This window comes from Sneathiella limimaris, assembly GCF_012932565.1.
Lineage (GTDB): Bacteria > Pseudomonadota > Alphaproteobacteria > Sneathiellales > Sneathiellaceae > Sneathiella > Sneathiella limimaris.
This window is the reverse complement of record NZ_JABBYJ010000001.1, coordinates 689,618-1,150,990: the sequence shown is the minus strand read 5'-3', so window position 1 is coordinate 1,150,990 and position 461,373 is coordinate 689,618. Positions and strand designations below refer to the sequence as shown.

Below are 461,373 nucleotides of genomic sequence, written 5' to 3'. Positions count from 1 at the left end.
GCAGCATCCCGATCTCTAACCATTGCTTTTGCCCATGAGATAAGTTTCCAGCCAACCAGTCTTTTTTCTCCGTTAACCGGATCGTCTCCAGCACTTCCTCAATGCGGGCAAGATCTTCACTCGATAAGGATGAAAAGAGAGACTTAAAAGGTGACTTATCGCATTTCAGGGAAAGCTCCAGATTGTCAAAAACCGTATGGCTTTCGAAAACTGTTGGCTTTTGAAACTTTCGGCCAATTCCCAGATTAGCAATTCGGGCTTCGTCCATTCGTGTGAGGTCTACAGTATCGCGGAAGAAAACTTCCCCTTCATCTGGTCTCGTTTTGCCAGTAATCACATCCATCATGGTCGTTTTACCGGCACCATTAGGACCAATAATTGCCTGCATTTCCCCTGGGCGAACCGTAAAGCTCAGGTTATTAAGCGCTTTAAATCCATCGAAGCTGACGCTCACCCCATCTAGATACAGAATAGAGGTTTCTGAGCCTGATTTTTTTTGCGTGAGTTGCGGTTCCATCAGACTTCTCCTTCTTTCAAAGTAGAAGCTGCCGGTTTAGACGAAATTTTGTTCCTGAACTTTGCGACAAATTCAGGGACCGTTCCGACAATACCTTTTGGCAATACCAAGGTGGAAAATACAAACAACCCACCGAGCAAGTAGAGCCAGGCGTCTGGGAATGCCCCGGTGAAGTAACTTTTCCCCCAGTTCACGAGAACAGCGCCCAGGATTGCTCCCCACAAAGTTCCACGGCCTCCGATCGCAACCCAGATCACAACTTCAATGGAATTCGCTGGCGAAAACTCAGATGGGTTAATAATACCAACTTGAGGCACATAAAATGCCCCCGCGATACCCGCCAACACAGCAGAGATAACAAAAACAGTGAGCTTATAATACTCCACCCGATAGCCTGTAAATCGTGTCCGACTTTCCGCATCCCGAATGGCGATCAAAACCCGCCCAAACTTGGATTGGGTCACAAAGACACAGACAAAATACCCGATGATCAATGCCACAGCCGAGCCAATGAACAGAGCAATTCGCGTCCCATTGGATCTTAAATCAAATCCGAGCAGGTCCTTGAAGTCTGTGAGGCCATTGTTTCCACCGAAACCCATATCGTTACGGAAAAAAGCAAGCAGCAATGCGTAGGTCATCGCCTGAGTAATGATTGAGAAATAGACGCCTGTCACACGAGACCGGAACGCAAACCAGCCGAACACAAATGCCAGAAGTCCGGGCACCAGCATGATCATAATGGCCGCAATAATAAAACTGTCAAAGCCATACCAGTACCAGGGTAGCTCTTGCCAGTTCAAAAAGACCATAAAATCAGGAAGTTCCGGGTTACCATAGACACCCCGATCGCCAATCTGGCGCATCAGATACATTCCCATGGCATAACCACCCAGGGCAAAGAAGGCTCCATGTCCCAAACTGAGAATTCCGCAATACCCCCAGATAAGATCTACACTCAAGGCAAGCAACGCGTAACACAAATATTTCCCGAGGAGACTGACCATATAAGTCGGGACATGGAAGAAGCTGTCAGCAGGAATGAATAAATTCCCGATGACTACGTAGGTAGCGGCGACAAAGAGTATCCCCATAAACACTTTGCCACCGCCAGGAAGGCCCGCCAATAGAGACACAAACGGACCTTTTTCTGTTGATGAATTTTGAAGAGTTGTCATTGGCTTAACCCTCCACAGAACGACCTTTGAGAGCAAACAGGCCTCTTGGTCTTTTCTGGATAAATAAAATAATGGCTACAAGGACAAAGATCTTGGCGAGAACCGCTCCGGAGTAAGGCTCCAGGAACTTGTTCACGATACCAAGACTTCCAGCACCCACGAGGGTTCCCCATAAGTTGCCGACGCCACCAAAAACAACAACCATGAAACTATCGATGATATATGCCTGTCCAAGATTGGGGCTAACGTTGTCAATCTGACTGAGCGCCACGCCTGCCATCCCAGCAACGCCAGATCCCAACCCGAAGGTCATGGCATCAACTTTCGCACTGCGAATGCCCATGGAGTTTGCCATCATTCGGTTCTGAGTTACGGCACGCATTTGCAAACCGAAGAGCGTCCTCTTCAGGACAAGCATGAGGAAGAACAGAACAATCAGAGAGAAGATAATGATTGCCATACGATTGTAAGTCAGGGTGAGACCGCTAGTGATTTCCCAGGCTCCGCTCAACCAACTTGGTGTGCTTACCTCTTTGTTTGTCGGCCCAAATATTGTCCTCACAAACTGCTGCAAGATCAGACTGACCCCCCAGGTCGCCAGCAAAGTTTCCAAAGGGCGTCCGTATAAAAACCGAATAACACTTCGCTCGAGGGCAATCCCAAATATCCCCGAAACAACGAATGCCATTGGAATGGCGACAATTAGAGAGTAGTCCAAAAACCCCGGAATATAGAGCCGGCAAGTTTCCTGAATAACGTAGGTTGTATAAGCACCGAGCATGACCATTTCGCCGTGGGCCATATTGATCACGCCCATCACGCCAAAGGTAATTGCAAGCCCGATTGCCGCTAACAGCAGTACAGAGCCAAGAGACAAACCCTGGAACAGGTTTTCAACCATCCCGAAAGTTTCCAATTGGCGTTCAACAGACGCCAGACCATCCTCGATTGCGTCTTTCAATGCCTTTGCATCAGGAGTAGTGACGTCTTCCATTTGCAAGAGGGTCCGAGAGAAAAGTGCCTTAACATCCGATCCGCCCGTTTCAACCAATATGTCGACGGCCTGAATGCGATCATCCAGTTCTTCCGCCTTGGTCAGTTGAATTGCTGCGGCTGCAGATTGAAAAGCTACACGGACACTGTCGTCAGCCTCTTCCTCGATTAACGACAGCAATATCGGTAGCATTTCCGGATCAGCATTTCGAAACACTTCGTTAGCAGCCGTAATCCGGCGCGCCGGGTCTGGATGGGCCAGATTGAGACGGCCAAGACCCGCTTTAATGGCTCCACGAACTTTGTTGTTAATGCGAATTTTTTTGAAATCAGACTTGTTGGCGTCAGCCACTACGGCACCTGAAACAGGTTCTAGCGCCTTCAAGTTACCCCCCTGCTCTTCCAGCAAAAAAACGGCCTTGTCAGATTTCTGGTAGTAGAGATCGCCCTCCATTAGGGCATTCAAGATAAAGACAGCACGGTCATTGCCAGTACTGGCGATTTCCTCAACGATTTTTGCTTTTTTGGTGAAGTTTCCCTTACCTAGTCCTTGGACCAGTTCCTCTACCGTTGCTGCTTGAGCAAGGGAGGTGAGGCAAACAGAGATCACCAGCAAACAATTTATTATTGTTATTTTCAGTAATTTCATGGGGATTGTCCAGATTAGACTAAAAAGCAGGAGGCGAGAGAAACCCCGCCTCCAACTTACACGCTACTCTTAGTTCATTGGTTTTTCACAACCACCGCAGACATATGGGTATGTCCAGTCTGCGACCAATTTTGCACTTTCTGGAATGTAGTTACTCCATGCATCGCCTTTAACGACACCGTCTGTGCTCCAGACAGTTTCGATCATGCCATCTTCCTGAATTTCACCAATAAGAACTGGCTTGGACAGGTGGTGGTTAGTGTTCATGACAGCAACACCGCCAGTTAGGTTTTTAACCTTCTGGCCGTACATAGCCTGACGAACAGCATCTACATCTGTTGTACCAGCCTGCTTCACAGCCTGTACCCACATGTTGAAGCCAATATATGTGGCTTCCATTGGGTCGTTTGTGACGCGTTTGTCATCACCAATAAACGCTTTCCACTTGGAAATAAATTCAGCATTTTCAGGTGACTCAACACTCATGAAGTAGTTCCATGCGGCCAGATGACCAACCAGTGGCTTGGTATCAAGGCCAGCAAGTTCTTCTTCACCGACAGAGAAAGCTACAACTGGAATATCGTCAGCTTTGATGCCCTGGTTTGCCAGTTCCTTATAGAACGGAACGTTGGCGTCACCGTTAATTGTGGACACAACTGCTGTTTTCTTGCCAGCTGAACCAAACTTTTTAATATCAGATACAATTGTCTGCCAATCGGAGTGACCGAATGGAGTGTAATTGATCATGATGTCTTCTTCCGCTACGCCTTTAGACTTCAGGAAGGCTTCGAGGATTTTGTTTGTCGTCCGTGGATACACATAGTCAGTACCGGCAAGCACCCAACGCTCAACGCTACCACCATCTTCACTCATCAAATATTCAACAGCTGGAATAGCCTGCTGGTTTGGAGCCGCACCTGTGTAGAATACGTTCCGAGAGCTTTCTTCACCTTCATACTGAACAGGATAGAACAGCATGCTGTTCAACTCTTCAAACACTGGAAGAACTGATTTCCGTGATACGGATGTCCAGCAACCAAATACGACGTCAACTTTTTCAACTTCAATCAACTCACGCGCTTTTTCAGCAAAAAGTGGCCAGTTAGAAGCTGGATCAACAACAACTGCCTCAACTTTTTTACCCAGCAAACCACCTTTTTTATTAAGGTCGTCCACCAACATCAGGACAGAGTCCTTAAGAGTTGTTTCTGAAATCGCCATTGTACCGGACAGGGAGTGCAAAACCCCGACCTTAATCACATCAGCAGCGTTTACAGATGGAGCTGCAACCCCCATTGCGCCAGCAGCGATCATTGCCGCCGCCGATAATTTACCCACCATCTTTTTGAGTTTGAACATGTGCACCTCCGTTAGCTATTATTTTTGCACTGCACAATCAAAAGCAAAGGGCGTGCCAACTTCGAAGGCATATATCTTTTTTGATAGAAAGCATTGAAAAATATAGAGAAATATTCGCAACTCTTAATCCAATCCAAGGTTTGCTATCTCAGGATTTCCATTCTCAATATTTTTTTATTGCATAAATTTTAGGCAATTAATTAAAAATTAATACGTTGAACAAATTTTGTGCGGTCCCAAAATAACAAAAACACCTAAAAATTAACCATATTGCGCCGCAACTATAGAATTTCGGGTATTCTCATGAAGACTAATCTGATCTAAACTGTCGGCTCTTTAATGGATACAGCTCAAACATTATTCATTGATCGGCGGAACTGAAACGGTGTGATTGGGGGGCTTTTAAAGCAAACACCAGAATGAATTTTGCTGGCAAAAAGCTAAATAACTACTATCAGGACCCGAAGAAGCTCTCTTCTCGGGAAAAGAAGCTTATTGCCGAGAACAATCGTCTGAAGAAAAGAAATAAGCGCCTATCAACGGCTATGGTTTATCTTGTCGGTCAGGTGGAGAAACGCTTACCCCTCTTGGCGCCCAAATCTGAAAAAGCATCGTCTGCGCCTCCACCGCTTCAGAATACCAGCCCTTCAGCCAAGCCGCAGAAAAACCAGCCTCCTAAAAAAGCACCTCAAAAGCAAAAAATAGTCGGGGAAGCGTGGGAGCCTGAAAAACTTACGTCAACCAAAACTGGGAAACCCACAGAACGGAAGCGCAAACCATTAAGCGAAATTCTGGAATCAACAACCTATAAGGTGGATATTTCTGAGGTTAATTTCAAACCAGAACCTGAAAAAAGAATACCGCTTTATGAACGTGTTCAGCACGAATACGAAGCAGAACAAGAAGATGAGACGCCGGTCACTGAAACTGTAGAGACTACCAATACGCCTGATGTTATCGAAGACGCCCCATTAGTCGCTGAAGATATGGAACATACGCCGGAACTGGATTCAAAAGAGATGAACCTGCTGGCATCTCCTACCTGGGATAAAAAACAAGATGTGTTCCATCCACAGCCTTCAGAATTGGTAACCGAACGGTCTTCCAAAAAAACCAGTGCTCAGGAGGCAGCTGATGCCTATCGCGCGGTTGCCGTTTCATCCCAACCTGTACCCGATGCAAAAATAAGTGACGGTGGCACCATTGAGGACGCCGAGACCGAAGAAAAAGCGCTTGCTGACCAATTGGCCCAGCAGCAAGACGTTCTGAGGGAAGCCATGTTGCGCCGCGTAAACCGGCTACGCTGGTAAGCCCCTTTACAGACGCCTGCTTTTGCCATAACTCAATCCCTGTGTTCCTATTTATTTTAAATTCTTAAGTGTCGTGACTGCCTCTAAAACATATCCAGTCTTATACAGCTTTCGCCGATGCCCATATGCCATGCGAGCCCGAATGATGCTTTTTTATGCAGGGTTAAAAATTGAGCTCAAGGATATCCTGTTAAAAGACAAACCAGCCGAGATGATAAAAGCCAGTCCAAAGGCAACCGTTCCAGTCCTCATCCTGGAGGATGGGACAGTCCTTGAAGAAAGCCGTGACATCATGATCTGGGCGGCCAAGAAAAGCGACCCGAGAAATCTCTATCCAAACGATGAAACGCTCCGATCTGAGATCGATGATCTACTGAATGAGACCGACGGCCCCTTTAAATCTGCCCTTGATCGCTACAAGTATCATGTTCGATTTCCTGAACACCCAAAAGAATATTATCGGGAGCAAGGGGAGCAGTTTTTCACGAAACTTGAGGAGCGGCTCTCTCGCACTCAGTATTTGTTAGGAGAAAACCCAACCCTTGCAGATGTCGGTATTTTTCCGTTCATTCGGCAGTTTGCCAATAGTGACCGAGAGTGGTTCGACCAAGCCCCCTATCCACACTTGAGAGAGTGGCTGGAAAACTGGACCTCCTCTGACGCCTTCAAGCACCTAATGAAGAAAAGGCCTATCTGGAAGGAAGGGAACCCACCGATATATTTTCCCGACCTGACCTTGCCAGAGGCTCACTAATGGACGCGAAATATTTTGGGGAAAGTGATGCCGTTTTCAGTGACTGCGAGACATACCGTTATCGTCTCTGGCGGAGATGGGATGACGGTCCATCCGTAGCATTTTTAATGCTTAATCCATCGACCGCTGATGCGTTTCGAAATGATCCCACAGTTGAACGTTGCCACCGAAGAGCCGTGGCGATGGGCTTCGGCGCGTTAGAGGTTGTTAATATATTTGCCTTTCGCGCAACGGATCCAAAGAACCTGAAAAAAGCAAAGGATCCTATTGGTCCACTCAACGACCAAATCCTGCTAGAAACTGCCAAAAGCTGCGACATGACTATTTGCGCTTGGGGAAGTCATGGCACCCATCAGAACCGGGATCGTGACGTGCGCAAGCTCTTAAAAGATGCTGGGATCAACCCACATATTCTTGCGCTAACAAAATTTGACCAGCCCCGCCACCCCCTTTATGTATCCTATTCTCAAAGCCCAATTCCCTGGACAGGTATCTAAATCCACATGGCCAAGCTCTACTTTTACTATTCGACCATGAACGCCGGCAAATCAACGACGCTCCTACAATCGGCCTTTAACTACGAAGAGCGGGGAATGCAGACCCTCCTGTTGACGGCAGCGCTTGATGATCGATATGGCATTGGGAAAATAGCCTCGCGCATTGGCCTGGAGGCCGAGGCAAGCCTTTTTAGTGACGATACTGATCTCCTTCAACTGACTAAGGACATTCTGGATGAACGCCGCGTAGATTGCGTCCTTGTAGATGAGAGCCAGTTTTTGTCCCGCGATCAGGTGTTCCAACTTTCCGAAGTCGCTGACAAGCTCAAGATTCCGGTCTTGTGCTATGGCCTTCGCACCGACTTTCAAGGCAACCTCTTTGAAGGTAGTCAGCATCTTCTGGCTTGGGCAGATGAACTCAAAGAACTCAAAACTATCTGTCACTGCGGCCGTAAAGCGACCATGGTGATCCGGGTTGGAGAAGATGGAAAACCTCTTGTCGAAGGCGCACAAAAAGAAATCGGCGGCAACGATAAATATGTCGCCCTCTGCCGCCTTCACTTCAAAGAGTCAACTTACGGAAATTAGATCAGTTATGCTCTCTTTTGCGAATATCCACTAAGGCAGCAAAAACGAGGCATATCCATCCGAGAATCAAGCAGATCCCACCAGTTGGTGTAATATTAAAACCAACCTGAATGTCGTACCAAGCGCGGAGATAGAGGGATCCGGAGAATAGTATGATCCCTACAGTCGTGAAAAACGCAGCCAGAGAGGCAAATCCATTTCCATGGCGACGGCGGATCAGAATATCTGAGACAACCAAAGGTAAAAGGCTAAACATTTGATACTGCAAAGCCGTATCGTGAAAGCGTGTGGCCTGCTGATCGCCCATCACAAGATGGGCACCAATAGCCCCTAACACAACGGCCAATGCCCCAAAAAGAGCCGCGAGAACTAGCCAGGGAAACCTCATCTCATCACCTCAATAAAAAAGCCGGAGCATCATAACTCCGGCTTTTTGAATAAGTCTCTTTACCGTTTATGACAAGCTAGAAAAACGATTGAGATGATAGTCTGTATTACCAAACAGCATTTCCAATGTGGTGAGCCGTTTGAAATAATGGCCAATAGAGTATTCATCAGTCATGCCCATACCACCATGGAGCTGAACAGACTGTTGACCAATAAATTTGGCGGCTTTGCCAATTTGAGCTTTCGCAGCAGATACGGCTTTACGAGCGTCATCGTTGTAATCGATATCCAGTTTCATGGCGACCATGTCGGACATGGATTTAGACTGTTCCGCATCCATGTACATATCCACCATACGGTGCTGAAGCACCTGGAACTTTCCAATTGGAACACCGAACTGCTTGCGTGTTTTCAGATATTCGTTGGTAATCTCGTTGGAGGCTGCCATCGCGCCCACAGCTTCAGCACAAAGCGCACCAATTGCCTGATCAACAACTTTCTCAATGATTGGAGCAGCTTTCCCTTCTGCACCCAACAGGTTTGCTGCTGGAACAGACACATTTTCAAACCGGATGTCTGCAGCACGCTGACCATCAACGGTTGCATAGCTTCGGATATCAAGACCTGCTGCATCTTTATCCACGATGAACAGAGAAATACCCTCAGCGTCTAGTGCATCACCAGATGTGCGAGCAGAAACGATGATCTTATCTGCGGTTCCACCATGATACACAACAGCTTTTGTTCCGTTGAGTATGTAGTTGTCGCCAGACTTGCTCGCCGTTGTTTGAACATCATTTAGATTGAAACGAGATTGGGCTTCCGCATAGGCAAATGCGAGCATTGTTTCCCCTTCAATGAGAGAAGGAATGATTTGCTCAATCTGCTCGGCGCTTCCAGCTTCAGCGACCAGCTTGCCGCCAAGCAGAACTGTAGAAACAAAAGGTTCCAGCACCAGACCACGACCCATGCTTTCCATCATGATCATGACCTCAACGGCACCACCACCAAAACCGCCGACCTCTTCTGAGAAAGCCATCCCCAGCCAACCGAGTTCCGCCATGGTTTTCCAATGATCCCGGCTAAAGCCAAGTTCTGTCTGGGAGAGTTTCAGCCGATCTTCCGGGCTATAGTTGTCCTGAACAAAGCGATCCACACTGTCTTTAAGCAGAACCTGTTCTTCTGAGAGTTCAAAATCCATTCTTATTCTTCCTTATAGACCCAAAACCATTTTGGAGATGATATTTCGTTGAATTTCATTACTGCCACCATAAATGCTGGCGGCCTTTAAATAAAGATGCTCGGCCATTGGGCCATGGGCATAGTCTGGCGCAAAATTGAGATCATTACGTCCTTCGCGAACTTCGAGACTATCGTAAGCAGCCCCATACATTCCAAGCGACTCCACAAGTAATTCCGTCAATCGTTGCTGAATTTCTGTCCCCTTGATTTTCAGAAGAGACGGCTCAGCCGTAAGAGTTTCACCCTTTTCGATCTTGGAAAGCATTCGAAGCTCTGTATATTCCAGCGCCATCAGATCGACTTCGATCTGTGTCAATTTGCGCATAAAATCGCGATCTTCGTTCAGCAAACCGCCATTTACCTTTTCCGTGTTTGCAATTTCGCGAAGATGTTCACAGCGGAGTTTTGACTGGGCAACACGCGCAATACTTGTCCGTTCATTACCAAGCAGGAATTTTGCATAGGTCCAGCCCTTATTTTCTTCACCAATACGATTTTTGATCGGCACCCGCACATCATCGAAGAACACCTCATTCAGAGTATGCTCTTTATCCAGACCGATAATCGGGCGAACTGTAATGCCCGGTGTTTTCATGTCGATCAGCAGAAAAGAAATACCTTCCTGTGCCTTGGCATTCTGATCCGTCCGCACAAGACAGAAAATCATATCGGCATGCTGGGCATGGGAAGTCCAGATTTTCTGACCATTCACGATATAATCATCGCCGTCCCGATCTGCGCGGGTTTTCAATGAAGCGAGATCTGACCCAGAACCTGGCTCGGAATAGCCCTGACACCACCAGTCTTCAGAATTCAAAATCCTAGGGAGATAGTAGTTTTTCTGTTCATCCGTACCGAAGGTATAAATAACCGGGCCGACCATACTCACGCCAAACGGCATGGGGTTTGGCGCTGAAGCACGTCCCATTTCCTGAGCGAAAATATACTTCTGAGTCGCTGTCCAGCCGGGGCCACCATATTCTTTAGGCCAGTTAGGAGCCATCCAGCCTTTTTCATTAAGAATTTTTTGCCAGCGAACCTGACCTTCTTTGGTAAAGTGTACGCCGCGACGATACCGTTCTTTCACGTCAGATGGCAGGTTCTTTTCCAAGAACTCCCTTACCTCTGACTGAAACGCCAGCTCTTCATCCGTAAATGATAAATCCATTGGGGTTTACTCCATTATTCTACAGGACATCTAATGCGTCCATTTGGCGCTATGCTAGGCGTATCGCAAAAAGATTGCAAGCACCGGCTAGCAACAGCTCCAAAGTTTTAACCTGCATTTGAAAGGCAATTTGTGATCCCGGGAATGGGTCCACAGAATTTTCACGAGAGAATATTGAAATTTGCCGTCGCGTCACGCTCTATTTGAGAAATCAGACCAACTTCCCATTCCAAATATTCCAACATCCTCTCGCGGATCTTTTCCTTGTTGTCGTATGGCTTATACCATGCATCTTCTGGTGGGCTTAGCTGACCTGTTTCGCCTTCCTCAAGATTAAGGCCGGCTTCTTTCCAAGCCTTATTTCCTCCCGCCAGAACACGAACAATAACCTCAGGCCGAACCGCTTGAATTTCTGGGGCCGCCAGATGGGCAATGCGCTCGTCCTCAGCAGTCAGAATTACCAACCCAACAGGTGGCAAAAGCATCATATCCCGGGGAATTCTGGATCGAATCATCCAATTGGCTCTTGGAATATGGCCAGCCCGAAAAGAAAGAGAAGGTGATAGATCCAACAGAGCAACGGCCTCACCAGATTGTAAAACTGCTGAGAGCTCATGCGGAGTCAGAGTTTCAACACCCGCAACCTCTATTTTTTTCATTGGCCCTGTCTCGAGATCAAAACCAGAGAAATCAGTTACGACAAAAACCTTCCTCCAACCAAGTTGCTTTAGCCAACTCGCCGTCATCAGAGCACGCACCTCTTTATCATCAAATAGGACCAGTGTTGCCCCCCGAACCCCCACATATTCGTCAGTGGCCTGTACCAACTGACCGCCAGGTGCATGCTGCGCCCCGGCGACATGTCTTTCCTCAAACTCTTCTATCGTGCGAACATCCAGAAGAAAGAGAGCGCAATCGGAGTCCTTAAGACGATCCACTCTTGCTTTTTCAACGACCTTAACTCCGAGTTTTTCGGCCAGGGCTCTCGCACCCTGCAGAGATTTTTCGTGCGCTTCCATGCTTGGCGGACCAGCAACTCGATTTGAGCCATGCTCAAGCGAAAATCCCTCCAAATACCAGCCCATAGTGCCATCTTTCAGCGCCATAACCGGATTTTTCACGCCCGCATTAATCAACGACTGAGCCCCGATTATGCTCCGGGTTCTCCCCGCACAATTAACAACGATTGGCGTCGTGTCATCTGCAATATTCTCATGGATACGATACGCAAGTTCCGCTCCAGGCATATCAACACCACCCGGAATACACATCCGTTGATATTCGGAATAAGGACGACTGTCGAAGATTGCAATTTTCTCACCCACTGACAGCCGGTCATTCAATTCAGCCGCTGTAATATGTGGAGTTTCGCAAGTCTGCTCCACAAACTCTCCAAAAGCTTTGCTTGGAACATTAACACCGGAAAAAAGTTCAAAACCGGCATCCTTCCAGGCCATTACGCCGCCCTCAAGAATTGAGATATCCTCATACCCGAACTCGATAAACTTTTTGGCTGCCCGAGATGCGTAATCATCTGCCTCCCCTTGATCCAACAGAACAATGGGAACAGATTTTTTAGGAACCAGACGTTCAACCTCCAGCTCTAAACGGCTCAAGGGAAGCGGCACGGCATAAAGCGGATGTCCCTGGCTATGCACGCCATGCTCACGAACATCAAGAAACGCCAGTTCGCTGGCTGCTATAACCCGTTGGTGAACCTCAGCCGCAGATATGCATTTCACCTGCATTAGCGAGCATCCCGAATATCTACGTGAGCTGGGAAAACTTTCCATTCCTGTTTTGGCTCACTCCAATATCGGCGATTATGAAGCTGCTCCAGCGCCAAGCCATACATGTGAAAATTCAATACGGGCTCCCCCTTCCTAATATGAATGCTGTGAATGTCATCGGCGAGCAGACAAACCCCTTTTCCTTTTTCCACGACAGCTGACCCTTTTTGAGAAACACCAGTTGCAGCTTTATCGTAAAAGCGGTTCTCCTCTTGCCCCTTCAGGCCAACAATCACCGCCCAAGTCGTATGATCATGAGGCGGCGCATCCACCTTTCCATCTGCCACATTTGCATATAAGGCTAGCCCATGATCCTCATCTTCTGACAACCGGTATAGACAACTAGATCTGGGGTCTTCATCGCTTGGTGGTGGGAAATCCTCGAACGAAAATAAATCCTCTTTATTGGCCAGCTTAATTAATTCTGCCTCCACAATTGACAGGGTTTCCTTTGAAATTTCCCGACCCTGCAATTGATCCCGGATCCGACCAACCGCCTGTTGAACGGCTTCTCTACGCTGTTGCTCTTTCGACATTTTGGCTTCCTCTTTTTTCAGAAGTATACACCTTGAGACCGTCACTATTCCACAGCAATAAGAAGTTAAATTGGCTTTACAGGCGCTGCTTGAATGCGTTATGGCCGAGGACTAAATTGTTATACAGACCTTAGATCAACAAAGACAGGCACGAACATGTACATTAATGGCCAGTGGTGTGAAGCCGCCGATAACAGTCGCTTCCCAGTATCTAATCCTGCTACGGGTGACATTTTGGGAGATGTTCCAAACGGTGGTCGGGACGACGTTAAGAAAGCCATTGATGCCGCGGCAGACGCTTTCAAGAGCTGGTCAAAAACCACGGCATATCAACGCTCCCAATTTTTGTATCGGGCTTATACCCTGATGATCGAAAAGAAAGAGCATCTGGCGGTTACAATGACAAGCGAACAGGGAAAACCTCTGAAAGCTGCTCGTAACGAAGTGCAATATGGAGCCGACTTCCTGCTTTGGTACGCGGAAGAAGCCAAACGAATTTATGGTGAAACTCTCCCGGCTCCACGTGGAGACCAGCGCTTTATTGTCCAGCAACACCCTGTTGGGGTTGTCGGTGCCGTTACCCCATGGAACTATCCGATTTCCATGCTGACGCGGAAAATTGCGCCTGCCCTCGCAGCCGGTTGCACAATTGTTTTAAAACCAGCTGAATCTACTCCGCTTTGCGCTGTTGAGATGTTCAAGATTTTTGAAGAAGCGGGCATTCCAGAAGGTGTTGTCAACCTGGTTACTGCAGAAGATCCAAAACCTATCGGTGATGAATTTATCAATAACCCAAAAATCGCCAAGCTAACGTTCACTGGCTCGACGAACGTGGGCAAGATGCTTGCGCAGGGTGCCGCAGCCAACATGAAGCGGGTTTCCATGGAACTGGGTGGACATGCACCATTTATCGTGTTCGAAGATGCAGATCCTGAACATGCTGCGAAGGGCGTATCTCTGGTCAAGTTTCTAAACACTGGTCAGGCTTGTATTAGCCCCAACCGAATTTTCGTTCACAAATCAATTGCAGAGCCATTTATCGAAACACTGGAAAACCGAGTTCGCCGCATGCGTGGTGGCAATGGCATGGAAGATGGGATCAGCATTGGCCCTCTTGTCGGACCCGGTGCAGTTGAGAAAGTTGAACGGCAAGTGAACGATGCCGTTGAAAAAGGCGCCCGTCTCGTCTGCGGCGGACATAGGCTTTTGGACGATGGCTTGGACAGAGGGCATTTCTACGCCCCTACCGTACTCGCAGATGTCCGCGAGGATATGCTGATTTACCGTGAAGAGACCTTTGGCCCTGTTGCTCCTGTCCTGACCTTCGAATCTGAGGACGAGGTTCTCGAGAAAGCCAATGATACCAATTATGGTTTGGCAGCATACGTCTATACACCGAACATTGGCAGAGCCTTTAGGATGTTTGAGGGACTCAAATTTGGCATTATCGGGATTAATGACATTAACCCAACTGCCGCAGCTGCACCCTTTGGTGGCATGAAGGAAAGCGGCCTCGGACGCGAAGGTGGTCATGAAGGGATTGCAGAATATCTGGAAACCAAGCTTGGCGGATTTTCAATTTAAGCTATAGTTCTCCCCAGTAATTTATTACCGGGGAGAGATTAACTTGTTCAAAAAACTTGCGATCCTGATCGTGCTGGTCATCATCGGGCTTGTTGGAGTCATTGGCTACAACACCGTCATGAACACAGCACCGGAGAAAACCGGAACGGCCATCGCGTCGGTTAAGATTGATGAGATGGCCGCTGCAAACAGGCTGGCCGAAGCAGTTCGGATCAAGACAATATCCTACTCCCACGACGCGCCTGTCGAAGCGGACGCGTTTGATGAGTTGCATGCCCTGATCGAAACTTCTTATCCGACCGTTGCCGAGAAACTTGAGAAACAGGTGATTGGCGGCTACAGCCTTCTTTACAAATGGGAAGGCCGGGACCCTGACCTTCCTGCAGCTGTTCTGATGGGACATCTGGATGTGGTGCCAGTTGAGGAAGGAACAGAGCAAAATTGGGAGCAACCTCCCTTCTCAGGCGCGATCGTAAACGGTGCAATCTGGGGTCGGGGTACCTTGGATGACAAGGTTTCTGTCTTTGGTCTGCTGGAAGCTGCAGAATATCATTTGAAGGCAGGCCTAAAGCCCAAGCAAACCATTTATCTCGCCTTCGGTCACGATGAGGAAATCGGTGGCGATCACGGTGCGGGCAAAATCTCTAAATACCTTGCTGACCAGGGTGTTAAGGTTGCTTACACACTTGATGAGGGCATGGTTGTCGTCAACGATATCATGCCTGGAGTTTCCCAGCCTATTGCCTTTATTGCGCTAGCAGAAAAAGGATATCTGACCGTTGAACTAACCGCGACTGCGGAAGGGGGACATTCGTCCATTCCACCTCGCAAGACAGCAGTAGGAAAAATCGCGAGAGCAATTGCGCGGATCGAGGATAACCGTCTGCCTGCCGCCCTGCGCCGGCCTGTTACAGACATGTTTGAAACCCTATCACCCTACATGCCTCTATCCTTAAAAGCTGTGATTTCCAATCGCTGGCTCCTGGATCCTGTTCTGGTTAGCCAACTTGGCAAAGGTGGCGCCACAAATGCAATGGTCAGAACGACTACTGCAGCAACCATTATTCAAGGCGGAACCAAAGACAACGTGCTTCCCTCAACAGCCAAAGCAGTTGTCAATTTCAGGATCTTGCCCGGCAGCACTGTACAAGGCGTTATTGATCATGTGACCCAGGTCGTCGATGATCCTGATGTTAAGATCGAGATCAAGCAAGGGAACGAGCCTTCGAAAGTTTCAGATCATACAAGCGGAAGTTATCGCCAAATCAAAAGAACGATTGAGGAAGTCCTTCCAGATGTTCTGGTCTCGCCAGGTTTGATGCTGGCCGGCTCAGATAGCAAGCATTACGAGGATCTTGCTGAAAACAGCTATCGTTTTATTCCCATGCGCTTCGGTCCAGATGATCTTGGCCGTGTTCATGGCACGAATGAACGGATCCTTATTAAAAATTACGGAGAAATTATCCGTTTCTATATTCGTTTGATGGAAAATACCGGGAACTAGCCTGGATCAACTTCCTATGAAATTCAGGGCCAGTCTTCGATGATGAGGGCTGGTCCGGTGCTCAAACACGTAAATACCTTGCCAGGTCCCAAGGCGCATGCGTCCGTTCAGGACAGGGATTGTCAGCGATACATCGGTGAGGCTGCTCCTGATATGTGCTGACATATCATCTGGCCCTTCCGCCCGGTGATAAAAAGCTGGATCCCCATCTATCACCTGACGCTCAAAATATCCTAGCAGATCGACAAGAACATCCGGGTCTGCGTTTTCCTGTATGGTCAGAGAGGCAGATGTATGCTGAATAAAAAGCGTCAGAACACCTTCGGACAGATTTTGCGATTGTAACCAGTCATCTATCTGACGCGTCACATCCACCAGCGCGCGGCCAGGCGTCCGAACAGATATTTCACCACTAACCTGCAACATTTTGCGCTCCCAGTTTTTGGATCTCGTCTCACTCACAAAATAAAAATTAAAACGTCTCGTCTTGGCACGTTTACATATATCCATACACCCCGGAGATTAGTGATGTCCAACCTTGGAAAAGACGATAAATGGGAATTTTACAAAGATAATAATGCCCGCAAACCCGAGTGGCGATGGCAGCGTACGGCTCCAAACGGTCGTATTGTAGGAGCCTCAACTGAAGGCTATCACAACAAATCGGACTGCCTGGACAATGCAATCCGAAACGGCTTCAACGAGGAGTAAGACAATATCCCTTTTACAGATTGAGTGAGTTGCCAAGCTAAAAAAAGTCGTCATACTGCACATCAAAACAAGAAAGTGAGTGCAGATGACGACAGCTCAGATCCCTGAGGGATATCGCTTATATGAATCCCCAGAAAGATTCCCTGAAAAAATTGGCCCGCTCTATTTCAAACGCGAAGGTGATAAGTACCATTTCGGCTTTCTGGTAGAAAAAGAGCATACAAACGCCAACAGGATTTTACATGGCGGGATGATGATGAGCTTCACCGACGAAATGATGGGACATACCGTTTTTCGTGCGGTCGGCCAAAAGCCATGCGCAACAATCACTTTGAATTTTGACTTTGTCTCCTCTGCCAAAGAAGGGGATTGGGTCGATTTAAAATATTCCATCACCCGTCAAGGAATGTCCGTCGTCTTCATGCGAGGCGAGTTATATGTCGGCGATCAGGTAATCATGACCGCCGACGGGATTTGGAAGATATTTGGTAAATAGAAGCCCTTATTTTCGGCGAACCAGTTTTTTAGGTGGGAGCATATCCTTGAAAACAGGCTCCCGCTTTTCAGCATTTGCGGTTGCGGCCTCAAACAAATCATCTGAAAAGAACATACCTGCCTGCCAGACCGCCATATAGCGAAGGGCGTCATCAACGGAATGATCCCGAGTGTAGTTAAACATCTCTTTTGTTCCGTTGATGGCCAAAGGTGACTTGGCCGCTATCACCGCGGCAATTTTCATGACTTCCGCCAGCATTTCCTCAGCAGTATCGAAAACAGTATTTACAAGACCGCTCTTGGCTGCTTCCTCCGCCATCATCCGGCGCCCTGTGTAAGCAAGTTCCCGCACTAAACCAGATGGAATAAGATGTGGAAGCCTTTGCAAGGTGCCAACGTCTGCGGTCATACCAATATTAATCTCCTGGATACAAAAGAACGCATCTTTTGTGCAGTAGCGCATATCAGTCGCACTCACCAGATCCACACCACCGCCAATGCATCCCCCTTGCACGGCTACAAGAACCGGTAATCGGCATTTTTCAATGGCTGTGAAACTTTCCTGCATCTCCAACACATTGTTCTTCATTTGCTCCCGCAGGCGGCCTCCGTCCACGTCCGATTTCATTTCGGCTGCTAATCCACCGAATGCGCTAAGATCCAGTCCGGCTGTAAAATGTTTACCAGTTGAAGAGATGACAACAACCCGGGCTTCGGGCGTTTCATCAATCTCCGCAAAGACGTCCACCATCTCCTGCCAGAACTCCATCACCATTGTATTGAACTGTTTGGGACGGTTTAACTCAATATGCGCGATGTTATTTTGGATTGTGTAATTTAAGGTCTGATAGGTCATGAGAATTGATCCGCTGTCTTTTTTGCTGTTATTCTGTCGCTCCACACTATGGGGTCATTATAGACTGATCCCTTCCAACCCCGTCAATTCAGGTTTTATGAAATGCGTAATAATTTTAGTTTAGCGATGTTTGAAACTGCGGCAGAGCGACTGGCCCCTTATATCCACAAAACACCGGTCATGGAGCTGCCTCTCAAAAGCGGACTGAAAGCATTTTTGAAACTGGAAAACCTGCAGGCTTCTGGATCGTTCAAGATACGCGGCGCGTTGAATACGGTTCTCTCCCTAACAGAAGAGGAACTAAGGCGAGGCCTGGTAACCGCGTCTGGTGGCAATCATGGAATGGGCGTTGCCTATGCAGGGGCTCTGACCCAAACCCCAACCACAATTTATTTACCTGAGAACACACCCGCCTCAAAAGTTGAGAAGCTCAAGAAGCTAACCCCTGATGTCATTGTAAAGGGCGCAGTGTGGGATGATGCAAATGCGCTCGCACTTGAGGCCAAGGACAAGGAGGGAAAAACATATATCCATCCCTTCGCAGACGACACTGTTATCGCCGGGCAGGGAACTATCGCTCTCGAAACCCTGAAAGCATGCCCTGAACTGGACGTTCTTCTGGTCGCTATTGGCGGCGGCGGATTAATCTCTGGCGTTGCCACAGCAGCCAAGTTGATCAATCCGAACATCAAGATTATCGGCATTGAGGCAACTGGTGCGCCCACCCTTTACGAGAGCGTGAAAGCTGGTGAGTTGGTTACGCTGGATGCAATCACCACAAAAGCTTCTACACTAGCTCCTCGCAGGTCATCTGAGCCAAACTTCAGTTTGATCCGGGAAAATGTAGACAACATTCTTCTCGTTACTGACGATCAAATGACCGATGCTGCCAAATGGCTATGGAATACCGCCGGTATTGCCGTGGAATTATCTGCCGCGGCCGCCATAGCAGCGCTCCACGAAGGCATTTACAAACCCAAGCCGGACGAGAAAGTTGGTGTTGTTATCTGCGGTGCAGGACTTGACGGAATACCCACTTAAGTGTCCTTAAGGCCGCATGAAGGTGTATTGTTCATCTTCATCAAGATGTTCAGCAATAAATTCCAACTCACTGGCGATGTCAGAATTATTCCGGCTGAGCCGGAATATACCAATGGCTTCGGTTACTAATGCTCTTGCGAGCGCATCCTCGCTTAATTTCAGGTCAGCTGCCTTTTGCATCGCTTCAGTAACAGCTATTTTCGCCAGTTCACTTGCGGTCGTCATTCACCTCTCCTTTTTTAGAAAACAAGCTAGAATAAAGTGACCGGAGGTCATTGATCCAACGCAAAGTAGCTGGAATTGAAGCGCAACAACGCTTTGAAGTGCAATAAAAACGGGAATTTGGCATAATTTCCCTTTGACCAGCCTAACCTGTTCAACGTAATTTAATCACAAAAGTCTACAGGGCTTTAGCGAATCTAAAGGGGAGTGAATATGTCAGATTTTGCGTGGGAAAAATCATATCCGGCAGGTGTTAAATGGGAAATCGAAATCGATAAGAAACCCGTTTATGCAATTCTGGATGAAGCTGTCAAAAAATGGCCGGGTAATTTTGCCATCGATTTCATGGACAAAAAAATTACCTATGCAGAGCTTAATAGCCTGGTCAACAAGGCCGCCAAGGGGTTTCAGCAGCTTGGTGTGAAGAAAGGTGTTCATGTTGGCCTCTATCTGCCGAACACGCCTCACTACATTGTTTGTTTCTTTGCCATTCTGAAGGCTGGTGGAACCGTCGTAAACTATTCCCCGTTGGATGCAGAAAGAGAACTTGTTCACAAGATTGAAGATAGTGAAACTGACTTCATGGTGACATTGGATCTAGAGGTCCTATATCCCAATATCGCAAAATTGCTCAGCAAAACACGATTGAAAAAAATCATTGTTGGTAATTTGAAGGAAGTTCTCCCGTTCCCTAAAAACCTTCTATACCCACTGGTTAAATCAAAGGAAATCGCATCCGTTCCGCGGGACAGTCAGCACATTACCTTTAAGCAACTAACGTCCAACGACGGTCAATATGATGCGGTTCCCGTCAAAAATCCTGACGAAAGGATCGCAGTTCTCCAATATACGGGCGGCACAACGGGCCTACCAAAAGGAGCAATGCTGTCCCACACTAACCTTGTCGCCGCATGCCAGCAGTTACGGGCCATGCAGCAAGGGGATGATGCAGTTCTTGTGGATGGATCAGAGCGGGTGATGTGCGTGCTCCCCCTTTTCCATATTTATGCGCTGACGGTTAACATGAACTTCGGAATCGATGGTGGCGCGGAATTGATCCTGCATCCAAAATTCGAACTGGATGCAGTCATGAAGGATCTGGACAAGAAAAAACCAACGGTTTTCCCGGGCGTTCCTACTATGTATATGGCGATTGCCAATCACCCTGAGGTTAGCAAATATGACCTCAGCTCCCTCAAATTCTGTGCATCGGGCGGCGCACCGCTTCCTGTTGAAGTCCAGGATCATTTCCAGCGGGTTACAGGGTGCCGCCTTCTTGAAGGCTGGGGCATGACAGAGACTTCACCAGCCGGCACATCCACACCCATGACCGAAAAACGGGTCGCTGGGGCAGCTGGTGTTCCGGTACCTGGTGTTGAAATTCGAATTTTCAGCGTTGATGACAAAAGCAAGCTTATGCCAACCGGAGAAATTGGTGAAATTGGCATCAAGGGTCCGAATGTCATGAAAGGATATTGGAATAAACCCGAAGCAACAGCTGAATCATTTATCGGTGACTTTTTCCTGACCGGTGATACTGGCTATCTGGATGAAGATGGTTACATGCATATCGTGGACCGGACAAAAGACATGATCACCTCCGGTGGCTTTAACGTCTATCCACGAATTATCGAAGAGGCCATCTTCGAACATCCTTCTGTAGAGGAAGTCACAGTTATTGGTGTTCCAGACGAGTATCGCGGTGAAGCGGCAAAAGCCTTTATTAAACTGAAGCAAGGCGCCAGCGAGTTCTCACTGGAAGAACTTCGTGAGTTTCTGAAAGATAAGCTTGGTAAACATGAGCTCCCTGCTGCGGTGGAATTCCGGCCTGAACTTCCCAAAACACTTGTCGGCAAGCTCTCCAAGAAAGAATTGGTTGAAGAGGAACGACTCAAGTACGAAGCGAAGAATAAAGCTTCTGCTTAAACGACTTTTTCAAAACTCCCGGATGACCTTCCGGGAGTTTTCTTTTAGACTGCAACAATGAGTAAATTTCTCGCTATTGACTTCGAAACTGCCAATTACGGGGCTGACAGTGCCTGTGCGATTGGACTTGTTCGTGTAGAGAACGGCGCCATCGTTGAAGAGGTAAGCCGTCTTATCCAGCCACCCAGCCCAGAGTTTTTTTTCACCCATATTCATGGACTGACATTCGAGGATGTGGCTTTAGAGCCTCTGTTTGATGGCGTATGGCCAGATATTGAATATCTCTTTCAAGACGTAGATTTTCTCTCCGCCCACAATTCCGGTTTTGACAAAAAGGTACTCAACGCCTGCTGTGAAACCTTTAACATACCCCCACCAGAGCCAGAATTTGTCTGTACGGTCAAACTTGCCAGATCGATGTGGAATGTGCGCCCAACAAAGCTTCCAAATGTCGCTCATTTTCTGAATTTGGAATTAAACCACCATGATGCCCTGTCAGACAGCCGGGCTTGCGCAAATATCGTCATTGCCGCAGAAAAAGATGGTTGGGATTTTGAATCCGGTTTTCAAAATGTTGGGGAGCGCTATACCCAATTAGAGGAAGGGGCATAAAAAAAGCTGCTCTTAATTAGGAGCAGCTTTTTTTAAATTTCTTTAAAGTCGACTTAGGCAGCAGCCTTTGTCGCTTCGCGGACTTTCTTCAACTGACGACGGGAAGCGTGGCGCCCCATTTTCAATGTCAGTTTGCGAGCAGCGCGCTGTGCGTTTGAACGGCAGTTTTTAGTTCCGCCGTTACCGCGTCCGCCACCGCCTTTTTTGCGGCTTTTGCCGCCCTGATTGCGGCCGTTCCGTGCAGATCTTGCTGTCATGTGACTAGCTCCGTTCGGTTCAAGTTTAAATTCGAAGGGCTTTACATACTGGTTCGTTTCTCAAAGGTACAGAAAAAAATTCAATTTCATCCAATTTTCTCTCAACCTCTCGAAATTCCATATAAATACTGGCGTTTAAGCCGATTTATAAAGCACTTCACTTGCTATCCAACTTGGATATGAGAATCTAAATAGAAAAAAGCGGCCTAAAATCTCAGGCCGCAATTTCAAGATTCAATATACAAAATTTGAGGTCTTAAGAAAAAACACTCTGAAGTTTCATGGCAATTCCCATATTGCCTTCAATCTTAAGCTTACCCATCATGAAAGCTGTTGTTGGGTCCAAATCACCAGCCGCCAGTTTCTCAAAATTCTCAATTGTGATTTTAATGGTGCAATCTGCATCAGCATCTTCATTATTCACAACATTCGGAACTGTTTCCGCGTCCACAAAAATAAAGCCGTCACCTTTGAAATCGAATTTCAAGGTCGCGCCAAGCCCGCAATCTTCACCAATGCGGTCTTTCATTGCTTCTGTGATTTCCTCTAAAGTCGCCATTCTCTGGAATCCTTTCCTCGCCTAGACTTTTAAGTGGCCTTGAGCCAAGCATTTCTGCACAACTCCTTGCTTGACGTTAACGTAAACGTCACCTACCATGAAGTCAAACACTCTTGTCAGACAAACAACTTAAAAACGAAAACGCCTGACAGGATAAAAACAAAAACAGCTGGGAGGCGCAGTATATATGGGGTACCGGTCTATTTTCCGTCCTGACCTTTTTTCCGGTCAGAAGATTATTGTGACGGGTGGCGGAAGCGGCATTGGCCGATGCACTGCCCACGAGCTTATCTCCCTTGGCGCAGATGTTGCCCTGGTTGGCCGTTCAATCGACAAACTGGAAACCGTTCAGGAAGAGATTCACAGCGCTGGCGGCAATGCCTCCATTCATTCCTGCGACATTCGCGATGAAAAAGCGGTTACAGAAACGGTTAGCAACATCCTGAAAGAGCACGGAGCCATTCATGGCCTCGTCAACAACGCAGGTGGTCAGTTCCCAGCTCCCCTTGAGAGCATCAGCCAAAAAGGATGGGAGGCTGTTGTGAACAACAATTTAACCGGCGGTTTTCTTTTTGCGCGCGAGTGTTTCACCCAGTGGATGAAAGAAAATGGTGGTGGCTCCATCGTAAATATCGTTGCTGACATGTGGACCTCTATGCCGGGCATGGGACATTCAGGGGCCGCCCGAAAAGGAATGTTGAGCTTTACTGAAACGGCTGCCGTTGAATGGGCATCGGCTGGTGTTCGGGTGAATGCGGTTGCGCCAGGCTGGATTATGTCTTCCGGTATGGACACTTATCCAGAATGGTTTCAGGCGCAATTAAAGAAGTTGGCTGAATACAATCCCGCGAAACGCATGGGGACGGAATCAGAGACATCCGCTGCTATTGTTTTTCTTTTATCAGAAGCAGCAGCATTTATTTCAGGAGATTGCATCCGTGTAGACGGTGCTGCGCCTAATGCCCGCCTACATTGGCCATTGGAAAACCATCAGAACAACACTGCGTTTGACGGTTTTCATCTGGCAGTCACACCCAAGATTTTTCAGGATAAGGACTAGCCCCAGCCATGCCAGTAATCACCTCCTCCATTGATAAAAACAGCGAAGCATACGCTGCCAATGAAAAAGCAATGCTGGAACTCATTACGCAGTTCAGAGACCTGGAACAGAAAATCCGCGACACTTCCAACGCCAAGAAGGAAAAATTCGAAAAACGCGGACAGCTTCTCCCCAGAGAACGACTGTCTCTGCTTCTGGACAAGGGGGCTCCATTTTTGCAACTGGCAACCTTGGCTGGACTGGGGATGCACGATGATGACGGCAAAGAAGAAATCTATGGCGGTGGCCTTATTGTTGGGATTGGATATGTGGCAGGTATTCGTTGCCTCATTTCGATTTCAGACAGTGCCATAAAAGGCGGAACGATCGCACCTATGGGGCTCGAAAAATCACTGCGAGCACAAGAAATTGTTCTGAAAAACAAACTACCGGTTATCAATCTTGTGGAATCTGGCGGTGCAAATCTTCTTTACCAAGCCGAGATCTTTGTGAAAGGCGGCAAAGGATTTGCCAACCAGGCCCGAATGTCCGCCGCAGGCATTCCGCAAGTCACAGTAGTTCACGGTTCCAGCACTGCAGGTGGCGCTTATCTTCCTGGCCTTTCTGATTATGTTGTCATGGTAAAAAAGAAAGCTAAGGTCTTTTTAGCCGGTCCCCCACTTCTCAAAGCTGCAACAGGAGAGATTGCAACGGATGAGGAATTGGGCGGCGCTGAAATGCATTCTGAAATCTCTGGTGTCTCCGAATATCTGGCAGATGATGATCGGGACGGTATTCGCATCGCACGGGAGATCATGAGTAACCTTCCCTGGAATGAAAACCGCCCAGAGCCCTATGGTCAAAACAGCTTTGAAGACCCCCTTTATGATGCAGAAGAACTTCTTGGCATTGTCTCCCCAGACTACCGCAAACCCTACGATGTCCGAGAAGTCATTGCCCGTATCGTGGATGGTTCCGAGTTTCTAGATTTTAAAGAGTTATATGGCAATGCAACTATTTGCGGACATGCCAAAATAGAAGGGCAACCTGTTGGAATCATCGGAAATAATGGTCCAATTAATGCTGATGGAGCCGCAAAGGCTGCCCAGTTCATTCAGCTTTGCAGTCAGTCTGGCACGCCCCTTCTCTTCTTGCAAAATACAACGGGCTACATGGTTGGTACGGAAGCCGAGCAGGCCGGGATCGTCAAGCATGGCTCCAAAATGATCCAGGCGGTCACAAACGCCACTGTTCCCAAAATAACCATTCATATTGGCGCCAGTTTTGGAGCCGGAAATTATGGTATGTGCGGCCGCGCATTTGATCCACGGTTTATCTTCGCCTGGCCAAACTATCAGGTTGCCGTCATGGGCGGAGAACAGGCAGCCAAGGTCCTCTCAATTGTAACCGAAGAGAAGTTTCGGCGTATGGGGCAAGAACCTGACCGGGAAGCATTAGCGAAAATGGAGCAAGGCATAATTGCCCGAACAAAAAAAGAATCTACGGCACTATATGCAACTGCACGACTTTGGGATGATGGGCTTATTGATCCGCGGGATACCCGCAAAGTCGTCAGCTATTGCCTCTCCATCGCTATGGAAGGGGACAAACGGGAGACAAATACAAACACGTTCGGTATCGGGCGGATGTAAATTCGGGAGGAAACAAAAATGCTATACAAACAAGAACATCGCGAATTCATGAATTCCCTCAGCAAATTTATCGCTGCGGAGATCACCCCACATGTAGATGATTGGGAAGCTGAAGGAATTTTCCCAGCAAAAGAACTCTTCAAAAAGATGGGCGACCAAGGGTTCTTAGGTGTTTGCAAGCCTGAAGAATACGGTGGCATGGGGCTTGATTACTCCTTCAGCCTGGCGATGGCAGAAACCTTAGGTGAAGCACCTTGTGGCGGTGTTCCGATGGCAATTGGTGTCCAAACAGATATGGCAACACCTGCACTGGCCCGTTTTGGCTCTGACTATGTGAAAGAAAATTTCCTTCGCCCCGCAATTTCAGGCGACTATGTGGCTTGTATTGGTGTTTCTGAACCCAGCGCCGGCTCAGACGTTGCAAACATCAAATCCAATGCCCGCAAAGACGGAGATGATTACGTCATCAACGGTCAGAAAATGTGGATCACCAACGGCACGCAAGCCGACTTCATGTGCATGCTGGTAAACACAAGTGACGGCCCTATTCATAGCAGCAAGTCACTCATCATTGTTCCCATGGACACTCCAGGAATTACTGTTGCGCGCAAGCTGGACAAGCTTGGCATGCGCTCCTCCGACACGGCACAACTCTACTTCGAAGATGTTCGGGTTCCCCAAAGAAATATCATCGGGGAAGAAGGTATGGGCTTCACTTATCAAATGCTTCAATTCCAGGAAGAGCGTCTATGGGCAGCGGGTAATGCACTTCGCACGCTGGATAAGACGATCGATGATACAATTGAATATACACGCCAGAGAGAAGCCTTTGGCCAATCAATCCTTGATAATCAGGTTGTCCATTTCCGGCTTGCAGAACTCAAAACCGAAGTAGAGCTTCTCCGATCCCTCACCTACCGGGCAGTAGAGGATTACATCAATGGTGAGAATGTCACCATGATGGCATCCATGGCGAAATTAAAAGCTGGCCGCCTGATCCGAGAGGTAAATGACGCCTGCCTTCAATATTACGGTGGTATGGGTTTCATGAATGAAACCTTAGTCAGTCGGAATTACCGGGATGGCCGGCTCGCCTCCATCGGCGGCGGCGCTGATGAGGTTATGCTTGGTATCATTTGTAAACTGATGGACACCCTGCCCAAGAAAAGAAAAGGCTGAGCAATCATGTCAGAATTTTCCAAAATTCTGATTGCCAATCGGGGGGAAATAGCCTGCCGGGTGATCAAAACAGCTCATGCCATGGGATATGAGACAGTTGCCGTCTATTCAGATCCGGATAGAGGTGCCCGCCATGTGAAGATGGCCACTGAAGCGATCCATATTGGTCCCGCTGCCGCTGCTGAGAGCTATCTCAACATCGAGAGTATTATCGCTGCAGCAAAAAAGGCGGGAGCAGACGCTGTTCACCCCGGCTACGGGTTTTTGTCGGAAAATGCGGACTTTGCTGCACGATGTGAAAAGGAAGGTCTGACTTTTATCGGCCCTCCTAAAGACGCCATTCATCTAATGGGCAATAAGGCTGAAGCGAAACGGCGCATGATCCATGCTAAAGTCCCATGTGTTCCCGGCTATGAAGACAAGGACCAGTCAGACGATCAATTCGTATCTGCCGCAGAAAGAATTGGTTACCCGGTTATGGTCAAAGCTGCAGCTGGCGGCGGCGGAAGAGGCATGAGACTTGTTACGTCTGGTGATCAGCTGAAAAAAGCTCTAGAAACTGCCCGATCTGAAGCCAAGAATGCTTTTGGCTCTAATGAACTTATTCTTGAGAAGGCTGTCGTCGAACCCAGACATATCGAAATTCAGATACTTGCTGATGCACATGGTAATTGTATTCATCTGGGTGAGCGGGACTGCTCCATCCAACGGCGTCACCAAAAAGTCATAGAGGAAGCCCCCTCTCCCGCTGTGTCTGAAACACTTCGTACAAAAATGGGTGAGGCAGCAGTCTCAGCGGCTAAAGCAATTCATTATTCGGGAGCTGGCACCGTTGAATTCCTCCTAAGCCAGGATGGTGAATTCTATTTTCTGGAAATGAATACCCGCCTTCAGGTTGAACATCCTGTCACGGAACTGGTCACGGGGTTTGATCTGGTGGAATGGCAAATCCGAATTGCCCGGGGTGAACCGCTCCCTGTTACGCAGCAGGAAGTTCAGCTCAAAGGCCATGCTATTGAGGCACGCCTTTACGCTGAGGACCCTTCAAAAAATTTCCTTCCGCGAGTTGGCAAAGTTCATCTGTGGCAACCTGCAAAGGGAGAAGGCCTCCGCTGTGATCATGGGCTTGAGACGGGTTTTGAAATCACACCCCACTATGATCCCATGGTAGCCAAGGTTATTGCCTATGGCAGCAGCCGAGAAGATGCGCGCCGACGGCTTATGAAGGCGCTTAAAGAAACACTGGATCTTGGCCTGACAACCAATCGACAGTTTCTGGTTGACTGTTTAGATCACGAAAACTTTGCCTCAGGTAAAGCGACCACAGGCTTTATTGAAAACTTTTTCCCCAAAAAGGCCCTCAAAACCAGAGCACCCAGCATGGCCGAGACATGTGCTGCAGTTGCCCTTCAATATCATCTGCAAGCCTATAAAACGGGTCGCTCGACAGATGGATGGGATAGCAGCTCAGCCGGTGAGCAACTTCTCATTCTCGAATTTGATGGAAAACCCAACGAAGCTTTAATCAGAAATTCAGGTGATCGCAGTTATCAAATCACTCTTCAGGATCAAACAACCTCTCTGCAGCTTCTCGACATCAGCGAAAACCGGTTTAGGTTCGACTACGACGGTCATATTCAATCGGGTGTATTTGTCATAGCAGATACCCAAGCTTATTTTGGCTTTGGGACATCCAAGCTGACTGTGGAGGACATTACTCACCAAGTCTCCCGTAGCGATGATGGGGAGATGGATAGTAAGATTATGTCCCCAATGAATGGTCGGGTTTTAAAGGTCATGGTGAAAGCAGGTGAGGCTGTTACCAAAGGCCAAAGCCTTTTCATTCTGGAAGCCATGAAAATGGAACATGACATTACGGCAAAATCTGAAGGTGTGATTGAAAAGCTTCTCGTATCACCCGATCAACAGGTTGCCAGCAAAGCCCTTCTCGCAGAAATAAAAACAACCTAAGGAAAACTGCATGACTCAGCTCGAGAGATTTTCAGCTCCGTTTTTCACAGAAGACCATGCGGCTTATCGCGAGACGGTAAGACGATTTGTCGAAAAAGAGATTGAACCCTTTGCAGCCGAATGGGATGAAGCGGAAAGCTTTCCGAGGGAACTTTATAAAAAAGCAGCTGAAATTGGCATGCTGGGAGTGGGGTTTCCAGAACAGTATGGGGGCACAGAGGTCGATCTCTATTACGAGCTCATCAATTCGGAGGAGCTCGCACGCTCTGGAGCGGGTGGCATTTCCGCCAGCCTTATGAGCCATACTATTGGTGCGCCGCCCATTAAAAACGTTGGCAATGAAGAACAAAAAGCAAAATACCTTCCCAAGATTCTTTCTGGCGATTTAATCAGTGCTTTGGCGATAACCGAACCAAGTGGTGGATCAGATGTTGCCAACTTGAAAACCACCGCTAAACGGGAAGGTGACCACTTCATAGTAAATGGATCCAAGACATTCATCACGTCGGGAATGCGTGCTGACATCTATACTGTAGCCGTTAGGACGGGTGGTCCAGGAATGGGTGGAATCTCATTACTGTTAATTGATCGCAACACACCCGGTTTCGAACGAACTCCACTCAAAAAAATGGGATGGTGGGCTTCAGACACAGCCACACTCTATTTTGATAACTGCAAAGTTCCCGCTGAGAATCTTTTAGGGGAAGAGAATTGCGGCTTTCAAGCAATTATGCTGAACTTTAATTCTGAACGACTACACATGGCGGCAGGAAGTATTTCCGCGGCGCGGACTTGTTATAATGAAGTCCTTGAATATGCCAAAGAGCGCATGGTTTTTGGCAAACCACTCACAGAAAAGCAGGTTATTCGCCATAAACTGGTTCAAATGGCGCAAAGTATCAATGTATCCCAAGCCTATCTCGATCAGATCGCGATGCGCGTTCAAAATGGAGAAGCGCCGATTGCTGACATCTGTATGCTGAAAAACCAAGCCACGGAAACAATGGAATTCTGCGCCCGGGAAGGCGTGCAGATTATGGGCGGTGCCGGTTTTATGCGAGGGCCTAAAGTGGAACGGATCTACCGGGAGGTTCGCGTCAACGCCATCGGGGGTGGCGCCGAGGAGATTATGCGCGATCTTGCCTCCCGGCAACTTGGTATCTAACTGAAATTTATGAAGCGAGACTGAAGCGGATCACCTTAAACCCGCTTCGAGCTTCAACGCCCCTTAATGTTTACCGTGCATATGATGACCTTTACGCATCATTGGCCCCATTTTCAGGATCTCTTCTTTTGAGAGACTACCATCTCCATCTAGATCTGCTTCCTTAAATTTTTCTGAAACGAAGGCCATAATTTCCGGCTCACTCACCAGGCCGTTACTGTCCGTATCAAAGCGCATCATCATCTCGGTAATATGCTTTTCTTTTCGCTCCTGATGAGCAGCTATAGCCTCATCTTTTGACAAGACACCGTCGGAGTTTTTATCAGCTTCGTCAAAACGGTTTTGGAACCGTGTAGGCATTTCATCTTTGCTGAGCTGACCGTCTTTGTTTGCATCATGCTTTTCAAAAAAATACTCGATCCATTTGTCACCGCTTCTATCACCATGCTTCGCAGCAAATACAACGGTCGGAATAGCAACAGCTGCGATGAGTGCAGAAACAATAATTGTGCGTTTCATGAAATTGTCCTTTCAAGTTGAGTACGGACCTTGAACGAAGCAGCATCACCAATCCGTCGAAAATATTTTCGAATAAAAAATATTGAACGTTGTTCATTTTTATGAACAAATATAAAAAATTGGAGGAAATGCTGATGAAAAAAGATATTGTTCTATACGAAACGACAGGCCGGATTGCCCGAATAACTCTAAACCGGCCAGAAACCTACAACGCAATTCATATGGATACGCCTCGCGCCATTCGAGAGGCGATTGAAAAAGCGAATGCAGATGATTCAATTCATGTAGTGATCCTGGAAGGGGCTGGAAAAGCATTCTGCTCCGGTTATGACTTGAAACTCTATGCAGAGACAGAAGGCACAAATCCGGGCGTTCAGGAAATGCCTTGGGATCCGACCGTCGACTACAAAATGATGATGTCCAATACGCAGGATTTCATGAGCATTTTCCGCTCCTACAAGCCAGTGATTGCAAAGGTGCAGGGCTATGCAGTGGCAGGCGGGAGCGATATCGCGCTTTGTGCAGATTTGGTCGTGATGGAAGAAACAGCGAAAATCGGCTATCCCCCGGCACGCATGTGGGGCTGTCCAACAACAGCAATGTGGGTCTACCGCCTCGGTCCGGAAAAAGCAAAACGCATGCTGCTGACCGGTGATCTCGTCACTGGCAAAGAAGCCAAGGAAATGGGGCTTGTGATCGATGCCGTTCCTGAAGACAAGTTGGAGGATCGTGTTCTTGAATTGGCAAAGCGCATTGGCTCTGTACCGAAAAACCAACTTATGATGCAAAAGCTGATGATCAATCAGGCTCTCGACAATATGGGACTTGCCTCCACTCAAATGACTGCGACTATTTTCGACGGTATCACTCGCCACAGTCCGGAGGGTATGTGGTTTAAAGAACGTGCTGAAAATGTTGGTTTTCAGCAGGCCGTAAAAGAGCGTGATAGCGGTCAGGACCTGGGCTAACCCATGACAGATACCCAAAAATCTAACCGTCGCGAGGAAATTCAGAATTACAAGCGACAAAAGATCCTCGATGCGGCCTCTCGTCTCTTTCAACAGAACGGGCTCGAAGGTACAACCATGCGCGCCATTGCCAAGCAGGCAGGTTATTCTACTGGCGCGCCTTACGCCTACTTTCAGTCGAAGGAGGAAATCTATTCAGAGCTTCTATTTGTTTCCCTCAAAAACCTGACGACTGCAGTCAAAGCTGCAAGTCAGAACGCCAATTCACCAACAGAAAAGGTAACTTCCGCTTTCAGGGCATATGCTCAATTTTACCTCCGACATCCAGAAGATCTTCAGCTTGGCCTTTACCTCTTCTCCTCAGGACAGGTGCGAAAACAAGGTTTTTCAGATGAGACAAACCGCCTCTTGAATGGAAAACTAACTGCTCTGTTAGGCTCTATGGCACATCTTGTCCATCAGGCTGCTGACCTTGAAGCGGAAACCGCACAGACCGAAACTCTTGATACAATCAGTTTCATCACTGGAACCTTAATCCTCTCCGAAACGGGTCGCTTGTCCCTTTTTGGCGCCTCAGCAGAAGAAATGATCGACCGGCATATCCAACAAATGCTAAAAAGGTTCTGACCAAAAAGAATAAGAAAAAAATGGGGGTGTTGCGTTCCATGAACGGATATGTCGAAAGTTTTCGTGGGCATGTTTTAAATAGTGAATGTGACCTAATGGGTCATCTGAACATTCAGTTTTACGGCGCTTACATAAGCCAAGCTATGCAAAATATGTTTTTCAGAATTGGGTTTCCTGTAACGGAAATGCGGGACACTAAACTTGGATTTGCTGCCGTTGATCAAAAGAGCAAATATCGCAAAGAACTAATGGCTGGCGATATTATCCACATGATGTCTGCTGTCGCCCAATATTCTGATAAGTCCGTGACGTTTCATCACCAACTGTTCAACAGTGCGACGGGCGAGCTTTCTTTTGAGTCGCTTTTGACAGTTCTTCATTTTGATATGAGTGCGAGAAAGGCCTGCTCTTTTGAGCCGGAAACCTTGGAGCTTCTGGCCAATCTCAAACTTAACGAGGAGGTGAGCTTATGATTAACCTGACTGACAAGCTCATCCCAGGATATCGAGGTGCTGTTGAAAGCTGGGAATGTGATCAGATGAAGCACATGAATGTGCAATTCTATAGTTCCCGCGCCTCTACCTCTTTGGCGCATCTCTTAAATGCTATCGGCCTGAAACCAGCCCGCATTCGAGAGGAGAGAAAATCCCTTCGCTACAGAGACCTGCGCATTCAATATATGTCCGAGATGCACGTAGGCGCCATCATGTATGGCGTCTCAGGCATTCGCAAAGTGGATAATGGAGAGATAAAGGCCTTTACGCACTTATTTGATGGATCCAACGACAAGCTCTCTTCCATTAGTGAGTTTCATTTAATCTATGAGGATCTGGACACCGGAGAGCGACTGGAGATTCCAAGCGATGTTCTGGAATCCGCCAAGCGTCTGGAGGATGAACATGAAGGATTGTATGAGCCCGCGCCAATGCGATCCGTTCTACTGCCCGCAAAGCCAATGGACCATATGTTTGAGACCAACAGAAGTGCTGTCGATGTTTGGGAATGCGACGCTTACAACAACATCGAAGTCAGAAACGTTATCGCCCGCTTTTCAGACGCAGCCAGCCATATTATGAGCTCGGTCGGGATTACCCGTGCCATGCAACGAGAACGTAATTTAGGATCTGCAGCGCTTGATTACTACACCGAGTTTAATCGTCCTATCCGTATGGCGGATTCTTTGGTTCTAAAAAGTGGATTGCTCGATAGAATGCCTAAAAACTTTGTCTTCGGGCATCACCTGATCAACTGCGATACTGGGGAAGTGGTGAACTGTACAACAGTTCTTGGATGCTACTTTGATATGTCCCTTAGAAAAGCTGTTGAGCTTCCAGAAGAATATCGAAATGTTCCAGAAGAACGATTATTGAAACATCAAATTTGAACCGATAAAAAAAGCGCGGTATCTCTACCGCGCTTTTTTATGATTTATAGCTTCTATCAGGCAGCGTAAAACTGCTCCCCTTTGGATGCCATATCTCTCAGTATGGCCGGCGGTGTAAATCGCGCACCATAGGCTTGTGCCAACCGATCACATTCGGAAACGAATGTATCAACACCAACGGTGTGAATTTGACTAATCGCACCGCCCTGAAATGGTGCAAAGCCCCACCCAAGGATCGATCCAACATCTGCATCAGTTGGATTAGTAACTACATTTTCTTCCAAACACCGCGCTGTCTCAACAGACTGAATAAACATCAGTCGTTTAATCACTTCGTCAACAGAGGGTTGCTCATCTTCTGGTTTCTGTGGGAAATGCTCAGCAAGTCCTTCCCAAAGATGCTTTTTGCCGCCCTCAGGATACTCATAGAACCCTTTACCTTCACGCTTTCCAACCCGATTTAGTTCTTCTACCATCTTGGAAACGACAGGTTCACTAGGGGCAGGAACATATTTGTCACCAAGATCATTTTGAGTCTGTTTGGCGACCTTATAGATCAAGTCCAGCGCAACCTCATCTGCAAGTGCCAGAGGACCAACTGGCATACCAGCCATTTTACCTGCATTGTCAATCAAGGCAGGGTTCACACCTTCAGCCAGCATCGCGATACCTTCACTGACATAAGTTCCAAAGACACGGCTTGTATAGAAACCACGGCTGTCATTGACAACAATCGGCGTTTTCCGGATGGCTTTCACATAGTCCATAGACCGAGCGAGAGTTTCCTGACTGGTTTCCTTCCCACAGATAATCTCTACCAATGGCATTTTATCCACGGGTGAGAAGAAATGCAGTCCAATAAAGTTTTCAGGGCGTTTGCTTGCCTCGGCCAATCCAGTGATGGGTAAGGTCGATGTGTTAGAGGCAAAAATCGCGGTATCAGCAAGGACCGCCTCTGATTTTTGCGTAACATCCGCCTTGATATCCCGATTTTCAAATACCGCCTCAATAACCATGTCCGCTCCATCCAGAAGGGCATAATCAGTTGTCGGCGTAATTAGGGAGAGAATTCCTGCAGCCTTTTCCTCGGTCATACGGCCCCGGGAAATTGCCTTCTTCAGCAGATTTTCGCTATAACCTTTGCCGCGTTCGGCAGCAGCCTGGTCCTGATCGATCAAAACAACTTCAATACCAGCCATTGCTGTAACGTATGCGATACCTGCACCCATCATACCGGCACCTAACACACCAACTTTCTTATAGCTCTGTGTTGGAACACCCTTTGGTCGGCTCGCGAGTTTGTTCGCCGCCCCAATGCCAAAGAAGAGGCTCCTGATCATATTTTTCGCTTCTGGCGACATACATGTTTTTACGAAATACCGGGTTTCGATTTTCAAGCCGTTATCAATATCGACGCAACAGCCTTCGTAAACACAAGACATGATATTCAATGCTGCAGGGTAATTTCCCTGAGTTTTGTCTCGAAGCATGGCATTGCCGGCCGTGAAGGTCATCATGCCTGTCGGGCTCATAGGTGCGCCGCCTGGAATACGGAATTTCTTGTTATCCCATGGCTGCACAGCATCTTCCGGCTTGGCATTTTTCAACCAGGCTTTCGCAGTTTCAATTAGTTTGTCTGCTGGCACCACTTCATTGATGGCTCCAACCTTCAAGGCTTTTTCAGGGCTGAGATGCTTCCCTTCCAACAAAAGAGGAAGCGCTGCCTGAATTCCAATTAACCGGGGAAGACGCTGAGTTCCACCACCGCCTGGTAACAACCCCACTTTAACCTCAGGAAGGCCAATTTTTGCTTTAGGGTTATCAGCAGCAATCCGACGATGACAGGCGAGGCAAATCTCGAACCCTCCGCCCAGCGCTGTTCCATTAATCGCAGCAACAAAAGGCTTGCCGGATTTTTCGATGGAACGGAACAACATCTGCAGCTCCATCCCATTCTGATACATTTCTTCAGCACCGTTCCAGCCCTGAAGCATCTCAAGATCCGCACCAGCAATCAAGTCTGGCTTGGCTGAGGTGATAATGACCCCTTTAACAGCCTCATCGGAAATTGCTTTCTCAACGGCTTCTTTGAATGCGGGAATACTGTCATTGTTCAGCACATTCATGCTGCGGCCAGGCATATCCCATGTAATCGTGGCAATTCCGTCGCCATCTACTTCATAGTTAATCATCTTTATTGCGACCCCTTACACACGTTCAATAATGGTTGCAGTGCCCATACCAGCACCCACGCAAAGCGTAATCAATGCTGTGTTCTGATCTCGGCGCTCCAGTTCATCCAGAACTGTTCCAAGGATCATGGCACCAGTGGCACCAAGCGGATGACCCATTGCAATAGCGCCGCCATTTACGTTGATTTCACTGTGATCCACACCCATCACATCCATAAACCGAAGAACCACACCTGCGAAAGCTTCGTTTAGTTCCCAAAGATCAATATCTGATTTGGTCATGCCAGCTCGTTTCAGGGCTTTTTCCGCTGCATAGGAAGGGCCTGTCAGCATAATAGAAGGCTCACTGCCGATTGAAGCGAACGATTTGAAACGAGCTCGAGGCTTAGCATTGATTTTCTCGCCAGCTTCCTTGTTCCCGATCAGGACGGCCGCAGCGCCGTCTACGATCCCGGAGGAATTTCCGGCGTGGTGAACATGGTTCAGTTTCTCAACTTCTGGGTAACGCTGGCGAATAACAGCATCAAACCCGTATTGTTCCCCTTGTGTTGCGAAAGAAGCTTCAAGGGAGCCAAGAGACTGCATAGTAGTTTCCGGACGCATATGCTCATCATGATCCAAAATAGTCAGACCGTTCATATCCTTGACCGGTACAACGGAGTTTTTGAAATATCCATTGTCCCATGAATGTTTGGCCCGCTTCTGACTTTCAACAGCATAAGCGTCTACATCATCACGGCTGTAACCCCATTTGGTACAGATCATATCCGCGCCAATTCCTTGCGGAGCGAAATAGGTTTTAAAAGCAACCTGTGGATCAGCCGACCAGGCACCTCCTGAGGATCCCATTGGAACCCGGGACATACTCTCAACGCCGCCGCCAACTGTTAAATCACTTTGACCCGACATCACTTGAGCTGCAGCCATATTTACCGCTTCAAGTCCAGATGCACAGAACCGGTTGATCTGCACACCTGAAGCACTTTCAGCATAACCCGCGTGCAATGGGGCAACACGCCCAATAACAGCACCCTGCTCACCAACAGGTTCAACGCATCCTAAAACCACATCATCGACAAGTGATGTATCCAGATCATTTCTTTCTTGAACTGCTTTCAGAGCGGTTACCGCCAAGTTTATCGGCGTAACCTCATGCAAGCTACCACTTGCCCGGCCCTTACCGCGGGGGGTTCTCACGGCATCATATACAAAGGCTTCCGTCATGTTTTCCTCCTTGTGCGTGCCTTAAAGGCTACGACTGATTATTTCTTTCATAATTTCGTTGGTGCCACCATAGATCCGCTGAACACGGGCATCCGCATAAGACCGGGCAACCCGGTACTCCCACATGAAGCCATAGCCACCATGCAACTGCAGACATTCGTCAATGAGTTTATTCTCTAGATCCGAACACCAGTATTTCGCCATGGCGGCCGTTTCTACTGACAACTCGTCATCCATAAGTTTAGCGAGGCAATCATCTACAAATGTTCGGGCAATCGTGGCTTCGGTCTTGAGTTCAGCGAGCTTAAACTTTGTATTCTGGAACTGGGCAATGCTACGACCAAAAGCGCTGCGTTCTTTGGTATACTCAATAGTCTCGTCCAAAACCGCTTCCATGGTTGCCGTGGCTCCGATCGCGATCTGCAACCGCTCCCACGCCAATTCCTGCATCAGGCAAAAGAAACCTTTCCCTTCTCCGCCCAAAATAGCACTTTCTGGGACACGAACATCTTCAAAGAAGAGCTCAGCTGTATCCTGAGCCTTCAAGCCCAGCTTATCCAGGTTTCGACCTTTTGAGAAACCTGGCGTATCTGCTTCAACCAAGAAAAGCGTGGTTCCTTTGGCACCCGCATCTGGATCGGTTTTGGTCACGACAATGACCAAATCACTCATATAACCGTTTGTAATAAACGTTTTTGAGCCATTGATCACATAATGATCCCCATCCTTAACAGCACGGGTTTTAACCCCCTGCAAATCTGAACCGGCAGCAGGTTCGGTCATGGCAATGGCGCCAATCATTTCACCGCTTGCCAGTTTCGGCAGATATTTCTTTTTCTGTTCTTCAGTTCCGTAATGAAGGATGTAGGGGCCGACAATTTCAGAATGAAGACCAAATCCAGGACCGCTGGTTCCTGCCCGTGCCTGCTCTTCCATCATAATGACACTGAACAATTTATCGACACCAAGCCCACCATATTCTTCAGGAATGGTCATGCAAAGAAGGCCTTGGCGACCTGCTTCAAGCCAAGCTTCCCGACTGACCTGACCTTCCTTTTCCCATTGGGAGTGATAAGGAACAATATGTTCCTCATAAAATTTGCGAACTGATTCCCGGAAAATATTATGCTCTTCGCTAAAAATCTTTCTAGACGCCATTTGTTTTATTCCTCAACCCCTTGATTTAAATATTATTTTTATTTGTAAGTGACAATTTGTCATTTTTTGAACACAGAAAAACCGCGATTAATGATAAAGGCCATAACAGTGTTCACTATTATGGCCTCCTCATCAAGTCCCGGTTTTAGAAAGCTTCTGCTTCCAATTCCATCATTGTTTGTGATCCAGCAGACATCTTCACCAACAAGGAGGACACATCTGGTATCATCCTCTCGAAGAAGAAGCGGGCTGTAACCAGTTTGGTTTCATAAAACTGCTTATCTTCCGCACCCTCTGCCAGTTTCTCTTTCGCAATTTTGGCCATCTTCGCCCACATGAAGCCAAGCGCAACAAGACCAAACATCCGAAGATATTCTGATGAAGCGGCACCCGCCTCATCTGGATTTTTCATGCCTTTCTCACCGAGCAAGGCTGTACCCTGTTGGAGTTTGGCAAAAGATTTCGCCAATGGCATGACAAACTCCTGCAGTTCAGCATTCATCATGTTTTCCTGGATGAATGCGTCGACAGGATGGAAGAATTGCCGCAAAGAACGACCCATATTTGCAGGCAGTTTCCGACCCACCAGGTCCAATGCCTGAATACCATTGGCACCTTCATAAATCTGGGTGATCCGAGCATCTCGAACAAACTGTTCCATACCCCATTCATGGATATAGCCGTGACCGCCATAACACTGCATGGCTGTCGCAGAAAGCTCAAAACCCATATCCGTAAAGTAAGCCTTGATCACAGGCGTCAGCAGACCAAGCGCATCGTCCGCATCCCGACGAACATCAGCATCAGGATGCTTGTCGACCATATCAACCTGCAAACCAGCCCATAAACCAAGCGCACGTGCACCTTCAGTAAATGCGCGGCACATCAAAAGGTTTCGACGAATATCCGGATGCACAATAATTGGATCCGCAGCCTTCTCTGGTGCTTTCACACCAGAAATGGAACGGCCCTGCAAGCGATCCTTGGAATATTCAACGGCGTTCTGATAAGCAACAACAGCCTGTGAAAGACCTTGAATTCCCACACCGAGACGAGCTGCGTTCATCATGGTGAACATTGCGCGCATACCTTTGTGAGCGTCACCAAGAAGATAGCCTGTTGCATCCTCATAGTTCATTACGCAGGTAGAGTTACCATGAATGCCCATCTTGTGCTCTATGGAACCACAAGTAACACCGTTGCGCTCTCCTGGGTTTTCGTTCTCATCCAGCACAAACTTCGGCACGATGAAAAGAGATACACCCTTGATGCCTTCAGGGCCGCCAGGAATTTTCGCCAGAACCAGATGAACGATGTTGTCAGCCATGTCATGCTCACCAGCAGAGATGAAAATCTTCGTGCCCGTGATTTTATAGCTTCCATCTTCCTGCGGGACAGCTTTAGTCCGCATCAAACCCAGATCCGTTCCACAATGTGGCTCGGTCAGGTTCATTGTCCCAGTCCATTCGCCCGTTACCATCTTTGGCAACCAAGTCTGCTTCTGCTCGTCCGTTCCATGCTTATGGATAGCTGCATACGCACCATGGGTGAGGCCGGGATACATACCAAAGGCCATGTTGGCAGAAGACATCATTTCGGCCAGCGCAATTCCAACCACATGCGGCAAGCCTTGTCCGCCATACTCAGGATCGGCATCAATCCCCATCCAGCCCGCTTCGCGGTAGGCGTCAAAAGCTTCCTTAAAGCCAGATGGGGTCGTCACCTCGCCATCGTTCCAGGTACATCCTTCTTTGTCACCAACCTGATTGAGAGGTTGAATAACCTCTTCCATCATTTTGGCGCCCTCGGTCAGAATGGCGTCCACCATGTCCGGCGTTGCGTCTTCAAAACCTGGAAGGTTTGTCATTTTGTCCAGACCCAAGAGGTCATTGAGGACAAATTTGATATCCTTTACAGGAGCATTATAAATCGGCATTTCAAATCTCCCTTAGTTCCGAAGCGGCTTACCGGTAGTGAGCATATGCTCAATCCGATCAAGCGTTTTCGTATTGTGCAACAACTTCATGAAGCCTTCTTGCTCCAATTGCAGCATTTTCTTCTCAGTGATCGGCTGCGTAATGTCCGTGTCACCACCGGAAAGAACTCGGCCAACTTCAGCACCAACAACAGCATCATAAGCTGTAGCTTTACCCATTGTGACAAAACCTTGGACGGCCATATCAAAAGCCGCAGCAGCAGTTGGTCCTGGCAGGTTAATCTCAACCTGCTCTGGTGGCTGATATCCATCGACCATGGACAACGCTTTAGCTTTTGCATCCGCCAGCACGCGTTTGCGGTTCATTGTAACAGCATCGCCTTCGCGCATGATGTACATGTCTCTGGCTTCTGCGGCACTTGTTGCAACTTTTGCTGTCGAAATATTTTCAAACACGGTTGCCAACGCAGGCATTGCACCGCCCGGACGCTTCTTGTTTTGGATGGCCCGGAAAACAAGTTCCTTACAGCCACCAAAGCCTGGAAGAACGCCAACACCGACCTCCACAAGACCCATGTAGCTTTCTGCATGCGCTTGAACAGTGTCTGCAGCAAGAACGATCTCACAACCACCGCCAAGCGCCATACCGGCAGGAGCCGCTACAACTGGAAACGGTGCATATTTCAACTTCATCAAGGCGTTTTGACCTTCACTGATGGAGTTTTCAATCACGGGCCACATAGCAGCGTTCGCGGCAAATAGAACGACACCAACGTTTGCACCAACTGAGAAGTTATCAGCATCATTGCCAATGACCAGGGCCTTGAAGCCTTTCTTATCCAGTTTCGCACATTGCTGCAGCATGGTGACCACGTCCTGGTCAATGCTGTTCATCTTCGTGTGGATTTCGAGACAGGCTACGCCATCACCCAGATCCCAGATGCTGGCACCTTTGTTTGACATGACCGGCTCTTTGCCGCGCTTGATGTCAGCCAACATCCAGGCCCCTTCGGCAACAGGAACTTTGGCGTATTCACCTTCGAGCGTCATATAGAAAGCATCTGTTCCTTCTTCTTTATAAAGCGGGCGATCCCCAACTTTTTTCAGAAATTCTGGAACCGGCTTACCTTCTGCGGCGAGACGATCAATAAAGTACTGATTACCCAGCTGATCCAGCTGCTCGAACGGTCCATATTTCCAGGCGTAGCCTGTTTTCATGGCACTATCGATGGCAATTATATTGTCTGAGATCTCACCAACCAGATTGGCGGCATAAGAAATGACTTTCGAGAGGATTTCCCATGCGTATTTGCCACCGACATCATCAAACTCAACAAGCGCCTGCAACCCTTTGCGAGCTGCTTTTACAGAACCCAGTTGTGGCTTTGCTGCTTTTGCATACTCGCCGGTTTTCAGGTTCCTGGCTTCTTTGATCTTTTTTCCACCGTCTTTGTTCATGCGGTAGAAACCACCTTTGCCCTTGCGGCCGGTGTAGCCTTCCTCAATCATTTGGGCAATGGTGTTCACCATTGGATGGTTTTCATCATACTCCTGGCAGAACGGATCACTTGCTGGCAACTCGCTCAGCATAGACGCGTTCACCTTCGGACCCAGGTCAATCCCGGTCAGATCGCCCAAGCCGAAGATACCTGTGGATGGAATTCCCATTGGCTTACCACAGACAGCATCTGCTTCTTCAACTGTCATGCCCAAGTCAAATGCAGACTTAATCGCAACGAAAGACCAGTAAATACCAATTCGGTTTCCGATAAAGCCAGGCGTGTCGAAACAATCAATTACTTCTTTACCCAACGCTACATCTGCGAACTGACGTAAATCTTCAATAGCATCATCCCGGGTCATTGGTCCTTTGACCAATTCAAACAATCGCATATAGCGAGGTGGATTAAAGAAATGGGTAATTGCGAAATCCTTTTGCAGGCTTTCAGGCATCCCTTCCATCAAGGTCTTCAGCGGAATTGTAGACGTATTTGAGGTTACGATTGATCCGGGTTTGCGAACAGTATCCAGCTTTTTATAAAGATCCTGTTTGAGATCCGTCCGCTCGATAATCGCTTCACAAATCCAGTCGCAATCGGCAACCATGTCCAGATTGTCTTCCAGATTTCCAGTTGCAACCAACTTAGCGTTCCGTTTGTGCATAAACGGCGCCGGTTTGGTTTTCAACATTTTGGCAACAGCGCCTTCCGCCAGAACGTTACGGTTGTCTGAACCTTCAGGAACGATGTCCAGCAATACGGCCTGATACCCTGCGTTGGCGACATGGGCGGCAATCGCAGCACCCATGACACCGGCACCGATAACGGCTACCTTCTCAATGGCCATGATTAGCAAGCCTCCAATACTGTCGCGATACCTTGACCACCACCAATACACTGTGTCGCAAGACCCAGAGACTTACCTTCACGCTGTAGCAAGCTGGCGACCTTACCGGTGATCCGGGCACCTGTTGCACCCATTGGATGACCGATCGCAATAGCACCGCCATCAATGTTGGTGTTGTCGTAGGACATACCGGCTTCCTTCAACACAGCAATAGACTGCGCAGCAAAAGCTTCATTAAGCTCAATAATATCGATGTCGCTTAATGTCAGGCCGGCACGTTTTAATGCTTTTTCAGTTGCTGGGACAGGTCCAATTCCCATAATTTCAGGCGCACAACCGGCAACCGCAATGGATTTGATCCGCGCCATTTTTTTCAGGCCGTTTGCATCTGCATATTCTTCAGAACAAATCAACGTTGCAGACGCACCATCTGTCAGCGGAGAAGATGTAGCTGCCGTTACTGAACCCGCTTCATCGAACGCTGGCTTCAGACCCGCCAGAGTTTCCAAGGTAGTTTCAGGCCGAATACATCCATCTTGCTCAACGCGGATATTGCCATCCACAATTGGAACGATCTCGTCCACAAATTTGCCAGCTTCTCTGGCAGCAGTAGCGCGCGCATGACTCTCAACAGCCATTTCTTCCTGCTCCTGACGAGAAATACTGTATTGTTTCGCCAGATTTTCAGCAGTGATGCCCATAGAAACGTAAGCTTCTGGATATTCTTTATACAAACGAGGGTGCGGAGCTGGGTTAAACCCACCCATTGGAACACGGGTCATGCTTTCAATACCACCGCAGATGAACACGTCACCTGCGCCCATCTGAATGGCACCTGCGGCCATGTGGATGGACTGCATGGAAGATCCGCAGAAGCGGTTTACAGTTGTTGCAGCCGCAGTCTTTGGTAGCCCTGCAAGAAAGCTGATAATCCGGGCAACATTCAGTCCCTGCTCGGCTTCTGGAAAAGCACTTCCGATAATAACGTCTTCGATATCCTCGACATTCACGCCACTATCCTCAACAAGGCCTTTCACAACCTGGGCCGTCAGTTCGTCGGGGCGAACTTTAATCAACTCACCTTTGTTAGCAAGTGTGAAGGGAGAGCGTTTATACCCTGCAATGACCACGTTCTTCATGATCTAAATTCCTTTCCAGTTTCAGCCTGCTTCCTTTGTCAGGCCAAGGGATTTAATTACTTGATTGAAATGAGCACCCGACAATCAGGCCCCACAAAACGATGAAAGATAACTTAAGCCAATTTCTTTTTGGGAGCCTCACTATCGCATGTGTTCTGCGACAGAAAGTTTTCAAGCTCTGAAATTCCGTCTTCGAGCTCAAGAATGGCATCATTAATGTCTTTTCGCTGAACGATCAGCTTATCAAGCTGGTCTTTACATTTCTTCAGCGTATAGGTGAGCTGTTCCTTAGAAACACCTTGGGTGGGATCGTAGAGATCAATCATTTTCTTGATCTCTTGCAGACTGAAACCAAGACGCCGTCCACGCAAAATCAATTTGAGGCGAGCTCGATCGCCGCGCGAATAAACTCGGGTCAACCCCTCACGAAAAGGTGAAATAAGACCCTTATCTTCATAAAATCTGATCGTACGGGAAGTGACCTCAAATTCTTCAGCGAGGTCCGTAATCGAATAGCGTTCCTTTTCCATTCCATCTCCCAAAAGAATGACATTTAATGATTTATGTTATAGTTGACGTTTACGTAAACGTCAACTCTCCTTTACGTAAACGTAAAAAATTTCCTATTTCACCATACAATCACGTGCAAAATTCGAAAAAATTGGGTATAAATTCGCCGTTACCGTTTTGATGGAACAGTAAAAGGTGAGTAATTGACGGACAAGATTACAACCTATCAGGAATTTTGGCCCTACTATTTGCAGGAACATTCCAAGCCGCTTTGCCGGTGGTTCCACTTTGGTGGGACGTCTTTCTCCTTGGTTTTACTCATCATGTTTATCACGACGCAAGCTCCACTTTATTTAGCTTTAGCTCTAATTTGTGGATATGGGCCGGCTTGGATTGGACACTTCTTAATTGAGAAAAACCGGCCTGCAACCTTCAGGTATCCTTTATGGTCACTCATAAGTGATTTTCGCATGTACTTTTTATGGCTTAGTGGAAATCTGGATCGCCACTTAAAACTCAGTACCGTCAGAGAGTGACAGCTGACTTATTTGTAATGCCTTCGGGGGGAGGTACATATGATCAACACCGCAACAGATATCCAGAAGGATTTTACAGATCTTTCTGACTACCTTTACAAAGCTAGTAAAATTTTGAAGTCCTTGAGCAATCAACGGCGCCTTGAGATTCTGACTTGCCTTTCAGAACAAGAATTGTCTGTTGGCGAGCTCGAAAAGAAGATCAAAATCAGCCAATCAGCGCTCTCACAACATCTCGGGCGGCTTCGGCGTGACGAAATTGTCACAACTCGAAGAGAAGCTCAGACGATCTATTATTCGCTTTATAACGATAAGATCCTGAATTTACTGCAGTCAGTCCGCCTTGCTTCTTAAGATGTTGGTTTTTAGATAAAAATCCAACTTTCAACGGAGAGCGAGTTACAATTATCGTCAAATTGGTGTATTAAGTATACATAACTTTCGTTGACACCAAATTTGATCCAGGGCTGATAGCCAAATGCCAGTTTATTTACCTATTGCCGAGATATCAGTTAATTTATTTCTGATCTTGGGAATGGGCGGTGCAGTCGGCTTGCTATCTGGCATGTTTGGGGTAGGCGGAGGTTTCTTGATGACTCCGCTCCTCATTTTTACCGGCATTCCTCCTGCAGTTGCCGTTGCAACCGGCGCGAACCAACTTGTAGCCGCAAGTGTCTCGGGTGTCTTAGCTCATTGGCGACGCGGAAATGTTGACCTGAAAATGGGGACCGTTTTGCTCATTGGCGGCCTTGTTGGGTCGGCCTTTGGCACCTGGGTTTTCGCTCTCCTCAAAACAGCGGGACAGGTCGATCTTTTAATCTCGTTATCCTACGTTCTGTTTCTTGGCGTCATCGGGGGCTTGATGCTTTTTGAAAGCATTGGGTCGATCGTCAAAAGCAAACGCGGTACGACTAAACGGAAAAAACTTCATCAGCACTATTGGATACATGGCCTGCCGTTTAAAATGCGGTTTCGAAAATCAAAGCTATATATCAGTGCATTACTGCCGCTAACGTTAGGTTTTTTTGTGGGCATCCTCTCTGCCATTATGGGCGTAGGAGGCGGATTTATTATGGTTCCTGCCATGATCTATCTCATGGGCATGCCGACAACTGTAGTTATTGGAACGTCACTATTTCAGATTATTTTCGTAACAGCAAACGTCACCTTCCTTCATTCTGTAACCACACAAACCGTTGATGTCCTGTTGGCTCTTTTGCTGATGAGCAGTGCCGTCGTTGGCGCTCAGATCGGAACAAGAATTGGCTCGAAAATGAAGGGCGAGCAACTCAGATCCCTGCTGGCACTTATGGTGCTTTTAGTTTGCGGCAAACTCGCACTGGATCTAGTTCTAACACCAGATGACCTTTACAGCTTTATTGTTCTGCAAGGGGATCATTGAGCATGTCTTGGTCCTTTCGCATCGCGCTAATCATATTGACCTTCTTCAGCCTTCCGGCCAAAGCCAGCAATACGCTCGTGACGGACATATCCTCACATCTGATCTCGGTCACATCTGACTTTACTGGTACGGACCTGCTTCTGTTTGGGTCAATTCAGTCCTCAAGCGAATATGACCTTTCTGAACCCGGCGATATTATTGTTGTTGTCAGAGGTCCCCATCGCGAGGTTATGGTTCGCAAAAAAGAACGAATTCTGGGTATTTGGGCAAACACCCAGTCAGTGTCCCTTTCCCATGTTCCTGGCTTTTATGTGATTGCCAGTAACAAGCCGATCGAAGAAATCACGGATCCGGCTACGCTGGGCAGGCTTCGAATTGGTAAAGATAAGCTTGGTATTATCGAAAAGACAGCCGGCAAAGACACTGCAGACTATGAAGCGGCAGTCGTTCGTCAAAACTCCCAGAACGATCTTTATTCCTATGACGATGCGGCCGTCATTTTTCTAGGAAGTTCTCTTTTTCGAACTTCCGTGCATTTCCCTGCCAACGTCCCGGTTGGCAATTATATTGCTGAAATTTATCTCTTTCTCGATGGGGAACTGATCAGCGCACAGACATCGCCACTTTTCATCAAAAAATTTGGCGTGGGCAGGCGTATTTTTGAATTCGCCAACAGGTTTCCCTACATACATGGTATCGTCGCCATCCTGATTGCCCTGGCTGCTGGTTGGATCGCATCTGTTCTCTTCCGAAAAGATTAGGTTTCTAATTTCATTTTTGTTTGCTTTCAAATAAACTGAACTCTGTCGCTCAGATACAAAACCAGTTGGTCAAACCAACCAAAAACAACAATAAGGATCATTCATGAGTGTATCGATTAAGGCCTTAGTGGCTCACATAAAGGATGGGTTGAAACTTGCTGTTCCTGCAGATTATGCCGGTATCGCAATGGAAACGACCCGGGAAATCATTCGGCAAGGCCGACGCAATCTTCATATTGTCGGCGTTCCTACATCAGGCTTTCAGTCCGAGCTTCTGATCGGAGCTGGGTGTGTGGCGACTTATGAGAGCTCTGCCCTAACGATGGGCGAACATAATCCGCCCCCTCAGTTCACTCGCGCCGTTAAGTCTGGCAGCGTCGGACTGGTTGATGCAACATGCCCCGCTGTTCACGCCGCTTTGCAAGCCTCCCAAAAGGGAATCCCGTTTATGCCTCTTAGAGGGATTATTGGCAGTGATATCGTCAATCATCATCCGGATTGGAAAGTCATTCAAAATCCGCTGACCAATGAAGAGGATCCGGTCATCCTCATTCCAGCAATTCAGCCTGATTTTTCCATCTTTCATGCACCTATGGCTGATAAAAACGGAAATATCTGGGTTGGACGACGCAGGGAACTTGTCAATATGGCACAGGCTTCTAAAGGGGCCTTGATAACAGTAGAAAAGCAATTTGATGGCGATTTACTAGAAGATGAAACTTATGCTGCAGGCACATTGCCGGCACTATATGTAACGGACTTTTGCGTTTTACCGGGCGGAAGCTGGCCGCTCGGATTTTGGCAAGGCAACGGCGAGGACAGTGCCCATTTAAAGCAGTACTGCCAAATGGCACAAACCGAACAGGGCTTTAACGACTACCTCAATGAATATGTCCTGAAGGAAGCTTCTCATGTCTGATGCAGATATCAAAAAAGAACTGATCTGCTTTGTTGCCAATCTGCTTCGGGATTGCAATCACGTTGCTGTTGGCGCGTCCTCCCCTATCCCGGGCGCCGCAGCATTGCTGGCAAAGGAAGCCTGGCAAAACCCCCGCTTCATCAATATTCTTGGATCAGTGAAGAACAACTTCTTTACAAACGGGGCGCAGGAGTTATTTGACTGCGCCGCACAAGGCCGCATAGATGCTTTCTTCTTAAGTGGTGGCCAAATCGATGGTCAGGCCAACATTAACCTGATGGGTATTGGTGACTACCCAAAGAATAGCCCTAGATGGTCTGGCACCTTCGGGTCGGCATACCTTTATTTCTTAATTCCAAAAGTTATCCTGTTTCGGGAAGAGCACACCCGGCGCGTCCTGGTAGACAAGGTAGACTTTATCAGCGCGCCTGGAACAAGTGAGGAGAATATCTATAGGCATGGTGGACCTTACGGACTACTTACCAATAAGTGCTTCTTCCGTTTTGATAAGGCGAAGCGTCGCTTCAGGCTAGACAGTATCCACAAGCAAAGCTCACTGGAAGATGTCTTGGACAATACCGGCTTTGAGTTTGATTATGTCGAAAATACACCAATTACGCCGTCAGCAGATCCTGAGCTTATGTCTTTGCTGGAGACAAAAATCAGTCACAAAGTGCGGGAGGTATATCCCCAGTTTGCCGATCGCGTTTTTGCAGAAACAGCCGAAATCAGTTAAACAATCCACAAACAAAAATTGAGTTAAGGACTTAGTTATGACAAGTACTGGCGCATTGAGCGGCCTGAAGGTAATCGACCTTTCAAGAGTTTTAGGTGGGCCTTTTTGTACCCAGATTCTAGCTGACCACGGCGCGGAAGTCATCAAGATTGACCCCCCCCAAGGCGATGAAACACGCACTTGGGGTCCTCCTTTCAACGCTGATGGACTGTCTGCTTATTTCTCCGGCGCCAACCGGAACAAGCGATCCATTGCACTTGATATTCGAAAAGAAGAAGGGAAAGAAATTCTTCTGAAACTTTTAGAAGATGCCGACATTCTTGTCGAAAACTTCAAAACCGGCTCTATGGAGAAATGGGGCCTTGGCTACGACGAGGTTTTAGCCAAAAAATATCCAACACTTATTCATTGCCGTGTCACAGGCTTTGGCGCAGATGGACCCTTTGGTGGTTTCCCTGGTTATGATGCCGTGCTGCAAGCCTGGGCAGGCCTGATCAGTGTGAATGGATCCCCTGAATCTGGGCCAGTCCGTGTAGGCATTCCTTTGATCGATCTAGGTACCGGAATGAATGCTGTGATTGGCATTTTGATGGCTGTCAACGAACGGCACAAATCTGGTAAGGGACAATCAGTTGAAGTCTCCCTCTACGATACGGGAATACAGCTGCAGCATCCTCATGCGCCAAATAATTTGATGAGTGGAAAAGAACCTGTTCTTACAGGTAACTCACACCCGAACATCGCACCATATGATCTATATGCAACGGCCAATACCCCTATTTTCCTTGGCATCGGGAATAATGGACAGTTTCGAAAACTGTGCACCGCATTAGGTTGCCCTGAACTACCAGAAGATCCACGGTTTGTTGATAATTCAACCCGACTGAAGCATCGTGATGAACTAAATGCCATTTTAGAGGAATACCTCAAAGACAAGGACGGCGTCGAGTTTGCGACAAAGCTTTTAGAAGCAGGCGTTCCAGCAGGTGCCGCAATGAGCCTTTCAGAGGCCCTAAACCATCCTCACACAAAGCACCGCCAAATGGTTATCGAAAAAGACGGTTACGCAGGAACAGGTGTAGCGGTCAAGATGAGCCGAACACCTGGGGGACTACATTCGGTTCCACCAGCCTTTGGAGCAGATGGGGAAGAAATTCTCTCAGAAATCGGATACAGCAAAGAAGAGATAGAAGGTCTCAAGTCTGCTGAAATCCTTTGGGAAAAACCGAAGATGTAAAATCTATCATCTTGACGATAGGTCGATGGCGCATAAGAATGGTTATAAGTAAATATAAGTGAGCTGGAACCGTGCAAACGGTTATAAAAAACTGGGAAACTAATCATGGTAAAATTATTTCACTTTTTGGAAGGTTTAATACAATTTTTTTAAAATTGTATTTGCCTTCCCGTTGTTTAGAGATAACTTATATATCTGCAATACTAATAAAGTACGATGTGCCTGCAGTCTTTGAGTTCAAAGGAGGCAACACGAAATGCGGACTAACGAAGATATTGTTTTTGAGTTCCTTAATAACCTTAAAAACCACGAACCGGAGAGATTTATAAGTCAACTAGCCAACGATGCTGAAATTCATGTGTGTTTAGGCAATCAAATTCATTCCGACAGTTACGCAGCAACTTTTATCGGAAAGAAAGGCGCTCATAATCTTTTCAACATTTGTCGTCAGTTTTTGAAGATTAAGGAATTTAAGCCAACTGACTTTCACCATGAAGACCATAAGATGATCGTTCGGGGTGACTTGGAATGTGTACTCACTCCTAACAACGAACCCTGGAGTTCAAGCTGGATGCAGATCTGGACTTTCAGAAATGACCTAATTTCCAAACTTCGGATTTTTGCGGATTTTCACACCACTGCAAATCGAACCTTACCGGGACTTGAAAAAGTCATTCAGGAACGAAGTCAGGAAAATTACGGTAATAGCCACTAACCTTTTATGGTTTCGGTATTCTTCTGTTTGAACTGAGTGATAATTACTCCTAATAAGGAGTATGGGAAACACTCACTATTCTTCAGTGGCTCAAAAAAACACTGCTCCGATCTATTTCATTTTAGGGATGCTCCTTGTCCCTGTAATGGATGGAACAGCCAAGTACCTCGTGGCCGAGTACCCGTTGGCCCAGGTCGTGTGGAGCCGGTATTTTTTTCACTTGTTGACCTTGCTTCCGCTATTTTTCATCTTCAGGGTCAAAATTCGCCTCATACCGGAACGGCTTAATTGGCAGACGGCTCGCGCCTTGTTTCTGTTGGGCGACACTGCGCTGTTTTTTGGAGCTCTGGCATTCATTCCCCTGACGAACGGCAAGGCCGTTTTCTTTGTCTCTCCCCTTATCATGACAGCACTGGCCCCTTTTCTGTTAGGGGAGAAGGTGGGTTGGCATCGGTGGGGTGCTGTCCTTGTTGGCTTCGCAGGCACCCTTTTTATCTTGAGACCAGAAGCAGACGGTGAATTCCTTGGATACTTGTTGGCTTTTGGCTCTGCCGCTTTTTATGCTATTTACCTAATTTTGACCCGGAAACTGACAACGTCAGGCAGTCCATTAAACACACTGCTCTATACGGCTATTTTCGGAACAGTACTGATGGCTTTTTTCCTGCCGTTCCATTGGACAACGCCGGATTTTCATGGATTCAGTTTAATGGTTCTAACCGGGTTGCTGGGCACCCTCAGTCACTTCTTCATTATTAAAGCCTTTGAAACAGGAGATGCCTCCAGCATGGCTCCCTTCTCTTATGCAGAGATTATTAGTGCTACGCTTTTCGGATTAATCGTTTTTGGACATATTCCGGGCCCTCTGACCTGGATTGGTATCTCCATTGTTGTCGCCAGCGGCCTCTATGTTTTTAAACGGGAACGGGTCGTTCTTAAAAAAATTTAGAGTCACAAAAATCCTCTAATGAAAATTTCGACCCTTTGGCATAACAGAGGTACTTCGCGGATGTTGCCAGAGGTTTGGTTTGGCAATCTGCCGTGTGACAGAAGCCTTTAAGGTTGGCGCACCCTCCATCAGGGATGCCAGTTGCTGGCTTAAATCCTCCACCTCTCTGGCAATCAAATGAATAACATTCTGCTCAATTTGTAACTGTCCTCGGACACGGACAAGCCGTCCCCCAAGAACAGCTTGACGATATTTCTCGAACACCTGGGGCCAGACAATTACATTGACCGTATCCGTTTCATCCTCAAGGGTCATAAAAATGATCCCAGCGGCAGTTCCCGGCCGCTGCCGAGATAAAATCAAACCCGCCACTTCAACATAACTACCGGATTTCAACGTCTTGAGAACTTCAGCTGTAACAATCTTCCGTCCAGGTAATCTACCTCGCAGAAGAGCTACCGGATGCGCCTTTAAAGACAATCGGAGACTTGCATAATCCTCAATCACCTGCTGACCGATTGGCATGGAGGGCAACTTTACTTCTGCTTCCCGCTGCAAAGCTTCATGACCTTCAGAGGCTACCGCAAAAAGAGGGAGCTCCTCCAACGCCCCGCGCCGTCCTCCCTGCCCTGACAGCCCTCGCACAGCCCAAAGAGCGGACCGGCGATCCATGCCGATAGAGCGAAAAGCATCTGCATTCGCCAGCATCTCCAAGGATTTCATATCAAGTTCTGCACGAAAATAAAGATCCCTAACACTGTCATACCCATTCCTTCGCCGCGCCACCAACCGCCGGGCCGCTGCCTCACTCAACCCCTTCACCTGCCGAAGTCCAACCCGCAAGGCCCAATACTGCTTTGATCGGCTTGCCCCTTCCAACGTGTAATCCCATTCGCTTCTATTAATATCCGCAGCAAGAACCTGCCCACCATGTTCCCGAAAATCACGAACCAAGCTGGAAGCAGAATAAAATCCCATAGGTTGCGAGTTTAAAATGGCTGCGCTGAACACATCAGGGTAATGGCACTTCAACCAGGATGAGGCGTAAGCCAACAACGCAAAACTGGCCGAATGGCTTTCTGGAAACCCATAATCGCTAAAGCCTTCAATTTGGCGAAAACATTGCTCAGCAAACTCTGGCTCATACCCACGGGCTTTCATCCCCTCAATAAAACGGATCTTGAAATTCCCGATATCGCCGGTTCGCTTGAAGGTTGCCATCGCCCGGCGCAATTGATCCGCCTCTTCCGCTGTAAACCCTGCTGCCACCATAGCAATCTGCATGGCCTGCTCTTGGAAAAGAGGAACCCCTTTGGTTTTCTCCAATACTGATTTCAACTCTTCGGATGGATAGGAAACGGGCTCCAGTCCTTGTCGTCGACGCAAATATGGATGCACCATATCACCCTGAATAGGGCCTGGACGAACGATGGCAACTTCGATCACCAGATCATAAAAATTTGCAGGCTTCAAACGCGGTAGCATAGACATCTGGGCCCGACTCTCAATTTGGAAAACGCCAACCGTATCAGCCCTTTGAATCATTTCGTAGGTCGATTTATCATCCCGTGGGATTGCCGCAAGATCCATCATCACACCATAATGTTGACCCAGCAAATCAAAGGCTTTGCGGATGCAAGTCAGCATACCAAGTGATAAGACATCGATTTTCAAAATTCCAAGAGCATCGAGATCATCCTTATCCCACTCCACAATGGTCCGATCCTCCATCGCAGCATTGGAAATAGGCGATATTTCAATCAGTGGATCCCGTGTAATGACAAAGCCACCCACATGTTGCGACAAATGTCGGGGAAATCCGATCAACTCTTTCGCCAATTTCAGGACATAACGGATATTTCGATCCGTTGGGCCAATACCAAGGGATGCAGCCTGCTCCCATGTCAGGCCCGTCGAACTATGCCCCCAAACACTGCTGGAGAGGGCACCGATAACATCCTCGGAAAGGCCCATGACCTTTCCCACCTCCCGAATGGCACTTTTGGTCCGGTAAGTGACAACTGTCGCTGCAATACCAGCCCGATGCCGACCGTATTTGTTATATATATACTGAATCACCTCTTCACGGCGCTCATGCTCAAAATCCACATCAATATCCGGCGGCTCACCTCGCTCAGCCGAAATAAACCGCTCAAACAAAAGATTGATCTCGGAAGGGTTCACTGCTGTGATCCCAAGGCAATAACAAACGGCTGAATTTGCAGCTGAACCCCGGCCCTGGCACAAAATGGGCGGTTCAAGAGAGCGGGCAAAACGGACAATGTCATAAACAGTCAGAAAATAAGGAGCATAAGACAGCTTTCCAATTAACGACAATTCGTGCTGCAAAGTTGTCGTCACTTTTTCTGGCACCCCTTCAGGGTACCGTTTTTGCGCCCCGATCCAGGTTAATCGTTCCAACTCTGCCTGTGGAGTAGGGCTATCACCGCTTGGCTCATCTGGATATTGATAGGCAATTTCATCAAGAGAAAATTGACATCGCTCAACGATTTCAAGGCTCCGCCGGACCGATGGTTCGTAGCCGGAAAACAGGCGATATATCTCTTTTGGACCTTTTAGATATCGCTCCGCATTAGCTTCTAGTAAAAACCCGGCATCATGAATTTTAACGTGCTCTCGAATACAGGTCAGCACATCCTGAAGCGGACGACGGCTGGGAATGTGATAAAGCACATCATTACAGGTAACAGTCGGCAAACCACAGTGCTTTGCAAGCACCGACAATTCTGCCAACTGACGAGCATCTTCTATTCCCAATAGATTTTTGAGAGCAACATAGCTGGTTTTGGGAAATGCACTTGCAAGCTTTTGAACCCAGATTTCAAAATCATCCAGTTGCTTATCAGGCGGCATCGCGATGAAAATCTGTCCATCCCCAAACGTCACCACATCCTCAAACGACAGATGACATTCCCCTTTTTCTGCTCGGCGATTCCCCAGACTAAGAAGTTGCGTGAGCCGACCATAAGCGGCTTTATCTGTTGGAAAACATAGGATTTCAAATCCATCTCTCAAAACCAGCCGGGTCCCGATAACAAGCCGGATCCCACTGGCTTTTGCAGCCTTATGGGCTCGCACAACGCCCGCCAAGGTATTTCGATCAGCAATCCCGACAGCCCGAAGCCCCAGAGCTGCAGCAGTCACAACCAGTTCATCCGGATGGGATGCTCCTCGTAAAAAACTGAAGTTACTACTCACAGCCAGCTCAGCATAAGACTGCTCCACGCCTTGGGGCATCATGAAAAAAGTCCTTGCAAAAACCAGCGGGGGCGATCCCCTTTTCGATCATAAAGTCCATCCCGATAGAGCCAGTAGCGATGACCTTCCTGATCCTCAACTCGGTAATAGTCGCGTGTCTGCCGTGAACTAACTTCCAGCACTTGCCACCATTCAGGAGACAATCGCTCAGGCCCCTCCGCCCGGGTAATATGGTGCAGCTGACGGCGCCATTCGAACCGCAACGGCGGACCATCAGGCACTTCCGCCAAAACGGTCACAGGCTCCGGAGGTCGAAACAATAAAAGCGGCCGCGCCAATGACGTTTGCCCATAAACCGGCCATGAGGCTGGCTTTTGCGACTGGTTCACGGCAACCGCCTCAAAACTATTTTCAGGAATATAACTTTCCCGGGGCTTCAATCGGGTCACCCTGTCAAAGCCAAACCGATTTCCAAACCGGTCAAACAGTCGATCCATTTCACGGGACTGTTCATGACTTCCCTCACTCACCCCCCAAGACGCCTGCTCATCCACCATCGGCTCGACCCCAAAGGCTGCCAGAGAGACAAAATCAAATCCGAACCCCAGATCGACATCTGTCTGTAATCGGGTAAGGGTCTCGGTGAATAAAAGCTGCATATAAGCGGCGTCATCACAAAGTCGCCGACTTCCTGCGCCCAGCCGATCTACATGCCCATCAATCCGAAACAGCCGTAGCTCAAAATATCGCGCGCCCTTATTTTCGGCTTTTAAAACACCCTGCAAATCTGCGGATAACCTTTCCAGGCAAACCTGCACCCCGTCCAGATGGACAACAGGCTCCATCAACGACTGCTCCACCTGATAGACAGGTGGCGGCACTAATGGGTCGAAAACGTCAGCCTCTTCCCCCAACACCTGCTGCAACCGCGACACAAGCGCGCCTCCAAAACGGGTCGTGAGAGAGGCTGCCGGAATTTCGGTCAACTGACTTATTTTCCGAAGGCCCAACTGTTCCAACCGTTCAACATCATCGACCGGCAAATTCAACGCAGCGACAGATAAATCATTCAAGGCATGTCGAAGCTGTCCAGCCGGGATAACATGAGAGGCTTTCTCCCCAAACCTGGCAACAGCCCATGCCCCACCTGCTGTATCTGCAATCGCTCCCCGCACTGTCAGGCCAAAGCCACGCAACCGATCCAGTATCTCAGTCAGCATAGATTTTTCTCCACCAAAGAGGTGGGCGCATCCCGTAATGTCAATTGCCAGTCCATCTGGTGTCTGGCAACGAACCATAGGGCTATATCGTAATAACCAGAGTGTCAGGCGCTCCAATGCTGCTGCATCCAGCTCCGGGGTTGCTTCTTCAGTAATTAACTTTGGACAAAGTGCCCGTGCATCTGCAAGAGATTGTGCAGATGTCACACCTTGTTGTTCTGCCGCCAAATTAGTAGCCACAATACGAGTGCCTCGCACCCCGTGGGTGACCAGTGCAAAAGCTTCTTCTTTTCTAACCAGTTCGCCTATGCGGTCGCCGCCCATAGAAGCGTTTTTGAAACGGGGAGATTCTTGTTTTAGGCCTTGTTGTTGGCGATATCGATGTTCGATCGACCAACGGGGAAGCCAGACGGAAAGAATGCGTCTCATACTGCCACTCCAGTTGCCATATATGGGGGCGACCACTTTTGCAGCGAACCAGTTCCACCTGCCAACGTGGACATCCAACCCCCGGTAATCGTGTGTTTTGGAAAAATTCAGGGCTGCTAGGCCGGGCACTGATCCGCCACCGGGTCTGAGCGGCTGTCGATGATTGAGCTTCACTCTCCTGCCCCGAACTGTAATTACGAACCAGTAAAAGCGTGCTGCCTCTACGGGATGCCCGAAGGGCTAACCGACGGCTGGCCGTAAAGTCATACAATCGTTCAGGTCCCACATACGCGCCTATCACGAGTGGACAGGCACCAGACGCCAGCCCTTCCTCTAAAACCCATAAAAACTCCTGCTCCGCCGTCACGGATACCTGCAGCAAATCATTGGGATTAAACCCTAAGGAGGTCAGGCCATGCGGATAGGGTTGGTTCGGGAAATCGGCTCTTTTGCCGAAACTGCACCACAGAACAGGCCCTGTCCGCTCTTTCTGAAAGGCCTTCAGCAGACAAAGTGTGAAACCAAGTGTTGCTGGAAAATCTGAATAACGGGCAGGAACAAATTCATGAATGACGCCAGTCTGCAGCCCCTCTTCAGGCAGATGCTTGTCAAACTCCGACAGATTGGTTCGTACAACCCGATCCGAGGCTCGCCGATCCGGCTGCCAATCTTTTTGCTGCAGGGATTTCAGCGCCGTATGAGAAGCCAATTCCTGCATCTGTTTCTTGAGATGTGTAAGTGCCTGTTGTTTAAAGCCCGACATTTGCTTGAGAATCCTGTTCACCATTTTAAAGGGAACGTCTGATTATACGGAACAAAACAAGAACATTCAATTATTTTTCGTCAATTTGGGTTTTATGGAGCTGACATTTCACTAAAGAAATATTCTGCAATCTGATAAAAAGACGGAGATGTTGATATCCTCAGCGCAACGAACAAAGGCCCTAAATGACCGCAAAAAAATCTGTAAAAGGACAAAAGATCAAGCTGATTGTCCGTCAGGCAAATCATTCTGACATCGCCGGAATTGTCGCACTCAGCACCAAAGTCTACGGACCCGAGCTGAGCCTTACCGACAAAACGATTGCGGGACAAATCTCCAATTTCCCAGAAGGCCAGTTTGTTGCTGAATATAATGGCCGTGTGGTTGGACATTGTGCGACCTTTATCATTTCTGGCGCTATTGCCCTTAAACAGCACAACTGGGATCAGATCACCGGGTACGGCTATGCATCCCGTCATGATTTGGATGGCGATTACCTCTATGGGATGGAAGTTTGTGTGGATCCAGGGTACCGCCGGTTGCGGATCGGACAACGCCTCTATAATGCTCGCAAAAAACTCTGCACCGATTATCACCTGAAAGGGATTGTATTTGGTGGACGCATGCCAGGATATGGACGCCGGGCCAAATCATTTCCAGACCCCACAGACTATCTGGATCAGGTTCTGGAAGGCCAAATCAAAGATACCGTTATCAATTTCCATATCCGCAATGGATTTGAAGCAATTGGTGTTCTGAAAAACTACCTGCCAACGGATAAGTCCTCTCGTGGGCATGCATCTCACATGATTTGGCATAACCCAGCCATTGAGGAGGGTGACAACCGAACACCAGAGCAACGAGGCCGGACGCAGAACTCAGTTCGCATCGCAACCGTTCAGTATCAGGTTCGCAAAGTTAATTCCTTCGAAGATTTCGCGAAACAGGTCGAATATTTTGTGGATGTCGCCGCAGATTATACGGCCGATTTTGTCCTCTTTCCGGAGCTACTGACCATTCCTCTTGTCTCTATGGAACCGGACAGATTATCCCCCCAGCAATCCATTGAGCTGATCACGAATTACACAGACCAATACGTCAAGTTCATGCAGAACCTGGCCGTCTCCTATAACATCAATATCATTGGCGGCTCACACCCGACCCGGATTGATGAAGACACGATTGAGAACCATGCCTACATCTTCCTAAGAGATGGACAGTTTCACACGCAGCCAAAGCTACACCCCACTCCCAACGAAAGTTATTGGTGGAATATCAAGGGCGGGGATAGCCTGAAGGCCATTCAAACGGACTGCGGGCCGATCGGTGTTCTGGTTTGCTATGACACAGAATTCCCTGAACCGGTTAGACACCTCACCGATCAGGGCGCCAAAATCCTCTTTGTTCCTTTCTGCACGGACGAACGGCAAGGCTATCTCAGAGTTAAATACTGCTGTCAGGCCCGGGCCGTCGAAAACCAGATCTATGTTGCGACGGCCGGCATTGTCGGTAACCTACCGGATGTGGAAAATATGGATGTGCATTATGCGGAAAGCGGGATCTACACACCTTGTGACTTCCCCTTTGCCCGGGACGGTATCGCTGCCATGACCGACGTCAACACAGAAAGCATCGTCTTCGCCGATTTACGTCTTGATCAGCTCACCATCAGCCGGAACTCCGGCACGGTTCGCAATCTGAAAGACCGGCGGTTTGATCTATATCGTGTAGACTGGAAGAAACGCTGAATATTGGGAGATTTGTAAAATGGCGCACCGGGGAAGATTCGAACTCCCGACCCCTAGATTCGTAGTCTAGTGCTCTATCCAGCTGAGCTACCGGTGCATCCTTGACCCGTCAAATTTTCAGGGTCTTTCGCAGGTCGGGCGGAGATCACTGCCCGCTGCGGATCGGGAACCTAATCAAATCAGATCAACATTGCAAGCGCTGAATCTAAAAAAACGCAAAAAACACACAATAATTCCTTTCTTGTCCATTCACACTTGAATGGGTAGTATTTGCCTTTGTTTTACGGTATTTATGTCGAACTTGTTCGAATAGGGGGTCTCGTAAACTCAATAAAACCGTTTACGATTACAAATATAGAGTGTTTCACGATATGGTATTTCGCATTTCCCGACCGATTGCGCTGACTGCAGCTTTATTTGTTGCAGGCTGTTCTTTCATTGACGAATCCCTGATGCCAGCATTGACTGGTGATGACGCAGAAGCAACAGGGGCTCCTGTTCCAATTGCAGCCTCAGAAGCGGAAAAAAATCCCGACCCGACCTTGAGCCCGGCTGGCGCAGGCGCGGCGACACTTCCAGCGAACGCACCCCCCGTTCTTGGATCCACCAACTTTGTGACGCCTGGCGTAACAGCTGCGCCAAACACAGGGACATTTGTTGGTCAGAAAGTTGCGGTCCTTCGTTCGGAGCTCGGAGCACTTCAGGAGCGCTTGAAATTGCGGAACCAGCAGCTTCAGCAAATTCGCAATACAACAACTTCGAATTCTCAGGCCTATCACGGTACGATTGCTGCCGTAAATGCACGTCTCCAGGTTGGCACAACACCTGGCAACCCAATCCTGATCAATCAATGGAACCAGGCCCAGTTGCAACTTGAGCGAATCGGTGCAGATATTTCCTCCATGAACAGCCTAGCTAACGCTGTTGCCAGCGACTCCAGCATGTCTGCTTATTTGCTAGAATCTACACGGGCAGCATATGGGCTTTCCGGTGCGATCGAAGAAGATCACCGTCAGCTCGCTATTCTGGAAGACGAAACAAACCGGACTGTCGTCCTGGTGGATCGCCTTTTGAACGAGCTTTCCGAAGACATTAGCAGACAGACAGCCTATGTCGGCAATGAACGGGCAAATCTGACGACGTTGTCTCATTCCATTAAGAACGGTGAGCTCCTTGGTGCCAGCCTTGCCAATCGGGCCTATCTCTCAACAGGTCCAGTTGCAAGTTCTTCACCGGTTGCCTCCACAAGCACACAGAACTTCAATGCTGGCAATCGCCAGCCGCTCGTTGTGATCCGTTTTGATCGGGAAAATGTTCCTTATGAGCAGGCTCTCTACACAGCTGTCAACCGGACGCTCCAAAGCCGTCCTCAGTCTGTATTTGATGTTGTTGCAGTTGCCCCAATGACAGGCGGCGCGGCTGATGTAGCCCTAAACCAGACAAAAGCCACCCGGAATGCCCGGAAGGTTCTTCGGTCCCTAACAGATATGGGCCTGCCTGCCTCCCGCGTTAATCTGACAACCGCCTCCAGCGGTCAGGCTGTTACAAGCGAAGTTCATATCTACGTTCGCTAAGACCACAACTTACGAAAAAGAAAAGCGGCTCCTGAGCCGCTTTTTTTATGCCTGAAGAACAAAACCATCTCTCCCTGCTAAGAGCTTATATCACTCGCCAAGGCGGGCTTGCTCGGCCAGCCCTAGACCACACGCCCTCTAATTTATCGATTAGTTTAGAGACAATAGAGACCGCACACAGATCACTCTCTTCATCCAATAAAAAAGCCCGCTGTTCCCAGCGGGCTTTCATTGACTTCCAAACCTAAGGTCTAGTCTTCCCAGCTCATCCGGGCAACATCAGTTGCGAAGAGATGTGCATCTTTCCAGACACCTTTCAGGCCTTTGCGCATAACCTGCACATTTGCCAGCTGGAACATAAAGCCATTTACAGCGTCCTCAGCAAGCATCACCTGAGCCTCTTTCAACTTGGCGCTTCGTTCAGCATCATTGAGGGCAGTCTCAGCCTCATTAATAACTTTATTAAAGGCTGGGTTTTTGTAGTTGAAATAGTAGTTTTCGCGCGCATAGATATTGATATCCATGGGCTCAACATGACTAACGATGGACAGGTCGTAGTTTTTCTTCTTATAAACTTCGTCCAGCCATTTTGGCCAATCCACATTTTCAATCTTGATCTTGAAACCAACTTTTTCAAGCTGAGCGGCTACGATCTGACCGCCTTTACGGGCATAATCATCAACTGGTGGCAATTTCAAGGACAGCTCAAGTCCATTTGGATAACCAGCCTCTGCCAACAAAGCCTTTGATTTTTCAGGATCATATGGATAGGTACCAGTCAGATCGACATAGTCCGGATGATGCGGCGCAAAATGTGATCCAATAGGTGTGCCATAGCCAAACATTGCACCATCGATAATTTCCTGACGGTTAATGGCATGTGCAATCGCCTGACGAACCTTCAGCTTAGATAAAGCAGGGTTGGCATTGTTGGTGCTGAGGATGGTCTCACCGTTTGTGGTTCCCTCCATCACAACGAACTGATCACCCAGCTTAAACTGCTGAATAGTCTCGTTTGGTACTGCTGTAAAATCAACATCACCCGTCATCAGGCTAGCCATCCGGGCAGCTGGATCATTGATAAAGCGGAAGGTCGCTTTTTCGAGTTTCAGACTTCCTTTATCCCGATAGGTATCTGCCATCACGAGACGAACCTGATCACCTTTGATCCAGCGGTCCAGCTTATAGGGGCCTGTACCAACTGGCGCTGTTGCATTAGTCGCGTCAGAAGCCGGGTCAACAATCACAGCCGTTGACTCGCCCAATTGAGCAATAAAATCAGCCCGGGGCTCTTTTAGTGTCAGAACAACTGTAGCCACATCTGGTGTCTCAATAGAGGCAATATTGGTGAAGCGACCTTTACGTTTGTTCTGGCTGTTTTCTGCAGCGTTTTGCTCAAATGTATATTTGACATCGCTGGAATCGAAATCTGCTCCGTCGTGGAATTTCACACCTTCTTCAAGCTTGAAGGTATAAACCAGACCATCTGGGCTCACTGTCCAGCTTTTCGCCAGCAGCGGCTGCACCTTACCCTCAGAGTCAATCCGGGTCAGGCCTTCGTATATATTGTAAAGGGTAATACGAGAAATAGCGGCTGCAGCCCCTGTTCTCGGATCAAGCCCTGGCGGTTCCAGACGCATCGCATAGGTTACCGATGTTTTTGCAGCTTCTGCCACCACCGGAGCCAAAACGGCCGATGCCAGAGCAACTGCTACCAGTAATTTCTTCATCCCAGTCTCCTGTCTATGTTTTCTTAAATTTTGCGTGATAGCCGGGCAAATTCCCCAAACTTTCTGCATTATATACGGCGCGGGCCACTGCCCTTGCGACGCAATCCGCTGCGATAGCCCCGATCCGGGCCAAAGCGAGTGGTTCGGGTATATCCAGGGATTTTCTTTCCGTGGATAGTGTAAAGATAGTATCCCCATCCATCGGGGTATGTACAGGCCGTATTGCACGGGCATAACCATCCTGTGCCATGATTGCGACCCGCTGGGCCTGCGCTTTGTTTAAGGTGACATTGGTTGCGACAACGCCAATCGTGGTATTCTCCATCAATCGGCCACTGCTAATCGCCTCAAGCGAAATATCTTCAGCAAGATCCGGCGCTCCCAATCCGCCAAACTCTCCGTTCTGCTCAAGCGGCCACGCCCAAAAATTTGGTGTTCCAGGTATAAGCACACTCCCAACTGGATTAACTGCAATGACCGCGCCTACCTGAACACCATCATCCGAGACAGCCGAAGCACTACCAAGTCCCCCTTTTATTGTCCCTGCAGCGGCCCCATAGCCTGCACCGATATTCCCAAGCTCAAAAGTATCACTGATATTTTCAACGGCCTGACGTCCAAGATCTCTATAGGGTGGTATATCACCCCAGTCTTTATTTCCGTCATTCGCAAGATCAAAAAGCACTGCTGACGGAACAATCGGAATAGTTAGGTTTTTCAGCTGATATCCGCGTTTCATATGATGAAGGGCCGAGGTTGCACCTGCTGCAGACTCAAGCCCAAATACAGACCCACCACTCAGGACAATTCCGTCCACGCGATCGACAAGGCAATCGGGCCGTAAAACTTCTGTTTCCCGTGTGCCCGGTCCACCGCCACGTACATCAACGCCACCCACGGCCGATCTTTCCGGAATAACGGCGGTCACGCCAGTGAACACCTCGGCATCATGTGCATTTCCAACTTGAATGCCTTCAACGTCTGTAATCAGGTTCTTATTGCCTGGCTTTATCATGACCGTTTTTCAACGCCCCCTAAAATTATTCAGCGAAGGTAGACTTAATCCATAAATTAGGTCAACCTGCTGCTTAAGAGTGTATCAGTATATTTGTTTGAACGAAAACAAAAATCTCCTAACCTTCAAGGTCTAAACTCATGAAGAACCAACGCTCGGCATTCTGTAGAATTCATTCTATCTGCTCCAAAATCCTGCTCGGCCTTACCGTCTCACTCCTAACTTTCACGGCTTCTGCTGAAGGCAAATATATGGTTTCTGCAGCGAATCCGCATGCAGCGAAAGCAGGCCAGGAGATTTTAGCAAAAGGCGGCAGTGCCGTGGATGCTGCAATCGCAATCCAAATGGTTTTGACACTTGTCGAGCCGCAATCCTCTGGGATCGGCGGGGGCGCCTTTATGCTCTTTTATGACAAAGGTTCCAAATCAATTACCACATTTGATGGGCGTGAAAAGGCACCAGCTGCGGTTACACCTGATTATTTTCTGAAAGAAGATGGCACCAAATTAAAGTTTTACGAGGCTGTTGTCGGCGGAAAGGCGGTTGGGGTTCCTGGCGTTTTGGCCATGCTTGAAAAGGCGCACCAAAAATATGGGAAGCTACCCTGGAAAGACCTTTTCTCAGCAGCTATTACGCTCTCCGAAGAAGGTTTTGAGATCTCTCCGCGTCTCCATTATCTGCTGGATCGAGACAAGTTTTTAAAAACCAAAGCCATTGCTGCAGACTATTTTTACAATACGGATGGCTCTGCCAAGCCGGTTGGAACCGTTTTGACAAATCCTGAACTGGCAGCCACTCTTACCTTGATCGCAGAGAAGGGCAGCCAGGGTTTTTATAAAGGAGCAATTGCCGAAGATATTGTCAAAGCCGTTGCGAATGATGCTAAAAACCCCGGCCTTTTAAACCTCCAGGATCTGGCAACCTATGAAAGCAAAGAGCGGACACCTGTTTGCATCCTGTACCGCACCAATAAGGTCTGCGGCATGGGTCCGCCGACCTCAGGTGGCCTGACAAGTTTGCAAATTCTGAAACTTCTGGAACGCTATCCTCTTGGCTCTCTAAAGCCTCTCTCGACCAAGTCTATCCACCTGATTGCTGAGGCCAGTGCTCTCGCCTTTGCGGATCGGGGACTATTTATGGCCGATGAAGATTTCGTCTCTTTTCCGAAGGAGGGACTGCTTTCAGCTGCATATACGGCGCGGCGCTCCAGTCTTATTCAAGATGGCCAGACGAACATACCTTACTCGGCTGGCGATCCGGATAAAGCCGGGTATGACCTGTCTCCTGATCAGGCTATTGAACTACCATCAACCAGTCACTTTAGTGTCGTGGATCAGGAGGGGAACGCTGTTTCCATGACAACTTCCGTTGAAAACGTCTTTGGCTCCCGACTGATGGTCCGCGGATTTATCTTGAACAATCAACTGACTGATTTTTCCTTCCTACCTGAAAAAGCCGGCCAATTGATCAATAACCGGATCGAGCCCGGGAAGCGCCCTCGCAGCTCTATGTCACCAACGATTGTTCTGGATGAACAGGATCAGCTCCGTCTTGTTATTGGTTCTCCCGGCGGCAGCAGAATTATCGGGTATGTCACTAAAACCCTTATTGCAAACCTTGATTGGGGTCTTTCCATTCAGGAGGCTATCAACCTGCCCCATTTCATCAATCGGAACGGAACCTTGGATCTCGAGGAAGACACTCAACTCGGAACCTTGCAGGAGGCGCTGGAAAAATTGGGGCATAAAGTAAAACTTCGATCTCTCAACAGCGGCTTACATGGCATTGAAGTTGTTCAAGGAGAACTAAGGGGTGGTGCGGATCCAAGACGAGAAGGTGTGGTCCTGGGAAATTAGGCTCCCGGGACAGTGAAAGAGTGACCAACCTGGATCCCGAGACGCTCACTAGCCGACCCCTGATTAACGGCAATTTCCAAGAGACCGTTTGAATTCATATAGCAAAGCGGCTCACCCTCCGGCACATCAGAAAATGTCGAGCAAAAAGGTATTTTCTGATCGCCAAAATTCACAAATCCATTTGGGGGTCGCATATCCATTCCCGTCATGCAGTTCCCATAAACGTCGACATAGACGATTTCTGCCGGCTGATCCGACCATTGAAACCGTATAAGCGTTTCAGGTGAAAGCTTCCGCATTTTGTCCAAATCCAGCTGGTTTGACGCAACTTCAGCAGCGACTGGTGCAAAAAGATCCCGACCATGAAAACTGCTCGACAGCCGTTCGGGCTTCCAGACAATTTCATATGCAGTGAAGTTGGCATCCTGTCGGTATAAATATTCAAAGAGACCATTATCTGGCCCAATGAACCATTTGTCCTGACAATGGATAGCCAGCGGCTTTCGGCTGCTTCCGACACCTGGATCAATAACTGTTAGAAAGACACTCCCCGCAGGAAAAGCCTGATGATACTTAGATAGTAATCGACCGCTATGTCTTGGGGAGAATGCCGGGGCATCCGCAAAAAGAGAAATGACATCGCCCCCATATCCAGCCTGCCGGATAGCCGCAATCATTTGACCCGTGTACGGGCCAGCCAATCCAAAATCCGTAAAAAGGAGGATCATGGGGAAACTTTCGCCTTAGTCAGCGACCTGCGCGACAATAAACAGTCTTGAGAACGGATATAGAGTAGATCCATCTTCCCGCAGTGGATAGTCTTGCAGGAGCAGGCTCGCGTATTCATCTTCAAACTCTTGCACGTCTTTGTCATCCAACGCCTGAAGAAATGGCATCAAGGCTGTGCTTCGAGTCCATTCAAGAACTGCATTCTTTCCATTGAGGACCTGGTAATAGGTTGTTTCCCATATATTCAAGCGTTCTGTGATTGGAGATAAAAGATCGTAATAGAACTCACAATTGTGAACGGGAGCCGGGCGCACAAGATGCCCCAACTTATCAATCCACTTATCCGATTGGGCGAGATCATAGAGGTTCTGATGAGAGGGAGCCGTGAAGTTATTTGGCATCTGAACCGCAAGGATACCCCCCTCACGCAACTGTTTGATCAAGTTCCCGAAAAGCGTTTCGTGATCATCCAGCCAGTGTAGGGCCGCATTACTGAAAATCAGGCTGGCCTTACTCGCCGGATTAAAATCCTCAATAGAACCATGCACCCACTCCAACGCAGGATGCTCCTTCTTGGCAACTTCCAGCATTTCCTCTGAACTATCAAGCCCGACAACAATAGCCGAATTCCAGCGCTGAGATAAAAGCGCTGTCACATTGCCGGTCCCGCACCCCAGATCGTAAATAGCCATTGGCAGCGTTAAATCTACCTGTGCCAGCAGATCCAATGCAGGCCGTAAACGATGATCCGTATAAAGGTGATAGTGATCGGGATTCCAAGTCATGGGTATCTTACCTCTGTAGAGAATAAGGTAAGTTCACTCTAACGAAATTGAAATGCTATTCCTACCCACAAATCAAGCAAAGCAGGAGACCGTCAGTTCGTCTTAGTCAAGCTCAGCTGTATCGAGCTTTTTGGAAGTTGTCATCCATGAGAAAAAGGGACTGTCGTCTTTCTTCTGACTGACCGTTTCAACCTTGGCACCGGTTGACCCCAGTTCACTCACACTTCGAACGCGCGGTGAAGGTGTAGAATAGGGAGATTTCTCAGAGTAACAATCAACACCACCAAGTGTCCGATAACAGTAAACCTGTTCTTGTTTGATCTCGTTTCTCTTCGGTTTGCAGTAATCTTCGCCCAGCATGATGTTTACGCTGGTACATTCCTTGTCAGTCATCTGGGACATTTTCTCATCAAGCACAGCGACGGCTGCACTTGTACACCCTGTTGTCGACAACAGGACTGAAAAAAGAAATCCACAAACGATTACACGAAGCATTCTGCCACCCTCCAGGTCTATGACCCAAATCTACTGATTTGCCACATTATCCCGAAGTGGTTGCCAAACTCTTAATCAATAAGGTTAATAATGAAGACTGTCCCAGTTGGCCCTGTTTGTTTAACAGCGATAGTACCGCCATGCGCTTCAATCAATTCTTTTGAGATAGAGAGGCCTAGCCCCGTGCCACCGCTCTTAACAGATCCTGTGAAAGGCTCAAACAAATGTTGGCGGGCTCTTTCTGGGATCCCAGGCCCAGTATCTGCGACGCGAACAGCCACTTTACCTTCTTGTTTTTCAACGGAAATTTCCAGCTTACCAGAATGCCCCATCGCTTCGATGGAATTCCGGCCAAGGTTTAACAGAACCCGAAAAATCTGTTCCCGGTCAGCGTAGAGATCAAACCCCTCTGGCACCTTGTTTTGCCAATCGATTCCAGACTGCTCGTCTGCTAGCAGCGTTGCGCGAACTTCTTCTACCAATTGGTGAAAATCAAAACTTTCCCGTTGCGGAGCCCTTTCCGCAGCCTTTCCAAATCTTAACGTTTGCGTACAGAGCTCAATGGCGCGGTCTATGCTTCCCACCAAACGAGGAATTGTTTTTTGCACCATCGGATCATCAACAGCAGATAAGCTGTCTGTCACAATGTGCGAGGTTGAAAGGATATTTCGAAGATCATGACTGATTTTGGTCACAGCTGTTCCGAGTGCGGCCAAATGCTCTTTCTGTTTCAAGGCGTTTCGAACAGTGGATTGCATGATTTCCAACTCTTTTTCCGCAACACCGATTTCGTCAACCCGACCAGAAGGGACAATCCCAACCGTCGTGTCCTCAGGGGATCGGCGAAAGGCAATCATGCTGGCGACAAGTCGACCCATGGGACGGACCATCAGCCCATGCAGACTGATAAAGACAAGAACCGCCGTCAGCACTGAAATAACCAATGATAATTGAAAGATATTCCATGAATAATCGAGCATGGCTTCGATAATCGGTGCCTCATCCAGAACCATTTCCAACGAAGAAGTCGGTGCATCCTTGATGGGGGCTGTCACCCGAATTATCCGCCCCTCCCCCATCATCAAAGCTTCCATCGCGTCCTTAATAAGGATCATGGGGGATGTGTTTGCCAGATCAAATGTTCGATCGACTTCCGGGGGCATTTCTTCCGACAACATCAGCATCGAGGAATTTGCACTTCGAAACACGATGGAGCGAACGCCCACTCGAAAGAGAAGCTCCTGCTTCAATTCCTTCGACACCATCAGGTCAGGAGAGGCCAGAAGGGCAAGGGAAGCCAGATGCGCAAACTCGGCCTTTTTAACCAGATAGTTTTCCCTAAAAAAGGCGACTGACGGTACAAAAATCAGCACCTCAGCGAGCATGACAAATAAAATTGTCAATAGCAGCAATCGGGCAGAAAGGCTCTTAAAGCTTCTGGTCAAGGCGCGGATGAGTGTCATAATCAACCAAAGTAAACAATTACGGTTCCGAAACCAACAAATGTCTTTACTGCTGGTTTCAAAACTCTAAATCATCCAAACCTGCTCAAAAAACGAACAATCTTGCGTGTTTTCTCACTAAAGAGTTGCGGCGTATAGAAACTACCTGCCGCTCTTTTATTTATTTCCGACAAAGTCGGATAGGGGGAGATATAGCTTGCCATTGCTGAGATCTTCAGCTTACCCGTAATGGCAAGAGCCCATGGCTGAATGAGTTCACCAGCCTGAGCCCCAACAATTGCAGCACCGAGAATTTTTCCCTTATGATCCGTGATGGCCTTAACCTTACCAACGGTCAGTCGCTCCGCACGGGCGCGATCATTTTCCGCATAGTCAAATTCCAAAACCCGAACGCGATCTCCAAACTTTTCTTTGGCGGCTTTTTCCGATAGACCGACATTCGCAAGTTCCGGGTCAGTATAAGTCACCCAGGGTAACGCATCATAATTCACCTTGGCTGGTAGTCGAAACAAGGCATTCCGAATGACAATTCCAGCATGGTATCCGGCCACATGGGTAAATTGATAGCCACCGGTTACATCCCCAATGGCAAAAACACGCCGATTACTGGTTTTCAACTGCCGATCAACCTCAATCCCTCTCGCAGAGTGCTTAATATTTGCCGCTTCAAGACCTAGGCGATCTATATTCGGCTTTCGCCCCGCCGCTACCAATAAGTGGGAAGATTTCAGGGTTTCACTTGTTCCGCCTTCTTCCAGATCAATCTCATAACTGCCATCTTGAACTTGCTTTACTGATGCGATCTTGACCTGCTCCCGAATATCAACGCCACTGGCGATCACAGCTTCTTTCACAACAGTGGTTAATTCCGGATCATCTTTCGCAAGAACAGAAAATGCCTCAAGAAGTGTAACCTTGCAGCCAAGGCGAGCATGGGCTTGGGCCATTTCCATACCAATTGGCCCGCCGCCAATGACAATCAGATGCTCTGGCTTGATACGGTTTGCAAACAAGGTTTCATTCGTCAGGTAATTAACCTGATCAAGTCCTGGAACAGGAGGGGCCGTGGGTGAGGAGCCGGTCGCAATGACAAAACGGCGAGCTTCAACCACCGTCTCCCCGACTTTTAATTGTGAAGGGCTAACAAATTCTCCATAACCCTGGAGAACCTTTACACCGAGCCCCTCAAACCGCTCCACAGAGTCATGCGGTTCAATTCCGGCAATCACATCTGCCACATGATCCATAACTGCGGCATAATCGACGACGGGATCAGGCCCACTGACCCCAAATGCGTCAGCCGTTTTTAACGACACCGCTTTCTTAGCAGCTGCAATGAGTGCTTTGGAGGGAACACAGCCATAATTCAAGCAATCACCGCCCATTTTGCCACCTTCGACAAGAACGGTATCCGCCCCCATCTGAACAGCACCTGCAGCGACACTTAATCCACCGGAGCCGCCACCAATGACGCAAATGTTTGTTTTGATAATGTCCATGTAGAAACCCTTAATCGCCTGTCCAAGGCCTACTTCTTCTTGAACCGCTTAATAATAATCGGCAACAAGGAAATCACACTGAGAGCAATCAGAGACAAAATAATCTCTGGCGTAACTAGAGAACTGACCTCAAATTCATAGGCACATCCGGTCTGGCCCGATTGGACACATGCCTGATAACTCTCCTGCTGCTCTAGAATAATACTGTCTAGACCAGTGCCCAAAAAAGCAAATACGAATGTGCCCGGAATGATTCCAACAAAGGTCCCGACAACATAAGTCCCAAGGGAAACCCCCAGAAACGCTGGGGCAATATTGATGAGCCAAAATGGAAATGCCGGCACCAGCCGCAGAAACAGCAGATAGTTCAAGGCATTTTCCTGAAATCCTGCCTCAAGCTTACCGAGCCAGGGGCCTGCCTTCGATCGCAAGGTTGTACCCAGTGATGTCCTCGCGATAATGAACAATATTGTGGCGCCAATGGTTGCCGCAACCACGGTCACGAACCCAGCGACAACCCATCCAAACAAAAAACCACCACTAATTGTCAGCAGAAGCCCACCTGGAAGTGAGGCAGCAACAGCAACAACATAAAAGGCAAAATAAAGAAAGATGGCCAAAGTATAGTGGTCTGAAACCATCTGCAGCAGCATGTCGCGATTTTCACTGATAAAGGTGAAGGAGAGGTAGCGATCAAGCCCAAAAATAAAGAATGAGGCGAACAATCCAACAATGACTGCAAGTGGCAGGTATTTTCTGATCGTGCTGTCCATACCTTCCGAACGACTATCTGTCATCTCTCTCATTCCGAATCACCTTCATCATTACACAAAACCTAACCGAATTCCTGAGCAAAAGGCAGAATATTTAGCGACCCTGGCTCAATTCAGTGGTAGTCGGGAGGTGCGAGCGACTTAATCCCCCATACTCACGATCTTAAACAGAACTTATTCACCTGTTTGAAAAGCGGAAGCCCTGCTCAACTAAATGTGAGAGAAGTTGAAATCCCGCGTGAAAGTGGCCTGAACGCAAAAAGGTCAGAAAACTGTCCTTTCGCGCATTGACTTCCCTTCCAACACCCCTTATACAGCGGGGCTTAATTTTCTCATCGTGCATCAGCGCGCTGAAGACCTATGGAGAAGTCCTGTGAAACGTACATATCAACCAAGTAAACTCGTGCGCGCTCGTCGTCATGGTTTCCGTGCACGCCGCGCTACAGTTGGCGGTCGCCGTGTTCTGTCAAACCGTCGGACTAAAGGCCGTAAGAGCCTTTCAGCCTAAATTATGCCGAAAGGCGTCGAACGACTGAAAAAGCGCGCAGATTTCTTACGCGTTGCATCAGTTCGTTGCAGATGGGCGACACCTGGAATAGTCCTGCAGGCTGCCCCTCAAGTCGAGGGATCAGATGCGGGACTTTTGCGTGTGGGGTTCACGGCTACCAAAAAGACGGGAAATGCCGTTAAGCGTAATCGAATCAAACGCCGCTTGCGCGCACTTGCTGACGATTTGTTGCCTAAATATGGCCGGCCTGGAACTGATTATGTCCTGATCGGCCGGCAAGGGACTGTCACACGGGATTTCCAAGACCTGCAAGCAGACCTTGTTTTCGCCTTGAAAAAGGTCAACAGCATGAAATCTAGGGACAGAAATGCGTAATTTTTTGACATTTCTGTTTAAGGTACCAATAAAGGTTTACCAATACGCCATATCCCCTTATCTTCCTGCGAATTGTCGTTATCAGCCGACCTGTTCTGCATATGCGATTGAAGCATTGAATGTGCATGGTCCCTTCCTTGGAAGCTGGTATGCAATCCGGCGTCTTGCCAGATGCCATCCGTGGGGCGGTTCAGGATATGATCCTGTTCCTGAAAAAGGAAAAACTGAGCACCGGTGTTGTGGAAACCCACGACAGACCGGTCATATAGAGTAGCATTAGGGCTTAGGAATGTCAGAACAGAAGAATATGATTCTCGCGATCGTATTGTGCCTTGTCATTATTGTCGGGTTTCAATATTTCGTCGAACCTCCGGTCACAGAGGATCAAACCGTCGAGCAAACTTCCGGCACCGACGCAACAGGGGCAACACCATCTCCCGGCGCAACATCAGGCGCTAGCGGAACAAATGCTCCGACAGTTGGTTCTTCTGTTGCAACTCAGGCAATGACACGAGCAGATGCACTTAAGCAGTCTGCCCGCGTACAAATCAACACCCCATCCCTCCACGGCTCCATCTCACTGAAGGGTGCTCGGCTGGATGATCTGACGCTGATCAATTACCGCGAAGAAGTTGACCCCAACAGCCCAGAAATCAAGTTGCTCTCTCCCGTTGGTTCCCCTAATCCTTACTATGCTGAGTTTGGCTGGACAGGCGCTGCTGACAGTAATGTCAAACTTCCCAATTCCCAGACAATCTGGTCGACAAGTGCAACGACCTTCACCCCAGAGAAACCACTTGTCCTGACTTGGGACAATGGGGAAGGCCTCATCTTTACACGGACCTATACACTGGATGATCACTTCCTGTTCACTGTAGAGCAGACTGTTCAGAACAACACCGATCAACCTGTTACTCTCTTCCCGTATGGCCTGATTTCCCGGACCGGCATTCCTGAAACACAAGGATTCTATATTCTTCATGAAGGCCCCATTGGCGTGTTCAATGAAACCCTTGAAGAAATTGACTATGACGACCTGATGGAGGAAGGCCCTCGGGCGAATGACTCTAAAGGTGGTTGGATTGGGATCACGGATAAATTCTGGCTGACCGCACTGGTTCCCGATCAAAATGCGGATCTGAAAAACCGCTTCACCTATATTAAGCAGGGCGATCGTTTCCAGACTGATTACATCAATCAGCAGGGTGTCACTGTTGCTGCTGACAGCACCACAACTGTTACAAACCATATGTTTGCCGGGGCCAAAGAAGCTCATCTTCTGGACAAATATCAGGAAGAAATGGGCATTGACCGTCTGGAACTGGCAATCGACTGGGGCTGGTTTTACTTCCTAACACGTCCCATGTATGTGGCTCTTGAATGGCTCGATGGATTGATCGGCAATCTGGGTCTTGCGATCCTGGCATTGACCGTGATTATCAAGCTTATCCTCCTGCCACTTGCTCATAAATCCTATGTCTCCATGAGCAAGATGAAAAAGCTGCAACCTGAAATGGTCAAGCTTCGGGAAAAATATGGTGAGGATCGCCAGAAACTGAATCAGGAAATGATGGCGCTCTATAAGCGGGAAAAAGCAAATCCTGCTGCAGGTTGTCTGCCAATTCTGGTACAGATCCCGATTTTCTTCTCACTCTATAAAGTGTTGTTTGTGACGCTTCTGATGCGCCACCAGCCGTTCTATGGCTGGATCCAGGATCTTTCTGCACCGGATCCAACCTCTATCTTCAATCTGTTTGGCTTGATCCCTTGGACACCACCAGAATTCTTGATGATTGGTATTTTACCACTTCTGATGGGTCTGAGTATGTATCTGCAGCAGAAGTTCAACCCGCAACCTGCTGATCCTGTTCAGGCGAAAATCTTTATGTTCATGCCAATCTTCTTCACCTTCCTATTGGCAAGCTTCCCGGCTGGCCTGGTGATTTACTGGACATGGAACAACATCCTGAGTATCGCTCAACAGTGGTATATCATGCGACGGATGGGTGTTTCCGTAAACGGGTGATGAAAGCTGAAAACACATGAATGATCAAAGATCAGAAATTGAGGAGGCGGCTTTCATAGAGGAAGGCCGCCTCCTTTTTTCCAAGGAATGTAAATTTGTGGCAGGGGCCGCGGATTTGAGCATGCTGCCAGACAGTGACCTGAACGAGGTTGCTTTCGCAGGACGGTCAAACGTGGGCAAATCTAGCCTGATTAACGCGCTAACCGGCCGCAACACTCTTGCCCGCACGTCCAACACACCGGGACGAACCCAGCAGATCAATTTCTTTGAACTGGATGGACGGTTATCTTTGGTGGACTTACCTGGACATGGATATGCCAAGGCATCAAAAACCAAAATCGCTGCCTGGACAGATTTGGTAAACACCTATCTGAAAGGCCGGTTCAACCTGCGCCGGGTCTGCCTGCTGATTGATAGCCGTCATGGGATCAAGGATGTCGACCGGGAAATCATGAAGATGCTGGATATTGCAGCCGTGAATTACCAGATTGTCCTGACCAAGATAGACAAAAGCAAAAAAGCTGAATTAAATTCAGTAATTGAAAAAACCGAAAAAGAACTTTCCAAGCGGCCTGCCGCTCACCCTGAAGTTTTTCTGACCAGCTCCGCAAAAGGAGAGGGTATTGAACAGCTTAGGGCTGAACTGGCGACACTTGTTTAGGGTAAAGATTTAAGGATGGGGAAATGACCAAGAACCAGATGCCGGTCGAAGAACAGCTGAAGAAGGCAAAAATCCTCTCTGAGGCCTTGCCTTATATGCACCAGTTCTCAGGTCAGACATTTGTCATCAAATATGGTGGACATGCCATGGGCGACAAAAGTCTCGCTCAGGATTTTGCCAAGGACATTGCCCTGTTGAAACAAGTCGGCATCAACCCGGTTATTGTGCACGGCGGCGGCCCTCAGATTGGCAGTATGCTTGATCGTTTGAAAATTCAAAGCTCCTTCGTCGATGGCTTAAGGGTTACCGATAAAGCGACTGTGGAAATCGCTGAAATGGTTTTAAGCGGCTCGCTGAATAAAAACATTGTTATGGATATTAACGAGGCTGGCGGTCTAGCGGTTGGCTTGTCTGGCAAAGATGGTAACCTGATCGAGGTTCAAAAACTCACACGGACAAAGCGGGATCCTGACAGCAATATTGAACGTATCCTGGATCTGGGATTTGTTGGTGAGCCTTGCCGCATCAACCCAGAACTTTTGCAAAGCCTGGAAGAGATCGATGTGATCCCTGTGATCGCTCCGATCGGCGTTGGTCCAAACGGCCAAACCTTTAACATCAATGCTGATACAGCTGCGGGTCATATCGCTGCGGCCATTGGTGCCAGTAAGCTGATCATGATGACGGATGTGGAAGGCGTTCTTGATAAAGAAAAGAAACTCATCAATCGCCTGACACCAAATGAAGTTGAAAAACTCCAGTCCAACGGGACGATTGTTGGGGGCATGATCCCTAAATTGGAAACCTGTCTTTTTGCGTTGGATAGTGGTGTGGATGCCGCCCATATCCTGGACGGCCGGATCCCTCATGTGCTTCTACTGGAAACCTTCACGGAACATGGTATCGGCACCATGATCCATCAGCCGGACGACTAATCTAAGGCTCCAGCTCTCCTATTCATCCGTGAAGAAGGAGAGCTGCCAATCCAGCTCTTCCTGGCTAAACGGATACTCCACGCCATCTCGTGCATTGATGATGTCACGACTGCCGACATGGGCAATATCGCTCTGCACCTTAATCGCAAGACGCATGCTTAAGCCTGCCTTCCAACACAATGCCGTCACAACCTTCGCATTTCGCGAATTGAGAATGGCCTTAACGGTTTGAGCTGGTAATTCTGAAAGCAGGCTAAGGGCTTTGCGGACAAAATGAACGTCATTATCCAAAACGGCCTGCTGGAATACATCTTCGGTTAGTTGACCTTTGGACCATAATGCTTCGGCCCGCTTTTCCTGCTCGATAACATCGGCAGCATCCAGGTCACTGGACTCGTCAATGCGCCCTTTTACCTGGCGCTTCAGTTCTTTCTCAATTTCTGGAGAGAGATTATTCTTCTCCGCCAGCTTTTCAACGAGCGAGGCACCAACAAAACCCGCTATCCGCTTGATAGCCCGAATAGATAGATCCACCCGCATCACCAGTGGCTCGTGGAGCATTTCAATGCCTTCGGCCTGACTAATTAACTGATCCAGTGTTTCCTCGCGGACCCGAGCAGATTTATTGGCCAAAAGGGCGGCGACTGCAGGAACATCAAGGCTGGCAGCGACGGCTTCAGACACATCCTCAGCCAAATTTTCTCTTCGGGCAATCGCTGGCAAACTGCCGCTGGCCACTCCACTGGCAATAACTTCCAAAAGGTCGGCTTCAGAAAGTAGCGGGGAATATTCCAGCACCGGGGAGGCGACAATTTCTTCAGCATCTTTTGCAAGCGCCAAAATAATATGCTTGGGCGCATCTAAACTGCTTTTCAGGGACTCAGAGAGAATGGCTCGAACGGAAGGAAGCTGATCAGATGCCAATAGCTCCAAAGTTTCAATAGTCTGTTCCCTAATTTGCGCAGCTTCTTCACCAGAGAGGCTCGGCAAGATGCGGCAGATTTTACGGGCCAGCTCCTGACGGACCTCATCATCCTCATCCTTGGCAAGCAGGGTATTTGCTTGTGTAGGTGTGTTTTCATTCCGGGCTACGCTTTGGCGCACCTTGGAAGAGCTGTCATCAGTCAGGTAATAGAGAACTTCCGGCTTGGTCGTTGGGTTTTCAGCCAGCTTGATCCGGACTTTCGGGTCCTTGTCATTTGCAAGAACCTTGCTTTCTTCATAGGTGACAGCCTTATTTTTTTGCCGTCCAAACAGCTTACTGAGTAACATCTTTCCCCTCTTTTTCAGCTGGATCTGCTTCCTCGGAATTCACCAGACTAAAAGACCCTTTTCCTTGTTTTTTGACTTCATACATGGCTGCATCCGCTGAGTTCAAAAGCCCATCCAGATGTTCAGTTGCCGCGCCACTTGTGCAAACGATTCCAATAGAAAAGCCAAGCTCTGGGTCTTTGATTTCTAACCTTGCAGACACTTCTTTACACTGCTGTTGTAACCACAAGGCTTTCTCCGTCGCCTTTTTAGGCGGCATGTCTTCGAACCAGATCGCAAACTCATCGCCGCCCAGACGTGCAACAAGGTCACCAACCCGGCTATTTTCGGAAAGCAAATCGCTCACGGCCTTCAAGACCTCATCCCCTTTTTCATGGCCAAATCGGTCATTTACAGGCTTAAAATTATCCAGATCGACATAAAAAAGTGCGTTTCGATTACCTGTACGCTTTCCATGCGCAATTCGTTGGGCAACATCTTGATGGAACGCTCTTCGATTTAGAAGGCCACTCAACTCGTCTGTTCGGGTCAATTCAATCAGCCGCTCCCGCGCAAGGACCTGAATAAGCGCGACCTCAATATGATCTGCAAGGTGATGAAGAAGATGCTTCTCCTCTGCGGTGAGGTCCATTGCCTCTCCTTGCCGAACAATCGCAATGTAACCGTTCAGTTTTCCTTTGACATAAAATGGGCTGATGAAAAGTTTCTGACCCTCGTGATGACAGGTGATCAGTTCATGCTCTTCATCCGGCGTAACCTTTGAACTCTCAAACCAAGAGTTTAGAAAACTGCGAACATCTTCAGTAACATCTTTTGAAAATTCGACAGTCAACTGACCGCTTGTTGTTACACGGGCAATTTGAAGTCTACGCGCACCAAGAGCATCTAGCGTTTTCTCACCAGCAATCTGGAACAGTTTTTCTGGATCCACTTCATGACGGATAGCATCAACAACCGAGCTTAGCAGCTTCTCCTGAGCCGCCAGTTTATCCATCCGGCCCAAGTGATCGACTTCCTGGGTTATGTCTTTACCCGCCCCGCGGCATCCTATCCAGTTTCCTGCCTTATCGAACAGTGGCATTGCCGTAACCTGTAGACACACCGGTTTTCCGCCTTTAGACCGTGCCCATATTTGTTGTCCCTTTACAGGCTTCCAGCTTACAAAAGGATTTTCATAGTCAACGTCATGCCCCTTACCGGAACCCAGCAATAGATCCTGGGTAATCATTCCATCTAGTTCAGCCGCGGCATACCCAAATGCACCGCCGCGGGAGACATATTTGAACTGACCGCTTTCATCCGTTTCCCAGACAAATTCAGACACGCAATCGATCAAATCCTTAAACATCTGCCGCGAATTGATCAGGGCATTGGTAAGATTGCGCTGCATGGACGTATCCTGCCCGAGAGCGAGGAAATGCCCTTGCATATTTTCAAGTGGAAGAAAGGTGAAATCAAAGATTTCTGGCTCACCGCTGGAGCGTTCAATTTTCAGAGTTTGTAAATTAGGAATGATATTTGACACAGCAGCCTGAAAACATGTCACGAGCTGCTCACGGTCTTCTTCAGAAAGGTTTTGCAACAAGCGACCGGCACGCTCATTTACCTCCAGAACTTCCAGATCTTTATTGATAACAAACACAAGTCCCGGAAAGTCGGAAAGGACAAGTTCCCGCTCAACGGCGTAACAAGTTTCCAGTTGATTGGCAGTCCCTTGCTTTTCCAACGATTTGGCAAGAGGGTTTCTGAAAAGTCCCATATGTGCACATGTTTCTGATAATCGAAAAAATTATCATAAGATTGTTTGCTTAACAGGGACTTAAAAGCATTGATCAAAAACTCAGCGCATTTGGCAATAAGCCTTGCATCCTCTCAGTTCTCAACCATAATTCCCATATGCAAAATCAAAAACCTTCCTGGACCCATTTTGAAGATATAGATGCTTGGATCTTTGATTTGGACAACACGCTCTATCCTGCCGACTGCGACCTCTTTTCCCAAATGAGTGTCAAGATGGGGGAGTTCGTCTCCAATTTTCTGCAAGTTGATCTTGAGGAAGCCAGACGAATCCAGAAGCATTATTTTTCGGAATATGGAACAACGCTTAATGGCTTGATGAAATGTAATGGCGTAACACCAAGCGATTATCTCGCTTATGTTCATGATATCGACATTAGCCATATTGAGCCGGACACACGTCTCAGTAACGCGTTAGATGCGCTTGAAGGCCGTAAAATCATTTTTACAAATGCCTCTGAAGCTCATGCCCTCAATGTTGCTTCGCAATTGGGAATCGATCATCATTTTGATGCGATTTACGACATCCACTGGGCTGAATTCACCCCAAAGCCAGCGATTTCAATTTACGAGAAAATGCTGGCAGATTTGAAGATTCCGGCCAATCGATCCGTCTTTTTTGAGGATATGGCCAAAAACCTGAAACCAGCGCATGATCTGGGGATGAAAACCGTCTGGATCCCCAACAATGCCCATTGGTCGCATGAGGATTCCGGCGGGGACCATATCCACCATATTGCCGATAATTTAAGTGAGTGGCTTCATCACCTGGTTGAAGACCGGCAATCACGGCTTTCTGGCAGTTGACTTGGCGCTGACTGTCGCTATGTTTTCTCGACATTCAATTTCTTACTGAGGATCAACAATGAGTTTAGCTGACCTGCAGCCGGTGATCGACGCCGCATGGGACAATCGGGAAACCATTTCTCCTGCGACAACTGGTGAAAATAGAGAGGCCATCGAAGAAGCCCTGAACGCGCTCGATAGCGGGGCAGCTCGGGTGGCTGAGAAAGTAAATGGTGAATGGCAAGTCAATCAATGGCTGAAGAAAGCTGTTCTCTTGTCTTTCCGCCTTAATGACATGACTGAAATTGCAGGCGGACCTGGCGTCAACACCAACTGGTGGGACAAAGTTCCAAGCAAGTTTGAAGGCTGGACGAAAGACGAATTTTCAAAAGCTGGCTTTCGGGCGGTTCCCGGAACAATCGTTCGCCGCAGCGCCTATATCGCACCAAACGTCGTATTGATGCCAAGCTTTGTGAACCTGGGCGCTTATGTTGATTCTGGTACTATGGTAGACACATGGGCAACCGTTGGCTCCTGTGCTCAGATCGGCAAAGATGTCCATCTTTCCGGTGGCGTTGGAATTGGTGGTGTTCTGGAACCTCTTCAGGCCGGCCCCGTCATCATTGAAGACAACTGCTTTATCGGCGCCCGCTCTGAAGTGGTCGAAGGTGTTGTGGTCGAAACCGGCTCTGTTCTGTCCATGGGTGTCTTCATTGGTGCTTCCACGAAAATCGTGAACCGCGAAACTGGCGAAGTCCACATTGGCCGCGTCCCAGCCTATTCCGTTGTGGTACCAGGTAGCCTGCCAGGGAAGCCACTTCCTGACGGAACACCAGGACCAAGCCTGTATTGCGCCGTTATCGTGAAAACAGTTGATGAGCAGACTCGCTCAAAAACGTCAATCAACGATCTTCTTCGCGACTAAGCTAATCGTACCGATTAAAAATCAGGCTTGCTCCTCTTTTGGAGCAGGCCTTTTTTTATTCTCCCGGTAAACCATGTAAAGTCCGCTCAAAGCAATGACCGCCATACCAATCCAAACATGGGGAAGCGGAACTTCATCAAAGAAAAAGAAGCCCAGCATCAAGGCCCATACAAGACCCAGATACTCAAAGGGTGTGATGGCACCGACTTCCCCAATGGTAAAGGCTTTAACGATGAAGAAATTCCCTGCAAGAGATAACAGCGCCATCCCTCCAACAGCTATAAAATGTTGAAACTCCATGTCCTGCCAGACATACAGAGCGACAGGAGCACTTAAAATGGTAACCCAGAAGGTCACATAAAAAACGATCGTGTATGTCTTGTCTGTTTGACCGAGCCATCGACTACTTAACATCAGAAACGTGTAAGAAAGGCTTGCCGCCAGGACCAGGAAAATGGCGGGATCAAAGATTTCACTGGTGGGCTGAACCACCCAAATCACCCCACAAAAACCGACAAAAATGGCGCTCCAACGGTGAATTCCAACTTTCTCTTTAAACAGTGGAACCGAAAGAGCCGTCATCACGAACGGAGAGATAAAGAAAACAACTGTCGCCTCAGCCAATTGCAAGGAGGTCAAAGAGGAGAAAAAACAGACCGGCGCCAAAAAACCAAACAGGCCTCTCAGTCCATGCGCCCAGAACCGAGTTGTTCTGACCAGCTTAATGCCACCTAAAAATGGCATGGCTATGCTCAACAGTGTCAGATTGATACATCCTCTTAAAAACAGGATCTGAAAACTGGAATAATCAGCAGTCACAAGGCTTTTGGCCACGGCATCCATGCTGGACAACATTAAGATTGCCAGGGAAATATAAAGAATACCCAGTAAGTTGTTATTATTTGCCGTAATTGGGATTGCCATGGAGCGCTCTGAAAATGAGGATAAGATATCACTTGATACAAGGACGGCCGACCATCATTTACAACTGTGGCGAGGCATGTCAAGAAAGTTATCCCCGCCAGACAGGTCAAGCTTATTGACCAAGTCTTCAGACAGAGGTATTGCTCGGCTATGAGTTATGAAACTGACATTGATGTAATTGAACTTACACAGACCCTCATGCGCTGCCCGAGCGTTACCCCGAAGGACGCAGGCGCGCTGGATGTGCTCCAAGAAGCCTTAGAGGAAATTGGGTTCAAGTGTAGCCGCCTAACCTTTTCCGATACTGATACCCCTGACGTGGATAACCTCTATGCACGGTATGGAACTGAAGGCCCAAACTTCTGTTTCGCTGGACATACGGACGTGGTCCCTCCAGGAGATGTTGATCAATGGAGTGTGGATCCCTTCGCCCCTGAAATCCGGGATGGAATGCTATATGGTCGCGGTGCCGCTGATATGAAGGCGGCCGTAGCGTGTTTCGCGGCGTCTGCCCAGCGCTTGATCAAATCCCGCGGTGGTAACCTGAATGGCTCCATCAGCTTGCTGATTACGGGAGATGAAGAAGGACCTGCCATCAACGGAACACGGAAAGTCCTGGAATGGATGCAGGAACAAGGCGAAGTCATTGATCATTGCCTGGTTGGCGAACCGACCAACCCCAATAAAATGGGTGAAATGGTCAAAATCGGTCGCCGGGGCTCCTTTACTGGTTTTCTAACTGTTGAAGGCATTCAAGGTCATGTGGCCTATCCTCATCTTGCGGATAACCCTGTTCCCCATCTTGTCGCCATGCTCTCTGCACTGGATGAGATGCCGTTGGATGATGGCAGTGAAAATTTCCAGCCAAGCAACCTCGAGTTCACAACAGTTGATGTGGGAAATCCAGCAACCAATGTGATCCCAAAAAAGGCCAAAGCAACTTTCAATATCCGTTTTAACACTCATCACACCCTTGATGGACTGGAAGAGAAAATTCGGAATGTTCTGGAAGGGGTAGCGGCAAAACGCGGCACCAAGTATCAGTTGAAAGCCCTGAAAAATTCAGAACCTTTCCTGACACCAGAAGGGGAGTTCAGTGATCTGGTCGCAGGATCTATCGAACGTCACTTGGGGCAGCGCCCCGACCTTTCAACAACCGGCGGCACTTCTGATGCACGCTATATCAAGAATTACTGTCCGGTTGTGGAATTTGGGCTCGTCGGCCAGACCATGCATAAAATTGACGAATGTGTGGCTGTAAAGGATATCGAAAGCCTGGCAGATATTTACACTAGCATTCTGGACGGATATTTCACGAGCTAACCTATGAGCCTTCTTCAGGAACTGAGCAACTCCATTATCGGATGTTATCGGATCGCCAAGCGTGATCCGGATGCTCTGTCCTGGTTTAATATCTCTGCAGGTGGATTCTGGACCTCATTCGCCGCACTGGTTTTAAGCATCCCAGTATATCTGATCCACAGTTACATCATCTTCAGTGTCTCACCGGATATCATCCAGCAGACAAATATGAACGTTGAACTGACCGCCAGGGAATTCTCTATTTGGCCATCTTTCAAGCCGATCATTGCCTGGCTCGCCTATCTGGCAGTTGTTCTAATCGTTTCGAAAAGCGCTGATTTTGCCAATCGGTATGGCACTTTTGTAATTGTCTATAACTGGAGCCAGTTTCTGATAAACCTGTTATCACTTCTGCTCTTCATTCTGCTGTACGGTTTAGTGGGGGCAAGTTTGCTGACAGTGGCGTATTTTGCCTTCCTCTGCCTCGCCTATTTCTTTTTGTTCATGGTGATTTCCAGAACGCTAGCCGTAAATACAGGCATTGCCATTGGATTGGTCGTTCTGGAATTTATCCTCTCAACAGTGATTTCCCTGTCCCTTTAAGAACACCAGCCCACTTGGTTCAATATGTAACCTGGGATAAATACAGCCCATAAGGCGGTGCATTTGGACCGGCTTTCTGCCGATCTTTGGCGTTTAACGCGGCTTCAACATCTGAAACCATCCATTGCCCGGTTCCTGCAAGTGACAGGGTGCCGACCATTGCTCGCACCTGATTATGCAAAAATGATGGTGCAGAGACATAAAACTCAATCATGTCCCCGTCGCGAACCACATCCAGTTTGCTAAGGGTTTTAACGGGGCTTTTTGCCTGACAGGCAGCTGCTCGAAAACTGGAAAAGTCGTGCTTTCCGATCAACAGATTAGCCGCTTCCTGCATCTTACCCTCATCAAGCTCTCGCTTCACATGCCAGGCATAGCCTGCATCCAGCGCAAGGCGGGAGGGACGGTTGATGATCCGGTAGATATAACTGCGCCCGGTTGCCGAAAACCGGGCGTTAAACTCTTCGCTCACCATTTCCGTTTCCAAGATGGAGATCCGCTCTGGCGACAGATGATAGTTGATCGCATTGGTGACCGTTCGCGCTTCGAACTCTTTCACCAGATCAAAACTGGCAACCTGCGCCAGCGCATGAACACCCGCATCAGTCCGCCCTGCACCTTGAATGCGGACTTCTTCACCAGCGAATGCAAAAATCGCTTCTTCGATATGCTGCTGAACGGAAGGACCATTTTCCTGACGTTGCCATCCGACAAGGCCGGTTCCATCATATTCTATCGTGATCTTGTATCGTGGCATCTAGTCTAGCCTGGTGCCCTTGGGCAACTTGAACCCGTTCAGGAATGTCAAAGTATCCATCGGTGATTTTCCGGCTCGCTGTAACAACGTGAGCTTTAACGCTCCCTGCCCACAAGCAACGGTCAGAAAATCATCCAGAACCTCACCAGGCGCACCTGATGCGTCCACATGCTCCACATTCAGAACTTTGATCCGGGTTCCGTCCACCTCAAAATAGGCGCCAGGAAAAGGACTTAATCCGCGGATGTGGCAACTCAACTCATCTGAAGGCAGGTTCCAATTGATCTTGGCTTCCGCCTTGTCAATTTTCTTAGCGTACGTAACGCCCTCTTCTGGTTGAACGCTCGGGGTCAGGCTTCCATCCCCAAGATGAGATATGGTCTGAACCATAAGGACGGCACCAGCTTCGGCCAGTTCATCATGCAAACTGCCTGCTGTCGTTAAGGGAGTGATCGGAATTTTTAGCTCTGCGAGCACATCACCAGTATCTAGCCCTTCAGCCATCTGCATAATCCCAACACCCGTTTCCGTATCCCCAGCCATAATGGCCCGCTGGATCGGTGCAGCCCCCCGCCATCTGGGAAGAAGTGAGGCGTGCAAGTTCAGGCATCCAAACTTGGGGGCGTCTAATATTGCTTTAGGAAGAAGAAGGCCATACGCCACCACGATGGCAACATCCAGATTCAGATCGGCAAACTCCCGTTGGGCTTCTTCTGATTTCAAAGAGACAGGTGTGCGTACAGGAATACCATTGCTTTCGGCCAATTGATGAACTGGAGTTGGCCTCAAGGATTTTCCGCGGCCAGCCTTACGAGGTGGCTGGGAATATACACAAACAATTTCGTGCTCGGTTTCCAGAAGGGCCTTCAAAACTGTACAGGAAAAATCTGGCGTTCCCATAAACGCAATTCGAAGGCTCATTCCAAACGGCTCCTAGCTTGCGAGTTTTTTCTGTTTCAGGAGTTTCCGCAGAATCATGTTCCGCTTCAACGCTGAGATATGGTCCACAAACAGAATTCCGTTCAAGTGATCAATCTCGTGCTGGATACAAGTTGCGAGAAGACCATCCGCCTTCAGCTTCTGTTTCTCGCCCTGCTCATCCAGATAGGAAACTTCAATCTCTGCCGGGCGAACAACATCCGCGTAATGAGCCGGAACAGACAAGCACCCTTCTTCATAAACATTGTCATGATCAGAGACCCAGGTAATTTCCGGATTGATCAGCGCTAATGGCTCAGGATCCTTGTCTTCCTGCCCCTTGCCGACCACATCCACAACCAAAAGCCGTTTCTGCACACCGACCTGAATAGCGGCCAATCCAATACCTGGCGCTTCATACATGGTTTCAAACATGTCAGAAACCAGTTGACGAATTTCATCATCAACCTGACCAACAGGTTCAGATACAGTTTTCAAACGCGGATCCGGCGCTGTAATAATTGGCAAAAGGGCCATAGTTTTCCCGAACTCTTCCAGCTACAATGCTAAGGGTGTAAATATCACCCTTTAGGTATTACGCTGTAGGCCGAACGTCAAGGTTTATGCAGAAAAACAGGGATAGGGGCAAGGGCAGTAGAATGGATTATCTGTTAGTTGGAGTTGCGTTTGGACTGATTGTAACTGTGATCGCTGTGATCATGGTGGCGATCAAAATCTCCCGATCCGAGCGAATGATCCAGACGGCCATGTCGAATAGCGAGGCCATGACCCGCCTCACTGAAAGTCTTCTGAACCAGCAGGCCAAGCTGGAAGGACAGCTTGCCCAAATGTCCAATGATGGCGCCGCGAGCCAAAGCGAAATCCATAAAACCCTGTCTGAGAGATTGGATGCCGTGTCCAAGCGACTTGGCGACAGCCTTGCCCAAACAACGGAAAATACCAATAAAACTGTCACAGAGCGGCTCGATAAAGTTTCCAAGCTTCTTGGGGAAAGTCTGACCCAAACGACTGAAAAAACGACACAATCCCTAAGTGACTTGCAACAACGCCTGGCGATTATTGATAAGGCGCAAGATAACCTGACAAACCTTTCAAGCCAGGTCGTCAGCCTGCAAGATATCCTCGCCAACAAACAGGCCCGGGGCGCGTTCGGTGAGATTCAGCTGAACGACCTTGTTAAATCAGCGCTGCCACCATCTGCCTACGAATTTCAGGTCACACTCGGCAATTCCAAGCGGGCTGACTGCCTGATCAAACTCCCAAATCCACCCGGATCCATCGTTGTGGATGCAAAATTTCCGCTGGAAAGTTATCATCTGATGCGAAATGCCGAGACAGAGGCAGAGTTGCAGTCAGCACGCCGGGCATTTTCAACAGCCATGACCAAGCATATTTCGGATATCAGTCAGAAATATATCATTGCAGAGGAAACAGCCGAATCTGCGCTTTTGTTCCTTCCCTCAGAAGCGGTTTATGCGGAACTCCACACCAACTTTCCAGATATCCTACAGCGCTCGTATGATGCGCGGGTCTGGATTGTCTCTCCTACCACTTTGATGGCGACCCTCAACACAGTCCGCTCCGTTCTGAAAGACAGCCAGATGCGCGAACAAGCGGGCGTAATTCAGAAAGAGGTTGGCGTCCTTTTAAAAGATGTGGATCGGCTAGATAAGCGCGTGGACAATTTGTCTCGTCATTTTGCTCAAGCCTCCAAAGACATTACAGACATTGAAACCTCCAGCCGAAAAATCACCAGCCGGGGTGAGAAAATCGAAAGCCTGCAATTCGAGGAAGAGGGTGGAAATGAGGAACTTCTGTCTAACCCGTCAGAGCCGCTCATCCAGTAGATATCTATGTGACTACCCAAGGGGGCGACGGGATTTAAGCGCGGTTGCCAGTGTCCCGTCATCCAGGTAATCCAACTCACCGCCAACCGGAACTCCGTGGGCAAGATGCGTTACTTCCACATCAAAGTCAGATAACCGGTCTGTCAGATAATGAGCAGTCGTCTGCCCCTCTACAGTTGCGCTAAGAGCAATAACCACCTCTTTGACCGGTCCCTCCTGAACGCGTGACAAGAGGCTCTCAATCCGTAAATCTTCAGGGCCGACCCCATCCAACGCAGACAAGGTCCCGCCCAAAACATGATAAAGTCCCTTGAAGACACCTGATCTCTCAAGCGCCCAGAGATCAGCCACATCCTGTACAACGCACAGCAATTCCCGATTTCGCTCATAATCAGCACAAATCCCGCAAGGGTCAGTGGTATCCAGATTGGCGCAAATCGAACAGGTCTTTACGTTCTCTGCCGCAGTGGTCATCGCAGCAGAAAGGGGGAGAAGCAGCGTTTCCCGATTTTGTATGAGATGCAACGTCGCCCGTCTTGCGGATCTGGCGCCGAGGCCCGGTAGACGGGACAATAGCTTTACCAGTTGATCAATTTCAGATGTGCTCATTGACTGATGAGCCTACTAAAACGGTAGGTTCATGCCTGGGGGCAGCTGCATACCACCAGCCATTTCTTTCATTTTTTCCTGACTGTAGGCGTCAACTTTGACCCGTGCATCCGCGTGGGCTGCCTTAATCAGGTCCTCCAGCATTTCTTTATCTTCCGGGTCTACAATGCTTGGGTCAATTGAAAGACCCCGCATGTCGCCCTTGCCGTTCAAGGTCACTTTGACCATGCCGGCGCCGGAAACACCCGTAATTTCATGGGTTTCCAGTTCGGCCTGCATCTCAGCCATTTTAGATTGCATTTCCTTGGCCTGCTTCATCAGGTTTCCAAGATTTTTCATGCGTGTTTCTCCACTAATCTAGATCGTCTTCATCGGATATACCGACATCGTCCAGAATTTCAATATCCTCGGTTAAATCTCTCACTTCCCGAACTGAAATACCCGAAAACTGATCCCGAATTTTCTGGATCAGTGGATGTTGTTCGGCCTCCGCAATCAAAGCGGCTTTCCGGCTCATACGCATTTCTGCGATGGTCGGCCCGCCTTCTGCATCGGCGGTCATGGAGACTTGCCAGTTTTTGCCTGTTAATTCACGAAGCCGCCGCCCCAGTTTTGCCGCAAGATCAGCAGATGCGCCAGGGGCCGGACTAAATTCCAATACCCCATCCATAAAGCGGACGGGCCGAATAAAATTGATCACTTGCCCTTTTAACCGGACATCGCTTTTGTCTGAGAGGATCTCTAACACCTCTTCCAAGGATGTCAGGCCTTTCGCCTCACCTCCTTCTGGCTCGGACTGGATTTCAGCTTGTACCTCCGGCTCTGTCACAGGCTCATTGACCGGCGTGACTTCTGCCGCTGGAATCACATCATCTTTTGGAACCACTGATAAATGTGCGCGAGGTGCAGCGTCTGGCATTGGGCTTTGCTGAGGTGCCGGATTGGATACTGCCAGTGTGGCATTTCCTGCTGCACTCATTCGCGGGCGATTATCTCCGCCAGCTCCACCGCCTGAGGGAGGAGAGGCCGGCGTACCGTTATTTCCCGCGCCTGATCCAATTTGTTTTGCCAGATCCTGCGGGGTCGGAAGGTTGCTGGCATAAACCAGCCGGACTAACACCATCTCAGCTGCGGCAATTGACATCGGGGCAGACCGCACTTCATCCAGCCCTTTTAACAGCATCTGCCAAGCTCTTGCCAAAACAGGCATGGTTAAATTCCCGGCCATTTGCAGCCCGCGATCCGTATCCATTTCGCTCATGGAAACATTATTGGCGGCATCAGGTGTGACCTTGAGGGTTGTCAGCCAATGAGTGAGTTCCAACAGGTCCTGAACAATAACGACAGGATCCGCACCTCGGTCATACTGCCCACGCAAAATCCCAAGTGCCTCGGCGATATCCCCTTTGAAAAGGGTCTCCATCAAATCCAGCATGATGGATCGATCGGCAAGACCCAGCATATCCCGCGCCTGCTCAACAGAAACAGTGCCATCCCCATGGGCAATGGCTTGATCTAACAAAGACAGGCCATCACGGACAGAACCTTCTGCTGCGCGCGCGATCAAGCCAAGAGCTGCATCCTCAACAGAGGCGTTTTCTTTTTCAGCGATTTTGCCAAAATACGCTTTCAGCGTTTCCGCATCGACCCGCTTCAAGTCAAAGCGCTGGCATCTGGACAAAACCGTAATCGGGATTTTCCGAATTTCCGTCGTCGCGAAAATAAACTTCACATGCTCTGGCGGCTCTTCCAGGGTTTTAAGGAGCGCGTTAAACGCGTTCTTAGACAGCATATGCACTTCGTCGATGATATAGATCTTATACCGGGCATTAATGGGTAGATAGCGAACCCCGTCGATAAGTTCCCGAATATCATCCACGCCTGTTCGACTGGCCGCGTCCATTTCAAGAACGTCCTGATGCCGGTCTTCGGCGATGGCTTTGCAATTCTCACAAACACCACAAGGATGAACGGTAGGACCGCCATTTCCGTCTGGGCCCGTACAATTAAGTCCACGCGCAATAATTCGCGCTGTTGTGGTTTTTCCAATCCCTCGGGTTCCGGTCAACACAAATGCATGGGCAAGTCGACCAGAATCGAGTGCGTTGGACAAGGTCCGCACCATCGCTTCATGACCGATCAGGTCATCGAAGTTGGAAGGCCGGTATTTTCGGGCAAGAACGCGATAGGTGGTGTTTGACGTTTCTTCTGACATGAGGGCAGCTTACCAGATGTCAGTCGGCGCAATCAAAAGATAATGATGTCGATTTTGAGAAAATAAAGAAGACTGGCAATGACCCGCACCGAAACTCGTTACGGCTGCTTCCTTCCGGACCTGACCGGGTTCGCGAGGGGCACGCCCACGCCAGCCTTCCAAGGCCTTATATCAGGTATGTGATGCTAAGAAGCAACCCCTTTTTGGGAAAAATTTGCATCCGTTCTGCTTTTGTAGATATTGTACGCCTCAATAAAGACTGAAAATAAGCCTCGCCAGAGAAGATCAACCATGACCAAACCCCTCGTATTTACCGGAAACCGTTTTGATCGCGCTGCGCAGTTTCGTAATGATCCTGTTTGGCTGGAACAAAAGATGGCAGATCCTTCCACTCGATTCCTTCCCATGCATCGCTTGAAAGCCCTTATTGAACTGGCTGGCGATCCCTGCATTGACTGGCGGGGGCTCGCAGATGTACAGGAATTTATCGATCAGGGCGCTACACTTGTGTTCCTTGGTATTGCCGATTTTGCTGCACATTTTGCTGTTGATGTATCAGCGATTGAAAACCCAAAAGCAGTTCCGAACTCCGATTGGGGTAAATTCATTGATGTTCGATCTGTCTCATCCCAGCTCAGACCTGGTGAAGCCGGCGCCCTGGCTCAAGCGCGATCCATGCTGGCCTGGCACGAAAACCATCAGTTCTGCTCCGTCTGTGGCTGTAAAACAGCTGTCAACGAACTGGGCTATTCTCGCAAATGTGTAGATGAAGCCTGCAACGCGTCTCATTTTCCAAGAACAGATCCTGTCGTCATCATGATGGTGACCCGGGGGGATTATTGTCTCCTGGGGACTGGCCATCATTTCCCCAAGCAACAATATTCAGCTCTGGCAGGCTTTGTTGAGCCAGGAGAGACAATCGAACAGGGTGTTCGGCGCGAAGTGTTCGAGGAAACTGGCGTTAAATGTGGAGATGTGCGCTATCACTCTTCCCAGCCCTGGCCTTACCCTTCCTCGCTGATGATTGGCTGTTTTGCAGAGGCCCTGACAGAAGAAATCACCTTGGACGAGGTGGAGCTTGCCGATGCGCAGTGGTTCAGCAAGGAGGATGTCCGCTTGATGCTGGCCCGCTCTGGCACAACAGAAACACCAAGAATGTCCCCTCCGATGGCAATAGCCCACCAACTTGCCAAGGCTTGGGTCGAAGAATAACCCGAATCTTAAACAGTGATTCTTTTAAGTGAGTCGGTTTTCCGACTCATTTTTTTGTCCTTTTTAAAAGTCAAAGTAGGATTCAAAATAATCGAATTCGCCCCACATTCATTTGTTGCGATGCAGCATTAGAAATTGAAGTATTACAAAATAAATGTGGACAGCAAACATTTTTCAGCCGGAAATTTTGGTGAAATGAGTAGCACTAGATTCGACTGAGCTACTCAAAAACTTAAGAAAACCCTAACGGAAACGCCCTATTTTCGGTCATTTTTCGCACATAAATTAATCAACGTGCACAAACAAAGTGCAAGCTCAAAAAAAATGCAATTTTCTGAAGAAAAAAGGGAAATTGCACTTGCGATTTGTTTTCGCAGGTGCAATATATGGGTTGTCAGCACACACACACTGACTGCTCTCGAGAGAGAGCGTTTCCTCCCTTACTTGGGGCCGGGTTTTTACTCGGCCCTTTTTTTTGGAAAATTCTATCTAGCAGTACCTGCTAATGTCAATGGGTCTGTGTATTTCATCATTCCGCGGAATGGCAAAATCAGTACAACAACCATTGCCAGCTTGATTCCATAGTCTCCGAGTGCCCATGTTTGCCATGGCAGGCCTGTGCCGGCGAAGGCCAGCGTGAAGAACAGCAGTGTATCGAGGAATGAAGCGATTACGGATGAAAATACCGGAGCTTTCCACCAGGTCGCTTTGCGCAACCGGTCGAACATAAAGATATCCAGCAAGTGTGATAGGAGAAACGCAGAGCCTGAAGCCAGTGCGATCCGGCTATCCGCCAAGATCAGAGACATGGCAACTGCCGCAACAAATCCCACATAAACAACAATGCGAGCCCTGGATGGCCCTAGCGCCCTGTTGGTTAGGTCTGTGACCAGAAAGGCGAAAGGATAGCTCAGCGCACCCCATGTCAGCCAATCATTAATCGGAATTTCCACCAAAATGTTGGAGGACGTCACAACAACAGTCATTGCAACAATCCCGGTTACCAAAAAGAACCGCTGCAAATTTGTCATGGATTTGAGAACTTCCATTTGAATACACCTTACAAAATGGGCTGCCGCCAATAATTTCAGCCGACAGCCATCCTAAATTTGCAGGTGCTTATATTGTGCTTTTAAGCAGAAAGCAAGGGTTACGCGCTATATTGCCGCCGGTATGGATGTTGTGGGTATACACCCAGAATTTTTACCTTGGCGGAAAAAAACTGCAGCTCCTCCATCGCACGTGCCATGGCCGCCTCTTCTGGATGCCCTTCCACATCAATGTAGAACTGAGCTGCCTCGAAGCTTTCATCCGTGATATAGCTCTCCAGCTTGGTAACATTAAGCCCATTCGTCGCAAAACCGCCAAGTGCCTTATAAAGGGCGGCAGGCCGGCTACGAACCTGAAAAACAAAACTGGTCATACAAGGATCGCCCTTGACGCTCGGATCTTTTCTGACCCGGGACAGGATCAAAAAGCGGGTCGTATTGCCCAGCCGATCTTCCACACGCTCACGCAAGACATCCAGCCCATAAATTTCACCCGCAAGGCTTGAAGCAATGGAAGCCTGACTTTTATCACCCAGCTCAGCCACCATTTTTGCTGAACCCGCGGTATCGGCATGAATGATTGGCTCTATTCCAAGCTCCCGGATGAAGTTCCGGCATTGAGAGAGAGCCTGCTCGTGGCTGTGAACAGCTTTTACGTCTGCCAAAGTCGAACCTGCCACCCCCAGCAATTGGTGCTGGACGGACTGGAAATGCTCTCCGATCGTATAAAGACCGCTTTCTGGTAGCAGATGATGAATATCCGCAACCCGCCCCCCTAGAGAGTTCTCGATGGGGATCATGGCATAAAGGGCTTTTTCTTCCCGCACCATTTTGATGGCATCCAAAAAGGTCTCACAAGGGATTGCTTCCATGTCTGGAAAGACTTTCTTGCACGACAAATGTCCGTATGCGCCGGGAACGCCCTGAAAGGCGATTGAATTTTCTGGATCTGGAGCTGCCATTTTCGTTTCGGTTCTCTATTTAAGTCATTAATTCCGGTTGGATCTGGGCCAAACTCTTACTTTTTCTCCATCAGGGACCGAATTCGCTCCAAATCTTGCGGAGTATCCACTCCTAGAGGAACTGTGTCAACGCAAGCTGCATCAATCCTCATCCCAGCCTCCAGCGCCCGCAATTGCTCAAGCTTTTCCCGCTTCTCCAAAGGGGATGGTGGCATACCAATAAAGGCTTTCAGGGCAACACGTTGATAGGCGTAGATTCCAATATGGTGATAGTGGGGGCCCTCCCCCCAGGGCGCTTTCAAGCGGGAAAACCAGATAGCGCGCCCAATTTTCTCCCCTTCTTTAAAACTGACAACAGCTTTTACTGCGTTTTCATCATCCAATTCTTCTGGATCTTCAATTTCAGCCACCAACGTCGCGATATCTGCCTGGTTTTTCTGCAAAGCATCATAAGACGCTATCACTGCCGCGGGATCCAAAGCAGGCAAATCACCCTGCAAATTCACAACTGAGTCATATTTCTGATCAGGGTCAAAAGTCTCCAGCGCTTCATAAACACGATCTGAACCAGAAGGATGATCAGGTCGGGTCAAAATGGCCTCTCCTCCAGCCTTCTTGACGGCATCAGCAATCTCACGTTCTGCACAAGCGACAATTACCGGACCAATATCGGCCTCCAGGGCTCTTTTCAGGACCTGCACAATCATGGGCTCCCCTGCGATTTCCGCCAAGGGTTTACCGGGAAGACGTGTAGAGGCCATTCTTGCCGGAATTACAACGACGGGTCCTTTACCATTTGACATAGTGCTTTTGCTCCTGGGTCGAAAATTGCTGCTGAAAGTGTGTCAAAATCGCTTACTTTTTATACGCCTTGGACTTTCGAAGCAAAACCCGTTAAATTCCCCTCGCTTTTTTCTGCCGTGTTTGGTAGAGCTACCCTCCAGAATAGAAGAGCTGAGGTAAGCAATGAACAGTTTTGAGCTAAATAAAATTGCTGGCGCGGTACTCGGAGGCGCGCTTGCAGTTGTAGCCATTAATGAAATCGCTAATATCGCCGTTTCCCCAACAATGCCGGAAACACCTTCCTATGTGATTGATACAGGCGCTGCAGAAGCCCCTGCTGGCGGTGCTGCTGAAGAGAAAGATGCTGGTCCATCACTCGCTGTTTTGATGGCAGCAGCGGATCCAGCTGAAGGCGAAAAAATCTTCAAGAAATGTGCTGCCTGCCACACTGTTGAAGAAGGCGGCGCAAATAAAATTGGTCCGAACCTATATAAAGTTCTGGGCAACAACAAAGGCGCTCACGCTGATTTCTCATACTCCAGCGCTCTGGTTGAGATGGGCGGCACCTGGGGCTATGAAGAGCTAAACGCCTTCCTGACCAAGCCTAAAGATTACATCAAGGGCACAAAAATGTCCTTCGCAGGTCTCAAGAAAGACGGCGACCGCGCTGATCTGATTGCTTACTTGCGGACTTTGGGTTCATCCGACATTCCTCTGCCAACGGAATAAGTGGCAGCCATAAAATATGTCGAACCAGGTACCTTCTGAGTTTATTGATCTCGCCAGCAAGCTGGCTGATGCCGCAGGCGAGATCATTCGCCCCCTTTACCGGAAAAAAATTGAAATTGTCAGCAAGGACGATTTGAGTCCTGTGACAATTGCCGACCAAAATGCCGAGATGGCCATGCGCAAGATTATCGAAGCGCATTACCCGGAACATGGAATTTATGGCGAGGAACATGGACAGGTCCGCACGGACGCTGAATATGTATGGGTCCTGGATCCGATCGATGGGACCCACTCCTTTATTTCTGGTGCCCCGACATTTGCCACATTGATTGGCCTCACCCGGAACGGAAAACCTGTGATGGGTGTGATCGATCAGCCGATTTCCGGTGAGAGATGGGTAGGCGCAAATGGTGAGACAACCTTTAACGGCACCAAAATCCAAACCAATGCAGACATCACTGACGTGCAGACCGCCTCACTCTTCTCCTACGGGATTGAGCTGTTCAAAAGCGTCAAAGGTCCGCAATATCAAAAATTGACCGAGACTGTTCGTCGGATCCGTTTTGGATATGACAGTTACGCCTATGCCCTGCTGTCACAAGGCTTCGTTGATATCGTTGCTGACGCAGACATGAAGCCCTTTGACTATTGTGCACTTGTGCCAGTTGTTGAGAATGCTGGTGGTCAGATTTCAGACTGGGATGGCAATCCACTCACCCTGACAAACCCGGGCTATGTGCTGGCAACAGGCAATTCTGCATTGCATGAAGCCACCCTTGACGTTCTGAAAAGTTAAGAAGCCGGGCGCCATTCCCTCTTGATGTTAAAGCCATTTACCCCCATGTTGTTAGGCAATAAACACATGCGAACAGGGAAAAATGAATTTACTCAAGTCTGCAGCCAGCTTGGCACTTATCTCTTTTCTTGTTGTTCCAGCCCTTGCCTCGGCCAGTGATGTAAAGACAACAAAATCTCACGGGCTCTCTCTTGCGGGCCCGTTAAAATATCCAGCCGATTTTCCGCATCTGGATTATGTCAACCCCGATGCACCGAAAGGTGGGCAGATCAAACTCTCCGCACTTGGAGGTTTTGACAACCTAAATCCCTTCATTTCAAAGGGAAACAGTGCTTCTGGCTTGGGACTTACCTTTGAAACCCTGATGACCCAGCCCGCTGATTCCCCAAGCGCAGAATATGGGTTGATCGCAGAAACTGTCGAAGTTGCTGATGATCTCAGCTTCGCCATTTTTAACTTGCGTCCCGAAGCACGTTTTCATGATGGCACCCCCATCACTGCCGAGGATCTGATCTTTAGCCTGCAAATGGTTAAGGAGCATGGACGGCCCCTTTTTCGCTATTACTATGCCAATGTGAAAGAAGGCATCATTCTGGATGATCACCGGATTAAGTTCACATTCACGGGTCCACCCAATCGGGAACTCCCGCAAATTGTGGGCCAACTTCTGCCAGTCCTATCCAAAAAGCACTTTGAGAACAGGGACTTTACCTCTACTACCCTTGATCCGATCATGGGATCCGGCCCCTATAAAATCAAAGAGTTTGAAGCCAATCGCTTCATAGAATACGAGCGGGTGAAGGATTATTGGGGAAAAGATCTGCCCATAAATAAAGGCCGCTATAACTTTGATACTTATCGCTATGACTATTATCGGGATAGCTCCGTTCTGCTGGAAGCCTTTAAAGCCGGCGAATATGATTTCAGGGCTGAAAATAGCGCAAAAAACTGGGCTACGGGATATGATTTCCCCGCCTTGAAGAAAGGCCTTGTTGTTAAGGAAAATATTCCCAGCAAAACGCCAGCGGGGCAGCAGGGATATGTCTATAACCTCCGCAAAGAAAAGTTTCAGGACCCGGCTTTACGCGAAGCCCTGTCCTATGCTTTCGATTTTGAATGGCTCAATAAAAATATCTTCTACGATCAGTATGAACGGACCAACAGCTTCTTTTATAACTCCGTCATGGCCGCAACGGGAAAACCGGAGGGGAAAGAGCTGGAAATCCTCGAAGAATACCGGGGGAAAGTTCCTGAGCGCGTCTTTGGCCCAGCTTACGAGCCCCCTGTCTCGGATGGTTCCGGGCGGGATCGCAAGCCGCTACGAGCTGCAAAAGCAATCCTGAAAAAAGCCGGATGGGATGTGAAGGATGGCAAGCTGATCGATCCAAAAACCGGAAAGCCGCTAGAAATCGAGTTTCTGGCCTATGACCCGAACAGCCTTCGTATTCTTGGCCCCTTTATCAAAAATCTCGAAAAATTGGGGGTTACTGCTACGTCCCGCGTTGTCGATACCGCCCAATATACGGAACGGCTCCGCAATTATGATTTCGATATTGTCACGTCTGTTTTTGGCCAATCCATTAGTCCCGGCAATGAACAGCGGGAATTTTGGGGCAGTGCAGCTGGTAAGCGTCCCGGTAGCCGAAACCTGATGGGGATTGATAACCCCGTTGTTGATGATCTGATTGAGCGGCTGATCTCGGCACCGGATTATGAAAGCCTGAAGCCGATTGTTCGGGCACTGGATCGCGTGCTGACCTGGAATTTCTATATTATCCCGCAATTCACCTCTGCCTATGAACGAATTGCTTACTGGAACAAATTTGGCAAGACAGATGTCTACCCATCCCAAGGCACTGATATTACCGCCTGGTGGGTTGATCCCGAAAAACAACGGAAGCTGAAAGAAGGCTTGGAAACTCTGAAAAAAGACTCCAACTAGCAAGAGGATAACTGATGCGCTTCCTTTCCGCTTTGAAATCCGCGTCCCTCATTCTTGTCGGTGCACTAAGCCTGCAGTCTGCAATCGCTGCGGAGCAAGGCATAAAAACTCACGGGCTTTCCAGTTTTGGCAACCTGAAATATGGCGCTGATTTTGCCCATTTTGACTATGTCGATCCAAACGCACCCAAGGGCGGTAGCATTCGCCTTCGTAACCTCAATAGTTTTGACAGTGTAAACCCCTTTATCCTCAAAGGGGTTTCTGAGGTTCTGAATTCCGACAAGGGTGGTGATCTTTTCTTCAATTTCGCCACCCTGATGACCCGCGCCCATGATGAGCCGGATGCGGTCTATGGGCTCGTTGCGAAGGAAGCCGATTTGGATCCTGACGGCAAATGGGTGGAATTTCATTTGCGCGAAGGACCGCAGTTCCATGATGGCTCCCCCATCACACCGGACGATATCGTTTTCAGTTTCGAAACCCTCAAAAATGAAGGTCACCCTCGTTATCAAGTCTCCTATAAGGACATTGAAAGCGCAAAGATTACGGGACCGGCTTCTGTCCGATTTGACTTCAACAAAAATGCTTTAACCCGGGGCTTGGCACTGCAAGTCGCGACCATGCCAATCCTCTCCAAAGTGTCTTTTGAAACTCGTGCCTTCAATGAGACAACGCTTGAGCCCCTGCTGGGGTCAGGCCCTTACAAGATTGTCGATGTGCAACCCGGTCGGTCCGTCACTTATGAGCGGATCAAAAACCATTGGGCAGAAAATCTTCCAGTTCATGTTGGCCGCTTCAACTTTGACAGCATCCAGGTCGACTATTACCGTGATCGCACCATAGCTCTGGAGGCCTTCTTTGCCGGAGAATACGATTTTCGCGAAGAGTTCACTTCCCGCAGTTGGGCCGTTGAATATGACGGAAAACCGGCTTTTAAAAACGGCTCAATTATAAAAGAGACTCTCCCGGATGCCTCAATGACTGGTTTTCAGGCATTTTTCTTTAATACACGCCTCGAAAAATTCAGCGACATTCGGGTTCGCAGGGCCATTGCCCGCATGTTCGATTTTGAATGGACCAATAAAAACCTGTTTTATGATAGTTACGAGCGCCTGACCTCCATTTTCGAGAACTCAGAGATGAAGGCTATTGATAGCCCCAGCGATGCTGAACTTGCCCTCCTAACCCCCTGGAAAGAACAGCTTCCGCCAGAAGTCTTTGGCGCCAGTTTTGTGCCTGAAAAAACAAAGGGGGATGGCCGGATGCGAACGGCTATTCGCCAATCATTGAAAGATCTGAAGGAAGCCGGCTGGACAATACAGGACAAAAAACTCCTCAATTCCGAAGGGCAGCCCTTCACTATGGAATTTTTGCTCTACAGCCGCTCTTTTGAGCGGATTATCAACCCCTTTATTCGAAACTTGGAGCGGATTGGCATTCAGGCAAATATTCGACTTCTGGATTTAGCCAGCTGGCAAAACAGAATGCAGGAGTTTGACTTTGAAATCGCCACAAGGCGGTTTGGGCAGCCTGCCTATCCAGGCGTTGAGCTTCGCAATTGGTGGGGATCGGGGGCGGCCAAAACGGTTGGCGGCCTGAATGTATCGGGTATTCAAAGCCCAGCAGTTGATAGCCTGATTGAAAGCATCATCAAGGCAGATAACAAAGAGGACTTAGTCGTTGCTGCCCGTGCTCTTGATCGGGTAATCATGCATTCCCATGTCACCATCCCCCAGTGGTTCAAGGCCAGTCATTTCGTTGCATTTTGGGATAAATTTGGACGGCCAGAGGCGCAAAAACCCGGCTATGACAGGGCGGCTCTTCATAGTTGGTGGTATGATCCGGAAAAAGCCGCTAAGTTAAAGCAGATTAACGGTCAATAGGGGGCTCAGCTTGCTGGCATATATCATCAGACGGCTGTTATTGATGATCCCGACTCTATTCGGGATCATGCTACTGAATTTCGCGATTATCCAGTTTGCCCCAGGCGGTCCTGTTGAGCAGATTATTGCCGAAATTCAGGGGACTGCCATCGGAGCAACAGCTCGGATCGGCGGATCGGGTAGCGGTGATCTCGGCGGCGGCGGCTCAACCTCAACCACCTCAGGAACAAACGAGAGCAGCTATCGGGGTGCACAAGGGCTAGATCCTGAATTTATCAAGGAACTGGAGAAACAGTTCGGCTTCGATAAGCCCGCGCATGAGCGCTTTTTCCAGATGATCAAGAGCTATCTGGTCTTCGATTTTGGCAACAGTTACTTCCGCGATGAGAGCGTCATCAATCTGGTGCTGGAAAAAATGCCCGTTTCCATCTCATTGGGGCTTTGGACGACGCTGCTCGTCTACATCATCTCCATCCCGCTAGGTATTCGCAAAGCTGTGAAGGATGGCACGCGCTTTGACGTCTGGACCAGCAGCCTGATTATTGTCGGCAACGCCATCCCCAGCTTTCTCTTTGCCGTTGCCCTGATTGTCTTTTTTGCCGGTGGGTCCTATCTCGACTGGTTCCCGCTTCGGGGCTTAACCTCTGAAAATTTTGATGAGCTTAGTCTCTTTGGCAAGATTGCGGATTATTTCTGGCACATTGCCCTGCCAGTCACGGCCATGGTCATTGGTGGCTTTGCGGCCCTCACCCAGCTGACCAAGAACTCTTTTCTTGATCAGATCAACCAGCAATATGTGCTGACAGCGCGGGCCAAGGGGCTGACAGAAAAACGGGTCCTTTATGGCCATGTCTTTCGGAACGCCATGCTGATCGTCATCGCCGGTTTTCCAAGTGCCTTTATCGGGATCCTGTTTACCGGATCCCTGCTGATCGAGGTTATCTTCAGCCTGGATGGGTTGGGGCTGCTTGGTTTTGAGGCAGCAATCAATCGGGACTATCCGGTTATTTTCGCGACCGTCTATGTTTTCTCCCTCCTTGGGTTGATCATGAACCTGATCGGAGATCTGACCTATACCATTATCGATCCCCGGATCGATTTTGAAGCGCGGGAGGCTTAAAAAATGGCTCTCTCTCCGCTTAACCAAAGACGACTAGAAAATTTCAAGGCCAACCGGCGGGGCTACTATTCCATGCTCCTGTTTCTGGGTCTGTTTGTCATCTCCCTGTTTGCCGAGTTGATCGCCAATGACAAGCCCCTGCTGATCTCCTACGAAGGGGAACTTTATACCCCTTTTCTGGTGACTTATCCGGAAACAACCTTTGGCGGTGACTTTGAAACGGAAGCGGATTACCGCGATCCGTTCGTCATGGACCTGATTAAGGAGGCAGATGGCTGGACAGTCTGGCCCCTCATTCGCTACAGCTACACCACAATCAATTATGATTTGAAATCCCCGGCCCCAAGCCCGCCTGATAGTGAAAACTGGCTCGGAACAGATGATCAGGGCCGCGACGTTCTGGCAAGGGTAATCTATGGCTACCGAATTTCGGTGGCTTTCGGTCTTATCCTCACCATTCTCAGCTCCATTATTGGTATCGCCGCAGGCGCAGTTCAGGGCTATTTTGGGGGTATGACCGACCTTATATTCCAGCGCCTTCTGGAAATTTGGGGCGGAATGCCAAGCCTCTACATTCTAATTATTCTCGCCGCCCTGATTGAGCCAAGCTTCCTGATCCTGCTGGTTCTTCTCCTACTCTTTAGCTGGCCCAGCCTGGTGGGTGTGGTGCGCGCGGAATTTCTAAGGTCCCGCAACTTTGATTATGTGCGGGCGGCACGAGCTCTTGGGGTCCGCGATAGCGTGATCATGTTCAAGCATCTATTGCCCAACTCCATGGTCTCCGCCCTCACCTTCATGCCCTTTATCCTGACAGGCTCCATTGTCAGCCTCACCTCGCTTGACTTCCTCGGGCTTGGACTGCCGCCGGGATCACCCTCCCTCGGTGAACTCCTGGCACAGGGCAAGGCAAACCTGCAGGCGCCCTGGCTCGGTATCACTGCCTTCATGGTGCTCTCTGTCATGTTGACACTCGCCTTCTTCATGCAAGAAGGAATTCGGGACGCGTTTGATCCCAGAAAGACGTTTAACTGATGGCGTTTGTTTCTGTTAAAGATCTGGCAATTTCCTTTCGGGTTAAGGGTGAACAGGTTCCTGCGGTAAAACATGTCTCCTTTGATATCGAGCATGGGGAAACCCTTGCGCTTGTGGGCGAAAGTGGGTCGGGTAAATCCATTACAGCGCTGAGTATTCTGCAGCTGCTCCCTTATCCGTTGGCATCACATCCCCATGGGGAAATCCTTATTGATGGCCAGAATGTAATCGGGGCGCCCTTTCAGGACCTTCACAAGATCCGAGGCAATAAGATCTCCATGATCTTTCAGGAGCCCATGACCTCCCTGAACCCGCTTCACACTATTGAGAAACAGATCAATGAAACCCTGCTGGTTCACAAGGGCTACAGCAAGGCTGAGGCGAGCGCTCGAGTGAAAGAGCTGTTGGAACTTGTTGGCCTCCCTGCAACAGAAGATCGCCTCAACGCCTTTCCCCATCAGCTTTCCGGTGGGCAACGGCAACGGGTGATGATTGCCATGGCGCTGGCAAATGAGCCAGATTTGTTGATTGCGGACGAGCCGACCACGGCCCTTGATGTCACGATCCAGGCTCAGATTCTGGAGCTGTTGAAAGACCTTCAGGAACGGTTGGGCATGGCAATCCTGCTCATCACCCATGATCTTGGTATTGTCCGGAAGATGGCCAAAAAGATCTGCATTATGACCAAAGGTGAGGTTGTTGAGGCAGGCCCGACCGAAAAAATCTTCACTGACCCTGAGCATCCTTACACAAAAATGCTATTGGGTGCGGAGCCCAAAGGCCTTCCCTCATCCAAGGATCCAGAGGCGAAATCTGTCATCGAAGGCAAGAATGTCAAAGTCTACTTCCCAATCAAAAAGGGACTTTTGAAACGCACCGTGGATTATGTTCGGGCCGTTGACGACATTTCGGTCAATGTCCGAGAGGGGCATACAGTTGGTGTCGTGGGTGAAAGCGGCTCTGGCAAGTCCACCCTTGGCCTTGCGCTTTTGCGATTGCTGAAATCGGAAGGCGATATCCTCTATAACGGCAATTCGATCCAGTCAAAGCAATGGAAAGAACTGCGGCCTCTGCGATCAGAAATTCAGATTGTGTTCCAGGATCCCTATTCCAGCTTAAGCCCCCGTCTCTCTGTCGGGCAGATTATTGAAGAAGGCCTGCTGGTTCATCAGGGTAAGGGAAATCGGCAAGAGCGACGGGAGCTGATCGCCAAGACCCTTGAAGAGGTCGGGATCGATGGCTCCGCTCAGGATCGCTATCCCCATGAATTTTCCGGAGGGCAGCGCCAACGGATCTCCATTGCCCGTGCCCTGATCCTCAAACCCCGGTTTATTGTTCTGGATGAACCAACTTCAGCACTGGATATGTCTGTCCAGGCTCAAATCGTTGATCTGTTGCGGGACTTGCAGAAAAAATATAATCTCTCCTATCTCTTCATCAGTCATGACTTGAAAGTCGTCAAGGCACTTGCCGATGAGGTTCTGGTTATGAAGGACGGTCAGGTTGTCGAGCAGGGCTCCGCCCATCAAATCTTTGACAATCCAACAACTGACTACACCAGGAAACTCATGAAAGCCGCCTTCGATCTGGCTACATAAAACAAATAAGAAACTGGAGACCCCTAATGGCACTCATTTTCCACAGTTCCATCAAACGTGACGATTGGTGGCGCGCTGAAATGGCGAAGCATGTTCCGGATCTGGAAATGCGTTTTCACCCTGACGTTGGTAATCCTGATGACATTGAATTTGCGCTCTGCTTCAACATGCCAGAAGGTGAGCTCGCCCGTTTCAAGAACCTGAAGGCTATTTTTTCCTTAGGGGCAGGTGTCGATCACTTTTTCAAAGATCCAACTTTTCCAAAGCATGTTCCGCTAGCGCGCGTAGTGGATGATGAATTGAGCGCGCGTATGACCGAATATGTGGTCCAGCATGTGCTGAACCATCACCGGGATCAGCTCACATATGATCATCAACAGCGGCAAAAAGTTTGGAAAGTCCATCATCCGCCAGCCGCAACAGCCCGAAAAGTCGGTATCCTGGGACTAGGTGCTCTGGGTAATCATGCCGCCAAAACGCTGGCTTCCCTCGGCTTTCAGGTGTCAGGCTGGAGCCGCAGCAAGAAAGAAATTCCATCGGTCAAAAGCTATGCTGGAGCGGGGGAGCTGGATCAGTTCCTGTCTGAAGTCGAGATCCTGGTTTGCCTGCTTCCATTGACTGAGGAAACAGAAGGTATTTTGAACGCCGATCTTTTTGCAAAACTGCCTGAAGGTGCGTCCCTGATCAATCCAGGACGCGGCCCTCACCTTGTTGAAGAGGATCTGATCAAGGCCCTGGACAGTGGACATATGTCATGTGCAACGCTGGATGTATTTCGGACAGAGCCGCTTCCTGAAGACAGCCCACTTTGGAGCCACGAGAAAATCCGCATCACCCCGCATGTGGCAAGTATTGCAGCCCCAAACCGGGTTGCCGCCCTTGTTGCGCAAAATATCATTCGCGCCAGAAATGGTGAGAAACTGCTCAATCAGGTCGATGTAGATCGCGGGTACTAAAGCTATAGGGGAAAATCAGGTTCCGCCCAGGTTTTCCCACGCCGCTTTTTCAATGACTTCAGCGATCTCACTGAGATAAACCGAGCCCTTAACCGTCCGCACCACATTGACGGACCGCATATCCTTTTCATCAGGTTTGCGCTTCAAAAGCTCTAACTTCCCGAGACTGTCCAAAGCACGGGTAACCGCAGGCTTGGAGATTTTCAAGCGGGCGGCCAATCCGCGAACTGTATGCGGCGGGTCTTCCAGATAAACAATCAGCAAAATCGCCATCTGTCGAGATGACAAGTCCGGCCCCTGACGGCTAACCAGTTGGCCGAGGGCCTGTTTCCACATATTAAGTGTGGCTTGTGTTGTTGAGGTTGCTTGCATTAGCAGAGTATCCCACAAACAGGTTTATTTCGCAAGCGTAACAGAGTTGACATTCTCCTACTCCGCGCCCCATCATATGATCAGCTTCCCGGTCAAATGACGGAATATCCCTTATGTCCCCAGAATTTCTTCTAACCGCACTAATCGTTGTTCTGGCACCGGGTACGGGCGTCATATACACGGTTGCCATTGGACTCTCGAAAGGCCGCTCGGCTTCTATCGCCGCGGCATTTGGATGTACAATGGGAATTATCCCCCACCTGTTGGCCAGTATTTTGGGACTGGCAGCCATTCTGCATACCAGTGCCCTTTTGTTTGAAAGCATCAAATATGCCGGCGTGGCCTATCTGCTCTATCTCGCCTGGCAGGTTTTAAAGGGGAACGGGACAATTTCCCTGCAATCGTCAGAAGCTGAAAAATCCAGAAGCATTGGCAAGCTGATTTCGACTGGGTTCCTGATCAATATCCTGAACCCGAAACTGTCCATTTTCTTTTTGGCATTTCTGCCCCAGTTTATTTTACCCGGAACGCCCACACCGTCTCAGGATATGGGCGTGTTAGGACTGGTGTTCATGCTGCTGACATTTGGTGTTTTCGTGATTTACGGTCTGTTTGCCGCCACACTCAGCCGGCACATCCTCAGTCGGCCCAGTTTCCTGAAATGGTTTAACAGGGGTTTGGCCGGTGTCTTTGTTGCCTTGAGCGCTAAATTGGCCCTGACGGAACGATAACTTACCCGCCAAAGCGCTCCTTGATCACTTCAAACATGGTCCGGATGCCATAGGCTTCGCCTCCTTGTGGGCGACCGGGACGCTCCCGGTTGTTGTAGGCCATAATGTCGAAATGCACCCAGCTTTTGGCATTCTTGACAAAATCCTTGAGGAACAATCCGGCCGTAATAGCCCCTGCAAAGGAAGAGCTTCCAGCATTATTGATATCCGCAATCGGGCTATCGATCAGGCTCCGGTATTCATCCCAAAGCGGCAGCCGCCATACCGGATCTTTCTCCGCGACGGATTTGCTGTAAATCAGGTTATAAAGCTCATCATCATCGGTGAAAGTCGCCGCAAGCTCCGTTCCGACGGCAACGCGTGCAGCACCAGTCAGGGTCGCGAAATCAATCAACAGATCCGGCTCTTCCTCATCCGCTGCTGTCAGAGCATCGGCAAGGATCAACCGGCCTTCTGCATCCGTATTACCAATCTCAACCGTAATGCCTGCGCGGCTGGTCAGGATATCGCCTGGTCTAAAGGCATTTCCAGACACCGCATTTTCAACAGCCGGGATCAAAACCCGAAGACGAACCGGCAAATTGGCATGCATGATCATATGCGCAAGACCAAGTGCCATTGCGGCCCCGCCCATATCCTTCTTCATCAGCAACATGGCTGAGGAGGGCTTCAGATCCAGTCCACCTGTATCAAAGCACACGCCTTTGCCCACAATAGTGACCTTTGGCGCATCTGCATCACCCCACACCATGTCTACAAGTCTTGGCGCCTGGTCTGAAGCGCGGCCGACGGCATGAACCATTGGGAAATGGTAGGTCAAAAGATCATCGCCGATGATGTTCATCTGACGGGCTTCAAACTCTCCCGCGATTTGCGAGGCGGCACCTTCCAGCGCTTTCGGCCCCATATCGGCAGTTGGGATGTTGATCAGTTCACGGGCCAGATTGGTGCCATAAACAGTTCGCTCCACATGCTCAAGATCCGCGCCCGCGGGTAACATCAGGGTCGCGAATTTCTTCTCGCTTTTCTTGTAGCGGTCAAACTTGTATGTCGCCAATGACCAGCCGATGGCAATGTCAGTGGCCTGCTTTGGTTTAACCTTCCCTTCCAGGTGATAGGCGCCAACTGGAATTGCAGTTGGAAGAGCAGCCAGTGACCAAATATGCCAGTCCTCTTTCGCATGCACAAAAAGAATGGAGGCAATTGCCCCACTTTCATCTGGAAGGGCAATAAATTTGCCATCCTTGGCTTCAAATCCGTGCTGATCCAGCCATTTTTTAACAAAATCCGTCTGCTTTTTGAGCCAACCGTCATACTTATCAATCAGGACGGCATGAATAGGCTTGGATACAATGTCTTCGGAAGTTGAAATATAGGGGACCACGGAATTCTCCTTGTTTGTTGTCCGCAAATTATCAAAGGATGGACGTCTCAACAACTGCTTTCAGCGGCAGTTGCTCAAAGGCTTCAAACTCTTATTGAGATCTCTCGTCTCTTTCTTCATAATATTTTTGAGCCCCGGCGTGAATTGGGATCCCGACCCCTTTGCGGGAATTTTCATACCGGATCAATTTCCCTTTCACATGGCCACTGTCAAGCAGCACCCGATTACGCGGGTGCCACAGGGATTTTGCCAGTCCGTAAGCCAATTCCTCAGACATGGAAGCGTTGACAATCCACTGGGTGCTGACCGCCAATGTCGATGTTTTTTCAATCCCCTGATAGGTTCCTTCCGGAATTTGGGACACCGTAAAAAACTCATAGAGATTGGTAATCTTCTTCGCCAACGCTCCGTCAATGGGAAGCAAATCCACGAGATCCTGTTTCGCAAGCTCCGACACTGCATTGACCGGATAGCCCGCGATAAAAAAGAACGCATCCAGCTTGCCAGACTGCAATAAAGCCAGCGCCTTATCCGCGTTTGCATCGACCGCTTCATAGTCGCTGCTCCCTATCCCATAAGCTTTCAGGATGTTAATTGCATTCAGGCGCGTGCCAGATCCCGGCAGATCTATGGAAATCCGCTTGCCTTTGAGGTCTTCAAAACTTTTGATACCAGCAGCTTTTCGGATAACCAGATGCACATCTTCAGGATAGAGGTTGGCAATCACTCGAAGCGATTTGCCAGAGGGCTTCTGGTTTTCGAACGATCCTGTCCCGTAATAGGCTGCATAGATAAGATCCGATTGGGCGAGCGCAGATTCAAGCTCCCCTTTTAGAACGGCGCGGATATTAACAACAGACCCCCGTGTTGTCTGGGCCGCGGCAATCAAGCCTGGAACACCGCAGGAGCCTCCGTCTTCGCATGGGCGGCTACCGGGCGGTCCTGTAATTGTCGCACCGATTAAGGTGCCAATGGGGAAATAGGTTCCCGAGCTTGATCCTGTCCCTATTCGGAAAAAGGTGAGCTCTTGGGCAAAGGTTAAAGGTAATCCGAGAATTAAAACCAATATCCCGCTTAACAGACACACTTTTAAACGAGAGAATTGGATCATTTAAACTACCTTTCCCGGAAAAAATCGAACCATTTAATAAGACATACCTTTTCACACTAAAAAGTAAAGGTGGCAAAGAGATGACTAGCTGGTTCCGGTCCCGCGAAGTTGCTGGGAAACCTGTTCGATATCGAAGGCAAGGCTGGCCGAATGGCGAACTTCTTTACAGGCCGTATGGATCGCAAACGGAATTTGAAACATCAGTTCCTGATCCTGCTCCGACAAAGGTTTTACTGAGGCCTTGATCCGGCTGAGGACATCATCAAACGCACTAATCAATGCTTCGATATGGGCATATTCAGTTCCAAAAACAATTTTTTGCAGATTATTGTTCATCTCGATCATATGACCGATCATTTCATGACGAGCGTCAATATCCTGAAGTTCAGTCCCAAGACCCATGACTTTGGTGGAAAGCCGAAGAAACTGCTCTGTTAAGATGGAGACCTGTCGATCCTTCACCGCTGAGAGGGCAAGTTCGATATTTTCAGGGGTTGCATCAAACTCCGGACGATTTTCGACTTTCGCCTTCAGGGAATTTGGAACCACCATCAGGCCCGGCTGTGACAGCCCACGAACGATCTGACGCCGGTCTGGGCCGATATAATCTTCAGTGACAATAAAGGGTTTACGCGCAGTGATCAGCCCATGTACCCGGTCAGACAGCTGGTTGGCCGACATGGGGCGAGAGAGAATATCATCTGCACCCGCCTGGATCCCCTCATTTACAGATTCCGGTGTCGTGTGCCACAGCGTGACGATGATGTTCACAAAAGGATTGGACCCCAGATCGTTGTGCCGCACTCTCTTGATGATTTGCTCCAGCGACCCTTCTCTAGTCACAAGATCCCCAACAATAAGATCGTAGGAGTTTTTCTCCGCCATTTGCAGAAATTCAGACCAATTCTGAACAGCCTCAACCTCGCCAAACCCCAAATCCAAAAGAGCGACACGTGTGTTGTGTCGCAGGGTAGATTGGGGGTCATAAAGCAGAACCGAAGATGTACCGAACCGCTGATCTATCATTCAAATAGGCGCCTTACGCGTTGGGCAGAACCTTGATCAGATGCTGAAAGACGTTATCCGGAGAATCCTTGAACTGGATCCCCACCTGTTTCCCTTTGCACCACATCGTCTCGCATGGGAATTTACCGAGTTTTGGAATAACCAGAACCAAGCCAACTTTTTCAATAATAGGCTGATCCAGGTCCAATCGCGCCCCATTTGCCGAGATATCCCGGACAACCCCATGGACTTCCCGCACTTCGCTCTTGAGGGTAATGTCATTGAAGTAAACTTTAACCTGGGCTTCCCAAACCACACGGCTCCGCCGATATTTTCTATTTTCTGTATAGTTTTTCGGCGCCTCACCCAGTTCACGAGCCCGTTGCATATCAAGCTCATTCAGCATCTGGTGAATATCTTTACCAATAATCATAAAACTGCCTTCTCTTTCAAAAGGAACTCAAATCTGTCCATTCGAACACTGACGGGTGATTAAACCAGAGAGACATTAATAAAAGGCAAACAGCTTTCTACCATTTCGCGCATTGGCTGCGAACATTCTGATAGCTCCGGGCCGTATCGATTTTAGCGTTTTCTCGCTGACGTTCCTCATAGAACGCCTCCAGGTAGGGTTTCAGGTTTGCCTGGATCTGGGAGCCGAACAGCTGCGGGGCCTTTTTAGGGCTTGTTGTGTAAAACGGTTTTAACGCCAATGCCATGTTATGAAGCGCCTGCTCAATTTTAGCCGCATATTTCGTCTGAACTTTCAGGTTAATGTCCATATGCTGGTTTTCATGACGTAAAATTGCCCGGAAAGGACAACTACCGGCTTTGTACTTATTGGCGACATATACTTCGCTGCGGCGCTGTCCAAATGTCATCTCGACATTGACCAGCCAAACACAATGTTTATTCCCAATTTGCTGACTACGGGTTTCAATCCGAATGGGATGCGCGACCTCTGTAAGCGCCAAACCCAGTAAGACTGTCTCATCCGAATGCTGATAGTCCAACCGATTGGCCGAAAGCTGGGTTATCTGGCGCGGGGATTTACTGCGAATAAGCTGTGTCTGCACATTTTCATGTTTAAAGGACACATTGGGCCGGAAACTGGTTTCTTTACAAAAATCGACGTTCGCTCTTGAGACAGCTGGAAATACACTGATCAGACAAAAAGCCAGAAAGCTGGCCAGAATTGTGTGAAATCTGAGTTTCATCCGAACCTTAATCAAAGAGGGCATCAATATCTGCCTGACCAAGTGTACTACCTGTTTCAACTTCGACAACCTTTTGCTGACCAGTTTCAGGCAAGCCCCGACGAGAGGGTTTATCAGGAATTTCTTCCGGACCTTCCAAAAGCAGCTGTCCATTGATAATTCCGGCAGCCCGGTCAATCAATTTGCGAATAAGGTTACATTTAGCTTCCAGAAACGCAGATTTTTCACCGGCTTCCAATGCAGCGCGATCCGTCAACAGGGACTTCTGTAACAGAACAAGCTGTCTGTTGATTTTTGCAACCGTGCTGTCGAAGGGAGCTTTATATTCCTTGGGACAGTGGTCATAAGCGGCGATAGCCAGTTCCTTATCGGCAATCCCGCTGCTTTCAAAATGTTCTTTGTAGAGCTTTGGATCCCATGCTGCGAACTCATCTGCCAGGTCCGGCATATCCACCAGCATTTCGGCAAGCATCAAGGCCTCGTTAAAATGATTGAGGTAATCAGTCGCCAGAAGGGACGTTGCGTTTACATTTGTTCCGACCGCCTGCGCCCTATATTTCTCTAACTCAGATAAATTTTCAGACATTTCACACTGGGACAAGCCCAAACCTTCCGTAATACATAGTACTTTCAGCTTGGTTTAGGGGAAAATCCTTAAGGAAATGTGTGTTTTTCTAATTTTCAAAGCTCTGGAGTAAGGAAATTTCCTCAGTTGATATAGGAGCTTTCGCAAACGCTCGAAGAAGACACAAGCTGTTTATCTGCAGAGGCTTCTGTCGCGAAGAAATATACCGAACTTAAAAGAAAGAAGACCGACGCAATCATAGAGATCGAATTCATCAAGTTTGCGTATGCAGTTCGGACCCGCAAAGCTGTGTTAAAATCCCTGAGCATCAACTCCTCCTCTGTCGTTGGGTGACTGAAAAGAAGTATGCCCCTGCGGTAAGAAGCTTCAAGCCTTAAGATAGATTTATAGCCATAAATAACACTTTTAAAGTTTAATTCAGATAAGGCCTATGTATCTGAATTAGTCGACCTACCAGATCTTGTTGCGCATACAACCTACACGCTTAATGCTAAGCGCACGCAAAAATTGCAACTTTAAAGTTTAATCGAATCGGGGGTGATTTAGCTTCTAAAGGGTATCCAGAAACTTCTTCAGCAGATTGATCAACTGCTTGTGGTTTCGCGCGCCCATTCCCTTGATAAAAAGCTGCTCCATCTCCTCAATCTTCACCCGCAGGTCCGCAAGCTCTTTCTCGCCGGCCGCAGTTAAAGAAACCGCATAAGCCCGCTTGTCGTTGGCGACCTGTTCTTTTTTGATGAAACCGTTCTTTTCAAACTGGTTCAGAATTGGAACAAGGGAGGAGCGATCAAGACCCGCAGCCCAGGCTATCGCCGATTGGGTTCTGCCGGGATTATTGGCAATAATTTCCATGACGGAATATTGCCCGGTCATCAATTTCACACCCGTTTCTTTTAGAAAACTACTCTGGGCTGCAAGAACAGCCTTCCTCATATAGTACCCTACGTTATGCTCAAGGGCACCGAGGTCCATCGCGGCATGAGCACTCTCATCCGACTTGCGTACACTATTCTTTGATGACACGAAAAATCTCTCCCAGTACTTTTCGTCTATATGCGCTTCTGAGCACATGTTTAGTTTATAGGCGTTAGAAACCCCCATAATCAAGACTTTTAAGACGGAAAGCGGAAATTATGTTTTCCGGGCAACAAAAGCATGAAAAAGGGGGAATTCAGTATTCCCCCTCGACTTGCGTCCTTAATTCTACTTTTGCGATTTCTTCTCAATGCGGCGGGCATGCAAGATAGGCTCCGTATACCCACTCGGCTGAGATTGCCCCTGGAATACAAGATCCATCGCAGCCTGAAACGCAATAGACCCTTCAAAATTTGAAGCCATCGGCTCATAAAGAGGATCACCGGCATTTTGCTTGTCCACGACTTCCGCCATCCGTTTCATCACGGCTGTGACCTCTGCCTCACTGCAGACACCATGACAGAGCCAATTCGCAATATGCTGGCTGGAGATCCGCAAAGTTGCCCGATCTTCCATCAATCCCACATCATGAATGTCGGGGACCTTGGAACAACCAACGCCCTGATCAATCCAGCGAACCACATACCCCAGAATACCTTGCGCGTTATTTTCAAGTTCTGCGGTGACTTCATCCGGTGACAGGTTTTGCCCCTTCATCAAGGGTGGTGTCAGGATCGCATCCAGACTGGCCCGGCCACGGGATTTCAGTTCAGCCTGCCGATCTGCAACAGAGATCTGATGATAATGAATGGCATGCAGGGTTGCCGCTGTTGGGGAAGGAACCCAGGCGCAGTTGGCACCAGCCATCGGATGGCCCTGCTTGGTTGCCATCATTTCCGCCATTTCATCAGGCTTTGCCCACATGCCTTTACCAATCTGGGCATGACCAGGCAGGCCAACCTCAAGACCGATATCCACGTTCCAGTCCTCATAAGCGGCAATCCATGGCTCCGCCTTGCAATCATCTTTGCGCAAAAATGCACCGGCCAGCATGCTGGTATGAATTTCATCACCGGTCCGATCCAGGAAGCCCGTGTTAATGAAGAAAATCCGCTCTGATACCGCCCGAATACATTCCTTCAGATTAACGGTTGTCCGGCGTTCCTCATCCATCACACCGACTTTAACCGTGTTTCTGGCAAGCCCAAGCTCATCCTCTACCGCGTTGAAAAGATCATTGGTAAAGGCCGCTTCTTCAGGGCCGTGCATTTTCGGCTTCACAATATAGACACTGCCTGCCCGGCTGTTTTTATATTCTGTCGACCCTTTCAAGTTGTGAAGGGCGCAGGCGGTAGTCATCAGTGCATCCAGAATACCTTCAGGCGCTTCAATACCATCTCCGTAAAGCACAGCGCCGGTTGTCATCAGATGACCGACATTTCGAACCAGCAACAAACTCCGGCCATGCAGGCGAAGTTCTGAACCATCTTTAGCTGTGTAGATCCGATCTTTGGCCAGGGTCCGGGTTACCGTTTTGCCGTTTTTCTCAAAACTGTCTGCAAGGTCCCCTTTCATCAGTCCCAGCCAGTTACTGTAAACAAGGGCTTTATCTTCTGCATCCACTGCCGCAACAGAGTCTTCGCAGTCCTGAATGGTGGAAAGCGCTGATTCCATCAACACATCCTTGACCCCAGCTGGATGGTCCTTGCCCACTGGATGGGATGGATCAATTTGGATATCCAGATACAGACCGTTGTTCTTCAGAAGAACCGACGTCAACCGGTCACCATCCGCAAGATACCCGGCGAACTGATCGTCATTTGAAAGGGCAGTTTCTGATCCCCCTTTCAAGGTCACCACAAGGTCCCCTGCGCCGGAAAGGCTGTAAGCGCTGACATCCGCATGGCTACCATTTTTTAAAGGCGCAATGCCATCCAAAATTTCAGAAGCGCGGGCGATCACTTTTGCACCCCGGCCCGGATTATAGGACGTGCCTTTTTCGGCGCCGGCCTCTTCCGCGATCAGGTCCGTTCCATAAAGCGCATCATAAAGGCTACCCCAACGCGCGTTGGCCGCATTCAGTGCGTAGCGCGCGTTCATCACAGGCACAACCAGCTGCGGTCCTGCAACAGATGCGATTTCCGGATCGACATTTGCGGTTGTCACCTGAAATGCGGGTCCTTCCGGCACCAGGTATCCAATCTCTGTCAGAAAAGCTTTATAGGCTTCTAAATCAATCGCTTTGCCAACGTGATCCTGGCACCATTCGTCCAACTTCTCCTGTAGCTCATCCCGCTTGATCAGCAATTCCCGATTTCTCGGTGCAAAATTGGTGAGAAGCTTTTCCAGCGAAGCCCAAAGCCCTTCGGCCGTGAGATCAAGTCCGGGCAGCAGTTTATTATCGACAAAATCAACCAACTCTGAAGCGACCTGCAATTGGCCGATGGGGATATATTTGGTCACGAGTATCTCCTTAAACGAAGGCGGCGGGCCGTTCGCCCATGAATCCTTTTGCCAGCATATTGACATTCTTTCCAATTCTGCAAAATAATAAATGGAAACGTTTTCACATTACGGAAATATCTAATGAGCGCCGCCCCTAAAACCGATGCCACCCGGACAGGTCAGGTTCAATCCCTGAACCGGGCTCTTTCCATTCTCAATACTGTCGCCGAAAGTAACAGCGGCCTTAAACTGACAGAAATTTCAAAAACTCTGGGACTGGCGCCTTCAACAACGCACCGGTTACTGACAACTTTGCAGGAAGAACGCTATGTGCAGTATGACCGGGATAGCTCCCGCTGGCAAATCGGGATACAGGCATTTGTGACGGGAAATGGCTTTCTGATTTCCCGGGATCTTGTCACCGTTGCGAGGCCTCATATGCGGCGCCTGATGGAAGAAAGCGGAGAGACAGTCAATCTCGCAATCTCAGAAGGCGACGATGTGATTTACATGGCCCAGATTGAAAGCCGGGAAATGATGCGCGTCTACTCCAAGCCCGGCAATCGGGTTCCCCTTCATTGCTCAGGTGTTGGCAAGGCCATTCTCATGATGGCCAGTGATGAGGAAATCGCCCGCCGTGCTCTGGAGAATGGGCTTAACCAGCTCACCGACAAAACCATTTCATCCGTTGAGGCACTGACCAAAGAGCTGAATGAAAGCCGAAAGCGCGGGTTCGCTATTGATGATGAAGAACATGCGGTTGGCCTCAGATGCGTCGCCAGCGTCATTTTTGATGAATATGCCGAACCTTTTGCCGCCGTCTCAATTTCTGGCCCGGCCGCCCGTGTTCAGCCTGAAAGACTGATGGAGCTTGGCGAGCAGGTCAAAGCCGTCTCCCGTCAGATCACCGCTGCCCTCGGCGGTAAAATTCCAGCAACCGCTTGAAAGGACTAGAGTGGATCCGCGAAACGAACGGATCCATTCACCCGCTCCATCAGGCACTTCCCGCCAACATATGTGGCCTTAATGCTTTGGGCTTCAGCTAAGATCATCAAGACAAACAGAATGTCATGAAGTGTCTCCGCATGGGACAGGCGATATTCCAAAAGCGGGGTGGCTTTCAGGTCAATCACGGTTAGATCCGCGTCCAGCCCAGGCTCAATACTTCCAACCCGATCCGTCAGGTAAAGGGCTTCTGCCGCGCCGCGGGTGGCCATATAAAAGGCCTGGAACGCGCGCAGGGAAGACCCCCGCATTTGGGCAACTTTATAGGCTTCTGACATGGTCGCCAGCTGTGAAAAACTGGTACCACCCCCAACATCTGTGGCAAGACCCGCATGAACCGGCCGCGCCGGATCATAAGCTTTTTCAAAGCTGAACAGACCACTCCCGAGGAACAGGTTTGACGTCGGGCAATGGGCAAGTGTGGTTCCGGTTTCATGAAGACGGGCGAATTCCCGTTCGCTTAAATGAATACCATGACCATAGATCGCCCGCTCCCCAAGCTGGCCGAAATGGTCATACACATCCAAATAGTCCTTGCAGTCAGGGAATAGCTCCTGGACCCACTCGATTTCACCCTTGTTCTCCGAGATATGCGATTGCAAATAAGTTCCCGGAAATTCCTTCCAAAGTGCCCCTGTCATTTCCATTTGTTCTGGCGTACTCGTCGGCGCGAAACGAGGGGTCAGACTATAGAGGTTACGTCCCCTGCCATGCCATTTCTCAATCAGGGCTTTTGACTGGTCATAACCGGTCTGAGCTGTATCCAGAAGACCCTCCGGCGCGTTTCGATCCATCAGAACCTTGCCTGCCAGATTGAGCATGCCAAACTTTTCAGAGGTTTCAAAAAATGCGTCAACTGATTGCGGGGCAACGGTACAAAACACGGAAGCAGATGTCGTTCCCGATTGCAGCAGCTCCCTCAGAAACAAGTCTGCGGCCTGCTTTGCATAATCGAGGTCCTTGTATTTCTGCTCCGCCACAAAGGTATATTTATTCAGCCAGTCAATCAGCTGCTTGCCGTAAGCTCCGATCACTTCGATCTGGGGATAATGCACATGGCAGTCGATAAAGCCTGGAAGGATCAATCCGCTTTTATAATGCGTGATCTTTGTCTCAGGGCTCAACTCTGGTAGCAGGTTGGGTGCATGTCCCACCTTCTTGATCTTGCCATTTTCGATGACAACTAGCCCGTCCTCCTCAAAGACATAACAGTCTTCTTCTGGAGCCAGAAATGGGTTGTCCGTGAAGCTGAGAACGGATCCTCGAAGCGCGAGTTCCATAACCTGTCCTTATCCATCCATCATCGAAAAAAAGCAACAAACGGCCGAACGTAACAGATCCGGAACCTCCCGCAGAGTCTTTTCCAATATTGACACATATATCTGAATGTGTTTTTTCACTTTATGGAACAGGTACGACAGCAAGTCGACCGCAAATGAATAACAATAAAAAGAGTATCCAATGGACCTCAACCTCACTGATCAGCATCTTGCCTTTCAGACTGAAGTTCGCGACTTCCTTGACCAGAACTTGTCTGACCATCTGAAACAAAACACAGCCATTCAGGCTTCGATCCGGACAGATCCAGAAACCGCCAATGAGTGGGGCCGCATCCTGGGTCAAAAAGGATGGCTTGCCTATAACTGGCCAACGACAATGGGCGGTCCGGGCTGGGATACGGTTCAACGTTACATCTTTGAATATGAATGCGCCAAAGCGGGTGCGCCTGCCATCAATTCCATGGGCTATCGGATGATCGGTCCTCTCATTGGCAAGTTCGGCACAGAGGCGCAAAAGGAGTTCTACCTCCCCCGGATCCGAAAGCACGAAGACAGTTGGTGTCAGGGTTATTCTGAGCCGGGCGCAGGCTCTGACCTTGCCTCTTTGCAGACCAAGGCTGTGCTGGATGGGGATGAGTATGTCATTAACGGCACCAAAATCTGGACGACCGGCGGCCACTATGCCAACCGCTGTTTCTGTCTTGTCCGCACCTCATCTGAGGGGAAAAAGCAGGAAGGCATTTCCTTCATCCTGATCGACATGGATACACCCGGCATTGATATCAAGCCGATCATTTCCATCTCGGGCGATCACGAACTGAACCAGATCTTTTTCGATGATGTCCGGGTTCCAAAAGAAAACCTGATCGGCAAGGAAAACGAAGGCTGGACCGTTGCCAAATACCTGCTGGAATTTGAACGCGGCGGCGTTGCCTATACACCGGGCCTGAAAGCGGGCCTCGATAACGTTCGGGACATCGCCAGGATGGAAAATGGTAATGGCGGCGCCCCGTTGATTGAGGATCCGGACTTCATCCGCAAGCTCACTCAGCTCGAAGTGCGCCTGCAAGCTGCTGAATTCACTGAAAAGCGCTATATGTCTGCCTTGAGCCAGGGCCAGAACCCCGGCGCGGCTGCGTCAATGTTCAAGCTGACCGGGTCCGAACTTCTGCAGGATATTGGGGAGTTGAGAATGGAAGCCGTAGCTCATTATGCGCTTCCCTACCTTCCTGAATCGCGGGAACCTGGCAGCAACGTGACCTTCCCGGGCCCAAAGCATGCCATGACCGCACCGGCCAAATATCTGAACGCAAGGGCAGCAACTATCTATGCAGGCTCGAGCGAAGTTCAACGCACTGTTCTCTCCAAACAGGTTCTGGAACTTTAAAAACTAAACCGGTTGAAGCACTGCGGGACAGGTTTAAAACCACCCGCGGTGTCAGCATGCCCATTCCGCTCTTGAGAAGTAACGCTTGAAAATGCGCCGCAGACTGTGCAACTCGTCACGTTTTATCGTGTTCGCACTTGCGAAATTGATGTGGAGTGATAAGTATAAAGGCAGAGGCTGGGTGACTTCGGCTAGCGAAATGCCGCTTGGTTCAACCGGCGCCAAATATACCCCCATATACTGGCTGCCTCAGCCGAAGCCCCCCATCTCGGCAAAAGTGCGAGGCACTTTGAAGCCTGTATTTAAACACCGCGAACTATAGAAGTGTATTGAATAAGCGTCAATACCGTTTCTAAGTTCAATTTTTTGGTGTTTGCCCAAAAAAAAGCTGGCTAAAAGCCAGCTTTTTTCATTCAGTTTCTGAATAGCTAGAGGGCTTTTACGCGCTCCAGGAAGCCACTGATATCATCTTTCAGTACGTGATTATTCTGGTCAAGGTTGCTGACCACTTCGCGCTGATTATCTGCCAGCTTCTCAGTCTCAGATGCAGCGCCGGCCACTTCACTGACCACCCTCGCAACTTCCGCAGTTCCTTGAGAAGCTCTTTCAACATTCTGGGCAATCTCGTTAGTTGCAGCACCCTGCTCTTCAACCGCACTGGCAACCGCAGCAGTCAACTCATCAATCTTGCGAATAGTATCCCCGATCCCAAGAACGGAAGTTGCAGCCGCGGAAGTCTCATTCTGAATTTCCGCGATCTTGTTCGCAATATCCTCAGTTGCCTTACTGGTTTGAGTGGCCAGGTTTTTCACCTCACTTGCCACAACGGCAAACCCCTTACCGGCTTCACCTGCCCGTGCAGATTCAATCGTCGCATTAAGTGCCAGCAAGTTTGTCTGGTTGGCAATGTCGCTGATGATCTGGATCACCTGACCAATACTTTCCGCTGCATCATTCAGTGCCTCAACGCGGGAGTTGGTAGTCTCAATTTCAGAAACCGCAGTGCGGGAAACCTCGGATGCCTTGCTCATCTGCCGTGAAATTTCACTGATGGACGAAGACAACTGCGTGGTTGCTGCAGAAACGGTCTGAATATTTCCTGTTGCAGAGTCAATGCTTGAGGAGGCGTCCTGGGACAATCCTTGGGTTCTTTCCGCGTTATTAAACATGGTAGAAGCTGAGTTACTTACAGCGCCGACAGATTCTGCCACAACACCCAAGCCGGATTTCATTTTCGCGTCAAAGTCTTGCATCAACTGATCAAGTTTTTCTGCTCTTTCCCGCTCTTTTTCCTGCTTGGCCAATTCGCGTTCATGGGCTTCGCGTTGCTCAATCTCTTTCTGCTTCAGGCTTTCCATGGCCTGTGCCAAGGCTTCCTTCTCTTCTTTTTCACGTTCCTGCATCCGGCGTTGCTCAAGGCCATTATCCTTAAAGACAACAACCGATTTAGCCATATCACCAATTTCGTCGAGACGATCAGTGCCCTCTACTTCAATATCAAGGTTACCCTTCGCCAGATCCGTCATCAGACTGGTCATCCGGCCGATTGGTACAGCGATTGAACGGGTTAGAAGGAAGCCAGCCGCCAAGGCCACAACAATCATGATCACAAGACCAGAGACAACCGAGACAAAGAAACGGTTATTTGCTGAATCTTTCATGCTCGCCACTTTGGCGGAAATGACACCAAGCTCGTCAGACAATTTCAACGCAGCCGCATCAAACTGATCAATGACAAGACCCGGCTCACCAGAAACCTCAATCGCCCGCGCCTGGTTCACTGTCAGATAATTGCGCATCAATTTAATCTGAACTTCCGAGAAGTCACCAAGCCATTTCTGGTAAGCGCTGTTCATCTCTTCAACAATCGGCAAGATCGATGCTTGATCCTTTGCCAATTCCACAAGCGCCTTATGGAACTGGGCGACTGTTTCACCCGTCTTCGTGTAATATTCCAATTCCTTGCGATCACCTGTCAGCAAAAAGGAGGTCAAATGCTGACGCTGGGTCGCAAATCCACGCTGATACTGAAGATAGGCGACACCCAGATCCCGGACAGCTTTGTTTTCACTGTCTGCATTTCGGATGTCGTTCATGGAGGTGAGGGAAACTGCAGACATAATCACAACAATGCCGATCAACACGGCAAAACCGACCGTTAATTTCTTCCCGATTTTTAAGTTTGTGAGGAACTTCATCTTAGCCTCTATTCTTTGTACGTTTTACTTTAGTTGGTTGATTTGCGACGTTGTAATTCTGTCAAGTTATATTCAACAGTAACGGCCCCGATGGTCTGGTTATTCTTGTCGACCAGGCTCATGTTAATTTGGGTGCGCCAGGTTTTGCTGCCTTCATGAAATTCTGCTTCGTCGATAAACACAGCATCAGGCCCATTTGGAAATGTTTTCTGGAATTTCCCTTCATCGCCTTGCCAAAAATCCGATGTGATAGCGCTCTGCCCCACATTGAGACCATTTGAGTCCATCACGAAGATCTCAGTGAAAAGCCCACCAGAAGCCGCCTGAATTTGGGTGAGGTAGCTGGAAAGCGGACTGCTGAGTGTGGTTGCAATCAGGGGCTGGTCATCGGCTTTGCGTTCAGCACGCCACTGCTTATCCAGACGATCAATATCTTCTTGCGACACATCCTTATAGACCCGATTCTGCGAAGAAACCGAAATCTCTACAACGGGGTTAGACATCCACTTTCGGATTTCCGCTAACTCCGCATCTGCAATGATGGACGTACTGGGGGCAGTTTCTTTTGCCTGTAAGGATAGGGGAAAGGCGCAGAAAGCCAGGAGGCTCAAACTGGCAACCTGATTGAGGAGGGATTTTCTCATTTTTTTACTCCAACTAATGTTTGAAGTAAAATTAAACACAAATAGTTAATTTTTATCTAATTGCATATACTAATATAGTCATAACCTCAAAGGGATAGAGGTCACCACTCAGGATAGAATGCCCTGAATGGTGATGCTTCTTTTTATTGAAAACCTACTGTTCTTTGAAGTTGCCGTACATATTTTGTAATTGCTTTGGCTTCGTCTTCAGACACCCCTGGCACCGGCGGCATATCACCAAAATTCCAATGATGGGCTCGCACGCCTCTTTTAACTGCCAGCAGGAAAGCTGCGTCCGAATGATGAGAGGGCACATAGACCTTATGCAGGAAGGGCGGACCATTTTCAGTTCCATTTGCCTGCTCACCATGGCAGGACGCACAGTTCTGCTGATACAGCTCTCTGCCATTTAAGGTGGCAGAATTCGTGCTTGCGACCTGAGCGGCAGAAGACTGGGGTGCAGAGGCTTCTTCACCGCTCATCTGATCTTGCCAAATTGCAGTTGCGATAACAGCCAAACCAACCAGAGCCGCTAACCCTATAATATATTTATTGAATTTCATTTTCACTCCTCAACGGATGACCAGCAACCTGAAAACAGGTGGTGGTCATAAATCAAATCGAATCCTGTCCAGCGCAGGAACAGCTATGCAGAGAGAGTGAAAGACTTGGGCGGTTTTCCAAGCTGATCATGTATGAGACCATCAGCCTTGTCATGGGTCAGCCGGAACATTTCCGATCTGATAATGGGTGCAGAATGGTTATCTATGGACGTGGCATAAACCATCTGAATTTGAGCATGGAGACAGTTTCCGCTCATCATACCCTCACACGCAGGCACGTCATGCGCCTCATGCGAAAGAAGGCTTTGGCTATGGCTGGGACAGTCCGCGCAATCATGTGCGCCCGGCGAAGACGTAGCCCCGGCGACAAGCGAAGACCCAAACAGGGCCATCAAAAGATATAGCGTCAAAAGTCCTTTTTTAATCACCGCAGTCCAAGCTCGCTTAGAAACTCTTATTTAGTGGTGCTAGCATACTCTTCGGTTATATGGCTAGCATTTTGCCTGCAGCAACCCTTTGCCAAACAGCCGCTCCTCTCCCGGCTCGCCAAGCGGGGTAACTGTTTGCGCCAGGACCTTTTCCAGAACTTGACGTGATAACGATGGGTTCCTCGCGAGGAAAAGGGCGGCGGTCGCCATGGCATATGGCGTTGCAAATGACGTCCCGGTTTTATAGGCACCACTGCCATCAGGAGTTGCCACCCAGACGTCCACACCAGGGGCGGCAAAAGAAATGTAATCTCCAACATTCGCCTGCTGATAAAGGCGCTTTGCCGCGTCGACGGCCGTTACCGCAAAGACCCCAGGATAGGCTGCAGGATACGCACTCCCTGCCTCTGGCCCATTATTGCCGGCAGCGGCAAACAGGATCATACCCTGCTGCAGGGCAAAACGGGACGCGCGCTCCAGCACGCGATTTTGACTTAACGTCGCAAGCGAAACACCCACAAGCCGAACCTTCTGGACGGCCAGCCAATCCAACCCCCTCACGATGGCTTTCACACTTGCCAGCGGGCCTGCTTGGCTTTCCCGAAGGACGACCGCATTATAGATCGTGGCTTTTGGGAGAAGTCCGGAAATTCCAAGATCTGGCGCATCCCCGATCAGAATGGACGCAATGGCCGTACCATGCCCCAGATCTGGGCGGGCATCCTTGATAAATAGCTCCCCGACGATTGAACCTGACTGGAAAGCAGGATGCGTTCGTTCAACAACGCCATCCAACAGCCCGATCTTGATCTCTGCTTGAGCTTGGGCGCATTGTGCCTTGTCTGGCCAATTGACCAATGATTTTGCAAACAATCTTGGGGCTGGTGTTGAGGCCGCTTCCAGGCTTGAATTGAAATCAATCGTCACATCAGGGAACAGGGTCTGGAACTCGGCGATGAGGGTCTGGGCATCGATTGCCTCAACGACAAGAAGAAACTGAGCAAACCCCTGCAAATCATAGCTTTCTGAAACCTGAAGGTTCCGTGCGGCGAGCTCCGCCGTAACCGCCTGAAACTGATCAAGCGGTCCCATCATCAGCAACTCAGCTCTGCTGACACCAGTTCTTTCCCCACAAGGACGCAATGACAGCTGTGTATCTGTCTCGACCGTTGCTCCCTTGGTTGCAAAGGTGACGCCATAGCTCTGGCTTTGAAGTTCAGGTGCTTTTGGAAGCTGCAAGGCAATTTGTGTCGGACTAACGCCAACAATTCGCGCCCTGATCTTTTGCGACGGTGAGTTTATAAAGGCCGCCACGGGATCGAGGTTAGCAAACCCTTGCCCCTGAATAAGAAAGGTTTGCCCCGGCGAAACGCAGCCCGGCATGACCCTGGCGAACTGAAGCTGTGTTGGTGCTGGTTGCGGGATACGAACATCGCGCTGCTGCGAAGGGGCCCGATCGGTTTCCGGCTCCTTTGCTGATGGCCTTTCCGGCACCCTTGCCGGAACTCTTTGAGGCTCTCTCTCAGGCTCTGGCCGGGTTTCTCGAGAGGTTTCTCGCAAAGGAGCGCCCGTAGGGTCCCGCTCCGGTGTGGCGGAGGTAGAAGGTACAGACGGCAAAGAAGATCCTGTTTGGCCGGCACCCGTTGGATCTGTTGCGGCAGGCGGCGTTCCCGGCGCTGTGCCAGGCACTGAACCCGAGCGTGTTTGCGCCGCCGCTGTTCCAATCATCAGGAACAGACTGAGTATCAGAAGACATTTTTGCATCACTGGCTCTTCTGGCTCGTGCCTTCAAGCTGAACCGTATCGATCAGATTTCCTCTGGCTTTCAGCTTTTTCAAAATCGGTGCCTGCTCCCCAGGGATTGAAACCTGATAGACGCCAATGGCGGAAGGACCATTAATAATTCTGCCGTTCACTGACAGCAAAAGGGCACGAATATCCTCTTCCTTGGCTGTCGGGACAAAGGTCACGCTATAGATCGGGCCTTGCACGGCGATAACCTGCTTGCCACTTGCCGCAACAAGATCCTCATCAGACAGATTGCTCTGCTGAACCATGAAGAAGCTTTGCACTGCCAGAAGAAGGCAAGCCGCAACGGCCGCTGCTTTCCAGCCCCATCGGACCACATTGTCATTGGCCGCGCCTGTAAGCTCCGCAAACTCGCTTGGACCCGTTTCCGCCGCAAGGGATTTCTGAAGCCGCTTCAGCCCCAACTCACCAGGGGAGCTTTCCAGCTCTATCGCCTGCATCTCAGTCCGGAGCGCTTTCAGCATTTTAACTTCCTCCTGAAGTTCCGGGCTGGTTTCAAGCGCTGCTTCAACTTCCTTCCGCTCGGCATCGGATAGGGTTCCGTTCACATAAAACGGCAATAACTGTTCTATTTCCTTGCTCATACTGTCCCTCCTAAACGGTTGGACAAGCAATTCTTCATCAACTGCTTGGCATGGAACATACGGGTCTTGACTGTGTTTTCAGGGCAGTCAACAACCGACGCAATCTCGCCATAGGCCATGTCCTGCAAAAAGGCCAGCTCGATCACAGTTCGATGTGGCAACTTTAATTGCTCCAGACAAAAGCGAATATGGGCACCGTTCTCCTTGGACAGAAGACAGGCCATGGCATCCGCGCTGTCATCCTCAATTTCAGGAATGCTATCGCTATCGACAATCACTTTGCCATTTTTACGCATACGATCCACCGTTTTGAAATAGGCTATTCCAAATAGCCAGGTTGACACTTTTGACCGTCCCTCAAATGTCTCGGCTTTTCGCCAGACTTCAAGGAACGTCTCATTCAGTATGTCGGCCGCTTCAAACGGATCGTTCAATTTTTGTTTGATAAAATTATAGAGGCGCTTTTCAAACAAGCGAAAAAAATCAGCAAAGGCCTTCTCATCGCCTTTGCTGATCTTGGTCAGTAACTCTCCTGGGCTCTCGCTCATGCTACCTCATCTTAAGGTACATACAGAGTTTTCCGGGGGGAGACGCCGATAACCTGTCCACCTGCGCCAAAGGCCCGCAAACGCCAATCATATACCTTACCTGCCTCAAGATGATCGATTGAGAAACTTTCCAAAGACAGGCTTAAATCCTCTGCCTTTACAAGCTTTCCGCTCACCACATCCGCCTTACCCTTTTCAAGGATCTCAACCTGATAGGCAAAGGCGTTTGGCACAACCGGCCATGAGAAAACCGTGTTCGGGCTGACGGCTGCCCCTTCTGCAGGCGTATAGGTTTCCAGATTTTCCTGAGCAACGCCCTGCTGACCTTGCAGAACAAAGTATCGAAGGACAGGAAACTCAAGGCTGTCATCACCATCCTCGGCGACGAATGTGACAAGATAGAGACCGATTTTATTGGTTGGCAGCGGCGGACTTACGATCCGGGTACGACCCTGACCGGAACTCACCAACTGCTGACGAACAACCTGCAAAACGCGATAGCGACTAGACCCATTGGTGCTGGACGGATCAGCCAGGCGCCACTCACCTTTAATAAGGCCACTGCTCCTAAAGCTGATTTCAGCAACCGCTCGTTGCCGCTCGCCCTGACGCACAACGTCTGTTTTAGACGTGTTCTCAAAGGACAGCTCAATCCGGCGAAGGGATAAATCCCCCGAATTGCTCGCACCAGCCCCGACATTCAGCGTTCCAATAACTGTGTTTTCCGTATCTGTAAAAATCCGGCGCACGCTCACGCTCCCCGCGCTTGCTTTGGCAATCTCTGAGGTTTGCGCAGGCGTCAGGGTATAGGTTTCCGTAAATTGCAGGATATCTGTCACGCCAACTCCAACCGAGGAAGTCGCGCTCAAGCTCCCGGCGAGATTGGTGATCAGAACACCCCCGATCCGCAACTCCGCATTAGCAGAGGTTACCGGCACAACGCGACCCGCAGCGGATGTCCGGTTGACAATCCAGGTCACTGTGACACGCGCACTTCCTGTTACTGGAATTGCCACGCTGGACGGGGTGGTTGTGACACTGTTAATCGTCGCGCTGGCAAGACCTGGCGCCAGACACAGTAATATCAGAACCAGATACCTAGTCATTATATGCAAAAGGGGCTTTAACCCTGATGATAAAGAAAGCCTGGTAGACCGTTTCATCATCTGTGCTGATTGCATTGTCATTTGTATTCTCCATTGAGCCGCCTAAAGCCAGCGCCAATCCGGGTTGATTGCGTTCCGGCTGAAGAAAAGTCCATTCAACTTCACCATTTACAAGGTGTGTATCTGGTTGGTCGCCTGAACCGGCTGCAAGGTTCAAATTATAATCCAAATTAAGATTGAGGGTATCCTTGATCACCTCGGCGGAGATATCCACCAGGAAGTTGGTACCATAGCTGATCTCGTTGGTATCCCGGTCTTCAAACACGTTGAACTGCACGCTACTCCCGATGGAGAACCGATCATAATCTGACCAGTTTACGTTCAGCGCAGTTCCGTTATTGATGGTATCGCTGCTCAAATCCGTATCATCTTCATAGGTCGAAATGGAATGGGACAAGCCCCAACTCCAATTCCCATAGCTCGTGTTCACACCCGCAGTGAGGGATGTAGATGTATTATCTGTATCTGGCCCCAGATAACCGCCCGGCGTGTCCACACGATCCATATCTGCAAGATATCCGGAAAGATAAACATTTGGGGTTCCAAGCCACGCTAGCCCCTCGGATTGCGGCATGAAGGTGTAATTAAGCCCAAAACTCAGGTTCTGCAGACGATCGGTGGGAAGTGAGTCCAGATCATCCACGTTGTTTGTCTCATACGAATATTGCAGGTTTGTCGCCAGCGCGCCCCAGTTCAGATTGCCATAGGCGGTATAGGCATCCCGGTCCCCGGCAAGGCCATAATTTGCAAGGCTTTGGAAATAGGTTCCCACCCGATCATACCGGGCACCAAGAAATACATCTGTAGCATTGCCGAGCAGAATGGGACCTTCAGCAAACGGACGTCCTTCAACAACAACCGAAATCGCATGCGCATCCTCTTCAGGAGCAGTTCCCTCATCACCATCCTGGTCATAGCGGGTTTCAGCATATTCGCCGCGAATAGTAAGCTGCTGATTTGCAAAGCCTTTTTTAACAATGGCGCCCCAGCCCCTGCCATCGGCAACGGGCTCGGTGATCATGATACCATCCCCGATACCAGCGCCTTTGCCCTGATAATAAATACCCGTAATCTTTAAGGCATCAATATCATTGGAAAAGGGCTGCACGGTTACAAGACCGCCAGACAGACGTTCATCCTCATCATTGAGGCCCATCAGGTTATCACCACCGCTCAAGGACTCAGTTCCGAAGGAAAAACCCTGCGCCGTGATATGTTGCCCCGCATCGCCGAGCCGAACCGACATGCCCCGGCGATAAAACCCATCCATGATCAGGGAGCGCTGCCCAATATCGTGATGACCCAGAACAGCACCGCCCTGAACAGTATCTCCCGCATAATCGAGCCGCAGGTCATATTCGCCAATATCCAGCGCATTGCCGGTCAAGGACAGATCATTATCGGTTTGCAGAAGATAATTCCCACGGCTGGAAAACCGCCAGTTCCCGCTTTCAATTTCACCACTCAGATCACCAGCACCACTTAAAATGGCGCGGTCAGGTTCAGACGTAATCCGCTCATCATCAAACCGATAGCTGAACTCTGTCAAAGTATCGGCTCTGAAATTAGCGCTCGTCATCGCTTTTTCCGCGCGGGCAATTTGCTCTTCAGTGGGCTGCTGGTTCAGTGAAACAGACCCACCGGCCCCACCGGTAATCTCAAACGTCCATTGGCCAACCACTACCGGATTTGCGGGATCAGTTAAGCTGAGGAGTTTAACTTCATGGGTCCCGGCGCTTAAGGGTTCTGGCGGCTGGTAGAGAAAATCCTGACCATCGAGCGATAAAAGCGAGGTCACATCTACCTGATCCAGCTCAACCGAAAGAGTGGTCAGGAGCAACAGATCCATATCATCAGGGAGATCAATTTTGAGGGGATCCGTTGATCCTACAGGCGCAATGAGCTTTGCATTAATGGCATCTGTTTCTGCCTGCGCCAAACTGCACACGCCCAAAAACACCGCCAAACATACCCCAAACAGCTTTCCCACGCGAGATTTCCCCAAGTTCCCGATCCACGACCCATTAGCTGAATAAGATGAAACCACAGATTTCACGACTCTATTATAGCCATTCACCTGCAATCGTATCCCATTCAAAGCAACCTGTTGCCATTTCTCCACACATCACCTGCCAACATCGAGTAGCCTGATCCCTAACTGTCTGGCAGAAGGGATCATTTCACTCTCTGACGATCGAAGGGCGCAAAAGGTTCAAACTCGCTCAGAAAAAGTTTGAAATGACATCTCCTTGTAATCTTGCCTTAATAAGGCTGGTCAAATTATTCCACTTAGAAAATCAGATCGAGGATCTTCAAATACATGACCTCAGCTGCGCCAGAAACTGACTTGCATCCAAGCTTCAAAGACCAATGGCTTGTCTTTGGACAAATCGGTCTGCAGTCCTTTGGCGGGCCTGCAGCGCAAATCTCGCTAATGCATAAATTACTGGTGGATGATCGCAAATGGCTGAGTGAAAACCGGTTTCTGAACGCCCTTAATTACTGCATGCTTTTGCCAGGGCCTGAGGCCATGCAATTGGCAACCTACGCCGGTTGGCGGGTTGCCGGAATATCTGGCGGACTGATTGCAGGACTGTTGTTTGTCCTTCCGGGTGCCGCCTTCATGCTGGCGCTCGCACTCATCTACAGCTTCTATGGAACGCTTCCCCTGATTGCGACACTATTTCTGGGGATCAAAGCTGCGGTCCTTGTCATCGTACTCGAAGCCCTCCTGAAGGTCTCCAAAAAAGCCCTGAAATCAGCGGCCCACTGGGGTGTTGCAGGGTTTGCCTTTATTGCCATTTTCTTCCTGCAAATCCCCTTTCCCTTTATCATTCTGGCGGCCGCCCTTCTTGGCTTTTTCGCCTTTCGAAATGCCCATCCGGTGGAGTCTCATTCTCAAACACCCGCTCTGTCCCGTTTCTACAGCGTGAAAATTATCGGCTTTGGGCTTCTCATTTGGTTTGGACCTCTGCTGCTGCTCAGTCTTCTACCCGGCACCCATTTACTGACCGAAATCGGAATTTTTTTCTCAAAACTCGCGGTGGTTACCTTTGGCGGCGCCTACGCTGTGCTCGCCTATATGAGCCAGGATGTGGTCAGCACATATGGCTGGCTAACCACGGGTGAAATGATGGATGGGCTGGGGCTTGCAGAAACGACACCCGGCCCACTCATCCTTGTAACCGAGTTTGTGGCCTTTCTCTCTGCCTTCAAGGCTGAGGGTCTGTTGAGCGCGCTCGTCGCCACAGTGGTTTGTCTATGGGTGACTTTTGTGCCCTGCTTTATCTGGATTTTCGCAGGCGCCCCTTATCTGGAGCGGATCACATCCCACCCGCGTCTTAACGGGGCGTTTTCTGCAGTTACCGCAACTGTGGTCGGCGTCATCCTGAACTTGTCGGTGTGGTTTGCACAGCATGTCCTTTTTCAGACGCTGGAAACAAAAGACAAAGGCCTGATCACCCTCTTGCAACCACAGTTTACAACCCTGCAACTGGATGTGGTCACGTTAGTTCTTCTCAACTTGATCATGCTGTTTTTCCTCAAGTGGAAAATCGGCACCATGCTTCTTCTTTCAGCGGGTGCTGCCTGGGTCATTTCCTTTATCCCAAATCTCCTCGCCTGATCCTCAAAAGGGCTCGTGTCTCGATTCTCTTAATCCTCAGGCTGTCACGTTTTTTCAGCGGAAATGTCGGAGAATTCGAAAAACCCCAGCTCGAGAAAAATCCAAAAATCTGGGTTATGGTTAATTTTAAAACCCCATACCCTGTCTCCGATGGCTTGATTTACGCCACTCTTATAAATTGCAGATTGAAGAAATTTAACCTTCATTAACAACTGGTTAAGATGTCACAATAGTTTAACAATATGACAATTGACACGCGCCATGGTTGGGTCAATCGTCTTGCCATCTTATCAGAGCGGTCGGCTATTTGCGTTTGCGTACAAGAGGGGGGCCGAGACTTGAATTATATATCCGAAACAGAAATTCGTCAGGTAACCATGGCCAATTTGCTGGAGACTATTCCTCCGGTTTCTGAGACCACGTCCTGCCATCAGGCCGCTGAACTCTTTCGCCAGTTGGATGGCGTAGAGGGGTTTGCCGTCGTCCGGCTCGGAAAACCGATTGGCATTATCGCCAGGGACCACCTGACCATCCGGCTTGCAACCCAGTTCGGTCATGCGGTTTATGGGAAACGACCAGTTGCCGAAATGATGCTCCGAAACCCACTGGTTGTGGACATTAACGACGGCATCGATCAGGTCGAGCACCTGATCACTGACGGATTTGAAAGCGCCCTTTCCGCCGGGTTCATTGTCTCTCAGAACGGTGACTATGCCGGCATGGGCAATGTCCTTGCCCTGATGCGTGAAAGTGTGAAACGCACGCGGCTGCAGAACCAGCAGCTGGAGATCAGTACCCAGCTCGCCAAACATGCGAACGAGGTGAAATCCCAGTTTTTGGCGGGTATGAGCCACGAGCTCCGCACCCCTTTGAATGCCATTATCGGGTTCTCAGAACTCATCGTGCAGGAGGCTTTTGGCCCCATATCGCCCCCAAAATACAAACAGTATGTTGAGGATATTCTCGATGGCGGGCGACATCTGCTCACCATGATCAGCGATATTCTGGATATGAGCAAGATCGAGGCTGGACGGTATGAACTGAACGAACAGGCTGTCGAACTGCACGGTATCGCCCGCCATGCTGTCAAAATGTGTAGCGTTCTGGCGGATAATAAAGGGATTAAGCTCGACTATGACATTTCCAACCCTTCCCCCGTTGTGCTTGGGGATCCACGGGCCATCAAACAGATCCTGCTTAATCTTCTGTCAAACGGGATCAAATATACAGAAAATGAGGGGCACGTTAGCCTTCGGATTGTTGAGAGCATCAACCGGGAAATCCATGTCACCGTTAGGGACAATGGTCCAGGGATCCCCGCCAAAGAATTAACCCGGATCACCGAACCATTTGTCCAGGTCTCTTCAGGGCATAATAACAAGACAGAAGGAACCGGGCTTGGTCTTGCCATCGTTAAGGCGCTCTCTGACCTTCACGATGCCCATTTTGAAATTTCCAGTGAGATTGGCGTTGGAACGACCGTCTCCATCCTCTTCCCGAGCGATAGAAACTATCTACAATCCGCGGCCTGACGGATCCGCGTCAGTTATATTCCTGCCGCTGGCGATCGATCAGGGCAAATTTCCGGACCATGCTATCCAGCCCATCGCAGTAAACCGGCTGACGGATCATGGAAAAGACGAACATAAACTGATGCGTTTGCTCTTTTCGAGATGGGCTCTGGCGGAAAATCTCCAACCGATGCTCATGCGCCTCAAGCGCTGTTTTGTGCTTATTCTGATCTTTTCGGACAGCTTCCAGATATAGATAATCTGATGCATCCCGATATAGTCTCGCCCTTACCCAATCATGGGTTATCAGGGCGTAAACTGTCTTTATTGGATCTGTTTCAATCATTGATCTGCTGGCCACCGTTAGCCGAGAAATCGGATCGGCAGCTCTGCCCCCAGTTCAAATTCGAGAGGACTCTAGTCAATTTAAAGGACCAAGTAAAACGTCAGTCGAGCTCAAAATGAAAAGCTGTTTATTTTCAATAATCGAATTTTGGGAATCTGATATTTTGTCAAAATGCAAGATCCGAAACGGGCCAATTCAAAAGAATCGCAAGCGAATTCGCCCTTTTTTATACTCGCTCACGAGCCGTCTTACAGGACAGCAGGCACCCTCAAGTCTCAGAGCAACCTGGACATCTCACCATCAATTGTCGTCTTCAAACGATACCAGCGACCTTTCAGTTCCCGGCAAGCCACGCCCTGACGCACTTCAAAACGGCCGTCTTGCTCAATACGTTCCTGAAATTCACGGCACCAGTGCCCTGACGAGCTTTTATAAGTCTTTACAGGTTTTAACTCGAAAGAGATCTCCGCAACGGGATCTGTAAAGGAGATAACTTGACCGCTGGAGCGGCCTTCCAGAGCTTCCTGAAACAACACGGCCAGCTTATCATTTGCTGAAACACGGGCCTGCTGCATTTCCTGCCTCAAACTGGTGACGTAATGGTCAAACACGAAGAACCCGATCACACCACTCACCATAATGGACACGATAGAGGCGGCAATCGCCGTCGTCCACCAAGGGGCCTGACGCGGCGCCGGAGGAGGATTGTGCGCCTCGAACGCGGCATGAATGCTGCTGACATGAGACAGCGGTACCGGCGCCGTAAGCATTGCATCAAATTCCCGGCTGGCCTGCTCATCAACAGTCTTGATACCTTCATAAAGGCTCGCCGCGTCTTCATTTTCCGCAATCAGCTCGCGGATTTTCCGGCTCTCCTCCTCTGAAAGCTCCCCATCTTTATATGTCGACAGGTTCTCAAACAGGTCTTTATCATCCATCACCGTCACCTCTTCTCTAAGAGACTTTGCCTGGCTCGCGCCAGCCGACTGGTCAAGGTGCCAATCGGTATTTCCAGAATTTCTGCGGCCTCCTGGTAGCCATATCCCTCAACTGCCACAAGCAGCAGAACCACTTTCTGATCAGGCGGGAGAGCCTCTACGCTCTTCTCCACCTGCTTCAATTCACTTTTCTGGACGACCGCGTCTTCCCCATCCACAACCGTATCCTGAAAATGGCTTTTATCCTCGGCATAGGCGGTTTTTACCTTCTGATGCCGCACCGTATTCAGCCACAGGTTCTGCGCGATCCGATAGAGCCAGCTGTCAAGCCGCGTGCCCAGCTCCCATTTCTCCAGATTTTCAATCGCTTTCAGGTAAGTCGACTGCACGAGATCATCGGCATCCGCTTCATGACCAGTCAACGTCAACGCAAAACGCCTTAATCGGGGTAAATACCCGATCATCTGTTCACGCACCTGATCTCTCACGAATATCCCTTCAAGCCTCTATTTGTAGAACAACACGCGGGTAAGAAATTTATTCCCAAAAAATTTTAAAAAAAATTATCATGAGGACGGATGAGAATAAGTTCATAAGTGTTATCTAACTATAGCAGTCACAAAAACCAAAGTGGATTATTGCATGAAAGTTAGCTTTCAAAGTCACTTCAAGGCGAGCCTGGCAATCGGCACCTGTTCCCTTGCCCTTATGCTCGCGCTGACCCCCATTACAGTACATGTCGCTGATGACGGCCTGTTCCTCAAAGTCCCACATGCCTATGCCGATGGCGGCGAAGGCGGCGAAGGCGGTGGTGATGGCGACGGTGATGGTGATGGTGGTGATGGCGACGGCGACGGTGGTGATGGTGACGGCGATGGCGACGGTGACGGCGATGGCGACGGTGATGGCGACGGTGACGGTGATGGCGACGGCGATGGCGACGGTGACAGCGATGGTGGCGAAGGCGGCGAGTCCGGTGATGATGGCGGTGAGTCCGGCGATGATGGAGATGACTCTGGCGAAAGCGGTGAAAGCGGAGAGAGTGACGATAGCGACGACAGCGACGACAGCGATGACAGCGAGGAAAATGAGGTAGAAAACGAAAATGACGACGACGGCGGGGAAAGTGGTTTCTCAGGGTCTGCAGAACCTTCCAGCGAAAGTCTGTCCGTTGAACAGGAACAGGATATGATTTCAAAGGGCTGGGAATAATGAACAGATACCCGGTCCTCACTCTGCTTCTACCCTTTACACTTTTGACTACGGCTTGCGTGACCCCTTCCCCGGCTCAGGATCCCGAACAGGAAAAACAGAGCCTCATCCAAAACGTTCTGGAAAAGAACGTCAGTGGCCAAAGCGGCGGCCTTCAACTCACCAACACGGACAGAGTGATTGTCACGCCCGTCAAAACCTGGAAATCAGTTACCGGCCACTTCTGCCGCTCCTACATAACTGAAGCCTGGAATGACAGAACGCTCCAGGCCAAAACGACAGCCACTGCCTGTCGCAATAAGCACGGAAAATGGATCACTGTGAGTAGCTGACATGTTGGATATTTTTACAGATATACTGGACCGTACTGACCTCAAGCATATCCACAGCTTGATTGAGCAAGACAGCTTTGTTGATGGTCGGAAAACAGCAGGGTTCAGGGCTAAACAGGTCAAGAAAAATGAACAGATGGATAGTGGCTCTGATGCCAAGAAAGAGCTCAACAAGCTTGTCATCGATCGCCTGATGGCCTCCACCGAGTTTCAGCGATTTGCTTTTCCCAAGAAAATACGTCCCCCCTTGATCAGCCGATACAATCCCGGAATGGAATATGGCTATCACGTGGATGACGCCTTGATGGGCAAAAACCCCAAGACCCGAACGGATATTTCCGTCACCGTCTTTTTGAATAACCCCGATGATTATGAGGGGGGTGAGTTGGAGATGGACAGCCCCTTCGGTCCGCAAACCATCAAACTGCCCGCAGGCTGTGCGGTTGCTTACCCGTCACTCACCCTTCATCGGGTCGCACCCGTGACCAAAGGGGAGCGGCTTGTGGCTGTGACCTGGCTTGAGAGCTATATTCGGGATCCGCATAAACGGGAAATATTGCGTGATCTGGATCTGGTCCGCAGGGCCCTGCATAAAAGCAAAAAAGATGCCCCTGAGACAGACCTCGCCTTTAAGAGTTATGCCAACCTGCAAAGAATGTGGTCTGAAACTTAATTTTTTTTGGAATAAAATCCTGATCCAGGTGTTCTCCTTACAGAAACAGACGAAATCTCGCCATGCGGCAGGGATAAAAGTTCAGGAGAAATTCCCATGGAAGACAAACAGAAGCTTTTCAGACTACTCGGTGGCATCACAGGCACAAGTGCGCTGGCCTTAACTCTCGCTCTAACCCCAATCACAGTTGATTTCACACAGGATGGGCCGGCCCTGAAAAACCCCATTGCTTTCGCTGATGGCGGTGAAGGCGGTGAAGGCGGCGGTGATGGCGACGGTGACGGCGATGGCGGCGGCGAAGGCGGTGGTGACGGCGACGGCGATGGCGGCGGCGAAGGCGGCGAAGGTGGAGACGGCGACGGCGACGGCGATGGTGGCGAGTCCGGTGACGATGGCGAAGGTGGAGATGGTGACGGTGACGGCGACGGCGACGGCGGTGAAGGCGGCGAGTCTGGCGATGATGGCGGTGAGTCTGGGGACGATGGTGGCGAGTCTGGGGACGATGGCGCTGACGATGGTGGCGAGTCCGGTGACGATGGCGCTGATGACGGCGGCGAAAGCGGTGATGATGGCGGAGAGTCTGGTGACGATGGCGCCAGCTCAAGCTCAAGCTCAAGCTCTGACAATCAGGCTCAACGCTAAGTTCTGAAAACTAAAAAAAGCGGGGTGACGAATTTCAGTCACCCCGCTTTTTTATAATCTGATTGCACGCTTAAAACTGTTTGATGAGAGACAGTCGGAACGCATGAGATTGAAAATCCGAGTCATGCGTGAAGTAGCTCGTAAAGGCGCCGACGTTAAAGACATCTCTCTCATTAATGATCTCTGGATAGTAATCAAATATGTAGTCGCCCCTGAGGCGCCATCCGCCGCCCATCTGTTAGCTCGCCCCGATATTCGAAGATATACCAAACGCAACTCTATCATCAGTATAACTGTATGAATTTGTGGTGGCCCCGGTTTCATTATAGCGGAGTTTATATTTGAAGGTCCCGATCGTTGGCCCAAGCGCGGCATGCAGCAGCACATCACCGAGGGCATAGCCGATCTTCGGGCGAAGGCTAAAGGCAAAATCATGCTCAATCGTGGTCCGGGTCGTGAAATTCACAGCCGGAAAACTCGTGTAGGACGTGGGGCCCGCTGCGTTGGTATCGGAAAAATTTGAGGCCGTCAGACTTGCCTCAAAGCCAAACACCCAGTCGCCTCTCTGGACATCATAACCGGCAATCGCGCTGCCACTCAAATATCCATCTTCGATGCTTTCCTGCAATCCCGGATCGACCTGTTCCGGATCACCCGCCGTAAAATAACCGATGGAGATGTGACTGTCCGGACTGGCGATACCATATCCACCGCCCAGCCCAAAACCGAGATACATGCCCTCCCATTCCTTGTCACCGTCAGCGACCGCAGTCGTCGACAGGGAAGCAGCACATACCAGTGCCAGAAGTGGCAACCGACCAAATCGGATAACGCCTTTTAAGCTCATCTCTCACCCACTTTTCACTCAAAACCAAAATCCAGTTTCATCCTTAACTATCAAATTGAAAAAAATCTATTAACTTGCAACTGAGTATCGCAAAGAAGGGCGCCAAGAGTTCGAACCTGTTGCAGGTGGGTCCTGATCCTTATATCTCGAATAAATAATATAATTGAATGATTGTTGAGAAAATTCTTGAAATACGGGTTTGGCCCTCCCATATGGGCTTTTCTGTGCAGAAAGGGCTTCCTCTGAGTTTACGTCTCTTTGGGTTTCCTGTGATCAGGGCGTCGGGCACAAGTGAGCGACAAGATAAGCGCCTGATCCAAATCTTCGACACGTGCAAAACCATTTTAAAAATTCAGTAAACTTGCCGGTGATGCATGCGTACCAAAAATTGATACCGAGTAACCTGTTAGTGCAGAAGTAACCGCATCACCGGTCTTTTTTCCGGTTGCGTATATAAACACGCTCATTGGGGGATGAGACACCATGCAGAAATACACGCCGTAAAGCGGCTAATGGATTGATCTGGCTCATAAAATTACTAATAACAGATCAACCACCCAAACCACATCCTATCGACACCTCCCACCCGGCACGAACTTCGTGTTTGCGGGCCTTTTGGGGTGTGGTTTTAGAAATTTACGAAGGGTTTAGATGGGAGTTACGCCCTCTCACCCGCAAATTAGTTACAAATAAAACTATTTCAGTTAATCTTTATTAAATTACATTTTGCCTAATGTAATTTATTGCAAGGTTGGAGTATTAAGTGAAGCCAGTTGTATATCTATACAAATCTAAAACGGGGGCCTTCAATTCTGAAGACCATCATTTGGTCCAGGATCTGTGGAAGAAAGTGATCGAGAATGTTCTCAAGCAAAACCTGAATACAATCGTCCTGGATGGATCAAGCTTTCAAGAAAAAGAGCCTTTTGTGGTTCATAGTCTTGCCCACTTAATCGTAGAAGATCTCCGCCAATATAACCTGACGCTTCACCTGATAAATATCGAACCCGGCTTAGCCGAAAAATTCAAAACACTCCTGCGCACCCGCTACCGGGATGTGAATTTCACCGTAAATCAGTTAGAGGCGGGGGATTATATCGTCGCAGGTACGGATGAGCCTGATTTACATCATTCTAGCTCTTAGAAAAGAACCGTGGAAATTATTGTCTGGCGGCATTAACTTTGCCACTTAACCTCACGTTAGCTTGAGCTTGTATCGTCCCCTGAGACACAACTCAAAAGGACATATTATGCTCGAAATCCAATCTTCACTTTTCAATTTCCTGACCGCAGCGCTTGCTATCGGCATCGGCGCCACGGTCTTTATGGATATTTAGACTTACGTCTTAAAGAAAACCTTTCGAACTGTCGGCCTGGATTATGGGATGGTGGGCCGCTGGATCGGCCATATGAGGCACGGGCAATTCGAGCATCAGGGAATTGGAAAAAGCGTTGCATCAATCGATATTCCAAAGACTTGATCTTCCATAAACACCTAATATTCAAACTAAAAACGGCCCCGAATGGGGCCGCTTTCTTCAGGTTTCGGCATGATCATCAAGCAGATGTCTTCTTTCGCCGCCAGCCCATAAACCCAAGAACGGCCATTCCAGCCCCATAGAGCGGAAGCGCCGCAGGAAGCGGTACAGCACTCACGGATGCCGTTTCAAAATAGAAATCATTATAGAGAACCCCGGCATTCTCCGAACCCAGATCATCGAAGACTAAACGGGTAATCGTCCCAAACTTGGAGAAATAAAAACCTTTAGAATTATTGCTATTTTGAAGTGTAACTTCTCCCACATTAGTCGCGCCGTTATAGGCTGAGATCTTTACAATGTCTTTAAGTCCCACAGCGACAGCATCAAAGGAAAGATTGAAAATGGGCTGCTTAAAGGCAATCTCAAGATCATAAGAACAGTACCCGTACACGTCACACGCTCCAACGGTTCCCAGACCTTTATCGCCCGACCAACCACCGGCACCTGCATAGTAGATTTGGGGTCCTGTAGTTTTAACCGTAGCATTGCTTAAGGAAAGTTCTGTTTCACCTGTCGAGTATTTGGGAACTCCCGCTTCTTCCCATTCCAGGAAATTCAATGTATCTGCATTGGCAACAGAGTCCGAAAACACAATCGCCGCTAGTGCGATAAGCAACTTCTTTATTTTAGATTACCCCTCATTAAATGATTTTCTCATATAACAAGAGATTGCACCTATAATGCAACATTAATATTTCATTAACCATAAATAGTTGGTTTTTCAGGGTGTTTACTCTATTTTTTGTTATTTAAATATTACAATTTACAAAATCAAACTGCGCTGATGGGCTAGAAATAAGAGAATGAAGGGATGAGAATCTCTCTCGCCATATTTGTATTTGAAACCAAAACGCCTCGAAGTTCGGGTCAGTCCTGTAACGTCAAATCAGGAAACTTAAGCAGCAGTTCTGCGGAGTTTATTTTTGGGAAGATAAATGGCGGAGGGAGTAGTTATCCAAGCGCTTAGCGCGAACTAAACAAACATGGAGTTTTGAAACCCCTACAACCTAAAAACTCTCTAAACTTTTTCAATTATTTAATACTTAGTTGTATTGTAAGTCGTTCAAATCTAGGATGGAGCTGTATAAATTTTGTTCCTGGGGGGGATATGTAATGAGTAGAGCCTTGAATGCTTTTTTGGCGTTTTTTGTATGCCTGATGGCCTTCGCGTCAAACGCGCAAGCGACTTCGACTTTTACCGTTCATGATGGTTACATTACTGATGAAGTGAATGGACTGGATTTTCTGCGTCTTGATACACCTGGCATTACAAGCCTCTCATGGAATGAACTAAATACTGATGGCTTCGATGCTTTAGGCTCAAATTGGATACTAGCCTCCCCTGAACAAGTCTTGGCGTTTTGGAACTCACTTGACCCGCTTGCAAACTACACAGATTTAAGTTTTAGCGACGCTCGAGATTATGACGCACTTATTCATACTCTGGATGTTGTGGGGCGCACTCACGGCGAAGCCGCTCAGGGCTGGACTTCTTTACAAGTTAGTGATGATGATGCTTTATGGGGTTACGTTTGGTGGAATGGCGGCTATGGAGTGGAATATCCACCCTACTATGAACCGCCAGGAGATTTTGGCCTCAATCAGGTCGACTCTGTGAACTACAGAGGTCACTCCGCTTGGCTTATTAGACCTTCGGTAGTCCCACTTCCTTTCGCTCTTCCAATGTTTGGCGCTGGAATAGTTGTACTGGGATTACTGAACAGACGCAAACGGCAGAATTAGAATTTCTATTTAAGTCGACTTAAACTTTCAAAAACCGCGATTTGGCGAGTTTTAGGGAATGCGGAAAATCAGGGAAATGGCGGAGGGAGGGGGATTCGAACCCCCGATACGGTGTTGCCGTATACACACTTTCCAGGCGTGCGCCTTCAGCCACTCGGCCACCCCTCCGCAAACGTTCATTTGAACGGGACCGGGGGAATATACCCAACAAGGCTGAGAATGCAAGTGCTCAAACCTTGTTCAAATTAAAAAGATTGGGCATTTGGGAAATTTAGGGGTAGGCTTGGCAGATTGGCGGTACAGAAGTCCCCGATTTGTTGGTTGCTGGTGGGAGCAAGACCCTGTGATAGTCGGACGATTTTTTGGGTGGATTTGTATTATTTTGAGTTTGATGCTGTTTGGAAGCGAGCTTCTCTTATCGCTTCGCGCCGGGGAATGGACCCCACAGCTTCTTGGACAATTGTGGTTTGAACTGCATCCTGAAAGCCTCAACCTTACACAAGCCATCATCCAGCGCTATTTAATCCCGCAGCTTTGGGACCCAGTGGTTGTCGAAATTCTGCTATGGCCAGCCTGGCTTGTCTTTGCGATCCCCGGGGTGGCGCTGCTTCTGCTGTTTCGTCAGCGGGCCAACAACTTCGCCCCCCGGAAATATCTTAGCTAAATACCTTAGCTAAATATCTCAGCTCATCGCACCCTTTTTGGGGGACTGAGTGAGGGACTAGTCGTCCCCCATTTTCAGCGCTGCCACGAAGGCACTTTGCGGAATATCCACATTGCCAATGGAGCGCATCCGCTTCTTACCCTTCTTCTGCTTCTCCAGCAGCTTCTTCTTCCGGGTAATATCACCGCCATAACATTTGGCGGTCACGTCTTTGCGCATGGCGCTAATGGTTTCCCGCGCGATGACCTTGCCGCCAATCGCCGCCTGCAGGGCAATCTTGAAGAGCTGTCGTGGGATGAGGTCTTTGAGACGTTCACAGAGGTGACGCCCGCGGGCTTCGGCTTGAGAGCGATGCACCAGCATGGCCAAGGCGTCTACCGGCTCCGCGTTCACCAGAATAGACAGCTTCACAAGGTCACTTTCCTCATAGCCCATCATTTCATAGTCAAAGCTGGCATAACCCCGGCTCACGGATTTCAGGCGATCATAGAAGTCGAACACCACCTCGTTCAGCGGTAGTTTATAGACAACCATGGCCCGGTTACCGGCATAGGTCAGATCCAGCTGAACGCCGCGTTTGTCCTCGCAAAGTTTCAGAACCTGTCCAAGGTAATCATCCGGCACCATGATGGTCGCCTTAATCCAAGGCTCTTCCACATGATCAACCTTCATCACGTCGGGCATGTCGGCCGGATTATGCAGCTCTTCCATTTCCCCGTTGGTCTTGTAGATATGATAGACAACGGAAGGCGCCGTGGTGATCAGGTCGAGGTCAAACTCCCGCTCCAACCGCTCCTGAATAATCTCCAGATGCAAAAGGCCAAGGAAGCCACAGCGGAAACCAAAGCCGAGAGCGGCTGAGGTCTCTGCCTCAAAGGAGAAGCTGGCATCATTGAGCCGCAGCTTGGCCAAGCTTGCCTTCAATTCTGTAAAATCAGCAGAATCCACTGGGAAGAGGCCACAGAAAACAACTGGCTGGTTCGGCTTAAAGCCTGGCAACGGCGCATCTGCAGGTTTACGATCATCGGTGATGGTGTCACCCACATTGGTGTCGGCAACCTCCTTGATGGCGGCCGTCATGAAACCGATTTCACCCGGCCCCAGCTCATCGACCAAAAGCCCTTTCGGTGTAAAGACACCGACACGATCAACAGGATAGGCCGCGCCCGTTTCCATCAGGCGGATCCGCTGGCCTTTCTTGATGACACCCTGACGCACCCGGAAAAGCACCACCACGCCAAGATAGGCATCATACCAACTGTCGATCAAAAGCGCCTGCAGGGGCTTGTCCCGATCGCCAACCGGCGCCGGAATTTTCTGCACGACGGCTTCCAGAACTTCCTCAATCCCAAGACCGGTCTTGGCCGATACCGCGATCGCTTCGGACGCATCAATGCCGATCACATCCTCAATCTGTTCGGAGACCCGATCCACATCCGCCGCTGGCAGGTCAACCTTGTTGAGAACCGGAATAATCTCGTGATCCACCTCAATCGCCTGATAAACGTTAGCAAGGGTCTGAGCCTCAACACCCTGGCTCGCATCCACCACCAGCAACGAGCCTTCACAAGCCGAGAGGGAGCGGTTCACCTCATAGGCAAAGTCCACATGGCCCGGTGTGTCAATCAGGTTGAGAGTATAGGTCTCCCCATCTTTGGCTGTATAGAGCAAGCGAACGGTCTGGGACTTAATGGTAATCCCGCGCTCGCGCTCAATATCCATATTATCCAGAACCTGCTGTTGCATCTCCCGATCATCAAGGCCGCCGCAATCCTGGATCAGCCGGTCAGCCAGGGTCGACTTGCCGTGATCGATATGGGCAATGATGGAAAAATTCCGGATTTTGCTAAGGTCTGTCATGGTGTCACTATCTAAAGCACTCTCAAGTCCCGGTAACTCAGGGACCTGAATAAAGTTTAACTGGGATCCGATAGCACAATATCAGAAAACTGTCCGCCATTATCTCCGGGAATCTTCATAATTCCAGAGGCGCTGAACACAGTTTCCCCATCGGCGGTCAGAATACAGGTGGCAAAGACGGATTTACGGGTCTGCTTGATGACGGTAGTCGATCCCTGCAGCCAGGCGCCCAGCGGAGTTGGCGCCACAAAATCACAGCTCATATGCATGGTCGGCAGGAATTTACGCATTCCCATCGCCGCCTGGGAGCCAATACCAAGCTGCATATCCGCAAAGGTCATCAGCATACCGCCATGGCAGATATTGGCGATGTTAACGTGCTTCTCCTCAACCCAAAGGCCAAGCTCCGCCGCGCCCTTTTCATAGCGCACATAGAGCGGGCCTGTTGTTTCCAGAAAACCTGGAATCTTGGGAAAAAGTTTAAATCCTTCAGGGATATTTTCTGTCATTTTTTGGTTCCTGAAATTCAAAATGGGGGACGCCAGACGCCCCCCAATTCCATGTTAATCAACTCAGTCGATGCTATCGACGCAGCGTGCCGCCACTTGTTTTTTCGACATTGGCAATCACCTTGGCAGCCACCGCCTCAATCTCTTCATCCGTCAGGGTTTTATCCTGCGGCTCCAAGCGGATGGAGAAGGCAACGGACTTCATCCCCGCCTCAATCTTATCCCCTTCATAGATGTCAAAGATTGTGGCATCGGTAATCAGCTTCTTGTCTGCCCCCTTGGCAGCGCGAAGGATCTTGTCTGCCGGAACATCGGATGCCATGACAAAAGCAAAGTCCCGCTCAACTGCCTGATAGTCGGAAACCTTCAATGGATCCCGGGCGGTTTTGCCAGTGGATTTCGGTAATGGCACCTCATCCAGATACAGTTCAAACGCCAAAACCGGACCTTTAACCTTCATGGCGGACAGAACAGACGGATGCAATTCCCCAAAGACAGCCAGGCGTTTTTGTGGACCCAGTTGGATCACACCGCTTCTGCCAGGGTGATACCATTCAGGAGCGCCGGTCACGATCTGCGCAGTTGCAGCCGGACCGCCGATTGCGTCCAGCAGATCAAGGACATCAGCCTTCACATCAAAGACATCATAAGCCCGGCCAGCGCCTGACCAGTGGCGATCACTGTCAGAGCCCACCCGAATACCGGCAGCGACCATGCGCTGGCCATCGGGTTTGTCTGAATGATACTCACCAGCAACCTCAAACAGGTTGATATCATGGAAACCACGCGCCTGATTCCGACCCGCAGCCGCCACCAGATTAGGCAGCAGCGATGGCCGCATCACATCCAGATCAGCACTGATCGGGTTGGCCAGAACCACATCCTCGTTCACGCCGCCAAACAGTTCTGCATGGGCGCGCGGCAGGAAGGAATAGGTTACGGCCTCAATCATGCCACGACCGGCAAGGGCCCGTTTGGCTGTCCGAACCCGGCGCTGCGCCGGGGTTACAGACGGCTTGGCCACAACAGACAAACGCGGCAAGGCAACCGTTGGGATCTGGTCATAGCCAACGATCCGCATGACCTCTTCCACGAGATCCGCCTCCCCATCAATATCCATCCGCCAGGACGGCACTTCCGTCTCGATGACGTCACCCGCATCAACCGGCTTAAAGCCAAGGCGATCCAGAATGTCGATCATGCGATCTGCAGACACGTCAACGCCGCCAAGTTCCTTGACCCGAGTTTTGCGGAGAGAAACTTTCTTCTCCCACTCAGGGCCGGCGCCATCAGCAACAACGTGACTGGCTTCACCGCCGCAAAGCTCCATCACCAAACGAGTTGCAACCTCAATGCCGCTTTCAACAAAAGCCGGATCCACGCCGCGCTCAAAACGGTAACGGGCATCGGATTCAATGCCAAGACGGCGTCCAGTTGTGGCGATCACAATCGGATCGAACAAAGCCGCCTCGATAAAGACGTTGGTTGTCTCTTCAGTACAGCCGCTCAGCTCTCCGCCCATGATACCGCCAAGTCCTTGTGGCGCTTTATCATCGGCAATCACACAATCAGTAGACGCGAGGGTATATTCTTCACCGTCGAGCGCCAGCAAGGTTTCCCCTTCTTTTGCAAAACGGGGCTGAATATCACCGGCAAGCTTGTCCGCATCAAACACATGCAGCGGACGACCCAGATCAAAGGTCACGAAGTTGGTGATATCAACAAGTGCTGAGATCGGGCGAAGTCCAATAGAGAGCAGACGGTCCTGCATCCATTTCGGGCTTGGACCATTTTTCACACCGCGCACATAACGCCCCAGGAATTTGGAGCAAGGCAGCGGGTCAGTTCCTTCAGGAAAGCTCAAACGAACGCCAACCGGGCTTTCGAAACTACCCTCAACCGGTGTCAGGTTTGGCGCTTTCAAAGTGCCAAAACCAGCGGCCGCCAGATCCCGCGCGATCCCGTAAACGCCAAGCGCATCCTGATGGTTTGGGGTGATCGCGATTTCAATCACCGGATCATCAAGCCCGACAAGCTTGGCAAACTCAACGCCAACCTCAGTGTCATTTGGCAATTCAATAATGCCGTCATGATCGTCGGAGAGGCCCATTTCCCGCTCGGAAACCAGCATACCGTTACTTTCAACGCCGCGGATCTTGGATGGCTTCAGCCATAGATCCGTACCCGGAACGTAGGAGCCGGACGGCGCAAACACACCTTTCATGCCGGTTTTGGCATTTGGCGCGCCGCAAACAACCTGCACAACTTCCTTGCCTGTATCCACCTGACAAACCCGCAGGCGATCCGCATCTGGGTGCTGTTCCGCCATCAGGACATGGCAGACTTTAAAGGCTTCCAGCTCTTTGGCACGATCGACGATTTCCTCAACTTCCAGACCGATCGCTGTCAGCTTTTCAGACAGCTCATCAAGGGACGCATCGAAATCCAGATATTCTCTTAACCAGGAAACAGTGAATTTCATCGTGACAGCCCTCCGCCCAGTGTTGGAACATCCAGTGGCACAAATCCATAATGCTTGAGCCAGCGAAGATCACAGTCAAAGAAGGCACGAAGATCAGGAATGCCGTATTTCAGCATGGCAATCCGGTCGATGCCCATGCCCCAGGCAAAGCCCTGATATTCTGTTGAATCGATGCCGCAATGTTCCAGCACCCGCGGGTTGACCATGCCGCAGCCGAGGATTTCCATCCAGTCATCGCCCTCACCAACCTTGATATGATCGCCAGCAAACGTGCAGCGGATATCCATTTCAGCGGACGGCTCAGTGAACGGAAAGTAAGAGGGACGGAACCGCATTTCCACGTCATCTACCTCGAAATAGGCCTGGCAGAATTCCTTCAGGACCCCTTTCAGGTGACCCATGTGGCTGGTCTTATCAATGACCAGTCCCTCGATCTGGTTGAACATCGGGGTATGGGTCTGATCAGAATCGCTTCGGTATGTCCGGCCAGGAACCACAATCCGGTGTGGCGGCTTAACCGTTTCCATCGTGCGGATCTGCACAGAAGACGTATGGGTCCGCAGCAGCTGACGGGAGCCATCTTCTTTTTCCGGCAGATAGAATGTGTCATGCATCTGACGAGCAGGATGCTCCGGCGGAATGTTGAGCGCCGTGAAGTTATGGAAATCATCTTCGATGTCCGGGCCTTCCGCGATGGAAAAGCCCATATCGGCAAAGATCTCGATAATCTCATCAGTGACCTGGCTGATCGGGTGAATACGCCCTTTATGCTCGGGGCGAACCGGCAGGGTAATATCCACGGTTTCAGACGCCAGCTTCGCTTCAAGGGCAGCCTTGTTCAGCTCTCCCTTGGCAGTGTCGATCGCATCACCGATAGATTTCTTTAACTGGTTCAGTTTTGGCGCGACTTCCTGGCGTTCTTCTGGTGCCATCTGTCCGAGGCCACGCATCATCAGACTGACGCGCCCCTTTTTGCCAAGGGCGGAGATCCGCACCGCTTCCAAGGTGTCCAGATCCTTTGCATTGCTAATTTCGCTCAGCAATTCGCTTTCAAGCTCGTTTATATCCTGCATCGTCTCTTTCAAGTAAAAAAGGGGACCCGTAAGCGCCGGGCCCCCTTTTTAATAAAGTGGTCTTCGAAAAAGTCTAGTACTCTTGCGTGAAGATTTCGAGGGCCCGATCAGATCAGGCTTTGGCAGTTGCCTTTTCAGCAGCTTCCACCAATGCCTTGAAGGCCTCAGGCTCGCGTACGGCGATATCAGCAAGAACCTTCCGGTCCAGATCAATGCCAGCCAGCTTGAGGCCGTGCATAAAGTTGCCGTATGTCATGCCGAGTTCACGAGATGCCGCGTTGATCCGCTGGATCCAAAGCGCACGGAAGTTCCGCTTTTTAACGCGACGATCGCGGTAAGCGTACTGTCCGGCTTTTTCAACGGCCTGAACTGCTGTGCGGAAGGTGTTTTTACGACGACCGTAATAACCTTTAGCTGCTTTGATAACTTTTCTGTGGCGGGCGTGAGTAGTCACACCGCGTTTAACACGTGCCATGGTCTACTCTCCTTTAGCCGTATGGTAGAAACTTTTTGACGATCCGTGCATCCTGTTCAGACAGGATTGTGGTACCACGCTGGTTCCGGATCTGTTTGTTTGTCCGCTTGATCATGCCGTGCTGTTTGCCGGCCTGTGCACTGCGAACCTTTCCCTTGGCTGTCAGAGAAAAACGCTTCTTGACACCACTTTTGGTTTTCAACTTGGGCATTTTGGCTTCCCTTGTAAAAAGAGTTAAGCGACTGAACAAACTCGGCAGCCCTTTTTAGCCGGAATGTTCGACGAAGCGAGGGTTATACCCGCGGATATTAGAGAGATCAAGCCCTAGTTTTGATCATTTCAAGGCTTTCGCATCGCTGGATTGTCATCGACCACCTGCAAGAGCGTTCATCCTCATCTCCAGAAGGATCAAAACCCGACTTTTCCCAATAATATCAATTGATTGCAAAAAGAGGCCTATCCTCAACCCTGAGGAAAGCCTCCTTTTTTCATCAGGCCACTAAGGCCTATCTATCGGCTATTTGGCGTTTGCCGGGGCGACGATCATAGTCATCATCCGGCCTTCCATCTTCGGATTCAGCTCAACTTTCACCAATTCCGTATATTCATCCCGAACCCGATTCAGCAGTTTCATGCCGTTTTCAGGATGGGCCATTTCACGGCCGCGGAAGCGGATTGTCAGCTTCACCTTGTCACCAGCCTCGATAAAGCGAACCATGTTGCGCATTTTCACCTGGTAATCATGCTCTTCGATACCAGGACGCAGCTTAAGTTCCTTAATGTCGACTGTTTTCTGCTTCTTACGCGCCTTTGCCGCCTTCTTCTGAGCTTCAAATTTGGCCCGGCCGTAGTCCATAATCTTGCAAACAGGGGTCTGCCCTGGGGAAACCTCCACAAGGTCCAGTCCCGCTTCATCCGCAAGACCTGCAGCAATTTCAACAGAAACCACACCGATATTGTTGCCGTCATCCATAATCAGACGGACGTCAGCGCTTTCGATGTCTTCGTTCATACGAGGGCCTTCTTTGGCCGGCATCGTATTTCTAGATGGACGTGCTATTTACCTTCTCCTTAGTCATTAATCCGAATTGCCAGGCAATCTACCCGGCAATCCTTAACAATATTACACCTTTACGGTAAAGGTTCCAATCATTTCAATCAGGGTTAGCCCTTAAAAACCCGGAACCCGCGCTTCTTCTGCAAGACTGTCCAAAGCTTCGGTCAGTGACATAACCTTCTGATGCTTTTCTCCAAGGCGACGAACGGAAATGGTATTTTCCTCTGCCTCCCGCTTACCAGCAACCAAAAGGGCTGGCACCTTGGCGAGGCTATGCTCACGAACCTTGTAGTTAATCTTCTCATTTCGAAGATCCAGCTCCGCCCGAAGTCCCCGTTTCTGTGCTTCGGCAAGAACCTCACGGGCATAATCATCCGCCTCGTCCGTAATCGTGGCGATGACGACCTGCTGTGGTGACAGCCACAGCGGGAAGCGACCTGCGTATTCCTCGATCAGGATACCGATGAAGCGCTCCATGGATCCGAAGATTGCCCGGTGCAGCATCACAGGACGGTGCTTTGCCCCATCTTCACCAATGTAATTGGCGTTTAACCGCTCTGGCAGAACAAAGTCAACCTGCAAGGTTCCGCACTGCCAGTCCCGACCAATGGCATCGGTCAGTACAAATTCCAACTTCGGACCATAAAAGGCACCCTCGCCCGGGTTCATGGTGTAGCTCATGCCCGTTGCCTCAATGGCTTCGCGCAAAGAGCCTTCCGCCTTGTCCCAGATGCTGTCATCCCCGGCCCGCACTTCCGGCCGATCGGAGAATTTCACCCGAACCTCGGTAAACCCGAAATCCTTGTAAATATCCAGTAGCAGGTCACAGAACGCCTCAGTTTCAGAGGTAATCTGATCTTCTGTACAGAAAATATGCGCATCATCCTGCGTAAACCCCCGAACCCGCATAATTCCGTGCAGGGCACCTGATGGCTCATACCGATGGCAAGACCCAAATTCCGCCATGCGAAGTGGCAGATCACGATAGCTGGTGATGCCCTGATTATAAATCTGCACGTGGCAGGGGCAGTTCATGGGCTTGAGGGCGAAAGTCCGCTCCTCTGATTCCGTGGTGTACATATTTTCCCGGAACTTTTCCCAGTGACCCGAATCTTCCCACAGCTTGCGATCCACCAGTTGCGGTGTCTTCACTTCCTGATAATCAGCTTTCTCAAGCTTGTTGCGGATATAGCTTTCCAGGGTCCGATAAAGGGTCCAGCCATGTTTGTGCCAGAACACCATGCCAACAGCCTCTTCCTGCATGTGGAAGAGATCCATCTCACGGCCGAGTTTCCGGTGATCGCGGCGCTCGGCCTCTTCCAGACGGTTGAGATAGGCTTTCAGCTCTTTCTCGTTCCGCCAGGCGGTTCCATAAACCCGCTGCAGCATTTCATTCTTGGAATCACCGCGCCAATAGGCACCCGCCAGCTTCATCAGCTTAAAAGCGTGACCCAGTTTCTTCGTGGACGGCAAATGCGGTCCCCGGCAGAGATCCTGAAAGGCACCCTGCTTGTAAATACCGATCGGCTGATCCGCTGGAATGGAGGCAATAATCTCGGCTTTATATTTCTCGCCCTGTCCTTCGAAGAAACGGACGGCCTCATCGCGGTCCCATTCCTCACGGTCGATGCTCTCGTCGCGATCGACAATTTCATGCATCCGCTGCTCGATCTTTTCCAGATCTTCCGGCGTGAAAGGCTTATCCCTTGCAAAATCGTAGTAGAAACCGTCTTCAATCGCTGGGCCAATGGTGACCTGGGTTTCCGGATACAGCTCCTTCACCGCTTCGGCCATCACATGAGCCGCATCATGGCGGATCAATTCCAGAACTTCGTCACCGTCTTCCTTGGTCGTCACAATCTCAACAGCGACGTCTTGATCAAGAACGGTTTTCAGATCCCGCATTTCGCCGTCAATTCGAAGAGCCAGGGCCGCCTTGGCCAAACCAGGGCCAATATCTGCAGCCAGCTCCAGACCACTCACAGGATTGTCGAAGCTTCGAACGCTTCCATCTGGAAGCGTAATGTTCACATTTGCGTTTTGCACTTTTACCACCAATGGGTTGGGTTCCGATCAATACCCTGACCTGAACCGGGTTTCAGGAGTAGCGACTGTAAAAATTTAACCCATCCTGTCAAGGCGGAGACCTATCAAACGGTCCAGAAATCCGCCAGATTTCAGAAAACTGTCACTTTAAGAGCGCTAATTAGGGATTTTGAGCGTTTCTATCACTTTTTCAAGGCTGAGATTCTCCAGGTCTTCCTCCCTGAGAACGGTGACATCCGCTCCCCGCGGCCGTGCCCGCGCCGGATCAGACGCATAAGAGAAAATAACCGTGACCGGACAGCCCACGGCCGCAATCAGATGAAGAGGGCCTGTGTCATTTCCAATCGCGACGACCGCATCCCGGCCAAGGGAGGCAATATCCCCAAGGGAAGTTTTCCCCGACAGATTAATCGCCTCAGAGCAGGCAGTCTCAATCACCGACAACACATCTGCTTCCGCCGCCCCGCCGAGGAGCACAGGCGTCAACCCCTGATCCACCAGCCAGCTGGCGAGTTTTGCATAGCTTGCCGCGGGCCAGCGTTTTTCAGGCCGATGGGCAGATCCCCCAGGCACCAGCAAGGCAAATTTCGCAGGGAGATTCAGATGGGAAATATCGGTCATGATGGACGAAAAATCCGGGTCCGGAAACTTGGTAATCCCGGCCTGTTCCAGCTGTTCCCGCTGACGCTCGATCGTATGGAGCTTACCGCGGTCCGGATTATCATGGGGATGGCTGCATCCCCCGGCAATGCCTGACCATTCCGGCTTAGGGCTTTGAAACAATGCGAGGTAGGAGCTGGACCGGGACGAGGTTTGCAAGTCATAAACCCGGTCAAACTGCCCCTTATTTAACCGATCCCGCAATCGCCCGAGCTTCAGAAAGTTCCAGAGTTTCGGCTTTTCATCGACCCAAATCTCATCAAAAAGTCCCATCGGCGCCAAAAACCCTTTGTAGGGTTTTGTGGTCAGTAAGGTGATATGTGCATCCGGGTGATGGGCGCGGATCGCCTGAAACGGTGTTTGCGCCAACACAACATCCCCAAGCGCCCCATGCTTGATCACCAGTATATTCTCAGTTTTTTCCGGCATGTTACTCAATTATAAACCGGCAGGCTTTTGCAGCAGATTCCGATACACATCGAGGGTCGCGTTACACATTTTCTCAACCGTGAAGTTCTGCAAAACAAACTGGCGGGTTTTTTCGGCAATCACTTCGCGCTCAGCCGGTGACATCCCAAGGGCCTGATCGATAGCCTTTGCCATGGCGTCTGTATCCCCTACCGGCACAAGCCAGCCTGTCTCGCCGTCTTTAATGGTCTCCAGCGATCCACCATGGGCGGTTGCGATGACCGGACGGCCCATCGCCTGTGCTTCAACAGCGACACGCCCAAAGCCTTCAGGTACGTTAGTTGCGGAAATCACCACATCTGCCAGCATGAGAGCAGCAGACATATCAGCGCAGTAATCCTTGATCTGAACTTTCCCCTGCAGGCCTTTCTGGATCACCAGATTATTGAGCTCATTGCGATAGGCTTCCCGGCCGGAGCCCGCCCCCACAAACAGTGCAAGAAAGTTCCGGTTTTCCAGTTTGGCGAGCGCCTCTATCAGTTCAACATGGCCTTTCAGGCGGGTCAGGCGACCGGGCATCATGATCACCGGTACCCCATCGGGCAGCGCCCAATCGGTTGCCATTTTAATAATCCGCTCCGCACTGACGGCGGCGGGGTTGAATTTCCGGCAATCGACACCGCGGGCGATGGTGATGATTTTCTCTGCGGGTGTCTGGTAATTTTCCTGAATATGCCGGGCAATAAAATCAGAGATCGCGATCACCCGATCCCCCTTGGCCATGACCGAGTTATACCAGTTTTTCAGAACCCCGCCCCGACCGTAAGCCGCATGGAAGGTGGTTACAAACGGAATTTTCGCGGCCTTGGCAGCGCCCATGGCACTCCATGCGGGGGCCCGGCTTCTGGCATGAACCAAATCGACTTTTTCGTCCTCAATAACTTTCAGGAGCCGCTTGGTGTTCTTTCGGATGACGAGAGGGTTCTTGGACTGAACGGGCAAGGTAATATGCTTGGCGCCAACACGATCCAACTCATAAACCATTTTGCCGCCAGCCGAGACGACAATAGCCCGGCCGCCAGCCGCCTGAATAGCCGCTGCAATTTCAATCGTGCCCCGCTCAACACCGCCGCCCTCCAGGCTGGGCAGCACCTGCAAAATTGTCATTGGGTGGGTTTCATTCGCACGCTCTGGAGTGTTATGGTCAGTCAAGGTTCTTTAATCTCTAGCTCGGTTAGAAAAAATATGTCTACTCCTGAACTTCTGCAACGTCCAGATGGACAATCTATAGCCTATCATCATAGCGCAGGCGAGAGTGCCGGTGTGATTTTCTGTTCCGGCTTCATGTCCGACATGGAAGGCACCAAGGCCATCGCCCTAGAAGCCGCGATGCAGGGTATCGGCAGAAGCTATACACGGTTTGATTATCTGGGGCACGGACAATCGACAGGAAATTTCACAGATGGCTGCATCAGCCGCTGGACTGATGACGCGCTGGCGGTTCTGGATAATTGCACAGCTGGACCGCAAGTCATTGTCGGCTCCTCCATGGGCGGATGGATCGGACTTCGCATGGCGCTTTTGCGGCCTGATCGGGTTGCCGGATTTGTCGGCATTGCCGCTGCACCGGATTTCACCTTGCGCATGCGCGCAGATATGAGCGATGAAGCCAAGGCCGATATTGAACGGCAGGGATATTGGGAAGAGCCAACCGAATATTCAGATGAGCCATACACCATCACCAGAAAACTGCTGGATGATGGCGATCGTAATCTGGTCATGCAGGGTGACATTCCCTTTGATGGTCCAGTGCATTTGCTACAGGGGATGAAAGATGACAGCGTCCCTTGGGAGACGGCCCTTCAGATCCAGGAAAAACTGACCAGCACCGATGTGGATGTAACCCTGGTCAAGGATGGCGATCACCGACTTTCCGAGCAGGACGATATAAACCGGCTCTTCATCGCGGTGGAAACGGTTTGCGCCAAGGTCAGCCGGTAGGTCATGAGCCGGGAATATCCAGCCCGTCCCTATTGCTGCCTGTGCGCAGTGGTTTGGAGGGATGATGAGTTTCTGCTGATCAAGCGGGGGAAAGAGCCCTCCAAAGGAGACTGGTATCTGCCGGGCGGCGCACAAAGTCTGGGCGAAACGGCAGAAATTGGCGTTCGCCGGGAAGTGTTGGAGGAGACGGATATCACCGCTGAGGTTGGCCCCCTCATTGATCTGATCGAAGTGATTGAGGAGGATGACGCGTCAAAAACACGCTTTCATTTTTCCATTCTGGTGTTTGTCGCACGCTATGTGAACGGTACCTTGCAGGCCGGGGATGACGCCGAGGACGCGAAGTGGATTGCCTACGCGGATCTATATTCGCTGGACCTTTCTGAGGGCACCGTTCAGGCCGTTGAAAAATCACGTGCGCACAGAACTTTCTAAGCCCCTCTTATTTTCTCAAAAAAGCAATAAATTTTAGGCTTTCATAGTAGAAATTTTTAATGTGATGCCTATATCAATATTAGTGTGAGTAATTAGAGATTTGCTAATCAGTGAGAAACTCCCCTCTCCCACTGATAAGCTGATCCAGCCGGGCCGATACCCCCCCTCTCGGTCCGGCTTCTTTTTTGCTCCATCACTGGGAAGAATCATCTCCAGGCAACATCAGTCGGACCAGCGACTTGGCCGGAAAAATCCAGACGATACCAGCGATTGGATAAAAGATAAGCTCTACCCAGCGATTATCCGGCAGGACATGTACCGCAAGCAACATCACCGCAAACACATAAACAGTGATGAAGACCAGAAACAGAAAGAGGCCCAGTAACTTTTTTCTTTTCATCTTAAATTCTCCATGCGGAGCTTGTATCGTTTCAGGGTGAAAATGAAAAGCCTCTTTCCATGAGCAAATTAAATCGACGGAATATGCTCTCTGACCCGTTTAAGGCTAAAGCCTTGGCAAAAAAGTAGGCAGAATTCGTAGCGAATGCAAAGTGAAGACCTAAGACGGCAGGATGCTGACCTGATGGCAAAAGTTGCCAAAGGCGACATGAAGGCCTGTAGAGACCTCTGTTCAGCACATATGAACAGGGCCTATTCGGTTGCCTATATGATGCTCGGAAATGCCAGCCACAGCGAGGATGTGGTACAGGATGCTTTTTTAAGACTTTGGAAAATAGCCCCCAAATGGCAGGCCAAAGCGCAAATTTCAACCTGGCTGCACACGGTCATTCATAATCTTTGCATTGATCGGCTGCGAAAGGAAAACCGCTTTTCCGATGGGGAAATGCCGGAAATTGAGGATCCGGCGCCGGATCCACTGGAACAGAGGCAAAGAGATCAGGTAAACGATCAGGTCCAGCAGGCGATCCAGCAACTTCCTGCGCGGCAGCGCGTTGCTGTCACACTGGTCCATTTCGAAGAGTGTTCAAATATCGATGCCGCGGCCAAAATGGATATCTCTGTCGATGCCCTTGAATCCCTGCTGGCACGAGGGCGCCGCAAATTACGCGAACTATTGACCCCTCAACGGGGTGAGCTAGGTGGAGTTGTCAAATGACTCAGTCAGAAACAGAAAAAATGAACCGCTTGAACCATCTGCTGGACAGTTACGGGGCCGACCCCGAAAAATGGCCAGAGGCAGATCGCGCGCTTTATTCCCTGATTGCCACAAACCCTGCCTTGTCCGATCGCCTTGCAGAAGCCAAAGCTGTGGACCTGTTTTTAAATCAGGTGGCGCCGCAATCAGCACCCGCCTTTTTGATGGGCAAGGTCATGGCCGATGCGGAAGAAACGCTCACATCCCCCTCCCTTCGGGATTTCCTCCGGGACCTGTTATCCCCGGCACCAATTGGGGGCTTGATCGCGGCGGCCTGTCTCGGAATTTTAATTGGCAGTTACAGCCTGGAATTCTTGATACAAGATAATTTACAAAGTTACGATGCCCTGACCCAGTCAGGATCTGTTTCCGATTGGTTTGGAGATTTAAACAATGGCTAAATCCCGTATTTTCAAGATTGTCCTGATTATCTCCCTCTTGATCAATTTGATGGCAATTGGATTTATCGGTGCGCAGTGGTTTCGCCATGGTCACCACAAAGGCGGACTTGGCGGAATGATGTTTGATCGGCGTGCCGCCATGTCGACGCTGGATGGGTCCTACCGATCGACAGTGCACGATATCTGGCATCAGCGGAGAGACAAAATTCGTGGGGAAATCCGCAATATTATTGCCCATAATCACAAGCTGGCGGAACTGCTGTCAGAAGATCCGCTGGACGAAGACGCGATCGCGCGAGAATATGACAACATTGTTCAATATAAGCGACTGGCAGAAAATACGTTCTTCACGACCTTGCTGGAAACAGCCAAGTCCTTATCGCCCGATCAACGCAAAGCGTTTTTCGGCGAGGGCTTTCCCAGATGGTCCCGATGGAGACACGAGAAAGAAGAAAACGAGTGAGTGATAACCGACAATTTGCCCCTGCTGCGGAAAGAAACCGCGACCCGATCCTTTCCGTTTTAAAAGACCTTTTGGAGGGAAGCGAAACTGTTCTTGAGATTGCCTCGGGCACCGGGGAGCATGCCGTCCACTTTGCCAGCGCCTTTCCAGATGTGACCTGGCAGCCGACCAACTTTGATGATGAACATTTTACCAGCGCAGAAGCCTGGCGCGAGCATGCGGGGCTTGCCAATATCAAGCCAACCTTGCGATTGGATGCCTGCGCAAACCCGTGGCCGGTGGAGGCGCCTGATTATGAGCATCGCGATATTTCGGCCATCTTCAATGCAAACATGATCCACATTTCCCCCTGGGAAGTGACGCTGGGTCTCTTTAACGGGGCATCGCGGATCCTGTCACCTGGAAACCTGATGATCCTTTATGGGCCTTACAAAGTGGATGGAGAACATACAGCCGACAGCAACAAAAAGTTTGAAGACTGGCTGAAAGGACTGAACCCAGGATTTGGTATTCGCGATATTGGGGAAGTTTCAGAGGTCGCGAAGAAAGAAGGGCTGCATCATCGGCAGAGCATTGCTATGCCTGCCAATAACTTCATTCAGGTGTTTCAGAAATCCTGACCTGATAAAAGGCTAAGCTTGCGGCTGAGACTATGGCTCAAGATAAAGAAAAAGGGCTGCGAAATTCGCAGCCCTTCTCTTTTGGATAAACGGTTGGGGATGGCTTAGAAGCCGCCCATTCCGCCCATGCCGCCCATGCCGCCCATGTCAGGCATTGCAGGTGCGCCACCACTGTCTTTGGATGGAGCTTCAGTTACAGTTGCTTCTGTTGTGATCAACAGACCTGCGATTGAAGCTGCGTCTTCCAGAGCTGTCCGAACCACTTTAGCTGGGTCAACAACACCGTCGTTCAGCAGGTTGCCGTAAACACCTGTCTGAGCGTTGAAACCGAATGTGATTTCGTTCTGCTCAAGCAGTTTACCAGCAACAACACCACCGTCTTCACCAGCGTTTTCAGCGATCTGACGAGCAGGAGCCTGCAGAGCGCGTGCGATGATTTTAACACCAGCAGTCTGGTCAGCGTTCGCGCCTTCAAGACCAGCCAGAGCGCGAGAAGCGTACAGAAGTGCAGTACCACCACCTGGAACGATACCTTCTTCAACAGCAGCGCGAGTAGCGTGCAGGGCATCGTCAACGCGGTCTTTGCGTTCTTTCACTTCAACTTCAGTTGCACCGCCAACTTTGATCACGGCAACACCACCGGCGAGTTTCGCCAGACGTTCCTGAAGTTTTTCACGATCGTAGTCAGAAGAAGTTTCTTCGATCTGAGCTTTGATCTGACCGCAACGAGCTTCGATGTCCTCTTTAGCGCCAGCGCCGTCAACAATTGTGGTTTCTTCTTTGGAGATTGTAACGGATTTCGCTGTACCCAGCATGTCCAGAGTTACATTTTCCAGTTTGATGCCCAGCTCTTCAGAGATCAGTTCACCGTTTGTGAGAACAGCGATGTCTTCGAGCATTGCTTTACGGCGATCACCGAAGCCTGGAGCTTTAACAGCAGCGATTTTCAGGCCACCGCGCAGTTTGTTGACAACCAGAGTTGCCAGCGCTTCGCCTTCGATGTCTTCTGCGATGATCAGGAGTGGTTTACCAGCCTGAACAACAGCTTCCAGAATTGGCAGCATTGGCTGCAGGTTTGTCAGTTTTTTCTCGTGCAGAAGGATGTATGGGTTTTCCATTTCTGCAATCATTTTTTCCGCGTTTGTCACGAAGTATGGTGACAGGTAACCACGGTCGAACTGCATACCTTCAACAACGTCCAGCTCTGTTTCCAAGCCTTTAGCTTCTTCAACAGTGATAACGCCTTCGTTGCCAACTTTCTGCATTGCTTCTGCAATGATGGAGCCAATTTCAGCTTCACCGTTTGCGGAGATTGTACCAACCTGAGAAACTTCTTCGCCGCCAGAAACTGGTTTTGAACCGGCTTTGATGTTTTCAACTGCTTTTGCAACAGCAAGATCAATACCGCGTTTCAGGTCCATTGGGTTCATGCCTGCAGCAACTGCTTTCAGGCCTTCCTGAACGATAGACTGAGCCAGAACTGTCGCTGTTGTTGTACCGTCACCAGCAATGTCGTTGGTTTTGGAAGCAACTTCGCGAACCATCTGAGCGCCCATGTTCTGGAGCTTATCTTCAAGTTCGATTTCTTTTGCGACAGAAACACCGTCTTTGGTCACACGTGGTGCGCCGAAAGATTTGTCGAGGACAACGTTCCGGCCTTTTGGACCCAGTGTTACTTTCACTGCATCAGCAAGAGTGTTCACGCCTTTGAGAATCTCAGCGCGTGCATCTGTACCGAATTTAACTACTTTTGCCATTATATTAGTTCCCTAATCTTCGTGTTGTCGCCGGTTAGCCCAAGATGCCCATGATGTCGGACTCTTTCATGATCAACAGTTCTTCACCGTTGAGCTTGACTTCTGTTCCGGACCATTTACCGAACATAACTTTGTCGCCAACTTTGACGTCAAGTGGACGAACGGAGCCATCTTCTTTAATCGCGCCGCCGCCGACTGCAACAACTTCACCTTCAGAAGGTTTTTCCTGAGCGCTGTCGACGAGAATAATTCCGCCAGCTGTTTTTTCTTCGCTTTCCACGCGCTTTACCAGCACACGATCATGCAATGGACGAAATGACATTAAACTCTCCCAAATAATGAGTTCTAATGAGAATATAGATCTTCTGTTAGCACTCACCCATTGAGAGTGCTAACAATTGCCTCTTCGATTTAGGAGGTGTTGCTTTGAGAGTCAAGAAGTGCATGAAAAAAAGTTGGAGATTCGAGAATAATTTCATCTGAATCTTGGGAATCTCTTGGCGAAATGCCGAAATTCCGATAGAAGACGCCCCAAAGCGGAACGCTTGATGCAGCATCCGTAACAAATTCATTCATTGACAGTCAAGGGAAGACCCGTGGCCCAATCACTTCTTGTTCAGCTTAGTACCCGTGTCGGACAAGCCTTTGAAAAACTCGACCTTGATCCAGCGCTTGGAAAGATTGTCAGAGCCCAGCGCAAAGAGATGGGCCAGTTTCAGTGCAACGGTGCACTAGCCGCTGCCAAACAGGCGAAGAAAAATCCGCGTGAGATCGCCGAGGCTGTCGTTGCAGAACTTGAAAAGGACGGCAGCTTTCAGGACCTGACAACCGGTGGCCCCGGGTTCATCAATATGAACCTGACCGATGCTTCCCTGACAGCACATTTTAATGAACTGGCCGATGATCCCTCTTTCGGGGCCAAAGATGGCGTGACACCGGAAACTGTTATTCTGGATTATGGCGGACCGAATGTGGCGAAAGCCATGCATGTGGGTCATTTGCGAGCCACCATTATCGGGGAATCTTTACGCCGGCTGAACGTGTTTCTTGGCCATAAGACTATCAGCGATGTGCATTTTGGCGACTGGGGCCTGCCCATGGGATTGCTGATTAAGGAAATTGAGCTGTCCAACCCAGAGCTGCCCTATTTCGATCCGGCCTTTGAAGGACCATATCCGGATACGTCTCCTGTCACCGTGGATGAGCTGCAGGTTCTATACCCGCAAGCCTCCAGCCGGAGTAAAGAAGATCCAGAGTTTCTGGAAGCCGCCCGGCTTGCAACTTTTGAGCTGCAACAGGGCCGCGTGGGTTACAAGGCCCTTTGGCAGCATATGCTGGATATCTCCATTGCGGAAACCAAGGTGGATTTTGACCTACTGGGCGCCCACTTCACCGAATGGAAGGGTGAGGCCGATACCAATGATCATATCCCTGCCATGCTCAAACGCTATGCGGATGAGGGATATTCAGAAATTTCTGACGGCGCCACAGTCGTTCGCGTCGAAGAAGACGACGACAAAAAGGAAATGCCGCCCCTGATCTTGCAAAAATCGGACGGCGCGGTCATGTATGGCACAACAGATCTTGCCACCATTGAACTTCGTGAAGAAGAACATCACCCTGACAAAATTCTCTATGTGGTGGATGCCCGCCAGAGCCTGCATTTTGAACAGGTCTTCCGCGCGGCCCGCAAAGGCAAGAGCCTGCGTGATACTGTGCATCTGGAACATGTGGGCTTTGGTACCGTCAATGGAAAAGACGGCAAACCGCTGAAAACCCGGGACGGCGGTGTTGTCCGCCTGAGATCCCTGATCGACGATGCCATCAGCGAAGCCCGTAAGGTTGTAAACGAAGCTGGAATGGCCGAAAAATTTGGTGCAGAAGAGCTTGAGAATATTGCGACCAAGGTCGGTGTTGCCGCTATTAAATATGCAGATCTGTCTAACCAACGGATGTCCAACTACGTCTTTGATCTAGAGCGGTTTACAAAGTTTGAAGGACGCACAGGCCCCTACCAGATGTATGCGGCGGTTCGGATCAAGTCCATGCTGAGAAAAGCTGAGGAACAAAGCTTGAGCCAAGGGCCGGTTCAGTTGGTGGCGGATGCAGAGCGGAACCTTATCCTTGCGCTTGCAGGGTTACCCGAAGCGGCAAAAGGAGCGGCGGAAAAGAACGCGCCAAATATCCTCTGCGATCATGTCTATGCGTTGACCCAGGAGTTTAACAGCTTCTATCATGACTGCCATGTGCTGGGCGAAAAAGACCCTGCAGTTCGGGCATCGCGGCTAACCCTCTGTGCGATTACCCTTCGCCAGATTGAAGCCGTTCTTCATATCCTCGGCATTGATGTTCCAGAACGGATGTAGGCTCAGGTAAAAGCGGTCAGTTTCTCCGGATTACGGAGACCGTAAAAGGTAGTGATCAGGCCGTTTTCCTCCAGATCAAATGACACGATCTGCAATACCCCCTGCTCATCAATAATTTTGAGGGCAGGGCTTCCGTTGGAGAGGGTGATGTCAATCTCGGATGCCTCAAACAGCTTGAACTTGGACGCCAGCCCCATGATGAAGCGCAAGACCCGATCCTGACCATAAATGGGGTTAATGGCTGCCGGAACTTTCCCGCCACCATCGTTATAGAAGATCACAGTCTCACTGAGTAGATTTTGCAGAGGCTCCAGATTTCCTGTATTGCGGGCCGTTTTAAACACGGTGAGCAGATTTTCAAGATCCGCTTCTCTCGGCTGATAACGAACGCCTTCCTTTTGAATATGTTCCCGCGCGCGCGTCGCGAGCTTTCGGCAGGTTGCGGGTGTGCGCTCGATTATCTCTGCAATTTCATTGAAGGGAACCTCAAAAAGATCATGCAAGAGATAAGCGGCCCGCTCCAGTGGCGTCAGCCTTTCCAGCACCATCATCAGAGCGTATGAGATATCCTCCTGCTCGTCTGGCGCATCCGAATATTCGTTGAGGCTCCAATTCGCGACAACCGGTTCCGGGAGCCATACCCCTACATAAGACTCCCGATGGCGAGAGACTTTTTTCAGAGCGTCCAAACAGATCCGCGTCACAATTTTCGAAAAATAGGCCATGGGATAGTCAAGATCCGGTTTGCCCGCGGCCTGCCAGCGGATCCAGGCTTCCTGAACCGCATCTTCCGCCTCTGCCACGGTTCCAAGCATGCGATAGGCAAGCCGGTGAAGCTTGCCTTGCAGGTCCAGAAAGACTTGGTCTTTGTTTATCTCTTCAGCTTGCAAGAGACATTTCCTCCAAAAGAACGGAAACGGGTGAACATACGGTCGCAACCCCCAATCCTTTTTTCAGGATTGGATAGAACTGTCCATAGACAACGGCCAAGGATGCATCCCAAAGCCCCCGCTTGCCAAACTCTATTTCAATCTCCCTGATTAACTCCTCAAGCTCCAGACCGTCTTTCAGGACAGCCGTTGCATAGGACCAGCCCAGCTTAATATAGCGGGAGGCCCCGTCCATATCTCCTGTCAAAAGCCGCTTCAGGTCATCCTTTGAGATGCCGGAGCGTTCTGCCATGGTCAGAGTGAGCTTGAGGCACGGCCCGCAATCCCCGATCTGCATGGAGCGAACCTTGATCGCATAGTAAAGATCCAACGGAAGATGCCCGTTGTGATTGGCAAGCGGCATGGCCTTGACATAATAAGACGCTTTTTCAGGATAGATTTCTGCCAATTCCTCCATATAAGACATGTCGTAATTATACTCTGCCCCAAATTCCCGGAACTTCCATTTATAGATATGTTTAAGCATGAGTAGATCTCCTTTCTCAATTAAGGACGAGACAGGGATCTCCAAAGTGACATGGCACAAAAAAAGCGACCCGATTGAGCCGCTTTTTTTTAAAATTCGTATCTGTTGAGCAGATTAATAGGCGAGAGCGTGTCCGTCTTTCCGGGACTCGGTTCCTGCTGCCAGTACGCCATTTTCATGGTCGATCATAATCATCTGACCACCGCCATGCGGCATTTCAGGCGCTTTGATGGTGTAGCCCATATCCGCCAGTTCCTGCTGAACCTCTGGTGCGATGGTTTCTTCCAGCTCCAGCACGCCTGCATTATAAAAGGCACGAGGACATTCGATCGCTTCCTGAACATCCATGCCATAATCCATGATGTTGGAGAGAACATGCGCATGTCCAACAGGCTGATAACCACCGCCCATAACGCCATAGCAATGAGTGGCTTTATCGCCTTTGGTCACCATACCTGGAATAATTGTGTGCATTGGGCGCTTGTTCGGCGCAACGCAATTCCGGTGACCTTTCTCAACCACAAAGCCAGCCCCGCGGTTCTGGAAGATCACACCCGTATCCGGGCAGGCAATGCCAGAGCCGAACGGATGGAACAGGGAATTGATGAAGGAAACGGCCGTGCCATCCTTATCAACTACAGAGAGGTAAACCGTATCTTTGTGTTTATCGAAAGCACCTGCACCGGCCGGATCGCCCGCTTTGCCAACTTCAATATGGCTTCTGAGGTGATCAGCAAATTCTTTGGAGAGAAGCATATCAACGGGCACATCCGCCTGACCCATGTCCGCCACGTAAATATCGCGGGCAAGATAGGCAAGACGGGCAGCTTCTGCCTGCAGGTGAAGACGCTTCGCGCCGACCGGATCCAGTCCCGCAACATCGAAGCCCTTCAGGATGTTCAGCATGATCAGCGCTGTAATGCCCTGGCCGTTTGGCGGGATCTGATGAACATCGTGACCATGGAAGTCTGTGTTGATCAGATCAACAAAGTCAGCCTCGCAATTGCCGAAATCTTCAAGCTGATGGGTTGCCCCGGCTGCATTCAGCGTGGCCACCATCTTCTCAGCCAATTCACCTTCATAAAATGCCGCGCGGCCCTGCTTGGCAATCGCTTTGAGTGTTTGGGCCAGTTTTGGCAGCTTCCAGACAGTTCCCGCACCAGGGGCCTTGCCATTTTTCAGGAATAGACTGGCCGCAGCCGCATTGTTGCTGAGTTTTTCTTCTGTGAGTTTCCAGTCCATGGAGGTCCGCTGGGTAACGGCAAAGCCATTTTCCGCTGCCTCAATCGCAGGGGCCAGAATATCGGCAAAATCCATAGAGCCATATTTGGCATGCAAGGTCACCCAGGCATCAATGGCACCCGGGACCGTAACGGCATGGGGACTGGTCAGTTCAATTTCAGAAATTCCCTGATCCAGCAGCAGATCCGCAGTGAGGGCAGAAGGTGCCCGACCGGACCCATTGAGACCTTCAATCTGGGAAGAGCCTTTCGGTGCGATCAAGGCAAAGCAGTCACCGCCAATACCGGTTTGCATTGGATCAACGACACATTGAACCGCACAAGCGGCAATAGCCGCATCCATCGCATTGCCGCCGCCTTTCAGGATTCCAAGCCCCACCTGAGAGGCGTGAGCACTGGAAGTCGCAATAGCACCATTAAGGCCATAAGTGACGGATCGACCGGGATAGAAGAAATTACGCAAGACTAACCTACCTCTCAAAAATAGAATTGCAGCATCCTAATCCTGCGGCAGCTATGTGCAACCTTCTTTTCGGAGATTTTCACCATTCGGCAAAAAGAGGTTACCAAAGACGAACAATCACATATTTGGTGAAAGCATCATCCACGTTCATCTGACTAGCGGCCCGCCAGGCACTGACTGCCTCAGCATGACTCGTAAAGAACCCTCTCATATCAATGTCTTTCGGGTTCACAAATTCCCGCCCACGCGTATCGGTAACCTTGCCACCGAATACCGCAAATAATTCTTTTTCATTGGCTGCCGCCGCATTTACATCAGTCATATCTAATGCTCATAATCACAAAAATTCAGTCCTCGAACCAGCGCACGCAAGTCCACCACAAATAGATTAATTTATTATTATGAGTTTTGGTGACTTGTAAGGATAACGCTGCGGCAATGCAAGAGATTTCAACGGATTTTATTCTCTTGCCGCAAAGGCGCCAAAGGACAGCACTGCAACCGATAGTAAAGCGTGATAAATATTGAGGCTATCAAACTTGAGAAGCGTTGCCAGCCAATCGCTGCCAAGGCCTGCGCCCACCAGAAAGATAACACCCAGAAACAGAAAAATGCCCGATTTTGGATAGACAAAAAGCTGGTAAAGCGCGCTTAGGCCAAGAACACCGACCACTCCGTACTGTACCTCCTGGCTGATCCGCCAACTATCAGTCAGAAGAACTCCCGTCAGCAGCACGACCAGGATCAAGACAACCCACCAGCCCGCTTTATGAAACTGGGGTGCAAAAATACCCCCAACCGCGGCAACCGCGAAACTGACCAATCCGATGGACCCGGCGAAGGCAGAAAACAGTTTATGATAAGCGGCAAGTCCATTGATCCCAGCATAGACACCTGCCCCCAGGAAGGCGGCAACTCCAATCGCCAGAATTCCAAATGCCCAAGTTAAATTCATGGGAAAGTAAGTCCGGCGGGCTAGAAAAAGCGCCAACAGAGAACTCAAACCCAATACAACTTCGAAGATCACCAAACTGTTCATGCCGGTAGTTGTAAAGTCAAAATTTAATTCTGTCTAATCATGAAAATCTGAAGTAATCATGATATAGCTCACAAGCAGAAAAGTTTTTCATAGCCACAACTTAAATTTAGCGTATTTTACGGGCGCCTAATTTGTGAGGAAACGGCAGGTCTGTGGGTAGAAAATTAATAAATCGCCGCGCGTCCATTGGACTCGTTCTGGCGCTGAGCTTTGGGTCTCTTGTTTTTGTTGCCGTTGTTGCGGTTATGCTGATCAGCCTGTATTCCGGGCTCACCAATACCCGTGAACTCCTGATCAGCAATTCCACAAATCAGCTCGCTGCCATTCGCCAGAATATCACCGGATTGCTGGATCCGATGGAGAACCGGGCTGCAGATATTGCGAAACTGATTTATGAAAATGAAATTGACCCCGAAGATGAAGACGCTTTCGTTCGCGCCCTCAAAACGAGTCTGGTCGGTGCCAATGGCGTAGCCCAGCTTGGGTTTATTTATACGGACTATCGCCTGATCGTGGCGGACCATCAAACAACCAAAGTCACGCGAGCCTCCATCAAGAATGACCTTCTCAGTGTTCGCGAACTGGAAAGACTAAAGAGCGACAAGTTTGGATCCTGGGCACCCCTGGCCTATATCCCGGACATCAAAACAACCATCATGACCTTCCGCCAGCCGGTCAACAAAAACGGTAAGTTTCTGGGAATTGTTTTGATCACAATCCCGACTACCCTGGTCAGCAATGCGGTTAAATCCAGTGAGATGGGCCCGGACGCCAGACGATTTGTCCTTTATGGCAAAGATCATCTGCTGTCCCAGGAAGGCTTTCAGATGGAAGCTACGGGTATCACCATTGGGGAGGTAACCCCGAAACTCAGTGAAATTGACGACCCTGTGCTGTCCTCTATCTGGACGGCGCCGCGAACCCCGTTTCGTCTGTTCAAGGGCGGAGAAGATTTCGACGGGCACTTCACGGATGTGGGGGACCAACGCTACCAGTTTATTTATACCACGCTTGAAGGCTACACGGATTTACCCCTGATCATTGGCTATCAGCTCCCGTTTGAAGATGCCGTCAAACAGATTTCACGGCTGGCATCTGCAGGACTGACCGGTTTGATGATCCTTATCCTGAGCGTTATTCTCGCCTTCTTCATAGGCCGGAAAATTGCCCGGCCTATTAAGTCCCTGTCCCGCGCGTCCCAGCAAATCTCCAACCTGGATTTTCAGAAGGTAGGAAACCTGCCGAGCAGTCGCCTGCGCGAGCTGGATGACGCGGCAACCGCCTATAACACCATGCTGCGCGGGCTGACCTGGTTTGAAAACTATGTCCCCAAAAGCCTTGTCAAAAAACTGATGAGCTCGGGCGACGCCCATTCGGAAACCCGATCCGTTTCAGTGATGTTCACAGATATCGTGAATTTTACACCGATGGCTGAAAACATGTCCTCCGAAGAAGTGGCAAATCTACTGAACGAGCATTTTGAGATTTTGGCCAATTGCATTGAGCAGGAAGACGGCACGCTAGATAAATATATCGGGGATGCTGTAATGGCCTTTTGGGGTGCCCCGGATTATCAGATTGATCACCCGCTGAAAGCCTGCCGCACTGCAATCTGCATTCGAACCGCCATTCGGGCTGAAAACCAGCGGCGTGTGAAGGCAGGCAAGCCGCCAATCCAAATGCGGATCGGCATTCATACCGGGCGACTGGTTGTCGGTAATATCGGGGCGCCGGGACGGCTGAACTATACGGTCGTTGGAGACACCGTAAATGTCGCACAGCGGATTGAACAGCTTGGCAAGACCTTGAACGATGACAAGGACGAAGATGTCCTGATCCTCCTGTCAGACAAGATCGCCAGCGAGGTTCAGGACCAGATCAACGTCGAACCAGTCGGCGAATTTAATGTCAAGGGCCGGGGCACCAAGATCTCTATCTACCGACTTGCAGAGCAGTAAACTGAATTAGGCTGGCTGATAGTAGGGGTTCGTGCCGCCGGCATGATCGGTGACATCAAGGACTTCCTTGATCTTGGGAACCATGGTCATGATTTCCTTGGCAACACCCTGCTTCAATGTCACATCCGCCATCCCGCAGCCTTGGCAACCGCCTTCCAGACGGACGAAGGCCTTTTCTTCCTGCACATCAACAAGGGTGATATGTCCCCCATGCGCAGCAATTGAAGGATTGATCCGCTCCTGCAGGAGATCCCGGATCGCAACCCCTTCCTCGCTTTGCAGGCCGGGACGTGGCAACGCTTCCCGATGATCCAGAACGGCTTTAATCTCAGGAACATAGTGACGCAGCATGTTGGTAATCCCGGTCAGCATTGAAAAGGCTGAACCCTGCATTTTCAGGTACAGGTTACCATCCTTGTAGCTGTGAAAAGCGACGTCGCCGCCAGATTGGGTCACTGCCGGTACAATCCGTGTTTCCAAAAGATCCTTCACCTGATCGATAATTTCGGAGGTGAAATCGTCACCTTCTTCTGTCTCCTGCGACAGCTGGACAGGATCGCCAGATTGAAAATGCGCCATGATCGCCGAAAATACTTCTGTTCGAAGTTCATCCCATTCCCGATCGTCAGTTCTAGCCAGTAATAGGCTATCTGGAAGCAGGGTTACGGATTCAATGCCCGCGACCTGATAAATCCGCGCCGCCAGCGGAGAAATTTCACCAGCAGCATCCCGAGCAACTTCGAGGGACCCTTCGCCCAATACTTCTCGCCCTGGGAAAAATTCCATTTCATTCGGCAAATCACCTGATTGGGTTTGAATAAACATCTCGTCTTCTCAACTTTCCATCTTTTCCCTTCTTACATTGGAGAAGGGAACTCCAACTCATGTTCCTAACATAGGAATAAATGCTTCAAAATTGGAGGGTTATCTTGCCAAATTTTGTGATGGTGAACAAATTCCCGGCGAAAAGAGCCGAAATTAAGCCGCTACCACAACCGGTTTCTGCCCAAAAGCGCTAATCCTTTTGACTGAATCAAATAAACAACACCCTACCCGAATTGTGCGCAAACAAAGGAACAAAGCGATTCGCACATGGTTAATTTTTTGTTAAAGCTCATTCTAGGGATCTCTTTTTAATGCGGGTTTGGAATTACGGATGTCTTGGCTGCGGTCCATCTTCAAGCTTCTAACCGGAGTCAGTGGTGAAAAACTGACGGTGGAGCATATGGGGCGCCTACTGACCTCCGTTAATCATTCCCCGCTGCTGACCCGCAGACGCTCGCTGGTTATTTTATCGCGTATACGGCTGCTCTCCTTTGTTGCGGCAATCCTTATTCTAACCGGGATTTTAATCGACTATATTTATTACGATCCCGAAACTTTTATAAAACTGGCAAGTTTTAGAGGGGCCGCAGCTACGATCCTGTTTATCCTCACCTTTGCCACCCGAAATTCAGACAGCCTTCAAAGCGCCTATCGAGCGCTCTTTATCTTTGTTGGGACAAACGTCATTTATCAGGCGCTCTACCAACCCATCGTGCTGCCAGACTATCTGCAATCCATTGTTGATCTGCCAACAGCAGGATATGCGCTCTACCCCTTCTTGATTGCTGCCTGCTTTGCCCTCTTCCCGCTGAACATCAAGGAAAGCTTTCTGGGGGCGGTTCTGTTTCTCACAGCAGAGCTGTTAATCGTAACGCTGGCAACCACGGACCTGAACCCGCAACCGGGGCTGGGCGTATTGATTGCCCTTTGCAGCGCCTGCGCCCTCTCCTCCTTCTCGGCGATCAGTCAGATGAGTTACATGGTCTCGCTTGTAGAACAGGCATCTGTAGATAGCCTGACCAATTGCTACAGCCGCAATAGCGGTGAAGAAATTCTGGACGTGCAGTTCAGGATCGCCAGCCGGCAGCAAAGCCACCTGTCTGTGGTCTTTCTGGATATCGATAGTTTCAAGGTTATCAACGACCGCTATGGGCATGAAGCCGGTGACAAGGTTTTAACTACCGCTGCCAAGCTGATCCGGCGCAATTTGCGGGAGTCTGACGTTTCCATCCGCTGGGGTGGGGAAGAATTCCTGATGATCCTGCCCCATACAGATGCAGATGGGGCCACACGTGCGATTCGTCGCTTAAGAGCCAGCGGTCTGGGTAAACGCCCCGATGGTAAACCGCTCACTGCAAGCATTGGTATTGCCGAACTGCAAAGCTCAAATGCTGAGACATGGATGGATTTGGTTGAACTGGCTGATGCAGAAATGTACAAAGCCAAGACCAATGGCAAGGATGACTTCCGGGTTTTCATGCCGAAGCCAAAGCCTAAATCAAAAATGTCCAAGACCGCCTAACATCTGGATTTTCTGTGCTCTTAAAAATTCTTCTTCTTGCTTTCGTTGCTCTTTTTATCGGTCGAATCTTCTTTGCCAGAAAATTAAAAGAGATCGGAAAAGCGGCCGATCGCACAGTTAATCTCTGCCTCATTGCCATCGCCATCTATATTGCCCTTCAGATGCTATTTGTCTCTCTTTCCTGAGCTGTTACAGCTTCTCTTGACAGAGAAAAGACGAGGCGTATATTTCAGCCTCGTGGTGATTTGTGCCGACCGGCTTGCGGCCACGTTAATAGAAACGCTAAAAGGTCGGGGCTCGAGAGAACCCTGACTGAGGTCGGGGTCCTACAACCTCGAGGTTAGAAATGGTTAAATTAGACAAGAAAGCAGCAGGACAAGACAACAGGACTGCAACCCAGCTTGTCCGGGGCGGATTAAGACGCTCCCAATTCAAAGAAACATCCGAAGCAATTTTCATGAATTCCGGCTTTGTCTATGACAGTGCCGAGGAAGCCGCTGGCCGTTTTAAAGGCGAAAACGAGGGCTATATCTATTCCCGTTATGCCAACCCAACGATCAGTGTCTTTGAAGACAGAATGCGTCTGCTGGAAGGTGCGGAAGCAGCCATGGCAACGGCGAGCGGGATGGCCGCTGTTAATTCTGCCCTGATGAGTTTTGTCAAAGCGGGCGATCATGTTGTAGCACCAAAGGCCCTGTTTGGATCCTGCCTTTATATTATTGAGGAAGTCTTGCCCCGCTTTGGTGTCGAGGTGACACTGGTCAATGGAACGGATCTGGATCAGTGGAAAACGGCCCTCTCCAAACCCACATCTGCAGTCTTTCTGGAAACACCGTCAAACCCAACGCTGGAAATTGTGGATATCGCTGCAGTATCCGAGCTGGCTCACAAGGTTGGCGCCCGGGTAATTGTAGACAACGTATTTGCCACGGCCATCTACCAGAAACCACTGGAGCTGGGTGCTGATGTGGTGGTCTATTCCGCGACCAAGCATATCGATGGTCAGGGTCGTTGCCTTGGCGGGATCGTCCTTGGATCGGAAGAGTTTGTTGAAGACTACCTGTTTCCTTATGCCAAGCATACAGGCCCTGCCCTCAGCCCGTTTAACGCCTGGAACCTGGTGAAGGGTCTGGAGACATTGGAGCTTCGGGTTGAAAAGCAAACGGATAACGCAGAAAAGATTGCGGAGTTCCTGTCCCAAAGCAGCAAAGTCAAACGGGTGATCCATCCCGGTCGGGATGACCATCCACAAGCAGAACTTGCCAAGAAGCAAATGCGCCGCGGCAGCACGCTGGTAAGTTTTGAACTGGCAGGCTCGCAGGAAGAGACATTCGCCTTCCTGAACAAATTATCCTTGGTGGATATCAGTAATAATCTTGGCGATGCTAAAAGCCTGATCACCCATCCAACGACAACTACCCATTCCAGCGTCAGTGATGACCTGAAAGCAGAACTGGGTATTACCAATAGCTTGGTTCGTCTGTCTGTCGGCCTTGAAAATGTCGATGATTTGATCGCGGATCTGGGTGAGGCCTTGGAATAGACTGGCAGATTTCTGCCACAAAAGAGCCTTCAACTGATCAGGAAGCGGCCCCATGGCTGCCGGATTCAAGAGGCATGATCACTCCTAAATCAAGGAGATGTTCATGCCTCAATCATTCTATAACCGAGCCTATGTGGCCCCTTTGGCTCTTCTGCTGACCGGGCTTGCCCTCAGTGCCTGCGACACAGGCAAATATGAAGAATTACAATCAGCGAAACTAACCAATGGTGCTTTTTCTGCTTCCCTGGCCAAAGAGTACCGGCAGTTTTCAGCATCCGAAATCCGCCAGTATGACTGGCCGGACCAGCAGCATATTGCCCTCAAGGGTCTGGCTGCCGCCAAGGGTCAGCAACCCCTGCCGGAAGATCCAGATAACTGGCGCCTGTCAGAGGATGCAAACACGGAACTTCATCATAAAAGAGCTGACCTGATCGCCTGGCTGAATACGGATGGACGACATTCAAACCCATTGCAATCAGCCCGGGCACAGCGATATTACGATTGCTGGGTAGAGCAAAAAGAAGAGAACTGGCAGCATGATCACATCAAGGCCTGCAAAACTGGGCTGGAAAAAACCCTGCCTGAAAATTGGCAGATCCAGTTCCGCTTTGACAGTGCAAAACTGGAGCCACAAGCTAAATCCATTTTGAAACGAATTGCCCGGGATTGGAAAGCTGATCCAGGAAATTACCTGTTGATCCAAGGACATACCGACAAAACAGGCAGCTATGCCTATAACTACGCCTTGTCGGAGCGGCGAGCAAAGGCGGCTGGTAAGACCTTAGTCAGATTTGGCGTCCCCAAGAATAAACTGCGCTTTCAGGTCTGGGGTAAAGAGCGGTTGCGCCCGTCTTATCAGAAAGCCAACCTGATCGAAGAGAACAAGGTCAATCGGCGGGTAGAGATCTTTAAATACTAATTCAGATCCAATTGGCCCGTCCTACGTATAAGTAAGAGTTGAGCCGATAGGCATTAGCCTCTAGTCTTTGTCGGCAGAGGATCGTTTAAGAGGACGACAGGGCCGGGCAGAATGAATTGGGACAATGCCTATAAAAAAACGACAAAGGGCGTGGAGATCAACGTGGTCCCCACCTTTTTGGCCAATCGTTCCGAGCCGGAAAACAGCCTCTATATCTGGTCCTATCATATCCGGATCATCAATCATTCAGATCAAACAATGACACTCCGGCAACGTAGCTGGCAAATAACCGACGCCAACGGTCACACAGAGACCGTGCGCGGCGAAGGTGTCGTTGGAGAGCAACCGCGCCTTGAGCCGGGCAGATCCTTTGAATATACAAGCGGAACACCTCTTTCCACCCCGTCAGGGATCATGGTTGGCTCCTACGATTTGGAGCTGGAAACCGGCGGGTGGATAATTGCTGAGATTCCGGCGTTTTCTCTGGACAGTCCGCACGAAGGTGCGCCATTAAACTAACCCGATTAATTATCATCTAGCCCCATGAAGATCAGGATTTCCCATGACTGAAAATACTAAACCGACCAAGGAGCAAGCCGAGGAAGCTGTCCGGACTTTGATCCGCTGGGCCGGCGACGACCCCTCACGTGAAGGCCTGCTGGGAACACCAGATCGCGTCGCCCGTTCCTATCTCGAGTTCTTTGCTGGTTATGAAGAAAATCCGGAAGAATATCTGGAGCGGACTTTTGAGGAAGTCGAAGGCTATGATGAGATGATCATCCTCAAAGACATCCGTCTTGAAAGCTATTGCGAACACCACATGGTACCCATCATCGGTGTCGCCCATGTTGCCTATATGCCGGATAACCGGGTGGTTGGAATATCGAAATTGGCACGTGTCGTGGAAGCCTTTGCAAAACGCCTGCAGATCCAGGAAAAACTAACCCAACAGATCGCGGATACCATCGACAAGGCATTGCAGCCCAAAGGTGTTGCCGTGATCATCGAAAGTGCCCATCAATGCATGACCACCCGCGGTGTGCATAAAGACGGCGTGACTATGATCACCAGCAGCATGCTTGGAATGTTCCGAAAATCAGACATTACCCGAAAAGAACTGCTGGCCTTCCTCGGCCGTTAGTTTCCGATCAAACGTCAGGACGGGGTCAGAGATTTTTGACCCCGCCGGAACACGCGGCCAAAATCATCCTGGACCATCAGAAGTGCTGGCACCAAAAACAGCACAAGGAACGTGGCGACCATCAAACCGAAGACCAGTGTGATGGCCATCGGGATCAGGAACTGGGCCTGAAGACTGGTTTCGAACAAAAGCGGTGATAGCCCACCAATTGTTGTCAAAGAAGTGAGTAGCACGGCCCGCAGGCGGTCACATGTGCCGCCAATAATTGCCTCGCGGATCCCTTCTCCATTTGCGAAGCGCTCATCCACCACACTGACCAGAATGATAGAGTTATTGACCAGAATTCCGGCCAAGCCCAATAGCGCGATCAGGGACAGAATGGTGAGGTTAAAGCCCATCAGATAATGCCCCATTATGGCACCCACGATACCGAACGGAATGATGGACATAACCACAATTGGCCGGGTGTAGGAGGCAAAAACCCAGGCAAGGATCAGGTAGATAGACACAAGTCCGATCATTGCACCAAGCTTCATGTCTGCAAGGGTGTCCGCCTGCTCCTCCGCCTTGCCTGCAAAGCGATAAGTCAGCCCGTTAGAAATTGCCAATTGCTCAAGCCCTTCGGCGGGCAGGCGGCCAAGCACTTCATCCGCACTTGTCACCGTTTCATCAATCTCAGCCGTGACGGAAACTTCCCGCACACCATCTTCACGCTTGATCCGGGCAAAGCCCTGCTCAGTGGAGAACGAGACAACCTCACTTAAAGGAACTTCTCTGCCTTCTGCGTTCTGTAGGTAAAAGCCTTGCAGGGCGGAGGCTGAAACAGAGTCCCTGGGATACTGAACCCGGATCGTAACCTCTTCATCACCGCGGGCAAATTTGCGGGCAATGACACCCTCAAAAGCGCCCCTGACCTGATCGGACACATTATCGGTGGTAAATCCCAACGCCCGACCCTTTGGCGTGATGGACAGGATCAGCTCCTGTTTACCAAGCGGTAGATCATCCTCAATCGCAGAGACACCCGGGAACTTTCCAAGCATGACTTTCAGCTCTTCTGCGGCGGCCTTCAGGCGTTCAATCTCGGACCCTTTCAGACGAACATCCAACTCTTTGCCGGGCGGCCCGCCCATTCTTTCGGAGATGGCCACCCGGATCAAACCGGCCATGGGACGGATCTCTGCTTTCCAGGCTTCAATAAACTCCTTGGTCCGGACGGTTCGCTGATCGGCGGAGATGAGTTCCACCTGCATACCAGCACGGTGATCCCCGGAGACGGCTGAGAACTGATCACCGACACTCACCCCAAGCTTGCCAAAGGTCGACTTAATCAGTTTCTGATCCGGCGACAGATCTTTCTCCACCTGATCGAGGGAGCGTTGCAACTCCGCGAGCATGGCGGCTGTTTGCTCCCGCTCAACCCCCGGAGAGAAAACCACATTGGCATTGACCACATCTGCTTCCGGCGCGGGGAAGAAGGTAAAGCCAACACGCCCCCCGGCGATCAATCCAAAAGCAAAAATCAGAACGGCCACCGTTATTGCAAGCGTTGCATAGCGATGAGAGATGGCGCCTTCAACCCAACGGCGGAACAGATGGGTTTGAAAATTATGAAAATACGCATCGAACTTCTGCCGAAAGCGGCTGTCCTGTCCTCTGGATTTCAGGGCGAAGCGCATATGCCCCGGCAGAACCAGAAAGCACTCGATCAGGCTGGCGATCAAAACAGCCACAACAACAAAAGGAATGGCGACGATGATTTGCCCGATAATATCCTGGATCATGAAAATCGGCAGAAACGCCGCAATCGTTGTCAGGCTGGACGCCATAACCGGGGCCAACATACGCAGCGCGCCTTTTTCCGCGGCTTCTTGCGGGGAGAGGCCCTTGCTCCTCAAATGACTGCTGTGCTCACCAACCACAATGGCATCATCCACAATGATACCAAGGCTCATAATAATTGCGAACAAGCTGATCATGTTGATGGACTGACCGCTGAACAGCATCACGCCCATTGTGGCCAAAATCGCAACGGGAACCCCAGCCGCAACCCAGATGGCAACCCGAATGTTCAAAAACAGGAATAAAATCACAAGAACAAGGATCAGACCACTACCCCCGTTGGTCAGAAGCAAACGGATGCGATCCTCAATCAGGCTGGCCTGCACATCAAACTGCTGGATCTCCAATCCTTCCGGCCAGCGATGTTTTTCCTGATCCACATATGTAGAGACGATCTCCGCCGCCTCCAGCGCGTCTGTGGATTGGGACCGCTGTACATAAAGCTCAATTCCAAGATTGCCGTCCTTGAACCCAACTTTACCCCGCTCATCAAAGCCATCCTGCAGCTTGGCGATATCCTTCAAGTAAACCTTTTGACCATTGACGAGGGCGCGGACTTCCAGATTGGAAAGCTCGCTGGCTGTTGTTTTCTGCTCCAGCGAGCGGAGCTGACGCTCATAGGTTCCGCCAAGCGTTCCAAGCGGCACATCACGCGAGTTATCAGCGATAATCCGGGCCACCTCAGTCAATGTCAGGTCATAGCGCTGCAGCTGTTCTTCCGAAACCTCGACCCATAATTCCTCATCCCGCGCCCCAAAAAGGGTGACCTTGTCGACCCCGCGCTCCAGCAGATCGTCGCGAACGGTTTTTGCGATGGATTTGAGGGTTGCCTCAGAGAAAGGACCAGAGACAGAAATCCGGGAAATGGGGTCAAAAATCTCAATCCGCTTGGTGATCGGGGTCTCAATTGTATCCGGGAATGTGGTGATTTGGGCGACGGCCTGCTCTACATCAGACAGGGCCCGCTGCATGTCCGTTCCGGGCTCAAACTCCACAACAACGGTGCTGCTTCCCTCAACAGAGAAAGACCGGACTTCTTTTACGCCATTCAGGAACCGGACCTCCGGCAAAATTGCTGTGGTAATATTGGCATCCACATCTTCTGCGCTTGCCCCTGGCCAAACAATGGAGGCAGTGACTACCTCTGTTCCAAAATCCGGAAAGAACTGGGTGTTTAACCGGGCGAGAGAGAACGCCCCCACGACAATCATGATCATCATCAGAAGGTTTGCGGCGTTCCGGTGCCGGGCAAAGAGGGAGACGAGACGCGGTAAATCCATCAGCGGACCTCAACCTTGATGCCGGGGCCGGCTTCTGCAAAACGGGTGACCAGTAGCTGATCATCGGGACTAAACTCACCGGAAACGATGAGATCCGTACCCTCAACCTGAAGGATTTGAACCTTAACGGGACGCAAGCGACCGTCAACAACCAGATAAACCTTGTCCTTATCGAAAAGCGCATAATCCGGAATACGAACTGCCTTTTCATATTTTGGGCCTTGCATATGAACCTCAACAAAGGCACCGGACCGGATCAGATTGAGATTTTGAGAAGGTGCGAGTTCAGCATAAATCTCGATACCGCCGGTTGCGGCCTGAATTTCCGAACCAAACCGCATGATTTTCCCTGTAAAAGTGAGTTTCTGACGCCCTACCTGCCAGATCACGTCAATGCTTCGTCCTTGCAATGCCTCTCCCGTGGAGAGGAGGGAGCCATATTGGTCATTGGACAATTGAAATTGAACCTCTAGATTTTGCGCATCGATCAGAGTTGCAACCTGATCCTTGGCATCAATTTTCTTACCGAGCTCAACGCTTACCCCCTGCAGATATCCTGAGAAGGGGGCCAGCAAACTGGTATTCGAGCGATCCCGTTCCGCTTTTTTGAGGGAGAGTTCCAATCGTTCAATTGCAGCTTTTTGCTGATTGATGCGGGCCTGTTCAATCTCAAGACCGGCACTCCGTGTTTCCACTTGCTGGCGCTGGCGTTGCAAGGAGGCCTTCACATCATCCAGAGCTTTATCAGATATATTGCCCCTGTCTTTCAAGGCCAATGAGCGGGTCAGGTTTCTCTTTTCAATATCGAGCAGTTCCTGATCCTGCTGAAAGAGCACCCTGTCCGATTTCAGGTTCGCTTCCAATTCGGACAGTCTCGCCCGAGCTTCCAGCAGGCTCGCTTTTGCCTCCTGAACTGCCAGCTCATAATCGAACGGATCGACCTCGATCAGAACCTCACCTTCCTGCACGAAGGCACCGTTCTTAAACCTTTCAGAGACAGAAACAACTTCACCGCCGACCAGGGATCGCAAATCCACATCCCGCTCGGCAATAACCGTTCCATAAACCCGAATTTTGGATTGTACTTGCGCAGGCTCTAGAGCCTGAACAGCCACATTCCAGCTCCGCTCCTCCGGTTCCTTGGTCGCAATCTCGGGCTTGGTTTTCACAAGAACACTAAAGCCGATCACACCAAGGGCAAGGATTGCAATTGGCAACAAGGCTTTCCAGAACATCCGAAAATATCGACCCATGCGTCCTTCTCTCTTATCAGCTGATCATCCTGATCCGTTACGGAACCGTAATATGGTGCGCCATCGATAGCAACAACGCAAAAAAGTGACCCGGTAGTTATACGCAGGTCGCTCTCTTTTCCGTCACATTTAGGGCAATTTATTTTAGATATGCGCCCAGAAAGGCTTGGATGTTCTTTTCCAGCTGAACGTCAAATTCCCGCATCAACAACTCGGTCTTTTGAAAGAACACCTGATCCCGCTCATTCAAGGTCGCATCTTCGGGAACAGTTGTCGATTGGGTTGCCTCAGCAATGGCCAGTGCCCGGCCCCCATTGATAGTGACAATCTGCAATTCCCCAGCCACCCGAAAATCATATTTCTCAGACTGATCATTGGTGAAGAAGCCGCTGATACCCGATTTCTTTTCAAGAGGAGTTTCAACCACACTGGCATCTTTGAGGGTAAAGACAGCGTAAGCACCACTTCCGCCAACCGCCTTGAGCCGGTCATTAACCCAGCGCCGAACAGACCTTTCGATACCAACCGGTAGTTCATGTTCCACATTGGGGGGACGAAGCGGAGATTTAAACTCACTGACAAAGCGAATTTCACCCACATTCAGGTTCAGGGTCGGCTTATGCTGAAAGGTGATTTCAGGATAGTTTGGTTCATTCGGCGTTTCCGCACATCCAGCGAGCGCCAAGGCAACCATGCCCAATAAAGCACCGGCAAGTCGTCTGTGAAATGTCATCAAGTCCCCCGTGTCAGGCCGTCTGTTTCGCCTGTAAAATCAGCCCTAATTAGGGCAAATTTATGAAGCGGTTGGCCGGGCGTCGTTCACCTGATCAACCGTGATCACATATTGCGCGCTACAGAACTGACAATCAACCTGGATCTGTCCATCATCCGCCATCTCATCCACATTCTCAGGCGAGAAAGAGATCAATGTATTGAGGACCCGCTCCCGGCTGCAGCTACATTTATCCTGCAATTCGACAACGTCATAGAGCCAGACACCATCCTCATGGAACAACCGATAAAGGAGTTCAGAGGCCCGAAGACGGGTGTGGGTCAGCTCTTCATCTGTTACGGTTGAGGCCAGCGCTTCGGCATTGCGCCAATGTTCCTCAGCGGTTTCCTGACGCACCATCAGACCGCTGTCCTCAGGCAGACGCTGGATCATCAGCCCACCGGCCCGCCATCTCCCATCCTGTTTTGCAACAGAGACTTTAAGGCGGGTTTCAATCTGCTCCGAGCGGGCAAAATAATTTTCCATGCATTCCGCAAGGCTGTCGCCTTCAAGGGCAACAATCCCCTGATACCGATTTTCCGGATCTTTTCGCGGGTCAATTGTAAAAGCGATATAGCCTTTCCCCAAAAGACGCGGCACGACAGCCTGAGCCAGTTTGTCAGCAGCGGCTTCCAGTTTTTCTGGATCAAACGCCGCATAGCCCCGAAGATCACCAGGCGTGGACATGTCAGCCGCCAGCATGGAGATCGGGCCATCACCCTTGCTTTGGACTGTGAAAATACCATCAAATTTCAGGGCACCGCCCAACATGGACGCCAGCACCAGACATTCCCCAAGCATACGGGCAACGCTTTCCGGGTAGGCATGCCGGTTCAGGATATCATCAACCACCGATCCGAGACGTACAACACGCCCCCGAACGCCGGCTTCGGCCATCTGAAAGGGTTGGATCAGATTATCTGCAATAACCTGGGTTTTTTGCGGGCTTGACATTGGGGGTCCCCTAAAAAGTTCCAGTTGCGTCTAGATTTTGCCCAGACACCATCGCAATACAGCTTTTTGGGCATGAAGGCGATTTTCCGCTTCATCAAAGATGACAGATTGCGAGCCGTCCATGACAGCCGTAGTCGCTTCTTCATCCCGATGCGCGGGCAGGCAATGCATGAATATGGCATCACTTGCTGCCTTTTCCATCAGTTTTTCATCAATCTGATAGGGTTTCAACAGATTGTGACGGGCACCCACATCATCACCCATGGACACCCATGTGTCAGTGACAAGACAATCAGATCCCTTGGCTGCCTCTTCAGGGTCACGCGTGACGTGAACAGCGGCCCCAACCTCTTTCGCCCAATCCAGCGCAACCGGATTTGGTGACAGCTCCTCAGGGCAGGCAATTCTCAGCTCAAAGCCAAACTGACCCGCTGCGTGGATCCACGAGGTGACCATGTTATTACCATCGCCACTCCAGGTGACAACGCGATCCTTGATGTTGCCCTTATGCTCCTCAAACGTCAGGACATCGGCCATCAATTGACAAGGATGACTAAAGTTGGAAAGTCCGTTGATCACCGGGATAGATGCGTTCTCCGCCAGGTCTTTCAGTTTCTGATGATTGTCCGTGCGAAGCATGATCACATCAACCATCCGAGAGAGCACCTTGGCGGTATCGGCAATTGTCTCCCCCCGGCCAAGCTGCATGTCATCACTATTGAGAACAAGCGTATCGCCGCCCAGCTGGCGCATCCCCATATCAAAGGAAACACGGGTCCGGGTTGATGGGAATTCAAAGATGCATGCCAGCGTATGACCGTCCAGTGGACGGCCTTCATCACGGGTTCCTTTTGGCTTACCTGCCCGCGCCTTTTTCACGGCAAGGGCATCGTCAATCATTGTCCTGAGGTCTTCTTTTGAGACTTCGTGCAAATCAAGGAAATGGATTGGGTTGGTCATGATGACAACTCCTCACACGCCTGTTCCAGCGCTGTGATAAATTCATTAATCTGAGCTTCGTCGATGATCAGCGGCGGCAACAGGCGAACAACATTATCGCCGCCTTTTGCAGTGAGCACACCATGCTTGATCAGGGTTTGGATCAAGGCCCCGTTTTCGACCTTACATTTCAAGCCCAAGTGCAGCCCAACTCCCCGAAGTTCTTCGATTACAGATGGATAGCGATCGACAACGCCATGCAAGGCCTGACGTAAATGATTGCCGGTTTGCTGAACCCGTTCCATGAAGCCATCTTCTGTCATGATGTCGACAACGGCCCCAGCAACTGCCATCGCCAAGGGATTACCGCCATAAGTAGAGCCGTGACTTCCAACAGTCATGCAAACCGCCACCTTTTCAACAGCCAGACAAGCACCAACTGGAAAGCCGTTTCCAAGTGCCTTGGCAGAGCTCATGATATCCGGTGCAATGCCCAGATGTTCATAGGCAAAGAGCTTGCCAGTCCGGCCCATTCCGGTTTGAATTTCATCAAACATCAGAAGCAGACCTTCCTCATCACACAGCTTTCGCAATTGACGCAGAAACTCTGGCTCCACAACCTGGATACCGCCCTCTCCAAGGATGGGTTCGATCAAAACACCAGCGGTTTCAGGTGTAATTGCCTGTTTGACAGCTTCAATATCCCCAACCGGGACATGATCAAATCCGTCCATTGGCGGGCCGAAACCTTCCAGCAGTTTGTCCTGACCAGCAGCCGCGATGGTTGCCAATGTCCGTCCATGGAAGGAATTTTCAAAGGCAATGACCCGGTAGCGTTCTGGCTGACCATTCGTGCTGAAATATTTGCGGATCATTTTAAGACCGCATTCATTCGCCTCAGCACCCGAGTTACAGAAATAGGCGGCATCAGCAAACGTGTTGTCTACCAGCTTCTTGGCCAGCTCCTCCTGACCCGGGATCCGGAACAGGTTGGAGATATGCATCAGGTTCGACGCCTGCTTGGACAGGGCTTCCGTAATCTTTGGATGGGCATGCCCCAGCGACGTCACTGCAATACCGGCAAAAAAGTCGAGATATCGTCGGCCGTCATTCCCGAACAGGTATGCGCCTTCCCCTTTATCAAAAGAGAGATCTGCAGGGGCATAGTTCGATAACAACGGTGATATCATTTGCCTTCTCCAATAAATAAGCTGATCGCTTTTACAAACAGAAAATGGGTCGTTTGGTTTTTACCCCAGAAAACGACCCGGAAAGCGCGGAAGTATTGACAGGAGGAGGTTTCCTGTCAATCAAACTCTTCCGCTAAATGTAGAATAAGTGGAATAACTGGAAGTTTTTAGGGTTTCAGACGATATCCTCGTCGGAACAGGAACCAGATCACACAGAATAAAAAGAGGTTGAGCCCACCCACAACAAGGGCGCCAACTATTTGAGAACTGTCTGCAGTTCCAATAAATCCATACCGAAACCCATCAATCATGTAGAAAAACGGATTGATGTGACTGATGGTATACCAGATACCTGTCAGCCGCTCGACCGAGTAGAAAGTCCCAGACAAAAATGAGAGCGGCATAATCACAAAGTTGGTCACGGCAGCGATATGGTCAAACTTATCAGAAATGATCCCCCCGATAATGCCGAGCATGGACAGCATTAAGCCTGCCCCGACCAGGAAGAAGAGAACCGCAGCCCAGGAATGAACGGAAAGATCGACAAAGAAAAACATGCTGCAGGCAACCGCAAGGGCGACAACCAGTCCCCTGGCAAGACCAGAAAGGGCATAAGCCAAAGTCAGCTCAAGCGCGCTTAGAGGCGGCATCAGAACATCAACAATATTTCCCTGAACCTTCGAAATCACCAAAGAGGAAGAGGTGTTGGCAAATGAGTTCTGAATGACAGACATCATAATCAGGCCGGGCGCCAGGAACGTGGCAAACGCAATATCGCCGTCATAGCGACTGTTTCCGCCAAAGGCGAGCGTGAACACAGCCAAGAACAACAGGGTTGTCATCATGGGCGCAAAGACCGTCTGCAGCGGAACTTTCAGGAACCTTTGCACTTCCTTTTTGAGGAGTGTGTAAAAGCCTAGTCCCGGCACATATTTACGGCTATCCAGTGCAGAGGCCCCATGGGTCAGGCCTGCACGGCTATTTTCTGTTGTCTCTATTGTCATGGGCCTTTACATATTCTTTTCACCAGACGTGCGCAAGTTATCCATATCACAAACTGGTTAATCAATTTGATTTGAACGAAATTAAGTCACAGGGAAGACAACGGTATGACGGTCAAAATTCTCCATAACCCTCGGTGCAGCAAATCCCGCCAAACATTGGCTCTTCTTGAAGACAAGGGCATCGCCCCGACAATTGTCGAATATCTGAAGACACCGCCCAGCAAGGAAGAGCTGAAAGACATCCTGGCCAAGCTGAATATGCAGCCCCGCGATCTTATGCGCAAAAAGGAAGCTGAATATAAAGACCTGAACCTGGCGGATGACAGCTTAAGCGAGGACGATCTGATCACAGCGATGATTGAAAACCCCAAACTGATCGAGAGACCCATTGTGATCAATAACGGCAAGGTTCGCATCGGTCGCCCTCCAGAAGATGTGCTGGAAATCGTTTAAACCTGTAAAAACAGATAAATTTGAACAACCGGTTCAGATTCTTTGCTTTTCAAGTCTAAGCAAGGGTTATAAGGTACTTTCCCGAACGGGTGCCGACCCCACAACAAACAAAAATCAATCAGGAGGATCAGATGGCTGAAGCCGTTATCGTCTCTACCGCAAGAACCCCAATTGGCAAAGCCTATCGCGGAGCCTTCAACAATACTCATGGTGCCGATATGGGTGGCCATGTCATCAAACACGCCGTTGAACGTGCTGGTATCGACCCCGCAGAGGTCGAAGACGTTCTGATGGGTGTTGCCAACCCTGAAGGTGCAACCGGCAGCAACATTGCCCGTCAGGCTGTTTTGCGTGCCGGTCTGCCAATCACTACATCAGGTGCGACCGTCAACCGCTTTTGTTCCAGCGGTCTGCAAACCATTTCAATGGCTGCGCAACGGATCGTCGTTGATAAGGTTCCGGTTATGGTTGCCGGTGGCCTGGAAAGCATCAGCCTGGTTCAGAATGACCACATGAATAAATTCCGCCTGGCCAACGAGTGGCTGGTCGAAAACAAGCCCGCGATTTATGATCCAATGCTGAAAACTGCGGAAACTGTTGCCACACGCTACGGTATCACCCGCGAGCAGCAGGATGAATATTCCCTGCAAAGCCAGCAGCGCACAGCAGCCGGTCAGGAAGCTGGTCGCTTTGATCAGGAAATCGTTCCAATGACCACGACAAAACTCCTGGTCAACAAGGAAACAGGCGAAACTCTTGAAGAAGAAGTCACCCTGACAAAGGATGAAGGTAACCGTCCAAGCACTACCATCGAGGATCTGGCGAACCTGAAACCAGTTTTAGGTGAAGATTGCTTCATCACAGCTGGTAACGCGAGCCAGCTATCCGATGGTGCATCTGCCAGCGTCATCATGGACGCGAAATATGCAGAGAAAAACAATATCGAGCCAATGGGCATCTACCGCGGCATGGTTGTCGCTGGTTGCGAACCTGATGAAATGGGTATTGGCCCCATTTACGCTGTTCCAAAACTGCTGGAGCGCAATGGCCTGAAAATGGACGATATTGGCCTTTGGGAGCTGAATGAGGCTTTCGCAGTGCAGGTTGTCTACTGCCGTGACAAGCTGGGCATTCCAAACGAACTGCTCAACGTGGATGGCGGCGCTATCTCCATCGGTCACCCTTATGGCATGTCTGGTGCCCGCATGACCGGTCACGCCCTGATTGAAGGCAAACGCCGGGGTGCAAAATACGTGGTTTGCACCATGTGTATTGGTGGCGGAATGGGTGCGGCGGCTCTGTTTGAAGTCGTCTAAAGTCCTCTGACCTTATTTGAAAAGCCAGCTTTGAATAAAGCTGGCTTTTTATTTGTCTAATTTCATCCAGGATCGACAATATTCCAAGTTTAGATTTTGTTGATATTTAACGAATACACTGAACGGATGAGCAAAGACTTTGATGATGACTTGGAAGAGGACCTGGAGCCATCTTCTCTTGACGACAACACCCACGCTGAAATGCTGGCATTGTACCGGGAGAGTACGCGAACCATCCTCTATGCCAAAACAAGACAATGGCGCACACTCGCTGCGGCCTGCTTTGCTCAGATCATAATTGTCGCCGCCGGCCATTTGATCCAGCTTGATCCTAGTGTCCATCGAGCCTTGGTGATTATTTCATTTCTCGTAAGTGCCATGGCAATTTCCATCCTGCTGATTTTCCAGATCTGGCAACATACCGAGGTACTCAAAATCCGGAAAATCACATCTTTCCTTTCCGGTCACTTTGGGACGGTCAGGGCTGTCAAATCCCGGGTTGAAGCCAATATTCATCGGTATATTCTGCTGGCCGTGATGATCATCTCTATCCTGATCACCAATACGATTTCCTATATTGCCTATGTGCCACTGCTGCCCGTCAGCAACTGATCCGCAACAAACTTGCCTCTTTCCCTGTACAGACTTCAAGATTTCCCTTAAGAGACATAAAAACCTGGTAGAGTTCACCGGGCGCAATAATAATGAGTAATGTGAAAGTCGCCCCATGCCGACCAAAAGAATCCTTGGATTTGCAGCCATCACCGCCATTGTCTTCATGTGGTCCGGCTGGATCGTAACAACCCGTTTTGGTGCCCAGTCAGCGCTTACGATCTACGACATTACACTTCTTCGGTTTGGGGTCTCCAGCATCTTTGTTCTGCCGGTCGCACTCTATTACAGACCCTGGCGATCTCTCGGCCTGAAAAAATCACTCATTACGTCACAACTTGCGGGAATCCCTTATGTGCTGGCTGTTTGTTATGCCTTTAAACTGGCGCCGGCAGCCCATGGCGGTATTTTCATGAACGGCTCGCTTCCTGCCATTACTCTGTTTTTGGGGTGGATCTGGTTCAAGGAGCATCCAAACCGTGTTCAACTCCTTGGCGGACTATTGATTACAATAGGTGCCTCCATAACGTTATTTGGCAGCTCCGACGTCTATGGCCAATATGTGTGGGTTGGGGATCTGCTATTCCTTCTGTCAGGGCTTTTCTTTGCCCTTTATATGGTTGTGTCCAAGCTTTGGCTGCTAACTCCAACGCAAATCCTTTTTTGCTCCTCCATCGTCAACTGCGCGCTCTTTTTACCGGTCTGGTATTTCTTCTTGCCGTCCGGCTTCAGTGAAGCCAGCTTTCTGGATATTGCCTTGCAAACTGTCTATCAAGGCATGATTGCCACTCTTATAGGACTGTTGCTGGTAGCCTTTGCCGTACGCCAGATCGGTGCACCGACAGCCGCAGCCTTTATGTCAGGTGTTCCCAGCATCGCTGCAATTCTCGGGTTCCTGCTATTGGGAGAGGCAGTGAACATCTGGGTTTGGGTCAGTATCTTCCTACTGACACCCGGTATCATCCTCGTTTCCATCTGGAGCCAGGATAAATACAAAAGAAAAGCCCTGCCAAACTAGAAGCTGGCAGGGCTAAATTTTCAGCTTGGATTACATCCCAGTCATTACCGGGTTGGAGTAGGTGTCTCCGTCGTGTAATCATAGAACCCGCGATTAGCTTTACGGCCCAACCATCCCGCTTCTACATATTTCACCAGAAGTGGACATGGACGGTATTTTGTATCGGCCAAACCTTCGTAAAGAACCTGCATGATGGACAGGCAGACATCCAGACCGATAAAGTCTGCAAGCTGCAATGGACCCATCGGATGGTTCGCACCCAACCGCATCGCACTGTCGATTGCCTGAACGGATCCAACCCCTTCATAAAGAGTGTAGATCGCCTCATTGATCATTGGCAGCAGGATACGGTTCACGATGAAGGCCGGGAAATCTTCCGCTGGCGTTGGGGTCTTGCCGAGTTTCATCGTCAAGTCCCGGACCAGTTGGAAAGTTTCCTCGCTGGTAGCAATACCCCGGATCAGTTCCACGAGTTTCATCATGGGAACCGGGTTCATGAAATGCATTCCCATGAACTGGCTCGGGCGATCGGTGACCGCCGCAAGCCGGGTTACAGAAATAGAGGATGTGTTCGTTGCAATAATTGCTTCTGGCTTCAGTTGAGGACCAAGAGGCGCCAAAATGGCTTTCTTGATTTCCTCGTTTTCTGTTGCCGCTTCGATCACAAGATCAATTTCCCCAAGGAAATCGTCCGTCAGAACTGGCTTGATCCGAGCCAGAGCCGCAACCCTGTCCGCATCATCCATTTTTCCCCGACCGACCTGTCGCTGCATATTGTTGTCGATGACACTGATGGCCCGATCAAGCTGTTCCTGACCGACATCCTTCAAGTAGACATCAAAACCTGACAGCGCCATGACATGAGCAATACCATTGCCCATCTGGCCTGCACCAATTACACCAACCTTGTTAATCATCGCGCATCATCCTGCCTTGGATTGTGACAGAGGATCATAGCTTCGCAATTACCGACAACACAAGCCATTAAAGTGCTGCTTCCAACTCTGGCAGCGCTTTGAACAGATCAGCGACCAGTCCATAATCCGCAACCTGGAAGATCGGTGCTTCTTCATCCTTGTTGATAGCAACGATAACTTTACTGTCTTTCATACCTGCCAGATGCTGAATAGCACCAGAGATACCAACGGCAATGTAAAGCTCAGGCGCAACAACCTTACCGGTCTGACCAACCTGGTAATCGTTAGGAACGAAACCTGCGTCAACCGCAGCACGGCTAGCACCAACAGCGGCGCCCAGCTTGTCTGCAACAGCTTCGATCAGTGGGAAGTTGTCACCAGACTGCATACCGCGACCACCGGAAATAACGATTTTCGCAGATGTCAGTTCAGGACGCTCAGACTTGGACAGTTCTTCACCAACGAATGTGGAAAGGCCTGCATCTTCAGCCGCAGATGCATTTTCAACTGAGGCTGAACCGCCTTCGGCATCGGCAGCAGCAAAAGCAGTACCGCGAACAGTGATAACTTTCTTGGCGTCAGAGCTTTGAACTGTTGCCATCGCGTTACCAGCGTAAATTGGACGAACAAATGTGTCGTTCGATACAACTTCAGTAATTTCAGAAATCTGAGCAACATCCAGCAGAGCAGCAACCCGTGGCAGAACGTTTTTACCAACAGTTGTTGCTGGCGCCAGGATCGCATCGTATGAGCCAGCCAGACCCACAATCAGGCTTGCAACATTTTCAGCCAGAGCATTTGCATAAAGGGCATCGTCAACAAGGATAACCTTGGCAACACCAGCGACTTTTGCAGCTTCGTCAGCAACAGCCGCACAGCCTGAGCCTGCGACCAGAACATGGATATCACCACCGAGTTGAGACGCAGCAGTTACTGTGTTCAGGGTAGCGGCGCCCAGTGCGGCATTATCATGATCAGCATAAACCAGTACAGTCATTAGATAACTCCCGCTTCGTCTTTAAGTTTTTTGACAAGTTCTTCAACACTTTCAACCATGACACCAGCTTCACGTTTTGGAGGCTCAGTCACTTTCAGTGTTGTCAGACGCGGTGCAACATCAACACCAAGATCGCCAATTTCTTTTTCATCAATTGGTTTCTTCTTGGCTTTCATGATGTTTGGCAGAGACGCATAGCGTGGCTCGTTCAACCGCAGGTCTGTTGTCACAACAGCTGGCAATTTCAGGTCAACAGTTTGCAGACCACCGTCAATTTCACGGGTAACCTTCACTGTACCTTCGCCAAGGTCAACTTCAGAAGCAAATGTTCCCTGTGACCAGCCTGTCAGTGCTGCAAGCATCTGACCTGTCTGGTTGCTGTCGTCATCAATGGCCTGTTTACCAACGATAACAAGATCAGGATTTTCTTCTGCAGCGACAGCTTTCAGAACTTTAGCGACAGCGAGCGGCTCAACAGAGTCATCTGTTTTGACCAGCACACCTCTGTCTGCACCCATGGCCAAAGCAGTCCGAATGGTTTCCTGAGCAGCCTGCGGGCCGACGGAAACAACAACAACTTCGGTTGCTTTACCAGCTTCTTTAAGACGAAGCGCTTCTTCGACAGCGATTTCATCGAAGGGATTCATTGACATTTTAACGTTGGCGAGATCTACACCTGTGTTGTCCGCTTTTACGCGGATTTTCACGTTGTAGTCTACGACACGCTTAACAGCGACGAGAACTTTCATGGATCGGTTTTCTCCAAGCCTGATGGCCCTTCGGTCCTACAGATACTCACACACCTGCATCCGTTAAGGGGGAGCGTTTAACTTTCTTTTTCGGCGCTGCACAATAATTAGCAAATGACATTCTGTCAAACGATGCGCAAAACCTTTTTCCTTAGTCGCCCCAGCCGCTCTTTTACCCGATGATGGTTTGGGTTTAAACCCTATCTGTTCGCCCCTGGGACCCACAAAACATCTGCCGCCCCTTTTTGGTTATAAAATCGTGACATGACGAACAGCAGGTCTGAAAGCCGATTGACGTAACGTATTGAAATTTCATTAATATTTTCAACAGTTGCGAGTGAAACCATTCGCCGCTCGGCGCGCCGGCAGACGGTACGCGCATGATGCAGATGCGCAGAAAAAGCTGATCCACCAGGCAAAATAAAGGAATTTAGCGGGGACAACTCTGAATTTAGCGAATCAATCACCTCTTCCAGCCAGGTAACCTGCGCTTCGACGATCCGAAGAGGCGGATATTTTGGGTTCTCTTCATGTGGCGTACAGAGATCAGCGCCCAAATCAAAAAGGTCATTTTGAATCCGATTGAGAATCTTTGCCGCGCTTTCATCTTCGTGAAGCCGGGCAATCCCAAGGATCGCATTCAGCTCATCCACATCCCCGTAGGCATCAACCCGCGCATCATCTTTTGAGACCCGCTGACCGTTTCCAAGAGATGTCTGCCCTTTATCTCCGCCGCGCGTGTAAATTTTGGTGAGTTTCACCATGCCATCAGCTTCCCTTCATCCCAAAAGCCAGCCCAATCATGACAAGGGCAATGGCAATCGCTTGAAAGAGAATCCGAAGACGCATCAGTCGATTACTTGTAATTCCGCGTTTTTCACCGGACCGGCCCATATTAAGGACACCGAGAAGAACGACGAGCGCAGTCGCAGCAACGGCTGCCAAAATGAAATAGTTGATCATCTCTTCCGCTTATCACATATTCGGCCCCTCACCAAGGGAGCCTTTCCTACCAAATTATATCGGGATTATGACACGTCGGGAATGTGAATGTCAGAAAATAGCTATGATATTGTAATTATTGGCGGCGGTGTCATCGGATCTGCGATTGCCTATTTTCTCAGCCGGAATACTGAGCAAAACCTCAAAATTGCGGTTATTGAAAAAGACAGCAGTTACCAGTTCGGCTCAACAGCCCGATCCGCTGGCGGGGTTCGCTTGCAGTTTTCAACGCCTGAAAATATTCGCATGTCGCAGTTCGCTGTGGAATTTCTACGCAATATTACGGACCACCTCGGAATTGAGGGTGAAAAAGTTGATGTGAGCTACACAGAAGGTGGGTACCTGTTTCTCGCTCAGGATCATCAAATCCCAATCCTCTATAACAATCACGAAGTCCAGAAACGCGAAGGTGTTCCTGTAGCCCTTCTGGACCCTGAAGATCTCAAAACCTCCTATCCCTGGATGAATGTTTCTGACCTGGCTGGCGGGACACTTGGACTTGAAGGGGAAGGGTGGCTCGATGCCTATGGCCTCAACCAAGCGTTTCGGAAGAAAGCGATCTCTCAGGGCGTCACTTATTTGAAGGATGAGGTCCTCGATCTGGTCAAAAACGGCTCAAAAATCGAAAAAGCCACTCTGAAATCAGGGGACAGCGTGCTGGGGAGCGTTTTTGTCAATGCAGCAGGGGCAAGAGCGGCAGAGATTGCCAAAATGGCAGAGCTGGATCTGGCTGTCCGACCCCGAAAACGGTTTATATTCTCCTTCAGTTGCCGTGAAGAGGTTGGGCCTTGCCCCCTAACCATCGATCCCAGTGGCCTCTATTTCAGACCAGAGGGTCACCAGTTTATTACAGGACGATCCCCCGGACCGGATGAAGATCCGGATTGTCTGGATTTTGATGTTAATTATGACTGGTTTGACAACGATATATGGCCGGTTCTGGCCCACCGCGTTCCTGCCTTCGAAGCCATCAAAATGGAAAACGCCTGGGCTGGACATTATGCCTATACTCTGTTGGATCAAAACGCTGTTCTTGGCCCTCATCCAGAAGTGCCAAACTTTATCTTTGCCAATGGTTTCTCAGGCCATGGATTGCAACAGTCCCCGGCCGTTGGACGCGCAATCGCAGAGTTGATCTTGTTTCAAAACTATCAGACACTGGATCTGTCCTGCTTCTCCTTTGAGCGGCTTCTCACCGGCAAAGGGGTCAGGGAGATTAATGTTGTGTAAGGGTTGAGTAAAAGTCGTCATCCGAAATTTCTAAAGACTTAAAGGTCAGAAATGATCAGCCTGCTCAAACAGTTTCTGTATATTGTAAAGGAATGCGCGCTGCATTTCGTCAACCAGAACTGTCTCAGGATGGCAACAGCTTTGAGCTATCAATCCCTTCTTGCGGTTGTCCCGCTAGCCGTTATGGCTGTTTCCCTACTGACTTATCTGGATGCTTTTTATACCTTTCAGGAAGACATCGTTTTTTTCCTGTTTGATAACCTGCTCCCCACAACAATTACCTCCGCCTATGATATCCTTCAGGATATCGTGGTGAATGCGAAAGAGCTGACTTATCTGGGCTTTGTCGGACTGGCATTGGCCGCAATCCTGTTATTTCTGAATATCGAAGGCTGTTTTCGTCAGATCTGGCGATCCACCACCTCACGAAATGTGTTCATCCGGCTATTTGCCTATTTACTGATGCTGGCGGCGGGACCCATCGCCCTTGCCAGTAGCCTGACGCTTGTGAAGTGGCTGAGCAACTGGACAGAACAGGCAAGTGGCATTTCCTTTGACCAATATGTTGAATACTTCAACTTCATGGTGCCGTTTCTAGTCACCTTGAGCATCCTGTTTCTGCTTTACCGTCTTGTTCCAACCCGAAAAGTCAGTGCGCTTCATGCCCTTATTGGTGCCTCTATTGCGGCGAGCCTGTTTGTATTAAGCAAAACTGCGTTCAAACTTTACCTGCTGGCCTTTCCTACCTATGAAGCGATTTATGGTGCGCTGGCAATCCTGCCCCTTTTCCTGATTTGGATTTACCTCTGCTGGATACTGGTTTTGTTAGGCGCAACCATCACGGCTGTCTTGGGATTTAATTATTCAGAACAGCTTTCACCGCTGAATGCAGCCGAAAAGAGAGAGGCCCGAAAACGGGTCACGGAATAGGTTAAAGACCCAACCGATCAGCGATGCGTTGCCACAAAAGAACCCCCGGCATGAACCAAGGATTGCCGGAATAAAGGAATTTTCCTTCGAAGGGCAGATCATCAAACGCCGTTCGGCCATTTTCTTGATCACCAATGATCTTATAACCCAGCTTGGTGCCAAAATATGTGGACCTTGCCACGCCCGAGCCGCAATACCCCATGGCATAATACAGATCCCCCAAGTTTCCGATATGAGGAGAGTGATCAAAGGTATAGGCAACAAGACCTGACCAAAGATAATCTGTCTCAACTTTAGAGAGCTCAGGATAAACCTCCGCCATGGAGGATTTGAGGATTTGCAAGTTATGCGCGGGTCTGTCTTTGTAACCGGAAGCCCGCCCACCAAACAGGATGCGTTTATTGTCCGGCGTTGTCCGGTAATAAGCGACAAGTCGGCGACTATCCCCATACATCCGCCGTTGCGGCATTAGCCTCTCAATTTGCTCTGGCTGCAACTCTTCGGTTACCAAAATTGCACTTCGAAGCGGCAGGACTCTTTTGCGAAAATCAGGCAGTGCCTTACCTGTATAGCCATTTGTACAAACTGCCACTTTTTCAGTGGTTACCACACCGGATGGCGTAACGACCAAAAACCGACCATTCTCTTTTCGAATATCTTCAACCGGAGTTCCTCCCTGAATACGCACACCTGCTTTTTGGACTGTCTGCAATAACCCCGCATGATACTTTGCCGGATGCAACCCCCCATCCAATTCATAAACAACACCCCCATGAAAAAGGGAGGATCCGGTCTCCAGATGCTGTTCGCCGGGGGAAACCATGTGCCCTTTAACACCGCAAGCCTTTTGCAACGCTTCCAACTCTCGTGCCATGCTCGCGTAATGCTCCGACCGAAGCGCCCCGCGGAAACGCCCAGTTTGTTTAAAATCGGCTGAAATATTCTCGACAGTGAGAAAATTCGCCAGAAAGTCGACGAAACCAACGCTTTCTTTCAAGATCTCATTGGCAATTGTTTCCCCGTAATTAGCCTTGAGACCCTTGATACCAAGTTTATGAAAACTGGGGCCCACCATTCCCCCGTTTCGGGAACTGGCACCTTCCCCAAGACGGCCAGCCTCCAACAGCAGAACATCATGGCCACTTCTGGCCACAACCAACGCAGCAGCAAGGCCCGTAAAACCGGAGCCGATCACAACAACTTCGGCTTTTTCCGGCAGAGGCTCAGCCGCTGGCTCTTCTCTTGGTGCTGCTTCCCACCAGTAAGGGGTGGTTTTCATATTTTGACGTTCAACCTGCATGATAAAATGAGGGTAAAAATATCAGGGTCTGGGTACAAGCATAAAAAAAGCGGATGCGATCACATGCACCCGCTTTTTCATCATTTCTGGGAAAGAAAAGGCTTAGTTTGCCCCTTCCAGAAGACGTCTTGCAATCACCTGCGCCTGAATTTCGCCAGCGCCCTCAAAAATATTGAGGATGCGGGCATCACAAAGAACGCGACTGATCGGATATTCCAGTGCGAAACCGTTGCCGCCATGGACTTGCAACGCGTTGTCTGCCGCATTCCATGCAACACGGGCACCGAGGAGTTTTGCCATACCAGCTTCCAGATCACAGCGACGCCCTTCATCTTTCGCACGGGCAGACGCATAAGTCAGCTGACGGGCCATCATGATCTCAACTGCCATGAAAGCAAGCTTGCCAGATACACGTGGGAATTCAATGATTGGCCGGGCGAACTGAATGCGGTCCAGCGCATAGCGAAGACCCAGTTCCATGGCATTTTGCGCAACACCCAATGCACGGGCAGCTGTCTGAATACGGGCACTTTCAAAGGTTTGCATCAATTGCTTGAAGCCGTTGCCTTCTTCTTCACCCAGCAGGTTTTCAGCCTTCACTTCAAAATTATCGAAGCCAAGCTCATATTCCTTCATTCCCCGATAGCCGAGAACCTCAATTTCACCGCCGGTCATACCCTCCGTTGGGAAATCCTCATCCTCAGTCATATGCTGTTTTTCAGCAAGGAACATCGAGAGGCCTTTATAGCCTGGCTCGTTTGGATTGCTCCGTGCCAGCAAAGTCATGACATCTGCGCGGGCAGCGTGCGTAATCCAGGTTTTGTTCCCTGTGATCTTGTAGACATCCCCGTCTTTCACGGCACGTGTTCTCAAAGATGCCAGATCAGATCCTGTATTCGGCTCAGTAAAGACCGCAGTTGGCAAGATTTCGCCGGTTGCAATCTTTGGCAGCCATTTTTGCTTCTGGCTTTCTGTGCCACCGGCCAAAATCAATTCTGCCGCAATTTCAGACCGGGTACCGAGGGAGCCAACACCAATATAGCCGCGGGACAATTCCTCAGACACCACACACATGGACATCTTGCCAAGGCCAAGACCATCATATTCTTCCGGAATGGTTAGACCAAAAACCCCAAGCTCAGACATCTTGTCAACGACAGGGCGTGGGATCAGTTCGTCTTTCAAATGCCATTCATGGGCATAAGGAAGGACTTCCTCTTCCGCGAAACGACGGAACTGGTCACGGATCATGGAATAAGTTTCATCCAGACAAGGGTCACCGAAATGCCCCGTATCCATACCTTCGGCAACCAATTCGGCAATCCGCATCCGAACCGCAGGGGAATACCCTTCAGCAATGAGGGTTTTAACCGCGTCAGTTTCAAATTCTTCGACGGCAGATGCCTCAATCCCGAGATCAGCCGGCCGAATAATTTCACCCAGTGTCATCGGAATGCCGCCCTTGATCTGGGCCAGATATTCAGCAAAGCCAGCTTGCAGGATTAGCTGTTCAAGCTCACCGCTCTTGCCTTCAGACACCAGATCATGGGACCACCGCAAAGTTTCCTTCAAGGTTTCCACATAGGTGACAAGCCAGGCCAGTCCGTGTGTCGCATACTGGTTCTGTTCTACCAGGCGAGAGCTGATCCGGCCATCTTCACCGCGCGTGAAGGCAGCCACAGCATTAATCGCCTGTTGCTTGAATTTTTCAGCAGATTCCAAAGAGTTTGCACAAAGCTCGTCGAGCCTGTCTAAAACTAGACTGGTTGGTTGTGTCGTCATGTGATTTTCACTTTTGTTGTTTTTTGGAAGCTATTCCTAATGGATTTTCCGGGAACGTCAAGAGTTCCCGGCTTCCATTGCATCTTCCAAAGTTCTCAAACCTGGGTATTTAGCAGAGACAAGCACGGCCATGTTGCCTGGTTTGTGCTGGTTGTTCATCATCATTGTATGGGCCCGAGGAATATCATCCCATGGGAAAACCTCTGACATACAAGGATCAATCCGACGCTCAATCACCATGTTATTTGCTTGCGACGCCTGTTTCAGGTTTGCAAAGTGGCTACCCTGAATACGCTTCTGGCGCATCCACACAAAACGAGCATCCATTGTCAGGTTAAAGCCGGTTGTACCTGCACAGAAGACAACCATACCACCACGTTTCACAACATTACAGGACACTGGGAACGTAGACTCACCTGGATGTTCGAAAACGAAGTCAACATCGTTACCCTTGCCAGTGATGTCCCAGATAGCGCGACCAAATTCACGGGTTTTCTTCATGTATTCGCCAAAACCTTCGCCGTTCACTGTCGGCAACTGACCCCAGCAATCGAAATCATTTCGGTTCAGAACACCCTTGGCCCCCAAGGACATGACGAAATCCCGTTTGGATTCATCAGAAATCACGCCGATAGCGTTCGCACCAGCAGCCGCACAAATCTGCACCGCAAATGATCCGAGACCACCGGAAGCACCCCAAACCAGAACGTTATGACCTGGACGCAGAATATGTGGACGGTGACCAAACAGCATCCGGTAAGCTGTTGCGAGTGTCAGCGTGTAGCAGGCACTTTCTTCCCAAGTCAGATGCTTTGGACGTGGCATCAGCTGACGGTCCTGAACGCGGCAGAACTGCGCGAAAGATCCATCAGGTGTCTCATAACCCCAAATCCGCTGGGAAGGAGAGAACATTGGATCGCCACCGTTACATTCTTCGTCGTCACCATCGTCCTGGTTACAGTGAACAACAACCTCGTCACCGACTTTAACGCGCTTCACTTTGTTACCGACGGCGTAAACGATGCCAGACGCATCAGAGCCCGCAATATGATAAGGTTCATTGTGAACATCAAAGACAGAGATCGGCGCACCCAGTGACGCCCAGACACCATTGTAGTTGACGCCTGCTGCCATCACGAGGACCAGTACATCGTGGGAATCGAGTTCTGGTGTATCGACCACTTCAACCTGCATTGCCTTTTCTGGCTCACCCTGCCGTTCCCGGCGAATTGCCCATGCGTACATTTTGGAAGGCACATGACCAACTGGGGGGATTTCACCGATCTCATACAGATCCTTGAGAGGGGCACCAGACCCTTCAGCAGCGTTTTCAGTTGGGGTAACAGCTTCACTCGCAGACATCACTCAATTCCTCTTCTCTAGTACAGTGCAGGTCCCAGAACCTGCTCGCTACAGTCACTATACCGCAGCGCATCATTTTTTTCTTCGCTAATTGCGTCTCTATCGTTAATAATGGGCAGATTACAAACCTTGCCTGGGAGTGCAAGTTTTTTTTGCAGCGCAAAACAAAGTTATGATATTACGTGTTGGATGAAAAATAAGAAATAACCAACTCAATTGATGTGTATTGACGAAAGATTATTATGAGCAGAGAGACTACAGGAACCCCTGATTCCCCAACTGCAGCCCCTAAGGACCGCCCTTGGCTCTTCCGGACTTATTCAGGTCATTCATCTGCAAAAGCGTCCAATGAACTCTATCGGACGAATCTCGGAAAAGGGCAAACCGGCCTATCAGTTGCCTTTGATTTGCCAACACAGACCGGTTATGATTCGGATCATGTCCTCGCTAAAGGGGAAGTTGGCAAGGTGGGAGTGCCGATTTGTCATCTTGGGGATATGAGGACATTGTTCGATCAAATCCCGCTCGAAAAAATGAACACATCAATGACGATCAACGCGACCTCCGCTTGGTTGCTTGCTCTATATATCGCTGTTGCAGAAGAACAAGGCGCTGACCGCAAGGCGCTTCAGGGAACTGTTCAAAACGACATCATCAAGGAATATCTCTCCCGCGGGACCTACATTTTTCCGCCGGCCCCAAGTATGCGGCTGATTACAGATGTGGTTAGCTTCACTTACAAGGAAGTGCCCAAGTGGAACCCAACCAACGTCTGCTCCTATCATCTTCAGGAAGCCGGTGCGACACCGGTTCAGGAACTATCCTTTGCTTTGGCGACAGCCATTTCTGTCCTTGATGCCGTTAAAGAATCAGGTCAGATCAGCGCAGAAGATTTTCCCGCAGCGACCGGCCGGATCAGCTTTTTTGTAAACGCTGGTATTCGGTTCATTACTGAAATGTGCAAAATGCGGGCGTTTGTGGATCTTTGGGATGAAATCCTGAAAGACCGCTATGGCGTTGAAAATGAGAAATTCCGCCGCTTCCGGTACGGCGTTCAGGTGAACTCCCTCGGCCTCACAGAGCAACAGCCGGAAAACAACGTTTACCGCATCCTGCTGGAGATGCTGGCCGTTACCCTTTCCAAAAAGGCACGGGCACGAGCAGTTCAGTTGCCAGCATGGAACGAAGCCTTGGGACTGCCGCGCCCTTGGGACCAGCAATGGTCCTTGCGCCTGCAGCAAATCGTCGCCTTCGAAACAGACTTGCTGGAATATGGCGATATTTTTGATGGATCTGTTGAGATCGACAGGAAAGTTGAAGAATTAAAAGCCGCCGCTCGTGACGAGTTGGCCCAGATTGAGAAGATGGGCGGCGCAGTTGCTGCGGTTGAAACCGGGTATCTCAAAGAAGCTCTGGTTCATTCAAACACAGATCGGGTTCAGTCTGTCATTTCCGGCGAAATGACTGTTGTCGGTGTGAACAAATTCACTGAAAGCACCCCTTCCCCGCTAACGCAGGCAGGGGACGGCGGGATCATGACCGTCGATCCGAAAGCAGAAGCCGAGCAGATTGAACGTCTGAATGCCTGGCGCGCCAGCAGGGACCAGAAGGCAGTCGATGCGGCGTTGAAGGCCCTGAAAGAGGCTGCTGTTAGCGGTAAAAATATCATGCCGCCGTCCATTGAAGCCGCCAAAGCAGGCGTAACTACGGGCGAATGGTCCGAAGCACTTCGGACGGTTTATGGAGAATATCGCGCACCAACAGGTGTCAGCTCAGCACCGAGCAACAACCCAAGGTCTAGTGAACAGCTGAGGGACAAAGTTGCAGAAGCAGGTCGCAAACTTGGCCGGCCGGTTAAAGTTCTTGTCGGAAAACCTGGATTGGATGGCCATTCCAACGGTGCCGAACAAATTGCTGTCTCCGCCCGCGACTGTGGCATGGACGTTGTATATGAGGGTATTCGCCTGACACCTGAGCAGATCGTCAATTCTGCAAAAGATCAATCCGTTCATATGATCGGATTGTCCATTTTGTCTGGCTCCCACCTGTCACTTGCTGAGGATGTGGTGAAACGCCTTAAAGAAGCAGGTCTGGATGATATCCCGGTCGTTGTCGGTGGCATCATTCCAAGCGACGATGCGGAAGCCCTTCTCAAAAAAGGGATCAGTGCTGTTTACACGCCCAAAGATTTCGAGATGGAAGGGATCATGTCCGACATGGTCGACATCGTCCTCAGATCCGAAAGCGAACCCGCTTAAGTGTCACCTGCTATCCGAGGGCTGCAATCAAGTTTACTGCAGCCCCAATTAGCAGCATTAACATGGTTCCACCTGCAGATATTGTCCTGCCAATGCGCTTCCATTCGGGCACCTTTAATGTCCCGAACAGGCTGATCGCGTGAATAATCCTAAGCAAAACAAAAACAGCACCATAGAGATGGAGCCAAACTGACGCGATACCCTGCAATTCCATAAAAAAGAGCAACAAAAGCATAATGGGTGCATACTCAATGAGGTTCCCAAACCTCCTTGAAGCCAGAACCAACTCTGCGTTACCCTCATCACCAAGAGCAATCCGGTTGCGTCGCCGTGCCATGGCTGTTTGCGAAGATAACACTGCCATCAAAATCGCAATCAAAGCGACGTATATTGGTGTAACCAAACTTTCCATTATTTCCCCTCCCTCAAAGCCGGTGATTAACTGGATCCTCTCACTATGCCCGAAACAGCGGTCTAGTTATCCGGACTTTGGTTTTTCTTGGACTGAGTTTTATAAGTCTCGAGCGCGGTATTCAGTTGTGGAAGATACTTTCGACAAGGTGATTGTCTTGAGAAGGCCATGTAAACAGGCAAACTGACCTTGGAAGCTTCCACAATGACAAAATTATCCCGTGAGTATTCCTCAGGCATCAGTCTGAAGAAAGAATCCACTGATACAACAAGATACGCCACCCTCTCCTCATCAAGCATCCGATAAAGGTTCGAGATTACCGAGACTGGTGCAACCGTATACTCACTACCCTTGATTTTATTGAGGGGAGGCGGCAAGCGAATACCCGAATAATAGGCACCCATATAATTTTTTAGGCTTTCCACCCCATTATATTGAAATTCAGTCCCTTTTCTGGAGACAACACCATAGACATCGTTCGTCCAAGCGATGGAATACTCAAAATTTTGTCGCCGCTGCACATCATCCAATAATGTTACGATCAGGTCGATTTCCCCGGCCTTCAGATCCCGAAGCACACGCTTCCAGGGCTTCACCTGATCCTGAACGAACTCAACCCCAAGATCGGAAAAGATGTGTTCTGACAATTCAAAAGCTGTTCCAGAGCGTATATTCGTTTGCGCATTCAACAGAATATGCGGTGGCCAAACAGGGGGTCCGGAAGCAACAATCCGCTGGCAGCCCTGCTCTTGTGAGATAGATGAAGACGTAGGGGCGAAGACGGTTATCGCCGCAAGTATCCAGAAACAGCTTAGATAAACTAAAAACTTCAAACTCACTTCCCCTAACCTGATTTAGCTAAGCTTAACACAGATTGGGGAATTCGTTTTTAAGTTTTCTCTTGAAACCCGATCAGCTTTCTGACCTCTTCGGGCGAGTATCCCTGCTCTCGAATATCGCGGATTGTGGCTGATTTATCCCGCTTGGCGAGCCGCCGCCCCTTCAAATCAGATACTAAACCGTGGTGCAAGTATCTGGGAGTTGGCAAAGACAAGAGATGTTGAAGCAGGCAATGCAAATAGGTCGCCTCAAACAAATCCTGTCCCCGCACCACCAAGTTCACACCTTGCAAGGCATCATCAAATGTCACCGCGAGATGGTAGCTGGTTGGCGTCTCTTTGCGGGCCAAGACAACATCCCCAAATCGAGCCGGATCACATTGAATTATGCCTTTGCCGACTTCTTCAAACCGCAACAAATCCTGAGATACTGCATCCAGCGCCCTCTCCATATTGAGGCGCAATGCGTAAGGTTTGTCTTCGCTGAAATTCTGATCAATTTCTAAGGCAGATAAATGCTTGCAGGTCCCAGGATAAACTGGACCATCTGGGCCGTGAGGTGCGGATGGGCTTCTCGCGATTTCCGCCGCTATTTCTTTGCGCGTGCAAAAGCAGGGGTAAATAAGTTCCCGGTCATGAAGCTTTTCGAGCAGTGCCTGATAATCTTCAAAATGCTCACTCTGCTTGCGAACGGGCTCCTCCCACTTCAGGCCAATCCAAGCCAGGTCTTCATAAATCGCGGCTTCAAATTCTGGGCGACATCGTGTTTGATCGATATCTTCCAGCCTTAAAAGGAATCGGCCTCCAGCTTTCATGGCCTGTTCGAAGGCGAGGCTGGCGGAGTACGCATGTCCAACATGTAAGTAACCTGTAGGACTGGGTGCAAAACGGGTAATTGTGCTCATGCGCGGAACTTTAACCATAAACGGGCGGGAATTAACCACAATTTTTAGAAAAAACCTTCTAAAACCGGAAATATAAACAGGAAAGCTTGCATCCTACATTAGGAATGGCTAGCTTTATTAAGAGTTTATTAATTGCGTCAGCGTGCCTATGTTTAGAAAACTTTTGATCGCAGCCAACGCAGTCCTCGTTTTGACTGCCTGCACTCTGCCCTTTGCCAAGGACAGAACGATCGAAGGCGCACTGGATCGATTTGAACAGGCATATTCCGAAAAATATGGGGCAAGGGTTGTTGCGGCAAAAGATCGTGAGGTCGTTGCGCAGGTTCTTTCCAGAGTGAAGGATCGTTATGTCGATGAGGTCAGCGCCGATCAACTCATTGACGCAGCGGTCAAAAGTATCAGTAAGTCGGAAACAGATACAGCAGAGCCTTTGACAGAGGCCTTGAACGCAATGATGGGATCACTGGATCCTTATTCCGCCTATATGAGCCCTGATGCTTATTCACGGTACCAAAGCGGCCTTGAAGGCAAGTTCGTCGGCTTTGGTGTCCGCATCGAAATGCGAGACGGCAAATTAACCGTCATTACCCCGATTAAAGGCTCACCGGCATATGAAGCTGGTGTTCAACCCAACGATATTATTTCCCACCTTGATGGTGAACCACTGACCAATATGACTTTGGCTGAAGCAGTGGAAAAATTACGGGGACCCAGCGGAACAAGAGCTGTACTCACCATCGTTCGGCCAAATGTTCGCACACCGCTTCAGTTGAGCCTGGTTCGTTCAGATGTTGATCTCGACCCTGTCGAGTATCGTGTTGACGGTGACGTGGGTTATATCCGCATCCATAGCTTCAACCGCAAAACCGCCGATAGTGTGGACGAAGCCTTGAGTGTGTTCCAGGCGAAACTCGGCTCCTCCCTCTGTGGGGTGATTCTGGATATGCGCAATAACCCAGGCGGCCTGGTGACGGCAGCAGTTGATATTGCGGATGAATTTATGAATTCAGGAAACATTTTCGCAGCCGAAAATCGCGGCATTGAGTTTTCTGAAGAATATGCTGAAGATGGAGATCGCATCAACGGCAAGCCAATCCTGATCATGATGAACAAAGGTTCAGCATCTGCTGCTGAAATTGTCGCTGGCGCCCTGCAAAATCAAAAACGGGCTCAGGTCTTCGGTGAACAAAGCTATGGCAAGGGCACCATGCAGACCCTTTATAACCTGGATAACGGTGGTGGCCTTCGTTTTACGACGGGACGCTTTACTGCCGGCGGCGGTAAATCCTTTAATGGCGTCGGCATCCGACCCGATATTGAAGATATCTCGAAAAAAGACGAAAACGAACTCGCACCGATCGCGCGCGCCGGCGTTGCCATGAACTGTCATCTCTCCGTTCAAACGGCAGCGTCCGCAACAACTACCCAATAAAACCAAATGTCGGAATCCTTTGAAGAGGCTATCCGCTTAATCAAGCAAACGGATGCTGATTTTCGGGAAGCCTTAACCGTTATTTCTCCAATCCCCAGCCGAAAACGGCCTGCGACTTTTGAACAATTGGCAAAAATTATTGTCGAACAGCAGGTCTCACTTGCCAGCGCGGCGGCCATTTGGAAGCGGTTATCAGATGCCATTACTCCATTTTCGCCAGAACAACTCATTAGCCTCACCGAGGATGAGCTAAGAGCCCTAGGCCTTAGCCGGCAAAAAGCCCGCTACTGTCACTCTCTCGCCGAGCATATTCTGGAAGGTGTGTTGGAGCTTGATCTGCTGCACGAAATGACCGATGAACAATCATTGGAGGCCCTGATCCAAGTAAAAGGAATTGGCCGCTGGACAGCTGAAATCTATCAAATTAGCTGCCTTGGCCGATTGAATATCTGGCCAGCAGGTGATGTTGCCTTACAAGCGGCCTATCAACATCTCAAAAAGCTGCCAGAGCGGCCGAACTTGGCCCAGATGGACAGCTTTGGTGAACCGTTTAGCCCATACCGAACGGTCGCGGCACAGATTCTCTGGCGCTATTATTCGGACGTTGTTCGAAACACGCAAAAGCCGACCCCTCAATATTGAATATACCGACATACAGTAGGGTCACAAATTCTTAACACAAAATACTGTATTAGGGTTTGATTTTTTATCCATAACGCGCCAAACTATAGATATCACTAATGCTTACATGAGGCTTGTGATCAGTGTTAGCGTCTGCGGAAAAATTTCCGGCGTTGGTTCTAAATGCCGATTATCGTCCCCTCAGCTATTTCCCATTATCGCTGTGGTCGTGGCAGGATGCCCTGAAGTCTGTCTTTCTCAATCGTGTCGACATCGTTTCTGAATATGACCGGGTCGTTCATTCACCCAGTTTTGAGATGAAACTTCCCAGTGTTATTTGCTTGAAGCGGTACGTTCACCGTCGGCGACAACCCGCCTTTACCCGTTTTAATCTGTTTCTCAGAGATGGCTTTCACTGCCAATATTGCGGATCAAGTGAAGACCTGACTTTTGATCACGTAATGCCACGTCGATTAGGAGGTCAGACCAGTTGGGAGAATATCACAACGGCTTGCGCCCGTTGCAACATGATCAAGGGTGGACGTCTGCCCAAAGATGCAAATATGTATCCCAAGGTAAAGCCCTATATTCCCTCCTCAGAAAATTTGAATGAAATGGGTCGACACTTTCCGCCCAACTACTTACATGAAAGTTGGCGAGATTTCCTCTATTGGGATATTGAGTTGCTAGAATAGAACTTAGTCATACCTTCCACTGGTATAACGAGGACATCTATTGCCTTTCTTGTATTCAGTCGGTAATACATTGACTGTTTTCAACTCAGCGGAATTTTTCCTGTAAGCGTGACAAAAATATGAACTACGGACTTGGTCTTTCTGAAAAGAAAAAGGCGCGCGATCGCCGGAATAAGTTTTTCAAATTTGTTTTCTACATCTGCCTGTTGGGCGGAGCGGGCGCATATGGGTATTTCGAGGGTCAAGCTGAAGCGGACCGTCGGGTTGCCAATTCCCAGGATCAGGTCAATATTCTGGCTCAGGAAAACACCAACCTAAACGAGAAAATCCGCTCCGCCATGGATAAGCAGAGTGCTGCTCTGGCCGAAGCTCGTGGTTGGCGTGATAAATATGAAACAGAAATCCCAAAAGGTCCGACCTTGGAAATTCTACAACTCGTTCAAAGCCGCTTGAACGATGGTATGGACCCCACACGTTTGATTAACCTCATCACCCTTGCACAGAATGAGAGCAACTGTGATGAAACGGCTGAACAAAAACGCTTTATCGTCAACACACCGATTTACAGCTCACCAGACAATTCAATCAGTCTGGGAGATGGCTCAGTGACCGTTAGCGGTGAAGGCCAGCCCACTCTGAATACTGAAGGCAAGCCGGAAGCCTGGTACGATCCAGAAAAGCCTGTCACAATTTCCTTTACCCAACTGGGCGGAAAAGCGGAAAAGGTCTCTGGAACCCTTCCCATTCATAAAAGTCTTGTGTTTGGCGCAAATGAATATCGCTTCAGCATCTCAAAAGGACGTCAGAGCTTCGCAGCCATTTCAGTCATAAGATGCGATTTCCCCTAGAAAAACGGGGCTTTAAATTACTTTAGATGCGGGAGGATAGCCAGATCGCCAGTTTTGATCCGGCCTTCACAGCACCGGTCAGCAATTCATAGCCAGGGGCCTCAGCGGCCCCTTTTTCACGCGCTATGTCCCGATGCTCAATCTCTTCATCTCTAAATTTCTGGATTTGCGCCTTCAATTCGGCTTCATCTTCGCCCAGTTGATCCAATTGCTGCTGATAATGCTCGTCAATAACCTCTTCAACAGCTTCCGTGCAGGCCATAGCAGCCTCTTTCCCGAGCATTGCCGTTCCTGCGCCGAGCGCGAAGCCGGCCACATTCCATAAAGGTGAAAGGATTGTTGGCCGCACCCGGCGATCACCGATCAGTTTTTCAAAGGCTTCGCGGTGAACAACTTCCTGCTCCATCATATGTTTAATGGTATCGGCCTGATCTGTATTTTTGAGCACCGCATACTGGCCTTCATAAATTCGGACAGCACCGAACTCGCCCGCATGGTCGACCCGAATGATCCGATCCAGAAGCTCTTCTTTATTCAAATCACCCGGCTGCCGGCCTTCGCCTGTAAATTTTGGAGTGGTTTTTTCAGATCCGTTTTTCATCACAACTCTCCAGATCAATGCCGCAGGTCAACTAGCGTTCCTGACGCAATGATAGCAGCATAAAAACTACCATCACAACAGCTAGAAGGAAATTATATCCAGCCATAGAAATACCAAACATTTCCCAGGCGATTTCATCACATTTTGTAATGGGCGCCGCCATGATTTGCGCCTTCAATTCGGCGAGAGATTTAACGGGTATGGAATCTGCAGAACATGAAGATGTGCCTTTCCACCATTTCTGCTCCACCCCCACATGAAATGCAGCAATCCCGGCCGTGGTAGCAAACGCGATAGCCGCTAGAAGCTTAAACCAGATCTGGGCTATCTGGTTTTTCAAAAGGACTGCCAGAAGGCAGATCGCAATAACTGCCGCATAGGGCCAGCGTTGATAAACACAGAGAACACAGGGCTGCAAATCAAAGCCATATTGTGCGACAAACACCGCCCCCAGCGTCAAGACGCTGACCAGAAGAGCAATCCAAAGGGAGGATTTCAGAACTGCTTGTACCAAGAGGAGGGGCTCCTTTTAGAAAAGGTATTTCAAAGCGACAAAGCTGCCAAACAAGATGACAAAAAATAAAACCGTGAGGATTCCCAGGTATTTCTCAATAAAATCCCGGATTGGCTCACCAAATTTATATAGTAACCAGGCGACCAAAAAGAAGCGGGCACTTCTGGACAAAACGGACGCCAGCATAAAGATCGCCAAGTTCAGACTGACAGCACCGCTGGCAATTGTAATCACCTTATAAGGAAAAGGGGTCAGCCCGAAAAAAGCGACAATCCACCCACCCCATTCTGTATAGCTGTCCGCGAACCGGGCGAATTTTTCTTCATACCCATAAAAGGCAATAATCGGTTCTCCAATCAGCTGGAAGAAATAATGCCCGATAACATATCCAAGCACACCCCCAAGGACCGAAAACAGACTGCAGATGAGGGCAATTTTAAAAGCCTCTTTTCGCTTTGCCAATACCATCGGGATCAGCATCACATCTGGCGGGATCGGAAAAATCGAGCTTTCGACAAAAGAAACGGCGGCCAAAAATCCTTTAGCCTGCGGCCTTGCAGCCAATCCCATCGTAAAGTCGTATAGTTTGCGAATCATTCGCCCCACCCGCGGAAATAACCTTGTGAGCCCAATTTAGGAGAAATACTGATTTGTCTGCAAGCAGTTATCAAAAACTCAATGAATTTATTCACTTGCGATATTGTTCCGGCTGATACATCTTTTGAAATAGTCCTAAAATATACCCGCTATTGATTTTGTAACTTTTTTATTACAAGATAATATTGTGGAGATTGGTTTACTCCGTCCAACTCACTCGTAGCAGAGGATAGACCGCCATAATGATGCAGAAAATTCTGATTGTTGATGACGAGCCAGAGCTCAGAGAAGTCTTGAGAGAAACTCTGGAACGGGAAAATTATGTGGTATCCGAAGCTGCCAACGCAGAGGAAATGCGCCGGGTCTTCAGCAGCGATGACTTCGATCTGGTTCTTCTGGATCTGATGCTGCCCGATGAAGATGGATTAAGCCTGACCCGTTACCTGAAAGAAAGATCCAATGTGGGTGTTATCATTCTGACCGGTAAGGGAGAGAGTGTTGACTTGATTATCGGGCTCGAAATGGGCGCTGATGATTATGTTGCCAAGCCCTACAATCGGCGGGAGTTGCTCGCAAGGATCAAAAGCGTCATTCGCCGCACGGGATCTGCAACTCCGAAAAACGGGCGTACCACTGCGGAAAAAACCTGTATTAATTTCTCAGGATGGGAACTGGATCTGCCCCACCACAAATTAGCGGCACCAGACGGATCAGACGTTCCTTTGACTATGGCAGAGTTTCAGCTGCTTCGTGTACTGCTCGAAGCTCCAGGACAGCCTGTTGATCGAGGCAAGCTCAGCCTGAAGATCTTCAACAAGGAACTCAAGGAAAACAGCCGGAATATTGATGCCCTCGTCCGTCGTCTTCGCCAAAAACTCGAGATTGATGAAAACCAGCCGCAGATGATCAAATCAGTCCGTGGATCTGGTTACACCATCCTGACGACACTGGATTAAATCAGGTAATTTTCTGAAAAACATAAAGTGGAGTTGACCCCGTTTAAATCATGGGTATAGTGCGTCTACTTCACAGGGCCCCTGTGGCGGAATTGGTAGACGCGACGGATTCAAAATCCGTTGTCCTTAGGACGTGCCTGTTCGAGTCAGGCCAGGGGCACCATCTTCTTCAAATCGATGAATAGATTTGACAACGCTTGCGATAAGTTTCGGATGAGTTGTTAAGAAGAGCCGTGACTAACGGCTAAGTCCGTAGTCCTTGGTCGAGGCAACTGAGCCGGACCCTTTTTCAGACTGCAAGGCCTCTTCAACTTTTTCGCAGATCTCTGTCAGTGTAAAGGGCTTGGCGACGACGTCGTGAATCAAATCCTCAAGATTGTAGGCGCGTTGTTTCTCCGCCGCATAGCCGGTCATCAGAAGGATTCTCAAATTGGGAAAATCTTTTGCGACCTTCAAAGAAAGCGCAATGCCGTCCATGATGGGCATGACAATATCCGTCAGGAGAAGATCGAAAGCTTCATCATTTTGCAATGCATGCAAAGCTTCCGCGCCATCACGAACAGCAACAACCTCGTGACCGTGGTGGGTTAATGCCCGCTGCACAAATTCACGAAGCGATGCTTCATCTTCTGCAATCAGAACCCGCGCCATGCCCCCTCATTTCCTATTCGCTGACGATATGCCCAATATAGGGAAGTTCCCGATAATAATGCGCATAATCAAGTCCATAGCCAATCACAAACAAGTCAGGACAATCAAAACCAACGAAATCGGCCTCAAAATCCACAACCCGTTTCCCCTTTTTATCCAACATGAGGCAGGTTTTCACCATTGCCGCCCCGCGCCCAAGCAGTTCACGCGTTGCAAACTCCATTGTCCGACCTGATTCCAGGATATCGTCGATCAAAAGGACCTTGCGCCCTTTTACCGTGTCCATGATATCGCGGGTAATCACAACCGTACCGCTGCTAATCTTTTTGTCGCCATAAGATGAAAGCGCCATAAAATCGATCTGTGGCTTCACACCAGCGTGGTGCAGGGAGCGGATCAAATCCGCCGCAAACACAAAACTTCCTTTCAGAACAGCAATAACGAGAATATCGGATCCCATTTCCTGTTCAATCTGTTCAGAAAGTTCATTGTTTCGCTTTTCAATATCCGCGCTTGAGAAAAGGACCTCAATATTTGGATTTGGCTCAACACTAGCCATCATTATCTCCACATCTAATTACTGGTGGCTTTCGCCATCCTGTTCAGGTTTCTTCATCAGGTCCTTCGGCGCGATCAGATGCGCCTTAACATGCTTTGCTTCCTCAGGAGGCTGGTTCATGCTGGAGGAGAATTCGATCTCTCCCCAAGGGGTTACATGTGTTTCCTCAATAGAGGTGCTCCAGCTGTAAACATGGTGACCATTTGAATCCACCAATTGAATTCCAATTCGCGGAATGGGCTGCTCCTCGCCCGTAATATTTTTGATCCGGCCTGTAACTGTCAGTCTGACAATACCATTTTCCAGAATGGATTTGGTCTTCAAATCATGAATTTCCAAACCCAACAGGTTGGTTGTCTTCACATCTAGTTTCAGCATCTGATAAAGTTTTGCAGACGCCGGCCAGAACTGCACAACATAATTCCGTCCGTGATATCCACCGACCCCGATCCCGGCCAGGATCAGAATAAACAATAACCAGCCAAAGATTGATTTTTTTCTGCGGCTTTTGGTTTCCACTTGCTGAGCCCGTTGCTGACGCATCTGGGTCATCTGCTCAATGCTCATCCCCTGATCCTCAGGCGCAGGGGCCTCCGGTTCAGGTGCTTTTTCAGGCTCCTGCACGGGTTCAGGGGTAACTTCCTGGACAACCTGTTTCGGCAAGTCTTCGGGTGGGTACTCACGCCATTTGTGTCCACATTTGGCACATTTCACCATCCGCCCCTCAGCTCCGACTGAGGCGGTGTCAATTGAGTATCGTGTTGAACAGGATGGGCAAGTCAATATCATGGGTAAGACACTTATTCTGTCCAAAGGTTAAACGTTCTTTTTTATAGGCATATCAAAGAAGATGCACAAGACTAGGCAATAAATCCACTTTAGATTATCTTTGCCGCGTAATTTTTTAAGGGAGGGCCATTTGGTCGTATTTGAAAATGTCGGAATGCGCTACGGAATGGGGCCCGAAGTCCTTCGGGACATCAACCTCCACCTGCCCGCAGGTTCTTTTCACTTTCTGACCGGCCCAACCGGCGCTGGTAAAAGCTCCCTGCTCAAATTACTCGCCCTCTCACATCGTCCAAGCCGCGGGCTTTTAAGCCTTTTCGGACAGGAAGTCAGCAATCTGGATCGATCGGACCTCCCTGAGTTTAGACGGAAAATCGGAGTGGTTTTTCAGGACTTCAGGCTTCTGGATCATTTATCGGCATTAGAAAATGTGGCCCTGCCCCTTCGAATCGCAGAAATAGAAGAGGAGCTCATCCACAAAAATGTCACAGAGCTTCTGAACTGGGTTGGACTGGGTCACCAGATGGAGGCAAGACCTCCAACCTTATCGGGTGGTGAGAAACAGCGTGTCGCCATCGCCCGGGCCGTGATTAATCGACCACAGCTCCTCATAGCGGACGAGCCGACCGGTTCCATGGACCCCGAAATGGGCCTGCGACTCATGCATCTCTTCCAGGAGCTGAATAAACTTGGGACAACCGTGGTGATCGCGACCCATGATATTGGTTTGATTGATAGATTTCGAGCTCCAGTCCTTTACCTAAAAGACAGCACAGTGCATTTTGCTTCTGCAGAACAGTATCTTGCCAAACTTCAACGGAGTGATATGTGACTGGTTTTTTTGGGATTTCACCAGAGTTACAGCTGGAAAAGGATGCATCCAGCAGATATCTCCCGGTCGTTATTGCCACAATGGTTTTTTTGGCATCTCTGTCCTTGATCGGTTTGTTCTCCATTCACGCGGCTGTCAGCAACTGGTCTGCCGCCGTTAGTGGAAACCTCACCGTCGAGATTGCCTATGATGACAATGTCGATCTAGATGCCCGGATGAACAAAGCGGTTGAGTTTCTGAATGAGTTTCCCGGCATTGATAGCGTAAGGGCGCTGACACTTGATGAAACCGCCGATCTATTGGCACCCTACCTGGGACGCGCGGATGTCATCAAAAAACTGCCCCTGCCGCGACTGATCGAAGTCACCATTGCAGAGGGTGGGTCGGTTGACTTGCTGGCAACCGCCAAGAAACTGTCAACCGCTGTCCCTGGCGCAATTTTGAACACGCATCGTCCCTGGCTGGATAAGATGATCCTGCTGGCCCGAAGTGTTCAGACCATCGCAGCGGCCATCATGCTGCTGATTGGGGTCGTCACGGTAATTATTCTAGTGTTCGCCGCCCGTACAAGCATGGTCATGCACCATGATATTATCGAGGTGTTGCATCTGATCGGGGCCAAGGATGGGTATATTGCCCGGCAATTTCAGAACTATTTTGCCAAACTCAGTCTTTATGGTGCCGTTCCGGGCCTGATAATTGCCATCATCGTCATGCAGGTTATTTCCTATCTGGCAGATCGTTTGCAGGCTGGCCTGATCACACCACCTGAGCTTCCGCTTGAGGGTTGGTTTAGTCTGGCATTAGTCCCTGTTTTAGTTACCCTATTGACGACGGTGACAGTCCGGATCATTGTTCTGACAAGCTTAAAACGGATGATGTAGCGTGTTGGTAATCTTGGACAGAGATGGCGTTATTAACGAAGATCGAACCGATTTTGTAAAAACGCCAGACGAACTTGTATTTATAGACGGTGCGTTAAGTGCCATTTCCCGCCTCAATAAAGCAGGGCACACGGTTGTGATTGCAACGAACCAGTCTTGTATTGGTCGCGGGATCATAACGACCGACACACTGACAATCATTCACCAAAAACTGACAAAAAGCCTGAAAGCCGCTGGCGGCTGGGTTGATCAGATTTTCTTTGCTCCCGATGCTCCGTGGGAAGCGACCAACATGCGAAAGCCAGGCGACGGCATGATGAAGGCGGCTTTGAACCAGTTTGGGGCGAAACCTTCCAACACAGTGGTCATTGGCGACAGTCTTCGGGATTTGCAAGCTGCCGCCAGCTCTGGTTGCCATCGGTGCCTTGTTCAAACCGGCAAGGGTGTCAAAACCCAAAAGGAAGGGCTTCCAAGAGACATACTTCCTGTTGCTGTGGCTGCATCCTTAAGCGAAGCGGTGGACTTCATCGAAGCAGGACGGTTTCAATGAGAGGCCGACTTGGGTTTGCGATTAAACTCCTTGCGCTGCTATTTTGCATCTGGCTTGGCGGATTTATTACCTATGCACAAGAAGTCTCCGAACCCAACAGTGCCACACTTACCTCAGCCGACGGCATTGTCATTTTAACCGGCACACCAGCCCGACTGAAGGTTGGCCTGGATCTATTGAGAGAGGGCGCCGCCAAACGGGTTCTCATTAGCGGTGTTAATAAGCAAATCAGTAGTGAAACTTTGCGGATTGCAATGGGTGAAAGCCAGAAAATCATGGACTGCTGTGTGGACCTTGGTCGAAACGCCAAGGACACTGTCGGCAATGCTTTTGAAGCTTCTATCTGGGCAGAAGAGCATGGTTTTGATAGCCTGCTCGTTGTCACCAGCGCCTATCATATGCCCAGAAGCCTGGTCGAGTTTAAACGCCAAATGCCGGCTAAAACTCTTTATGCTTACCCAACCCTCAATGAAAACTTGCTCTTTCAACATTGGTGGCAAAAACCTTCAGCGGGCCTTATTCTGGCATCAGAATATAATAAATATGTCGTTAGCCTGATCAGGGCCAACCTTGAACGCCTCGCCATGGCAGGAGACCGCGCGTGATTCAAATCAGATCCCTTCTTTTCTTTTTCTGCTTTTGGCTGTGGTCAGCCTTCATGAACCTGATTTTCATTCCCTTTTTGGCCCTGGATAAATCCTGGATCGTGAGGGGTCAGGCTATCTGGACCAAAGGCATTATGGTTCTGATGCGGATCATCTGTAACCTGAAGGTGGAGGTCAGAGGCAAGGAATATATGCCAAAAGGCAAGGCGATCATTGCCTGCAAACATCAATCTGCCTTCGAAACCATGGCCGTCCACTGGCTGTTTTCAGATCCGGCCGTTATCCTGAAAAAAGAGCTGCTGCGGATCCCGATTTATGGCTGGTATTGTCAGAAAACAAAAATGATCGCCGTTGATCGAAAAGGCCATGCAGCTGCCCTTCGAAGCATGTTGGATCAAGCCAAGGCTGCACTGGATGACGAGCGGCAGATCGTTATCTTTCCAGAAGGCACGCGGACAGCAGTTGATGAGGCAGGTGACTACCAACCCGGTATCGCCGCGCTTTATAGCAAACTCAATCATCCTGTTATCCCGGTCGCCCTAAATACGGGCCTATACTGGCCAAGAAAGAAGTTTATCTGCCGGCCCGGAACCATCGTGATTGAATTTTTCCCCCCTATTGAAGCAGGTCTCAAACGCCCTGAATTCATCAACCGCCTTAAAAGCACCATTGATGAGAACACGGCTCGCCTAGTCCAAGAAGGTCGCGAAAAACACATCGATGCTTAAGGATGTACTTTCGGTTGCAGTTTGTATCCCATCTGAATTTAGCCTATAATTCAGACAGCTTTTGCACACCAAATGGAAGAAGGGCTGATGGCTGCACTCGCACCGATCTCAAAACAGATTTGGGATATGAAATACCGTTTCCGCTCCCCTGACGGGAATACCGTTGAGGGAACTGTTGAGGATACCTGGAGACGGATTGCGAAGGCTTTGGCAGTCCCCGAAAAAAATCCCGACAAGTGGGAAGAGGTCTTTTACAAAGCCCTGGAAGATTACAAATTCCTGCCAGCAGGACGTATCATTGCAGGGGCTGGCACCAAACGGCGTGTTACATTGTTCAACTGCTTTGTCATGGGCACGATCCCTGACAACATGGCTGGCATCTTCGACAATTTAAAAGAAGCAGCCGTCACCATGCAGCAAGGCGGTGGCATCGGTTATGATTTCTCGACCTTGCGTCCAAAAGGCGCTCCGGTGAAAAGCATGGGATCTGATGCATCTGGCCCTCTCAGCTTCATGGATGTCTGGGACAGCATGTGCCGCACGATTATGAGCGCAGGCTCTAGGCGCGGAGCGATGATGGCAACCATGCGCTGCGATCATCCAGATATTATTGATTTCATTAAAGCCAAGGAAGACCCCGGTCGTCTTCGGATGTTTAATCTTTCTGTGCTGGTAACTGACGCTTTCATGGAGGCCGTCAAAAAAGATGACCCCTGGGACCTGGTGTTTGAAGGAACGCAGTATAAGACCCTAAAAGCGCGAGAGCTTTGGGACACTATTATGCGCTCAACCTACGCCTTCGCAGAACCCGGTGTCATTTTCATTGACCGGATCAATGCACGCAACAACCTGCATTATTGCGAGACAATTTCGGCGACCAACCCGTGTGGGGAACAACCGCTGCCACCTTACGGCGCGTGCCTTCTCGGCTCCATAAATCTGACCCGTTTTGTCAAAAACCCCTTTGAATCTGATGCCCATATTGATTTGAAGGAAATGACCGAGGTAATTAAAACCTCCGTCCGCATGATGGATAATGTGATTGATGTATCCGGGTTTCCGCTTCCCGAACAAGAGAAAGAGGCCAAAGGCAAACGTCGAATTGGTTTGGGCATAACAGGACTTGCCGATGCCCTGATCATGTGTGGGGTGCGATACGGATCTGATGAAGCCCTCTCTCTCACCCGGCAATGGATGACAAGCTTCCAAAAAACCGCTTATCTCGTCTCAAGCGAACTGGCAGCAGAAAAAGGGTCTTTCCCACTTTATGATGAGGAGCCTTACCTCTCGGGTGAAACTATTCAGTCGCTGGATCCAGAAATACAAGCCGCCATTCGAAAGAACGGTATGCGAAATGCCCTCGTGACCTCGATCGCGCCGACGGGGACTATTTCGCTTCTTGCCAATAATGTCTCGAGCGGTCTGGAGCCGGTCTTCAGCTTCTCCTACACACGAAATGTTTTGATGCCAGATGGCAGCCGCAAAGCGGAGGAAGTCTCTGATTACGCCTACCGGCTCTTCCGCAGGATCAAAGGAGATACTGCGCCCCTTCCAGACTATTTTGTGGATGCGCAGGTTCTGAGCCCACAAGATCACGTGAAAATGCAGTCCGTAGTGCAGGAGTTTATTGATAGCTCCATTTCCAAAACCATCAATTGTCCGGAAGACATCAGTTTTGACAGCTTTAAGGACATTTATCTGAAAGCTTATGAGATGGGTTGTAAGGGCTGCACGACCTACCGGCCAAATGATGTGACCGGCGCGGTTCTGGAGACCCGATCCGACGCCCCGCGGACCACAGACCAAACAAGCCTGCCCCTGAACGAGCCAGAGCCCAAACCCCGGGATCATCTGGAGGCGGGTGGTGTGGTTTATATGACCAAGCCACTCGATCGGCCAGGTACAATTCCAGGGCAAACCTATAAACTGAAATGGCCGGAAAGCAATCACGCCATGTATATCACCTTGAATGACATCATTCAGGATGGCCGCAGAAGACCCTTCGAGATATTCATCAACTCAAAGAATGTGGAACATTTCGCCTGGACCGTCGCCCTAACGCGGATGATTTCTGCAGTTTTCCGCCGGGGCGGGGATGTGAGTTTTGTCGTTGAAGAACTGAAAGCTGTTTTTGATCCAAGGGGCGGTGCCTGGATGCAAGGTCGGTATGTTCCCTCTCTCCTTGCGGCTATTGGCGATGTGATTGAAACCCATATGATCCAAATCGGATTTTTACCGAGCACAAAATCGAACCAGAAATCTTCCGAAGCTCAGGTCAGTGTATTAAATGATCCTTCTGGAAGACCGACCAGTGGGTTGCAACGTCAATGTCCAGAATGCGGAGAAGCCGCACTTGTTAAAAGCGAAGGCTGCGATACCTGCACCTCTTGCGGATTTTCCAAGTGTAGCTAGAGCGGTGAGTTCTTATCCAAATTTCCGATTTAAGTGAATTCCAGCCAGAACAATCACTGCACCACCAAGCTGGATGAATGTCATGCTTTCTCCAAAAAAGAGGATTGCGGTCAAGATGGCAATCACCGGGATTAGGAAACTGTAGGCCATGCCACGGGCCACACCCAACCGACTGATGCCAGCGCAATACCAGACAAACGCAAGTGCGGCTCCCAGCAAAGCTGTTGCCGCCCAGGCAATCCATCCCGTCATGGGGATGGAAACCCAATCCTGATTTACCATTGCCGGAAGGTCAACAAAGGTGAGGATTGTAGCCCCAAACAGCATCGCCCACGCCGTTACAAGAAGGGGGCCCCGTTTTGCCACCATCGGACCCGACACAATTGTATAAATCGACCACATGAGAGCGGCGCCGATAATCATCAAATCCCCATAGAAGGAGCCGCCGCCAACTGTGATTTCCGTCAGACTGTTATTGATGATCACCGCAACCCCAAACAGCGATAAAAGCACACCAATCCATCCAACCAGCTTTGTTTTCTCACCCCTGAAGGCAACGAAAAAAGTCGCAAAAACCGGGGATGTTGCCACCAGAATTGAGGCCTTGGACGCTGTGGTGAGGTTCAACCCATAGGCCCATCCGCCCTGAAATAATGCGATTCCCAAAAGACCAATGAGAATTAGCTCACCCATTTCCCGAAGCGTGATTGAAATTCGCTCCCGCTTTAGAAACAGCAACAGAAAAAGAAGCCCAGACGCCGTGAAATACCGCGTTGCTGAAAACACAATCGGCGGCATGTAGTCCAAAACCAGTTTGGCAATGGGAAAGTTTACACCCCAGGCAAAGACAGCGGCCAACAGGAAGAAATCCCCGGATGAAAAGCTACTGGGTTTGATCCTTGATGTCTCCGCCATTTCCTTATCCTTGGTTTTCTTGTGCGGACGAATGAAAAGAGCTTAACTGTCTCATCCATATTTTCACAAGAATTATCAGGAAATCAGCAGTTAAAAAAAACCTGCCCAATTTCTTGGACAGGTTTCTTTTGCTGTTCAGTAAGGGTTATACAAGACCGTGCTGACTGAAGGGAAGTTTATCAATCTCTCGGCCAGTTCCCCAGAAAATGGCATTGGCAACCGCAGGGCCGATCGGCGGTGTTCCCGGTTCACCAACGCCGCTTGGCGCCGCATCTGACGGTACAATATGCGTTTCAACATGAGGCATATCGCTGATCCGCAAAGGTTCAAAATCAAAGAACTGAGATTGCTCAACCTCTCCGTCCGTCATGGTGATCTGGTTACGTAAAATGGCGCCAAGGCCATAGCCGACCCCACCTTCCATTTGTGCGGCAACCTGATCCGGTGTTACGGCAATACCGCAGTCAATTGCGCAGAAGACCCTCTCAACCTTGATGGTACCATCATCGTTCAGCCGCACTTCCGCAATTTCTGCCACATGGGATCCGAATGATTTATGCACAGCAACGCCTCTGTGAACGCCTGCTGGCAATTCAGCCTTGCCCCAGTTAGCTTTTTCCGCAGCCAGTTTCAACGCGGCGGCTTCCCTTGGGCTATTTTGCATGCGTTCCAGGCGGAACTCGACCGGATCCTTCCCAGCCGCTTTTGCCAGACGATCCATCATGGTTTCAACAGCATAGGCTGTATGCGTACTGCCTACAGATCGCCACCAAAGAACGGGAACGCCAACCTTCACGGTATGAAGTTCAAGTTGATGATTTCCAACCTGATAAGGGAGTTCAACCGCCCCCTCAACAGACGTCATATCAATGCCATCCTTGACCATCACCTGTTCAAAGGCTGTGCCCTGCAAGATGGATTGACCGACGATGCGGTGATGCCAGGCAACGATGTCGCCTTTCTCATCCAAGCCTGCCTTCACTTTATGAACATACATGGGCCGGTAATATCCACCGCGGATGTCATCTTCCCGGCTCCAGATCAACTTGACCGGTGCACGGCCATTGATTGCTTTGGCAATTGCAACAGCTTCACTAACCATGTCTGAGGTTGGTGTTGCCCGGCGTCCAAAAGATCCTCCGGCAGATAAGGTGTGGATATTGACCTTATCCGGGGTCAGTCCGGAAATTTGGCTGGCAGCATAGTGATCGCCTGTCTGCATTTGCGATCCTGTCCAAACGTCCAGCGACTTTCCTGGTTTCAAATCTGCAACCGCGTTAACCGGCTCCATCGGTGCATGAGCGAGATATGGAAACTCAAAGGTTGCCTCAAGGACTTTCGTTGCCTTTGCAAAGGAGCTGTCCAGATCTTGACCCTGCACAACAACCTTGCCCGGTTTTTCAGCCAACGCTTCATATTCCGATTTCAGATCGGCCGTGGACCTGCTTTCCGCTTGGGTTAAATCCCACTCAACTTCCAGCGCCTCGCGTCCCTTGAACGCGGCCCAGGTATTACTTGCCAGGACCGCCACACCTTGCGGCACCTGCACAATCTCCTGCACGCCTTTAATCGCCATGGCAGGTTGCTTGTTCATGGATTTGGCCGTAGCCCCAAAACGAGGGGGGCGTGCGATCACGGCAACGAGCATTCCTGGCAGCTGCACATCCTGCGTAAAATTAAACTCACCCCGGGTTTTGGCGGGTGTATCTATACGGCGATGGCTTTGATTTCCAATATACTTAAACTGGTCCGGCGTTTTTAAGACTGGCTTTTCTGGAACCGGCATGGTCGCAGCTTCTGCCGCAAGTTCCCCATAGGTTGCAGATTTCCCGTTCAGTCCAGAAACAACACCGTTTTCAACCCGAATATCACTGGCGTTTTGCCCAAATCGTTTTGCGCCTGCCAATTTCAACATTTCACGAGCGGTTGCGCCCGCAGTTCGATATTGCATGAAGCTGTTGGGAATACCTGTGGAACCACCTGTTCCCTGAACCGCCCCAAAAAACAGGTTATTGTATAGTTCGGCATTTGCTGGCGCGTATTCGCCTTTCACATTTTCCCAAGGCACATCCAACTCATCGGCCACCAATGTCAGCAAACCAGAAAATGTTCCCTGACCTTTGTCCAGATGCTTGACCATCACAGTCACAGTCCCATCAGGGGCAATCTGTACAAATGGATTGAACGATTTGCTCTCCATCGCTTCAGCCGTCGAAAGACCCGACAAGGAAAATCCAATCACAAGACCAGCAGTAACGCCGCCCGAAACTTTCAGAAAATTTCGGCGACTTTCATTCACTGGGGCTTCTTTAGCGGATAGCATTTTTTCGATCATATTCATGATTATGCCTCCAGTATTTCAGCTGCTCTGTGAATACCTGCACGAATGCGTTGGTAAGACGCACAGCGGCAGACATTTCCATCCATCGCTGCGTCAATATCGTCGTCGGTTGGTTTAGGTGAAGTCGCAAGAAGATCTGCCGCCTGCATTAGCTGACCTGACTGGCAATATCCACATTGCGGGACATCCAACTCAACCCAAGCCTGACGCAAAGCTTTGACCTCATCGGTTTCCAATGCTTCGATAGTTGTCACCGACGCGCCTTCGATATCACCAATGAAGGTTTGACAGGATCGGACAGCCACACCATCCACATGGACCGTACAGGCCCCGCAGAGTGCAACACCACATCCAAATTTGGTGCCTGTTAATTGAAATTCATCCCTCAACGCCCAAAGAAGTGGCATTTCTGGATCCGCATCGAGGCTTTTCGCCTCCCCATTTAATGTAAAGGAAATTGCCATATTTACAGGCCTCCCATGAAATTGCAGTGTATCTAAAGCTCAGATTAATATGTAAACTACACCGTGCAGTTTACATTATCTTTTTGGTTTTTTAAGTGACGATACGTTAGTTTGTGATAGCAATTACAAATGATGCTTTTTAAGGCTGGATATGTTCGGTATCTCCAGCCTAACCTGTGAGATAATCCTAGTTTGAATAATGTCCAGACCACTCGATAAAAAACAGCAGATCCTGCAAGCCGCGGCAGAAGAGTTCCAAAAAGCTGGCTATCTAGGCGCCAGCATGGACCAGATCGCCGCCACGGCAAATGTATCAAAAAGGACCGTTTACAATCACTTTGAGAGTAAACAGGCGCTGTTTCGTGCGATTCTGGACTGGGTCCTTTCCAAACTTAAAGAAGCTGTTGCTGTTACGTTTAATCCCAGCAAACCTTTGAAGGGCCAACTCTTGGACCTTGCTCGTGCAGAATGTAAATTTCTCCAATCTGAGGAATATATGAGGCTTCTTCGGCTCGTCATTGGCGAAACCATTCGGGATCCGGATCTTGCCGAATATCTGGCTGACAATTCAAACCAGATCTCGGTATTTGATGATTTTATGCAAGCAGCGTCTATAGCAGGGGCGTTAAACACCGATGATTATCAGGAAGTTAGCCATCAGTTTGTCTCCCTGATCAAATATCGGGCGTTTTGGCCTTACATGATGTCAGGCCAGGTTATCACAGACGAAGAGATGGAGAATATCGCCTTCAACAGCGCGGAAACCATCTTCGCACGCTATGGCAATACATCGCTCTAGCCTTCAGTTACTTAACAGACATCTAATCAAGCTATGCAAAAAATGCATGGGTGAGTAAAAATAATGTCGCGTGCAATCCCAGATTGGGAGGCGTACATGAGCCCCATCAAATGAATGGAGCACAGTAGCATGTCAGTACAAGCAACAAATTACACAAAACCAGCAAGCCCTGCCGCAGGGACTTTCCGCACCTATTTCGGTAAACTTACAAATACACTTGTTCAGAAATACCGGACATACAGAACTGCAACGGAGCTTTATGCCCTCACCGATTCCGAGCTCAAAGATATCGGTTTGACACGTGGCGAAATTGCCCGCGTTGCCAGTCGCACACACTTTTAATCTCAGAGACTAGCCCGGCCCGACAGTCTACCTGTTCCGGCCAATAGCCTCCATGATTGCGTGCAAGGGGCCGTCCTTGATCCCAAATTCATCTAGATGATCCAGGGTGCTTTTGAGGTAATCCACATTAGGACCGCCCCTTCCCGATGCCCTCCCAATAATCGCCGCAGCTTCTTCAATCGAATGACCCGATGAATATTGTTCATGCTTGGGGTCAGCCACAAATGTCAGCCCCCGGACTTTTTCCTGACTGCCCAACAACTTCAATGTGACCATTCTCGGGATATAAACACTCGTTACCATTTCCCGGCGATAGAGATAATCAACAACCGGTTCCCGAATGGCTTCAGGGCAACGGATCGCCTTCCCACGGCAAGACCCACCCCGGTCCAGGCCCAGGACAAGACCCGGATTATCCCGCGTACCGCGATGGACAACTGAAGACACACAAAATGCCCGGTGAAACCCATAAAGACAGGCATCCTCAACACCTGTGTGTTCAAAGCCCGGCCGCCACATTAGGGACCCATACCCAAAAATCCACAAATCCTCACCCTTGGGAAGATCGGGTAACGGATAATCCACCGGCGGCAAGTCCGGCTCTAAAACAAGGTCGTATTTTCTCATTTCACTTTTTTAGCAGGCATGTTCACAAGCGCAACACCAATGATCGCAATCACCATACCGATCAGAGCATTCCCGCTCAGAGTTTCCCCAAACAGGAAATAGGCGACAATGGCCGTGCAAGGAGGCACCAGATAGAAGAGGCTGGAAACGCTCGATGCCGCGCCCTTGCGAAGCAGCAAATACAACAGAGAAACCGCGCCAAGAGAAAGCACAAAAATAAGCCAAACAAGAGCGAATACGAGCTCTCCTGTCCAGGTCACTGTCATATCTTCAATCAGACTTGCAACCAGCAGGAAATAGAGGCTGGCCACCACAAATTGAATAAAGTTCCCAGACTTCAGGCTCATGTCCGAACAGAATTTCTTCTGGTATAAAGTGCCAATTGAAATGCTGATCAGCGCAATGAAGCTGAGGGAAAATCCAAAAAGACTCCCTTCGTTAAGCGATAACTTCTCAAAAACCACGAAAAAGACACCAGCAAGGCCCGCAAACAGCCCAATCCACTGCCGACGGGTTACGGTCTCTTTTAGGAAAATGCCGGCAAGTGCTGCCACAATCAACGGCTGAATCCCGGCAATCAGGGCTGAGGTACCGGCGGCAACCCCTTCACTAATTGACCAAAAAACGGACCCCAGATACCCTCCATGCATTAAAAGACCTGCAAATCCAATATGGGCGTAATCCTGCCACCGTTTTGGCCAAACGGTTTTGGTCAATAACAGAACCGGCACAAGCAGAAGCGAACAGGCGACAAACCGGATTGCCAGGAATGTCATTGGCTCTACATAAGGAAGGCCTAGCTTGGCACCGATAAAACCGGTACTCCATAAAAAGACAAACAGAACCGGCATAGCCCTGATCAACAGCTGTTGTTCAGCTTTTTGGTTTTCTGACGTCATGGAAACAACATGGGGAAAGACAGTGACAGGTTTTGAGCCAGCTTATAGAGTGTCGCCGAGAAGCTCAAGTGAATGTCAATTATAGGTTTGTAGATGCGAATTTTGCCAATTGCCCTCGTTGTTTTAGCTGCCCTGTTTGGCGCATATTTCTATTGGTGGAATACGGTTGCAGATGAAGCTGTCCTGGGGTTTGAAACCTGGAAATCGGAACAGGCCAGCAAAGGCATTACCATCAAAAACCAGCCCCTTGAAACGGGCGGCTTCCCGTATCGTGTGGAACTCAAAACCTCTTCCATTACATTTGAGCGGACGAACGAGACCCTAACACTTAGCGATCCCTGGTTGGTAATTGAACCCTGGAACCTCAAACATGCTGTCTTTGGACTTAACGGCGATCTCAACCTGATCCAAAACCAAAAGAAACTAACACTTCAATCTGAAAAAGCGGTTGGGAGTCTTAAGCTTAACGGCGCATGGAAACTGAAAAATCTGGCGATTGATCTTCAGAACTCCGCCTTTTCCGGTGATCTCATTGGGGCAGGCACAGCCGATCGCGTTCAACTTCATTTTCTGTCTGACGATCATGACGTCAACCTGACCGGTACAGACGCAAACGCAAAAGATCTGCAAACGCAGCATTTCCTGAAACTCGCCTTGCGGACTGACAAACTGGTTGCAGATATGCTGTCTAACGCCCCTCTTGGACCAGAGATGGAAAAACTACATATCGTCGCGGAAACGGATGCTGAAATGTCCTCCTTTTCCAACCCAACTGAAATTCAAGCCTGGCGAGACAAAGGCGGTGCCCTCGAAATCAATGACTTTGATATCATCTGGGGACAAACGCGGGCGACAGGCAATGGGACCGTGACACTGGATGATGAGAACTATCCCCTGGGCGCTTTTACATCCAAAATTGAAGGATATAACACGCTGTTGGACATAATTGCCAAACAACAGAAGCTCGATAAGAAATCAGCACAAACGGCTCGCTTTGCCTTAGATATGCTGGCCAAAACCAGTGACAACGGTACGCAGTATCTGGAGCTTCCAATCAGCCTGCAAGAAAGGTCGGCTTATCTTGGTCCCATTCGACTTTTCGATCTGAAACCTGTTTTCTAAAAACTCAAAAGCTTATTTCTCATCATGAGAAGCTGAGCGCCCGAAATCTGGCTCGGCTGTTTCCTGACCCGCATCAATAATCTGCCGACGGATGGCTCTTGTACGAGTGAAAATCTCGAACAATGTATCCCCATCAGACCTGCGGATCGCCCGTTGTAAGGCAGTGAGATCCTCGGTGAACCGGCCCAGCATTTCGAGGACTGCCTCTTTGTTGTTCAGGAACACATCCCGCCACATGGTTGGATCGGAGGCCGCGATACGGGTAAAATCCCGAAAACCACCGGCAGAATATTTAATAACCTCAGAGCGTGTCACTTCCTGCAGATCATCTGCTGTTCCCACAATATTGTAGGCAATCAGATGCGGTACGTGAGAGGTAATGGCCAACACCAAATCATGATGCTTGGGATCCATTTGCTCAACATTACTGCCGAACGCCGAACAGAACTGGGTCAGCTTCTCAACGGCTGCATCTGTTGATTTTTCAGACGGGGTGAGGATCCACCAGCGATTGTCAAAAAGATCCGCATATCCGGCTGCTGGTCCAGATTTTTCTGAACCTGCAACAGGATGCCCTGCAACAAAGTCTACACCTTCAGGAAGTCGTGGTTCTATCAAATCCACCACGGTTTGCTTGACCGATCCCACATCCGTGACGAGCGCCCCCTGCTCCAGATATGGCGCAATTTCCTCCATCAGCTTTGCATAGGTCCCGATCGGTGTGCACAGGATCACCAGATCCGCGCCCACGACCGCATCCTTGGAATGCTCATAAGCCGCAGAGACAAGTCCCATTTCCTTGGCAACACGCCGGGTGTCCTTAGTCCGCGCAGAACAGACGATCTCCCCAACCAGTCCATGCTTTTGCACAGCTCTCGAAATGGAGGAGCCGATCAGACCAATACCGATCAGGGCCATTTTCTTAAAGAGTGGAGCTTCCAGATGCGCCATTTTAACTTTCCAGGAATTCTCTCAAGTGGTCGATAACCGCACGGTTATCCTCATCAGTCCCAACAGACATACGAAGACAGGTCGGCAACCCATAAGAGGCAATGCTTCTGAGGATATACCCTTTACTTGCAAGATAAGCGTCCGCATCTGATGCAGATTTACCAGTATCCCCAAAATCCATCATGATGAAGTTACCAACGCTATCCGGAATTTTCAGACCCATACCCCGAAGGCTCTGGGTCAGAATAGGGATCCATTTCTCGTTATGGGCGACAGCCTCTTTGACAAAATCCTGATCCCGAACTGCGGCAACACCAGCAACCTGCGCCGCTGCGTTCACGTTAAACGGACCGCGTATTCTATGCAGGACGTCGATGACGGCTTCAGATCCGTAGGCCCAGCCAATGCGAAGCGCTGACAATCCATAAATTTTGGAGAATGTCCGCGTCATGATTACATTTTCAGTCTCAGCAACCAGCGCAACACCTGCTTCATAATCGGATTTTGTCACATATTCCGCGTAGGCCGCATCCAGCACGAGCAGGATATCGCTTCTAAGGCCCGCATGCAGGCGCCGGACTTCATCGGCTGAAATATAGGTCCCTGTCGGATTGTTCGGATTGGCCAAAAAGAGGATTTTGGTTTTCTCTGTGACCGAGGCCAGCAGCGCATCCACATCCGTTGTCAGGTTTTTCTCAGGCGCTTTTACCGGCGTCGCTCCATTGGCGAGCGCAGAAAGTTCATACACCAAGAACCCATGCTCAGAATACAAAACCTCATCACCGGGTCCACAATAGGCATTGGCAATCAGAGACAAAATCTCATCAGAGCCATTTCCACAAATCAGCCTATCTGCTGGCAAATCATGGATCTTAGCGATGGTATGGATCAGTTCCTGGGAGCCACCATCCGGATATAAATGCAGCTTTTCACTCAGCGTTCCAAACGCCTCTTTTGCCTTTGGGCTGGAGCCCAGCGGCGTTTCATTGGACGACAATTTGACAACTTTGTCCTGTCCATCGAGAGACGCTTTTCCGCCCACATAAGGCGTAATATCCAAAATTCCGGATTTCGGTGTAGGAAATGGGGAGGTCATCGGGAAACTTTCAATGCAATTAATCGTCTGAACCCATTGGAACGGCATAGGCACCAAGAACAACTGTCTTGATTACAGAATCGCCAAGCAGTTCTGCACATTTGGCAAGCCGCTCGTCAGAGGCGGTCACAAAATCAGCCACCTGGAACAGATGCAGCCAGTCCCCTTCTTCAATGGCGGGGGAGCGGCTATCCAGGCAATGACCTTCAAGGCCAGCTTTTACGAGAGTTTCATTTAGCCGTGCGCGGCTAACCTCGTCCTGGGTGACGATCACAAATAGAGTAATATCATCACCGGAGGCTTCTGGCTCGGCCTGACCGATGACAAGTGCGTTCAGATCCTCAAAAGCACCGCTCGGGTTTTGTACAAACGGAAGTGCGGCGAGAATTTTAGGGACATCTTCACCGCCCTGCGCCAGATGCTCCCACCAAGTATCTTTTTCCACATTCATCCATGGCATAACGGCCAAACGGGATGGATCGGCTGACACTTCCCGCAAAACAACAGTTGGGGACTTGTGCAGGCTCATAGGCGTGGCACTGCCAAAATGAGTGCGTGCCAGATCCCAGTAGCCCACAGATTTTTCAGGGGCTGTAATGGCAACAGACATGGGTTTTTGCATCCGGCAAACGGCCGAGATGATTTCTCGCCAGATGCTGGCAACCACTTCGTCAGCGAGCTCACTGGAATGGGTTTTCAAAATTTTCCGGAGGACCTGGGCTTCCCGACCAGGACGAAACGCCAACGCGCTGTGATCATCTTTCTTTGCTTCAGCAATATCATTGACGATCGCGATCCGCTGTTCCAAAACGTTCAGTAACTCCGCATCCAAACCATCAACCTTGGCCCGAAGTTCCTCCAATTTCTTATTTATTTTTGTCACGTTTTTTTCCTGAACCAAACCACGTGTTAGCTAAAAACCCTCATGGTGCCATCGTCTACCCTTTAAAAAGATAGAAAATATTGACAGATCTTGCTCTAGCACCCTAGGGTCCCGACTTAATTTTACAAAATTACTGCTGAAGTCAGTATAATTTACCAAAACTCTAGCTACCAGCAAAGCAACAGAAAACAAAGATTTTTCTATCCATAGATCGCGAAAAGAGTCACCGCCGTGTCAATTATCCCAACAGAGCCGAACCATCATACTGTGATCTTGGCAAAGGATACCCCGATGCCACTGGATTGCGGGGCGATGATGAGCGACATTTCCGTGGCCTATAATACCTATGGAAAACTCAATGAGGACAAAAGCAACGCCATTTTAGTGTGCCATGCCCTGACCGGTGATCAATTTGCGGCCAGCCGCCAACCGCTCACCGGCAAAGATGGATGGTGGAGCATTATGATTGGCCCGGGCAAAGTACTGGATACGGATAAGTATTTTATTGTCTGTTCAAATGTGCTCGGTGGCTGCATGGGAACGACAGGACCCAAGGACATCAACCCGGAAACAGGCAAACCCTACGGCATTGATTTTCCGATCATTACAATCGGCGACATGGTTCGCACCCAGGCGCTGCTCCAGGAGTATCTGGAAATCCCAACCTGGTTTTCAGTGATTGGTGGGTCAATGGGTGGTATGCAGGTCCTGCAATGGGCCAGCGCCTATCCAGATAAATGCTTCAGTGCCATTCCGATTGCGACGGCGGCAAAACATTCTGCCCAAAATATTGCCTTTCACGAGGTTGGCAGGCAGGCCGTGATGGCTGATCCAGAATGGCTCGGCGGTAAATATCTGGAGCAGGGCAAAAATCCCAGGGCCGGGCTTGCGGTTGCCCGCATGGCGGCCCATGTGACCTATTTGTCCGAATCGGCACTCCATCGGAAGTTTGGCCGAAATCTCCAGGATAGGGATAGCCTGACCTATGGTTTCGAGGCGGATTTTCAGGTTGAAAGTTATTTGCGCTATCAGGGGATCAATTTCGTGGATCGCTTTGATGCCAACTCATATCTCTATATCACGCGGGCGATGGACTATTTTGATTTGGCCGAGGATCACGGTGGTTCGCTTCCAAAAGCTTTCGAGAATACGAGCACCCGATTCTGTGTTGTCTCCTTCTCCAGTGACTGGCTGTTCCCAACTTCTGAAAGTCGCGACGTTGTGCGGGCTCTGATTGCGGCCGCAGCGAATGTCAGTTTCGTCGAGATTGAAACAGACAAGGGTCATGATGCGTTTCTGTTGGACACTCCAGAAATGTTGCAAACCATCGGTGGCTTCCTGAAATCAACAGCTATCAGCAGAGGATTGGACGCCTGATGGAAAATTCAACACTCTCCAGACCGCAGGATATTCGGGTCGATCTGAAACTAATCGCTGATATGATTGCGCCAGGCAGCCGTGTTCTGGATGTCGGCTGCGCGGAAGGGACTTTGCTCTCTCATCTGGTATCCACAAAAGATGTCGATGGCCGCGGGATTGAGCTTAGTCAGGCTGGTGTAAATGCCTGTGTGAGCAAGGGTTTATCCGTTGTTCAGGGAAATGCGGATTCCGATCTCGTCGATTATCCGAGCGGCGGTTTTGACTATGCTATCCTGAGCCAGACACTGCAGGCCACTCACCGTCCCAAAGACGTGATGGAACAGCTCCTGCGTGTTGGGAAAAAGGCAATCGTCTCCTTTCCGAACTTTGCTTACTGGCGGTGCAGGACTTATCTTGCCTTCAAGGGGCAGATGCCCATGACCAGTTCGCTGGATTATGCCTGGTACGAAACGCCAAACATCCATTTCTGTACACTGAGAGATTTCACGAACCTCTGCGCAGATCTGAATATTCAGGTGGAAAAATCAACGATCGTTGGCAATGACGGCGAGATCTTGAGCTACTCCTATGACAGCAGACGGGCTAACTTCTTTGGCGCCCAATGCGTCTTCCTGCTCAACTCTGCTGGCTAACCTATTTCTTTAAACCGGCTTTGCGATCGAATCGAGATGTTGTCCCGATCGGGACTGCGGCAGGTGCGATCAAGGGTCTTACCTTTTTCTTCTTCTGCGGCTCTTCGGGGATCGCAAAAACCTGTTTTTCGGCTTCAATTATTCGAACGCCACTGAAGCGCGACCACCATTTTTCGCCCATATTTTCCAAGAAACTGGCTAGCCGCAGATTAAGCCCCGACCCACTCGGTGGAAAATAAAGGGCCCCCTGCACGTCTCCATAGGTGAACATATTCGCCCGCAGAACTTTTCGAAGCTGCTTGTCGGAATAAGGGTAGCCATGCCCAAAAGGGGTTTTTTCCATTCGCGCCCAAAGTCCTCCACGAGCCGGAACAATGATTAAAACCTTTCCTGTTGAGGTCAGAACCCGCCAAACCTCCTGCAGGATATCATCAGGTGCCCGAGTATTCTCAAGTCCATGGACCAGAATAATCCGGTCAATTGAATTGTCGGGCAGTGGCAGCAGCCCCTCTTCGGAGAGCCCAACCAGACTTGGCCCACCATGCGGCCAATGAATAACCCCTTGCTGCGCAGGCATCATCGCAATGGTGCGTTCAGTTTCATTTCGGAATGGAAACAAATAGGGTGTAGCATACCCTAGCCCCAAAAGGCGAAAGTTGGATATGTCCGGCCACAAGGTGCGAATTTTGCGCACCAGCGCCTTTCGCGCCGTAATACCAAGGCGCGTGTGATAAAATTTTCGCAAATCTATGACATCAGGACGGATCATGGTTATACTATTTTCAAAACTTGCCTAAGCAACGTAATAAGTCTGAGTCTATGAGCAAACTAGAAATTCATCAAATCCCTGTCTTAAATGATAATTATCTGTATCTGATTAAAGACCCGGATAGTTCTGCGGTTGGAATTGTCGACCCTGCGGTGGCCGAACCAGTTCTGGAAAAACTGGATGAGTTGGGCTGGAAGCTTACTCACATCCTGAACACACACCATCACATGGATCACACTGGTGCTAATCTGGAACTTAAAGAGAAAACCGGATGCACAATCGTAGGGTCCAAATCCGACAAAAGCCGAATTCCTGGGATCGATATTGAACTCTCCGAAGGGGATGAGTTCGAGTTTGGCACTCAAAAAGCCAAGATCTTTGAAGTCAGCGGCCATACCAAAGGGCATATTGCCTATTGGTTTGAACAATCAGACGCCCTGTTTTGCGGCGATACTTTATTTGCACTTGGCTGTGGCCGCCTGTTTGAAGGAACGCCGGCCCAGATGTGGGAAAGCTTGAGTAAACTAAAGTCACTCCCCGCCTCTACGCAGGTTTTTTGCGCCCATGAATATACAGAGGCCAATGCCAATTTTGCCTTGAGCGTGGATCCAGAAAATTCAAAACTGCAAGATCGCTTTCAGGATATCCTAAAGCTTCGCAAAGCGGGAACACCTACTGTTCCGTCTACAATGGCGGAAGAAATCGAAACCAATCCCTTCCTAAGACCTGATGATATGGGAATTCGGAAAGTCTTGGGTATGGAAAGCGCGAGCACTGTTGATGTGTTCACCGAAATTCGGGCGCGCAAAGACAGCTTTTAATTCTTATTCCAACTCTATTTTAAATGGAAAGGCGCATGAAATATCTGCACACAATGGTTCGCGTAACCGATCTTGAGGCCAGCCTTGATTTTTACTGCAACAGCCTTGGCCTGAAAGAAGTGAAACGAAAAGAAGTAGAAGCCGGCCGATTTACATTAGTCTTTCTGGCTCCTGAAGGACAGGAAGAAGCGCAGGTTGAGCTGACGTATAACTGGGATCCTGAAAACTATTCCGGTGGCCGGAACTTTGGTCATCTAGCTTATGAAGTTGATGATATTTACGCAGCTTGCCAGCACATGATGGACCGCGGCGTCGTGATCAACCGCCCCCCACGTGATGGTCGCATGGCTTTTGTCCGCTCGCCTGACAATATTTCCATCGAACTCCTCCAAAAAGGAGAAGCCCTTGCGCCAGCCGAGCCGTGGGCAAGCATGGAAAATACAGGTGAATGGTAAGACCTGACAATTAGGTTAGACTTTCCGGGATCGACTGGCGATGAGATCCCGGAAAATATTGATGGAGCCGATGGCGGCGCCAACCGAAATCAGCAGGCACCCGACCACCAATGGCCAGGTCATCTCGCTCCCACCGAGCAGAATTAACAACAAGGTGGACAACAGCGGGGACAGGTAGGAGAGAACCCCCAAACCCTGGATATCCCCGTGCTTGACGCCAACATCCCACATAAAAAAGGCCGCACCAACTGGCCCAAGGCCTAGACCCAAAACAGCTAACCATGGCATAAATCCGCTCGGCAAAACAGTTTGCTCAAAAGCCAGATGACACCCGAGCGATAATACCGCCGTCACACCGCAAAAAGTGCCAATGACATCCGTGGATACCGCTGCAAATCGCCGGCTCAAAACAGAATAACCCGACCAGATAAATGCGCAGGCAAACGCAGCTATGTACCCCTTCATATAGGCAGGATCAATGTCGAGCTTCTCACCCTTGGTGATCAGCAGCCCTGCTCCCAGCAAACTGATAACTGCGCCGACAACATGGAACCAGTATAACCGCTCCCCCGGGAGTAGGGTTGAGAAGAGCACAATGAAGAGCGGCCATAAATATGCTATCAGCCCCGCATCCGCAGGTGGGGCTGATTTAAGGGCGAGGAAATAGAAAAAATGATAGCCAAACAGGCCGCAAACCCCGAGTAGCCAAAGTTTTGGGGGCAGCAGGATAAAATCACGAATGCGGTCTTTTTTGACAATCCATTTCACCAGGACAAACCCAAACGCAATTCCAAAGCTCATGGCTGTCAGTTGAAACGGGGGGATCGTGTCCGTGTAAACGGTGAACAGGGCAAGAAGCGCCCAAAGCAGGATCGCGCATAAGCCAAGGAGGGTGGCCGTTGGTCGTGAAATTTGCAAAATGAAGCCCTGTCCAAAGTCATGGGTTTTGAATTGCCAGCAACCCTAGTGGGAAAACAATCCCTCAGACAAGTGAAAAGGCATGCGCCCAGGGAAGAGCTAACATGCCTTTTCGGTCTCGGGCCGGTTTGACAGGGATCCAGCCAGAGGTCAGTACACACTTAATACATATGTTGGCCGCCATTGATGGACAGGGTGGAGCCTGTCACGAAGCCCGCATCATCTGCGACGAGGAAACACACCCCTCGTGCAATTTCTTCTGCCTTGCCAAGACGCCCAACCGGGATTTTGGCAACAATTTTCTGCAGAACTTCCGGCGGAACAGCCGCGACCATGTCCGTGTCAATGTATCCGGGTGCAATCGCATTCACAGTAATGCCTTTTGCGGCACCTTCTTGTGCCATGGCTTTGGTAAAACCATGAATGCCTGATTTTGCAGCGGCGTAGTTGACCTGACCATACTGGCCGGCCTGTCCGTTAATGGAGCCAATATTGACCACGCGACCAAATGAGTTCTCCCTCATGTCATCAATTGTCGCGCGGCACATGTTGAAACAGGAACCGAGGTTCGTGTCGATCACAGCTTGCCATTTCTGTTGATCCATACGGTGCAGAGTGCCATCTCGGGTAATACCCGCGTTATTGACCACGATTTCTACCGGTCCAAGGTCTGCTTTGACCTTTGCGACACCTTCCATACAGGCATCGAAATCAGATACATCCCACTTATAGGCTGGAATGCCTGTTCTTTCGGTAAACTCCTTGGCCTTTTCGTCATTGCCGCCATAGTTAGCCGCAACTTTATACCCTTTTTCTGCCAGCATGACGGAGATTGCCTCTCCAATACCTCTTGTGCCGCCAGTTACGATTGCTACTCTGCCCATTTTCCCCGTTCCTATGTCAACTATCTTTCAACACACATCGCTATGCCCATGCCACCACCAATACACAGTGTGGCTAGACCTTTTTTCGCATCCCGTTTCTGCATTTCATGGAGCAGAGTGACGAGAACACGAGCCCCAGAGGCACCAATTGGATGACCAATTGCAATTGCGCCCCCATTTACATTGACCTTGTCCGTATCCCAGCCAAGATCCTTATTCACCGCGCATGCCTGCGCTGCAAATGCTTCGTTTGCTTCGATCAGATCCAGATCATCAACAGTCCAACCCGCAGCTTCGAGCGCTTTTCGGCTCGCTGGAATTGGGCCACTTCCCATGATAGACGGATCAACACCGGCCTGCGCCCAGGACACAATCCTCGCCATTGGCTCCAACCCACGGGATTTGGCCTCTTCTGAGGACATCAAGACAACAGCAGCCGCGCCATCATTGATACCAGAAGCATTACCGGCTGTTACACTGCCGCCCTCTTTTTGGAAGGCTGTCCGCAAAGCAGAGAGCTTTTCAACAGTTGTTCCGGCGCGGATATACTCATCATCCTCAACAACCACATCGCCTTTACGAGTTGAAATGGTAACGGGAGCGATTTCATCCTTGAAGCGACCTTCAGATTGCGCTTTACCCGCCTTGGCCTGAGAGGCAGCAGCAAACTCATCCTGCTGTTCACGGGTGATCTGCCATTTAGCGGCAACATTTTCGGCCGTATTCCCCATGTGATAGCCGTAAAACGCGTCGATCAAACCGTCTTTCAGCATTGTATCAACAAATTCCAGGCTGCCCATCTTCTGGCCGTTCCGAAGATTGGCGCAATGCGGAGCCTGGCTCATGCTTTCCTGGCCACCTGCAACCACAATAGAGCTGTCGCCGTTTTTAACTGCCTGATATCCAAGCGCAACCGCCCGAAGACCAGAACCACAAAGCTGATTAACACCCCAGGCAGGAACCTCAACCGGAACTTCAGCTGCCATGGAAGCCTGACGCGCCGGGTTTTGGCCTTCACCTGCAGACAGGATCTGACCCAGAATGACTTCCGACACTTCTGATCCGGATGTCTTGGACCTTTTCAGCGCTTCACGGATCGCGACCTCGCCCAGTTTATGTGCTGGCAATGATGACAACGCACCATTAAAAGACCCAACCGGTGTCCGAACCGCACTTGTAATTACAACATCCATTACTGACCTCATTTTTCTTTATATATGATAATAAATATTCAAAGTTAGACGCTGTTTCGTAATTTTCGGAATGTTTTTCGATAAACTACGAAATAACGTTATACGTTCGCAGATGCAACACTTTTTGTGCATATGCGCAAAAAAAGTTAGAACTTTCCGATCCAGGCGATTACGTCTAGCCATAAACCCCCTTTCGCACTGCTTCCGACCATCATCCCGATATGACCTGTACCGGACATTTGGACCTCGGCTTCAGGCAATTGACGCGAGAGAGCAATCGCAGAATTAGGCGGCACTATTCTATCCGATTTCGGAACAACAATCATTGAGGGAATTGTGATATTTTCAGGACAAATTTTTTCAGAACCAACCTCCCAATTTCCCATAACCGGATCATTTCGCCCATACCATCCTTGAAAACAGGATCTGGCGACCGGCGCACTTAACGGCACGCCATCATTCAACCAATCCTCAAGCGCGACAAACTCCCGCGCCCGGTCCGTATCCTCACCCATCTGGTCAAACAGACAAAATTTATTCATACAAAGATTTGGATCCAGACTTGCAAAAAAGGACTGTAAAATATCAACCGGCATCTCCTTGAACCCTTTAAGAACACTGTCCCAGATGGCTTCATTAGACAGAAAAAGTCTTGCGCTCTGCCCTAATCCTTCATGAAAATCCCAAGGTGCGGCTATGGTAATCAAACTCTTTGGTTTTTGAGATAACATCTGGGTGAGCGCCACCGCAAGAGTTCCGCCCATACAATATCCCCCAACATGCAGGGGCGCACGTGGATATAGTTTTCGGGTTTCCTCAACACCAGCAAGGAGGATCTTCTCAAGGTAATCCTTCAGATCATATTCTCGCTCTTCAGCGCCCGGCTCACCCCAGTCAACCAGGATCGCCCGAATACCATTATTCGCCAATTCCTCAACAAAGCTTTTTCCGGGCATTAAATCCAGGATATAGGCCCGGTTAATGAGAGACGGTACCAGAAAAAGGATGGGGGCTTTCTTTGCCAACTTGGGTGCACAGTCCAGCAAGCGCACATTTCCGTGCGACCAGATCAAGGGACGGGAAATCGGTTTACGCCGGTAAGGGTGCGCATGATATTTCCGGATTCCGGAAATCATACCCACCACTTTAGTATTTCCTTCGAACGCAAGGCCTTGGACAAGCTCTGCCACCTCATATTCCTGCAGGCGGCGAGCGATTTTTTCAGCCTCTGGTTCCAGCTCTTTTACCCAAGGAAATTTTCCATCGCGAACAAAAGGCAGGGAGGCAAAAGACGTCGCCAGCGACGTTGCCGCCAAGCCTAAATGGAGTCCCAAAGGTCTTGGGCCCACGCGTGTAAATTCCTGAACATTTACGTCTGTCATGAGGAAGGGTCCTCGTTTGACGTCGGATGTTCAGATAAGTCTTTCTGAAGATCTGCCAGGATCCGTTCGCATGAGGACATGAGACTTGCCACGCTTTCATCAGGGCTGCGTGAAACAGCACTAATCTGGCGCTGCCAGAGTTCAAAAAAGTCCGTTACGGTTTTGGAAAGTTCAGATTTTTCAGACATGTCTTTAATATAAACCGAAAGCCAACCGGCGACCAGTAACGCTTTCCACACAATTTTTTCGATAATTATTGCCAAATTGGAAACCGCATTGCACAATAGGTCTTTGCGGCGCAGCAATTTTTAAGGGAATGTGTGAATTTGGTCGAGCAAGCTTCTGAAACAAAAGATCCGGTCATTATAAAAAAATACGCAAACCGCCGGCTTTACAATACAGCTACCTCCTCCTACGTCACTCTGGATCACCTCAGCAATATGGTGAAAGAGGGGGACGATTTTGTCGTCTATGACGCAAAAACAAACGAGGATATTACCCGTTCTGTTCTAACTCAGATCATTTTTGAGGAAGAGGCAAAAGGACAAAACCTGTTGCCGATTAGCTTCCTAAGACAACTGATCAAATATTACGGTCATAGTCTGCAGAACATCGTTCCAGATTATCTGGATATGTCCATGCGCTCCTTTACAAGTAATCAGGAGAAAATGCGGGACGCCTTACCTGAAAATGTCCGGGATAATCCACTGTATCAACAGTTTGAGGAAATGGGCCGTCAAAACATGGCAATGTTTACCCAAGCCATGCGTATGTTTTCGCCCCCTGCTTTTGGCTCCGGATCTGATCCACAGGAACAGCAGGCTGCAGATAAACCTGCAGAGCCAAAATCCGAAACGACTGAAATGATGAAAGAGCTGAAAGATCAATTGGCTGCGATGCAAGCCCGGATCGATAAACTCAGTGACAAATAATATAAATCCAGAAGCCTTTTGGCTGCGTAGGAAAGACAAAGGTCTTCTGGAGTTTCAAGAATTTGTGACTTGATATGTTAAGACTTTGTTAACATATTTTAGACAGTTTTACAGTACATGTAGCGTCTAACTTCCAGTGAATCTGGAACTCCGGTTAAAATTACCGACAACTCCTGAATTGAAGATAAAGCCGGGTACCGAACGTTATTATGGAGCCAATTCGTTCCAGTCCATATTCTGCTTATTCCTATTATTCCGCAGCGACCAAACAAGCGGAGCTACAGGCATATCTTGAGCATAAGCAAATTCAGCAGGAACTTGATCAGCAAGAACTGATTAAAAGCGATCTTCAGCAACAGATCGATTCCAGAAGACGATCTAGTGAAATTAACCGCGATCATCCCCGGGCAACCACGGTAGAAGTCGTTGTTAAACAACCACCTCCAGCGCCGGCGCATCCAACAACAACACGCAGCCCGCTCGCTTTCGGTCAGTCCTCAACACCATTTCTGGCCCAGCAACTGTCGCAAGCCAGCCCGCTTGAAACAGGTGGTCACGAGATTGAACCCGGCTCCTCAAGCCTTTACCAACAGGCAAACACAGCCTATCGGGAGACACGGAACCTCACGATTGATCTATTAGGTTTTCAAGGATTTAGACCGAAAACAGTCTAAAGGCTTAAGTCCAGAAACATCTCAGATGTGACAGGTCGCCATTCCGCGTTTTTCTAAATACTGCTGATGATATTCCTCAGCCATGTGGAAATCCGGGGCAGGCGTTATTTCCGTGACAATCGGGTTTGGGAAAACCTTACGCTCTTCCAAAATTTTCTTGGAAGCTTCTGCTGCTTCCTTTTGGGCATCTGAAACATAAAAAATTGCAGACCGATATTGCGTCCCAATATCTGGTCCCTGGCGGTTCAGGGTTGTCGGATTGTGATTGCTCCAGAACACACTCAAAAGCTGTTCATAGGAAACAATTTCGGGATCAAATGTCACCCGAACAACCTCCGCATGCATGGTGTCTTCGTAGCAGACCTGTTGATAGGTGGGGCTTAATGTATGCCCGCCTTGATACCCGACTGCCGTCTCAGTGACACCTTTGACTTGTCGGAATGCCGCTTCCACACCCCAGAAACATCCTGCAGCGAAATATGCAATCTCAGATTTACCTGACATGGTTCCATCCCTTCAACCAATTCCACAATTCATGAGAAGTATATATGCGGATTGAGCATTAAATAAAGTAATCCGTCTCATAAGAATTGATAACTTTATCGTCATTGGTTCTCTTTCTATACTGATATCAACAGATATAGGGAACCAATCGAGCCTGTTATGAAGCACGCCTATCTTGCCAATTTATCCATCGACAAGTCCGATCCCGGACCGTTGCACCGGCAATTATTCCTGAAGCTTCGAGACAACATTTTACAGAATGTGATCAAGGCTGGGACGCGCCTTCCCTCCACCCGCCTGCTGGCAGAGGATCTTGGCGTCTCCCGAAATACGGTTCTGAGCGCTTTTGATCAGCTCATGGCCGAAGGGTATCTGGAGGCTCGCGTCGGCGCAGGAACTTATGTCTCGACCCAGATCCCGGATGAGCTTCTGGGCACAAATTCATCTTCTGAAAAACCAAATCCCAAGGCGCGAAAAATCAAACTGTCCCGCCAAGCGGAAGCCCTTCGCCCAACTGGTCCGGCCAAGCCCTATCATCAAGGTCCCTTTTCACCTGGTCGGCCAGAGCTTGATCAATTTCCGTTTGAAATCTGGGCAAGGCTATTGGCGAAACATTGGCGAAAACCTGAACCAGACTACTTAAGCGGCAATCCGGTTGGCGGCGCCACCGCTCTTCGTGAAGCGTTGGCTGAACATCTCGCACAAACACGGGCCGTCAACTGCGAACCTGATCAGGTTATCGTTCTCTCCGGATCCCAGCAGGCGATCCATCTGGTTATCAAGGCTTTCGCGGAAACGGGCGATCCCATCCTGATGGAAGATCCCGGTTTTCCAGGTATTCGCAATTCCATTATTGCAGCTGGAGCCAACCCCATTGCTGTTCCCGTGGATGATCAGGGTTTCAATCTGGAAGCCGCCAAGTCTCTCGCGCCGAAGGCACGGTTAGCCTGTCTCTCCCCCTCTCATCAATATCCTCTCGGGCCAACCATGTCCTTGCAACGCCGGCTCGAAATTCTTCATTGGGCCGGTGAAAATGACCGGTTCGTGCTGGAGGATGATTACGACAGTGAATATCGCTATTCCGGCCGACCTCTCTCCTCCTTACAGGGTCTCGATACGGAAGATCGGGTTTTATATGTTGGCTCCATGAGCAAGGTGATGTTCAGCGGTCTTCGGGTTGGCTATCTGGTCGTTCCAAAGGATCTGGTTGATGTCTTCCTCGCTTTGCGGCGGGATATCGACGGCCATTCCCCCGCTGTTGCCGAGGCGGCTTTGGCGGAGTTTATTTCCGAAGGACATTTAGCGACCCATATCCGTAAAATGCGGATTCTCTATGAAAAACGGCAGAAAGTTTTGATCTCGGAACTTCGGGCCAAATGCGGTGATTTTCTAAGCGTTGACGAACAAGAATGCGGCATGCATCTCATCGCTTTTTTAAGGCCTGAAATTGAGGATAAGAAAGTTGAAGCCCTCGCCCGGGACCAGGGTTTGATGCTGCGCGCCCTATCCGCTTTTTATGAAGGTCCGGAAAAGAAAAATGCCCTGATTATTGGATTTGCCGGAACCCATGAAAAACAGATGCCGCGTTTGGTTGGTCGTCTGGCTCAGATCCTGGAAACCTGTGCAGCACACATGCAGACATAGGAAATTCATATGACGAGATACTTTATTATAGTTTCTACCTATGTCTGGGTCTTTTTTACGCTGGCCTTCCCTTCGGCCAATGCGGAGCATGCTTTGTCCATGCATGGGACTCCCAAATACCCACCCGGCTTCTCACATTTCGAATATACAGATCCCAACGCGATACCCGGTGGTCACTTACGGCTTCCCGCGATCGGCAGCTTCGATAGCCTGCAACCCTTCTTGGTGAGAGGGGTCTCCGCGAAAGGTCTTGGGCTTGTTTACCAGTCCCTGATGATGCGCTCAAAAGATGAGCCTTTTACCCTCTATCCCAATATCGCGAAATCGGTGCAAACCGGAAAAAATCGGGAGTGGGTCCGTTTTGAGCTGGACCCAAAAGCCCGGTTTTCAAATGGCGCGCCAGTCACAGCAGCAGATGTTATTTTCAGCTATGAAACCCTGCATCAAAAAGGACGGCCCAACCACCGGCATTATTACAGCCTTGTTGAGAGGGTTGCGGTGGTTGAACCAGATCAGGTCACCTTTCATTTCAAGGCAGGCGCTGGCCGGGAAATGCCCTTGATCCTTGGACTGATGCCAATCCTGTCTAAAGACTATTTTCAAAATCAGCCGTTTGAAGAAACCACCTTAAAAGCCCCCCTTGGGACCGGTCCCTATCTCGTTGAAAAACTGGATCCTGGTAAATCCATTACCTACAAACGGGTTCCCGATTTCTGGGGGCAGGACATGCCAACCTACCGCGGGCGCTATAATTTCGAGCGCATTACATATGATTATTTCCGAGATGTTGATATCGCGTTCCAGGCCTTTTTAAATCAGGAACTGGATGTCTTTTTTGAGTCCGACCCCGGAAAATGGGTAGATCGCAAGATCCAGCCGAGTGCCCCTTACATAACCCGTGAACCAAAGCTATACCTGCCACCGCCCATGCTGGCGATCGCCCTGAACAGCAGAAGGAATTTCTTAAAATCCCGAGAGGTCCGAAAAGCCATTTTGCTGGCTTACGATTTTGAATGGGTGAATGAAAATATTCTCCACGGGCAGTATGAGCGAACAACCAGTTTCTTTGGGGCAGGAAACCTGCAGGCAACAGGACTACCGGATCCCGCTGAAACCAAGCTGCTACACCCGTTCAAGGATGACCTCCCCAAAGCCGTTTTCGATGAGCCGATCTTGTTTCCAGTATCCGATGGATCAGGCCGCATTCGGACCCGCTTGAAACAGGCCAAAGACCTGCTGCAGGCGGCTGGTTATGAATTATCCGAAGGGCAATTGATCGATCCGCAAACCGGTATGTCCGTCACCATTGAAGTGATCTATAACGATACAAGTCATCTGAAGCTGTTGGGGAATTTCAAAAAGAACCTGAAGAGACTTGGAATTACACTCCTCCCCCGGCAGTTGGATGATGCCAGCTACCAGAACCGCATTACCCAGTATGATTTTGACATGATGTTTGCCAAATGGGGACAGAGTCTATCTCCCGGTAATGAGCAGCAATTTTACTGGAGCAGTGAAGCCGCGAAAACACCTGGAAGCCGAAATTATCCCGGCATTCAAAATAAAGCCGTTGATCATTTGGTGCAGAAAATCGCCACCGCAGAGACGCGGGAAAATCTGGAGACCGCGGTCAGAGCCTTGGACCGAATACTGCTGAAGGGAGACTATGTCATTCCTCTTTATCATGCAGATCATCAGTGGATCTACACAGCGCCAGAAATCCGCTTTCCCAAATTACCCAGCGATTATGGTTCAACGCTGGATCTTTGGTGGTATTCAACCGCCCCTGTTGACGATTGAACCGTTGATGGGCGATAACTATATGCGTAGCTGTAACTTACTTTAGTCATTGGATACCATGTTATGCTTGCACTGTTATCACCTGCCAAAAAGCTGAATTTCGACCGGGACAATCTACCTGAAGACCACAGCGACCTTCAATTCCAGAAAGATACAAAAGAGCTTCTCAAAGCGGCTAAGCAGCAAAAAGCAAGTGATCTGAAACGGCTGATGAAAATCAGCGATGACTTAAGCGAGCTGAATTTCAAACGCTTTCAAGCCATGAAATTTCCCTTTACCGAGGACAATGCCAAGCAGGCGGCTTTTGCCTTTAATGGAGATACTTATGCCGGACTTGATATCGAAAGCCTGAAAGACGACGATGTAGACTTCGCGCAAGACCATGTGCGGATCCTTTCCGGCTTATATGGGCTTGTTCGGCCACTTGATCTGATCCAACCCTATCGTCTGGAAATGGGCACCCGGATGGCCAACAGCCGCGGTGAAAACCTCTATGATTTTTGGGGCGATAAACTGGCTAAAGCCCTGAATAAAGAACTAGAAGGCCATTCTTCCCAGTATATTATCAATCTGGCCTCCACCGAGTATTTTAAGGCTATTCCGAAAAAATCCCTGAAATATCCGGTTATCACACCGATCTTCAAGGAAGTGAAAGACGGCAATGCGAAAGTCATCGGGTTTTCAGCAAAACGGGCCCGCGGCATGATGGCCCGCTTCATCAGTCAGAATAAAATCGATGGCCCAGAAGCCCTGAAATCATTCGATATGGCGGGGTATAAATATATGCCGGATCTTTCCAGTGAAACCGAGTTTATGTTTTATCGGGACGCCAGTTAAAAGCGGTCCCGATCCCGGTTTTCCCAAATTTCAGTCGCCATCCGATCAAGCGTCTCAACACTCTCATCGGGGTTTTTCATCTTGAGCGCAACCGACAAGGTTCCAATGATCGCCTTTTCGGGCACCGGCAAGGATATATCACCACGCCACAGCTTTAGAACCTGATCAGATGTTAGGTCTTCTTCCCGCCATTTATAGGTTGTGGTGTCAGTGAGTGCGGGCCAAACGATCTCTGTCTCTTCCCCGGCAAGCAGGGCATCAACCCGCGCTTCTTTCATGGGATTACGCATCACTTCACCACCGCCGCCTTTGAAGATCATGGCATTTTCCTGCCCCAGAATTTTGGCAGTTTGCAGATGACCTGCTTTATAAGGCGGATGGAAAACACCTTGCAGCTGGCAAGGTGCATTTAACGGATTGAGGTCACGGGCAAAGGTGTTTACTGCAGTTCGAACCCCAAGATAAGGCCGAAGTTCGAACAAGGCCTGCAGCTCTGGGCAAAATTTTTCAAGCCCGAGATAAACCAGGTTTTGATCCTGAAAAAGTGTCGCCAAGTCAGAAAGGCTCGTCGCCTCCGGAATTTTAAAACATTCCAACGCCGGGCGCGTTGGGGCGTATCCCTCTGAATACCCCTCAATCCCATGCATGAGAATTTTATAGCCCTGATCGGCCAACAAGATCGCGGCAAGTACAAACCAAGGCTGTTGCCGATGCCGATCCGCATAAGATGGCCAGTCATAATCGACCTTGAGGTTTGGAAGATCAGCCTCAAATAGCGCTTTGGCGGCGGCGGCCATGCCTGCAAACTCTTCGCCCGTTTCCCCTTTACGCCGAAGCAAGAGTAAAAAAGCCCCAATTTGAAGAGGTTCTGCTTCCCCTTTCAGGATCATGGACATGGCATCCTTGGATTCCTCAAAATCCAGATCCCGCCACATATTGGGGCCTTTGCCCAAGGCACGGACATATTGGGCAAACGGATGGTCTTCGCTCATATCAAATTTTCCAGCGAGGTTGTCTCTTCAGGTTGGTTGTCAGCAAAAAAGATTTTAGGGAAAAGTTCAGCTTATTGGAAGCGTTCCATCAAGCGACGCAGATACTGCTTCTCACCCTCCGGCCGGGCCGGATCGGTCAAGCGACGACGAAGCTCATCCAAAATTTGCCGGGTTGTCGAAAGATACCCTTTATCAAATATCTTGAACTGATTGTTGTCCCGGCCCCCCTGACCATTTTCCTGTACAGGACGGCCGAGCGGATCCCTGTTGCCTTGAGCGCCAACCTGCCCCTGAGGTTGACCGTGACCTGCCTGCATCATTTGCTGGGCAAGCCCTTCCATGGTGCGCTGAAGCGCATCCATCGCATTTTTCTGGGAGGTTTGGGCCTGACCACCTTGTCCGGATTCCAGTTGCCCGCGTGCAGAGTTCATGGAGCGTTCCGCCTGTCCCAAGGATCCCGGAATTTTGCCCTGCATACCCATATCAGCCATCATTTCACCGAGCTTCTGACGAAGCTTTTCCTGCTCTTCTGCGAGGCGCCGCAACTGCTCTGCCTGTTTGGAAAGAGGCTGATCCTTCAAATTTCCTGAGCGCCGGGAACTTCGCATGGTTTGATCCAGCAGATCCTGTTGCTGTTTTAACATTTCACCCAGCTCATTCAGCATTTTTTGACCGGCTTGCTGGGATGGGCTTTGCATCATGGGGGACGCCATTTGCAGGTTTTCCAGAATATCCTGAAGCTGGCTCAACAGATTTTTTGCATCCTCGCGCGCACCGGATCGTGACAGCTGATCGATCTGATCCAGCATATTGTTCAGATCCTGATTGCTCAGCATCTGGTTTTGATCGCCTTGTTGCATAGGCTGCTGCTCGCCGGATTGCATCTGCTGGTTCTTGGCCATTTCCTGAAGAAAATCAGACATCGCCTGTTTCAGCTCTTCAACCAGTTTCTGTATCTCTTCATCCGAGGCGCCGTTATTGAGCGCGTCCATCAACCTCTGCTGAGCTTCCCTTAGGGCCCGTTCAGCCAGGGTGAGATTTCCATTTTCGAACTTGAGGGCGGCCTGCCATAGTAGCTCAGCCACTTCTTTGTAGGTTTCATCGCCGGATTCAAAGAGCAAAATTCCGCGGGCGACGGAGACCATGAGCATGGCACCTACATCTTCACTTTCCGCTTCTGGAAGAGAGGTAATGATCGACAGGGATTCAATAACCGGGATCCGGTTTTGTTCAGGATCCGCCATCAGCCTTTTGCGTTCAGCCACCAGCGCGCGAGCGATAGGGTTGGTGAAAACCCGCTCCGGCAGTTTCAGTTTCACCACTTGAGAGGTCCCGATCTGACCAGCCTCATCCTTGGCCGTGACCTGTAAATTGACCGTCAAGCCAGCCCAGGGATGTGCCGTGAGATCATGATAGCTTTTACTTTCAACCGTTTTCGCCCCGAGCACAAAGGGCAGTGGCAGTAAGATTGCATCTTCCTGACCATCGCGGGTAATCAGGCCGCTGAGTTCCACAACTCCGTAGTCATCCTCCGCCAACACAACGAGCTGCAGGGCAGAGCGATCGGTCTCAGCTGGCAGGGTAAGGATCTTGATCAAGGGCGCAAGGTCCGGGATTAGGTCCACATCCCAGGATGCCACAATGTCCCCGTCCTTTTCCAAAGACCAGCGGCCCGATTGAATATCCTCTAGATTGACCTGGAAATTTCCACGTTCAACTGTGTCAAAAGCGAAACTGTCCTGACCATTCCTTAACAGCGGGGTATCTTCACTTCCCCCTGTCAGGCGGCCGATCAGCTTGGATCCTTGTGGGACCTTGAAGGCAGAAACACCATTGGTTTGTATCTCGTCTACAGTTTCAGTCTTTTGTTGAACGAGAAGAACCGGAGCGAGGGCTGTGTAATCGGGCGGTACGGCCCAAATATCGGCTTCGATTTTGGCAACCGGTCCCAGCAGGTTTACTGAAAAAGCTGTTTTGAAATGGGAGAGGGCACCGCTGCCGCCCATACCAATGCCGATCACCAGAAGCAGGATGCTTAAGGCCCGAAATGACCAGCTATCCCCGCTGGAAACCCCAAGGCGCGGCGCAAAGAGGCGAACCTTCCCAAGCGCCATAAGCTGCTGTTTCAGATGAAGGTGCCACAGAAATTGCGTTCGTGCGGTTGTTTGTTCAGAAAGTATGGGATTTGCGTCTGAAGATCGCAGCGGTCGGTGCTTTAGACTGTTTTCCCACTCAAGCCTGGCCAGTCCCTCTTCCTCCTTTGGGAGAGAGAAATGCCTGATGAGATACCAAAGGCTGGCAATAAAGGCGGCCGCGAATGCCAAAAGGCCGGCAAAATGGATGTAGGGAGAAAGAACCGTCCAGCCACCAGCAAGCGTAGAGGCACAAAACAGAAGGAGCGTGCAAAAAAGCGGGCCAGAGAATTTCCAAACCCGTTCAAGCAGGATCAGCTGTCGGGCGACCAACAGCTTCCGCTTCAACTTCGTTTCAATTTTCGGCTCGCGTGTCTCCATCAAATCCCTTTCTGGGACTTAAGATAACGCTTTATTTTCCGTTATCCAGCCATGTCGGAATTGTATCAAGTTCCAGCATCTCATCCAAGGACGGTCTTTTGCGGATCACTTCAAATTGATCCTTGTTCACCAGCACTTCTGGCACCAAAGGCCGCGTATTATACGTTGAGGCCATCACCGCCCCATAAGCCCCGGCACTTCGAAACGCAACAAGATCACCAGCCTCTACTGGTGGTAACTCGCGTCCCCGCGCAAAGGTATCCCCGGTTTCGCAGACAGGGCCGACAACATCCGCCAGCTCCCGAATGCTTTCGCTAGAAGGCTCTAGAATTGTGTCAATATGATGATATCCGTCATACATGGCAGGACGAATCAAGTCATTCATGGCCGCATCCAGAATGATAAATTTCCGCTCTGCTCCCTGCTTCACGTAGATTACTTCAGAGACCAAAATACCGGCGTTACCAACAATCAGGCGGCCCGGCTCAAAAATCAGCTGAACCCCCATATTGCCCATAGCTTCAATCGCAACTGCGCCGTAGGAAGCCGGACTTGGCGGAATTGTCCCATCATAGGGGATCCCAAGACCACCGCCCAAATCCACCTGGGTGATATCATGGCCTTCGCGGCGCAAATCCTCAACCAGTTCACGAACCCGTTTGAAAGCATTGTTAAACGGATCCAGATCTGTCAGTTGAGAGCCGATATGAACGTCCACACCCTGAATTTTGATGCCAGGCAGAGCCGCCGCCTCCCGGTAGATGCGGGAGACATCCTGCCAGGGCACACCAAATTTATTTTCCGCCTTACCGGTGGAAATTTTCGCATGGGTTTTCGCATCCACATCCGGGTTCACCCGAAAAGCAACAGGCGCCTCCATCCCAAGGCGGGAGGCAACTTCAGACAACACCCGGATTTCAGGTTCTGATTCCACGTTAAACTGATGAATACCTGCCTTTAACGCGGTTTCCATTTCCCACGGGCGTTTTCCAACACCGGAGAACACAATCTTGGAGGCCGGAATCCCAGCGGCCAACGCCCGCTGCAACTCACCACCAGAGACAACGTCCGCACCGGCACCTAAATTGGCAAGGGTTTTCAAAACCGCTAGGTTGGAGTTGGCCTTTACAGCAAAACAGACAAGGGCATTGCTGCCATCAAACGCGCCGGAGAAAACCTTGTAGTGCCGTTCCAGCGTTGCAGTGGAATAGATATAGCAAGGGGTCCCCACCTCTTTCGCGATGGTCGCGACGGGTAGGTCCTCAGCATAAAGTTCCCCATTTTTATAGGTAAAATGATCCATTCGGGTCGGCTCCTTAAGCTCAGCCGCTAGATTTAGTCTGCTCACTCTTTTTCTGATAAACCGGCGCGCCTTTTTTACCGCAAGCCGTTAAACCGCCCACCAGCAAAATACCGATTATCAGAACTGAAATGACCTGTTTCATTATGCACCGCCAGCCAGTCGGGACTTCCAGAGCTTAACTTGCTCCTTCACGTTCTGTGGAGACGTTCCGCCATAACTTGTGCGGCTCGCCACAGAATTATCAACCCCGAGAACATCAAAGACATCTTCAGTAATCGCAGGTTCAACCCCTTGCATATCCTGCAAGGAGAGATCCTCAAGTCCACAATTCTTTGTCTCGGCAAGTTTGACAAGGGCGCCGGTCACATGATGCGCATTTCTAAAAGGCATATTCAGGCTTCTGACAAGCCAGTCAGCCAGATCCGTCGCAGTTGAAAAGCCTGCACCGGATGCCGCTTTCAGGATTTCCCTGTTCACCGTGAGGTCACTGATCATGCCAGTCATAGCCGCAAGACAAAGCTGTAAGTTATCGGCTGCGTCAAAAACCGGTTCCTTATCTTCCTGCATGTCCTTGCCATAGGTCATGGGAAGACCCTTCATCATCATCAGCAAGGTATTAAACGCACCTGAGCTGCGACCCGCTTTACCACGGATCAGCTCCGCCGCATCCGGGTTCTTCTTCTGCGGCATAATGGAAGAGCCGGTAGAGAAGCTGTCAGAGCATTCAACAAAGCGGAACTGGGCACTGGACCAAATAACAATCTCTTCGGCCAGACGAGACAGATGCATGGAGCAGATTGAGGCAAAGCTCAAAAATTCCAGCGCGAAATCCCGATCAGACACCCCATCAAGGGAGTTTGCCGTTGGCCGGTCAAAGCCAAGCTCTTTCGCCGTCATTTCTCGATCAATTGGGAAAGATGTTCCGGCAAGAGCCGCCGATCCCAGAGGACATTCGTTAAGACGTGCGCGCGCATCCTGAAGCCGGCCCCGGTCCCGGGCAAACATTTCTGTGTAAGCCAGCATATGGTGACCGAAGGTTACTGGTTGCGCGGCCTGCAAATGAGTGAAGCCCGGCATCACGGTATCAGCTTCGCTGTCAGCCAGGTCAACCAAGGCAGTCTGCAAGTCTTTCAGTTCACCATCCAGATGATCCATGGTGTCGCGCACCCAAAGCCGCATATCAGTTGCAACCTGATCATTACGTGAGCGAGCCGTGTGAAGGCGACCGGCGGCATCACCGATCAATTCGCGAAGACGGGCTTCAACATGCATATGGATATCTTCAAGTGCAGGATCTGTCTTGAAATTACCAGCCTCAATCTCACGAAGAATTGTCCGGAGACCTTCCTGAATTTTCTCGCCATCTTCCCTTGATATTATACCCTTGGCTATCAACATGTTGGAATGGGCAATGGATCCGGTAATATCCTGCTGGTACAGGCGCCGGTCGAAATCGATGGACGCATTGATCCGTTCCATAATTTCGGCGGGGCCTTTGGCAAATCTGCCACCCCAAAGCTCATTTGCGCTCATGTGGGCTCTCTTTGTAGTAAATAACTGGACACGTAATGACGATGAAAACCAAAAAGCCGTTTCTTGCTTCGCTCGGTTTCCTGCTTACATTTACAGGGGTTGTGGGCCTCACATCAACAGCTTTCTCGGCCAATTTGAAGGATCTTGCTGTTGGAGAGATGAAAAATATCGTTATCTCTTCGGATCCTGAACCCATTGCGGAATTTTCATTCGTTGATGCAGAGGGCAAAACCCATCAGATATCCGATTTTCAAGGGAAAACTATTCTTCTCAATTTTTGGGCAACCTGGTGCGGTCCCTGTAAGGAAGAAATGCCGTCCATTGATCGCTTGCAAGGGGAAATGGGATCCGATGAGTTTGAGGTCTTAACCGTCAGCCATGACCTGCAAGGGATAGAGCGGGTGGTTAAGTTTTTCAAAGCCCTGAAGATTGAAAACCTGACGCCCTACAATGACAAGACCATCAAATCAGGACGCGTAACAGGCGTTTTCGGCCTACCAGCAACATTGATCCTGAACGCCGAAGGGGAGGAGGTTGCCCGAATGGTCGGGCCCGCCGAGTGGGATAGTGAAGAAGCAAAAGAGTTCTTGAAGGCCGTTATGGCCCAGTAAACGCAAGATCAGGAATCAAAAATTTTACCGCTTCGCTCTTTCATTCCCTTCATCTGCCGATCAAAATCAGCTTTTGATTCTGGGTCTAAAGTGCTCTCAGCTGGTTTTTGTAGCTCGCGCCGGATCATGTAAGCCCTGAAAATGCGCTCAATGATCAGACTACACACAAAGAAGAAGATTGCTTTGACAGCAGTTAGGATCATCAAATCTGCCGACAGAGTGTAGTCATCAACACTGTGGCCAGTTGCAAAGTTAAATGCCAAAAGAGCAATCAACCCGCCAACACCCAGGATAAGGGTTAGCTTTCGAGCAGCGCCTACGGCCCAGGGAATCAAAATCAGGGAAATAAAAACAGCGGCGTTTAGGACAGACGCCCAAAGTTCTGGAGAAAAACTCATGCGGCAGTCTTCATTTTCAGGGTTTCGAGCGCAACTTCGACCATTGGTCTTAACGCCGCTTCTTCCTGACGGACCTTACCCAGCACCCGAATACCCTGCATCACACCAACAAAGAAAGACGCCAGTTCTTCAGGTGAACGGGCGTTGGTAATTTCACCAGCAGCCTGACCCCGACGGATCAAGTCCTGAAAGTCTTTTTCAATGCAATCGTAATATTCGCGAATTTTCTGAGCGCATTCCTCGTCATAGGCTGAGCGTTCCACCGTAGTGTTGGTGATAAAGCAGCCCCGTTTTTCAGGATCGCCCAGCGTGCGATACATGAAACTGAACAGGAAATCGGTGATGATCATAACAGAATCACCGTCCTGCCGAAGGGCAGAGCCACGCGTTAGAGAGGCTTCAGTATATTGTGCGAGGGCAGCCATAAAGAGCTGATGCTTGTCACCAAAAGTGTCGTAGAGGCTGCCACGGTTGATCCCCATGCACTCTACAAGATCCTGAACTGAAGTGGCTTCATATCCACGAGCCCAAAAGGCTCTCATGGCCTTTTGCAGGGCCTCTTCCCGATCAAAGCATTTCGCTCTTGGCATTTTTTAATCCTAGACTTGGTACAATACCAGTTGCTTACATAAGCAATTACGCGCCTTCTGACAAGGCTTTCAGACCCTTTTTATAGTCTGGATAGGTTAAAGAAACACCCAATTCCTCTTTTATTCGCCGATTACAAATGCGCTTGTTGTCAGAATAAAAACTTCTCGCCATTGGTGTCATGTCAGCAGTTTCAAAGTCCTGTAAGGGGGGGGGATCAATCCCAAGTAGCTCTGCTGCATAAGTCACAACATCCTGCGGCGGTGCCGGCAAATCGTCCGACACATTGTAAATTCGGCCGGGATTAGGCTTCAACATCGAAGCTGTCAGAATTTTTGCAATATCGGTTACATGAATGCGGGAAAACATATGCCCCTTCTTTACGATCCGATGGGCTTTACCTTTTTGCAAAGAAACTAACTGGTTGCGACCGGGTCCATAAATACCGGGCAACCTAAAGATATGAAGCGGAAGGTTTTTCTCCGCTGCCAGTTGTTGCCAGGCCTGCTCTGCATCAACGCGCCTTTGCCCCCGTTTCCCGCTGGGGTTCAAAGGCGTTTCTTCGGTTGCGGTCCCGCCGGCCAGATCGCCATACACACCAGTTGTTGAAAGGTATCCGATCCATTTTAGATTAGAGAACTTTCCGATCTGATCGTACAGCACCTGCAAAACAGGATCGCCATCCTCACCCGGCGGAATGGATAACAGAATATGGGAAATCTGGTCCTGAATATGCTCCAGCCCGTCAGGTTGTGACCGACCGTCGAATTTCAGCGGATGGACCTGCTTGGAGGTTTGAGAAATTTTTTCCGGGTCTCTCGATGTTCCCCAAACCTGCCAAGTCGGGTTTTGCCGGGCTAATTCTTGTGCCGTAAACCCAAAGCCGAAACACAACAGGCCATCCACCATTCAATCCTTCTCCCGTTTATTTAATTGGAACCAAGCGCCCTAAAGTCACGGTCGCCTGAACCGTGTATTTTTGCGATACAGGCATCTTAGCGCCACCGGCACCGCCGCCACCACTACTTTCCATACTGGCAGACAACCGTTGAACCGCCATGTCTTTGTGCATGGGCATCGGTTGCGGGCTGTAATTTGGCAGAAAGTTTATCGTCTCAACCCGATAGGCACTACCGCCGATAGCTGCTGACAAACGCTCCGCCTCCTTTTTTGCCTCTGCATATATTTTGGCCCGAAGGTCAGATTGCAAGGCATTGGTTTCAGCAAGAGATGGGGAGAAATTCACGTAATTAACGGTCACTCGAAATCCCGGCCGGCTGAGCTTTTCCGCTTTGTCATGCAAGCCCGCGATTGCCCCTTCTTTCAGGCGCGCATTCGCAGAAATCGACCAACGGTTCAGGCCTGTCTGATCCTTGCTCTCCCGCGAGCTTGTGACGTACCAGGTGCTGTCCTTATCAAGCCCATCAAGTGTCTTTAAGACTTCTGCTTTCAACGCATCAGCAGTTTCATTTTGCTGCACAATGCTGAAGGAGACAGTGACATCCGCCGTCTCTGTTGTGACCCAGCCTTCTTCTGCCAGGGACAGGATGACCTGATCACTGACCGGGCGAAGTTCATCGGCAATCGCAAAATTTGTCAGGACCAACAAAGCGGCGCCAGAGAGCAAAAGACGATTCATAAGCATTCCTTTCAATTGCTGTTCAAAATAGCACTTAGGATTGAAATGCGACTGATTTATGACATCTGGAATTTTGGACCCTCTGGTACAGCGATACCTAATCTTGCTCCTCCTCTTCAAATGGCTCATTGCGAGAGGCTTCTTCCTCGGGCCCCTCTTCTGCTTCCTCAAGCTCGATCACAATGGAGGGAGCACTGTCTTCAGAATTCGGGGCTACCGGCGCTGCCTCCGCGAACCAGGGGATGTCCGCGCCATCGACTTGCGCCCTTGGCATATAGAAATAGTCCCAAAAACCACCTGGAATTATGGCTGGCAACAGCCCCCAGAAGATATTTGGCTGGGCCATCATGAGCCCCAGAAATATCTCACCCACGAAAAAGGCGCGTTTAAAACGGATTGTCTCCCATGGTTCAAACCCCTCGCGCCCATAAGTGATCCGTCTGATAAAGCCGCTGGCGGAATAGAAGTACTGAATGCGGTTTTGCCAGTTATCTTCAGTTCGTTTGAGCTGATACTGACCGGACTTTCTGGAGTGAATTCTTTTGAAAAACTGTGAGTGACCTGATTTATCTTTCACCTTCAACGATGACTTTCCAACCACGGTCGCATTTCGCATCTGACCGTCCAGCATCACATCTCCGCTGGCCAGTTTCTCTAGGCACTGAAGTCCGCGAATTCTCCAACCCTTGGGTAAACTGACACTATCCGCTAAGCCTCCGTCACTTCGATATTCCAAACTAAGTAATGGTTTAAGACCATTGATTCCGCCGTGGATGTCCAAAGGAAACAGGAAATGAGCCGCGGCAGTTTTCTTGTTTATGAAAAATCCGTTCCTAGGTTCTGCCAGATATTCTTCTTGCTCTTTAACTTGTAGATTGATCTCCGTTTCACTCATTTCAAACACCTCCACCGAACAAAGAACTGTGACGGACAAATACGAAATGCGTGACATATTTGAGCCATTATGGACTGCTAGACATCTGTCCAAACTCCTGTATAACTTCGATTTTTTGCGACCCAAGAAAAGAGGACAGACTTGGCACTCTCGGGCTCCAATTTAATGAGATTTCTCCTGCTGGCTGGTTTTTTGACGGTCACTATTGCGACCCCAGCGGCCGCCCGTAGTGAGAATGACGAATACAAAGCCTGTTTGAAACTGACAAAGCGGGAGCCAGAACTCGCATTTGAGTCTGCCTTGAGTTGGCGAGACAAAGGTGGGGGGTTTCCAGCGCGGCACTGCGCCTCCCTCGCCCTGTTGGAAATGAAAAAATATCATCTCGCGGCGGAGCGGATGGAACAAATTGCTCAGGATATGCATAAAGCTGGCAGCCCGCTGGTTGTGGGCATGTTAGCCCAAGCAGCTAATAGCTGGTTACTGGCTGGCGATCTCCAAAGGGCCCAGGCCGTTGCCTCTGCCGCCCTTGATATTGATCCGGGCAACATAGAGCTTTTAATTGACCGAAGTCGGATCCTAGCTGCTGCAGACAATTACCAAGACGCCTTTAATGACTTGGACTTGGCACTACGTCTTGATCCAACGCGTCCAGACGCCCTCGCTTTCAGGGCTGCTGCCTGGCGGCATCTTGGAAATAATCAAAGAGCTCTTGAAGACGTCAATCTAGCGCTTGATTTACAGCCAGATCTGGTCGAAGCACTAATCGAGCGAGGCATACTCAACAGACTGGAAGGGAATGTTGATGCGGCGAGGGATGACTGGCTGAAAGTTTTGCAAATCTCCCCTCACAGTCAAGCTGGTGACGCGGCCCGCAAAAACATCGAAAAACTCGATCTTAAGAACTGATCAGCGGCTCAGATAGAAGCTTTCACTCACATTCACTTCCTTTAATTGTGATACCGCCTTTTCCGCCTTTAATTAGCGTTTTATTTTATAATAGAACTAGATTTTTAAACTGTTTTCACTATGATTTTTTAAAAAGTGGAGCGTTGATTTGGATCGAAGACTTGCTGCAATTATGGCTGCTGATATTGTGGGTTATTCAGCCCGTATGGGTCAGGCCGAACAGGAAACGATCCAGCAGCTGACGCAGCTCACAGACTATATCCAACAACAGGTATCATCTGCGGGCGGGCGACTATTCGCAAGGGCTGGTGACGGTTTTCTCTCTGAGTTTCCAAGCCCCGTACAAGCCACACGCTGCGCATTCAATATCCAACGGCAACTTTCAAATTCGGATATCTATGGCCTTGAAGGCTTGCAATTGCGGATCGGCCTCCACCTTGCAGACGTAGTTCAAGACGGGGATGACCTTTTGGGCGACGGGGTTAACATCGCAGCGCGGGTAGAGGGTGTTGCTGAACCTGGAACCGTTGTCTTAACTCAGGGAATGTTTGATCAGGTCAAACGAAATGCCCAACTGACCTATGATGATCTTGGAGAGCATTGGCTTAAAAATATTTCTGAACCCATGCGACTTTATAAAGTGAAGGGCGAAGTCGGCACACATAGCTGGGTTTCAGGCCAACCTCAACAGAAGCAACAACCTGCCGAAAATGACTCAAACCCGCCTGACCCTCATTCTCTTGCCATTCTTCCGTTTACAAACTTTAGTAACGATCCAGATCAGGAGTTTTTTGCGGACGGATTTACAGAAGATCTGATTACCGAACTTGCCCGTTTTCGCGATCTGTTTGTCGTCTCCCGAAATGCAAGCTTTGCCTATAAAGGCCAAAATATGGACCTCAGAGCGGTCGGCCATGCCCTCAATGTGGCTTATTGCCTTGAAGGCAGTGTTCGCAAAATGGGCGACAAGGTGCGAATTTCGGCGCAGTTAATTGAAACAAATTCCGGCAAGAATGTCTGGGCAGAGAAATATAACTTTAACTACGGCGAGCTGTTTGACGTTCAAGACAAACTGGCATCCGATATTGTGGCCCAGGTTTTTGATACAGTGGAGCGTATCCGTAAAAAAGCCATCCTCTCAAAGCGCCCTGGAAATATGGAAGCATACGAATGCTTGCTCAGGGGTATGGAAAACCATCGATTGGGATGCATCACGCGGGAAGCCGAAACAGAAGCGCTTAAGTGGTTCGATCTCGCTATCCAAAAGGACCCTAGTTATGGAAGGGCCTATGCCTGGAAGGCATGCGCGCTTGCAAGTATGGCGACGTGGGGGGACGATCCAATATGGAACGAAATCGAGGAGCTGGGACGTAAGGGCTTACAACTTGACGAAAACGACGCGGATTGTCACCGCATCATAGGTTCCCTCGCTTTATATAATATGGATCTGGAGCGAGCCAAATATCACTATCAGCGCGCCTTGGAGCTTTTGCCAAATCACAGTTACATAGTCGGGCGAATGGGTGAACTTTATGTGTATATGGGTGACGGGGAGACGGCTCTTCGATACCAAAAAGCTGCGGCAGAGCTAGACCCTTTGCTCCCTGCATATTGTCGGGAACTTGAAATTGCCGCACATTATATTCTTGGTGAGTACGAGGAAGCAGCAAACCTGTTGAGCCATCTCACACAAGCTAGTCGGAGAGCCTTGGTTTATGGAATTGCAGCTCAGGTCCATTTGAATAACCCAACTATACTTTCCAAACGACTGCAAGAACTCCAGGAAATCGATCCTGAAATCACCATTTCAGAGTTTCTCAGCCATGAGTTTTATGTTGAGGAAATTTTTGTAAACAAACTGAAAGAAGATCTTACGTCCGCAGGACTTCGTGCATAAGATCAATCTCTTGAAAATTTTGGTCTTCAGCCGAGGCTGACTTGCCGATACGCGAGAGCCTCCGCGATATGATTTTGTAAAATTCGCTCAGAGGTCTCAAGATCCGCCAGAGTTCGGGCAACGCGCAATACCCGATGATAGCCACGTGCTGATAACCTGAACTTGCTGGCAGCAGATTGAATGAGCTTCATGCCGGCTTCATCCAACTCAGTCACTTTTTCAAGAAGCTCTCCAGATGCTTCGGAATTTGTCCAGACACCCCCCTCCGGCGCCAGTTCCTGATATCTTTGCTTTTGAATTTCCCTTGCTCTCGCCACACTTGTCGCAACTTCTTTTGTGGTAACTGATTTACCTGGTGTGGTTAAGTCTGCAACACTCACTTCAGGGACATCGACGAACAAATCAAAGCGATCCAGCATGGGACCTGAGATTTTACCCTGATAATCCATTCCGCATTTCGGTGCCCGGCTGCAGGCTCGGCCGGGATCTTGCAGATAACCGCAGCGGCAAGGGTTCATGGCAGCAACCAACTGAAAACGAGCTGGGTAAGTAATGTGCAAGTTCGCTCTGGCAATTACGGCCTTTCCCGTTTCGATAGGCTGGCGCAAGGTTTCAAGCACCTGCCGATTAAATTCCGGCAGCTCATCCAGAAAGAGGACCCCCTTATGGGCAAGCGATACTTCCCCCGGATTGGCTTTTCGCCCCCCACCGATTATGGCAGCGACAGAGGCTGAATGATGCGGATCACGAAAAGGGCGCTGGCGGGAAAGCACTCCATCTTTCAGCTCTCCCGCAATGCTGCTGATCATGCTGACTTCAAGTGCCTCAGACGCCTCAAGCTCTGGCAAGATACCGGGCAACCTGGCTGCCAGCATGGATTTTCCTGATCCCGGCGGGCCGCTCATCAAAAGATTATGTCCCCCGGCGGCGGCAACTTCCAACGCTCTTTTCGCTGTTTCCTGTCCTTTGATATCCTCAAGACGACCTTCAATCAGATGAGCCTCAAGACGACCTTGCGACGGGGGTGCAATAACCTGACTACCCTTAAAATGATTAATGACGGACAAAAGGCTATCGGCTGCGAGCACATCCAAATCACCTGCCCATAACGCCTCACTCCCATTATCTTTTGGGCAAATGAGACCCAGTCCTTCTGAAACAGCCTCGACAGCAGCAGGTAACACACCGGCTACGGCCTGACAGACACCGTTGAGGGAGAGCTCACCCAGAACGATATATTCTTCAGCAATATCAGCCGGGATAATCCCAAGTGCCGTTAGCAGACCAAACGCAATCGGCAGATCATAATGAGCCCCTTCTTTTGGCAGATCTGCAGGAGATAAATTAACGGTGATCCGTTTGGCCGGCAATCCGATCCCGAGAGAGGTGAGGGCCGCACGCACCCGCTCTTTGCTCTCGGTCACAGATTTATCGGCGAGCCCAACAACGGTAAAGGCTGGCAGGCCTGAACTAATCAGCACCTGAACCATAACTTTGCGCACTTTAAGCCCCTGAAATGCAACTGTACGAATAGTCGACTGCATATCTCCCCCCAGACATGTAGCCTATAACTATAACAATAATTTTTATTTTGTCACTTATCGTTGAAAAAGGCGGAGCTCAAAGAAACCAATAGTCTCCTAGTTTGGTTCTATTGAGGTGTCAACAAGCCTAAAAATCAAAGTTTTTCTTCAATGCTATCCCAGATATCGGCCTCTAGCTTCACGCCGTTATATCTGTTGATTTCCTGAAGACCGGTTGGAGAGGTCACATTAATTTCGGTCAAATAATCACCGATCACATCAATACCGACAAAAATCAGGCCTTGCTCCTTCAGGGATGGGCCAATGATTTCGCAGATTTCCTGCTCGCGAGAGGTAAGCTCGGTCTTCATTGCCTGTCCGCCCACATGCATGTTGGACCGGCTTTCCCCTGCCTGAGGAACACGGTTGATGGCACCGGCTGGCTTTCCATCGATTAGAATAATCCGTTTATCGCCTTGGCGAACCTCTGGCAGATATTTCTGCACGATCATGGGCTCACGGTAGAATTCGTTAAACAGCTCATGAATAACCGTCAAATTCTCATCTTCGGGTTTTAGGTGGAAAACCCCTGCCCCGCCATTTCCATAAAGCGGCTTAATGATGATATCTTTATGCTCTGCCCGAAACGCCTTCATCTCAGTTAGGTCTGACGAAATCAGGGTTGGCGGCAAGACACCATCAAAATGAGTAACAAATATTTTTTCGGGTGCATTTCGAACACTGACAGGATCGTTTACAACCAGCGTTTTGGGGTGAATTCGCTCCAGCACATGAGTTGCGGTTATGTAAGACATGTCAAAGGGCGGGTCCTGACGCATCAAGACCACATCCACAGCCTCCAGGCTAATCCGCTCTTCCGCGCCAAGGCTATAATGGTTTCCTTTTTCCCTACGAAGTTCTAAAGGACGCGCTTTCGCAATCACTTCACCGTCTAGAAAAGACAGATCTTGCGGGCCATAATGAAAAAGCTCATATCCGCGAGCTTGGGCCTCCAGCCCCATCACAAAGGTACTGTCCCCATCAATATCAATTGATTGAACGGGATCCATCTGGATAGCTACGGCACGAGTCATTTGTTTTTCCTTAGGCTTTGTATCTCTTTACGGTGCGCCTGTTAGACATTTAATGGTTTCCAAAAATGGCGCAAGCGATTAATTGCGACTTGGATCATCCTTCATGATGACATGGCTTACAATCCGTCGAACACCTGAAATATCCCTTGCCTGCAGCATAACCCGGCGCAATTCAGCCTCATCCTGCGCAATCCCAATTAAATATACCACTCGATTAACGGTATCGACCGAATAGTTGATATGCTTAATACCGATGTCCCGCAATAAGCGGGATTTCAGAGAGGTCGTGATCCAAACATCGTCGGAAGTAGAAGAGTTATTGATTTCATCTTCCAACTGCAACTCATTGAGAACAGCCTTCACGGACTTTACAGACCAGATTAATTCAGCAACACGGTCCTTGTCAGCTTGGGAGGCAACAGCACCTGTCACCAGCACCCGTCCTTCGATGACAGTGGTGGAAACGTCCGTAAAAAGGCTTTCGCTCTCTTGAAGAAGTTTATCAACGATCGCCAGTTTGATCCCTGCGTCCGACACCGCATCTTCAACAGATCGCTCCTCGGCGACAACAACGCCTGCGGCAGCAGCGCCGCCAACAGCTACGCCAACAGGCGTGCAGCCGGACAGCAAACCACTGGTAAAAAGCCCAAGGACTGCGATCACACACCAAAGTCTATTTTGACGCCTACTCATTCTACACATTACTCACTCTTCAATCCGGATCTTTCCTACCATGCATTTTCAAGATGATAGGGCAATCGCAAGAAGGACGTCACCACAATAAAATCCAGCCTTAAATCAAAAGCAGAATACTTGGGATTTTCTGCAACAAAGCTAGCCAAAGCTTTTCGAATACGGCGCTGCTGAATAGGGCCAATTGCATGTTTTGCCCGTTCAATATCAGGCCTCATTTTGACTTCAACGGCAATCAGAACATTTCCCTTTTGAACCACGAGATCAATTTCACCGAACGGTTTCTTATACCGCCGCCTTAAGATCCGGTAGCCTTTCAACCTGAGGAAATATTGAACATAGGTTTCCGCCAATCGGCCTTTTCTCTCAGACCAACGTCTAGATTTTTGGATTTGGCTTCTAGAACGAGATGTCAAACTATCGCCTCACTTGGCTGTATCATGAGAACAGAATGACACTATTTCCTTGATGGGCAAAGTCTGGAAATTCTAGTATGTCCGAAAGACTGGGAAATTCCTCAAATCACGAGGGAACAATTGGATGAAATCGGTAAAAGAGATGAGCAGAATTTTGATCACTTTCAGACTAGGTCTAGTTCTCATCGCGATCTTGACCTTGAGCGCCTGCCAAACGCTCGGACCCTTCTCATCCTCCGAGAAAACCGACGCGGAAAAAACCGAAAAAGCGGAAGCCGTTGAGACAACGCCGAAAACAGAAGAGCCCGCAAGTGATGAGCTAGAGGAGGAGGCTGCTGAAGCGACACCCGCACCAAGCGATACCTTTGCTGGCAGTGAAATGAGATCAGGTATTCAACTGGAACGGCCTTTGCTGAGCGAAGATGAAAAGGTCGTTCGGCTCGCTATCCTGCTTCCACTTTCTGGCGCAAATAAAAAAATCGGAACCGATTTATTGAACGCTGCCAACATGGCCCTGTTTGACCACAATAACAAACAATTGCGCTTGCAGCCCTATGATACGCAAGGAACACCTGAGGGGGCGCGGGAAGCAGCTTTGAAAGCAGTCAGTGAAGGCGCGGAGGTTTTCATGGGGCCCCTGTTTGCCAGTTCAGTTCGAGCGATCGAAGACATAGCAGCAGCGAACAACATCAATGTCCTTGCATTTTCAACCGATGCCTCTGTCGCCAAACAAGGGGTGTATCTGATGGGACTGACAGTTGAACAGCAAATTAGCCGGGTTCTTGATTTCGCTTACCGCCAAGGCCTTGCGAACTTCGCTGTTTTAGCGCCCCAGAACCCTTATGGCGAAGCAGCCTTGTCTGCGATTGACACGACAACCCGTAGGCTTGGCCTCACGCTGACAAAGGTCAAACGCTATCCAACTGATCTTCCCCCAGGCTCGGAAGAGCTTCACGAGATAGCCAAAGATACGGCAAATTATGATGCCCGAAATTGGGTCTTGCGGCAGGAAATCAAAAAAGTTGAAGGTAAGTCTGATCCAGAATCAAAAGCCCTTCTGCAAAGACTCCAGAAATTGGATACATTCGGCGATGTGAATTTTGAAGCCCTGATCCTTCCGGAGGGAGGTCAACGCCTTCGCGAGCTTGCGCCGCTTCTTTCCTACTATGATATCGATCCCCAAAAAGTTAAATATATCGGGACAGGCCTTTGGGCAGATACAAGCCTAACGACAGAGCCTGCACTTGTCGGCGGTTGGTTTGCCGCCCCAGCGCCTGAAGCACATAACCAGTTCCTGCAACGATTTAATGGAATTTATGGATATGTACCACCACGGATTGCAAGCCTTGCTTATGATGCCATGGCACTTTGTGGTCTTCTCGCGCTTGATGAAACGACTATCGACAAGTTTTCTGTGGTAGCCCTGGAAAGCACAGAAGGCTTCACCGGGTATAATGGTCTTTTCCGGTTCACAAATACGGGGCTTGCTGAACGCGGGCTGGCCGTGATGCAATTGGGTCAGGATAAACTGGAACTCTTGGAGCCCGCACCCAATACATTTACGCCCGCTCTTAACTAAGAAGCTCAGCAAGCACGCTGTTAAGGACAAATCGGCCTTGATCCGTTGCCCAAATCCGCTGTTCATCAGCGCCTAGATAATCTGCCCCCAGCAACTTTTGTAAACGAGAGGCATCGACAAGCTCTGAAAAAGGCGAGCTTGTCAGGCGTTCCACGTTTTCGAACCAAACCCCCTCCTTGAGGCGAAGACCCATCAGCAAAAGCTCTTCCGCTTTATCCAAAGCTTCAACGACCTCTTCGGAGGATTCTGTAGCATGTCCGTGCGCTTCGACTTGCTGGAGCCAGGTTTCAGGCTTTCGAAGCTGTGAGGTCGCATACCGTTTTCCGCCAGCAATCAGACGTCCGTGCGCACCGGGACCTATCCCCAGATACCCCCCATACCGCCAATAAGTGAGGTTATGTCGACACTCATACCCAGGCCTTGCATGATTGGAAATCTCATACCCTTCCAGTCCCTGCTGCTGGCAGATATCCTGGGTGAGTGCAAACATGTCCTCCGCCAACTCATCCACGGGCAGTGCAAATTCACCCCGGCGGTAGGAGCCCGCAAAACCTGTATTGGGCTCAATGGTCAATTGATAGAGTGATATATGATCCCCCGCCAACGTCAGGGCCTGCTTGAGATCCTGCTCCCAATCCTGAAGGGACTGATCGGGAAGGGCATAAATAAGATCGAAGGAGATGTTCTCAAAATTTGCCCGCGCAATTTCAATGGTCTCCATGGCCTCTGCCACCGAATGCTCCCGACCGAGAAATTTCAGGAACTTGTCCTGAAGGGATTGCACCCCCATGGAAAGTCGGTTCACGCCGGCCAGACGATAGCCTGCAAATGATGATGCCTCAGCTGAAGTTGGGTTAGCCTCCAGGGATATTTCGACATTTGGGGATAGATCAAAGCGATCCCCAACGGCTGAAATGAGCTCTGCCACAGCCCCATCAGACATCAAGGAGGGCGTCCCCCCACCAAAAAAGATGCTTGTGACCTCTGTTTTATCTGAAAGCGCAGAATAGTAATCTAGCTCTGAGATTAGCGCCGTTACCCAGCGCTGCTCATCCAAACTTTCACGGACATGGCTATTAAAGTCACAATAAGGGCATTTTTTGCGGCAAAATGGCCAGTGAAAATAAATGCCAAATCCGGGATCAGGCGTACTATTTTTGGGTGACAAAACAGGCATCGATCAGCTGCCGGAACGCATCTGCCCGATGACTAATCGCATGCTTGGCTGACGGCTCCATTTCCGCAAAAGTAAGCTTGCCCCCTTGTGGAATAAAAACAGGGTCATATCCAAAGCCCTTTTCACCCCGCGGTGGCCAGGAAAATTCACCCTCAACCCGGCCCTCAAAGCTTTCCGTATGACCATCGGGCCAGGCCAGGCACAAGGCACAGATAAAAGCAGCCTTTTTTGAGGCGTTTTCACCTTGCTCCTGCAATTTTTGATGCACAGCTTCCATTGCAATCGAGAAATCTTTTGTCGGACCTGCCCATCGCGCTGAGTAAATTCCAGGATCACCGTTCAGTGCCTCCAGTGCAAAACCAGAATCATCGCTGAGCGCGATTTCTCCGGCACCCTTGGCAGCCGCCAGTGCTTTGATTTTAGCGTTTGCAATAAAGGTGTCGCCATCCTCCACCGGTTCAGGCAAATTCAATTCGCCTGCTGAAATTGGCTGCACACCGAAGTCGGAAAGTAGCTCGCCAATTTCGCGAACCTTACCAGGGTTGTGGCTGGCAACAATCAGGCGCTGTCCATCAAATAAACGCGCCATCTTTAGATTCCTAAAGCCTCGCGTTGCATTTGGCACAATTCCTTCACACCTGACTTTGCGAGATCAAACAGAGCAGTAAACTGGCTCTCCGTGAACGGATCTTCCTCAGCTGTACCTTGAATTTCAATAATACGACCGTCTGATGAAAGCACGAAATTCGCATCAGCCTGCGCATTGCTGTCTTCGGGATAATCCAGATCGAGGACAGGCACACCTTTGTAGATACCGCAGGACACGGCAGCGACCTGATGCTGCATCGGAACTTCCAGGATCTTACCCTTCTCAACAAGCGTGTTAAATGCCTGATAAAGCGCAACATAAGCGCCGGTAATAGACGCGGTACGCGTTCCACCATCAGCTTGAATCACATCGCAATCGACTGTGATCTGGCGCTCTCCAAATCCTTCCATGTCGACAACGGCCCGCAAGGAGCGTCCGATTAGACGCTGAATTTCAATTGTCCTACCCTGCTGCTTGCCGCGCGCAGCTTCCCGGCCCATCCGCTGGTCTGTGGAACGTGGCAGCATACCATATTCAGCTGTCACCCAGCCTTTTCCGGTATTGCGCAAAAACGGGGGTACACGCTCTTCAATACTGGCTGTGCACAAAACATGGGTGTCACCTGCCTTAATGAAGCAAGACCCTTCAGCATTTTTCGCGTAACCTGGCTCCATGATTATTTTACGGAGCTCGTCAGCCTGTCTTCCTGATGGACGCATGATGTTCCTCTACCAACTTTGGGATTTTTCACAATAGCAGCCCCTTGTAACTTGTGCGCCCGATTGACGCAAGAGTGCAGCTTTACTACATTTCAGTGGATCAGCTTCCTATATATAGTGAGTTGTGTTTGGCGAGAGTGTAACTATCCATGAGAATACAAGAGTTAAACGAAAGAAGTCGCGATATCTTTCGCAACATCGTTGAAACCTTTATCGAAACCGGTGAACCTGTTGGCTCACGAACTTTGTCCAAGCAAAGCCAGCTAGGACTCTCTCCGGCCTCAATCCGAAACATAATGGCCGATTTGACAGATGCAGGCCTTCTCTATTCGCCGCATGTCTCGGCTGGTCGTCTTCCCACCCATCGCGGATTACAGCTTTTTGTCGACGGTTTGCTGGAGATTGGCAATCTGACAACGGAAGAGCGGGAAGACATTAAAACCCGCTGTTCTGTTCAGGGTAAAAACTTTGATGAAGTGCTCACGGAAGCCTCGTCCATGTTATCAGGCCTCTCCAATTGTGCGAGCCTTGTTCTAGCCCCGAAAAGTGACAGTCCAGTAAAACAGATTGAGTTTGTCCAAATCGGATTAAACAAGGCACTGGTGATCATCGTGACAGCAGACGGTCTTGTGGAAAACAGAACCATTGAAATTCCACCAAATCTATCCCCCTCGGCCTTACAGGAAGCGGGCAATTATCTTTCAGCCCGATTGACTGGTAAAACCCTGAGCGAGGCAAAATTATCAATTACAAAAGAATTGGAATCTCATCAGGCACAGCTTGATGAATTAACGACAAGCCTTGTGGAATCGGGTATGGCGAGCTGGGGCGGTAAGGAAACCCTGATCGTCAGGGGACATTCTCATTTACTTCAGGATGTGCAAGCCATTGAAGATCTTGAGAAAATCAAACAACTGTTTGATACCCTTGAAGCCGGCAAAGAAGGTATTAAATTACTGGAATTGGCCGAAGGGGGAGATGGTGTCCGGATTTTTATTGGCGCAGAAAACAATCTTTTCTCGCTTTCTGGGACATCAATGATTATTTCTCCCTATCAGAACAGTCGTAATCAGGTTGTTGGTGTTGTGGGCGTTGTCGGACCAACACGTCTCAATTATGCCCGCATTATTCCAATGGTCGATTATACGGCCAAGGTTATAGGTCGATTGCTTGATTAAGTGACACCGAGTTAGGAAATGAACGAGATGAGTAATACCAACCCAAATTCTCCGGAAGATCTGGATCCAAAACAAGCTTCAGAAAATACCGAAAATTTGGCATCTGGCGAAGAAGAGCAAGCTGCCACGGAAGAAGGCGCTGAACAGGCTTTCGGTAATTCTGTTGAAGAACAGCAGGCGGCGGAAATCGCGGATCTGAAAGAAAAGCTGCTTCGCGCTATGGCAGAGACCGAGAATATGCGTCGACGCTCCCAGAAGGATAAAGAAGATGCCATGAATTACGGTATCACTAAATTTGCCCGCGATATTCTTACGATCTCTGATAATCTTCGCCGCGCGATAGAATCTGTTGGGGAAGAAGACCGGGAAAATGAAACCGTTAAATCCCTGCTGGCCGGTGTTGAGATGACGGAAACTGAACTTCAGAACACGCTCGCGAAACATAAAGTTCAAGTTATTGAAGCTGAGGGTCAGAAATTTGATCCAAACCTGCATCAGGCAATGTTTGAAATCGAAAACCCTGAGGTAGAACCCGGAACTATTCTGCAAGTTATGCAAGCAGGTTATGTGATTGCGGATCGCCTATTGCGCCCATCACTTGTTGGTGTCGCCAAAGGTGGACAGAAAAAGGAAAATGTCCAGGTGGATCAATCCGTCTAATCTGAAGAGCTCTGCTCATTCAAGAAACCGCCCTCTGAAGGGCGGTTTTTTTATGATCTGTTCCGATAGCCATCTATGGAGTACACAAGCAGTCCCGCCCAGATAAGAGAAAAGGCAGAAAGCTGGATAAAGGAGAATTGTTCTTTAAAAACAAACACGGCCAAGATGACTTGAATGGTGGGCGCGATATACTGCATTAAACCCACAGTCGACAGACGCAGCCTTTGTGCGCCATAGGAAAAGAGGATCAATGGAACGCCTGTGACAAAGCCAGTGCCAGCCAACAGCAAAAAGGTCTCTATCGAATAGAAACCATCGCCCAGTGCACCACCTTGTAAGCCATCCGTTACGCTGAGGAAAATAATGTATCCCAACGAAAATGGGACCAGCAGTCCGGTTTCAATCGATAAACCAATTGTAGATTCTGCTTCTACTTTCTTTCGGAGCAGGCCGTAAAAGCCAAAAGAAAAAGCGAGGACCAAGGATACCCAAGGAAGCTGGCCAAGCATAATTGTCATCAGGCTTACTGAACAAATCGCCAGGAAAATAGCGAAACTCTGCCAACGATTGAGCCTTTCCCCCAGGAATATCATCCCAAGAGCAACACTCACTAACGGATTAATATAGTAGCCCAGACTGGCCTCAAGCACCCTGTCATTGACAACAGCCCACAGAAAAGTCGTCCAATTTGCTGCGATCAATAAGGTTGATCCGATAAAATACTTCATCACTGAACGATTGGTGATTGCCAGCCTCAGTTTCTCCAGCCGCCCTGTCGCCAGGATCAAAATGCTGACGAGAACAAGCGACCACAGGATACGGTTGGCCAGAACTTCCAGCACGGGAACATGGCTGAGTGCCTTAAAATAAAGCGGAAAGACCCCCCACATTCCAAATGTGGCAAGCGCCGCCAACAGGCCTTTTTGTTTTTCTTTATCAGGCAAACCATGAGGTTCTGAACCTGAATTTGCGGGGATTTTTGTCAAAGTGGGTATCTATGCGATCTAGAGAGGATCGTTCTTATCTATCAAAAGTCATGAATGGCGTAAAGTTACTCCTTTCACCTGATTGACCCTAATCCAGTGTCCGGTGAATTTCTTCAAAAAAACACAAAACATGTCCAAACCGGTACTTGCACTGATTTCGCATCACACCTATATAAACGGCATACAGTATATGTTTAACTCCTTGGGGATTTTTGCGGTGCATGAAGTGGCTGTGAAAGTCTGCCGAATAGAAAGAGGAAAAAATGGCTAAAGTAATTGGTATTGACCTGGGTACCACAAACTCCTGTATTGCCGTAATGGATGGTAAAGATCCAAAGGTGATTGAGAACTCCGAAGGTGCCCGTACTACCCCTTCAATGGTTGCCTTTACAGACGACGGAAAACTGGTGGGTCAGGCTGCAAAACGGCAGGCTGTTACCAACCCTTCTGATACTCTGTTTGCAATCAAGCGTCTGATCGGTCGTCGCTTTGATGACAAGACAACGCAAAAAGACAAAGAAATGGTTCCCTATAACATCATCAAGGCAGACAACGGTGATGCATGGGTTGAAGCCAAAGGTGAGAAATATTCCCCAAGCCAGATCTCTGCTTTCATTCTGCAAAAGATGAAAGAAACAGCAGAAGACTATCTGGGTGAAAATGTAACTCAGGCAGTTATCACAGTTCCTGCTTACTTTAACGACGCGCAACGTCAGGCAACAAAGGATGCCGGTAAAATTGCCGGTCTGGAAGTTCTCCGGATCATCAACGAGCCGACAGCTGCAGCCCTTGCTTATGGCATGGACAAAACTGACCAGAAAATTGCCGTCTTTGACTTGGGTGGTGGTACTTTCGACGTTTCCATCCTGGAAATCGGCGATGGCGTTTTTGAAGTTCAGTCTACAAATGGTGACACCTTCCTCGGTGGTGAAGACTTTGACTTGAAACTGGTTGATTACCTCGCCGATGAGTTCAAAAAAGAAAACGGTATTGATCTGCGCTCTGACAAACTTGCATTGCAGCGTTTGAAAGAAGCAGCTGAAAAAGCCAAGATCGAGCTGTCCTCTTCTCAGGCAACAGATGTAAACCTGCCGTTCATCACTGCTGATGCGTCTGGTCCAAAGCATCTTCAGGTCAAGCTGACCCGTTCTCAGTTTGAAAACCTGGTGAGTGACCTCATCCAGCGCACACTTCCACCTTGTGAAAAAGCTCTCAAAGATGCTGGCCTGAAAAAAGGTGACATCGATGAGGTGATCCTCGTTGGTGGTATGAGCCGTATGCCGAAGGTCCAGGAAATCGTAAAAGAGTTCTTTGGCCGGGACCCACACAAGGGCGTGAACCCTGACGAAGTTGTGGCCATGGGTGCTGCTATTCAGGCTGGTGTTCTGCAAGGTGACGTGAAAGACGTTCTACTGCTCGACGTGACACCATTGTCATTGGGTATTGAGACTCTGGGCGGCGTTTTCACTCGTCTGATTGATCGGAATACAACAATTCCAACCAAGAAGAGCCAGACTTTCTCAACAGCAGAAGACAATCAGTCAGCCGTGACCATCCGGGTCTTCCAGGGTGAGCGTGAAATGGCTGCCGATAACAAACTGCTTGGCAACTTCGACCTCACTGATATTCCTGCTGCACCGCGCGGTGTTCCGCAGATTGAAGTGACTTTCGATATTGATGCCAATGGTATCGTAAATGTATCTGCGAAAGACAAAGGAACTGGTAAGGAACAGAAAATCCAGATCCAGGCTTCAAGTGGTCTGAGCGACGATGATATCGAAAAGATGGTCAAAGATGCAGAAGAGCATGCTGCCGAAGATAAAGCCCGTAAAGAAAAAGTCGAGGTTCAGAATCAGGCTGAAAGTCTGATCCACACAACCGAGAAAACTCTTGCCGATATGGGCGATAAAATCGGTGACGATGTCAAAGGTCCAGTCCAGACTGCACTTGATGAACTGAAAGAAGTTAAAGACTCTGATGACATCAGTTCTATCAAGGAAAAAATGGAAGCCCTGCAACAGGCATCCATGAAACTTGGCGAAGCTGTTTATGCTCAAAGCCAGGCTGAAGGTGCAGAAGCTGCTCCTGAAGAAGCCAGCGAAAGCAGCTCATCCGATGATGATGTTGTTGACGCCGACTTTGAAGAAGTCGATGAAGACAAAAAAGACAAATAAGGCCGAGTGATCCGATAACGGGTTACGACCTGAATTGTAACGAACCGCTCCGGCCTGATTTTCAGACCGGGGCGGCATTTGGTTGAGTAGGACCTTATGGAAAAACGTGACTATTATGAAGTTCTGGGGGCCTCAAAGGATGCCGATGCAGCGGCACTGAAGAAAGCCTACCGGAAAATGGCCATGCAATATCATCCGGATCGGAATCCGGGCGATCCTGAAGCTGAGGCCAAGTTCAAAGAAATCAATGAAGCCTATGAAGTCCTTGGTGATGAGCAGAAGCGTGCTGCTTATGACCAATATGGACATGCTGCCTTCGAGGGCGGCATGGGTGCCGGCGGAATGGGCGGTATGGGTGGCATGGGAGCTGGTGGCTTCTCTGACATCTTCGAAGATCTCTTCGGTGATTTCATGGGTGGACGTAGATCCGGTGGCAGCAATGGACAGCGCCGCGGCTCAGATCTTCGATACAACATGGAAATCTCCCTGGAAGAGGCATATCACGGCAAAGAAACTGAGATTAAAATTCCAACCTCGGTTGAATGCGATGAATGTGACGGCAGCGGTGCTGCTGAGGGATCCTCACCCACCAATTGCGGAACCTGCCAGGGACACGGAAAAGTACGCGCTCAGCAAGGCTTCTTTACAATTGAACGCACCTGCCCGACTTGTCATGGTCAAGGCCGTGTCATTGAAAAGCCTTGTAAAAAGTGTCGCGGTGAAGGCCGTGTCCATAAGGAGAAAACTCTCGCCATCAATATCCCAGCCGGTGTAGACGATGGAAATCGTATTCGACTGTCTGGCGAGGGCGAAATGGGACTTAGAGGTGGCCCTCCAGGCGATCTCTATATTTTTCTGACGGTTTCCGACCATCGGATTTTCCAGCGGGATGGACAGAACCTGCATTGCCGGGTTCCAATCCCCATGACAACCGCAGCCCTTGGTGGCGAGGTTGAGGTTCCGACACTCGATGGTGCACGTGCCAAGGTCTCCATTACTGCTGGTACGCAATCGGGACGGAAGTTCCGCCTGCGGGGCAAAGGTATGCCGATCATGAATTCCTCTGAAAATGGGGATATGTATATCCACACCATTATTGAAACGCCGGTCAATCTGACAAAACGTCAGAAAGAGCTTCTGAAAGAGTTCGAAGCCGAAAGCAAGGATGGTCATAATCCGGAAAGTGAAGGCTTCTTCTCCCGGGTCAAAGACTTCCTGGCGGATCTCAAAGAATAACAAATGCAATAAGGACCCCTCGCCAGAGGGGTTCTTTCATGATAAACCCTTTCCCGGTTTAATTTGAAACTGAGGAAAGACAGATGAGTGACATGAAAATCGGTATTGTCGGATGTGGTGGACGCATGGGCAGAATGCTGGTCAAACAGGTCACTCAAACAAAGGGCTGCACCGTTTGTGGCGGCACCGAACCCAAAGGGTCTCCTTTCCTTGGTGAAGATATCGGTAAACTTGCCGGTCTTGATGATCTTGGCGTTACCGTATCTGATGACCCATCCGCCCTGTTCGATGAGGCCGATGCGGTTATTGATTTCACCTCCCCAAAAGCCACAATTTCTCATGCAAAACTAGCCGCAGAGAAAAACAAAATCCTGGTGATTGGTACAACTGGCCTGACCAACGAGGAACAGGCTGAGGTAACAGCGGCGGGCAATGCAGGAGCGACGATTGTTCAAGGCGCGAATATGAGCCTCGGGGTTAATTTGCTGGCTCAACTGACCAAGAAAGTAGCATCCATTCTAGACGAGGATTTCGATATCGAAATCCTAGAAATGCATCACCACCACAAAGTCGATGCCCCTTCTGGAACAGCTTTACTCCTCGGCAAGGCAGCGGCAGCCGGACGTGGTGTCGAGCATGACGCCGTAGCTGATCGAGGACGAGACGGTATTACCGGCTCTCGGAAACGCGGCGACATTGGCTATGCGGTTCTTCGGGGTGGCAATGTGGTCGGAGACCATACAGTTATGTTTGCTGCTGAGAACGAAATTATTGAAATTTCGCATAAAGCCGGTGATAGAGCCATCTTCGCGAGAGGCGCCGTCAGGGCTGCGCTTTGGGCCAATGGCAAGCCAGCTGGCAATTATGACATGATAGATGTCCTTGGCTTAGGGGATTAAGCGTATACGGGGTTCCGATACCGGTGGAGCGCCATTTTCAGCTCCTCCGCCACATCGTCTTTTTCATCCGGGATCAAGAACTGTCCAAATTCAATAATCTCTGAGCGGCAAGCAATATAAAGTCGATCCTCCTGCTGCTTAACCCGGCACCAGTAAGCATCAAATTGAACATCCTTGCTTCTGCCTTTGGGATCAATCGACCGGAATATTAACTGTCCGTCTTTGATCTCTATGATTTGAACCCGTTTGGCTGATTTGAAGTTGGCCTTGAAAGCCCAATAGATCAACAGAACATCTAACCCAAAAAAGCCGAAGACGGGCCATGCGCCCATCAGGACGAATGCCATTCCTGCGACAAAGCTAATCCCGCAAAGGCAGGCCATAAAAATGAAGAAACCCCTATCACTCAAACTCCGATGCGGATGTAAGAATAGCGAATAGTGATCGCCTTCACGTGTGCTTTCAATCGAGCCGTTATCCATCCTCTTCTCCCGTTGAAGAAAAGATCATTGCACAGCTTACGGAGCTATGCCAATAACATCCTTATGAAAAAAGCGGACATCGAAGAATTCTTTAGACGAATGAGCGAGGCAAATCCAGAGCCCAAAGGGGAACTGGATTATGTCAATCCGTTTACCCTGCTGGTTGCTGTCGTGCTCTCAGCCCAGGCAACAGACGTTGGGGTCAACAAAGCCACCGGTCCGTTATTCGCTGTTGCCGATACACCAGAAAAAATGCTGGCGCTCGGCGAGGACACGGTTCGCGACTACATCAAATCCATTGGTCTTTATAAAACCAAAGCTAAAAACGTGATCAAACTCTGTGAAGCCTTGATCCGCGATCACAATAGTGAAGTCCCCCAAACGCGGGAAGAGTTGGAAAAACTAGCTGGAGTGGGACGAAAAACGGCTAATGTGGTCCTCAATATCGCCTTTGGCCAGCCGACAATTGCGGTGGATACTCATCTGTTTCGCCTTGGAAATCGAACCGGCATTGCGCCCGGCAAAACCCCGCTGGAAGTTGAAAAGAAGCTGGAAAAACGAATTCCGAAAGCCTACTTGCGCCACGCCCATCACTGGCTGATCCTACATGGACGTTATGTTTGCAAGGCAAGGAAACCGGACTGCCCGGCATGCATTGTCGAAGATCTTTGCAAATTTAAGGGTAAAACGACCTCAGCTTAGGGTTTTTAGCTTATCAAAGCCAACCCTGCGCAACTGGCTTCTAAAGCAACGCTCTTCGGCTGTCTCCTCGGGCGCTTCCCGGTCGTTCATTGCATAATAACTGACCTTCAGATTCTTATCGTCCAAATCTGGATAAAACACCAAATGCAGTGCGCAGCTTGAGGTTAAATATTGCCAAACCTCTGCCGGGCTGTCCTTACGCCGAAGGGTTGGTGGTCCAAACAACTGAAGAATGTCTTGGACAGATTTGCCTTTTAAAACTGAGACAGCCGGAATCTCAACATCTGGCTCGGCTTCAGCCTTTTCATCGAGCTCAGTCGGCTTTTCAGGAAGAGCTGCAACTTTGCCTGTTACTTCGGCCTTTTTCGAACTGACCTCTGGCTTAGCGACGGACACTGCAGGCGTTTCCGCTGTGCTCACAGATGTTTTTTGGGCATTTTCAGTTGTCGCTCCGCAGGCGCTCAAGAGCGCCGCGATAGCCAAGCCCCCCAATAACTGCTTCATGAGACATTCATAAGGGCTCGACCAGAACTGGAATGAGCCCGCTTCTTATACAAATGAACCATTGTTGCTGTCGCGATTATGGGAACGATCAAGTTCAGGATCGGAATTGTCATGCAAAACGCGATAGCTACGCCTGTCAGGAAGATTTCCATATTGCCGATCTTCCGCAGCCGGTTGACAACCTTCATCTCATGATGGCGCACGGCAACCTGTTGAAAAAATTCGCGGCTCAGCAAATATCCATTCAGCAGATAATAAACAAAGAGATTGATGACCGGTATCAGATAGAGCGGCAGCACCACAATGTTGCAGGCCAAAATAACCGCAAAAAACTTGAGCGCATCATAGATGCTGGACCAAAGCGGGATATCACGTGACGGCTGATCCTGAGGGTAATGTTTTTCTTCTACGGCATCAGCGATATCATCTAGGAAAATCCCGATCACCGCACTCATAGCCAGAGGGAAGATAATCACAGCAACCACCAATGCACCGACGCCGCTCATAACTTCAATGATGCTGTTTAGCCAATCCCAATCCGTTGCAGGTATTAATCCCGCCAATTGCAGAATGACGATGAAGGTCAGGATCTGCGCAACAATGGCATAGATCAATGATTTTACGATAACGGAGCGGAATGCCGGATCCGTCAGTTGCATCAAAGCTTTATTAATTGCCGAGATCAAGAGATGCCCCCAAGTTCTGTAAAATTACACCCATCATGTAGGAATTTTTTTCGTTTCATGCAAATGCTTTCCCCATCAAGGTCTTGGATCCACCGGGACCATATGCTGTAAACCATGCTTCTGCTCAAACATATGGGCGGCCTGTAAAACCAGATCTTCCCGATGGGCAGGCCCAACAATCTGCAAACCAACAGGTAATCCCGATTTTGTCATCCCGCAAGGGATGGAAATAGCAGGACAAGTCGTATTGGTTATCAGATAAGTCTGTGCCAGCCAGGCAATATAATTGTCAAACTTGACGCCATTTACCTCTGATAGAGATCTAATTTCATGATCAAAGGGAGGGACCATCACCGTTGGTGTCAGCAAAAGATCATACTGGGTAAAGAAATCTGCTGCCCGATGGAAGAGCTTACCCTGCTCCCGATGGGCCCAACCAATCTCATTGGCGGTTAATTTCAGCCCAGCCTCAATATTCCAAATAACATCCGGCTTCAGTTGATCCCGGTGGGTTTCAAGTTTCGGCCCGTGAGCAGCCGCAAACTGAGCCGCTCGTAAGATCTGGAAGACGTCATGATTGCCCTCAAAATCAAAGCAATCCTCATCAACTCCTGCCGCAATATCCTGAAAAGACCTGGCGGCTTTTTCACAAATTTCTGCAACCTCTGAATCGATTGGATTGAGACCGAGGTCCGGACTGTAAGCGACACGACCAAACTGACAAGGCTCAGAGAGTTTATCCAGATAAGAATAACCAGGGGTGGGCAGACTAATCGGATCTATGGGGTCTTCACCAACCATCATATCCAGCATTAAGGCGACATCTGCGACTGTCCGCCCCATAGGCCCCTCAACAGAGTTCAGACCAAAAGGCAATGCAGCTGGGCCATGCGCACAGCGACCTGGGGAGGGGCGAAGTCCAACAACCCCTGTAAAACTGGCTGGAATTCGGAGACTTCCACCCAGATCGCTTCCCTGTGCAAGCCAAACCTGACCAGCAGCCAACGCCGCAGCAGATCCACCGGATGAGCCGCCAGGTGTTTTTGTCGTATCCCACGGGTTTGTCGTTGTACCTAAAACCTCATTAAACGTCTGGGCGCCCGCGCCAAATTCTGGTGTGTTGGCCTTGCCAACGACGATTGCTCCGTGCGCTTCTAACCGCTTGACCATGGCATCGGAATGCGCCGCGATCTGATCTGCAAAAATGGGGGACCCCATGGTAAAGCGAACGCCTTCAACCGCAGTCAGATCCTTAATGGCAATCGGTAATCCATAAAGATAGGATTTCGGATCTTCGGGTGTTTCCGCCATTAACCGTTTTGCGTGATCCCGCGCGCGATCAAAACACCGGATTGGAATGGCATTTACAGCGCCATCGGTTTCCTGAATTCGTTTTTCCGAAGCATCGATCAGTTCAAGCGGGGATACCTCTCCTGCCTTGAGCTTCTCCACCGCCTGAAGGGCAGTCAGTTTAATTAAGTCATCCATAAATACATTCTTGACCAAAATTCTCTCAATTGTACAGCCCAGCTTGCGCAATCAAGGCAAATGTCTATACTCCGCCCCGGCTTTATCCAGATCAGGAGCACTTATGACTGAGACCAAATTCGACACCACTTGTATCGGCAATGCAATTGTTGACGTGATCAGCAAGGTGGAAGACAGCTTCCTTGAGACTGAAGGCTTGGTTAAGAACTCCATGAACTTGATCGATGAAGATCGCGCAGAGGATCTTTATGGGAAAATGGGGTCAGCTGTTGAAATCTCTGGAGGTTCCGCTGGAAACACTGCAGCAGGTGTCGCATCCCTTGGTGGACGCAGCAACTATATCGGAAAAGTCAAAAACGATCAGCTCGGCGACATCTTTACCCACGATATTCGGGCTATGGGCGTGAATTTTGAGACGCAAAAAAGTGATCAAGGTGCTGCAACCGCGCGGAGCTTTATTCTGGTCACTCCTGATGCTCACCGGACAATGAACACCTATCTTGGTGCCTGTGTCGAACTTGGCCCTGATGATATTAATCCAGACGATATTGCCGCTTCCGCAGTAACTTATATGGAAGGGTATCTTTGGGATCCAGAAGGCGGCAAAGCTGCTTTTCGGAAAGCCGCACAAATCGCACATGAGGCTGACCAGAGAGTATCTCTAACTCTTTCTGACAGCTTCTGCGTTGATCGCTACCGCGAAGAATTCAAATCCTTTATCATTGATGGCGTTGACATTCTCTTCGCCAACGAAGATGAGATTAAATCCCTGTTCCAGACAGATGACCTTCAAGTGGCAATTGATGCAATCCGTCCACATGTAGAGATTGCCTGTGTGACCCGAAGTGCTGAAGGCTCCCTCATCCTGCAAGCAGATGAAAGCATTGAAATCGCCGCTGATCGGAGTATCGAGGTCGTGGATACAACAGGCGCAGGAGATCTTTATGCGTCCGGTTTCCTCTATGGATTTACAAATGGCTTCAGCCTGGCAGAAAGTGGGGCGATTGCCTCTCTGGCAGCTGCGGAAGTTATTAGCCACGTAGGTGCACGGCCTGCAACCAACTTGAAAGAGCTCGTGCAAAGCCGCCTCAAATAATTGTTATTACGCTGCTTTTTCTTGACAGCGGTGGCTGATGAACTCACCCTTCGAGTGATCGCAAGGGTAAAGCATGACATCAACCAACGAAGAGATAGAACCTAAACGTAACAAGCGTTTTCGGGTGAGGGCAGAGACCGTTCGATTATATAGCGGTCTGACCCTGATGCTGTTCCTAATTACGCATCTTTTGAACCACTCACTTGGGCTCATATCTCTGGAAGCTTTGGAAGCTGGTCGCTATGTCTTCACAATCATCTGGAGAAGCGTTCCTGGAACCATTGTTTTACTGAGTGCCATAATCCTGCATCTGCTGCTTACGACACAACGGTTATTGATGCATCGATCCTTCAGACGGATCCCCCCAAAGGAAATCCTCCAGATTATACTGGGACTGGCCATCCCACCTCTTATGGTTGGCCATATCATTGGTACCCGCATCGCGCACGAGATGTTTGGGATCATTGATAGCTATTCTTATGTCCTTTATTCGATCTGGATCGCATCCCCGATCGAGTCGCTTCTTCAAACAACTGGCCTGTTAGTTGCCTGGATCCATGGCTGTCTCGGAATTCATTTTTGGTTGCGCCTGAAACCCTGGTACGAAAACGCCAGTCCTTATCTCTATACCGCAGCCATCATTTTACCGCTGCTCGCCTTATGTGGGCTCCTCGTTGGAGCCAATATGGTGGAGGTCTACGCACGAGATGTAATCTGGCGCCAAACCCTTTTTGACAGCCTCGGCCTTACTCAAGAAGATATCGACTGGGCAATTTCCCTCCGCCTTGCTGGCTTGAAAACCATGATTGGCATCCTTGCAGTCCTGTTGCTGAGCCGCATTTTCTGGTTCCTCCATTTCCGAAAAGAGCGGATGATCACTGTTACCTATCCCAATGGTAAGAAAGTCTCAGCCCCACCCGGGACTACAGTGCTTGAAATCAGCCAATTGGGAGGTGTTCCGCATGCGTCCGTTTGTGGGGGGCGCGGACGCTGCTCGACTTGTCGAATTCGGATCAGCGCTGGCCTTGATAACCTTGACCCCCCGAGTGACGAAGAGTTATCCGTTCTGAAACGGGTTGGAGCAATTGAGGGAACCCGTCTTGCCTGTCAGGTACCGGCAATGACAGATTTAACAGTTACGCCTCTGCTGAGTGATCGCGTAAATCACCGATCTTCCTTCTCCAAACCAAAATACTTGCAAGGCGGGGAGAAAGAGATCGCAATCCTGTTCGCTGATCTTCGGGCCTTTACCAAGTTCTCTGAAGCCAAACTTCCCTATGATGTGGTTTTCATTATCAACCAGTATTTCAGACATATGGGCGAGGCTATCGAAACGGCCGGTGGCCATTTAGACAAGTTCATTGGTGATGGAGTAATGGCCCTGTTTGGTTTGGAAGATACAACTGAAGTAGCCGCCCGAAAGGCACTGAAAGCGGCAAAGGAAATGGCACTTGCCCTTGAAGCCTTGAACGAGGATTTACAATCCGACCTGAAAGAGCCGTTAAAAATTGGGATCGGGATCCATATGGGCCAAACCATTATTGGAGAAATGGGATACGGCAGGGCAACTTCCGTGACCGCTATTGGCGATGCCGTGAATACAGCCAGTCGCCTGGAAGCGATGAACAAAGACTTTAAAAGTGAACTGATTTTCTCGGATCGGGTCGCCCGGGAAGCCGGATATACCAGTCAATCGCGGACGGAAGAGGTTTTGGTCAGGGGCCGAAATGAACCCCTGAACATTCATATTATTTCAGATGCTAAAACCTTGGAAATTAACGACTAATTGTTCATTCCACGGGCCATACTGCCTTCTTTGATTTTCTGACCACCCATGATGTGAACATGAAAATGCGGAACGATCTGGCCAGCGTTTTCACCATTGTTAGTCACCATCCGATATCCCTGCTCATGGACACCCAAACCACGGGCTATCTCACCGACTTTGGCGAAAAAATTGCCGATTTCAGCAGCCGTCCCATTTGCAGCAAAATCATCCATGTCAATATAGGCACCCTTAGGGATTACCAGAACATGGACAGGTGTTTTCGGCGCAATATCATGAAAAGCAAGGATGTTTTCATCCTCATAAACCGTGTTGTTCGGGATTTCCCCTCTCAGGATTTTCGCAAAAATATTCTCGTTATCATATGCCATATTCTTACCCCTTCTCACTTCTGGAGGCTTTTTCATCCAAGCCGGAAAGTCCTTCTCGCTCAGCCAACTTCTGATAAACCTCAGCAGGTTTGATCCCTGCATCCGCCCATAGGACAAACATGTGATAGATCAGATCCGCGCTTTCAGAAACAATTTCCTCCCGGTTATCGAGAGCCCCTGCCAACGCTAGTTCCACCCCTTCTTCACCCACTTTCTGAGTGATTTTCTGGCGACCCTTCGCATAAAGGCTGGCAGTATAAGAACTGTCTGCAGACGCTGATTTTCGAGCTTCAATCGTCTCAAAAAGACCGTCCAGAACTTCTGTTGAACTTTTCATTCCGCCCCCGTTACAATCTGACTGGAATACCAGCGTCCCGCATATTTTCTTTAGCTTCTCGAATAGTATGTTCTCCAAAATGGAAAATGGAAGCAGCCAAAACAGCAGTTGCATGGCCATCCCGAATACCTTCGGCCAAATGTTCCAACGTGCCGACACCGCCTGAGGCGATAACTGGAATTGAAACCGCATCGGCAATTGCCCGCGTAAGCTCCAGATTAAAGCCGGTTCGTGTACCATCCCTATCCATCGAAGTTAGCAGGATCTCACCAGCCCCATAGTCGGCCATTTTCTTGGCCCACTCTACGGCATCAATGCCGGTTGGCTCCCGGCCGCCATGTGTGAAAATCTCAAACTTGTTTGGGCCTGTCTGTTTTGCATCGATTGCCACAACAATACACTGGTTACCAAACTTCTGTGCAGCTTCGCGGACGAATTCAGGATTATGAACGGCTGCTGTATTGATAGAAACCTTATCAGCACCTGCCAGAAGAAGTTTTCGAACATCTTCAACGGTCCGCACCCCGCCACCAACCGTCAGAGGCATAAAACACTGTTCCGCGGTGCGGCGAACCACATCATAAATGGTATCTCGATTGTCAGAACTCGCTGTTATATCCAGGAAACAAAGCTCATCAGCGCCTTGCTCATCATAAACACGGGCCTGTTCTACCGGATCGCCAGCATCAATAAGATCAACAAAATTGACGCCTTTAACAACCCGGCCATCTTTGACATCCAAACAAGGAATTACTCTCGCTTTAAGCATCTGCTTGTTCCACCAGTTTCAAAGCCTCAGCAGGATCAATTCGACCATCATAAAGTGCCCGCCCAATAATGACACCTTCAATTCCGCTGTCTCGAACGGCCAAGAGATCCTCAATGTCCTTAATAGAAGCAACACCACCTGACGCGATGATAGGAATAGAGATCTTTTCTGCCAGCGCTGCTGTTGCCTCAACATTCACGCCCTGCAAAGCACCATCCCGATCAATATCTGTGTAAATGATGGCCTCAACACCGGCATCCTCAAATTTTTGAGCTAGATCCAACGCTGATGTTTCACTGGTTTCTGCCCAACCTTCGACGGCTACCATACTGTCACGAGCGTCAATACCAACAGCGATATGACCTGGAAATTCCCGACATGCGGCTTTAACGATTTCCGGATCCCGAAGGGCGATCGTTCCCAAAATGACGCGGCTGATGCCCTTTTCAAGCCACATCTCAATGGTTTTCAGATCCCGAATTCCACCTCCGAGTTGGGAGGGGACATTTGTCGCTTTCAAAATTGATTCAACAGCGGCAGCGTTTACCGGCTTACCTTCAAACGCTCCATTGAGATCTACGAGATGAATACGTTTGAACCCTGCATCCTTGAACGCCCGCGCCTGATCGCCGGGATCTGTATTAAAAACTGTCGCGGCATCCATTTCACCCCGAAGCAGGCGGACACAATTTCCATCCTTAAGATCAATAGCTGGATAAAGGTTCATAACTCGACGACCTCCTCAAGGTCTTTGGTGTAATAATACCCATTTACAAAACGCTCTCCATCCCAGGCATATTTCTTCTTTTCTGCCCATCGAACGAAGCCACTATTCTCAATCAATGTAATCGCCGCCTTTTGGGTTTCTCGAACATCTACTTCAAGGTTTTTAAAACCTTGCCGGCGCGCAGATTGTTGTAAAACTTCAAGCATACCGATGGCTAAGCCATGACCACGGGCGTAAGGCGCAATGAAGAAGGTTGTGATATTTGCGATATGGGCACTTGCCTCATTGTTTGGAAAAGGCTTTACCAATTGTGCAGATCCGACAATTCGCCCCTCCAGTCGGGCGCAATACAGCTCCCGAACCGGCATTGTGATAACCCCACGCCAGAATATTTTTTGTTTCGAGCGCTCTGGTGGTTTCAGCCAGCCAAATCCGTTTCCATCAACAACGGCCTCATCCACAGCCGTACAAAGGTCATCCAGATCCGTCTCGGAAATCTCTTCCATCAACTCAATAACGGGTTGCTGAATAGGAGTGCGAGTTTCAGTCATTACGTTTCTCTCACGGGTTCCATTTCAGGAAATTGGAAATCAATCTCAAACCAGCTTCCTGGCTTTTTTCAGGGTGAAACTGTGTCCCGATCATATTATCCCGCCCGATAATAGCGGTTACAGATCCACCATAATCAACGGTTGCCAAGACATGTGCAGGGTCATCCGTCACAACATGATAGCTGTGAACAAAATAAACGTGATCCCCATTTTTCAAGCCGTTCAGCAGCACATGGTCGCTGGACAACTGCAGCTCATTCCATCCCATATGAGGGATTTTCAAAGTCGGATCTGAAAGCTCCAATGCCTTGGCACTCCCTTTGATCCAGTCCAACCCTTCTGTTTCACCATATTCCAGGCTGCGACTTGCCATAAGCTGCATGCCAACGCAGATCCCAAAGAACGGAACAGCGCGATGAATAACAGCCTCTTGAAGCGCATCACGCATACCGGTCACAGCATTCAAACCGTCCCGACAGTCCTTGAACGCGCCGACACCAGGCAGAACAATCCGATCCGCTTTGGCAACAACCTCGGGATCACTTGTCACCAGCACATCCATGTCAAGATTTGCTTCGCGAACGCATCTTTCAAATGCTTTCGCAGCAGATCTCAGATTTCCCGAGCCGTAATCAATAATTGTAATCATCTACAGTACCTAATGTTGAGACCCGTTCGGGTTCAGTGTTCTTTATCAAGCGCCGCAATACCTTCTCTTCAGCTTGCTCCAGACTTCCTGCCTCCACAGGATATAACTCTCTGTATCCCTGCTTTTTCAGCTTTTCAGCCCGAAACATTTCTGCGTAGCAGGCAAACAAAACTGAAAACGCCAGACTAACCGCAATAAGAAGGAACTCTGGTAAGTCTAAAAGAACCTGTCCAAGCTCAATAAACAAAGATGCAAAAACATAAACCAGTAATGCCCACCATAGCCGATGCCAAAGCGCCCAAATTGGAGAGATCAAAAACGCCCACCAATTAAACCCTGATTTCAGAAGCACCAGCCCCTTTCCATCCAGATCTGCTATGTCTCCATTGTAAAAAGCTGAGTACACGGCCATAGGCGCACCACTCCGCCTTAGAGGCTTCCGCCGAGCGTTCCCTTTGTGGAGGGGATGGCTTCAAGTTGGCGAGGATCCAACTCAATGGCATCTCTCAATGAGCGGGCAAGTGCTTTGAAGCAACTTTCAATGATATGATGGTTATTCTCACCATAAAGATTCTCCACATGCAAGGTTATGCCTGCAGACCCTGCAAAGGCCTGAAACCACTCCTTGAAGAGTTCGGTATCCATTTCACCAAGTTTATCGCGAGAAAACTCAACTTTCCAAATCAAATAGGGACGTTTGGAAATATCGAGTGCCACCCGTGTCAAAGTTTCATCCATGGGAATATGATAGGACGCATACCGACGGATACCCTTCATATCGCCAAGGGCCTTTGAAAAAGCTTCGCCAATAGCAATTCCGGTGTCTTCAGTCGTATGGTGAAAATCGATATGCAGATCACCCTTAGCCCGGACCTTCAGGTCAATCAGGCTATGCCGGGATAGCTGTTCCAGCATATGATCCAGAAATCCGATGCCTGTCTCAACATCGTATTTTCCAGTCCCGTCTAAATCGAGCCAAACCTCAATATCAGTCTCTTTGGTAGTCCGGGTTACGCGACCTTCACGCATCTGCATTCCTTCCGGGATTTCAATGACCTCAATCCAATGCCGTGCATATAGCAGGAGTCACCCGGAAATCCAAGAAAAGACGCATTTTGATGCCCGATACAAATCGGAAACTCGGCGTTACAGCAACTGAGTCACCCTAAAAGTGATAAAGAGCCTACTTTTCTTTTAAAGCGACAAGTTGCTTTTCAGCAAAGTCCATTGCAAAAGCAAGTCTTTCAGACAGTTCGGGAAAACCATCCTGCTTTGCATCCACTTGAAGGTAGGCGAGAATGTCAAAAATAGCTTTCAAGTTGTTGACTTTCTCGTCAGTGGTTGGTGTTGGCTGTGTCATCAACGTCTCCGAAAATCTGATCTGGTCAAAAGACAAAGATCTAACGTTCAGGTCTGTCGGATGTGAAAAGAAACCCCAATCTTCCGACCCTGAACCCTTGACCGCGGCCAGAAAATGGTTACATCGTGCATCTAGAACATCAAAAAAACCTCTGAAGGCTTGCTTATATGTCTGAACAACCAAAAAGTTGGCGGGGCACAACCATTCTATCCGTTCGAAAAGATGGCAAAGCTGTCATTGCGGGCGATGGACAGGTATCCCTTGGTCAAACTGTCATTAAGGGAAATGCAAAAAAAGTCCGGCGCATTGGGGCTGGCGGCAACGTAATTGTTGGCTTTGCCGGGGCAACTGCAGACGCCTTTACCCTTTTTGAGCGGTTGGAAGGGAAGCTGGAACAGCATCCAGGAAATCTGACCCGCGCTTGTGTTGAGCTTGCAAAAGATTGGCGGACGGACAAATACCTCAGACGCCTGGAAGCGATGATGGCTGTCGTTGACAAGGATGTCTCCCTGATCTTGACGGGTAACGGCGACGTCTTAGAACCCGAAGATGGGATCATCGCAATCGGCTCTGGTGGCAACTACGCTCTTTCAGCCGCCCGCGCCCTGATCGATGTAGAGGGAATGGATGCAGAAGCGATCGCTCGCAAAGCCATGGCTATAGCCGCTGACATCTGTGTATATACTAACGAAAATCTGACAGTTGAGAGTATCTGAGATGGCGAATTTGAGCCCCCGTGAAATCGTGTATGAACTGGATCGGCATATTGTTGGACAGAAAGACGCTAAGCGGTCCGTTGCGATCGCTCTTCGTAACCGTTGGAGACGGCAACAGCTTTCTGAAGAGATGCGCGAAGAAGTTCTGCCTAAAAACATTCTAATGATTGGCCCCACCGGCGTGGGTAAAACCGAAATTTCCCGTCGTCTTGCCAAGCTCGCCCATGCCCCATTCTTGAAAGTTGAAGCCACAAAATTTACTGAAGTGGGTTACGTCGGCCGCGATGTTGAGCAAATTATCCGGGACCTTATTGAAATTGCCATTGGAATGGTTCGCGAACAAAAGCGGAAAGAGGTAACAGCCAAAGCCGAAATTGCGGCTGAGGAGCGGGTCCTTGATGCTCTGGTTGGTGAAGGGGCAACGGCCGACACTCGTCAGAAGTTCCGCAAAATGCTTCGCGAAGGACAACTCGACGATAAAGAAGTTGAGCTTAATGTTCTGGATAACGGATCCGGGAATATGCCAACTTTCGATATCCCGGGAATGCCCGGCGCCCAGATGGGTATGCTGAACCTCAACGATATCTTTGGGAAAATGGGCCCTCAGCGCACCAAACCTAAGAAAATGAAGGTTGCCGACAGCTATCAAGTGCTGATCGACGAGGAAAGCGATAAACTACTGGATGAAGATAGTGTTGTTCGCGATGCCATCTCTCTCGTTGAAAATAATGCAATCGTATTTTTGGATGAGATTGACAAAATTTGCGCCCGTAGCGACAGACAAGGCGCCGATGTCAGCCGTGAAGGTGTACAAAGGGACCTATTGCCACTGATTGAAGGCACAATTGTTTCGACAAAATATGGAACGATCCACACAGACCACATCCTGTTTATTGCTTCTGGTGCTTTCCATGTCGCAAAGCCATCAGACCTGCTACCTGAGCTGCAAGGACGCCTTCCGATCCGTGTTGAGCTATCCCCGCTCACCAAAGAGGATTTCAAAGAAATTCTAACGGAACCAGAGGCGAGTTTGCTCAAGCAGTATGTTGCACTTTTGGCAACCGAGAATGTGACCCTAACCTTCACGGACGATGCTATTGATGAGATTGCTGGCATTTCTGCTGAAGTCAATGCGACCGTGGAAAATATTGGCGCAAGGCGCCTTCATACCATCCTTGAGAAGATTCTTGAGGAAATCAGTTTCACAGCGACAGATTCACCGAACACTGAACTCACCGTCGATGCTGCTTACGTTAAAGAGCATCTTGGCGAACTGGTTACAGATTCCGATCTGTCCAAATTCATCCTCTAGGCTTCACTGAATTTAGAAAAGCTTAAGAAACAAGGCATAGGGTACTTCCTGTTATATTTATTAATAGGAAGTCCCCAGCCCATGAAAGTTCTGAGCGAAGAAGAAGTCGAAGCCCAATACAGGACTGAAGCCCTCGACGAAGCGCGGGATGTTGTTGCAAATCTAGAAATCAGATTGCAACAAATCAGAAGTGGAACCCTTAAGCCAGAAGACGCAACCGTCCTTTTGGCACAAGATGCGTCCAATCTGCGATTAAAGGCCAAAATGGTCAATTTGCCGGGCCTCACGCCGCTCAGCCATCGTCTTGACGAATATCTGACCAAAGCCTCCGCGCTCAATGAAGAACAGCTGGATGATCTTCAGCGCTACAGCGATCAAATCAGTGCTATTCTGGATGGTGACGCTCTTCCACCTGAAAAAGTTGCAGAAGTCATCCGACAACTTCCACATAAAAGCACCTTTGAAGTTGCGGATGTAACTGTCTCAGATATGGAAGTTACGCTGATCATGCCCCAAAGAACAGCTGCCAAGGTAGTTGAGCGGGAACTGGCCGCCTGTGGATATCGCGTGTCCACGGTTCTTGATTCGATCGACGCTTTCCAAATTGTACTGGAAAGTAAGCCCGATATGGTGATCACTGCGGCTGTCATGCCGCGGCTGTCCGGAATTGATTTTGCCTGTGCCCTTGCTGCTATGCCAACAACGCGGGATATTCCGGTTGCGATCCTCACAAGCCTCGAGCCTAATCATCCGGACCTGCAATCTTTGCCGCTTCGCACCGCATTAATCCGGCGGGGTCCCCAGTTTGCAACTGATCTGGCAGATACACTGCAACGGTTTAATATTACCTGATCAACGCCCTTTAAAGTTTGGAGGCCGCTTTTCTGCCATTGCAGCGCGGCCTTCAACAAAATCTTCTGACTTCATGCACCTAATTTGCGCTTCACGTGCGGTTTCCAGATCAAAAGACTGACTGGCAATATCATTAAAGGTGGCCTTCATTCCCCTAAGACTTAATGGGGCGAGCGACTTGAAGGTCGACACCAAGGTTGCAACCTTATAGTCAAGATCACCTTCAGGGACTAGATAGTCCAGAAAACCAACCGATTTCAGCTCCTCCCCATCCATCGTTTCGACTGCCAGGAATAAGCGTTTTGCTGGGCCAATCCCCAATCTGGAAACTGCTCTGGCCATTCCGAACGGGTGATAGTGAATTCCAATTTTTGCAGGTGGTATGAAACATTTGATGTTTGGTGTCCCGACACGAAAATCGCAAGCCAGGGCAAGATCGGTCCCACCCCCATATACTCCGCCATTTAATTTGCAGATGACGGGCACTGGAAAATTTTCAATCGCATCAGTGAGACATTCAAGGGGGTTCTTTGAAAAATCATAGTCACCCAGTTCCCCGAGATTAGCACCCGCACAGAAGCTTTTTCCCTCACCCGTGAGAACGGCAACACGGAGTGTTTCATCTTCAGCAACTTCCCTAAAGTAGGCCTCCAACTCTGCCATTTCGTCCGGATTGAGAACATTGTGCTGTTTTGGCTTTTGCAAAGTGATCGTTAAAACGCCATCTTGGTTGGATTTTGTAAAAAAAGAGCCCATTGTCTCAATCCTTATTCTTGTGGTTTTCTTTTCCCTATCACACATAAGAGCTTCTTGACAAAAACTGTCTCACTTTCTACCAAGCTTTCAGGGCTTTGGGCATAAGGGTTACTGACCTCATGAATTGGCGACTATTGCGAATGGGATTAAAAACCCTTTTCAACATCCAGAAACAGGGCTTTTTCATCCCCTACCGGTATGCGGATACCCTGCTGGCAGCTTCGAGCCGTCAAACCTATCCAGCACTTCTCCGGCTATTTCAAAACCATGAGCAGACCTTCATTCGAAGTCTTGAGTCCATGAGCCAGTATTTGGATCGGTTTCAGGATTTTGGATCCGAACCACCACCCTTTCCCCGTTGGGAGCAAGACTGGTTTCCACGGCTGGATGGGGCTGCCGCTTATACGCAAGTTCGCAACCATAAACCCAAACGGATTATTGAGGTCGGATCCGGTCACTCGACACGGTTCATGCTCCAGGCTGCAAAAGATGGGGATCTACAAGTAGACTTTACCGCTATCGATCCAGCACCTCGCGCTGATATTACAAAGCTGCCGATTACCATTCACAACGATATTGTTCAAAACATGGACTTGTCGCTGTTTGAAAAATTAGAAGCTGGCGATATTCTGTTTATCGACAGCAGTCATATTGCCATGCCCGGCACAGACGTGGACTTTCTATTTCTTAATGTGCTGCCATTATTACCAAAGGGCGTCATCGTCCATATTCACGATATTTGCCTGCCTTATGACTATCCTAAGAGCTGGGAGTGGCGCGGATATAACGAACAACAAATGGTCGCGCCTTTGCTAATGGGCAGCTTTAAGCTGCTGTTTTCCAGTGCATATGCGGAACGGAACTTGGAAAAAATTCTAAAAGAAACCGGCCTCTCGAATTTACCGATTAGCTCCGGTGCCAAGGAAACAAGCCTTTGGCTCGAAAAACAATAATCGAGCTTAACCAAGAAGTTGTGAATGGAAGTTTCCTGGAAATCCTGCATATTAAGTGAATGAACAAGCTGAAGACGTTCAAGTTACTGGGAGACAAGACTGCGGGCCAAATGCCATCGCGGGTCCTGAGCGCCATTCAACAACAACAGGATAATTCGGAAATTCTGATCGCTGTCGTTCAGTTACTTCTTGTCCTTATTTTTGGCTCTTTATACATCTTTAGCCCCAAAACCTTCTCGCAAGATGTGATGTTTGCACCGGTTCCCTTCGCGCTGATGGGTTATTTTGTTTTCTCTCTGATGCGTCTCATCTGGGCGATTTATTGGCGATTACCGGGATGGTTCTTAGCTTTTTCAGTTGTTGCAGACATGACCTTGCTCATGTTCCTGATCTGGAGCTTTCATATTCAGTATGTCCAGCCACCGGCCTTCTATCTGAAGGCGCCAACGCTTTTATATGCCTTTATCTTTATAACCCTTCGGGCTCTTCGCTTTGATATGCGATACGTGCTGCTCGCTGGCTTGACTGCTGCAATCGGCTGGTTTTCTCTGGTTGCGTATGCTGTCTATCATGGGGAGGGCATGGATACGATTACCCGGGATTATGTGCTCTACACAATGTCTCACAAAATCCTACTAGGGGCGGAATTTGACAAGATCATTAGCATTATCATCGTTACCCTGATACTCGCTCTCGTCATTGTGCGGGCACGCCGGCTTTTGATTAATTCAGTAAGCCAAAGCACTGCGGCTGCTGATCTCTCTCGCTTTTTCAGCCCAGAAGTTGCAGCAAAAATCACCCATGCTGAAAACTGGATTGAGCCGGGAACCGGTCAAAATAGGGAAGCGGCCATTCTTCATTGTGATATGGAGGGCTTTACGCGCCTTTCTATGGAAAAGCCCGCCAATGAAGTCATTAGCCTGTTGGCAGAATATCAATCCCGAATGGTACCGATTATCCAAAAGCATGGCGGGACAATTGACAAATTTCTCGGCGATGGGATCCTCGCTAGCTTTGGAGCTGTTTTGGACAGTGAAAATTATGCAAAAAATTGCCTGGAAGCCATGGAGGAGCTGAAACGAGAGGCAGAACTATGGCGTACCGAACGTGAGCAGAAGGGTTTGCCGAGACAGAAAATCCGCTTCACCGCAGCTTCTGGATCTATCCTTTTTGGTGCGGTTGGAGACAAAAGCCGCCTCGAATACACAGTGATTGGGGAGCCTGTAAACCTTGCTGCCAAGCTGGATAAGCATGCAAAAGAAGAAGCAGCTTCCATCCTCGTGACAGAGGCCTGCTTTGAGGTGGCCAAGAAGCAAGGCTATTTGCCCCAATTTAAAACTGATTTTCTTCCCAATCGCAATGTGGGCGGTGTCACTGGTCTTGTAAACCTAGTGACACTCTCGCCATAAATCACGCCTTTACTTGTAAGGATCCGCTGCGTCCCGAAGTCCGTCGCCGAGGAAATTAAACGCCAACACAACAATGATGACAGGAACAACCGGGTACATCAGCCAGGGTGTTGTCGCCACAGCGTTGATATTTGTCGTCTCATTCAGCAGAACACCCCAAGATGTAATCGGTGGCCTCAACCCCAGCCCAAGGAAAGATAGGGCAGTCTCACCTAAAATCATACTTGGGACAGCAAGACTTGCACTCGCAATCAAATGGGAAGCAAAAGACGGCAATAGATGACGCCCGATAATTCGGCTTGGACTTGCTCCCATTAATTGAGCTGCAGTGGTAAAATCCTCCTCTCTCAACGAGAGGAATTTCGATCGCACCGCCCTCGCGAGCCCCGGCCAATCAAGAAGGCCAAGGATAATCGACAATCCGAAAAATACCCAGATAGGCGACCAAGTCACAGGTAGTGCCGCCGACAAAGCAAGCCACAAAGGTAATTGCGGGAGAGACTTCAACAACTCAATCGTTCGCTGAATTATGTTATCAACCCAGCCACCGTAATATCCCGAGATCCCGCCAAGAACGATACCAAGGGTGAAGCTGATGATAATCCCGATTAGCCCAATGGTCAGGGAAATCCGGGTTCCATAAATGATCCGAGAGAAAATATCCCGTCCCAATCGATCCGTTCCCAACCAGAAGAAGGTGGCCCGGCGCTGATCGTCGGCGCAAACCAGATGCAGATCCGCATCAAACATTCCCCACATTTTATATTCATCGCCACTACAGAAAAAACGCAGCGGATAAATGCGGGTTTTATCCACTCGGTATTCCCGCTGCAGGGTATCCAGATTGAGCTTCTGACGATATCCATACACAAATGGTGCTCTCAGTTCCCCTTCATGAAAAATATGAACTGACTGGGGCGGCGCAAAAATATTGCGTGTGTTCCGACTATGAAGTTCATAAGGAGCCAGGAATTCTGCAAAGATTGTCGAGAGATAAAAAAGCAGAAGGATGATACCACTGATCACCGCAAGACGATGCCGGCAGAACTTCCACCACATCATCTTCCACTGAGAGGCCATATAATATTTTTCCTGCTCAGGAGAGAGCTTCTCGACTGATAGCGGATCAAACGGCTCCTTAGAGTACCAATGCTCTAGCTGACCATCCCTGCCGCTATTAATTGAATCACTCATTTTGTCGCCCCCCCACTAAGCCTGATTCTAGGATCAAGGGCTGCAAGTAACAGGTCAGAAATAAACACACCAATCACTGTAAGCAGGGCCAGAAACATCAGGAAGGAGCCCGCTAGATACTGATCCTGACTGCGAAGTGCCTCGAGCAGCATCGGTCCTGCGGTTGGCAAACTCAGAACAGCACTCACAATGACAGAGCCAGAAATCACATCAGGTAACAAATTCCCAATGTCAGCAATGAATGGATTTAGGGACATCCGGATCGGATATTTAATCAATGCCCGCAATTTCGGCACACCTTTGGCCTTTGCGGTCGTGACATATTGCTTTTGCAACTCATCCAGCAAATTCGCTCGCAAGCGCCGGATCATTGCAGCCGTTCCACTGGTTCCAATCACGATCACGGGGATGATCATATGATCGAGAATTGAGAGAACCTTATCTACGCTCCAGGGTTGGTCGAGATATTGTTCATCCATCAAACCACCGATGGAAAGGCCAAAATAATAGTTTGCGTAGTACAGCAAGACCATGGCGAGCAGGAAGTTAGGTGTCGCAAGTCCTAAGTAGCCAATGAGGGTAAATCCATAATCCCCAATCGAATATTGCCTAGTCGCAGAGTAGACCCCGATCGGAAAAGCTACGATGTAAATAAACAAGATAGTCGAGAAGTTCACGACAAAGGTAAGCAACATTCGATCGCCCAGGACCTCAGTCACGGGTAGGTCATAGGCAAAACTATGCCCCCAGTCTCCCTGCAAAAGACCTGAAAAACCATTAGGTCCAGGCCAGAATCCCATCCAGATTGCGTATTGCTCTATCAAGGGTTTATCCAAGGAATACTGTTCCCGAAGGAATGTAATTTTTGCAGCGGCTGTCGCGCTCTCCCCTTGAGCTTTCAATTCCTGCAGCTGATTGGAAAGGTAGTCACCTGGCGGAAGCTGAATAATGATAAATGTCAGAATACTCACCACCAACAAGGTGGGTATCATGACCAGCAGTCTCTGGATAAAATAGCTGAACATGCCTGTTAGTTCCCCCCTAGCCGTCCGCTTTAAACCAGAACAAATCTGGATGATACATGCCAAAATGTGCCCCTGGATCCCAGTTGAATATTGCAGTCTTAGGCACATTCTGAAGGCTGTTTTTAACAACAATTGGCTGCAAAATACCGCTCACAACCCCTATAGTGAACTGTTGTTCTGCATGAATTGCGAGCATTTCCTTCCAAATCCGAGTTCGTTCCGCATCTGTGCTGGAGACCCGCCACTCTCTGTAAAGGTCATAGAGACGTTCAACTTCCGGCATGTCAACTGGCTCACCGGACTTACCTTTGGTTTCATAATATTGACCCCATTTAGGCCATTGATAACCAACCTGCGTTGTTGGAGCCAAGAGAGCAGGGCTGGCACTCGGATTTGCAACACCATTTTCAAAACCTGACCATACGGATATGACCGTCTCTCCTGCGAAAATCCGATTTCGGAATACTGCGCGCTGCGATGGTTTGGTAAAGAGGGCAATTCCAATCTCTTTCCAGCTGTCACGGATGAGCTCCAATACATCAGTTTGTTCTGTACTTTCACCAGCCGTCTCGACGATGATGGTAAGAGGTGATCCATCCTCCATTAACCGGATACCGTTTTCATCACGCTCCGTCAGACCCATTTCATCCAAAAGCGCATTTGCTTTGTCGAAATCCAAATAGGCCCAATCTTTCTGAAATCTCTCTTCGTAAAGTTCACTTTGCTCCTGAACTGTATTGTTACCCTCTTTTGCCAAACCAAAAAACAGGACGTCATTTATCTCGGCCCGGTCGATACCCAGTGATAACGCCCTGCGGAAACGGACATCACGGATCAATTTCCTCCATTTTGGATCAACCACATTTAAATTTGGAAACAACACAAAATGCGATCCCCGAACCGTCGGCCACAGAAGTGTCCTGTATTTTGATCGTTTTTCGTTGGCTTTGAGGAAAGTTGCATCCTGCAATTTTAGAGCTCGAACCTGAAGATCGACATCCCCGGAAGCCGCCTTTGCAGAAATCAGTTTCGGCTCCGATACAGAAAGAATGACCCGATCAATATAGGGAAGCTGGCGACCCAACTCATCTACTCGGTGAAAATATGGGTTTCGCTCTCCAACGAAGCGGTTTGCAGGAGACGCGGTTGTATTTCGCCATGGCTGCAACGTTGGCAAATCCGGGTTGTCGAATTTATAGAGGTTATCCAGTCTATTGTGCTGGGATGCCCAGGCCTTGAACTTAATCTTCTGGATTTTGTTCATCTTGGACTTATCGACATACCGATCATGATACGGCTTTAGATAATGGGCAGGGCGATAAATCAACAGCGGCGCCGCACTTGCAAGAAGGCTCAAGAAGTCTGGGTTGGGACTTGACCATTCATAACGAACAGTCAGCGCATCTGGAAAAGAAACTTTTGGCGGCTCCCCATTGACCAGTAAGGAGGCTGGCGGACCTGTTGGCGAGAGTTTCGCATTATTCGCAACATCTTCCCACCAATACCGAAAATCTTCCGATGTAAAAGGTGCCCCGTCAGACCAGCGATGGTTTTCTCGTAATTTGAACGTGAAGATCCGATTATCCTCAACCTGAAAACTTTCTGCAATATCAGGGACAATTCGAAGATCCGGGGTATAAGACACAAGACGTGCGTAACCGTAGACAAACATCAGCTTCACATCAGATGCATTGCCAATAAGGCTGTTTAGAGTTCCCCCATATTCTCCAAGGACCTGGTCTTCATATAAGGAAACCACACGAGGCGTCGCAGGAAGCCGCTTAGACACTGGCGGAAGGTCACCTGATTGCACCGCTTCAGCAAAATAAGGGACTTCAGGAGTGTCAGCCGCATAAGCGCTCTGACTGACCCCAGCAAACGAAATTAAAAAGAGAAGATAAAGCAGTTTCTTCATGCTCTCAATTCCTCAACTGTCGTCCCTTCGTGAACTCGAACAAAATGTCCATTCCCCATATCCAGCATAAGCGGTGTCGCATCTTCGCTGATTGTAAACGGTGCTTGCCAAGCAGCAGGATCTGAAGCTTTTTCGGACACCAAATGGTCGAAGTCCAGTCGATGCTCCGGATTGGGTTCAGGGACCGCGGCAAGCAACCGCTTCGTATAAGGATGGATCGGATTTTTAAAAAGAACATCCTTTGGTGCCGTTTCAACTAGTCTGCCCCGACACATAACGGCAATCCGATCTGCGATATAATCAACGACCGCCAAGTTATGGGAAATGAACAAATAAGTCAGACCCAATTCCTTTTGCAGATCTTTGAGTAGATTTAGAATCTGCGCTTGGATGGATACATCCAGAGCAGAAACAGGCTCATCACATATTAGCAAATCCGGCTTCAAGGCAAGCGCACGAGCAATACCAATCCGTTGACGTTGCCCGCCTGAGAAAGAATGCGGATAGCGCCTTAGGAACCTCACATCCAAACCGACCAGCTCCATCAGCTCTTTGACAGTTTCTTCTCGTTCTTTCTGTGTCCCGATATTATGAATAACCAGCGGTTCAGAAATAATATCAAAAACAGTCATCCGCGGATTCAATGAGGAAAAAGGATCCTGGAATATAAATTGAACCTTACTGCGATAGTCAAAAAGCTGGGACTTATTGAGGCTAAGAACATCTAAATCCTGACCTCTATCGTTATAGATAACGGATCCGGAGGTTGCACTGACTGCCCGTAGGATCATTTTGGAAAGGGTTGTTTTACCACACCCGGACTCCCCAACCAGCCCGAGACATTCTCCCGGATTGACAAAGAAACTGACGTGATCAACGGCCCGGATCGAACCGCCTGGCTTGTTTCCAATAATAGTTGTTTTTCGGGTGTTGAAAACTTTGGAAAGGTTCGAAACCTCCAAAATTGGTTTGCTGTCTGTTTCAGACATGTCCCGCGGATTTGCCTGAGCCAGAAACTTACTGTCAGCATTACGGGTAATCTCCCGAATTGGGGTTAGCCGCTCCCCTTCTTTCATATCAAAACGGGGCACCGCCTTAAGCAATGCTTTCAAATAGGGGTGACTTGGATCTCGGAAGATATCCTCAAGGCTTCCTTGCTCCATGATCTTGCCGTGATACATAACCACGACTTCGTCAGCCATGCTGGCAACGACACCAAGATCATGGGTGATGAGCAGGATCGCCATTTCCAGTTTTTCCTGCAATTTTTGCATCAAATCCAAGATCTGGGCCTGAATGGTCACATCCAGCGCAGTTGTTGGTTCATCCGCAATCAGCAATGCTGGATTACAGATCATTGCCATTGCAATCATGGCCCGCTGACGCAAACCACCAGAAAGTTCAAAAGGGTAGGTATTAACCGCAGCTTCTGGATCTGGAAAGCCAACTAATCGCAACATATCAATAGTCAGTTCTAGACCTTCTGCTTTTGATTTTTTTTGATGAAGATGCAGCGCTTCAGAAATCTGGTCCCCAATAGTGTGCAAAGGGGAAAGTGAAGTCATCGGTTCTTGAAAGATAATGGTTATTCTACCACCGCGGATCTGACGCATTTCCTTGCTGTCTGGTTTCAACTTAGCGATGTCATAGAAGTTTCCAGGCTTATCCGGGTCAAAAAATAGAATCTCCCCATCCGTGATATGTGCGGATTTTGGAAGAATAGACATGATCGCCTGACTAATCACGGATTTCCCAGATCCGCTTTCCCCAACCAGAGCAACTGTCTTGCCCATCGGAACACGAAAACTAACACCGTCGACGGCTTTTACAGTACCTTCAGACACACGAAATTCGATTTTGAGATCTCGTACCAGCAACACGTTGGACATCTGTTACTCTTTTCCCCATCCTTGATAATGCTGTGTATCCGACGCATCCTCCAGCAGTCCCAAGGCACGCAAATTCCTGACAGTAGCCGGATCAAGAACAAGACCCCGGTCTTTCGCGACCGACATGCAAATCGCAACCAGATCGCTAAACTCATTGATGGTTGATTCCACCTTCAAGCTGATCCCCCTACTCTTCAATCTCAGTTGCATCCACCCTTTTTCTCCATCCCGTCGGCTGGAAAAATATGACAAACGCAATCCCGTAAGATCCTCCCAACGGATTTCCTTTCGGCCATTACCTTCACAACAAATCCCATCTTGTCCCAGGAAAACAGTCAAACGACTTCGTAAGTAAGACCGGATCCCGTAAAGAAAGAACAGGCAAAACAAGAAACCCAATAGGGAAACAATGACAGATGATGGCCGGAACAACAAGAGGGGAACGCCTGTTAAGATCATTCCAATCCCTGCTCTGAAATACTCTTTCCGGATTTCAGGAGCGGGATATGTAAACTTTCGGGCCATTCGTGCTCTTTTTTAGGTTAAAGATAATCGTCCAGAGTTGAGAGTTCATCAATCAGGGCCATGGCCCCTCTCAAGGTCAGAAACCTTACGGTATTTTTTTCTTGTAGATAAGACAAAAGCTTAAACGTAATCGCCCATAAATCTTGATCAAACATCAGATGATGGGTCAACAAACCCGTTGGTTCACTTGCGTCAACACTTCCTGACCGTCTTGCCTTCAGGTGATCAAGAATATCTTTGAGAATCTCAGTTTCAGATCTGGCACTACGACCACCTCTCCAAAAAACTGGATCAATATGGGTGTTTATTTCAGCAAAACCCGGCAGCGGACAAGCTGAATTTCTTGCCTTGAACCTTGATAATCCTGCAAATCCCAACTTCTGTAGGGTCGGAATATGGATATCCGAAATGCGATTCCATGGAGGCACAAAAAAAGCAAAAAAATTATCAGAAAACAGATCTTCCATCCGATATTTGCCAACGCGCAGCTGATCCTCGACCTCTTTCAGATCCCTTTCGGCTGGAAATTCAGATTTCTTCATGCCTTTTGCAGAAAAAGACTGATGAGTAACACCGTGCTGGATAAGCTCACATCCTTCCAGATCGGAAGCGATCAAAGGGTCAACCTTATCGGGAATGGTTGCCAGCGTAAGCGGAATATCAAATTGGTCACGAAGGTGGAGTAATCTGTCCAATGCTGGGGTCGGTTCATTGAGATCATCATCTCGCCACCAGAAAGTGGCAATTTTTCCACTCTCAGCCCAACAGTTCAGTTCAGTATCCAGTTGATCCCAGTAATTCATCAGCGTTCGGCCAACCATCCCCTTAACAAGGCAACAGTTGTATCTGTTCCAGAAACATCAATTTCGGCTGAGGCCGGAGGTCCATCGTAAGCAAGATCAACTTTCTCGGCCAGTTTCTCAGGCGTTAAGCCGTCTTCTTCGGCGATTTGCAAAACACCTTTGGCGGCTAAAAGCTCAGCGCGCAACGTCTGTTCAGTCTCTAACCCACCGGCATAAGGTACGATCACCGCACGGCACTTTGCATGCAGAACTTCCATAACTGTATTGTAACCCCCTTGGGAGATCGAAAGTGCGCAATTCATCAGTAGGGTGGTGAAGTCTTTTCGAGCACGCTCAATAATTACCCCCGGGCCTGCCATTTCTTTCAACTCTTGAAACAGCTCCTCTTCAACGGTAACCCCAACCATACAGCGCCATGTTTTATTCGAAAGCAAAGTCTTGGGTTTAGCCAAAATAGCAGCTTTTAAAAGGTTGTGACCCACAGCCCCACCGCCACTGGAAACAATAACCTCATCATACCCAGGAGCTTCCGGTCCACCTTTTACACCCGTACGGTCTACTACATATCCTGTGTAGAAAATCCGATCCTTGATTGCCTCTGTATGAGGGAAAGTTCGATCCAGAGAAATCAAGTTTGGATCCCCATGAACCAACACCTTATCAAAATAACGGCGAACAAGATCCAACATCTCGTCATTCCGCCCGGGTTTCGTCTGGGCCACGAGGATATCACGAACGGAAGACAGGATTAACGGTGGCTTCATTTCAGATTTAGCCGCTTCCAACAATGGCAAAATCTCAAACCGCATTTGCCGGCGCCCGAACGGGAAAAGTTCAGTAATCAGAATATCAGGTGTAACCCGGTGATAGATGCCCAGAAGCTTGGCTGCCCGCATTTCACGCCAGCTATCATCAATCGCATTTCCGTCTTCATCAACAAGTTGCTTAAAAAACAAGTCTGTCGCTCGGGTTGCTGGCAGCTGGACAATTTCAGCTCCCTCAAGATCGATATTGATAGGATGACCACCAGAAACCACTGTGACATCAAACCCAGCCCGGACCAGATTTCTTGCTAGTGTAGCGGTTCGCCGCAGATGCCCGATGCCCAGCAAATGCTGGACATAAAAAAGGATTTTCGGCGGTATGCTTGTTTCCATTATGGCTTTTCCAATCTTACATTTGGGCGCTCTGGAATGACATGACCTTCTTCGGTAATCAGAAACAGATGAGCCTTATTCCAGTGATACTCAATCGGCAAAACCTGTTTCATATCCCAATCATATGCCAAAGACTGCAATGCCCTAATAACACCTTTATGGGTAACGGCAATAGTCGGGGAGCTTAATTCTCTAAGAAAAGAGGCCAAGCGCTCTCTCACCAGACGAGGTGACTCCCCTTCCGGTGGCGTCATATCCAGACCTTGGCGCTCATTTTCAATCATTTCCTCACCGAAACAATTTCGTAGCTCCTTAATTGTGTGCCCTTCCCAGGCACCAAAATCCATTTCTATCAAACGATTTTCGATACTGAGATCAGTTGCACCTAAAATTTGAGCTGTTTGGATTGCACGCTGAAGAGGGCTGGACACCCATTCAAACATTTGAAACTCTGCAGGAATAATGGCTGTTTTGAGCTCTTCAATACCCTCCTCGCAGAGAGGAATATCCCGTCGGCCCTGCAATTTTTTTTGCAAGTTCCACTCTGTTTTTCCATGGCGAATTACCAAAAGAGGAATCATTTGAATAATTCCTCTAAGTGGGTATTCAAAAGATCTGAAGTAGCCTCAAGACTTCTTTCACGCCGCACAAAAAGGGCAGCTTGCTCTGATAGTTGCTGGAGTCTTGCTGGATCTTTTTGAAGAGTAATGATCTGTCCAGCCATGGCTTTCATATCACCTTCAGGGATCAAATATCCTGTGTGCCCATGCTGAACCACATCAGGTACGCCCCTCACATCACCAGCGATCACTGGAGTACCGAACCATTCAGCTTCGAGTAAGGCCATCCCATAAGCTTCTCCGCACGCAGGCCAGACATAAAGATCCGCCTCAGCATATAGCGCTTCTAAATCTGCACCGCCTCGCTGTCCGAAATAAGATACTCGCCCTGCAAAAGGCTCAAAAAGAGCTTTCACCTCCGCTTCGCACTCCCCGTCTCCTACGACCATCAATGTCCAACCATCCGGTGGAAGATATGACAGCATTTCTGCGAGTTGAGTGTAAGAATTCATTTTATCTCCAGGGCGCATCATCGCCACAGTCAGAAGCCTAATATCTTTAGAATTCGACAGTTCTCTGTCTCTAATCAAGGCTTGAACATCCGGAGAAATTTCAGATTTTGAGCTCTCGATTGGTTTCATGAAAGGCGGAAGTTTCACAAGTTTCCCGTCATCCGAAACAAGATCTCGCAAGCAATTTCCATCCAAATCAGTCATATAAAATACCTTGGCAGCGCTCCGGATCGCCTGAGCAGCTGCCTCATAACCTAAAGCCCAAGGCCCGCCCGCTTGCTTTGGAGCATGACTAGCCTCAGCGACCGCATAAGGAATATGAAGCGCTTTCGAAATCAAAGGACCAATCCAATCAGGTGCCTTGTGATAGACATGATAAGTGAACCATAAATCGGGTTTAGGAGAGCTTGGATCAGCGTTGATCTCATTTAAAATCCGAACCACTTCACCAGCAGCTTGGTCCCGTTGCTGCTCTTGAATTGTTGAAGTCCCGGTCTTGTCATAACATCTCAGATCCGAAGCCAAATAAACTTCATGCCCAGCGAGAGTTAGCGCTTCCATAAAAAGCCGGGCTACCCTTCGATCCCCCGAGGGGATTTCATGTGTGGGCGCCTTCATAGGTGCATAAAATGCAATCCTCATTAAACAGGCCCTTTCGGGAGTTTAGCAGAAAGCTGAGTTATCCAATTACTTGCATCAAACTCCGATAGCAGCTTCTCATAACCTTTGTCACTCAGCCGCGTTCTAAGGGCCGGGTTCCGGATCAAACTCTCTAAGGCCAGCGCCAGTTCCTCGGGTGAATTCTGAGATACAAGTAACCCAGTATGATTATCAACAATGAGTTCTGGAATTGCCGAAACAGACGTTGCCACAATCGCTGCTTTCTGGCTTTGGGCCTCCATCAAAACATTCGGAAGTCCATCCCGATCACCATCACCGGCAATACGGCTAGCCAAAACGAAGATATCAGCAGATCTCATGGCCTCCTTAACCTCTGCCTGCGATTGCGGCCCCAACCAATGGCAACGATCCGCATAATCAGAAATCGCCGCCTGTCCTTTGAGGCCTTCCAGCAGCGGCCCGCCACCGATATGGGAGAACTCCCAATTTAAGTCTTTTGGTAATCTCGATAAAGCCGCCAAAACATCGTCATACCCTTTTTTCTCAACAGCACGCCCAACAGAGAGAATTCGCACTGGATTTTCGGTACTCTCGCCAGAACGTTCATGCTCTTCAGGAGCAGCCACTTCGAACCGATCAAAATCAAGACCATGATAAAGTAATTCGATCTTGGCAGGATCTGCCGCCAACTGCCTCAAATGATCCACGTTGAAAGCTGTGCAGGTTACAAGCCAACTGACATCGGCTAATTTCTCTGAAATCTCCCAATTTGGGGATGTGTAAATATCTTTGGCATGAGCAGAACAACTCCAGGGGAGATCCAGGCAAAACGCCGCGTACCTGGCAACTGATGCCGGGGTGTGCAAAAAATGCGCATAAATCATCGGGCTATTTTCTGGAAATTCCGCCGCCAGAACCATCGCCTGACCAAAACGGCGAACCCTGTTTCGACTAAAATCTCGAAAGAGATCCCTAATCCACGTTCTGAACGCTTTCTTATAACCGGGCAGCTTCCTTGCGCTCCACCAGCTTTTCAAAACCCGGACAGGTTCTTGATGCAAATATTCCGGAAGATAAGTAACCAGCGCTTCCATTTCCTCATGAACAGGATGCGTTTTCTTGTCAGTTGGAAACCTTAGGGAAATCAAATGCAGCTTATGACCCAGCTTCTCCAATGCACGGAGTTCCTGCGCGATAAAAGTTTCCGAAAGACGCGGATATCCCTTCAAAACAACTGTGATAACCGGAGCCGTATTCTCTATCTGCTGCATCAAATTTGCGTTCCAATAAAGTAAAAACTTTTAGTAGGGGGTGTGCACCTGAATTTCAACCTTACACTTAAAATTCAGTCCGTGACATCTTTCACCAAATCATTGGAAAAGGTTTTTCTAAACAAATTTGGGCCTTGCTTGAGTGATGAGAAATGTGAAAAAGTGGCAAGGGGCAATGATAAAATATACAAGGGTGGTTAGGCAGGTCTCGCTGCATGGAACATAGTATTTACAAATACATTCTGCGCCATAGCAAAAAGCAGCAGATCATCCTCTTACTTTTATCCGTCGGATCTTTTCCGTTCCTCTACTATTATCTTGAACTCCCAAAAATTATCATCGATCAGGCCATTCAGGCGAAAGACATTATCTTTCCTGTTGAATTTATGGGCATCGCTATCGATCAGCAGGAATTTCTATATGTAACGGTCGGCGCATTCTTATTGCTGGTTATCATAAATCAGAGCTTTAAGTATGTGATCAATGTATACCAGGGGATTACGGGAGAGCGCATGCTGCGCCGCTTGCGGTATGAGCTTTACAGTCGGATTTTGCGGTTTCCGTTGCCGACTTTCCGCAAGAAAAGCTCAGGTGAGATCATCCCAATGATCACTTCGGAAGTAGAACCCCTCGGCGGGTTCATTGGCGAAGCTTTCGTGCTGCCAGCTTTTCAGGGCGGTTATCTAATTGTGATCATGAGCTTTTTGCTTATCCAAAATGTTCACATGGCCTTGGCAGCTATCGCTCTTTACCCACTGCAAGCCTATTTCATTCCGAAAATGCAACGGGTGGTGAACCAGCTTGGCAAAGAACGGGTTAAAAGAGTTCGCGTCCTTTCAGACAAGATTGGTGAGACTGTTGCCGGTATTCAGGAAATCCACGTTCACGATACTTCAAACCTGCTCAGAGCCGATTTCACCAATCAACTGGGCCGGATTTATTATGTGCGCTACCGCATATATCTCCTAAAATTCGTCATCAAATTTCTAAACAATTTCATTCAACAGCTCGGTCCGTTCTTTTTCTATGCCATTGGTGGAACAATGGTGATTGCTGGGAACCTTGAAATCGGGACCCTAGTCGCAGCTATTACAGCCCATAAGGAAATGGCTGCCCCTTGGAAGGAGCTCCTCGCCTATTACCAAAGGCGCGAGGATGCCCGGATCAAATATGAACAGGTCGTCGAACAATTTGAACCTGCAGGCATTCGAGACGATGCCTACCAAATGGATGAGCCAGATCCTATGCCGCATCTAGCGGGCGAATTGGTCGGCGCAAACCTCATATTGGCGGATGATACCGGCTCAGCCCAATTGGAAGGCCTCAACATCCGTGGCAACCTGAAACAAAAAACGGCTATCGTTGGCGCTGCGGGCTCGGGCCGTGATGCACTCACAAAAATAATTGCCCGCCTTATCGACCCAGACCGCGGGACGTTAAGCCTTGGATCAATAGATTTGCTGGCAGCCCCCCAATCTCTGACAGGAAGGCGTATTTCTTATCTCGGGCAAAGCGGATATGTGTTTAACAGCTCAATTGGAGATAATCTGTTTTTTGGCCTGAAGCACCGACCTCTTCGCGAAGTACAGCTTGAGGATGAAGACGAGATTGATTTTCTCAATAGAGATAAAGAGGAAATCGGTATAACTGGAAACAGTTCTTTCTCAATCCGGGCTGACTGGATCGATTATGAAAGTGCTGGCGTTTCAAATCACCATGAATTGGACGTTCGCGCTATTGATGTTCTGCAAATGGTTGAGCTTGGAGACGACGTATATCAATTTGGTCTAAGAAGTACACTTGATCCAAAAGAGGATAGTGAAGTTGCCTCTCTGATCCTGTCCGCCCGCAGGCGTTTCTTCGAGAAACTGGACGCTGATCCTGCGCTTAAGAACCTTGTCGAAGCCTTTGAAGAAGATAAATACAATACGAACGCGACCTTAGGTGAAAACCTACTGTTCGGAACTCCAGTCGGTGACAGCTTCGACATGGAGCGCCTTGCAGAAAACTCATACGTGCAGAAAGTTATTGAAGAAGCTAATCTGACAACAGCGTTCCTCAAAATGGGCTACCAAGTCGCCTCATTAATGATTGAGCTCTTTGCTGATCTGCCACCAGATCATGAGTTCTTCCAACAATACGGATTTATTTCCTCAGACGAACTTCCAGACTATCAGGCAATCCTCTCTAGAGTGAACCCAGACAACCTGGAACAGTTGCGCGAAGAAGATCGCCTTCGCTTCATGTCTCTACCCTTCAAGGTCATTCCTTCACGACATCGCCTAGGTGTAATCACCGACGATATTCAGGAAAAAATTGTCCTCGCCCGGAAGCAATTCATCGATCACTTACCAGAACACCTGCATGGTAAGATCGAATTCTTCAACTCAGACGCATACAACACTGCAGCAAACATCCAAGATAACATCCTGTTCGGTAAAATCGCATACGGGTACGCGCAGGCGAACGAGAAAATTGGCGCCCTTTTGGCTGAAGTCGTCGCCGAAATGGATCTAAAACGCTCGATTATAAAAGTTGGTCTGAATTTCAATACGGGCTCTGGTGGAGCCCGCTTGAGTGAAAACCAACGGCAAAAACTCTGTATTGCCAGGGCGATTATCAAGAAACCAGATCTTCTAGTTTTAAACCAGGCAACGGCATCTCTGGATTCCAGATCCCAACACCGAATTATTGAAAACATTTTGTCCGAATTTGAAGATCGAGGTGTAATCTGGTCACTTGATAAGCCTGAAATGGCCTATCTATTCGATCAGGTTCAATTTATTGCTGGCGGCCTAATTATGGATACAGGTTCTTTTGAGGACTTAAAATCTCGAAATGAACAATTCCGGATGCTAATCAGCTAGCAAATGTACGAGAAGGAGCAAACGTTGTGACTTTAAGAGAAGAGGTCGAGACACTTAGGCAAATTCCCCTGTTTGCTAAGGTTGACCCATCGAAAATCAAGTTGCTTGCCTTTACCGCTGAGAGACTAACCTTTCAGCCCGGTGACCTTCTCTGCAAGCAAGGAGAGATGGGAGATGCTGCCTACGTCATTATCAATGGCCAAGCGGATGTCGTTATAGACACTCCATCTGGACCTATTACCGTGGCAACCATGAAAAAAAATGATGTTGTGGGTGAAATTGCTATTTTGATTAATATCCCTAGAACCGCAACGATCAAAGCCGCTTCTGAATTGACAACACTGCGCATCACAAAGGATCTTTTTCTCAGAACCATCACGGAGTTTCCAGAGATGTCTATCGAGATGATGCGTGTGTTGGCTGAGCGTTTGGTCAAAACGACTGAAGAACTGCAAAAAGCAAAAGAAACGCTTCGGAAAGAAACTGGTCAGTAAAGCCACCCCTCACGTTTTACCAAAAAGGCTAATCCCTTGCCTATTCGTCGCTGGCTCGAAGCCGCTTCCATTTATAAAGACCCACGTGTTGTCGCAATCCTGTTTCTGGGATTTTCGTCCGGTTTGCCACTTGCACTCACTGGGACAACCCTCGCCCTTTGGCTGAGAGAGGAAGGCCTTACGCTCACCTCCATTGGACTGTTTGCTAATGTCGCCACCCCTTATGCACTGAAATTTTTATGGGCACCCCTCATTGATAAAATGCCTGTGCCGTTCCTCACCCGGTTGTTAGGTCGGCGGCGAGGCTGGATGGTTTTGACCCAACTGGGACTAATTCTCTCGATCATTGGGATGGGTTCAGTAAATCCAAATACTCACATTGAACTTACTGCGTTATTCGCCTTTCTTGTCGCCTTCTCCTCGGCCAGCCAAGACATCGTCATTGACGCTTACCGCGTCGAAATCTCTGATGAAAAGAGCATGGCGGCAGGGGCTGCTGCCATTGTATTTGGATATCGAATTGGCATGCTTGTTTCCGGGGCCGGAGCACTCTACCTTGCGTCTGTTGTCAGCTGGCAACTGACATTCACAGTAATGGCAGCCCTAATTCTGGTTGGGACGATCACCATTATGATTGCTGGAGAGCCGAAAACGATCACCAATGCGAGCTCTGCCAAAGCTGATAGCTCAATCCGTGATTTAAGTACCTATGTGACTTGGATCCGGGAAGCTGTCATCGACCCGTTCAGCGAATTTCTTGGCCGAAAGGGGTGGTTGCCGATCCTGCTTTTTGTCGTTTTCTACAAATTTGGGGATAGTCTTGCCGGCGTTATGAGCACCCCATTTTTTTATGATCTTGGCTTCACGAAAATTGAAATCGCCAATGTCAGTAAGATCTATGGTACCGCTGCAACTTTTATTGGGCTCGCAATCGGTGGCTGGCTAATGGCGGCAACTGGTCTGTATAAAACCCTGTGGATCTGCGGTATTCTACAACTTGGATCCAATCTCATGTTTGCCCTTCAGGCACTCGCAGGAAATGACGTAAGTGTATTGGCACTGACCGTTGGTATCGAAAATTTATCCGGTGGGATGGGAACAGCAGCATTCGTCGCCTACCTGTCTAGCCTCTGTAATGTCGCTTTTACCGCCACACAATACGCCCTTCTATCGTCATTTATGGCTACCGCCAGGATATGGTTCTCCTCACCAGGAGGTTGGCTTGCGGAGCAGTTGGGCTGGGTCCAGTTTTTTATGGTAACAGTGCTGGCAGCGTTGCCAGGTCTAATGCTACTATGGTGGTTGACCCGTTCGGGCCAACCCACACGAACCGAACAGGCCCAAGCAAAATAACAAAGTTCCTACAAGGAACAGGCGGGGGACAGGATGAACATTGCCAACATTCTAGTGCGCACGGCACGCTCTTTCTCAGACTATCCAGCACTTGCCTATGGCAATGATATTGTTGCAAATTATGATGAGTTCGCAACCAAGTCAGCTGCTCTCGCAACTGCACTGAAAACAACATACGGCCTTCAGACCGGGGATCGGGTTGCCCTGATAATGAAGAACCATCCTGACTACTGGATCTCTCTCTTTGCCGTCTGGCATGCTGGAATGGTTGCTGTTCCTGTAAATGCCAAACTCCACATCACTGAATTTCAATATATTCTCGAAAATTCAGAAAGCAGACTTTGTTTCGCGACACCTGAGTTGGCTGATCAGCTTAAAACACTCGCACACGCACCAAAAATTATCAGTATTGCAGATGAAGAATATCAAAATGCCCTGAAGGAAATACCTAGCCCGATGGTGGATCGAGATCCGAACGATCTAGCCTGGCTCTTTTATACATCGGGTACAACGGGCAAGCCAAAGGGTGCCATGATTAGTCACCGCAATCTGCTCTGTGCAATCACAAGCTATTTCTCGGATGTAACCCCTATCAATCCTGGCGATGCAGTTATTCATTCGGCGCCGCAAACTCATGGTTCAGGCCTGTATGGACTTCCGCTGATTGCAAAGGCAGGCATTCAGGTTACCCCCTTAAGCGGTGGATTTGATCCCGCTGAAACGTTTGAGCTGATTGCAAGATATCCCAATTCCTGCTTCTTCTTTGCGCCGACAATGATCCACAGACTGATCACATCTGAGGCTTTAAAAACCGCTGATACAAGTAATCTGAAGTTGATCGTCTATGGTGGCGGCCCAATGTATGAGGCTGATATCCGTTCGGCACTAGACGCCTTGGGACCAAAATTCTGCCAGATTTATGGGCAGGGTGAAGCCCCAATGACAATCACCGCTCTCAGCCAATGGGAACTTTCTGAAAATACAGATCACCCCCGCCGATCAGAACGCCTCGCATCAGTTGGACTTGAGCGAACAGATGTGGAAGTCCGCATCGTCGATGACAACGGGCAGGAACTCGCCAATGGTGAAGTTGGCGAGATTATCGTTCGTGGTGACGTGGTTATGCTGGGTTACTGGAAAAATCCAGAAGCCACCAAAGAGACCATCCAAGATGGTTGGCTATACACTGGTGATATGGGTACCCGGGACGAAGACGGCTTTATTACTCTTAAAGACCGCTCCAAAGATGTGATCATTTCCGGCGGAACGAATATCTACCCTAGGGAGGTAGAAGAAGTTCTCCTTACCCATCCTGCAGTCGATGAAGTCTCCGTGGTCGGACGACATCATTCAGAATGGGGAGAGGAAGTGATTGCCTTCATTGTTGGGGAGCCTTCTATAACCCATGAAGATTTAGATGCGTATTGTGTAGAGCATATGGCTCGCTTCAAACGACCGAAGGAGTATATTTTTAAAAAAGAGCTCCCCAAAAATAACTATGGCAAAGTCCTGAAGACGGAACTTCGAAAAGAACTTTGAGGCACCTCATTCTGTTCGACTGACTTGATATGTCAGATGGGACTTAACGGTCGGCCACTCACTTTGCAAAATGCTATAAACACAGGTATCGCGCAACGTACCATCTGGCATAACCATATGATTTCTAAGGATCCCGTCCATTTTGGCGCCTAACCTCTCAATCGCGGTCCGGCTCTGTCGGTTAAAGAAATGGGTTCTGAACTCCACGGCGATACAAGCCCATTCTTCAAAAGCATGAGCCAGCATCAACTTTTTACAGCGACGGTTAATTCCTGTCCGATGTGCTCTCTTGGCATACCAAGTATTTCCAATTTCCACCCTCTTATTCACCCCATCGGCATTCATAAAAGTTGTCATACCAATAAGAGCCCCTGATACCCGATCTAAAATAGTGTAAGGCAGCATGGATCCGGTTTCCTGCAAGGATAAGCGTCGCCTGATTTCCGCGCCCATCGCGTCAGGTGTTGGCACCGTGGTATACCAAAGCTTCCAAAGCTCTCCGTCTTTTGCAGCTTCAATCAAACCGGCTTCATGTTCGGGCACCAAGGGTAGCAGTTGAACGCGCTCATCGTTTAATATTTCGGGTGATAACCAAGACATTTCATGACCTCATAGCATTTCAATTGGTACCTGTGATATTGTCCAAACCCCGAACAAAAAAGTGCCAATCTACAAAATTCTAAAGGGCCATAAAAAACCCGCCGGATGCCGGCGGGTTCTTGTCGTTTGAAGAATGCGTGTTTTACTGACCAGCCTCATGCGCCGCAAGAGCGGCCATATTAACAAGTTCAGAAACTGTGGCCCCAATCGGAACAATCTGAACAGGTTTATTCAAACCAACCATCAGAGGTCCAATCACTTCTGTCTCACCCAGAACCGGCATAAGCTTAGATGTAATATGGGCTGAATGCAGACCAGGCATCACCAACACGTTTGCTGGACCGGACAGACGGCAGAACGGATAAAGTGCCATGATATCCGGATTGAGCGCGACATCCGCAGACATTTCACCATCATATTCAAAATCAAGTTCTTCCTCATCCAACAAACGGACCGCTTGACGAACCTGCTCTGCTGTTTCATGAGCAGGGTTACCAAAGTTGGAATAAGACAGAAGTGCAACTCGTGGCTCATGACCAAGACGGCGGGCAACTTCAGCTGTCTGTTTCGTGATTTTCACCAACTCTTCTGCATCTGGCAACGTTGTTACTGCCGTATCCGCAAGGAAAACCGTCCTATCACGACCCACAGCAATGGAAACACCGATTGGCTGCTCCCCTGCTTTTGGATCAATTACCTTGATGATTTCTTTGTAAGTCACTGAAAAACGTCTGGTCACGCCAGTTACCATCGCATCGGCGTCTCCATTGGCGACCATGCTGGCGCCAAAGATGTTCCGATCCCGGTTAACAAGGCGGACGCAATCCCGGTATAGATAGCCTTTACGTTGCAAGCGGCCGTAAAGGAAATCGTAATACCGTTCCCGATCTTCCATTTCAGACGCATTATAAATTTCTAGGCCCTCATCAATTTCAATACCAAGGCCTTCCATGGTTTCCCGAACAACATGCTCGCGCCCGATCAAAACCGGAACGCCATAGCCTGCTTTCTTGAATTCCATAGCCGCACGAATAACCTTCTCTTCTTCGCCTTCGGCAAAGATAACCCGGCGTGGGTTCGCCCGAACCTCATCCATGATAAGCTGAAGCGAACCAGCTGTTGGATCCAAACGAGCCCGAAGCTGATCCCGATAAGCGGTCTCATCAACAATTGGCTTGCGCGCTACCCCGCTATCCATTGCTGCTTTGGCAACAGCCGTTGGAACATGGCTGATCAACCGCGGATCAAAAGGAACCGGAATGATGTAGTCAGGCCCATAGACAGGACGATTACCTTTGTAGGCAGCCGCCACCTCATCAGGAACATCCTCACGGGCCAGCTCAGCCAGTGCTTCAGCCGCCGCAATCTTCATTTCCTCATTGATAGTCGTCGCCCGAACGTCCAGCGCTCCGCGGAAAATATAAGGGAAACCGAGAACATTATTTACCTGGTTAGGATAATCAGATCGGCCCGTCGCCACAATCGCGTCACCACGGACTTCTGCAATATCTTCCGGACGAATTTCAGGATCCGGATTAGCCATCGCAAAAATAATCGGCTTTGCAGCCATGTCCTTGACCATCTGCTTTGTCACGGCGTCTTTGACGGAAAGTCCCAGGAAAATATCTGCGCCAACCATAGCCTCTTCCAGGGTACGTGCATCGGTTTCAACCGCATGAGCAGATTTCCACTGGTTCATCCCATCTTCGCGGCCTTTGTAGATCACACCTTTGGTGTCACAAAGAATCGCATTGTTATGAGGAAGGCCCATCGCCTTAATCAATTCAAGACAAGCAATCGCCGCCGCGCCCGCACCGTTCACAACAACTTTAACGTCCTTGATATCGCGCCCTGTAAGATCCAGCGCATTGATAACGCCCGCTGCACAGATGATTGCCGTTCCATGCTGGTCATCATGGAAAACCGGAATATCCATGGCCTCGCGAAGGCGTTGTTCAATGATGAAACATTCAGGTGCCTTGATGTCCTCAAGATTGATACCACCAAAGCTTGGACCCATCAGGCGAACAGAATTGACAAATTCGTCGACATCCTCTGTGTCCAGTTCCAGATCGAAACAATCAAGATCGGCAAACCGTTTAAATAAAACGGCTTTTCCTTCCATGACGGGTTTTGAGCCCAAGGCCCCCAGGTTCCCAAGACCCAGCACTGCCGTACCGTTGGAAATCACCGCAACGCGGTTTCCCTTGGTTGTGTAATCATAAACCGTATCGGGATCTTCTGCGATCGCAAGGCAGGGCGCGGCCACACCCGGTGAGTAAGCTAGAGACAAATCCTGCTGCGTTGCCACAGCCTTAGTTGCCACGATTTCAAGTTTTCCCGGTTTACCCTGTGCGTGGTATCTCAGCGCCTCATCATACTGGCTGGAATCCGGTTTATCGCTCATTTCACTGCTTCCTCAGTCTTTAAGTCTCGTCGCCAGCATTTCTTTGTTAAATTTATTGACAAAGCTGTTGGCAAAAACGGCGTCTATGATAGTTTTCCATCATGCCTACAGTAGCCAAAACAAAGTCGCAAGAGAATAAGTCAGTAACGCCTATGATGGCGCAATATCTGGCCATTAAATCCGACTATTCGGATAGTCTTCTCTTTTATCGTATGGGTGACTTCTACGAGCTCTTCTTCGAAGATGCTGTTGTTGCTGCCCAAGCCTTGGATATTGCTCTCACAAAAAGGGGAAAGCATGAAGGAGAGGATATTCCCATGTGCGGAGTGCCGGTTCACTCAGCCGATGGATATCTTCAGCGCCTCATCCGCAAAGGGCACCGGGTCGCTGTAGCCGAACAAGTCGAAAGTCCGGCAGAAGCGAAAAAACGAGGCTCAAAGTCTGTGGTTAAACGAGACGTTGTCCGCCTCGTCACACCAGGTACGCTAACCGAAGATAACCTTTTGGATGCGAGAGCTCATAACTTTCTGGTGAGTATTGCCCGCTCTGGCAGCTCCTTGGCGCTCGCTTGGCTCGATATGTCGACCGGAGAATTTTTTACAACTGGGTCTGCGATTGAAGATTTAGATACACATTTAGCCCGATTAAACCCTGGTGAGATTCTGGTGTCTGATCGGTGGTTGGATGACCCCGCTTATCAGGAGACCCTACAACAATGGGATAGCTGCCTGACCCCATTGCCAAGTGCCCGTTTTGACAGTCAAAACGGAGAAAAACGCCTCAAAGAAATTTTTGAAGTTTCAGCGCTAGACGCTTTTGGACAATTCAACCGAGCAGAGCTTGCCGCCGCCGGCTCTCTTGTCGATTATGTAGAACTGACCCAAAAGGGTAAGTTCCCGCTGATTAAACGCCCCGTCCAACAGGCCGCCTCAGATATCATGGCTATTGACGGTGCAACCCGCCGAAATCTTGAACTGATCCGCACCATGAATGGGGAACGTCAGGGCAGTCTCTTGGCGACTATCGATCGAACCATAACTGGTGCTGGCGCTCGAAAACTAGCCGCAGATATCTCCAGCCCTTTGATGGACGTCGCCGCCATTCACTATCGTCAAAATATGGTTAGCTATTTCGTTTCGAACTCGAAACGGCGTGAAAGTATTCGCGAAATCTTGAGAAAATGTCCAGATGTAGAACGTGCTCTTTCTCGGCTAACCCTTGGCCGCGGTGGACCGCGTGATCTGGCTGCTATTCGCGACGGACTTGCTCAAACGGCTGAACTTCGAGCTGTATTAACCGATGATGAGCTTAACGGCCCAGTAACAGGAATTTCTCAAGCGTCAAAACAACTCGGTTTTCATGCCGAGATTGTCGATGAGCTGACCAAGGCATTGGCTCCAGATCTACCTCTTTTAGCCCGCGATGGCGGGTTTATCGCCAAGGGATACCGGGTTGATCTTGATGAACTGAAAACCTTGCGCGACGAAAGCCGACGACATATTGCCAATCTACAGGCCAAATATTCAACAGAGACAAAAGTCCCTTCTCTGAAAATTAAGCATAATAATGTTCTTGGCTATTTTATTGAAGTGACACCCCGTTTTGCCGACAACATGCAGGGGGACTTTATTCACCGTCAGACTATGGCAAACGCCATTCGCTATACAACTGTAGAGCTCGGCGAACTCGAGGATAAAATCTCCCGGGCAGCAGATCGAGCAACGGCACTGGAACTGGAGCTCTTCGAAGCTTTGCTTAAGAAAGTCATTGGTTGGGGTAGCATGATCCTAGATGCTGCAGAAGCAATGGCAACTTTAGATGTTTCTGCCAGTCATGCTGAATTGGCCATTGACCAATCCTATGTTCGGCCCGAAGTAGATGATAGTTTCACCTTTGACATTCAAGGGGGCCGTCATCCAGTCGTCGAAGCAGCCCTTCTCAAAGAGAACGAAGGCAGTTTTGTCGCCAATGACTGCAATTTGAGCGAGTCAAGTCGCCTTTGGTTGCTAACCGGCCCCAATATGGCTGGTAAAAGTACCTTTCTCAGGCAAAACGCTATTATCACAATCCTTGCCCAAATCGGAGCATACGTCCCAGCCACCAAGGCTCACATCGGAGTTGTCGACCGGTTATTCAGCCGGGTTGGTGCAGCTGACGATTTGGCGCGTGGCCGATCCACATTTATGGTGGAGATGGTCGAAACCGCCTCCATCCTTAATCAAGCAACCGAGCGGGCACTCGTCATTCTTGATGAAATCGGTAGAGGAACAGCGACTTTCGACGGTCTTTCCATTGCTTGGGCGACGGTCGAACATTTGCACGATATGAATAAATGTCGCGGTCTGTTCGCCACCCACTATCATGAGCTAACAGCCCTTTCCGAAAAACTGACCGCACTTTCTAATCACAGCATGAAGGTTCGTGAATGGAAGGGTGATGTAATCTTTCTCCATGAGGTCGGTTCCGGGTCAGCGGATCGATCCTACGGCATTCAAGTCGCCAAGCTGGCTGGTCTTCCCGCTGCGGTCATCACTCGGGCGGAAACAGTAATGTCGCATCTGCAGGAAAAAGATCAGGGCACCAGTAAGACTAAACTTGTAGATGATTTGCCTTTGTTTGCAACGGTCGTTGAAAAAATTGAAGAAGAGAAAGCAGCTACTACACCATCAGAATTGGAGGAAAAACTACGATCTCTAAATCCTGATGAACTGACCCCTCGCGAAGCCCAAAACCTGTTATACGAACTTAAGGAACTTATGCAGGATCCCTAATCAGATAGACGGGTGACAGCATCAAAACATCTGTTTAAGCTAAAAGACAATAATCAAGAACGATAAGAGGAAAACATGTTTGATCTATCCGGAAAAAATATTCTCATTACAGGGTCCAGCAAGGGAATTGGCAAGGCAATTGCCCATCAAATGGCTCTGCAGGGGGCTAAAGTAACTATTTCCAGCCGCAAGGAAGATGTTTGCGCCGAAGTCGCCAAAGAAATCAACGATAGTCTACCGGAAGGTTGTGCTGGAGGTGCGGTAGTAATTCCGTGCAACATCAACTCAAAAGAAAGCCTTCAAAACCTAGTGGATCAAACCCATGAAAAGCTGGGTCAGATCGATGTGCTTGTCTGCAATGCGGCGCTGAACCCATTTTTTGGTTCCTCAATGGACATTCCAGATGATGCTTTTGATAAGATCATGTCAGCAAATATCAAATCCAATCACTGGCTCTGCAATATGGTCCTGCCAGAGATGAAGGCCAGAAAAGATGGTGCCATCATTATCGTCTCATCAATTGGTGGACTGCGCGGATCACCGGTTCTGGGGGCATATAGCATTTCAAAAGCTGCCGATATGCAACTGGTTCGGAACCTCGCTGTTGAACATGGTGCGGACAATATCCGGGTGAACGCCATTGCTCCTGGTTTGATTAAAACTGATTTTGCACGTGCGCTCTGGGAAAATCCGGAAATTCTCAAAAAAGCGACTTCCCGGGCACCACTGCAGCGAATTGGATTACCGGAGGAGATTGCAGGAACAGCCATCCTAATGGCTTCAGATGCTGGGACTTTCCTCACCGGCCAAACAATTACTATCGATGGCGGTCAGACAATCGCTTAAGATCCAGCCAAGTTGGTCAGCCTTCGGGCTGACCATCACTTAGATATTTTTTGGTGAAGCTATAAAATCAATAACAAGATTAGCCGCAACCAAATACATCATGAATGCCACTAACAAATCAAGCGCTCGCGCCCCCATTGGATGACGCATGAGCGGTGCTGCAAAGCGTGCGCCAAATGCGATTGCAAAAAACCAAACGAATGATGCTGTAATTGCTCCGGCCACAAAGTAAATTCGATCCGGGACCTCATGAGTTGCGGCAATGCCGCCGACCAGAATAACTGTATCCAAATAAACATGTGGGTTTAGTAGGCTAAATGCCGCGCTTGTCAAAATCGCTTTTAGAGTGCTGGAAACCTGCGGCCCCTCACCATTGGGCATCTGAGTTGAAGGCTTAAAAAACCGATAGAGCGAGAGTGAGCCATAGGTAATCAGGAACAATGCGCCACCAACAGTTGCCACGGTTATTGCAGTTGGATGACTTGAGATCAGCGCTCCAAGCCCTAGCGCGCCGAGTACAATCAAGGATCCATCAATGACGGAGCAGGTAAAAGCAACAACAAAAACTTGGTCCTTAGCCAACCCCTGCCTGATCACGAACATATTTTGCGCCCCGATTGCAATAATGAGGGCCGCGCCAATAAATACGCCGTTTAAAAATGTAAGAGCTGACATGTATTTCTCGAGCTTACGGGGGTTCGGGGTTGCCCAATTGCATGAGAGACTTTTAAGGTTGGTGTGTTATATAAGAATCCGACCAGCAAAACAATTGCCTGAAAACTCGGAAAACGGATGTAGAGTATAGTTCAGACATGGAAAAAATTCCAAATAGACGTGAAATTATAGATCGCAAAAAACTAGTTGCGGAGATTACCCAGCTGGCGGACGAGTATCCTGTCGACGGTATAGATTTCAGAAATGCTGTTTTGAAAACGCTAAAAACAACACTGAAATCAGGTCAGGACGTAATCAAAGAACGTTTCCTCAAGAGCAATAAGGGCCGCCCATCCATGTATGCGGCTGCCTTCCTGATCGACCAAATTATCCGTACAATTTACGACACTGCCACTTCCTATGTCTATCCACTCAACAACCCAACACCAGAAGAAAGATTAAGCCTGGTTGCTGTTGGTGGCTATGGTCGCGGCGAACTGGCGCCCCACTCTGATGTAGATCTTCTATTTTTATTCCCCTACAAACAAACCCCCTGGTCAGAACAGGTAATCGAATTCTGCCTCTATATGCTGTGGGATCTAGGTTTAAAGGTTGGCCATTCCACACGCAATCCAAACGAATGCATTCGTCTTTCCAAACAAGACATCACGATCCAAACAGCCTTGCTTGAGTCGCGATATGTCTGGGGTGACCAGGCTTTAGCAACTGAAGTTCGGACCCGCTTTCGAAAAGAAATTATTCCAGGAAACAGCCGAGCGTTTATTGATGCAAAATTGCAGGAACGAGATGACCGGCATGCCCGCTTTGGAAATTCCCGATATGTTGTGGAGCCAAATATTAAAGAAGGCAAAGGTGGACTTAGGGATTTGCAGACCCTTTTCTGGATCGCCAAATTTGTCTACAGCACCACAGAAGTATCCGAACTTCAAAAACTGGGTGTTTTTACAGAGTCCGAGCGCAAGAAATTTACCAAAGCATCCAATTTTCTCAGAACTGTCCGCTGTCATCTTCATTACCTCACCAATAGACCTGAAGAGCGTTTAACCTTTGACATCCAAAGCGAGATGGCGAAAAGGCTAGGCTATAAAGATCACGCTGGAACTCTCGGCGTTGAACGGTTTATGAAACATTATTTCTTGGTGGCAAAGGATGTTGGGGACCTTACTCGAATTTTTTGCGCGAACCTAGAGGCTGAACAACAAAAGAAAAGTCGCCTACCAATACCTCGTTTTGGTCTTCTACAGCGAAAACTGGATGGGTTTCTTGTAGATGGGGGCCGTCTAAACGTTCAGGATGACAACGATTTTAATGAAGATCCATTGAAAATCCTGGGGCTGTTTCATCTTGCCCAACAGAAAGACCTTGATGTTCACCCAAATGCCCTGCGCCTAATTCGACAAAACCTCAAATTGATCAATAAAGGGCTTCGCAATAACCCTGAAGCCAACCAAATGTTCTTGGAGATGCTGACATCTAAAAAAGATCCCGAGACGACATTACGACGCTTGAGTGAAGCTGGAGTATTGGGGCGGTTTATTCCCGATTTCGGACGTGTAGTCGCGCAAATGCAGCATGACATGTATCACGTCTACACCGTCGACGAACACACGATCCGGGCCGTGGGAATCCTCTCTCAGATTGAGGATGGATTGCTGGCAGATGAACATCCACTTAGTCATCGTATCATGCCCAAAATTCTGTCCCGACCAATTCTATATATGGCTGTTTTACTCCACGATATTGCGAAAGGTCGAGGCGGGGATCATTCAATTTTAGGCGCTGAGGTTGCTGAGAAACTGTGCCCTCGAATTGGATTGACCGAAGCTGAGACGGAAACGGTTTCATGGCTGGTGCGCTACCATCTCCTGTTCAGCAACACAGCATTTAAGCGAGACGTTGCCGACCCAAAAACCGTTGAGGATTTTGTCAAAATCGTCCAAAGCCCTGAAAGGCTAAAACTCTTGCTCATCTTAACGGTTGTAGACATTAGAGCCGTTGGCCCAAATGTTTGGAACGGTTGGAAAGGGCAGCTACTCCGTGAACTTTATTACGCAAGCGAAACAGCTTTAACCGGGGGACATGTTTCCGAAGGTCGGGCCGAACGGGCCAAACAGAAGCAGGAAGCATTGCGTGAAACCCTAAAAGGCTGGTCAAAAGCCAATATTGAGAAACATCTGGAGAAATTTTACGAGTCCTATTGGGTTGCCAACAGCCTGGAAACCCAAGAAGAACATGCCAAACTTATTCAGCAAGCTGAAAAATCGGGCGAAGACCTGACAATTCACGCAAAAAGCGATCCGTTCAGAGATATCACGGAAGTCACTGTCTACACACCAGACCATCCAGGCCTATTCGCCCGAATAGCCGCCGCGATGTCGATCGCTGGCGCGAATATTGTGGACGCGAAAATCCACACAACAACGGACGGTATGGCGCTTGATACCTTTTTTGTCCAGGATGATGAGGACAATGCATTTGAGCAAAAAAGCCAAATCACAAAACTAAAAAAGGTAATAGAGGAAACCCTTAAAGGGGAAATTAAGGCACGGCAGGAACTCAAAGCAAAATCAGCTTCCGCATTCCCTAGTCGGACTCGGGTGTTTAAAGCGGCCCCATCTGTGCTGGTCAACAATGTGGCTTCAAATATTCATACCGTTATTGAGGTGAGAGGGCGTGACCGGGTTGGTCTTCTTGCTGATCTGACGAGAGCTCTTTTTGAACTGTCCCTATCTGTCTCCTCTGCTCATATTTCTACTTTCGGTGAACGCGTTGTCGACGTCTTTTATGTGAAAGACATGTTTGGCCTTAAAATCACCAATAATGTGAAGATAAATGCGATTGAACAGAAACTTCTGGAAGCCTTAACAGGCCAACTGTCTGCACCAGAAACAATCAAAACGCCAAAGATTGAAAAAGCCTGAACCCAAGACAGGCACTAGGGGGAATATCAACTGATGAATATGAGGCGAGTAGAGTGAGCCTGTTCAAATCGGTGGCAACTGTCGGTGGCTTTACCATGGCCAGCCGCATCCTTGGATTCATCAGGGATATTTTGATTGCAACGGTTCTCGGGGCTGGCCCGGTATCAGACGCTTTTTTTGTAGCCTTCCGGATCCCCAATATGTTCCGACGCCTGGTTGCGGAAGGTGCCTTTTCAGCTGCATTCATTCCCCTGTTTTCAAAAGAACTGGAACTCAACTCCAAAGAAGATGCTCTGCAGTTTGCGGCTCATGCCCTGGGCTTTCTAACCGGGTTTCTGTTTCTCTTTTCAGCCCTGTTTATGATTTTCATGCCCTTTCTGATGCAATATCTGGCACCGGGGTTTGAAATTACGGGAGATCGCTTTGCGTTAGCTGTGGACTACACGCGGATCACCTTCCCTTACCTCACGGCGATGGCAGTTGTAGCCCTGCTGGGCGGGGTCTTGAACGCCTTTTATAAATTTGCCGCGATGTCAGCAGCTCCCATTTTGCTGAATATCATATTGATCAGTGCGCTTGTCTTCCTGCTTTTGAATACAAGCTATGAAGCGGGCTTGATTCTTTCTTTTGGTGTTGCCGCAGCCGGGATTGCTCAGGTTATCTTCCTGATCATTGCCTGCAAAAAAGAGCAGGTTCTTCCGCCCCTAATCTGGCCCCGTTTTACAAAAAAGATTAAACGCCTGTTCCAATTGATGTTGCCAGGATTGCTCGGTGCGGGGGTTTTACAGATCAACATCCTCGTTGGAACAATTATTGCGTCCTTGTTAGCGACAGGATCCATTTCCTATCTCTATTATGCAGACAGGGTTTATCAATTACCGCTGGGCGTCATTGGCATCGCAGTTGGCACCGCTCTTCTGCCCATGCTGTCTCGTCAGTTAAGAGCTGGAGATGACGTCCCAGCCAATGACACAATGAACCGAGCCGTCGAACTTTCACTTCTCTTTACATTACCAGCAGCCGGCGCTTTGATGACGATTGATTATCCAATTATCTCCGTTCTTTTTGAGCATGGGGAATTTGGAAGTTACGCAAGTCAGACAACGTCCGAAGCCTTATTCGCTTTTTCCACAGGTTTGCCAGCCTATGTTCTGACCAAGGTTTATGCTCCGGGATTCTTCGCGCGTGAAGACACCACAACCCCTGTTGTAATCGGTGTAATTGCAATGGCTATCAATATAGCGCTAAGCCTCCTTTTGATCGATAGTCTCGCCCACATGGGGATTGCATATGCCACTTCGATCGCTGCGTGGGTGAATGCGATAACGCTTCTTATTTTGTTACGTCTTCGAGGCCACTATCAGGTGGATAGTCGATTAATGAGGAGAACCTTGGGCTCATTCGGCGCAACCATCATAATGTGTGCAGTGCTTTGGTTTGGCATGAGTTCACTTGATTTTCTGCTGACGGCTGATGGTTTAATCCCTCGAATCGGGGGACTTTGCATCTTGGTAGCAGGTGGTGGCACTGTCTACGGTCTAGCGGGATTATTACTAGGGGCCACTCGGCTCTCGGATTTAAAAGCCATGCTCCGGCGCCGACGGACCTCCTAATCTGTTGACGAACGAGAAGCTCCCTGCAATAACCCTTTTTCCGATTAACTCCAGCCCGGCCGTATCCAAATGAGTGGAGCGAACTTCCGGGCCCGTGTCCAAAGCGTGAGGAGCGTTTTTTATGTCTCGTATTTTTTCCGGTGTTCAGCCAACAGGTAATCTCCATCTTGGCAACTATCTGGGCGCCATTCGTAATTTCGTGCGACTTCAGGACGATTATGAATGTATCTACTGCGCTGTAGATATGCATGCCATTACAATCTGGAAAGATCCCGCTGAACTACGGCGGAATATCCGCGAAGTTGCAGCTGCCTACCTGGCTTCTGGTGTCGACCCTACAAAATCCATCATATTTGCCCAAAGCAGCGTGCCTGCCCATGCGGAACTGGCTTGGATTTTCAATTGTATCGTTCGGATTGGCTGGTTGAACCGGATGACCCAGTTCAAAGAGAAAGCTGGTAAAAACCGGGAGAATGCATCCTTGGGTCTCTATGCGTATCCATCGCTAATGGCGGCAGATATCTTGGCCTATAAAGCAACTCATGTGCCTGTTGGTGAGGATCAAAAACAGCATCTGGAACTCACCCGCGACATCGCCCAAAAGTTCAACAATGACTATGAAGTTGAAATGTTCCCATTGGTTGAACCTTTGATCCTGGGGGAAGCAACTCGTGTGATGTCTTTGCGAGACGGTTCCAAGAAAATGTCCAAGTCCGATCCAAGTGACTATTCACGGATTGTGCTGACCGACGGTAGGGATGAACTGGCTAAAAAATTGCGCAAAGCCCGTACAGACGCAGACCCACTCCCAGAAAAAGTTGAGGATTTGGCAGATCGGCCAGAAGCTTCAAACCTCGTTGGGATTTATGCAGCGCTCGCGGATATCAGTAAAGCAGACGTACTGAAGGAATATGCGGGTTCCCAATTTTCTACATTCAAGCCCGCACTAACTGAACTGGCTCTCGAAAAATTTGGCCCAATTGGTGAGGAAATGAAGCGTCTGATGGCTGACCCTGGTCATGTAGATGCAATTTTGAAAGAAGGGGCGGAGCGCGCGAATGCGATTGCTGAGCCAATCATTAAAGAGGTAAAAGAAACCGTTGGTTTCCTGATCCCTTAATCACGTTTACGGTGAGGCGAGGCTTGTAAGTTTTACCCTCACCGCTTACATTTTGGTGATAGAGCCACAATTACAGGGAAACGAAATGAGCGAAATTGGAACCGGCGGAAATACTCCAATCAGCAATAGATTTTCCTTAAAGGGCCATCTCAGTAAACTTGGTATCGGTCTGCTTGTCTTTGTCTTCCTTTATTATGTCATTGGCATGATTTGGATTCACAAAGTTGATGATGACATCAAATTTGCACCCGCCAAAGAAGACCAGACAGCAGGCGGCAGTCTAGCAGTCGATGTTGCTGCCGCACTCATCAACCGGGAAATCAATGAGAACCAATGGACCTCTAATGACCCGTTCTTCATGCCTGCTTCAGCTTTGGATAACATGCCCAATTACCAACAGGGCATTATCTCTGCTCTTGCGCGGTTTAGTTTCGAACTAACCGATCAAATTGGTCGTACGAGAGGATCAAGTCAAACAGACCCTGATCTTCAAAACGCAGCAGGTCTTTTGCAATATGCTGGTGATGTTTGGAGTTGGGACCCAACTGTCTCCTTGCTCCCAACAGCTTCCTCAGAAAAACAATATGAAAAGGCTCGCAAATCGCTGATTGCTTACAACAAGCGTCTTGCTGACGGCCGCGCTGTTTTTGAAAAACGAGCCGATAATCTACTGGCAACCATTGATCGGTTTGCACTTGATATCGGATCCTCTACCGCAGTGATCGACACACATATCGCCGAACATTCGGGCGCATATATAGATTTTCAGGCTGATGATCTTTTCTATGGCTTTAAAGGGCAAGCCTACGCCTACTACATAATTTTAGAAGCCTTGGGAACTGACTATGAAAACCTGATCCGGGAAAGAGAGCTTGGAAATGCCTGGTCCCAAATGCTTGCTAGTTTCCGCTCAGTGATTGAGCTTGATCCATATGTTATTTCAAATGCCAAAACAGATGGCCAACTCTTCCCTAACCACTTGGCAGTACAAGGCTTTTATATCCTAAGAGCCCGTACCCAGCTTCGTGAAATCAGTAACATTCTCTTGAAATAATCCGATTTTTGATGGCAGGATACTGCTGGAGGAAACAACAGTGGAGACCTCATGAGTGACGGTGCCCCTTCACCAAGCAGACGCAATAAGTTTCTGGTTGTGGTGGACGATACCCCAGAATGCAAATCTGCTATCCGGTTTGCCTGTCGCCGCGCCTGGCATGTTGGTGGCGGTGTAATCCTGCTAAAAGTCATCGAACCTCCTGATTTTCAGCATTGGATGGGCGTTGAGCAAGTCATGCGCGAAGAAGCCCGTGAGGCCGCTGAAGAGTTGTTGCAAAATCTTTCCGAGGAAATCCGGCAAGACACAAACCTTGTCCCTGAATTTGTAATCCGGGATGGTTATGTGAAAGATGAGCTGTTAGCTCTCATCGAGGAAGATCGCGATATTCGTATCCTGGTCCTTGCTGCATCTCCAGACTCAGGCGGCCCTGGACCTCTCGTCAAAAGCCTTGTCGGCGAGATGTCAGGCACATTTGCCATTCCGATCACGGTTGTCCCCGGAAACATGAGCAACAGCCAATTGGATGCAGTAACTTAACGGCAGTGACGATTCGTAAAATTTTCTGAAAAACGCAGAGAATATATATTTTGCTGTCTTGATTAAACCCTTGATTATGAAAATAGAATTCCCAAATGCCGGTTCGGGCTTGCAATTAACCTTTTCATAATCCATAGTCCGCCCGCTTTGGATGAGTTTACGTAGAATTTTACGTGAATTACACTTTATTTAGTATTTAGTAGAGCTTGCGCACACAAAATATAGTGGTATATTTCGAAATCATGGAATTACTCTGTGCAGCAGTTGATAGGCATGAACCAGATCTTTACAGCGCTGAAATCAAGTAAGGTCGCCACCTTAGTGGCCCTGGCAATTTTAATTGGTTATGGGGTCACAGAACTTGGTGACCACCCGTCTTTGTATGCGAATGCAAAGCTACCGGTTGATCAAGCTTTTCCTTCAGACCAGGATTTGGTTAGGGAAGAGAAACGCGTAATTGCCAATATTCCTGTCCCTCTGTCCCGACCAGAGGGTTTGCCGGAGATTGAGCAGCCACATCAAATTACTGTTGTTTCGTTGGAAAGCAGTCTGGACAATCACTCCTTTGATCTCAGTAGTATCCGTGATGGCCTCGCTGTTCCTCGTCATTTTGTTGACAGTATACCAGCAGACATTCAAGACATTGAAAATGTGAAGCGCAAAAAGGCCGTTTTCCTTTCAATTACGCTTCCTTTGATCCTCAAGGTGAATGAAGATATTGCGGTAGAAAGAGAAAAGCTGCTGGGTATCATCGACAAGCTAAAGACGCAAGATCACCTAACCAAATCAGAAAAGTCCTGGCTCAAGAAGCTAGCACTCAAATACCGGACTTCTGATGGCAATTTTTATGAGCTGATGTTGAAAGTGGATACAATTCCGGTTTCATTGGCCTTGGCGCAAAGCATCGAAGAATCTGGTTGGGGTACCTCCCGGTTCGCTCGAAATGGGAACGCCCTGTTTGGGCAGCGCGTCTGGGCAGAGGGTCATGGGCTCGTACCTCATGAGCGGGATTCCGGTAAAAAGTATGAAGTGAAAAGCTTTGATCACTTGGAACAATCTATTCGCTCTTATGCTTTGAACCTAAACCGGCATAATGCGTATGGCGATTTCAGGCTCGTTCGAGCTCAACTTCGTACGGAGAACGTTCCGCTTAACGGATTCAAACTCGCCAGCACACTCGACTCTTATTCAGAGCGGGGACATGAGTATGTGGAAACCCTCCAAGCTCTGATCCAGACCAACCGCCTAACAGACTTTGATACTGTTCAATTAGAACGTGGTCGTCTGGCTCAGGCCTTAAGCCCTGTCAATAACTGATCCGCTGCCGAAGAGACGAGACTCGTCTCGGAAGCACAGAGTAAAAAGTCAAATCCTTCGTCAAAAAGTTGACGGGTTTGCTCAACTCCGCTTGATATAGTTCCGAGCCACTTCCCACTAGCCTTTATCCGGTCTCGTGCGGTTTCAAACTGTGCAATGACCTCTGGATCTTCAAATTGTCCAAGTTTCCCAATACTGCCAGATAAATCATAAGGTCCAATAAATAGCATATCGACACCATCTACGGCGGCAATCGCTTCGATATTCTCAACGGATTGTGCTGTTTCAACCTGACAAATCAAAAGCAGGTTTTCTTCAAACTCCGCTAAATACTCATCATTGAGGCGTCCATATCGGGTCGCATGTGTCGCGCTTAAGCCCGCGCCCCTGAAGCCACGAGGCGGAAAATAACTGGCCGCGACAGCAAGCTCAGCCTCTTCTGCTGTATTCACGCAAGGAAACATTATTCCTTCCATACCGGCATCAAGTACCTTTTTGACATGGACGGGGTCATTCCAAGGAACCCGGACAAGAGCACTACTATCTCCTGCATGTCGAATTGCCCTATGTTGATTTACTAATGCACCGGATCCAGCGGGGCCATGCTCTTGATCAATCATAATTCCATCAAAATCACATCCACCCAAAACTTCTGCCATCTCTACTGAGTCTGTAAACAACCAGGCACCTGTTGTTTTCTCCCCGGACTGCAATTTCTTTTTTAAACGACCAAGGTTTTTCATTTTTCTACTTTCTGGGAATGTAAAATAGGTTGCCGAACCAACGGAACCTGCCGTTCGGTCCAGGTAGTGTACAGTTAATTCGCCCTCTTCCTGGGCTATAGGCTTGAGACAAACGGATTTCTACCCGTTCATCGCCTATCATTTGAATTGGCACCGCGCCACCAGACTGGTTAGAGGAGTAACATCTTAACTGGCTAATATTTTCATATTTTTCAGCAAGTGAAAATCCAAAAGCGGGGGGGTTTTTCTGTAATATCTTGTCAGAGGGTGCAACATTCCGAACTCGAAGCGGCAAGGCATTCATCGCAAGACGAAGACGACCAATGTTTCCATAATTCTCACTCATGGCAAAACGAGGATAGGCATATTTGTCATGCCCTTTATAAACCACACCAGACTGCTGACCAAAAGCGGCGATAAAACCGAATTCTCTGACGATGTTTTGAATTTCTGTTCCATATTCGCCATAGGGATAGGCAAACAACTTAGGAACAAATCCCAGTTTTGTTTCAAACTCCTGGTTAGCGCGTTCAATTTCTGAGATTACTTGTTCTCTGGTTAACGCAGGTAAATGAGCATGGGAAGCTGTATGATGTCCAATCGTCACGCCCGCATCGGCCATTTCCTTGATTTGAGCCCAGTTCATGTAGCCGCCACCTTGACTATTCAAGTGATCAGTGGAAGCAAAAACTGTAAATGGAATTCCAGCCTCTCTTAGAATAGGCCATGCTTCTTCATAAACAGACAAATAGGCATCATCCACCGTTATCGCAACAGTTCTGTCTGGTAGAGGCGCGCCAGCCTGCAAGCGATCCACAATGTCTTCGAGGGGAATAATATTGTACTTTGGATCCTTGAATTCCTGGACGTGAGTCTGAAATTTTTCAAGCGAAATGCTTGTGGATGGGTACTTATCCTCACCAAAACGATGATACATAATCACGTTTGCCCAGTCATCGGCAAACGCCGGTATAGCAAGCATCTGCAACAATAAAGCCGTCAATACACCAGCCAAAAACCTAGTGCGTTTAATCATCTTTAAGCCCCTGTCACTTCCCTACTTTGTATTCTAAGACACCAATGGTGTCATCATGTGTGTGCCGGCACTGATGTCCGATAATGTCGGATAACGCCTCGGCCGGAACAGCTGATAGTGCCACCATTCATTGCGATAAAAATCCCAGCCCGCTGAAGTCATGATGCCTAATAGGATAGCCCTATTTTTTTGCGCTTCACCCCCAACATCTAGATTGCCATGATGGGAAAGCTCTGTCATCGCATCAAAATCTGTTCCCATGAAGAGCTCATTTCCATCACCATCGAGCAACGTAAGATCGACAGCAGCCCCACGCGCATGTGGAGAGCCGCTGGATGGCGGTGCCAGATATTGCGGGTTTGGCGTATGATCCCAAAGGGCCTGAACAGCTTCTGTTGGCCGAAACGCGTCAAACACGCGAAACCGGAACCCCATATCCGCAGCAATTTCAATCGCAACAGAAAGGAGCGACGCGGCTTCCTCATTCAGAAAACAACCGGATCGCTCGTAAATAGGTGCTCCCGTGAAGTTATTGAAACTGGCGTATCTAATATCCAATTCCACGTCAAAATTTGATTTAGTAATTTCTACAAGCTGCATATCTAAGTTTAGAAACGAAACACGTTAGCCCAAGGAATGAATAAGACCAGACACTCACTGAAAGATATGTTACTAGCAGCAAGCTTAACAGAGACTACTAGGACATTTTTGAGATAGCAATGAAGATACTATCCATGGATACCGCATTGGATGCCTGTTCGGTTGCCATTATGGAAGACGAGACAACGATCGCCTTCCATCATGAAGTCCGAAAAAGAGGACACGCAGAAATGCTGATCCCCATAATCAAGAATTTGATGACAGAAAATGGTCTCTCCTTTAGTGATCTGGATCTTATCGCAGTCACAATCGGGCCAGGTACATTTACAGGACTGAGAATTGGACTGGCTGCAGCTAGAGGGTTTTCGGTGGCTTCTGGAATACCCTGCATTGGGGTAACCACGCTTGAAACTCTAGCCACCCAAACAGCAAGCCAACTTACCGAACCATTGAACATTGTTCCGCTCATCGACGCTCGCCGACAAGAAGTTTACGTACAACGATTTTCTACGGTAAAAACACCTTCGGTAACGATTAAAGCCCTTTCAGAACCGTCTGCATGTCCACTACAGAATATTCACGCAGAACTTGGATCAGATCCAGCGATCTTAATAGGAAGTGGCGTGCCTTTGTTAAGGGAAAAGGAACTAATTGACCCTAGGGTTCACCAAATAATCGAGGTGGACCCAAATCCTGATGCCCGCGTTATTGCATCCATTGCAAGACTGAAAGCAGGTTCAAATTTGGATCCATCAACATCTCCAGATCCACTATACTTAAGAGCACCAGATGCAAAGCTGCCAGGCGGCAAGGATCCAAAATAAATTATGATTTATACCCATGAATTCCTGAACAATAACTCTGCTGCAAAACTACTTGCCACAATGCATGCTCAATGTTTTCGTTCTGCATGGGATCAAGACGCTTTTGAAGAAATTCTGGCTATGGAAGGCTGTATCGCACAGATAACGCTCATGGATGCCGAACCCGTTGGATTTGCTGTTTATCGAACTGTCGAGCAAGAAGCAGAACTTCTAACAATCGGCGTTCTGCCAGTTTCCCGCAGAAGAGGTGCGGCAAAAGCAATGCTGAAAACAGGGCTACAGCATATGCGTTTCAATAAAGTGCTGAAAGTTTTTCTGGAAGTCGCTGCCTCGAATACGTCCGCACTTTTACTTTATCGGAAGTTTGGGTTTCAGAAGATAGGAGTGCGAAAGGGCTACTATACATCCGGTGGTAAAAAAGAAGATGCGCTAATTCTGGCAATCAATTTATAGACGGTAATCAGACAATCAAGCTTGTTCCCAATTCAAATATCGAAAGCTATTAAGTACTGAATCACTTAATATTTATCCGGTGGAACAAAAAATTTTTGAATATCCCTTTATTATTTTAACAGTATTGCACATATACATACCATAATTTATAAAGCGACATCTATTTGGATGGAGGGCCACTGAAAGTGTCTGACAAAGTGGAAAAAATGGAGCTTCTTGCTCTGACTACAGATATCGTTACGTCACATCTGTCCCGTAACGCCGTTGAAGCAAGTGAAATTTCCGGTCTTATCCGGGAAATTTATTCGACCCTTGCAACGGTTGGAACCAACGAAACTGTGAGTGATCGTCCTCAACCTGCAATTTCTGTCCGGAAATCGGTTCAACCAGATTATATTGTCTGCTTGGAAGACGGGAAAAAGCTCAAGATGCTTAAACGTCATCTGAAAACGGCTTACAATATGACCCCTGAAGAGTACCGCCAACGCTGGGGACTTCCCTCTGATTACCCAATGGTTGCGCCAAATTATGCCAATCAGAGAAGGAACCTCGCCAAGAAAATTGGCTTAGGAACTCGTCGCAAGAAATCAACTTCAAGCTAGGTTTCTTTACTGGAATAAGCTAATGTTCCAGTATAAACTTTCAGGTATTTCGTATTAAAACTGCAGGATTGAAGCTTAAATGCCATCACGAGTTGAGCAACTTTGCATTGACAAAGGCCTTCGTATGACAGAGCAGCGTAGGGTAATTGCGCGGGTTCTTTCTGAGTCAGATGACCATCCAGATGCTGAACTTGTCTATAAGAGGGCTGTTGAAGTTGATGACACGATCAGCATCTCCACTGTTTATAGAACTGTAAGAATGTTCGAAGAAAACGGGATCCTTGAACGGCACGATTTCGGAGATGGACGCGCTCGCTATGAAGAAGTTTCAGATCAGCATCATGATCACTTGATCAATATTGAAACTGGTCAGGTTATTGAATTTACAAGCGACAAAATTGAAGCTCTTCAACAAGCAGTCGCGGAAGAATTGGGCTTTGAGTTAATTGATCACCGCCTTGAACTTTACGGCAAACCGAAAAAAGGTCAGGCACAAAATAAATTGGCTCCCGACGAATCTGTGGTTAAGATCAAGCACACGAGTCTGCAGAAGAAATAGTCTGCAGGCTAACCCCAGTACGTGTAGGACGATTCCACAATATTCATGAACCAGATTCGCGCAGCTATTGTCATTCTCCTGATTTTTCTCTGGACGTTTGTTCTTATTCCCCCGCATCTGATCCTTAGAAAAATTGCTCCCTCACAGAAATACCGATTGCCCCTGCTTTTCCATAAGGGTTTATGTAAATTACTCCGGATTAAAGTTGTCGTTCACGGAAAACCTTCAGAAGTACATCCCACATTATTTATTCTGAACCACATTTCCTGGCTTGATATTCCCGTTGTCGGTAGTTTTTTGAAAGGTAGTTTTGTTGCGAAAGAAGAAGTCGCAAGCTATCCACTGGTAGGATATGCCGCGACCCTTCAAGAAACCATTTTTATTGCCAGAACCAGACCATCTGTTCGAAATCACAAAGATGGCATGCAAGAACATCTGGAAAATGGAGACAGCATTTTTCTGTTCCCAGAAGGTACCTCTTCAAACGGACTTGTACTGCAAGATTTCAAGAGTGCCTATTTCGCATTAGCCGAAAAGCACATAGCTGACAAACCGCTCTTGGTGCAGCCCGTTACACTTGCCTACAGTCGCATGGACAAAATGTACATGTCCCGAAATATCATGAAAAAAATTGCGTGGGTCGGGGATGAAGAGTTGATTAGCCATGTCTGGGAGTTTTTGAAATCCGGTAAGGTGACGGCGGAACTTCGCTTTCATGATCCCGTCACAATCGATTCCTATGATTCTCGTAAACACATGGCTGCAGATTGCCAATTGAAGATCGCAGAAGGCTTATCCAGGGCCATGACCCATCGACCAGAGCCAAAATGAGGATGATTTTTGACTTTTTTCATCTATTTCTTCATTCTTATGTGGTTACCTGATAAAAGACGCGGTTTGAATGAAAAGAACCCCTTCTGCTCAAGCGCGACACCACAAATTTGTGGTCAGTGAGGACCAGTGACCAAGAAGCTTTATATTTCTACATACGGCTGCCAAATGAATGTGTACGATTCAGCCCGTATGGCCGATATTCTCTCACCCCTAGGCTACAGTTTAACACAGGATCCAACCGACGCGGATATGTCGATCCTGAACACCTGCCATATTCGGGAAAAGGCATCAGAAAAAACATTTTCTGAACTTGGTCGCTTACGAAATATGCGGCGGGACAAGCAGTCAGAGGGTCGCGGTGATATGCTGATCGCTGTTGCTGGCTGTGTTGCGCAGGCTGAAGGCGATGAAATTATCAAGCGCGCACCTTATGTAAACATGGTTTTCGGACCACAATCTTATCATAAGCTGCCTGAGATGCTGGCGGAAACCGCCCGTGGCGCCGGTCAGGTTTTAGATACGGATTTTCCTGTCGAGCCAAAGTTTGACTCCCTACCAGACGAAGCCATTGATAAGAATTTGGGTGCCTTTCTGACTGTCCAAGAGGGCTGTGATAAATTCTGTGCCTTTTGTGTCGTTCCTTATACACGAGGCGCTGAGTTCAGTCGGGCAACAGATGACATCTTGAAAGAAGCCCGGCGTATGATCGCGAATGGTACAAAAGAAATTACGCTTTTGGGCCAAAATGTTAACGCTTATCATGGGCTTGATAAGAACGGGAAGTCTCGGTCTCTGGCTGATCTTATTCAAATGCTAGCTGAATTAGATGGATTAGAGCGTCTTCGTTATACTACGTCTCATCCTTTGGAAATGACTGAGGATCTTTGCAAGGCCCACCGGGATGTGGATATTCTGATGCCTTACCTGCACCTTCCGGTTCAAGCGGGTTCCGATCGAATTTTGGAAGCCATGAACAGACGCCATACAGCAGATGAATACCGCAGAATTATCGACAAACTTCGTCACTATAAGCCGGATCTGGCCTTGTCTGGAGACTTCATTGTTGGCTTTCCCGGAGAAACCGAAGCCGAATTTGAAGACACTTTGCGACTTGTCGAGGATGTTACATACGCTCAGGCCTATAGTTTTAAATATAGCCCACGGCCTGGAACACCCGCAGCAGGCCTGGACCACGAAATGATTGCCGAAGATGTAAAATCTGAGCGGCTGGCCCGTCTTCAGAAACTCTTGAACGAACAGCAGTTAGCGTTCAATAAGTCATTTGAAGGGAAAACAGTACCTGTTCTTCTTGAAAGAGAAGGCCGCAGGGATGGCCAACTCGTGGGCCGAAGCCCTTACATGCAATCTGTTTATGTACAATCCCCACCTCACCGTATTGGCAGGGTCGCAGAAGTGATCATCGATGAGGGTAATGCCAATTCACTACGGGGACAGCTAAGCCCCGGGAATGCTCAAGATGCTGCCTGAGAAGTAGGAGAGACAGTGGCCAATCCAACAGCTGATCACACACCCGCCAAGCCCCCCAAAGAAAAAGTCACTTTGGTTGAGTTCGATAACAACCATTTATTGGCCCAACTCGTCGGGGAACATGATCGATATCTGGCACGCATTGAGCAAGGGTTGAAAGTTTCCGTCACGCCACGCGGTAACAAGATGGCCATTGCTGGCTCATCTGAAGCCCGACTAATGACAAAGGATGTCCTCGAAGATTTGTATAAACGCCTTGAAGATGGCCTGGAAGTCACTGAAGGTGAGGTTGACGCTGCAATTCGAATGGTCGCGGATGCTCCCTTAAAAGATGGTCGGCGAGGATCTGTTTCCGAAAAAGGAAACATGATCATTACCAAGCGTCGGCACATTACGCCGCGTTCCACTAACCAGGGCTATTACGTCTCGTCACTGAAAAAACATGAGCTGGTGTTTGGTTTGGGACCTGCCGGCACAGGTAAAACATATCTCGCAGTTGCCAATGCAGTTTCCATGTTAATCAATAATCAGGTCGACCGGATTATTCTGGCGCGCCCAGCTGTAGAAGCTGGTGAGAAACTTGGCTTCCTTCCCGGGGATATGCGAGACAAAATCGATCCGTATTTGCGTCCTTTATATGACGCACTTTATGACATGCTCCCAGCAGAAGAAGTCGTAAGTCGTCTTGAAAATGGTGAAATCGAAGTTGCTGCACTTGCCTTTATGCGAGGACGAACACTTTCCAATGCAGCCATCATTCTCGACGAAGCCCAAAACACGACCCCTGTTCAGATGAAAATGCTCCTCACACGCATGGGTGAGAACTCTTCTATGGCTGTTACAGGCGACCTGTCACAAATTGACCTTCCCCTTGGCGTCCCATCCGGCCTGAAAGAAGCTGTGAAAATACTCAAGGGAGTTAAAGGTGTCGACATAATTGACTTTGGTGAAGCTGATGTCGTGCGGCATCCACTCGTAACTCGAATTGTTCGGGCTTACGGTGAGCATGAGCGTGAGAAAAAGCTTAACCTCGAGGTTAAAAGGAAAGAGAAGGAGAAGACAGACAAAGCTTAAAGACATACTGTCAACTTGAGCCCAGTCCTGTCCTTGAACGAACGTGAACGAACCCGACTCGCGACACTCACAACATCCTGAAAATCTGACTGGATCTTTCGAGATAACGATTGATCAAGACTGCTGGCAAGACTGGACGGTCGACCTTGCCGATTTATGCCAGCAGCTTTTAAACCATGTCTTGAATTCACTGGAGTTCGATATAGATATCCGGCAAGAACTTAAAGACACCTCCATTGAAGTCAGCTTCCTTTTTACATCCAATGACAGAATTCAAGAATTGAACCGGGATTTCAGAGAGAAAGACAAACCAACCAACGTTCTCTCTTTTCCAGATACGCCACTTTCTGCACAAACCCTGCAAGAAGCCAATAAATTTGGAGAAAATTTATGTTTGGGTGATATAGCCTTGGCTGAAGGTGTAATTATTGAGGAAGCAAAAGAACAGGATAAAGCCGCACAGGATCATTTGCAGCACTTGATTATACACGGTTTGCTCCACCTGTTGGGTTTTGATCACATAGAAGATGATGAAGCCGAAATTATGGAGCAGTTGGAAATAGAAATCCTTGCAGATCTTGGTATTAGGAACCCATATCTTTAAAATATAGAAAGTGAATCAAACAACTTTGACAATGAACGACAACATATCCAAACCACATCAGGTTCAATCAACAGAGACCGAGGATGTTGCACAAGCAGAGCAAGAGGGGTTACTTTCAAAATTAATAAGAGCTCTTGGGTTTGGAGATCAGACTGACAGTTCCGTGCGCTCAACACTTGAAGAACTGATTGAGGAGCATGATGACCCTGAGCAGGAAATTAATCCTGCGGAACGGGCCATGCTAACAAATATCCTTGGCATTGGTGATATGAGCATTAGCGATGTGATGATTCCAAGGGCGGACATTGAAGCTATCGATGCCAGTCTGTCACTCGAACAAGTCGTTACCCGCTTTTCCGAAACCAGCCACTCAAGACTACCGGTCTATGAAGAGAGTCTGGATAATGTTGTCGGCATGTTTCACATCAAAGATCTGATAAATTTTTGGGGAAACTCGACGAACGCCAAATGGCAGAATTTTAAGCGTGAAGTTCTGTTTGTGCCGCCTTCTATGTCAGTTCAGGACCTATTGCTAAAAATGCGTGCGACGCATATCCACATGGCAACCGTTGTGGACGAGTATGGTGGGATTGATGGACTTGTCACAATTGAAGATCTGGTTGAAGAGATTGTGGGGGATATCGAGGATGAGCATGATGAGCAGGAAGGACCGCTGATCTTCGTCGCAGGAAATGGAACAATTGAAGCGGACGCCCGTGCGCAAATTGTAGACTTGGAAACATTACTGGAAATCGATCTTCTTCCCGAAGATGAAGATGAGGAAGTTGATACGGTTGGTGGTCTTGTTTTTCAGATAGCTGGCCATATCCCTGTAAGAGGTGAAATTATTCCGCACGAAAGTGGTTTGGATTTCGAAATTACCGATGCAGATCCTCGTAAAGTCAAACGGGTCAGAATTCGTCGCCGACCGGAATTGCTTTCTGAAGCTGAATGAAAAATTTTTTCTTCAGCTTATCTGACGTCCCTTTCTGGAAAAAAGCATTCGCCGCTTTTTTTCTAGGAGCTTTGCTTGCAGCCACTTTGGCTCCAGTACACGCAATTTTCTTTTTACCTGTCTGTTTTTCTGGCCTGCTCCTTCTCGTAAGTAATATCACCACCAGATGGCAGGCCTTTTTCACAGGGTGGTGGTTTGGCTGGGGATTTCATATTGCAGGGCTTTATTGGATTGGAGTCGCTTTTACAATCGATGCAGATACCTATGCAGCTCTATTACCAATCCCAATCCTTGTCCTGCCTGCCTGCCTTGCCATTTTCACAGGTCTTACGACACTAATCATTCACCTTCTTGGTGGGCGTGGAATTCTTAGAATTCTTGCTTTCGCTGGAATATGGACGGGGCTGGAATATATCCGGGGTATTTTGTTTACAGGATTTCCCTGGAACCTGATCGGTTATGCCTGGGGTGACATGTTGGCAATGCTGCAATGGACAGCTTTTGTCGGAATTTATGGCTTAACCTTCCTGACTGTTTTGATTAGCAGTATCCCGGTTATTCTGGGTGATACAACCTATTCAAAAAATAATCGTCATTTTTGGATACTCGCCGACTGTTGTCTGATCATTTTACTGGTTGGGGTCGGATTCTGGCGCTTGAATGCACCAGATCTGGAAAAATTCGACGATATGAAAGTCAAAGTTTTACAGCCTGGAAATGAACAGAAAGACAAATGGAAATCTGGAACCCGCTTCCAACACGTGAAACGTCTGGAAGACTTAAGCCGTCAAAATCCATCAGACGCAAATTTGCTTATTTGGCCTGAAACAGCTGTTCCTTTTTTCCTAACAACCGATGAGCGCATCAGAAATTATCTGACACGCAACGTTCCGAAGAATGGATATCTGATTACGGGAGCCCCACGGCGACATCCAATTGAACGCAAATATTGGAACAGTGTTCAAGCGCTGAATGCACAAGGCAAGATTGAGGGTATTTATGATAAAAGGCATCTCTTGCCTTACGGCGAATATCTACCGTTGAGATCATTTCTGAAATCTTCCGGTCTTGCTTCCCTGATTCCCGTCTTGGATCAGATGTCTGACTTTTCTTTCCCCGATGCAGATGCCTCAGACGTGATGGCGATACCTGGAGTGGCCCCCTTTCGAGTTTTAATCTGCTACGAAGTGACCTTCCCATGGGAAGTGAAAGTGGACACCAAATTTGACTGGATTTTAAACGTTACAAATGACGCCTGGTTTGGTCATACTTCCGGACCCTACCAGCATTTTGTCATAAGCCGCACGAGGGCTATTGAGCAAGGCGTTTCAATCGTCCGCTCGGCTAATAAGGGCATTACTGCGGTCATAGATGGATATGGGCGCATACTAAAAAAACGATCACCTCTTGAAGCAGGGGCGATAGAATCTTCAGTACCTGCTCCTTTAAGCAACCGAACACTCTATTTCAAGGCTGGCGAAATCATTCCTCTTTCAATATGCCTGTTCTCGCTTCTGCCTTTCTTAATAGTAAGATTATTAAGACGTGAATAACAAAAATTGTAAAAAATTGAGGAAATTCTATACACGTGTACAGTTGTTAAGAGTTCTTTAAATCAACTAGAATATGTTCCTTCGTCAAAAGAGGGGTATAAACATGTCACACCATCCAGTGGACGTTCATGTTGGAAACAAGTTACGAGAGCGAAGAAATTTTCTGAGGATTAGTCAGGAAAAACTTGGAAAAGACCTTGGGCTCACTTTCCAGCAGATTCAGAAATATGAAAAGGGTGCCAACCGTGTTGGCGCCAGTCGGCTGTTTGAAATCAGTCAACTTCTCAAAGTTCCAACGGCATACTTTTTTGAAGACATTCCATCCGATCTTCTCCTGTCAAATGGCAAGGTTGCGGAAGGCACTCAGTCCTTTGATGCGCATCCCATTGATAAAAAAGAGAGCCAGCAGCTGACCCGTGCCTATTTCAGTATCAAGGACGAAGAAACCCGGAAAAGGGTACTTGAATTGATCCGTGCAATTGGCGATGTTGATATGGAAAACTTAGGATAATTCTGTAAACCGCTTGACCCAACTCTCAGTCTAGTTACATTGCAGTCTCCGAAATCAATTTGCGGAACCGCCGGGTTCGCAGCAATCACTGATAAGAAAGACGACACGACTGTGAAAAATTCCAACTACCTCTTTACAAGCGAATCAGTATCCGAAGGCCATCCGGATAAGGTCTGCGACCGTATTTCCGATGCCATTGTTGATCTTTATCTCTCTCAGGACCCCTACGCGCGCGTTGCATGTGAAACCCTCACAACGACAAACCGCATCGTTCTGGCTGGAGAGGTTCGCGGCCCAGCATCTATTACAAAAGACCTGATTGAACAAACTGCCCGGGATGCCGTCAAAGCTATAGGTTATGAACAAGAGGGCTTCCACTGGAAAAACTCAGCCGTTGATATTTTCCTTCATGAACAATCTGCAGATATCGCTCAAGGCGTAGATGCTGCAGGCAATAAAGATGAAGGAGCTGGAGACCAAGGCATCATGTTTGGCTACGCAGTGAACGAGACAGATGTCTTGATGCCGGCGCCTATTTATTACTCCCACAATATTCTTAAATCACTCGCTGAAGCCCGTCACAACGGGACTGAAACAATTTTGGGACCAGACTCAAAAAGTCAGGTCACACTGGCTTACGAAAATGGGAAACCCGTCAGAGCGACTTCAGTTGTTGTTTCGACACAGCATGTTGAAGGTGTGGAAACAGAGGAAGTTCGTGAAGTCGTCCGTAAATATGTTCTTGACGCTTTACCAGACGGTTGGATGTGTCCTGAAGATGAGTTTTATGTCAATCCAACGGGCAAATTTGTCATTGGGGGACCAGATGGTGATGCTGGCCTGACTGGCCGAAAAATTATTGTTGATACTTACGGCGGCGCGGCACCTCACGGTGGCGGTGCCTTTTCCGGTAAGGACCCAACCAAGGTTGACCGTTCAGCTGCCTATGCATCTCGCTATCTGGCCAAGAACGTTGTCGCTGCTGGCCTAGCAGACAAATGCTGCATTCAGGTTTCTTATGCGATCGGTGTCTCGAAGCCACTGTCTCTGTATGTTGATTTCTACGGAACCGGAAACGTTTCGGAAGATCAGGTTGGCAATTTGTTGATGGAGCTGATGGATCTAAGCCCACGTGGCATTCGTGAGCATTTGAAACTCAACAATCCAATTTATCAGCGGACCGCCGCTTATGGCCACTTTGGTCGTGAACCAGACTCTGACGGCGGCTTCACCTGGGAAAAACTTGATCTGGTGGATCAACTGAAGTCTGCTTTTTGAGATAAACCCATGACACCTTCATCTGAGCACCGTAAGCGGATCCTATATGGTCGCAGACGCGGCAAAGCTCTGCGTAAAGGACAACAGGAGGCAGTAGATGCGCTACTGCCTCAAATGACTGTTCCGATTGAAGAGCAGCGCCTGATTGATCTTCCAACCCTGTTCGAAGCCCCCAAAAAGGAATACTGGCTAGAAATTGGTTTTGGCGCTGGTGAACATCTCGCTTGGCAAGCAGAGCACCATTCTGAAGCTGGCATTATCGGGTGTGAGCCCTTTCTAAACGGTGTTGCCAGCCTTCTTGGCAAGGTTCAGGAAAAACAACTCACTAATGTTCGAGTTCACAACGAAGCCGCTGAATTATTGATGGAAAAATTACCAGAAAGGAGCCTGGATAAACTTTTTCTATTATTTGCGGACCCATGGCCAAAATCTTCGCATCACAAGCGGCGATTCGTCTCAAATGATAACTTACAAGCTATTGCCCGCATCCTCAAAGACGATGCCATTGTCCGTGTTGGAACGGATCATACCGATTACGGCGCTTGGATTTTACACCACTTCTTACAGTCAGATAAGTTCGAATGGATGGCTGAACACCCAGAAGACTGGACAATTCGTGGTGAAGACTGGCCCCAAACAAGATATGAAGCAAAAGCCCTTCGTGAAGGTAGAAGATCCGTTTACTATCGCTTCCGTAGGGTCAAACGATCCAATTAACTTAAGATATTCAGAAAAAACTTGGCTTTGGCTTCGCTTTGGCTATTATAGCGCTAATTTAATACTGTTCGCTTGCCGCAAGGTTAAGCATCTTGGAACGGTGGGCCTCTGGTCCGCTGTTTTTGTTTATGGGCCTTTTTTACTTTAGTTCGGTCATTTAACACCGATCTTAGGAAAGAGTAATTCGTTGGATCCGACGTCAAAAATCGCTGAGTTGATTGAACCGACCATTGCTGATCTGGGATACGAGCTTATTCGGGTATCCTACACAGGTGGTGAGAGCCCTGTTCTGCAGATCATGGCGGAACAGAGCGACGGGACCATGACCATAGAAGGCTGCGAGGAAATCAGCCATGCGGTCTCTGCACTTCTGGATGTGGAGGACCCGATTTCAGATGCCTACAATCTGGAAGTTTCCTCGCCAGGAATTGACAGGCCCCTGACTAGACTCAAAGATTTTGAGAACTGGTCTGGTTTTGAGGCCAAAGTAGAACTTCAGGAAGCGGTAGATGGTCAGCGCAGGTACCGCGGCAAACTCTTGGGCGTAAAGGATGGAAACATTCTGATCGCCGATACTGCTGGAAATAAATGGGAACTGCCTTTCGCGGATTTAAGAAAGGCAAAGCTGGTATTAACGGATGAATTGATTGCTGCCACTCAAAGCAGTAATAAGTCCTGATGAAAGCTATGAAACGGAAGTGAAGTCATGGAATCGGCTGCAAGTTTAAATCGTCTCGAACTGCTTCAAGTCGCTGATGCAGTAGCAAGAGAAAAGCTTATTGACCGGGATATCGTTCTGGAAGCCATGGAAGAGGCTATCCAGAAAGCTGCCCGCGCCAAATATGGGCATGAAAATGATATCCGTGCCAATATCAACCGCAGCACCGGTGAAATTCGTTTAGCCCGCGTGCGCGAAGTTGTCGAAGAAGTCGAAAACGAAGCCACTCAAGTGACTGTTGAACAAGCTGAGGCTGAAGTACCAGGTAGCAAAGTTGGGGATTTGCTGACTGATCCTCTGCCGCCAATTGATTTTGGTCGTATCGCAGCTCAAACGGCGAAGCAAGTTATTGTTCAAAAAGTCCGCGAAGCAGAACGCGAACGCCAATATGAAGAATATAAAGATCGGGTTGGTGATATCATCAACGGGATCGTGAAGCGTGTCGAATACGGCAACGTTACGGTTGATCTTGGCAAAGCAGATGCCATTGTTCGCCGTGATGAAATGCTTCCACGTGAAAGTTTCCGCCAAGGTGATCGAATTCGGGCTTATATCTATGACGTGAGACGCGAGCAAAGAGGTCCGCAGATCTTTTTGTCTCGAACACATCCTCAGTTCATGGCCAAACTATTTACACAGGAAGTACCTGAAATTTACGATGGCGTGATTGAGATCAAGGCTGTTGCCCGCGACCCAGGAAGCCGTGCAAAGTTTGCTGTTACATCGAATGACCCAAGTATTGACCCGGTTGGTGCCTGTGTTGGTATGCGTGGTGCCCGTGTTCAAGCAGTGGTTAATGAGCTGCAGGGCGAAAAAATTGACATCATACCTTGGTCACCTGACCAAGCTAGCTTTATTGTGAACGCCTTGGCTCCTGCAGAGGTCGCCAAAGTTGTTCTGGACGAAGAAGCTAACAGAATTGAAGTAGTCGTTCCCGATGATCAGCTGTCCTTAGCCATTGGTCGCCGTGGACAAAATGTTCGCCTTGCAACTCAGTTGTCAGGTTGGGATATTGATATTCTCACCGAGGAAGAAGAGTCCAACCGTCGTCAGTCTGAATTTACAGAACGCACCAAAAACTTTATGGAAGCGTTGGATGTGGACGAAACAATCGCCCAGCTCCTCACGACAGAAGGCTTCACGTCAATTGACGAACTGACCTATACAGATGTTTCTGAAATCGCAGAAATCGAAGGGTTCGACGAAGAGGTCGCGGAAGAGCTTATTCGCCGGGCTCAGGAATATATCGAGGCTTACAATGCTGAGCTTCAACAAAAGCTTGAAGAACTGAAAGTTAGCGATGACCTGCTGAATTTCGAAGGACTGACGACAGCAATGGTTGTTGCTCTTGGTGAAGCAGGAATCAAACAATTGGATGATTTCGCAGATCTATCAGGTGACGAATTGGTCAACGGAGAAGATGGCATTCTGAAAGACTTTAGTCTGTCATTGGATCAGGCAAATGAACTGGTGATGGCAGCTCGTGCCCACTGGTTTGAAGAGGAAGCTGAAGCAGGTGACGAGGAAGAAAAGTAAACCTGCTCCTGCAATTGGAACCAAAACTGAACCTGAACGGAAATGCGCAGCAACTGGTCAGGTTCATCCAAAGAAAAACCTTTTACGGTTTGCGGTTTCGCCAGATGGAGTACTGGTTCCAGATTTGTCAGAGACACTTCCAGGTCGCGGGATCTGGGTCAGTTGTCAAAAACAGGCGATCGAAGAAGCATTGAAAAGAAAAGCTTTTTCACGATCTGCCAAGAGACAGGTAACCATCCCTGAAGCCCTTGCTGAGCAAATTGAAAAGGCTTTAGAGGATCGCTGTTTGAACTTGCTTGGCCTTGGAAAAAAAGCTGGTTTATTGAAAACTGGCTTTACGAAGGTAGAAGCATCTTTAAAAGCAGGTAAAGCTGCTGTATTAATTGCGGCAAATGATGGCGCAAGTGACGGTAAAGAGAAACTGCAAAGGCTGGCAAAAGGCCTTCCGCTGATTGAAATTTTCAGCAATGCAGAGTTAAGTCGGACGCTCGGACAGGAAAATGCAGTCCATGTGTCCATGGCCCCTAGTGGGTTGACTGAAAAATTTTTGATCGAGGTTTCACGGCTCAATGGCTATAGAAACCCAGATCTTGTAGGTAGAGAACCGGGTCGGAGTAGGAATGACTGATACAAACGACAAGGGTGGGCGCAAGTCGCTTAGCCTGAACAAACCGCTGGAAATGAAAAAAAATGCCGGTGACAGCGGTCAGGTTCGCCAGAATATTAGCCACGGTCGATCTAAGACCGTGCAAGTAGAAGTGCGCAAAAAACGTGGCGCAGCTCCAGCTGCAGGCGCGCCAAAAACGGTTGTTAATCCAAAAGCACCTGGCGCCGCTAAAAAAACCCTAAGTGTTAAAAAGACCCCAGCAGCAGGGGCAGCGAAAGCTGATAGTCGTCTGACAGAAGGCGAACAATCAGCAAGAGCGCAAGCATTGGCACTCGCCCAAAAGCAGCGGGAAGAACAAGCCAAGCTGGATGCGCAGAGAGCGGCTGAAGAAAAAAAACGGGCTGAAGAAGAAAAAGCACTTCAGAAGCAAGCTGAAAAAGAAAATAAAGAAAAAGAGCGTCAGACCAAACGACGCTCTCCAGAAGAGCGTCGCCGTGCTGAAGAAGAAGAAGCGCGCCGCTTGATGGAAGAAGCTGAAGCTGCAAAAGAAGCTGAAGCGGCCAAGCACCGTGAAAAAACCAAAGCCAAGGCGGCTGAAGCGGAGTCCAAACCAGCAGCACCGAAACGGACTGAACGTCCGCCACGGGCAAACCAGGTACAAGACTCTGGTGAAGTGGAAGATACAGGACGCGATCGGACCGGGAACAAGAAGAAAGTTGCCAAAACTGGTCGCAGTGGCGGGGAAGAAAAGACTCCATCACCACGCCGGTCCATGGAACCACGCCGCCGTTCTGGACGATTGACTATTGGTGAAGCGCTAGATGACAGAGGGCCAAAACAAAGGTCTTTGGCAGCTGTTAAACGAGCGCGTAAGAAACAACAGATGCAGCCTGAGGATGCACCTCAGAAAGTCTATCGTGAGGTTACCATTCCAGAAGTCATTTCCGTTCAGGAACTGGCAAACAGAATGACCGAACGTGTCGTTGATGTTGTCAAAGCCCTGATGAAGCTGGGTATCATGGCAACGCCTGCGCAAACTATCGATGCAGATACAGCTGAGCTGATTGTAAGCGATCTGGGACATACACCCAAACGGGTTGCAGCATCAGACGTTGAGATCGGTCTTGGTGGATCTGACGAAGATGATCCAAGCAGCCTTGTTCCTCGGGCGCCGGTTGTTGCCATTATGGGTCACGTTGACCATGGTAAAACCTCGCTTCTGGATGCCATGCGCAAAACAGACGTAGCCGCCGGTGAAGCAGGCGGTATTACGCAGCATATTGGTGCCTATCAGGTAAATCTGGAATCAGGGGATGTCATTACTTTCCTAGATACTCCAGGCCATGAAGCATTTACAGCCATGCGGATGCGTGGTGCTCAGGTTACGGACGTTGTGATCCTCGTGGTTGCGGCTGACGATAGCGTGATGCCACAAACCATTGAAGCGATTAAGCACGCGAAAGCGGCTGAAGTGCCCATGATTGTTGCGATCAACAAAATCGATAAGCCAGGTGCTGATCCAAACCGAGTTCGCCAGGAACTCCTTCAACATGAAGTTTTTGTCGAGGAAATGGGCGGCGATGTGCTGTCTGTTGAAGTCTCTGCGCTGAATGGAACAGGTCTGGATAAACTTCAGGAAGCAATCCTTCTGCAGGCTGAGCTTCTGGAATTGAGAGCTAATCCTAATCGGAGCGCTCAAGGGTCTGTTGTTGAAGCCAAGATCGAAACAGGTCGTGGTATGGTCGCGACTGTCCTCGTGAAACGCGGCACCTTGCGGATTGGGGATAACTTCGTTGCAGGACCTGCCTATGGTAAAGTTCGTGCACTGCTCGATTACCGCGGAAATCAGGTGGAAGAGGCTGGACCTTCTGTTCCAGTCGAGGTTTTGGGTATCCAAGGCACACCAGAAGCTGGTGATGAGTTTATCGTGACTGAAAACGAAGCGAAGGCAAAAGAAATTGCCAGCTATCGTGATCAAGTTGCGAAAGAAAAGAAAGTTACTGCGACTGCCCGTGGCTCCATTGAACAAATGTTCACTGCAATTAAAGAAGGCACGGCTGACGAGCTACCTGTTGTGATTAAAGCCGATGTTCAAGGATCTGCAGAAGCGATTGCAAACTCCCTTGAACAGCTTGAAACTGATGAAGTGAAGGTGAACATTCTACTTTCTGCAGTAGGCGGTATCACTGAATCCGATATCAACTTGGCTGCAGCTTCAAATGCGATGATTATTGCGTTTAATACTCGCGCCAACAAACAGGCGCAGGAAGCTGCAAAAGCCCAGGGTATTGATATTCGTTACTATTCTGTCATCTACAACGTGATTGATGACGTAAAGGGTATGCTTTCAGGTATGCTGGCGCCGACTTTGCGCGAAGATTTCCTTGGTTATGCAGAAATTCGCGAAGTCTTCAATATCACTAAGGTTGGTAAGATTGGTGGTTGCATGGTAACCGAAGGAACCGTGAAGAGAGGAGCGAAAGTTCGCCTACTTCGTGATGACATCGTGATCCATGAAGGAACACTTGCAACTTTGAAACGCTTTAAAGATGAAGTGAAGGAAGTGAAATCTGGCATGGAATGTGGTATGGCATTTGAGAACTACCATGACATACAGGTTGGTGACTTTATCGAATGTTTCGAAGTGGTTGAGATTGCTAGAGAGCTTTAGGTCGAAACCAGGTCCAAACATTTTCTAACTGTTTTGTCAGGGGCCTTAATCGGCCCCTGACCTTTTTCTGCTGAAAGAATATTCTAATGGCTAGTCGAAAAACACCTGCAAGATCAGCGAGTAAACGGCAGCTCCGTGTTGGTGAGCAACTTCGGCATATTATTTCTGAAGTCTTGGCTGAGGGAAATATACATGACCCGGATGTCAGTGGGTTTTCCATTACGGTAACAGAAGTGCAACCAAGCCCAGATATGCGAAATGCCACCGTTTATGTAATCCCACTTGGCGGAATAAATGAAGTTGCGATTATTAAGGGCCTGAACCGGTCAGCGGGGTTTATCCAGTCCGAAGTTGGACGGCAATTGAGTATGAAATTTACGCCGCGCCTTGCGTTCAAGAAAGACGAATCCTTTGAGTATGGTGATCACATTGACACTTTACTCAGAAAAAATGTGCGCACCGATAGCAGTGATCAAGACCCAGAATCAAATTAGACCTAGGCATTCAAGTAATCTGATATGGCTCGACGTCGCAAAGGTATCCCTATTCATGGCTGGCTAAACATCGACAAGCCAAGCGGTATGACTTCTGCTGCTGTTGTCAATAAAGTGCGCTGGATAACCAAAGCCCAAAAAGCCGGACATGCCGGAACTTTGGACCCCTTCGCAACAGGTGTTCTCCCCATAGCCCTCGGTGAAGCAACTAAAACCATCCCCTTTATCGTAGATGAAATCAAAGAGTATGAGTTTACCGCGTGTTGGACGGACGAGAGAAACACAGATGATATAGAAGGGCAGGTCACCGAAACTTCAGAGTATCGGCCTAGCTTAACTGACATCGAACGGTGTATCCCTTTATTCAAGGGTTCGATTACGCAGGTCCCGCCCGCTTTTTCAGCGATCAAGATAAATGGTGAAAGAGCCTATAAGCTTGCCCGTAAGGGCGAAGATGTCGCAATGCCAGAACGTACAGTAGAAATATATGAGCTGGACCTTCTGGAAATTCCCGATTCTGAACATGCTCGATTTCATGTTCAATGCTCTAAGGGGACCTATATCCGCGCCCTAGCAAGGGATTTTGCCCGGAAACTTGGTGGGGTGGCACACTTGTCACAGCTACGGCGTAAAAAAGTCGGCCCTTTTTTAGAAGAAAGTGCGATTTCACTGGATAAGTTAGAAAAGCTATGGCAGTGTCCGGCGGAATTTGAGGACTTGCTTCCACTGACGACCGCGCTGGACGACATCCCGGCGGTGGCCATAACGGAAACTCAGGCAATCCGCGTGAGACACGGCAATGACGTGGCAGTTCCAAATACGGCAGACGGTATCGTCTGTGCAATGGATTCGGATGGTCCTGTGTCAATTTCCAAGGTTGAAAATGGCATTCTCTATCCAATCCGTGTTTTTAATATTTAACGTTGGAGTTTAACCGATGTCGATTAGTGCTGAGAAAAAAGCAGAATTGATCAAGAAATATGCGACTAAAGATGGAGACACAGGCTCTCCAGAAGTTCAGATCGCAATTCTTTCAACCCGTATTGCAAACCTCACTGAACATTTTAAAGACCACAATAAAGACAAACACTCTCGTCGTGGTCTGCTCAGCTTGGTAAGCAAACGTCGTCGTTTGCTGGACTATCTGAAAAAGAACAGTGAAGAGCGTTACCAGAAAGTAATCACGGACCTTGGTATTCGTAAATAATAATTGCTATTCGAACTCCTGTCACAATCAGGGGTTAGACCTGTATTACGCCGGTTTGGCATCGGGCAGTTCGTCCGATGCTGCCGGCGTTTGCTTTTCTGGGTTTTACTCAGCTGTCTTAAGTGATGAAGAAGATATGTTTACCGTCGCATAGGGCGATGGTGTTTAGCGGTAAGGCATAGGGCTGAGCCGCATGGAAGGAAAAGAAATGTTTGATATACATCGCAAGGAAGTGATGTGGGGCGGACGCCCGCTCGTTTTAGAAACAGGTAAAGTTGCGCGCCAAGCTGATGGTGCCGTAATGGTTACTTATGGCGGTACACAGGTTCTTTGTACTGCTGTCGCAGCAAAAGCAGAAAAACCCGGGATCGACTTTTTCCCACTCACAGTCAACTATCAGGAAAAAGCCTACGCTGCAGGCAAAATCCCTGGCGGCTTCTTCAAACGTGAAGGACGCCCGACTGAAAAAGAAACTCTGGTCTCTCGCCTGATTGACCGTCCTCTACGCCCTTCATTCGTCAGTGGCTTTAAAAATGAGACACAGATCCTGTGTACAGTTGTTGCCCACGATCTTGAAAATGATCCGGATGTTGTGGCCATGATCGGCGCATCTGCCGCTCTCACAATTTCAGGGATTCCTTTCATGGGCCCTGTTGGCGCGGCCCGCGTTGGCTTCAAGGATGGAGAATATATCCTGAACCCAACTTCCGAACAGCTGGAAGGTACAGATCTGGATCTTGTGATTGCAGGTACTGATGAAGCTGTTTTGATGATCGAATCCGAAGCTAACGAGCTCACTGAAGAACAGATGCTCGGCGCTGTTATGTTCGGCCACAAGGAATATCAGTCCGTTATCAATGCTATCATTGATCTGGCTGAAGATTGTGCCAAAGAACCATGGGATTTCCAGCCTCCAGAAGTTGACGCAGAGTTGGAAGCTAAAGTGAAGGCAAGTGCAGAAGCAGCACTAGCTGACGCCTATAAAGAGCAAGTTAAGCAAGACCGTGTTGAAAAAATCAACGCTGCGAAGCAGGCCGCTTTGGAATCCTTGGAAGAGGACGAAGTTGAAGCAGCAAATGGCATCCTGAAGAAAATCGAAAAATCCATTGTTCGCGGAAACATTATTTCCACAGGCACTCGGATTGACGGCCGTGACACAAAGACAGTTCGTCAGATTGTTGCTGAAGTTGGCGCGCTACCGCGCGCCCACGGTTCATCCCTGTTTACTCGCGGTGAGACACAGGCTTTGGTTGTCACCACCTTGGGTACAGGCCAGGATGAGCAGATTGTTGATGCACTTGAAGGCGAATATCGTGAAAACTTCATGCTGCACTATAACTTCCCTCCTTACAGCGTAGGTGAAGTTGGACGTGCTGGCTTTACAGGTCGCCGTGAAATTGGTCATGGTAAGCTCGCATGGCGTGCGATCCACCCACTTCTGCCAAGCAAAGAAGAGTTCCCATACACATTGCGTGTCGTTTCTGAAATTACAGAATCAAATGGTTCCTCCTCTATGGCGACAGTTTGCGGCACCTCACTTGCGTTAATGGACGCTGGTGTACCGTTGAAAAGCCCGGTTGCTGGTATTGCCATGGGTCTGATCCTTGAAGAGGATGGACAGTTCGCTGTTCTTTCAGACATCCTGGGTGATGAAGATCATCTCGGCGATATGGACTTTAAGGTTGCAGGAACAGATAAAGGCATTACATCCTTACAGATGGATATCAAGATTGCCGGTATCACCGAAGAGATTATGCGTCAGGCCCTTGCGCAAGCGACTGAAGGTCGACTGCATATCCTGAAGGAAATGGGTAAGGCTATAGATGCTGCCCGTGAAGGCGTTCGTGACGGCGCACCTAGGATCACTCAGCTAACTGTTGCAAAAGACAAGATCCGCGACATTATTGGTACTGGTGGTAAGGTTATTCGTGAAATCTGCGAACAGACCGGCGCCAAGATTGATATCGATGACGATGGCAGCGTGAAAGTTGCTGCAACTACGACTGAATCTGCTGAGGCAGCTGTCAACTGGATTAAATCTATCGTGGATGATCCGGAAGTTGGCCAAACCTACACAGGTAAAGTTGTTAAAGTTGTCGACTTTGGTGCCTTTGTTAATTTCTTTGGTAATCGCGATGGTCTGGTTCACATTTCTGAACTGGCTCCTAAACGGGTTGCCAAAGTTACAGACGTGGTCAATGAAGGTGATGAAGTGCAGGTTAAAGTTCTTGAAATTGATGGTCGTGGCAAGGTACGTCTGTCAATGAAAGCTGTTCTTGCAGATCAGGAAAAAGCTGACGAAGAGAGCAGCGAAGACTAAATAAAAGTGAGTTGAGGCGGCTTACTCAATTTGCCGCCTCAGTCTCCATGTTTAACGCTTGGTGTTGTGAGCCGATTGCGCTAAATGGTAGGTTGAAGGAAAGTCAGGGTTAGGGTTATCTCGTGAAGTCACTGAATGCCATAGTAATGTCGGGTAAAGAAGTTCTACCCGTAATCGAAGGCGGCAAAGGTATCGCTGTATCTTCCGGCCAAAGCTCAGGTGCCTGGGCTGCTGCAGGGGGCGTTGCAACTTTTTCCGGCGTAAATGCGGACAGCTATGATGAGAATGGTGAACGTATTCCTCAGATTTATTATGGACGGACCCGACGGGAACGGCATGATGAACTGGTTGCGTACGGAATAAGCGGAGGTATTGCGCAAGCGCAAATAGCCCACGAACTCGCGGGCGGCCAAGGCGCAATTCACATGAATGTCCTTTGGGAAATGGGTGGTGCTGAGCGTATTCTCCATGGTGTTCTTGAAGGCGCAAAAGGTCTGATCAATGGTATCACTTGCGGTGCAGGCATGCCTTATCGGGTCGCTCAGATCGCATCTGACTATAAAGTTCACTATTATCCTATTATTTCCTCTGCTCGGGCGTTCCGTGCCCTCTGGAAACGCGCATATCACAAATTCTCTGACTGGCTGGGTGGAGTGGTCTACGAAGACCCTTGGCTTGCAGGCGGTCACAATGGGCTCAGTAATTCTGAAGATCCTCGATCTCCGGAAGACCCCTATCCTCGTGTCGCAGCATTGCGCAAACTGATGAATGAAATAGGTTTGCAAAACACCCCCATTATCATGGCAGGTGGTGTCTGGCACATTGAAGACTGGGCAGATTGGCTGGATAATCCGGAAATTGGGCCAATCGCCTTCCAATTTGGCACAAGGCCACTTTTGACTCAGGAAAGTCCTATTTCCGACGCCTGGAAGAAAAAACTTGGAACCCTGAAAAAGGGCGATGTTTTCCTGAACCGTTTCAGCCCAACTGGCTTTTGGTCATCAGCGGTAAACAATGAGTTTATTGAAGAGCTTAGGCAACGTTCAGAACGGCAGGTTGCGTTTTCCAATGAACCTGTTGGCGCGCATACTGCTGCCTTTAGCATGGGCGCTCGCAAGCGGGAAGTTTTCCTAACTCAGGAAGACAGGGCCAACGCTGAAAAATGGGTGGCTGCCGGTTTTGACCAGGTTATGAAGACCCCAGATACAACACTGATATTTGTAACCAAAGAGAAAATGCAGGAAATCCGAAAAGATCAGGTGGACTGCATGGGGTGCCTATCTCAGTGTACGTTTTCAAACTGGGCAGAAAACGAAACAGGAAACACAGGCAGAAAAGCTGATCCCCGGAGTTTTTGTATCCAGAAAACACTTCAGGACGTTATCCACTCAGAAGCCAACGTGGAGAACAACCTGATGTTTGCGGGACATGGTGCTTACCGTTTTGCGACAGATCCGTTTTATGCAAATGGCTTTATTCCAACTGTAAAACAGCTTGTTGATCGGATAATGACCGGAAAATAGAGCTCGTTTCTTGTCATTCAAAAATTTGATAATATATCCTGCGATCCTATATATATAGGCAGTGATCAGGTTAGTCTTTCAGGGTGTGTATGACAAAAAACAGACAAGATGTAGAAGACCGCTTAAAACAGGTCAATCTTCGGGCTACACGCCAGCGTCTTGCGTTGGCCGATCTTCTGTTTTCTGATGGTCATCGCCACATAACTGCGGAACAACTTCATTCAGAAGCCCTGAATGAAGGTGTAAAAATATCTTTGGCGACCATCTATAATAACCTGCATCAATTTACCCAGGCAGGCTTACTGCGTGAAGTCATTGTAGATCCCAGCCGTTCTTATTTTGATACCAATACATCCCATCACCACCATGTCTTTCATGAGGTTGAGGGAACCTTGCAGGATATTCCGGCGAATGCCCTTAAAGTATCCGGCATTCCAGACCTTCCAAAAGATACCGAAATTAATTCGGTGGACGTAATTGTCAGGGTTAGAAAGAAATCTTCTTAAGAATATTCTCCGATTCTTAATTAGAAACATTCTAAGAAATTGACATCCCTTAAAAACATTACATATAGTTAATTTAGGATAAACTAGATCCTGACTGAGCTAGCTAAAAATTGGAGGAATGTCATGTCTTTAAAAGGAACTCAAACAGAACAGAACCTTAAAGACGCATTTGCCGGGGAGTCACAGGCAAATCGCCGCTATCTATACTTTGCGCAAAAAGCAGACATCGAAGGATATAATGATGTCTCTACAGTATTCAGATCCACTGCAGAAGGTGAAACAGGCCATGCCCATGGGCATCTGGAATATTTAGAAGATGCAGGCGACCCTGCAACGGGTCTACCAATCGGAAATACTTCTGATAACCTGAAAGCAGCCATTGCCGGTGAAACACACGAATACACAGATATGTACCCTGGCATGGCCAAAACAGCCCGCGATGAAGGATTTGACGAAATTGCGGACTGGTTTGAAACTCTAGCAAAAGCAGAGAAAAGTCACGCTGGTCGCTTCCAGAAAGCCCTGGATGATATGGCCTAACGACCAACGGGAATATAGAGCTTTCTATATTCCCAAATTCTCTTTTTGATCCCAACATGCGGAGGCACCCATGCGTGAAGGTAGCCTTGAGGCGCCGGTTCGGCATCCTGTCGACTGGCAAAACCCAGAATTCTATAACGAAGAGGCTCTGGATGCAGAGTTACGTCGGGTCTTTGATATCTGCCATGGTTGTCGCAGGTGCTTTAACTTATGTGATTCCTTCCCAAGACTGTTCGATTTAATCGACGAATCCGAAACGGAAGAGCTCGATTCAGTTTCATCCGACACTTTTAAATCGGTTGTAGATGCTTGCACACTTTGTGATATGTGCTTTATGACCAAGTGCCCCTATGTTCCTCCCCATGAATTTAATCTAGATTTCCCGCACCTCATGCTCCGCTATCGTGCAGTAGAGCAGAAAAAAGGCGAAACAGACTTTGTGTCTGGTCAATTGGCAAAAACAGATCGCAATGGAAAACTAGCCAAACCAGTTGCACCTTTGGCCAACTGGGCGACAAAAAGGGACAACGGTCTTACACGCGGTATTATGGAGAAAACACTCCATATCCATCGAGAAGCGGCCTTGCCCAAGTACAATAACCAAACCCTTATGGATAGAGCGAAGGCTCAGCCAATTGAAATCAATGAACAAGCACCGGCATTTGGGCGAAAAGTCGCTATCTATGCAACTTGTTTTGGCAACTACAACAACCCCAATATTGGAGAAGCAACGCGGCAAGTGCTCGCTAAGAATGGGGTCGAAACAGAAGTTGTTTATCCAGGCTGTTGTGGAATGCCGCTCCTCGAGCAAGGAGATATCAAGGCCGTCACAGAAAATGCGGAAACGGTTTCAAAAGAACTCTGTGAATGGATTGATCGCGGTTATGACATTATCGCCCTTGTTTCTTCCTGCGCATTGATGCTCAAGTTCGAATGGCCATTACTCTCCCCTGAAAATGAGAAACTTAAGAAACTGGCAGAATCCACCTTTGATGTAAGTGAATATATTGTCGATATCTCCAAGAAAGAAGGTTTGGTCGAGGAGATGGCCCCACTGGATGGTCCCGTTGCAATGCATCTAGCCTGCCATGCCCGGGCTCAGAATATGGGCGCCAAAGGAGCAGAAATGCTGCGCTTGATACCCGATACTCGGGTAGCAGTGATTGAAAAATGCTCAGGTCATGGCGGCTCCTGGGGCATTATGAAAGATAATTTCGAAACAGCCATAAAGGTAGGGCGAACAGCAGCGAAAAATGCCATGAAATCTGGAGCAACAACCGTTGCATCAGAATGTCCACTTGCAAGTGAACACCTACTGCAGGGGATCGAAAAACAGGGCGCAGATAATGCAGACAAGTTCACAGCTGCCCACCCTATTGAATTAATGGCCAAAGCATATGGACTATCTTAACGGAGGAACTTTATGAGTGCCGAAAACCGGAACATTACCCGATCCGATATTTTGTCCATTCCCGAATACGAAAAAATCAGAAAATCCAATAAGGAAAAGCTGATTGGGATTAAACGGGACCGAAGGGTCCATATCGGCCCTTTTGCCACTTTTTATTTTGAGAACTACGACACTATGTGGTCCCAAATCCATGAAATGCTTTACATCGAGCGGGGCGGTGAAGAACAGATCGAAGACGAGCTTGCTGCCTATAATCCACTTATTCCAAACGGTCGGGAGTTTGTTGCGACTTTTATGATTGAGATTGAAGATCCGGTACGAAGAGATCGAATGCTTCATAGCTTGGGCTATATTGAAGACAAGATTTACATGTCCATCGACGGCGAGCGTTCCAATGCAATTCCTGAAGATGATGTCGACAGGACAACAGCAGAAGGGAAAACTTCAGCTATTCATTTTCTTCACTTTCCGCTTTCTTCCACTCAGATGGAGGCTGTAAAGCAGAAAACATGCGAGATTATTCTGGGAATCGATCATCAGAACTACAACCATATGACCAAATTGTCTGATGCAAACAGAGAAGCGTTGCTTTCTGATCTCGCTGACTAACGGATTTTTTCGTTCTCGTGAACGCCGTAGAAATTACCTGTCTGAAGCCATCCTTCGTTGCCTGCGATATCCACCAGACACCAGCGGCCATCACATTCTAGCAAACGACCTTGAACGCCTGGATCCGCCAGAAGGATAACACTGCTTTCTGTCGTGGCGTCTTCATAAACAGGTCGTTGCTCGCCCGTAATCAGAATCGTTCTTCGGTTTGAAAGCAAACTGGAATGGATCCAGCCTGTGGCCCCCTCAACATCACGGATTTGACGCCAAAGTTCATATTCCGCAATAATTTCAACGGGCCAGCCACTTCGAACATAGACCCAAGAAATCGGATATCGTTTACCGGGGCCAACCCGGACATTCACTTTGGAAGAAGATAATGACACAAACCGGGGTACGTTAGAGCTCGCAGCCTCTAAGGGTGCACTCATGTTTGACAATATAAGGAGGATAACCGCTAGAGCCCCAAATTTCTTCCAAGATTTCACAGTTTCAACCCTGATATCAGTTTTCATAACAAGTGCCCTTTATGCGGAGTCAAATGAACTGGGTCAAGAAATCAAAAAAAGCATGAGAAGTCTGTCCATCTGATTGTGTCCTCAAACGCGATCTGCTAGAAAAATGGGAATATCAAGATATAAGAGACCCTAAAGAGAGGCCTCACAGATGGCAGGTACAACCAAAAAGAAACCAATTGTTGTTGTCACAAGAAAATTGCCTGAAGCAATTGAAGCTCGGATGATGGAACTGTTCGACACACGTCTAAATCACGAAGACAAGCCCATGTCCCAAACGGAACTGGTCGAAGCCGCTCAAATGGCGGACGTTCTAGTTCCAACGGTGACAGACAAAATTGACCTTGGTGTCCTCAGTCAAGCCAACCCAAACTTAAAGCTCATCGCAAGCTTTGGCACAGGTGTCGACCATATTGATTTGGCAACAGCTCGTCAGCGAAACATAACCGTAACCAACACACCCGGTGTTTTGACGGAAGATACTGCTGACATGACGATGGCGCTCATCATGGCAGTCCCTCGAAGATTAACTGAAGGTGAACGCCTGATGCGATCTGGTGAATGGGCTGGATGGTCTCCTACTGGGATGCTGGGTCACCGAATTTGGGGGAAACGACTTGGAATAGTTGGTATGGGACGTATCGGTCAGGCTGTTGCACGGCGTGCAAAAGCCTTTGGTCTGTCCATTCATTATCACAATCGCAACCAGCTCCCTGACTATATTGAGGAAGAGCTGGAAGCCACTTATTGGGAAAGCTTGGACCAAATGTTGGCCCGGATGGATATCGTATCCATTAACTGCCCACATACACCGGGAACTTTCCACCTACTAAATGCCCGCCGATTAAAGCTACTTCAAAAGCACGCCTATGTAGTCAATACCTCCCGCGGCGAAGTCGTTGACGAAAATGCGCTTACGCGGATGCTGAGAAACGGTGAAATCGCCGGGGCTGGCCTTGATGTGTTTGAGCATGAGCCTGCCGTCAATCCCAAGCTTTTAGAACTGGATAATGTTGTTTTACTGCCCCATATGGGATCTGCAACCATAGAAGGCCGGATTGATATGGGTGAGAAGGTAATCATCAATATCAAGACATTCATTGATGGTCACACACCGCCGGACAGAGTTCTGGCAGCCATGCTCTAATTATAGGAAAGGCCCGAGCAATCGGGCCTTTTGTTTCTTGATGCTGACCGTAACGCCAAATATCACGATCCCAGATCAGGAGTTGGAAGAAAATTTTGTCAAATCCTCTGGTCCAGGTGGGCAAAATGTCAATAAGGTGGCGACAAGCGTTCAACTTCGATTTGATGCAAAAAATAGCCCTTCAATTCCACCCTACGTATTTGCACGACTCAGAAACGTAGCTAGCCATCTAATGACGAAAGAAGGCGTTATTGTCATTATATCCGATACCCACCGACTTCAAAGCCGCAACAGAGAAGACGCTCGTGCCCGATTGGCAGCTCTTATTGCGAAAGCCTCCGAACGTCCCAAAAAGCGGATACCGACAAAACCAACCCGAGCTTCAAAGGTCAGGCGCGTGGATGCTAAAAAGCAACGGGGTGCGCTCAAAAAAGGACGGAAATCAGTTTCAAAATCTGATTATTGAGGTTCAGCCTCGCCCTCTATACCCAGGGACACCCTGATCCGGGATCCAAACTCCTTCAGGTGCGGGCCCAGTTTGATAAAAGACATCTATCGGGATACCTCCTCTTGGATACCAATAACCGCCAATTCGAAGCCATTTTGGATCAAGTAGCTCAACGAGCCTTTTGCCAATTGAAACAGTGCAATCTTCGTGGAAAGCTCCATGGTTACGAAAGGAGCCCAAAAACAGTTTCAACGACTTACTTTCTACAAGACTGTCTATTGGAACGTAATCAATAACCAAATGCGCAAAATCTGGTTGCCCCGTAATTGGACAGAGAGAGGTAAATTCCGGCGCAACAAACCGAACCATATAATCTGTGCCGGCTTGGGGGTTTGGGACTTTTTCTAAAACAGCTTCTTCTGGAGATGCCGGCAACTCAGCTTGTTGTCCCAACTGCTGCAAATCGCTGTAGATATCTTTGTCGCTCATCACATAAATCCTTTAGATCAGGGTGAGATGCAGTTCTCATATCGTCAGGCCGTAAGGAACACAAGCGTTGAGCAAATAAAAAAGCGGCGATCAGATGATCACCGCTTCTTAAAAGAAGATGTTATGTCTTACTTATGCAGCTGCGCGACGCTTCCGCCATCCAAGGAAACCAAGGATCGCCACGCCAGCACCATAAAGTGGCAAGGCAGCAGGAAGTGGAACAGCCGAAATTTCTACGTTTGCAAACTCAAAGGAATTGCTGTCAGAAATAAAGCGAACCTCATCGAAATAAGCATCTGTCAGAATAGTCGCAATGATGAATTCCAGACCTGGTGTTGCCCCCTCATTGATCGCATCTTGACCCACAACGGTATCAACCTTGTTACCATTGTTGTAGAATTCCATAGTGTTATAAGTATCCACGGAACCCCACATGAATGTCAGGCTGTTCATCAAAGAACCCAATAAGAAAGTCGCAGATGAATTTCCATATACAGATGTGTATGTATAACCTGGGTTAGCTGTTGTTTCCCATGGTGAACGACGTTGACCACCAATTGAACCAGAAACGCCCTGCTCAACTAGACCAGATGTTGAGTCTGCTGTTGGAACACCAACATCAACAAGCGGCTCATCATAGCTAACACTAACTGTCGCTGCTTGTGTGGAGGCTGCGAACAGCATTACTGCCCCAAGTGCACCTGCCAAAGATTTTACTAATGTTTTCATTTTAACCCCTCGTGAAATCTGAATTACCGAGTACTCAATAGATAATATGAGGGTATAATCTTGTGAAATAGCTCTCAGATCAAACTAAATGAGAGATATTTCATAAAATTTTAACTAATTTCGGTCGATTTCATCCATTTGGGGGACAAGGACGAGGCATGCGTTAACCATAAATATAGTTAATTTCTAAAATTCACATGCGAATCAGGTGAGAATCAGCTGCAAAAACAAGAGCCAGCCTGAGATTGAGACGACCCCAAGAACAGTGCTTTGCAACACCGTGTTCGCTGCGATATCGGTAGATCGATTATAAAAAGTCGCAAAGATATATACGTTCAAGCCTGAGGGCATGGCTGCTGTCAGGGTCGCAACCTTCACGAGATCAGCTGATAGATCGAACACAAAATAAGTGAATATAAATGCGATCAATGGATGTAAGACAAGCTTGAGCATGCTGGATATCAGGGCCTGACCCCAACTCTCTCGCAACTCGTACTGCACCAACGCCCCACCAAGCCCAAAGAGCGCGGCGGGTAAGACCGCTGTTGCCATCATCTTTGTTGCATCATCAAGCACATGGGGCAAATCAACCCCTGCAACGTTCATGATAATTCCAAGAGAAATCCCGATCAACAAGGGATTTTTAAGAACACGTGCGATCGCTTCACCAATCGCTTTCCCCAAAGGTTCCCCATCGCGCCGCGCGAATTCCATAACAACCATGCCAAAGCTCATCAGAAGCGGTGCATGAAAACCAACAATCGCAAAAAGCAAAGGCAAAGCCTCATCCCCATAAGCGCGCTGAATGATCGGCAAGCCCAGAAGGACAGTATTTGTAAAATAGGCTGAAAAACCAACTGAGACAGATTCCCCATTCCGGCGATGAAAAAGCAATTTGGCGATCGCGAATGAAATGCCAAAACAAATAAAGGCACCCAGGTAAAAGGAAAAAAGATATTGCGGATTGAATGTGGATTGGAAATCAACACGAAGCATGGCCTGAAACAACAGGCAGGGCGTCGCGAAGTTATTTACAAAACTGATTAGCCCCGACACGCCAGCATCCGGGTACAGTTTTAACCGGACACTGAAATATCCCAGCGCAACCAACGCAAATACGGGACCGATCACACTGAGAACAGTGAGCATGATCTGTACTTTCTAATTTTTTGGAAAAACTAGTGCGCTTCGCCCCAGTTATCTCCTATTCCGGCATCCACGATCAATGGTACCGCCATTTCCACAGCAGGCGCTGCAGCATTCTCCATAATATCTCGAATGACTTCGGTCGTTTTATCTGTTTCCGCCTCAGGAACTTCAAAAATAAGTTCATCATGGACCTGCAGCAGCATCTTGGCAGCGAGACCTGCCTCATCCAGCGCGGCGGGAAGCCTTTTCATCGCCCGCTTAATGATGTCAGCCGCAGTTCCCTGAATAGGGGCATTAATGGCCGCTCTCTCAGAGAAACTCCGGCGAGCACCATTCTTATCGTTAATACCTGGCAAATGGACTTTCCGGCCAAACAAGGTTTCAACATATCCTTTATCTTTGCAGAAGGCTTTTGTTTCATCCATATAGCGCTGAATACCGGGATACTGCTCGAAGTAAGCATTGATGTAGTCTTGTGCTTGGGTCCGGCTGACATCCAGCTGACGCGCCAAACCAAAAGCACTGATGCCATAGATAATTCCAAAGTTGATCGCCTTGGCAGATCTCCGCATCATCGGATCCATCCCCTCTAGAGGGATCCCAAAAACCTGAGAAGCTGTTTTTGCGTGAATATCCAGCCCATCTGCAAAGGCCTGCTTCAGGCTTTCAATATCGGCAATATGGGCAAGTATCCGAAGCTCAATCTGAGAATAATCAGCACTGATCAGCTTACAGCCTTTTTCTGCAATAAAGGCCTTTCGAAGCTTCCGCCCTTCTTCTGTTCGAATAGGGATATTTTGCAAGTTAGGCTCACTGGATGCTAACCGACCCGTTGCTGCGGCCGCGAGGCTAAAGGAAGTATGGATCCGCCCAGTATTTGCATTAACCTGTGCCTGAAGCGCATCTGTATAAGTACTCTTGAGTTTTGACAGCTGCCGCCAATCAAGAACCTTCTGAGCTAACTCCACACCATCGGCTGCCAATGTCTCCAGGACCGTGACATCCGTCGTATAGGCGCCGGTTTTCCCTTTCTTGCCACCTTGCAAGCCCATCTTATCAAAAAGGATCTCCCCTAGCTGCTTTGGGGATCCCACATTAAATTCTTCACCAGCAAGGTCATGAATTTCCGCCACCAGGGCTTCCATCCTTGCCCCAAAATCTTCTGAGAGTTGGCTTAGGTAAGCTTTATCAACCTTAATACCATTCTGCTCCATCATGGATATGACAGGAACAAGGGGACGCTCAATTGTTTCATAGAGGGTCGCTACCCCTTTGCGAAACAGACTTGGTTTTAAAAGTTTGTGCAATCGAAGCGTGATATCCGCATCTTCGGCTGCATATTCTGTAGCTTTCTCGATTGGAACTTCAGCGAAACTAATCTGTGACTTTCCTGTACCCGCAATTTCCTTATAAGGGATCGGTGCAATATCCAAATGCATCTTGGATAGTTCATCCATTCCATGCCCATGTAGACCCGCGTCCAAACAATAAGAAAGAAGCATGGTGTCATCGATAGGCGAGAGCTTAATCCCCTCCTTAGCCAGAATTGTCATATCGTATTTAATATTCTGACCAATCTTCAGGATACCTGGATCTTCCAAAATACCTTTCAACGCATTTATGACCTCTGATTTAGGCAGCTGCTGAATACCGTGATCATCCTGCGAACCATCAGCACCATCACCAAAATCAAAGCCACCCTGCGTCGCAGGTTTACGATGACCTACTGGGATATAACAAGCCTCTCCCGGATCAATTGACAGGGATATCCCAACCAATTCTGCCGCCATTGGACTCAGGCTAGTCGTTTCCGTGTCGATTGCGAGATGCCCTATCTTTTCAGCTTTCTGGATCCATTTGTGCAGATCGTCCATTTTAGTGACTGTGGAATAGGATTTCTCAACGGATTTGAGATCAACATTGCTGGTCGGAGCCGCCAATGCTTCGGTTTCTTTCTTCTGCGAAGCAATCGTGACCGCAAATTCTGGTCCATAAAAAGAAGCAACCCGACTGCTCAATTGCCTAAATTCGTTGGTTTTCAGGAAATCTTTTAGCGCATCTGGTTCTGGGTCCCGTATATTAAGATCCCGGACATTGATTTCCAATTCCACATCATCTTTAAGGCGCACCAGCTCACGACTGATCCGGGCTTGTTCTGCATTTTCAAGAAGCTTTTCACGGCGACCTTTCTGCTTAATTTCACCAGCCCGCTCAAGAAGCGTGTCCAAATCCCCATATTCGTTGATCAGAAGAGCCGCGGTTTTAATGCCAATCCCCGGAACTCCGGGAACATTGTCAACACTGTCTCCGGCAAGCGATTGAATATCTACGACCTTGTCTGGACCTACCCCAAATTTTTCATGAACCTGATCCACTCCGATCGGAACATTCTTCATCGGATCCAGCATGGTGACAGGACCCCCGACAAGCTGCATCAAATCTTTATCAGAAGACACGATGACACATTCCATATCCTGCTCACGCGCCTGCCGCGCATAAGTGGCGATAATGTCATCCGCTTCAAACCCCGCTTTCTCGATTGCAGGCACATTGAAGGCCCGGGTCGCCTCCCTAACCAGAGGAAACTGTGGGACCAGATCCTCGGGCGGCGCATCGCGATTGGCCTTATAATCCGGATAAATATCCGTTCTAAAAGTTTTTCGGCTGGTATCAAAGATAACCGCAAGGTGGCTGACCCGCTCATCACTTTGAGTATCCTGGATCAGCTTGAAGAGCATGTTGGAAAAACCAAGCACGGCACCGGTCGGTGTTCCGTCCGAGCGGGTCATTGGACCCCGACCCCGGATCATGGCGAAATAGGCCCTGAAAATGTAGCCGGAACCATCTACAAGATAGACGCGGTGCTTCTGGTTAGGATCGCCAGTGACATCGGCTTCCTTCATACTCTTCCTCTCAAATCACTTTGGGGTTTCGCCTCAATGGGCGTCAGATACTTTCGCGCCTTCTTTCAGCACAAATTCTCGGCCGCAATACGGGCATTCAACTTGATGCTTGTCTCCCAGGTTCAGATAAACGCGGGGATGACCTAGGGCTCCCTTACCGCCATCACAATGTACCTTAAGGGTTTCAACCTCAACTTTATCAGGTGCGCTCATAACCTCTTCACTTTCCGTTATTGGCTCATGCTACTTGCAACAAATGCCCTGAGACATTAAATCATGTCGCAACGGCTCAATAAGACTTGGGTCGGATGATATCGAACAATAGTGCTTTCGCAAGTTGAAAAGCGCAGCAAACATCACAAATTTCAGGTTCTATTCCCATGGCTGCATCCCCCGCTTACTCCGCTTCAATTGAAAACGCGCTTGAAGTGCGGGACCTTCGTAAAGTCTACAAAGGAAAAGGAAAGGTGGCTGACAAGGTCGCTTTAAAAGGCATTTCATTGGATGTGCCCAAAGGATCCTTTTTTGGTCTGCTCGGACCCAACGGTGCTGGTAAATCTACACTGATTAATATTCTGGCTGGGTTGGTCAATAAAACGTCTGGCAGTGCAAAAGTGTGTGGTTACGACATCAACAGCCAAATGCGCTTAGCCCGCCGATCCCTCGGCGTTGTCCCACAAGAGCTGAACTTGGATGCCTTTTTCTCCGCTCGCGAAGTAATGGAATTTCAAGCCGGCCTCTTTGGTGTTCCGAAGAGTCAACGCAGGACAGATGAGATCCTGCATGCAATGGGTTTGACAGATAAAGCTGACAGCTATGCTCGGACTTTGTCAGGTGGCATGCGAAGGCGCCTGCTTGTTGCAAAAGCCATGGTCCACAGCCCAGATGTTATTATTCTGGATGAGCCAACGGCTGGCGTGGATATTGAGCTTCGCCAACAACTTTGGAGTTATATTCGAAAACTGAACGAGGCAGGGACCACGATCATACTGACCACTCATTATCTGGAAGAAGCTGAAGAGCTCTGTGACCAGATAGCAATTATCAATCACGGTGAAGTCGTTGCATGTGAACCCACTGAAAATTTGCTATCAAAACTGGATGCCAAAACAATTACCATCGTGTTGGACCAGGACATAGATGTGATCCCGGCAAGTTTACACCCTTATTCACCCTCCTTATCTCATGGTCGGCGACTGACAATTCAATATAAACCCAGTGAAACTGATATTGGCCAAATCTTGAGCAACCTGTCTGAAAGCGGTCTCGGAATTACAGACCTTTCAACAGAAGAGCCCGATTTGGAAGATGCATTCCTTCAAATGACATCAGACCGCAAGGCATAAGGAAAAATTTATTTTCTGGAAATTGGCTCTGTTCCCATGCCATAATTGTGGGATACCAAACAAAATACCGCACCACATTTCCCTATTTGCACTAAAATTCGAAGAAGTAGGTTTCATATGTCAACAGTACTGTACTCTGGCGGGCTCCTTTTTGACGGCATTGGCCCCCTCAAAGAAAACTATGCCGTTCTGGTCGAAGGCGACACAGTTAAAGACGTCGCGCCGATTGAAAAATTCGCTGACTATCAAGGTGAAAAAGTTGATACAACTGGCGCTACTTTGATGCCAGGAATTGCCGATTGTCATGTGCATCTGATTTATCGGGGTGAAGCCAATCCACATAACAGCGTCCAAAGCGCTAGTGCTTCTGAGCTCGCACTTCGGGTTCTCGAAAATGCCCAGACATCCCTGAAAAGCGGCATTACATCAGTTCGTGATTGTGGTGGTAAAGACTATATCGAATTCCCTGTCCGTGACGCGATTAATTCAGGGCGCTTCTTGGGTCCAAATATCATGGCATCCGGTCGCATGATTTGCATGACAGGTGGGCACGGAAACCGCTATGGCCGTGTTGCAGATGGCTGCGATGAGGTTATCAAAGCAGTCCGCGAACAGGTCCATGCAGGTAGCGACCTGATTAAGATTATGGCCACCGGCGGTGTGATGACCCCAGGCGTCAATCCTGAAGACGCCCACTACTCTGCAGAAGAAATGAAAGCAGGCGTCCATGAGGCAAACCGCTTCCATCGTTCAACCGCCTCTCATGCGCAGGGTGCTGAAGGCATCATGAATGCGGTAAATGCAGGCATCACGTCTATTGAACATGGCATTTTCATGGATCAAGAATGTCTGGATGCCATGCTGGAGCGAGGCACTTATCTGGTTCCGACACTTGCTGCTGTGAAAAACATCATCAACAACAAAGATAATGGCATTCCAGCCTATGCAGTCGAGAAGTCTTTGCGAGTGTATGACCGCCACCAGGAGAGCTTTTCTATGTTCTACAAAGCAGGTGGGAAAATTGCCATGGGAACTGATGCTGGGACACCTTTCAACCTGCATGGTAAAAACGCCATGGAGCTTGCCTATATGGTTGAATGCGGCATGAGCCCAATCGACAGCCTGAAAGCAGCGACATCTGTTGGACACGCGTGTATGCAATATGAAGATCGCGGTCAGATCAAGGAAGGGTTTAAAGCTGACATGTTGATTGTCAATGGAAACCCCGAAGCAGACATCATGATGGCTGCAGATCCTGCGAACCACAAATCAGTTATCAAAAACGGTAAGTTGGTTGAGCTAAATTAAACTTATCAGGATAAACTGACAAAGCCGGTGAAACTCACCGGCTTTTTTTGTCGTTTTTTTACGTCTTCGCCCTACATAAATTAGGTATATAGCGATAATTGGAGGGAACGATATGGGATTAAGCAGAGATATGGCCCGCACAGCAGATCGAAAACATCGTTATTGGCAGCGGGTTGAAAAAGAAAGAGCTATGTCGAATGATCACGGATCTGATCATAGCCGAGAATTCACCCAAATTATTCAATCAGAAAAAGAGCACTACAAATATCTTTCTAAGATCCATCAACTGCGCAGAAAGAGTGATTAACAATTGGGCAAAAGCCCAATAAATATACGCCTAAAAATTTTAAATAGCTGGCTAGACATCATTCAAAAATCCCGCTACCGTAAACGAGTAATACTTAGAAAATGGTAGTCATGAATTCTCTTAAAGGCCTACTTGGAGCCTATGATCAGGGCGAGTTCTATTGTGAACTCATGGGATTACCTGACAATAGTTCAGTTCCGTCCCGGACACTTGAAACTATTAATCGCAGACTTGATAAGATGAGTCTGAAAGCGCTCCGTCGTCGGGCAGAAGCGTCCGAAAAAGAACTCTACAATTTGGGGATTACCTTTACTGTTTATACCGACAGTCAGGCGATCGACCGAATATTGCCCTTTGATGTTTTACCGCGAGTAATCACGGCACAGGACTTCGATAAGATCGAGAGAGGTGTTCAGCAGCGTGTGAAAGCCATCAACACGTTTCTAAAGGACATCTATCACGATCAGAAGATCCTCAAAGACGGACTTATTCCGAAAGAGTTGGTTTTCGGAAACGAAAATTACTGCAAGCAGATGGAAGGGGTTCATATCCCCGAGGATACTTACGTTCATATTTGCGGTATCGATCTGGTGCGCGATGTGGATGGCAGTTTTAAAATCCTGGAAGACAACGCTCGCACACCATCTGGGGTGTCCTATGTGGTTGAAAACCGCCATTTAATGCTTCGAACTTTCCCTGACTTCCTGAAAGGCGTTGGGATCCGGCGGGTCTCTGACTACGGCTTGCATCTTTACAAAGCATTGGCTGAAGTTGCCCCAAAAGGAGCAGGTCCAAATCCAGCAGTCGTTCTTCTATCTCCAGGCGTCTACAATTCTGCCTATTTTGAGCATGTTTTCCTAGCACGTGAAATGGGTGTTCCACTCGTCGAAGGGGGAGACCTGGTCACAGAAGATGATAAGGTCTACATGAAAACGACAGCCGGTTTAGAGCAGGTTGATGTCATTTACAGAAGGATTGGGGATGATTTTCTCGACCCCAAGGCATTTCGAAAAGATAGTATGCTGGGTGTTCCAGGACTATTCCAAGCTTATCGTAAAGGAAATGTCACTCTTGCGAATGCAATTGGAACCGGCGTGGCGGATGATAAAGCAATCTATGCTTACATGCCCAGGATCATCAAATATTATCTGGATGAAGATGCCATCCTCGACAACGTAGAAACAAATATCTGTGGTGAAAAAGAGGGTTTGGATTTCACCTTGGACAACCTTGATAAACTTGTGGTCAAACCAGTTGGTGAGGCTGGCGGATACGGTGTTATGGTGGGGCCAAGGGCTACGAAAAAAGAGTTGGCACAGCGCCGACAGGAACTGCTGGACGATCCAGCAAATTATATTTCGCAACCAGTTATTGGGCTTTCAGTTTGCCCAACGTTGGTCAAAGAAGGCATTGAGCCTCGGCATGTTGATTTGCGACCTTTTGCAGTTACAGGCAAAAACACATGGGTTTTACCGGGTGGTTTGACCCGAGTGGCACTCAACAAAGGCTCATTAATTGTTAACTCCTCGCAAGGGGGCGGATCTAAGGATACCTGGGTACTTGAAAAATAGTCTGCTATCGAGATTTGCGCTGAATATTTTCTGGCTCGCTCGTTACATGGAGCGAACAGATAGTCTAGCTCGCCTTTTGGAAGTCACCGAGACACATTCTCGGGATGAACATGGAACCCAGGATTGGGAACTCATTCTGGAGGTCAATGGCGATCTTGAACGATACAAAAAGCAATATAAAAAAATCACAACTGAAGATGTGATCTACTTCTATTCCATTGATAAAAAGAACTCTACATCACTGATCACATCAGTTATGTTGGCTCGCGAAAATGCCCGCTCCTTAAGGCACTTAATCAGTACAGAGATGTGGTCAGAGATTAATACTCTGCATAACTTTTTCTCGACGGTTAAAAAGCGCGACATTCAAACGCGTCGTTTCTCTGGATTCTGTCAAAGCATCAAAGAAAGGTGCCAAGCACATTCGGGCATTACCGAAGCAACCCTGTATCGGGATCAGGCCTACACATTCTATTGGATTGGTAAGATGGTGGAACGGGCTGATCAGGCCTCACGGCTCTTGGATGTCGGCTTCCGCCGTGCCCAAAAGCTTGGCTATGGTGACGCCGATGCTGGCGAAAACCTATCCCATTGGACAGGCCTGTTGCGGTCGGTCGGCGGGTATCAGGCATATCGCCGGACCCATCCTATACACCTTAGGTCTCATGAAATTACCGATTTCATTTTGTTGAATATTTCCTTCCCGCGGTCCGTGAATTATTGTATTGAGGAAATCCGCGACTATATGGATGAGCTTATTGAACTCCATGACGTGGAAAAAGCCCGGGACGCCATGCAGGCATTGGAAATCATCCGCAAGCAGTTGTCAGGGGCAGATGTTCAGTCATTGGTTTCGACTGGACTCCATGAATTTGCTGATACCTTGCAGCAACAACTGGTCACGTTTACAACGGTACTCGCAAAAGGTTGTTTCGGTAAGGGTAACTAGGACAATGAAAAATGCAGACCCTGCGTATTCGTCACCGGACAGAGTATCGGTATAACAGGCCTCTCTCGTTTGGTGAGCACCGTCTTATGTTCCGCCCCAGAGACAGTCACGATTTACGTCATGTCTCCAGCGAGCTTAGTCTATCCCCAACAGCAGAAGTCAGATGGCATCATGATGTGTTCAGTAACTCCATAGCTGTTGCTGAATTTAAAGAGCCTTCTGATCATCTGGTTCTTGAAAGCACCGTTGTTGTTGAACATTACGGACTGGAAGACACAGAATTTCCAATCGATATTCATGCCCAGCGCCTGCCATTTACTTACTCGGCAGACGAAGTTGGGGACCTCGCCCGCACTCATGAACGGCATTATCCAGACCCAGAAGACCGGATCGTTGATTGGGCGAACCGGTGTCTGGAGCAAGGGAACGGGGAAACCGAAAAAACCTTATCCGCCATGACCCAGATCATTCGCGAAGAGTTTGAGTATGTCACCCGGAATGAAGAGGGAACTCAGGCTCCAGATGAGACCCTTATCAAGCAACAAGGAACCTGTCGGGACTTTGCCCTTCTAATGATTGAAGCCGCCCGAACCCTTGGCCTTGCTGCCCGTTTTGTGACTGGCTATCTATATGATCCCAACAAGACTGAAACGTCTGGGCTTCGGGGTGCAGGTGCCACCCATGCCTGGACGCAAGTGTTCCTGCCAGGTGCAGGCTGGATCGAATATGACCCCACCAACGGCATTATTGGCGGAACAAACTTGATCCGTGTCGCTGTTACGCGGGATCCCTCACAGGCGATTGTAGTCCGGGGAACTTATTTTGGCATGCCCGAAGACTTCATGGATATGCAGGTCAGTGTCACAGTGGAAAAAATCAACCCGTAAGATCTTGCGCGCTCATTCCGGCATTGGCGGAATTCGTTTAAAAGCTGATCTCAGCGCATTGCCCCATCGTTTCTGAATTTCCCGAAGGTAGGGATCTCCCTCATCAATGACCCTCTGGGTCTCAATTTTAAGGGCATCCCGTCGGATAGTCAGGATATCTAGTGGTGGCCCGACTGAAATGTTGGAGCGGAGTGTGGAGTCCATAGAAATAAGGGCAAGTTTGACAGCTTCATTCAACTCCAAGTCATATTGAATCACTCGATCAACAATGGGTTTTCCGTATTTAGTCTCGCCAATTTGAAAATATGGTGTCTGTTCTGTGGCTTCGATAAAATTTCCTGCAGAGTAAATATTGAAGAGCCGCATTTTACCGCCCTTAATTTGTCCGCCCAGCAGAAACGTTGCATTGAAATCCATTCCCTGTTGACGCAAGGCTTCTCCATCCTGCTTCTCCACTAGCCGAAGGGCTTTTCCAACCAGGCGAGCCGCATCACGCATGGTCTCAACGGTCGCCATGGTCACAACATCCTCTTCCTCATCTTCATCCAGCGGAAGACCTTCCGTGACCATATCTACAACTGCCTGTGTAACCGCCAAATTTCCAGCAGTCGTAAGAGCAATAATCCTCTCATTGGGCTCATTCCACAAAGTAAGCTTTCGAAAAACAGAAATATGATCAACGCCCGCATTGGTGCGACTGTCCGACACCATAACAAGCCCTTCTTTCAAGGCCATGCCAACGCAATAGGTCATTCATTACTCCTCAGCTAGGGACATCCCCAGAATCCATTTTTCACAAAATACCAAAATTTTTCAAAAGCCGAAGCAAATCTATTGCTAAAGCGCAGATTTTCCCCAAAACGTAAAAGACTTTATCATTGCGCTTTGATTTGAGGTACGTTATACGAAGGTCCTCTTCAGCACCCGTAGCTCAGCTGGATAGAGCGCTGCCCTCCGAAGGCAGAGGTCACACGTTCGAATCGTGTCGGGTGCGCCATATTTCCCAACAACTTAGCGGTATTTACGCCTGTAATCTCTCCGGCGTTGTCCGAGTTATGTCCTCGTTACACTAAGTTTTATCCACCAAACTCACCACTTAGAAAGCATATCGCAATTGTTGAAATCTCCGAGTTTGGAGGTTCAGCATGATACCGTTTACTGCACTCGATTCTGCTGAATGGTTAGCTCTTACATGCAAACTCGTCGCCGAATACAAAAAACTCGGCTACGTCGATCAAGCAAATGCATTACAAGCAATTGCGGATCAAACTTTTGTCGCTTCCATTGAGATTTTTGGAGAGGAGTACACAGAAGCTCTCAAGATAGTCTGCGATCGTTACGAACATAATTCGTTAGCAGAAATGCAGGGTGTCACTCTCCAATGATTTCGAGACACCCAACGCCCCAGCAGCGACCATCTCCATCTTTCTCAACAGACGTCCGGGTCAAGGGACTGCACGGTTCTGAGCGCAGCTCAGAATTGGTGCGGCAGTCCCTTGACCCGGCGGCAACACTACAAGCTTCTGTATTGGGGTGCAGGAAAAACCTTCCTGCACCCCTGCCACGCGGCGAGCGGGGGGAGCGCGAGGGGGAACACCCTCGCTTTGGTACTAATGATATACTGGCAGTGTCTACGGCACGTGAAGTCTATGATGTACTTACCGGAGAAATAAAATTAAACGGCAGTCAACTTCCAAAGGGTACCGGTGTTCTATCTACAGCAGAGCTATGGGAGAAAACTGTCGGGAAGGAATTAAACAGAGAAAAGTTTATCGAAGCAAAAAGCCGAGAAAGGCAATTAAGAGAACAATCATTCGATATTGCACGACGGCTAGAAAGCGAAGGTATACCAGCTTATCAACAAGATAATTCTACGACAATCATCGGTCTCTGTTCTGGTGAAGTGGAAAAGGCCAACCACTTCCGAAACTCTAACATTATCCCATCCATGCAAGCCCGCAATGTGCATGACATGCTTAGGCACGTTCGATACTTCATGGATAACAGCAATCGAAGACATCTCCGCATGCTAGTGATAAGCAACGGATGGGTACCGCTTTCTTCGTATCGTAACGAACACAAGGCCTTTACCCGGAAAATCTCCAAGATAAGTGCCGACCCCGTATTGAAAGAACGGGGAATTCAGTTTGTTTACTACAATGTTGAAAATACGATCAAACGCGCCAGTGATAATGACCCCCACCTAAACATGCATTCCCATGTCTTAATGCGCTCCACGAAGCGTCTTGGTCCCAAAAAGTGGGCAGAGACAATGGAGTTTATAAAATCTCGTTTTGATAAGGGGTACGCCCACGACGAGAGAATTCGGAACCCAGCTGAGTGTGTTAAATACGTTTTTAAACCTTGTGAGTTCGACCTCCTTACAAATGGCGAGCTCAAAGAATTATTCCTACAGACTTGCCGACTAAAGTTCTTTCATCCACTTGGACCTATCCGGGAATTTCGCAGAAAGCTCCGTGAGGACCGCCTGAAGCTGGTTAAAGCTCCAGATCAGAACGGAAGATGGGGATGGAACGTTCAACCAAAGGCACGCACTGGAGCCAAGCAAGAGCGGAATGAAAGTGGAGAGACGCAAGATATTGTTGTGGCGATCACTAACCCCATGCCGAAATTCACCCGACGCTATGAACCCTGTCTAATTGTACGCAATTTCTCCGGGAATTTAAACGACCTCATCCGCAAGAGGCAATTAGACAAAGTGCAAACGCAAGCCCTTCGCCTTTGGCGCGAGAGCGCTTCTATGAAGCACACAACAACGACAACTGTCCTAGACCCTCTCAACGGAAGAGAGACAGACCACAACAATTATCACTCAAACCATCAATCTGAACATTTCCAGTTAAACGCCAACTCGGGGAAGTTCTCCGAAACTCCCGGGGAACACCCCTCAAACTATATTTTTCAATAACTTATAGGATCAGTAGCTATGAAAGATCTAACCACGCAAAAGGTTTCTGACAGCACAATCACTCCAGCGGAGCGATTGAAAATGGCAAGAACGCACAAAGGCTATAGCCGCAAAGAATTGGCAGCCATCACCAATATTCCAGAAAAATCTATTGAGAAATATGAGTATGGAAGTATGGAACCCAACATTTCCCGCCTACAAACTTTATGCGAGGTACTCGAAATAAACTCAGAATCTTTATTAGGAATGCCAGAGAGCGAAAATGAAACTACTAGATCTGAGTCTAATCACACAAAATACTTCTCTGAAGCATTGGATCATATAGAAGAAATTAACTGCATTAGAGAAACCGGGTTTGCCGCTGAACCTACTAAAGCTCTGGCTCATGTAGAGGCCTTACAATCTGCTCTCAGATTTCTAGGAGAAGACGAACTAAAGAAACTGGCAAGTGCAAAAGGAATTTCGACTGAAAATATGCTGAATTTAGGAATTACAGAACTTTCCCTAAGAATTATCGATACAGCTATTTATGGTGTAGATTTATACAATATTGAAATGAGCGCTTTGTCGAAGCTAGCTGAGCACTATAATCTTGCTCCTTCTCATAAAATATTTTGGATCGAATGGGAAAATCATGAAGAAATTATTCACGAGATAAGAGCGAAGTTTAAAAGTGAAGCTTTTTACTCTACTAACTTTCCAAACTTTTCAGATAAAAAGCTGTTTCCCAGAAACAGCGAAAAATATACCGATGATTAGTTATGATATAGGGCAGATAATCATCTGCCCTAACATTGACGCCAATGCTACAAAATTGCAATCACACTATTTATGAGGTAAATTACCGAAAACAAATACTACATTCACGGACACTTGCTAACATGATGAATTTTGCAGATGAAAATACTCAAAATGTTATTGCATCATTTTTAAGAGAACTAAAAAAATGCGAACCATTAACAAATGAGATCAAAGCAGAAATAAAGTTCGTTACTTCAGTCTTACCCTTCATACAGAAAAACCCAGAACTATGGGATGAAAAAACTGTCTACAATAGACAGTCGATAGGCGAACATCTGGTAGATCAGTTAGCAAACTTTTCCGAATCTATGCAGTCTGATGTTTCCGATATAAGTTCATACTTATATAGATTTCTATGCGAACTGGAATTTTTTATTGGCTCAAACAAAAAACTGAGTACAGAACTGCAGTTTATAAAAGCAGATATCGACAAAATTCATCCTTCAAAAGGCGAAGACGAACATTCACAATATTTGTATGCTCGCCTCAAAATGCCAATTGAACTAGTTAGCTCAATGTTAAATACAGAGGGAATAGAAAGCTTTAGAGATTTCAATAACAAAATTGAGGAGGCAAAAACACTAACAAAAAGCTGGGAAGCGATATTAAGTGAAAAAGAACGCAAAGTAGCTGAACTACAGGCAGCTCTGAAAGAGTATGAGGTTGGTTTTAACTTCGTTGGACTATTTCAAGGCTTTGAGGAACTCAAGAAAACAATTATAATAAAACAAAGGTGGCATTTTACAGGGTTAGTAGTCGTCGGGATATTAGCCTTAGTACCTTTATTGTCAGAACTTTATTTCCTAATATTCAGCGTAGAAAATCCTGATTTTTCACATCTGGTATACCTACCAACTATAATAGCTATAGAAATACTTCTAATTTATTTCTTTAGAGTGATTTTACACAGCTATAATTCCGTAAAATTACAACGTCTACAAATTGAACTAAGGCAAACACTTTGTCAGTTTATCCAAAGCTATGCTGAATACTCCTCTGAAATTAAAGAGAAAGATGGAGTAGTGCTTGAAAAATTTGAAAACCTAATTTTTAGCGGCATCCTAACCGACTCAAACAAACTACCAAGTACTTATGACGGGCTAGAACAGATTGGAAAGTTATTGGATCGGTTCAAATCTGGCTCGCCGTAACACGCTATGCTTCGCAAACCCGAGACAAATGCAATAGAAGAACTAGATGTCAAATCTCTCCTTTCATTAGCTGATTACTTCGAAGATCAAGCAAAGCGCTTGAGAAACCTAGCTAGTCGTAAGAAGCTCCTATTAGGCCAGGAAGAGAAGATTCAGGCCGAAACCATACATAGGCACAAGAACTTGGTTCTAGCCGGCAAAATGGCTTTAGAGTTAGTTCTGGAAGGTGTGCAGAAGCAGATCGCGTGTGGACGTGCATCCACTGTCTTTGATTTACCTATGGTAGTTGTTGAGGCTAATTTTGATGCTCAGTATAAAGCTCATAAAGCCGAAACAATTCAAAATCGAAACTCGAGAATACTTAAACTTCACATGAAAGGACAGTCAATCCGCCAGATAGCAGAAGTATCAAATTGTTCACGTTCAACAGTTCACTATGTAATTAATAAGCAGAATTTCTAATAATTTTTGTAGTTTATCTCATTGAATTTTGGACGACGCTACGATCCTTCTAAATGCTAGACAATATTCTGGGAGGAGAAATAATTACGTTAGTCTCTGTACGCTCAAGATCATGCTAGAAAGCTAACCGGATATTAAGTCAAACCAAAACTGTTTCTAAGTTCAGTAACTAATTTGCCCCGCAGCTCTAATATCTTCGAAATTCTCTTAGGATCTGCTTGGTGAGGATTACGCTCAAAATAGGGGGCTTCTCTCGTAGTATCTATGGTACCATTGGTATATTTAAAAAACTGAACTAGGAATACATCAAAATCTTTGTTTAACTTTTTACGTTTTATAGTGCTGGATTTTGATTTTTTTAATCTATCAATTTCATCTTTTATTTCTTTTTTTTGTTTTTTTATATCTCTTTCTAAAGGTTTTGCAATATCTTGATCTAAATCTCTTGACCAATACTCTACAGACAAGTCCTGTAAGTTTCTAATCAAATCTTCAATACAACCAACTCTACTTTTTAGATCAGCACCTTTATCTCGTAATATGCCAATATAGTGCGAACCAATAATTGTAATTATTGAGCCGATGACAGCTCCACCGAAACCAATTAGAACTTCATTTGGCATTCAATCCAACATTCTCTGCAGACTTGATATATTCCCATATTTCAGCAACCAGTAACTCGTCTTTACTATCTAAAACTAGTCGTTCTTCCAACTCTTCCAAAGAAAACTTTTCCTCGCGAATTAAGCCGCCAAACGCTTCTTCCAAAAATGATGAGCCATGACCTTCGCCACCATCCAACTCTACGACTATATTACGTTCTTGTTTGAAAGCTGGCACCAAGATGCTTTTTCTAAATTTTTCACCAGAAAAAGGTCCGTCTGTCACGAATCTACCAGCAGGTACATCAGAAAAATCATTTGCAAGATTTATCACTCTCATCTCCTTCTCCTGTAACGGATTACAAGTTTGCATCCCACTGAATTAAGGTGCCACCAATATCCGAATTTAGAGTTAACAAATATTCACCATTCTTAAAGGCATCGTTATGTGGTGAATATCGATACTCACCTTTGCCACTGAGTACTCTAAAATTCCCCTCTGGCATTGAGTCAGCGTAATTTCTAATATTTCGATATAATCCATATCCACGATTACTTTGCTCTGTGCCGCTTCGGTTCAGCTCCATAGCAGCTCTAATCAAAGAAGCATCATTATTTTTTAGACCAAGTTTTGCCAAACAGAATTCAATTGCTTCTCTCGTATTTTTTCTCGGTATTGTACGAGGTATACCTATTCCTTGATCAAAAAACACTATAGTTAAATTATTTTTAACCTTATCGAAAGAGCCAACCATCCACCACTGAAGTTTTAAAGGAGGATGTTTATATTCATAATCATCAGGATATGCATGGTGCTTCGCATTTGTCATAGCTTCTATCAAAGCAGAATAAAGTTTAGAACTTTCCGGAACTTCAATATCAAATGTATCTTGGATAGCCAGCCTAAGCTCTTTTGCAGCTTGCCCTTCCGCGCCGCGGCCCGTTGTAAACTTCACAAACTCAACCGACTTATCCGGCTCATCATAAACTGGAAGCTTCTCTATTTGTAATAACGAAAACAGACCCATTTCGTTAAATAAGCTTCTGATATTGGGGTTCCAGTCATCGAAATCAACCACTCTGAGCCTTAAATTATTTTTCTTCCGCCATCTATCTAATTCAGCAGCAAGAACCAATGCAGCAGCAACGCCCACCTTTTCCATAGTTGTGAAATCAATTTTGAACCTTTGCGAAGGATGCTGAGAGGCTAATTCCTTAAACCGCTGAAAAAATTGCAAGGTTTCTTCTTGATTATCTTCAAAGCTGAGAGAAGCAGGAATGTGTAATGTTATAAATTTTTTACGAAACCCTATTTCTCCAGATCTAGGGGGTCGAGAGTTCGCACCATATTTACGCATATGTTTGTGAATTCTCTTACTTCTCAAAGATCTTTCTTCATGCTTCTTCTGCAAGCGTCTTTGACGTAATTTTTGCTTAGCTGAAAGTTTCTTCATTTATCAATCAAATTTTGAATCCAATATTTTTTTGATCAGTCTTATGGGAAAAGTACGACTTTTTCAAATTTTGGATGAATTAGATTGAATAAAAATTCTCCTTATAAGAGGAAAACTGTTGCTTAGAGTTTGTATCAATGATACAGAATAATAGATTATTTTTTAAACTTATGTACTTTTAGTACAAGCAGGAGCGCTAACTTGAGCCTTGGAGCAATGTTAAAAATAGGGCGGGAACAAAGACAATTGTCGCGCAAACAATTGGCTGAGCTCATTGGCGCCAACGTAAATTCTATCGCAAAATATGAAAAAGCTGGCGAAGAAAACGGCCAATATCCACCACTTCCTGTTCTTGCAAGGCTAACCTCTGAATTAAACCTATCTCCAGCACGTATCTTTGCCGAAGTTGCAGAAAACCCAAAAGACAAAGAGAAGTTCTTAACTGGATGGCTGCGCCCTCTCTCAGCTATTACAACAGCATTTTATTCCTTTGAAGAAATATGGGCGGGAATGGATGCAGCTCTGCACGAAATTCGTGAAGACTTAACCACAAAAATGCCCATCACAGGTATGAAAAGGGAAGAGTTTAGAGAGCTGTTAAATCGGTCATTCCCAGAAAAAGATAGTCGTCCAGCAATTATTGAAGAATTCTACTTCGATGACGAAAAAGAGGATTAATCCAATATCAGTAGTTAAATTCAAAAAGAGCCCGGAGGCGACCAAACCAACCCGAGCTCTTCAATGTGAAATACGACAAAACTTTAACCAATGAGGAGAAAATTTTGACATCGCATTCTGAAGTAAAACTTAGCAGGGCGGCCTTTGATAATCAATCTAAGTCTCAGGTTGATAAACAAGCCCAATCTATAAACAACAATCTACCAAGATTGCTTACAGCGAAAATGCTTGCTGAAGTCCTTGGCCTCCGTGAACGCACTATTCGAACCCTTAGAACCAAAGGGGAGCTTAGGGGGCGCAAAGTCGGACGCGAATGGATGTACCCGCAAGAAGAAATTGACCGTTATATGAGCAAAATTGGAGATGACTTATGCCAAGACCAAACAGAGGCCCATACCTCGTATTCCTCAAGAAACGCAAAAAATATTACATCCGATGGTCAGAACGTGGACAGACCCGCGAGCGAAGCACGGGCACAGCGGATCAGTTCGAAGCTCAAGAAGAACTCGGCAAATTTATTAAATCAATTCGACAACATTTCGGACCTCTCCCTCCGGAGAAGTACATGATTGTTGATGCCATTGAAAACTATGTGGATGAGCATGCCGTCAACACGACTTGTCCTGAACGCATAGGGTATGCCGTGGATGCTCTCTTGAAATATTGGGGAAATAATAAAGTTTCCGATATTACCCGGCAAACATGTGAAGCATACCAAACCTTTCGACAGAAATCAGATAGCACGGTTCGGAGAGAACTAGGTGTCCTTCGAGCTGCGATCAACCACGATCATAAGATGGGACGTGTAACTCGATCACCGTTTGTCTGGCTACCCCCTAAGCCAGCAGGAAAAGACCGTTGGTTGACAAAAAAGGAGGCTGCAGCCCTTCTATGGGCAGCAAAATCTGAACCAAAAGTTCGTTTGTACCTTCCTTTGTTCATAATGCTCGGCCTATATACTGGCGCTCGGAAAGAAGCGATCCTCTCTTTGCGTTGGCCTCAAGTAAATCTCGAGGCAAGGCGTATAGACTTAAATCCTCCTGGTCGAATGCAAACTTCCAAAAGACGCCCTGTTCTTCCCATTCCCGGGCGGCTTATGGTTGCACTGAAACATGCCCGGTCAAGAGGTCACGACTTAGGTTATGTTGTGCATAAAGATGGCGAGCGATTAGGAGACATAAAAAAATCCTTTGCCACCGCTGCCCGTAACGCTGGTTTGGAAAACGTGACGCCACACACGCTGCGGCATACTTCCGGTACGTGGATGGCGCAAGCCGGTGTTCCTCTTTTTCAAATTGCAGGATGGCTAGGCCATAGCAACGAGCGCACTACCGCTCTCTATAGCCACCACCATGCAGACTATCTTTCAGATGCAATGAGGGCTTTCAAATGACGTCCACGTTAAGTCCATGTATCCCCCGTCAAACGACGTCAACTGACGCTTTCAAATTCCACAAAAACACTCAGAAAACTGCGAAAAACCGTGCAGATATGGAAACTCCGAAGGCAGAGGTCACACGTTCGAATCGTGTCGGGTGCGCCATATTTTTCAATGACTTAGTTTTTTTCCATGTTGTGAGCAAATCACTCATGGCACCTATGTGGCACCCCAATAAATCGTAGATATCACACTTTTGAACTTTCGCCCCTGACTCTGGGCAGTTCATTTGTTACTGATTACGCTAGTTCAAGAGCTCAAATTTTCGAGTTTTTAAAAAAATTAGTATTATTTGACGAACAGTTCTCTCAATAGTTATAAATATATGAAATAAAGCAGTCACAGACTTGCAAATAAAAAAAGTATTGGGATGAATCATGAAAATCTCCACCATACTTGATCACCTTGATAGCGGTCATATGGCGTTGCCAGAATTCCAGCGAGGATATGTTTGGAATAAAGATCAAGTTCGCGGATTGATGGATTCACTCTACCGCCGTCATCCAATAGGTGGCCTTTTAGTCTGGGTAACAAAATCAGAAACAGCATCTCACCGTGGAGACGGTCCCCTCGCGGCAGGTGTTGTAAAACTCCTTCTCGATGGACAGCAGCGGATAACAACACTTTATGGAAACTTCAGGCCTCAGTCTGAGCCATATCCTTCTGAACCTGCAAAACTTAAACGGTTTGCGGGGGCGCTAATAATTGCTCTTCAGATTTCAGATGAGTTGCCTTTGGATCAAATCCTAGGGTGCTTGGAAGAGGTTAGCAATGAAGATGCAATCGTTGATTGGATAATCCGCAACCCTCTCAAAATTAAGCAATACTGCTGGAGTCTTCACGACTGGGCAACCTTGCTTCATAGGGAGATCAAAGATACCCTCAACAGCCACAGTTAGCGAATGTTATTCCCCTCGGTCATCAGGTCGAGGGGAATTCTCATCAGGCTTTTTATCCGCTGCCCTATAGCTTTCGTGTTTGCATCAGAACCCAAGCAAACGTTTTAGGTGTCTCAGAAAAATTTTCCTGTTGGCGCTTAAACTCCATTTACAACAAGGTACCAGATAACCTGAAAATAGAAACGGGCTGTTTGTTATAACAGTGAGTGTGAAGAGCTAATGCCGTGGGGGTGAGTTTAAATAAAAGCCGTCGCGTAAACTGATATATCAGCCGCACTCATTCCTAACTGCCGCGCTAAATTTTGCCACTCGTTTAGTGCAGTTGTGACTTCCTCAATGATTTCCTCCGCGCGATCTTGTTTGAGGGCAAAATAAGGTGCTGTTCTGCGAGCTATATCCAAATCAGCTTCTGGTCCTTCTTCAGATATCCAGGTTGTTAGTTCTCGCGCCTTCTCCTCAATCGGTACAGGGTTCAGATCATATGCTGGAGATAGTCGCCATTTATTGTCATGATCGTAGAGAAATCCATGATTGCGCAGATGGTCGTCCAAATTACCAATCATCACATTGAAAACAATGCGTCGCCATAGTTCGTGTAAATCTTCTGTCGGGGCGCTTGAGTACATACGGATACATTCAGCGATATCTGTGTAGGTCGCTTCATCCCCATCATTCATCCCCAGCAAGCTCATTGCGGACAGAAAAGGCACTCGTTGTCCTTCCTTCCGATCAAATCGGGTGATAAGGCACACGGGGCGGCCCGCGACATCCTGAAGGCGTGCGTCAGCCACGTTTATCCCTGCTTTCTTCGCGAGTGTCATTGCCAAGACTTCCCCGTGGGGAATGCTGCGGTCATCATCTGGCTTTGGAAACTTAGCGATTGCCAGAGTACCGTCCTTATCCATCACTGCAGATTTAGGCCGAGCGCCACCTAGAGGAGATCCTTCATTTAGTAGCAACTTCAGATCCTCAGCTGTTTCGGTATTATTTGCAACGGCGTCTACGGCATTTATAAGTGCCGGAAGCTGAATAAGAGGGGGAACACGATAGTTACCTATATCATGATCGAAACTCTCTTCCCCTTCTCGTTTGTAGCGAAGGGCTCCAATCCGGGTGAAGTCATTGATGGCCAGTAGAAAGTCAATTTCTGAGAGAGTTCTCATCTCTCCGGATTTGCGAAAGGCACGTTTAATCAGCTGTTGTCCCCACCGATCTGGAGCGGTATCTCGCAGCGCGCCAGGCAAACCCGATTTTTCGGAATTGGTATAGATCTGTTGCTGGTCTAAAGGCAGGTTCGCCGGATCAATCGCAAAGGCATCTGGTTTACTCAACCAGTTCTCATCATATTCGAATACAGAACTTTGCCGCCGACCTTTGGCCACATAGCGGCATATACCAACCCGGTGGGTCTCCCCGGCATGGTCGATATAGACTTCGATACTGTCTGTCATGACTTAGGCCTCTGCTGCCGCTTGGAGTGGATCTTCTTCGGCAAGCTTTCCTCATCCAGATCTAGCCCCAAAGCATCCTCGCGCCGATCAGCAACCTGCCCCAAATTGTTGGCAAGCCCCAAAATGGCAAGCACCGTTGCGTACACTCCCATAGAAACCGAGGGGTCACCTTTCTCGAGCTTATAAAGCGTATTCCGGCTAATAAACGCGCGTTCAGCCATGGAAACGGTGGAAATCCGCCGCTTCTTCCGAGCAACGGCAATATCCTCTCCCAGTTTCTTTAGGGCTTGTCGTGCCCCTCTTGGTAACGTGCTATTGGCTTGGGTTTTCATTTTTTTGTCTTATAAAATGAACAATAAAAATATATTTGTTTATTATATAGGACATTTTAAAAAAAACAATGTATGTTTAACGTCAGCAATGAAGGTCTAATCGTTGATTGGATTATCCGCAACCCTCTCAAAATTAAGCAGTACTGCTGAGGCCTTTACGACTGGGCAACGTTGCTTCATAGAAAGATCAATGACGCGCTCAATGCTCAAACTAAACTCTTCGCTTCCCCTCGGTCATCAGATCGAGGAGCTTTCTCATCAGACTTTTTATCCGTTGCCCTCAATTCCCATTTTGAGAATCCGCTGCCGACTCCGAATGCCGTTGACTAAGCTTTCTACAAGCGCTTCTGGAAACTCTTGTGGGAGTGATTGTAAAGTGCGCTCTATTGCTGCATCGATAGCCCGTTGTACGGCTTTTAAAACATCTTCAACAATTGCTGTACCGAAGTTAGCCGCTTTCGCTGTTTGCAGGTAATGTCTTACCGCAACCTGTTCCATGCGATATTTTTTATTATCGCCCACAAACATTGCGAGTTTCATTTGCTTGCGCCGAATTTGACCATCATCCAGGGCTTTTTGTGCCGACAAAATATCGTAAAACGGCGTCATCCTAAAACCGTCAGGCTGCAAGGAGATACTGAAATTCTTTGCATGCCCATCCGTTGCTCCCAGAAGCCAAAACAGGATTTGTGCTTTCATAAAAGCTGTTTGATCTTCGGTTGGTGAATTGCTGGATTTTAATAGATCCATGCATTGCGCGATATTGGGCCCACCATCAGATTGATACTTCAGACTTGGGGGAACGGCTAATGCTTGGCAAAAGTCCTCCTGGGGAATACGGATCAGCTTGTCTGGCGCTATCCAGCGACGATCAAACCGTTCAACGACTAGAGCTTTGATATCTTCAAACTGATGAATTTCCACATTGGCAATATTCAGCCCCATATGCTGACAAAATTTCATGCAGAAAAATTCGTTTTCCACGCTGTCCTTCAAATCAATTCCATTTGGTAATTGTCCTAACTGCGTTTTGAAAATATGCGTAGTGGGTGTCATACCTCGGGGGCGTTCCCATTGATCATTTCGTTTTAGAAAGGCCGTTTTTTCTTGGGCGCCAGCAATAGAAATACGGAAATCATCATCGTCCCTCATTCCCAGTGGAGCAGTCTTAAGGTCACGAAGCGTCCGTGCAATTTCTGCTTCATTGACGGGCTGACCTTCTAATGCTGATCTTGCCGTAATGTCGCTGTTGGTTGAAAGAAATTGTAAAGCCCCGACACAATCACGACCAATTTTCTCCAGCATACTAAAGGCATCCAAACCTGAGGCATTCACTTTCGCAGCAACTCGTTCACGGATGGCTTGATTGTCAGGAAGAAGATTTTCCAGATACGCAATAACCGGTCCACCTTGATGAGGCTTCTCATTTAACGGCAGGGACAAAGAAATTGGAAACGCCCCCTCTAGGTCAAGCCAGCTTTGGGTATATTGGAAGCTTATCGCGCCGGAACGGGCGAGGGATATGCTTCCGACATGGCGACCGTTTAAGAAAACAGAGAGTTGTTTCATTGCATCAAGTCTTCTAGTTGAACAGATGCAGGCTTTTGACGTGGTAGAAGGTCAAACTCAAGCTCCAGTGCTTCCAACACACGAAAGATTGTTTTAATTTGTGTGCCAGTATCTCCATTTTCTAACGTTGATATGGTCGCGATGCGTAAGTTAGTCCGCGTACTGATATCTTTTTGCGTCAACCCGGCGGCTTTGCGTGCACGCCTTATAGCATCCCCCAACTGCTTTGCATTTCGAGCTGTCAATTTCATAGCGAATTTCCTTTATTTACGCCATAGCGTAACATATTTAAATTTACGCTACAAAGTAAATTATTAAAATTACGCTAGAGAGTAATAATATAAGAATTACCCTATAGAGTAATTTTTGGAAATTTACGCTCCAGTCCGATCAACACCCTACTCAACCTCTTGCCCATCAATTGAATGCACCTGAAGCCAGTCCTCACTTGTAAAATACTTGATTACCATCAAGGGAAAGACATATCGCAGTTCTGAAGAAGAATATTTTTGATAATTAGCACTCTTCCGTTCGGTCACCTTCCAGGCACCAAGTTTCTCTTGCATATGCGGATGCATAAGATACAGCCGAAAGCTTTCTGAGCGAGATCCTGGATTCTCAACGAAATGGTACGTCACTTTGGAAAGCGAATTTTCTTTATATTTTCGAAGAGATGTTTTGGAAGTAGATATTTCCACTAACCATCTGGTTCGCGGAATAACCCCTTCAAACTTGCATATAAACTCATTTAACTCGTCAAAATTTGTAAAACGCGTATAGGATTTATCTTTTAAACAATGGGTCAAATAGTGCCGCAAATACGGTTTAAAAGCTTCAACGCCTTCTTCCGCAATCTGAGCCTCCAAATCCTGAATGTTCTTAGCTGCCTGTAGGGCAAGAACGCGGCTAGAAGGTTCAGTGGGAATAAAAAGACTACAGGATTTCTCTTCCTCTGAAGTCTTAAACCCTAAACGAGCATTGGCCTCTCTCGTTTCTATTTCGGTGATAGCACAACTATTGGCTATAAAACGATCCAAATCGATAAGAGAAATATTAAAATCCCTAGCAAGGCGTTCTTTTGAATACCCCTCATTGCGTCTTTGAAGTAGAAGACACAGCACTTTGTGATCGATAGATTTCTGGCGACAAAAATCATCCAGCGACTGAGTTATTGGTGTTTGCAAGGCTGGCTCATAATGGTCTTTAACTAGCTTCTCTAATTCAGATTGCAAACTGTTCACTACTCTTTCGGCAGAGACAGCAGTCAGGTCTTTTTCTGCAGCAGCACCCTTTATTAATCGAGTCATTTTGCTTTTGCTCAACCCGGCTATCTGGCGAATTAATTCTCTACTGAGCGGGCCACTTGAACGTCGTAACTTCAGACCAATAATAAGGTCCGAGAAATGCAGATAGTGACGAAATGTCATATCTGGGCTTTCGTGACCAGCAAGTTTTGCCTAGTGCCAATAAACTCTTAGTTTCTCATCTTTTCGGCCACAGATAGCTTCAAAAATATCTGCCACCTGCCCTTCGCTCACTCCCATAAAATGGCTGGAAATCGACCATTCGCGCTCTATCACAAATTGCAGATTTGAGAGCGCTGTGTGTCTCAGGTGGTGGAAAACCATATCGTTATTGCCAGTTATATGACGCATCAAGGATGTAAATTGCCTCGAAGTTTCTAAAGCATTCCAGGGGACAGTTGACTGCTGTGTATCGCTAAACAGCAAAGCCTGCTTCATTGTTGTTGCAGCCGATTTGAGAGAATAGAAGTCCCTGAATAACCCCATCTCTTCTGACGTCAGCAAGACTGAAATAGGTATCTTTCTGTTCGAAGATCGTGTTTTGTTGCTTCCATACCGGTTATTGGTAACAAATATCCAACACGTTTCCCCAACGAAAACATCTTCCAACCTTATTTTTAGAATCTCTCCTATTCGCAAGCCTGTTCGATACGCGAGAATAAACAAAATCTGTAAGGCTTGAACCTTATATGAGGGTAGGGTAAATTGCTGCATGAGCGCTTTCATGCAAGCAAAATAATGATGATTTGGTAGGTACCCGGCTCGAACGACCAAGGGGTGTTTCTTTGCAGATCCTAAACTTTCCTCAAATCTAGGAAAATCGTACATTCTAACACAGAAATCATGAAAGCGTTGGAGGTACCATGCAAGGTCGCTTTTCAACTTCTTTGATTTTGCCAGTTTCAAAACCTGTTGATAGCAATCGTAAAAGTCCTCTCCCTCCATTTCTTGCAGGTCTAAATCATAAAATAAATCTCGAATAGCAGGCCCTATTGTGGAAAGGTAGGCTTTCACCGTAGAAACTTGTAAATTATCGTTATCCAGTAGATCAATTGCCCAGTCTCTGAGAATCTTCACAGATTCACACCAATCGTCAGCAACAAGTGACTTCAAGTCCTTACTTGCTTGCTCCCGGGACACTTTATCTCCTGTAGCCGTTTTACTTCTTAGTAAAGTATGAAGCTCACGGTACTCGGTTCTTCCCAACGTTTGTCGAGACCGCTGACTAGAATTTTGACTGACTGACGATACACTGGATAGATCCCAGCTAAATTCTGCTTCTTTGGGCTCCTTAAACAACAATTCAAATTGTGAAAAAGGAAGAGAGACCGAAATCTGATGCCCGGTCATGACCTCAGATAGGGCCATAGAAATGTCCGTTGGATTTAGATACTCAAAATAGGCGTTACCAAATTGACAAATTTCTTCATAAGGAATTCTTAGATGGGGTGGATAACCAATTTTACTTTGGAGCTCCGAAAATGCGTTGGCAATTGCGCCATTGGATTTTGGTTTTAGAGCCTTCTCTCCCTTGGCATCATTGAAGCGTCTTAAAAATAAGAGGCTCACGGGATCTAAGAACCATCTATGGGTCAGAACGGGCTTGCCGTCCAGAATACCAGTTTGGATAGATTGGTCAGAAAAAACCAAATCCATAAAATACTGATCAGAAAGAAAGTCCGAACCCCAGTTTCTTTGGCGAATGGAAGATAGCGAGACCCCATCTGTCGTAAGTTCTTTTGTTAGCGCGCTAAGAGCCTTTTTATCATTTAAACCTCCGAAAGTAGCTGCAGAGGTAATGCAAGCCGCCAACCACATTTCTGGGGAAAAATCTTCTGAGTTATGGTTTTCGAGAAAATCCAGTAAATAGGTCACAAAATTAATAACTGACTGTGAAGACCTATGCCATTTTCGTGTTCGCCACGGAGCAGACCGAGATAGCGTCACAGGAAGATCTGGTATGTAAAGCTGATCGGCTTCATCCCGCTTTTGGTTTAGTTTGACAATATTTCTGTAAAAAGTTTTTTTAATCCGGAATCGCAATGACATTTCATTATGATCAGCAACCAAGGCTTCCATTGCCTTCCGTACAGCCTCATTTTTCTCGTCAACCGTTGAAGACGTGCGATAAAGAGGCAGTTGATCCCACTCTTCCTGAATTCTTTTATCTAGCTGTTTCAGTCGAACTTGTTTCTGCGCCGATCTCTTCCCAGAACCCACGCTTGCGAGCTGTTGTTGGTTTGCCTTTTTTTCCTGTATAGGAGCAGCATAATCAGCTCGTTTTATTGTTAAGTTATTGACCCCGTTTTTCGCCAACAGATTTCCAATCACATCGGAGGCTTGTCTTAAATCAGCATGCGAGAGACCTGACCATCTGTTTGTTGGTTCCAGTTCAAAATTTCCATGTCCTAAATGGGCATCAACGATGTCTTCTGGTAGCTCGTTTCGAAGAAGGGTTGCCCAAAAATGCCTTGGCCAGTTAAGAGGTAGGTTAGCAAACATTGATCCGGCATAGCCGTTCACCAAGAACTTAGGTTGCAGTGCGTGTATTCTATTATTTTTGCTCCATATGAGAAAAGGGCCTTCTCCTGTTAGTGCCCGCTCGACTAGTGAATAGTCTCGATGTTGAGTTTGATTGCAATAAACCTCCAGTTTTTCCAAATGGATACGATAGGTAACTAACTGTTGGGCTACCACTTCTGGAAAATATATTATCCTTGCCGCGAGCTCTAATTTTATTTCCTTATCGGAGATCCAGGCACTGCATGCATTCAGATTAATGTCACCCCAGAAATCAAATGGCGCAGAAACTGGACGAATTGCTGTGGCAATATTTAAGAGCAAATAGGTGTAAGCTGCTATGTCATTGTGACGTTCAATTGGTGACAACTTGTAGTTATCCACCTTTTTTTGACATTTAACCTGAAAGTTTCGAACTTCTTGAAAGATTTTTACCGGTGATATTTCAATACGACTGCCAACTCTCTTCCCTTTGGATCTGTCTATGTTTGCGTGGGGAGAGCGCGTCTCAGTAGCAGATAACAATTTTGAAACCGCTCGCTGATAAATATCAATCAGTTTATTTGAACCTAAAGTGCAGTAATATTGGGGTGCATACTGGGTCGCTAGATTTCCGCAGATTACTGAAGAAATGACTTGTTGTCCGCAGATTTGGAAAACAACCCGGTACAATACATTCGCCAGTCTTGCGGGCGTAATCTTGGTACCCGTCTCTTTAGCCATTTCTGCAATAAAATCTTTGAAAGCTTCTAGTGTAGGGAATGCAACATTTTCTTGCCTAAGGTGGTTCAATGGGTCCCGCAAAAACTCCGGTAATGGTAACCAATAACAATTACGCTGCTCATGATCCAACAGGTCGCAATATGGTTGAACCTGTTTATGTTCAGGCAAGGAAAGGTTTATTTCGAGCGCAGGCGGCTTTAGGCCGGTGCGAAAAAGTAACCGGTCAGAATGCTCAGTTTTTTTCCTGCCAGGAGTCGCTTTTTCAATTATCCGACAAACTGTTTCGAAATTTCTTCCTGTGTAGAGACATAGAAGTCCCAGCACTATGAGTGACAACTCGTACTGACTAATTTTACCGGAATAAAGTCTGTCGAATAAACTCTTCTGAAACCTACCGATCTCTTCCATCGACACCATATCCAAATGACAGGGCGGTAATGCAGATTTCATAACTAAGGAATGAGTCAGACTTTGGCTGTGAAATCTCTTAATACTCGCCAATTTTGCTTTTTCTCGCTCTATTGGCGGGGCGATAGTGTGATAACTTCTTAAGGGTAAGTCGTCAGATTTCTGTTCCACATCCGAAACATTTTTAATGGGAACAGTTGTGTGAATTGTCTCAATAGTATGAGGATAATCTTCAGTTAAGACTGGATGGTATTCTAAAAAGCCAGTCTTTCGTTCAGATTTACCACCCGAAGAGCTACTGCGTTTTTTAGGTGCGGTTTCTTCTATAACGTAACTCAGTAACGGCGTAAGCATAGAGGCATGCCGCTCAAAGTTTTCTGTATGCCTGAGCTCCTCCAATTTATCAGATAGTTCTGTCAAATTCTTTGGCTGATGAGGAAGTTCAGCAAAAAATTGCTGATACTTTTTTTGATCCAACCTGCGAATAGCGTCAGAAGCCCTGGAGACTGGGCTATTAGAGGTACTCTCTTCATTAATTGTATTGACCGTAAAAGAACAAATAGCTCCGGTCACAAGAGCTTTTAAGATCTCATGTTTTGCGAATTTACTTTCGTCTCCCACTGTATATGAAAGCATTGCCCAAAAGGGCAGCTCCGTAATTTTCTTGTTAGTCGATATGAAATTCCATAATGGATTTTCATTTGAAATCTTAAAGTCTTCGGACGCGGAAGGAATGCGGTGAGCAAGTCCCTTGATTAACTGACCATTTGGTTCAGGGTCCCGCTTTTGGAAAGTAGAAAGATAGTGTTGAAGCAATTCGACTGAATAATCTCTAATGTCTCTAGAAATACTTTCAATCCCTAGAGCCTTCAATAAATCCTCAAATTCCATTCAGTACTCCGAATTCCGATTGCGAACACGAAGACGATCCTGAGAAACCGTAAGTTTTTTTGCGATATGCGTGCGAGTTATTTTCTTTTTCCCAAAATAGGCGATGCTGACTTTTTGAGGTAAATCAGTTAGAATAAGATCAATGATTTCTGCTAGGTTTCTCTGTTTTTCAGGAAACATCATCAATGTGAAGAATAATTCGCCCCAGCCAAAGAGCTCAAAGTCGTCAGGAGGGTTATCTTTGTAATCAATCGCTCTACAAACAGTCACTTTACGATTGTAAATAAATTCTGCGGTCCGAAATCCACCGATAAACGTGATTTGATTTTTCGTCGCTGGATTATGTGTTTTCGGAGAGATGATATGCAACGGCGTTCTTAAAACAAACTCTTGGGCCCAATCTGGGTCCAAAAATTCAGCATTCACCTCATGTTTGAAAGAACACCAAATCTTGTATGGCTTTTCTATAGCAGAGTGAGGTCGCAGTGTTTTGCCGGCTAATTTTTTTGAAACATGCTTTCCCCGGGCACCATGAATAATCATATCGCGGTTTCCTTTTCAGGAAACGAAACTCCTAATAAACGAAGGTGCGCTTCGTAAAATTCATACAAGCGACTCTCATATTTTTTTCTTTTTTGATAACGAAGCCAATGAGAAAGTTCACGGCTCACACCTTCCCGTGGCACTCTCAAGTGCCAATGCTTCTCAGAAAACTCTTGTAGCTCACGATACCGCTCCATCCAGGTTGAATGATCACTCAACCGAAACTTATCAAAAACATGCGACTTTAAGGATTTACCTTTCGGCGTAACACTGGGAAGAGTACGTTCATCGATAAACGACCCAAATTTTTTGGTGGGGAAGAATTCAATGCTTTCTAACTGCATCTTCTCGTATGCCGAAAGCCGCCCTTCGCGATATCTCACATATTGATATTTTTGCCAGACCCATAAATCTGCATAGGGCTCGGTTTTCGGAATCGGTATATTTCCGTAATGCCTCCTAAAGTCAGCCAAACGTTGAAAGTTATATTGCCAGTTTAATGAAAAAATTGAATTGGCTGGGGGCGTTCTGTCAACAGCAGCGAGTTGTCCACACTCTGATGAATTGTCAGAACTGGAGTCGAAAAAAGGCCACTTACCTTTTCCGAACGTAACACCTTTGGGAAGTTCTACTCTAATACCCAGCAACAACAGGGAAAGTACTTCTGAATCTGTCAATTGTTGTCTGGCGGCTTTGGTTGTCTGTTCCAAAACCCATTGTGCTGACTCAGGCTTTAGATTTCGTGATTGAACTTTGTTTTGTGTATTTAGTTCAACTCTTTCAACTATACGCACTAGGCACTCAACGTAACTATACTCTGCAAGCAAACCCACTTCCTTTCCTAAAGTACTATTAGGTTTATTTATGAGATTTGACAGAAATCACAAATTTAGAAGCAATATTTTTCACTAATCTAAATGATTTTAAGGATTTTTCTTCATTTAGGGCCGATAAGGAGCAAGTACGTCAAGCTCAAGAAGAACTCGCATCAATTATATCTGACCTTACTTACCTTTCCTTGCAGGAATAAAACGAACCTTCCGATAATCATACTTATCGGAAGGTTCATTAGTGTTGATCTGAGCTCCTAATACTCCCCCAGAATATGGTAAAGTCCGTCTTGCTATTTGAAGATTGACACCACGATGTTCCATATATAGAACGCTCGATATATAGAACACAGGTACTTTCATGGACAAATTGAATGTTAATAAGTTAGGACGGCATATTCAGAAACTCCGCCGGGACCGCGAAATATCACTTTCACAACTGGCTCAGGGCGCAGGAATTGCAAAATCCAACCTTTCACGCATTGAGCAAGGTAATGGCAATCCTACGGTTGATACAATTTGGCGTCTGGCTATCCAACTGAAAGTGCCATTTAGCACCCTCATTCTTCCCCTAAGTGGTTCCATTGAAGAGTCGGAGATTGAAGTTCGCTTAATAGACCATGGAACAGACAATCCACCAATAGATGTTTACTGGATGACCTGCGCTCCACATTCAAAACGTGAGGCTGAAGCGCATTCTCCTGGAACAACCGAGACAGTCACCGTTATTAGCGGTCAATTGGAGGTGGGTGTTTTGGATGAAATCAAGCTCTTGTCGGCAGGTGAAACACATACGTTCAATGCTGATCAGCCTCACTTTTATCAGACAGGAGAGAATTGGGCGACTGTTTTGATGACAATTATTTACGCTAAGGAACAGGGCCAAAAATGACCTCAGAAGACTTGTCCCTCCCACGTCCACCAGTCTTGACAGGAGTGTATGACGCTTTCCCATTACTTGGCGGGTATATTCCTGTGGCGATATCGTTCGGACTAATCTCTACCCAATCAGGATTTGGAATACTCGAAACTATCCTGATTTCTGCTCTTATCTATGCCGGAGCGTCTCAGTTCCTATTTGTCGCCATGATTAGTGCAGGAGCACCACTTTGGCTGGTTATCAGCATGACCTTACTCATCAATGCACGTCATGTTGTCTATGCACCCAACCTAGCAATTTATTTACCGCAAAACCGCTGGTGGCCCTGGCTGATGCATGGACTAACAGATCAGATTTTTGCTCTTGCACTTACGCGAATGGCAAAAATACCAGAACATACACGGATTGGATGGTATACAGGCGCCGCACTCCTTGCTTGGTTAAGCTGGATCTTTGGCACAGCACTTGGTGCGATTGCTGGCGAAGAATTGACGACTCGTTGGCCATTACTGGGAGAGGTCATGCCGTTTGCCTTACCCGCCCTTTTTCTTGTCCTTATTGCGCCGCGTTTTACGTCCAGGATTTGGGTTATCACCCTAAGCGCAACAATCACCTTGGCTTTTGCACTCAAGCTGTTTGGGTATGTAAATGCAGCTATTCCGCTTGCAGCAATTAGCGGCGCAGGTATTTACTATCTCATTCAAAAATTGGAAAAGCACAATGCCAAATGATATCTGGATTGCGTTGATTGCCTCAGCCGTTGGCACTTTTTTCATTCGCGTTCTTCCCTTAATTTGGATGCAGCGACATATCGCCCGCCGCAAATCTCAAGAAGCTGTAGCAGAGTTGCCAACTTGGCTAAGTGTTTTTGGCCCCCTCATGATTGCCGCCATGTTTGGTGTCTCACTTGTTCCAGCAACCATGAGCACAGAGACATGGTTTTCAACAATTGTAAGCGCTCTTGTCACTCTCATTGCCTGGTGGTTCAAACGATCTTTAGGCTGGCCTGTCTTCGCTGGAGTCATGACTTATGGCGTTGTAACCGTCATTTTCTAAGTCAGACAAAATTAACAACTTTCTATCCGATTGCCATCTTCCACAAACAGTTTTATTTGCTGCTATCGTTCTCTCAGCATAAGCTCTATGCATACAGCGTTGGTTGCGTGTGGTTTAATTTCGAGTATTAAACAACTGAATTAACGTCAATTTTCTTAGGGAGATTGATTGCGAGGGCACGCAACCATCTTTATTTGCTTTTTATTCAAGTAATCAGGAAATTTGATTATCAGACACTAGACAGTTTCCTTAAAATAAATATTTTTTTGGAAAAAAATAATATAATCAGGGCATATTAATTGAATAAATTAATAAACTATTAATTTAAAATTCGGACTTTTAAATATAATTAAAAAATATTTATTCCCACTAATAATTATTACTTTTCGATGAATTCTGGACAACGATTTCAAATTTATTAAATATATTATTAGAATTTTGAAAAGTAGAGACCAAAACAAGAAACATGTCGTTACAAACCTAAATAGTAGTCCATCACTTATGCGTTCGGGTAGACGCCCAATGCAGAGGAATACCAATATGTCGAGCACACGAATAGAAAGTGATTCCTTGGGAAAAATCAAGGTCCACACCGATAAATATTGGGGGGCTCAAACCCAACGATCACTTGAAAACTTCAGCATTGGTGAAGAAAAAATACCAACGCCTTTCATTAGGGCTTTGGCCCTGCAGAAAATGGCGGCAGCAAAAACGAATCTAGAATTGGGAACGTTGGACGAAGGTCTGAGCAATGCCATTCTTGCCGCCGCACAGGAAATCGCAGAAGGTAAGTTAGACGACAATTTTCCGCTCGTTGTTTGGCAAACAGGCTCCGGCACCCACACCAACATGAATGCGAATGAAGTTATTGCCAATCGGGCGAGTGAGCTTCTCGGGGGAAAGTTAGGAAGCAAGAAACCGGTTCACCCACTGGGTCATGTCAATCTTGGGCAAAGTTCTAACGATACATTTCCAACCGTTATGTCCATTGCAATTGCGACAGAAGTTCAACAGTTACTTGTTCCAGCTCTGACCCACTTTCAGGAAGCGCTTTCGAAGAAGGTTACTGAATTTGACCACATCATTAAAATCGGAAGAACCCATACACAGGACGCAACCCCCATCACTCTTGGGCAGGAGTTTTCAGGATATGAAAGGCAAATTGAACTAGGTTTAGCCCGCATAAAAAGCTCTTTCCCGCGCCTTCTGGAGCTAGCACAAGGTGGAACGGCTGTCGGTACTGGTCTCAATTCCTCTCCTGAATTTGCAGCGCTCTTCGCTACTCATATTGCAAAGGCAACAGGTCTACCCTTTAAATCAGCCAACAATAAATATGAAGCGATCGCAGCAAACGATGTTGCAGTAGAATTCTCTGGTGTTCTCAATACTCTTGCAGTTAGTTGCATGAAGATAGCGAATGACATCCGCCTCCTCGCGAGTGGTCCAAGATGCGGCCTTCAAGAATTGTCACTTCCAGCAAACGAACCAGGCTCTTCAATTATGCCGGGGAAAATCAATCCAACCCAATGTGAAGCCATAACACAAGTTTGTGCCCAGGTTATGGGAAATCACGTAACGGTCACTATCGCTGGCTCGAACGGCCATTTTGAGCTAAACGCCTTCAAACCTGTCATCATATACAATATGCTCCAGTCTATTCGCCTATTGTCAGATGCCATTGACAGCTTCACCCGTAATTGTGTTTTAGGGATCGTTGCCAATGAAAAGCGGATCAAGGAGTTAATGGAACAATCGCTTATGCTGGTGACCGCGCTAACACCGCATATTGGCTATGATAAAGCCGCCAAAATAGCCACAAAAGCCTATGTTGAAGACCTAACCTTGAAAGAGGCTGCCTTAGAGCTGAAACTCGTCAGCTCTGCACAATTTGATGATTGGGTGCAACCCCGTAAGATGATCTAAATTCAAAGCCTAGCAGAAAAGGTCTACCAAGACAGTTATTAATTTCCTGATAGGTACGTTGTCCAGCTAACGGTAGATTGAAAGAGAATTTCAAACTATCAAAGTTTTGATTGATTTCGTTTCGCCTGAGCCAAAGCATCTTTCAAATTTGAGTATCGATACTTGCCAAAAAAGAAGTAATCAACTGGCACTCTTTTTATGCCGTATTTTGCCATTTCCGCTTCCTCTAAAGCCGAAATGGATTGGCTTTTTTTGGCTAATTCATTTTGATCACTCATATCAATTCCTTTCAAAATTATCATTTAAATTTCTGATTACATTACAAAATGATGGGTCCATTTAAACACGAGCTTTTTATATATGATAATTAGAATGACTTATTTCAGACTCCAAGTTCCGGATTTAGGTAAATACGAAAGTATTTAATTTAATCTATTCATTCCACACCACGCTCGCTCTAGAGACAGCCTTATTGGCTCAAATAATTAGAGACTTCTAAGTCTCACCCACGGACTCGTTAAGAGTTTAATTTCAGATTCTCCCCAGCTTTGTTGCATAACTATTTCTCACTACAATCAAGACTAAAATCATGATGCCCAAGAAAGCAGATATCATTGATCCCACAAGAATTCCCAGCTTTGCAGAATCTAGTATTTCCTGATTAAATGCCAGGTTAGCGATAAAAAATGACATGGTGAAACCGATACCTGTTAGAAAAGCACCCGCGACAAGCAAAGACCAGGATAGCCCCTCCCCTCGAACCGCAATACGACATTGCACTGCGAACCAGCTGAAACTAATCACGCCAATTGGCTTCCCAAAGACCAAGCTAACAATAATTGCCATTGAAACTGGGCTAGCAAGGTGAACTTCGCCAATCGCAATTCCTGTGTTCGCTAACGCGAAGAGTGGTAAGATGACTAAACCGACCCAGGGATGCAACATATGCTCCAGCCGTTCAACGGGAGACAGAGTTTCTCTAAACGCCCGGCCCAACTGCCGCAAGTCACTTTTACTGGCCGTCTCACTGCTCTTTTCTTCACCTTCAAGAGACGTAAACACACGGCCTAGCATCGCACTCATACGTTTACCACTTACCCAGATTTTAGTAGGCGTCATCAGCCCAAGAACAACTCCACAAATTGTCGGATGAATACCGCTACTATCAAAACATAACCAAATCCCTGCCCCCAACACAAAGTAAACAGGAACACTTCTCAACCCTAATCTAGCTAATATTGCTATCGCCCCGAGCCCCAAGCCCCCTATGACAATTGCGTTCCAGTTCAAGTCCCCTCCATAACCAATTGTCATTACTAAAATGGCCCCTAAATCATCAAAAATTGCAAGCGACAATAGGAACAAACGAAGAGACGAAGGGACTCGAGAACCGAAAAGGGCAAGACACCCAATTACAAATGCGGTGTCTGTCGCCATTACAGTTCCCCACCCATTCATACCGGGGCGGTGATACATAAATATCAAATAAAGTAAGACCGGAACAACCATGCCACCAAGAGCTGCCATGATCGGAAACATCGCAATTCTAATCCTCTGCAATTCTCCCAACACAATCTGACGTTTGAGTTCCAATGAAATAACAAAGAAAAATAATGTCATCAGTCCTTCGTTGGTCCAATGCCTCAATGAGCGACTAAAGTCCATATCAGCAAAATGAAGGCCAATCGAAATCTCCCAGAAAGACTCGAAAGGTTCCGACCAATTCGAGTTAGCCAATATCATTGCTAAAACTAAAGCGAGGAAAAGGAAGGTGCCTGCCACTGACTCAATTCGTACAAATCTCGCTAAAGGTCTCGTAAAGTGATGGGAAAATTCACTAGGGAGGTATGCTTCCCCTTGATTTTGCATGTCAGCTATTCCCCTTCTCAGAAACTCTGCCCACTTCATTCCTTCCAGGTATCAGGGTCCATTCCCTTCAAGAACTTGAAAAGTTCGCTTTCAGTGGACAATACTAACGTCGTGTTTGCGGCAATGATTGTCTGATACGCCTGCATGGTTTTTGTGAACTCATAAAATTGCACTGCCTGTGGACTTTGATTATAAGCTGCTGCGTAAATTTCCGTTGCCTTTGCGTCTGCCAAACCGCGGATTTCTTCAACCTTCTGATAGGCTTCGGATTGAATTTTGTTCAAATCGCGTACTCTGTTGCCGCGGATCCGTGCTGCTTCACCATGACCTTCTGATAAAAAACGCTCTGCTATTTGCCGGCGCTCACTAATCATACGATCATATATTTTTGGTCGCACACTCTCGTTATAATTTATTCGTTTGAACCGAATATCTAGAAGCTCGATCCCGAAAACCTCTACTTTCTTAGCAGCCGCAATGAAAAGCTCGTTTTCAACTAGTTTGCGTCCCTTAAGAATAGGTACAAGGGAACCAATGTCCTGTTCCTGCTCCAAATTAGTTAGTAGAGTATCGCGTGCCGGAACCCGGTCCATTGTCGTTCGGATAATCTCAATGAGCTCATGCTTGGCAACCGCATTCCTGGTTTCGCTCCCTAGAATATCATCCAAACGTGATTGAGCGCTTCGCTCATCACGCAGCCTCAGGAAATATTGCAATGGATCCGTAATCCGCCAGCGAGCAAATAAGTCAACAGATATATAAAGTTTATCTTTGGTCGGCATATCTGAGGGATTACCGTCCCATTCTAAAACTCTCCTATCGATAGGGTTGACCTCTTGAATAAATGGAATTTTAAACTTGAGCCCCGCACTAATGATAGGCGATCCCACAGGCTTACCAAACTGGGTAACGATGGCCTGTTCGACTTCGCTCACGGTATACAATGAGCTAAACACAGTATACGCACTGGCACCCAAGGCTAATATGAACGCGAATTGCTTAACCCCGCTCATGGCTTTAACTCCTTCCCACTCTCTAAATTTAGAAATGGCAGGATACTTATCGACTGTTCATCAATAATTATCTTTGATTTTATGCTCGGCATCACTTGCTGCAAGGTTTCCAGATATATGCGCCGACGCGTGACTTCTGGGGCTTTTCTATACTCTGACAACAACGCAACAAAGCGTGCAGTATCGCCCTTGGCTTCATTTATGCGTTTCAGTCTGTAGCCATCTGCTTCACGAATTCTTTGATCCTTTTCACCCTCAGCAAGCGGAATAACTTTATTGTAATCGCGCCTTGCTTCATTGATGAGCTTCTCTTTTTCTTGCTGAGCCTTGTTAACCTCGTTAAAGGACTCCTGAACTGGCTTTGGCGGATTAATGTTTTTTAGTTGCACCTGATCAATACTAATCCCCATTGCATATTTGGTCGAAAGAGCCTGCATCTTGACTAAGGCTTCGTTCTCGATTTCTTGTCGCCCAATGGTAATCACTTCGTCTACAGTTCGATCGCCAACCACTTCGCGCATGACCGACTCAGACACATATCGAAGTGTTTCGCTTGGTTCCCGAACCTCAAAAAGAAATTTGACAGAATCCGCTATTCGATATTGTACAACCCATTCAACCAGCGCTGCATTCAAATCACCGGTTACCATCTGAGTCTCGCGTGTTGCATCGCGAGGGCGAGGACTTTGATTGGGATCATGTCCGCCTGGTGTAATAAACCCAAACTCCTGCTTTAACTGGCGTTTTATTGGAACAATCGTGATTTCATCAATACCAAGAGGTAATTTGAAATGGAGCCCCGGCGGTACTTTTTTAAGATACTTTCCGAAACGTTGTATAACAGCGACCGAGTCACTAGGAACAGTATAGTATGAAGTCCACACCGCCAAACCAACGCTTATAATAACCACAATAATCAATCCTCCCCAAAGCCCCCCACCCGGCTGAAACTTCTTAAATCGATCCTGTAAGCGTTGACCCATTTCTTCAATATCTAGCCCTAAACCAGGCTTGCCACTCCAAGGGTTCCCCTCATTACCATTTCCACTTTGCCATGGCATTATTGTACCCTTTCAAATGTTCACTAAATTTCGAAATTCTGTCCTCAAGACAAAGCTTTACCGTCAATCCCGTTCACTAGATGATCGCGGTTTTGTTGACCTAACTGCCATTCCTTCATTTTCTCCTCGCGCAATGGCGGTCTTATCTTCCTTCTCCTTTTCTGGCGGAGCCGGATCTATTTTTGAACTTTTGGAGGCGTTTGAACATAACGCGCTGAAGATCTTGTCTAGTCCCTTCTTAAATTTCCCCCAGTGTGCTTTGGATGCGCTCAAAAGCTTATCAGTTTCCATTGCGATATTTCCCTTCGAAGGATCGTAAGGAACAGCTAATTTTGCCTGGATCGGGTAAGAGATAACGCGCCCGGCTTCTTTGTTGTTTATATGCTTTTCTGTTTTCATCTGAGAGGTCCCTACTCATTAGCTGTGTTTTAGGAGGAACGTCGGTTTAACCAAACGTCAAAAACCGAACGGCGTAACGCATTTTCTTGGAGATTGATTACACGCGGACTTTTCCAAGACAATCTGTTCTAGGGCGTGAACCACGCCAATAGTTATATTGATTATTGCGCATGGTAGAAAAGTAAGCCGCTCACAGGTTTTGCATACCCTCGGAAACTACTCATGACGAGCAATATTTCAGCTATATTTAGCTTCTGATAAGCAAATCTTGTTGAGTCAATTCCTCGTTTTTGAAAAAAACGAGGAATGCTAGTTTGAATAAAAGTCCTCCTAATAATCGCTAGAACAGCATTGGGTTTAAAAAGCTAGTAAAGCCTCTACCTGTCTTACAGCTCTTCTAACGTTATCGTTTAAAATGCATCACAAATTTGCCGGACCATCCCTTTATCAATAAGCTTACCGTGTCACTAGGCTTGAGTATATTCCGAACCTGTTGTCAGCCATCTCGACTCTATATAATGATTTATTGCTTTGAATTCAAAGGCATCTTTCTTTTCATTTATTCGGGACCGGAGGCCTCTTGAGAGCCTTCTCCTTCATATAGAGTTTCCAAATGATACATAAACTTGCCCTCATCTTAATTGTTATCTCATTCACCTTTACGCTCGGCGCATGCGGAGATACGTGGAGCGGCTTGAAAAAAGACACAGGTGAGAATATGGAAAAAACAGGTGGCGCCATAGAGGATGCGGGCACAAAGGTCAAAGAATAGCTTCTATGCTGAATCAAACCGATTGCAAAAATGGCGAGCAAAAGAGTGATCAAACGGATCTCATCGTTGAAGAACCCCATTCCAGGTCTAACAAGCGGCAGGAACTTGCACGGCGATGGGCGAAAACCATCAAACCCCATGCACGAGCATCGACAAGGCAGAGTGTCCTACAAATTTTAAACACAACGTTGCCGTTGATCATACTGTGGGTGGCGATGTTATTCACAGTGGACAAAGCCTATTGGCTAACCCTTTTACTATCAATACTTGCAGCCGCATTCACGGTTCGGCTTTTTATGATCCAACATGACTGCGGACATCGGTCATTCTTTACCTCCCGCCGCCTGAATGATTTTGTTGGTACATTGATCGGTATTGTAACGTTAACCCCACACGAATACTGGCGCAGCGCACATAACATTCATCATGCCACCTGCGGCAATCTACAAAACCGTGGCATAGGCGATATTACACTTCTTACAAAAGCAGAATATTTGAACTTACCTTTTTGGCGACGGCTGGCTTACCGACTGTACCGCAATCCTCTTATAATGTTAGGGATCGGGCCAATCTATTTGTTCGTTTTTAAGAACCGGCTACCACTTGATCTTATTTTCCAACGTCCAATGCTGCTGATCAGTGTGATGCTCACAAACATCGGAATTGCGGGTACGATCGTCGGTCTTGGCTTAAATTTTGGCTTTTTCAACATTATAAAAGTGCAGCTTCCTATCGTCCTACTATCTTCCGCAATTGGTGTGTGGTTGTTTTATGTTCAACACCAATTTGAATTCACATACTGGCAGAAAAACAAGGACTGGGATTTCTATGATTCTGCAATAGCTTCAAGTAGCTACTATGACTTACCGCAACCGCTCCGCTGGTTTTCCAGCGACATCGGCATTCATCATATCCATCATCTTTCGTGCCGCATTCCTAACTATAATCTTAAAGAGTGTCTGACAGATATTCCTGCCCTTCGAACCCTCAACCGCATTGGCTTGCGAGAAAGTTTCCACTGCCTTCGATTTGCACTTTGGGATGAGGATGCTCAACGATTAATTTCGTTTAGAAAAATCCGCACACGGAAAGCTTAAACACTAGACCTTTGCTGCGATTTTGTCAGGATTCATGCATTAGACTCATTTTTGTGTTTTTCTTTCCAGAATTTCTTAATTTTCTGCCCGCTGTAATTGCGAGCCGAGTCAGTTCTGGTATGGATTTTGTTGCAGTCTTTGCCATGATCGCCGCTCGGTGATTTTCAACGGTGCGCTGGCTAATACCTAAATCAGCAGCAATATTCTTGCTTGGGTTACCTGCAAGCACAAGATCCATGATTTGGCGTTGCCGCGGCGTAAGTCTGTCAATTCGTCGCTTGGTAGTTGTCTGTGCCTCAAACAATTCCATCTCAACTTTTGAAAGCTCTAGTGCCCGTTCAACACTTGCGAGCAGAACGCAAGATTTTAAAGGCTTTTCGATAAAGTCCAGGACCCCTGCTTTCATTGCTTGGACAGCCATTTTAACATCGCTTTTACCAGTGATCATTATTGTCGGAAGTTCAGCTTCTTTTTCTTTAAGTACTTCCAGCAGTTCAAGCCCACTCATCCCTGGAAGATTAGCATTAATTAGAAGACATGCTTGTTGACGAGTGCGATTACTTTCTAAGTATTCCTCGGCCGTTGTGAAAACTTCTACATTCCGATCTTTTTCGGCGAAGAGTTCCTGAATAGCCTTCTGAATATTTATATCATCATCCACCATAAAAACGAACGGCAAGTCGGGTTTTAGGGGCACCAATTTATGTCGAAACTTCTTTGCTGAACTTCGACCAACAAGTAATTTCCGAATGGATTGCAATAGCTCATCTGAGTTTACCGGTTTATCCAGTTTTACGCAGTCGTGTTTCGCGATTAAACTCAGGGTGGAGGTTGATATATCACCTGTTAAAATAATAGCAGGAATATTTTCGCTAAATCTCTCCCTAACCTTCTCTATAAGACCCAATCCGTTTACACCTTCTGATAAATTAAAATCGGCCATAATCAGATCCGGTTGATCGTTCCCTCTCACTGGAATTGTTGCATCCAAAACTCCATCATGTGCAGTTATCGTTTTATACCCTTCCGTACTCAGAAGAAGATTCAATAGATCAAAGATATCAGGATCGTCTTCGGCTATTAGAATTTTTTTTATCCGACCATCGCTGTCTTTCCGTCCTCGGCCTTTATTCGGACCATGTATTGTCCGAGTCAATTTTGGTGCCTCTGCTGCGAGCTGGACATTGATTGAGAACACAGAACCCTTTGTGGGGAGGGACCTGACATGTAAAGCATGCCCTAATAAATATCCAAGCTGTTGTACAATGGATAGGCCAAGACCTAACCCTAGCTTACGATCCTGAGTCTCATTACCAATTTGCGTGTACTCTTCAAAAATGGCTTTATATTCCCCCTCAGCAATACCAACCCCCGTATCCCAAACCTGAATGCTAAGCAAATCTCCGCGGCGCCTACATCCAATTAAAATCTTTCCTGTTTTAGTGTATTTTATGGCATTCCCAAGCAGGTTACGGATCATCTGCTCCAAAAGCCGCTGATCACTATGGACATGCAGTGGAGTAGAAACAGAGTGAAACGCTAAACCACAAGCCTGAGCATGATACTCAAATTCGCGACTCAAACGCTCAAGCATTTCGGAGAGCGGAAAGTCAGTTTTCTCTATTTTGACAGTACCCACATCAATTTGATTAATGTCCAAAAAAGCATTCAACATACCGGACGTCGCACCTAGCGTTTCCTCCATCCGATCAATCAATTTCTTTGTAGATGAACCTTTAACAGTTTTGGCAAAAATCCCTAGCAACAATGCAAGCGTCTGCAAAGGTTGACGAAGATCGTGGCTGGCAGCAGAGAGAAAGCGTGATTTTGCCGTAGACGCCAGTTCCGCTCGAGATTTAGCAGCCTCCAGTTCCATTGTATGGTGTTTGCGTTTTGTAATATCGACAAAAGTAATAACAATCCCTGCCGATACGTTTCCGTGAATACTGCAGAGAGATACATGAGTGTGAAACCATCTACCCATTTCTGTAGTAACTTCCCGTTCAACAGAGGCCCCGCCTTGCAAAACAGTTTGTGCATCAGCTAGTAAAACATCAATTGGGATCGTAAACTTGAAATCGACAATTGGTCGCCCAATATCGCTGTCGATCAGATTAAAGAGTGATCTCACACTAGGGGTGAACAAGCGAATTTTAAAGTCAGCATCAAGAAAGAGCGTTGCAATGTCCGTGCTGATAAGAACATTTTGCAATACGTTGTAATTAACTAACTGCTGCTCAAAATCCTCCTGAAGCTGACTAACTAACGCCATAAGCTCTTTACTAGTTGTAGATACCTTTTTAAACGTCAGTATCTCTTTATTTGCAGGTTTAATTATCTGATCAGTTGAGAATTTCTCGATGTCAGAAAATTCGACATTGGGTACGGCACCCTTGAGTTCAACATCCTTTCCTTTTTGCTCCCCTTCAAGCTCAATCGCACACCCTGTTTCATCTGACTTAATCGTTCTTAAAGTCATCAACTTGCTATCAAATCGGTCTTTAAAACATATCAACAACAGGTCGTTAGAACTATACTTGACCGGCTCTACAATAATATTGAAACGTGCCCCCCGCTCTGACAGATCGCCATCCAAAACAACTAGGTTATTTTCCGCTATAGCTTGAGAAATTGCCGCCTGAAGCTTTGAACGTATGTTTGGTCGGACCATTGTTAATAAATCTTGCTTTTGATTTCTCAATTTCATCTGCAGATAGTGATCTGTAGATCCTATTGAATATAAACATTCATTTTTTTGATTAATTAAAACCACTGCAGAAGCATACTTTTCGAGAATAAGCTGCTGGCAAAGAAATACACAATCGGATTGCGGAGAAGTCTGTACCACCCGTTTCAGAGGCTCATCAGGTTTAAAATTGAGTTTATCTTCAACTTGCAATCCCGCTTTTCCATGATGCCTTTGTACCGCATGCCGATAAAGCCTATGTGGTTCGGATATCAATGAAAACCGTTTTTCCGTGTCTGCGATACGCTCCGACCCTCCCAGCAACAACATACCATTCATATAAAGTGAGGCATGGAAAACCGAAACAACCTTTTCTGAGATTTCTGGGTCTAAATACTCTAGAAGATGCCGACAAGAAATGAAGTCAAACCGAGACGAGGGGGTATCTATCAAAATGTCTTGCACTCTAAATTCCACCAAACGGCGCAAGTCTTTTTTAACATGGTAACCATTCTCTACTCTGTCAAAAAAGCGGACGAGCCGGGCTGGTGTTAACTCGGACTGAATTGTTTCTGAATAAAAACCATCGTGGGCCTGAGCTATTACGTCAGGATCAATATCAGATGCAAAAATCTCAAACTTAATATTAGAACCCGATGCCTCAAGCTCTTCCTGGAACAACATTGCCAAAGAATAGGCTTCCTGACCTGTGCCGCAACCAACACTCCAGATACGCACTGTCCGCCCGGACCCTGCTGTTGTGAAAATTTCAGGAATAATCTCTCGTGCTAGAAAATCACACTCATCCACAGTATCGAAAAAACTATTGCCTTTAACCTGCAAGCCTGTTGTAAGTTGATCAATCTCCTTGGTCCTTTTTGATCGAGGTAAGGAGCCTTTTTTTGAAGCCTGAGATTTCATTACCATTCGATCTACCTTATTAAATTAGGGGTAATTTTTCCTATTTTTCAAGGAAACAGGTAGGGGGCCATTGTTTCTGACCGGTTTCAAAAAAAGATTTCGTTCTTGTTCCTGACAGGAACATTCCCCTACAATCCTAATCAGCTAGCATAATTTACAATTTGATGAACTAACCCAAATCAGTGTAGATTTTTTGATGCGTCTCACCGACTTAGGGGCAGAATAGAGGCAACTATCAAAATTACACCTTTACTACGAAAACTATCTGCATTCGTAACCCTTTCAGAGAGTGAACGATTAGCCTTGGATAGGCTGCAAAATCATTCGAGAAAGTTTGCCTCAGGGAAAAACCTCGTATTTCAAGGGCAGTCGGACCAAATCCTTTATATTGTGCATTCAGGTTGGGTTTGCTCTTACAAACTCCAACCCGATGGATCACGCCAAATTATTGATTTCCAAGTCCCCGGAGATTTACTAGGATTACGTAACGTGCTTTTCAACATATGTGACCACGGGATAGAAACAGTTACAACGGTCAAAGTTTCCGAAATCATTGTCTCTGATCTTATGGATACATTTAAAAAATATCCTCGCATCGCGATCGCAACCTTTTGGTCGGCATCTAGAGAAGAAGCGATGGTGGTTGAACATCTGGTGGACATTGGACGCCGCGGTGCGACAGAACGCGTTGCCCATTTTCTCCTCGAACTGGGGGCAAGACTGACGTTAGTCGGGCTAGGCAGCAAAGTTGGCTATGATTGTCCACTGACCCAGTTCCATCTCGCAGATGCAATGGGATTGAGTGCAGTCCATGTCAACCGCGTCCTAAGGCAATTGCGTGAGGATGGCATGGTGACGTTTAGGAACAGTCATGTCACATTCGACAATTATGATCGCTTGGCCGAGTTTGCAGAATTTGATCCCTCCTATCTTGATCAGGAAGGTCCCTTACTTCAGTGAAAGCTAGAAAGAAGAACGGGGTTCTATCGGCGCGAAATCCGTCAGTACAGGTGAGAACCTTCAATACTAAGCTTTTTGAGCGCAGCGATATCATTTTGTCGGAAATCGAAAACGTACAGACTAATATTTTCCGATTGAGGAGACTAGGGTCACAGTTTATGCACTGTTGCTCATTTCGAGTTTACAGAACTTGTCTCGGCCACTGAAAAGAGCTTTCACTCCTTTGTAGCCGCAGGGTAAAGATCTCTTAGTTATCGGGCGCGGGTTTTTGGCCCGCGCGCCGGAAGTTTTGGAGGGCTAAAAGGGACACTACTGTGTCCCAAAAGGAATTTGATACCAGACACATCGAATGACCTGAACAGGATTACGGTTTTGCGATCAAAGAGATTTTTGTTCCTTCAATACTGATACCTGCCATCAGACCTTTCTGATCAAATATGAAGGCGTAGGCATCCTCTTTCAGGCTTGATGTTGACAGGTTTTTTGCCGCCCCAGCGTCGATCACCACGACCGTTGGTCCGACACCCAGTTCCCAGCCTTTGCTCTCAGCCACATATTTGATGGCTTTATCGCTCATCAGATAGACAATATAACCGTAAGTCTGAGCGCCAACCTGAAAGCCCCAAGAGCCGGTAACTGTGTTGTAATAGCCGTCCACCAGACCGCCTTTCATCATCAAGCCTTCGCCATAAGCACCGCCAAAAACTAGACCGGCTTTAACAACATTAGGGAAAATGAGGGTCGCTTTGGCATTTTTCGCCAGATGGGCCGCAACAGGGCTCGTTCGTTCCAGCTGATTGCTTGCCTGCTCAGCATCCGCTTTCAAATTTTCAGCTGTGGCAGCCACGGAGGGACCCGAGACAGCCAGCATCATCATCAGGATAACAACAAGATTGAGTATTCTGTGCAATGATTTCATGATTAACTCCTGTGGGGGGGACTCTGCAGATTAAAATTAATCTGAGTGATGGCAAACTACTCTTGTTTCGGGCTGGATCGACTAACCTCAATCAAGTCGCGTGAATTAATCTAGTCGGTTCAAAAACTATTTGAGATATTGTCCGGCGAGCAGACCCGTTAATGCCGCAACCAGCAGCGCCGTTTTTGGATTATCACCCACAGAAGCCTCCAGCTCCGCCGTGACAAACGCGACCATGGCGGCTAGTTTTTCTGGGTCCGGTGCTTCGCGTTGGGCCTCTTTGGCCTGTAATTTGTGCAGCAAATAGACAAGTAGTGCAGCGATGAGCAATAACAGCAGGGTCGCCCCGGCAGTGGCTAGGGCCGCCAGTGGTATTATCGTGTACAAAAGCATCCAGGAAAAGAATCCCAAAGCCAGAAACAGCAGACTCAGAAAGACCATCATAGAAGCGAGCGCTAGGGCCGTGCCTCCGATTACACTTCGCTGAACAATATTCGTTTTCTTATGAGCCGAGTACTCAACTAGTGCTATTTGCAAAATCTGCAAAAGCGCGGTCAAGGCCTAGCTTCTCCGCCGCAGCAGCAAACTGGCCAGAAAACCAACGGCAAACGCAATCGCGATACTGGAACCGGGATGTTCTTTCACCTGACCTTCGATCTGATCAATCCCTTTTCGCCCATAACTCTTGAAGGAATCCAGTTTCTCGCGTGCGCTTTCTGCGCCGTTCGTTTTCATAGCATCCATCATGTCAGAGACATGTTTTCGCAAAGAGGCGAGATCTTCTTTTAGTTCGTCCATTTCTGGGTTTAAGCCGTTAGATTTATTCATTTTATGCTCCATTATGATGGCGGAACCCTTAAGGATGCCGAATTGAATTGCCCCCTGCGATGATCTGATTGATCAGGGCGGCGACGGCTTGATGTGTATTTGCATCAAAGGCCTTACCGGCAGTTCCTTCATGAGCACTGGCAGCGTCTTTTAGCACGCCTATGATTTCATGCTCTGAAAGAAGTTTGTGATCGTTCAGTGCCAGCAAAAGCGACTCGCAGATCGAAAGTGCTGCTATTCCGGAAATATCCTTGTTATCCTTCATTATCGGACCCCTTTAAGGTTTAAAGACATGAGGACAGGGAAAGAATGCCTCTCGATTTTACCTAGATTGACAGGTTTTGTGGCAACTTACTTATCGAGAGCAGTCTATTACTGATACACTTGAGGTTTCTGTATGCAACGTGTGGAATGGTCAGATATGCCCTCAGAACGGACTGCGTCAGACTATTCCCAGAACCATTAAGACGACAACAATAACCAGCAGGGTGCTCAGAACACCTATACTTCCGTGTCCATAACCATAGCCATAGCCGCCGAAACGGCCACTAAACCCACCAAGTAGAAAAATGATTAGTACGATGAGCAGGATTGTACCAAGTGGCATAATTTTGATCTCCAGCGGTTTAAGAAGTTAATTAAGTTGATTGGCCACAGGTATTTCAAGAGATAAACAATGAGAGACAGGGATTTCTTTTTTATCCGTTATAACCTCAGAAGATTTACAGTATACAAGCGAATTACTAGACAGCTACTGGCCGACCGAAACGTCAATTAGAAGAGCCACGATACACCTTTGCCGTTGGGGAACACTGATGCAGGTTAGTCTGGCTCAAGCGAGCCTCGGAAAGGTTTTATTGAGCTATCCTTAAGCTCCAATTCCGTCTCCCACCCACCCAATAAAAAAGGCCATCCATTTGGATGACCTTTTTTTTATTTGGTTGCGGGGGCAGGTTTTGAACCTGCAGTCTTCAGTCTATGAGCTTGATTAGACCAAAATCAAATAATCAAAATAGATAATTTTTGAAGAGCAGCCTGTCTACCCACCATGTCCGAAGAACTCCAATCCTTGACGGAAACGGGTACATGCTCTAAATATAATGACGCAATTACAACATGGCTGATAATATTGTAGCTATTACATCTTTTTTATGTGAGAGCAGCGTTATGACACGACAGCAGCAGACCGTAGACGTGAATGATAAAGCCATCCTGGCCAAAGCCGCCAAGAATGCCGCCTCCAATCTTGGGATCCCACTTGAGGAGCTGGCCAAGATCATAGGACGGGATCGGACAGCCATCAATCGCGGTATTGACCCTGCGACAAAGGCTGGGGAGCTGGCCCTTCTCTTTGTCCGCTGCTATCGCGCCCTGCACACGCTGGTCGGTGGGGATCCGAAAAACATGAAGCACTGGTTTGGAACACGTAATAAACATCTGAACGGTGTTCCAAGAGAGCTTGTGAAGTCCGTGCAGGGACTGAATAGCGTCCTCGTTTACCTGGACGGCATGCGTGGGAAAATTTGAGTGGAAGGATGTTCTGAGCCAGGCTCAACCCGAGACCCTCAAGGGTCTCCTCTGGCGCGTTGTTGAGGACCAGTCAGAGATCGCCACCATGGAGCTGGTTGATACACTCGATGAACAAATGCGGCTTGAAGAGTTGCTGGACGCGACCAAACCTTCCTATCCAGAAACGGCGCCAGATGATTACTTACTGGCCACCCCATTCAGATATCCTCCCTTAAAATGGGGATCGCGTTTTGGGGCCCGACATGAGATGTCCATCTTCTATGGATCTCTTTTACAAGAAACAGCGGCGGCTGAACTGGCCTATTACCGGTTCGTATTTTTAGAAGGTGTCGAGGAGGCGTTCCCCAATCCGGTGATCCGGGCAAGCTATGATCTCTTTTCGGCCCGGTTCAAGTGTGACCCCAGCCTCGATCTGACTAAAGCACCCTTTACCGCCTATGCAGACATCCTGCAGCACAAAGCCAACTATCAGCCAACCCAGGCGCTCGGCAGTGAGCTAAGAGCAGCCGAGATCCAGGGGATTAGCTATCAGTCCGCGCGCTGCCCCAAGGCCGGTTTGAACGTCGCCATTTTTGAGCCGGCAGGGTTAATCTCAAAGAAGCTTGTTCAAAAGCTCAAATGCTATTGTGAGGCCACACAAAACCGGGTGGTCCTCAAGCTGGATCGAACCCAATTCCTGGAATTTCCAAGGGATCTATTTTTGATCGATGGGAACCTTCCTGAACCAGCTTGAGCTCACTCCGTCACAAAGCTAATCTTGTATCCCCGTCAATCGATGACTGACCCCCATAAATATTGCGACGCACTGCAAACACTTCATAAGAGCTTCATTGATCTCAGAAATGCATCACTTTATACTTAAGCGATAAAGACTGGAGACGTTTATGACCGACCTGCATCATGACCCGGGAATGCCCACTTCAGAGGGGATTGAATTTACCCTTGCAGAAACACAAGCCATGCAGCGGGCCATTCTCAAGCTCCTCGCGCTCTGGAAGCTCACCGATGATCAAGTGACGACTTTACTGGGCGGCATCTCCATCTCAGAGTTCCAGGGCTGGAGGGAAGGTCAATACGGATCTGTTGATCCAGAAACCCCAATCCGCATGTCCAATCTGATCGGGATACACAAATGCCTTCGACGTCTCTTCAGCGATCCGGAGCGGGATTACGACTGGATCAAGAGGCCCAATACTGTTTTTGACGGACGGTCCGCCTTAGAGGTAATGCTGAAAGGCCACTTAACCGACATCATCGTTGTCCGACGCCATCTGTTCGCAGAATGTGAGACATGATCCTTGGGTAAGCTCCCAAAACCTTTGTCAGGCAAACACCCCTGCATCAACCGGCACTTAAACGTTTTGGCGCCTCTGGAACAGGGTATCTGCGCTCCGTTATCTGACAGACCGCGTCACGTTTCAAATCTTCACTGAAACTGGCTTTGCCCATAGCAACCTCCTTGCCACATCATCAGCCAAAAAGGTGTCTACAAATTTAAGGGCGTCTGAAAGCATAACAATGTATAGCAAGGTATAAGGTTTTTTCTTATCCTTTGTTATACATGGTTATAAAAGGTTATACTTTGGAGAATTTTCTTCCCCTTCAGAGTCCATGACACAGAATTGACGTTGTGAACATGTGAGTGCATTGATCACATACATCTCCGAAAGCCAGCCGAGGCCGGAGCGAGGAATAGGCTAATCTAGAACCTGAACAACCGATGAAGGGTAAATCCACCTCTGGACCGTTTCACAGGAAATATCCAAACCTCGGGCGGCCAAAAGATCTTCAATGTCTCGATAGCTAAATGTAAATCTGAAGTAGTGGCAGACAGCATGCTGAATTATTTGAGGTGGAAAGTAATGCCAGAAATATGAGATCTTTTGCATTGGCCAAGACTAAGGCATATTTAACTTTCCCGCCACGATGTTAATGTGACAACGCCAAGGGGATCCTCGACAGCGTCGTATCAGCTCATTTTCGCTTGATGTTCTTAAAGGAATCAGTGATAGCCGAACGCAATTCATCACCTTTTAGTCCAGTGGATCTATAATGCTTCAAAGTCTGAGTTGATTTTTGGTTCAGTACTAAACCTTCAACAGACAAAAATTTGGAAGCTTTTGACAATCCAATCGCCTTACTCACAAACTTACCGGTTGTCGCTGAGCGTTTAATAGAGTGATTTTTTAACATAGCTATAAAATACCATAAGCTGCAAAACAAAGATGTAAAAAAATAGACGCATTTATGGTAAGCACGGTCGGTATTGTCACATTAACTTCCTCTGACACCGCACACGATCTGGTCAGTCCGTTTCAATGGGTAATGACACATCGTTGGCCCACTCGCTCATGGAATTGTCGTAAACAGCTATATCGCGATAGCCCAATTCATGTAACACGAAAGCATCTAACGTTGCGGCAATCCCGCCGCCACAATAGGTGATGATGCGCTTGCCTGGTTCGGCACCGATGCCGGTGAAGGCCTGCGCGGCCGCCTCAATCGGCAGCAACTCCATAGTTTCAGGATTGACCAATGTTGGCGCAGGGACATTAACACTGCCCGGGACGCGGCCGGGGCGACCATAGCGCGGACTATTGCCACTGTGCAGATCTGCTGTCAACGCGTTGATCGTGCAGATATCTGCCGCACCAATCGCGCTTCGAACAGCATCTTTGTCCACGAAGAGCCCGGGTCTCACGTTGAGGGAAAATGTGCCCGCTGGATAGGTACAGGGACGAGTTGAGGTCACATGCCCGTCGGCAATCCACTTATCATAACCACCATCCAGAATAGACACATTGTCGAACCCGAGCCACCGGAGCATCCACCAAAATCTCGTCGCCCATTGTAGGCTTTTACGACTGTACAGAACGACACGTTTGCCGTCGCTGACACCGCGCTCTGCAAAAGCAGCCGCCGTTTCCTCTGCCGGCGGTAGTGTAAAGCGGAAGGGGCTGCCGGCTACAGAAAAGTCTTTTTGCAAATCGAGATATCCAGCGCCAGGAATATGGCCTTTGTCGTAATCAGCTTGCCCACTTTGAACTGTATAGGGCCGGTTTGGTCCCTGATCAGGAATTAGATACGTCGTACAATCGAAGATGACCAGGTCGGGGTCATCCAAATGAGCTTCGAGCCATTCACAGGTTACCAGCGCTTCAGAATATTGTGACGGTGTTCCATTCATTCTATCCAGGCCTTTTTATTGTTTTTAATTACACATAGTCTGATCAATCATGCGACCAACCGCAAGACGTTATCAGTGCAAAAGCGGCCTTCGAGCATTATTCCCAACATTGAAACGATAGCTTTCTGAAGTCAAAGAAACTTGGTGTATGACCTCGATCGCAGATGGTGTCAGACGAAAGAGAATAGGCCCTAATTAGGCTTGGCAACACCAGTGTTTGACATCAACGCCCATGGAACAACAAGTCTAAAAAGCGCGCGCAGCCTTGTCTTGAAAATTCCGATCCAAGGCCTTACCCTAAGGGAAGATAAATGAAAACCTAACGTATTCGGCTTCTAGAATATTAAGCCCTCTCTTGTATGCCAGTACAGAGAGGGTTTTTTATTTGGGGCATATAGCAGCCCCAAACCCGGATTAGGCAAACACCCCGGCATCAACGGCCTGCAGATATGAATAGAGTTCCTCAGCCTTTCCGGCCTGAACCAGCTGCATGGCCGTCCACCCCGCAAAACCGGCGAGCGGTTCTGATCTGTACCAGGCATAAGCCATGAGGGGCGATCCAATGCGCTGCGTCAGGATCAGAAGCGCCTCCACAAGGTCGCGCAGGCGCTTTTGGGTATCTGCATCGTAAACAGAGGATTGACGCGTCAAGGCGCTTTCATCAATCCCAATCGTCCAGGCAATCTCCTTTAAATCGGTCCGCAGGAGTTTTACCAGCTTACCGGAGACGACCATTTCTCCCTCTGCGATATCCGCAAGCTGCATTCCGTCCATCCACTTCATTTGTGAAATTCAAAAATAGTCTACTTACTCATTGAAAATATTCAACGGTCGTATTGTCAGTGGAAAACAATTGGTGCCTTCAATACGCACTTTGAAGGTTGTCCATTATTATCTCCCGCACACAACTTACAAGAATATTAAAATTTATACCTTTGGACACATAGCTCTAGCCTCGTTTCATCGAGAATATGTAAAACCGCTTGAAAGCGACAAGCGCTTCTTGTAATATTTTTGTGGGTTGCAACCCAATAATTTTGTGACCAAAGTTAGTATCAAAGATCAAATTGATGTTATTTTATAAGAATGTCTGAAATTTAGCTGATTTAAAAAATCTATTAAAATCAATTAGTTAAATACTTTATATATTTATGAAATTCTTTATATAAATTCCGGTTGATACTCCAAAGGCAGAGGTCACACGTTCGAATCGTGTCGGGTGCGCCATTTCCCCAAAATCAAAAATCGCTGTGTTTTATCTTTTGAGGCAAAGACCTAAGCGCTTTTAAACCTGGCTGGGCTGAGTTTCTTTATAACTTCGCTTGCAAGAAGTGAGCTTTTTCCAAGAACCAGGTTTGCGGTCAATTGGGACATGGCTGGTGCAGTTTGTATACCGTAACCCCCTTGGCCAGCGAGCCAAAAGAAACCCTCTCGATCTGGATCAAAGCCAACAACCGGTGTTCGATCCTTAACGAAGGTACGAAGTCCGGCCCAGCTATGTTCAAGCCTATCCACTGTAAGAGTTGTGGCCTCCTCAAACCGGTAGAGACCCTCAGCAAGGACCATATCATCCGGCCATGCGTCATGGGGTTCGACAGGATCTTCATCAGCGGGAGAAACCATTAACTTGCCAGCTTCGGGTTTGGCATAAAAGCTTTCCGACGCGCTAACAAATAGCGGCCAGCGATCAAACCCCTCTATCTCAGGTCGGGGTAGAATTGCGCCAGTCCGTCGCATAGGGATCGCACCAACTTTTGCCACGCCTGCCCGCTCCGCAATCACGTCTGCCCAAGCACCAGCTGCATTTATAAGGATCTTACCTTCTAGAGCTCCGGATGGCGTATGGATTTTCCAAATCCCTCTTTCCAGTTTAATTTCTAGGGCTTCCGAGTTCGTCAACAACTCCCCACCGTTCTGACGAAGCTGCCGCAGATAACCCTGCAAGATTCGATCAACGTCAATATCCTGCGCACTGGGCTCATATGCAGCCTTTACGATCGGATCTTTTTTCAGAATTGGAACCAGTTCAACCACTTCAGATGGGGTCAGTATCTCCAATCCATCAGAACCTTCCATATAATTTTCCAGATCCTCAAGCTCATGCTCACGTGCAAAGAAAAGCTCGCCGCGGGGAGTGAGCAGGCTGCTATCAGAAACTCCTTCCGGAGTTAAGAAAAATGGTTCTGACGCTGCATTCAACGCACGAAGCACAGCATTCCCGTAATTGCGAATAAAAATGGCGGCAGTTCGGCCGGATGAATGATAACCCGGCGTCGGCTCACTTTCCAAAACCAGCACACTTGCCTCTTTCGAAATTTCAGCCGCTGCGCTGATGCCAGCCATGCCAGCACCGATTACAATTACATCTGCAGTTACAGTCATTTACCGCCTAATCCGTTCTGGGCAATCTTGAGGGTCTACCCAAACCCTGTGAACCAATTACCACCTTCCTGCACTATAAAGGCAGACTAATTCAAGCCCGCAATAGTCTGATTTACCAAATATTTGTCGACGTTAAGGGTCAAGCAGGTTAGAGAGACCTCATGACAGAAAACTCAGATATGGAAATCCTGTTGGTCGCTGTTCCAGGGTTGGAGACAGCGCTGCTGAAAGAAGTCCAGGAAAAAGGGTTTGATAAACCCAGACCAATTAAGGGCGGTATTACAATCCGTGGGGATTGGAAGATGGTGTGGCGCGCCAACCTGGAGCTTCGAGGTGCCAGTCGCATCCTCGTCCGACTCGGCTCTTTTCATGCTGTCCATCTAGCTCAATTAGACAAAAGAGCTCGAAAATTTCCTTGGTCTGAAACCCTTGATCCATCGATCCCTGTCAAAGTCGAGGTCTCCTGTAAAAGTTCTCGCATTTACCATCAGAAAGCTGCAGCTGAACGTATTGTCAGAGCATTAACTGAGACCCACGGTATAAGAGTTTCTGATGACGCAGAATTAACCATCAAAGTTCGAATTTTTCGTGATCTTTGTACGATCAGTGTCGACAGCTCTGGAGAAGGTCTTCATAAACGCGGCTACAAAGAAGCGGTGAATAAGGCCCCAATGCGAGAAACGCTTGCCTCCTTGCTTTTGCGAGAATGTGGTTTTTGTGGCACGGAACCGGTCGTCGACCCAATGTGCGGTTCCGGAACCTTCATCATAGAAGCTGCAGAAATTGCAGCCGGGCTTCAGCCAGGCAGGGTCCGTAATTTTGCATTCCAACAACTAAAAAGTTTCGATCCGGAACTCTACGAAACGCTCAAGAAGCCAATACCAGAAATAGAAAAGAAATCTCAGTTCTTTGGGTTTGATCGGGATAAAGGCGCGATTGATATCTCTCAGCAAAATGCCAAACGCGCTGGAGTTGGTAATTCTACTCAATTCCTCAAACAAACTATCGCCAATCTAAAGCCACCGACCGATCAGCCGGGCCTTGTGATCATCAACCCGCCCTATGGTGTTCGGATTGGCGAGATTAAGAAGCTGTCCAATCTTTATATCTCTCTCGGCAACTGCCTAAAGGCTGGCTTTGATGGCTGGCGGGTTGGCTTGATCACAAACTCCGACCAACTTGCCAAAGCAACTGCGCTTCCTTTTTGCGAAAAACCACTAAAGTTTTCACATGGCGGGATACCAGTGAAACTTTTCAAAACAGATCCACTTCCTCAACGCGTCAATTGCTAGAAAACTCGTTTGTTGTCTCAACAACCTCCATATTAAAATGTCCGCTAAAGTGGAATTTATAACGCCTTTTCTTCTATTGATCCTTTGTGCAGTTTTAGTAAGGTAAAAGAAATATAGGAGATTTTGTCAGGAGCTCAGATGAGTGAACGATTGACTAGAGTTCTAATTGGTCTTTGTATGCTATTTTCCTCAGTTGGGTTATCGCAAGCCAATGAAGAGAATAAACTTCGAATCCTCATGTCTCCTATCCCGCCACTCGTGATGTCATCACAAGCAGATCAGCGGGGAGTTCTCTATGAAATAGCTTTAGAGGTCGCGCGACGTTGGGGTAATTCTCCCCAATCAGGCACTAATTCATCTGTTCAACTAGAAATACTGCCATGGAGCCGAGCATATGCAGAGCTCCTCAAACACCCGAACGTTGTGATGCTACAAATGGCCAGAACGCCCGAACGAGAAGCAGAATTTCAGTGGCTGGATCAAACAGGCAATCTGTCCTTTGCATTCATTTCCAAAAACCCGCCAGCCATCAATAGCCTTGAGGAAGCTAGAGACTTGAATCTGATAGCTGTTTATCGGGAGAGTCGGCTGGAAAATTTTCTAAAACAAAATGGGTTTTCCAATCTGGCTCCTACAGACAACAGTAAAACAAGCGCTCGATTACTGGACGCTGAACGTGTTCAACTTTGGTACGCATCGGTACAAGAGGCTCTATGGCTCCACAAAAATGGGTTTTTAGTCAGCAAGCCTGTTGTTGGAACACCCATTTTCCAGACCCCCATATGGGCCGTTACGTCGCGGAAAACGAAGCTAGAGGTTGTTGAGCACCTAACAAAGGTCTTAAGTTCAATTCATAAAGACGGAACTATTGACCTTATCCGAAATGAATACGGACTGGGGCCTTTTAAGGCCAGCTAATCAATAATCCTTATCCGTCAGTTCAATTACACATTTGCCATCCACTTTGCGGTTCATGACAGCGTCCAGAGCCTCCTGAAACTGTTCTAAAGAATAGCGTGCACCAATCTCTGGTCGAAGCAGACCCTTTTCATACTGATCAAGAACACCTCTGACGATCTTATCGACAGTCTGCACGTGCTCGGAGCGATCTACTCCCGGAGTCCAGCCATAGTAATGTCCGATATTGAACCCCATGACAGACGCATTCTTTAATAATAACCGATTTGCAGGGATGTCAGGGATTGTTCCCGACGCATATCCAATGGTTAAGAGCCTACCTTCCCATGCCAAGGCTCGAATAGACTGAAGGGTTACATCTCCGCCAATGCTATCATAAACGACATCTACACCTCGACCATCTGTCAGGTCTAAGACGGCCTCTCTAAAATCCACCTTCTGATGGTCAATCGCCTCATCAGCACCGTGCGCAAGAGCGGTTTCACAATGAGAGGCTCCCCCTGCTACAGCTATAACTTTAGCCCCAAGCGCCTTCCCAATTTCAACTGCCGCCAACCCGACACCACCTGCAGCACCATGCACAAGAAGTACTTCACCCTCCTTCAAGCCAGCCCGCATGATCAAAGCACCATAAGACGTGGTGTAGGAGGTAATCATTGCTGCGGCTTCCGCAAATCCCAGATCATCCGGAATCGGATGACAACAAATATCTCGAACTAGGTTATAGCCAGCACAGCCTCCGCTATCCACGTTACACATAACGCGCTGGCCTACTTGAACACGAGTGACCCCCTCACCTACTTCTGCAACAACACCAGCAACTTCACTGCTTGGAATATAGGGAAGAGGAGCTTTTCTTTGATATTTCCCTGCAATATTGAGCGACATGGCAAAACTAACGCCCGCTGCTCTATTTTGGACAACAACTTCCCCCGGTCCGGCCACCGGTTTGTCCATGGTTTCCAATACAGCTTTTTCTTGATAAGGACCAAATTCTCGAACGACAATAGCGCGCATCTCTCTATCTCCTTTTCCCAAAACTGGGCAGAGCTTTTTCTGTTTAGCTTATATGTTAGGCGAGCCTGAAAACAAGCAAATCCATTTTCGCCACTATTTTATATAATGTATAATGCAATGAACTTTCGCACCTTCATTCGAACCTGTTCTATATCCATGTGGCGCGTCGGCAGCAAAACGGATCGTTTGCCCCGGAGCTAATTTCTCCCAATCCTTACCAATCAGTACTTCCAGATAGCCCTCTAATACAGATACAAACTCTAATGTACCGACAATATGGGGCTCGGAATTACGGAGATACTCAGGCGGAAATGTTATCTCAAACCATTCAAAACCCAGATGCGGTTCATATGCCTGAATAATAGAAACAAGCATTCCATCATTTCCAACATCGTTTCTGATCAGATTAGAGTCTGTAAGTTTCGGAAAACGAAAACTCTCATTCCAGGCATCTGACCCAACCAATGAAGAAAATGAAACATCAAGACCAGTCGCCAGTTTCCACAAAGTCGCAATTGTCGGACTTGATTCTTCTCTTTCAATTTGACCAATCATGGCCTTGCTCACGCCAGAAATATCAGCCAGTTTCGATAAACTTAAGCTCCGCTGAGTTCTGATCTGTTTCAAATTTTGAGAAAGGATCCGGTTCGGGTTTTTCACGTTCAGTCCCTATAAAAAATATCTGTACGTTATAACGCACAAACCGTATAGTCGCAACAATGTGCGTTATAGCGCACGATACTTTGCTGTCTATAAAGAACGATCACATGAACCGCTTTTTATCGCTACCCTATATTACGTCGGGATTTATTGCCGTTTTAATCGGCTATTCCAGTGCAGCCGCGATTGTTTATCAGGCAGCTCTTGCAAGCGGCGCGGATACGGCCAAAGCTGCAAGCTGGATGTGGGCTGTCGGCGTTGGAATGGGTGTATGCGGGATTGCATTATCTTTGCGCTTTAAAGCACCAATTATCATTGCCTGGTCTACACCAGGGGCGGCACTTCTTGTCACCAGCTTGCCAGGCGTATCAATTGGAGAGGCTGTCGGTGCTTTTCTGTTTTCATCTGCACTTCTGACAATATGTGGGATCACGGGGTGGTTTGAAAAAATAATGAAACTTGTTCCTGTTTCCATTGCTAGTGCAATGTTAGCAGGCGTCCTTTTGCAGTTCGCATTCAATGCTTTCAGCTCGATGGAGAGCAATTTTTTCCTTACTGGAGCAATGATCTTTACGTACCTTATCGGCAAAAGAATAACGGCTCGCTATGCCATTCCATTAACTCTCCTTGTCGGAATAGCTGTCGCTGCCGGACAGGGTCTATTAAAAAGCACGCTTCCTAAATTCGCGATTACAGTCCCAGTATGGACCACGCCTGAACTAAATTGGCCAGTGCTCTTAGGCGTTGGATTTCCGCTTTTTGTTGTAACTATGGCCTCTCAAAATATTCCTGGTATTGCGGTTCTCAGGGCGCATGGGTACCAAACCCCGGCCTCCCCACTAATTAGCTGGAGTGGAATTACAGGCTTGATAACTGCTCCTTTTGGCGGGTTTGCCTTCAACCTCGCCGCAATCACCGCCGCAATATGCATGGGTAAAGAAATTGATCCAGATCCATCAAAGCGATACGGCGCAGCAATATGGGCCGGTGTCTTCTATATATCTGTTGGAATACTCGGGAGTACGATTACGGATCTTTTTGCCATGTTCCCAATAGAACTCATCATGACAATCGCAGGGCTTGCACTCCTTGGCACGATTTCAAATGCAATGAGTAACGCTCTTAGCGAAGAAAACGATCGGGAAGCCGCTTTCCTTACTTTTGTCATCACAGCGTCAGGCGTCACACTTTTTTCTATCGGAGCACCCTTCTGGGGACTTGTTGTCGGTTTGATGATCAATATACTCAATAAAAAAACCATCAAACTAGGATTAAAAGATCATGGATTTGGGACTATCTGGGAAAAAAGCAATCATCTGCGCCTCCTCAAAAGGGCTTGGGAAAGCTTCAGCGATGGCACTGGCTGCTGAAGGTGTGGACGTCATTATCAACGGACGCTCGAAAGACACTCTCCTAAAAACGGCTAAGGAAATCAGTTCAGCAACTGGATCTGCAGTTACGCCGATCGTGGCAGACGTCACCACAGAAGAGGGACGGCTTGCTCTCCTTGAAGCCTGCCCAAACCCAGATATACTCGTTAACAATGCAGGCGGCCCACCTCCAGGAAATTTTCGGGACTGGGATCGAGAAGATTGGATCGCGGCGTTAGATGCGAACATGCTCGCACCTATCGCCTTGATCAAAGCGGTCGTAGACGGGATGATTGATCGGAAGTTTGGACGCATCGTCAACATTACTTCGGCAGCGGTTAAATCTCCCATCGCCATCCTCGGCTTATCAAATGGCGCGCGAACAGGCTTAACTGGATTTGTTGCTGGTACCTCACGCGAAGTTGCCGCTTATGGTGTGACGATCAATAACTTGCTGCCAGGTCCATTTAATACAGACAGGCTCAAATCCAATCTTGAGGTTACGGCTGAAAAGATGGGAAGGTCATTTGAAGACGAAGCAAAAATCAGAGCTCAATCAAACCCTACAGGCCGTTTCGGAGAACCAGAAGAGTTTGGAGCTGTTTGCGCTTTTCTCTGCAGTCAGCATGCTGCCTATATGACAGGTCAGAATATCCTGCTTGATGGCGGGGCATTTCCTGGAACAATGTAACCCGGAGGCCGCAAAAAAGTTTCCTAAATTACGATTCGGTTGTTTGATTCGCATTAAATTAGGAAAAAATTGCCCAAAAAATTGCGCGGTGGGGTGAGTATAGTTAACGGAATGCCTAATATGGTTAACAAAATGTTACCATTAGTAGTGAGTGCCCTAAAATACATACGCTAGGTTGTATTTTCTCAAAATTTCTTAAAATTGTATTAAAATACCAATGTACAAACCGAGTAAATCTCTTATTCTATTAGCAAGTATGTATCATTGCCGTGTTTCAGAATTGCGGGTGCAAAAGGGAGCATGGTTTCCAAAGTTAGGGGCCTAGTAAATTCTATTGGGTCGTGTTCTGTTTTCTTTTGCAATGATTAGCAATGTAGAAGAGGGGTTATATAAATGTTTAAAAAACTAGCAACTCTTGCGGGAGCAAGTATTGTAGCAGTAGGTCTGATGGGCGTTAGCGCTCAAGCAGCCATATTGGACTTCACTAGTGAAGCAACAAAATCAGCTGTAGAAGGCGGTACGCCTGGTGAAATTGATTTCTTCGGTACAACAGCCACTATTTCCTCTACGGCAGGTGCTTTGACATGGACTGCGCAGGATGGCGGGACTTGTGCAACGCCGCCTCTGGATTGTTCTCTGGACGGCCTAGGTGTTGTGGACGATGAGGTTTCTCCCGGCCGACAGTCTATTACGATTTCTTTCGCGAAAGCGATATCTCTCGATGCTATTTACTTCTTAGATCTTTTCACGTCATTCGGAGGGCAATCTAAGGAGCAAGCTGAGGTGTCTTGGGGAGGTGGCAATAGTGGGGCCGGTTTTGCGTCATACTTTGCAGACTCAGACGAGATAAAACCGGACGGTGACAGTGGCTACCTTAAAGTTGAATTTGACGGTTACAAACATGTAAGCTGGCTTACATTCACTGCTTTAGATATCAACCCTGGTGACGATCTAGGCGTGAATGATTTTTCAGTAGCAGCTATTTCAGCGGTACCGCTTCCAGCAGCTCTACCGCTCTACGGCGCGGCTCTCGCAGTTCTCGGTCTGTTTGGCTGGAATCGCAAGCGGAAAGCCTAAGGGTTGTACGTTAAAGATTTAAAGAAAAGGCGGTCTTAGTGACCGCCTTTTTTGTGCCTAAATACCTTACTTAACGGCCAGTAAATTTGGGTTTGCGCTTTTCCTTAAAAGCTGCAAGCCCCTCTAGGCGGTCTTTTGATGTTGAATGCTGTGCATTAATTAAAAGCTCAGCTTTTAACGCTGTATCAATAGGTTGTTCCAGGCCATCGTTTACCATCTGCTTCATTCGGCTTAGACCCAGCGGGCTTTTTGCGGCAAGTTCGTCAATACGTTCTACAAGCGCGGTGGGAAGGTCTTCATCCTCCACAACCCAATTTACCAGACCCCACTCCCTTAAAATTTCCGCCTCAAGGAAATCTCCACTGAAAATCATCTGTTTTGCTCGGGTAACCCCAATTTTACGAGGAAGTCTCACAGAACTTCCGCCTCCCGGCACAAGCCCGTAATTGGCGTGGGCATCTCCAAACTTTGCGGAGCGGGCAGCCAGCACAAGATCACAAGCCAGCACCAACTCTAATCCGCCGGCAAGCGCAAGACCATTGACCGCAGCAATCACCGGCCTTGGGAAATTTTCAATCCGCAGAAGCAACTTTCGAAAGTCATCGAGAAAGCGAAAATTCGCATCGGCGCCACCACTTGCTGTTATCCTCTCCTGAGCAGATTTGAGATCAACGCCTGCTGAAAAAGCTCTTCCTGCTCCAGTTATAGACAAAACCCGCACATTTTCGCGACCCTCATACATATCCAGAATGACTGTAAGTTCGACAATCATTTCACGAGAAATACTGTTCAAAGCTTCCGGTCGATTGAGGGTAATGGCAACATGAGACTCACTATCTTCTACTAACACCGTTTCAAACAGCATTTCTTATTCCTTTTCGTTCTTTTTGAACCACGCTACACAGGTTCCGAAAAAGAGTAAATCACAGATCTCTATGGCTTTGCGTTAATTCCAGGGTCAGTGCGATATGTTTCAGCATATGGATTAGGGTTGAAGACTTGGACTGTTTGGCACGCTGAAAACAAAAACAGGATACCCATCAAAACTAGTATTTTCATAAGATGACATCTCCAAACATTATATTTATATAAGTTGATATGAGGTTATCAAAATTGTCTTCAAGTCTTCAAAGTCTTCAAATTTATTGAAAAATCCCCAAGATTTCGCGTTTTTGTCATAAAGATTCCATTGACAATCTGGCAGATTGCTCCAAATATCCTCTCACGTGATACATTCGATAAGTTAATTTTAGCGGAGTCCTTCGAGGCTTCCTGATTTGCACTACCGAGGTAAACGTTATCCCGACCCCACCCAAGACAAGACGGGGTCATTTACATCGCTAGACTTCAGGAGGCGACTATGAGTACAGGAACCGTTAAATGGTTTAACGCAACAAAAGGCTATGGTTTTATCGAGCCTGATGATGGATCAAAAGACGCTTTTGTTCACATCTCAGCTGTTGAAAAAGCAGGCCTGACTACTTTGACCGAAGGTGCAAAAGTTTCATACGAACTTGTTCCTGGCAGAAACGGCAAAGAATCTGCCGAAGGCATTTCTATCATTGAATAGTGCCAATACCTGCCTGATCACCTGATCAGGCAGGATTTTCCCTCTCTTACTTTTCTCTCCAAACACATATTTAAATCGTTTGATCTCAACCGAATATCTTGAACTCATCTCCATTATAAGGAATGATGCTCAAAGATCGGGCCATAAGAGTTCGATTATTCTGTTTGGAGGAAATTATTATGGCTGCATCCACCCTGTTGAAAACCTTAACCGGGGTCATCCTCGCGGGTTCACTTTTTGCCACTACACATGCTAACGCTGAAACCCGTGTGACATATAAATCCGCAAAAAGCACATCTTCCTACTACCAAATGGCCGTTCAAATTGCTGAAGCCATGAAAGCAGGAAGTAACGGTGACATTATTCTAACTGTTGAAGAGAGTCAGGGATCTGTCCAAAACGTTATGGAAGCGGCTGTCCGCCCCGGAAACTACGTTTTCACGACCCCACCAGCACTGGTTCGACTGGCCGCAGCTGGTAAAGCGATGTTCAAGGATAAGCAGAATCCCAAATTTTCCGATATTCGCGCTCTATTTCCAATCCCTTCATTAACCATGCATTTTGTTGTTCGCGACGATAGTGGCATTACAAAGTTTAGTGATCTGGAAGGTAAAAACATTTTGATCGGAAAAGGCTCCTTTGGCGCTCGTGAAGGGGCAAAATATTTGAAGCTTTTTGGCTTAGAAGGAAAGGTCAACTTGGCTAATGTCGAACTTTCCAATGCCGTTCCCGCACTTAAGAACAAACAGATCGATGGATTTGTTACGGCTGGCTCTTACCCAGCACCAAATGTTATTGAAGCCGCGGCTGGAACTGGCGTTAAAGTCCTCTCTCTAAGTGAAGATCAGATCAAGCAAACAAAAAGAACCCGTTTGGTTATCCCGGCTGGCACATATGCCGGCATTGAAACAGACACGGTCACCACTTCACTTCCTGTCGTTGCCTACACAACAACCAATATGTCCGACGAGACAGCCTACGAACTCACAAAGACTTATTGGGAACAAAAAGAAAAAATGGGTGCAGATCACGCTTGGTGGAAAGGTGTCAACACCGACATGCTGTCCAACATTTCAGGAAAAATTCACCCAGGCGCACTGAAATATTATGCTGAAAAAGGGGTTACCGTCCCTGAAACTGCTAAGTAAAAGTTCACCCCTGTCATTGGAGTAAAGTGATGACGGCACCTGGCCGGTATTTTTGGATGGTTCTTGGTGCCGTCTCTATTTTCTTTCATCTAGGTCTCATTTTTTCAGGGTTAGTTCCCAACCTACTTTCGCGTCCATTGCACATGACCCTGGCGTTGCCTTGGATATTCTTATTTGCGGCAAAAAACAGAAATCAACTCGTTACGGGCACGATTTTCACCTTCGCTGGTCTAGCCGCAAGTTTTTACATTGCATTGAATGAAGCGAGCCTCTCAGACCAATACGGGTTTTTAAATAGCGACCTGCAGATCGTAATTGGTTTCACTCTACTAGCAGTTACCCTTGAAATGGCGCGAAGAGCGATTGGCTGGCCTCTTCCAACCGTAGCCGGAATTGCCTTAATATATGGGTTTTTTGGCCAGTATCTGCCAGGTGAATTTGGTCACCCGGGAATCCCGCTCTCCAGTTTTCTTGGAAATCTTACTATTGCTGAAGGGGGATTATGGGGCAAACTCACAGGCGTTTCTGTCTCCATCGTTTCCATTTTCGTCATCATGGGAGCTGTCCTCAATTCAGGCGAAGCTGGACAGGGTTTCATGAACCTCGCCACTGCAGCTGCAGGACGGTTGAAAGGCGGCGCTGCCAAAGTCTCTACTTTGTCCTCTGCCTTGTTTGGGTCAATTTCCGGCTCTGGATCCGCGAACGTCGCCTCAACGGGTGCCATTACCTTGCCCGCCATGACAAAACTCGGCTACCCAAAAGCGCTCGCTGGTGCTGTGGAAGCTGTCGCCTCTTCAGGCGGTCAAATCATGCCTCCCTTAATGGGTGCTGGCGCATTTGTGATGGTGGAACTTACTGGTGTTCCCTACACAGATATTATGACAGCAGCACTTCTTCCTGCCATTCTGTATTTCGTTACTGTCTGGGTCGGCATTAACGCTTTCGATCGCAAATTTAACCTAAAAAGCCTTCCCAAGGATCAGCAGCCACCACTCAAAACAGTTCTCATAACAACAGGCTTCTTTGCACTCCCTTTTTTCGCCTTGCTGGAACGCATGTTTATTGGTGGAACGACACCCCAATATGCTGCCTGTATTGCCATCCTCGTCGCTTTTGTTCTGTTATTTCTGGACAGCCGCTTAACTTTTAACCTCAAACGGACTTTTTTGAGGTTAGAAGACGTATGTCTGACCGCAGGCAAACAAATTAGTATGATCGCTGCCATCATCCTTTGCGCGTCCCTCATAATTGGTGTCCTTGGCGCAACAGGGCTTGGCGTCAAGATCACATCCCTGATCATATCTGGCTCAAACGAGATGCTCTGGCCAGCTCTCTTGCTAACGGCCATCGCCTGTTTAATCTTGGGGATGGAGGTACCAACCACGGCAGCATATGTTATTTGCATATCAGTTGCCGGGCCAGCCCTTCAATCGCTTGGTCTTCTTCCGTTACAAGCTCATTTATTTGTATTCTGGTTTGCACTGTTATCAACCATTACCCCACCAGTTTGCGGAGCTGTCTTTATTGCAGCCGGAATGGTCAATGAAAACTGGCTGAAAGTGTCATTCTACGCGATGGCTCTAGGCTTGGGCTTGTATCTCATCCCACTAGGATTAATCGCAAATCCGAACTTGATCCAATTGGCGGATACACCTTGGAGCGCTCTGTTCGCCTTTCTTAAAATAGCTATTGGCTTAGTTTCAGTTTCTTACGGAGTGATCGCACCATTGCCCTGGGTTACGCGTGGAGTGCTGACTATTATCGGGCTGATTATAATTTTTATTAGTTTTTAGCTCTTGGACCCCAACCTGTGACCGAAGCTTTCTCACTTTTCCTATCAGGCTTTCTTTCAGCAACTCTATTACCTGGCTCCTCTGAAGCTCTTTTCATTTCGCTTCTTCTAATCGATGACAGTGAGTACATAACTCTCTTAGCTGCGGTTAGCTCCGGGAATGTTCTGGGGTCCTGTCTCAACTGGTGCTTAGGTCGATTTTTGATCGAATATAAAGATCACAAATGGTTCCCTGCTTCACAGCAACAACTGGACAGGGCTCAACACTGGTTTCAGAAATATGGAGTGTGGTCTCTGCTCTTTTCATGGCTACCCATAGTTGGGGACCCACTCACCCTAATTGCCGGATTTCTCAGAACTCGTTTTTGGGTGTTCTGCTGTTTAGTCGCTATCGGAAAAACCATACGATACAGTGTTCTTCTGTATGTGACCCTAAGCCTTTCATAAAAAAAGCCCGGAAAAAACCGGGCTTTCTAAATTTGTTATCGTTACACTTACGCAACGATTTTCTTGAACCGTTCGTTGATCAGATCTTCTGCTTCTTTCACAATTCTCGTAACCAGTTCTTCAACGGATGGAATATCGTTGATCAATCCAATGCACATACCAGCTGACCAAACACCTGCGTTCTCATCCCCTGTTTCATAAACAAGTCGTCCTTTTTGCCCGCTGGCAACAGGACCAATTTCTTCAATTCCCTTACCTTCGGCCTCCATGGCCACAACTTTTTGCGAGACCTCGTTCGTAAACATCCGCGAAGTATTCCGCAAAGACCTTAAGATCAGTGTTGTCTGCAGCTCGTCCGCTTCAACCATACGTTTCTTGATATTCTCATGAACGGGGGCTTCCTTCGTCGCCATAAAGCGGGTCCCCATGTTGATACCATCAGCACCAAGGGCGAGCGCTGCTGCCAAACCACGACCATCAGCAAACCCACCCGAAGCAATGATCGGAATTTCCAACTGATCCGCCGCACGAGGGATCAGGATCAATCCTGGTGTATCATCTTCTCCGGGGTGACCGGCGCATTCAAAACCATCAATGCTAATAGCATCAACTCCATGACGCTCGGCTGACAGAGCATGTCGAACAGAAGTACACTTATGGATAACCTTAATCCCAGCAGCCTTTAGTTTTGGCATGTGGTCTTTCGGGTTATTTCCAGCAGTTTCAACAATCTTCACCCCAGACTGAATAATGGCATCCATATATTCATCATATGGGACCGGTTTCAGGGTGGGGAGGATCGTAAAATTGACCGCAAACGGCTTATCAGTCATATCCCGAACACGAGCAATTTCTTTAGTGAGATCCTCAGGAGACGGCTGAGTAAGAGCCGTTAAGCATCCCAGCGCGCCGGCATTGGCAACAGCAGCGATCAGTTCGGCCCGGCCAACCCACTGCATACCACCTTGAATAATTGGATGTTCAATACCAAAAGCTTCAGTGAATCTTGTTTTCATTTTTATTGTTTCCCAAAGGTTATTGATGCTCAGAGCCTAATTGAGCGCTTTTCAGGCTGCAAGATTCTTTTTCTCACAGCTCAATATAACTATATAACTAGTTTTATGGTTGTTTTATTCGAGCACATCCGATATACAGGCTTTATGAATACATCTGACATGGCAAAATCCCTAGCCGAACTGGGAAACGAAACACGCTTAGAGATATTCCGTATTTTGATAAAAGCGGAACCTAAAGGGTTAAACATTAGCGGGATCAAGGAGAAGCTTGATATTCCCGCTTCAACACTGGCGTTTCACCTCAAAGGCCTGGTTGATGCAGGGCTCGTGTATCAGACGAAAGAAGGAAGATCCGTCTGTTGCAGAGCCAACCTTGAAAGGGTGAATACGATTATCCGTCAACTGATCGAGGACTGCTGCCTCGACAATCTGGAGCTCGAACATGAGTGAAGTAATCTCCCCAGTCCCTGAGAATAACTCCTGCTGTGGACCAGCCAACTCATCCGCTAAAACCAGTTTTCAAAAGATCAATCAGATCTTGTCAGCGTTGGGAACACCAATTTTTGGTATTCTGGCGATACTGATTATCTTGGCTGTTTCAGTTCCAGAAGATTTTCAGTCACATCTGACCTTCATTTCATCCAATCTGCTTTCCATCGCGCCCTTTCTCCTCCTTTCAGTGGGGATTGCAGCCTACTTAAAGGCAACAGGGGCGGATCAGATTGTCTCCTCTGTCTTTCGGGGAAACCCCGTCAAAAGCATCCTGGTTGCCTCTCTATTTGGGGCTCTCTCTCCTTTCTGCTCCTGTGGTGTAATTCCACTTGTTGCGGCGCTATTAGCCTCCGGTGTTCCTTTCGCGCCGGTATTGGCCTTTTGCATTTCCTCACCGATCATGGACCCGGAAATGTTTATCCTCACGGCGGCTGAATTAGGGACAGATTTTGCCTTAGTCAAAACAGCGGCTGCGATTGGCATCGGCTTACTAACCGGCCTTGTTACCCTGCTCATCGGGAAGACTGGTTTCCTTGAAAACGGTCTCAAAGACATTGCACGCCCCAAATGTGGCGCAGCACCTATTGAGAAGCCGTCTATCCATTGGGCTTTCTGGAAACAGTCTGGATTAACCCAGAAATTTGGGACCGAATCCAAAAACTCTCTTTGGTTTCTTGGAAAATGGCTGACTTTTGCATTCGTTCTTGAAAGTTTGATGGTTTCCTATGTTCCCGCCGAAACGATTACCTCATTGTTAGGAGCTGAAAACAGCCTATCGCTCCTCTACGCAGCTATAATCGGCGTTCCTGCATACCTGAACGGTTATGCAGCCATTCCATTAGTCGATGGTCTATTGGAACTCGGGATGTCACCAGCCACCGGTCTGACCTTTATGTTGGCTGGAAGTGCAACGAGCATTCCAGCAGCAGTTGGAATTTGGTCCCTACTAAAGCCAAAACTCTTCAGCCTATATGTCGGGTTTGCTTTCGTCGGTGCGTTACTTGGCGGTTGGATCTACAGCCTTGCGTTATAATTAACTCAATTCTTCCCACTGGACAAAAGTTCTATTTCTAGTACTTTTAAAAGAAAAACGGGAGGAATTGATGCAGACTGTTACCCAAGATGCGGATGTTATCCGCATCGCCAATTGCAGTGGCTTTTATGGGGACAGATTAAGCGCTGCCAAGGAGATGGTTGAAGGTGGACCTATTGATGTTCTGACTGGCGACTATCTGGCCGAACTGACCATGTCCATCCTCTTTGGCCAGCAGCGCAAAAATCCGGAAGAAGGATATGTTGGTACATTTCTGAAGCAACTCCGTGACGTGCTGACGACCTGCCTCGAAAAAAATATCAAGATTGTCTCTAATGCTGGCGGCCTAAATCCTTCTGGCCTCGCTGCGGAGGTGGAAAAACTTGCTGCTGAATTGGGCCTGGATTGCAAGGTTGCCTATGTGGACGGAGATAACCTTATTCCCCGACTACCAGATCTTCTGAAAAAGGGAGAGCAGTTTACAAATATTGATACAGGTGAACATCTAAATCCTGACAAAGTGAAACCAGCTACAGCAAATGCCTATCTCGGGGGTTGGGGTATAAAACAGGCGTTAGATCTTGGAGCAGATGTCGTTATTGCCCCCAGGGTAACCGATGCAGCGGTGGTGTTAGGTCCTGCCGCGTGGAAGTTCAATTGGTCCAGGACCGACTACGATGCGCTTGCAGGGGCGGTTGCGGCAGGTCATCTAATTGAATGCGGCGCTCAGGTTTGTGGTGGAAATTACGCCTTCTTTGAAGAGGTTCCTTCTTTCAAAAATGTCGGCTTTCCAATTGCAGAGATTGAACGGGACGGCAGTTTCACCATCACAAAGCATGATGGCACTGGCGGTCTGGTCTCTGTCGGAACCGTCACAGCCCAGTTGCTGTATGAAATCAATGATCCTGCTTACAAAAATCCGGATGTTATTAGTCATTTTGACACCCTAACACTGGAGCAGACCGCTCCTCACAGGGTGCGGGTTAGCGGATGCAAAGGAAGCGCCCCACCAAAATCCCATAAAGTGTGCTTTAACATGATGGGTGGCTATAAAAACAGCATGGAGCTTTTACTGACGGGCCTGGATATCGAAAAGAAGGCAGAGGTATTTACCGAAACCCTATTTGATCTGGTTGGGGGGAAAGATCAGTTTGATGAGGTCTCTATAGAGCTAATCAGGACGGATAAGGAAGAGGCAACTTGCAACGAAGAAGCGTTTGCGTCTCTTCGGATCTCAGTAAAGTCGCAAAACCCAAAACTGGTCGGCCGCATTTTTTCAGCCAAAATCATCGAACTGGCGCTGGCGAATTACCCCGGTTTTGCGGGTCGCGGAGCTCCTGGCGGTGGCGGACCATTTGTGATGCACTGGCCAGCATTGATCGATAGCTCCCATATTACTGAAAAGGTTCATTTTAACGGGGATACTATTGAAGTCCTTCCAACCAGTCAGCTTGAGCCCGATGAGTTTCTCGCCCAGAGCGTGCCCGTAGATCTAAAACCAGAGCCTGCCGGGCCTTTGGAGAGCATTCATTTCGGCCGAATTTTCGGGACCCGATCTGGGGACAAAGGGGGTGCTGCGAATATCGGTGTATGGGCAAAAACGGATGAGGCCTATTCATGGCTTTATCACAACTTTACAGAAGAAAAATTCAAAGCCCTAATGCCCGACGTGGCAGGTTATGAAGTAAAAAGGTTTGATCTTCCGAACATTAAATCCCTGAATTTCATGATCTATGGAATCCTGGGAGATGGGGTTGCCGCCAACAACAGAATTGATGGCCAGGCCAAGACTATGGGGGAATATTTACGGTCCCGAAAAATAGAGGTCCCTAAAAGCCTGATACCGAGGCAGGAAGTCGCTTAATGGAAACAACATTGGCATATAAACACCTGACAATTAAAACCCACCTCGTGATCAAAGAACCCTCTCATGACGTCAGATAGTCCTTATACTCAACGGATGTCTCTTTATCTGAAGGTCGCAAATGTCCTTCGAAACAGAATCCTGACTGGCCGGTGGCGAAAAGGGGATCAACTGCCAAATATAATGGATCTATGTGATGAGTTTGACGTTGGCAGAATAACTGTTCGTCAGGCGCTTCATTTATTGGCTGATGAAGGCTTTATCGACAGCAAACGAGGAAAAGGAACCTTTGTCATTTCTGAGACCGGTTCCGGCGAGGCGAAAAAGCCTCGAACGGCTCCGTTTTCCAGCACGCCTCAAAAAATAGAAATCATCAGTATTGGCGAACCAGAACCGTTACCCAGTCGCGCAGTATACGGCTTTAAGACCTATGATCGATATGTCTGTGTGCGCAAACTTCATTATCATGAAGAATACCCATTCTGCCTGATGGATATCTATGTTGAAGAGACTCTTTTTAAGAAGCTTCCCTTAGATCAAATGACGAAAAAGACCATTGCGGCTCTCATCCATAAATATTCGGATATCCCGATTAATAGCGCTAAGCAGATCCTTAAGATCGGAATTGCTGATTATGAAAATGCAGCAATCCTGAATGTGGACATGTCTTCCCCAATCGCCGAATTTGACCGGTTATTCTGTAGCGAGGACGAACATATCATCTCGACAGGACATTACCTTTATCGAGGAGATTTGTTCCAAATGGAAACTGATCACAAAGGTGACCCAATTTTTGACATGCCAAGTGGATGGATGCCAGAACTGAAAACCCAATAAAAAAACCCGGCTAAAAGCCGGGTTTTCTTTTCTGTTGTTTTACCCTTATCAGGCAACACGAACTTCGTGAAGGAAGCCTTCAATATCGCGTTTCAGTTTCTGAGAAAGTTCATCGAGGCGAACTGAAGCAGATTGCACTTCCTGTGCAGCTGCCCCTGTCTCACTCGCTTTTTCAGAGACCGTACCAATTTTCTGAGAAACCTGGTTTGTACCATTGCTGGCTTCCTGAACATTCCGAGAGATTTCGTTGGTTGCCGCACTTTGCTCTTCAATCGCAGAAGAAATTCCAACTGTTGACTGACGGATGCTGTTAATCACAGAGTCAATATTCGCAATCGCAGAAACAGCACTTTCCGTAGCGTTCTGCATATCATTGATCTGCTGAGCAATTTCCTCAGTAGCCCGAGCGGTCTGATTTGCCAAGCTCTTCACTTCAGAAGCCACAACCGCAAAGCCTTTACCAGCATCGCCAGCACGTGCCGCTTCGATCGTCGCGTTTAGCGCAAGCAGGTTGGTCTGCCCGGCAATGTCATTAATCATATCAACCACTTCACTGATCTTTTTAGCAGTATCGGCCAGTGTAGAGACTGAATGAGTGCTGTTGCTAGCTTCAACAACCGCTTTTTCAGATACCTCATTAGCTTGCTGGACCTGACGACTAATCTCATTGATAGACGAACTTAGCTCCTCGGCTGCAGAAGCAACGGTCTGCACGTTCTGTGAAGCTTCCGTGGAAGCAGAAGCCACACCTTCTGCCAACTCCTGAGAGCTACCGGCAGTATTGGACATGGTGTTAGCAGTTGCTTGCAATTCACGGGTTGCCAGTGAAACAGTTTCCATCACCTGAGAGACTTCCTGCTCGAAATCAGCAATCAGTTTAGCAACATGGTCCGCACGCGCCTGCTTCTCAGCAGCCTCACGCTGTTCACGTTCACGCTCAGCCGTTTCACGCTTGAGTTTTTCTTCCTGAGCAATCCGCTCTCTTTCGGCTTCTTCCTCAGCATGTTTTTCAGCTTCAGCCTGCAAACGTTCTTGCTCAATAGCATTTTCTTTAAAGACCAGAACGGCTCTCGCCATTTCGCCGATTTCATCCTTGTCTTCATGGTTGGGAACGTCGACTTCCTTGTTACCCTGAGACAGCTCAGACATGACTGTTGTCAAATTCTGTACAGGAACCCGAATCATTCGGATGACCAAGAAAGTTACGCCCGCAGCAATGAGAAAAGCGAGGACACTAATCACAATGAATTGCTGGACACCGCTTTCGCCATCCGCGATCGCTGTTTCAAACCGGTCTTTTCCTTCGGCCTGCCAAACCTTCACCAATTCATCAATAGTTTTGTACAGAACTTTAAACTTATCATCAGCGCTAACCATCATGACAACAGCAGTCGCTGGATCAATCTCCGTCATTTCAATAACGGTCTCAACATCTTTACCATACTCAGTCAACTCGCCTTGTAGCTTCTCAAGAAGTGTAATTTCCTGTTCTGAGTATTTTCCATTTTCGATGAAATCAGCGAGACTCTTGTTTGCCCCTTGTAGATAGGCCAACAATTGTTTGCGGAATTCTGCGAGAATGGCTTCATCAACACCGGCACCCACCTGAGAAATCAACCGGAATAGATTTCCGTTAAAGGCCTGCAGATCCCGCTGGAACCGGTATGCTGCACCATTTTTAGACTCCGCCTGCGTATAGAGCACTTCCATAGTATCCAGGTTGCTCTGACTTTTCGAGATCGACAATATGCCGAGCACAACAAGTGCTATGACAAAGATTATGGGAGAAATGAGAAGCTTTTTAGAGATGCTCAGATTGCGTAATTTCATGGTTTTTTCCCTAAAGGAACTGAATCACACCTGCCATAGACTTGATCAGATTTTACGCAAAGACCCCGCCAAACAGCTATGAACCAGTACATTTTAAATACTCGTTTATCACTATGTGGCTAAGTTAAGTATAGACTTCTTAAGCCTTTCCTAACAAAGCTCCACAAAAGAAGAAAAACACCAAAAAAATGTAAAAACTCAGGCTGCAATCGGTTTACCTAGGACTTTTAGGATATGATCTGGATCCTGCAACTTTCTAATATTTGCGAAAAGTGCTCCTGTGGGATCATAAGTTCGACTCAAAAGCTTTATCCATTGTTTGAGACGGCCTGCCCGGCGATGATCACTTTTCATTTCCAGAAGTAGCTGATTATAGTGAATCAGAAGAGCTTCAACGTCTGACCATTGAAACTTGTCGGTGAGCTCACCCTTCATCTCTTTTGCAAGACTTGGGCGGGCAATTGCACCCCTGCCAATCATAAATTCTTCGCAGCCACTGATCGACTTACATGCCTTAAAATCATCAGGGGTCCAGATTTCGCCGTTTGCTATAACGCGTATTTTAAGCTCTTCCCGAATTGGGGCCAAATACTCCCAATGAGCAGGTGGCTTATACCCCTCCAACTTGGTTCGCGCATGAACTGTCAATTTACCTGCGCCACCATCTTCAACAGCGTGGGCATTATCCAGATACAGACTTTTATCCTGAAACCCCAATCGCATTTTTGCGCTTACCGGAATATGATCTGGAACTGCTTTTCGAACGGCAGAAACAATTTTGTTTAATCGATCCGGCCACTGCAATAGCGTCGCACCGGCATCTCGGCGATTTACAGTTTTAGCTGGGCACCCAAAGTTCAGATCAACACCCGGCGCCCCTAATGCCACTACCTGCTCCGCACTCTCAGCCAGCAAACTGGCATCTCCGCCCATTAACTGTACATGGACAGGAACGCCTGCAGCAGTTTTGCCTCCGTCAAGTAACTCTGGGCAATAGCGATAGTAAACACTGGCTGGGAGCAATTCCTGACTAACCCGTACGAATTCAGACACGCAAAGATCAAACCCGCCAACCCGGGTCAGAATATCACGCATGAACTGATCAACGACCCCTTCCATCGGGGCCAGGGTTACTGTTTGCTTCATTTAAAGGCTCGCAGTTTTTGGCGCTGAATTGCGGCTTCTTCTATCACAAAATAGCTAATTGGGGATTCATTAATTGAGTTGTAACAAAATAATGTTAAATAGAGTGTGATTAAAAAAGATTTATAGAAACTAGGCAGTAACCATAGGGGTTGCTGAAAGGAAGAAATATGACTGGATTTCTGACAAACACAACGTCAGGACATGGTACAGCCCTCGGGCTCACCAAATACGAGACGGCAGATGACGCCCTCGCCGCAATCGAAACTCTTTATTCCGAAAATGTCAGCAAGATTAAGAAGCGCTTCAAGGCCTTCACCGAAGGAGATAACACAACTCCTTTGGACACTGCTTATTATCCATATCTTGGGATCGAGATTGGTGCCCAGGACATAAACCTAACGGGAAGGCTTGCATACGGAAACCTTCATTCAGCCGGAATATTTGGAACAACTCTTACCCGGCCTGAACTGTTTAAGAGTTACTACCGGGAACAGATTGAACTGATTATCAATAATCACGAGAAGCCTGTTTATGTGGGTTTAAGTGACCGCCCTATTCCGCTTCCGTTTGTTGTGGAAAAGGCATCTTCCGATGTATCCGCCGCAGATGTGCCATCCCTGCAAAGTATTTTTCCGATGCCAGATTTGGCTAATATTAATGATACTATTGCGAATGGAACCTATACACCAGCACCTGGCGATCCATACCCGCTTGCGCTCTTCACTGCGGAGAGAGTTGATTACTCGCTCCTTCGCCTTTCGCACTATACAGGCACCTCACCAGAGCATTTTCAACGCTTTGTTCTCTTTACCAACTACCAGCGCTACGTGGATGAGTTTATAGAATATGGCAAAGATCAGGTCAAAAATGGTGATCAATACAGAGCTTTCGTAGAACCGGGTAATGTGGTCACAACAAACCCTAACCTTCAGGGTGAAGAAACAGAGGGCGGCGTTGCCCCATCTCACCTCCCTCAAATGCCGGCCTATCATCTGGTCTCTGACCACCATGAAGGAATAACATTGGTCAATATCGGGGTCGGCCCGTCAAACGCGAAGACAATTACAGATCACATCGCGGTATTGCGGCCCCATTGCTGGTTAATGGTCGGTCACTGTGGAGGTCTCCGCCGGACCCAAAGTCTCGGGGATTATGTGCTGGCACATGCCTATGTCCGGGAAGATCACGTTTTGGATGAAGATATTCATCCGTCGGTCCCGCTTCCGGCAATTGCGGAAATTCAAGTGGCCTTAACGGATGCAGTTGCTGCCTATTCTGATGGTCAGGCAAACAGAGCCCAGCTAAAAGAACATTTCAGAACCGGAACGGTTTATACAACTGATGACCGGGATTGGGAGCTTCGGCATAAGGAACTTGCGCAGCGATTTAACCAAACCAAGGCAATCGCTATCGATATGGAGTCTGCAACAATCGCCGCAAACGGTTTTCGCTTCCGAGTTCCATATGGAACCCTGCTTTGCGTATCTGACAAGCCTTTACATGGCGAGATCAAACTGCCCGGTATGGCAAACAAATTCTATCAAGACCGGACAGCCAAACATCTGCGCATTGGAATTGAAACCTTACGGATGCTCAAAGAAAATGGCATTGAAAGCATGCATTCCCGAAAACTCAGAAGTTTTGATGAACCGGCGTTCCGCTAATCAAGTATAGGATATATGAGGCAGGATAAGATCCGCCAAATGATCGCATAAATCTGGAGATAGATCATGTCCCATACCTTCAACCAACTCAAACTGGCTATTCGGGATATGGTTGGCGACATCCTCACCACACGCAGGCTGGACCAAGGTATCAGCACTACCGTGAATAACGAGGGTTCTTGCTGTAATTCTTTTCAGTTCTTCTCTTCGGGATGGCGCGGCCATGACAGCCGAATACTGCCGCATATATCCTCCCGGACTGTAGCATCGGTCAATACAGGCTCCAATATGGGCTTCAAGCGCTACTTTATTCCACGGATAACCGGTACTCCCAATAACCGAATTCACTTTGAGCCCAAAATCAATGATATCTGATTTTTCCTGGCTCTGAGGTGCCGATGCCAAAACAGCGCCAGCTTCTTCTGTGGGACCGGGAAGAGACGGATCTGAGGAAGAGGACATGATAGAAGTCAGGCTTAACGCCCGATCTGGATAATGAATAGCAAGAAGCTGAGCAATCATACCACCCATTGACATGCCGACTATATGTGCTTTCGAAATTGCAAGATTATCAACCAAAGCAACAACATCTGCAGCCATGTCTGTTAGGTGATAAGGAACGTCAGGCTTATTTCCGGCCAATTTTGCCTGGAAGATCTCAACGGGATTGGGAATACCAAAATGATCCAGTTTTTCAGACAATCCTACATCCCGATTATCAAAACGGATAACTTGAAAACCCTCGTTTGCCAGTTTTTCACAAAAGGCACGCGGCCAATCAATTAACTGAAACCCAAGACCGGCTATCAAGATGATCACAGGATCGCCCTGGTTTCCGATAACCTCATACTCAAGCTCAATCCCATTACAACTCGCCTTTACCATATGCCCCCCTTAATTATCCCTGCTCCAACAAAAAAGCGGACCAGCTAACTAGTCCGCTCTTATCCTAACTGGAGGCTGAATTACAACCTTAGCTGCTGGATTTGATCCAGCTTTCGATCTGTCCTTTTGGAGATGCCCCAACTTTCGTTGCTGCAACCTCACCATTTTTAAACAGCATCATGGTTGGAATATTCCGAACACCGTATTTGGTCGGTGTATTTGGGTTCTGATCAATATTGATTTTGGCAATCGTGACCTGACCACCCATTTCGTTAGAAAGCTCTTCAAGTGCTGGCGCAATTGCCTTACAGGGGCCACACCACTCGGCCCAGAAGTCTACCAGAACCAATCCATCATTTTTGAGTACATCATTTTCGAAAGATGCATCTGTTACATTTGTTGTAGCCATTATGCTCTCATCCTGACTTAAAAAATACCGCGCCCACCGAAGTGAAAATCGCATATCACTTTTCTGATACTTACGTATCCCTTGCGTCTCCGTCAAGTGGCTGTGACTACATCATGTGTCTGGAAGACTCATCATATGGGGCCCATCTGTCCATAACAGGCCGCATTTAATCCGTTTTTCAGGATAGAGTTTTTTTAGAGCGGTTCGATAAATTTCCATTTGCCGAAGATAAACCGATGGCACATCACCAATATCTGTTGGAGAAGGCCGGTTCGTCTTGTAATCAACAATCAGAATCTCCTCCTCACCAATTAACAATCGGTCTATCTGTCCTGACATAATCCGATCCCCCATCAACGCTGTGACCGGAACCTCTGCCTTACTACCAGGGCCAAATATTTCTCCAAACTCTGGATGATCCAAAACACGCATCGTCTCTTCCAAGATTTGTTGTTGTTGATGCTCTGACAATCCGTGGGTTGGACGTGCAAGCCAGTTTCGGGCTGTCTCTACCCTGTTCGCTGGCAAGACAGCCGGTAAGCTCTCCAACAATCGATGAATGATCAAGCCTCGATGAAACCGATGCCCATCATCTGTGCCGAGCGGGGAACGAACAGGCGGCTCTTCATCCTCACGAGAAGGCGTTAGCGGTTGTGGTGGGAAAGGCTCTGCGGCTGGTGGCTTTGTTATCCATTCTGGAAGCGCCTCACTAGGCACAAATTCGGAAGTTTCGGGGACAACTTTCTTTTCATTAACAACAGTTCCGCTTGTGCGGCGACGTGCAACACCACCAAAAGGAAGCTCAACTTCCTCAATAGGGTGATCTGATCCGTCTGAAAACGCCATATCCACCAAATCATACCAACAGCCGGAGGGTCTCGACTGCTTGTTTTCCCAACCACAAATGTAGAGTCTGTCCTCTGCCCGGGTCAGGGCTACATAGAGTAATCGGCGCTTCTCTTCCTCAGTACGCGCTTTCAGTCGATCCCGAACACCGGCGGTAAATTGATCAAAATTTTCTTTTCGCACTGGCCAAAGCGGGGTCGCTACGTCGCCTTCCGCCCATATGACCTGACTGGAACGGGGCGGGGCAGATCGCTGACAGGTATCTGGCAGGAAAACTATGGGTGCCTGCAGACCTTTAGATCCATGAACGGTTAAAATCCTAACCTCGTTTCGACCTTGCTCCATATCTCGTTTAATCTCAGCCCCACCAGATTGAACCCAGTGAAGAAACCCCTGCAACGAACTGGTTTCGGACTTCTGATAGGTGAGAGCCAGAGACAAAAACTCCTCAATGGGATCCAGCGCCTCTTCACCCAATCGAGATAGCAATTTTCGCCGGCCTTGATCGCGACCCAGAATTTCAGCATAAAATTCGTACACGGGAACAAAATCGGCCCGAGAAAGCTGGTTTTTCAAAAACTCCACGGCATCTGCATAGCGCTTTTTCGACCCCGCCTTGTCTTGCAGGGCAGACCAAAGACTTCCTTTTCGACCATAGGCCAGATCAAAAAGGTCCATATCATCCAGTCCACAAAAAGGGCTCTTAAGAAGGCTCGCAAGATTGAGGTCATCTTCCGGCAACAAGACAAACCGTCCAAGTGCAATCAAATCCAATACGGCCAACTGTTCGGTCAATCGCATCCGATCGGCGCCAGCCACCGGGATAGCATGGGACTTCAAAGCCCTAACGAGTTCATCGAATAAGGCGTTTCGACTTTGCACCAGTATCATGATGTCTTTTGGGGCAATCGGACGGTTAGCGGAGGCCAAAATTTCACCGCGAGACATCCAGTCCTTTATCTGAACTGCTATGTTATCTGCCAGTTTGGCTGGCGGACTGACGGTGAAGCCTTGATCCACTGGAATTTCCCAAGGGTCCTCGTCCTCTCTCGGTTCCGGCTTTACGACGGGCCAAATTTCAGTATGTCCAATCTGATCCATCCGGTGAATAAAATGGCGTACTTGTTCAGCGCCAAACGTAACCCCCGAACGAGCTTCCTCTCTGGCAAAGACTTCATCTACCAAAGACAGCACTGCATGTGTGGATCGGAAAGACAACTCCATCGGAACCTGTTGCCAGCTTTTGTCCGCTACCCCTGCCTTCTTCTCAAACAAACGCCGCATGTAATCAAACGCTGCGGGATCAGCCCCCTGAAAGGAATAGATGGACTGTTTCTCATCTCCTACAACAAAAAGGGTCCTCCCCTGATCGCGAGCCGTATCACCACTAAAAAACTCTGCGGTGAGCGCTTTGATCACCTCCCATTGTTCAGGGCTGGTGTCTTGCGCTTCATCGACCAAAATATGATCGATCCCGCCATCCAACTTATACATCACCCAAGGTGTGACATCTTGTTGGCTCAAAAGATCCCGGGTCGTCAAAATTAGATCATCAAAATCAAGTGCGCCGCGTCTTGTTTTTTCCCGCTCATATTCATCAAGTAACCATCGACCTAACACCAGCATCGCCTTTGTACTGGATAAAACCCTAATCCGCCGGCACTGATCCAAGATATCCAACAACCGCTCTGCCTCTGCCCTCATAACCTCCAAGATATCAGGCATCGCGGATACAGAGGCTTTGCTTGCAAGAGTACTATCCGCTTTTCTTTTTCCCTCAGCAGTCAGATAGGCTTTCAGATAATCTTCAAAGAGTTGGGACCGATCCTGCGGGTTGGCTAGCCAATTGCTCATTCTCGCCGCATTGTCCTGATCCCGTTTTCCACCGGCGTTCAAGACTTCAACAGCTTGACGTAACGAGGTCGCGTCAAATGCAGTTTCATCACTCGCTTTTTGAAGGATTTCTTCTTCAGTCAGATTTTGATCGGCACCTAACAAATCCGCAATATGTTGCACTGCACCATTTATGTCTTGGGCTGATTGAAAAAACCGCTTAAATCGACCTCTCCGGCTACTCAAACCCAGCATCAGATCGGAGAAATCCTGTTCATTTATTTTTTCACTGACGATCTGAAGCGCAGTTTTCAGGGCTTCTTCCCCCGGCCCTTGAGAATGTGACAACAACCTGTCCCGACACACCTCCATTATTTCGGATGCGGTACGATCGTCCAGCTCCTGGAAGTTAGGAGAGATCCCTGCCTCCAGTGGAAACCGCGCCAGAACAGATCCACAGAAGGAATGAATAGTTTGGATTTTAAGTCCACCCGGTGCATCCAACACATTGGCAAATAATTGCCGCGCACGGGTCACCTCTTCAGGACTGGGGCGATATCCTTGCAATTCCTCAATGGCAACGATGAGTTCCGCTTCATCCTTAACAGACCAATCACCCAGGGTTTTGTTAAGCCGGTTCGCCATCTCAGCAGCGGCCGCTTTGGTAAAGGTAATACACAAAATCCGCTCTGGCGCTGTCCCGCCAAGCATCAAACGCAAGGTACGATCCACCAATACCCTTGTTTTCCCGGATCCAGCTGAAGCTGAAACCCAAACTGAATGGGTAGGATTTGCAGCCTGTTGCTGCGCCTTAATTCCAGCCAATGTCATTGAGGAAAAAGAGCTAGTCATCCTGCCCTCCCGACCATTCTCTCAGGCGGGATAAATGCTCATAGTCATTAAATCGGTCTACGAAGTCTGGTCGAGGACGCACGAGATAAGGCGTTGCCTCTTTATCAAACTGGGCGATCAGGCGACTTAACCCTTCATATGCGGCTTCAGCAAGCTCTGTTACCGGCACTTTTTTGGAAGAATGTTTGACTTCTCCTGCTGGCTCACCACCACTTAATCTCAAATACAGAAGTTCAATCACACTTGCAGATTTCAAATCTGTAAACCCGCCCCTTTCAATCATGGCTGCCTCAAGAGACAACTGTGGAGATATCCCGGTTTCAACCTGTTTATCCGATGGAACTGATCCCGTTTTATAGTCAATAACGGAGACTTCACCATTTCCATTTTCATCAATGCGATCTGCGGTTCCTGAGAGAGTAAAAGACCCCTTGGGAGCTGGAATATCGATCGTTCCCTTTGCCTCTAACAAGGTTGGTTTGAAAGTCTCTCTCCGCTCCCGTTCAAACTCAACAAACCATCGCGCTATTCTCTCAAATCTTGGCCACCAAAAAGCCCAGACAGCTGGATAGGCAAGGACATCAGCAAAAACCTCCCCCCCGATTTTTAGCAACCTTTCTTCAGCGTCCGCAGGAAGATGGTCTGGAAAGCACTTCACGAATTTCTCTAGCGCTTCATGAATAAGAGTACCTTTTTCTGCCCCTCCTGGAGCCATGCCGATCTCATCAAGTGGCTTCAACCCCAGTATGGCATCCGCAAATATGGAATACGGATCCTTTATCCATTTCTCGATACGCGTGACGGACAGTCGTCTTGGTCGCGCAAACAAGGGTGGTGTTGGACGCGGCGGGTCTACAGGCGCGATGGTAACAGGTCGGTCCAGCCTATTTTGCCAATCCTGCAAATTTAAACCTTCAGAACCGGATAGGCTTTCACCGTTTTTTCGAAGCAGGGTTTCAATCCGCAATAACCAGCGGCTGGGAACTGTCGGAGCACCGTCCAGTTTTTCGGCGCGTGTGAGGATAACCTCCTTCGCACAAAAGGCCTGCTGGAAGTCATGAGCCGAAAGACCAATTTTCTTTTCTGGCAAGGGAAGATTAAAATCCTGCCGCATGGGCCTGCTCATCCATGGATCGCCAGCTTGTTCTGGTGGCCATATCCCTTTATTCAGCCCCCCAAGGATCATACGATCTGCCCGCTGCAATCGAGCCTCAATTGGTCCCCAAATCTGCAGGCGAGGATGTTGACCATACCGACTTCGAACCATTCGCCCAACCATAAGGCTGTCCAGAAGTTCTGCCCAACTTTCTGGGTTTATCTGGCCCGCAATATCCGAGGCTCTTAACAGCTCAGAAATAAACCCTGCCGCACTCTCTCCAAAATGCCCATACCAAAGATTTGTATCCCCGGTTTCTGCAAAAACAGAAAGCTGTTCGGCAAAGCGGACATGTGATTTGACCAATAACTCAAAATCCACTTGAGGTTCCGTCATCAAGTCGGAAAATGGCCGCACCAACTCACAAAACTCCTCAAACCAAGCAGCCAGTTCATCAGAGATTTCACCATGCTGCTGCTTAAGCTTTACAAGAGCCTGTATACCTGAAAGACCCTCAGCAGGCCGCGGCCCCCTAAGGACTTTTCGCTCTAATTCTCGGATCAGCTGGCGAAACGTTCCTTTCGGATAATCCATCGCTGAATATGGATGCTTTAAGGTCGATAAAAGTACCAGAGGATCAAACCGCTCTGCGACCAGACGGGCAGTCAAGCGCAAGAAAATCCCAGGCGGTGATTGGTCTAAACTCGAACCTGCACTGTCATCAACCTCTAAACCCCACCGTTTCAGTTCTGCGACCACACGGCGTGACAAGTCTCGATCCGGCGTCACCAGGGCCGTAGTTTTTGTCGGATCTTCCAACGATTGCCGCATGGCAAGCGCAATTACCTGTGCTTCAGCCTGTGCACCGGAGCAGTTGATTTGAATAACTCCACCAAAGTCCTTCACAGCAGGGATATGCGTATCTTGCCACTTGTCCGTTGTAGATGCCGGGCGCATAGCCTCAGAGAGAAAAGCAGACCGGTCAGTTGGACAATTTTGCAAACCTTCAAGCTTCAAATCCGGAACATCTTCGCGCGAAACACCCATTTTCTGAAGCAGTCGTGATAATCCGTATTGAGGATGGCTAGGATCCTTTTGAACGATTTCCCAACTTTGCTCATCCAAATGTTTATCAACGCCTGGTAAAACAACAGTCCCGTTTGGAAGAGAGGCAACGAGGCACAACATATCGGCTGTCGTTGGAATGGAACCAGTTGAACCAACGGCAAAAATTTCTCCATCCGGAGGATTGGTTTGCCATTCTTCTATCTGCAATCTAAGAAGCAAATCTCGACGGCGAGCAGGATCTATCGCACCTTCTTCTTCCAGTATACGAGGCCATACATCGCTAATGATTTTCAAAAATTCCAGTGTCACTTGCCAATGCTCTGCATACTCAGCTGGCACCAGCTCTTTCAGACCATCAAGCTCTAGCCCTTCTGTTTGAACCTGGTCCAAAAGACGTGAAAGCTCTATGGCAAGTCCAGCGGCACGAGACAGGTCGTAGGCTTCTGGGTCCCGTGTAGCTATGAGACGGGATAGCAGTAGCTGACGCCGAAGGCTTTCAATTGCAGGGGGAAGCTCAAGCGCTTTTTGCTGATCTCCACTTAAGTCGCCTTCCAAAGCAAGTTCATCTTCATCTACATCTCCAAGAGGTCTCATTCTTGGAAGAAGTAAAGGTTTCCCATGGGTTTCGCGCAAAAAAGCATTCTGCAATGCCCTTGCCGCCCGGCGGGTCGTTGTTAAAATGGTAATATCACCAAGTTTTGTTAAATCTGCCTGATAGCGATCCAATAGGTACCGGGCCAAACAATCCACAAAAGGATATTCTGGTGGAATATTCAGAACAGAAGCTTTGATTTCACCAAACTCAGTCACTGGATTTCAGATAACCTTCCGCCTCTTGGAGCGCCGCTTCAGTTCCGACATGAAGCCACACCCCATCATGAACTGCACCATAAAGCCTGCCCCGTTCGGCTGCTTTATCAAACATAACATTCATCGAAAAGGCACCCGTTTCTACACCCTCAAAAAGGCTTGGTGATACAATTTGCAATCCAGCGTAAATAAAGGGTGCCTGTTTCCCTGGATCCGGACGATGTAGCCGTCCCTCATCATCAAGATCGTAATCACCGGCTCCATCATAACCAAACGCAGCCTCTTTGGGTTGCAACAGAAGGAGGATATCCATCTCTTGCTCATCCCAGGCCTCAATCAAGTCTTTCAAGGAAGTTTTCAAACGATTTTGAACAATGATGTCCGAGTTTAAAACAGCAAAAGGCTGCCCTTTGAAAAAGGGTAGCGCCTTTTGGACACCGCCTCCCGTTTCCAAGAGCTCCGCCCGTTCATCAGAAATATGTATGTTAAGGTCTGAAATCTGCTCCACGTGAGCCTCGATCTGCTCCGGCAAATAATGACAGTTTACCACCACATCCTTGATACCCGCGTTACGGACCAAATCGAGACTGTAGTCGATAAGAGATTTCCCTCCCACTTTGACCAGCGGCTTTGGAATACGATCTGTAAGAGGTCTCAACCGCTTGCCAAGGCCTGCAGCCAACACCATTGCTGTTGAAACCGAACGTCCGCTCACAAGGGCACCTCATCCATATTGTTTCCCAAGGTCACTTTGATCCAGTGCTTCAGAGCAACCAAATCCGGATGTGCCAGGTTACTGTTCAGATATCCCAGTACCCTCGGCATAAATCGGGAATATCGATCCTTGTTCTGTTGCTTGGCGAGCCTTGTAAAAACTCCCAAAATCCGAAGGCACCTGTGAGCCCCCAGTATGGAATAGCTTCTCATAAACTCTTTTTGATCATAATTTGTTCTGGATACGTAATGGTCTACAATCGACGTCGCCAGTTCTGTAGAAACGGTTCGGCGAGCGTCCTGTAACAATGAAGCCAAGTCATAGGCCGCCGGCCCTGTCATCGCATCCTGATAGTCAATTAAGCCAAGCTGGCGAAGCCCCTTACGTCCCTCTAAAAAAAACAGATTTTCTGCGTGAAAATCCCGATAGAGAAAAACTTCCTGATCCTCTGAAAGAAGCTCAAAGAGTTCTCTCCAAATTTGCTGGAAGAAAAAGCGAGCCTTGTCGGGCAAGGACTCTCCCAAAATGTTTGGAACATACCAATCTAAAAACAAGGCATTCTGGTCCAACACATATGATTGGGAGTAAAGTTTCAAACCTGTTGGCGCATCCTGCTTTGTTAGATCTACGAGAAAATCTGCAGCAAGCGTATAGAGTTCCATTTCTCGCTCAGGCGCTGTTTCCAGAATTCGCGCGAAGAGTTCATCTCCGAAATCCTCAAGCAACAGCAGACCATCCTTGGACCCGTCTACCAGGATTTCAGGTGCGCTATACCCCCAATCTTTCAAAATTTCCGATACCTTGAGGAAAGATTTAACACTTGATTGATCCGGATCCTGCATCAGTATCGCCGAATTGCCATCAAGCGAAATGCGCTTGTAACTCCGACTTGAAGCATCACCTGCTAGTTTTTGGCGCGCAGCCCCAGCAAATCCCCCTCGTTCAATAAACGCATCCACTGAAACTGTCATGCTGTTTGACGCCCCACCAGCTCTTGCAACCGCATCTTCCAATTTGCATTACCCCTAAGTCTGATGGTCCGGCTATTAACATCTTCATTCAATTCAATATCAACTTCCAACGCATTTTGCGGAGCAAGATCCTCAAGACGTTCTACCCACTCCATCAAAGTAATAGCGGACTCGTAGGCGTCCTCTACATCCAGCTCCCAAACTTCTTCCGGGTCCTCAAGGCGATAAAAATCATAATGATAGATTGGCCCGTTGGTGCCTTCATAAGTCAGAAGTAGATTAAATGTTGGGCTCGGAACCTCAATATCCCCACCACATAATGCCCTGATTAAAGCCCTGGCAAATGATGTTTTCCCGGCTCCCAATGTTCCTTTTAGGAAAACGACATCTTTTGTCTTCAGATAAGCGGCAAGCTCCTTTGCAAAGGCAGCCGTCTCCTGTTCAGATGTAACGGTATGGCTAAGAATGAGTTCTGTTGACATGAAAAGAGATTAACTGGGTTTTGTCTCCAGGCACAGACTATTTGGTAACTGGCAGTAAATAGTTGTTCCTACATTCTCTTCAGATGCCAGCGTGACAGTCCCACCATGCATTTCGACAAAGCTTTTAACCAAAGAAAGACCGATGCCTGCACCCGCATTTTCCTGGGTCGTATCTCCCTTGGCAAATCGCTCGAAAATCCGCTTTTGTGACTCCCTAGAGATACCAATACCCGTATCTTTGACTTGAATCAGAATTCCCTCATCATTTCGTTCCGCTATCAATTTCACTTCACCGCCTGGATCTGTGAACTTGATGGAATTGCTGAATAGATTAAAGATCACCTGCTTGATCCGACGTTCATCGAGAGTTGCCCAACCCAGATCATCTGAAATTTCAAAATCCAGGTTAATTCGGCGCTTACGAGCCCGGTCATGAACGAGAGTGACCACATTGGCAAGAAGCGCATGCAGATCTACTGGTTCCAGTTCCAGTTCGATCTTACCAGCCTGAATATTGGCCATATCCAGAATATCATTGATCAGATGCAACAGGTGATTGGAACTGTCGAGGATACCTTGCCCATATTCGGTCTGTTTCTCATTAAGCGGTCCAAAAAACTGCTTCACTAGAATTTCAGCAAATCCGATGATCGTGTTCAGCGGTGTACGAAGCTCATGACTCACGCTTGCCACAAACTCTGTTTTCATTCTATCGGCAGCTTCCAAAGCCTCGTTCCGCTCTGTCAGCATCCTCTCCACCCGAAGCTGGTCGGTTACATCCAGATAGGTGAATAGAACATTTCCATCAGGGAGCGGCACTCGGTTATAATTCACGATCCGATCGGTAAGGTGCTCCAATTGCCCTGAAAACGCATCCCGGCGAGTCACATTTGCGATATATCGATCCCTCAGATCCCTGGCATCCTCCATCTTCCATTGCTCAAAGACTTTGTCCACCAGCACGGAAATATGGATGTCTTCTTCCAGAAAATCTTCTGGAATTCCCCAAATCTCACTGAAACCAGCGTTAAAGAGCTTTAACCTGGCATCAGAACCGAACACAGCAACGGCTTCATACAAATTGTCCAATGTCGCACGCTGAACGGCAGTTTGAGTATTATGTGCCCGCTCCAGGATCATCTTGTCGGTGACATCCTCAAACATAAAAAACAGCCCCCCCTTGGAGTGGGGAGCGATCACCGTTCTCAGCATTGTCTCGTCCGGAAGCTGAACCAGCTCTTCCTGGGTTTCAATCAAATTTGTGAAGAGAGCTTTTCGCTTGGATTTGTAGGCAGAAAAATCAGCCTGCTCCGGTAGCCGGCGTAACTCTCGTTGTTTATCCAAAACCTCCAGGATTGTCGGACGCTCTTCCAAAAAGCTATCACTTAGCTTCCATAGTTTGACATATGTTTGATTGTAAAAATCGAGACGCAGGTCAGGGCCGTAAATTGCAATGGCTGTGGTAATATTTTCAAGAACACTTTCCTGACCGCGCATGTGCTCGTTGATATCCTGGGCCATCTGTTCCTGAAGCGTTACATCTTCTGCAAAACCAGCAAGCTGATTTTCGAACTCCAGCGGAACTTCAGAGACTTTATAGCTATGAAGATCTCCTCCAACGACGAACCGCCGGATCTCAGATTGTGGACTTTGTGTAACGCGTGCACGAGCCGCCAGTTTACGCGCCTGATCTGGTTCCCGCTTGGATGCCAATTCAGGAATATCACCGATAGAGTTGGCAGAACCCACTATCTCTTCAAATTGTGTGTTGTGCCAGATGATCCGGGATTGCTGATCGCGGCGCCAGATCGGATATGGAGCTGCATTGAGAAGATCAATGTAGTCATCCCGTTCCGCGCGAGTATCCATCAGTATGGATTTTGTATTCAAAAGCTCTTTATCTTTTTCTTTTTTCTCGGCATGGGCAAGTTCAAGTTCCTCTTCGAGAAGTTTCACCCGTTCAGAGATTTGGTCGCTTTGCGTTAAGAGCGACAAAGCCTTCTTCCGCATGACATAAAGTGCCATCGCCAAAATAATAACGATTAGGACTGTCAGCCAGATAATGACCAGCTCTGTGGATGAATAATCAACTTCCATCGCTTTGGTCCAAGACCTCTCCCCTTTTGCCATTCAGTCACCCAAATAACCAAACAGCATCACTACCGGATTCCGTGTTATCAAATAATAGTGAAGAAGATCAAACTTTTATCTCTTTTTTGGGAAATCAATATAAAAAAGGCTGGCATGTGTGTTTGCCAGCCTTCACTTCATGATATTTTTTCAAACTTAGTAGCGATAATGCTCTGGTTTGAAAGGACCCTGTTGATCAACACCAATATAGGAAGCTTGCTCTGGGCTCAGAGTTGTTAATTCAACACCCAATTTACCCAAATGTAGGCTCGCAACCTTTTCATCCAGATGTTTCGGCAGAACGTAAACTTCATTCTTATAGTTTTCGTGGCGTTCCCAAAGTTCGATCTGTGCCAAAACCTGGTTAGTGAATGACGCGCTCATCACAAAACTTGGATGTCCTGTGGCACAGCCAAGGTTAACCAGACGGCCCTCTGCCAGAACAATAATGCGCTTTCCATCAGGGAACTCGACTTCGTCAACCTGCGGCTTCACATTATGCCAAGGATAGTTGCGCAAGGCTTCAATCTGAATTTCAGAATCAAAGTGACCAATGTTGCTAACAATCGCCCGATCCTTCATCTGGCGCATATGCTCAATTGTGATCACATCGATATTGCCAGTCGTTGTCACGAAGATATCGCCGAGTGAAGCAGCCTTATCCATGGTTACCACTTCGTAGCCTTCCATAGATGCCTGCAAAGCGCAGATCGGATCAATTTCTGTCACCAAGACCCGTGCGCCCTGGGACCGAAGTGAGGCGGCAGATCCTTTACCAACATCGCCATAACCCGCAACAACAGCAACCTTACCGGCAACCATAACGTCTGTTGCCCGCTTAATGCCATCCACTAGGCTTTCACGGCACCCATAAAGGTTATCAAACTTTGATTTGGTCACGCTATCGTTCACATTGATTGCTGGAACTTTCAAGGTTCCGGCTTTCGCCATTTCATAAAGGCGATGCACACCTGTTGTTGTTTCCTCAGATAGGCCTTTTACATCGTTCAGATATTCAGGATATTTGTCATGCATAATCTGGGTCAGGTCCCCACCATCATCCAAGATCAGATTTGGGCGCCAACCATTCGGGCCCTCAATGGTCTGCTCAATGCACCACCAGAATTCTTCCTCGCTCATGCCTTTCCAGGCAAAAACCGGCACACCAACGGCAGCCATCGCAGCGGCGGCCTGATCCTGAGTGGAGAAAATATTACAGGAAGACCAGCGAACTTCTGCACCTAGATCAATCAGGGTTTCAATCAGAACCGCTGTTTGAATTGTCATGTGAAGACAACCTGCAATTCTTGCCCCTTTTAGCGGCTTTGTTGACCCAAACTCTTCGCGCAAGGCCATTAGCCCAGGCATTTCTGTTTCTGCAATTGCGACTTCTTTACGTCCCCAATCAGCGAGGGAAAGGTCCGCTACCTTAAAATCTTCAGTATCAGCCATGGAAAACTCACATTCTTTATATGGTGTCTCATGTGAAGACGGCACCAAGCGTCAACACCATCTATGCTGGCTATATAGCAAACACAAATCAGACAATCAACAAAATATATAAAGACATCTTTATATCTTGATCAATTGAAGAAAATTCAACCGCTCTAATCAGCTGTTTCTTCTTCTTGGTCTTCACCAAATTTATCAGTGACAAGACTTTCCAGCGCTGAAAGTGCCTCTTCTGCATCTGGCCCAGTCACAGAAACATTTATCGAAGAGCCTTTCGCCGCGGCAAGCATCATCAAGCCCATTATCGACGTGCCGGACACATTGTTTTCATCCTTCGTCACAATGATATCAGCTTCAAAAGACTCAGCACATTTCACAAATTTTGCTGCCGCGCGCGCATGCAAGCCACGTTTATTTTCAATGAGAAGGCTTTTTCGAAGCGTTTTGGTCATTGCAGAAAATCGCCGTGTTTCAGGAGTTATTTGCCAAGAGATGAGAGGCGACATTGATATATTTTCGCCCGGATTCTTGGGCTGCTGCAACAGCTTTTTCCATGTCATTTTCCCCGCGCAGGCTGGCCAATTTAATCAGCATAGGGAGGTTGATGCCGGCTATAACCTCAACATTGGCCTTGTCCATAACAGAAATTGCCAAATTGGAAGGCGTTCCACCAAACATATCTGTCAGCAAAATTACGCCCGTACCTGTGTCAACTTCTTTGACAGCATCGAGGATATCCTCACGGCGCTTCTCCATATCATCATCAGGACCGATGGAAATTGCTCGAACCTGCTCCTGCGGGCCAACCACATGTTCAGTTGCCGCGACGAACTCTTCAGCCAGCCGGCCATGTGTTACCAATACCATTCCAATCATACCATACGCCTCTAGTTAGCAAGCTTTGTTAGAACCTTAATTCAGGTCCCGATGCAAGAGCTGGGTAAAATACCCACTTTTTTTAATGTGGTCATGAATAATTTCAGACACACATACAGATCTATGCCGCCCACCTGTACATCCAATGGCAATTGTCAGATAAGACTTACCCTCAGACAAGTACCTCGGCATCAGCAAATCGAGCAGATCCTTTAACTTAGTGACAAACGCTGAAAATGCTTCATCTGTCCTAATATATTCAACAACATCCGAATCTTGACCCGTTTTTTCCCGCAGATCCTCATTGTAGTAAGGGTTTTTCAGAAAGCGCATATCGAAAACCAAGTCAGCTTCTCGGGGGATACCTTTCTTGAACGAAAACGACATCACAGTTGTTGTTAGCGCTGGGTTTTCGTCCAAACTGAAACGCTGAATTAATTGATGGCGCAACTCTGGCAAAGAGAGAAGCGTCGTATCAATGCAGATATCAGCCTCTGATCTTAGCCCCTTAAACAGACCGCGTTCTGCCTTTATCCCATCCGCAACTGGCCGATCTGAAGCCAGGGGATGTTTGCGCCTGGTTTCGGTAAAGCGCCTTTTTAGAACCCCGCTATCGCATTCCAGAAAGACAAGATCAACCTGACTGTGGGTTTCAAATTTAAGTCGATTGGTCAGTTCCAATAGTTTTTCAACACTAAACCCCAATGTCCGCGTATCGACGCCCACCGCAATGTTCATGCCGCCTTCACGGCTAATTTCCATCACCAGCGGTGACAACAAAGATAAGGGAATATTATCAGCAACTTCCCAGCCCAAATCTTCAAACTGTTTTAAAGCAGTGGATTTTCCAGCTCCGGAATACCCGGTAATCAGCGCGATACGGGTCTGCTCTACCTGTTCCATGCTAGGTTATAACTCTTTATGGATCGAAAACACCTCAGTCTAAAGAGGGCCATATCTGAGACAGACGGTCAAGCGCCAATCTGATCCGATTCCCATTTGACCGATAAGACGGATCCAAATTCATCAACGCGATATCGATATTCTCAAAGCAGGTTGTTAATGGCGGATCGGGAAAACGATCAATCTCTGCGCAAGGCACTAAATCGCAACAAAGGGTTACTTGGACGCCAGATACATAGGCCAGGTTTTTTATCACTCCAAGTCCCCGGACCTCCATCATCCCTTTCAGTTGTTCCGGCGTATGTGCCCAAAGGCGGCCGTTTAACGCCTGTAATTCGACATAATCATCTGAAACGAGCCGGGCACCAGAGCCGATTAGTTGAAGTGCAAGATCCGATTTTCCAGCACCTGACGGTCCACGGATTAAAATGGCTTTCCTATCAATCGCAACCACTGATGCATGTTGCTTAATCACTAAACTTAAAGCTCCCTTTTCTTTTCAAGCTATTTTGGCAGGCGAACTGTGAATTTAGCACCAATTATTTTTCCCTCAGAACTCATCCGGTTGGACGCAAGAATAGTGCCGCCATGTGCTTCGACAATTAATCTTGAAATACTGAGTCCCAGCCCAGAATGATTTCCAAAACCTTCGCTCTTTGGACGTTCTGTGTAAAACCTACTGAAAATAGCCTCTAGCTTATTTTCAGGAATGCCCGGTCCCTGGTCCTCGACATCGACCTGAACCCAATTCTGGCCTTTAAAATCTTTCTCTTCATGAACCCGAACGAGAACCCGCCCATTTTCTGGTGAAAAGGAAATCGCATTCTCTATCAAGTTCCGAAAAACCTGGCCAAGGCGGCCGGGAACACCCTCTATCAGGATTTCAGGGGTAGAGATTTCAACTTCTACAGTCACGTTATTTCGAGCCCGCTCTCCGGAATAGAGCCCAACAACGCCGTCTGTGACTTCGACAAGATTAACAATTTCGCCTTCAGTCCGTGAAAGTTCTGCATCCAGTCTGCTGGCCGACGAAATATCCGTAATAAGTCGGTCCAATCGCTTTACATCACTGGAGATCACTTCCTGGAGTTTCTGGCGTGTAGCTTCATCCTTAACCCGTTCAAATGTATCAATTGCCGTCCCAAGAGACGTCAAAGGGTTTTTAAGCTCGTGAGAAACATCTGCTGCAAATGCCTCAATTGCATCCATACGATCATATAAGGCTTCCGTCATCTGACGATAGGAAACAGAAAGATCGCCAATCTCATCCTGGCGATTAGAAAAGTCCGGCATGTCCACACGGCGCCCAATACCCAAACGAACCTTGTCTGCGGCTTCCGCCATTTCCTGGACAGGGCTTGCAATCGTTCGAGCGAGATAAAGTGAGAGCAGCAATGTGATAATAACTGTAATCGAAAAAACCGTCAGCGTTGTAATCTGGGCCGATCGCACTGCCTCATCAATTGCATCGCCATTTTCCACCAGCATTAAGGCACCCAGGATCCTTTTAAAGCCCTGAACCGGCATAGCAACTGACAACATCAGGCGGCCATCCTCAGTCTGACGTATGACCCCACTAGCCTCACCGGTCATAGCCGCCTGGACTTCTTTAAAATCATCAGCAGAAAGCGAATGTTTGGTCGGAAAAAGCGGATAATCTCGGGAATTCGGGATGAGACCAGCTAAGAAGTCATAACTTTCTTCATAAATTTTTTGAAAACGGCTGCGTTGATCGGGCGGCGGGAGCGCTTCCAAAATTATTTCCCGGCCGGATGAGATCAGTAACCGACTATCCGCAACAAGAACCCCCTCTCGGTCAAACAATTTAGCAGGAATACCCGTTACAACCGACATACGGCGGAGGACCCGACGAATATTTCGACTATCCAGGTTGAAATAATTGCTGCCGCCCGTGAATGACATTTCGCCGAGAGCCGCCTCACCTAAGGCCCCGGCAATCATACGGCCGTTGGTTTGCAAAGCCTGCAGACGTGCCTCAATCAGCCCTGCGCGAAACTGATCCAGGTACAGAATGCCACCAGCCAGAAAGATTATGGAAAATAGGTTGATCGCCATAATTCGGCGACTCAGCGATGAAAACCGCCACCATCTCCGCTTTTGACGAATACCAGAGCTTCGCGATGAGTTTTGACCCACAGCTGCTTTTTCAGATTCCGATGAATAAACAGGGTCTCCTAATGACACAGTTGCCGGCTTATCTGTTGACTGATCACTCACTAATGGCGCCTCTCTCTCAAGGACGGTCGGTTAGTCCTTGAAACGGTATCCAACCCCGTAAAGAGTTTCAATAGCCGAAAATTCTGGATCCACAGCCCTGATTTTCTTCCGTAACCGTTTGATATGACTATCAATTGTCCGGTCATCAACATAAATGTTGTCGTCATAAGCTGCATCCATCAGCTGATCCCGGCTTTTCACATGACCAGGTCGGTATGCCAATGCATGTAGGAGCATGAACTCAGTCACGGTCAAAATAACTTCCTTGTCATCCCAGAAGCAGGCATGACGAACACTGTCCAGTTTCAATCGGCCACGGATCAGGACATCCTCATCTTCCCCTTCTTCTGAACTGGATTTGGCTTTATGGCGCCTTAAGACTGTGCGGATCCGTTCAACCAGTAGCCTTTGAGAAAATGGTTTCTTGATATAGTCATCTGCTCCCATCTTCAGCCCGAGAAACTCATCTATCTCATCGTCTTTTGAAGTCAGAAAAATAACAGGAAGATCAGAATTGCGACGGAGTCTGTTTAACATTTCCATCCCATCCATGCGCGGCATCTTAATATCCAGCACAGCAAGATCTGGCGGGTTTTTGTCAAAGGACTCTAAAGCTTCCTCTCCATCCGAAAACTTAGAGACCGAAAAACCTTCTGACTCCAACAGGATGGAGACGGTTGTCAAAACATTGAGATCATCATCTACAAGTGCAATTTTATTGGACATCATGATCTCCTTTTCTCCACGATTCTGTCATAATAAGATCCATAAGCTCTAAATACCATCCCGCTTTTGGCACAATTGTGGCAGATTGAAGGTAACTCAGAGGTATTTAGAACGCTTCGGACTAGATCAAAACACTTTTTGCACTGAATCTGTTTCTAATGAAAACAGAGCGAAACAAAACGAAAAAACTATTTTCTATTCCCCTAGCCAATCAAAAATCACAAATAAAAATTGGTTAATTATTTTCAAAAAAGTTCATTCTGAAAATATTACGAAACCCCGACGAAACAATCATATAAAAACGGAGCTTTTTTGACAGTTTTCTTACTCAAGCTGTTGCAGGAAGTATCCCGGCCCCTTATCCTTCTGCCCCAATAAAAACGCATAATTTTTTCTCTGATATAGCCATGAATGGAGAGGGCATTGGAACAAAAGGGACCTCAGATAAGTTCGTACGGGATTGACCAACAAGGACTTGGTAGTGTGGGCAGGGCATACTGGAACTTATCAGCTCCAGATTTGTATACGGAAGCCTTAAAACGAGACGAAGCCAGCTTATCAGCGGGCGGTGCTTTGGTTGCCATAACCGGCCAGCACACAGGCCGTTCTGCAAATGACAAATTTATTGTTAAAGAAGGTAGCAGCGAAGACAATATTTGGTGGGGCAAGGTCAATAAGCCTTTTGAAGACAGCAAGTTTGCTGGCCTGCATCAGAAAATGATCGAGCACCTGGAAGGCCGCGATGTTTTTGTTCAGGATTGTTATGCGGGTGCGGATGGCGGTCATCGCCTTCCTGTTCGAATTATTACCGAATGCGCCTGGCACAATCTGTTTGCCCGTAACATGTTTATTCAGCCAACCGATGAAGAGCTGAAAAGCTTTGTTCCTGAATTCACTGTTCTGCAATGCCCAAGCCTTGAGGCTAATCCAGAAACAGATGGTACCAGATCCGAAGTTTTCGTTCTGGCAAACTTTGCTGAAAAGCTCGTCATCATTGGCGGCACCTCCTATGCTGGTGAGATCAAGAAATCAGTTTTCTCCATTCTAAACTACCTGCTCCCAGAAAAAGGCGTCCTGCCCATGCATTGCTCTGTGAATGTGAGCAATGATGACGAAAGTGCAGTCTTCTTTGGTCTATCTGGAACCGGAAAGACAACCCTGTCAGCAGATGCCTCTCGCATGTTGATTGGCGATGATGAACATGGCTGGGGTGATGAAGGCGTCTTTAACTTTGAGGGCGGCTGCTATGCCAAGGTTATTCGCCTTTCCGAAGAAGCAGAGCCAGAAATCTATGAAACCACCCGCCGTTTCGGCACTATCCTTGAAAATGTCGTGATGGATGAACGCGGAGAGCTGGATCTGGATGATAATCGGTATACAGAAAATACCCGCGCATCCTATCCCATCGATTTTATTCCAAATGCAAGTGACACTGGTATCGCTGGGAACCCTAAAAATGTGATCATGTTAACCGCAGATGCTTTCGGTGTGCTGCCTCCGATTGCAAAATTAAGCCCTGAACAGGCCATGTATCACTTCCTGTCAGGCTACACAGCGAAGCTTGCTGGCACAGAAAAAGGACTGGGCAACGAGCCACAGGCCACTTTCTCAACCTGCTTTGGCGCTCCGTTTATGCCGCGCCATCCCGCAGTTTATGCCAAACTTTTGGGCGAGAAAATCGATCAGCATAATGTAAATTGTTGGCTCGTAAACACGGGTTGGACAGGTGGGGCCTATGGAACAGGTCATCGCATGCCAATCGCCCATACGAGGGCATTAGTCAATGCGGCTCTCGATGGAACTTTGGCTTCAGTGGAATTTGAGCGGGATCCGTTCTTTGGCCTTGCAATGCCAACCTCCTGTGAAGGAGTTCCAGGCCATATCCTGAACCCTAGAAACACATGGGCCGACAAGGAGGCCTATGACAATCAGGCTGCACATCTGGTCAGCTTGTTTATTGAGAATTTCGAACAGTTCACAGATTATGTCGATGAAGACGTGATGAAATCAGCACCTAAATCCGCCTGATTGTTCACAGATTTAACTAAAAAACCCCTGCTTTGCTGGCAGGGGTTTTTTTGTGTCCGTTACCAGTTTCTTCTGTACCCGTTGAAATAACCTGCTCCATAAGTTTAATGTGATGTTGCAGCCTTCAATTTAAATTTGGGAGGAGAGCTCCAATGGGAAAAGTCCTGCTTGTCTGGCAATTCTGGGCAGTGCTGGCTCCCATTTTTGCCGCGCTTACAGCAATCTTTGCCAAAATCGGTATCGATAATATCAACTCTGATTTTGCCACCTTCATTCGAACGATCGTTGTTCTTTTTGCATTAGGGATCATCCTTTATGGCAGGGGTCAGTTCCAGCCACTCAGTTCCATTTCGGGCAAAACCTATCTTTTTCTTCTGCTTTCAGGTCTCGCAACAGTGGCAACGTGGGTTTGCTATTTTCGGGCACTTAAACTTGGGAACGCTCATCAGGTTGCCCCCGTAGACAAACTCAGTGTGGTTTTCGTCGCCCTTTTTGCTGCCCTATTCTTAGGCGAAAGTATCTCTGGAACTGGTTGGGTTGGGATATCTCTCATTTCTGCGGGTGCAATTGTTCTGGCAATCGGCTAACAAAGTGATTTGAAAGAGGTAAGGGCTTACAATGCGCGATGCAGTAATTTTTGACATGGACGGTCTGATGCTGGACACAGAGCGAGTGGCTAAGCGGACATTCATAGAAAGCTGTACACATTTTGGACTTACCTATGATGAAAAAGTGTATCACAGCTGCATTGGCAGTAACCTAGAGCGAACAGCCCAGATCCTGGAAACCAATATGCCCGGTTTTCAGAAAAACCCGTTCATGACGGACTGGAACGAGCGATATGTGGAAAATGCAGTCCACAAGCCGGTCCCACTCAAAGAAGGTGTTCTGGATTTCCTAAACTACCTGAGTGACAGCGGCATTAAATGCGCTGTGGCTAGCTCCACCCCCGAAATCAATGCAGTTCGAAAACTCGAAAATGCAGGACTTATTGATTTTTTCTCAGCCCTTGTTTTTGGGGATCACGTTGCAAATAGTAAACCCCATCCTGAGATTTACCTGACCGCCGCCCAAAAACTAAACATAAACCCGACACATTGTGCGGCGTTAGAAGATTCCAATAATGGCGTAAAATCTGCCCACGCGGCAGATATGTTGGTTTTCCAAATCCCTGATATGGTTGACCCCACTGACGAAGTTAGGTCACTTGGACACTCAATCATGCCCACAGTCAGTCATGTTCACAGGCTGTTTCTGGACCAATCCAGATAGACAAGTTTTTAAGGACCAAACTAAAAAATTCTGGCTGTCGCTTATAAAGATTGATACAGAAAAGTTCCGCTGACAATAAAGACTTCGCGACCCGAAAATCAAAAGGCTCCCCAAAATGTGGTCCATCTCAATCTCTATCCTGCCTATTTTCCTGTTATTGATGACAGGCTATGGCCTCCGACGGATTGGATTTCCAGGCGAGCATTTTTGGCCACAGGCAGACAAAGTGACCTATTGGGTGCTTTTTCCAGCGCTTCTTTTTTACAGAACAACTACCGCACCGTTGCAAGGAGATATTGTCGGGACCTATGCGCTCGCATTGATCGGCGCACTCACAATCTGTTCTCTCATGGCTGTCTTGGCTTCAAAAGCGATGAAATTCTCAAACGGATTGAGTGGGTCGGTCTTTCAAGGCGCAACCCGACATAACACCTTTATCGCCTTTGCAACTGCTGACATGCTATTTGGGGCAGAGGGACTGTTGTTGGCGGCAGTCGCAACCTCAATTCTTGTCCCCCCGACAAACCTTTATTGTGTTTCAGCGCTCGTGACCTATCAAGGGCAAAGCAATTCTCGAAGTTTAAAGCTGCGGTTATTGCAGGAAATTTTGCGAAACCCTTTGCTTCTTGCGATTGGAACAGGTGTTTTCTGTAACTTAACTGGGATCGGAAAACTGCCAGTCATTCATGACATGGCGGGCATACTGGCAAAAGCGGCCCTACCTTTTGCACTTCTATGTGTGGGCGCTGGTCTTCACATTCAGACCATGCGAACCGAAACCGCCTCGCTCATCATATCCACGTTCGGCAAGCTGATCCTGTTTCCAGCTATCATGATCGGTGTGATCTTTCTGACCGGCCTTGATGGGATCGCCGCTGTAATTCTGGTCATTTATGGCGCAGTTCCAACTGCCAGCTCAGGATACGCGCTTGCCCGGCAGCTTGGCAGTGACGCTGAAGCTATGGCAGCGATCATTACCATCCAAACACTTCTGTCCATGATTACATTACCTGTCTCTGTGGCTCTTGCAATGCATGTTTTTATGGGCTTGTAAAACCGGAAGAAGGGACTAAAAATCCTCTTTAATGGCCGGTTGATCCCCACATAAAGGGCATCCAGGATCTGGTTTGACGCGAACTTTCCGAAAATCAGCATAAAGCGCATCATAGATCAAGAGTTGGCCGGACATACTTTGCCCAATATCCAACAACTCTTTGAGGACTTCTACCGCCTGTAAAGATCCCATTGTACCCGCAAGTGCCCCGAGGACACCTGCCTCGCCACAAGTCCTTGCCACATCCGCAGGCGGAGGCGACGGGAAAATACACCGATAGCAGGGGTGCCCCTCACCCAAATAAGGCTTATAGGTAGAAAGCTGGCCCTCAAACTGCAGCATCGCCGCGGAAACCAAAGGTTTATTCAAGAAATAGCAGGCGTCATTAATCAGAAAACGGGTTTCAAAATTATCCGAACCATCCGCAACCAGATCGTAATATTGAAACAGTTTTCGAACATTACCTCGAATTAATCGTTCTGCATGCGGAACAATTTTAACATCCGGATTAATTCTAGCGACTGCAGCTTTCGCACTTTCAACCTTCGGCGTCCCGATTTGCGCCGTTCCATGCGCGATCTGACGTTGCAGATTGGACAAATCCACAACGTCATCGTCTACAACACCGATCGTGCCCACACCTGCAGCAGCAAGATAGAGGATCAGGGGCGAGCCTAGTCCACCCGCACCGATCACTAAAACCTTGGAATCTAGAAGTTTTTGCTGACCAATACCGCCAACTTCCCGAAGGACTATATGACGCGCATATCGATCAAGCTGGTCATCGGTCAGCATATTGGATCAAATTCCGTCAAAAAGTGCTGTTGTCAAATACCGTTCTGCAAAAGAAGGAATAACAACCACAATATTTTTGCCTGCCATTTCCGGTCTTTCTGCAATTTCAACGGCTGCTGCAAGGGCAGCACCGGAGGAAATACCAGCCGGAATACCCTCTTCCCGTGCTAAAGCCCGTGAAGTTTCAAATGCAGTTTCGTTTCCGATGGTCAGAACTTCATCAATAAGGCTCCGATCCAGGTTATCTGGAACAAAGTTCGCACCAATTCCCTGGATTTTGTGGGGTCCAGGTTGTCCACCGGACAAGATAGGACTGTCTTCTGGCTCGACAGCGACGATTTTGATGTCTTTGTTATGACCTTTCAAGACTGAACCGACACCGGTCAGGGTTCCGCCCGTTCCAACACCCATCACAACTGCATCCACAGTGCCATTCGTGTCGGTCCAGATTTCTTCTGCAGTTGTCACCTTGTGAACGGCAGGATTTGCAGGATTGGAAAACTGCTGCGGAATAACCGCATCACCATATTCTTCCTTCATTTCCTGTGCCCGAAGAACAGCACCGTTCATCCCTTTTGCAGCTTCAGTCAGCTCCAGATTAGCGCCGAGGAGTTTTAACATTTTACGGCGCTCAATAGACATGCTTTCTGGCATCACCAACGTAAGATCATATCCTTTAGCGGCGCAAACAAACGCTAATCCGATTCCTGTATTACCTGAGGTTGGCTCGATAATTTTGGTGTTTTCGTTAATAACACCGGCTTCCTCCATGGCTTCAATCATGGCCAGTGAAATCCGGTCTTTAACGGAAGCCAGTGGATTGAAGAATTCCAATTTTAGAAGAAGATTAGCTTTTAAATTCCGGTTTTTGGCAAAGCGATTGGCCCGAACCAAAGGTGTTCCGCCAATGGTATCCAAAATGCTGTCATAGACTTTACCGCGCGGGGGTACTTTTTCCATTTTAAGTCTCCATTTTATGACCAGAAACGCCGGTTTCCGGGAAAATTTTTGGGTTTGACCGAGGCCAAAGTGCAATCAAATATTAAAATCTGTCGGCGGAACCTGATTTTTGTCCACCTGACAGTCCTGATCTGCTTTCATGCAAAGATCTTCAAGAGTTACGCTATCCAACTGTTTTAACAACGCGTTCTGTGCTTCGATCCACAGAGGTCCGACCACCTTCTGTCCGATCTCCGAGGAGAAAATCTGGACATCTCCATCCGCTTCATCAGCGGCGCTGATCACACGAACGATATCGCCAGCAGTTATCCGACGTCGCTCCCGCGCCAGGCGATAACCTCCGCGCGGCCCACGCACACCTTTTAAAATGCCAGCGTGAACCAATTGCTGCATAACTTGTTCCAGGTAACGCTGCGGGATCCCCTGTCGACGGGTTATCTCCTTTGACTGCACCGGGTCAGGCCGTGCATTGAAAGCGATATCAACGACAGCTTCCAGCGCGTACAGCATTTTCTTAGGTAAGTGTATCATAAGACCTCCTTACCCAGCCGATACACCGGTAGAACCAAACCCGCCCTCACCGCGAGCGGTTTCATCCAGATTATCAACCTCTTGCCAAATACCTTTGGTGACCGGCGCAATGACCATCTGCGCAATGCGATCCCCCCGGTTGATTTCAAACGCTTCTTCCCCAAGATTAATGAGGATTACACCAACCTCTCCCCGATAATCCGCATCAATAGTACCCGGAGTATTCGGCAGAGAAATCCCTTTCTTCAAGGCTAAACCAGACCGGGGCCGAACCTGAGCTTCAAACCCGACAGGTAACGCCATCTTAAAGCCGGTTGGTACAAGTGCCCGTGCCCCTGGCTCTAGAACCAAGGTTTCCGTAACCGCCGCTCGTAAATCCATACCTGCACTACCTTCCGTTTCGTAAGACGGAAGGGGTAGGTCTGCTCCATGAGCTAAACGGGTAATCTGGACATTTACATCTGACATTCAAACTCAACTTTCGAAATGAGCAGCAATACGTGCGGCAATCAAGTCCGCAATTTCTGCTTTTGATTTTTTGGGCCAGTCCTCAACTTCTTTTGGCGTAATCAGGTGAACCTGGTTTTCATCGCCCCCAAAAGTTCCTGTCGCTGGACTGACATCATTTGCAACAATCCAATCACACCCTTTCCGGCTCAGTTTGGATTTCCCGTTTTCAATCACATTTTCCGTTTCGGCAGCGAAACCAACGACCAAACTTGGTCGACCTTTCTGTAACCATGAGATTGTTGCCAAAATATCCGGATTCTCAGCTAACTTAAGATCTGGCAAGGCTCCAGCCTGTTTTTTGACCTTCTGATCAGCAGCATTGGCGACACGCCAATCAGCTACGGCTGCTGCAAACACGGCTGCATCAGCAGGCAATGCCTTTTCGGTAGCGGCCAACATATCGCTCGCACTTTCAACCTCAATGCGATCTACGCCCGAAGGACATTCAAGCCGTGTAGGCCCAGAAACAAGGGTAACTTCAGCACCAAGAGCAGCTAGTGAGGCTGCGATCGCGTATCCCTGCTTGCCGGAAGAGCGGTTGGCAATATACCGAACAGGGTCAATCGGCTCATGGGTTGGGCCAGCTGTCACCACAACCTTCTTTCCAGATAGAGGCCCGGATTTGGCACCGTTTAAGATCTTTTCAATTTCAGTTGCCAAAAACACAGGCTCAACCAGCCGGCCAGGGCCAAACTCACCGCAGGCCATATCCCCTTCATCTGGACCGATGACCGTAATGCCATCTGCCTCTAGCTGTCGAAGGTTCCGTTGAGTTGCTGGATGGGTCCACATACGCACGTTCATTGCCGGCGCGATAACAACAGGCTTATCTGTAGCCATCAATGCCGTAGTTGCCAGATCTGTTGCCAAGCCCGCAGCCATTTTTCCCATCAGATCGGCAGTCGCCGGTGCAACCACCACCAGATCACTACTTCTAGAAAGCTCAATATGGCCCATCTCTGTCTCATCAGTGAGTGAGAACAAGTCGTCATAGACTTTTTCCCCGGACAAAGCGGCCAAGGACAGCGGAGTGACAAATTCCGATCCAGCCTTGGTCAGAATAACCCAGCTTTTAATGCCTCTTTTTGTTAGCTGACGGATCAGCTCTAGGCACTTGTAGGCTGCAATACCACCGCCAATGATCAACAGCACTGATTTTTGAGAGGTCACGATTACCCGCCAATTTCACCAATTTTTTATGTGAATAAAATAGTAACCGTAATATTTTTGTGCAAGGACTAATTATCCAAATATCAAATTATATTTGAAGCAATAGATAAAACGCAGCAGCCCCGGTGATAATGCCGGCAACAAAAACCCAACCTTCGGCAATTGGGCTCTCTTTTCGAGTGCTTTGATCTCGATTACCGACTGTTTCAGCTGCTGATTCCAATCGATCAAGCAGGTGGTCTGCCTTGCTCACGAGCGCAGGAAGTTTCTGAGCAAAAGACAATCCATCTTTGACAATTTGAGCAGCCTTAGCTTCTGGCCCCATATTTTCCCGCATCCAAGCCTCCACCGTTGGATGGGAGACTTCCCAGAAATTCACATCCGGGTTCATACTCTGAGCGACACCTTCTGCAGTAACCATTGTCTTCTGAAGAAGAAGAAGCTGGGGCTGAGTTTCCATCTCGAAGGTTTCTGTGATCTGGAACAGCTGCACTAACAGGCGAGCGATGGAAATTTCACTGACCGGTTTTCCAAGGATCGGCTCTCCTATTGACCGGCAGGCTTGGGTGAAAGCATCTAGCGATTTATTAGGTGGTACATATCCAGCCTCAAAATGAACCTCAGCCGCCCGCCGATAATCCCCTATTAAAAATGCATACAGCATCTCTGCCATAAACAAGCGCGTCTGACGGTCCATCCTCCCCATGATTCCAAAATCCACGGCAACAAGGGTTCCGTCCTCGCGCACAAACAAGTTCCCATGATGCATGTCAGCATGGAAAAAACCATCCCGAAGGACCTGATCCAAAAAAACCCGGATCACTGTTGAAGAAACCCTTTCAAGATCATGCCCGGCCTCAACCAGCTCATCCCGTTTGGAAAGGCTAATGCCTTCAATCCGCTCCTGGGTCATCACACGTTTTGCTGTCCGCTGCCAGTCAATCTCAGGAACCGCAAAATCTGGATCATCCGCAAAATTTTCAGCCAATTCTGCTGCGGCTGCAGCCTCCAGCCGCAAATCCATCTCAAGCGAGACGGATTGTTCGAGAATTTCAACAATTTTCCGAAGCCGTAACCTGCGAAATGCGGGCTGGAACCGCTCAACCAGATCTGCAATCCAGAAAAAGAGCCTCAAATCCTGCTGAAACGCTTCTTCAATTCCAGGACGTAGAACTTTAATGGCGACCTTTCTGCGCTCAATACTAACTGCCTCCGGATCATCTTCAGTCGGTGCAGGGATTGTCTCTTCAACTTCTGCAAAATGAACCTGAGCGATAGACGCCGCCGCTACCGGTTGATTTTCGAAAGACACAAATAGGTCGGAAAGCTTCCCTTCCAGTTCATATTCAATGGTTTCTTTGGCTTCTTCAAAAGAAAAGGGCGGCAATCGATCCCGCAAATTCCCAAGATCAAGGGCTATCTCCTCGCCCAGCAGATCAGAACGAACAGAAAGCGCCTGACCCAATTTAATGAAGCTAGGACCCAACTCACGGAGAGCTTCAGCCAGTCTCTCCCCTTTTCGAAGGTGTTTGGATGACTTAGCCCCTATCGCAAATACAGGAAGAAGTTTCAGTCCGATCTTGACCAATACTGGTGCTTTTTCCAGTTCATTGACCAGAAACAGGGCATCATGCCGGGCAAGAATACGGACAACCCTTAACAGGCGGAAAAAATTTGAGAAGAGACTCAGCACAGACGCCCCCTATATCCGCCAGGCGGAATGGATCGCAGCAATACCTCCGGAGAGAATTCGATACTTCACCTGACCAAGCCCGGCTTCTTCAATCATCTTTTTAAAAGTGTCCGCATCTGGAAACTTTCGGATACTTTCAACGAGATATTTATAAGAAGCCTCATCATTCGCAACGGCGCCACCGATTTTTGGCAGGATCTTGAACGAGTAGAGATCATAAAACTCTTTCAAAACTGGCAGGGTTACTTTGCTGAACTCAAGGCACATAAAACGGCCACCTGGTTTCAAGACCCGGCGGGCCTCACGTAGCGCTGCCGGAATATCGGTTACATTTCTGATACCGAACGCAATCGTATAAGCATCAACAGATTTATCCGGTAATGGCAAAGCCATGGCATCTCCGTTAACCCAGTCGTAGCCAGATAGCCGCCCCTGATCGAGAGCCCGTTCCTGGCCGACAGACAACATGGCGTGATTAATATCAAGGACGGTAACTTTCGCATTGCCGTCTACCCGATCCATAAACTTAAATGCAATATCACCGGTTCCACCTGCGACATCCAGCAGATGTTGACCCGGTTGCGGGTTTAGCCAATCGATCATGGCTGTTTTCCATAGACGATGAACGCCGCCGCTCATCAGGTCATTCATCAGGTCGTAATTTTCAGCAACGCTGTCGAAAACACCGCGAACTAAACCGGCCTTTTCATCAACCGGAACATCGCGAAAGCCAAAATGGGTAGTATTGTTGTCTGGACCAGAGGACGCGGAGGTTTTGTTCTCTTCAGTCGATGTCATTTAAGTCCCCATATCGATGGCAAAAATTCCATCCTGTTTTGCTTAAAATAAGACCATAGCGCAAGTCTCTATTTAGGTCTAATCTCTGGCCATGCCAGAATTACCTGAAGTCGAAACGGTTGTTCGAGGTCTGGAACAGGCTTTGCTCAACGATAAATTTACAAAAATTACCCTCAATCGGCCGGATCTCAGATTTCCGTTTGCGCCGAACTTTGCGTCAGCTTTGACTGGGAAATCCATTGAATCCATAAGCCGGCGGGCAAAATATCTACTGCTCACACTCAAGGATGGGACAGTGCTCATTGGTCATTTGGGCATGTCCGGCAGTTTCCGAATTGAAAATGCACAGGTAACTGCTGTCGACAAACACGACCATATTATATTCGAGACAGAAAAAGGGGTTCGCGTTCGATATCACGACCCTCGGCGATTTGGGTTTATGCTGCTGACAACGCTAGCGGACATGGAAAACCACCCGCAACTCAAAAACATCGGACCAGAACCGCTTGGAAACGAGTTCAGTGGCCCCATCTTAAGTGCAGCGTTAAAGGGGAGAAAAGGGCCTATAAAAACGGCATTGCTAGACCAGAAAGTAGTTGCCGGAGTTGGTAACATATATGCCTGTGAAGCATTATACCGTGCCCGGATTTCGCCAAAGCGAATTGCAGGTACGATTACCGGCAAGAGAGCGGAAAGACTTGCTGAAGCCATCAAACAAGTGTTGAGAGAGGCGATCCTGTCCGGTGGCTCGACCCTCCGGAATTACAGTAGAACCGATGGAGAACTTGGATATTTTCAGCATCAGTTTCTGGTCTACGATCAAGAAGGAAGTCCTTGCCCCTCTCCCGGCTGTGAAAAGCCCATTCAACGGATCGTTCAATCCGGCCGGTCCACTTTCTATTGTTCATCTTGTCAACGATAACGGATTGATTAATAAGCTGGGGCCTACTAAATATCTGGACAATCTAAATGGCAGCTTGATAATGGCGGCTGCAATTTTTGGGGCTGATCGTATTCCGCAACCGACAACATGCTATTAGCCCAGTCAAATAAGTAAGGGGAGCTGATAATGGCTTACAATAACATAATTGTTGAAACTCATGGTGAGGTTGGCTTGATCCGCCTGAACCGCCCGAAAGCCCTCAACGCACTGTGCCAGGAACTCACTGAAGAAATGGGTGAGGCCCTCAAGATTTTCGAAGCTGACGAAGCTATTGGGGCCATCGTCATTACAGGCTCTGAAAAAGCATTTGCTGCCGGTGCGGATATCAAAGAAATGAAAGATCGCACCTATATGGATGTCTATTTAAATGACTTCATTACAGCCACATGGGAAGAAGTACCTCGGTGCCGCAAGCCAGTCATTGCTGCTGTCGCAGGCTATGCCCTCGGTGGTGGCTGTGAGTTGGCCATGATGTGCGATTTTATAATCTGCGCCGATAATGCAAAATTTGGTCAACCTGAAATTAAACTGGGAACGATTCCAGGTGCAGGCGGTACACAACGACTAACCCGTTTCGTTGGAAAATCCAAAGCAATGGATATGTGCCTGACAGGCCGCTACATGGATGCTGACGAAGCTGAACGTTCTGGCCTTGTGAGCCGCGTTGTTCCTCTAGACGATCTTATGGATGAAGCCCTGAAAGTCGCCTCCACAATCGCGGAGATGTCACGCCCAGTCACCATGATCTGCAAAGAGAGTGTCAACAAAGCCTACGAGACTACTCTGAAAGAGGGAATCATGTTCGAACGGCGGGTTTTCCACTCTACTTTTGCAACAGAAGACCAGAAAGAAGGCATGGCAGCGTTTGCTGAAAAGCGCTCACCGGCCTTTAAAAACAAGTAAACTGACATGAGAACCGGGCCAAAAAGCCCGGTTTCATTGTAAAAACACCGAAAATTACCTTTTTCTGCCGGAATTTGGAGATTCTCCTGTTGACGGCAGAAAAATGGCTAGTTATAACCCGGCTTCCGAATTTCGAAGCTAATGTACAGGATTGTCATGGCGAACCATAAATCAGCTCTTAAGCGGATCCGGCAGACAGAGACACGCACTGAACGTAACCGTGCCCGTCGCAGCCGCATTCGTACTTTCGTAAAGAAAGTAGAAACTGCCATTACTGCAGGTGATCAGACCGTTGCAAACGAAGCTCTTCGTACTGCCCAGTCTGAACTCTCTCGTGGCGTGACAAAAGGTATCCTCAAGCCGAATACTGCTGCTCGCAAGATTTCCCGCTTGAATGCCCGGGTAAAAGCTCTGTCTGCATAAGCCAGCACAGAGCCGAGAATCAAGCCGTTACCCAATGGTTGGGGGCGGCTTTTTTTTCGCCTTTTTGGTGTGTTTTTGACGAGAATTCAGCCTACATAATTTTCAACATATTTTATGATTTCAGGAAATTTTTGGAAAACCAACTAGATCTAGTAGGTCAAGAATTTCTTCTGTCAATTGGAACTTTTATTTTCAAGGATTCTGAATTGGCCGTCTTGCATCTGTGGATAAGTTGAGATTAAATTCTTCGTCATTGGGAGTACAAACAGACACTTGATAGTCACATCGTGCAGTTTGGATCGGCATCAACTTTGGACATGCTTTTGAGTTGATCCTGAATGCCTTAGACTGTGCTTCTTTGCTATCAATCTCAAGCTACCATTTAGGTCTGAAACCTGCAGTTTTCTGCAGGATGAGGATCATTTTAACTTTGCTCAATGATTGTCAGGAAGGCCGACAAAATAATGACAACAGGTATCAACATGGATCAGAAAGAGTATGCTGGTGACATAACGCCCAACGAGGCGTGGGATATACTGCAATCAAACCCTGACGCCATTCTTGTTGATGTTCGGACCAATGCAGAATGGGCCTTTGTTGGTGTGCCTGACCTGACCGCGCTGAATAAGTCATGTCATATGATTTCATGGGTTATGTTCCCGGACATGTCACCCAACCCGACATTTCTAGATCAAATTCAGGAAGTTCAGGCTGATAAATCGCAACCAATCCTGTTCCTTTGCCGCTCAGGTGTTCGTTCCATAGCAGCTGCCATTGCCGCAACCAAAGAGGGTTACGAGACCTGCTACAACATCCTTGAAGGATTTGAGGGCGATCACGACACACACGGTCACCGGGGAACCGTTGGGGGCTGGAAAGTGCGTAACCTTGACTGGAAGCAGAACTAAAAATGGCAGCTGAGGAAATGGTCAACACCTTGTCCACTGAAGATCAAGAATCTTGGATTCGTATCCAGGACAGCCTAAAAGCCGAATATGGTGAAGCCACCTATAACTCTTGGCTGAAAAATATTGATCTGAAAGAAGTCAAGAACGGTCATGTAACCATGACGCTGCCGACAAAATTTCTGCGGGATTGGGTTATCAACAATTACGCCAACCGCATCCGCCAGTTATGGTGCCTTCAAAATAAAGAAATTCAATCTATCGATATTCACGTTCGTGAAATCCAACCCGCAAAAGTCGAAGAAAGCTCGCGAGCCTTCGTCTCTCCTACCACATTGGTTGACGGGCAGGGGAAAACCAAACTTAACGGAGCAAATGGGGTACAGAACCATTCAGAGGCAAATGGTAGTCTGAAATCTCAATTGGACCCTCGTTTTACATTCGAAAATTTTGTGGTTGGTAAATCCAATGAACTTGCCCATGCAGCTGCACGCCGCGTGGCCGAAGCAAAGGACAATATTCCTTTTAATCCGCTTTATATTTATGGCGGTGTAGGGCTTGGCAAAACCCATTTAATGCACGCCATTGGTCATGCAATCGCGGAGAATAGCCCACAGAAAAAGGTCCTATACCTCTCTGCTGAGAAGTTCATGTTCCGCTTTATCAGTGCTCTTCGCTACAAGGACACCATGAATTTTAAGGAACAGTTCCGATCCGTTGACGTGCTGATGATTGATGACGTGCAGTTTATCTCCGGCAAAGAGTCAACTCAGGAAGAATTTTTCCATACCTTCAACGCATTGGTTGATCAAAATCACCAAATCATCATATCTGGTGATCGGTCTCCAACGGATCTGGAAGGGATGGAGGAACGGATGCGCTCCCGTCTTGGCTGGGGGCTTGTTGCAGATATTCACCCAACAGACTATGAGCTTCGCCTGGGTATTCTGCAGTCCAAGGTGGAGCAGGGAAATATTTCTATCGACCCTCATATCCTTGAGTTTCTGGCCCACAAGATCACGTCCAATGTCCGGGAACTGGAAGGTGCGCTGAACAGGGTTCTGGCCTATTCCGAGTTAGTTGGCCGTGCTGTCACTCTGGAAAGTACGCAAGAAGTCTTGCGCGACCTCCTTCGGGCAAACGATCGGCGTACAACGATTGAGGAAATTCAGAAAAAAGTTGCTGAACATTTCAATATCCGAATGTCTGACATGCATTCTGCCCGACGCGCACGAGCCGTTGCTCGGCCTCGACAGGTTGCCATGTATCTGGCTAAACAACTGACTAGTCGTTCTCTTCCTGAAATTGGTCGAAAATTTGGCGGGCGGGACCATACAACTGTTATGCACGCAGTTCGTAAGATTGATGAATTGCAGGTCGATGACAGCTCATTAGCTGAAGATATTGATCTCTTGCGCCGTATGTTGGAAAACTGATTTCAACACACCACTAAGCCCTCAAACCCGGCATGGTCGACCTTTTTTATCCATTTCTCAGTGAAGCCGAAATACTTAGGCAACCGCTCAGACATCTGGTATAGTCCTGCCAATATTATTGATGTTCAGGAGTGGAGAAACAGCAGGTCTGATTCATTTTTTAGAATCAACCTCTTAAGTGCTAGTTTTTCCTTTTCGAATCAGGGATAATAATGTTGATGTGAAGCACCAAAATCGGGCATTATGGGGCTTCCGCATTAGGGAAAGTCAGAAAGTTTAGTTGAACCTATGAAACTCACAATCGAACGCAGTACCCTACTGAGTGCACTGAACCATGTGCAGAGTGTTGTCGAACGTCGGAATACTATTCCAATCCTCTCCAATATTCTGTTAAGCGCTGAAAATGGTATGCTTGGCCTTGTTGCTACAGACCTGGATCTCGCGATCAATGAGCAAGTCCCTGCGGACATCCAAACACCCGGCGCGATTACTGCACCAGCCCACCTGCTCTATGATATCGTCCGCAAATTGCCTGATGGGTCCCAAGTTGAACTTGACTATCAGAGTGCTGATGGTCGGATTACGGTCAGGGCTGGACGTTCTCAGTTTGCTCTATCCTGCCTTCCAAAAGATGATTTCCCCATTATGGAGACAGGGGAGCTTCCACATAGCTTCACACTGACCTCTAAAGAATTGAAGCGGCTGATCGACAAGACACGGTTTGCAATTTCAACAGAAGAAACCCGCTATTACCTCAATGGTGTTTATCTACATGCGGCCAAGAATGAGGGTATTCCTGTGCTTCGGGCGGTTGCCACTGATGGCCATAGGCTGGCTCGCGTAGAAACACCGATGCCAACTGATGCTGAAAATATTCCAGGTGTAATCGTTCCAAGAAAAGCAGTAAATGAGCTGCGCAAACTGATTGACGACAGCGAAGGGGATATCAATATCTCCCTCTCTGACAACCGGATCTGTTTCAATTTTGACCATACAATTCTGACATCCAAATTGATCGACGGAACGTTCCCTGATTATGAAAGGGTCATCCCTTCAGGAAACAATAAGGTTCTAGAACTGGATGGTAAGACCTTTGCCCAGGCTGTTGACCGGGTTTCCACAGTTTCGACTGAAAAATCCCGAGCGATCAAATTAACCTTGAGTGACGACACTGTGACTTTGTCTGCTACTGGAACAGACAGTGGCAGCGCCACTGAGGAGCTCGCGGCAAGCTATAATTCTGGAGATCTGGAGATCGGCTTTAATTCAAAATATCTGTTGGATATTACCGGCCAGATTGAAGGAACAAACGCCCATTTCGAGCTTGCGGATGCTCAGTCACCGACAATTGTCAAAGACGGGACAGATGACGGAGCCCTGTATGTCTTGATGCCAATGCGGGTCTGATCCCACGGCTCAGGTTTTTGTGGCACCTTATCCCCATGAGGAGCTCTCTTTGATCCCTCTCGCACTCACGCGCTTGGTATTGACCGACTTTCGCAACTACACGTACCTGAAATTAGAAACAGATACGCGACCTGTTGTGCTGACCGGACCTAATGGAAGTGGAAAAACGAACCTGTTGGAGGCAATCTCCTTCTTTTCTCCCGGTCGTGGATTGCGCCGGGCGCGTCTGAAAGAGGTAGGCAATACGGATGCGAAAAAGGGCTGGGCAGTCTCAGCCCTCCTGAAGGACGAAGAGTTTGAACATCGATTGGGAACAGGTCTCATCACCAAAATCGTCGATGGAGATATTCAAGAGCGACGAACTGTTCGCATTGATGGCGAGAACAATCTAAAGGCGACAGATTTTGGGTCATTAATATCCGTAGGCTGGCTTACACCCCAAATGGATCGGCTTTTTCATGAAGGGGCTGGTGGGCGGCGGCGATTTCTCGATCGTCTTGCCTTTGGATATGATCCCGAGCACGCCAAAAGAACCGCACTCTATGAAAAAACCATGCGGGAGCGTAACCGCCTCTTAAAAGAGGGCAGACTTGACCCACACTGGCTTTCCTCTTTGGAACATCGGCTTGCAGAGCTGGGCTTCGCCATTCATGCGGTTCGGGAAGAAACGACAGCACGTCTCAATCAGGCTATGTTGGAAGAAGAGCAAAAAGCAACAAACGCAAGTGTGAAAGCTTTCCCCAAGGCCGAAATCACTATTGCAGGGGAATTTGAAGACAATGTCTCTGGACTAACCGCTTTGGCTGCTGAAGATCATTTTCGCGATGAGTTGGCAAAACGACGTCAAATTGATGGGCGCGCTGGAAGCACGACATATGGCCCCCACCGTGCTGACATGGCTGTTTTTCATCGGGAAAAGGATCAAGAAGCCGCTTTATGCTCCACTGGTGAGCAAAAAGCACTTTTAATCTCAATAATCCTTGCCGATGCACGTCTACAGGCTGGATTACATGGCAAAGCCCCGGTATTATTGTTAGACGAAATTACTGCCCATCTTGACCAAAAAAGACGTCAGGCCCTGTTCGATGAAATTATCGCTCTCGACATGCAGGCTTGGATGACAGGAACAGACCAATTACTCTTTTCCGAGTTGGGGGAGAGGGCACAATTTTTTACAGTGGATTCAGGTCGGATCAGTCCGGCCGAACTATGCTGAGCTTAAGGAAAGTTACGTATGAGTGAAGACCAAGTAACCGCAGAAGAATATGGTGCAGACTCCATTAAAGTCCTGAAGGGGCTGGATGCGGTTCGGAAACGCCCAGGCATGTATATCGGCGATACCGATGACGGATCTGGCCTGCATCACATGGTCTATGAGGTTGTCGATAATGCTATTGACGAAGCCTTAGCAGGATACTGTGATCTAGTTTATGTGGCGCTCAACAGTGACGGCTCTGTAACCGTTCGTGATAACGGTCGCGGCATTCCTGTGGACATTCACGAAGAAGAGGGTGTCTCTGCAGCAGAAGTCATTATGACCCAGCTCCATGCGGGCGGTAAGTTCGACTCAAACTCCTACAAGGTTTCAGGTGGTTTGCACGGTGTGGGTGTTTCCGTCGTAAATGCGCTTTCTACCAAGTTGAAGCTGAAAATTTGGCGGAACGGTAAAATCCATGAAATCGAATTTGCCCATGGTGATGCTGTTGACCGCCTGAAGATTGTTGGTGACGCACCCTTGAAAGAGGGAACGGATAAACTCCTGACAGGTAGCGAAATCACTTTCTATCCATCCGCTGAAACTTTCTCCAATATCAAGTTCGATTTTGCAACTCTGGAACATCGCCTCCGGGAGCTTGCATTCTTGAACTCAGGTGTTCACATCCAGATTAATGATTTTCGGTCCGCCGAGCCTGTTACGACCGACCTTC

General features: G+C 48.3%; 448 protein-coding genes, 4 tRNA genes, 1 other RNA gene, 4 pseudogenes and 1 riboswitch (2 of these 458 only partly in view). Of the genes and pseudogenes, 219 read left to right on the top strand and 238 right to left on the bottom strand.

What is annotated here, in order from left to right:
• The 4 genes from urtD to urtA form a co-directional block, all read right to left on the bottom strand.
• A protein-coding gene (urtD, locus tag HH301_RS05560; RefSeq protein WP_169567429.1) for an urea ABC transporter ATP-binding protein UrtD crosses the window boundary here: on the bottom strand, positions 1–517 show its 5' portion. 257 nt of this gene lie to the left of the window's left edge; the window shows 517 of its 774 coding nt (coding positions 1–517); it begins with the start codon at positions 515–517; its stop codon lies off the left edge, out of view.
• Positions 517–1,611, bottom strand: coding sequence for an urea ABC transporter permease subunit UrtC (gene urtC, locus HH301_RS05555; RefSeq protein ID WP_420821179.1), 1,095 nt, complete (start codon positions 1,609–1,611; stop codon positions 517–519). The genes urtD and urtC overlap by 1 nt, the downstream gene beginning before the upstream one ends.
• An 88-nt stretch (positions 1,612–1,699) precedes the next feature.
• Positions 1,700–3,337 (bottom strand): urea ABC transporter permease subunit UrtB, encoded by a 1,638-nt coding sequence (gene urtB / locus HH301_RS05550; RefSeq protein WP_169567425.1) that lies wholly within the window; start codon positions 3,335–3,337, stop codon positions 1,700–1,702.
• A gap of 69 nt (positions 3,338–3,406) precedes the next feature.
• Positions 3,407–4,651, bottom strand: coding sequence for an urea ABC transporter substrate-binding protein (urtA, locus tag HH301_RS05545; protein WP_420821178.1), 1,245 nt, complete (start codon positions 4,649–4,651; stop codon positions 3,407–3,409).
• A 464-nt stretch (positions 4,652–5,115) separates the two neighbouring features.
• On the opposite strand from urtA, the gene HH301_RS05540 reads away from it, so the two are divergent.
• The 4 genes from HH301_RS05540 to HH301_RS05525 all read left to right on the top strand — a co-directional run bounded on the left by HH301_RS05540 (position 5,116) and on the right by HH301_RS05525 (position 7,845).
• Positions 5,116–6,006 carry a hypothetical protein gene (locus HH301_RS05540; protein WP_169567423.1) on the top strand — a complete coding sequence of 297 codons (891 nt, stop codon included), beginning with the start codon at positions 5,116–5,118 and terminating at the stop codon, positions 6,004–6,006.
• A gap of 73 nt (positions 6,007–6,079) precedes the next feature.
• Entirely contained in the window at positions 6,080–6,760 is a 681-nt protein-coding gene (locus HH301_RS05535) for a glutathione S-transferase N-terminal domain-containing protein (RefSeq protein WP_206378182.1), read from the top strand.
• On the top strand, positions 6,760–7,257 hold the full coding sequence (locus HH301_RS05530; RefSeq protein ID WP_169567421.1) for a DUF1643 domain-containing protein: 498 nt from the start codon (positions 6,760–6,762) through the stop codon (positions 7,255–7,257). The genes HH301_RS05535 and HH301_RS05530 overlap by 1 nt, the downstream gene beginning before the upstream one ends.
• Positions 7,258–7,263: 6 nt before the next feature.
• Complete coding sequence (locus tag HH301_RS05525; protein ID WP_169567419.1) at positions 7,264–7,845, top strand: thymidine kinase; 582 nt, start codon at positions 7,264–7,266, stop codon at positions 7,843–7,845.
• Between the two features lies 1 nt (position 7,846).
• Here HH301_RS05525 and HH301_RS05520 read toward each other — a convergent pair whose 3' ends face one another.
• From HH301_RS05520 to HH301_RS05500, 5 genes are all read right to left on the bottom strand, one after another.
• The gene (locus tag HH301_RS05520) at positions 7,847–8,233 is read right to left on the bottom strand and encodes a DUF423 domain-containing protein (RefSeq protein ID WP_169567417.1); all 387 of its coding nucleotides are present in this window, start codon (positions 8,231–8,233) and stop codon (positions 7,847–7,849) included.
• 66 nt (positions 8,234–8,299) lie between these two features.
• Positions 8,300–9,433, bottom strand: a complete 1,134-nt coding sequence (locus tag HH301_RS05515; protein WP_169567415.1) for an acyl-CoA dehydrogenase family protein — start codon at positions 9,431–9,433, stop codon at positions 8,300–8,302.
• Between the two features lie 12 nt (positions 9,434–9,445).
• Positions 9,446–10,642 (bottom strand): acyl-CoA dehydrogenase family protein, encoded by a 1,197-nt coding sequence (locus HH301_RS05510; RefSeq protein ID WP_169567413.1) that lies wholly within the window; start codon positions 10,640–10,642, stop codon positions 9,446–9,448.
• A 161-nt stretch (positions 10,643–10,803) separates the two neighbouring features.
• Positions 10,804–12,390, bottom strand: coding sequence for a rhodanese-like domain-containing protein (locus HH301_RS05505; protein WP_169567411.1), 1,587 nt, complete (start codon positions 12,388–12,390; stop codon positions 10,804–10,806).
• Positions 12,390–12,968: a cysteine dioxygenase family protein gene (locus tag HH301_RS05500; protein WP_169567409.1), complete on the bottom strand. Its 579-nt coding sequence runs from the start codon at positions 12,966–12,968 to the stop codon at positions 12,390–12,392. The genes HH301_RS05505 and HH301_RS05500 overlap by 1 nt, the downstream gene beginning before the upstream one ends.
• A 156-nt stretch (positions 12,969–13,124) precedes the next feature.
• Between HH301_RS05500 and HH301_RS05495 the strand changes: the two genes are divergently transcribed.
• Positions 13,125–14,552 (top strand): NAD-dependent succinate-semialdehyde dehydrogenase, encoded by a 1,428-nt coding sequence (locus HH301_RS05495; protein WP_169567407.1) that lies wholly within the window; start codon positions 13,125–13,127, stop codon positions 14,550–14,552.
• Between the two features lie 43 nt (positions 14,553–14,595).
• Positions 14,596–16,056 carry a M20 family peptidase gene (locus tag HH301_RS05490; RefSeq protein WP_169567405.1) on the top strand — a complete coding sequence of 487 codons (1,461 nt, stop codon included), beginning with the start codon at positions 14,596–14,598 and terminating at the stop codon, positions 16,054–16,056.
• A 6-nt stretch (positions 16,057–16,062) separates the two neighbouring features.
• Here HH301_RS05490 and HH301_RS05485 read toward each other — a convergent pair whose 3' ends face one another.
• The gene (locus HH301_RS05485; protein ID WP_169567403.1) at positions 16,063–16,482 is read right to left on the bottom strand and encodes a secondary thiamine-phosphate synthase enzyme YjbQ; all 420 of its coding nucleotides are present in this window, start codon (positions 16,480–16,482) and stop codon (positions 16,063–16,065) included.
• Between the two features lie 102 nt (positions 16,483–16,584).
• On the opposite strand from HH301_RS05485, the gene HH301_RS05480 reads away from it, so the two are divergent.
• Positions 16,585–16,767 carry a DUF1508 domain-containing protein gene (locus HH301_RS05480; RefSeq protein ID WP_169567401.1) on the top strand — a complete coding sequence of 61 codons (183 nt, stop codon included), beginning with the start codon at positions 16,585–16,587 and terminating at the stop codon, positions 16,765–16,767.
• Positions 16,768–16,852: 85 nt separating this feature from the next.
• A complete protein-coding gene (locus HH301_RS05475) occupies positions 16,853–17,263 on the top strand; it encodes a PaaI family thioesterase (protein WP_169567399.1) in 411 nt (136 codons plus the stop codon).
• Between the two features lie 6 nt (positions 17,264–17,269).
• Here the strand turns inward: HH301_RS05475 and HH301_RS05470 are convergent, their stop codons facing one another.
• Positions 17,270–18,118, bottom strand: coding sequence for a crotonase/enoyl-CoA hydratase family protein (locus HH301_RS05470; protein ID WP_169567397.1), 849 nt, complete (start codon positions 18,116–18,118; stop codon positions 17,270–17,272).
• Between the two features lie 102 nt (positions 18,119–18,220).
• Here HH301_RS05470 and HH301_RS05465 point away from each other — a divergent pair, with 102 nt between their 5' ends.
• Entirely contained in the window at positions 18,221–19,159 is a 939-nt protein-coding gene (locus HH301_RS05465) for a threonine ammonia-lyase (RefSeq protein ID WP_169567396.1), read from the top strand.
• 6 nt (positions 19,160–19,165) lie between these two features.
• Here the strand turns inward: HH301_RS05465 and HH301_RS05460 are convergent, their stop codons facing one another.
• Entirely contained in the window at positions 19,166–19,384 is a 219-nt protein-coding gene (locus tag HH301_RS05460) for a hypothetical protein (protein WP_169567394.1), read from the bottom strand.
• 210 nt (positions 19,385–19,594) lie between these two features.
• Between HH301_RS05460 and HH301_RS05455 the strand changes: the two genes are divergently transcribed.
• Both HH301_RS05455 and HH301_RS05450 read left to right on the top strand, forming a co-directional pair.
• On the top strand, positions 19,595–21,307 hold the full coding sequence (locus HH301_RS05455; protein ID WP_169567392.1) for a long-chain-fatty-acid--CoA ligase: 1,713 nt from the start codon (positions 19,595–19,597) through the stop codon (positions 21,305–21,307).
• A gap of 57 nt (positions 21,308–21,364) precedes the next feature.
• Positions 21,365–21,919, top strand: a complete 555-nt coding sequence (locus HH301_RS05450; protein WP_169567390.1) for a 3'-5' exonuclease — start codon at positions 21,365–21,367, stop codon at positions 21,917–21,919.
• Between the two features lie 53 nt (positions 21,920–21,972).
• Here the strand turns inward: HH301_RS05450 and HH301_RS05445 are convergent, their stop codons facing one another.
• Both HH301_RS05445 and HH301_RS05440 read right to left on the bottom strand, forming a co-directional pair.
• Positions 21,973–22,176 carry a hypothetical protein gene (locus HH301_RS05445; RefSeq protein ID WP_169567388.1) on the bottom strand — a complete coding sequence of 68 codons (204 nt, stop codon included), beginning with the start codon at positions 22,174–22,176 and terminating at the stop codon, positions 21,973–21,975.
• Between the two features lie 256 nt (positions 22,177–22,432).
• Positions 22,433–22,735, bottom strand: a complete 303-nt coding sequence (locus HH301_RS05440) for an SCP2 sterol-binding domain-containing protein (protein ID WP_169567386.1) — start codon at positions 22,733–22,735, stop codon at positions 22,433–22,435.
• 187 nt (positions 22,736–22,922) lie between these two features.
• Here HH301_RS05440 and HH301_RS05435 point away from each other — a divergent pair, with 187 nt between their 5' ends.
• From HH301_RS05435 to HH301_RS05415, 5 genes are read left to right on the top strand one after another with little or no spacing between them, the layout of a single operon-like run.
• Positions 22,923–23,795, top strand: a complete 873-nt coding sequence (locus HH301_RS05435; protein ID WP_169567384.1) for an SDR family oxidoreductase — start codon at positions 22,923–22,925, stop codon at positions 23,793–23,795.
• An 8-nt stretch (positions 23,796–23,803) separates the two neighbouring features.
• Positions 23,804–25,426 carry an acyl-CoA carboxylase subunit beta gene (locus tag HH301_RS05430; RefSeq protein WP_169567382.1) on the top strand — a complete coding sequence of 541 codons (1,623 nt, stop codon included), beginning with the start codon at positions 23,804–23,806 and terminating at the stop codon, positions 25,424–25,426.
• Between the two features lie 18 nt (positions 25,427–25,444).
• A complete protein-coding gene (locus HH301_RS05425; RefSeq protein WP_169567380.1) occupies positions 25,445–26,605 on the top strand; it encodes an acyl-CoA dehydrogenase family protein in 1,161 nt (386 codons plus the stop codon).
• Positions 26,606–26,611: 6 nt separating this feature from the next.
• Positions 26,612–28,576 carry an acetyl/propionyl/methylcrotonyl-CoA carboxylase subunit alpha gene (locus HH301_RS05420; protein WP_169567379.1) on the top strand — a complete coding sequence of 655 codons (1,965 nt, stop codon included), beginning with the start codon at positions 26,612–26,614 and terminating at the stop codon, positions 28,574–28,576.
• A 10-nt stretch (positions 28,577–28,586) separates the two neighbouring features.
• Positions 28,587–29,741, top strand: a complete 1,155-nt coding sequence (locus tag HH301_RS05415; protein WP_169567377.1) for an acyl-CoA dehydrogenase family protein — start codon at positions 28,587–28,589, stop codon at positions 29,739–29,741.
• 63 nt (positions 29,742–29,804) lie between these two features.
• On the opposite strand, the gene HH301_RS05410 is transcribed toward HH301_RS05415, so the two are convergent.
• The gene (locus HH301_RS05410; protein WP_169567375.1) at positions 29,805–30,260 is read right to left on the bottom strand and encodes an EF-hand domain-containing protein; all 456 of its coding nucleotides are present in this window, start codon (positions 30,258–30,260) and stop codon (positions 29,805–29,807) included.
• Positions 30,261–30,394: 134 nt separating this feature from the next.
• Between HH301_RS05410 and HH301_RS05405 the strand changes: the two genes are divergently transcribed.
• Genes HH301_RS05405 through HH301_RS05390 form a run of 4 tightly spaced genes read left to right on the top strand, consistent with a single transcriptional unit; the run spans position 30,395 to position 33,239 of the window.
• Entirely contained in the window at positions 30,395–31,228 is an 834-nt protein-coding gene (locus HH301_RS05405; RefSeq protein WP_169567373.1) for a crotonase/enoyl-CoA hydratase family protein, read from the top strand.
• Between the two features lie 3 nt (positions 31,229–31,231).
• Positions 31,232–31,855, top strand: coding sequence for a TetR/AcrR family transcriptional regulator (locus HH301_RS05400; RefSeq protein WP_169567371.1), 624 nt, complete (start codon positions 31,232–31,234; stop codon positions 31,853–31,855).
• A 20-nt stretch (positions 31,856–31,875) separates the two neighbouring features.
• Complete coding sequence (locus tag HH301_RS05395) at positions 31,876–32,328, top strand: acyl-CoA thioesterase (protein WP_206378181.1); 453 nt, start codon at positions 31,876–31,878, stop codon at positions 32,326–32,328.
• The gene (locus tag HH301_RS05390; RefSeq protein ID WP_169567367.1) at positions 32,325–33,239 is read left to right on the top strand and encodes a thioesterase family protein; all 915 of its coding nucleotides are present in this window, start codon (positions 32,325–32,327) and stop codon (positions 33,237–33,239) included. The genes HH301_RS05395 and HH301_RS05390 overlap by 4 nt, the downstream gene beginning before the upstream one ends.
• 56 nt (positions 33,240–33,295) lie before the next feature.
• Here the strand turns inward: HH301_RS05390 and HH301_RS05385 are convergent, their stop codons facing one another.
• The 7 genes from HH301_RS05385 to HH301_RS05355 form a co-directional block, all read right to left on the bottom strand.
• Positions 33,296–35,431, bottom strand: a complete 2,136-nt coding sequence (locus tag HH301_RS05385; RefSeq protein WP_169567365.1) for a 3-hydroxyacyl-CoA dehydrogenase NAD-binding domain-containing protein — start codon at positions 35,429–35,431, stop codon at positions 33,296–33,298.
• 15 nt (positions 35,432–35,446) lie between these two features.
• Positions 35,447–36,655: an acetyl-CoA C-acetyltransferase gene (locus HH301_RS05380; protein WP_169567364.1), complete on the bottom strand. Its 1,209-nt coding sequence runs from the start codon at positions 36,653–36,655 to the stop codon at positions 35,447–35,449.
• 21 nt (positions 36,656–36,676) lie between these two features.
• A complete protein-coding gene (locus HH301_RS05375; RefSeq protein ID WP_169567362.1) occupies positions 36,677–37,813 on the bottom strand; it encodes an acyl-CoA dehydrogenase family protein in 1,137 nt (378 codons plus the stop codon).
• A 145-nt stretch (positions 37,814–37,958) separates the two neighbouring features.
• Positions 37,959–39,749, bottom strand: a complete 1,791-nt coding sequence (locus HH301_RS05370; protein ID WP_169567360.1) for an acyl-CoA dehydrogenase C-terminal domain-containing protein — start codon at positions 39,747–39,749, stop codon at positions 37,959–37,961.
• A 12-nt stretch (positions 39,750–39,761) separates the two neighbouring features.
• Complete coding sequence (locus tag HH301_RS05365; RefSeq protein ID WP_169567358.1) at positions 39,762–42,095, bottom strand: 3-hydroxyacyl-CoA dehydrogenase/enoyl-CoA hydratase family protein; 2,334 nt, start codon at positions 42,093–42,095, stop codon at positions 39,762–39,764.
• Positions 42,096–42,097: 2 nt separating this feature from the next.
• On the bottom strand, positions 42,098–43,234 hold the full coding sequence (locus HH301_RS05360) for a thiolase family protein (RefSeq protein ID WP_169567357.1): 1,137 nt from the start codon (positions 43,232–43,234) through the stop codon (positions 42,098–42,100).
• Between the two features lie 113 nt (positions 43,235–43,347).
• Positions 43,348–43,764, bottom strand: a complete 417-nt coding sequence (locus HH301_RS05355; protein ID WP_169567355.1) for a MerR family transcriptional regulator — start codon at positions 43,762–43,764, stop codon at positions 43,348–43,350.
• A gap of 183 nt (positions 43,765–43,947) precedes the next feature.
• Here HH301_RS05355 and HH301_RS17955 point away from each other — a divergent pair, with 183 nt between their 5' ends.
• The 9 genes from HH301_RS17955 (at position 43,948) to HH301_RS05310 (ending at position 50,999) form a co-directional block, all read left to right on the top strand.
• Complete coding sequence (locus HH301_RS17955) at positions 43,948–44,280, top strand: Mpo1-like protein (protein ID WP_169567353.1); 333 nt, start codon at positions 43,948–43,950, stop codon at positions 44,278–44,280.
• Between the two features lie 39 nt (positions 44,281–44,319).
• Complete coding sequence (locus HH301_RS05345; RefSeq protein ID WP_169567352.1) at positions 44,320–44,634, top strand: ArsR/SmtB family transcription factor; 315 nt, start codon at positions 44,320–44,322, stop codon at positions 44,632–44,634.
• Between the two features lie 124 nt (positions 44,635–44,758).
• The gene (locus HH301_RS05340; RefSeq protein ID WP_169567350.1) at positions 44,759–45,682 is read left to right on the top strand and encodes a sulfite exporter TauE/SafE family protein; all 924 of its coding nucleotides are present in this window, start codon (positions 44,759–44,761) and stop codon (positions 45,680–45,682) included.
• Between the two features lie 2 nt (positions 45,683–45,684).
• Positions 45,685–46,443 (top strand): TIGR02186 family protein, encoded by a 759-nt coding sequence (locus HH301_RS05335; RefSeq protein ID WP_169567348.1) that lies wholly within the window; start codon positions 45,685–45,687, stop codon positions 46,441–46,443.
• A gap of 103 nt (positions 46,444–46,546) precedes the next feature.
• The gene (locus HH301_RS05330) at positions 46,547–47,362 is read left to right on the top strand and encodes a CoA transferase subunit A (protein WP_169567346.1); all 816 of its coding nucleotides are present in this window, start codon (positions 46,547–46,549) and stop codon (positions 47,360–47,362) included.
• Positions 47,355–48,098, top strand: a complete 744-nt coding sequence (locus tag HH301_RS05325; protein WP_169567344.1) for a CoA-transferase — start codon at positions 47,355–47,357, stop codon at positions 48,096–48,098. The genes HH301_RS05330 and HH301_RS05325 overlap by 8 nt, the downstream gene beginning before the upstream one ends.
• 37 nt (positions 48,099–48,135) lie before the next feature.
• Entirely contained in the window at positions 48,136–49,335 is a 1,200-nt protein-coding gene (locus tag HH301_RS05320; protein WP_169567342.1) for a CaiB/BaiF CoA transferase family protein, read from the top strand.
• A gap of 256 nt (positions 49,336–49,591) precedes the next feature.
• Positions 49,592–50,050, top strand: a complete 459-nt coding sequence (locus HH301_RS05315) for a nuclear transport factor 2 family protein (RefSeq protein ID WP_169567340.1) — start codon at positions 49,592–49,594, stop codon at positions 50,048–50,050.
• 61 nt (positions 50,051–50,111) lie between these two features.
• The gene (locus tag HH301_RS05310) at positions 50,112–50,999 is read left to right on the top strand and encodes a DMT family transporter (RefSeq protein ID WP_169567338.1); all 888 of its coding nucleotides are present in this window, start codon (positions 50,112–50,114) and stop codon (positions 50,997–50,999) included.
• 15 nt (positions 51,000–51,014) lie between these two features.
• Here the strand turns inward: HH301_RS05310 and HH301_RS05305 are convergent, their stop codons facing one another.
• Genes HH301_RS05305 through HH301_RS17620 form a run of 3 tightly spaced genes read right to left on the bottom strand, consistent with a single transcriptional unit; the run spans position 51,015 to position 56,630 of the window.
• On the bottom strand, positions 51,015–54,260 hold the full coding sequence (locus HH301_RS05305) for an error-prone DNA polymerase (RefSeq protein WP_206378180.1): 3,246 nt from the start codon (positions 54,258–54,260) through the stop codon (positions 51,015–51,017).
• Entirely contained in the window at positions 54,257–55,828 is a 1,572-nt protein-coding gene (locus tag HH301_RS05300; protein WP_420821177.1) for a Y-family DNA polymerase, read from the bottom strand. Before HH301_RS05300 ends, HH301_RS05305 begins: the two co-directional genes overlap by 4 nt.
• On the bottom strand, positions 55,731–56,630 hold the full coding sequence (locus HH301_RS17620; protein ID WP_240969437.1) for an ImuA family protein: 900 nt from the start codon (positions 56,628–56,630) through the stop codon (positions 55,731–55,733). Before HH301_RS17620 ends, HH301_RS05300 begins: the two co-directional genes overlap by 98 nt.
• 185 nt (positions 56,631–56,815) lie before the next feature.
• Between HH301_RS17620 and HH301_RS05295 the strand changes: the two genes are divergently transcribed.
• Complete coding sequence (locus HH301_RS05295; RefSeq protein ID WP_169567335.1) at positions 56,816–58,378, top strand: bifunctional GNAT family N-acetyltransferase/carbon-nitrogen hydrolase family protein; 1,563 nt, start codon at positions 56,816–56,818, stop codon at positions 58,376–58,378.
• A 20-nt stretch (positions 58,379–58,398) separates the two neighbouring features.
• Here HH301_RS05295 and HH301_RS05290 read toward each other — a convergent pair.
• Positions 58,399–58,475: transfer RNA gene (locus HH301_RS05290), tRNA-Arg, on the bottom strand.
• A 274-nt stretch (positions 58,476–58,749) separates the two neighbouring features.
• Here HH301_RS05290 and HH301_RS05285 point away from each other — a divergent pair.
• The gene (locus HH301_RS05285; RefSeq protein ID WP_169567333.1) at positions 58,750–59,952 is read left to right on the top strand and encodes a hypothetical protein; all 1,203 of its coding nucleotides are present in this window, start codon (positions 58,750–58,752) and stop codon (positions 59,950–59,952) included.
• Positions 59,953–60,203: 251 nt separating this feature from the next.
• Here the strand turns inward: HH301_RS05285 and HH301_RS05280 are convergent, their stop codons facing one another.
• Both HH301_RS05280 and HH301_RS05275 read right to left on the bottom strand, forming a co-directional pair.
• Positions 60,204–61,682: an ABC transporter substrate-binding protein gene (locus HH301_RS05280; protein ID WP_169567331.1), complete on the bottom strand. Its 1,479-nt coding sequence runs from the start codon at positions 61,680–61,682 to the stop codon at positions 60,204–60,206.
• 13 nt (positions 61,683–61,695) lie between these two features.
• Positions 61,696–62,697 carry a P1 family peptidase gene (locus HH301_RS05275; protein WP_169567329.1) on the bottom strand — a complete coding sequence of 334 codons (1,002 nt, stop codon included), beginning with the start codon at positions 62,695–62,697 and terminating at the stop codon, positions 61,696–61,698.
• A gap of 140 nt (positions 62,698–62,837) precedes the next feature.
• On the opposite strand from HH301_RS05275, the gene ggt (HH301_RS05270) reads away from it, so the two are divergent.
• Positions 62,838–64,553, top strand: a complete 1,716-nt coding sequence (ggt, locus tag HH301_RS05270; protein WP_169567327.1) for a gamma-glutamyltransferase — start codon at positions 62,838–62,840, stop codon at positions 64,551–64,553.
• On the opposite strand, the gene HH301_RS05265 is transcribed toward ggt (HH301_RS05270), so the two are convergent.
• The 6 genes from HH301_RS05265 to HH301_RS05240 all read right to left on the bottom strand — a co-directional run bounded on the left by HH301_RS05265 (position 64,550) and on the right by HH301_RS05240 (position 70,330).
• A complete protein-coding gene (locus tag HH301_RS05265) occupies positions 64,550–65,281 on the bottom strand; it encodes an SAM hydrolase/SAM-dependent halogenase family protein (RefSeq protein WP_169567325.1) in 732 nt (243 codons plus the stop codon). The genes ggt (HH301_RS05270) and HH301_RS05265 overlap by 4 nt on opposite strands.
• 15 nt (positions 65,282–65,296) lie before the next feature.
• Positions 65,297–66,067, bottom strand: a complete 771-nt coding sequence (locus HH301_RS05260; protein ID WP_169567323.1) for a methyltransferase domain-containing protein — start codon at positions 66,065–66,067, stop codon at positions 65,297–65,299.
• A gap of 102 nt (positions 66,068–66,169) precedes the next feature.
• Positions 66,170–66,562 (bottom strand): hypothetical protein, encoded by a 393-nt coding sequence (locus tag HH301_RS05255; protein WP_169567322.1) that lies wholly within the window; start codon positions 66,560–66,562, stop codon positions 66,170–66,172.
• Positions 66,563–66,633: 71 nt separating this feature from the next.
• The gene (locus tag HH301_RS05250; RefSeq protein WP_169567320.1) at positions 66,634–68,025 is read right to left on the bottom strand and encodes a sensor histidine kinase; all 1,392 of its coding nucleotides are present in this window, start codon (positions 68,023–68,025) and stop codon (positions 66,634–66,636) included.
• A 71-nt stretch (positions 68,026–68,096) separates the two neighbouring features.
• Positions 68,097–69,524 (bottom strand): dihydrolipoyl dehydrogenase family protein, encoded by a 1,428-nt coding sequence (locus tag HH301_RS05245; RefSeq protein ID WP_169567318.1) that lies wholly within the window; start codon positions 69,522–69,524, stop codon positions 68,097–68,099.
• Positions 69,525–69,553: 29 nt separating this feature from the next.
• A complete protein-coding gene (locus tag HH301_RS05240; protein WP_206378179.1) occupies positions 69,554–70,330 on the bottom strand; it encodes a TVP38/TMEM64 family protein in 777 nt (258 codons plus the stop codon).
• 340 nt (positions 70,331–70,670) lie between these two features.
• Between HH301_RS05240 and rpmH the strand changes: the two genes are divergently transcribed.
• Genes rpmH through argB form a run of 6 tightly spaced genes read left to right on the top strand, consistent with a single transcriptional unit; the run spans position 70,671 to position 74,802 of the window.
• Positions 70,671–70,805, top strand: a complete 135-nt coding sequence (rpmH, locus tag HH301_RS05235; RefSeq protein ID WP_169543294.1) for a 50S ribosomal protein L34 — start codon at positions 70,671–70,673, stop codon at positions 70,803–70,805.
• Between the two features lie 3 nt (positions 70,806–70,808).
• The gene (gene rnpA, locus HH301_RS05230) at positions 70,809–71,180 is read left to right on the top strand and encodes a ribonuclease P protein component (protein ID WP_169567316.1); all 372 of its coding nucleotides are present in this window, start codon (positions 70,809–70,811) and stop codon (positions 71,178–71,180) included.
• Positions 71,173–71,454, top strand: a complete 282-nt coding sequence (gene yidD / locus HH301_RS05225) for a membrane protein insertion efficiency factor YidD (RefSeq protein WP_169567314.1) — start codon at positions 71,173–71,175, stop codon at positions 71,452–71,454. Before rnpA ends, yidD begins: the two co-directional genes overlap by 8 nt.
• A gap of 15 nt (positions 71,455–71,469) precedes the next feature.
• Positions 71,470–73,206 carry a membrane protein insertase YidC gene (gene yidC, locus HH301_RS05220; RefSeq protein WP_169567312.1) on the top strand — a complete coding sequence of 579 codons (1,737 nt, stop codon included), beginning with the start codon at positions 71,470–71,472 and terminating at the stop codon, positions 73,204–73,206.
• Between the two features lie 16 nt (positions 73,207–73,222).
• Complete coding sequence (yihA, locus tag HH301_RS05215; protein WP_169567310.1) at positions 73,223–73,867, top strand: ribosome biogenesis GTP-binding protein YihA/YsxC; 645 nt, start codon at positions 73,223–73,225, stop codon at positions 73,865–73,867.
• Positions 73,868–73,890: 23 nt separating this feature from the next.
• Positions 73,891–74,802, top strand: a complete 912-nt coding sequence (gene argB / locus HH301_RS05210) for an acetylglutamate kinase (RefSeq protein WP_169567308.1) — start codon at positions 73,891–73,893, stop codon at positions 74,800–74,802.
• Positions 74,803–74,820: 18 nt separating this feature from the next.
• Here the strand turns inward: argB and HH301_RS05205 are convergent, their stop codons facing one another.
• Together HH301_RS05205 and HH301_RS05200 are read right to left on the bottom strand one after the other, a co-directional pair.
• A complete protein-coding gene (locus HH301_RS05205) occupies positions 74,821–76,074 on the bottom strand; it encodes a DUF2336 domain-containing protein (protein ID WP_169567306.1) in 1,254 nt (417 codons plus the stop codon).
• A complete protein-coding gene (locus HH301_RS05200; protein WP_169567303.1) occupies positions 76,061–77,833 on the bottom strand; it encodes a sensor domain-containing diguanylate cyclase in 1,773 nt (590 codons plus the stop codon). Before HH301_RS05200 ends, HH301_RS05205 begins: the two co-directional genes overlap by 14 nt.
• 137 nt (positions 77,834–77,970) lie before the next feature.
• Here HH301_RS05200 and HH301_RS05195 point away from each other — a divergent pair, with 137 nt between their 5' ends.
• Complete coding sequence (locus HH301_RS05195; RefSeq protein ID WP_169567296.1) at positions 77,971–78,678, top strand: pyrimidine 5'-nucleotidase; 708 nt, start codon at positions 77,971–77,973, stop codon at positions 78,676–78,678.
• Positions 78,679–78,736: 58 nt separating this feature from the next.
• A complete protein-coding gene (gene dapD / locus HH301_RS05190; RefSeq protein WP_169567294.1) occupies positions 78,737–79,582 on the top strand; it encodes a 2,3,4,5-tetrahydropyridine-2,6-dicarboxylate N-succinyltransferase in 846 nt (281 codons plus the stop codon).
• 21 nt (positions 79,583–79,603) lie between these two features.
• On the opposite strand, the gene HH301_RS05185 is transcribed toward dapD, so the two are convergent.
• The gene (locus HH301_RS05185; RefSeq protein ID WP_169567292.1) at positions 79,604–80,506 is read right to left on the bottom strand and encodes a DMT family transporter; all 903 of its coding nucleotides are present in this window, start codon (positions 80,504–80,506) and stop codon (positions 79,604–79,606) included.
• Between the two features lie 150 nt (positions 80,507–80,656).
• On the opposite strand from HH301_RS05185, the gene dapE reads away from it, so the two are divergent.
• Positions 80,657–81,829 (top strand): succinyl-diaminopimelate desuccinylase, encoded by a 1,173-nt coding sequence (dapE, locus tag HH301_RS05180; protein ID WP_169567290.1) that lies wholly within the window; start codon positions 80,657–80,659, stop codon positions 81,827–81,829.
• A gap of 3 nt (positions 81,830–81,832) precedes the next feature.
• The gene (locus HH301_RS05175; protein WP_169567288.1) at positions 81,833–82,411 is read left to right on the top strand and encodes a hypothetical protein; all 579 of its coding nucleotides are present in this window, start codon (positions 81,833–81,835) and stop codon (positions 82,409–82,411) included.
• 19 nt (positions 82,412–82,430) lie between these two features.
• On the opposite strand, the gene truA is transcribed toward HH301_RS05175, so the two are convergent.
• The 3 genes from truA to def are packed head-to-tail and all read right to left on the bottom strand — an operon-like array spanning position 82,431 to position 84,623.
• Positions 82,431–83,168 carry a tRNA pseudouridine(38-40) synthase TruA gene (gene truA, locus HH301_RS05170; protein WP_169567286.1) on the bottom strand — a complete coding sequence of 246 codons (738 nt, stop codon included), beginning with the start codon at positions 83,166–83,168 and terminating at the stop codon, positions 82,431–82,433.
• Complete coding sequence (fmt, locus tag HH301_RS05165; protein WP_169567284.1) at positions 83,169–84,089, bottom strand: methionyl-tRNA formyltransferase; 921 nt, start codon at positions 84,087–84,089, stop codon at positions 83,169–83,171.
• A gap of 12 nt (positions 84,090–84,101) precedes the next feature.
• Positions 84,102–84,623: a peptide deformylase gene (gene def, locus HH301_RS05160; protein ID WP_169567282.1), complete on the bottom strand. Its 522-nt coding sequence runs from the start codon at positions 84,621–84,623 to the stop codon at positions 84,102–84,104.
• Positions 84,624–84,745: 122 nt separating this feature from the next.
• Here def and HH301_RS05155 point away from each other — a divergent pair, with 122 nt between their 5' ends.
• Positions 84,746–85,954, top strand: a complete 1,209-nt coding sequence (locus tag HH301_RS05155) for a DNA recombination protein RmuC (protein WP_206378178.1) — start codon at positions 84,746–84,748, stop codon at positions 85,952–85,954.
• A 12-nt stretch (positions 85,955–85,966) separates the two neighbouring features.
• Here the strand turns inward: HH301_RS05155 and recR are convergent, their stop codons facing one another.
• The 4 genes from recR to ffs form a co-directional block, all read right to left on the bottom strand.
• Positions 85,967–86,563 (bottom strand): recombination mediator RecR, encoded by a 597-nt coding sequence (recR, locus tag HH301_RS05150; protein ID WP_169567280.1) that lies wholly within the window; start codon positions 86,561–86,563, stop codon positions 85,967–85,969.
• A 15-nt stretch (positions 86,564–86,578) separates the two neighbouring features.
• Positions 86,579–86,902 carry a YbaB/EbfC family nucleoid-associated protein gene (locus HH301_RS05145; RefSeq protein WP_169567278.1) on the bottom strand — a complete coding sequence of 108 codons (324 nt, stop codon included), beginning with the start codon at positions 86,900–86,902 and terminating at the stop codon, positions 86,579–86,581.
• A gap of 13 nt (positions 86,903–86,915) precedes the next feature.
• Positions 86,916–88,778, bottom strand: coding sequence for a DNA polymerase III subunit gamma/tau (locus tag HH301_RS05140; RefSeq protein ID WP_169567276.1), 1,863 nt, complete (start codon positions 88,776–88,778; stop codon positions 86,916–86,918).
• Positions 88,779–88,844: 66 nt separating this feature from the next.
• Positions 88,845–88,935: signal recognition particle sRNA small type (gene ffs / locus HH301_RS05135), an RNA gene on the bottom strand.
• A 134-nt stretch (positions 88,936–89,069) separates the two neighbouring features.
• Here ffs and nudC point away from each other — a divergent pair.
• On the top strand, positions 89,070–89,990 hold the full coding sequence (nudC, locus tag HH301_RS05130) for an NAD(+) diphosphatase (RefSeq protein WP_169567275.1): 921 nt from the start codon (positions 89,070–89,072) through the stop codon (positions 89,988–89,990).
• A 485-nt stretch (positions 89,991–90,475) separates the two neighbouring features.
• On the opposite strand, the gene HH301_RS05125 is transcribed toward nudC, so the two are convergent.
• From HH301_RS05125 to HH301_RS05115, 3 genes are all read right to left on the bottom strand, one after another.
• Positions 90,476–91,039 (bottom strand): VUT family protein, encoded by a 564-nt coding sequence (locus tag HH301_RS05125; protein WP_206378177.1) that lies wholly within the window; start codon positions 91,037–91,039, stop codon positions 90,476–90,478.
• Between the two features lie 101 nt (positions 91,040–91,140).
• Entirely contained in the window at positions 91,141–92,001 is an 861-nt protein-coding gene (locus HH301_RS05120) for a prephenate dehydratase (RefSeq protein WP_169567273.1), read from the bottom strand.
• A gap of 56 nt (positions 92,002–92,057) precedes the next feature.
• On the bottom strand, positions 92,058–92,804 hold the full coding sequence (locus HH301_RS05115) for a 3-deoxy-manno-octulosonate cytidylyltransferase (RefSeq protein ID WP_169567271.1): 747 nt from the start codon (positions 92,802–92,804) through the stop codon (positions 92,058–92,060).
• Between the two features lie 163 nt (positions 92,805–92,967).
• Between HH301_RS05115 and HH301_RS05110 the strand changes: the two genes are divergently transcribed.
• The 8 genes from HH301_RS05110 to HH301_RS05075 all read left to right on the top strand — a co-directional run bounded on the left by HH301_RS05110 (position 92,968) and on the right by HH301_RS05075 (position 102,840).
• Positions 92,968–93,513, top strand: coding sequence for a c-type cytochrome (locus tag HH301_RS05110; RefSeq protein WP_169567269.1), 546 nt, complete (start codon positions 92,968–92,970; stop codon positions 93,511–93,513).
• Between the two features lie 16 nt (positions 93,514–93,529).
• Positions 93,530–94,309 carry a histidinol-phosphatase gene (gene hisN / locus HH301_RS05105; RefSeq protein ID WP_169567267.1) on the top strand — a complete coding sequence of 260 codons (780 nt, stop codon included), beginning with the start codon at positions 93,530–93,532 and terminating at the stop codon, positions 94,307–94,309.
• Positions 94,310–94,391: 82 nt separating this feature from the next.
• On the top strand, positions 94,392–96,251 hold the full coding sequence (locus HH301_RS05100; protein ID WP_169567265.1) for an extracellular solute-binding protein: 1,860 nt from the start codon (positions 94,392–94,394) through the stop codon (positions 96,249–96,251).
• Positions 96,252–96,265: 14 nt separating this feature from the next.
• The gene (locus HH301_RS05095) at positions 96,266–98,134 is read left to right on the top strand and encodes an extracellular solute-binding protein (protein ID WP_169567263.1); all 1,869 of its coding nucleotides are present in this window, start codon (positions 96,266–96,268) and stop codon (positions 98,132–98,134) included.
• 10 nt (positions 98,135–98,144) lie between these two features.
• Complete coding sequence (locus HH301_RS05090; RefSeq protein ID WP_169567261.1) at positions 98,145–99,254, top strand: microcin C ABC transporter permease YejB; 1,110 nt, start codon at positions 98,145–98,147, stop codon at positions 99,252–99,254.
• 3 nt (positions 99,255–99,257) lie between these two features.
• Entirely contained in the window at positions 99,258–100,286 is a 1,029-nt protein-coding gene (locus tag HH301_RS05085) for an ABC transporter permease (protein WP_169567259.1), read from the top strand.
• Positions 100,286–101,884, top strand: a complete 1,599-nt coding sequence (locus HH301_RS05080) for an ABC transporter ATP-binding protein (protein WP_169567257.1) — start codon at positions 100,286–100,288, stop codon at positions 101,882–101,884. The genes HH301_RS05085 and HH301_RS05080 overlap by 1 nt, the downstream gene beginning before the upstream one ends.
• 26 nt (positions 101,885–101,910) lie before the next feature.
• Complete coding sequence (locus HH301_RS05075; protein WP_169567255.1) at positions 101,911–102,840, top strand: 2-hydroxyacid dehydrogenase; 930 nt, start codon at positions 101,911–101,913, stop codon at positions 102,838–102,840.
• 15 nt (positions 102,841–102,855) lie between these two features.
• On the opposite strand, the gene HH301_RS05070 is transcribed toward HH301_RS05075, so the two are convergent.
• Positions 102,856–103,212 carry a MarR family winged helix-turn-helix transcriptional regulator gene (locus tag HH301_RS05070; RefSeq protein WP_169567253.1) on the bottom strand — a complete coding sequence of 119 codons (357 nt, stop codon included), beginning with the start codon at positions 103,210–103,212 and terminating at the stop codon, positions 102,856–102,858.
• A gap of 113 nt (positions 103,213–103,325) precedes the next feature.
• On the opposite strand from HH301_RS05070, the gene HH301_RS05065 reads away from it, so the two are divergent.
• The gene (locus HH301_RS05065; protein WP_169567251.1) at positions 103,326–103,943 is read left to right on the top strand and encodes a LysE family translocator; all 618 of its coding nucleotides are present in this window, start codon (positions 103,326–103,328) and stop codon (positions 103,941–103,943) included.
• 1 nt (position 103,944) lies between these two features.
• Here HH301_RS05065 and HH301_RS05060 read toward each other — a convergent pair whose 3' ends face one another.
• The 8 genes from HH301_RS05060 to HH301_RS05025 all read right to left on the bottom strand — a co-directional run bounded on the left by HH301_RS05060 (position 103,945) and on the right by HH301_RS05025 (position 112,624).
• Complete coding sequence (locus HH301_RS05060; RefSeq protein WP_169567248.1) at positions 103,945–105,327, bottom strand: leucyl aminopeptidase family protein; 1,383 nt, start codon at positions 105,325–105,327, stop codon at positions 103,945–103,947.
• 91 nt (positions 105,328–105,418) lie between these two features.
• Positions 105,419–106,438 carry a TAXI family TRAP transporter solute-binding subunit gene (locus tag HH301_RS05055; protein ID WP_169567247.1) on the bottom strand — a complete coding sequence of 340 codons (1,020 nt, stop codon included), beginning with the start codon at positions 106,436–106,438 and terminating at the stop codon, positions 105,419–105,421.
• 84 nt (positions 106,439–106,522) lie between these two features.
• Complete coding sequence (locus HH301_RS05050) at positions 106,523–107,464, bottom strand: response regulator (RefSeq protein WP_169567245.1); 942 nt, start codon at positions 107,462–107,464, stop codon at positions 106,523–106,525.
• A gap of 13 nt (positions 107,465–107,477) precedes the next feature.
• Positions 107,478–107,876, bottom strand: a complete 399-nt coding sequence (locus HH301_RS05045; RefSeq protein WP_169567243.1) for a PilZ domain-containing protein — start codon at positions 107,874–107,876, stop codon at positions 107,478–107,480.
• 97 nt (positions 107,877–107,973) lie between these two features.
• Positions 107,974–108,684: a hypothetical protein gene (locus HH301_RS05040; protein WP_169567241.1), complete on the bottom strand. Its 711-nt coding sequence runs from the start codon at positions 108,682–108,684 to the stop codon at positions 107,974–107,976.
• Positions 108,668–109,246 carry a hypothetical protein gene (locus HH301_RS05035; RefSeq protein ID WP_169567239.1) on the bottom strand — a complete coding sequence of 193 codons (579 nt, stop codon included), beginning with the start codon at positions 109,244–109,246 and terminating at the stop codon, positions 108,668–108,670. Before HH301_RS05035 ends, HH301_RS05040 begins: the two co-directional genes overlap by 17 nt.
• A 549-nt stretch (positions 109,247–109,795) precedes the next feature.
• Positions 109,796–110,269 carry a MarR family transcriptional regulator gene (locus tag HH301_RS17615; protein WP_169567237.1) on the bottom strand — a complete coding sequence of 158 codons (474 nt, stop codon included), beginning with the start codon at positions 110,267–110,269 and terminating at the stop codon, positions 109,796–109,798.
• A 180-nt stretch (positions 110,270–110,449) separates the two neighbouring features.
• Positions 110,450–112,624: a malate synthase G gene (locus HH301_RS05025; RefSeq protein WP_206378176.1), complete on the bottom strand. Its 2,175-nt coding sequence runs from the start codon at positions 112,622–112,624 to the stop codon at positions 110,450–110,452.
• A gap of 123 nt (positions 112,625–112,747) precedes the next feature.
• On the opposite strand from HH301_RS05025, the gene HH301_RS05020 reads away from it, so the two are divergent.
• A complete protein-coding gene (locus tag HH301_RS05020) occupies positions 112,748–113,551 on the top strand; it encodes an IclR family transcriptional regulator (RefSeq protein WP_169567233.1) in 804 nt (267 codons plus the stop codon).
• Between the two features lie 5 nt (positions 113,552–113,556).
• Here the strand turns inward: HH301_RS05020 and guaD are convergent, their stop codons facing one another.
• Positions 113,557–114,891, bottom strand: a complete 1,335-nt coding sequence (gene guaD / locus HH301_RS05015) for a guanine deaminase (protein WP_169567231.1) — start codon at positions 114,889–114,891, stop codon at positions 113,557–113,559.
• A 181-nt stretch (positions 114,892–115,072) separates the two neighbouring features.
• Between guaD and HH301_RS05010 the strand changes: the two genes are divergently transcribed.
• On the top strand, positions 115,073–116,278 hold the full coding sequence (locus HH301_RS05010) for an acyl-CoA dehydrogenase family protein (protein WP_169567229.1): 1,206 nt from the start codon (positions 115,073–115,075) through the stop codon (positions 116,276–116,278).
• Positions 116,279–116,706: 428 nt separating this feature from the next.
• On the opposite strand, the gene HH301_RS05005 is transcribed toward HH301_RS05010, so the two are convergent.
• The 3 genes from HH301_RS05005 to HH301_RS04995 all read right to left on the bottom strand — a co-directional run bounded on the left by HH301_RS05005 (position 116,707) and on the right by HH301_RS04995 (position 119,683).
• Positions 116,707–118,476 (bottom strand): methyl-accepting chemotaxis protein, encoded by a 1,770-nt coding sequence (locus tag HH301_RS05005; protein ID WP_169567227.1) that lies wholly within the window; start codon positions 118,474–118,476, stop codon positions 116,707–116,709.
• A gap of 29 nt (positions 118,477–118,505) precedes the next feature.
• Entirely contained in the window at positions 118,506–119,120 is a 615-nt protein-coding gene (locus HH301_RS05000; protein ID WP_169567225.1) for a hypothetical protein, read from the bottom strand.
• Between the two features lie 143 nt (positions 119,121–119,263).
• Positions 119,264–119,683, bottom strand: a complete 420-nt coding sequence (locus HH301_RS04995; protein WP_169567223.1) for a c-type cytochrome — start codon at positions 119,681–119,683, stop codon at positions 119,264–119,266.
• Between the two features lie 41 nt (positions 119,684–119,724).
• Here HH301_RS04995 and HH301_RS17470 point away from each other — a divergent pair, with 41 nt between their 5' ends.
• Complete coding sequence (locus HH301_RS17470) at positions 119,725–120,087, top strand: hypothetical protein (protein WP_206378175.1); 363 nt, start codon at positions 119,725–119,727, stop codon at positions 120,085–120,087.
• 87 nt (positions 120,088–120,174) lie between these two features.
• Here HH301_RS17470 and HH301_RS04985 read toward each other — a convergent pair whose 3' ends face one another.
• The 5 genes from HH301_RS04985 to HH301_RS04965 are packed head-to-tail and all read right to left on the bottom strand — an operon-like array spanning position 120,175 to position 126,208.
• Entirely contained in the window at positions 120,175–121,875 is a 1,701-nt protein-coding gene (locus HH301_RS04985) for a S8 family serine peptidase (protein ID WP_169567220.1), read from the bottom strand.
• Positions 121,875–122,504 carry an anti-sigma factor family protein gene (locus tag HH301_RS04980; protein WP_169567218.1) on the bottom strand — a complete coding sequence of 210 codons (630 nt, stop codon included), beginning with the start codon at positions 122,502–122,504 and terminating at the stop codon, positions 121,875–121,877. The genes HH301_RS04985 and HH301_RS04980 overlap by 1 nt, the downstream gene beginning before the upstream one ends.
• Entirely contained in the window at positions 122,501–123,052 is a 552-nt protein-coding gene (locus tag HH301_RS04975) for an RNA polymerase sigma factor (protein ID WP_169567216.1), read from the bottom strand. The genes HH301_RS04980 and HH301_RS04975 overlap by 4 nt, the downstream gene beginning before the upstream one ends.
• 11 nt (positions 123,053–123,063) lie before the next feature.
• On the bottom strand, positions 123,064–124,158 hold the full coding sequence (locus HH301_RS04970) for a hypothetical protein (RefSeq protein WP_169567214.1): 1,095 nt from the start codon (positions 124,156–124,158) through the stop codon (positions 123,064–123,066).
• Positions 124,151–126,208, bottom strand: a complete 2,058-nt coding sequence (locus tag HH301_RS04965) for a hypothetical protein (RefSeq protein ID WP_169567212.1) — start codon at positions 126,206–126,208, stop codon at positions 124,151–124,153. Before HH301_RS04965 ends, HH301_RS04970 begins: the two co-directional genes overlap by 8 nt.
• 330 nt (positions 126,209–126,538) lie before the next feature.
• Between HH301_RS04965 and chrA the strand changes: the two genes are divergently transcribed.
• Complete coding sequence (gene chrA, locus HH301_RS04960) at positions 126,539–127,843, top strand: chromate efflux transporter (RefSeq protein WP_169567210.1); 1,305 nt, start codon at positions 126,539–126,541, stop codon at positions 127,841–127,843.
• Between the two features lie 338 nt (positions 127,844–128,181).
• A complete protein-coding gene (locus HH301_RS04955) occupies positions 128,182–129,375 on the top strand; it encodes a sensor histidine kinase (RefSeq protein WP_169567208.1) in 1,194 nt (397 codons plus the stop codon).
• Positions 129,376–129,385: 10 nt separating this feature from the next.
• Here the strand turns inward: HH301_RS04955 and HH301_RS04950 are convergent, their stop codons facing one another.
• The 3 genes from HH301_RS04950 to HH301_RS04940 form a co-directional block, all read right to left on the bottom strand.
• The gene (locus HH301_RS04950) at positions 129,386–129,700 is read right to left on the bottom strand and encodes a hypothetical protein (protein WP_169567206.1); all 315 of its coding nucleotides are present in this window, start codon (positions 129,698–129,700) and stop codon (positions 129,386–129,388) included.
• A gap of 275 nt (positions 129,701–129,975) precedes the next feature.
• Positions 129,976–130,638 carry a hypothetical protein gene (locus tag HH301_RS04945; protein ID WP_169567204.1) on the bottom strand — a complete coding sequence of 221 codons (663 nt, stop codon included), beginning with the start codon at positions 130,636–130,638 and terminating at the stop codon, positions 129,976–129,978.
• Positions 130,639–130,643: 5 nt separating this feature from the next.
• On the bottom strand, positions 130,644–131,126 hold the full coding sequence (locus tag HH301_RS04940; protein WP_169567202.1) for a sigma-70 family RNA polymerase sigma factor: 483 nt from the start codon (positions 131,124–131,126) through the stop codon (positions 130,644–130,646).
• 154 nt (positions 131,127–131,280) lie between these two features.
• On the opposite strand from HH301_RS04940, the gene HH301_RS04935 reads away from it, so the two are divergent.
• The 4 genes from HH301_RS04935 to HH301_RS17465 all read left to right on the top strand — a co-directional run bounded on the left by HH301_RS04935 (position 131,281) and on the right by HH301_RS17465 (position 133,497).
• A complete protein-coding gene (locus HH301_RS04935) occupies positions 131,281–131,850 on the top strand; it encodes a hypothetical protein (protein ID WP_169567200.1) in 570 nt (189 codons plus the stop codon).
• On the top strand, positions 131,850–132,182 hold the full coding sequence (locus HH301_RS04930; protein ID WP_169567198.1) for a hypothetical protein: 333 nt from the start codon (positions 131,850–131,852) through the stop codon (positions 132,180–132,182). The genes HH301_RS04935 and HH301_RS04930 overlap by 1 nt, the downstream gene beginning before the upstream one ends.
• Position 132,183: 1 nt before the next feature.
• The gene (locus tag HH301_RS04925; RefSeq protein WP_169567196.1) at positions 132,184–132,855 is read left to right on the top strand and encodes a Fe2+-dependent dioxygenase; all 672 of its coding nucleotides are present in this window, start codon (positions 132,184–132,186) and stop codon (positions 132,853–132,855) included.
• 96 nt (positions 132,856–132,951) lie between these two features.
• Entirely contained in the window at positions 132,952–133,497 is a 546-nt protein-coding gene (locus HH301_RS17465; protein ID WP_206378174.1) for a hypothetical protein, read from the top strand.
• 238 nt (positions 133,498–133,735) lie between these two features.
• Here the strand turns inward: HH301_RS17465 and HH301_RS04915 are convergent, their stop codons facing one another.
• Positions 133,736–134,344, bottom strand: coding sequence for an outer membrane protein (locus HH301_RS04915; RefSeq protein ID WP_169567194.1), 609 nt, complete (start codon positions 134,342–134,344; stop codon positions 133,736–133,738).
• A 763-nt stretch (positions 134,345–135,107) separates the two neighbouring features.
• Between HH301_RS04915 and HH301_RS04910 the strand changes: the two genes are divergently transcribed.
• Both HH301_RS04910 and HH301_RS17950 read left to right on the top strand, forming a co-directional pair.
• Positions 135,108–135,488: a hypothetical protein gene (locus tag HH301_RS04910; protein WP_169567192.1), complete on the top strand. Its 381-nt coding sequence runs from the start codon at positions 135,108–135,110 to the stop codon at positions 135,486–135,488.
• 211 nt (positions 135,489–135,699) lie between these two features.
• Positions 135,700–135,825: pseudogene (locus HH301_RS17950) on the top strand (hypothetical protein); the annotation flags it as partial.
• Positions 135,826–135,901: 76 nt separating this feature from the next.
• On the opposite strand, the gene HH301_RS04900 reads toward HH301_RS17950, so the two are convergent.
• Positions 135,902–136,501, bottom strand: a complete 600-nt coding sequence (locus HH301_RS04900; RefSeq protein ID WP_169567190.1) for a VPLPA-CTERM sorting domain-containing protein — start codon at positions 136,499–136,501, stop codon at positions 135,902–135,904.
• Between the two features lie 497 nt (positions 136,502–136,998).
• On the opposite strand from HH301_RS04900, the gene HH301_RS04895 reads away from it, so the two are divergent.
• Positions 136,999–137,628 (top strand): VPLPA-CTERM sorting domain-containing protein, encoded by a 630-nt coding sequence (locus HH301_RS04895; RefSeq protein ID WP_169567188.1) that lies wholly within the window; start codon positions 136,999–137,001, stop codon positions 137,626–137,628.
• 77 nt (positions 137,629–137,705) lie between these two features.
• Here HH301_RS04895 and HH301_RS04890 read toward each other — a convergent pair.
• Positions 137,706–137,796 (bottom strand) — tRNA-Ser (locus HH301_RS04890).
• A 223-nt stretch (positions 137,797–138,019) separates the two neighbouring features.
• Between HH301_RS04890 and HH301_RS04885 the strand changes: the two genes are divergently transcribed.
• Complete coding sequence (locus tag HH301_RS04885; protein ID WP_169569496.1) at positions 138,020–138,292, top strand: hypothetical protein; 273 nt, start codon at positions 138,020–138,022, stop codon at positions 138,290–138,292.
• Between the two features lie 57 nt (positions 138,293–138,349).
• On the opposite strand, the gene lepA is transcribed toward HH301_RS04885, so the two are convergent.
• The 10 genes from lepA to HH301_RS04835 form a co-directional block, all read right to left on the bottom strand.
• Positions 138,350–140,152, bottom strand: coding sequence for a translation elongation factor 4 (lepA, locus tag HH301_RS04880; RefSeq protein ID WP_169567186.1), 1,803 nt, complete (start codon positions 140,150–140,152; stop codon positions 138,350–138,352).
• Positions 140,153–140,208: 56 nt separating this feature from the next.
• Positions 140,209–140,661, bottom strand: coding sequence for a PaaI family thioesterase (locus HH301_RS04875; protein ID WP_169567184.1), 453 nt, complete (start codon positions 140,659–140,661; stop codon positions 140,209–140,211).
• A 73-nt stretch (positions 140,662–140,734) separates the two neighbouring features.
• A complete protein-coding gene (gene pheT / locus HH301_RS04870) occupies positions 140,735–143,143 on the bottom strand; it encodes a phenylalanine--tRNA ligase subunit beta (RefSeq protein WP_169567182.1) in 2,409 nt (802 codons plus the stop codon).
• Entirely contained in the window at positions 143,140–144,216 is a 1,077-nt protein-coding gene (pheS, locus tag HH301_RS04865) for a phenylalanine--tRNA ligase subunit alpha (protein ID WP_169567180.1), read from the bottom strand. The genes pheT and pheS overlap by 4 nt, the downstream gene beginning before the upstream one ends.
• A gap of 112 nt (positions 144,217–144,328) precedes the next feature.
• Positions 144,329–144,691 carry a 50S ribosomal protein L20 gene (rplT, locus tag HH301_RS04860; protein WP_169567178.1) on the bottom strand — a complete coding sequence of 121 codons (363 nt, stop codon included), beginning with the start codon at positions 144,689–144,691 and terminating at the stop codon, positions 144,329–144,331.
• Between the two features lie 13 nt (positions 144,692–144,704).
• Positions 144,705–144,902 (bottom strand): 50S ribosomal protein L35, encoded by a 198-nt coding sequence (gene rpmI, locus HH301_RS04855; RefSeq protein WP_169567176.1) that lies wholly within the window; start codon positions 144,900–144,902, stop codon positions 144,705–144,707.
• Between the two features lie 306 nt (positions 144,903–145,208).
• Positions 145,209–145,727 (bottom strand): translation initiation factor IF-3, encoded by a 519-nt coding sequence (gene infC / locus HH301_RS04850; protein WP_169567174.1) that lies wholly within the window; start codon positions 145,725–145,727, stop codon positions 145,209–145,211.
• Between the two features lie 135 nt (positions 145,728–145,862).
• Positions 145,863–147,794 carry a threonine--tRNA ligase gene (thrS, locus tag HH301_RS04845; protein ID WP_338091358.1) on the bottom strand — a complete coding sequence of 644 codons (1,932 nt, stop codon included), beginning with the start codon at positions 147,792–147,794 and terminating at the stop codon, positions 145,863–145,865.
• Positions 147,795–147,950: 156 nt separating this feature from the next.
• Positions 147,951–148,883, bottom strand: a complete 933-nt coding sequence (locus HH301_RS04840; RefSeq protein ID WP_169567172.1) for a glycosyltransferase family 9 protein — start codon at positions 148,881–148,883, stop codon at positions 147,951–147,953.
• Positions 148,884–148,892: 9 nt separating this feature from the next.
• Positions 148,893–150,029, bottom strand: a complete 1,137-nt coding sequence (locus HH301_RS04835) for a glycosyltransferase family 4 protein (protein WP_169569494.1) — start codon at positions 150,027–150,029, stop codon at positions 148,893–148,895.
• 78 nt (positions 150,030–150,107) lie between these two features.
• On the opposite strand from HH301_RS04835, the gene HH301_RS04830 reads away from it, so the two are divergent.
• Positions 150,108–150,863 (top strand): alpha/beta fold hydrolase, encoded by a 756-nt coding sequence (locus HH301_RS04830; protein WP_169567170.1) that lies wholly within the window; start codon positions 150,108–150,110, stop codon positions 150,861–150,863.
• A 3-nt stretch (positions 150,864–150,866) separates the two neighbouring features.
• Entirely contained in the window at positions 150,867–151,298 is a 432-nt protein-coding gene (locus HH301_RS04825) for an NUDIX hydrolase (protein ID WP_169567168.1), read from the top strand.
• 193 nt (positions 151,299–151,491) lie between these two features.
• On the opposite strand, the gene HH301_RS04820 is transcribed toward HH301_RS04825, so the two are convergent.
• A complete protein-coding gene (locus HH301_RS04820) occupies positions 151,492–151,698 on the bottom strand; it encodes a DUF2842 domain-containing protein (RefSeq protein ID WP_169567166.1) in 207 nt (68 codons plus the stop codon).
• A gap of 144 nt (positions 151,699–151,842) precedes the next feature.
• Here HH301_RS04820 and HH301_RS04815 point away from each other — a divergent pair, with 144 nt between their 5' ends.
• The 4 genes from HH301_RS04815 to HH301_RS04800 are packed head-to-tail and all read left to right on the top strand — an operon-like array spanning position 151,843 to position 153,938.
• Positions 151,843–152,415 (top strand): RNA polymerase sigma factor, encoded by a 573-nt coding sequence (locus HH301_RS04815; protein ID WP_169567164.1) that lies wholly within the window; start codon positions 151,843–151,845, stop codon positions 152,413–152,415.
• Entirely contained in the window at positions 152,412–152,855 is a 444-nt protein-coding gene (locus HH301_RS04810) for a hypothetical protein (RefSeq protein ID WP_169567162.1), read from the top strand. Before HH301_RS04815 ends, HH301_RS04810 begins: the two co-directional genes overlap by 4 nt.
• Complete coding sequence (locus HH301_RS04805) at positions 152,848–153,318, top strand: periplasmic heavy metal sensor (protein WP_169567160.1); 471 nt, start codon at positions 152,848–152,850, stop codon at positions 153,316–153,318. Before HH301_RS04810 ends, HH301_RS04805 begins: the two co-directional genes overlap by 8 nt.
• Positions 153,315–153,938, top strand: a complete 624-nt coding sequence (locus HH301_RS04800; RefSeq protein ID WP_169567158.1) for a DUF938 domain-containing protein — start codon at positions 153,315–153,317, stop codon at positions 153,936–153,938. The genes HH301_RS04805 and HH301_RS04800 overlap by 4 nt, the downstream gene beginning before the upstream one ends.
• A 104-nt stretch (positions 153,939–154,042) precedes the next feature.
• Here HH301_RS04800 and groL read toward each other — a convergent pair whose 3' ends face one another.
• Positions 154,043–155,698 carry a chaperonin GroEL gene (gene groL / locus HH301_RS04795; RefSeq protein WP_169569493.1) on the bottom strand — a complete coding sequence of 552 codons (1,656 nt, stop codon included), beginning with the start codon at positions 155,696–155,698 and terminating at the stop codon, positions 154,043–154,045.
• A 31-nt stretch (positions 155,699–155,729) separates the two neighbouring features.
• The gene (gene groES, locus HH301_RS04790; RefSeq protein ID WP_169567156.1) at positions 155,730–156,017 is read right to left on the bottom strand and encodes a co-chaperone GroES; all 288 of its coding nucleotides are present in this window, start codon (positions 156,015–156,017) and stop codon (positions 155,730–155,732) included.
• Positions 156,018–156,291: 274 nt separating this feature from the next.
• On the opposite strand from groES, the gene argS reads away from it, so the two are divergent.
• Positions 156,292–158,061 carry an arginine--tRNA ligase gene (argS, locus tag HH301_RS04785; RefSeq protein ID WP_169567154.1) on the top strand — a complete coding sequence of 590 codons (1,770 nt, stop codon included), beginning with the start codon at positions 156,292–156,294 and terminating at the stop codon, positions 158,059–158,061.
• A gap of 2 nt (positions 158,062–158,063) precedes the next feature.
• Here the strand turns inward: argS and sigJ are convergent, their stop codons facing one another.
• The 5 genes from sigJ to HH301_RS04760 all read right to left on the bottom strand — a co-directional run bounded on the left by sigJ (position 158,064) and on the right by HH301_RS04760 (position 162,136).
• Complete coding sequence (gene sigJ, locus HH301_RS04780; protein WP_169567152.1) at positions 158,064–158,951, bottom strand: RNA polymerase sigma factor SigJ; 888 nt, start codon at positions 158,949–158,951, stop codon at positions 158,064–158,066.
• Positions 158,941–159,477, bottom strand: a complete 537-nt coding sequence (locus HH301_RS04775) for a carboxymuconolactone decarboxylase family protein (RefSeq protein WP_169567150.1) — start codon at positions 159,475–159,477, stop codon at positions 158,941–158,943. Before HH301_RS04775 ends, sigJ begins: the two co-directional genes overlap by 11 nt.
• A gap of 114 nt (positions 159,478–159,591) precedes the next feature.
• Positions 159,592–161,181: a gamma-glutamyltransferase gene (gene ggt, locus HH301_RS04770; RefSeq protein WP_169567148.1), complete on the bottom strand. Its 1,590-nt coding sequence runs from the start codon at positions 161,179–161,181 to the stop codon at positions 159,592–159,594.
• 100 nt (positions 161,182–161,281) lie between these two features.
• Positions 161,282–161,503: a DUF4170 domain-containing protein gene (locus tag HH301_RS04765; protein WP_169567146.1), complete on the bottom strand. Its 222-nt coding sequence runs from the start codon at positions 161,501–161,503 to the stop codon at positions 161,282–161,284.
• A 138-nt stretch (positions 161,504–161,641) separates the two neighbouring features.
• On the bottom strand, positions 161,642–162,136 hold the full coding sequence (locus HH301_RS04760) for a hypothetical protein (RefSeq protein WP_169567144.1): 495 nt from the start codon (positions 162,134–162,136) through the stop codon (positions 161,642–161,644).
• Positions 162,137–162,372: 236 nt separating this feature from the next.
• On the opposite strand from HH301_RS04760, the gene HH301_RS17850 reads away from it, so the two are divergent.
• The gene (locus HH301_RS17850) at positions 162,373–164,178 is read left to right on the top strand and encodes an adenylate/guanylate cyclase domain-containing protein (protein WP_169567142.1); all 1,806 of its coding nucleotides are present in this window, start codon (positions 162,373–162,375) and stop codon (positions 164,176–164,178) included.
• Positions 164,179–164,184: 6 nt separating this feature from the next.
• On the opposite strand, the gene HH301_RS04750 is transcribed toward HH301_RS17850, so the two are convergent.
• Positions 164,185–165,003, bottom strand: a complete 819-nt coding sequence (locus HH301_RS04750) for a NifU family protein (RefSeq protein ID WP_169567140.1) — start codon at positions 165,001–165,003, stop codon at positions 164,185–164,187.
• 331 nt (positions 165,004–165,334) lie between these two features.
• On the opposite strand from HH301_RS04750, the gene HH301_RS04745 reads away from it, so the two are divergent.
• The 5 genes from HH301_RS04745 to folE all read left to right on the top strand — a co-directional run bounded on the left by HH301_RS04745 (position 165,335) and on the right by folE (position 170,128).
• A complete protein-coding gene (locus tag HH301_RS04745; protein ID WP_169567138.1) occupies positions 165,335–166,525 on the top strand; it encodes a GGDEF domain-containing protein in 1,191 nt (396 codons plus the stop codon).
• A gap of 227 nt (positions 166,526–166,752) precedes the next feature.
• A riboswitch (SAM riboswitch) is annotated at positions 166,753–166,831 on the top strand.
• Positions 166,832–166,871: 40 nt separating this feature from the next.
• On the top strand, positions 166,872–168,068 hold the full coding sequence (metZ, locus tag HH301_RS04740; protein ID WP_169567136.1) for an O-succinylhomoserine sulfhydrylase: 1,197 nt from the start codon (positions 166,872–166,874) through the stop codon (positions 168,066–168,068).
• A 103-nt stretch (positions 168,069–168,171) separates the two neighbouring features.
• A complete protein-coding gene (locus tag HH301_RS04735) occupies positions 168,172–168,987 on the top strand; it encodes an OmpA family protein (RefSeq protein WP_169567134.1) in 816 nt (271 codons plus the stop codon).
• 111 nt (positions 168,988–169,098) lie between these two features.
• Positions 169,099–169,506: a Co2+/Mg2+ efflux protein ApaG gene (gene apaG / locus HH301_RS04730; RefSeq protein ID WP_169567132.1), complete on the top strand. Its 408-nt coding sequence runs from the start codon at positions 169,099–169,101 to the stop codon at positions 169,504–169,506.
• A gap of 43 nt (positions 169,507–169,549) precedes the next feature.
• Entirely contained in the window at positions 169,550–170,128 is a 579-nt protein-coding gene (gene folE, locus HH301_RS04725) for a GTP cyclohydrolase I FolE (RefSeq protein ID WP_169567129.1), read from the top strand.
• 14 nt (positions 170,129–170,142) lie between these two features.
• Here the strand turns inward: folE and HH301_RS04720 are convergent, their stop codons facing one another.
• From HH301_RS04720 to HH301_RS04690, 7 genes are all read right to left on the bottom strand, one after another.
• A complete protein-coding gene (locus HH301_RS04720) occupies positions 170,143–173,250 on the bottom strand; it encodes an efflux RND transporter permease subunit (RefSeq protein WP_169567127.1) in 3,108 nt (1,035 codons plus the stop codon).
• Entirely contained in the window at positions 173,250–174,503 is a 1,254-nt protein-coding gene (locus HH301_RS04715) for an efflux RND transporter periplasmic adaptor subunit (RefSeq protein ID WP_169567126.1), read from the bottom strand. Before HH301_RS04715 ends, HH301_RS04720 begins: the two co-directional genes overlap by 1 nt.
• A gap of 139 nt (positions 174,504–174,642) precedes the next feature.
• Positions 174,643–175,236: a hypothetical protein gene (locus HH301_RS04710; RefSeq protein ID WP_169567124.1), complete on the bottom strand. Its 594-nt coding sequence runs from the start codon at positions 175,234–175,236 to the stop codon at positions 174,643–174,645.
• Positions 175,237–175,296: 60 nt separating this feature from the next.
• Positions 175,297–176,229 (bottom strand): Hsp33 family molecular chaperone HslO, encoded by a 933-nt coding sequence (gene hslO, locus HH301_RS04705; RefSeq protein WP_169567122.1) that lies wholly within the window; start codon positions 176,227–176,229, stop codon positions 175,297–175,299.
• 30 nt (positions 176,230–176,259) lie between these two features.
• Positions 176,260–177,189, bottom strand: a complete 930-nt coding sequence (gene argF / locus HH301_RS04700; protein WP_169567120.1) for an ornithine carbamoyltransferase — start codon at positions 177,187–177,189, stop codon at positions 176,260–176,262.
• Positions 177,186–178,358: an aspartate aminotransferase family protein gene (locus HH301_RS04695; RefSeq protein WP_169567118.1), complete on the bottom strand. Its 1,173-nt coding sequence runs from the start codon at positions 178,356–178,358 to the stop codon at positions 177,186–177,188. Before HH301_RS04695 ends, argF begins: the two co-directional genes overlap by 4 nt.
• Before the next feature lie 167 nt (positions 178,359–178,525).
• The gene (locus tag HH301_RS04690; RefSeq protein ID WP_169567116.1) at positions 178,526–179,362 is read right to left on the bottom strand and encodes an ABC transporter permease; all 837 of its coding nucleotides are present in this window, start codon (positions 179,360–179,362) and stop codon (positions 178,526–178,528) included.
• A 105-nt stretch (positions 179,363–179,467) separates the two neighbouring features.
• Between HH301_RS04690 and arsC the strand changes: the two genes are divergently transcribed.
• The 4 genes from arsC (at position 179,468) to HH301_RS04670 (ending at position 182,761) form a co-directional block, all read left to right on the top strand.
• Entirely contained in the window at positions 179,468–179,815 is a 348-nt protein-coding gene (arsC, locus tag HH301_RS04685; protein WP_169567114.1) for an arsenate reductase (glutaredoxin), read from the top strand.
• A 131-nt stretch (positions 179,816–179,946) separates the two neighbouring features.
• The gene (locus HH301_RS04680) at positions 179,947–181,131 is read left to right on the top strand and encodes an acetyl-CoA C-acyltransferase (protein ID WP_169567112.1); all 1,185 of its coding nucleotides are present in this window, start codon (positions 179,947–179,949) and stop codon (positions 181,129–181,131) included.
• A gap of 126 nt (positions 181,132–181,257) precedes the next feature.
• On the top strand, positions 181,258–181,743 hold the full coding sequence (locus tag HH301_RS04675) for a hypothetical protein (RefSeq protein WP_169567110.1): 486 nt from the start codon (positions 181,258–181,260) through the stop codon (positions 181,741–181,743).
• A 115-nt stretch (positions 181,744–181,858) separates the two neighbouring features.
• Positions 181,859–182,761 carry a DMT family transporter gene (locus HH301_RS04670; RefSeq protein ID WP_169567108.1) on the top strand — a complete coding sequence of 301 codons (903 nt, stop codon included), beginning with the start codon at positions 181,859–181,861 and terminating at the stop codon, positions 182,759–182,761.
• A gap of 44 nt (positions 182,762–182,805) precedes the next feature.
• On the opposite strand, the gene HH301_RS04665 is transcribed toward HH301_RS04670, so the two are convergent.
• The 5 genes from HH301_RS04665 to HH301_RS04645 all read right to left on the bottom strand — a co-directional run bounded on the left by HH301_RS04665 (position 182,806) and on the right by HH301_RS04645 (position 186,387).
• A complete protein-coding gene (locus tag HH301_RS04665) occupies positions 182,806–183,678 on the bottom strand; it encodes a 3-hydroxybutyryl-CoA dehydrogenase (protein ID WP_169567106.1) in 873 nt (290 codons plus the stop codon).
• 67 nt (positions 183,679–183,745) lie between these two features.
• Positions 183,746–184,675: an electron transfer flavoprotein subunit alpha/FixB family protein gene (locus HH301_RS04660; protein ID WP_169567104.1), complete on the bottom strand. Its 930-nt coding sequence runs from the start codon at positions 184,673–184,675 to the stop codon at positions 183,746–183,748.
• Positions 184,675–185,424, bottom strand: a complete 750-nt coding sequence (locus tag HH301_RS04655) for an electron transfer flavoprotein subunit beta/FixA family protein (protein WP_169567102.1) — start codon at positions 185,422–185,424, stop codon at positions 184,675–184,677. Before HH301_RS04655 ends, HH301_RS04660 begins: the two co-directional genes overlap by 1 nt.
• Positions 185,425–185,624: 200 nt before the next feature.
• Positions 185,625–186,188, bottom strand: coding sequence for a cob(I)yrinic acid a,c-diamide adenosyltransferase (locus HH301_RS04650; protein ID WP_169567100.1), 564 nt, complete (start codon positions 186,186–186,188; stop codon positions 185,625–185,627).
• Between the two features lie 4 nt (positions 186,189–186,192).
• Positions 186,193–186,387, bottom strand: coding sequence for a twin transmembrane helix small protein (locus tag HH301_RS04645; RefSeq protein ID WP_169567098.1), 195 nt, complete (start codon positions 186,385–186,387; stop codon positions 186,193–186,195).
• 87 nt (positions 186,388–186,474) lie between these two features.
• On the opposite strand from HH301_RS04645, the gene HH301_RS04640 reads away from it, so the two are divergent.
• Both HH301_RS04640 and HH301_RS04635 read left to right on the top strand, forming a co-directional pair.
• Positions 186,475–187,656 (top strand): NAD(P)/FAD-dependent oxidoreductase, encoded by a 1,182-nt coding sequence (locus HH301_RS04640; RefSeq protein WP_169567096.1) that lies wholly within the window; start codon positions 186,475–186,477, stop codon positions 187,654–187,656.
• Between the two features lie 51 nt (positions 187,657–187,707).
• Positions 187,708–188,586, top strand: coding sequence for a YihY family inner membrane protein (locus HH301_RS04635; RefSeq protein WP_169567094.1), 879 nt, complete (start codon positions 187,708–187,710; stop codon positions 188,584–188,586).
• Between the two features lies 1 nt (position 188,587).
• Here the strand turns inward: HH301_RS04635 and HH301_RS04630 are convergent, their stop codons facing one another.
• The 3 genes from HH301_RS04630 to ccrA all read right to left on the bottom strand — a co-directional run bounded on the left by HH301_RS04630 (position 188,588) and on the right by ccrA (position 193,030).
• Positions 188,588–189,865 (bottom strand): NAD(P)/FAD-dependent oxidoreductase, encoded by a 1,278-nt coding sequence (locus HH301_RS04630; RefSeq protein WP_169567092.1) that lies wholly within the window; start codon positions 189,863–189,865, stop codon positions 188,588–188,590.
• Between the two features lie 123 nt (positions 189,866–189,988).
• Positions 189,989–191,668, bottom strand: coding sequence for an acyl-CoA dehydrogenase family protein (locus tag HH301_RS04625; RefSeq protein ID WP_169567090.1), 1,680 nt, complete (start codon positions 191,666–191,668; stop codon positions 189,989–189,991).
• Positions 191,669–191,725: 57 nt separating this feature from the next.
• Positions 191,726–193,030 (bottom strand): crotonyl-CoA carboxylase/reductase, encoded by a 1,305-nt coding sequence (gene ccrA, locus HH301_RS04620; RefSeq protein ID WP_169567088.1) that lies wholly within the window; start codon positions 193,028–193,030, stop codon positions 191,726–191,728.
• A 242-nt stretch (positions 193,031–193,272) separates the two neighbouring features.
• Here ccrA and HH301_RS04615 point away from each other — a divergent pair, with 242 nt between their 5' ends.
• Entirely contained in the window at positions 193,273–195,288 is a 2,016-nt protein-coding gene (locus tag HH301_RS04615; RefSeq protein WP_169567086.1) for a protein meaA, read from the top strand.
• 10 nt (positions 195,289–195,298) lie between these two features.
• On the opposite strand, the gene HH301_RS04610 is transcribed toward HH301_RS04615, so the two are convergent.
• From HH301_RS04610 to gluQRS, 3 genes are all read right to left on the bottom strand, one after another.
• The gene (locus HH301_RS04610; RefSeq protein ID WP_169567084.1) at positions 195,299–195,700 is read right to left on the bottom strand and encodes an MAPEG family protein; all 402 of its coding nucleotides are present in this window, start codon (positions 195,698–195,700) and stop codon (positions 195,299–195,301) included.
• Between the two features lie 62 nt (positions 195,701–195,762).
• Positions 195,763–196,533, bottom strand: coding sequence for a substrate-binding periplasmic protein (locus HH301_RS04605; RefSeq protein WP_169567082.1), 771 nt, complete (start codon positions 196,531–196,533; stop codon positions 195,763–195,765).
• A 56-nt stretch (positions 196,534–196,589) separates the two neighbouring features.
• Positions 196,590–197,444 (bottom strand): tRNA glutamyl-Q(34) synthetase GluQRS, encoded by an 855-nt coding sequence (gene gluQRS / locus HH301_RS04600; protein ID WP_169567080.1) that lies wholly within the window; start codon positions 197,442–197,444, stop codon positions 196,590–196,592.
• A 148-nt stretch (positions 197,445–197,592) separates the two neighbouring features.
• Between gluQRS and HH301_RS04595 the strand changes: the two genes are divergently transcribed.
• From HH301_RS04595 to HH301_RS04580, 4 genes are all read left to right on the top strand, one after another.
• A complete protein-coding gene (locus tag HH301_RS04595; RefSeq protein WP_169567078.1) occupies positions 197,593–198,876 on the top strand; it encodes a S41 family peptidase in 1,284 nt (427 codons plus the stop codon).
• Positions 198,877–198,882: 6 nt separating this feature from the next.
• The gene (locus tag HH301_RS04590) at positions 198,883–199,518 is read left to right on the top strand and encodes a DNA-3-methyladenine glycosylase family protein (protein WP_169567076.1); all 636 of its coding nucleotides are present in this window, start codon (positions 198,883–198,885) and stop codon (positions 199,516–199,518) included.
• A 122-nt stretch (positions 199,519–199,640) separates the two neighbouring features.
• On the top strand, positions 199,641–200,192 hold the full coding sequence (locus tag HH301_RS04585) for an HNH endonuclease (RefSeq protein ID WP_169567074.1): 552 nt from the start codon (positions 199,641–199,643) through the stop codon (positions 200,190–200,192).
• A gap of 119 nt (positions 200,193–200,311) precedes the next feature.
• Positions 200,312–201,040, top strand: a complete 729-nt coding sequence (locus HH301_RS04580; RefSeq protein ID WP_169567072.1) for a hypothetical protein — start codon at positions 200,312–200,314, stop codon at positions 201,038–201,040.
• Between the two features lie 22 nt (positions 201,041–201,062).
• Here HH301_RS04580 and HH301_RS04575 read toward each other — a convergent pair whose 3' ends face one another.
• Genes HH301_RS04575 through HH301_RS04565 form a run of 3 tightly spaced genes read right to left on the bottom strand, consistent with a single transcriptional unit; the run spans position 201,063 to position 202,752 of the window.
• A complete protein-coding gene (locus HH301_RS04575; RefSeq protein WP_169567070.1) occupies positions 201,063–201,641 on the bottom strand; it encodes a demethoxyubiquinone hydroxylase family protein in 579 nt (192 codons plus the stop codon).
• Between the two features lie 31 nt (positions 201,642–201,672).
• Positions 201,673–202,155, bottom strand: coding sequence for a disulfide bond formation protein B (locus HH301_RS04570; RefSeq protein WP_169567068.1), 483 nt, complete (start codon positions 202,153–202,155; stop codon positions 201,673–201,675).
• A 15-nt stretch (positions 202,156–202,170) separates the two neighbouring features.
• Entirely contained in the window at positions 202,171–202,752 is a 582-nt protein-coding gene (locus tag HH301_RS04565) for a YqaA family protein (RefSeq protein ID WP_169567066.1), read from the bottom strand.
• Positions 202,753–202,994: 242 nt separating this feature from the next.
• Between HH301_RS04565 and HH301_RS04560 the strand changes: the two genes are divergently transcribed.
• Both HH301_RS04560 and HH301_RS04555 read left to right on the top strand, forming a co-directional pair.
• Positions 202,995–203,708: a response regulator gene (locus HH301_RS04560; protein WP_169567064.1), complete on the top strand. Its 714-nt coding sequence runs from the start codon at positions 202,995–202,997 to the stop codon at positions 203,706–203,708.
• 77 nt (positions 203,709–203,785) lie between these two features.
• Positions 203,786–203,871 (top strand) — tRNA-Leu (locus HH301_RS04555).
• Positions 203,872–203,945: 74 nt separating this feature from the next.
• On the opposite strand, the gene HH301_RS04550 is transcribed toward HH301_RS04555, so the two are convergent.
• The 3 genes from HH301_RS04550 to HH301_RS04540 are packed head-to-tail and all read right to left on the bottom strand — an operon-like array spanning position 203,946 to position 205,707.
• Positions 203,946–204,359: a response regulator gene (locus HH301_RS04550; protein WP_169567062.1), complete on the bottom strand. Its 414-nt coding sequence runs from the start codon at positions 204,357–204,359 to the stop codon at positions 203,946–203,948.
• Positions 204,360–204,372: 13 nt separating this feature from the next.
• A complete protein-coding gene (gene hpt / locus HH301_RS04545) occupies positions 204,373–204,918 on the bottom strand; it encodes a hypoxanthine phosphoribosyltransferase (RefSeq protein ID WP_206378171.1) in 546 nt (181 codons plus the stop codon).
• A gap of 18 nt (positions 204,919–204,936) precedes the next feature.
• Positions 204,937–205,707, bottom strand: a complete 771-nt coding sequence (locus tag HH301_RS04540; protein WP_169567059.1) for an MJ0042-type zinc finger domain-containing protein — start codon at positions 205,705–205,707, stop codon at positions 204,937–204,939.
• Between the two features lie 130 nt (positions 205,708–205,837).
• Between HH301_RS04540 and ftsE the strand changes: the two genes are divergently transcribed.
• The 6 genes from ftsE to HH301_RS04510 all read left to right on the top strand — a co-directional run bounded on the left by ftsE (position 205,838) and on the right by HH301_RS04510 (position 211,715).
• Complete coding sequence (gene ftsE / locus HH301_RS04535) at positions 205,838–206,536, top strand: cell division ATP-binding protein FtsE (RefSeq protein WP_169567057.1); 699 nt, start codon at positions 205,838–205,840, stop codon at positions 206,534–206,536.
• The gene (locus tag HH301_RS04530) at positions 206,533–207,420 is read left to right on the top strand and encodes a cell division protein FtsX (protein ID WP_169567055.1); all 888 of its coding nucleotides are present in this window, start codon (positions 206,533–206,535) and stop codon (positions 207,418–207,420) included. Before ftsE ends, HH301_RS04530 begins: the two co-directional genes overlap by 4 nt.
• A gap of 1 nt (position 207,421) precedes the next feature.
• A complete protein-coding gene (gene gmhB / locus HH301_RS04525; protein ID WP_169567054.1) occupies positions 207,422–207,970 on the top strand; it encodes a D-glycero-beta-D-manno-heptose 1,7-bisphosphate 7-phosphatase in 549 nt (182 codons plus the stop codon).
• Positions 207,967–208,575: a YdcF family protein gene (locus tag HH301_RS04520; RefSeq protein ID WP_169567052.1), complete on the top strand. Its 609-nt coding sequence runs from the start codon at positions 207,967–207,969 to the stop codon at positions 208,573–208,575. Before gmhB ends, HH301_RS04520 begins: the two co-directional genes overlap by 4 nt.
• A complete protein-coding gene (locus HH301_RS04515; RefSeq protein WP_169567050.1) occupies positions 208,572–209,303 on the top strand; it encodes a 1-acyl-sn-glycerol-3-phosphate acyltransferase in 732 nt (243 codons plus the stop codon). The genes HH301_RS04520 and HH301_RS04515 overlap by 4 nt, the downstream gene beginning before the upstream one ends.
• A gap of 87 nt (positions 209,304–209,390) precedes the next feature.
• The gene (locus HH301_RS04510) at positions 209,391–211,715 is read left to right on the top strand and encodes an adenosylcobalamin-dependent ribonucleoside-diphosphate reductase (protein ID WP_169567048.1); all 2,325 of its coding nucleotides are present in this window, start codon (positions 209,391–209,393) and stop codon (positions 211,713–211,715) included.
• A gap of 12 nt (positions 211,716–211,727) precedes the next feature.
• On the opposite strand, the gene HH301_RS04505 is transcribed toward HH301_RS04510, so the two are convergent.
• The 3 genes from HH301_RS04505 to HH301_RS04495 all read right to left on the bottom strand — a co-directional run bounded on the left by HH301_RS04505 (position 211,728) and on the right by HH301_RS04495 (position 215,435).
• Positions 211,728–212,630 carry a DMT family transporter gene (locus tag HH301_RS04505; RefSeq protein WP_169567047.1) on the bottom strand — a complete coding sequence of 301 codons (903 nt, stop codon included), beginning with the start codon at positions 212,628–212,630 and terminating at the stop codon, positions 211,728–211,730.
• A gap of 145 nt (positions 212,631–212,775) precedes the next feature.
• Positions 212,776–214,971: a xanthine dehydrogenase family protein molybdopterin-binding subunit gene (locus HH301_RS04500; RefSeq protein ID WP_206378170.1), complete on the bottom strand. Its 2,196-nt coding sequence runs from the start codon at positions 214,969–214,971 to the stop codon at positions 212,776–212,778.
• Positions 214,972–214,973: 2 nt separating this feature from the next.
• Positions 214,974–215,435, bottom strand: coding sequence for a (2Fe-2S)-binding protein (locus HH301_RS04495; RefSeq protein ID WP_169567045.1), 462 nt, complete (start codon positions 215,433–215,435; stop codon positions 214,974–214,976).
• A gap of 199 nt (positions 215,436–215,634) precedes the next feature.
• Here HH301_RS04495 and HH301_RS04490 point away from each other — a divergent pair, with 199 nt between their 5' ends.
• Both HH301_RS04490 and HH301_RS04485 read left to right on the top strand, forming a co-directional pair.
• Positions 215,635–216,234 carry a TetR/AcrR family transcriptional regulator gene (locus tag HH301_RS04490; protein WP_169567043.1) on the top strand — a complete coding sequence of 200 codons (600 nt, stop codon included), beginning with the start codon at positions 215,635–215,637 and terminating at the stop codon, positions 216,232–216,234.
• 129 nt (positions 216,235–216,363) lie between these two features.
• On the top strand, positions 216,364–216,576 hold the full coding sequence (locus HH301_RS04485; protein WP_169567042.1) for a DUF1127 domain-containing protein: 213 nt from the start codon (positions 216,364–216,366) through the stop codon (positions 216,574–216,576).
• Between the two features lie 27 nt (positions 216,577–216,603).
• On the opposite strand, the gene HH301_RS04480 is transcribed toward HH301_RS04485, so the two are convergent.
• A complete protein-coding gene (locus HH301_RS04480) occupies positions 216,604–217,203 on the bottom strand; it encodes a gamma-glutamylcyclotransferase (RefSeq protein ID WP_169567040.1) in 600 nt (199 codons plus the stop codon).
• Complete coding sequence (locus HH301_RS04475; RefSeq protein ID WP_169567039.1) at positions 217,200–218,102, bottom strand: DMT family transporter; 903 nt, start codon at positions 218,100–218,102, stop codon at positions 217,200–217,202. The genes HH301_RS04480 and HH301_RS04475 overlap by 4 nt, the downstream gene beginning before the upstream one ends.
• A gap of 93 nt (positions 218,103–218,195) precedes the next feature.
• Here HH301_RS04475 and HH301_RS04470 point away from each other — a divergent pair, with 93 nt between their 5' ends.
• Positions 218,196–219,224 carry a DUF2125 domain-containing protein gene (locus tag HH301_RS04470; RefSeq protein WP_169567037.1) on the top strand — a complete coding sequence of 343 codons (1,029 nt, stop codon included), beginning with the start codon at positions 218,196–218,198 and terminating at the stop codon, positions 219,222–219,224.
• Positions 219,225–219,236: 12 nt separating this feature from the next.
• Here HH301_RS04470 and HH301_RS04465 read toward each other — a convergent pair whose 3' ends face one another.
• From HH301_RS04465 to HH301_RS04455, 3 genes are read right to left on the bottom strand one after another with little or no spacing between them, the layout of a single operon-like run.
• Positions 219,237–220,175: a prephenate/arogenate dehydrogenase family protein gene (locus tag HH301_RS04465; protein ID WP_206378169.1), complete on the bottom strand. Its 939-nt coding sequence runs from the start codon at positions 220,173–220,175 to the stop codon at positions 219,237–219,239.
• A 1-nt stretch (position 220,176) separates the two neighbouring features.
• Positions 220,177–221,271 carry a histidinol-phosphate transaminase gene (hisC, locus tag HH301_RS04460; protein ID WP_169567036.1) on the bottom strand — a complete coding sequence of 365 codons (1,095 nt, stop codon included), beginning with the start codon at positions 221,269–221,271 and terminating at the stop codon, positions 220,177–220,179.
• A 19-nt stretch (positions 221,272–221,290) separates the two neighbouring features.
• Positions 221,291–222,154: a chorismate mutase gene (locus HH301_RS04455; RefSeq protein ID WP_169567034.1), complete on the bottom strand. Its 864-nt coding sequence runs from the start codon at positions 222,152–222,154 to the stop codon at positions 221,291–221,293.
• Positions 222,155–222,385: 231 nt separating this feature from the next.
• Between HH301_RS04455 and metX the strand changes: the two genes are divergently transcribed.
• Together metX and metW are read left to right on the top strand one after the other, a co-directional pair.
• Positions 222,386–223,531 carry a homoserine O-acetyltransferase MetX gene (metX, locus tag HH301_RS04450; protein ID WP_206378168.1) on the top strand — a complete coding sequence of 382 codons (1,146 nt, stop codon included), beginning with the start codon at positions 222,386–222,388 and terminating at the stop codon, positions 223,529–223,531.
• The gene (gene metW / locus HH301_RS04445; protein ID WP_169567032.1) at positions 223,531–224,166 is read left to right on the top strand and encodes a methionine biosynthesis protein MetW; all 636 of its coding nucleotides are present in this window, start codon (positions 223,531–223,533) and stop codon (positions 224,164–224,166) included. Before metX ends, metW begins: the two co-directional genes overlap by 1 nt.
• Before the next feature lies 1 nt (position 224,167).
• On the opposite strand, the gene HH301_RS04440 is transcribed toward metW, so the two are convergent.
• Positions 224,168–224,935 carry a class I SAM-dependent methyltransferase gene (locus HH301_RS04440; protein ID WP_206378167.1) on the bottom strand — a complete coding sequence of 256 codons (768 nt, stop codon included), beginning with the start codon at positions 224,933–224,935 and terminating at the stop codon, positions 224,168–224,170.
• Between the two features lie 50 nt (positions 224,936–224,985).
• Here HH301_RS04440 and gloB point away from each other — a divergent pair, with 50 nt between their 5' ends.
• Together gloB and HH301_RS04430 are read left to right on the top strand one after the other, a co-directional pair.
• Complete coding sequence (gene gloB / locus HH301_RS04435) at positions 224,986–225,756, top strand: hydroxyacylglutathione hydrolase (protein ID WP_169567030.1); 771 nt, start codon at positions 224,986–224,988, stop codon at positions 225,754–225,756.
• Between the two features lie 35 nt (positions 225,757–225,791).
• Positions 225,792–226,211, top strand: coding sequence for a VOC family protein (locus HH301_RS04430; protein WP_169567028.1), 420 nt, complete (start codon positions 225,792–225,794; stop codon positions 226,209–226,211).
• Between the two features lie 15 nt (positions 226,212–226,226).
• Here HH301_RS04430 and yddG read toward each other — a convergent pair whose 3' ends face one another.
• The 5 genes from yddG to HH301_RS04405 form a co-directional block, all read right to left on the bottom strand.
• The gene (gene yddG / locus HH301_RS04425; protein ID WP_206378166.1) at positions 226,227–227,129 is read right to left on the bottom strand and encodes an aromatic amino acid exporter YddG; all 903 of its coding nucleotides are present in this window, start codon (positions 227,127–227,129) and stop codon (positions 226,227–226,229) included.
• Between the two features lie 161 nt (positions 227,130–227,290).
• Entirely contained in the window at positions 227,291–228,013 is a 723-nt protein-coding gene (gene phbB, locus HH301_RS04420; RefSeq protein WP_169567026.1) for an acetoacetyl-CoA reductase, read from the bottom strand.
• Between the two features lie 20 nt (positions 228,014–228,033).
• Positions 228,034–229,206 (bottom strand): acetyl-CoA C-acetyltransferase, encoded by a 1,173-nt coding sequence (locus tag HH301_RS04415; protein ID WP_240969434.1) that lies wholly within the window; start codon positions 229,204–229,206, stop codon positions 228,034–228,036.
• A 146-nt stretch (positions 229,207–229,352) separates the two neighbouring features.
• A complete protein-coding gene (locus HH301_RS04410) occupies positions 229,353–230,588 on the bottom strand; it encodes an alpha/beta fold hydrolase (protein ID WP_169567022.1) in 1,236 nt (411 codons plus the stop codon).
• Positions 230,585–230,851, bottom strand: a complete 267-nt coding sequence (locus tag HH301_RS04405; RefSeq protein WP_169567020.1) for a hypothetical protein — start codon at positions 230,849–230,851, stop codon at positions 230,585–230,587. The genes HH301_RS04410 and HH301_RS04405 overlap by 4 nt, the downstream gene beginning before the upstream one ends.
• Before the next feature lie 63 nt (positions 230,852–230,914).
• Here HH301_RS04405 and phaR point away from each other — a divergent pair, with 63 nt between their 5' ends.
• Both phaR and HH301_RS04395 read left to right on the top strand, forming a co-directional pair.
• Positions 230,915–231,520, top strand: a complete 606-nt coding sequence (phaR, locus tag HH301_RS04400; protein WP_169569487.1) for a polyhydroxyalkanoate synthesis repressor PhaR — start codon at positions 230,915–230,917, stop codon at positions 231,518–231,520.
• A gap of 209 nt (positions 231,521–231,729) precedes the next feature.
• Positions 231,730–232,194, top strand: coding sequence for a hypothetical protein (locus HH301_RS04395; protein ID WP_169567018.1), 465 nt, complete (start codon positions 231,730–231,732; stop codon positions 232,192–232,194).
• A 21-nt stretch (positions 232,195–232,215) separates the two neighbouring features.
• On the opposite strand, the gene msrA is transcribed toward HH301_RS04395, so the two are convergent.
• On the bottom strand, positions 232,216–232,698 hold the full coding sequence (msrA, locus tag HH301_RS04390; protein WP_169567016.1) for a peptide-methionine (S)-S-oxide reductase MsrA: 483 nt from the start codon (positions 232,696–232,698) through the stop codon (positions 232,216–232,218).
• A gap of 159 nt (positions 232,699–232,857) precedes the next feature.
• On the opposite strand from msrA, the gene pdxR reads away from it, so the two are divergent.
• The 3 genes from pdxR (at position 232,858) to yaaA (ending at position 236,979) form a co-directional block, all read left to right on the top strand.
• A complete protein-coding gene (gene pdxR / locus HH301_RS04385; protein ID WP_169567014.1) occupies positions 232,858–234,342 on the top strand; it encodes a MocR-like pyridoxine biosynthesis transcription factor PdxR in 1,485 nt (494 codons plus the stop codon).
• 9 nt (positions 234,343–234,351) lie between these two features.
• Positions 234,352–236,142: an extracellular solute-binding protein gene (locus HH301_RS04380; RefSeq protein ID WP_169567012.1), complete on the top strand. Its 1,791-nt coding sequence runs from the start codon at positions 234,352–234,354 to the stop codon at positions 236,140–236,142.
• A gap of 63 nt (positions 236,143–236,205) precedes the next feature.
• On the top strand, positions 236,206–236,979 hold the full coding sequence (gene yaaA / locus HH301_RS04375) for a peroxide stress protein YaaA (RefSeq protein ID WP_169567010.1): 774 nt from the start codon (positions 236,206–236,208) through the stop codon (positions 236,977–236,979).
• Here the strand turns inward: yaaA and HH301_RS04370 are convergent.
• The 5 genes from HH301_RS04370 to argH all read right to left on the bottom strand — a co-directional run bounded on the left by HH301_RS04370 (position 236,976) and on the right by argH (position 243,320).
• The gene (locus HH301_RS04370; protein ID WP_169567009.1) at positions 236,976–237,971 is read right to left on the bottom strand and encodes a glycosyl transferase family protein; all 996 of its coding nucleotides are present in this window, start codon (positions 237,969–237,971) and stop codon (positions 236,976–236,978) included. The two genes, yaaA and HH301_RS04370, sit on opposite strands and share 4 nt — an antisense overlap.
• Positions 237,972–238,042: 71 nt before the next feature.
• Positions 238,043–240,484, bottom strand: coding sequence for a TIGR02302 family protein (locus HH301_RS04365; RefSeq protein WP_169567007.1), 2,442 nt, complete (start codon positions 240,482–240,484; stop codon positions 238,043–238,045).
• A gap of 31 nt (positions 240,485–240,515) precedes the next feature.
• The gene (gene lysA / locus HH301_RS04360; protein ID WP_169567005.1) at positions 240,516–241,787 is read right to left on the bottom strand and encodes a diaminopimelate decarboxylase; all 1,272 of its coding nucleotides are present in this window, start codon (positions 241,785–241,787) and stop codon (positions 240,516–240,518) included.
• 19 nt (positions 241,788–241,806) lie between these two features.
• Positions 241,807–241,929 carry a hypothetical protein gene (locus tag HH301_RS17745; protein WP_277348801.1) on the bottom strand — a complete coding sequence of 41 codons (123 nt, stop codon included), beginning with the start codon at positions 241,927–241,929 and terminating at the stop codon, positions 241,807–241,809.
• Positions 241,929–243,320: an argininosuccinate lyase gene (gene argH, locus HH301_RS04355; protein WP_169567003.1), complete on the bottom strand. Its 1,392-nt coding sequence runs from the start codon at positions 243,318–243,320 to the stop codon at positions 241,929–241,931. Before argH ends, HH301_RS17745 begins: the two co-directional genes overlap by 1 nt.
• A gap of 35 nt (positions 243,321–243,355) precedes the next feature.
• Here argH and HH301_RS04350 point away from each other — a divergent pair, with 35 nt between their 5' ends.
• Positions 243,356–243,931, top strand: coding sequence for a TlpA family protein disulfide reductase (locus HH301_RS04350; RefSeq protein WP_169567001.1), 576 nt, complete (start codon positions 243,356–243,358; stop codon positions 243,929–243,931).
• Positions 243,932–243,939: 8 nt separating this feature from the next.
• On the opposite strand, the gene HH301_RS04345 is transcribed toward HH301_RS04350, so the two are convergent.
• The 5 genes from HH301_RS04345 to HH301_RS04325 all read right to left on the bottom strand — a co-directional run bounded on the left by HH301_RS04345 (position 243,940) and on the right by HH301_RS04325 (position 247,451).
• Positions 243,940–244,329 carry a hypothetical protein gene (locus HH301_RS04345; protein WP_169566999.1) on the bottom strand — a complete coding sequence of 130 codons (390 nt, stop codon included), beginning with the start codon at positions 244,327–244,329 and terminating at the stop codon, positions 243,940–243,942.
• On the bottom strand, positions 244,326–244,919 hold the full coding sequence (locus HH301_RS04340) for a TetR/AcrR family transcriptional regulator (RefSeq protein WP_169566998.1): 594 nt from the start codon (positions 244,917–244,919) through the stop codon (positions 244,326–244,328). Before HH301_RS04340 ends, HH301_RS04345 begins: the two co-directional genes overlap by 4 nt.
• A gap of 46 nt (positions 244,920–244,965) precedes the next feature.
• Positions 244,966–245,826 carry an SDR family oxidoreductase gene (locus tag HH301_RS04335; RefSeq protein WP_169566996.1) on the bottom strand — a complete coding sequence of 287 codons (861 nt, stop codon included), beginning with the start codon at positions 245,824–245,826 and terminating at the stop codon, positions 244,966–244,968.
• A 16-nt stretch (positions 245,827–245,842) separates the two neighbouring features.
• A complete protein-coding gene (locus HH301_RS04330) occupies positions 245,843–246,556 on the bottom strand; it encodes an SIMPL domain-containing protein (protein WP_169566994.1) in 714 nt (237 codons plus the stop codon).
• A 97-nt stretch (positions 246,557–246,653) separates the two neighbouring features.
• Complete coding sequence (locus HH301_RS04325) at positions 246,654–247,451, bottom strand: hypothetical protein (RefSeq protein WP_169566992.1); 798 nt, start codon at positions 247,449–247,451, stop codon at positions 246,654–246,656.
• A 165-nt stretch (positions 247,452–247,616) separates the two neighbouring features.
• Between HH301_RS04325 and HH301_RS04320 the strand changes: the two genes are divergently transcribed.
• Both HH301_RS04320 and HH301_RS04315 read left to right on the top strand, forming a co-directional pair.
• On the top strand, positions 247,617–248,357 hold the full coding sequence (locus HH301_RS04320) for a tetratricopeptide repeat protein (RefSeq protein ID WP_169566991.1): 741 nt from the start codon (positions 247,617–247,619) through the stop codon (positions 248,355–248,357).
• A gap of 148 nt (positions 248,358–248,505) precedes the next feature.
• Positions 248,506–250,254: an adenylate/guanylate cyclase domain-containing protein gene (locus HH301_RS04315; protein WP_169566989.1), complete on the top strand. Its 1,749-nt coding sequence runs from the start codon at positions 248,506–248,508 to the stop codon at positions 250,252–250,254.
• Positions 250,255–250,280: 26 nt separating this feature from the next.
• On the opposite strand, the gene HH301_RS04310 is transcribed toward HH301_RS04315, so the two are convergent.
• The 4 genes from HH301_RS04310 to HH301_RS04295 all read right to left on the bottom strand — a co-directional run bounded on the left by HH301_RS04310 (position 250,281) and on the right by HH301_RS04295 (position 253,917).
• Positions 250,281–251,798 carry a YifB family Mg chelatase-like AAA ATPase gene (locus tag HH301_RS04310; protein ID WP_169566987.1) on the bottom strand — a complete coding sequence of 506 codons (1,518 nt, stop codon included), beginning with the start codon at positions 251,796–251,798 and terminating at the stop codon, positions 250,281–250,283.
• A 134-nt stretch (positions 251,799–251,932) separates the two neighbouring features.
• A complete protein-coding gene (gene gshB / locus HH301_RS04305; RefSeq protein ID WP_169566985.1) occupies positions 251,933–252,871 on the bottom strand; it encodes a glutathione synthase in 939 nt (312 codons plus the stop codon).
• 78 nt (positions 252,872–252,949) lie between these two features.
• Complete coding sequence (locus tag HH301_RS04300) at positions 252,950–253,564, bottom strand: BON domain-containing protein (RefSeq protein WP_169566983.1); 615 nt, start codon at positions 253,562–253,564, stop codon at positions 252,950–252,952.
• A gap of 35 nt (positions 253,565–253,599) precedes the next feature.
• Positions 253,600–253,917, bottom strand: coding sequence for a YraN family protein (locus HH301_RS04295; protein ID WP_169566982.1), 318 nt, complete (start codon positions 253,915–253,917; stop codon positions 253,600–253,602).
• Positions 253,918–254,104: 187 nt separating this feature from the next.
• Here HH301_RS04295 and HH301_RS04290 point away from each other — a divergent pair, with 187 nt between their 5' ends.
• On the top strand, positions 254,105–255,559 hold the full coding sequence (locus HH301_RS04290) for a penicillin-binding protein activator (protein ID WP_169566980.1): 1,455 nt from the start codon (positions 254,105–254,107) through the stop codon (positions 255,557–255,559).
• Here HH301_RS04290 and hemW read toward each other — a convergent pair.
• From hemW to rph, 3 genes are read right to left on the bottom strand one after another with little or no spacing between them, the layout of a single operon-like run.
• Positions 255,552–256,736 carry a radical SAM family heme chaperone HemW gene (gene hemW / locus HH301_RS04285; protein WP_169566978.1) on the bottom strand — a complete coding sequence of 395 codons (1,185 nt, stop codon included), beginning with the start codon at positions 256,734–256,736 and terminating at the stop codon, positions 255,552–255,554. The genes HH301_RS04290 and hemW overlap by 8 nt on opposite strands.
• Positions 256,711–257,325, bottom strand: coding sequence for an RdgB/HAM1 family non-canonical purine NTP pyrophosphatase (rdgB, locus tag HH301_RS04280; protein ID WP_169566976.1), 615 nt, complete (start codon positions 257,323–257,325; stop codon positions 256,711–256,713). Before rdgB ends, hemW begins: the two co-directional genes overlap by 26 nt.
• A gap of 2 nt (positions 257,326–257,327) precedes the next feature.
• The gene (gene rph / locus HH301_RS04275) at positions 257,328–258,044 is read right to left on the bottom strand and encodes a ribonuclease PH (RefSeq protein ID WP_169566974.1); all 717 of its coding nucleotides are present in this window, start codon (positions 258,042–258,044) and stop codon (positions 257,328–257,330) included.
• Positions 258,045–258,193: 149 nt separating this feature from the next.
• On the opposite strand from rph, the gene hrcA reads away from it, so the two are divergent.
• Positions 258,194–259,222: a heat-inducible transcriptional repressor HrcA gene (gene hrcA / locus HH301_RS04270; protein ID WP_169566972.1), complete on the top strand. Its 1,029-nt coding sequence runs from the start codon at positions 258,194–258,196 to the stop codon at positions 259,220–259,222.
• A 27-nt stretch (positions 259,223–259,249) separates the two neighbouring features.
• Positions 259,250–259,882 carry a nucleotide exchange factor GrpE gene (gene grpE, locus HH301_RS04265; protein ID WP_169566970.1) on the top strand — a complete coding sequence of 211 codons (633 nt, stop codon included), beginning with the start codon at positions 259,250–259,252 and terminating at the stop codon, positions 259,880–259,882.
• Between the two features lie 50 nt (positions 259,883–259,932).
• Here the strand turns inward: grpE and rarD are convergent, their stop codons facing one another.
• Entirely contained in the window at positions 259,933–260,868 is a 936-nt protein-coding gene (gene rarD / locus HH301_RS04260; RefSeq protein ID WP_169566968.1) for an EamA family transporter RarD, read from the bottom strand.
• A 263-nt stretch (positions 260,869–261,131) separates the two neighbouring features.
• Between rarD and dnaK the strand changes: the two genes are divergently transcribed.
• The 3 genes from dnaK (at position 261,132) to dapB (ending at position 265,177) form a co-directional block, all read left to right on the top strand.
• Positions 261,132–263,042 (top strand): molecular chaperone DnaK, encoded by a 1,911-nt coding sequence (gene dnaK / locus HH301_RS04255; RefSeq protein WP_169566966.1) that lies wholly within the window; start codon positions 261,132–261,134, stop codon positions 263,040–263,042.
• A 96-nt stretch (positions 263,043–263,138) separates the two neighbouring features.
• Positions 263,139–264,278: a molecular chaperone DnaJ gene (gene dnaJ, locus HH301_RS04250; RefSeq protein WP_169566964.1), complete on the top strand. Its 1,140-nt coding sequence runs from the start codon at positions 263,139–263,141 to the stop codon at positions 264,276–264,278.
• Positions 264,279–264,370: 92 nt separating this feature from the next.
• A complete protein-coding gene (gene dapB / locus HH301_RS04245; RefSeq protein ID WP_169569486.1) occupies positions 264,371–265,177 on the top strand; it encodes a 4-hydroxy-tetrahydrodipicolinate reductase in 807 nt (268 codons plus the stop codon).
• Here the strand turns inward: dapB and HH301_RS04240 are convergent.
• Positions 265,174–265,659, bottom strand: coding sequence for a DUF2244 domain-containing protein (locus HH301_RS04240; protein WP_169566962.1), 486 nt, complete (start codon positions 265,657–265,659; stop codon positions 265,174–265,176). The two genes, dapB and HH301_RS04240, sit on opposite strands and share 4 nt — an antisense overlap.
• Positions 265,660–265,722: 63 nt before the next feature.
• On the opposite strand from HH301_RS04240, the gene nth reads away from it, so the two are divergent.
• On the top strand, positions 265,723–266,361 hold the full coding sequence (nth, locus tag HH301_RS04235) for an endonuclease III (protein WP_169566960.1): 639 nt from the start codon (positions 265,723–265,725) through the stop codon (positions 266,359–266,361).
• On the opposite strand, the gene HH301_RS04230 is transcribed toward nth, so the two are convergent.
• The 3 genes from HH301_RS04230 to HH301_RS04220 all read right to left on the bottom strand — a co-directional run bounded on the left by HH301_RS04230 (position 266,353) and on the right by HH301_RS04220 (position 269,039).
• Entirely contained in the window at positions 266,353–266,865 is a 513-nt protein-coding gene (locus tag HH301_RS04230; protein ID WP_169566958.1) for a hypothetical protein, read from the bottom strand. The two genes, nth and HH301_RS04230, sit on opposite strands and share 9 nt — an antisense overlap.
• Positions 266,862–267,551 carry an EI24 domain-containing protein gene (locus tag HH301_RS04225; RefSeq protein WP_169566956.1) on the bottom strand — a complete coding sequence of 230 codons (690 nt, stop codon included), beginning with the start codon at positions 267,549–267,551 and terminating at the stop codon, positions 266,862–266,864. The genes HH301_RS04230 and HH301_RS04225 overlap by 4 nt, the downstream gene beginning before the upstream one ends.
• 75 nt (positions 267,552–267,626) lie before the next feature.
• On the bottom strand, positions 267,627–269,039 hold the full coding sequence (locus HH301_RS04220) for an amidase (protein WP_169566955.1): 1,413 nt from the start codon (positions 269,037–269,039) through the stop codon (positions 267,627–267,629).
• Between the two features lie 103 nt (positions 269,040–269,142).
• On the opposite strand from HH301_RS04220, the gene HH301_RS04215 reads away from it, so the two are divergent.
• Positions 269,143–270,135: an adenosine kinase gene (locus HH301_RS04215; protein WP_169566953.1), complete on the top strand. Its 993-nt coding sequence runs from the start codon at positions 269,143–269,145 to the stop codon at positions 270,133–270,135.
• Between the two features lie 73 nt (positions 270,136–270,208).
• Entirely contained in the window at positions 270,209–271,921 is a 1,713-nt protein-coding gene (locus tag HH301_RS04210) for an adenylate/guanylate cyclase domain-containing protein (RefSeq protein ID WP_169566951.1), read from the top strand.
• Here the strand turns inward: HH301_RS04210 and HH301_RS04205 are convergent.
• The 9 genes from HH301_RS04205 to HH301_RS04165 form a co-directional block, all read right to left on the bottom strand.
• Entirely contained in the window at positions 271,918–272,292 is a 375-nt protein-coding gene (locus tag HH301_RS04205; protein WP_169566949.1) for a histidine triad nucleotide-binding protein, read from the bottom strand. The genes HH301_RS04210 and HH301_RS04205 overlap by 4 nt on opposite strands.
• A gap of 4 nt (positions 272,293–272,296) precedes the next feature.
• Positions 272,297–272,629, bottom strand: a complete 333-nt coding sequence (locus tag HH301_RS04200; RefSeq protein WP_206378164.1) for a phosphoribosyl-ATP diphosphatase — start codon at positions 272,627–272,629, stop codon at positions 272,297–272,299.
• 10 nt (positions 272,630–272,639) lie between these two features.
• Positions 272,640–273,398 carry an imidazole glycerol phosphate synthase subunit HisF gene (hisF, locus tag HH301_RS04195; protein WP_169566945.1) on the bottom strand — a complete coding sequence of 253 codons (759 nt, stop codon included), beginning with the start codon at positions 273,396–273,398 and terminating at the stop codon, positions 272,640–272,642.
• Positions 273,391–274,125 carry a 1-(5-phosphoribosyl)-5-[(5-phosphoribosylamino)methylideneamino]imidazole-4-carboxamide isomerase gene (gene hisA / locus HH301_RS04190; protein WP_169566943.1) on the bottom strand — a complete coding sequence of 245 codons (735 nt, stop codon included), beginning with the start codon at positions 274,123–274,125 and terminating at the stop codon, positions 273,391–273,393. The genes hisF and hisA overlap by 8 nt, the downstream gene beginning before the upstream one ends.
• Positions 274,122–274,676 (bottom strand): GNAT family N-acetyltransferase, encoded by a 555-nt coding sequence (locus HH301_RS04185; protein ID WP_169566941.1) that lies wholly within the window; start codon positions 274,674–274,676, stop codon positions 274,122–274,124. Before HH301_RS04185 ends, hisA begins: the two co-directional genes overlap by 4 nt.
• A 10-nt stretch (positions 274,677–274,686) precedes the next feature.
• On the bottom strand, positions 274,687–275,325 hold the full coding sequence (gene hisH / locus HH301_RS04180; RefSeq protein ID WP_169566939.1) for an imidazole glycerol phosphate synthase subunit HisH: 639 nt from the start codon (positions 275,323–275,325) through the stop codon (positions 274,687–274,689).
• Entirely contained in the window at positions 275,309–275,737 is a 429-nt protein-coding gene (locus HH301_RS04175; protein WP_169566937.1) for a DUF2628 domain-containing protein, read from the bottom strand. Before HH301_RS04175 ends, hisH begins: the two co-directional genes overlap by 17 nt.
• 17 nt (positions 275,738–275,754) lie before the next feature.
• Positions 275,755–276,354: an imidazoleglycerol-phosphate dehydratase HisB gene (gene hisB, locus HH301_RS04170; protein WP_169566935.1), complete on the bottom strand. Its 600-nt coding sequence runs from the start codon at positions 276,352–276,354 to the stop codon at positions 275,755–275,757.
• A gap of 154 nt (positions 276,355–276,508) precedes the next feature.
• On the bottom strand, positions 276,509–276,685 hold the full coding sequence (locus HH301_RS04165) for a hypothetical protein (protein ID WP_169566933.1): 177 nt from the start codon (positions 276,683–276,685) through the stop codon (positions 276,509–276,511).
• Between the two features lie 167 nt (positions 276,686–276,852).
• On the opposite strand from HH301_RS04165, the gene hslV reads away from it, so the two are divergent.
• From hslV to HH301_RS04150, 3 genes are all read left to right on the top strand, one after another.
• Entirely contained in the window at positions 276,853–277,401 is a 549-nt protein-coding gene (gene hslV / locus HH301_RS04160; protein ID WP_169566931.1) for an ATP-dependent protease subunit HslV, read from the top strand.
• Position 277,402: 1 nt separating this feature from the next.
• On the top strand, positions 277,403–278,713 hold the full coding sequence (hslU, locus tag HH301_RS04155) for an ATP-dependent protease ATPase subunit HslU (protein WP_169566930.1): 1,311 nt from the start codon (positions 277,403–277,405) through the stop codon (positions 278,711–278,713).
• Between the two features lie 81 nt (positions 278,714–278,794).
• Positions 278,795–279,565 (top strand): response regulator, encoded by a 771-nt coding sequence (locus tag HH301_RS04150; RefSeq protein ID WP_169566928.1) that lies wholly within the window; start codon positions 278,795–278,797, stop codon positions 279,563–279,565.
• Here HH301_RS04150 and HH301_RS04145 read toward each other — a convergent pair whose 3' ends face one another.
• Positions 279,566–280,321 carry an enoyl-CoA hydratase/isomerase family protein gene (locus tag HH301_RS04145; RefSeq protein ID WP_169566926.1) on the bottom strand — a complete coding sequence of 252 codons (756 nt, stop codon included), beginning with the start codon at positions 280,319–280,321 and terminating at the stop codon, positions 279,566–279,568.
• A 140-nt stretch (positions 280,322–280,461) separates the two neighbouring features.
• Here HH301_RS04145 and HH301_RS04140 point away from each other — a divergent pair, with 140 nt between their 5' ends.
• Both HH301_RS04140 and HH301_RS04135 read left to right on the top strand, forming a co-directional pair.
• Positions 280,462–281,274, top strand: a complete 813-nt coding sequence (locus tag HH301_RS04140) for a class I SAM-dependent methyltransferase (RefSeq protein WP_206378162.1) — start codon at positions 280,462–280,464, stop codon at positions 281,272–281,274.
• Between the two features lie 59 nt (positions 281,275–281,333).
• A complete protein-coding gene (locus HH301_RS04135) occupies positions 281,334–282,683 on the top strand; it encodes an adenylate/guanylate cyclase domain-containing protein (protein ID WP_206378161.1) in 1,350 nt (449 codons plus the stop codon).
• Positions 282,684–282,692: 9 nt separating this feature from the next.
• Here the strand turns inward: HH301_RS04135 and HH301_RS04130 are convergent, their stop codons facing one another.
• Genes HH301_RS04130 through HH301_RS04085 form a run of 10 tightly spaced genes read right to left on the bottom strand, consistent with a single transcriptional unit; the run spans position 282,693 to position 294,155 of the window.
• A complete protein-coding gene (locus HH301_RS04130; protein WP_206378160.1) occupies positions 282,693–283,877 on the bottom strand; it encodes an ABC transporter permease in 1,185 nt (394 codons plus the stop codon).
• Entirely contained in the window at positions 283,874–284,902 is a 1,029-nt protein-coding gene (locus HH301_RS04125) for an ABC transporter permease (RefSeq protein ID WP_169566923.1), read from the bottom strand. The genes HH301_RS04130 and HH301_RS04125 overlap by 4 nt, the downstream gene beginning before the upstream one ends.
• A 16-nt stretch (positions 284,903–284,918) precedes the next feature.
• Positions 284,919–286,817 carry an ABC transporter substrate-binding protein gene (locus HH301_RS04120; RefSeq protein ID WP_169566921.1) on the bottom strand — a complete coding sequence of 633 codons (1,899 nt, stop codon included), beginning with the start codon at positions 286,815–286,817 and terminating at the stop codon, positions 284,919–284,921.
• Positions 286,814–288,706, bottom strand: a complete 1,893-nt coding sequence (locus tag HH301_RS04115) for an ABC transporter ATP-binding protein (RefSeq protein WP_169566919.1) — start codon at positions 288,704–288,706, stop codon at positions 286,814–286,816. Before HH301_RS04115 ends, HH301_RS04120 begins: the two co-directional genes overlap by 4 nt.
• Positions 288,707–288,709: 3 nt before the next feature.
• Positions 288,710–289,231, bottom strand: coding sequence for a hypothetical protein (locus tag HH301_RS04110; RefSeq protein ID WP_169566917.1), 522 nt, complete (start codon positions 289,229–289,231; stop codon positions 288,710–288,712).
• 17 nt (positions 289,232–289,248) lie between these two features.
• A complete protein-coding gene (locus HH301_RS04105) occupies positions 289,249–290,034 on the bottom strand; it encodes a polysaccharide deacetylase family protein (protein WP_169566915.1) in 786 nt (261 codons plus the stop codon).
• Positions 290,034–291,191 carry a glycosyltransferase family protein gene (locus HH301_RS04100; protein ID WP_169566914.1) on the bottom strand — a complete coding sequence of 386 codons (1,158 nt, stop codon included), beginning with the start codon at positions 291,189–291,191 and terminating at the stop codon, positions 290,034–290,036. The genes HH301_RS04105 and HH301_RS04100 overlap by 1 nt, the downstream gene beginning before the upstream one ends.
• A complete protein-coding gene (locus HH301_RS04095) occupies positions 291,191–291,772 on the bottom strand; it encodes a histidine phosphatase family protein (RefSeq protein ID WP_169566912.1) in 582 nt (193 codons plus the stop codon). Before HH301_RS04095 ends, HH301_RS04100 begins: the two co-directional genes overlap by 1 nt.
• Positions 291,769–292,905, bottom strand: a complete 1,137-nt coding sequence (locus HH301_RS04090) for a glycosyltransferase family 4 protein (protein WP_169566911.1) — start codon at positions 292,903–292,905, stop codon at positions 291,769–291,771. The genes HH301_RS04095 and HH301_RS04090 overlap by 4 nt, the downstream gene beginning before the upstream one ends.
• Positions 292,905–294,155 (bottom strand): glycosyltransferase family 4 protein, encoded by a 1,251-nt coding sequence (locus tag HH301_RS04085; protein ID WP_169566910.1) that lies wholly within the window; start codon positions 294,153–294,155, stop codon positions 292,905–292,907. The genes HH301_RS04090 and HH301_RS04085 overlap by 1 nt, the downstream gene beginning before the upstream one ends.
• A gap of 215 nt (positions 294,156–294,370) precedes the next feature.
• Between HH301_RS04085 and HH301_RS04080 the strand changes: the two genes are divergently transcribed.
• Genes HH301_RS04080 through HH301_RS04065 form a run of 4 tightly spaced genes read left to right on the top strand, consistent with a single transcriptional unit; the run spans position 294,371 to position 300,408 of the window.
• On the top strand, positions 294,371–297,022 hold the full coding sequence (locus HH301_RS04080) for an ABC transporter transmembrane domain-containing protein (protein ID WP_169566908.1): 2,652 nt from the start codon (positions 294,371–294,373) through the stop codon (positions 297,020–297,022).
• Positions 297,023–297,048: 26 nt separating this feature from the next.
• Positions 297,049–297,516 carry a cyclic nucleotide-binding domain-containing protein gene (locus tag HH301_RS04075; RefSeq protein ID WP_169566906.1) on the top strand — a complete coding sequence of 156 codons (468 nt, stop codon included), beginning with the start codon at positions 297,049–297,051 and terminating at the stop codon, positions 297,514–297,516.
• Between the two features lie 36 nt (positions 297,517–297,552).
• Positions 297,553–298,869, top strand: coding sequence for an AmpG family muropeptide MFS transporter (locus tag HH301_RS04070; protein WP_169566904.1), 1,317 nt, complete (start codon positions 297,553–297,555; stop codon positions 298,867–298,869).
• A gap of 33 nt (positions 298,870–298,902) precedes the next feature.
• Positions 298,903–300,408: an AMP-binding protein gene (locus tag HH301_RS04065; protein ID WP_169566902.1), complete on the top strand. Its 1,506-nt coding sequence runs from the start codon at positions 298,903–298,905 to the stop codon at positions 300,406–300,408.
• Between the two features lie 6 nt (positions 300,409–300,414).
• On the opposite strand, the gene HH301_RS04060 is transcribed toward HH301_RS04065, so the two are convergent.
• Together HH301_RS04060 and HH301_RS17845 are read right to left on the bottom strand one after the other, a co-directional pair.
• A complete protein-coding gene (locus tag HH301_RS04060) occupies positions 300,415–301,008 on the bottom strand; it encodes a GNAT family N-acetyltransferase (protein ID WP_169566901.1) in 594 nt (197 codons plus the stop codon).
• 142 nt (positions 301,009–301,150) lie between these two features.
• The gene (locus HH301_RS17845) at positions 301,151–303,415 is read right to left on the bottom strand and encodes a phosphate acyltransferase (protein ID WP_169566899.1); all 2,265 of its coding nucleotides are present in this window, start codon (positions 303,413–303,415) and stop codon (positions 301,151–301,153) included.
• A gap of 101 nt (positions 303,416–303,516) precedes the next feature.
• On the opposite strand from HH301_RS17845, the gene mutS reads away from it, so the two are divergent.
• Together mutS and HH301_RS04045 are read left to right on the top strand one after the other, a co-directional pair.
• Positions 303,517–306,186 (top strand): DNA mismatch repair protein MutS, encoded by a 2,670-nt coding sequence (mutS, locus tag HH301_RS04050; protein WP_206378159.1) that lies wholly within the window; start codon positions 303,517–303,519, stop codon positions 306,184–306,186.
• 75 nt (positions 306,187–306,261) lie between these two features.
• On the top strand, positions 306,262–307,032 hold the full coding sequence (locus HH301_RS04045; protein WP_169566897.1) for an SDR family NAD(P)-dependent oxidoreductase: 771 nt from the start codon (positions 306,262–306,264) through the stop codon (positions 307,030–307,032).
• A 39-nt stretch (positions 307,033–307,071) separates the two neighbouring features.
• Here the strand turns inward: HH301_RS04045 and HH301_RS04040 are convergent, their stop codons facing one another.
• The gene (locus tag HH301_RS04040) at positions 307,072–307,707 is read right to left on the bottom strand and encodes a LysE/ArgO family amino acid transporter (RefSeq protein ID WP_169566895.1); all 636 of its coding nucleotides are present in this window, start codon (positions 307,705–307,707) and stop codon (positions 307,072–307,074) included.
• Positions 307,708–307,844: 137 nt separating this feature from the next.
• On the opposite strand from HH301_RS04040, the gene HH301_RS04035 reads away from it, so the two are divergent.
• The 6 genes from HH301_RS04035 to HH301_RS04010 all read left to right on the top strand — a co-directional run bounded on the left by HH301_RS04035 (position 307,845) and on the right by HH301_RS04010 (position 316,272).
• A complete protein-coding gene (locus HH301_RS04035) occupies positions 307,845–310,628 on the top strand; it encodes a [protein-PII] uridylyltransferase (protein ID WP_169566893.1) in 2,784 nt (927 codons plus the stop codon).
• A 53-nt stretch (positions 310,629–310,681) separates the two neighbouring features.
• Positions 310,682–312,241, top strand: coding sequence for a murein biosynthesis integral membrane protein MurJ (gene murJ / locus HH301_RS04030; protein ID WP_169566891.1), 1,560 nt, complete (start codon positions 310,682–310,684; stop codon positions 312,239–312,241).
• Between the two features lie 121 nt (positions 312,242–312,362).
• Positions 312,363–313,361, top strand: a complete 999-nt coding sequence (trpS, locus tag HH301_RS04025; RefSeq protein WP_169566889.1) for a tryptophan--tRNA ligase — start codon at positions 312,363–312,365, stop codon at positions 313,359–313,361.
• Between the two features lie 85 nt (positions 313,362–313,446).
• Positions 313,447–314,415, top strand: coding sequence for a DUF2333 family protein (locus tag HH301_RS04020; RefSeq protein ID WP_169566887.1), 969 nt, complete (start codon positions 313,447–313,449; stop codon positions 314,413–314,415).
• Positions 314,416–314,466: 51 nt separating this feature from the next.
• Complete coding sequence (locus HH301_RS04015; protein WP_169566885.1) at positions 314,467–314,955, top strand: universal stress protein; 489 nt, start codon at positions 314,467–314,469, stop codon at positions 314,953–314,955.
• A 255-nt stretch (positions 314,956–315,210) separates the two neighbouring features.
• Positions 315,211–316,272, top strand: a complete 1,062-nt coding sequence (locus tag HH301_RS04010) for a glucosaminidase domain-containing protein (RefSeq protein WP_169566883.1) — start codon at positions 315,211–315,213, stop codon at positions 316,270–316,272.
• On the opposite strand, the gene HH301_RS04005 is transcribed toward HH301_RS04010, so the two are convergent.
• The 3 genes from HH301_RS04005 to ddpX are packed head-to-tail and all read right to left on the bottom strand — an operon-like array spanning position 316,245 to position 318,651.
• The gene (locus HH301_RS04005; RefSeq protein WP_169566881.1) at positions 316,245–317,015 is read right to left on the bottom strand and encodes an HpcH/HpaI aldolase family protein; all 771 of its coding nucleotides are present in this window, start codon (positions 317,013–317,015) and stop codon (positions 316,245–316,247) included. The genes HH301_RS04010 and HH301_RS04005 overlap by 28 nt on opposite strands.
• Positions 317,016–317,019: 4 nt before the next feature.
• Positions 317,020–318,051: a polysaccharide deacetylase family protein gene (locus tag HH301_RS04000; RefSeq protein ID WP_169566879.1), complete on the bottom strand. Its 1,032-nt coding sequence runs from the start codon at positions 318,049–318,051 to the stop codon at positions 317,020–317,022.
• Positions 318,052–318,084: 33 nt separating this feature from the next.
• Positions 318,085–318,651 carry a D-alanyl-D-alanine dipeptidase gene (ddpX, locus tag HH301_RS03995; RefSeq protein WP_169566876.1) on the bottom strand — a complete coding sequence of 189 codons (567 nt, stop codon included), beginning with the start codon at positions 318,649–318,651 and terminating at the stop codon, positions 318,085–318,087.
• Positions 318,652–318,770: 119 nt separating this feature from the next.
• Between ddpX and tsaB the strand changes: the two genes are divergently transcribed.
• From tsaB to HH301_RS03865, 26 genes are all read left to right on the top strand, one after another.
• Positions 318,771–319,475, top strand: a complete 705-nt coding sequence (gene tsaB / locus HH301_RS03990) for a tRNA (adenosine(37)-N6)-threonylcarbamoyltransferase complex dimerization subunit type 1 TsaB (protein ID WP_169566875.1) — start codon at positions 318,771–318,773, stop codon at positions 319,473–319,475.
• 3 nt (positions 319,476–319,478) lie between these two features.
• A complete protein-coding gene (rimI, locus tag HH301_RS03985) occupies positions 319,479–319,928 on the top strand; it encodes a ribosomal protein S18-alanine N-acetyltransferase (RefSeq protein WP_169566873.1) in 450 nt (149 codons plus the stop codon).
• Positions 319,929–320,113: 185 nt separating this feature from the next.
• Positions 320,114–320,530: a Ros/MucR family transcriptional regulator gene (locus HH301_RS03980; protein WP_169566872.1), complete on the top strand. Its 417-nt coding sequence runs from the start codon at positions 320,114–320,116 to the stop codon at positions 320,528–320,530.
• A 79-nt stretch (positions 320,531–320,609) separates the two neighbouring features.
• A complete protein-coding gene (locus HH301_RS03975; protein WP_169566870.1) occupies positions 320,610–321,089 on the top strand; it encodes a Fur family transcriptional regulator in 480 nt (159 codons plus the stop codon).
• A 45-nt stretch (positions 321,090–321,134) separates the two neighbouring features.
• A complete protein-coding gene (locus tag HH301_RS03970; protein ID WP_169566869.1) occupies positions 321,135–321,920 on the top strand; it encodes a lysophospholipid acyltransferase family protein in 786 nt (261 codons plus the stop codon).
• 129 nt (positions 321,921–322,049) lie between these two features.
• Positions 322,050–323,411: a tRNA (N6-isopentenyl adenosine(37)-C2)-methylthiotransferase MiaB gene (gene miaB, locus HH301_RS03965; RefSeq protein WP_169566867.1), complete on the top strand. Its 1,362-nt coding sequence runs from the start codon at positions 322,050–322,052 to the stop codon at positions 323,409–323,411.
• Between the two features lie 15 nt (positions 323,412–323,426).
• On the top strand, positions 323,427–324,485 hold the full coding sequence (locus tag HH301_RS03960; RefSeq protein ID WP_169566865.1) for a PhoH family protein: 1,059 nt from the start codon (positions 323,427–323,429) through the stop codon (positions 324,483–324,485).
• A gap of 43 nt (positions 324,486–324,528) precedes the next feature.
• Positions 324,529–325,089, top strand: a complete 561-nt coding sequence (gene ybeY, locus HH301_RS03955) for an rRNA maturation RNase YbeY (RefSeq protein WP_169566863.1) — start codon at positions 324,529–324,531, stop codon at positions 325,087–325,089.
• 31 nt (positions 325,090–325,120) lie between these two features.
• Positions 325,121–326,044 (top strand): hemolysin family protein, encoded by a 924-nt coding sequence (locus HH301_RS03950; RefSeq protein ID WP_169566861.1) that lies wholly within the window; start codon positions 325,121–325,123, stop codon positions 326,042–326,044.
• A complete protein-coding gene (gene lnt, locus HH301_RS03945; RefSeq protein WP_169566859.1) occupies positions 326,041–327,597 on the top strand; it encodes an apolipoprotein N-acyltransferase in 1,557 nt (518 codons plus the stop codon). Before HH301_RS03950 ends, lnt begins: the two co-directional genes overlap by 4 nt.
• 103 nt (positions 327,598–327,700) lie before the next feature.
• Entirely contained in the window at positions 327,701–328,108 is a 408-nt protein-coding gene (locus HH301_RS03940) for a helix-turn-helix domain-containing protein (RefSeq protein ID WP_206378157.1), read from the top strand.
• A 111-nt stretch (positions 328,109–328,219) separates the two neighbouring features.
• Positions 328,220–329,386 (top strand): methionine adenosyltransferase, encoded by a 1,167-nt coding sequence (metK, locus tag HH301_RS03935; protein WP_169569482.1) that lies wholly within the window; start codon positions 328,220–328,222, stop codon positions 329,384–329,386.
• A gap of 9 nt (positions 329,387–329,395) precedes the next feature.
• On the top strand, positions 329,396–330,103 hold the full coding sequence (trmB, locus tag HH301_RS03930; RefSeq protein WP_169566855.1) for a tRNA (guanine(46)-N(7))-methyltransferase TrmB: 708 nt from the start codon (positions 329,396–329,398) through the stop codon (positions 330,101–330,103).
• Between the two features lie 187 nt (positions 330,104–330,290).
• Positions 330,291–330,782 (top strand): ribosome maturation factor RimP, encoded by a 492-nt coding sequence (rimP, locus tag HH301_RS03925; protein ID WP_169566853.1) that lies wholly within the window; start codon positions 330,291–330,293, stop codon positions 330,780–330,782.
• A 27-nt stretch (positions 330,783–330,809) separates the two neighbouring features.
• Complete coding sequence (gene nusA / locus HH301_RS03920; protein ID WP_169566851.1) at positions 330,810–332,357, top strand: transcription termination factor NusA; 1,548 nt, start codon at positions 330,810–330,812, stop codon at positions 332,355–332,357.
• Positions 332,338–332,985 carry an RNA-binding protein gene (locus HH301_RS03915; RefSeq protein ID WP_169566849.1) on the top strand — a complete coding sequence of 216 codons (648 nt, stop codon included), beginning with the start codon at positions 332,338–332,340 and terminating at the stop codon, positions 332,983–332,985. Before nusA ends, HH301_RS03915 begins: the two co-directional genes overlap by 20 nt.
• Complete coding sequence (gene infB, locus HH301_RS03910) at positions 332,978–335,635, top strand: translation initiation factor IF-2 (protein WP_169566847.1); 2,658 nt, start codon at positions 332,978–332,980, stop codon at positions 335,633–335,635. Before HH301_RS03915 ends, infB begins: the two co-directional genes overlap by 8 nt.
• 86 nt (positions 335,636–335,721) lie before the next feature.
• Positions 335,722–336,129: a 30S ribosome-binding factor RbfA gene (gene rbfA, locus HH301_RS03905; RefSeq protein WP_169566844.1), complete on the top strand. Its 408-nt coding sequence runs from the start codon at positions 335,722–335,724 to the stop codon at positions 336,127–336,129.
• 24 nt (positions 336,130–336,153) lie between these two features.
• Positions 336,154–337,050 carry a tRNA pseudouridine(55) synthase TruB gene (truB, locus tag HH301_RS03900; protein WP_169566842.1) on the top strand — a complete coding sequence of 299 codons (897 nt, stop codon included), beginning with the start codon at positions 336,154–336,156 and terminating at the stop codon, positions 337,048–337,050.
• 16 nt (positions 337,051–337,066) lie between these two features.
• Positions 337,067–337,336 carry a 30S ribosomal protein S15 gene (gene rpsO, locus HH301_RS03895; RefSeq protein WP_169566840.1) on the top strand — a complete coding sequence of 90 codons (270 nt, stop codon included), beginning with the start codon at positions 337,067–337,069 and terminating at the stop codon, positions 337,334–337,336.
• Positions 337,337–337,544: 208 nt separating this feature from the next.
• On the top strand, positions 337,545–339,656 hold the full coding sequence (pnp, locus tag HH301_RS03890) for a polyribonucleotide nucleotidyltransferase (RefSeq protein WP_169566838.1): 2,112 nt from the start codon (positions 337,545–337,547) through the stop codon (positions 339,654–339,656).
• A 122-nt stretch (positions 339,657–339,778) separates the two neighbouring features.
• Positions 339,779–341,179 carry a nitronate monooxygenase gene (locus HH301_RS03885; RefSeq protein WP_169566836.1) on the top strand — a complete coding sequence of 467 codons (1,401 nt, stop codon included), beginning with the start codon at positions 339,779–339,781 and terminating at the stop codon, positions 341,177–341,179.
• An 89-nt stretch (positions 341,180–341,268) separates the two neighbouring features.
• Entirely contained in the window at positions 341,269–341,685 is a 417-nt protein-coding gene (irrA, locus tag HH301_RS03880; protein ID WP_169566834.1) for an iron response transcriptional regulator IrrA, read from the top strand.
• A gap of 123 nt (positions 341,686–341,808) precedes the next feature.
• Positions 341,809–342,225, top strand: coding sequence for a rubrerythrin family protein (locus HH301_RS03875; protein WP_169566831.1), 417 nt, complete (start codon positions 341,809–341,811; stop codon positions 342,223–342,225).
• Between the two features lie 70 nt (positions 342,226–342,295).
• Positions 342,296–343,636: a heterodisulfide reductase-related iron-sulfur binding cluster gene (locus HH301_RS03870; protein WP_169566829.1), complete on the top strand. Its 1,341-nt coding sequence runs from the start codon at positions 342,296–342,298 to the stop codon at positions 343,634–343,636.
• 12 nt (positions 343,637–343,648) lie between these two features.
• Positions 343,649–344,245: a DUF3501 family protein gene (locus HH301_RS03865; RefSeq protein WP_169566827.1), complete on the top strand. Its 597-nt coding sequence runs from the start codon at positions 343,649–343,651 to the stop codon at positions 344,243–344,245.
• On the opposite strand, the gene HH301_RS03860 is transcribed toward HH301_RS03865, so the two are convergent.
• Positions 344,242–344,760: an SH3 domain-containing protein gene (locus tag HH301_RS03860; RefSeq protein ID WP_169566826.1), complete on the bottom strand. Its 519-nt coding sequence runs from the start codon at positions 344,758–344,760 to the stop codon at positions 344,242–344,244. The two genes, HH301_RS03865 and HH301_RS03860, sit on opposite strands and share 4 nt — an antisense overlap.
• 151 nt (positions 344,761–344,911) lie before the next feature.
• Here HH301_RS03860 and HH301_RS03855 point away from each other — a divergent pair, with 151 nt between their 5' ends.
• Together HH301_RS03855 and arfB are read left to right on the top strand one after the other, a co-directional pair.
• Entirely contained in the window at positions 344,912–345,907 is a 996-nt protein-coding gene (locus HH301_RS03855; protein WP_169566824.1) for a 2-hydroxyacid dehydrogenase, read from the top strand.
• A 40-nt stretch (positions 345,908–345,947) separates the two neighbouring features.
• On the top strand, positions 345,948–346,373 hold the full coding sequence (gene arfB / locus HH301_RS03850) for an alternative ribosome rescue aminoacyl-tRNA hydrolase ArfB (RefSeq protein ID WP_169566822.1): 426 nt from the start codon (positions 345,948–345,950) through the stop codon (positions 346,371–346,373).
• A 3-nt stretch (positions 346,374–346,376) separates the two neighbouring features.
• Here arfB and queF read toward each other — a convergent pair whose 3' ends face one another.
• The 5 genes from queF to HH301_RS03825 all read right to left on the bottom strand — a co-directional run bounded on the left by queF (position 346,377) and on the right by HH301_RS03825 (position 351,838).
• Positions 346,377–346,844: a preQ(1) synthase gene (gene queF, locus HH301_RS17740; protein WP_169566821.1), complete on the bottom strand. Its 468-nt coding sequence runs from the start codon at positions 346,842–346,844 to the stop codon at positions 346,377–346,379.
• 132 nt (positions 346,845–346,976) lie between these two features.
• Entirely contained in the window at positions 346,977–347,573 is a 597-nt protein-coding gene (locus tag HH301_RS03840) for an Npun_F0296 family exosortase-dependent surface protein (RefSeq protein WP_169566819.1), read from the bottom strand.
• Positions 347,574–347,777: 204 nt separating this feature from the next.
• Positions 347,778–348,722 (bottom strand): AEC family transporter, encoded by a 945-nt coding sequence (locus tag HH301_RS03835; RefSeq protein ID WP_169566817.1) that lies wholly within the window; start codon positions 348,720–348,722, stop codon positions 347,778–347,780.
• A gap of 29 nt (positions 348,723–348,751) precedes the next feature.
• Positions 348,752–351,625, bottom strand: a complete 2,874-nt coding sequence (gene polA, locus HH301_RS03830) for a DNA polymerase I (protein ID WP_169566815.1) — start codon at positions 351,623–351,625, stop codon at positions 348,752–348,754.
• Positions 351,626–351,658: 33 nt separating this feature from the next.
• Entirely contained in the window at positions 351,659–351,838 is a 180-nt protein-coding gene (locus HH301_RS03825; RefSeq protein WP_169566813.1) for a zinc-finger domain-containing protein, read from the bottom strand.
• A 167-nt stretch (positions 351,839–352,005) separates the two neighbouring features.
• Here HH301_RS03825 and HH301_RS03820 point away from each other — a divergent pair, with 167 nt between their 5' ends.
• From HH301_RS03820 to HH301_RS03795, 6 genes are all read left to right on the top strand, one after another.
• Positions 352,006–352,971, top strand: a complete 966-nt coding sequence (locus HH301_RS03820) for an ABC transporter ATP-binding protein (RefSeq protein WP_169566811.1) — start codon at positions 352,006–352,008, stop codon at positions 352,969–352,971.
• Between the two features lie 117 nt (positions 352,972–353,088).
• On the top strand, positions 353,089–354,279 hold the full coding sequence (locus HH301_RS03815; protein ID WP_169566809.1) for a metal-dependent hydrolase family protein: 1,191 nt from the start codon (positions 353,089–353,091) through the stop codon (positions 354,277–354,279).
• 112 nt (positions 354,280–354,391) lie between these two features.
• The gene (locus HH301_RS03810) at positions 354,392–354,586 is read left to right on the top strand and encodes a hypothetical protein (RefSeq protein ID WP_169566807.1); all 195 of its coding nucleotides are present in this window, start codon (positions 354,392–354,394) and stop codon (positions 354,584–354,586) included.
• A gap of 110 nt (positions 354,587–354,696) precedes the next feature.
• A complete protein-coding gene (locus HH301_RS03805) occupies positions 354,697–356,157 on the top strand; it encodes a circularly permuted type 2 ATP-grasp protein (protein ID WP_206378155.1) in 1,461 nt (486 codons plus the stop codon).
• Positions 356,147–357,106 carry an alpha-E domain-containing protein gene (locus HH301_RS03800; RefSeq protein WP_169566803.1) on the top strand — a complete coding sequence of 320 codons (960 nt, stop codon included), beginning with the start codon at positions 356,147–356,149 and terminating at the stop codon, positions 357,104–357,106. Before HH301_RS03805 ends, HH301_RS03800 begins: the two co-directional genes overlap by 11 nt.
• 11 nt (positions 357,107–357,117) lie before the next feature.
• Positions 357,118–357,993 carry a transglutaminase family protein gene (locus HH301_RS03795; protein WP_169566802.1) on the top strand — a complete coding sequence of 292 codons (876 nt, stop codon included), beginning with the start codon at positions 357,118–357,120 and terminating at the stop codon, positions 357,991–357,993.
• A 12-nt stretch (positions 357,994–358,005) separates the two neighbouring features.
• Here HH301_RS03795 and HH301_RS03790 read toward each other — a convergent pair whose 3' ends face one another.
• Positions 358,006–358,746, bottom strand: coding sequence for a proteasome-type protease (locus tag HH301_RS03790; protein ID WP_169566800.1), 741 nt, complete (start codon positions 358,744–358,746; stop codon positions 358,006–358,008).
• A gap of 167 nt (positions 358,747–358,913) precedes the next feature.
• Here HH301_RS03790 and HH301_RS03785 point away from each other — a divergent pair.
• The 6 genes from HH301_RS03785 (at position 358,914) to HH301_RS03760 (ending at position 363,336) form a co-directional block, all read left to right on the top strand.
• A tRNA-Arg gene (locus HH301_RS03785) sits at positions 358,914–358,990 on the top strand.
• Between the two features lie 148 nt (positions 358,991–359,138).
• On the top strand, positions 359,139–359,378 hold the full coding sequence (locus tag HH301_RS03780) for a hypothetical protein (protein WP_169566798.1): 240 nt from the start codon (positions 359,139–359,141) through the stop codon (positions 359,376–359,378).
• A complete protein-coding gene (locus tag HH301_RS03775) occupies positions 359,375–360,922 on the top strand; it encodes a hypothetical protein (RefSeq protein WP_169566795.1) in 1,548 nt (515 codons plus the stop codon). The genes HH301_RS03780 and HH301_RS03775 overlap by 4 nt, the downstream gene beginning before the upstream one ends.
• Positions 360,923–360,940: 18 nt before the next feature.
• Positions 360,941–361,681 carry a helix-turn-helix domain-containing protein gene (locus HH301_RS03770; RefSeq protein WP_169566793.1) on the top strand — a complete coding sequence of 247 codons (741 nt, stop codon included), beginning with the start codon at positions 360,941–360,943 and terminating at the stop codon, positions 361,679–361,681.
• A 122-nt stretch (positions 361,682–361,803) separates the two neighbouring features.
• A complete protein-coding gene (locus tag HH301_RS03765) occupies positions 361,804–362,874 on the top strand; it encodes a hypothetical protein (protein WP_169566790.1) in 1,071 nt (356 codons plus the stop codon).
• Positions 362,875–362,880: 6 nt separating this feature from the next.
• The gene (locus HH301_RS03760; protein WP_169566788.1) at positions 362,881–363,336 is read left to right on the top strand and encodes a helix-turn-helix domain-containing protein; all 456 of its coding nucleotides are present in this window, start codon (positions 362,881–362,883) and stop codon (positions 363,334–363,336) included.
• 134 nt (positions 363,337–363,470) lie between these two features.
• On the opposite strand, the gene HH301_RS03755 is transcribed toward HH301_RS03760, so the two are convergent.
• From HH301_RS03755 to HH301_RS03745, 3 genes are read right to left on the bottom strand one after another with little or no spacing between them, the layout of a single operon-like run.
• Entirely contained in the window at positions 363,471–363,959 is a 489-nt protein-coding gene (locus HH301_RS03755) for a hypothetical protein (protein ID WP_169566786.1), read from the bottom strand.
• Positions 363,949–364,278 carry an STAS-like domain-containing protein gene (locus HH301_RS03750; protein WP_169566784.1) on the bottom strand — a complete coding sequence of 110 codons (330 nt, stop codon included), beginning with the start codon at positions 364,276–364,278 and terminating at the stop codon, positions 363,949–363,951. The genes HH301_RS03755 and HH301_RS03750 overlap by 11 nt, the downstream gene beginning before the upstream one ends.
• A 19-nt stretch (positions 364,279–364,297) precedes the next feature.
• On the bottom strand, positions 364,298–365,392 hold the full coding sequence (locus HH301_RS03745) for a hypothetical protein (protein WP_169566782.1): 1,095 nt from the start codon (positions 365,390–365,392) through the stop codon (positions 364,298–364,300).
• A gap of 201 nt (positions 365,393–365,593) precedes the next feature.
• Here HH301_RS03745 and HH301_RS03740 point away from each other — a divergent pair, with 201 nt between their 5' ends.
• The 4 genes and pseudogenes from HH301_RS03740 to HH301_RS17940 form a co-directional block, all read left to right on the top strand.
• Positions 365,594–366,070, top strand: coding sequence for a helix-turn-helix domain-containing protein (locus HH301_RS03740; protein WP_169566780.1), 477 nt, complete (start codon positions 365,594–365,596; stop codon positions 366,068–366,070).
• Positions 366,071–366,135: 65 nt separating this feature from the next.
• Positions 366,136–366,411: pseudogene (locus tag HH301_RS17945) on the top strand (helix-turn-helix domain-containing protein); the annotation flags it as partial.
• Between the two features lie 29 nt (positions 366,412–366,440).
• The gene (locus HH301_RS03730) at positions 366,441–367,463 is read left to right on the top strand and encodes a tyrosine-type recombinase/integrase (protein ID WP_240969433.1); all 1,023 of its coding nucleotides are present in this window, start codon (positions 366,441–366,443) and stop codon (positions 367,461–367,463) included.
• 422 nt (positions 367,464–367,885) lie between these two features.
• Positions 367,886–368,149: pseudogene (locus tag HH301_RS17940) on the top strand (DUF262 domain-containing protein); the annotation flags it as partial.
• Between the two features lie 494 nt (positions 368,150–368,643).
• Here the strand turns inward: HH301_RS17940 and HH301_RS03720 are convergent.
• From HH301_RS03720 to HH301_RS03685, 8 genes are all read right to left on the bottom strand, one after another.
• Complete coding sequence (locus HH301_RS03720) at positions 368,644–369,858, bottom strand: type II toxin-antitoxin system HipA family toxin (RefSeq protein ID WP_169566774.1); 1,215 nt, start codon at positions 369,856–369,858, stop codon at positions 368,644–368,646.
• On the bottom strand, positions 369,855–370,190 hold the full coding sequence (locus HH301_RS03715) for a helix-turn-helix domain-containing protein (RefSeq protein WP_169566772.1): 336 nt from the start codon (positions 370,188–370,190) through the stop codon (positions 369,855–369,857). The genes HH301_RS03720 and HH301_RS03715 overlap by 4 nt, the downstream gene beginning before the upstream one ends.
• A gap of 267 nt (positions 370,191–370,457) precedes the next feature.
• On the bottom strand, positions 370,458–371,759 hold the full coding sequence (locus tag HH301_RS03710; protein ID WP_169566770.1) for a type II toxin-antitoxin system HipA family toxin: 1,302 nt from the start codon (positions 371,757–371,759) through the stop codon (positions 370,458–370,460).
• Positions 371,756–372,010, bottom strand: a complete 255-nt coding sequence (locus tag HH301_RS03705) for a helix-turn-helix domain-containing protein (protein WP_169566768.1) — start codon at positions 372,008–372,010, stop codon at positions 371,756–371,758. Before HH301_RS03705 ends, HH301_RS03710 begins: the two co-directional genes overlap by 4 nt.
• Positions 372,011–372,157: 147 nt before the next feature.
• The gene (locus HH301_RS03700; protein ID WP_169566766.1) at positions 372,158–373,186 is read right to left on the bottom strand and encodes a hypothetical protein; all 1,029 of its coding nucleotides are present in this window, start codon (positions 373,184–373,186) and stop codon (positions 372,158–372,160) included.
• A 30-nt stretch (positions 373,187–373,216) separates the two neighbouring features.
• Positions 373,217–377,605 carry a tyrosine-type recombinase/integrase gene (locus HH301_RS03695; protein WP_169566764.1) on the bottom strand — a complete coding sequence of 1,463 codons (4,389 nt, stop codon included), beginning with the start codon at positions 377,603–377,605 and terminating at the stop codon, positions 373,217–373,219.
• Positions 377,606–378,148, bottom strand: a complete 543-nt coding sequence (locus tag HH301_RS03690) for a hypothetical protein (protein WP_169566763.1) — start codon at positions 378,146–378,148, stop codon at positions 377,606–377,608. It abuts the gene before it with no gap.
• Positions 378,145–378,981, bottom strand: a complete 837-nt coding sequence (locus tag HH301_RS03685; RefSeq protein WP_169566760.1) for a Helicase associated domain protein — start codon at positions 378,979–378,981, stop codon at positions 378,145–378,147. Before HH301_RS03685 ends, HH301_RS03690 begins: the two co-directional genes overlap by 4 nt.
• Before the next feature lie 358 nt (positions 378,982–379,339).
• Between HH301_RS03685 and HH301_RS03680 the strand changes: the two genes are divergently transcribed.
• The 4 genes from HH301_RS03680 to fumC all read left to right on the top strand — a co-directional run bounded on the left by HH301_RS03680 (position 379,340) and on the right by fumC (position 382,837).
• Positions 379,340–379,870 carry a helix-turn-helix domain-containing protein gene (locus HH301_RS03680; protein WP_169566758.1) on the top strand — a complete coding sequence of 177 codons (531 nt, stop codon included), beginning with the start codon at positions 379,340–379,342 and terminating at the stop codon, positions 379,868–379,870.
• Positions 379,867–380,589: an AzlC family ABC transporter permease gene (locus tag HH301_RS03675; RefSeq protein WP_169566756.1), complete on the top strand. Its 723-nt coding sequence runs from the start codon at positions 379,867–379,869 to the stop codon at positions 380,587–380,589. The genes HH301_RS03680 and HH301_RS03675 overlap by 4 nt, the downstream gene beginning before the upstream one ends.
• The gene (locus tag HH301_RS03670) at positions 380,579–380,914 is read left to right on the top strand and encodes an AzlD domain-containing protein (RefSeq protein ID WP_169566755.1); all 336 of its coding nucleotides are present in this window, start codon (positions 380,579–380,581) and stop codon (positions 380,912–380,914) included. The genes HH301_RS03675 and HH301_RS03670 overlap by 11 nt, the downstream gene beginning before the upstream one ends.
• A gap of 540 nt (positions 380,915–381,454) precedes the next feature.
• Positions 381,455–382,837, top strand: a complete 1,383-nt coding sequence (gene fumC / locus HH301_RS03665) for a class II fumarate hydratase (protein ID WP_169566753.1) — start codon at positions 381,455–381,457, stop codon at positions 382,835–382,837.
• 98 nt (positions 382,838–382,935) lie between these two features.
• Here the strand turns inward: fumC and HH301_RS03660 are convergent, their stop codons facing one another.
• The 5 genes from HH301_RS03660 to HH301_RS03640 all read right to left on the bottom strand — a co-directional run bounded on the left by HH301_RS03660 (position 382,936) and on the right by HH301_RS03640 (position 387,179).
• Positions 382,936–383,115 (bottom strand): hypothetical protein, encoded by a 180-nt coding sequence (locus HH301_RS03660; protein WP_169566751.1) that lies wholly within the window; start codon positions 383,113–383,115, stop codon positions 382,936–382,938.
• 253 nt (positions 383,116–383,368) lie between these two features.
• Positions 383,369–384,706: a Na+/H+ antiporter NhaA gene (gene nhaA, locus HH301_RS03655; protein WP_169566749.1), complete on the bottom strand. Its 1,338-nt coding sequence runs from the start codon at positions 384,704–384,706 to the stop codon at positions 383,369–383,371.
• Positions 384,707–384,741: 35 nt separating this feature from the next.
• Complete coding sequence (gene hflC, locus HH301_RS03650; RefSeq protein WP_169566747.1) at positions 384,742–385,719, bottom strand: protease modulator HflC; 978 nt, start codon at positions 385,717–385,719, stop codon at positions 384,742–384,744.
• Entirely contained in the window at positions 385,716–386,780 is a 1,065-nt protein-coding gene (gene hflK, locus HH301_RS03645) for an FtsH protease activity modulator HflK (RefSeq protein ID WP_169566745.1), read from the bottom strand. Before hflK ends, hflC begins: the two co-directional genes overlap by 4 nt.
• Before the next feature lie 63 nt (positions 386,781–386,843).
• On the bottom strand, positions 386,844–387,179 hold the full coding sequence (locus HH301_RS03640; protein ID WP_169566743.1) for a hypothetical protein: 336 nt from the start codon (positions 387,177–387,179) through the stop codon (positions 386,844–386,846).
• 613 nt (positions 387,180–387,792) lie between these two features.
• On the opposite strand from HH301_RS03640, the gene HH301_RS03635 reads away from it, so the two are divergent.
• Positions 387,793–387,951, top strand: a complete 159-nt coding sequence (locus HH301_RS03635; protein WP_169566741.1) for a hypothetical protein — start codon at positions 387,793–387,795, stop codon at positions 387,949–387,951.
• Positions 387,952–387,956: 5 nt separating this feature from the next.
• Positions 387,957–389,048 carry a fatty acid desaturase gene (locus tag HH301_RS03630; protein WP_169566739.1) on the top strand — a complete coding sequence of 364 codons (1,092 nt, stop codon included), beginning with the start codon at positions 387,957–387,959 and terminating at the stop codon, positions 389,046–389,048.
• A 25-nt stretch (positions 389,049–389,073) separates the two neighbouring features.
• Here the strand turns inward: HH301_RS03630 and HH301_RS03625 are convergent, their stop codons facing one another.
• Complete coding sequence (locus HH301_RS03625; protein WP_169566738.1) at positions 389,074–392,661, bottom strand: CheR family methyltransferase; 3,588 nt, start codon at positions 392,659–392,661, stop codon at positions 389,074–389,076.
• 297 nt (positions 392,662–392,958) lie between these two features.
• Here HH301_RS03625 and HH301_RS03620 point away from each other — a divergent pair, with 297 nt between their 5' ends.
• A complete protein-coding gene (locus tag HH301_RS03620; RefSeq protein WP_206378152.1) occupies positions 392,959–393,615 on the top strand; it encodes a Crp/Fnr family transcriptional regulator in 657 nt (218 codons plus the stop codon).
• A gap of 364 nt (positions 393,616–393,979) precedes the next feature.
• Here the strand turns inward: HH301_RS03620 and HH301_RS03615 are convergent, their stop codons facing one another.
• From HH301_RS03615 to HH301_RS03595, 5 genes are all read right to left on the bottom strand, one after another.
• A complete protein-coding gene (locus HH301_RS03615; RefSeq protein ID WP_420821176.1) occupies positions 393,980–394,492 on the bottom strand; it encodes a lipid-binding SYLF domain-containing protein in 513 nt (170 codons plus the stop codon).
• A 168-nt stretch (positions 394,493–394,660) separates the two neighbouring features.
• Entirely contained in the window at positions 394,661–394,927 is a 267-nt protein-coding gene (locus tag HH301_RS03610; RefSeq protein WP_169566734.1) for a hypothetical protein, read from the bottom strand.
• Positions 394,928–395,095: 168 nt separating this feature from the next.
• Positions 395,096–395,362, bottom strand: coding sequence for an ElaB/YgaM/YqjD family protein (locus HH301_RS03605; RefSeq protein ID WP_169566732.1), 267 nt, complete (start codon positions 395,360–395,362; stop codon positions 395,096–395,098).
• A gap of 28 nt (positions 395,363–395,390) precedes the next feature.
• The gene (locus HH301_RS03600; RefSeq protein WP_169566730.1) at positions 395,391–395,627 is read right to left on the bottom strand and encodes a hypothetical protein; all 237 of its coding nucleotides are present in this window, start codon (positions 395,625–395,627) and stop codon (positions 395,391–395,393) included.
• Positions 395,628–395,804: 177 nt separating this feature from the next.
• Positions 395,805–395,969 carry a DUF3309 family protein gene (locus HH301_RS03595; RefSeq protein ID WP_169566729.1) on the bottom strand — a complete coding sequence of 55 codons (165 nt, stop codon included), beginning with the start codon at positions 395,967–395,969 and terminating at the stop codon, positions 395,805–395,807.
• A gap of 560 nt (positions 395,970–396,529) precedes the next feature.
• Here HH301_RS03595 and HH301_RS03590 point away from each other — a divergent pair.
• The 3 genes from HH301_RS03590 (at position 396,530) to HH301_RS03580 (ending at position 398,187) form a co-directional block, all read left to right on the top strand.
• Positions 396,530–396,889 (top strand): MbcA/ParS/Xre antitoxin family protein, encoded by a 360-nt coding sequence (locus HH301_RS03590; protein ID WP_169566728.1) that lies wholly within the window; start codon positions 396,530–396,532, stop codon positions 396,887–396,889.
• Complete coding sequence (locus HH301_RS03585; protein WP_169566727.1) at positions 396,876–397,625, top strand: RES domain-containing protein; 750 nt, start codon at positions 396,876–396,878, stop codon at positions 397,623–397,625. Before HH301_RS03590 ends, HH301_RS03585 begins: the two co-directional genes overlap by 14 nt.
• A gap of 151 nt (positions 397,626–397,776) precedes the next feature.
• Complete coding sequence (locus HH301_RS03580) at positions 397,777–398,187, top strand: MbcA/ParS/Xre antitoxin family protein (RefSeq protein ID WP_206378151.1); 411 nt, start codon at positions 397,777–397,779, stop codon at positions 398,185–398,187.
• A 435-nt stretch (positions 398,188–398,622) separates the two neighbouring features.
• Here HH301_RS03580 and HH301_RS17590 read toward each other — a convergent pair.
• The 4 genes and pseudogenes from HH301_RS17590 to HH301_RS03565 all read right to left on the bottom strand — a co-directional run.
• Positions 398,623–398,781, bottom strand: a pseudogene (locus tag HH301_RS17590) (IS6 family transposase); the annotation flags it as partial.
• Positions 398,782–399,197: 416 nt separating this feature from the next.
• Complete coding sequence (locus HH301_RS03575; RefSeq protein ID WP_169566725.1) at positions 399,198–400,079, bottom strand: sulfurtransferase; 882 nt, start codon at positions 400,077–400,079, stop codon at positions 399,198–399,200.
• 414 nt (positions 400,080–400,493) lie between these two features.
• A complete protein-coding gene (locus tag HH301_RS03570; RefSeq protein WP_206378150.1) occupies positions 400,494–400,862 on the bottom strand; it encodes a hypothetical protein in 369 nt (122 codons plus the stop codon).
• Positions 400,863–401,354: 492 nt separating this feature from the next.
• Complete coding sequence (locus tag HH301_RS03565; protein ID WP_169566723.1) at positions 401,355–402,461, bottom strand: NAD(P)/FAD-dependent oxidoreductase; 1,107 nt, start codon at positions 402,459–402,461, stop codon at positions 401,355–401,357.
• A 161-nt stretch (positions 402,462–402,622) separates the two neighbouring features.
• Here HH301_RS03565 and HH301_RS03560 point away from each other — a divergent pair, with 161 nt between their 5' ends.
• Positions 402,623–403,753, top strand: a complete 1,131-nt coding sequence (locus HH301_RS03560) for a THUMP domain-containing class I SAM-dependent RNA methyltransferase (protein ID WP_169566722.1) — start codon at positions 402,623–402,625, stop codon at positions 403,751–403,753.
• Between the two features lie 138 nt (positions 403,754–403,891).
• Positions 403,892–404,671, top strand: coding sequence for a substrate-binding periplasmic protein (locus HH301_RS03555; protein WP_169566720.1), 780 nt, complete (start codon positions 403,892–403,894; stop codon positions 404,669–404,671).
• On the opposite strand, the gene HH301_RS03550 is transcribed toward HH301_RS03555, so the two are convergent.
• Entirely contained in the window at positions 404,672–405,688 is a 1,017-nt protein-coding gene (locus HH301_RS03550; RefSeq protein ID WP_169566718.1) for an NADPH:quinone oxidoreductase family protein, read from the bottom strand.
• 93 nt (positions 405,689–405,781) lie between these two features.
• Positions 405,782–406,348, bottom strand: coding sequence for a helix-turn-helix domain-containing protein (locus HH301_RS03545; RefSeq protein ID WP_206378149.1), 567 nt, complete (start codon positions 406,346–406,348; stop codon positions 405,782–405,784).
• Between the two features lie 59 nt (positions 406,349–406,407).
• On the opposite strand from HH301_RS03545, the gene HH301_RS03540 reads away from it, so the two are divergent.
• The 3 genes from HH301_RS03540 (at position 406,408) to HH301_RS03530 (ending at position 409,486) form a co-directional block, all read left to right on the top strand.
• Positions 406,408–407,718: a benzoate/H(+) symporter BenE family transporter gene (locus HH301_RS03540; RefSeq protein ID WP_169566716.1), complete on the top strand. Its 1,311-nt coding sequence runs from the start codon at positions 406,408–406,410 to the stop codon at positions 407,716–407,718.
• Positions 407,630–408,409, top strand: coding sequence for an SDR family oxidoreductase (locus HH301_RS03535; protein ID WP_169566714.1), 780 nt, complete (start codon positions 407,630–407,632; stop codon positions 408,407–408,409). The genes HH301_RS03540 and HH301_RS03535 overlap by 89 nt, the downstream gene beginning before the upstream one ends.
• Before the next feature lie 393 nt (positions 408,410–408,802).
• Positions 408,803–409,486, top strand: a complete 684-nt coding sequence (locus tag HH301_RS03530; RefSeq protein WP_169566713.1) for a hypothetical protein — start codon at positions 408,803–408,805, stop codon at positions 409,484–409,486.
• Positions 409,487–409,556: 70 nt separating this feature from the next.
• Here HH301_RS03530 and HH301_RS03525 read toward each other — a convergent pair whose 3' ends face one another.
• A complete protein-coding gene (locus HH301_RS03525; RefSeq protein WP_169566711.1) occupies positions 409,557–410,351 on the bottom strand; it encodes an enoyl-CoA hydratase/isomerase family protein in 795 nt (264 codons plus the stop codon).
• Positions 410,352–410,846: 495 nt separating this feature from the next.
• Between HH301_RS03525 and HH301_RS03520 the strand changes: the two genes are divergently transcribed.
• From HH301_RS03520 to HH301_RS17840, 4 genes are all read left to right on the top strand, one after another.
• The gene (locus HH301_RS03520) at positions 410,847–411,056 is read left to right on the top strand and encodes a cold-shock protein (RefSeq protein WP_169566709.1); all 210 of its coding nucleotides are present in this window, start codon (positions 410,847–410,849) and stop codon (positions 411,054–411,056) included.
• 179 nt (positions 411,057–411,235) lie between these two features.
• Positions 411,236–412,204 carry a TAXI family TRAP transporter solute-binding subunit gene (locus HH301_RS03515; protein WP_169566706.1) on the top strand — a complete coding sequence of 323 codons (969 nt, stop codon included), beginning with the start codon at positions 411,236–411,238 and terminating at the stop codon, positions 412,202–412,204.
• 29 nt (positions 412,205–412,233) lie between these two features.
• The gene (locus HH301_RS03510) at positions 412,234–413,997 is read left to right on the top strand and encodes a TRAP transporter permease (protein ID WP_169566704.1); all 1,764 of its coding nucleotides are present in this window, start codon (positions 412,234–412,236) and stop codon (positions 413,995–413,997) included.
• A gap of 17 nt (positions 413,998–414,014) precedes the next feature.
• Complete coding sequence (locus tag HH301_RS17840; RefSeq protein ID WP_169566700.1) at positions 414,015–414,443, top strand: VTT domain-containing protein; 429 nt, start codon at positions 414,015–414,017, stop codon at positions 414,441–414,443.
• 47 nt (positions 414,444–414,490) lie between these two features.
• Here the strand turns inward: HH301_RS17840 and HH301_RS03500 are convergent, their stop codons facing one another.
• Entirely contained in the window at positions 414,491–415,459 is a 969-nt protein-coding gene (locus HH301_RS03500; protein ID WP_169566698.1) for an NAD(P)H-dependent flavin oxidoreductase, read from the bottom strand.
• A 159-nt stretch (positions 415,460–415,618) separates the two neighbouring features.
• On the opposite strand from HH301_RS03500, the gene HH301_RS03495 reads away from it, so the two are divergent.
• The 4 genes from HH301_RS03495 (at position 415,619) to HH301_RS03480 (ending at position 419,685) form a co-directional block, all read left to right on the top strand.
• A complete protein-coding gene (locus HH301_RS03495; protein ID WP_206378147.1) occupies positions 415,619–415,909 on the top strand; it encodes an ArsR/SmtB family transcription factor in 291 nt (96 codons plus the stop codon).
• Positions 415,902–416,984 (top strand): permease, encoded by a 1,083-nt coding sequence (locus HH301_RS03490; RefSeq protein WP_169566695.1) that lies wholly within the window; start codon positions 415,902–415,904, stop codon positions 416,982–416,984. Before HH301_RS03495 ends, HH301_RS03490 begins: the two co-directional genes overlap by 8 nt.
• A 70-nt stretch (positions 416,985–417,054) precedes the next feature.
• A complete protein-coding gene (locus HH301_RS03485; RefSeq protein ID WP_169566693.1) occupies positions 417,055–418,848 on the top strand; it encodes an acyclic terpene utilization AtuA family protein in 1,794 nt (597 codons plus the stop codon).
• A 66-nt stretch (positions 418,849–418,914) separates the two neighbouring features.
• Positions 418,915–419,685: a GntR family transcriptional regulator gene (locus HH301_RS03480; RefSeq protein WP_169566691.1), complete on the top strand. Its 771-nt coding sequence runs from the start codon at positions 418,915–418,917 to the stop codon at positions 419,683–419,685.
• Positions 419,686–419,733: 48 nt separating this feature from the next.
• Here HH301_RS03480 and HH301_RS03475 read toward each other — a convergent pair whose 3' ends face one another.
• Positions 419,734–421,515 carry a methyl-accepting chemotaxis protein gene (locus HH301_RS03475; protein ID WP_169566689.1) on the bottom strand — a complete coding sequence of 594 codons (1,782 nt, stop codon included), beginning with the start codon at positions 421,513–421,515 and terminating at the stop codon, positions 419,734–419,736.
• 198 nt (positions 421,516–421,713) lie between these two features.
• Positions 421,714–422,661, bottom strand: coding sequence for a tRNA dihydrouridine synthase (locus tag HH301_RS03470; protein WP_206378146.1), 948 nt, complete (start codon positions 422,659–422,661; stop codon positions 421,714–421,716).
• Between the two features lie 167 nt (positions 422,662–422,828).
• Between HH301_RS03470 and HH301_RS03465 the strand changes: the two genes are divergently transcribed.
• On the top strand, positions 422,829–424,325 hold the full coding sequence (locus HH301_RS03465; RefSeq protein WP_169566687.1) for an AMP nucleosidase: 1,497 nt from the start codon (positions 422,829–422,831) through the stop codon (positions 424,323–424,325).
• On the opposite strand, the gene HH301_RS03460 is transcribed toward HH301_RS03465, so the two are convergent.
• The 15 genes from HH301_RS03460 to HH301_RS03390 form a co-directional block, all read right to left on the bottom strand.
• Positions 424,326–425,210 carry an alpha/beta fold hydrolase gene (locus HH301_RS03460; RefSeq protein WP_169566685.1) on the bottom strand — a complete coding sequence of 295 codons (885 nt, stop codon included), beginning with the start codon at positions 425,208–425,210 and terminating at the stop codon, positions 424,326–424,328.
• A gap of 88 nt (positions 425,211–425,298) precedes the next feature.
• The gene (gene trxA, locus HH301_RS03455; protein WP_169566683.1) at positions 425,299–425,619 is read right to left on the bottom strand and encodes a thioredoxin TrxA; all 321 of its coding nucleotides are present in this window, start codon (positions 425,617–425,619) and stop codon (positions 425,299–425,301) included.
• A 111-nt stretch (positions 425,620–425,730) separates the two neighbouring features.
• Positions 425,731–429,150, bottom strand: a complete 3,420-nt coding sequence (gene addA / locus HH301_RS03450; protein ID WP_169566681.1) for a double-strand break repair helicase AddA — start codon at positions 429,148–429,150, stop codon at positions 425,731–425,733.
• The gene (addB, locus tag HH301_RS03445; RefSeq protein WP_206378145.1) at positions 429,143–432,124 is read right to left on the bottom strand and encodes a double-strand break repair protein AddB; all 2,982 of its coding nucleotides are present in this window, start codon (positions 432,122–432,124) and stop codon (positions 429,143–429,145) included. Before addB ends, addA begins: the two co-directional genes overlap by 8 nt.
• Entirely contained in the window at positions 432,117–432,839 is a 723-nt protein-coding gene (locus tag HH301_RS03440; protein WP_206378144.1) for a sugar phosphate nucleotidyltransferase, read from the bottom strand. Before HH301_RS03440 ends, addB begins: the two co-directional genes overlap by 8 nt.
• Positions 432,836–433,852: an aminoglycoside phosphotransferase family protein gene (locus tag HH301_RS03435; protein WP_169566679.1), complete on the bottom strand. Its 1,017-nt coding sequence runs from the start codon at positions 433,850–433,852 to the stop codon at positions 432,836–432,838. The genes HH301_RS03440 and HH301_RS03435 overlap by 4 nt, the downstream gene beginning before the upstream one ends.
• Positions 433,807–434,292 (bottom strand): tRNA (adenosine(37)-N6)-threonylcarbamoyltransferase complex ATPase subunit type 1 TsaE, encoded by a 486-nt coding sequence (tsaE, locus tag HH301_RS03430; protein ID WP_169566677.1) that lies wholly within the window; start codon positions 434,290–434,292, stop codon positions 433,807–433,809. Before tsaE ends, HH301_RS03435 begins: the two co-directional genes overlap by 46 nt.
• 9 nt (positions 434,293–434,301) lie before the next feature.
• Positions 434,302–436,422 (bottom strand): sensor histidine kinase, encoded by a 2,121-nt coding sequence (locus tag HH301_RS03425; RefSeq protein WP_169566675.1) that lies wholly within the window; start codon positions 436,420–436,422, stop codon positions 434,302–434,304.
• Positions 436,423–436,578: 156 nt separating this feature from the next.
• Entirely contained in the window at positions 436,579–437,874 is a 1,296-nt protein-coding gene (gene ahcY, locus HH301_RS03420; protein WP_169566673.1) for an adenosylhomocysteinase, read from the bottom strand.
• 155 nt (positions 437,875–438,029) lie between these two features.
• A complete protein-coding gene (locus HH301_RS03415; RefSeq protein WP_169566672.1) occupies positions 438,030–438,326 on the bottom strand; it encodes an HPr family phosphocarrier protein in 297 nt (98 codons plus the stop codon).
• 19 nt (positions 438,327–438,345) lie between these two features.
• Entirely contained in the window at positions 438,346–438,750 is a 405-nt protein-coding gene (locus HH301_RS03410) for a PTS sugar transporter subunit IIA (protein ID WP_169566670.1), read from the bottom strand.
• Positions 438,751–438,786: 36 nt separating this feature from the next.
• Entirely contained in the window at positions 438,787–439,653 is an 867-nt protein-coding gene (gene rapZ / locus HH301_RS03405) for an RNase adapter RapZ (protein WP_169566668.1), read from the bottom strand.
• A 34-nt stretch (positions 439,654–439,687) separates the two neighbouring features.
• Positions 439,688–440,128 (bottom strand): HPr kinase/phosphatase C-terminal domain-containing protein, encoded by a 441-nt coding sequence (locus HH301_RS03400; protein WP_169566666.1) that lies wholly within the window; start codon positions 440,126–440,128, stop codon positions 439,688–439,690.
• A gap of 29 nt (positions 440,129–440,157) precedes the next feature.
• The gene (locus HH301_RS17835) at positions 440,158–441,891 is read right to left on the bottom strand and encodes a stimulus-sensing domain-containing protein (protein ID WP_169566665.1); all 1,734 of its coding nucleotides are present in this window, start codon (positions 441,889–441,891) and stop codon (positions 440,158–440,160) included.
• Positions 441,892–441,921: 30 nt separating this feature from the next.
• A complete protein-coding gene (locus HH301_RS03390; protein ID WP_169566663.1) occupies positions 441,922–442,617 on the bottom strand; it encodes a response regulator transcription factor in 696 nt (231 codons plus the stop codon).
• A gap of 423 nt (positions 442,618–443,040) precedes the next feature.
• On the opposite strand from HH301_RS03390, the gene HH301_RS03385 reads away from it, so the two are divergent.
• The 4 genes from HH301_RS03385 (at position 443,041) to HH301_RS03370 (ending at position 446,971) form a co-directional block, all read left to right on the top strand.
• Entirely contained in the window at positions 443,041–444,645 is a 1,605-nt protein-coding gene (locus HH301_RS03385; protein ID WP_169566661.1) for a phosphoenolpyruvate carboxykinase, read from the top strand.
• A 152-nt stretch (positions 444,646–444,797) separates the two neighbouring features.
• A complete protein-coding gene (locus HH301_RS03380; RefSeq protein ID WP_169566659.1) occupies positions 444,798–445,232 on the top strand; it encodes an EamA family transporter in 435 nt (144 codons plus the stop codon).
• Positions 445,233–445,263: 31 nt separating this feature from the next.
• Positions 445,264–445,917, top strand: a complete 654-nt coding sequence (locus tag HH301_RS03375) for an HAD family hydrolase (protein WP_169566657.1) — start codon at positions 445,264–445,266, stop codon at positions 445,915–445,917.
• Between the two features lie 115 nt (positions 445,918–446,032).
• Entirely contained in the window at positions 446,033–446,971 is a 939-nt protein-coding gene (locus tag HH301_RS03370; RefSeq protein ID WP_169566656.1) for an AEC family transporter, read from the top strand.
• Positions 446,972–446,986: 15 nt separating this feature from the next.
• Here HH301_RS03370 and HH301_RS03365 read toward each other — a convergent pair whose 3' ends face one another.
• From HH301_RS03365 to ubiE, 7 genes are all read right to left on the bottom strand, one after another.
• Entirely contained in the window at positions 446,987–447,766 is a 780-nt protein-coding gene (locus HH301_RS03365) for a HesA/MoeB/ThiF family protein (protein WP_169566655.1), read from the bottom strand.
• Between the two features lie 6 nt (positions 447,767–447,772).
• Positions 447,773–448,726, bottom strand: a complete 954-nt coding sequence (gene cysK / locus HH301_RS03360; protein WP_169566654.1) for a cysteine synthase A — start codon at positions 448,724–448,726, stop codon at positions 447,773–447,775.
• Positions 448,727–448,801: 75 nt separating this feature from the next.
• Positions 448,802–449,257, bottom strand: a complete 456-nt coding sequence (locus HH301_RS03355; protein WP_169566653.1) for an RrF2 family transcriptional regulator — start codon at positions 449,255–449,257, stop codon at positions 448,802–448,804.
• 9 nt (positions 449,258–449,266) lie between these two features.
• Positions 449,267–449,725, bottom strand: coding sequence for a dUTP diphosphatase (dut, locus tag HH301_RS03350; protein ID WP_169566652.1), 459 nt, complete (start codon positions 449,723–449,725; stop codon positions 449,267–449,269).
• A 6-nt stretch (positions 449,726–449,731) separates the two neighbouring features.
• Positions 449,732–450,937, bottom strand: a complete 1,206-nt coding sequence (gene coaBC / locus HH301_RS03345; RefSeq protein ID WP_206378143.1) for a bifunctional phosphopantothenoylcysteine decarboxylase/phosphopantothenate--cysteine ligase CoaBC — start codon at positions 450,935–450,937, stop codon at positions 449,732–449,734.
• An 88-nt stretch (positions 450,938–451,025) separates the two neighbouring features.
• The gene (gene ubiB / locus HH301_RS03340; RefSeq protein WP_169566651.1) at positions 451,026–452,630 is read right to left on the bottom strand and encodes a 2-polyprenylphenol 6-hydroxylase; all 1,605 of its coding nucleotides are present in this window, start codon (positions 452,628–452,630) and stop codon (positions 451,026–451,028) included.
• A gap of 9 nt (positions 452,631–452,639) precedes the next feature.
• Positions 452,640–453,428: a bifunctional demethylmenaquinone methyltransferase/2-methoxy-6-polyprenyl-1,4-benzoquinol methylase UbiE gene (gene ubiE / locus HH301_RS03335; RefSeq protein ID WP_169566650.1), complete on the bottom strand. Its 789-nt coding sequence runs from the start codon at positions 453,426–453,428 to the stop codon at positions 452,640–452,642.
• Positions 453,429–453,519: 91 nt separating this feature from the next.
• Between ubiE and mutM the strand changes: the two genes are divergently transcribed.
• From mutM to gyrB, 8 genes are all read left to right on the top strand, one after another.
• The gene (mutM, locus tag HH301_RS03330) at positions 453,520–454,350 is read left to right on the top strand and encodes a bifunctional DNA-formamidopyrimidine glycosylase/DNA-(apurinic or apyrimidinic site) lyase (RefSeq protein ID WP_169566649.1); all 831 of its coding nucleotides are present in this window, start codon (positions 453,520–453,522) and stop codon (positions 454,348–454,350) included.
• A 147-nt stretch (positions 454,351–454,497) separates the two neighbouring features.
• Positions 454,498–455,274, top strand: a complete 777-nt coding sequence (locus HH301_RS03325; protein WP_169566648.1) for an enoyl-CoA hydratase — start codon at positions 454,498–454,500, stop codon at positions 455,272–455,274.
• A gap of 156 nt (positions 455,275–455,430) precedes the next feature.
• The gene (gene rpsT / locus HH301_RS03320) at positions 455,431–455,697 is read left to right on the top strand and encodes a 30S ribosomal protein S20 (protein ID WP_169566647.1); all 267 of its coding nucleotides are present in this window, start codon (positions 455,431–455,433) and stop codon (positions 455,695–455,697) included.
• Between the two features lie 464 nt (positions 455,698–456,161).
• A complete protein-coding gene (locus tag HH301_RS03315; protein WP_206378142.1) occupies positions 456,162–456,605 on the top strand; it encodes a rhodanese-like domain-containing protein in 444 nt (147 codons plus the stop codon).
• A gap of 2 nt (positions 456,606–456,607) precedes the next feature.
• Positions 456,608–458,038 carry a chromosomal replication initiator protein DnaA gene (dnaA, locus tag HH301_RS03310; protein WP_169566646.1) on the top strand — a complete coding sequence of 477 codons (1,431 nt, stop codon included), beginning with the start codon at positions 456,608–456,610 and terminating at the stop codon, positions 458,036–458,038.
• Between the two features lie 288 nt (positions 458,039–458,326).
• Positions 458,327–459,445 carry a DNA polymerase III subunit beta gene (gene dnaN / locus HH301_RS03305; protein ID WP_169566645.1) on the top strand — a complete coding sequence of 373 codons (1,119 nt, stop codon included), beginning with the start codon at positions 458,327–458,329 and terminating at the stop codon, positions 459,443–459,445.
• A 49-nt stretch (positions 459,446–459,494) separates the two neighbouring features.
• Entirely contained in the window at positions 459,495–460,661 is a 1,167-nt protein-coding gene (gene recF, locus HH301_RS03300) for a DNA replication/repair protein RecF (protein ID WP_206378141.1), read from the top strand.
• Between the two features lie 18 nt (positions 460,662–460,679).
• On the top strand, positions 460,680–461,373 hold the beginning of the coding sequence (gene gyrB, locus HH301_RS03295) for a DNA topoisomerase (ATP-hydrolyzing) subunit B (protein ID WP_169566643.1). It continues 1,751 nt past the right edge of the window; only the first 694 of its 2,445 coding nucleotides appear in the window; it begins with the start codon at positions 460,680–460,682; its stop codon lies beyond the right edge, outside the window.

Coding starts and splice junctions, on each gene's coding strand:
- HH301_RS03490 (WP_169566695.1), top strand. CDS start 415,902: ATGAGTGAAGTAATCTCCCCAGTCCCTGAGAATAACTCCTGCTGTGGA.
- HH301_RS03690 (WP_169566763.1), bottom strand. CDS start 378,148: ATGATTATTCATGGTGCCCGGGGAAAGCATGTTTCAAAAAAATTAGCC.
- HH301_RS04560 (WP_169567064.1), top strand. CDS start 202,995: ATGATGCAGAAAATTCTGATTGTTGATGACGAGCCAGAGCTCAGAGAA.
- folE (WP_169567129.1), top strand. CDS start 169,550: ATGACTGAAAATACTAAACCGACCAAGGAGCAAGCCGAGGAAGCTGTC.
- HH301_RS04715 (WP_169567126.1), bottom strand. CDS start 174,503: ATGGGTCGATATTTTCGGATGTTCTGGAAAGCCTTGTTGCCAATTGCA.
- HH301_RS04645 (WP_169567098.1), bottom strand. CDS start 186,387: ATGATCAACTATTTCATTTTGGCAGCCGTTGCTGCGACTGCGCTCGTC.
- HH301_RS04885 (WP_169569496.1), top strand. CDS start 138,020: ATGCTGTTTGGAAGCGAGCTTCTCTTATCGCTTCGCGCCGGGGAATGG.
- HH301_RS04625 (WP_169567090.1), bottom strand. CDS start 191,668: ATGACGACACAACCAACCAGTCTAGTTTTAGACAGGCTCGACGAGCTT.
- HH301_RS04325 (WP_169566992.1), bottom strand. CDS start 247,451: ATGAGTGAAACGGAGATCAATCTACAAGTTAAAGAGCAAGAAGAATAT.
- HH301_RS05205 (WP_169567306.1), bottom strand. CDS start 76,074: ATGTTACTCAGTAAGCTGTTTGGACGGCAAAAAAATAAGGCTGTCACC.
- HH301_RS04320 (WP_169566991.1), top strand. CDS start 247,617: ATGAGATTTCTCCTGCTGGCTGGTTTTTTGACGGTCACTATTGCGACC.
- HH301_RS05540 (WP_169567423.1), top strand. CDS start 5,116: ATGAATTTTGCTGGCAAAAAGCTAAATAACTACTATCAGGACCCGAAG.
- yidD (WP_169567314.1), top strand. CDS start 71,173: ATGCGTAATTTTTTGACATTTCTGTTTAAGGTACCAATAAAGGTTTAC.
- HH301_RS04995 (WP_169567223.1), bottom strand. CDS start 119,683: ATGAAATTCAATAAATATATTATAGGGTTAGCGGCTCTGGTTGGTTTG.
- HH301_RS03705 (WP_169566768.1), bottom strand. CDS start 372,010: ATGAAATTGACAGCTCGAAATGCAAAGCAGTTGGGGGATGCTATAAGG.
- HH301_RS05005 (WP_169567227.1), bottom strand. CDS start 118,476: ATGAAGTTCCTCACAAACTTAAAAATCGGGAAGAAATTAACGGTCGGT.
- ddpX (WP_169566876.1), bottom strand. CDS start 318,651: ATGCAGCTTGTAGAAATTACTAAATCAAATTTTGACGTGGAATTGGAT.
- tsaE (WP_169566677.1), bottom strand. CDS start 434,292: ATGTCAACAGAACTCATTCTTAGCCATACCGTTACATCTGAACAGGAG.
- HH301_RS04210 (WP_169566951.1), top strand. CDS start 270,209: ATGACATCAACCAACGAAGAGATAGAACCTAAACGTAACAAGCGTTTT.
- HH301_RS04575 (WP_169567070.1), bottom strand. CDS start 201,641: ATGAAAAACGGATCTGAAAAAACCACTCCAAAATTTACAGGCGAAGGC.
- dnaA (WP_169566646.1), top strand. CDS start 456,608: ATGGCAGCTGAGGAAATGGTCAACACCTTGTCCACTGAAGATCAAGAA.
- HH301_RS05140 (WP_169567276.1), bottom strand. CDS start 88,778: ATGTCAGAAGAAACGTCAAACACCACCTATCGCGTTCTTGCCCGAAAA.
- HH301_RS05405 (WP_169567373.1), top strand. CDS start 30,395: ATGAAAAAAGATATTGTTCTATACGAAACGACAGGCCGGATTGCCCGA.
- HH301_RS03640 (WP_169566743.1), bottom strand. CDS start 387,179: ATGAAAACAGAAAAGCATATAAACAACAAAGAAGCCGGGCGCGTTATC.
- HH301_RS03550 (WP_169566718.1), bottom strand. CDS start 405,688: ATGCGCGCTATTGTCGTTCGAGAATTTGGTCCTTATCAAGAAAAAGCT.
- HH301_RS03600 (WP_169566730.1), bottom strand. CDS start 395,627: ATGAAGGATAACAAGGATATTTCCGGAATAGCAGCACTTTCGATCTGC.
- HH301_RS03755 (WP_169566786.1), bottom strand. CDS start 363,959: ATGCCAAATGAAGTTCTAATTGGTTTCGGTGGAGCTGTCATCGGCTCA.
- HH301_RS05185 (WP_169567292.1), bottom strand. CDS start 80,506: ATGGCAATCCCAATTACGGCAAATAATAACAACTTACTGGGTATTCTT.
- HH301_RS05495 (WP_169567407.1), top strand. CDS start 13,125: ATGTACATTAATGGCCAGTGGTGTGAAGCCGCCGATAACAGTCGCTTC.
- pdxR (WP_169567014.1), top strand. CDS start 232,858: ATGAAGCACGCCTATCTTGCCAATTTATCCATCGACAAGTCCGATCCC.
- HH301_RS04365 (WP_169567007.1), bottom strand. CDS start 240,484: ATGGAGACACGCGAGCCGAAAATTGAAACGAAGTTGAAGCGGAAGCTG.
- ahcY (WP_169566673.1), bottom strand. CDS start 437,874: ATGGCTGATACTGAAGATTTTAAGGTAGCGGACCTTTCCCTCGCTGAT.
- HH301_RS05095 (WP_169567263.1), top strand. CDS start 96,266: ATGCGCTTCCTTTCCGCTTTGAAATCCGCGTCCCTCATTCTTGTCGGT.
- arfB (WP_169566822.1), top strand. CDS start 345,948: ATGCTGACCGTAACGCCAAATATCACGATCCCAGATCAGGAGTTGGAA.
- HH301_RS05080 (WP_169567257.1), top strand. CDS start 100,286: ATGGCGTTTGTTTCTGTTAAAGATCTGGCAATTTCCTTTCGGGTTAAG.
- HH301_RS05515 (WP_169567415.1), bottom strand. CDS start 9,433: ATGGATTTTGAACTCTCAGAAGAACAGGTTCTGCTTAAAGACAGTGTG.
- HH301_RS04775 (WP_169567150.1), bottom strand. CDS start 159,477: ATGCTTAAACATATCTATAAATGGAAGTTCCGGGAATTTGGGGCAGAG.
- pheT (WP_169567182.1), bottom strand. CDS start 143,143: ATGAAATTCACTGTTTCCTGGTTAAGAGAATATCTGGATTTCGATGCG.
- HH301_RS03500 (WP_169566698.1), bottom strand. CDS start 415,459: ATGAAAACAAGATTCACTGAAGCTTTTGGTATTGAACATCCAATTATT.
- HH301_RS03520 (WP_169566709.1), top strand. CDS start 410,847: ATGAGTACAGGAACCGTTAAATGGTTTAACGCAACAAAAGGCTATGGT.
- hisA (WP_169566943.1), bottom strand. CDS start 274,125: ATGAACCTTTATCCAGCTATTGATCTTAAGGATGGAAATTGTGTCCGC.
- hisC (WP_169567036.1), bottom strand. CDS start 221,271: ATGACCTCCCCATTTCCTACACCGAAATCCGGAATTTTGGATATTACG.
- HH301_RS03820 (WP_169566811.1), top strand. CDS start 352,006: ATGGCTGCATCCCCCGCTTACTCCGCTTCAATTGAAAACGCGCTTGAA.
- HH301_RS03325 (WP_169566648.1), top strand. CDS start 454,498: ATGGCTTACAATAACATAATTGTTGAAACTCATGGTGAGGTTGGCTTG.
- HH301_RS04340 (WP_169566998.1), bottom strand. CDS start 244,919: ATGCCAAGAGCGAAATGCTTTGATCGGGAAGAGGCCCTGCAAAAGGCC.
- HH301_RS05245 (WP_169567318.1), bottom strand. CDS start 69,524: ATGGACATTATCAAAACAAACATTTGCGTCATTGGTGGCGGCTCCGGT.
- HH301_RS04465 (WP_206378169.1), bottom strand. CDS start 220,175: ATGGCGCATCTGGAAGCTCCACTCTTTAAGAAAATGGCCCTGATCGGT.
- HH301_RS04840 (WP_169567172.1), bottom strand. CDS start 148,883: ATGCCGGAAAAAACTGAGAATATACTGGTGATCAAGCATGGGGCGCTT.
- HH301_RS03630 (WP_169566739.1), top strand. CDS start 387,957: ATGCTGAATCAAACCGATTGCAAAAATGGCGAGCAAAAGAGTGATCAA.
- HH301_RS04550 (WP_169567062.1), bottom strand. CDS start 204,359: ATGGCGCGGGTTCTGATTGCAGAAGATGAAGCATCGCTTCGTGAATTT.
- HH301_RS05265 (WP_169567325.1), bottom strand. CDS start 65,281: ATGATCCTCCTTTTTACGGATTTTGGATTGGCTGGCCCGTACACGGGT.
- urtA (WP_420821178.1), bottom strand. CDS start 4,651: ATGATCGCTGCTGGCGCAATGGGGGTTGCAGCTCCATCTGTAAACGCT.
- HH301_RS04655 (WP_169567102.1), bottom strand. CDS start 185,424: ATGAAAGTTCTCGTCGCTGTTAAGCGTGTCGTAGACTACAACGTGAAA.
- HH301_RS04005 (WP_169566881.1), bottom strand. CDS start 317,015: ATGAAAAACCTTGGTCGTTTAAAAAAGAAATTGCAGTCCGGGGAGAAA.
- HH301_RS04520 (WP_169567052.1), top strand. CDS start 207,967: ATGAGAGGCCGACTTGGGTTTGCGATTAAACTCCTTGCGCTGCTATTT.
- HH301_RS05065 (WP_169567251.1), top strand. CDS start 103,326: ATGTCCCCAGAATTTCTTCTAACCGCACTAATCGTTGTTCTGGCACCG.
- HH301_RS04175 (WP_169566937.1), bottom strand. CDS start 275,737: ATGGCCGTGTACTCAGCTTTTTACAATGGAGACATAGCAGATCTGGAT.
- HH301_RS05320 (WP_169567342.1), top strand. CDS start 48,136: ATGACAAGTACTGGCGCATTGAGCGGCCTGAAGGTAATCGACCTTTCA.
- mutM (WP_169566649.1), top strand. CDS start 453,520: ATGCCAGAATTACCTGAAGTCGAAACGGTTGTTCGAGGTCTGGAACAG.
- HH301_RS05345 (WP_169567352.1), top strand. CDS start 44,320: ATGATCAACACCGCAACAGATATCCAGAAGGATTTTACAGATCTTTCT.
- HH301_RS04200 (WP_206378164.1), bottom strand. CDS start 272,629: ATGAAAAGTTCAACAGAAGTTCTGGACGGTCTTTTTGAGACGATTGAA.
- HH301_RS03555 (WP_169566720.1), top strand. CDS start 403,892: ATGAGTGAACGATTGACTAGAGTTCTAATTGGTCTTTGTATGCTATTT.
- HH301_RS04045 (WP_169566897.1), top strand. CDS start 306,262: ATGTTTGATCTATCCGGAAAAAATATTCTCATTACAGGGTCCAGCAAG.
- msrA (WP_169567016.1), bottom strand. CDS start 232,698: ATGTCAGGTAAATCTGAGATTGCATATTTCGCTGCAGGATGTTTCTGG.
- HH301_RS04410 (WP_169567022.1), bottom strand. CDS start 230,588: ATGACAGACGTAAATGTTCAGGAATTTACACGCGTGGGCCCAAGACCT.
- tsaB (WP_169566875.1), top strand. CDS start 318,771: ATGAAGATACTATCCATGGATACCGCATTGGATGCCTGTTCGGTTGCC.
- HH301_RS03460 (WP_169566685.1), bottom strand. CDS start 425,210: ATGGTAAAGGCGAGTTGTAATGGGATTGAGCTTGAGTATGAGGTTATC.
- HH301_RS03540 (WP_169566716.1), top strand. CDS start 406,408: ATGTGCGTTATAGCGCACGATACTTTGCTGTCTATAAAGAACGATCAC.
- HH301_RS03425 (WP_169566675.1), bottom strand. CDS start 436,422: ATGGCAAAAGGGGAGAGGTCTTGGACCAAAGCGATGGAAGTTGATTAT.
- rpsO (WP_169566840.1), top strand. CDS start 337,067: ATGTCGATTAGTGCTGAGAAAAAAGCAGAATTGATCAAGAAATATGCG.
- hflC (WP_169566747.1), bottom strand. CDS start 385,719: ATGAGCGGGGTTAAGCAATTCGCGTTCATATTAGCCTTGGGTGCCAGT.
- HH301_RS05525 (WP_169567419.1), top strand. CDS start 7,264: ATGGCCAAGCTCTACTTTTACTATTCGACCATGAACGCCGGCAAATCA.
- HH301_RS03635 (WP_169566741.1), top strand. CDS start 387,793: ATGATACATAAACTTGCCCTCATCTTAATTGTTATCTCATTCACCTTT.
- dut (WP_169566652.1), bottom strand. CDS start 449,725: ATGTCAGATGTAAATGTCCAGATTACCCGTTTAGCTCATGGAGCAGAC.
- HH301_RS04215 (WP_169566953.1), top strand. CDS start 269,143: ATGACTGAGACCAAATTCGACACCACTTGTATCGGCAATGCAATTGTT.
- HH301_RS05045 (WP_169567243.1), bottom strand. CDS start 107,876: ATGATTATTGGTAAAGATATTCACCAGATGCTGAATGAGCTTGATATG.
- hemW (WP_169566978.1), bottom strand. CDS start 256,736: ATGCCTGTTTTGTCACCCAAAAATAGTACGCCTGATCCCGGATTTGGC.
- pheS (WP_169567180.1), bottom strand. CDS start 144,216: ATGCAGGATATAAACGAGCTTGAAAGCGAATTGCTGAGCGAAATTAGC.
- HH301_RS03580 (WP_206378151.1), top strand. CDS start 397,777: ATGACCGACCTGCATCATGACCCGGGAATGCCCACTTCAGAGGGGATT.
- urtB (WP_169567425.1), bottom strand. CDS start 3,337: ATGAAATTACTGAAAATAACAATAATAAATTGTTTGCTGGTGATCTCT.
- HH301_RS04150 (WP_169566928.1), top strand. CDS start 278,795: ATGAAAGTTCTGAGCGAAGAAGAAGTCGAAGCCCAATACAGGACTGAA.
- HH301_RS05280 (WP_169567331.1), bottom strand. CDS start 61,682: ATGAAGAAATTACTGGTAGCAGTTGCTCTGGCATCGGCCGTTTTGGCT.
- HH301_RS05370 (WP_169567360.1), bottom strand. CDS start 39,749: ATGCCGATTTATAATGCTCCTGTAAAGGATATCAAATTTGTCCTCAAT.
- HH301_RS04475 (WP_169567039.1), bottom strand. CDS start 218,102: ATGACGTCAGAAAACCAAAAAGCTGAACAACAGCTGTTGATCAGGGCT.
- HH301_RS04820 (WP_169567166.1), bottom strand. CDS start 151,698: ATGAAAAGAAAAAAGTTACTGGGCCTCTTTCTGTTTCTGGTCTTCATC.
- fumC (WP_169566753.1), top strand. CDS start 381,455: ATGTCGAGCACACGAATAGAAAGTGATTCCTTGGGAAAAATCAAGGTC.
- rplT (WP_169567178.1), bottom strand. CDS start 144,691: ATGGCACGTGTTAAACGCGGTGTGACTACTCACGCCCGCCACAGAAAA.
- HH301_RS03865 (WP_169566827.1), top strand. CDS start 343,649: ATGAGTGCCGAAAACCGGAACATTACCCGATCCGATATTTTGTCCATT.
- HH301_RS04945 (WP_169567204.1), bottom strand. CDS start 130,638: ATGGATGATAAAGACCTGTTTGAGAACCTGTCGACATATAAAGATGGG.
- HH301_RS03720 (WP_169566774.1), bottom strand. CDS start 369,858: ATGACAGACAGTATCGAAGTCTATATCGACCATGCCGGGGAGACCCAC.
- polA (WP_169566815.1), bottom strand. CDS start 351,625: ATGAAGGAAGCCGATGTCACTGGCGATCCTAACCAGAAGCACCGCGTC.
- HH301_RS05485 (WP_169567403.1), bottom strand. CDS start 16,482: ATGTTGCAGGTTAGTGGTGAAATATCTGTTCGGACGCCTGGCCGCGCG.
- rimI (WP_169566873.1), top strand. CDS start 319,479: ATGATTTATACCCATGAATTCCTGAACAATAACTCTGCTGCAAAACTA.
- HH301_RS03565 (WP_169566723.1), bottom strand. CDS start 402,461: ATGACTGTAACTGCAGATGTAATTGTAATCGGTGCTGGCATGGCTGGC.
- HH301_RS03750 (WP_169566784.1), bottom strand. CDS start 364,278: ATGAGAGTGATAAATCTTGCAAATGATTTTTCTGATGTACCTGCTGGT.
- HH301_RS04380 (WP_169567012.1), top strand. CDS start 234,352: ATGACGAGATACTTTATTATAGTTTCTACCTATGTCTGGGTCTTTTTT.
- HH301_RS05175 (WP_169567288.1), top strand. CDS start 81,833: ATGAGCCTTCTTCAGGAACTGAGCAACTCCATTATCGGATGTTATCGG.
- hpt (WP_206378171.1), bottom strand. CDS start 204,918: ATGGCTAGTGTTGAGCCAAATCCAAATATTGAGGTCCTTTTCTCAAGC.
- HH301_RS04335 (WP_169566996.1), bottom strand. CDS start 245,826: ATGGTGGATGGCCTGTTGTGTTTCGGCTTTGGGTTTACGGCACAAGAA.
- HH301_RS03390 (WP_169566663.1), bottom strand. CDS start 442,617: ATGTCCAATAAAATTGCACTTGTAGATGATGATCTCAATGTTTTGACA.
- yaaA (WP_169567010.1), top strand. CDS start 236,206: ATGCTTGCACTGTTATCACCTGCCAAAAAGCTGAATTTCGACCGGGAC.
- HH301_RS03730 (WP_240969433.1), top strand. CDS start 366,441: ATGCCAAGACCAAACAGAGGCCCATACCTCGTATTCCTCAAGAAACGC.
- HH301_RS04395 (WP_169567018.1), top strand. CDS start 231,730: ATGGAGCCAATTCGTTCCAGTCCATATTCTGCTTATTCCTATTATTCC.
- HH301_RS04230 (WP_169566958.1), bottom strand. CDS start 266,865: ATGAAGCAGTTATTGGGGGGCTTGGCTATCGCGGCGCTCTTGAGCGCC.
- HH301_RS03840 (WP_169566819.1), bottom strand. CDS start 347,573: ATGAAAACATTAGTAAAATCTTTGGCAGGTGCACTTGGGGCAGTAATG.
- HH301_RS04835 (WP_169569494.1), bottom strand. CDS start 150,029: ATGACAATTTTGCAGGTGCTGCCCAGCCTGGAGGGCGGCGGTGTTGAG.
- HH301_RS04105 (WP_169566915.1), bottom strand. CDS start 290,034: ATGAATTACTGGGATCAACTGGATACTGAACTGAACTGTTGGGCTGAG.
- HH301_RS03465 (WP_169566687.1), top strand. CDS start 422,829: ATGACTGGATTTCTGACAAACACAACGTCAGGACATGGTACAGCCCTC.
- trmB (WP_169566855.1), top strand. CDS start 329,396: ATGACACCTTCATCTGAGCACCGTAAGCGGATCCTATATGGTCGCAGA.
- hflK (WP_169566745.1), bottom strand. CDS start 386,780: ATGCCATGGCAAAGTGGAAATGGTAATGAGGGGAACCCTTGGAGTGGC.
- HH301_RS04665 (WP_169567106.1), bottom strand. CDS start 183,678: ATGATTAACAAGGTTGGTGTAATTGGTGCAGGCCAGATGGGCAATGGT.
- HH301_RS05365 (WP_169567358.1), bottom strand. CDS start 42,095: ATGGCCATTGAGAAGGTAGCCGTTATCGGTGCCGGTGTCATGGGTGCT.
- HH301_RS05050 (WP_169567245.1), bottom strand. CDS start 107,464: ATGATAGATCAGCGGTTCGGTACATCTTCGGTTCTGCTTTATGACCCC.
- HH301_RS05455 (WP_169567392.1), top strand. CDS start 19,595: ATGTCAGATTTTGCGTGGGAAAAATCATATCCGGCAGGTGTTAAATGG.
- HH301_RS04090 (WP_169566911.1), bottom strand. CDS start 292,905: ATGAGGATTGCATTTTATGCACCTATGAAGGCGCCCACACATGAAATC.
- argB (WP_169567308.1), top strand. CDS start 73,891: ATGACCAAGAACCAGATGCCGGTCGAAGAACAGCTGAAGAAGGCAAAA.
- metW (WP_169567032.1), top strand. CDS start 223,531: ATGGAAAATTCAACACTCTCCAGACCGCAGGATATTCGGGTCGATCTG.
- def (WP_169567282.1), bottom strand. CDS start 84,623: ATGGCCCTTTTGCCAATTATTACAGCGCCGGATCCGCGTTTGAAAACT.
- HH301_RS05295 (WP_169567335.1), top strand. CDS start 56,816: ATGACCGCAAAAAAATCTGTAAAAGGACAAAAGATCAAGCTGATTGTC.
- HH301_RS03765 (WP_169566790.1), top strand. CDS start 361,804: ATGATGAATTTTGCAGATGAAAATACTCAAAATGTTATTGCATCATTT.
- HH301_RS05085 (WP_169567259.1), top strand. CDS start 99,258: ATGGCTCTCTCTCCGCTTAACCAAAGACGACTAGAAAATTTCAAGGCC.
- HH301_RS03715 (WP_169566772.1), bottom strand. CDS start 370,190: ATGAAAACCCAAGCCAATAGCACGTTACCAAGAGGGGCACGACAAGCC.
- HH301_RS03700 (WP_169566766.1), bottom strand. CDS start 373,186: ATGACATTTCGTCACTATCTGCATTTCTCGGACCTTATTATTGGTCTG.
- HH301_RS03680 (WP_169566758.1), top strand. CDS start 379,340: ATGGACAAATTGAATGTTAATAAGTTAGGACGGCATATTCAGAAACTC.
- HH301_RS03805 (WP_206378155.1), top strand. CDS start 354,697: ATGAATTCTCTTAAAGGCCTACTTGGAGCCTATGATCAGGGCGAGTTC.
- HH301_RS03975 (WP_169566870.1), top strand. CDS start 320,610: ATGCCATCACGAGTTGAGCAACTTTGCATTGACAAAGGCCTTCGTATG.
- addA (WP_169566681.1), bottom strand. CDS start 429,150: ATGACTAGCTCTTTTTCCTCAATGACATTGGCTGGAATTAAGGCGCAG.
- HH301_RS04810 (WP_169567162.1), top strand. CDS start 152,412: ATGACTCAGTCAGAAACAGAAAAAATGAACCGCTTGAACCATCTGCTG.
- HH301_RS03410 (WP_169566670.1), bottom strand. CDS start 438,750: ATGATTGGAATGGTATTGGTAACACATGGCCGGCTGGCTGAAGAGTTC.
- ccrA (WP_169567088.1), bottom strand. CDS start 193,030: ATGTCTGCGAGTGAAGCTGTTACCCCAACTGAAAACGCTGCTGAAGGG.
- HH301_RS04720 (WP_169567127.1), bottom strand. CDS start 173,250: ATGGATTTACCGCGTCTCGTCTCCCTCTTTGCCCGGCACCGGAACGCC.
- HH301_RS04815 (WP_169567164.1), top strand. CDS start 151,843: ATGCAAAGTGAAGACCTAAGACGGCAGGATGCTGACCTGATGGCAAAA.
- HH301_RS05510 (WP_169567413.1), bottom strand. CDS start 10,642: ATGGATTTATCATTTACGGATGAAGAGCTGGCGTTTCAGTCAGAGGTA.
- HH301_RS05110 (WP_169567269.1), top strand. CDS start 92,968: ATGAACAGTTTTGAGCTAAATAAAATTGCTGGCGCGGTACTCGGAGGC.
- HH301_RS04495 (WP_169567045.1), bottom strand. CDS start 215,435: ATGGCAATTTCCTTTACATTAAATGGGGAGGCGAAAAGCCTCGATGCG.
- HH301_RS05340 (WP_169567350.1), top strand. CDS start 44,759: ATGCCAGTTTATTTACCTATTGCCGAGATATCAGTTAATTTATTTCTG.
- HH301_RS04080 (WP_169566908.1), top strand. CDS start 294,371: ATGGAACATAGTATTTACAAATACATTCTGCGCCATAGCAAAAAGCAG.
- HH301_RS04745 (WP_169567138.1), top strand. CDS start 165,335: ATGTCTTGGCTGCGGTCCATCTTCAAGCTTCTAACCGGAGTCAGTGGT.
- HH301_RS05305 (WP_206378180.1), bottom strand. CDS start 54,260: ATGATGCCCCAAGGCGTGGAGCAGTCTTATGCTGAGCTGGCTGTGAGT.
- HH301_RS05470 (WP_169567397.1), bottom strand. CDS start 18,118: ATGACCTATCAGACCTTAAATTACACAATCCAAAATAACATCGCGCAT.
- HH301_RS04765 (WP_169567146.1), bottom strand. CDS start 161,503: ATGACTGATGTAAATGCGGCGGCAGCCAATGAAAAAGAATTATTTGCG.
- HH301_RS05385 (WP_169567365.1), bottom strand. CDS start 35,431: ATGATTAACTATGAAGTAGATGGCGACGGAATTGCCACGATTACATGG.
- HH301_RS03530 (WP_169566713.1), top strand. CDS start 408,803: ATGTTTAAAAAACTAGCAACTCTTGCGGGAGCAAGTATTGTAGCAGTA.
- recR (WP_169567280.1), bottom strand. CDS start 86,563: ATGAGCACATCTGAAATTGATCAACTGGTAAAGCTATTGTCCCGTCTA.
- HH301_RS05240 (WP_206378179.1), bottom strand. CDS start 70,330: ATGAGAGAGATGACAGATAGTCGTTCGGAAGGTATGGACAGCACGATC.
- HH301_RS05465 (WP_169567396.1), top strand. CDS start 18,221: ATGCGTAATAATTTTAGTTTAGCGATGTTTGAAACTGCGGCAGAGCGA.
- apaG (WP_169567132.1), top strand. CDS start 169,099: ATGAATTGGGACAATGCCTATAAAAAAACGACAAAGGGCGTGGAGATC.
- HH301_RS04300 (WP_169566983.1), bottom strand. CDS start 253,564: ATGAGTAGGCGTCAAAATAGACTTTGGTGTGTGATCGCAGTCCTTGGG.
- HH301_RS04980 (WP_169567218.1), bottom strand. CDS start 122,504: ATGAGCAAGGAAATAGAACAGTTATTGCCGTTTTATGTGAACGGAACC.
- HH301_RS04310 (WP_169566987.1), bottom strand. CDS start 251,798: ATGCAGTCGACTATTCGTACAGTTGCATTTCAGGGGCTTAAAGTGCGC.
- HH301_RS05275 (WP_169567329.1), bottom strand. CDS start 62,697: ATGATAAAGCCAGGCAATAAGAACCTGATTACAGACGTTGAAGGCATT.
- HH301_RS03835 (WP_169566817.1), bottom strand. CDS start 348,722: ATGCTCACTGTTCTCAGTGTGATCGGTCCCGTATTTGCGTTGGTTGCG.
- HH301_RS05070 (WP_169567253.1), bottom strand. CDS start 103,212: ATGCAAGCAACCTCAACAACACAAGCCACACTTAATATGTGGAAACAG.
- HH301_RS03510 (WP_169566704.1), top strand. CDS start 412,234: ATGACGGCACCTGGCCGGTATTTTTGGATGGTTCTTGGTGCCGTCTCT.
- HH301_RS04830 (WP_169567170.1), top strand. CDS start 150,108: ATGTCTACTCCTGAACTTCTGCAACGTCCAGATGGACAATCTATAGCC.
- HH301_RS04065 (WP_169566902.1), top strand. CDS start 298,903: ATGAACATTGCCAACATTCTAGTGCGCACGGCACGCTCTTTCTCAGAC.
- HH301_RS04240 (WP_169566962.1), bottom strand. CDS start 265,659: ATGGATAACGGCTCGATTGAAAGCACACGTGAAGGCGATCACTATTCG.
- HH301_RS04650 (WP_169567100.1), bottom strand. CDS start 186,188: ATGGTGAAACTCACCAAAATTTACACGCGCGGCGGAGATAAAGGGCAG.
- nudC (WP_169567275.1), top strand. CDS start 89,070: ATGACCAAACCCCTCGTATTTACCGGAAACCGTTTTGATCGCGCTGCG.
- lysA (WP_169567005.1), bottom strand. CDS start 241,787: ATGGATCATTTTACCTATAAAAATGGGGAACTTTATGCTGAGGACCTA.
- HH301_RS05440 (WP_169567386.1), bottom strand. CDS start 22,735: ATGGCGACTTTAGAGGAAATCACAGAAGCAATGAAAGACCGCATTGGT.
- HH301_RS04115 (WP_169566919.1), bottom strand. CDS start 288,706: ATGTCCAACGTGTTGCTGGTACGAGATCTCAAAATCGAATTTCGTGTG.
- HH301_RS17745 (WP_277348801.1), bottom strand. CDS start 241,929: ATGAAACAGGTCATTTCAGTTCTGATAATCGGTATTTTGCTGGTGGGC.
- hisH (WP_169566939.1), bottom strand. CDS start 275,325: ATGATTACAATTATTGATTACGGCTCGGGAAATCTGAGATCTGCTGCG.
- HH301_RS04590 (WP_169567076.1), top strand. CDS start 198,883: ATGTCGGAATCCTTTGAAGAGGCTATCCGCTTAATCAAGCAAACGGAT.
- HH301_RS04000 (WP_169566879.1), bottom strand. CDS start 318,051: ATGATTAAACGCACTAGGTTTTTGGCTGGTGTATTGACGGCTTTATTG.
- HH301_RS04510 (WP_169567048.1), top strand. CDS start 209,391: ATGGCTGCACTCGCACCGATCTCAAAACAGATTTGGGATATGAAATAC.
- HH301_RS04110 (WP_169566917.1), bottom strand. CDS start 289,231: ATGGCCCGAAAGTTTACATATCCCGCTCCTGAAATCCGGAAAGAGTAT.
- HH301_RS04140 (WP_206378162.1), top strand. CDS start 280,462: ATGGGATTAAAAACCCTTTTCAACATCCAGAAACAGGGCTTTTTCATC.
- HH301_RS05285 (WP_169567333.1), top strand. CDS start 58,750: ATGGTATTTCGCATTTCCCGACCGATTGCGCTGACTGCAGCTTTATTT.
- chrA (WP_169567210.1), top strand. CDS start 126,539: ATGACCTCAGCTGCGCCAGAAACTGACTTGCATCCAAGCTTCAAAGAC.
- HH301_RS04610 (WP_169567084.1), bottom strand. CDS start 195,700: ATGGAAAGTTTGGTTACACCAATATACGTCGCTTTGATTGCGATTTTG.
- HH301_RS03940 (WP_206378157.1), top strand. CDS start 327,701: ATGTCACACCATCCAGTGGACGTTCATGTTGGAAACAAGTTACGAGAG.
- HH301_RS03595 (WP_169566729.1), bottom strand. CDS start 395,969: ATGCCACTTGGTACAATCCTGCTCATCGTACTAATCATTTTTCTACTT.
- HH301_RS05410 (WP_169567375.1), bottom strand. CDS start 30,260: ATGAAACGCACAATTATTGTTTCTGCACTCATCGCAGCTGTTGCTATT.
- HH301_RS04635 (WP_169567094.1), top strand. CDS start 187,708: ATGATCAGCCTGCTCAAACAGTTTCTGTATATTGTAAAGGAATGCGCG.
- HH301_RS04540 (WP_169567059.1), bottom strand. CDS start 205,707: ATGATATTGACTTGCCCATCCTGTTCAACACGATACTCAATTGACACC.
- HH301_RS04660 (WP_169567104.1), bottom strand. CDS start 184,675: ATGACTGTACTGGTTTATGCTGATCATGATAATGCCGCACTGGGCGCC.
- HH301_RS05325 (WP_169567344.1), top strand. CDS start 47,355: ATGTCTGATGCAGATATCAAAAAAGAACTGATCTGCTTTGTTGCCAAT.
- HH301_RS05400 (WP_169567371.1), top strand. CDS start 31,232: ATGACAGATACCCAAAAATCTAACCGTCGCGAGGAAATTCAGAATTAC.
- HH301_RS04205 (WP_169566949.1), bottom strand. CDS start 272,292: ATGGCATATGATAACGAGAATATTTTTGCGAAAATCCTGAGAGGGGAA.
- dnaK (WP_169566966.1), top strand. CDS start 261,132: ATGGCTAAAGTAATTGGTATTGACCTGGGTACCACAAACTCCTGTATT.
- HH301_RS03535 (WP_169566714.1), top strand. CDS start 407,630: ATGGATTTGGGACTATCTGGGAAAAAAGCAATCATCTGCGCCTCCTCA.
- dapD (WP_169567294.1), top strand. CDS start 78,737: ATGAGTTTAGCTGACCTGCAGCCGGTGATCGACGCCGCATGGGACAAT.
- HH301_RS04615 (WP_169567086.1), top strand. CDS start 193,273: ATGAGCAGAGAGACTACAGGAACCCCTGATTCCCCAACTGCAGCCCCT.
- HH301_RS04750 (WP_169567140.1), bottom strand. CDS start 165,003: ATGTTTATTCAAACCCAATCAGGTGATTTGCCGAATGAAATGGAATTT.
- trxA (WP_169566683.1), bottom strand. CDS start 425,619: ATGGCTACAACAAATGTAACAGATGCATCTTTCGAAAATGATGTACTC.
- hisF (WP_169566945.1), bottom strand. CDS start 273,398: ATGCTTAAAGCGAGAGTAATTCCTTGTTTGGATGTCAAAGATGGCCGG.
- HH301_RS05035 (WP_169567239.1), bottom strand. CDS start 109,246: ATGTCTGAAAATTTATCTGAGTTAGAGAAATATAGGGCGCAGGCGGTC.
- HH301_RS03695 (WP_169566764.1), bottom strand. CDS start 377,605: ATGGAATTTGAGGATTTATTGAAGGCTCTAGGGATTGAAAGTATTTCT.
- queF (WP_169566821.1), bottom strand. CDS start 346,844: ATGAGCGACAAAGATATCTACAGCGATTTGCAGCAGTTGGGACAACAA.
- HH301_RS04975 (WP_169567216.1), bottom strand. CDS start 123,052: ATGAGCGAGAGCCCAGGAGAGTTACTGACCAAGATCAGCAAAGGCGAT.
- HH301_RS04735 (WP_169567134.1), top strand. CDS start 168,172: ATGCCTCAATCATTCTATAACCGAGCCTATGTGGCCCCTTTGGCTCTT.
- HH301_RS03660 (WP_169566751.1), bottom strand. CDS start 383,115: ATGAGTGATCAAAATGAATTAGCCAAAAAAAGCCAATCCATTTCGGCT.
- HH301_RS03870 (WP_169566829.1), top strand. CDS start 342,296: ATGCGTGAAGGTAGCCTTGAGGCGCCGGTTCGGCATCCTGTCGACTGG.
- HH301_RS04895 (WP_169567188.1), top strand. CDS start 136,999: ATGAGTAGAGCCTTGAATGCTTTTTTGGCGTTTTTTGTATGCCTGATG.
- HH301_RS04970 (WP_169567214.1), bottom strand. CDS start 124,158: ATGACTAGGTATCTGGTTCTGATATTACTGTGTCTGGCGCCAGGTCTT.
- dnaJ (WP_169566964.1), top strand. CDS start 263,139: ATGGAAAAACGTGACTATTATGAAGTTCTGGGGGCCTCAAAGGATGCC.
- HH301_RS04805 (WP_169567160.1), top strand. CDS start 152,848: ATGGCTAAATCCCGTATTTTCAAGATTGTCCTGATTATCTCCCTCTTG.
- mutS (WP_206378159.1), top strand. CDS start 303,517: ATGCCTACAGTAGCCAAAACAAAGTCGCAAGAGAATAAGTCAGTAACG.
- HH301_RS04470 (WP_169567037.1), top strand. CDS start 218,196: ATGCGAATTTTGCCAATTGCCCTCGTTGTTTTAGCTGCCCTGTTTGGC.
- HH301_RS03615 (WP_420821176.1), bottom strand. CDS start 394,492: ATGATGATGCTGGCTGTCTCGGGTCCCTCCGTGGCTGCCACAGCTGAA.
- dapE (WP_169567290.1), top strand. CDS start 80,657: ATGAGTTATGAAACTGACATTGATGTAATTGAACTTACACAGACCCTC.
- HH301_RS04185 (WP_169566941.1), bottom strand. CDS start 274,676: ATGACTGAAACTCGCACTCCTATTCAGCAACCCGTTATTGAGTTGATG.
- lnt (WP_169566859.1), top strand. CDS start 326,041: ATGAAAAATTTTTTCTTCAGCTTATCTGACGTCCCTTTCTGGAAAAAA.
- HH301_RS03670 (WP_169566755.1), top strand. CDS start 380,579: ATGCCAAATGATATCTGGATTGCGTTGATTGCCTCAGCCGTTGGCACT.
- HH301_RS03675 (WP_169566756.1), top strand. CDS start 379,867: ATGACCTCAGAAGACTTGTCCCTCCCACGTCCACCAGTCTTGACAGGA.
- gloB (WP_169567030.1), top strand. CDS start 224,986: ATGAGCAAACTAGAAATTCATCAAATCCCTGTCTTAAATGATAATTAT.
- HH301_RS04825 (WP_169567168.1), top strand. CDS start 150,867: ATGAGCCGGGAATATCCAGCCCGTCCCTATTGCTGCCTGTGCGCAGTG.
- HH301_RS03315 (WP_206378142.1), top strand. CDS start 456,162: ATGACAACAGGTATCAACATGGATCAGAAAGAGTATGCTGGTGACATA.
- HH301_RS03525 (WP_169566711.1), bottom strand. CDS start 410,351: ATGCTGTTTGAAACGGTGTTAGTAGAAGATAGTGAGTCTCATGTTGCC.
- hisB (WP_169566935.1), bottom strand. CDS start 276,354: ATGCGTGAAGGTCGCGTAACCCGGACTACCAAAGAGACTGATATTGAG.
- HH301_RS05330 (WP_169567346.1), top strand. CDS start 46,547: ATGAGTGTATCGATTAAGGCCTTAGTGGCTCACATAAAGGATGGGTTG.
- HH301_RS04670 (WP_169567108.1), top strand. CDS start 181,859: ATGCCGACCAAAAGAATCCTTGGATTTGCAGCCATCACCGCCATTGTC.
- HH301_RS03625 (WP_169566738.1), bottom strand. CDS start 392,661: ATGGTAATGAAATCTCAGGCTTCAAAAAAAGGCTCCTTACCTCGATCA.
- grpE (WP_169566970.1), top strand. CDS start 259,250: ATGAGTAATACCAACCCAAATTCTCCGGAAGATCTGGATCCAAAACAA.
- rph (WP_169566974.1), bottom strand. CDS start 258,044: ATGCGTCCATCAGGAAGACAGGCTGACGAGCTCCGTAAAATAATCATG.
- HH301_RS04440 (WP_206378167.1), bottom strand. CDS start 224,935: ATGATCCGTCCTGATGTCATAGATTTGCGAAAATTTTATCACACGCGC.
- HH301_RS05000 (WP_169567225.1), bottom strand. CDS start 119,120: ATGAGAAAATCCCTCCTCAATCAGGTTGCCAGTTTGAGCCTCCTGGCT.
- HH301_RS05075 (WP_169567255.1), top strand. CDS start 101,911: ATGGCACTCATTTTCCACAGTTCCATCAAACGTGACGATTGGTGGCGC.
- dnaN (WP_169566645.1), top strand. CDS start 458,327: ATGAAACTCACAATCGAACGCAGTACCCTACTGAGTGCACTGAACCAT.
- HH301_RS04500 (WP_206378170.1), bottom strand. CDS start 214,971: ATGAATATGATCGAAAAAATGCTATCCGCTAAAGAAGCCCCAGTGAAT.
- HH301_RS04040 (WP_169566895.1), bottom strand. CDS start 307,707: ATGTCAGCTCTTACATTTTTAAACGGCGTATTTATTGGCGCGGCCCTC.
- HH301_RS03810 (WP_169566807.1), top strand. CDS start 354,392: ATGGGATTAAGCAGAGATATGGCCCGCACAGCAGATCGAAAACATCGT.
- HH301_RS17620 (WP_240969437.1), bottom strand. CDS start 56,630: ATGTCGGGCTTTAAACAACAGGCACTTACACATCTCAAGAAACAGATG.
- HH301_RS04915 (WP_169567194.1), bottom strand. CDS start 134,344: ATGAGCTTAAAAGGCGTTATCCGATTTGGTCGGTTGCCACTTCTGGCA.
- HH301_RS05390 (WP_169567367.1), top strand. CDS start 32,325: ATGATTAACCTGACTGACAAGCTCATCCCAGGATATCGAGGTGCTGTT.
- hslV (WP_169566931.1), top strand. CDS start 276,853: ATGTCTGAACAACCAAAAAGTTGGCGGGGCACAACCATTCTATCCGTT.
- ubiE (WP_169566650.1), bottom strand. CDS start 453,428: ATGACATCGACTGAAGAGAACAAAACCTCCGCGTCCTCTGGTCCAGAC.
- HH301_RS05530 (WP_169567421.1), top strand. CDS start 6,760: ATGGACGCGAAATATTTTGGGGAAAGTGATGCCGTTTTCAGTGACTGC.
- HH301_RS03355 (WP_169566653.1), bottom strand. CDS start 449,257: ATGATACACTTACCTAAGAAAATGCTGTACGCGCTGGAAGCTGTCGTT.
- gshB (WP_169566985.1), bottom strand. CDS start 252,871: ATGACTCGTGCCGTAGCTATCCAGATGGATCCCGTTCAATCAATTGAT.
- HH301_RS03790 (WP_169566800.1), bottom strand. CDS start 358,746: ATGACCTATTGCGTTGGCATGGCCTTGAAAGAAGGGCTTGTTATGGTG.
- urtC (WP_420821179.1), bottom strand. CDS start 1,611: ATGGGGATACTCTTTGTCGCCGCTACCTACGTAGTCATCGGGAATTTA.
- HH301_RS05195 (WP_169567296.1), top strand. CDS start 77,971: ATGCAAAATCAAAAACCTTCCTGGACCCATTTTGAAGATATAGATGCT.
- irrA (WP_169566834.1), top strand. CDS start 341,269: ATGACAAAAAACAGACAAGATGTAGAAGACCGCTTAAAACAGGTCAAT.
- HH301_RS04505 (WP_169567047.1), bottom strand. CDS start 212,630: ATGGCGGAGACATCAAGGATCAAACCCAGTAGCTTTTCATCCGGGGAT.
- arsC (WP_169567114.1), top strand. CDS start 179,468: ATGACGGTCAAAATTCTCCATAACCCTCGGTGCAGCAAATCCCGCCAA.
- HH301_RS05315 (WP_169567340.1), top strand. CDS start 49,592: ATGCGGACTAACGAAGATATTGTTTTTGAGTTCCTTAATAACCTTAAA.
- HH301_RS04630 (WP_169567092.1), bottom strand. CDS start 189,865: ATGAAAACCACCCCTTACTGGTGGGAAGCAGCACCAAGAGAAGAGCCA.
- HH301_RS03470 (WP_206378146.1), bottom strand. CDS start 422,661: ATGAAGCAAACAGTAACCCTGGCCCCGATGGAAGGGGTCGTTGATCAG.
- HH301_RS03515 (WP_169566706.1), top strand. CDS start 411,236: ATGGCTGCATCCACCCTGTTGAAAACCTTAACCGGGGTCATCCTCGCG.
- HH301_RS03365 (WP_169566655.1), bottom strand. CDS start 447,766: ATGCTGACCGATGACCAGCTTGATCGATATGCGCGTCATATAGTCCTT.
- HH301_RS04565 (WP_169567066.1), bottom strand. CDS start 202,752: ATGATTCGCAAACTATACGACTTTACGATGGGATTGGCTGCAAGGCCG.
- rapZ (WP_169566668.1), bottom strand. CDS start 439,653: ATGGAACAGGTAGAGCAGACCCGTATCGCGCTGATTACCGGGTATTCC.
- HH301_RS05040 (WP_169567241.1), bottom strand. CDS start 108,684: ATGCCCTCTTTGATTAAGGTTCGGATGAAACTCAGATTTCACACAATT.
- nusA (WP_169566851.1), top strand. CDS start 330,810: ATGGAATCGGCTGCAAGTTTAAATCGTCTCGAACTGCTTCAAGTCGCT.
- HH301_RS04135 (WP_206378161.1), top strand. CDS start 281,334: ATGAACAAGCTGAAGACGTTCAAGTTACTGGGAGACAAGACTGCGGGC.
- HH301_RS03825 (WP_169566813.1), bottom strand. CDS start 351,838: ATGAGCGCACCTGATAAAGTTGAGGTTGAAACCCTTAAGGTACATTGT.
- HH301_RS04595 (WP_169567078.1), top strand. CDS start 197,593: ATGTTTAGAAAACTTTTGATCGCAGCCAACGCAGTCCTCGTTTTGACT.
- HH301_RS03570 (WP_206378150.1), bottom strand. CDS start 400,862: ATGAAGTGGATGGACGGAATGCAGCTTGCGGATATCGCAGAGGGAGAA.
- HH301_RS04430 (WP_169567028.1), top strand. CDS start 225,792: ATGAAATATCTGCACACAATGGTTCGCGTAACCGATCTTGAGGCCAGC.
- HH301_RS05425 (WP_169567380.1), top strand. CDS start 25,445: ATGCTATACAAACAAGAACATCGCGAATTCATGAATTCCCTCAGCAAA.
- HH301_RS05360 (WP_169567357.1), bottom strand. CDS start 43,234: ATGAAGAACGTGGTCATTGCAGGGTATAAACGCTCTCCCTTCACACTT.
- dapB (WP_169569486.1), top strand. CDS start 264,371: ATGAAAATCGGTATTGTCGGATGTGGTGGACGCATGGGCAGAATGCTG.
- truB (WP_169566842.1), top strand. CDS start 336,154: ATGGCTCGACGTCGCAAAGGTATCCCTATTCATGGCTGGCTAAACATC.
- HH301_RS03795 (WP_169566802.1), top strand. CDS start 357,118: ATGCAGACCCTGCGTATTCGTCACCGGACAGAGTATCGGTATAACAGG.
- HH301_RS04060 (WP_169566901.1), bottom strand. CDS start 301,008: ATGTCTTGGTTATCACCCGAAATATTAAACGATGAGCGCGTTCAACTG.
- HH301_RS05505 (WP_169567411.1), bottom strand. CDS start 12,390: ATGCAGGTGAAATGCATATCTGCGGCTGAGGTTCACCAACGGGTTATA.
- rpmI (WP_169567176.1), bottom strand. CDS start 144,902: ATGCCCAAGTTGAAAACCAAAAGTGGTGTCAAGAAGCGTTTTTCTCTG.
- HH301_RS05420 (WP_169567379.1), top strand. CDS start 26,612: ATGTCAGAATTTTCCAAAATTCTGATTGCCAATCGGGGGGAAATAGCC.
- HH301_RS04100 (WP_169566914.1), bottom strand. CDS start 291,191: ATGGAAACAAGCATACCGCCGAAAATCCTTTTTTATGTCCAGCATTTG.
- HH301_RS04095 (WP_169566912.1), bottom strand. CDS start 291,772: ATGATTCCTCTTTTGGTAATTCGCCATGGAAAAACAGAGTGGAACTTG.
- HH301_RS03780 (WP_169566798.1), top strand. CDS start 359,139: ATGATACCGTTTACTGCACTCGATTCTGCTGAATGGTTAGCTCTTACA.
- HH301_RS05380 (WP_169567364.1), bottom strand. CDS start 36,655: ATGACGGAAGCCTTTGTATATGATGCCGTGAGAACCCCCCGCGGTAAG.
- HH301_RS05445 (WP_169567388.1), bottom strand. CDS start 22,176: ATGACAGCAAGATCTGCACGGAACGGCCGCAATCAGGGCGGCAAAAGC.
- HH301_RS05155 (WP_206378178.1), top strand. CDS start 84,746: ATGGATTATCTGTTAGTTGGAGTTGCGTTTGGACTGATTGTAACTGTG.
- HH301_RS05010 (WP_169567229.1), top strand. CDS start 115,073: ATGGACCTCAACCTCACTGATCAGCATCTTGCCTTTCAGACTGAAGTT.
- HH301_RS04930 (WP_169567198.1), top strand. CDS start 131,850: ATGAACAGATACCCGGTCCTCACTCTGCTTCTACCCTTTACACTTTTG.
- HH301_RS03770 (WP_169566793.1), top strand. CDS start 360,941: ATGAAAGATCTAACCACGCAAAAGGTTTCTGACAGCACAATCACTCCA.
- HH301_RS04370 (WP_169567009.1), bottom strand. CDS start 237,971: ATGAGCGAAGACCATCCGTTTGCCCAATATGTCCGTGCCTTGGGCAAA.
- lepA (WP_169567186.1), bottom strand. CDS start 140,152: ATGACAGACCTTAGCAAAATCCGGAATTTTTCCATCATTGCCCATATC.
- hslO (WP_169567122.1), bottom strand. CDS start 176,229: ATGTCAAGCCCGCAAAAAACCCAGGTTATTGCAGATAATCTGATCCAA.
- hisN (WP_169567267.1), top strand. CDS start 93,530: ATGTCGAACCAGGTACCTTCTGAGTTTATTGATCTCGCCAGCAAGCTG.
- HH301_RS05255 (WP_169567322.1), bottom strand. CDS start 66,562: ATGCTTCGTGTAATCGTTTGTGGATTTCTTTTTTCAGTCCTGTTGTCG.
- HH301_RS04760 (WP_169567144.1), bottom strand. CDS start 162,136: ATGAATTTAACTTGGGCATTTGGAATTCTGGCGATTGGAGTTGCCGCC.
- HH301_RS03605 (WP_169566732.1), bottom strand. CDS start 395,362: ATGAATAAATCTAACGGCTTAAACCCAGAAATGGACGAACTAAAAGAA.
- HH301_RS03370 (WP_169566656.1), top strand. CDS start 446,033: ATGTGGTCCATCTCAATCTCTATCCTGCCTATTTTCCTGTTATTGATG.
- HH301_RS05125 (WP_206378177.1), bottom strand. CDS start 91,039: ATGGAAGTTCTCAAATCCATGACAAATTTGCAGCGGTTCTTTTTGGTA.
- rdgB (WP_169566976.1), bottom strand. CDS start 257,325: ATGGCGCGTTTATTTGATGGACAGCGCCTGATTGTTGCCAGCCACAAC.
- HH301_RS05145 (WP_169567278.1), bottom strand. CDS start 86,902: ATGAAAAATCTTGGAAACCTGATGAAGCAGGCCAAGGAAATGCAATCT.
- HH301_RS03610 (WP_169566734.1), bottom strand. CDS start 394,927: ATGCTTTTGTACACGATAATACCACTGGCGGCCCTAGCCACTGCCGGG.
- yihA (WP_169567310.1), top strand. CDS start 73,223: ATGAATGATCAAAGATCAGAAATTGAGGAGGCGGCTTTCATAGAGGAA.
- pnp (WP_169566838.1), top strand. CDS start 337,545: ATGTTTGATATACATCGCAAGGAAGTGATGTGGGGCGGACGCCCGCTC.
- HH301_RS04875 (WP_169567184.1), bottom strand. CDS start 140,661: ATGACAGAAAATATCCCTGAAGGATTTAAACTTTTTCCCAAGATTCCA.
- HH301_RS05435 (WP_169567384.1), top strand. CDS start 22,923: ATGGGGTACCGGTCTATTTTCCGTCCTGACCTTTTTTCCGGTCAGAAG.
- hslU (WP_169566930.1), top strand. CDS start 277,403: ATGGCGAATTTGAGCCCCCGTGAAATCGTGTATGAACTGGATCGGCAT.
- HH301_RS03380 (WP_169566659.1), top strand. CDS start 444,798: ATGGGAAAAGTCCTGCTTGTCTGGCAATTCTGGGCAGTGCTGGCTCCC.
- HH301_RS05250 (WP_169567320.1), bottom strand. CDS start 68,025: ATGACACTCATCCGCGCCTTGACCAGAAGCTTTAAGAGCCTTTCTGCC.
- HH301_RS05500 (WP_169567409.1), bottom strand. CDS start 12,968: ATGTCGAAAGAGCAACAGCGTAGAGAAGCCGTTCAACAGGCGGTTGGT.
- metZ (WP_169567136.1), top strand. CDS start 166,872: ATGGTTAAATTAGACAAGAAAGCAGCAGGACAAGACAACAGGACTGCA.
- HH301_RS04640 (WP_169567096.1), top strand. CDS start 186,475: ATGTCAGAAAATAGCTATGATATTGTAATTATTGGCGGCGGTGTCATC.
- HH301_RS03485 (WP_169566693.1), top strand. CDS start 417,055: ATGCAGACTGTTACCCAAGATGCGGATGTTATCCGCATCGCCAATTGC.
- HH301_RS04925 (WP_169567196.1), top strand. CDS start 132,184: ATGTTGGATATTTTTACAGATATACTGGACCGTACTGACCTCAAGCAT.
- HH301_RS05260 (WP_169567323.1), bottom strand. CDS start 66,067: ATGACTTGGAATCCCGATCACTATCACCTTTATACGGATCATCGTTTA.
- HH301_RS05335 (WP_169567348.1), top strand. CDS start 45,685: ATGTCTTGGTCCTTTCGCATCGCGCTAATCATATTGACCTTCTTCAGC.
- HH301_RS05450 (WP_169567390.1), top strand. CDS start 21,365: ATGAGTAAATTTCTCGCTATTGACTTCGAAACTGCCAATTACGGGGCT.
- HH301_RS04710 (WP_169567124.1), bottom strand. CDS start 175,236: ATGACATTTCACAGACGACTTGCCGGTGCTTTATTGGGCATGGTTGCC.
- HH301_RS04220 (WP_169566955.1), bottom strand. CDS start 269,039: ATGGATGACTTAATTAAACTGACTGCCCTTCAGGCGGTGGAGAAGCTC.
- HH301_RS05310 (WP_169567338.1), top strand. CDS start 50,112: ATGGGAAACACTCACTATTCTTCAGTGGCTCAAAAAAACACTGCTCCG.
- HH301_RS04950 (WP_169567206.1), bottom strand. CDS start 129,700: ATGATTGAAACAGATCCAATAAAGACAGTTTACGCCCTGATAACCCAT.
- HH301_RS04035 (WP_169566893.1), top strand. CDS start 307,845: ATGGAAAAAATTCCAAATAGACGTGAAATTATAGATCGCAAAAAACTA.
- HH301_RS04935 (WP_169567200.1), top strand. CDS start 131,281: ATGAAAGTTAGCTTTCAAAGTCACTTCAAGGCGAGCCTGGCAATCGGC.
- HH301_RS04695 (WP_169567118.1), bottom strand. CDS start 178,358: ATGATATCACCGTTGTTATCGAACTATGCCCCTGCAGATCTCTCTTTT.
- HH301_RS05200 (WP_169567303.1), bottom strand. CDS start 77,833: ATGGGACTTTTCAGAAACCCTCTTGCCAAATCGTTGGAAAAGCAAGGG.
- HH301_RS03745 (WP_169566782.1), bottom strand. CDS start 365,392: ATGAAGAAACTTTCAGCTAAGCAAAAATTACGTCAAAGACGCTTGCAG.
- infB (WP_169566847.1), top strand. CDS start 332,978: ATGACTGATACAAACGACAAGGGTGGGCGCAAGTCGCTTAGCCTGAAC.
- nhaA (WP_169566749.1), bottom strand. CDS start 384,706: ATGCAAAATCAAGGGGAAGCATACCTCCCTAGTGAATTTTCCCATCAC.
- HH301_RS17465 (WP_206378174.1), top strand. CDS start 132,952: ATGGAAGACAAACAGAAGCTTTTCAGACTACTCGGTGGCATCACAGGC.
- HH301_RS04350 (WP_169567001.1), top strand. CDS start 243,356: ATGACGATGAAAACCAAAAAGCCGTTTCTTGCTTCGCTCGGTTTCCTG.
- argF (WP_169567120.1), bottom strand. CDS start 177,189: ATGACCAACCCAATCCATTTCCTTGATTTGCACGAAGTCTCAAAAGAA.
- HH301_RS03775 (WP_169566795.1), top strand. CDS start 359,375: ATGATTTCGAGACACCCAACGCCCCAGCAGCGACCATCTCCATCTTTC.
- HH301_RS04580 (WP_169567072.1), top strand. CDS start 200,312: ATGAACTACGGACTTGGTCTTTCTGAAAAGAAAAAGGCGCGCGATCGC.
- HH301_RS05100 (WP_169567265.1), top strand. CDS start 94,392: ATGAATTTACTCAAGTCTGCAGCCAGCTTGGCACTTATCTCTTTTCTT.
- rnpA (WP_169567316.1), top strand. CDS start 70,809: ATGCCGAAAGGCGTCGAACGACTGAAAAAGCGCGCAGATTTCTTACGC.
- HH301_RS04085 (WP_169566910.1), bottom strand. CDS start 294,155: ATGCAGCAGATAGAGAATACGGCTCCGGTTATCACAGTTGTTTTGAAG.
- HH301_RS04675 (WP_169567110.1), top strand. CDS start 181,258: ATGAGCAAAGACTTTGATGATGACTTGGAAGAGGACCTGGAGCCATCT.
- yidC (WP_169567312.1), top strand. CDS start 71,470: ATGTCAGAACAGAAGAATATGATTCTCGCGATCGTATTGTGCCTTGTC.
- HH301_RS03950 (WP_169566861.1), top strand. CDS start 325,121: ATGAACGACAACATATCCAAACCACATCAGGTTCAATCAACAGAGACC.
- HH301_RS03710 (WP_169566770.1), bottom strand. CDS start 371,759: ATGAAACAACTCTCTGTTTTCTTAAACGGTCGCCATGTCGGAAGCATA.
- HH301_RS04415 (WP_240969434.1), bottom strand. CDS start 229,206: ATGGATGTTGTAATTACAAGTGCGGTTCGGACACCGGTTGGGTCTTTT.
- HH301_RS05480 (WP_169567401.1), top strand. CDS start 16,585: ATGTCCAACCTTGGAAAAGACGATAAATGGGAATTTTACAAAGATAAT.
- HH301_RS04330 (WP_169566994.1), bottom strand. CDS start 246,556: ATGAATCGTCTTTTGCTCTCTGGCGCCGCTTTGTTGGTCCTGACAAAT.
- HH301_RS03480 (WP_169566691.1), top strand. CDS start 418,915: ATGACGTCAGATAGTCCTTATACTCAACGGATGTCTCTTTATCTGAAG.
- rbfA (WP_169566844.1), top strand. CDS start 335,722: ATGGCTAGTCGAAAAACACCTGCAAGATCAGCGAGTAAACGGCAGCTC.
- HH301_RS05475 (WP_169567399.1), top strand. CDS start 16,853: ATGACGACAGCTCAGATCCCTGAGGGATATCGCTTATATGAATCCCCA.
- HH301_RS04290 (WP_169566980.1), top strand. CDS start 254,105: ATGAAATCGGTAAAAGAGATGAGCAGAATTTTGATCACTTTCAGACTA.
- HH301_RS04020 (WP_169566887.1), top strand. CDS start 313,447: ATGAGCGAAATTGGAACCGGCGGAAATACTCCAATCAGCAATAGATTT.
- HH301_RS05460 (WP_169567394.1), bottom strand. CDS start 19,384: ATGACGACCGCAAGTGAACTGGCGAAAATAGCTGTTACTGAAGCGATG.
- HH301_RS05395 (WP_206378181.1), top strand. CDS start 31,876: ATGGGGGTGTTGCGTTCCATGAACGGATATGTCGAAAGTTTTCGTGGG.
- HH301_RS03495 (WP_206378147.1), top strand. CDS start 415,619: ATGGCAAAATCCCTAGCCGAACTGGGAAACGAAACACGCTTAGAGATA.
- HH301_RS04015 (WP_169566885.1), top strand. CDS start 314,467: ATGAGTGACGGTGCCCCTTCACCAAGCAGACGCAATAAGTTTCTGGTT.
- HH301_RS04165 (WP_169566933.1), bottom strand. CDS start 276,685: ATGACACAGCCAACACCAACCACTGACGAGAAAGTCAACAACTTGAAA.
- HH301_RS05415 (WP_169567377.1), top strand. CDS start 28,587: ATGACTCAGCTCGAGAGATTTTCAGCTCCGTTTTTCACAGAAGACCAT.
- truA (WP_169567286.1), bottom strand. CDS start 83,168: ATGCCACGATACAAGATCACGATAGAATATGATGGAACCGGCCTTGTC.
- HH301_RS04985 (WP_169567220.1), bottom strand. CDS start 121,875: ATGCAAAAATGTCTTCTGATACTCAGTCTGTTCCTGATGATTGGAACA.
- ggt (WP_169567327.1), top strand. CDS start 62,838: ATGAAGAACCAACGCTCGGCATTCTGTAGAATTCATTCTATCTGCTCC.
- HH301_RS04680 (WP_169567112.1), top strand. CDS start 179,947: ATGGCTGAAGCCGTTATCGTCTCTACCGCAAGAACCCCAATTGGCAAA.
- HH301_RS04480 (WP_169567040.1), bottom strand. CDS start 217,203: ATGAGAAAATACGACCTTGTTTTAGAGCCGGACTTGCCGCCGGTGGAT.
- HH301_RS03415 (WP_169566672.1), bottom strand. CDS start 438,326: ATGACCAAAACGCTTCGAAAAAGCCTTCTCATTGAAAATAAACGTGGC.
- HH301_RS17845 (WP_169566899.1), bottom strand. CDS start 303,415: ATGAGCGATAAACCGGATTCCAGCCAGTATGATGAGGCGCTGAGATAC.
- HH301_RS04345 (WP_169566999.1), bottom strand. CDS start 244,329: ATGAGTTTTTCTCCAGAACTTTGGGCGTCTGTCCTAAACGCCGCTGTT.
- HH301_RS05055 (WP_169567247.1), bottom strand. CDS start 106,438: ATGATCCAATTCTCTCGTTTAAAAGTGTGTCTGTTAAGCGGGATATTG.
- HH301_RS05375 (WP_169567362.1), bottom strand. CDS start 37,813: ATGGCGTCTAGAAAGATTTTTAGCGAAGAGCATAATATTTTCCGGGAA.
- trpS (WP_169566889.1), top strand. CDS start 312,363: ATGTCTCGTATTTTTTCCGGTGTTCAGCCAACAGGTAATCTCCATCTT.
- phbB (WP_169567026.1), bottom strand. CDS start 228,013: ATGGGCAGAGTAGCAATCGTAACTGGCGGCACAAGAGGTATTGGAGAG.
- nth (WP_169566960.1), top strand. CDS start 265,723: ATGAAAAAAGCGGACATCGAAGAATTCTTTAGACGAATGAGCGAGGCA.
- HH301_RS03575 (WP_169566725.1), bottom strand. CDS start 400,079: ATGAATGGAACACCGTCACAATATTCTGAAGCGCTGGTAACCTGTGAA.
- HH301_RS05120 (WP_169567273.1), bottom strand. CDS start 92,001: ATGGCAGCTCCAGATCCAGAAAATTCAATCGCCTTTCAGGGCGTTCCC.
- HH301_RS03475 (WP_169566689.1), bottom strand. CDS start 421,515: ATGAAATTACGCAATCTGAGCATCTCTAAAAAGCTTCTCATTTCTCCC.
- HH301_RS03560 (WP_169566722.1), top strand. CDS start 402,623: ATGACAGAAAACTCAGATATGGAAATCCTGTTGGTCGCTGTTCCAGGG.
- HH301_RS03590 (WP_169566728.1), top strand. CDS start 396,530: ATGACACGACAGCAGCAGACCGTAGACGTGAATGATAAAGCCATCCTG.
- HH301_RS04125 (WP_169566923.1), bottom strand. CDS start 284,902: ATGTTCAGCTATTTTATCCAGAGACTGCTGGTCATGATACCCACCTTG.
- HH301_RS05430 (WP_169567382.1), top strand. CDS start 23,804: ATGCCAGTAATCACCTCCTCCATTGATAAAAACAGCGAAGCATACGCT.
- cysK (WP_169566654.1), bottom strand. CDS start 448,726: ATGGAAAAAGTACCCCCGCGCGGTAAAGTCTATGACAGCATTTTGGAT.
- fmt (WP_169567284.1), bottom strand. CDS start 84,089: ATGAGCCTTCGAATTGCGTTTATGGGAACGCCAGATTTTTCCTGTACA.
- gluQRS (WP_169567080.1), bottom strand. CDS start 197,444: ATGAGCACAATTACCCGTTTTGCACCCAGTCCTACAGGTTACTTACAT.
- HH301_RS03815 (WP_169566809.1), top strand. CDS start 353,089: ATGTCAACAGTACTGTACTCTGGCGGGCTCCTTTTTGACGGCATTGGC.
- HH301_RS05020 (WP_169567233.1), top strand. CDS start 112,748: ATGAGCGCCGCCCCTAAAACCGATGCCACCCGGACAGGTCAGGTTCAA.
- HH301_RS04145 (WP_169566926.1), bottom strand. CDS start 280,321: ATGGGCTCTTTTTTTACAAAATCCAACCAAGATGGCGTTTTAACGATC.
- HH301_RS05520 (WP_169567417.1), bottom strand. CDS start 8,233: ATGAGGTTTCCCTGGCTAGTTCTCGCGGCTCTTTTTGGGGCATTGGCC.
- hrcA (WP_169566972.1), top strand. CDS start 258,194: ATGAGAATACAAGAGTTAAACGAAAGAAGTCGCGATATCTTTCGCAAC.
- HH301_RS03970 (WP_169566869.1), top strand. CDS start 321,135: ATGAACCAGATTCGCGCAGCTATTGTCATTCTCCTGATTTTTCTCTGG.
- HH301_RS03855 (WP_169566824.1), top strand. CDS start 344,912: ATGGCAGGTACAACCAAAAAGAAACCAATTGTTGTTGTCACAAGAAAA.
- HH301_RS03875 (WP_169566831.1), top strand. CDS start 341,809: ATGTCTTTAAAAGGAACTCAAACAGAACAGAACCTTAAAGACGCATTT.
- argH (WP_169567003.1), bottom strand. CDS start 243,320: ATGAGCGCAAATGAGCTTTGGGGTGGCAGATTTGCCAAAGGCCCCGCC.
- HH301_RS03860 (WP_169566826.1), bottom strand. CDS start 344,760: ATGAAAACTGATATCAGGGTTGAAACTGTGAAATCTTGGAAGAAATTT.
- HH301_RS04485 (WP_169567042.1), top strand. CDS start 216,364: ATGTCAGTACAAGCAACAAATTACACAAAACCAGCAAGCCCTGCCGCA.
- HH301_RS05355 (WP_169567355.1), bottom strand. CDS start 43,764: ATGGAAAAGGAACGCTATTCGATTACGGACCTCGCTGAAGAATTTGAG.
- infC (WP_169567174.1), bottom strand. CDS start 145,727: ATGCCGGCCAAAGAAGGCCCTCGTATGAACGAAGACATCGAAAGCGCT.
- HH301_RS04490 (WP_169567043.1), top strand. CDS start 215,635: ATGTCCAGACCACTCGATAAAAAACAGCAGATCCTGCAAGCCGCGGCA.
- HH301_RS04130 (WP_206378160.1), bottom strand. CDS start 283,877: ATGAGTGATTCAATTAATAGCGGCAGGGATGGTCAGCTAGAGCATTGG.
- HH301_RS04120 (WP_169566921.1), bottom strand. CDS start 286,817: ATGAAGAAACTGCTTTATCTTCTCTTTTTAATTTCGTTTGCTGGGGTC.
- guaD (WP_169567231.1), bottom strand. CDS start 114,891: ATGGAACTCGCGCTTCGAGGATCCGTTCTCAGCTTCACGGACAACCCA.
- HH301_RS03760 (WP_169566788.1), top strand. CDS start 362,881: ATGCTTCGCAAACCCGAGACAAATGCAATAGAAGAACTAGATGTCAAA.
- HH301_RS03375 (WP_169566657.1), top strand. CDS start 445,264: ATGCGCGATGCAGTAATTTTTGACATGGACGGTCTGATGCTGGACACA.
- groES (WP_169567156.1), bottom strand. CDS start 156,017: ATGTCATTTCGTCCATTGCATGATCGTGTGCTGGTAAAGCGCGTGGAA.
- HH301_RS04690 (WP_169567116.1), bottom strand. CDS start 179,362: ATGACAATAGAGACAACAGAAAATAGCCGTGCAGGCCTGACCCATGGG.
- rpsT (WP_169566647.1), top strand. CDS start 455,431: ATGGCGAACCATAAATCAGCTCTTAAGCGGATCCGGCAGACAGAGACA.
- HH301_RS05115 (WP_169567271.1), bottom strand. CDS start 92,804: ATGTCAAATGGTAAAGGACCCGTCGTTGTAATTCCGGCAAGAATGGCC.